Here is a 441,912-nt window from a genome sequence, read left to right as displayed (position 1 = left end):
CGAGTCGCTTCGCTCCTCTGGATTTCCGAAACTAAGTTCTTACCTTTACTTTCCATCGGAGCGTTCGATCCGGTTCCCTCACACCTCAACGAGGCTTGGGGTGTGGGCGGTTGAGCCCGCACCCCAAGCCTCTCGACTTCCCGCGCCACCTGATGTCATACCCACAGCATACCACCCACCCTCCTTCAACTCGAACAGTTCAAAAACTTCAAAATATCTAATCTTGTTGATTCACAACATATTACGAACCATGCAATCTGATAGTGGTGCATAACTCATGTAAAGCACTATTTATCAACTAATTACCCAATTATATTGCTAATTAACAACTTTCAAAACCGGTCCAAATCGGATGAAACGGACGCCCGCGCGCCCGCCGACACCCCGGTGCCGGCACCCCCGAACACCTCGCCGGCACCCCCACATCACAAACCGGGGACATGTCATCACACCAGGTCACAGCACCATTACGGCCCGGAAGTCGGGTGCGGGCCGTGCACCGAGAGCGGAGAACTAGGCTGCGGGGTCCAGCCAGGGCCGATCGTCACGGCCCTCGACATAGACCCCACCGGGCGGACCGTCGAGCAGTGTCAAGCAGCAACTCACGCGCCGCAGAGGCACCGGCGAGCATCTCGTCCCGGTGCTTGCACCAGTCCTTCCACTCCCAGCCCACACCGGCATCGATGCAACTATCGACCGGCTCACCGTCGACGAACACCCACACACTGGTCGGCCCGTCCGGTCCCGGACGATCACCGCCTCCACCGTCATACTCGGCCCGCCCTCGTCACCGTGTAACCGAGCGACTCCGCCCGCAGGTGCAACAGGTCATCCACCGACGGCAACCGGTCCATCCGGTCCCGGACCCCGTCGCACTCGTCCTCGTCCTCGCACATGCACTCGGTGTTGCGGGCACCGTCCCCGAGGCCGGAATCGAGTCCGCAGCCGTCCACCGTCACCGGGTCGAGCACCCACCGATCGATGCCCTCCCGATCCCGCATCAGATACACCCAGAACGACTCCTTGAGATCGTGGGTGCCACGTGCCAGGGCGCGCTCGCCCCACGACTTGCACGCCTCGGGGTGCACCGGTTCCGACAAGTGTTGCCGTGCAGCCCCGACGACGGTAGAGTATCCGATCGGATACCGATGGCCGCATGCCAGCGGCCGGATTCGGGACGGAGACGCAGCATGAACGGAGCCGCACTCCTCGAACGCGTCCGCCGGGCCGCCGGCCTGAGCCAGGACGAACTCGCCCGCCGCGCCCACACCTCACGACCGACGCTCTCGGCCTACGAAAACGGCCGCAAGTCCCCGTCCCTGGACACCACGCAACGACTCCTCACCGAAGCCGGCTACGACCTCGACGCCACCCCACACATCACCTTCCATCCCGTCCCCGGAGCACGCGGCCGCGACCACCTCGTCCCGGACCGACTTCCTCGCCTGCCCCTCGAGCAAGCGATGGCAACAGTCGAGCTGCCCCTGGCCTTGAACTGGTCCGATCCCGGGCGCGCGTTTCGGCTCTCCGATCGATCCGAACGCTCCCGGGTGTACGAGATCGTGCTGCGCGAAGGCACCCCCGACGACGTACTGACCTACATCGACGGGGCATTGCTGATCGATCTCTGGTCCGAGCTCGTCCTGCCCCGGGACCTGCGCACCGCCTGGACACCGGTGATCGAACAAATCCTCCCCACCCCGATCAGCACAGCACACCGATCCCGGAACCACCAGAGCTCGGCGTGCTGACCGACTTCCAGCTCGAGGTCGCCCAGCTGTTCTTCACCCTGCCCGCCAGCAAGGGCTTCCTCCTGGCCGGCGGCGCCGCACTGATCGCCCAACACCTGAGCACCCGCCCCACACACGACCTCGATTTCTTCACCGGCCCCAACCGCGGCGACGTCACCCAGGCCCGTGACGAGTTCGAACAGGCCGCCGACACCCGCGGCTGGCGAATCGACCGCATCCACGACGGCACCACGTTCTGCCGCCTCCTGATCCACGGACCCGAACAACTCCTGGTCGACCTGGCACTGGACTCCGCCCCGGGACTACCCGCAACCGCGAGCGTGGCAGGACCGACCTACGCCCCCGAAGAACTCGCCGGCCGCAAACTCATCGCCCTGTTCGACCGCGCCGAAGCCCGCGACTTCGCCGACATCTACGCACTCTCGGCCATCTACGACAAAGACACACTCCTGACCCGGGCCGCCGAAATCGACGCCGGATTCGACCCACAGATACTCGCCACCATGCTCGACAGCCTCCAACGATTCCCCGACCACGCGATCCCCACCGACCCCACCGAGATACCCCCACTTCGTGCCTTCTTCACCGACTGGGCACACCAACTCCGACACCGACCCCCACACCCACACCCACACCCACACCCACACCCAGGGTGCAGTAGTTGCTGATTACCGGAGCCATGAGCTTTGCCCGGAGCTATGAGCTGCTTTTCCTAAATCCCAAGACCAGGCCGACCCCGTGAACAGGGTCGGCGGTCAGTCGCGGGCGATGTCGGACCAGCCGACCCGACGGTGCAGGCCGATCGCGGCGAGTCGCACCATCGCCATCACCAGCCAGCGGGGCTCGTTCTCGACGGACCACTGACCGCCGATCCACGCCGACAACAGCTTCGGTGGCGCCTGCTCGCATGTTGCCGGTCACTTCAATCCGCCGACGACGACGGCGTCGAGTCTGCAGACGCGAAGGTGGTCGATCGTCGGCATCGTGACGGACTCGTCGCCTCGGAGACGACACCGACGCCCGTCGGTGCTCCGATGCTCGGCACGAGGACGGACCCATCCGGGCACGGCAAGACCGGACGGGACGGTTCCGTCAGCCGCCGCGGGGTAGGGACAGGTCCCACGGCGCATCGGGAAAAGGACACCAGCACCCACTACCTACGCTGCCTCGAACGCTCGGGGAACTTCACGACATGGGCGTCGACCTGAAAGAGGCTGTGCGGTACACCACCTACGGACTCAGCGGCGAAGCGTACAACAGCATCCACATGCTCGTCCGATTCGCCCTGATCACCCTCATCGACCCCATACCCAACCGCCGAAACCCCACCCCAGCGAAGCTCAGACCCATCACCCCGCCCGGAGACGACGAGAAAGCCGACTCCAACAGTCGAGTCCCCTGCCGCCTCATCGACCCGCCTACACCCGACGGATCCAGCAGTCCAGGCCCGCTCTCGGAACCGTTCTGGCCAATCTCGCAATCCGAGCCACGCCCCGCGCCGCCGCCGCCAGCCGACGACGGCGATCATGGTCTCCCTGACGGTCTACTTCGTCTCGTTCGGATGGCTCGTGTGCACCTGCTCGAGGAACACCGTGCGCTCCTGGACGTAGAACCATATGCGCGCGGTACCCTTCGCAGTCGGCTTGTGCTGCCAGCGCTCGTGACTCGTGCCGCCATGTGAGATCACCCCGAGCTCACCCTTGAGCCGATAATTCGTCGGCGTCGTGGCCAGGGGTGTCCGCGTCAGGAACTCCCACGTCTCCGTCATCGGGTTGCGGATCGTCGCGACGAGATCCTGCCAGCCCTTACGCGCATCCGAGGTCGCGAACGAAGATCTCGTACTCAATCTTCCTCGGCGGCCGGGGGACCAACTCACCCTTCTTCGCGGCCACCACGATCAGGGACGCTCCACACTCTCGTCTTCGTCGAGCCATTCGAGGTCGGCGCTGCCAAGCCCTGCCGCCACAGCCGTGGCCGTCTCCTTCCAGGACGTCAGCTCGGCGATCGCCAGATGCGGCTGATCGGTGGAGAACGAAGCGCGCGCGGCATCGACGAGGTCCTGCGCACACGACTCCCGATCCGCCGGCGACAGCGCAAGCATCCACGGGAAGACCCTACCCATACGCTCGGCGAGGGAACCGCGGTCATCGAGGGTAACCGTGATGAGCTGCGCGGCGAAGTTCAGCAAACGAGAACGCCCCTCGGCCTCGCGCTGCGACATCAGCACCAGCGCCTCACCGTCACGCCGAGTCACCGTCACGGGGTGATCCTCGGCCTCAGCGAAGACCTCGGCAGAATGCTTGCTCAGATCCGACGAGCGCCGGGTCGCCATGGGGAGTCCTGCTGCGGTCATACACCCAGAGTATTCGGAACATATTCGGAAGTCCAGGGGGGTGACGGGCAGGCTCACCGCTCGGCCGACTACTCGTTCTCCTCCCGGATGCGCCGCGCCCACCAAACGATGACAAAGACCGACCCTCCGACCATGCCGAGGGCGACACCACTACCTCTGATCAACATCGAACTGGGACTGGGCGCCGACGGCCCCACCCCGGCGACGTCATCCGAACCGGATCCTCGTCGCTGACGTTCCGCACCTTCAGCGCGGCGAGCAGGGAGATGACCGGCACCGCCGACTCCCTGCCCACCCGGGCGCTGATCATTCGGCCACCCGCCTGAGGCCACCCGGTGCGCTGGACAGCGTCCGGCCCCTCCTGTCTGCCGCTCTGTGACTCCCAACGCTGTCTGGCACGTTTCTGCGGCGCTATTTGGCACAGTGCCGATCCGGCGAGGTGGCGGCAACACGGGCGACCCTGCACGCCGAGCACCTCGGTGACCTGGTTCGTGGAGCGGCGGGGCATGCCGGTTCTCGTCGATGGTTGACTGATCTCGTGCCGACCTCAGACGACGTACGACGGCTCGCCGAGCAGCTCATGGCCGAGTTGTCCCCGCAGCAGCAACAGGCGTTCTTGGGCGCGATCGGAGCGGATCGTTCGATGGCGTTGATCGAGAATGCGCTGCGAACCCCCGAGCCCACGGTCGGTGCTGCCCCGACCCGCATCCGCGGCTTTCGGGTCCGGCTCGACCTAGCCGGCGCCAAACCGCCGGTGTGGCGGCGGCTCGAGCTGCCCGGCGACCTCACCCTCGACCGGCTACACAAGGTGATCCAGGCCGCGATGGGGTGGCTCGACGGCCACCTGCACCGGTTCCGCACGGGCAGCGATCCCCGGTCGCCGTACTTCGTCACACCGTTCGACGTCGAGGAGGACGAGGACGGCGTGCTCGAAAACGGCGTCCGGCTCGACCAGGTGCTGACCGGCACCGGTGACCGCCTCTGGTACCAGTACGACTTCGGCGACGACTGGGACCACGTGCTCGCGGTGGAAGCGGTCCTCGACCAGCCGCCCGCCGAGGTGCGCTGCACCGGCGGTCGGATGGCCTGCCCGCCCGAGGATTGCGGTGGGATCTGGGGTTACACGGAGCTGGCGGCGTGGGTGCGCGGCGGATGCGACCCGTCGTCCGTCCCGCCCCCGTTCGAGGACGCCGGCCACGCCCGCGACTGGCTACCGCTCGACTGGCACCCCGACCTGTTCGACGTCGACGAGGCCAACACCGCCCTCGCGGCGGCGGTGGCCGCGCCGCTCCGGGTGGCCGGGGAACTGGCCGCGCTGGTCGAGCAACTGGAGCGGGGCGGCAACCGGGCACTCACGCAGCTGCTGGCACGGTCGGCGTCACACACCGCGGTCGAGGTGACCGAGGCCGACGCCGCACGCCTGACCGAGCCGTACACCGTCCTGCTCGACCTGATCGGTGACGGGGTGCGGCTGACCAGCGCCGGCTACCTTCCGCCGGCACTGGTCGAGCAGCTCGCCGAGCGGACCGGCGTCACCGATTGGTGGATCGGCAAGGCGAACCGCGAAGACCTCACGTGGCCGGTCGCGCAACTCCGCGACAGCGCGCGAGCGCTCGGCCTGGTGAGTGTGCGCAAGGGCCGACTGGCGCCGACTGGCGCCGACCGCGCTCGCCCGCCGGAGCGGTAACCAACCACTGGCGCTGTGGCAACACATCCTCTCCCGACTGCCGGTGAGCAGAACCGAGTTCGACCGCCAGGCGGGCTGGCTGGCACTCGCCGTCGTCGCCAGCGGCACCCCGGCCGAGGAATGGACCCGCGAGATCCGCAACCTGCTGCTCGGCCTCGGCTGGCGCACGAAGGGCAGTCCGACCCTCGGAACCGCTGCCGTCGCCAGCCCCACCCTCGACGTCCTCGAACTCCTCTCCGGGAAGACACGCGGCACGATCACCGGCACGGATCCCGCCGTTGCCGCCACCGCCCTCGCCGTGACCGGCCCCGACCGCTGACCCGAGCACCCCTCGGACTCAACCGCCCCCGGTTCTATGTCATTAAACCGATGGTTCGTGAGACACCCCGAACCATTGTCAGTTTCAGAAGCCGACTGCACCGCAAGCTGGCGCGTTTCGACCGTGTGCAGTCGACTTCTTACGATGGCTGATCACGAGTGGGCTGCACGACTTGTGCACGGCCGCACGGTCCGCACACTGCGGGGCTCAATTTGGGCCGCGCGGAGTGTCATTCGCACGATATGCACTTCCCCCCCCGGCCGGGCGGGCCCCGAGGAGGTCGCACGGGTCGTGCACTTCCTGGCGGCCGACGCCTCCTCCTGCATCACCGGACAGGTGTCGCGCGTCAACGGCGGCATGGACATGTTGATCCCGACCCAACCCGACAGATCCACCCTGGTCAAGCCTCGGTGGGGCGAGGAAAATAGGGACAATGGTCGACATCTACGAGGTACCCGCAGGAGAGCCACCCCTGACGGCATTCCTCCAGGCGCAACGCACCACCCAAATCGCCCGGCGCGGCGAATTGGTCGACGCCCGCGACCGCCCGGCCCTGATCGCATCGACCGACGACGAGACGGTCGGGGTGCTGATCTACGACATCGACGGCACGAACTGCGAAATCGTGAACATGCGCGCATCCGGCCAATGGGGCGGCGTCGGCACGGCACTCATCGAACGCATCACCGAAGTCGCCCGTGCACAGGGCTGTTCGCGACTGTGGTTGGTCACGACGAACGACAACCTCGACGCGATGCAGTTCTACCAGCGGCGCGGCTTCCGCCTGTCGGCCGTTCGATGCGGCGCAGTGGACGAGGCGAGACGGACCCTGAAGCCGGACATCCCCGACGTGGGCTACTACAAGATCCCGCTTCGGGATGAAATCGAGTTCGAGCGCGACCTCGAGCCCGCCTAATTTTGGACGTGGCTTATCGCCACTGACCGCAACATGAGCCACCGACCGCTAGCCGAACGATGACCGGTCGTGATCTTCGGACACCGCTTGTCAGAAGAGAGCAGCACGACCGTCCCCCTTTGGGATCGGGCCATGCCCCGGCTTTCCGCAGACGCCCGCCGACACCAACTTCTCGAGGCGGCCTTGTCCGTCGCCGAGGACCGCGGCATCGGGGAGGTATCGCTGCGTGCGGTCGCCGAGGTCGCCGGAGTGTCGCTCAGGTTGCTGCACTACCGATTCGCCGACAAGAACGAACTCATCGCGGCGATGGCCGATGCCCTGATCGTCCAGATCAGCGACGGGCTGCGGCTGGCGTTCGGACAAATCGCCCCTCACCTGACGGGGGTGGCCGGACTGCGGCGGGTGTTGCAGACCGGAATCGGCGCCCTGGTCCCGATCCTCGAATCCACCGCCGGACGGCAACTGCTCACCTACGAGATCACCACCACGTCGCTGCGCCGCCGTGATACCGGGGCCGGCGACGGCTGGCAGGTCGCCGACCGTCAGTACCGCACGATGGACACCGAGGCGGTCGAGTTCCTCCAACGGTGTGCCGAACGGACCGGCACCACCTGGCGCGTCCCGGTCGGCGTCGTGGCCCGCTCCGCCCTGGCCGGGTTGGACGGACTGGTGCTGCGGTGGCTGGTCGACCGGAATACCGACGCCCTGATCAGCGGCCTCGACGACCTGATCGCGATGATCACCGTCAAGGCGATCGCATCTCCCATCGGTGCAACACAGGCGATTCGTCCTGTTCTCTCCAGCGTAAATCAGGTCTCAGATCCCGTGCAGCACCGGGGGATACCACCGCATCCTCCCGGTCCTCCATAAGGATGAGCGCGGTCGGGTCAGCTCATGGCGGGACGGCTGGCTTACACATATAGTCACCCGTTCCAGCTGCCGATGCACGGGCAACCGGTGGCCCCTCGCAGTGCCGGCCGGCGTGTGCGTGATCTGATCGGTCCACGGTGTCAGCGATTGACGCCCGTCGGCACGAAGTGGAGGCCCGAGGTGACCGAAGTCGACTACATCGACGTGACCGGGGCGCAGTCCGTGCTCGAGGTGGCCGAGGTGGTCGCCGCGGTGCTCGGCGCCCGGATGGAGATGGGCGGCGAACCCGGCCGCATCGTGATCACCGGAGCACCCGATCCCGATCTTCGAGTTGTCATCGGGCTGGCGATCAACGACCGCGGACTGCCCGAAAGATGGACCAGGCGAATCACGCTCACCCACAACCGCAGTGACGACGAACGGCACCACTGGACCCAGCACCTCCACCGCGCCCTCACCGAACGCCGCGACTGGACTCTCACCTCACCATGAGTATCCGGCTGGGCCCTCCGACCGACGGGGTCAGACGGCCGGAGGGTCCGGACTGTCGCGTGGAGTTGTCGTCCGAGGTCACGCGGCAGCACGCCCATCGGATACCCCGAGCCGACCGGTTCACTCCTGATGCCGTCCGGCGTATCACGGGTGCCACACCGCACAGGAGATCGTCTCGGCGGACACCGGCGCACACCCGGTTCGCAAGAGAAAGTCGACACGAGCACGCCACATGCCGGTCGAGTCCGCCGAGGGTGAAGGCCATGCCGCGAGCTGCCCTGCGTGACCGCCGTCGCACCGCGACTGCACACGCGCGAACCCTTCGGCACGGGAGAATTAGTGTCATGCCCGCCCGCCGCTGTCACGGTCACCTCGCCGCCGTTCTCGCAGTCCTGCTGCTCGCTGTCGCGGCTGCCTGCGCGCCGTCGACCGACCAACCCGCCGGGCCGGCCGCGCCGCCGCCGGGTCCGGAGATCACCGTGTCCCCGGCCGACGCCGCCGCCGCGGTCAACCCGCTCGACCCGGTGTCGGTGAGCACCACCGGTGGCACCCTCGAGACGGTCACCCTGACCAACGACGAAGGCCGGGTCATCGAGGGCATCTTCACCCCCGACCGCCTGTCCTGGAAACCCGGGGTCCCCCTCGGCTACGGCCGCACCTACACCCTCGCGGTCACCGCCGTCGGCGACCAGGATGTTCGGAGCGAGCAGACCAGCACGTTCTCCACCGTCACCCCCAGCAATCAGACCATGCCGTCCTTCGTTACCACCGGCGGGAACCTGCTCGCCGACGGCGGCACCTTCGGTATCGGCATCGTGATCGTCACCCACTTCGACGAACCGATCACCGACCGCGTCGCCGCCGAGAAGGCCCTCCGCGTCGAGACCACACCCCCGGTGACCGGGTCCTGGTACTGGGCCGACGACCAGAATGTGCACTGGCGACCGGAGAGCTACTGGGCACCGGGCACCCGGGTCACCGTCCGCGCCGACGTCTACGGCATCGCGCTCGGCGAAGGTCTCTTCGGGCAGGAGGACGCGCAGACGTCGTTCACCATCGGCGACGCCCACATCTCCGTCGCCGACGACACCACCAAACAGGTCACCGTCACCGACAACGGGCAGGTGGTCCGCACCATGCCGACGTCGATGGGCCGGGGCGGCACCGAAGTCGTGAATGGTCAGACCCTCTCGTTCTGGACCCAACCGGGTATCTACACCGTCCTCGACAAGGCCAACCCGGTCATCATGGATTCCTCCACCTACGGGCTGCCGGTGAACTCCCGCCTCGGATACAAGGAATCGATCAACTACGCCACCCGCATCAGCAACGACGGCATCTACCTCCACGAACTCGCCGACACCATCTGGGCGCAGGGCAACACCAACGTCTCGCACGGCTGCCTCAACCTTGGCCCCGACAACGCCCGCTGGTTCTACGACTTCTCCGTCCCCGGCGACATCGTCGAGGTCCGAAACACCGGCGGCGCCCCGCTCGAACTGTGGCAGAACGGCGACTGGTCGCTGCCGTGGGAGCAGTGGCAGGCCGGCAGCGCCCTGACCTGACGAGGGTGGCCGGGGCGGTCGTGGCCGTCGCAGGAGCAGCTCGTGCGATCAGGCTGCGGTTGAGGGTTCCGTGCCCGCCCCGATCCGGTTTACCGTCAAGGGCGCAGGTTCAGACACCAGCCCGGCAGTCCACCCATCACCGCGGACGGGTGCCCGCACACCTCGCAGGAGGAGTTTCTCCCAGCGAAGTTCCGCCCTCCGCCGGCCCACCCGGGGGAGCACGTCCATGGTCTATCTTCGTTCTGTCATCGACAGCCCACAGCATCTGCGGCTTGCCCTGTCGCAGACCGCGTTCTTCGACCAGGCCGATCCCGACGAAGGCGGTTTCGCCCTCGAGGTCGACGAACCCGTCGGCGGTCCGATCGTGCTCCGGGTGAGCGGCGACCTCGATATGGTCACCGCACCGATTCTGGGGGCCTGCCTCGACGAGGTCGTGTTGCGCGGGCGCTGCGCCGTCATCGACCTGCTGCCCGCCGGGTTCGTCGGCTGCCCCGCACTGGCCGTCCTCGCCGACGCCGGGTCGCGGCTCCGTGCGCAAAACAGCCGGCTGACCGTCGCCGCACTGGGACCCTTGCGCCACATTCTCGCCGACGCCGGGATCGATGCGGTGCAGTGCTTCGGCACCCTTGTCGACGCGTTCAACGCCGCCCTCCCCAGGACCGCTGCTGTGGTGGTGGTGGTGCCTCCGTTGCGGCCGAGGCCGGGACACCCGGCCGCACCGCGCCGCCGCCCGTTCGGCGCGCGCCGACCCACCCCATCCATCGGATGACCACATCTGGTGGGAGAGATGAGTTTCGGCCACGACACGGTGGGGCGTAGCGTCGGGGAGGTGGATTCGGTGCGCTTTCTCCGATCCGGTCCGGATTCGGCTTTTGTGCGCCCCTTGGGGCTCTCCGGACACCGGGGAAGGCCGGGTCAGCGGGGTGGTTCCGCGAACTTCCGTAACGCCTGATCCCACACGCGCAGCCGGGACCGGATCAGCATCCGGTGCACCGCGTTGATCACCAGGCCGCCGGCGCCGGCGAGGGCCGCCCACAACCCGCAGGCCGCCGCGATCGCCAGCACCGCATTCTCGGTGCCACCGCGCGGGTCGAGGAGTTCCCCGTCCGGTCCCACCTGCACGGTCACGGTGTCGCCGGCCCGCGCCTGCGGTGGCGCCGGAACCTGCCCGGTGCGCTCACGCCCGTCCACCGCGCCCAGGACGAGGCGCCGGGGTCGGTGCTCCGCACCGCCGGTTCGGCCTGCGGATCGATCCCGGGGTCGACGAGCAGGACCGCGGGGACCGGCCGCGCCTGCGCGGCCAGCGCCCGGCTCTGCTGCTGCAGCGAGGTGAAGGTTTCCGTCCCCCATCGCCGCGCACACCGGCACCAGCAACAACACCAAAGTGACCACCAGCGTCACCAGCACCGCCTCGACCCGGTCGGTGCCCAGCATCAACGGGTTACGGCTGCACGGCTGCAGCCGCCACCACCGCACCGGAGCCGGTGCCCGCCCCGCCATGATGCTGCCCTTTCGAATCCTCCCCCGCGCCCACGGCATTCGGACCACACCCCAATCATCCTGCGATTCCCTCACCCGGGTGGTCTCGACGCACGTCGTTTCCGGATCTCACAGCGGCGGTGGGTGATCGGGGTCGGCGAACTCGGCCATCAGGTGGCGGGCGACGGCATGGACCTTGGTGTTGGTGCGTTGGGAGATCTCGGACAGCCGGGTGAAGGCCTCGTCGGCGCCGATCCGGTGCATCGCCATCATCACCCCCTTGGCCTGGTCGATGTCCGCGCGGGAGGTCAGCGCCTGGGTGAGGTGCTCGACCTGCCACTGCGCGCGTCGCCACCGGCGGGCGTTGCTGATCGCGACCGAGGCGGCGGTCGTCAGCAGTTGCATCAGTTTCTCGTCGAACGGGTCGAACGCCGCCGCGGTGCGGGCGTAGACGTTGAACGAGCCAACCAGCTCTCCCGGGTCCTCACCGGGGGTGTCGACGATCACCGGCACCGACAGATACGCCCGGATCCCGGCGGCCCGGGCGGCGGCGGTGAATTCCGGCCACCGGTCGGCGTGCTCGCCGACCACCGCCCGCACCGGGCGCCGTGAGGTCGCGGCCTGCAGGCACGGGCCGCGGCCGGCGGCGTACTGGTCCCCGTCGATGGCGGCGAGAGTGTCGTCGGTCAGTGCCACGGTGCGCGGGCCGTCGTCGTCGAGATGGGTGACGCTGACCGCGTCGGGCACCGCGGTGGCCGCCGTTCGTGCCAGCCGCCCGAGCACCTCCTCGAGCGGCTCCTGCGCGGCGGTCTCGCCCCGCAGCACCGCCAGGGCCCGGGTGACGGTGTCGAGGGCGTGCGCCGCCTCGGACCGCGACAGCGGCGCGGTGCCGATCTCGCTCATCTCGCACCCCTTTCCGCGGCCCGGCCGGTGCCGTCCGGCGGGGCCGGCGTGGTTACAGCTATTCCTCCACCACCTCGTACCCCACCGCCCCGCCGGCGGGTTCGTCTCGATCCTCGTCGTCGAAGGCGACGGTGGTGGCCTGCTCGAGCCGGTCGGCTTCGGGCACATCCCATTCCGTCTCGAGACCCCCGGCACGCCACGGGTCCTCGGCAGAGCTGACCGGTTGGGTCTGCTCGAATCGGTCGGCCTCCGGCGCATCCCAGGTGGCGTCTGCCTCCCAGTCGGCGGGGCCGGCCGCACCGAGGGCGGGATCGGCGGACAGGTCTTGTTCGAGGCGATCGGCCTCGGGCACGGTGTGCAACGGATCGTTCACGGCGCTCACCCTTTCCGCTCGAACCCGGCGAGTTGCACTCCCGGATGTCCAACGAAATTCTGGACATATTCTACGACGACAAGATGAGTAAATCTACCGCTGATGTGCAAGATCACGGAAGGGGTGGTGGCACCCGCCGTGCTGCGCCGCTACCGGTCACCCTCTCCAGCGGGGGTGGTCGCCTGCTTGCGGGTCGATCACCACATTCGCGGACACGGGCGCGCGTACTCGTCGGCCCAGCGGGTACCCGATTTCCGACAAGGGCGACAACCGCCCGTCCACCCCGTCCTGGAGGTGAGTACGGTGATCAACCTGTACTATCCGCTGGTCATCGTCCTGTACGTCATCTCGGCGCTGTGGCAGGGAAACCTCGGACACTGGTGACTCGATCGATCATCGACCGATCGAGAATGCCTCAGGATGTCTCGTCTCCGCGTCCGGTTGTCCCGCCATGTCCCGCCGCGGCCAGAAGTCGTCGCCGCGCCAGGCCTTCGAGTCCGCGCGGAGTCGGATCGGCCGGGAAGTGCGAGTCGGAGCCATTCGCGTCGCGCCGGCACTGCCGCACGATCTGCGTGACCACCGGCAGCGGCACCCGGCCGTCGAACTCGCCGCACAGCCGCTCGACGATGTGGGCGTAGGAATCGGGCACCGCACTCACCACCTCCGAGAAACCCCAGTGACCACGTACCCCGGGCCGGTGTCCGGCAAAACCGGTGTCCGCGACAGGGGTGCGCGCCGCCGCGACAGCCCCGCGTGCACGACCCAGTGTCACCAGCAGGTGGGAGAGCGACTCCCGTGCGACGAAAGAGCACTGTAGGAGGTAGTCCGATGTGCAGCCGCAGATCCACCATTTCGGCGACCCGCTGCGCATCCGTGGTGTTCGGTGCTCAGCCCCGGCTCGGTGGTCAGCCGGTTTCGGTGGAGAACGGGCTGACCCCGAGGTCGAGGACGTCGATGGAGGCGGGCAGGCCGATCTGGTGCCAGCTGGTGGTCAGGGTGATCTCCCCGGTGCTCGGGTAGCCGGGGATCCAGTAGCGGGGTGCGGTGCGGTACTGCTCCGGCGGGCCGGTGGGGGCCGCGCACGACGCCGGTTCGTACGGGTCGGCGTCCCCGGACTGATCGTCCATCCGCACCCGCACCCACAGATACGACCAGTGTGCGGACTCGTCGTGGGGGTCGGTCAGCGGGCGGGTCTCGTGGCGGGCCAGTTCGGCGGGGATGCCGGTGGCCGTCAGCACCAGGGACAGTGACACCCCGGCCGGGTAGGTGGTCACGCCGGTCAGCTGCACCACCACCTCGGGCCGGGCGATGAGGACCCGGCGGCCGTGCACCGCCACGCCACCGGTTCCGGGTGGGGCGATCCCGGGCCATCGGTTCCGCGCCATATCCCATGGTCGCACCGGGTTCGCCGCCCCGGACACCTCCGCACCTGGTCCGCCTCCTCCCTGTCTTCCCGACCGGACGGTGTGGAAGACCGTCGCCCGCGCCGGTGTTGTACCGGAGGAGAAACGATCGAAGAATCGGCGGAAAACCAATGAACAGGCACGTGCGATACGCCGTCGCACGGTTCCTCGGGGTGGATCTGGACACCGTGACCGAAGAGCAGGTCCGCCGAGTGGATTTCACACCACCCTGGTCGAGGCGCAGGCCGTTCGGACGTTGCTGCGCTTTCCTGACTTTCGCCCCTCTTGGGGTTGAGGGGCGGCGCGGCGAGATCTGTCCCGGGATGCGCGAACCCGCGACTGTAGCAAGGTCGGTCCGTTCGGTTTCGGGAGCCGATGCAGTGTGCACACGACCTGTGGTCGGTTTCCTGCTTCCCGGATGGGGTAGTCCTGCCAGCGGTGCCCGTGCGGGCACCGCGCACCGAAAATCCCGATCCGAACCGAAAACCTTTGTGACGGAGTGATGCCCTGACGGCTTCGACCCCGAATACCGCCGTCACCCTGCTGGTGCAGCTGCGCGCGATCCACGAGCTGACAACACCGAGACCCAGATCGCCGAGACCCGCACCGCCCAGGCCCGCGACGCCCAGGCCCGCGACGACGCGGTGCGTCGCGAGTCCGCAGGTCGGGCAGGCGGCCGCGGCGATGAAGGCGGTGACCGACCAGGCCCAGCCGTTCGACGAGGCCCTGCTCGGGGACCTCACGCTCGAACACCAGCTCCTCGACCGGGCCCGGTACCTCAAGGCGCTCGCCGCCGCCACCCAACGCACCGAGATCGAGGCGCTGGCGTTCCGGCTGATCACCGCGCATTCGGCCACCGTGGACTGGCTGACCACTGTGCTCGCCGAGGATGGTCTCGGCGGTCCCGCAGCGTTGCGGCGCACCCCGATGCATGCGGTGGCCGGCACCGGGGTCCGGTGGATCAACACCCCGGTGTCCTGGTCCGCCCGGGGTCTGGACCGGGCCATCGACACCGCCCGTGCCGCCCGCCCCCGCCTCGAGGCACTGCTCGGCCGGGGCGCGCATGCCGGCGACGTCGCCGTCAAAACCCTGACCGCCTCCCGCGACGCCGCGCTCGAGACCGCCGAAGAAATCACCCGTCGCGCAGGCGCCACCGCGGTGGCCGAGGTAATCCACTCCGCCAGCACCACCGCCGGTGTCCTCGAACCCGGTGAGTTGCCGATCGGCGACTACGACGACCTCACCGTCGCCGCGGTCAAGGACCTGACCGATCCCGCCGAGATCCGTGCCGTCGCGGCGTACGAGGAAACCCACAAGAGGCGGCACGGGGTGGTCTCCGCCGCCCAGTCCCGCCTGGCCGCCATCGCCCAGGAGGTCGCCGGCATCACCTGACCTCAGCGATGACGTCGGACCGGTCCGATCCACAGGCCGGTCGCCGGTGGGCGGCGCGCGGGCGGGGTGTCGTCCACGACGATCACGCGGATCCGCGGCGGGACCGCGGACCACGGCGCTCGCCCGGGCCGGGCCGGGGGTTCGGCCACCCGCTCGGCTGCCGCCCGGTCGTGGGCGGCCCGGGCCTGCGGGTCACGCAGCAGAGTGTACGCGGCCAGGACGTGCTGGAGATGCTCGTCCGCCACCGGATCGGCGGGTTGGTCACCGGGGCGGGTGTCGGGGTGGTGCTGGCGCAGCAGTTGCCGGTAGGCGCTGGCGATCTCGGCCTGCGACGCCGCAGAGGACAGTCCCAGCACCCGATACGGATCCTGCTCGGTGGCCATCACCTCGTCCCCTTCGAGTGCCGGGTGCACGAGAAAGGTGGTCCCGGGCTCGGGATGCCGGAACCACCAAGGCGGGGCGGGCCCCGGCCCATGGAAAGGCCCGCCCCCGTTCTTCTTGGCTGCATTGCGCGCTGGTGGACACTGCCCGCCCGGCACGGCCGATGGCTGCCGTCTGCCAGTCAATGGCGGTGCGCCCCGGTCGAATCCGACACCATCACCGGGGTTGTCGGATGGGCGGTCGGCGCCGTCAGTTTTCACTCGGTGGATCGGCGGTGCCGGGCGGCGTGCCCGAAAGCGGGGTTCGCCGCGCCGCACGGGAAGGCAATGACAGGTGACAGCGGCGGCGGGCGAACCCGGTCAGCGGATGCACTCGTCTGGTTCATCACCCCTTTCGTGCTCGACGACCAACTGTGCTCGACTGTGAACAGATCGGATGTGGGCTATTTCTCGGTCTCGGAGGGGAGCGCTGCGTGGCCCGGATTCCGGGAGTCGGCGGGGCCGTCACCGTCCACCCCGGCGGTGTGAGAGGGGATGGGCGCGGCGGGCCGGCCGGTGCGGTGGCCACCCGGTGGAGCAGGGCCACGGCCTGCGGCGTCAGCGCGTCGGCGAGGATGCGGTCCGAATCGGCCACGAGCTGTGCGTATTCGAGTTCGTGCCACGGCCACATCACCTCGCGTTCGGTGCGCTCTTCTGTGTCGGTGGCGTTCACCGCTGCGACCCTGTTCGCCAAGGTCATCTTCTGCTCACCCCCTCCCGAACCTCGTTCACCTCGTCTCAGGCGTTGACGGCCTTCTGCTCGGAATGACCATTGCTGGTGATCTCGATCTTGCGGGGCTTGGCCTTCTCCGCGACCGGGATCGTCAACCGCAGCACCCCGGCGTCGTAGTTCGCCTCGATCTTGTCCGCGTCGAGATTCTCCCCCAGGAACAACTGCCGGCTGAACACCCCGCGCGGCCGCTCGGCGGCGACCATTTCCTGGCTCTCGTCCAGCGCGGCCCGTTCGGCGCGCACCGTCAGAGTGTTCTTCTCGACATCCAGATCCAGCGAGTCGGCCTTCACCCCGGGCAGATCGAACTCCACCACGAACCGGTCCTCTTCCCGCCAGGCGTCCATCGGCATCACCGCCGGACGGGCCGCGGTACCGAGGATCTGCTGCGTCAGACGGTCGAGATCACGGAACGGATCCGTGCGCATCAACATCATGTCCACCTACCTCCAGAAATCCTTTCATCCCATCAGGTAAACTTCCAGCAGATGCTGTAGGTTCGTTATAGCATCTGTCGTAGACTATGACAAGGGACTGTGCGAGAAAATTCCCGATCGGAGCGAAAAAATGTCCGAAGAATCCGGCCGTCGGGATCTCGAATCGCCGTCGGTGCGTGGTGTTTACGGCATCTCGGTGGCCGCCGAGCTGTCCGGGTTCGGGGTTGCGGCGCTGCGACTGTACGAGGACTACGGGCTGATCACCCCCGGCCGCACCGCCGGCGGCACCCGCCGCTACAGCGACTACGACCTGGCCCGGCTCAAACGCATCGCCGAACTCATCGACGCCGGCGTCAACCTCGTCGGCATCGGCCGGGTCCTCGACCTCGAGACCCGCACCGGCGACCTCGAACGCGACAACCGCCGCCTGGAAGCGGACAACGCCCAACTCCGTGCCGAACAGGGCCCCGGTACCACCTCCGCCGAACCCGTCCACGAGCCCGCCGATGACGCGGCAGCAGAACCGGAGACCGGCCGGCCCGGGCGCCGGCGGCGTCCGGCCGCCGGGCAGCGAACGCGACTGCGGGACGGGCCGTCCCGGCAGCACGCCACCGGTGACCACCACTGACCGGGGGCAGGTTATTGCTGTTCACCGCCGCCGGTGCGGCGTATTCTCGACGGAGTTCCTCGACTAATGATCTTTCGGTAATTGAGTGAGCTCAGATCACAAGGAAAGCCCAGCGTGATCGAGGAAGCCATGACACAGGTCGTAGCTTGAGCCGATCCGGGTCAGTCCGGACTCGGTCGCCACACGGACCTCGTCGAGGGTATCGGGGCACAGGTTCGCCAGTTCGGTGGATTTCATGTTGCCCCAGACCTGTTCGATCGGGTTGAGTTCGGGTGCATACGCAGGCAGCCGTTCGACGTGGAGCCAGTCGCGTTGGGTCGCCAGCCATGCCTTCATTGCCGCAGACCGGTGGGCCATCAGTCCGTCCCAGATCACGATGACCTGCTCCCCGGCGAAGTGGGCACGCAGTTCGATGAGGAACTCGATGAGCTTGTCGGTGTTGTACGAGCCGTCGGTCATGGAGAACACGAACGCGCTCTCGCTGCGGTCGGGCCGATAGGCCAGGACTGCGGCCATGGACATGCGCTTCCAGGAAAATCGGTGATGCAGAACAGGTGTGACGCCTTTCGGCGCCCAGGTTGCTCGGACCACAGGCAGCAGCGACACGCCGCTTTCGTCCTGGAAGCAGATCCATGCACCTCGGCGCCGCGCTATTTTTTTATCCGCGGCCACTCGTTCTCCCGCCAGGTGACGATGGCGTCCTCGTCGCGTTCGACGGCCCGCCGTGCGGGTCGCTGGCGGCTCCAGCCCAGCCGGGTCCGCAGGATCGTCCACGTCTGGGTAGGCCCGTAGGTCACGCCGGTGAGCCGCTCGATCACGATCGCGACCCGGCCCAGTGTCCACACCCCGGTGGCGAAGCCATTCGCTTGGGGTCCCTTGAGTAATTCCTCTCGGATCACCTCGATCTGGGCGTCGTCGAGACGCGGCCGGCGTCCCGCCCGACCTGCGCCTTCGAGTGCCTCGCGACCTCCGGCTGTCCACTTCCTGTGCCAACGGGACGCGGTCTGCTGGGATATCTCCAACTCGACCGCGACATCGATCTGCCGCCGGCCCGCGGCGAACATCTCCGCGGCTCGCATGCGTCGGTCACGCAATGCGTCGAAATCTCGACGAGTACCGGACTGCTTGACTTTCCGGGTGTCGGACTTCTCGCCGGAGTTGGTCTTCTTTCCTGCCACTCGTCAATGATCAAGCAGCGCGGCGCGAATCACGTGTATCGACACGCCCTATTACCGAAATATCAGTAATCCCTCCATCGAGTCCTGGGTTCGAGGAATTTTCGGCCCCGACGTAACCCCTCGACGCCGGGGCCGGACCATGCCCACCGAGATCCACCGGTGGGCGATGGGGTCAGTCAGGCGCCCGGGGCGGCGACGCGGGCGTCAGGTGCAGGTGGCCCTCGACCACCGCCGCCGCGACCTCGTGCACGCTGGTGCGGTGCCGGCGGGCATGGCGGCGTAATCGGTCGAACGCCTCGTCGACGGTGACGGCGCCCTCGGCGGCGATGATGCCCTTGGCCTGCTCGATCACCACCCGGGAGGCCAGCGCGTTCTCGAGTTGCTCGGTCAACTGTTGCCGCTTGCGCAGGGTGGCATCGGTCGCCAGATGCCCGGCGACCACCCGGGCCAGGACCGTGGCCGCGGCCAGATCGCCGGGGCACCACGGGCGTGGGATGGCCGAATGCAGATCCACACATCCGATCGTCTGCCGGTCCCACCGCAACGGCACCGCCGCGGTGGGACCATCCCCATCCGCTGAGCGGCGGCGACGAATTCGGGCCACCGCCCCCGCACCTGCGTCAGGTCCGCCACCGCCACCACCGCACCCCGGCGCTGCGCCTCACAGGCCGGGCCGCGCTGGGAGCGTTGCTGGGCGCGTTCGAGTCCCTGCACGGACGCCGAGGCCGCCGCCACAGTCAACTCCCCATCATCGGGTAGAAGCACCGCCGCCCCGGCCAGACCGAACACCGACCGCACCGATTCGGTCAGCTCGGAGACGATCGCCCCGATCGACGACGGCTCCTCGAGCATCTGCAGAATCCGGCTCAGGGCTGCCACATACGCCGCCGGTTCATACACGACCACCACCTCCTCCCCGGTCTGCCCACCCATCTCTACACGGCAGCACCGAAGCCGAGATCGTCCGTCACTTCTCGTCCCCGAGATACCCCACCGGCACGGATTCAACGAGGCCCGCCGGGGTCACCGGGACCGAATACGGGGTCGGGCTGGAGAAACCGACCAGCGTGTCGTTATCATGTGGAGCACGTCTCTCGTTACCCCGGACCCCGGTGACGAGAGAGGTCGACCTCGTCGCCCCGGACCCCGGTGACGAGCGACGCGGAACAGGCCCCGAACAGTGTGGACCTTCCCTTCGCGTCCGCGATGTCGTCCCATGCCCGCCGAACTCGAGCCCAGGGATCGGCGATCCGGCAACATCGTCTGTCACATTGTCGGCCGATCTCGCATCTCCGTCGCACGCTGGCCTCTCACTGCGATCCGTCCGTTGTCCCGACGCGGGGCCTCGACCGATGCCGTGGTGTGCGTTGCGTCGAGGGGTCGCCTCGCACACCACGTTTCGACCTCCGCCGCATGGGTCGGCCGGTGCACCCCGAGCACCCCGAGCACCCCGAGCACCCCGAGCACCCCGAGCACCCCGAAAGGATCCATGACCTCCCCGCACCGTCACACCCCGCCCCGCCCCGCCGACTGGCACTGGCAACGCCACGGGTCCTGCCACGGCGCCGGCACCGCGATGTTCTTCTCCCCCGACGGCGAACGCAGCTCCGCTCGCGTCCACCGCGAACAGCAGGCGCGACAGTTGTGCGCGCAGTGCCCGGTGCGCACCGACTGCCGCGATCACGCGCTCACCGCCGGTGAGCCCTACGGGATCTGGGGTGGCATGACCGAGGCCGACCGGACCCGTCACCGCCGCCGCGGCCGCCGTGCGAGCGCCGACCCTCGCCCGCACGGGCGTGACCACGACGCCTACCCTTTTCGACCCCGTGAGAGGACCCTCCGATGACCGACATCGCCCTGCTGATCCTGGTGATCGTCACCGGGCTCGCCGCATCGCGCGCACTGCAGCACCATTTCCAGCACACCACCGCACCCCCGGGCACACCGCCGCCCCGGTTCCGCTGACCGTGCCCGAGGACGCCCGTCCTTCTGAGAATCGTTGGGATACCGGAACACGCGCGGTGTTTGTCGGCGGACCCGGCGGGCATCCTCGAAGTCAGGAGCGGCAGCGGGCCGGGCCGGTGCCGCTTTCAGGTTCCGCGGGTTCAACAGCGAGCCCGCGCAACCGCCCGACCCAGCGCCACCAAGCCGGCGCAGGACGGGCCCGGATGTCCCCTCGCCTGGTCCTGTTCACCGTCCGAACACAGTTGGGAAGGTTTCCTCATGTGGTTGTTCCCGGACGCTTTCGCGTTCGACCTGAACCGGCCCATCCCGGCACCGCCCGCCCTGTCCCCACCGGGCGGGGTGGGGATTGTCGGCACCCTCGTCGCCGCGCTCCGCATGCCCGGGTGGACCCGCGCTGCGACCTTGGGTCCGCGCCGGGGGTCGGGCACCGCACGGCCGTGACCGCAGACCACGCCCACGCCACCACCCCGCAATCCCGGATCGCGGGTCGGCTGCTGCGGGCGGTCGGCGACCGGGACGTGCCGGCGGTGATCGAGCAGACGTGTGCGGTGGCCTGCCCGCACGGCCCCTGCGCCCCGCTGTTCCACCCGGTGATGCTCTGGCTGCTCACCCAGCTCGGGTTTCTGCTGCGCGAACGGGTCGGAGTCGACGGGGACGAGGACGGGGAGGCGTTCGCGTTCGAGGTGCTCACCGCGGCGGAGCTGTGGTCCCAGCCGACGTCGCTGTCCGACGATGCCCGCGGCCTCCGAATCCGGGTACTCGCCGCACTGGCCCAGGACCATGCCCCGCCGCCGTGGGCACCGCAGACCAGCGGCCCGGCCGTCGTCCCCGCACCGCCGGAACGGGTCCGGATGCTGCTCGATGCCCTGCTCTGGCTCGACGATCTCCTCGACTACAACCTGTGACCGACCCGGACAGGCACGGTGACAACGGGTGACGAGGTGACGGCCGTGTGGGCCGCTATCGGGTGGGCGGGTGCAGGCAGGACAGTTCCCGGGCGGCGTCGTCGAGGCCGACGCAGGGGATCCCGCGGCGGCGTACTTCCTGCAGGGTCTGCGCCTCGTCCGGGGTGCACAGCCCGTCGAGGACATCATCGGTGGCGATGGCGACCAGGGCGTCCTCACTGCAGGTGTGGACCGGTTCGACGTCGTGCCCGCGGGCCCATGCGGTGATGGTGGACCAGCGGTCCCGGTCGGCGGGATCGGTGAAGGCGCCCAGCAGCACGATGCTCCCGGTGCGGGTGGTCAGATTGTGCACAGTCATGTCGGTTCTTCCTCATCGGGGACGGGCGCACGACCTCACTTCGCCGTGCGATTCCCGGTGCGCCCGTCGGCGCTACGGCCGGGGGATCGGATTAGGGTGAGGTGAGAGCGGTCGAGGTGGTGAGGGTGGTCGTGGAGGAACGGCGACGGCAGTCGTTGTGGCGTGCGATCGCCGACGAGGCGGGCACGCCCGGACAACACGGCTGGGCGCAGCAGGTGTGCCGGTTGTGCGTGAGCGAACTGGCCGGTGTCGACGCCGCGGCGCTCACCCTCCGCGCGAGGGGTCGGGCGCAGGACCTGCTCGGCGCCAGCGACGAGTGGGCCGGTCGGCTCGACGAGCAGCAGTACACCCTCGGCGAGGGCCCCGGGGTGCAGGCGTTCGAGGACGGCAGCCCCATCCTGGTCGACGATCTGAGCCGCCACGAAGAGCGGTGGCCCGGATTCGCCGACACCGCCCACGCGGTGGGGGCGGCGGCGGTGTTCGCGTTCGCGCTGCGGATCGGCGCCATCCGGCTCGGCACGATGACGTTCTACCGGCGGCGGGCCGGCGGGTTGGCGGCCCGCGCCGTCGCCGATGCCACGGTGCTGGTCGACCTGATCACCCTGGCCCTGGTCGAGCAGGCCGAGCACGCCGAGCGGACCGGCGTCGACTGGATCCGGGACACCGGCTCCTACCAGGACGTGAACGTGGCCACCGGAATACTCGCCGCCCGCCTGGCGATCAGCCTCGACGAGGCGTTCCTGCGGCTGCGCGCCCACGCGTTCCGGCTGGGTCGCCCGATCCTCGACCTGGCCGGGGACATCCTGGCCGACCGGATCGACGTCGACGAGCTCAACGAATGACCGCCCCGCCGCGGGGAGAAGGAGATCACGCCATGATCGAGGACATCCCGGACACCCAGGCCCACGTGGTCGAGGTGCTGTCCGCGATCACGGCGCACCTCGCCGACACCGTGACCGACCCGGCCGCCGCCCTCGCCGACATCACCGCGGCTGCCGCGGATCTGCTCGGCGCCGCCGCCGCCGGCATCATGGTCGTCGACCCCGGGGCGGCGTCGCCGTCGTCGCCGCGTCCGACGAACGCGCCCGGATCGTGGAACTGCTGCAAACCCAGGGCGAGCACGGTCCGTGCCTGGACGCCGTCGCCGCCGGCACCCCGGTCGAGGTCCCGGACCTGTCCGCGCCCGAATCCCACCGCCGCTGGCCCGACTTCACCGACGTCGCCACCACCCTGGGCTACCGTGCGGTACTGGCGATCCCGATGCTCCTCGACGGCCACCCCATCGGAGGACTCAACGTGCTCTACCCCGCCGTCCGCGAGTTCACCGACTACGACCGGCGACTGCCTGCGGTACTCGCGGCCTCGGCCGTGATGGCCCTGGTCCGCGACGACGCCGCCCACCGCCGGGCCAAACTCACCGAACGCACCCTGGGCCTGATCCACGACCGTATGCACGTCGACCACGCGGTCGGACTCACCGCCGGCACCCTGCGCATCACCCCCGCCGCGGCGCGGACGCTGCTCGAACACCACGCCCGCACCCACCACACCCCGCTCCGCGCCCTCGCCCAGCACATCACCACCGGCTCGCTGACACCGGCGGACCTGACCGGCGCCGACACCCGAGACACCGGCACCGGGGGAACCGGCACCACGTAACCGGATTCACAACCCAGGGGCGTGTGGTGCTACGGCCACTCGGGGTCGGAGCGCCGGTGCGCGGCGCCGTCCACCACCGCCCGCACCCGGGCCGCGGCACGGTCACCGGCACCCGCCGTCCGGTCGAGGTCGCGGGTGGCGCGTTCGAGGACCAACTCGTCGTGGTCGGCGGTGGTCCCGGATCGTTCCCACGCGATCAGGATGCCCGCGCACTCGTCGCGGGCGGCACGGGCGGCCACGGCGCGCAGCAGCGCCAGCGCCGCCTCACGGCCGGGAGGCGGCGGAATGGTGGTCATGTCTCCAGCCTCCTCTTCTTTCCGGTCCGCGCCACCGGCGAGTTTCCGGTCCGCGCCACCGGCGAGTTTCCGGTCCGCGCCACCGGCGAGCGAACGTTCCCTCACCCACCGGACGATCCGCGTTCGGTGCGATTGGTGGGACTGGGGCCGCTGTCGAGCCGGTGGACGAGAGTGGGGACCGGGAAGGCGTCCCGGGCCCGGTATTCGAGGTGTAGCAGGTCCGCGATGAGCTCGTCGGTGCGGTCGGCGATGGCCTCCGGTGGCGGGCGGCGGCCGATCCCGAGCCCGCCGATGATCAGGACCCGATCGGTGCGCTGACCCTCGATTCCCAGAGACCACCCGAAGCGAGGGTTCCAGGCGATCAGGATGTGGCGTCCGCTGTAGTACCGGAACTGTTTCGACAGCACGACCACGGCGTCGAAGGTGACCGCGTCCCATCGGCGGATCGTTTCGGCGTTCAGTGCCCGCGCGACCGCGAACACGTAGGCCTGGACGTCGGGGGTGTCGCCGGCGCCGGCGCCGCGCTTCATCGTGACCACTTCCTCCACCGCGACACACTTACCCGTCCGCGGTGAGCTCGAAACTACCCCGTCGACACTGGTCAGTGCGATAAACGGTACGGGCCCGCCGCCCAGATCCGCCCGTGGACGGGGCAGGGTGAGGTTTGGGATCGGCTCCAATCGGGCACCACCCCCACACACCCACCCCCAGACTTCGACGGAGGTGTCCTGAAATGGCGGCATTGCACGGTCACACCACCACCCATCCCCGCAGCACGCGTACCCGCGCCCTCGACACCGCAGAGGGGGTGCTGATCGGGATCCGCCGGATCGGGACCGCGGACGCTTTCGACGAACTGGTGAGCGCCGCCCGCCGCCACGGCGTGTCCGTCTTCGCCCTCGCCGAGACCCTGGTCGCGCTCGCCAGCGGAAACGAGCTGCCCGACCCGGCCGCAGCCCGCGCGGCCCGAACCGAATGGGGCGCACTCTTCTCGCCCTGAACCCCGGAAGCACCGTGTCAGGATATGCGCTCAGCCACCTGTTCCCCGAATCCGCATCTCGCAGGTTTCGGTGATCGGGTCGGCGGATACTCTACGGGCACTGCCGCCCGAGTTCGTTCCGACACACCGCGATTCGGTCGGTGGGGCCCACCAACCGACGGTGACCGATAGGGCGCTCACTCCGGTTGGTGGGCCACCTAGCCCACCGGGACAACCACGACCCCGGCAAGCGCGCCGGGAGCCGACCCCATCGAGACGAAGGAGTTGGGCGATCTCGACGGCGGGGCACGCCGGCGGTCAGTCCACCGGCCTGTGCCTGACCGAGGAGACGATAGTGCAGGAACTGGGATGGGACGACGATGTCGACGAGGACCTGCGTCGACGCATCGAGGACATCCTCGGGGACGAATTGGTCGATGACACCTTCGGCGACAGGGTCGACGTGGTGTTGCTGTGGTGGCGCAGCGGCGACGGTGACCTCGCCGACGAGCTGATCACCGCCCGCACGGTGTTGTCCGGCACCGGTTTCGTGTGGTTGATGACACCGAAACCGGCCCACCCCGATCACATGGCCCCGGCGGAGGTGACCGAGGCCGCCGACCTCGCCGGGCTGCACGTCACCTCCCGGATCGACCGGCGCGACTGGCTCGGAACCCGGCTCACCCAGTCCAGCTCACCCACCCCACGGGCACGGTCGTCCTCGGCGCGGCCGCCCGCCTTGTGACAGGAACAGGGGAACTTTGCCGGGTGACGATGTCACCCGGGCGAGCCTGAGGCTGTGATCCGGTTCCCCGGGGGGTCACACCATTTCGGGGCGGCCGAACAGTGGCGCGAACCCCTCGGGCAGCGACCCCAGTACGGTGCGCAGGCAGTCGTCGTCGACCGCCTGGGCCACCGTGGCCAGCACCGCGCTGGTGTCCCATTCGGCGGTGGTGGGGTGGGCGTCGAGGGCTTGGGCGATCCGGCGCCGGAACTCCTCGACCCCGTAGTCGGGTGCGGCCCGTCCGTCCTGGACCGGCCCGAGCGCGTCACGTGCCAGGGGCGGAAGTTGCGCGGCCAGGGCCCGCACCTTCCCGGGGGACAGCCGCGCCCCGAGCCTTCTCAGCACCACCATCGTCACCCGGGTGGCCTCCCGCAAGCTGTCGTATTCTCCGTATTCGCGGACCCGTGACAGGAATTCGGTGTCGTCCATCACCAGTGTCCTTTCTGTGCTCTCCTTGATCTTCTTGTTTGTTCTTGTCTCGGTCTCGAGGTGCTGCTCGCACGTCGGCCGGTCCACGCCCAGGAGTCCATGCGCACGCCGAGAGGGGGTGGTGGTCAGGGCAGGGTCGCCGGAGGTGTCGGCGAGATCAGCGCCCAGAGGAACAGCAGTCCCAGGGCGATGCCGACCGCCCCGGCGGCGATCCCGGCCAGCGCGTCGCGGGCCGTGGGATCGGCACCGCCGGACGGCCGGCCCCACAGGGCCGTGACGCCGGCGACGACGGCGACCGCACCAAGAACCACCCCCAGCCCGAACGCCCAGAACAGAACGACCGACAACCCACCCCACATCATCGCCGCATCACCGCAGCGTTGCACCGAATCATGGCGCCGGGTAACGCGATCCTGTCCAGCAGAACCCATGTGCCAAGTTCCCCCTTCGTGTTCCGATCGGGTGGTGCCACCGTTCCCGGGGCACGGGTGCGCGTCGGAAACGGCGCGGAGGGTCAGTCGGTGGTGACCTCGATGCGCCGCGATCGGGCGCTCGCGGTCTTCGGGATGGTGCCGGTGAGAAAACCCTTGGCCAGTGCGCGGTGATCTTGTCGGCATCGACGTCGCGGGCCAGCAGAGTGCGGAATTCGAAGCTGCCGGTGCGGCGGGTGCGGCTGCGGGTCCGCAACCACCCGACCTTCTTCTTCTCCACGAACTCCCGCTGATCTCGAGTTCGTTGGCCGACAGGGTGATGTCGAGGTCCTCGCGGGCGACGCCGGGCACCTCCACCTCCACCACGTAGCCGTCCTCGGTCTCGGACACCTCCGCCAGCGGCCGCCAGGTCTCCTGTCACCGAACGCGGCGGCCGGCATCGAGTCCCGCAAGGGACTGATCCGCCGTGCGATGTCGGTGAGCTCGGCGACCGGGTCCCACCGGCCCGACTCTCCACCGCTGCGATTCGCAGGTGCAGTCATGCCGCGACACCTCCCACCTACCGCTTGTGTGTTGTTCATCCCCCGGGTGAGTGTGGACCGCCCGGGGGCGGTTCTCCTGCACCATGATTGGTACCCGAGATCCCGGAATCCGAAACCGCCCACCACCGCCCTATCGGTGGAAATGCGGGCGGGCGGCGCGGGCTCGGACGGCCGGGGTGGCTCGCGATCGCCGCCATCTGGCCGGAGCACGATGTCAGGCGGCGCTGGCCGGAACGGGCGGTGACCGGGAAAAATGGGGGGATGCCTCAGGTGGGTGGGCACTCGCTCGGCGGCCGGGTGTGGCGGTTCCCGGTGGTCGAGGGTGCGCCGGCGCGTGCCGGTGCGCCACCGGGCTGGGCGGCGGCCCTGGTGGCGGTGGCGGAGGATCTGCGGTGCTGTTGCCGCGGCGGGCCGGTGCGGTGGGACGGGGTGTGCTGGGAACTCGCGATTGATCCCGACGGGGTTCGGCTGGCCTGGGATCCGGCCCCACCCGGCATCACCGCACCCGGCGGTGATGCCGGCGGGATCGGCGAGATCGGGTCGGGCCGTTTCGTTCTCGGGCGCGGCCTGGCCCCGCGGCTACCGGCGGTCGAGGCGACGATATGGGTGGCCAACACCGTGCAGGCGGCGCTGCTGCGGCAGCTGCGGGTGCAATGGCCCTGCCGCGATCACGCGGCCGTATGGGTGCCCCGGATCCGCGGCGGCCACCCGTGCTGGGTCGATCCGTACGGTGGACGCACCGTGACCACGATCGGCAGCCTCACCGCCGCCGCCGACACCGGCAGCCCTTGACGACCGGGGCACCCGATGACGACCGGGCATTGGGCTGTGTCAAGGTTCGTAGACGGTCTGTTTGTGGATTTCAGGCTGCGGTAGCGATCTGAGCGTTGTGGTCGGCTCGGGCTTCCGCGGGGGTGCGGTAGCCGAGGGTGGAGTGGAGCCGCTGTCGGTTGTAGAACACCTCGATGTACTGCATCACCTTGAACCTCGCCCGCACCCGGGTCGCGAAACTCTCCCGGTAGTACATCTCATTCTTGAGCATGCCGAAGAAGGACTCGGCGACGGCGTTGTCCCAACATTGACCGGTGCGTCCGACCGACAATCTCACGTCGAAATCCTTTGCGAGCATTGAGTACTCGTCGGACGTGTACTGGCTCCCGCGGTCCGAATGGAACACCGCCCGCGGCTCGAGACGCCCGTGCGCGTGCGCCATCGTCAGGGCGTCGCCGATCAGCTCGGTGCGCATGTGGTCGGCCATCGACCAGCCCACCACCTCCCGGTTGAACAGGTCGATCACCGTCGCCAGGTACAGCCACCCTTCCCCGGTGCGCAGATAGGTGATGTCGCCGACCAGGCGGGTGCCCGGTGCGTCGGCGGTGAAGTCCCGGCCGATCAGGTCCGGGCGGGCGTCGGCATCATCGGCAGGGATCGTGGTGCGCTTGCGCAAGCGCGGCTGGACACCGAAGATCCCGAGGTCGCGCATGATCTTGCGCACCAGTCCCTCCGATGCGGCGACTCCTCGGCGGCGCAGCTCTGCGAGCACCCGCCGGAATCCGCTGGTCTGATGGGAGTCGTCGTGGATCGTCTTGATCAGCGCGGCCAGGCGCGCCCGCCGGGCCGCGGCCGGCGAGAGCGTTCCCCGGCGCGTGGCCCACGAGTAATACCCGGCGCGGCTCACCCCCAGCAGGCCCGCCATGAACTCGATGCCGTAGTTGGCCTTCTCCGCGTGCATCAGCGTGAACTTCTCGTTCACCGCTGCTCCTTCGCGAAGAAGGCCATGATATGCGGGTGATCTGACAGCTCGACTGTCAAGCTGATCGAGTTGGAACCCGGCTCGGTTCAGGAGGCCCGTCATGAACGGTTTCACCCCCCACCTCGTGCACGATCCTGGCGAGATCCCGCGCCTGGGCGACCCGCTCGTCGACGAGTACCTGCGGTTCGTCGCGGCGCGAGCCCGCCACAACACCCTGCTGGCGCAGACCTTCGACCTGAAAGTCTTCTTCACCATCGTCGGCAAGACCCCGACCCAGGTGAGCACCAGCGACGTGTTCGCGTTCATCCAAGCCCCAACGCATGCCCCGCAACGAGAACGTCGTCCGCCTCGCCGACGGCGAATCCGGTCTCGCGGCGTCGACGATCAAGCGCCGCCTCGCTTCAGTCAGCGGACTGTTCTCCTACCTCGGCGAACGCGGGCTCGTCGACAACAGCCCCGTCCCACGAGGTTTGACCACCCGGGCGGTGCGCTCGCAGATGCGTGACCCGCTGATCAGAGCGCCGCGACGCCTGCCACGCATACTCGACCCGGCCGAGGCCAACGCCCTGCTCGGGGCGCTGCGGTCCGAGCGCGACCGGGCCATGGTCCTGCTGATGCTGTTCGGCGGCCTGCGCCGATGCGAGGTCCTCGGCCTGCGGATGCCCGATGTCCGCCCCGGCGAACGGCGTGTGTTCGTCTCCGCCGGCAAAGGCGGGCACGAACGCATCGTGCCTGTGACCTCGGCGTTCTTCACCGCCCTAGGCGGCTACCTCGACGGCGAACGCCCGCCCGGCGCCGCCACCGACCACGTCTTCGTGGTGTTGAAACGTCCACGGCGTGGCAACCCGCTCACCGCCGCGGGCCTCGACGAGATCCTCTCCGGCGCCCGCATCCGCGCCGGCCTACCGCACGCGACCTGCCACGAGCTGCGGCACACCTGCTTCACCCGCCTGCGCGAGTCGGGAATGGCGCTCGAGGCGATTCAAGCCCAAGCCGGCCACGCCTCGATCGAGTCCACCCGTATCTACCTGCACCTGGCCAACGACTGGCTCATCGGCGAGTACTCCAAGGCGATGGCCATCCTCGACGGCATCGGCGACACCGAAGAGGACGTGAAATGAGGTCCACCACAACAGGTTCCGCGAGCCATCAGTGGGCTGCCGCGGCCACATATATCGACACGGCCGTCAGCGTGGATTCCCGCCGCACCAGGCTGCGGGCAGTGCTGGGATTCGAAGACCACTTCGGGGATCTGAGCACCTGGCACGCCCGGCCGGTGGCCACACGGATGGCGGCCCCCGCCATTGCCCGAGCGTTCGCCGCCTTCGCCGCCGTCTTCGAACAGTCGGCGGTCGATGCCCCCTACGTCGTGCGATCGGCCTCGCGCTGGGGCACCTACCTGGGAGCCCGTGAGCCCGCCGCCGCCACGATGTTTCGTGCCCAGGCGACCAGCCTCGGTTTCTGCGCACCTGAGGCCGACAGGATGTGGCACCGGCTCGCCCAGATCTGCGTGATCACCGGCTCAGGCCCGGACTCGATCTCCTCGGCGCGGTATCTCACCGGCCGCCAGCAGCTCGTCGACGCAGTCGTAAACAACCTGGGACACTCGCCAAAGTCGTTGAACGCACCACTCTTCGGCCTCGACGCCGTCATGTTCCACCGCGGCCAAGGCCCCGCCCCGCATCCACGCAAACAGTGGGCCGCCCGCTCGGTCCCGGAAATCGGCTGGGACCGCGTCGAGGACGCAGCGCCCGTCATGGCCGCCACCATGCGCCGCTACCTCGACCAGATCGGGATCAGCCTGCGCGCCTCGTCGGTCGGCTGCATCGAGACCACGCTGCGTCAGTTCGCCGGACATCTGGCCACCACCACCGACATCACCTGCGTCGCCGATATCGACCGCACGCACGTCGAGGCCTACAAGACATGGCTGGCGGCCCGTCCGGGATACCGCAAGACCACGAGTCTGTCCAAGACCACCATCGGGATGCGGATGGGCCACCTGAGCGCGTTCTACCAGCGCATCATCGAATGGGACTATCCCGACATCCCGGCCCGGGCGCCGGTCTACTCGTCGGACCGGCCGATCAAGGACAAGCCGCTGCCGAGGTTCCTCGACGACGGCGCCGCCGCGAAGTTCCTCACCGCGGCCCGCAACCTGCCCGACGAGTTCGATCGTCTCTGCATCGAGATGCTCTCGCGCACGGGCATGCGCAAGGGCGAACTCCTGGGCCTGACCGTCGACTCGGTGGTCCAGATCGGCTCGGCCTACTGGCTGCGGATCCCGATCGGCAAGCTCCACAACGACCGCTACGTCCCGCTGCACCCACAACTGAAAACGATGATCGACGCCTGGCTCACGCACCGCCCGGACTGGCAGGACAGCCCGCTGCTGTTTACCGACCGCGGCCGGCCGATCCCGGGCACCCGCGTCGACAAGGCTGTCCAATCCGCCGCTGCCGCAGCGGGAATCGGACACGTGCACCCCCACCAACTTCGCCATACTCTCGCCACCCAGGCCCTCAACCGGGGCATGAGCCTCGAGGCGATCGCCGCATTGCTCGGACATAAAACCATGACGATGACGATGGTTTACGCCAAGATCGCCGACCGCACCGTCGCCGACCAATACTTCGCCGTCACCGAGAAAGTCGAAGCCCTCTACGACAAACACCAGCCCGCGGTCCTACCCGCCGAAGACGAGCCTACCGAGATGCGCAAGCTCCGCGCCGAGGCCCACCGCCGGATGCTCGGCAACGGCTACTGCGCCCGGCCCGTCGAGTTGGATTGCCACTTCGAATCGATCTGCGAATCCTGCACGTTCTTCGTCACCACCATCGAGTTCCGCCCCACGCTCGCCAAACAGCGAGACGACGCCGCCGAGAAAGGCCAGATCGGCCGACAGAAGGTCTTCGACGGACTCCTTCAGCGACTCGACGACACCGGCGCTTGACACCGATCACCCACATAAGCCGCGGCTTTTTTCAAGAAGGCGTTCTCCTCGGCCAACCTGCGGTTTTCCGCTTCCAGCCGCGCGATCCGCAGCGCCTCCGGCGCCGGCGGCGCGGTCTGCGGGTCCGGGTGCGCCTGCCGGTATGCCTTCACCCAGTAGCCCAGCGAGCTCTCGTTGATCTCCAGTTCCCGGGCGACCTGAGCGATCGGCCGGCCACCCTGCACCACCAGCTGGACCGCGTCAGCCTTGAACTCGTCGGTGAACTTCCTGCGATTCGTAGACATCTCGTCCTGCGGTTCCTTCCTGGTAACGACTGTCTACAAGAAGTGTCACACCCCACATATCACTCGGGGGTCAGTCGCGGCGGTTGGCGAAGCATTCGGTGGCCGGGGTGAATCCCGGCTGGGCGAGCATGTCGATGTCCGCGCAGCCGTCGTCGCCGAAGACCACCGAGTCGGTGTGCCAGACCAGACTGACGTTCTCGCAGCCGTGCTCGAGGATCAGGTATTCGTAGTTCTTCAGCGCCACGAGTGTTTCGTCCGTCATCCTCACCACCTACGACCACATGTAGCGGGTACCGACCGCCCGAAGCCTGCCGGAGTGGCTTCCATTATGTCATCGACCTCACACGATTGCCAGAGAAAATCTGGCCGGATCGGAAAGGTTTTTGTCGGCGACGGTGTTGCATCTAGGACAGTCAGCCCCACCGAATGGGAGGAGATGACCCGGTGCGGTGACGCAGGCACCACTGACCCGGCCCGGCAGTCACGACGATCTGGGCGGCGCCCTGGCGGCGGCGCTGCCCGAGCGGATGCGCGACGGTGTGCTGGCCTATCGGCAGGTGAGCGTAATGTTCGACGTCGTCGGCCTCGGCCGGTGGGTGGTGTGCACCCGGTTCGGCACGGTCAGCGGGGAGACCCGGATCCGGGGCGGCCGACGGCCACCGCCGGCTCACGACCACCGCCCCGCAGGTGCGGTGGTGGCCCTGCCTGGCTGCGGGCACCTGCCGCAGTTCGAATGGCCCGAGGCCACCGGCGCCCCGATCGACGAGTTCCTCATCCGCACCGCCTTCCACTCCCACACCGGCGTGACCGCCTGACACGGCGCCGTCACACCGGCTCCCCGGGCCTATAGAGAAAACATGCTGTGTTTGCGGCATATTTTCTTGACCCGCATTGTTGTACGGAGAGAAAATTGAACTGTCAACGGAAGGGTTTCGGCGGGTGCGCCGACGGCGTGCCCGGGGTGTGAGGAGGGAACGTCATGGCACGGGCGGTGGGAATCGACCTGGGCACCACCAACTCGGTGGTGTGCGTGCTCGAGGGCGGCGACCCGGTGGTGGTCGCCAACTCCGGGGGCTCGCGCACCACCCCGTCGGTGGTGGCGTTCACCCGCGGCGGGGAGGTGCTGGTCGGCCAGCCCGCCAAAAACCAGGCCGTGACGAACGTCGACCGGACGGTGCGGTCGGTGAAACGGGAAATCGGCACCGACTGGCATGTGTCGATCGACGACAAGAACTACAGCGCGCAGGAGATCAGTGCCCGGGTGCTGATGAAACTCAAGCGGGACGCGGAATCGTATCTGGGTGAGGACATCACCGACGCGGTGATCACCGTCCCCGCCTACTTCAACGACGCCCAACGTCAGGCCACCAAGGAAGCCGGCCAGATCGCCGGCCTCAACGTCCTGCGGATCATCAACGAGCCCACCGCGGCCGCCCTGGCCTACGGCCTGGACAAGGGCGAGAAGGAACAGACCATCCTGGTCTTCGACCTCGGTGGCGGCACCTTCGACGTCTCGCTGCTGGAAATCGGCGAGGGCGTCGTCGAAGTCCGCGCCACGTCCGGCGACAACCACCTCGGTGGCGACGACTGGGACGACCGGATCGTGACGTGGCTGGCCGAGAAGTTCAGGGCGAGCAGCGGATTCGATTTGACCAAGGACAAGATGGCGATGCAGCGTCTGCGGGAGGCCGCGGAGAAGGCGAAGATCGAACTGAGCTCCTCGCAGAGCACGTCGATCAACCTGCCCTACATCACCGTCGACGCGGACAAGAACCCGCTGTTCCTCGACGAGCAGCTCTCGCGCAGCGAGTTCGAGAAGATCACCGCCGATCTGCTGGACCGCACCCGTGCTCCGTTCCAATCGGTGATCACGGACGCGAAGATTTCGGTCAAGGACATCGATCACGTGGTGCTCGTCGGTGGTTCCACCCGGATGCCCGCGGTGACGAATCTGGTGCGCGAGCTGACCGGCGGGAAGGAACCGAACAAGGGCGTCAACCCGGACGAGGTCGTCGCCGTCGGCGCCGCCCTGCAGGCCGGTGTCCTGGGCGGTGAGGTCAAGGACGTGCTGCTCCTCGACGTCACCCCGCTGTCCCTCGGCATCGAGACCAAGGGTGGCGTGATGACCAAGCTGATCGAACGCAACACCACCATCCCGACCAAGCGGTCCGAGACCTTCACCACCGCGGACGACAACCAGCCCTCGGTGCAGATCCAGGTGTATCAAGGTGAGCGCGAAATCGCCTCGCACAACAAGCTGCTCGGCAGCTTCGAACTGACCGGGATCGCCCCGGCCCCACGGGGGGTGCCGCAGATCGAGGTCACCTTCGACATCGACGCCAACGGCATCGTGCACGTCACCGCCAAGGACAAGGGCACCGGCAAGGAGAACACGATCCGGATCCAGGAAGGGTCGGCACTGTCCAAGGAGGACATCGACCGGATGATCCGCGACGCCGAGGCGCACGCCGCCGAGGACAGCCGCCGCCGGGAGGAGGCCGAGACCCGCAACCAGGCCGAGTCGCTGGTGTACCAGACCGAGAAAGTCATCAAGGACAACGACGACAAGGTACCCGGCGACGTCAAAGAGAAGGTCCGGTCCGCGATCAAACACGTCCAGGACGCGTTGGCCGGCACCGACATCACCGCCATCAAGACGGCAGTGGAGAACCTGGGCACCGAGTCCCAGGCCCTCGGCCAGGCCATCTACGCCGCCCAGGCCGCCTCGGAAGGCGGGACGGGCAGGGGTGACGGCGGCGGTGCTGGTGCGGCCGCCGGCGCGGGTGCGTCGGGGAACGGGCAGGGCGCCGACGACGAGGTCGTCGACGCCGAGGTGGTGGACGAACCCCGGGAGGGACACCGATGAACACACCACACGGCGAGCAGCAACGATCCGAGCAGGCCGGTCGCGGCCGGGGCAACGGGCGGCAACCGCCGCGCGAGCCGATCGCGATCACCGACCGGCGCCGGATCGACCCGGTCACCGGCCGGGTCCGCGAGGACACTCCCGAATCCCGGCCCGCGCGCACGGACCGAGGGACGAAACCGACGCTGGGCGAGAAGGCGGGTACCGCGCCGCGGGGACCGGGTGCGCCGCGGCCGGAGTCCCGGCAGACCGACCCCGACCGGGTGGCGGAACTGACCGCGGATCTGCAACGGCTGCAGGCCGAGTACGCCAACTACCGACGCCGGGTCGAGCGGGACCGGGCCGCGGTCGCCGAGAACGCGAAAGCGACGGTCGCCACCGCGTTCCTCGGTGTTCTCGACGACCTGGACTGGGCCCGCGAGCACGGCGACACCGCCCGCGAGCCCCTGCACAGCCTGTACCGCAAGATCCGGACCATCCTGACCCGGATGGGGGTGGCCGCGTTCGGCGAACCCGGGGACCGCTTCGATCCCACCCTGCACGAGGCCGCCAGCCACGAAGGCCACGGCACCGACCTGGTGGTCGACACCGTGCTGCGCCGAGGCTACACCGTCGGTGCACACAAGGTGCTGCGGACCGCGTTGGTCACCGTGATCGACCGCGACCAGTACGAGAACAACGACCCCGACGATCCACCAGAACCCGAGCAGGCACCCGGGACGAGCCCGTCCGATGCCTCGCCGGACCCCGGTTCGGCCGACCCTGATCCGCTGGCCGACCCGGATCCACCATCGGCGGAGATTGGTTCGGCCCCGCCGGTCGTCCCGAACCTGCCAGCGGGCACCGACCCTTGGTCGGAGACCGGGGTGGATGGGGATTCCGACGCCGGGCCCGAGAACCGGGGTCCGGACCCGAACCCCTACCGCTGCGGGTGAGGTGGCCTGCCCGCGTCGGCGGTCGGCAGTGATGCACCACGGATGAGGGAGGGAGGAGTTGCGCTGTGACGCAGCAGGAGTGGATCGAACGGGACTTCTACGCCGACTTGGGGGTGCCGTCGACGGCGTCGGCGGAGGACATCAAACGGGCCTACCGCAAGCTGGCCCGGCAACTGCACCCGGACGCCAACCCGCACGACCAGGCGGCCGGAGAGCGGTTCAAGGCGGTCAGCGAGGCGCACACGGTGCTCTCGGACCCGGCCAGCCGCGCCGAGTACGACCGGACCCGGCAGCTGTACCGGTCCGGGGCGTTCCGGCGGGCCGGCACCCGCTCCGGCGCCGGCGGCGGCGGGCCGGCCGGCGGAATGGGCGGATTCGACCTGTCCGACCTCTTCGGCAGTGGGGGTTCCGCGTTCACCTCCGGCGAGGCCGGGTTCGGTGACCTGTTCGGGGATCTGTTCCGCCGCAGCAGCACCCACACCACCACGTTTCGCCCGCGGCGAGGCAGCGACGTCGAGGCGCAGACCCGGCTCCCGCTCCGGCAGGCCGTCACCGGGGTGGTGCTGCCACTGCAGGTCAGCGGACCCACGGTATGCACCAGCTGCCACGGCAGCGGTGCCCGGCCCGGAACCCAGCCACGGCGGTGCCCCGCGTGCGGCGGCGCCGGAACCCTCACCCACAATCAGGGCGGCTTCGGGTTCAGCGAATCCTGCGACGACTGCCGCGGCACCGGCGTGATCGTCGACTCCCCCTGCCCGGACTGCCAGGGCACCGGGGTCGGGCACCGCACCCGCACCATCAACGTCCGCATCCCGCCCGGAGTGACCGACGGCCAACGCATCCGGCTGCCCGCGCACGGCGAACCCGGGCTGCGCGGCGCCCCGTCGGGGGATCTGTACGTCACCGTCGAGGTGGACCCGGACCCGGTCTTCGGCCGCGACGGCGACGATCTCACGGTCACCGTCCCGGTCGGCTTCGCCGAACTCGCCCTCGGCACCACGATCTCGGTGCCCACCCTCGACGGGCGGGTCAGCGTGAAGATCCCCGCGGGCACCCCGTCCGGGCGCACCTTCCGGTTACAAGGTCGCGGCGTCCCCCACCACGGCCGACCACCCGGCGATCTGCGGGTGACCGTGCAGATCGCGGTGCCGTCCCGGCTGGACCAGAGGGCTATCGACGCCCTGCGCTCCTACGAGAAGGCCCAGAAGGCCACCGGATTCGACCCCCGCACCACCTGGCCCGGCCGCCGATAGAGGTTGAGGATCTTCGATCACGGTGTCGCGGTGGCCGGCCCTGTGGTGCGCAGCCGCGGCAGCAGCAGGCCGAGGACGACCATCCCCAGCCCGAGGACCAAGTGCAGCCAGTTGTCCGCGGTGTTGACCGGCACGAAGTTCGCGCTGCTGTCCTGGTCGATGACCAGCCCGTAGAGCCACAGCACCAGGTAGATGATGCCGCCGGCAACGAGGAAACCCTTCGCGGAGGTGGCGATGCGAGCCGACGCGATCCCGGCGACCCCGAACAGCAGATGCACGAGGTTGTGCAGGATGGACACCTGGAAGAGGCCGAGCAGTGCGGCCGCGGAATGATGGCCGGCGAAGGTGAGCGTGTCGTAGTCGGTGGTCACCCCCGGGGATGAACCCGAGCACCCCGACCACCAGGAACACCGTACCCACCAGCAGGGCCGCCGCCTGGACCGGGGCGGCGAACAGGAAACCACGCTGGGCAGGTTGTGCGGACATCGCCGAACCTCCGTGTCCCGATCGGAAGGTGGACTCATCGGAGAAGCCACTGACCGGAATACCCGAGAGCCCGAACCCGAACCCCACGCCCCCAAGTCCGGGGGGCGGACCGGGGGACCCAATTCCGGTGGTGGGTCCGGCAGCGCCGGGGTGGGAGCGCCGAGCAACGAGTTGAGCCAGGTCAGTGCCTCGATGAGGGCGGTGACCCGCCTCGGAGTCGGGTTCGCGTGCGGCGGCGCCCAGGTGCACCCGGGCGGCGGCGGGGTCACCGGCCAGCAGGGCCAGCACACGACCGCGCCACCCGGGCCTGCCGCGGGGGCAGCTGCCGGGCATCGACGACCTGCCCACCGCCGGTGCGGACCTCGAGGACGAACGCCTCCCCCTCCGCGGCCGGGCCCAGCCGGGCCACCGCCACGTCGGGGCGATCGCCCCGTCAGCCAGGTCAGCACCCCGCCGTAACAGCTCCCGGGCCCCGGGACGATGTCGGGCGGTGCCGCCAGCGAGGACAGCTCCCGGCCCAGCGCCGCGGACCGGTGTTCGGACGCCAGCGTGAGCAGATGGCCGGCCACCTCCGCCTCCGGGCGGAACCGACCCTCGAGATCGGACCCCATAAATGCCGGGTACCCCAGTCGCTGTCGCGAACACACCGCTGCGATGAGCATCTGCACGCTGCGGTGGGTGTCTAGTCCGCGCAGTCCCGGCACAGCAGTTGCGCACCGTCGGGATGCGCGAGCCGGCTGCGGTGGTGAACCAGGAAGCAACTGGTGCAGGTGAATTCGTCGGTCTGCTTCGGCACCACCCGGACGGTAAGCTCCTCGCCGGACAGGTCGGCGCCGGGCAGTTCGAAGGATTCGGCGGTGTCGGTGTCCTCGACGTCGACGACCGCCGAGCGATCGTCCCGGCGCCGGGTTGTCAGTTCCTCGAGTGAATCGTCACCGACCTCGTCGGGTCCGGCGGTGCGGGGTGCGTCGTAGCCGGTGGCCATCCCTGTTCCTCATGCTCGGGTGTTCGCCGCAGCCAGGATAAGGGCGTGCCCGCCGCGCCCACCGCTTCGGTCCCGCGTCGCTGCCCGCCGCACGTGGGTACGTCAGCCCCGCACGATCCGGCGGCACCGAAACCGGACAAACCGTCCGAATTCGGGCCTGTGATGTTACGCACCGCGCCGTCCGGGTTGCGCGGCGAGCCGAGCCGGGGGACGGCCCGGGCGCATCCGCGGTGCGGCGCGCGTTTCGGCATTCGCACTGGTGACACCGGGTGTCAAAACCGTGCTGGACGGACGTTCAAGTAGCACAACTCGGGCGGTCTGCTGTACAAATGATGTCAACGACACCTACTTGTGACTCATCTCACACCTGTTTGTGATGTGGGTTCACGGATGACCGTTTGTTGTGCAACCGCCGGCCCGGACCCCGCCGGTGGGCGCACCCGGGGAGAAATGGGTTCTGTGCCGATGTTGTTGCCGATGTCGCCGACCGATGCGTTGTTTCTGCTGGGGGAATCCCGCGAGCATCCGATGCACGTGGGTGGGCTGGCGGTGTTCACCCCGCCCGAGGGCGCCGACGCCGGGGCGGTGCGGGAGATGTTCGAGGCCGCTATCGACGACGAGCAGGTCGCACCATTGTTCCGTAAACGTGCTCGCCGGTCGCTGACCTCGCTGGGTCAGTGGGGCTGGGACACCGCCGGGGACGTCGACCTCGGTCATCACGTCCGCCGGGACGCGCTGCCCCGGCCCGGGGGTTCCGAGGAGCTGTTGACCCTGGTCTCCCGGCTGCACGCCACCCTGCTGGATCGGTCCCGGCCATTGTGGGAGATGCACCTGATCGAGGGCCTGGCCGACGGCCGGTACGCGGTCTACACCAAGATCCACCACGCCCTCGCCGACGGCGCGTCGGCGATGACCCTGCTGCGGCGCAGCATGACCGAGGATCCGGACCGCCGCGGCATGCCCGCCCCCTGGCAACCCACCCGCGGCGAGGACGCCCGCGCCCGGCTGAGCACCCCCGCCACCGGGAACCCGCCCGGCGCCCTGACGTCCATCCCGAATCCACTGGCCCTGCCCCGACAGGCGCTGCGGACCGCCCGCGACATGGCCGCCGAGATCGCCGGTCTGGCACCGGCGGTGGCCGCGGCAGTGGAGCGGGCCCGCCGCACCCAGGGCGGCCCATGGGCGCTGAACGCCCCGCACACCGTGCTCAACGTCCCGATCGGCGGGGCCCGGCACTTCGCCGCCCGCTCCTGGCCGCTCGAACGGGTCCGTCTGCTCGCCAAACACGCCGACGCCACCGTCAACGACATCGTCCTCGCCCTGTGCGCCGGGGCGCTGCGCCGGTTCCTCGACGGGCTGGGCGCGCTGCCGGCCGATCCGCTGATCGCGATGGTCCCGGTCAACCTCCGCGGCCCCGCGGCCGGGGCGGACCGCGACGGGGCGGATCGGGCTGCCGGGAACCGGGTCGCGATGCTGATGTGCAACCTGGCCACCCACCTGCCCGACCCCGCGCACCGGCTCGAGACCATCCGCACCTGCATGCGCGAGGGCAAGGCGGCGCTGCGGGCCATGAGCCAAACCCAGGCACTCGCGCTGAGCGCCCTCGGCGCCGTCCCGATGGGGTTGGAACTGCTCACCGGCCGCCGCGGTCCGCAGCGGCCGCCGTTCAATCTGGTGATCTCCAACGTCGCCGGACCGTCCACCCCGCTGTACTGGAACGGCGCCCGACTCGACGCCCTGTATCCGCTGTCCATCCCGCTCACCGGGCAGGCACTGAACATCACCTGCACCAGCACCGACGACCAACTCGTCTTCGGGCTCACCGGTTGCCGGAAGGCCGTGCCGAACCTGCACCCGATGCTCGACCACCTGCACACCGAACTCGACGCCCTCGACGCCGTCGTCGGCCTCTGACCCCGCCGCAGCGGCGACGAACCACCGATCGACCGATTCACCGCACCAGATCCGGGAGAAGGGACACCGTCCATGCACCCCACCACCACCCTGACCGGTCCCCGCACCGCCGACGTGGACCGCATGCGCCCGGCCGGGCGGCTGCGGGCCGGCGCGGTGATCGGCGCCGTCGCCGCGGCCTGTGTGACCGGCCCGGCCTGGGCGGTCACCGGATCGGCCGGGTCGGGCGCCGTCATCGCCGCCGCCACCCTGGCCGCGGTCACCGCCGCCGCCCTCATGATCTGAATACCTCACGAGCTGAACACCACTGATACCGAGAACAATTCGCCGGACCCAGGAAGGTAGGACACCCGTCATGAGTGTCACCGCCCATCGAACATCCACCACCGGTGCCCGGACCGCCGCGATCAGTACCGCCGAGATCAAGGCCCGGCTCGCCGCCATGTTCGCCGACGCACCTCCCGACGATCCGGATCGGGGGTCCCCGGCGGTGACGCCGACACCACCCCATTGATCTGCGCCCGACCGTTCGTATCGGCCACCGATCCGGCCGCATCTCCGAGGAGGAACCTGCTCTCGTGAACACCAACGTCGCCCTGCTGCTGCTCGTTCTCGCCGGCGGAATCGGCGGCACCGCCGCCGTCCAGGCTGCCCTGACGCGTCCCGCCGGTCGCCGCCGCGGCCGCGGCCGCGCGGTTCCGTTCCACCCCGGCGGCTGAGGATCGGGGGAGGACACCCGATGGGAGTGATCGGCGCCGCTCGCACCCTGTTGCGGGTGCAGTACGAGATCGTCCGGGCCCCGATGTCCGTCCTCGACCAGGCCGTGCTGCCGGTCGTCTTCGACGACGGCGCCCCGGCCCGGTTGGCCTGCGAGCACCTCCTGGTCGGCTGTGACCGCGCCGCCGCCCGCTGGCTCGCCGACACCCCCGCGGCCGCCCGCGCGGACCGGCTGCGCCGGCGCAGCGCCCCGACCCGCTACGGCATCGCCCGCGGCCGCCGCCGGACCCACCTGGCCACCGACGCGGCCCTGGCCAGGCACCGGGCCCGGTTCGAACAACGACGCCGCCACACCGCCATCTGACCGGGCACACACGCCGAGGCTTCGGCCGAAGGGCGACGTTCTCCCCGAGATGTGGACACCGGCTGACCTGGTCGGCGGGCTGGCCGTCACCCCGGCCCGCACGTTCACCGTGACCGCACCGGGACTGACCCGGCCCGGGCCCGCGCACTGGGAGACCGTCCGCGCCACCTGTATCTGTGATCCGCCCGGACCACACCCGGTGACCGGCGCATTCGGTCGACGACGCCGGAACATTTTCGGCACTGTGGGTGTGAACTCCGGTTGCGGATAGTCGACCGCCGTGAGGAGAGGGTTGCCATGGTTCTTCCACGTCCGGTACGTGGGCGCCGGTACTGGGAGCAGCAGGTCTTCACCGAGCAGCACACCCAGCGACGTACCGACACCTCTCCCCCGCCTGCAGAAAGCCCGGCCTCGCTGGTCGCCCATTACCACCGCGGCCGGACGAACGAGGACTGCATTGTCTGCGACGGTGTCGAGCACGCAGATCGGCCGCCGTCCTCGAGGGGTCAGGGGCACACGGGTACGACCAGGGTGTAGATCTGCTGCGTCTGCTCCGGGGTGGGTGCGGTGCCCCGGTTCTCGGCCAGCTCTGCGATCGTCGCGAGGACGGTCTGCTCGTCGACGCCGTTGGCGAGGTCGATGCAGGGTTCGATGGCGATGTGTTCGATCGACGCGTCGTTGCGGTCAACCGCCAGGTCCGGGTATCGGGCACGGAACATGGCGACGAAAGCGTTGAGGTCGGCATGGTAGCGGGCCATCACCGCGGCCCGGTCCATATCCTCCACGGCACCGGTGGTCTCGGAGGTGGCCGTGGTTGCGTCGGGATCGGTATCGGAGCTGCAGGACACCAGCGCACCGACCGTGGCCGCGGCGAGACCGATTACACGGGCGGACTTCATGACCGCAGGCTAGTGCGTAACCCCGGGCAACGGCAGGCCCAGCCGACGGAAGACGGGATCAGCCGTTGATCGGTTCGCCGATCGCGACAGGTCCGGGGCAACCCGGGGTGGCGCACTCGTACAGGTCGGTCTCGATCAGCACGCCGCCGAGGCTGGCATAGACGTAGTGCCGGAACGCGGCCTGACCGCACGTCACACAGTCCTGATCGATCTGAATCCACTCGCCTCCCATGGGTTTGAATCCTAAGCTAAGCGGATGCGACGGCCCAGCGGCCGGTCGGTGCGTGGATTGACGGGCGACGAAGCCCACCCCCGGCAGGTACGGGTCAGCCGGCCGGGGAGGATTTCCGGCCGTAAGTCGATCGTGCCGGACAGCATTCCTGCGGGAAACCCACTGCGAAGGCGATTACTCGGGTCGGCGGGCGGCTTCTCGTCCTTCCTCGACCCCGCGGACGAAGTATCAAGCCCGAACTCACGACCACCGCGGTCGTTGACACCGGCTCTCACGCGCTGGCCGAACCATCGCAGCGCCCCCAGCTCCACCATCGCCTCGCCCGCGCCGAGTTCCCCGTTGTCGCCCTCGACCGCAGCACCCGCCGACGGAGTGCTCATCGGGATCCGCCGGATCGGAACCGCGGACGCCTTCGCGAACTGGTCGGCGCCGCCCGCGCCTCCGGCCAGGTGGTATCCGGCGCCGGTGGCGGCGGCGAGCTCGCCGGGAGGACCCGCTGGGTTAGGGCCCGGGTGTGGGCATCCGGTCCCAGACGACTCTGGTGACTCGTAGGACGGACCGGGCCAGGCGCAGCGGCGTAATCAGGCCCCGGTTCCATTGCGGTACCACCACCATGAGGGACACATGATGCCCGAGCGTGGGCAGCACCGCGTGGACGGAGTGCTCGTAGTTCTTGTCGACTACCTACCCGTCGAACCGGTCCTGCATCTGCCGGCCGAGCAGCTCGTCGACGTCCTGGCCCTAGTGTCCTGAGTCGTTGTTCAGTTGATTAATCCGCGTGCAGTAGTTGGCGAGGTTGTCCAGGATTTCGTCCGCGGTTTTGGTCCACACGAAGGGTTTTGGATCGTCGTTCCATGCGTCGATCCAGGCTTGGACGTCGGTCTCGAGTTCTTTCACGCTGCGGTGGGTGGATCGGCGGAGTTTGCGGCTGGTCAGCTCGCCGAACCAGCGTTCGACGAGGTTCAACCAGGAACCGCTGGTCGGGGTGAAATGCAGATGGAACCGCGGGTGGGCGGCCAGCCAGGTCTTGATCGCCGGGGTCTTGTGGGTGGCGTAGTTGTCACAGATCAGGTGCAAGTCCAGCTCGGCGGGGGTGTTCTTGTCGATGGTCTTGAGAAACCGGAGGAACTCCTGATGGCGGTGTCGTCGCTGGTGCTGGCCGATGACCTTGCCAGTGGCGATGTCGAGGGCGGCGAAAAGGCTTGTGGTGCCGTGGCGGATGTAGTCGTGGGTCTTGCGGCCCGGTACGCCGGGCATCATCGGCAGCATCGGGGCGGTGCGGTCCAACGCCTGCATTTGCGATTTCTCGTCCACGCACAGCACCAGTGCCTTGTCGGGCGGGGCGAGGTAGAGGCCGACGATGTCGCGGACCTTCTCGATGAACTGTGGATCGGTGGACAACTTCCAGGTGTCCACCAGATGCGGCTTGAGGCCGAAAGCGCGCCAGATACGGGAAATCGCGGTCTGGGACATGCCGGTGGCCCGGGCCATCGACCGGGTCGACCAGTGCGTGTCCCCGTTCGCCGGCGTCTCCTCCAGGGTCTTGACGATCACCGTCTCGACCTGCTCGTCGGTGATCGTGCGAGCCGCACCCGGCCGCGGCTCGTCCGCCAGGCCCGCCAGTCGATCCTTGACGAACCGGGCCCGCCACTTGGACACCGTCTGCGGCCAGATCCCCAGTCTCGCAGCGACATCCTTGTTCGTCACGCCCTCCGCGCACGCCAGCACGATCTTCGCCCGCAGCGCCAACGCCTGCGACGTCTTCGCGCGTCGAGCCCAACCCAGCAGCGTGTCACGCTCGACATCGGACAGAACCAATTCCGCCTTCGGGCGACCAGAAAATGCCATTACCCGATGCTACCAACATATTCAACGGATCAATAACTCAGGACACTAGTAGTACTTTGTTAGGTGGGGAAGGTGTGGTCACAGAGTGGGCAGGTACCGATCCAACGGGCAAGTGCGCGTTGGAGTTCGCGGAGAACGGCGTAGAGGCTCAGTCCTGCCCAGCTGCTTTTGGGTCGGTGAGCCGGAGGGTGGTGAGGAATAGGTGAGCGGCGGTGACCAGGGTGGCGTGGTGATGCCAGCCCAGCCAGGAACGACCCTCGAAATGATCCAGCCCGAGACCGGTTTTCAGCTCCCGGTAATCGTGCTCGACGCGCCAGCGGAGTTTCGCCAGGCGCACGAGTTCTTTCAGTGGGGTCTCGGCGGGCAGGGTGGAGAGCCAGTAGTCGGTCGGCTCGTCGGCGCCGGCGGGCCACTCGGCGAGCAACCAGAGCTCGGGCAGGGTGCCGTCGTCGGCGCGGGGAATGTCGCGGTTCGCCGGGCGGATGCGCAGCGCGGCGAACCGCGAGCGCATCGCCGCGGTCGGATTGGTCAGGTCGGCCTTGCTGCCGCGGCGCCAGGTCACCGTCCGCAGGGCCTTCCGTCCGGCGGCCAGGACCAGGTCCTTGCAGCTGGCGGCCGGTCCCGGGTAGCGCGGGGCCGGTTGCCGTCCGCGCCCGCTGTAGGGAGGTGTCTCGGGGACTGCGTCGCCGGGAAAGGCGCTGGTGGACCCCTTGACGGCGACGACGTAGTCGATGCCCCGCTCGGTCAGCGATTCCCGGAAGGCGGTGGTGTCGCCGTAGCCGGCGTCCGCGACCACGACCGGCGGGATCCGGCCCCACTCGATCAGCTCGTCGATCATCTCGATCGCCATTTCCCACTTTGTGCGGTGATGCTCCGCGTCGGGGATCGCGGACCGGCGCCTGCGGGCGGTGATCGCCGCGACCGCATCGGGATCGGTGGTGGACCGATCGTCCCAGCTCTGCGGCAGGAACAGTCGCCAGTCCAACGGGGCCGACGCGTCATCGGTGGCGGCGTGCACGCTGACCGCGATCTGGCAGTTGCCGACCTTGCCGAGGGTGCCCGAGTACTGACGGGCCACACCCGGCGAGCGGTCGCCGTCCTTGACGAACCCGGTGTCGTCGACGACCCACGCATCCGGGGCGATCAGACCGCACGCTTTGCGGGAGAGGGTTTTCCGTACCGGAACCACGTCCCACGGCGAGGTCGTCACGAACTGCTGCAACTGTTGATGGTCGACCTGCAACCGCTCCGCCATCGGCTGCATCGACTTCCGACGCCCGTCGAGCATCAACCCGCGCGCATACAGCCCGGCCTTCGCCCGCTGATCCTTCCGTGCCAGCGACGAGAACACCTCACCGACAAACGTATCCAACTGTTCCCCGACCCGGGCGAGAGCGGCTGTATCCATGCCCGCATGCTCTCGAGAAAACCACGAAAACTCGAGCCGACACGCCGAGCTAACAAAGTACTACTAGCCGACGTCCTGAACGACCCTTCCTCCCACAGACCGAGCTCGCGACCCGCTGGCCTGCATCGGCATTGCCTTCGACCGAACTCGACCACCGTCACGGTGGGGGTCTTGGTCGTTCGCCCAGGTGACGACATGCCGGTGATGCGATACAACGGAACCCGACACGGCTTGTGACCCAAAGCACAGTGCTGCTGGTCCGGTGACCCGGTGACCGGCCGGTGTCCACTCGCCCGGTATTCGGGTGGGTGGTCTCCGGAAGTGCCAAGGGAGAAGGGAATGCGCATGCTCATCTCGGCGAAACTCGGAGTCTTCCCTGCTCGCGGTGACGGCGGTGGCACCGCGGCGACGACCAGAACCCTCCCGGCGGCGCCGCCGGTCTCCGTTGGTGCGGTGATCAAGGCCCGGATAGCGGCGATGGTCGTGGGCGACCGTATCCGGCCCGGGGAGGTCGTCCTCGACGTCCTGGGCAGCGTCGACTCCCCACCGCTCGGTCAGCGGACCGGACGGGGCGGGGCGGGGCGGGGCGTGAGATGACAATCGTGCCGGACGGCGGGGCCGTCGACCGCGGTGATCGGCAACGGCATCCGATCCGGGACGAACCCGACCCGCGCCTCAGCGCGGACGAGACGATCCAATGGCCCGACCCGAGTCCGCTGGAGGGATGGTGGCGACGCGTCATGTCCCGCCGACCACCCCAGACGCACCCGGCACCGCACCCGAGCCGGGCGACCGGGGACACCGCCGAAACCGCACCCTGATGCCCGCACGGTGGAAGATCGCAGCTCGCTCGCCCGGTGCGAATCGGGTATCCCAAGTTGCCGACCCCGGAAGCCCGCGGCTGCGGGTGGCACCTCGGCAACGATGACCCGCTGCTCACGGCTCGACTGGTCCCCGCGGTGCACGCCGGCAGCCGACGACCTGCTCGCGCCCGCTGTACTTGCACCACATGGCATTTCAAGGAAGGTGGTACCCCCGTTTGACCTGGATACTCTGGATCGGCGCCTTGTTGGTGACGGGCGGTTGCGTTGCCCGGCTCAGCGGTCGGGCCACGGCCGCGGGGATCCTCTACTCGGCCGCCGCACTGACCTTCGTCGTCGTGATCTGGGAAACGACCCGATCACCCCTGTCGGAGACATTCATCGTCACGGCCGTCCTCGCATTTCTTGCCACCCTCGTTCTGGTGGCCCTCACCGTCATCCCGGACCGACCACGGGAATCGAACAGCCGCACCTCACCTGGCCCGTGACACCCGATCGCGTTGGTGGCCGCGGGTCGAGGCGAGATCGCTTCAAATCGCCGAGGTCAGCGGACGGATGACCCCGATCCGGCTGAAGTGCGGCGCGCGCCGGATCCCTGACTGGTGAATGCGGCGGGACCGGGTCCGCCAGCAGGAGACAGATTCGACACCGAGACCGCCCTCAGATGAGTGCCCGAACCCGCGTGTGCCGCCACACAGTTGAGTTCTGTCTCGCTGCCTCCGAGGCAGCGAGACGGACGATTGGGCTGCGTAGAGTGGATCGATCCGTTTCGGTGACTCACGCGTTCGCCCGTCCGCCCCGGGTGAATCGATTCGCCCACGCCATCACGTTTGTCCAACCCGCCCCTGCACTGAGTCCGGCCCGTACCCACGGCGCGGCACCGAAACCAATCTGGACGCCGCAAACCGGCAAGGTCCGTCGACCACATCGATCAGTACCTGCAGCAGAGCACACAAGGTGACTTGCCCCCTGCTGTGGTCGACCACCGAATCCTGTGCCCAATCGGTACAGGTATCGCGATTCGGGTACCCGGTGAGGGGCAAGCGATTCGAGGAGGAAACACGATGCCGCGGTCATCGATCAAGGACGAGAAGGTGTACCAGGAGGTACGGAAGGACGGCGCGTCGAAGGAGAAGGCCGCGCGGATCGCGAATGCGGCCGCCAACCGCGGCCGCTCCGACGCCGGCCGTCGGGGCGGAAAGTCGTCATCGTATGAGGACTGGACCGTTGAGGAGCTGAAGAAGAAGGCGAAAGAGGTCGGCTTGTCGGGGTATTCATCCAAACGGAAGAACGAGTTGATCGACGCACTACGCAACCACTGATTCCGCCGGACGACGACCGCAACATACGTCCCATCTGCGTCGGGCTCGAGGAAACGCCCAAACTGCGGCGTCCGGTGTCCACGTGGGGAAATTCTCATCGCCGTGGAACCGTCTGACCCCCGTTAAGGAGAGTCGGCGGGTCCGGCCATCCAGCAGATTTCATCGTTGCCCGAACACATTCGATCCTCGGTCTCACTACGAGGAACGTGGGCGGTGTCACCGCTTGGCGCCAGGTCGGATGCGGATGGAGTCGGGTCTCGGACGAGAGGCTCACGATGGCAACCACCACCGTGCCGACGAAGCCACGCCGCGATGAAATACCCACCCTCGGCGTGGAGGAGGAATTCGTCCTCGTCGATCCACATACCGGCCGACCCAGCCTGAGCAACACCGACGTCATCGCTTCCGGTCGCGAGCTCGGCATCACCCTTCAACCGGAGCTGTCACGCTGTCAGATCGAAACCGCCACCTCGATCGGCACGCACATCCGGGATCTGCGTGACCAATTGTGCGAGTTCCGTGCCGTGACCGCCGACGCGGCCGCCCGCACCGGGTGTCAACTCCTCGCCGTCGGCACCCCGATGTACAGCCCGCCCCACGACTCGATCACCGACACACCCCGACATCGGCGGATCGCCGAACAATTCGGAGCGCTCGCGACCGGCGTGATGTGCGGATGCCACGTACACGTCGGGGTGCCAGGTCGTGAGCAGGCGATACAGATAATCAACCATCTACGACCGTGGTTGCCCACGCTGCTGGCGCTCACCGCGAACTCCCCCCTTGCCGACGGCTGCGACACCGGCTACGCCAGCTGGCGATACATCCTGTTCGGGCATTGGCCCAGTGCAGGGCCGCCCCCGTATTTCGACTCCGCGGCACACTACGATGCCGCGCTCGCGAAGATGTTCGAGAGCGGCGCGATCCTCGACAACCGCATGGTCTTTTGGGACGTGCGGGCCGCGGATCATCCGCCGACCGTGGAGGTCCGCATCAGCGACGTCCCCGCCACCATCGGAGAAACCATGACCCTGACCACCTTGGTGCACGCGTTGGTCATCACCGCCGCGGACGCGATCGAGCGCGGCACACCGGCACCGACGGTGGATCACGAGGCGCTGCGCGGGGCGTGCTGGCGGGCGGCCCGCGACGGGCTGAGCGGGCACGGTTTCGATCTGACCACGATGGGTCTGGTACCCGCACCCCGGCTGATCTACCAACTGCTGACCCACGTCAAGCCCGTTCTCGTGGAACTGGGTGAGTGCGGGCAGGTCACCGGGTCGTTGGCGGCGGTCCTCGAGCACGGCAACGGCGCCATCCGGCAACGCCGAACCCTGGCCCGTCACGGCAGGGTCGCCGACGTGATCGCTGAATGTGCACGCCGTACCTTCGAAGGATGCCTGACCGAACCGGACGATGCGCTGCCGCTCTGACCGTCCACGCCTCGATTCAGTGGGCATCGGCATTCCCAGGTGGGAGGTCGTATACGTGAAGCGTTGAGCGCCCTGGGTCACCGGATCCATCGGCCTGCTGGGTACCCGCCCGTCCTACGAGATGATGACCGGCTGCGACACCCTGCTGACCATCGGCTCGTCCTTCCCCTCCAGCCAGTTCCTGCCCGCGTACGGGCAGGCCCGCGGAGTGCAGATCGACATCGACGGCCGCATGATCGCGATGCGCTACCCCAACGAGGTCAACCTGGTCGCCGGCGCGAAAACCGTGCTGCGCGCCCTGGTCCCCCACCTGACCCGTCAGGACGATCGGTCCTGGCGGGAAGAGATCGAAGCGAACGTGGCCTGCTGGTGGGAAACGAGGGATATGCAATCCCAGGTGGACGCGGACCCGGTCAACCCCCTGCGGCTGTTCGCCGAACTGTCCCCCCGGCTGCCCGACGATGCGATCGTCACCGCCGACTCCGGGTCGTCCGCGAACTGGTACGCCCGCCAGTTGCGGTTCCGCGGGAACATCCGCGGCTCACCGGTCGCTGTCGCGTGAGAGGGAGACAGGTGGCACGGCGTGGGATGCCCGTCAGCCCACGCGGATCCCGTTGTCGGCGAGGAACTCGCGGGCCCGACCCAGTTGGCGATCGGTGGCGAAGGTGTACCACTGTTCGGCGAGGCTCTCCTGGTGGACGAGGTCCCGGAATCGGCCGAACGCACCCTTGCCCTCGATCGCTTGCTCCAACCGCTCCCGCAGCGCCGAATCGTGTTGCCGCTGCGCGAAGGCCGCCATGTCCCGCCACCCGTCCCGCGAGCCGGTGCGGTCGAACCGGAGCCAACGGTCGGGCTCGGCCTCCACGTCGACGGCGGCGTCCTCGCCGACCATCGCCGGATCAGTGCTGCTGGCGTCGTACACCTGTCCGGTGCGCAGGTCGAGGTAGCCACCGGTGGACATGCCCAGATCCCCCTCCAATTCGGCACCGAGCATCTCGAGGTCGACCGGCGCCACCCGCCCGGCCAGCGGCTCGCCGCGCAGACACGCGAGCAGGTCCTGCGCCAGCACCTCGTCACCCGCACCGGCGCGCCAGGTCAGCCGATTGATGACCGACACCGCCACCGGTTCGGCCTGCTCCCGGTGCTGCCTCAGTGCCATCGGCAGTCCGGCGCCCACCTGTTGCAGAGCGTCATCGACGTCACGGCCGCGCACCGCGCCCAGGAAGCGGGCGGCATCTGCTGCCGCGATGGCGGCGCGCAGCTCGGACACCTCGAGCGAGGGCACCTGCTCCATTCCGGGCCACGCGTGCAGCAGCATCGGATGCGGCCCGCTGGGTCTGCGTGGTGCTCGGCTCTGTCCGTCGTCGTCGGACCACCGGCGTCCGTACTGATCCGGGATCGCGCCCCATCCCCGGTACGGCAGAGGCTTGCCGGGCGTGATCCCCAGCACTTCCAGGGGGTCGACGTTGTCGTCGCCGATCACGCAGCGGTGGGTCCAGTCATCGCCCAGGTCGAAGGTGAGCTGGAACTCCGCCCCTGGCCCCAGCAGGCGAGCGACCTTGGCCGACTCGATGTCCACCGCCTCGGTGATCGGGCCGCCGAGCGACTCCACCATCTCGGCGCCGGTCTCGGTGTCGGTGACCATGCGTCCATCGGCGAGGGTGAACATCGACAGGTGCGAGCGGTCCCACCGGGCGAAGGCGTCGTTGATCGCATTCGCGAGATCCAGGAAGGTGTGCGACGGTCCGACCGCGAAGACGCGTGGGTGTGGTCACCTGAGTAGGCCCCAGTTCCTCGCCGCGCCCGCCGAGCAGCTCCACCGTCACCGACAACCACGTTCGTGCCATTCCTCGAGGATGGCAGGCGGGCCGCGGCGCCGCCTGCTCGCAGTCGCAAACCCCGCACCGCGCTTCACCGCTAGCGGATCCATGTCCGGGCGGATTCTTGGAGCCCGAACCCGAGCCCCCGGCGGACCACTGGGTCGGTGACCCCTGTTGCCTGCAGCTGCGGAGCCCGGTTTGGGTTCGGTGTCAATGGTGGGAATGGATGCCCGTCAGTCGGACGGGGGCAGCAACTGTGCGGCCATGCCGCGATAGATGAACTCGGCGTACTGTTCCACGCTCCAGTGTCGGGCGAGGACGAGCAGCTCGTAGATTTCGGGCGCGGTGTAGGTGAACAGCACGTCGCGGGCATGTTCGAGCGAGATCGTCGGTGGCAGGTGGCTGCTGAGGCGTCGCGCGTTGTGTGTCATCCGGGCGAGGCGTTGGGTATTGATGTCGTCGAGCAGTGTGGCCATGTCCGGGTCGGTCGCTGCGGCGTCGCGGACGAGCCGGATGATCGGCGTCACCGCGGGTGCAACCTCGGTGGCCAGGGTTGCCCAATTCCGAAGCACGACCTCGGGGTCGGGCTCGGAGGCCGACATGTGGTCGGAACGCTGTGGTGCCGGCACGGGGCCGGTTCCGGTCAGTGCCGCGGCCTGGATCTCGCGGATCAGGCCGGGTTTGCCACCGAACGTCTTGTAGATCGTCTCGACCGAGACGTCCGCTGCGGTGGCGATCGCCGCCACGGTCGTGGCGGCGTAGCCATCACGCAGGAACATCTCCCGCGCGACGTCGAGCACCTTCTGCTGGCGCATTCGCGCCCGGCTGCGTCGGAGGCTGGCGTCGTAGCGTCGCGGAGTCTTGACTGGGTCGGTCATCGGGGCGGATACTCCTCATATTGGATACACCACACTGTATCTAAACAGTTGACGGAGTGCGAGATGCCGACACTTGAGCCCGACCCGACCCTGGCGATGCTCCGCCGACTCGAAAACGCGGTCAACGCACATGATCTCGACGCAGTGGTGGACTGCTTCGCGTCGGACTATCTCAACGAGACGCCGGCGCATCCGGCGCGCGGATTCACCGGCCGCGAGCAGGTGCGACGCAACTGGACGGAAATTTTCGGCGGCGTGCCCGATCTACGGGCCAGGGTGCTGCGCTGGGCGGTCGACGGCGACACCATCTGGGGTGAGTGGGAGATGGCCGGCACCCGCCGCGATGGGCGCCCGCATCTGATGCGTGGAGTGATCGTGTTCGGTGTCCGCGACGGCCGCGCGAAATGGAGTCGCTTTTACCTCGAACCGGTCGACGACTCGCCCGACGGAGTCGAGCCCACCGTCCACACGCAAGTCGGTGCCCGATGATCATCCTCGTCGCCGGCGGCACCGGCCGCCTCGGCTCGCTGGTCGTGCACCGGCTCGCCGCGCGCGGACACCGGGTCCGCGTCCTGACCCGCGATCCCGCAAGCGCCGCCGCGACCGGCCTCGCCGCCGAACGTGTACAGACCGTGACCGGTGACGTCCGTGATGCCACATCACTGCAACCGGCCGCGGACGGCGTGGACCTCGTCATCTCGGCGGTGCACGGACTGACCGGCCCGGGCCGGGTGACCCCGGCGTCGGTGGACCGCGACGGCATCATCAACCTTGTCGACGCCGCACGCGCCGCAGGTGCCGAGTTTGTTCTCGTCTCCGCTATCGGCACGACTGCCAACCATCCGATCGGCTTGTTTCGGATGAAGGCGGTCGCCGAACACTACCTGCACACCAGCGGCGTCCCGTGGACGATCGTCCGGTCGACCGCCTTCGCCGAGCTATACCTCGACCTTCTCGCGCAGTCCGCCGGTCGATCCGGTCGGCCGGTCATCTTCGGTCGCGGCGATAACCCGATCAACTTCGTTGCCACGGACGACGTCGCCGCGCTGATCGAACTGGCCGCACTCGACGCCAGCACCCGTGGCCAACTGTTCGAGATCGGCGGGCCCCGAAACCTCACATTCGTCGAACTTACGAAAATCCTCGGAAATCGGATCGGCGACAATGCTGTCCGCGCCCGGCATGTTCCTCGACTCGTGGTGCGCGCGCTCGCTGCGACCGGCCACCTCTGTCCGACCGCACCGGCGCGACTCGCCGAACTCGCCCTCTACATGGACACGGCCGACATGACATTCGACTCGTCGCCGCTGCACGACCGATACCCGCAACTCCCGGCGACCAACGTCGCAGAAGTACTCAGGGGCGTTCCCCCCGAGATGTGGACACCAATTCCTATGCGGCGGTGGCCAGCATAGCCGATCGCCGTTCGAACTCGACCGGGCAGATCTGGCCCAGGCTCGAATGCCTCCTTCTGGTGTTGTATCGCGTGATCCAACGGAAGACCGCAGCGCGTGCCTCACCCACACCGTTCCAGCGCTTCCGGCCCTGCAGCGTCTCCCGTTTCAGCGTCGCGTTCAGCGACTCGGCAGCCGCGTTATCCGCCGACGTCCCGACCGCGCCCCGCGATGTCGTCACCCCCAACTCACGACACAGGTCGGCGAACTCGGCCGACGCATACTGAGCCCCGTTGTCGGAGTGGAAAAGTGCCCCATCGAGCCCTGCGGCGCCGCGACAGGCCGCCGCCGCCCGCAACGCATCGGTGACCAACTCGGTACGCATGTGATCGGCGATCGACCACCCCGCCAACCGGCGCGAGCCCAGGTCCAGCACCGTCGCCAGATACAGAAATTCACCGTCACCCACCGGGAGGTAGGTGATATCGCCGACGTACTTGGTGTTCGGGGCACTCGCGGTGAAATCCCGCCGGATCAGGTCCGGCACCGGGGCCGCATCCGGGGCGGGGATAGTGGTGCGCACGGTCTTGCGCAGATGCACCCCGACGATCCCGTGCTCACGCATCACCCGCTCGACCCGCTTGTGATTGACCTCGATCCCGGCCTCGCGCAGTTCAGCGGTCACCCGCGGTGCCCCGTAGGTGCCGTCGGAATCGGCATGGATGGCGCGGATCCGCGCCGCCAGCTCCTCGTCCGCGCGGGCGCGGGCGGCCCGGGCCGGCGCGGAGGCCCGCCACCGGTAGAAACCCGAGCGGGAGACCTCGAGGATCTGGCACAGCCACTTCACCGGAACGGTGTCGCAGTGGTCGTCAACGAACTGAAAGCGGCTCACCAGTTCGTGAAAGTCGGCCCGGGGCGCGGTGGCCGCCTCGCGGCGACTCCGTCTCCCCGGACCGCTTCCCGAACCCGGCGTGCACCTTTCAATGCACCGGGCTCTCCACAAGACCCGTTCAGGCCGCGGTGTGTTCCTCGTTGGTGTCCGGCCAGGGTGAGGGGATGACCGTACCGCGGTAGCGGTAGCGGGTCGTGCCGATCTTCTCGAGATCGATCAGCTCCCGATGCTCACTGGCGGGCCACCATCCGCCGCCGCAATAGCGGCGGCGGAGCGTCTTCCAGGTCGACCGGGGGTGCTTTCGCCGTAGCCATCGCCACACCGTCTGCCACACATAGTGACTGAGATAGGAAAAGACCGCGGAGGACACCCCCGCCCGGAAGTAGCCGCACCATCCCCGCAGCGACGGATTCACCCGACGCAGCAGATCATCGAGCGGCTGATTGGTTACGACCTGTCGGCACAGCATCTTCACCTTCCGTTTGACGGCCAGCACTGCCTTCTTCGACGGATAGTTGTAGATGAAGTGCTGGCTGGTTCCGCGTTTGCGGTGCCGCTGGATGCGCCACCCGAGGAAGTCCAGCCCCTCGTCGATGTGGGTGATCAGGGTCTTGTCCGGTGACAGACGCAACCCGATCGTCGCCAGCACGGCGGCGACCTCCTCCCGGAGGGCCTCGGCGTCGGCCCTGGTGCCCTTGACCATCAGGCACCAGTCGTCCGCGTACCGGACAAGCCGAAAGTTCGGCAGGCCGCGACGACGCCGTTTGGCCCGCTCCAAGTTACTGGTGCGCCATCCGCCGGGAGCCTGGGCGATGTACTCGTCCAGCACCGACAGTGCCACGTTCGCCAGCAACGGCGAGAGGACTCCACCCTGCGGGGTTCCGGCGGCGGTGTCCTCCAACAGGCGATCCTCGGTGAGGATGCCCGCCTTGAGGAATGCCTTCACCAGGGCCAGGACACGGTTGTCCCCGATTCGACGACGCACCCGCCCCAGCAGGGCGGTGTGGTCGATCTCATCGAAACAGGCCTTGATGTCACCCTCGACGATCCAGTCATAGCATCGTGGTCTCGTCGTAAAATGGCGCACCTCGGCCACCGCATCGTGTGCCCGGCGCTTCGGGCGGAAACCGTAGGAACACGGCAGGAAATCCGCCTCGAAGATCGGCTCCAACACCAGCTTCAGCGATGCCTGGACCACCCTGTCCGCCACGCTCGGAATACCCAGTCGGCGACGCTTATGCGTCCCCGGCTTCGGAATCATCCGCTCGCGGACCGGCAGCGGGCGGAAGCTGCGGTTCTTGATGCTGCACCGCAACTCGTCGAGGAAATCCTCGACCCCGTCGACCGCCTCGATGGATCGGGCGGTACGCCCGTCCACCCCGGCGGTTCCGGCACCCTTGTTCCCGCTCACCCGATCCCACGCCACCAACAAGAACGCGGGATCGGACACGAGGTTGAACAGATCGTCGAACCTGCGATGAGGATCATCGCGAGCCCAACGGTGCAGCTTCGTCTGGATCTTCAGTACCCGTCGCTCCGCCTGATACAGGGCGTGCTCGAGTTCGTCGGTGTTCACCGGCGACCTTCCCTCCTGACCTTCCAGTCCTTCCACTGCATGTCTTGCTGGCCCCCTTCGCCCTGCGATCGCCTCTCGCGACCTCCACAGACGGGTCGTCACTCCCGCGACTACTACGGGGCCTCCGCCCCACCTCGCAGTGCTCGGCCGGACACGAACCTTCCACCCACGCCCGGCTGGCTACCGGGTGAGATGGCCGCACACACAAGGCGGTTCCCACGTTCACCAGGTGATCGATCGGTCAGGAGGCACCCAGCTGTACTCCGGCAGCATCGCCGCGCCTACGCCGCAGACATTCGGCGCGGCCTCCTCACCGCTCGAGACACACAGATTCGGAGTCGAAACCCGGGCCGAACAGCCCCCAGGTTCCGTGCGCTGCATACCGGCCCGATATCCACCAGGTTTGAGCCGGCTTCGCGTTTACGGAGCGTCCACCACTGGTTCGCTCACGCTGTACCTTCTGACCTTGCTCAGCGAGCCCGCACCGTCTGGTAGTTCCAGTACGACTCACCTTCGTCGGGGCCGCTTGCCACCCTTGACCGTCGTTCCCCGGCAAGGGCTGCCCCCAGCTTCACTCAGGCCGCTGCGACGACCCGAGGGAGGCGGTCTCTCACCACCTCTCGACCAACCCAGCGCCTCGTGGCGCACGTCTGTTGACCGTCTCTCTGGGTGACGACCACGGCATGCCCGTTCTTCACTGAGGGTGCCGATGGAGAATCGCGGTGATCGCAGGGGTTGATCTGCTTCGTGTGCATCGTCAGTGTGACGAGGAACTGACGGGTGCGCGGCACCCCGCGAAGTCTTGGCGGGCTGGCGGGGTGCCGCACTGTAGTGCTGGAGGCACTGATGGTGACGGTAGAGGCTGATCCTGTCCACGTCGAGTCCCGACTCGCGGCCGGGACGATCGGGTGCCCCGCGTGTGGGGACGGTGTGCTCGGCGGTTGGGGGTATGCCCGCGCTCGCCGGATCGTCGGGCTCGGTGATCGGCTGCGGCCGCGGCGAGCGCGGTGCCGGGCGTGTGCGGTGACCCACGTGTTGTTGCCAGCGGTTGTGCTGCTGCGCAGGGCGTATGCGGCGGAACTGATCTGGTCGGCGTTCACCTTGCGGGCGGAGGGCTGCGGGCATCGTCGGGTCGCCGCGGCCGTGGGGGTGCCGGCGACGACGGTGCGCGGCTGGCTGCGCCGGATCGAGGGGCGCATCGAGGTGGTGCGGTCGTGGTTTCTCGGTGTCGCGGTGCTGGCCGGGGTGGACGTGACGATTCCCGATACCACCGGTTGCCGGTGGCGGGATCTGCAGTGCGCGGTGGAGACCGCGTCCGCGGCGGTGAGATCTCGATTCGGTCCGGCCGGGTTCGTCGGCGCGGTGACGCCGGTGCGGGTAGCGGTCGTGGCCAGCGGTGGTCGCCTCCTCGCCCCGGGGTGGCCGTCGGCGGCGCCGGGGGTCGGACGCAACACCAGTCGCCCCTGACGCGGGTGGCGATGATCGGTGATCCTCGCGAAAGGACCCTGCCGGCAACACCTGTGCCGGCGGGGATTTCATCGAGAGGGGAACCGAGAAGATGTCGTTGGATGAGCACAAACGCCGGGAGCGGGCGCAGGCGATCGGATTGTTCCGGTATCGGCTGATCTGCCCGGCCCTGGACGAAGGATTGTCGACCAGGCAACGCGGCAAGCTGGTGCGCGAGATCGCCGCCGACACCCATGCCGACCCGTTCGGCACTCAGGTGCGGATCTCGCGGGAAACACTGGACCGCTGGATCCGCCGCTACCGCGGCGGCGGATTCGAGGCGCTGGTGCCCGAACCACGCCGACTGGCCGCGCGCACCGACACACAGGTGCTGGAGTTGGCGGCCTCACTCAAGCGGGAGAACCCCACCCGCACCGTCGCGCAGGTGGCACGGATCCTGCGCACCGCGACCGGGTGGACGCCCTCGGAATCGACACTGCTGCGCCATTTCCACCGGTTGGACCTGATGGGACCGGGCGCCGGCGAGCAGCCGACGGTGTTCGGGCGGTTCGAGGCCGCCGACCCGAACGAGCTGTGGTGCGGTGACGCCCTGCACGGCCCACGGATCGGAGACCGCAAGACCTACCTGTTCGCGTTCATCGACGACCACTCCCGGTTGCTGCCGGGCTATCGGTTCGGGTTCGCCGAAGACACCGTCCGGCTCGCCGCAGCCCTGAAACCGGCCCTGGCCGCGCGGGGTGTTCCCCGCTCGATCTACGTCGACAACGGCTCCGCGTTCGTCGACGCGTGGCTGCTGCGGGCCTGCGCGAAACTCGGGGTGCGGCTGGTGCACTCGACACCCGGACGGCCTCAGGGCCGAGGCAAGATCGAGCGGTTCTTCCGGACCGTCCGCGAGCAGTTCCTCGTCGAGGTCACCGACACCAGCAGCGAGGACCTCACCGCCGCCGGGGTCGGCCACGCGGCCGCACTGCTGGAGATGAACCGCCTGTTCACCGCCTGGGTCGAGACCGAGTACCACCGCCGCGTGCATTCGGAGACCGGGCAGAGTCCGCTGGCGCGGTGGCAGGACGGCTGGGACCGGCGCGGCCGCACCCCGGCGATGCCGACCGCCATCGATCTCACCGAGGCGTTCTTGTGGTCGGAGTACCGCACCGTCACCAAGACCGCGACCGTGTCACTGCACGCCAACGTCTATCAGGTCGACCCGGCCCTGGTCGGCCGCCGCGTCGAGCTGGTGTTCTCCCCGTTCGACCTGGAAACCCTCGAGGTTCGATACCGCGACAAGAGCTTCGGGACAGCGACACCGCACACCATCTCCCGGCATGCGCATCCCAAGGCGACACCGGAGATCACCGAGCCGGAGAAACCCACAGCGACGGGGATCGACTACCTCGCCCTGACCGCCGCCACTCACCACGAGCAGCTGCGCGGGAACGATCGCATCGGTTACCACGCCCTCTACGGCACCGACGAGAACCCGGACCCGCCGTCCCTCGACGATGACGGCCTCGACCACACACCCGCCGCCACCGACGACGAGGTGTCGGCATGAGTATCCAACGCCTGCAATCACATTGGGGTTTCACTCGGATGCCGTTCGGGCGAGACCTGGCCCCGGGGATGCTGCACCGCCACCCCGGTCACGGCGAGGCCGTCGCCCGAATCACCTGGTGCGTCGACCAACGCGCGATCGGGGTGATCACCGGTGAGGTCGGCGCCGGCAAGACCGTCGCCGTCCGCGCCGCCGCCGCGGCACTGGATCCGTCCCGGCATGTGATCATCTACCTGGCCAACCCCACCATCGGGGTGCGCGGCATGCTGGGGCACGTCGTCGCCGCGCTCGGGCACACCCCCGCCTTCCACACCGCCAGCCTCGCCCCGCAGGCGTCGGAAGCGCTCGCCACCGAACACGCTGAGCGGGGACGTAATCCGGTGCTCGTGATCGACGAATCACATCTTCTGGACAACCACCAGCTCGAAGCGATTCGCCTGCTCACCAACCATGAGATGGACTCCGGGTCCCCGTTCGTGGTCGTGTTGGTCGGCCAGCCCACCCTGCGGCACCGGCTCCGACTCGGTGTGCTCGCCGCGCTGGACCAGCGCATCGCCGTGCGCTACACGATCGCCGGGATGAGCGCAGTCGATACCGCGGACTACATCCGTCACCACTGTCGCATCGCAGGCCGCGACGACACCCTGTTCTCCGACGACGCGACCGGACTCATTCACAATGCCTCACGCGGACACCCGCGCGCGGTGAACAACCTCGCATTGCACGCGCTCACCGCTGCCTTCGCTGCCGACCACGCCATCGTCGACGAGAAGGCCGCCCGCATCGCCATCAGTGAGATCGCCGCGGACTGAACCCGACCCCCATCAACCCGACCACCACCACGTCAACCTGACGACCACCCCGTCACCACACCCACCACGGCCCCGCTCACCACCCCCGAGCGGGGCCGTTCTCACACCGCATCATCGTCAACCCCAATGACGCCGTCATCGTCACCTACAACGACGCGCAACACACGTGAAAGTCGGCCCGGGGCGCGGTGGCCGCCTCGCGGCGACTCCGTCTCCCCGGACCGCTTCCCGAACCCGGCGTGCACCTTTCAATGCACCGGGCTCTCCACAAGACCCGTTCAGGCCGCGGTGTGTTCCTCGTTGGTGTCCGGCCAGGGTGAGGGGATGACCGTACCGCGGTAGCGGTAGCGGGTCGTGCCGATCTTCTCGAGATCGATCAGCTCCCGATGCTCACTGGCGGGCCACCATCCGCCGCCGCAATAGCGGCGGCGGAGCGTCTTCCAGGTCGACCGGGGGTGCTTTCGCCGTAGCCATCGCCACACCGTCTGCCACACATAGTGACTGAGATAGGAAAAGACCGCGGAGGACACCCCCGCCCGGAAGTAGCCGCACCATCCCCGCAGCGACGGATTCACCCGACGCAGCAGATCATCGAGCGGCTGATTGGTTACGACCTGTCGGCACAGCATCTTCACCTTCCGTTTGACGGCCAGCACTGCCTTCTTCGACGGATAGTTGTAGATGAAGTGCTGGCTGGTTCCGCGTTTGCGGTGCCGCTGGATGCGCCACCCGAGGAAGTCCAGCCCCTCGTCGATGTGGGTGATCAGGGTCTTGTCCGGTGACAGACGCAACCCGATCGTCGCCAGCACGGCGGCGACCTCCTCCCGGAGGGCCTCGGCGTCGGCCCTGGTGCCCTTGACCATCAGGCACCAGTCGTCCGCGTACCGGACAAGCCGAAAGTTCGGCAGGCCGCGACGACGCCGTTTGGCCCGCTCCAAGTTACTGGTGCGCCATCCGCCGGGAGCCTGGGCGATGTACTCGTCCAGCACCGACAGTGCCACGTTCGCCAGCAACGGCGAGAGGACTCCACCCTGCGGGGTTCCGGCGGCGGTGTCCTCCAACAGGCGATCCTCGGTGAGGATGCCCGCCTTGAGGAATGCCTTCACCAGGGCCAGGACACGGTTGTCCCCGATTCGACGACGCACCCGCCCCAGCAGGGCGGTGTGGTCGATCTCATCGAAACAGGCCTTGATGTCACCCTCGACGATCCAGTCATAGCATCGTGGTCTCGTCGTAAAATGGCGCACCTCGGCCACCGCATCGTGTGCCCGGCGCTTCGGGCGGAAACCGTAGGAACACGGCAGGAAATCCGCCTCGAAGATCGGCTCCAACACCAGCTTCAGCGATGCCTGGACCACCCTGTCCGCCACGCTCGGAATACCCAGTCGGCGACGCTTATGCGTCCCCGGCTTCGGAATCATCCGCTCGCGGACCGGCAGCGGGCGGAAGCTGCGGTTCTTGATGCTGCACCGCAACTCGTCGAGGAAATCCTCGACCCCGTCGACCGCCTCGATGGATCGGGCGGTACGCCCGTCCACCCCGGCGGTTCCGGCACCCTTGTTCCCGCTCACCCGATCCCACGCCACCAACAAGAACGCGGGATCGGACACGAGGTTGAACAGATCGTCGAACCTGCGATGAGGATCATCGCGAGCCCAACGGTGCAGCTTCGTCTGGATCTTCAGTACCCGTCGCTCCGCCTGATACAGGGCGTGCTCGAGTTCGTCGGTGTTCACCGGCGACCTTCCCTCCTGACCTTCCAGTCCTTCCACTGCATGTCTTGCTGGCCCCCTTCGCCCTGCGATCGCCTCTCGCGACCTCCACAGACGGGTCGTCACTCCCGCGACTACTACGGGGCCTCCGCCCCACCTCGCAGTGCTCGGCCGGACACGAACCTTCCACCCACGCCCGGCTGGCTACCGGGTGAGATGGCCGCACACACAAGGCGGTTCCCACGTTCACCAGGTGATCGATCGGTCAGGGAGGCACCCAGCTGTACTCCGGCAGCATCGCCGCGCCTACGCCGCAGACATTCGGCGCGGCCTCCTCACCGCTCGAGACACACAGATTCGGAGTCGAAACCCGGGCCGAACAGCCCCCAGGTTCCGTGCGCTGCATACCGGCCCGATATCCACCAGGTTTGAGCCGGCTTCGCGTTTACGGAGCGTCCACCACTGGTTCGCTCACGCTGTACCTTCTGACCTTGCTCAGCGAGCCCGCACCGTCTGGTAGTTCCAGTACGACTCACCTTCGTCGGGGCCGCTTGCCACCCTTGACCGTCGTTCCCCGGCAAGGGCTGCCCCCAGCTTCACTCAGGCCGCTGCGACGACCCGAGGGAGGCGGTCTCTCACCACCTCTCGACCAACCCAGCGCCTCGTGGCGCACGTCTCGCCCGCGAAATACTTTGCTGCCCTCCGCAGGATCTCCCGCTCGGTTTCGAGCTTCCGGATTTGGGCCTTGAGCTGCCTGTTCTCTTCCTCCAACACGGACTCGGACGATACCGCGCCCGGCGATACCGCCCGCCGCTCCGCCCCGCCGGACCGGAGCTCGGCCGTGGAGGTACCGGTGCGTTTGCGTTCGGCCCGCACCCAGTTGCGCAGGGTTTCGCGGCTGACTCCCAGGTCGTTGCCGATGCCCTCGAACGTGTGGCTTGGATCGGACAGGTACAACGCGACGGCATCGGCCTTGAACTCCGCCGAGTACGCCTTCATGACCATCAGTGACATCTCTTCCTCTGGACCTTCACGATCCAGTGTTCACGATGTCCTCACTCAGGGGGGAACGCCCCAGTCCGTAGCCCCCACCGCGGGACCGGCGTACTTGGCAACCCAGAGACAAACGCCCCTCACAATCGACAACAACGCCCTCCCTCAGGCGAACGTGTGGACTGGCGCGCGTTTATTCCGGACACCGCGATCGCTTCCACGGCCGCCACCGTCGCGGGATCGATCAACCATTTCCGCGGGCAGCACCGATGGTGCGGAGATTCGCCAGAACCACCGAATCCGCTCCGGTCCACACTTCGTACGACCACCCCCGCGAAACACATAGCCGCTCCGTCCAGGCAAACACCCGCCGTACCTCGTCGCGGCGAACGAACCCTTCCGGTTTGACGTCCACGACGGTGAACCATCAGCATGTGCGAGGAGCAGGTCCGGACATGCCTGTGCGTGCGCTGCCCATCTGAACCACACAGCCACATCGGCTGCGCCGCGATCCGGACAACGTCGACGTCGAAAATCGGCCAGCCACAGCCGATCCAACTCCAACCCGACTCTCATTGTGCTGTCCGTGGAGCTGCGTGGGGCAGCCCTGGCTTCTTCTGCGACAGGGGTCCGCTCAGCGGCCGGCCCCGGGTGGTCCGGAAATCGCGATGTGCGCCACCGGGAAATCCTCGTACCGTTCCATCGTGGCGCTCCAGGCGGTCAGCGTGTCCCCGTGCAGCCTGGCGCTGTGGACCAGGTGCGTGTACCCGTCATGGGTGAGGTGTGCGGGCCCGCCGGCCACCAGTTCCCAGATCGCCTCGGCGTCTCCGCGGCCGCGCAGAGCGGCGAAGGACGGGAACTGCCCGGCGGGTTCGGATGGTGCGGCGGCGGTGGCGGTGAGGTGGCGGGCATGCCGGTCGGGATCGGCGGCGGGGCCCCCGATGGTGTCCAGGTCGAGGTCGGGGCCGTCGACGTCGGCGGCGTCCGGGTTCGGCGGCGTCGAGATCAGCACGCTGCCGTCCACCTCGCGCACCACCGGCGCATAGCCGGCCGCCCGCAGCGCGGACAGCGTCGTGTCGGCGCCTGTGCGGGAGGCCAGCACCGTCGGGGCGAGGGTGGCCAGTCCCAGCTTGCCGAGTTTCCGGTTGCCGACCAGCTCGCGCAGCAGCGTCGGGTCCTCGGCGACGATCGCGCACCCGAGTTCGATCACCCCCAGCTGCCCGTGGGTGCGGGCCACATCACCGATCAGGTACTCCAACGCCTGCGGCAGGCCCGCCGGCGCGATCGACTCCAGCTCCCCGATCAGATCCTGGGCGCTGCTCCCCCGATCGAACGCCGCCCGGATGCTGCCGGGGGTGAACCGCCACGTCGTGGCCGCCCCGCGGGACTCCCGGTCCGCGACACCGTCCAGCAGGCGCGACAGGGCGGTCGCCGGCGGGCCGAGGACCACCGCGGTGAGATCGGCACCGATCACCGCGGACGTGTGGGCGCCGGACAACAGCTCCGCCATGACAGAGGTGAGGGTGCCGGCGGGCAGGGCGCGGCCCAGCGCGGTGGCGGCGCCCAGCGCCAGGACACCGAGCAGCTCTCCCTCGCGCACCGCCGCGGTCAGAACGTCGCCGATAATGTCGTCCCCGATCAGCGGGGCGCGCCAGCCCAGCACGGGAACCAGGTCCTTGATATCCGACACTCCCCGGCCGGGCGCCACCACCGTGGCGTACACGTCGATCAGTTCGTGACGCAGGTGCCGGTACACGGCCGTCTCGCCCAGCTCGGCGGCCGCACTCGCCTCCATCAGCACCGAACGGTCCGACTGCCACCAGGTGTCGATCAGGACGCGTCCCCGGGTCGCGGCGTCGGCGGCTCGCCAGCCGGGTGCTGCGGGACCGGGGATCATGCCGGGCGAGGGTGGCGGCGGCGGCCGTTTACGTCCCCGGCTCTTCGCCGGCGGCGGTGGTGGTGCCGGGGCGAGCACCCCGGTCGCCTGGGCCAGCTCCACGGCGAGCCGCACCTCGTCGACCTCGGCGTCCCAGTTCTTCGCGACGGTGCGCAGCGTCCGCAGTCCCACCGCTCCGGACTTGATGAGTGGAATCGGGTCGGTCGTCGCGGTATCCACCAGCGCGGTGACCCGCTCGATCATCCGCAGCGCACGCGCGGCGGCCTCGGCGTCCACGTGCTCGGCCGGCACCGGATGATCCGCGAGCAGCGGCGGTTCCGGATGGAACGGCAGCCGCCACTCCTTCGCGCGCAGCGCCAGCGACACCTCCAACGGCAGGTAGGCGGCGCCGTCGTAGCTCGGCCACAGCACCCCGCGCGCGACCGCCCAGTCCCCGGGTTGGTCTCGCGCGCCCGCTCGGTGCGACCCGAGGTACGGCGGGAAGTATTCGATCGCGGCATCCTGCTCGGCGCAGGCGAGGAGCAGCTCCCGCTCCCGCGGCGGCGCCCCGTCGACGAGGGTGCGCACCGCAGCAGGGTCACGGAAGAAGGTGGCGAGGCGATCGACCAGCACCGTCTTGGCCCCGTCCCCGCGCAGCTGCAGTGCCGCGGCCACTCCGCGCAGCGCCGCAAGGGTGGTCTCCTCGAGCAGCACCCGCACCGGCGGGCCCAGACCGACCCCCACCGGCGGGAACTGGGCGGGTGTGCTGATTTCGCCGTCGGCGGTGACCAGTGTCAGGGCGCGCTCGTGCAGGTCGTCGAGGAATGCCTGGACCGTGTCCGGGTCGCGGCCCAGCCACGTCGACGCCCCGGCCGCCGTGACCGGCAGCCCCAGCTGCTCGACCAGGGTGAGGGCGCCGAGCACCTCGGTGTGCGGCCGCGGCAGGCGGGTGTAGGCGAGCACGATCGACTCCTGGCTGCCCAGGCGGACGGCCAGCTCCGTCAGGTCCGCGGGCCACGGCACCGACAACGCCCCCGGCCGCCGGCGCAAGAGGGCGGCCAGCCGCTCCTCGTCGAGTGACCTCACATGGGTGAGCAACGCGTCGACGTCATGAACCGGCACCGGCCCGACACTAGCGGGTGCCCCATCCCGTCGGGGGCGGCGGGATCATCGACGGCAGAAGGCTGCGGTCGAGCCCCTTGGAACCGGATCTTGATACGGGGACATGTTGGCAGGTATCCGACGGGTGAATCGACCTCCCGATCACCTCGACCACCCGTTGCGAACAGCGCGCACTGTTCACCCCTGAGTCACCACCACACCTCCTGGCGGTGACACCGAACCTGCCTGTACGCCCGCTGTCCCACCAGGGGCCATTCATTCCAGGTCGAACGCGGCCCGGATCGCTGTGGTCAGGGCCGCCTCCTGCGACGGGAAGAAGAACCCGAGACCGCGCCCCAACGCCGACACCGGAATCGTGACGATGTTGTCGCAACTGACCACCGAGTCCTTCTCCAACCCGTTGGCCGGCCCCACCGGCACCTCGGTGGACAGTCCCCGCACGGTGCCGGTGATCGGCGCCACCGTCACCCGGCTCAGGTGCGGGCGCACCAACTCCCGGGTCAACACCAGCACCGGCCGCGTCTTGTCCAGCTTCGCGGCGTGAATCGGCCGCATCAGTCGAGATCGCTGAACAGACCCGCGGCATGCCGGGCGAGGTCATCGAGCCCGTCCGGGTCGTCCTCGCCGCGCGCCCGGGACAGAATCTCGGCATCCCGGGCGGCGACCTGTCGACGCCGCTCCCGCTCGAGCGCCCGCAACACCAAGGCGGCCCGGCTGGGGGCCCGATGGTCGCGCACCTCACCGTCGACGAAGGCCACAATCTCATCCGGCAACCGCACCGCAATCTGTGTACTCATACCCAAATGCTACCACCGTGGTACCGAATTGGTAGCATGGCTGATCGCGCACGGAATGTCGGATCACCGGATCACCGGACCGGCGCATGTGGCCCGCCCGCCTTCTCGAGAGTGCGCCCCACCGGGCAGACGGCATCGTCAACTTGGCTGGGCCCAGGGCTGGGGCGTTCCCCCCGAGATGTGGACACCAATTCCTATGCGGCGGTGGCCAGCATAGCCGATCGCCGTTCGAACTCGACCGGGCAGATCTGGCCCAGGCTCGAATGCCTCCTTCTGGTGTTGTATCGCGTGATCCAACGGAAGACCGCAGCGCGTGCCTCACCCACACCGTTCCAGCGCTTCCGGCCCTGCAGCGTCTCCCGTTTCAGCGTCGCGTTCAGCGACTCGGCAGCCGCGTTATCCGCCGACGTCCCGACCGCGCCCCGCGATGTCGTCACCCCCAACTCACGACACAGGTCGGCGAACTCGGCCGACGCATACTGAGCCCCGTTGTCGGAGTGGAAAAGTGCCCCATCGAGCCCTGCGGCGCCGCGACAGGCCGCCGCCGCCCGCAACGCATCGGTGACCAACTCGGTACGCATGTGATCGGCGATCGACCACCCCGCCAACCGGCGCGAGCCCAGGTCCAGCACCGTCGCCAGATACAGAAATTCACCGTCACCCACCGGGAGGTAGGTGATATCGCCGACGTACTTGGTGTTCGGGGCACTCGCGGTGAAATCCCGCCGGATCAGGTCCGGCACCGGGGCCGCATCCGGGGCGGGGATAGTGGTGCGCACGGTCTTGCGCAGATGCACCCCGACGATCCCGTGCTCACGCATCACCCGCTCGACCCGCTTGTGATTGACCTCGATCCCGGCCTCGCGCAGTTCAGCGGTCACCCGCGGTGCCCCGTAGGTGCCGTCGGAATCGGCATGGATGGCGCGGATCCGCGCCGCCAGCTCCTCGTCCGCGCGGGCGCGGGCGGCCCGGGCCGGCGCGGAGGCCCGCCACCGGTAGAAACCCGAGCGGGAGACCTCGAGGATCTGGCACAGCCACTTCACCGGAACGGTGTCGCAGTGGTCGTCAACGAACTGAAAGCGGCTCACCAGTTCGTGAAAGTCGGCCCGGGGCGCGGTGGCCGCCTCGCGGCGACTCCGTCTCCCGGACCGCTTCCCGAACCCGGCGTGCACCTTTCAATGCACCGGGCTCTCCACAAGACCCGTTCAGGCCGCGGTGTGTTCCTCGTTGGTGTCCGGCCAGGGTGAGGGGATGACCGTACCGCGGTAGCGGTAGCGGGTCGTGCCGATCTTCTCGAGATCGATCAGCTCCCGATGCTCACTGGCGGGCCACCATCCGCCGCCGCAATAGCGGCGGCGGAGCGTCTTCCAGGTCGACCGGGGTGCTTTCGCCGTAGCCATCGCCACACCGTCTGCCACACATAGTGACTGAGATAGGAAAAGACCGCGGAGGACACCCCCGCCCGGAAGTAGCCGCACCATCCCCGCAGCGACGGATTCACCCGACGCAGCAGATCATCGAGCGGCTGATTGGTTACGACCTGTCGGCACAGCATCTTCACCTTCCGTTTGACGGCCAGCACTGCCTTCTTCGACGGATAGTTGTAGATGAAGTGCTGGCTGGTTCCGCGTTTGCGGTGCCGCTGGATGCGCCACCCGAGGAAGTCCAGCCCCTCGTCGATGTGGGTGATCAGGGTCTTGTCCGGTGACAGACGCAACCCGATCGTCGCCAGCACGGCGGCGACCTCCTCCCGGAGGGCCTCGGCGTCGGCCCTGGTGCCCTTGACCATCAGGCACCAGTCGTCCGCGTACCGGACAAGCCGAAAGTTCGGCAGGCCGCGACGACGCCGTTTGGCCCGCTCCAAGTTACTGGTGCGCCATCCGCCGGGAGCCTGGGCGATGTACTCGTCCAGCACCGACAGTGCCACGTTCGCCAGCAACGGCGAGAGGACTCCACCCTGCGGGGTTCCGGCGGCGGTGTCCTCCAACAGGCGATCCTCGGTGAGGATGCCCGCCTTGAGGAATGCCTTCACCAGGGCCAGGACACGGTTGTCCCCGATTCGACGACGCACCCGCCCCAGCAGGGCGGTGTGGTCGATCTCATCGAAACAGGCCTTGATGTCACCCTCGACGATCCAGTCATAGCATCGTGGTCTCGTCGTAAAATGGCGCACCTCGGCCACCGCATCGTGTGCCCGGCGCTTCGGGCGGAAACCGTAGGAACACGGCAGGAAATCCGCCTCGAAGATCGGCTCCAACACCAGCTTCAGCGATGCCTGGACCACCCTGTCCGCCACGCTCGGAATACCCAGTCGGCGACGCTTATGCGTCCCCGGCTTCGGAATCATCCGCTCGCGGACCGGCAGCGGGCGGAAGCTGCGGTTCTTGATGCTGCACCGCAACTCGTCGAGGAAATCCTCGACCCCGTCGACCGCCTCGATGGATCGGGCGGTACGCCCGTCCACCCCGGCGGTTCCGGCACCCTTGTTCCCGCTCACCCGATCCCACGCCACCAACAAGAACGCGGGATCGGACACGAGGTTGAACAGATCGTCGAACCTGCGATGAGGATCATCGCGAGCCCAACGGTGCAGCTTCGTCTGGATCTTCAGTACCCGTCGCTCCGCCTGATACAGGGCGTGCTCGAGTTCGTCGGTGTTCACCGGCGACCTTCCCTCCTGACCTTCCAGTCCTTCCACTGCATGTCTTGCTGGCCCCCTTCGCCCTGCGATCGCCTCTCGCGACCTCCACAGACGGGTCGTCACTCCCGCGACTACTACGGGGCCTCCGCCCCACCTCGCAGTGCTCGGCCGGACACGAACCTTCCACCCACGCCCGGCTGGCTACCGGGTGAGATGGCCGCACACACAAGGCGGTTCCCACGTTCACCAGGTGATCGATCGGTCAGGGAGGCACCCAGCTGTACTCCGGCAGCATCGCCGCGCCTACGCCGCAGACATTCGGCGCGGCCTCCTCACCGCTCGAGACACACAGATTCGGAGTCGAAACCCGGGCCGAACAGCCCCCAGGTTCCGTGCGCTGCATACCGGCCCGATATCCACCAGGTTTGAGCCGGCTTCGCGTTTACGGAGCGTCCACCACTGGTTCGCTCACGCTGTACCTTCTGACCTTGCTCAGCGAGCCCGCACCGTCTGGTAGTTCCAGTACGACTCACCTTCGTCGGGGCCGCTTGCCACCCTTGACCGTCGTTCCCCGGCAAGGGCTGCCCCCAGCTTCACTCAGGCCGCTGCGACGACCCGAGGGAGGCGGTCTCTCACCACCTCTCGACCAACCCAGCGCCTCGTGGCGCACGTCTCGCCCGCGAAATACTTTGCTGCCCTCCGCAGGATCTCCCGCTCGGTTTCGAGCTTCCGGATTTGGGCCTTGAGCTGCCTGTTCTCTTCCTCCAACACGGACTCGGACGATACCCCGCCCGCCGATGCCGGCCTCCGGGGCCGGTCCGCTGCGGACGAACTTCCGGTGCGTTTGCGCTCGGCCCGCACCCAGTTGCGTAGGGTCTCACGGCTGACGCCCAGGTCGTTGCCGATGCCCTCGAACGTGTGGCTCGGATCGGACAGGTACAACGCGACTGCATCGGCCTTGAACTCCGCCGAGTACGCCTTCATCGCCATCTGTGACATCACTTCCTCTGGGTCCTCACGACCCAGTGTTCAGGATGTCCACACTCGAGGGGGAAGCCCCCGCACCTCACCCAACCGCGCCATGCCGTCCTCGGCGAACCGCATACCTCCCGGTGGGTGACGGTGAATTTCTGTATCTGGCGACGGTGATGGACCTGGGCTCGCGCCGGTTGGCGGGGTGGTCGATCGCCGATCACATGCGTACCGAGTTGGTCACCGATGCGTTGCGGGCGGCGGCGGCCTGTCGCGGCGCCGCAGGGCTCGATGGGGCACTTTTCCACTCCGACAACGGAGCTCAGTATGCGTCGGCCGAGTTCGCCGACCTCTGTCGCGAGTTGGGGGTGACGACCTCGCGGGGCGCGGTCGGAACGTCGGCGGACAACGCGGCTGCCGAGTCGCTGAATGCGACGCTGAAGCGGGAGACGCTGCAGGGCCGGAAGCGTTGGAACGGTGCGGGTGAGGCACGCGCCGCAGTCTTCCGGGTGGATCACGCGCTACAACACCAGAAGGAGGCATTCGAGCCTGGGCCAGATCTGCCCGGTCGAGTTCGAACGGCGATCGGCTACGCTGGCCACCGCCGCATAAGAATAGGTGTCCACATCTCGGGGGGAACGCCCGAGCCCTACCGGTTGAACACGGCCCCCTGCGGGGCAGCTGTCTCCTACCTGCCTGGTCATCCACGGGTGTGAAGACCGGGCCGCGACCGGTCAGGGCTTTCCGTCCCGACGATGCCCCGCCGGTAACGGTGAGGCAGAGGGCATGGTGCGGGTGCGATGCGCGGGCTCCAGCGATCAGAGGATGCGGCGAACTCGCATGTCGGGAAACACATCACCGATACGGACGACGTCGCCAGTGGTAGGAGCGTGAATCATCTGTCCATTGCCGATGTAGATCGCGACATGCCCGGGGCCGCTGGACTGCCAGTTTCCAAAGAGAAGGTCGCCGGGCTGGGCCTGCTCGATGGGGATCTCTGTGCCGATATTCCATTGCATCTCCGAGGTCCGCGGCAGCTTCACCCCGGTGGCGGCGTATACCGCGAATGACGTAAGCCCGGAGCAGTCGAATCCGCCGCCCGATGGGCCGTCAATGTTTCCTCCACCCCATATGTAGGGCAGGCCCAGGTACCGCAGGGCACTTTTGACGATCTCGCCTCCCCCGGCTCCGCCGGGAAGGGTGAGCAGCGGGTTGAGGATTTTCGCGAAGTAGTTCTCGGTGGATCGGATCTTGGCTACGTACGGTTGGGTTTGGTTCTCGTAGTCGGGAAGACCCGAGGGCATCCCGTGGGATGCGAGAACTGCGCCAGCGCCGGCGTTGTAGCCGGCGATCGTCAGGTCCAATGTGTCGCCTTCCACCACACCCGCCCGTTTCCATGTTTCGACCTGCGCCCGAATGTCGCACAACAAGTGTCCAGAGGCCATGACCGAATCGGCGATCCCGTTGATGTCGACGTTGCCATCACCGTCAGCATCTTTGCCGTACTTCGCCCACGTGCCGGGCATGAACTGGCCCGGGCCCCGTGCACCTGACGGCGACACCGGAGAGGCCGGACCGTAACGGAAGCCATTCTCCGCTGAATACAGGGCGGCGAGAACGGGCGCTTGCACCCCTTCACAGATTTCGCCGGCCTTCTTCAGCCACGGCACGAACACGGCGATTGCACCTACCGACGTCAATGACGCGGTCGGCAGAGCTGCGGGAAAGGCGCGAGTACCACACCGCCGTCGCCGACGGTCGCACCCGTGACGGCAGCGTCGCTGTAATTCCCCGATTCACCGGGCTGCGGTGTCCAGGGTGCCGGCGGTGGAGCAGCCGGTACCGGCGGGGAAATCTGGCTGACGGCCGGATCGGGTGCGGCAACCGGCAGATAGGGCTCCAAGTTTTGCGCCGCGGCCTGGGTGGCCTGGTCTACCGCCGCCTGAGCTGGGTCTTGTAACGGGTCGGGTAACTGACCAATAACGTCCTCGACCTGCTGGTCCACCACCGGCGCTGCATTTTGTGCCGCCTCGACCGCGGCCACCGCTTGATCCTGAACCTCAGCGGGTGCGTTTGCACCCTGGAAGAGGGTGCCTACAGCAGTAGCAGTGGCGATGATAATTGCCGAGGGGTCAACGGACATGGGGTACTCCTGAGTGCCCGCCGGTACCTAGAGCGGACACGCGGCGGGAGGCGCGCCTGCAGAATTAGGAAAAGTTGTGTGGTAGCACGTTTCGAGTCGATGAGCTCGGACGTTTGCGGTCCCGCGTGCACTGGCGACTTGATTCAAAGAGGCCTGTGGGCAGCGTCGAATGCGGCTGCGGTGGGGATTTCATCGGTCAGAGCGATCGATCGATTTTCGCGGCCGCGGCGGACCATAGCCGATCTGCGCTCACGACGGCTGTGGCCCTTGTTGCCTCGCAGAAGCGTTTGCGTCATCCTCCGTGTCGGGGTGCTGAGAACATCGTCAGCGAGTAGGCGAATTTTCGTCCTCGACGGCTCACTTCGAGAAACTCCTATTTGGGCGCGGGTGTGGGTGCGGGTGCGCCCTTGTCTCCCAACGTGGCTCCTACACCGCTGATCTCGGTGATCTTCCAGTCGTTGCGGCTGTCCATACTCAGCTGGTAGGTGGCGGTGGACTGGATCCCGTCCGGCGCCTGTGCGTTGGTGGTTCTCACACTGACGAAGCAGTCCACCGAGTAGGTGCCGTCGCCCGTGGCCTCTGCTTTCGCGGTGATCGGTTGGGCCGTCGACGCCCACTGGAGCGGAACGATGATCTGTTCCATCGAGGTCGCTGCCTGGCCGAGTCGGGCGGACAGCTCCGGGGTCGTACCCGCGGTTAGCCGGCCTTTCCATGTTTCGAGGTCACGAAAGTCCATTTGGGCGGCACCGGTGGCGTAGTCGAGGGCGACCTGCTCCGCGTGCTGCCGTGCAGCGTTGTCTGCGCGCACTGCATGGAGCTCAGTTGTTGTGTCGTACAGTTGCCATGAGCCGATTCCCGCCGCCGTGAGCACTGCGGCTCCGGCGATTGCGGCGATCGCCTTCTTTCGCTCGATACGGAGGGTGATGCCCTTCTCCGGGGACTTCTCCACATCACCATTCGTGTGATCCGCCGGGTTCGGGTTGTGCTCGATGAGGGCTGTCTTTTGCATGTCGATCTCGTTCCTGAGTTTGTCGCTCTGTGTTTCGTCAAATTCGGTCTGTTGCTGTCATCGGCCTCCCGGGTTTTGTATATGGACGGTCACCGCGTCTCCAGACGCCGTCGCGGTCAGGGCGTTGTTGAGGAGCCCGCTGATGTCCATCGTGCGAAGGCTCTGAGCCCCCGCCGAAACGCCTGGCAGGAGATCTACGCCGATGGTGTGGAGATCGCCGGCAGTCGCGTCGAGGAACTGCTGGAGATCAGCGATGAAGGGGCTGGCTCCGTTGGTGATTCCGGAGAGTAGTGGTCCGCGCTCGACAACGAAATGGACGCCGTCGGTGAGGACGTTCTCGAACCCGGCACCGAACTCGGCGGCGTAGGGTGTGGCCCCGCGCAGCCCCTCAGGGATGGCGGCGCTGTCGAGCAGCAGCGGTTGCAGGGTACGGAGCAACGTGGTGAAGCTGTCTGAATTCCTGCTTATCTCGGACGCCATCAGTTCTCCGGCCCGGGAGAGGTTGCTGTATACCCGCGGGTCGTCGGGCAATGCGATGTCGAACGTGCGGAAGATCTCCTGCACTTTGTCCGGTTCCACCTGCGTCAGCAGGTTGGTGAGGCGTTCGGACAGTTCTTCGAAGGTCGTAGGAATTTCGACCTGAGACACCGGAACGAGGGCCGCGTCGTCGAGGTAGGGCCCGGACGCCGAGTCGGGCCGAATCGACAGATATGGTTCGCCGAGCGCTGACAAGTTGTCCACCCGGAATGTGCTGTCTGCCGGTATCGCAACACCCTCGTCGTACTTCCACGCCACGTCGATCTGTTCGGCCGACGCGGTGATTGCGGTGATCTCGCCGACTGCGATACCGCGCAGGAGAACCCGAGATCCGACGACGAGCCCATTGGTGTCGGGAATCTCGATTCGTGCTGTCTTGACCTTCTCCAGAATCCCGGTTCGGAGTCCGGAGTTGATCATGTAGACGAACGAGAGCACTGCGATCACGGTCATCCCGATGATCGACAGACTGGTGCGCCGACTCATTTCACAGCTCCCAACATGCGCAGAATGTTTTCGGCGTCCGCGACCATCTGGTCCCCTTGCGGTGTGTTCACGGAGACGATGTCGACCGAAGGATTCTTTGCGAACGGGATCAGGGTCGTCCGAAGGAAGTTGGACACGTCCACGGTTGCGGACGAGTACCCGACGATGGAGTCGCCTGTGTCGGCCAGTGATTCGAGCATCGGAACCATCCACAGACCACCTTCGTAGACGCTACCGATCGACGGGAGGATCTGTCCGATGTGCGCCACGATGTTGGTGGCCACCCGCCGCCAGTAGTGCACCGACGAAGAGTCGAACAACGTCGAGAGTTCGGTTCCGTTGTCCCCGAGCGCAACGGCGGTGGAATCCATCTCCGAGAGCATGCGATCGACATTGCCGGTGCGATCGCCGAGGTCATGAAGATCGACCGAGACGATGGAGGAGAGTTTCTGGATTTCCGGAACCGACGGCATCACCGTGTTCACCCGTGCCATCACGTCCTCGATCCGCCGGATGCTCCCGCCGTTGATGAAAGTGGCGAGTACCGCCATCGTGTCCTCGAGTTGCGGCGGTGAGGTGGTCCGGCTCGCCGGAACGGTCGCCCCTTCGGCGAGATACTCCCCACCGGGAGCGTCGGGATCTCGAACAAGGGCAACGTAGGTATCGCCGAGGAGCGTGTTCTGCCGAACGATCGCGCGGATGCCGGCGGGGACGCGCGTGTCGTCGCGGATACCGGTATGCACGACGACGCTGCGGTCGGTGATCTGCACGTCGTGGACTTCGCCGACCCGGACACCGTCCATGATGACGTCGGCGCCGTTGGGGAGATTCATGACACTGGCGAACTCAATCGACAGCTCGTAGTCGGCACCGACACCGCCGCGCACCGACGGCAGGTCTTCCGGCCTGAGTGAGCAGGCGGAGGCCACGAGGATCAGCGCCAACGCCACCAGCATTCGGACTCGCCGACCCGATACAACCGAAGTCTTCACTGTGCCGCCCCGTTCACGAGCGTGTAGTCCATCCACGCGGTCGCCGAGACGTGTGCGCCGGTATCCGTGCGCTGGCAACTGCCCGGCTGCAATCGGTCGAGCACCGCGCACAAGTCGTCGTTGACCGCGACAGTGGGAGGGGTGTACTGGATGTGGGGGTCGCTGGCACTCGTTGCCTGCTGCCTGACGAGTCCTTCCAGGGAGGGAAGGGTGCCGAGCAGGCTGTTGATATCGCCTGTTCTGCCTGCCGTCATCGCGATCGCATCGGTGACTTGTCCGTGCACGAACGGCCAGATGTCGTTGCCGTAGTTGGTTTGGATGTCCTCGAGCGTCCGTACCAGCCAGGCGATGCCCTGACAGACGTCGACGACTCCGGGCCACAATTCGATCCCGGCTTCGGTGACGGCGGGCAGATGCTGCACCAGGCTCGTGATCGCCGCCCAGTCGGCAAGGGCCCTCTCGCTCAGGGGCGCCATGTTCACGATCGAGGAGCCGATGTCGGCAACGAACTTGTCGGGGTCATTCATCGCCTCGGCGGCGTGTTCCATCATGGTCCGCGCGCTCTCGCCCTGACCGCGCAGTGACTCGTCGAGCCCTGCCACCGCCATCGCGATGGTTTGCTGTTTGTCTTCCGGGGCCAGTGCCTTGATGAAGTCGGCTGCCGAGGAGACCACCTCGGAGATACTTTTCGGGGTGTGACTGTTCTCCAGGGCTATACAGGTCCCTGGTTCGAGGGTCGGACCGGTCGCATAGTTGCCGACGAGTTCGAGGCTGCGGTCGGCGAGGATCGACTTCGATCGCGTCACCGCCTGGACGTCGGCGGGAAGGTCACGGTCGCTGTTTGCGGTGAAGGTCACCTCGACGTGACTGCCCTTCTGCACTATCGATTCGACACGTCCCACCTCGAACCCCATTTGAGTCACCGGATTTCCCGCGTAGAGGCCGACTGCGTCGGGCATCTCGGCGCAGTACGAGCGAGTGGAGTCGGTGGCGACTGTCCGCGCGACCGCGATGCCGGCTGCGCCCAGCGCGAGGGCAACGGTGAGGGTGGCGGCAGTGGTTGCCAGCTTCTTCTTGTTCATCTCAGCACTGCCGTCCCGGTACCGGTATGCAGATGTCAGATGCCATGAGGGTTCCTCCGCTGATCGTGGCGAGGCCTTCGGGTGTCAGCCATTTCGCAAGTTGGTCCCGCGCTGCGACGAGGGCGTCCATCGCGGGCCCCATGGAGGTGTTGAACTCCTCGATCAGGCTCCGCACCTGCGTGATGGCTGCCGCGACTTCCTCTTTGTGGTCGAGGTAGTAGCGCTCGACCGAGGACATACTCATGAGAACGTCGCCGAGCAGGAGGTATGACTCGTTAAAGCCCGCATGAGTCGTGCTGTAGGTCGAGAACACCATGTCCATCTCACGAATAAGGTTGAAAACGAGTTCGCGGTTGACGTTGAAAGAGGTTAGGTACTCGTTCGCCAACCCCGTGATGGTCGTGACCTGCGCGCGCTGCCGGTCCATCACCCGAGCGATTGCGGTCATTCCCGAGATCATCGACTCCACCGAGCCCGGGTTGGACGTCAGCGCGTCGGCCACCTGCGCGAGGTTGGCATCGACGGGTTCGCCCTCGACCTGATCGGTCACGTTCGGGGCAGCTTGCAGGACATCGCCGATGGAGTACGGGACCGTCACTTGCGCCGTGGGAATCGGCTGCTCCCCGAGCGGTGACTCTCCGAGCGGGACAAGGGTGATCGCGTAGCCGCCGACGGGTGTCAGCATCCGCACTTGAACATGTGAATCGGTGCCGACGAACAAGTCGTCCTCGACTTCCATGCTGACGCGGACCGTCTCTTGGTCGAGGGCGACGTCCGTCACCTTGCCAACGGAGATTCCGGCGACGCGCACATCCTGTCCCACCGCAATGGCGGAGACGTCGGTGGTTTCGAAGGTCACAGACTTTCGCCCGGGTGGGCTCACGTACAGCACGGTGGTCGCGACGAGCGCCAACACCGCCAACGCCGCCACGCCGACGCCGAGCCGGATGTCGTTGTCGAACCACGACAGAACCCTCCGGGCGCTCCGGCGCGGTCTTCTGGTGGTTATGGCGCGCTGCATACGACGACCTCGCTTCCACTGAGGAGGACCTGGACATCGGTCGGCAATGTAGCGACGCCGTGGCTGCATCCTGGTCCACCTGGATCGGCACCCACACTGGTGGGAATTTGGAGTCCTGCGATGGAGGCTGGCAGCAGACTCAGGGCTCGGGCCGTCTCCTCGGCGGAGGAGAATGCGGAGGCGACGATGGCTTCGATGTCCGTACCGGGCCGCAGACCAATCATGTCGAACAACCGCTTGATCGGTCTCAGGAACTCGGGACCGTAGGCCGCAGTCTTCGGGAACTCGTCAAGGACCGTCATCGCACTGGCGATCGGCACGCTCAACGAGCGCAGGAATTCCACCACTTCGTCGGATCGGCCACCCATGCTGTCGGAGATGCGTGCCAGGTTGGCCGTCAGCGTCGAGATCACCTGTTCCCGATCGGCCGCGAGATCGGCGAGCTTTTGAGCGTCATCGAGCATCGGTTTCAATCCGCCTCCATCGCCTTGCAGCACGGTGATCGCGTTCTCGGTGAAGCGGTTGATGTCATCGGTACTCATCGTGGCCAGCACCGGTTGCAGGCCGTTGAAGAGTTCGGTGATGTCGAAGGACGGGCGTGTCCTGTCGATGGGCAACTGATCGATCTCGTGACCTGATCCGTCTCCGAAATCGGCGTCGATATAGCGCACGCCGGTCAGGTTCTGATACTTGACGGCCAGGGTGGTGTTGCCGGTGAGTCGGTAGGGCTGCTCCATGCTGAAGCGCACCTCGGCGACGGTGCTACCGCCACGCCGATGCAACTCGATGGATTCGACCTTGCCGATTCGCACTCCCCTGGTTCGGATATCACCGTTGGAACCGAGGCCGGATACATCGGAGAACTCGGCGGAATAGCTGTGTGTTTCGCCGGCAACCGGGCTCTTCATGGCCGAGATCACCAGCGTGAACAGCAGAACTGAAATAGCAGCTGCGACTGCGAGTTTGACGATGGTAGCTATGTAGTCGGCGCGCGTGTTCATCGCTCTCCCCGGTCCTGGGCGGGCGCCGACACGGCGCCGAGTCCGAGCGGCGCCGCGAGAGCCGGGAACCCGTCGAGAACAAGGCGGAGTTGGAGCCGCTGCCCGTCGGGAGTGTCGACAAAGGCCGAGTCGAGCCGGCGGATGATCTCGCTGGTGGCCTCTGGACTCATACCGCTGTTGAGCAGGTGGGGAATGACACCGGTCGCCTCGACGACGATCTGCGTCAACGGGGTCAGTTCGGTTCCGTGTGACGCGAGCAGGGCTCCCGCCTGCCCGAACAACTTGTTTCCTGCGATGCTCAGGGCCGCATTCGTCTCGTCCATGAACGTGTCGTCGACTCCGACGGAGCCGTCGGGGCGGCGATTGTAGGCACTGTTGTAGATCGACATCAACCCTTCGATCGCTTGATCGCTGAAACCCGGCATGGTGTCGAGGATTTCGTTGAAATTCTCGATGAGGTTGCTCGGTAGTGCCTGCTGGGTGGCGGCGACGCGGTCGGCCACCAGCACCCCCGTCTCGATCCATGGGGTCAGCCCGTCGAGATAGTGCACGGACTTGTCGAGAGAGGAGATCATCTGGTCGGTCAGCGTCCCGTCGATCGTCAGCGAGCCCCGTTCGATCATCGTCGACATCGTGAAGTCGCCTCGCGGCGTGCGTTGGAGCTCCATACCGGACTCGAGCTCCGCGCCGCCTGGCTGAGCAATGAGGTTGACCGCAGAGGTACCGAAGTAGTTTTCCGGACGGAAGTCGAGCTCGAAAGTGTCGGTCAATCCGGATACCTGGTCCTCGGACAGTGCGAGTTGCATGTGCACTGCTCCTGATCGCGTTCGCTCGAGTGCTGTGACCTCGCCGATGCTCTGCCCACGCAAGACGACTTTGGTGCCCTCTGCTACTCCCGGCCCGACCTGCGGAACCTCGATGTCGACCGCGATCCCATCGGGAGCGGTCAGACGCGGGTACAGCGATACCGTGGCGACGGCTGCCACTGTCATGGCGGTGACCACGGCGATGCCGGTCGTTGCCAGCATGCGGGACTGTGTGGTTGCGGATCCCCGTAGGAAGTCCTGATTTCTTGATTTTGTCATGTTCTCATCCCTTGAACACCAGTTCCGGGCTCAATCCCCAGATGATCACCGTCATCACAAAGTTCAGTACGACGATCGCGACAAGACTTGCGCGGATCGCCCGTCCGGATGCGGATCCGACGCCGGCCGGGCCCCCGGATGCGAAGTACCCGTAGTAGCAGTGGATCAGTGTGACGACTCCGCAGAAGACCAACACTTTGGCAACTGATGCCACCAGATCGGGAACACTGAGAAACTGGGCGAAGTAGTGGTCGTAGGTGCCGGCGGGCTGACGGTGGAATATCTTCACGATCAGTCCACCGGTGATGAAGCTGATCATGAGGGCCATGAGGTAGCCCGGAAGGACCACCAGCATGCTTCCGATCAGTCGTGTGCCGACGACGAAAGGAATGGCCTGCAGACCAATGGATTCGGTGGCGTCGATTTCTTCCGAGATTCGCATGGCTCCGATTTCGGCGGTCATGCGGCAACCGGCTTGGGCGGCGAACCCGATTCCGGTGATGATGGGGGCAATGACTCGGATGTTGCCGAACGACTCGATTATTCCGGTGAGGGCTCCGAATCCCAGCAGGTCGAATGCCATGAACGCCTGGATCGCGACCACGGCGCCCACTGCGACGCCGAGGAAGAACATCAGACTGACCACGCCGCCATCGACCACCAATGATCCATTGCCCCAGGCCATGTTGTTCATGGTCGTGACGGTCTGCTTGCGGTAGTGACGGACGGTCTTGGGTAACAGGTAGATGGTCTTGCCGACGAATACCGTGATCTGTCCGACTTCTTCGATTCCGGCCCGGAACGCTCGCGCGAGCTTGCCGACGGGCAGGAGGTCGGCTATCGGGCGGTGATGCCGGCGGTGTGCGCTGTTGTTGATCGCCATTACGCCAACCTCGCCGGAAAGAACATCATCTGCAGCTGGCTCACGAGGAGGTTGGCCGCGAAGATGCAGAAGACGCTGAGAACGACCGATGCATTGACCGCATTGGCGACCCCCGTCGGCCCGCCCTTGGCCTCGAGCCCACGCAGACCGGCAATTATCACCACCATGGCCGCGAAGATCAGCGACTTGAGTATCGAAAACACCAGGTCGGTGGGCGTGGCGAATGCGCCGAACGACTGCCAGAAACTACCGGGTACGACGTCATTGACATTCGCGGAGATCAGCAGTCCGGCGGAGACTCCCGCAGCGATGATGATGATGCACAGCATCGGCGCGATAGCGATCATGGCCAGGAATCGCGGTACGACCAGGCGCTGGACCGGGTCGATACCCATGACGCGAATCGCTTCGATCTCCTCGCGAATTGCGCGTGCTCCGAGGTCGGATGCGATCGCGGACGCCGCCGCACCGCTCATGAGCAATCCGGCGGCCATCGGGGCGCCCTGACCGACGACGCCGAGCCCACTGGCGGCCCCGGCGAGCGAGTTCGCACCGACCTGGTTCATGATGCCGCCGACCTGAACCGAAACCTCGGCGCCGATCGGTACGGCCATCAGCAATGCCGGCAACGCGGTGACTTTCAGCAGTTTCCACATCTGCTCGACGACCTCGCGGAGGGGAAGCTTCAACGCCAGCGTGTCTGCTACGGCGAAACGCACAACATTGCCGCCGAGCCTGGCAGAGCGTCCGATCGTCGCGAGACTGCGTGTCGGGTTCTCCCTGAGATACTTCGCAATCCGCTCTGCCCGAGCCGGTTTGGACGGAAGATGCGGGGCGGTGGCTTTCTCTGCCCCGAGCGTCTGTATCCCCGCTAGCGACGTACTCATCGTTCCACCACTTCCGTAGCGTTGGGGGTCGTCACGTGCGCCTGCGTCTTCACAGGTCGATTACCTTTCTTTTTCACCAACCACTCGGGTAGCAGAGGTGTGCCGATCTCTCACGGCTGTGCAACATACGGGCGGGCCCGTAGCCATCGATATCGACGGAACCTCCGGCGCACCGGCCCTGGGGTTTCCATGGCCATTTGCGCGCGGAGACTATCCCGAGCCGCGATGTACGGAACGGTGACCACTCACCACATGTATGCGACTCGTGGCCCCGTGACTGATGTCACATTACGGAGAGCGTAACCTGTCACCTGTCTTTACGTCAATGCTGGTGTCCAATACACCGTCGCTGCCGGTGACCGTGCACGGGAGCCCCGTTCTGACCTAATGCTCGCGGCAGAACGGAGGTAGCGGGCGTGTGTGCCCTGACCCTCACAAAGCGAGAAGGGCCCCGGCGCACGTGCCCACGAGATTTCGTGGTCGCGTGCGCCGGGGCCGACCGGCCGCCGGTGCGGGGTGGCGAACCTGATCCGGGGTGGCTCGCGGGCCGGGGACGGACGGCTCGGGAGGGAAGGCGGTTCTGCCGGCACGCATCGTTGATGACCTGCCCGCCGATCCCGCGCCCGGTGGGTCCTACGCCGCCCGATTCGGCTACTCCTGACCGGGAAGGAGGAGCAGCTTTCCCATGGCGACCCCGTTCTGCATGGCCTGGAAAGCGGTACTCGCCTCGCGCAGCGGGAACGTCGCGTGGATGGGTGGATGGATCTCTCGGTCGACGCACAACTTCACGAGGTCGGCGAGTTCGGAAGCCGAGCCCATCGACGACCCAAGGATCGCGAGCTGTTTGGCGAAGATCAGCGAAAGGTTGATCGTCGCTTCGTATCCGCTGGTGGCGCCGGGAACGACCATGGTGCCGCCGGCCTCGAGACATTTGAGCGAGTGATTCCACGTCGCGGCCCCGACCGAGTCCATCACGTAGTCGACGCGCTCGGGAAGCCGGGCACCGAACTCGAAGGTGGCCTCAGCTCCGGTCTTCATGGCGAAGGCACGCTTGTCGTCGGTTCTGCCGGTGGCCCATACCCGCGCTCCCACCGCACTCGCGAGCATGATCAGTGCTGTGGACAGGCCTCCGCTGGCGCCCTGAATGAGGACGAGATCTCCGGCGGAGACGTGTGCCCGGGAAAACAGCATCTTGTACGCGGTCAGCCAGGCGGTGGGGAGGCAGGCGGCCTCCTCGATCGTCATCCCCTGGGGAATCGGTACGAGATTCGCCGTCGGTACGGTGACGTACTCGGCGAATGTACCGTGATGGCGTTCGGAGAGCACCGACCTTCGTCCGCCGTCATCGACGACCGGGTAGATGAGCACTGCGCGGCCGGTGTCGTCGAATCCTGCGGCGTCACAGCCGAGGATCAGCGGAAGGCGGGCTTCGGAGATGCCGACTCCGCGCAGCGACCAGATATCGTGGTGGTTCAGTGAGGCCGCCTTGACGGTGACCGTTGTCCATCCCGGCGGCACGTCGGGCAGGGGGAGGTCACCGAATCGGAGTGCGCTCAGCGGCTCGTCGGCGTCCGGTTGGGTCATGTAGACCGATTGCATCTGCGAAATCCTCAGTGTCAGGGTCCTGGCGGGCGTTGCTCAGGCGGTCAGGGTTTCCCAGAGGGCATGTTCGCCCTGGCTGAGCGCAAGCTCACCGAGACACGCGAGCCATCGGCTCTCGCTGATCGGTTCGTCCCGCCACGCCCAGATTCTGGTGGTGTAGTGGTGAAGGGGGTACTCGCGAGTGATTCCCAATGCCCCATGCAGTTGATGCCCGATGCGAGCCGCCCGGGTACCGGCCCGTGACGCCATGATCCGCGCGGTCACGGCGGTCGGGTCCACGGTTGTGCGTCCGGTGGCCTCGAGCGTGACCGATTCGACGGCACGGTCGAGTGCGGACCCGGACTCGAGCAGCGCCACCTTCAGTTCTGCGAGATTGCCCGCGACGGCCGGAATCTCGATCAGGGGCTGACCGAACTGCTCCCGCGTCTGTACCTGCAGGCGCGCCAAGCCGTAGGTGCCCTCGATCGCGCCGGTCAGGGCGGCCGAGCCCAGCAGCGCGAGCCGGCCGAGGACATCGGCGGCGGTGGAGGGGCCCGACAGTTCCTGCCATGCGTTTGCGGGAACGCTTACGTCGTCCCGCGCGTCACCACACAGGTTCATTCTGGGGGTGATCGCCACGCCCGGGGCCGTCAGGTCGATCACGCCGACCCTGTCCTCGTCCACGGTCACCAGGCGTTCGCAATGACGGGCCCAGGGAACGGCGGAGAGGGTGATCGTGTCGCTTCCGCCGGTGTGATCGAGGACTGCGATGGTGCTGCGGGCGATCTCACCTCCACTCTCGCCGAGGATCTGATTCGCCAGAGCGGCTTCCGCCAAGGGGGTGCTCACGCCTTGCGCGGCGAGTGTGCGGACCAGGACGACGAGGTCGTGAAGGGTGCCGCCGGATCCGCCGGCCCTTTCCGGTACTCCCACGGTGGTCAGACCGAGTTCGATCAGTTTGGGCCAGAGTCCGGGCAGATCTCCGGCCACGGGCAGAGTGGCGTCACTCGCCAAGTCGGTGATGAGCTCCACGAGCTCCTGCGAGGTGTCTGTCATGTTCTCTTTTCCTCACGTGCGATCAAACCGAGCAATACCTCCGCGGCACCGCCACGCACGGTGAACCCCGGTGAGGCGAGCAGGGCATGACCGAGCAGGCTGTCGGGCCGGTTCTCGGAGGGCGGCAGGATGGTCCGGGCGGCCTCGAGGACGTCGAGTTCGAATGCGTTACCCAGATATTTCAACGTCGCCGATTGCTGGACCGGTGCATGCCCTTGGTCGATCTTGCGGGCCACCTCGAAGGCGAGTCTGCGAAGGGTAGCCAGCCGGGCGACCAGTGCCCCCACCGCACCCTTGGCCGACGCATCGGCGGGATCGGCGACGTCGAGAATTCGTGCCAGGACCGGGTAGGTGGACAGGAACCGTTCGGGACCGCCGCGCTCGAACGAGAGCTGTTCGACGACTTGCTTCCACCCGTTCCCAACCGCACCGAGCACTCGGTGTTCGGGAACGAAGACATCGTCGAACAGCACCTCGTTGAAGTGTCGTTCACCGGTGATGTCGACGATCGGGGAGACACTGATTCCGTCCGACGCCATGTCGACGATGAATTCGCTCAGTCCGCGGTGCTTGGCCACTTTTCGGTCGGTGCGCGCGAGCAGATAGATGTGGGTGGCTTCGTGGGCCCCGCTGGTCCAGATCTTGCGCCCGTTGACCAGCCAACCCCCTTCGACCGGCTCGGCGTACGTGCTGACGGCGGCGAGATCCGAACCTGCGGACGGTTCACTCATTCCGAGGCAGAACACGAAATCCGACGCAACGATGCCGGGAAGGATTTCGCCCTTCAGTTCGGCGCTGCCGTGCCGCAGGACCGCGGGGCCGATCTGCCGGTCCCCGACCCAATGCGCCGCGACCGGCGCGCCCGCGCGCAGAAGCTCCTCAGCGACAGCGAGCCGGTGGATCGCCGACAGACCACGTCCGCCGTATTCGGTGGGCCAGCTGACTCCGATGAGCCAGCGTGAGGCAAGTTCCTTGCTGAATTCGAGATCGAACCCCCGCAACCAGTTGTCGCTGCGTGGTGTGTACTTGCCGGCGGTGCGCCATTGCGCGGTGAGCTCGCGCACCTCGCTGCGGAGGGCGAAGGTGCCGTCCGGTGACTCGGTTGTCATGTCGGGCCTTTCAGCGCCCGGCGTATACGCCGGGACGTCGTTCCTTGAATGCAGAGAGGGCTTCCGCCGAGTCGGCGGTCGATGTCACGACCGCCAGGTGGGAGGAGATGGTGTCCAAGGCGGTCCGGAGATCCTGTTCCATCCCGAAGTACACGGAACGCTTGATCATTTGGACGGCGATCGGTGGCTGTGCGGCAAGCTGGGCCGCCAGTTCTGTGACTGCGGAATCGAGGTGCTCCTCGGGTACGACCTTGCTGACCAGTCCGATGGCCAGGGCTTCGGCCGCGTCGACGAACTCCCCTGTGCACAGAAGCCGAAGAGCCTGTGCGACACCGACGATGCGCGGGAGGTAGAAGCAGCCACCGTCACCGGGAACCAACCCGACACGGACGTAGCCCTCGGAGAACCGGGCGGACTCGTCGGCGATGCGGATATCCGCCATCAGCGCCATGTCCATTCCTGCTCCGACGGCCGCACCTGAGACAGCAGCCAGGTACGGCTTGCTCAGGTCACGGGCGGCGTAGGCGACGTGGTGGACGTGTTCGGTCAGCAGGGTTCTCTGCGACAGCGGTGTGCGCTCCCGGTCCGCCAGCGCACCCAGATCCACTCCGGAACAGAAGGTGCCACCCGCCCCTTTCAGGACGACGACGCGGACGTCGGGATCGGCCTCTGCGGCACGCAGTGACCGAGCCCAGGTCTCGACCATCTCGAGCGTGAAGGCGTTCTTCGTCGCCGGCCGGTTCAGCAGGATCGTTGCGACGTGGTTGGTGACGCTGTATTCGATGTCAGCCACCAGCGACCTCCGTATTCGTCGCCGGTGTCGCCGACTTCGTGGTGAAGGCGGCGACCGCCGCCTTGAAGTCGTCCCCTGCCACGTTCAGGGACTGCACCCGCGCCTCGCTGTCGAGTGACTGCTCGAACGTCGAGTCGTAGGCGCCGTCGAGCAGCGATTTGGTCTGGGCGAGGGCCGTGCGTGAATAGCTGACCAGTTTGCCGACCAAGGTTTCGACGGCGCCGTCGAGGGCCTCGACGTCCGTCACGGCGGTGACCAGTCCGAGGCGGAGCGCCTCGTCGGCCGAGACCATCTCACCCAGCATGCACAGGCGTTTCGCCTGCCGGATGCCGGCGAGGCGGGGCAACAGCCAGCTACCGCCCCCGTCGACGCTCAGCGCCCGTCGAATGAAGATCTCCGAGAACCGGGCGCGTTCGCTGGCAACGACGAAGTCGCAGCACATCGCCAGATTCATCCCGATTCCGACGGCGAGCCCGTCGACGCGCGCGATCGTCGGGATCTTCAGCGCACGCAGCGAGAGCACCACACTGTTGATCCACTGCATGCGCTCGAGCTGCGTGCGGTGGGACACGCCGAGCTCGTTCCCGGATGCTTCCGCCGAGGACAGGTCCGCGCCGACGCAGAAGTCATTGCCCGCGGCGCTGAGCACGAGAACCCGGACGTCCGGGCTGCGGCGGACATCGCCCAGGGCGCGTTCGAGTTCCGCCCACATCCGCGTGTCGATGGCGTTCTTCTTGTCGGGGCGATTGAGGACTATTCTCGCGATCCCGTTGTCCATGGTGTGTTCGATGAGAGTCATCGACTGTTCCCTCGATACCCCGTTGTGTGTGCTCGGCGTAGTCACCGCGGCGCCATACGGATTGCGCCATCGAGCCGGATGGTTTCTCCATTGATCATCGGGTTCTCGACGATGTGGGCGGCGAGCAGTGCGTACTCGTCCGGGGTTCCCAGGCGCTTGGGGTGCGGAACGGACTTGCCGAGGGAGGCACGCACGTCCTCCGAGAGGCGCCCGAGCAGCGGGGTCTCGAAGATTCCCGGTGCGATCGTGGCGACGCGGATTTCCTTGCCCGCGAGATCGCGTGCCGCGACGATCGTCATGCCGACGATGCCCGCCTTCGAGGAGGCGTAGGGGATCTGGCCGATCTGTCCCTCGTAGGCGGCGACCGATGCCGTCAGCACGACCACGCCTCGCTCACCGTCGAGGCTTTCGTTGCGAGCCATCCGAGCCGAGGCCAATCGGAGAACGTTGAACGATCCGATCAGGTTGATGTTGATGACCTTCACGAAATGCTCGAGTGGTGCCGGATTGCCCGCTTTGTCGAGGATTCGCAGGGTGTGACCGCTGCCCGCGCAATGCACGACCGCCCGGATCGGCTTGCCCCCGGATTCTGCGACGTCGAGGGCGGCGTTGACCGCGGCCTCGTCGGTGACGTCTGCCGGCGCGAATCGGGCACCGATCTCGGTGGCCACTTCCTCACCGCGGGAGGTCGGAAGATCCACGATCACGACGGATGCGCCGGCCTTGCCCAGACGCTTCGCGGTGGCCAATCCGAGGCCCGAGGCCCCGCCGGTGACGATGACTGAGGCGTTCTCGATGTTCATTGCTGTCCTGTTCGGTGTGATATGGCAGAGGTGTTCTGCGAATGGTGCCGTTCTGGGGGTTAAGCGAGGCGTTCGATGATGGTTGCGTTGGCCATGCCGCCCGCTTCACACATCGACTGGAGTCCGTACCGTCCGCCGGTCTCCTCGAGCGAGTTGAGCATGGTGGTCATCAGCCGGGCACCGGAGGCTCCCAGGGGGTGTCCGAGCGCGATGGCCCCACCCGCGGGGTTGAGCTTGGCGGGATCTGCGTCGAATTCTGCCTGCCAGGCGAGGGGCACCGGGGCGAAAGCCTCGTTGATCTCGTAGTGATCGATCTCGTCGATCGTCAGGCCGGACCTGCTCAGCACCTTCCGGGTGGCCGGGATGGGACCGGTGAGCATCAGGATCGGATCGTCCGCCATCACCGCGAAGGAGTGGAATCGGGCGCGCGGCCGAAGTCCCAGCTTGTCCGCGACGGCGGCACTGGTGACGAGCATCGCGCTGGCGCCGTCGGTGATCTGGGACGAGTTTCCAGCGGTCACGGACCAGTCGATTTCGGGGAAACGCTGATCTGCCTGGGTCTTCACGAACGCAGGGTTCAAGCCGGCGAGCTTCTCGGCAGTGGTACCGGGGCGGGGTGTTTCGTCGCGGTCGACGATTCGGCGGACCCCGTCACTTCCGGTGCTGACGATGGGGACGATCTCATTGTCCAGCCGACCCGCTTCTGCTCGTGCGAGTGCCCGCTCGTGTGAGCGGGCCGAGTACGCGTCCTGCTGCTCACGGGTGATCTTCCACCTCGCGGCGATCAACTCCGCCGACACACCCTGCGGGACCAAACCGGGCGCGTATCGCTGGGCTACCGACGGACCGTAGGGATCCATGCCGATCGTGGTCGATCCCATCGGGATTCGGCTCATCGATTCCACACCGGCAACGACGGTGATGTCGTATACGCCGGCGATGATGCCCTGGGCGGCGAAGTGCGCGGCCTGCTGGCTCGAGCCGCATTTGCGTTCGATGGTCGTGGAGGGAACGTGCTGCGGAAGACCCGCGGCCAGCCACGCCATCCTGCCGACGTTGCCGGCCTGCTCGCCGACCTGCTGTACACAGCCGACCAGAACATCATCGACCAGGCCCGGATCGAGGTCGTTGCGTGCCAGCAGCTGCGAGATGGTCTGAGACAGCAGTTCGACGGCATGGAGCTCGGCGAGGGCGCCACCGGCCTTGCCTTTGGCGAGGGGGGATCGGACGGCGTCGATGATGACTGCGTCGTGCATGTAACTTCTCGTTTCGGTCTATGGACGTGATGTGAGGGCGTAGCGGCGGGTCACACTTTGTGAAGAATTTCGTGGGCGCGAGAACTGTTGCAGGCCAGTTTCAGCACGACATCCTCGGAATCGGCCACTACCGTTTCTCCTTCGCGCACCCTGGTGGCGACTCCGAAGGCTTCGATGGCCCGCCACGCCTTCGCCTCGTCGTCGTGCGGCAGCTTGCGGGTGATGCGGTCGTAGAGCGCCAGGAACGGCTTCGCCGCCGGAACCAGATAGCGGAGCCGATTGTTCGGGATGCCGAGCTGGTTGCAGATGTCGTCGCCTGCCCACGCCCGCATCAGCCCGTAGGTCAGTGTCCGTTTCTGGTCGGCGTCGAGGCGCTTGTCGATGACCTTCGGGATGACCTCGTAGCCTTCGATCTCCTCTTCACACATGTAGTCGGTGAGCGACTTCATCAGTGCCCGGCATCCCGCGTCGGCGGGGTGTTCGAGCATCTTCACGATGGCCGACTTCCGCTTGAGGTCTTGCCAATCCCTGAAGTTGATGTCCTCGGGGATGCCCATGATGTGACCGATGTACCGCCACAGAGCGGTGATGTCTTCCTTCTCCTGGTCGCTGAGCTTGATTCCGGCCTTCTCCAAGGCATCGATCACCGCCTCGCAGAACAGGCATCCCATGGTGTAGATGGAATCGACATTGCTGACGACCAGACCCCAGTCCTGCCAATCCCAGTCGTCGTTGCGGGAGAGGTGATAGCGCACGGCGGCGTGGATCCAGCGGACCTCCATGGTGGTCCGGAAACCCTCATTGTCGCGGCGCATGCCTTCGGGCTTGGAAGAATTGGCGGCCCACCGCAGCGTTTCGATCAGTCGACGACCAACCTGGTCACGCTCGATGAGCCGGCGGCTGAGCACCAGCGGCCGTGACCCGCCGTAGGTGCGGAATCCGGCACCGATGGCCGCATACGCCAGCGTCATCACGACGATCTTGCCGGCGCGCCAGTAAGCGACGCTACCGCGGTGGAGTTGGTCCCAGTCGACCCAGTCCGGCACGGTGTCAACGGACTTGAACAGTTCCATCAGTTCGGCGGGTGGGTTCTCGACCGAGTCGATTCCGTGCTCGACCGCCTGATCGAACATGGCCTTGCCGCGGCCCTTGAGCGGCTTGAGAGCCGCATACGCGCGGTAGCCGATCTCGTCGCCGATGTTGTAGTGGCTGGTGATGAATTCGAGGTCGGGTCGTCCGTAGATGCCCGCCGCATGCTCGTAGTTGACCGTCCGCCCCAGAAAACGTCCCTGCGGGACGTCGGCCGGGACATCGACACCGGCGGGTCGGACGGATTCCGTGGTTGCCATTTGAGCCTCCTGGGATTGTGCGGTGCGGCGGTGGTACGCATCACACCTGATGACAGGTTACATTATTTGTCGCTTGGCGCCAAGGGGTGTGGCCAGGCCGTTCCTCACGCGCAGCGCGCTGCGACCCTCCGCGCACGCGCTCGGCGGGGTACTGTGGCACGTAATTGACAACTTCTGTCGCGTGTCAGCTCGGCTGGCCGTGGCGACAGGTCGACACAACGGAAGTGCGGACGCAAATGCCAACTCACAGTGGAACATCGGTGACCAGGGAGCGAATCCTCGAAGCGGCGCGCCCGGTCGTCGCGCGCTTCACTGTGACCAAGTTCGGAATGGAAGACGTCGCGCGCGCCGCCGGCATCGCCCGGCAGACCGTTTACAAGTATTTCTCCGGCAAGGACGACCTACTCATCGCCATGTTCGTTCAACAGCTCACCGAGATGGGTGAGCAGCTCTCGGAGATCGCCGCCGCCGATCCCTCCGCCGAACAGTTGGTGACGCTGTTCGTCGAAGAGTTGAAGGCCGCGCAGAAATTCCCCCTCTTCGATGCCATGCTCGACCCGGCTGTGGCGCCGAAAATGGCAGAACTCGTCTTCGGCTCCGACGAACTGTTCACTGCCCGCAACGCAAATTGGTTCCCGATCCTGGAGCGGTACGTCGCGAGCGGCGTGGTCGCCGATGATCTCGACTTCGCTCGGACGGTGCGGTGGATCACGTACCAGGAGTTCTGGTTCCTGACCCACCCCACCGTGCTGACTCCGAGCGACGAGGAACGCGGAATCTACATCCGCGACTTCATCGTCAAGGCGTTGCTGGCGAAGTGAGCCCGAGCTCGGTCAGGATCGTGTCCGTGTGTTCGCCGGGGTGCGGCGCCGGACGCTGAATCTGCCCTGGTGTCCGGCTGAAGCGCGGCGCCGGGGCGGGCTGGACCACCCCTGCGTGCTCGACGAACGTCTGCCGATGTGCCAGGTGCGGATGGTGCGGCGCCTCGTTCCAATCGAGGACCGGGGCCAGACACCCGTCGCTGCGCTCGGCCAGTGCGCACCATTCGTCGCGGGTCTTGGTCCGGAACAGCGCTGACCACTGCTGTTTGCGGGCCGGCCACTGCGCCGGATCCATGCGATCCGCCTCCGACTCGACCCCGCCGCAGTTCTCGTCCAGCCCGATCAGGTCGGTCAGGACCCGGTGGAATTGCGGTTCGATCGCCCCGACTGCGACGAACTTCCCGTCGGCACACTCGTACACCTCGTAGAACGGTGCCCCGGTATCGAGGAGATTCACACCACGGTCGTCGGTCCACACTCCACGATTGCGCAGGGCGTGGATGGCAGTCGTCAACACCGCCGCACCATCGACCATCGCGGCGTCGATCACCTGACCCCGCCCGCTGTCCCGAGTTTCCAACGCGGCCGACACCAGCCCGAACGCCAGCATCATCGCACCCCCGGCAAAGTCACCGACCAGGTTCAACGGCGGCACCGGCGGCTCATCGCGGCGGCCGAATCCGTACAGCGCTCCGGTGATCGCAATGTAGTCGATGTCGTGGCCGGCGTACGCGGCCTGCGGCCCCGACTGCCCCCACCCGGTCATCCGGCCGTAGATCAGCCGGGGGTTGCGGGCCAGGCACACCTGTGGGCCCAGGCCCAGTCGTTCCATCACACCTGGGCGGAACCCTTCGATGAGCATGTCGGCACCGGCAACGAGTTCGAGTGCGGTGCGTTGGCCGTCCTCGGACTTGAGGTCGAGGGCAACCGAGCGCCGTCCCCGGTTGAGCAGATCCGGGTGGGCGCCGTCGGTTGCCAACGTCTTCCCGGACCGCGTCCGGTCGACTCGGATGACGTCGGCGCCCATGTCAGCCAACATCATTGCGGCAAAGGGCCCTGGTCCGATGCCGGCGAACTCGATCACCCGGAGCGACGAGAGCGGTCCGGTGCGCGGTGCCGGGGCCGTCATCGCGTCACCACCTCCGCACCGTCGGCAGCGGTGGCGGTGAGCCGTTCACGCAAGGTGCGTTTGAGGATCTTGCCTGCACCCGAGACCGGCAACGTGTCGATCACGTGCATTTCCTTGATGCGCTTGTACGGCAGAAGACCCGCATTGACTTCGTGTTGCAGGGTGTCGAGGTCGACGTCGGGTCCGGCGGCGAGGACGACGAAGGCCACCGGCACCTCCCCGACCGCGGCGTCCGGGCGGCCCACTACCGCGGCCCCGTGCACCTCGGGGCGAGCGAGCAGCATCTCCTCGATCTCACGCGGGTAGATGTTGTATCCCTTGTAGATCAGCATGTCCTTGCTGCGGTCGACGATCGAGAGATAGCCGTCCGAGTCCACGATTCCGATGTCACCGGTATGTAGCCAGCCCTCGGTCAGAACCTCCGCCGTCTCCTGCGGGCGGTCGTGGTATCCGCGCATGACCTGCGGGCCCCGCACGAGAATCTCACCCCGGGCACCGAGCTCGACGTCGGCTCCGGTCTCGGGATCGATCAGTTTGATCTCGGTGTCGAACACCGGGACACCGACGGTGCCGGGCTTGCCCTGCCCGGACACCCACGTGGGCCCGATGGCCACCCCCATCGTGGCCTCGGTCAACCCGTAGCCCTCGGTGATGGTCGCGCGGGAGAACCGATTGCGGATGGCGCGAATATGACTGTGCGGCAACGGGCCGGCACCGGAGCTGATGTTCCGCACGCTGCCGACATCGTGGTGTGCGAGATCAGGACTGGCGAGCAGCGCAGCGAAGAGGGCGGGTGCACCGCTCATCGATGTCACTGCGAATTTCTCCGCGTCCGCCAGGTAGGTGGCCGGGTTGAATCGGTCGTGGAGGATGAGGGTGACGCCGGCAGCGAACGGCACGCTCAGCGAGCCGACACACCCCATCGCGTGAAACCATGGGGTGAGGTTGATCGCTGTGCCGCTCCCCAGCCGGACCGGCCAGTCACCTTCGCTGCCGACCTGGTCGAACGTAAGCGCGCCGTCGGCCGTGACCTGCGGGAGCGCGCCGTGGTTCCACGCGGTGAACTGGACGATGTTGGCGACCACGTTGCGGTGGGTCAGTTCGACGCCCTTGGACCGTCCGGTGGTGCCGCCGGTGTAGGAGATGTGGGCGAGGTCGTCGAGGTGTGCCGGGTCGGCGGTGGGTTCGAGGCGGCCGTTCGTGTCGACGAACGCCGCGAACGGCTCCGAATGCGGGGCCGGCCGGGTCCCGACTTGCACCACCAGCCGCACGTCGGTGCCCGCGACGACCGCGTCGAGGGCCTGCGCCGACATGTCGTGGGTGACGACGGCGGCGGCGTTGCAGTCGTTGAGCTGAAACGCCAGATCGTCGGGAGGCAGTAGCGGATTCGTCGGGGAGTAGGTGGCTCCGGCGATGAGGGTGCCGTAGTAGGCGGCGGCGAACTCGATGCTGTTGGGCAGGTGCAACGCCACGGTGGCGCCGCGGCCGACGCCGTGCTCGGCGAGCGCGAACGCGAACGCCTTCGCGGTATCCCACAACTGCGTGTACGTGATCTGTTCCTCGCCGTGGATGAGCGCGATGCGTTCACCGTAGGCGCGGGCCGCACCGGCCAGTACGGCAGGCACCGTCACGGTCGGGTAGTCCAGGCTCCGGGGGAGCTGGTCGGGGAGAATGTCGATCGATACGGTCATGTCAGATGCCCAGACGGGTGGCGAGGCGTTCGCGCTGCTCTTCGATGCCGCCGAGGAAGGCGGTCGAGGCGTGTGCACGGCGGTAGTACAGATGCGCATCGTGTTCCCAGGTGCAGCCGATTCCGCCGTGGAGCTGGATGTTCTGCCGTGCGGCGTACATGTAGGCCTCGGAGGCGAGTGCCTTTGCCATCGGCGCGGCCAACCGCAGTTCGTTGCTGTCCGCGGTTGCGGGGTCGGCCGCCAGTTGCACCGCGTGGTAGACGGCGGACCGTGCGGCCTCGATGGCGATCAGCATGTCGGCACACCGGTGCTTGACCGCCTGGAAGCTACCGATCTTGCGGCCGAACTGTGAGCGCATCGTCGCGTACTCCACCGACATGTCCAGGCAGCGCTGGGCGCCACCGAGTTGCTCGGCGGCCAACGCGATTCGGGCCAGATCGATTGTGCGTTCGACGATCTCGGATCCGCCGCCCGCCCGGCCGACCAGGACTGCGGGAGCCTGTTCGAACGTCAGATGCGCCTGTTTACGGGTCTGATCGAGGGTGTCCAGTTCGGCGGCGGTAACGCCTGGCAACTGGGTGTCGACGACGAACAGCGAGGTCCCGGCAGCGGTTGCGGCGACCACGAGGATCTTGTCAGCGACGTGGCCGTCGGACACGAAGTAGCCTCGACCATCGAGCACGAATCCGTCCGGTGACGTGGTGGCCACTAGTGCGTGGCCCTCGACGTCGACCGCACCGGTGGCGTCGAGGAAACTCAGTGTCGCGATTGTGGAGCCGTCAGCGATGCCCGGGAGCAGTTCCTTCTGCGCGGCGGCGTCCCCGCTGACCGTGAGCGCGTTTGCCGCGAGGGCGACGGTGCTGAAATAGGGGGAACCGACGACCGCCCGGCCCATCTCCTCGAGTACCACCAACTGTTCGACGAAACCGGCTCCGGCGCCGCCGTATTCCTCGGGCAACGCCAGTCCCTGGAGCCCGAGTTCGGTGGCCATGCGCAGCCAGACCTTCTCCTCGAATCCCCGGCTTGTCGCCATCTGCGATCGGATCGCGTCGCTGGAGAACTGTTCGGTGAAGAACTGCCGGGTCGCTTCCCGCAGAGCCTGCTGTTCCTGGTCGAAAATGATGCTCATCGTTGATTCATCTGCCCTTCAAATCGCGAAATGGGATGTCGCGGTCGACCTGAGGTTCTTTCGGAAGTCCCAGAACGCGTTCCCCGATGATGTTCTTCAGCACCTCGTCGGTGCCGCCGGCGACCGACAGCGACGGCACGAACAGCAGTGTGTTGGCGAAGCTGTCGCCCGTGGGCGCCTCGGCAGGCCATGCGGCCGCCCCCGCACCGGCGAGCGCGAAACCGAATTCGGCTGATTTGTTCGAGAAATCGGTGCGGACGAGTTTGGCCACCGACCCCTCGGGTCCGGGCTGTTTGCCTTGCATGATGCTCGCGGTGATCCGTTGCCCGAGGAGACCGACCACTGTTTCCCGCATCCACAGGTCGGCGAGTTGGCGCCGGATGGACGTGTCGCCGGTGAGGCCTTTCTCGGCCGCGAGTGCGATCAGCGCCTGGGTCGAATGCACGTCATCGAGGGGGCGGACCGCCCCCAGGGAAACCCGCTCGTTCATCAATGTGGTCGTGGCGGTCTGCCATCCGTTGCCGACACCGCCGAGAACCTGGTCGGCGGGAATCCGGACATTGTCGAAGTAGACCTCGTTGAAGTGTTCCCCACCGTCGATCTGGCGGATCGGCCGCAGGCTGACCCCGGCAGTTCTCAGATCCAGGATGAACATCGTCAGGCCCTTGTGCTTCGGGACCGAGGAGTCGGTGCGCGCCAGAACTATTCCGAACTGGCAGTGATGTGCACCCGACGTCCACACCTTCTGCCCGTTGAGGACCCATTCGTCACCGTCGAGCACCGCTCGCGAGGTCAGGCCGGCGACATCCGAGCCCGCGCCCGGTTCGGAGAACAGCTGACACCAGATCTCCTCGCCCCGCAGCATCGGTTCGAGGTACCGGCGTTTTTGCTCGTCGGTCCCCGCGGCGAGGATCGTCGGTCCGCACATGCCCAGCCCGATGATGAAGACCACCAAGGGAAGGTCGTACTTGCGGGACTCCTCGTTGAAGATGATCTGCTCACGCAGCCCGAGACCCTGGCCGCCGTACTCGGTCGGCCAGTTGATGCCAGCGAAGCCGCCCTCGAAGAGCAACCGCTGACACTCCTGGTTGCGTTCGACCGCTTCGTGGTCGCCCGCGCCGACGCGGCGCCGTGAACCGTCCGGGGTTCGCAGCCAGCCATGCTGGTGTGCCTTCGTTGCGAGCCAGTCGGCCGCTCTCGCCCGAAATTCGTCCAAGGACGAATCGCTGATGGTGTCCGTCACGCCAATCCCTTCCACTACAAGGTGTGCTGTGTCACAATGGTGACATATTACATTCAATGTCGCCCGTCGCCAACAGTGGAATAACCCCAGAAGACGAGGGAACCGAATGTGGCATTGACCACAGACAGGCGACAGTTTATGTTGTGTGTCATCGCTCGGGTGACTGCCCTCGCGCGTTAGAACTGGAGATGTAGACATGACCTCGGTTGCCTCGAACAGCAATTCTGCGCCTTCCGAACTCGGGACCGTTGCCCATGCGGACGCTACTTTCCCGGCCGATGCTGTGAACACGGTCGTCCACCGACTCCGACGAACATTCGATACCGGCCGGACGGGGTCGGCGCGCTGGCGCGAGCGGCAACTCGACGCGTTGTCCCGTCTGCTGTCGGAAAACGCGAAACAGATCCAGGCGGCCCTGGCCACCGATCTCGGCCGACCGGCGGCCGACGCCTGGCTAGCCGACATCGCGGCGGTGCAACTCGAGATCAAGACCGCGCGCCGCAACCTGAAGAAATGGATGGGCGAGACCAAGGTACGGCTCCCGCTGTCACAGCTTCCCGGCGTCGGCCGGATCCGCCGGGAACCGCTGGGCGTCGTCCTGATCATCGGGCCGTGGAACTACCCGTTCTACCTGACACTCGGACCACTGGTCGGCGCGCTCGCGGCCGGCAACTGTGCCGTGATCAAACCGTCCGAGTACGCGGCCGCGTCGTCGGCACTCCTGGCGCAGCTCATCCCCCGCTATATGGATGCCGACGCAGTCGAGGTCGTCGAGGGTTCCGTACCCGAAACTGCGGCGGTGATCGATCAACGCGTCGATCACATCTTCTTCACCGGCAGCCCGGCGGTCGGTCAGCGCATCATGGCCGCCGCTGCCCCGCACCTCACACCGGTCACCCTCGAGCTGGGCGGCAAGAGCCCGGTGATCGTGACCGACGACGCCGACATCGAGGTCGCCGCCCGCCGGATCATCTGGGCGAAACTGATGAACTCGGGCCAGACCTGCATCGCCCCGGACTACGTGCTGGTCGCCAAATCGGTAGCACCGGCGCTCATCAACGCGATGATCGATACCCTCGCCCGCTTCCGGCCCGGTCCCGACTCCGCCCTTCCGATCCTCGATCGTCGCCAGTTCGATCGCATCGTGGCGCTACTCGCCAACCACGGCGGAACCGTCGTCTCCGGTGGCGGCGTCGACGAATCGGCGGTGACCATCGAACCGACGATCATTCTCGACCCGAGTGTCACCGCACCGGTCATGCAGGAGGAGATCTTCGGGCCGGTCCTGCCAGTCATTCCGGTCGACACCCTCGATCACGCCATCGACTTCATCCGCGGCCGCGAAAAGCCGCTGGCGGTCTACTTGTTCAGCCCGTCACGCCGTGCCGCGAACCGGGTGATCGCCGAGACCAGTTCGGGCGGTGTCGTCGTCAACCACATCGGGCTCCACTGCATGGCACCGAATCTTCCGTTCGGCGGCGTCGGGAACTCGGGGATGGGCTCGTACCACGGTCGGTGGGGTTTCGAAACGTTCAGCCATCGAAAGTCTCTGGTATCAACCAAGACGCGGCCGGACCTGCCGATCCTGTATCCGCCGGTCACCGCACTCAAAGAGCGGATTCTGCGTCTCTTCTTCTGAGACCACCCCTTTCACAGTTACCACGAACAACCTGGAGGAAGCTGTCGTGTCCGACTATCCGATGATCATCGACGGTAAGCCGGTGACATCCACCGAGTGGATCACGGTGGAAAACCCCGCCTCGGGAGCGCCGTACGCCCAGGCTCCGGCCTGCACTCCCGACCAACTCGACGCGGCCATGCAGTCCGCTGCACGCGCCCAGATCAGCTGGGCAGCCGACCCGGCGCACCGCCGGCACGCGCTGCAGGAGTGCGCGGCAGACCTGTCGAAGAATCTCGAGCAGATCGCCGCCCTGCTGACGATCGAGCAAGGAAAACCGATAGCGGAGTCCCGGCGCGAAATTGGCGCGGCTGCTGCGTGGTTCGCCTATTACTCCGCGCTCGATCAGCCAGTGCAGGTCGTCCAGGACGACGCCGCCGCGCGGATCGAGGTGCATCACAAACCGCTCGGTGTCATCGCGGCCATCACACCGTGGAACTACCCGATTCTGCTCGCATCCTGGAAACTCGCTCCTGCTCTGCGAGCGGGTAACAGTGTGGTGCTCAAGCCCTCGCCGTTCACACCGCTGACCAGCCTTCTGATCGGGCGACTGTTCACCGAGGTCCTGCCCGCGGGGGTGCTCAATGTCATCTCCGGACCCAACGAGCTCGGGCCTCTCGTCACCGCGCACCCCACTCCCCGCAAGATCAGCTTCACCGGCTCCACCCGAACGGGCAAGCAGGTCGCCGAGACCGCCGCCACCTCGCTCAAACGCGTGACCCTCGAGCTCGGCGGCAACGATGCCGCCATCGTGCTCGACGACATCGACCCCGGTGCGATTGCCGAGAAACTGTTCTGGTCGGCGTTCATCAACAACGGGCAGACCTGCATCGCGATCAAGCGGTTGTTCGTCCCCCAGTCCGCATACGACAAGTACGTCGAGGCCCTGGCCGCCATCGCGGACACGGCGGCGGTCGGTGCCGGCACCGACCCGGCAACCCAATTGGGGCCGTTGAACAACCCGGCCCAACGCGACCGCGTCACCGCACTCGTCGACGAGGCCGTGCGCTCTGGAGCACGCATCGCCACCGATTCCAGCGCGTACGACAGCCCCGGCTACTTTCACCGGCCGACGATCCTCGCCGACGTGCCGGACAGCGCACGTGTTGTTGCCGAGGAACAGTTCGGCCCCGCGCTCCCGATTCTCGGCTACGACTCCGTCGACGACGCGATCGCCCGCGCCAACAGCACCGAATTCGGTCTCGCCGGTTCGGTGTGGGGGTCGGACACCGAGCGCGCCCAGAAGGTCGCCGACCGTCTCGAATGCGGCACAGCCTGGGTCAACACCCACGCCGCCCCCTCCCCCAGAGCACCCTTCACCGGGGTGAAGGACAGCGGCCTCGGTGTCGAGAACGGGCCCTGGGGCCTCGACTCCTACACACAACTGCAGACCCAATACATCGCCCGCACCTAGAGAGCGCCACCAGCACACTATCGGAGATAGAACGGAAACCACTCTTGCCTGACACACGCACCTCCCCCGTCACCGTCGCACGGGACAACCACACCCTCGTCATCACCATCGACCGGCCCGAAGCGCGCAACGCCATCGACGCCGCAGTCACGATCGCCATCGGCGACGCGATGGCAGTCGCCGAGGACGACCGTGACATCCGCGCCGTCGTACTCACCGGCTCCGGCGACAAGTCGTTCTGCGCGGGCGCAGACCTCAAAGCGATCGCCCGCGGCGAGACCATCGTCCCGGAGGACGGCCCCCGGGCGGCGTGGGGGTTCGCAGGTTACGTCACCCACCACATCTCCAAGCCCACGATCGCCGCCGTCAACGGCGCCGCCCTGGGCGGCGGCACCGAACTCGTCCTCGCCAGCGATCTGGCCGTTGCCTCCACCACAGCAGTATTCGGGCTCCCCGAGGTCAAACGGGGAATCATCGCCGGGGCAGGCGGAGTGTTCCGGCTGCCTCGTCAGATACCCAAAAAGCTGGCATACGAGCTGATGTTCACCGGCGACTCCATCGATGCCGAACGCGCACTGCACCTCGGTCTGGTCAACTACATCGTCTCGCCGGACTCGGTCCTCGATCGAGCCCTCGAGCTGGCACACACCATCAGCGCGAACGCCCCGCTGGCAGTGCAGGCGAGCAAGCGAGTCGCCCAGCACATCATCGGCGGCAACGTTCCCTCCGACGCCGATGCATGGCAGTTGTCCGCACGCGAACGCGCCTCGGTGCGCAACTCCGACGACGCCAAGGAAGGCCCACGCGCGTTCGCCGAGAAGCGGGCACCGGTGTGGTCGGGGAAATAGCCTCACCCGCTACGAGCAGTGACAGGGCGCCCGCACAGTCACTACCTCGTGATCGGCCCGGGTGGCTTCCCGAGCACCACGTGATCGGGAAGTCACCCCAAATCCATTGAACTGTGCGTAGTCAATTCACTTCTCGAAGGAGACACACCATGGGAGTCGAAGTCGAGGTCCAGGGACTGACCAAGTCCTTCGGCAGCCACAAAATCTGGGGTGACATCACGTTGACACTCCCCGCCGGGGAGGTGAGCGTGCTCCTCGGTCCATCCGGCACCGGCAAGTCGGTCTTCCTCAAATCGCTGATCGGACTGCTCCGCCCCGAGCAGGGCTCGATCATCATCGATGGCACCGACATCATGGGATGCTCGAGCAAGGAGCTCTACGAGATCCGCAAACTCTTCGGGGTTCTCTTCCAAGACGGCGCATTGTTCGGCTCGATGAACCTCTACGACAACGTGGCATTCGTCCTCCGTGAACACACCCGACTGGGTGAGTCCGAGATCCGACGCAAGGTCATGGAAAAGATCGAGCTCGTCGGGTTGCTCGGCGCGGAGGAGAAACTCCCCGGGGAGATCTCCGGCGGTATGCGCAAGCGCGCCGGACTGGCCAGGGCACTGGTGATGGACCCGCAGATCATTTTGTGCGACGAGCCCGACTCCGGCCTCGACCCCGTCCGAACCTCGTATCTGAGTCAGTTGCTCATCGACATCAACGCCGAGATCGACGCGACGATTCTGATCGTGACACACAACATCTCGGTCGCGCGCACGGTTCCCGACAACATCGGCATGCTGTTTCGCCGGAAACTCGTGATGTTCGGTCCGCGAGAAGTGCTCCTCACATCCGACGAGCCGGTGGTCGAGCAGTTCCTCAACGGACGGCGAATCGGACCGATCGGGATGAGCGAAGAAAAGGACGACTCCCAGATGCGGGAAGAACAGGCCCTTGTCGACGCCGGTCACCATCACGGCGGAACCGACGAGGTCACCGGCATCGTCCCACAGCTGCAACCCACACCGGGTCTGCCCTTCCGCAAGGCCGCAGCCCGCCGACAGACCAGGGTACGGCAGATCCTGCACACCCTGCCGCCCAACGCGCAGGCCGCCATTCTCGACAGCTTCGAGGCCGACGCCGATCCCAACCTCGTCACCCAAGAGATACCCGCCTACGAGTTCGTGCCAGCCCCATCATGAAGTATCTGTGTTTCACCGTCGAAGTCGATCGGGCTGTTGCTCACATCCAACTGAGCAGGCCCGAAGCGCTCAACACCATGATTCCCGAGTTCTGGAGCGAGCTTCCGGCGATCATTCGTGACCTCAGCAACGACGGGAGCATCCGCGCGGCGGTGCTCTCGTCCACGGGGCGCCATTTCACCGCGGGGATGGATTTGTCCGCGTTTGCCGACCACAACGCGACCGTGGCCGACGCCGGGCGCGCCAATCTCGCGCGGCGGCAACGAGTGCGGGCATTCCAGGATGCATTCACGGCCGTCGAGAAGGCCAGGATGCCGGTGCTCGCTGCGATCCAGGGCGGCTGCATCGGTGGAGGGGTGGATCTCGTGACCGCCTGCGACATGCGCTACGCCTCAGCCGATGCCTTCTTCGTCGTACAGGAGACGAACATCGGACTGGCTGCCGACGCCGGTGTCCTGCAGCGGTTGCCGAAGCTCATCCCTGACGGAATCGCCCGCGAACTCGTCTACACGGGAACCCGAATGCCCGCATCCCGCGCCTATGAGGTGGGCCTCGTGAACCAGGTGTTCGCGGACCGCGAGACAATGATCGAGGAGGTCACCGCGATCGCACGCGAGATAGCACAAAAGAGCCCACTCGCTGTGTGGGGGTCGAAGTCTGCCCTCGTCTACGCCCGCGACCACAGCACCTTGGACGGGCTCGACCGTATCGCAGATTGGAGTGCGGCGACACTCGCGGACAACGACATCACCGAATCGGTGGCCGCTCGGACCGAGCAGCGACAACCGGCATACCGAGATCTGCCCCGGATCGATTCACCAGAACGATTCGCCCGCGACTGAATACACCGACACCTCAAGTCTTCACCACGCGTCCATGCGGCCAGCGGCGAGAAGACACCAACCAAATCCAACAAAGCTGAAAGTCCGCACATGAAGCAGCGAGTCCGCACCCGAAGCCGAAGGCCATCACGCAGAATACCCGCGCAGCCGTCGACGGCACGCACACGGGAGCACAAGCTCACCTATGAAGAAGAGCTAGTGGACTTCGCGTGGCGTTGGCGGCACTGGGACATCCCTCCCGAAGGCGACATGTTCGTACAGTTCGGGCTCAGGCCGGCACTGTCACGTTAATATAAAAGTAAAGCGGCGCAGTTGGTTTGGGGAAGGCTGTTACGGGGACACCGCCGGGCCGTTCACTCTCAGGCGGCGGAATCGATCGCGGTGACTTCCTGCCAGACCGCGAAGCGATCGGTCATCTCGGCACGCCATTCGGGCGCCGAGAGTCTGTGCCTACGGGGCCGGAAATGCGGTGAAATACCCGAGAAAGCGGACAGGAATCGTTGCGCGTGCCCGGGCGATTTGAAGCGCTTCATCGCATGTTCCCGCTGCCTTGTAAGTTGATGCGAGTTCTCGGCTCGATTGTTCAAATACTTCGACCGGCGATGCTCCACCGAGGCCAGGACCTCGCGGTGCGCCACCTTGTAGCTGGCGAGCTTGTCGGTGATGATCACCCGCGGCACGTATCGCAGACCCTTGAGCAGCTTGCGGAAGAACCGATTGGCCGCCACCGCGTTTCGGCGGGACTGGACCAGCACGTCGAGCACGTTGCCGTCCTGGTCGACCGCGCGCCACAGGTAGTGCTGGGTGCCGTTGATGCGGATGAAGACCTCGTCGAGGTGCCACTTCTCACCGGGCCGTGCCCGCCGTCGGCGCAGCTGGTTGGCGTAGGCCTGCCCGAACTTGGCGCACCACCGCCGGATCGTCTCGTAGCTGACCACGACACCTCGTTCGAGCATCATCTCCTCGACCTCACGAAAGCTGAGCGGGAACCGGAAGTACAACCACACGCAGTGGTTGATGATCTCGACCGGGTAGCGGTGGCCTTTGTACGACGGCATTGGGGTGGTCACGCCACATTCTCCCAGCTCCCAGCTTGCCGCGTTCAGCAACGTGACAGCGCCCAATACAGCGCTCAGACCATCGTGCACTGCGAAGTGGTCAGCCTTCTGGTCGCTCGCGCACGCACACTCGTCTCGGGCTTCGAAGTTCCCGAGGAGAACGTCGTCGCTTTCGTGCAACGGCGCGACCGGCTCTGGTCGTCCTGATGGCCGCTGAGCGCCTGTTTCTGTGGGCTTCCAACACAGGTAGGCAGGGGGGTGATCTGCCCCCAGCGCGCAGAGCGCACGAAAGAGATGCTGGTCACATCGCGATGAGAGCACCGATTGCCGGTATCGCGTCCATCGTGCCTCCCTTGGTCAGCCCGCTCAGAAAGGCCGTCATGTCTGACACCCTTATCAATGCTGCCGACGCAGCCGCTGCCGCTCCACATCCTGACTTCGACGCCGTAGTAGTGGGCGCCGGATTCGCGGGCCTGTACGCGTTGCACAAGTTGCGCGATCAGCTTGGTTTACGGGTGTGTGTCTTCGAGGCCGGTAGCGGTGTCGGCGGTACCTGGTACTGGAATCGCTATCCCGGCGCCCGCTGCGACATCGAGAGCATCCACTATTCGTACTCCTTCTCCAACGAACTGCAACAGGAGTGGGAGTGGTCAGAGAAATTCGCCAGTCAGCCTGAAATCCTGCGCTACCTCAATCACGTCGCCGACCGCTTCGAGTTGCACGACGACATCACGTTCGACACTCGCGTGGACTCGGTGGTCTGGGACGACAGCACGGCCACGTGGCAGGTGAGCACCGACACCGGCCACACCGTTAGCGCCCGCTACTTCATCTCCGCCGCCGGCAACCTCTCCGTTCCCAAAGAGCCCGAGTTCGCCGGCACCGACGTCTTCACCGGTGAGCTGTACATGACGGGCAAGTGGCCTCACCACGACGTTGATTTCACCGGAAAAAGAGTCGCCGTCATCGGCACTGGTTCCAGCGGGATTCAGGTCATCACAGAAGTGGCCAAGCAGGCCGAACACCTCACTGTGTTCCAGCGCACCCCCGCCTATGCCACCCCTCTACGCAACGGCCCTGCCGACCCCGACCGTGTCGCCGGGATCAAAGCCACATATCCCGAGATGCGTATGGCCTCGCGCAACACCCAAGGTGGCATCGTCTTTGACCGTGACCCCCTGCCCTCGGCCATGGCCGTGACCCCCGAGGAACGCCGACGCGTCTATGACGATCGGTGGGAACTCGGTGGTTTCCATATTTCCTCGGCTTCATTCAACGACATCGTCACAGACAAAGCAGCCAACGACACCATCTCGAACTATGTGCGCGAGCGTATTCGGGAAGGCATCAATGATCCTGCCCTCGCGGAGAAGCTCGTTCCCACCACCTATCCGTATGGGACGAAGCGGCCAACTTTCGAAGCGGCGTACTACGACGCATACAACCGCGACAATGTGACCCTCGTCGACGTCTCGGACGCACCGATTACCACACTGACTCCCAGCGGATTGCGCACCGCACACGACGACTACGACTTCGACGTGATCATCCTGGCTACCGGCTTCGACGCCATGACAGGGCCTCTATTGAAGATGAACATTACCGGCCGCAACGGACAGAGGTTGGCTGACAAATGGGCCCGTGGACCCCGTACCTTCCTCGGTATTCAGGTCCACGGCTTCCCCAACCTGTTCACCATCACAGGACCCCAAAGCCCCTCTGTCCTGTACAACATGCCGCTCGCAGTGGAGGACCATGTCGACTTTGCGGCGGACGCCATCACCTACCTCTGTGCACACGGCCACAACACGATTGAGCCCACCGCGGAGGCCGAAGACGCCTGGGTGGTCCAGAACAACGCGATCGCGGATCAGTCCCTGTTGCCGGGTACGAATTCCTGGTGGATGGGTGCCAACGTCCCAGGAAAGCCCCGTGTCTGTCTTGTCTTTCTTGCTGGGGCGAACGTCTATCGCGGCATCTGCGAAGATGTTGTCAACAGCGGCTACCACGAATTCTCACTCACTCTCGAAGGGCAACCAGTACGCGAGACGGTCGGCTGACAACGCCGTCACACTCTGCTGATCGGCGGCCCGCGCCGCAGTCGGGTTCACTGCATTCTTGCTGTCACAGGTTTGTCGACGTGGAGCCCGACCATCGAGAGCCTTCCCAATCTCCGACTGGGCGGTTACTTGATGTTGATCGGGCTCCTCGTCGTGCTCGCCGACAACGTCTACAAAGCACTCCGCCAAGTACCCACTGCGACGACCTCTCGGCCCAGCAGTCAGAACCGCTCCAGGTCATGCCGGCTGTGGTCGCGATCGCTTCAGAAATTGGCTCAACCTAAAAATTCTATGCACTACATACGATTCCGCTATTCGGGTCAACACAGTCGACGGGATCGGCGGTGGGCCTGTCCATATAACGGTGTAACTGGTTGATTTGTAGCATATTAGTTGCGTGGAAACAGAACGGGGCTGAGAGGATCTCGGCCAAGATGACCACGGAACTGGGAGGCAGTTTTGGGAACGGCGGTGCAGCCCGCACATCGCCGGATGACCCACTCATCTCCCGCGTGAGGTCGCATACGTCAGCACGGGCGCCGGGCACCCCCCGCTTCACAGCACGACCACCGGTCGCCAGGCCGCACACCCATACGCTCACATTTCGGCGAGCGGCGTGAAGTCATGCCAGAGCGCCCGCTTGACAACACCTATAGCCGGCTACGTGCAGGGAGGACCCCCACCGGGTACACAGGATCCAGCGGGTTCTGCCACTCGGCCATGCCGTCCATCACCCGTTCGGTGATCGTCGAGATCGTCTGCTTGGACACCTCGGCTCCGTTCGCCTCGGCCATGTGCGCCGAGATCTCACCATGTCCTCCACCCCGGTCAGCCGCCGCTGCCGCTTGGCCACGATCTTCGGCTCAAAGGAGGATTCCCGGGCAAAGGGCACCTCCAGCTCGACCTGGCCGGTCTCGGTCAACACGGTCTAGGCTCGCCTACCGTTGCGGGAGTTGCCCCGGCCTGCGGGGTCGCTCGTGCCATAACCGAGGTGATCGTCCATCTCGCCTTCGAGCGCGGACTCCACCACGAGCTTGGTCAACTTCGCCAACAACCCACCGTCGCCGGTCAACTGCACCCTTCGGCCCGCGCCTGCTCGACCCGCTCCCTCAGCCGCGCATCGCTGGCCCTGGATAAACCGGGTTCATCTCTGGCTCAAGCAATCACATCAGTCATAGTGGCGTATCTCCTTTCAGAGTTACACCGCTGTTCTTACAGTCCTTCGGCGCTTACACATAGGCCGCCCCGATGCGGCGAACATCACCGCTTGGACTTGTGCAACGTCTCGCTGGGAAGCTCTCCGAACTGTGAGCGGTAGGTTTGCGAAAATCGGCCGAGGTGGCGATATCCCCAGCCATGCGCAATGAGCGCGACAATGTGGTCGGTAGGGTTCGCGGACACGAGGTCGTGATGTGCCCGGTGAAGTTTGGTCCGTCTGAGGTAGTTCATCGGCGAGATGTTCAGATGACGTTGGAATCCCTCCTCCAGAGGCCGCACGCTAGAGTGCACTCTGGCGGCAAGCTCCCCACGGTGCCAATTGCCCTTGGTTCGGCATCGATCAACTCTTGCGCGGCTCGGAGAGCACTCGAAGGGGCGGGCTTGATCGGACCTCGCATGGCGTGGAGATAATTGTGTGGTTGAGACACCAGCAACGACATGGCAACAAGACCCGACAATAAAGCGGCGGCGACTGGATCAAGGATTAGTCCTCCCGGTTCAATCGCTTCAGCATGCAGCATCCGAAGCGCGCGGCGCAGTGATGCTGTGTGTTGAGCGGCAAGGTCGAGTTCAAGACGAAAGCGAATGGGTTCAGTGGGCGCCCTCCCCATCAGCTGCATCAGCTTCTGCTCGAGTGCGCGCTGTTCGGGCGCCGCCCGAACATCTCAGCTGCCTGCGGGATCAGCAGACGATCACCCGTGGGGCAGGAATTGCCATCTGCAGAAATCCTGATGAATAGCGGATAGCCCACGCCGTCTGCCTGGTCGACGCTGTGGCAACTGCAAAGACGATCGCAGCTCCTTGCGCGTGCAATGATGATCACGCGCCCCGCGGCGAGTGGTCCAACACTTCCGGATACCTCACGTGTCAGGGTAGGGCCATTCGATGACCGGCTCGGCAACAGTCATGATCGCACGTCCTACCCCGGCGTCTGGACGAGGTGCGCGAGATCGAGGAAATCTCTGCGGAAGTACACGAGTGGAAGGGTGGCTCGCTGTACGGCCGAGGCAATCACCTCACCCACCACCTGAATATGGTCGCCGAGCTGCTGTGTCGAGTGCATCCGGCACTGCAACGCAACAAATGCGTCAGACAGGATCGGGTCACCGGTGCTCGAAGGAGCCCAGTCCACATCGGCGAACCGGTCTCCCTGTCGCGAGAACGCACGGCACAGGGCGCCGTTGTCGTGACCTAGAATGTTGACGACAAAGGTCGGCGACCCCAGCATCTTCGGCCACGTGGTCGATGCGTTGTCCACGAAGAACGTAATCATGGCCGGTTCCACGGAGACCGCGGCAAACGAGCCGACTGTCAGCCCGACGGCCCCACCTTCCCGGGTTGTCGTGACGATCGCGACCGGCGTGGGCACGTGCCGCATTGCCCGCCGAAAGTCGTCGGACCGCAGCGCTTGTGATGACGTCATCGGACGATGGCCTTCCTGTGGATTGTGAGAGAGCGATTCCCTAACTGGACCTTAGGAATAAGCCGATCGGCGCACTGGCCGCTGATCGCGCTTTCCTATCCAGATAGCGCGGTTCCTCGACGGTGCTGTGCTCACGGGCACTGAACCGTTGACGATCGGCATTCCACGCTCTCCGCTACCCGCATACAGCAGGCGAGGGAGCGGCGCTTTTCATCCATGCATTGCTGCTTGTGTGAAACCAGCATCGCGGTCATCGATACCCGTTCGCATGGGGGAGATCACCCCATTACCTGCCTGTGTTGACAGTCACAGCCCCAGCGGTATGGGGTGAGCATATGCAAGCTACAGACCCACCCGCCGACTCCATCGGTTCCCCGAGACCTCCCCGTGCCGCCCTCACCAGCTTCGTCGGACGCCGACGGGAACTGTCCGACGTCAAACGCCGACTGACGGAAACACGCCTGGTCACCTTGGTCGGACCCGGCGGCGTGGGAAAAACCCGCATCGCGCTCGAGATCGCGGAACGCTCTCGGCGCGGCCTCCGCGATGGTGTGTGGATCGTGGAGCTGGCCAGTCTCAGGGATGCTCTTCGACTATCCCAGGTGATCGTCTCCGCCCTCGATCTGCCGGACCAATCGAACCGCGATCCGCTGGACAAGCTCGTCAGCTTCCTGCTCGAACGGCAGCTGATGATCGTGCTCGACAATTGCGAGCATCTCCTGCAGGACTGCGCGCGGGTGGTCGAAACGCTATTGAGCGCCGCCCCGGGCCTTCGCATCCTCGCCACCAGCCGCGAGCCCCTCGGCATCCACGGGGAAGGCATCTGTGTCATACCTCCCCTGACCACCCCGTCCGCCCGGCACTCGCACACCGCCAAGGCGGTCATTCACTACGAGGCGGTCAGCCTCCTCGTCGACCGCGCCCGACACGTCCTTCCTGACTTCGAGGTCACCAACGAAAATGTCGAGGCAGTGGTCCAACTCTGTGAACGCCTCGACGGGATCCCACTCGCCATCGAACTCGCGGCCACCCGATTGAGGTCGCTGTCGGTCACCCAGATCGTCGAGCGCCTCGACAAGCGGTTCACCCTGCTGACCGGCGGTGATCGGGTCGCCATGCCGCGGCAGAAAACCCTGCGGGCTCTCATCGACTGGAGTTTCGACCTCTGTACCGAGCATGAGCAACTGCTGTGGGGCAGGCTATCGATTTTTCCCGACAGTTTCGACCTAGACGCCCTGGAAGAAGTATGTGGATTCGCGCCGCTGATTGCCGAATCGCTCATCGACCTCCTGGATCGATTGGTAGCAAAGTCGATCGTGCTCACCGAACGGACCGGCGAACGGGTTCGATACCGGCAACTGATGACCATCCGGGAGTACGGCGCGGAAGTACTCGAGCCATCTGGTGAGTTCTCGACCCTCAAACGGCGCCACCGCGATCACTACCTTCGTAAGGCCGCTGTGATGGTCGAACGCTGGTGTGGACCGGGCCAGGCCGACGCACTGGCGGTGATGACCGAAGACCACGCGAACCTGCTGTCCGCCCTCGAATGGTCCGCCCATACCGACGGCGAAACCGGGACTGCCGCGGAACTCGCATCTCTGCTCCGATACCACTGGGTTGCCGGCGGCCATCTCAGCGACGGTCGCCGCTGGCTGGATCAGCTCCTCGATACCGAAGCAATGTCCACAAGCCAACGCGGGCAGGCGTTATGGGTCAGTGCCTGGATCGCACTCATGCAGGGCGATACTGACGACGCAGTCGAGAAGCTGATCGAGTGTGAAGAAATCGCCGATACACTCGGCGACCGCAAGATGGGGGCGCATGCCACTCAATGGCGAGGGTTACACGACTTCGCCACCGGCGATGTCACCGGCTCGATCACGCGCTACGAGAAAGCCATCAAAATCCACACCGACTTCGCCGATACCGCGTCGGTACTGACCGCCTTGTTCCAGCTCGCGAGTGCTCAGACATACAACGCCCAAGATGAGGCAGCACTGAAGACCTGCCGACGAGCGATCGAGATGAGTGAGCAACTCGGCGAACAGTGGAATCGCTCCTATGCCTTGTGGATCACCGGCCTGTGCCACTGGCGGCGCGGCGAACCCGAATCGGCGAAAACGGCTGCCCTCCAAGCGCTCCGACTCGAAAGGGTATTCAAAGACAGCATCTGCACCGCACTGACGATCGAACTCCTGTCCTGGATCGCTGCATCGGCAGCAGAATTCCAGACCGCGGCCGCCCTCGCCGGTGCCGCGGCCGCGGTGTGGGCAGGGCTCGGGACCGACGTCAAAGCCTTCGGGCAGCCCCTGCACCAAGACTCGGTCCACTCGGCGCAGAAAACCTCGGAGGCACTGGGAGAGCATGCCGTCACGGCGCTGGCGCGGCGGAACGCGACCATGACCCTCGACGCCGCAGTCTCGTTGGCCTTGGGCCGGCCCGATCAAACCCGCAGTGACAAGCCAACAGAGAAATCCCCCTTGACCAAACGCGAGAATGAGATCGCGAACTTGGTGGCAGAAGGATTGAGCAACCGCGCCATCGCGGAGTCGTTGGTGTTATCTACCCGTACCATCGACGGCCACGTCGAACGAATACTCACCAAACTCGACTTCGCATCACGCACCCAAATTGCTTCGTGGATCGCTTCCCAACGGGGGAGATCCAGTAGGACACGGTCGGGGTGAAGTGGACGTGAAAACGTGGGTGCTTAGCCCGGATACACCGATTCGGTTGGGGTGGCGAGCGGGTCGTAACGACGAAATGCCCTGCCGTAGTGGAAGAATCGATCTTGTCTAGGGATCAGTTCACACCACACCGGAGGGCATCTCGCAGATGCAACTATCTCACACCCGGCCCGTCGCCGCGGCGAGGTTCGACGACCCGAATCTGATGTCGACCGCGGGGCTGGTCCCGGTGATGGCGTTGGCGCAGGCCAGCGGCCTGCTCACCCTGGCCGATCAGCACCTGAGCGTGCCGACCGACAAAGGTGCCCACGCCGGCTACAAGGTCGGGTCCCTGATCGGTGGGATGGTCGCCGGCGCCGACAGCATCGCCGACCTGGCACTGTTGCGGCACGGGGCGATGGGGACCGTCTTCGACCGCCCCTATGCACCGTCGACCCTGGGATCGTTTCTTCGCCAGTTCAGCTTCGGACACGTCCGGCAACTCGACGCCGTCGCCTCGCGGTTCCTGGGCAACCTCGCCGAGAAGACCCCACTGGTCCCCGGCATCGACACCGGGCGAGTCCTGGTCGATATCGACGATTCGATCATCGAGGTCCACGGCCACGGCAAACAAGGCTCCGGCTACGGCTACTCCGGCGTGCGCGGACTCAACGCCCTCATCGCCACCGTCACCACCGAGACCGCTGCGCCGGTGATCGTCGGCCAACGCCTGCGCCGAGGAGCGTGCGGCTCCGCACGTGGGGCCGCCCGGATGGTCTCCGATGCGCTGGCCACCGTCGACCGGCTGCGTTCCCAGGCCGGCGGGGCGGATGGCCACGGCGCGTCTAAGCCCCTGGTCCGCGGCGACTCCGCTTTCTACGGCTATCCCACCATCGGGGCCGCGCTCCGCGCCGGCGCCGATGTCTCGGTGACCGTGCGCCTGACCTCCACCATCAAACGTGCGATCGCCTCCATCGGCGACGACGAGTCCTCGTGGACGCCGATCCAGTACACCGACGCCCTCTACGACGAGGGCACCGACACCTGGATCTCGCGGGCGGAGGTCGCCGAGATCCCGTTCACGGCGTTCGCCTCCCAGAAGAAGGCCCACCACGTTGCGGGACGGTTGGTCGTGCGGCGTATCCCCGACCTGCGACCGAAGAAAGACCAAGGTCAGGGCACGTTGTTCGACATCTGGCGGTTCCACGCGTTCTTCACCACCACCGACCCCGACGACCTCGATACCGTCGCCGCCGACAAGACTCACCGCCAGCACGCCATCATCGAGCAGGTGCACGCGGACCTGAAGAACTCCGCACTCGCCCATCTACCGTCGAACTCGTTTCCGGCGAACGCCGCGCGGCTCGTCTGCGCGGTGATGGCGTTCAACCTCACCCGCGCCGCCGGTACCCTCACCAGCGATCCCAAACTGACGAAAGCGACGACCGGCACCCTCCGCCGCACCATTGTCTCGGTCCCCGCCCGCGTCGCCTCCTCGGCGAGACGGTTGACGCTGCACCTCCCGCAGAACTGGCCGTGGGAAACAGCGTGGCACAACTTGTTCGACAACACCTTCGGTCGCGCACACCCGATCGTCGCCTAACGCCCAGGACATCTGCCCACCCTCAACGCGAAAGCCCCAGTGGAACAACCCGACACGAGAGGTCGGATGCTCAACCATGCCCACACACCGTCCCATGCCACCCAACGAAACTCGCTGCGATCAGGCCAGCGAATCGGTGCATCCGGGCTTAGTGGTCTGATTCATAAGCTCGTCGGGGGGTTGTTGACAAGCGGTCGGGTCGCCGAGGCACAGCCCACAGGCGCAGTCGAGTGCGTCCTCGGGACTGCCGACGAAGTTTGCGTTGGGCAGGACCGAGTCCTGGTACTTGCCGCTGCTGCCGAGGTAGATCGCGAATCCCCACACACTGGCGGATCCGCGATCTACCGCATTCGCATCGGATTCATTGTCCCGTCGGTCAGCACGCCGTCGACGTATGCGAAGTTGCTGCAGAATCGGGTGTTGATCGTGGCCAGTTGCGGCCATCTGGTCCGGGCCCGATCCAGCAGTTTCCAGCGCAGCGAGCTCCTTCGTCGATCCGGTAGCGGCTGCCGGGTACCAGCGCGGACGACACGTTTGCCATACACAAGGTCAACGACACTTTCGATCTCGTCTGGTCTACGAGGAGGCCTTGCAGAAGCTCGGCGTTCATGGAGCACCGGTCAGTCCTTCGGCGGCATGCTGGCTGCCGAGCTCACCTCCTGCTTCCTGGACTTGTTCGGCCAGGAAACACTCATTGGTCCGGCAAGCCTGTGGTCCGCCGACAACCCTGGACGCTCGAAGTGCTGACCGCGCCGTGGCCCTTGCCGAACCTCCTGTGCAGTGATCCCTCTGCGGAACGCCCCCAAGCGATGTGGGCGCTTCCGGAAGACCCCGGCCGCGGCCGTTGATGCTATGGCCCACCTGACCTGGACCATGGATTGCGGTGCGGAGTTCCTCTGGCCTGTACTCGACCACGGCGTGTGACGACGTGACCGATCACGGCCCCGGTCCTCGTGATTTGGGGTGAGGACGACCGAATAGTCCCCCGTCCTACGCGCACGAGTACTCCAGCGGATCCCCGGAAGCACCGTTCACGTCCTGCTGGGATCGGGGCTCATCCCCCAAGTCGAGCAAATGGAGGCGACGCTCGAGTTGGTGTGGTCTGCCTTCCTCACCAACCGCAGAGGGACAAACGTTGCACCGGTGCTGATGGAGGCCATCAAAACCGGTCCCAGACAGCGAGCAGCACCTCGAGTTCGCCCTGGCGTACTGCTGGCGTGTGGGCACGTTCGACGGAGCTGAGACGAAGCGCGCCGTCCTCTATGCCGATGAGGAGGTCTTCCTCATGCCCTGCGTGTCGGTTCACGACGCCAATCACGCCTCATTAACGCGCCCGCTTCGTCCCGAAGGTTTCTTCAGGAAGGGCGGGATGCGTAATCCAGTCTGCGTTTGACTCCATGTTCACCACCTAGCGCGCCCGGGGGGTGCGACGATCCTGCGAGTTTCGGCGGCCGCCGCGCTGTTCTATCGCGTGGACTGCCCGAAGGTCGCGCGGGCCTGCTGGGACGTCTTGCGCAGGCCGGGCCGGGCAGCGATATTCTTGGGTACATCGTCGAGAGGTGAGCAGTGTGGCATTCGTTTGGCTGTGCCTCGAGCGGGATGAATCGATGTAGTCGATGACGGACGTCGATCCGTTCGGGACGCAACGCGACGTGTCCGGTTCGGTCACCGCGGAGTTGGCGGCGGCCGGATTCGAGGATGCCCAGGAGATCGGCCGCGGTGGATTCGGCATCGTGTACCGGTGCACCCAGGCTGCCCTCGACCGCACCGTGGCGGTCAAGGTTCTCACCGCCGACCTCGACGAGGAGAATCGGGCACGGTTCCTGCGTGAGCAGCGTGCGGCCGGCCGGCTGACCGGTCACCCCAACATCGTCACTGTTCTCCACGCCGGTGTCACCGAGAACGGTCGGCCGTTCATCGTGATGCCGTATCACGCCGAGGGGTCGCTCGACGAGCGGATCCGGCGCCAGGGGCCGCTCCCCCTGGACGAAGCGTTGCGACTCGGGGTGAAGATGGCCGGCGCCCTCGAAACTGCCCACCGGCTCGAAATCCTACATCGCGATGTCAAGCCCGGGAACATCCTGTTCACCGACTACGGCGAGCCTGCGCTGACGGATTTCGGCATCGCTCACATCGCCGGTGGGTTCGAAACCACCGCCGGCGTCGTGACGGGTTCGCCTGCGTTTACCGCCCCCGAGGTGGTGGCCGGTGAGCCCCCGAGTGCTGCTGCCGATGTGTACGGCCTCGGCGCCACCCTGTTCGCGGCGATCACCGGTCATGCGGCGTTCGAACGCCGCAGCGGTGAGCAACTGGTGGCACAGTTCCTGAGGATCACGTCCGAGCCGGTTCCGAACCCGCGCGAACACGGCATTTCCGAGGACGTCAGCGGTGTCATTGAACGTGCCATGTCCGCCGAGGCAGGTGCCCGCCCTTCCGCGGTGGAACTGGGTCGGCAACTCCGCGAGTCCCAACTGCATTACGGCTTCCCAGTCGACGAGATGGCAATACACACGGCACCAGGGGAAGTGCAGGGAGGAACCGCGGCGCGTCTCGCGGAAGAGGACGCGGGGCGTCGGCCGTCGTGGTCACCGGCGGATTCGGGGCGAACGGGTGGACTACCGCTGGAGCTGACCAGTTTCGTCGACCGACGCACGGAACTGGCCGAGGCGACCAACTTGTTGTCGACGGCGCGGCTGGTGACGTTGACCGGAATCGGCGGGGTGGGAAAGACCCGGCTTGCTCTACGCGCAGCCACCAAGGCGAAACGAAACTTCTCCGACGGTGTGACGCTGGTGGAACTGGTTGAGCTGCGCGACGATACGCTGCTGGCGGGCCTGGTCGTGGTCGCGCTGGGGTTGCGCGACCAGTCTGCGCGACCTTCGCACGAGGTGCTCGTCGAGTTCCTTGCCCCGCGTGAAGTGCTGCTCGTGCTGGACAACTGCGAGCAGGTGGTGGCCGCGGCCGCGAAACTCGCCGAAATCCTGCTGCGCGCGTGCCCTCGGCTACGAATTCTCGCGACGAGCCGCGAACCGCTCGGAATCGGCGGGGAAACGGCGCTGCTGATTCCCCCGCTGCCCGTCCCGGATCCCGATCACCTGCCGAAAGGACTGCCCCGCAACGATGCGGTCACCCTCTTCGCGGAACGCGGCGCCGCCGTGGTCCCGGGATTCGAGCTCGCCGAGGAGAACAAGGTCACCATCGCCCGAATCTGTCAGCGGCTGGACGGGCTGCCGCTACCGATCGAACTGGCGGCGGCCCGGCTTCGCGCGATGACGCCCGACCAGATCCTGCAGCGCCTCACCGATCGTTACCTGCTGCTCACTCGTGGCAGCAGGGACGCGCCGTCCCGGCAGCAGACGTTGCGGATGTGCATCGACTGGAGCTTTGACCTGTGCACCCCTGCGGAGCAACGGATGTGGGCGCAGCTCTCAGTGTTCGCGGGCAGTTTCGAACTCGAGGCCGCGGAACAGGTCTGCGATGGTGACGACGCAGACGACCTCCTCGACACGGTGACGTTCCTCGTCGACAAGTCGATCCTGACGAGAGAAGAGTCGGGTTCCGCGGTGCGGTTCCGAATGCTCGAGACCGTCCGCGCCTACGGACGGGAAAAGGCGCAGGAGAGCGGCGACTACCTCGCGCTTCAACGTCGGCACCGCGACTGGTGTGAGCGGCTGGCGGTCGAGGCGGAAACCGAATGGATCAGCTCCCGGCAGCTCGCGTTGATCGCCAGATTGGCTCGGGAACAACCAAATATCCGCGAGGCGCTGGAGTTTTGTGTTTCCAACAGTCCCGAGGTCGGGCTACGGATTGCTGCCGCACTGTACCCGTTCTGGCTTTCCCAGGGTTTGTTCAGCGAGGGACGGCGGTGGCTCGACCGTCTTCTGGCATACCGGACGGGCGAATCTACTGTCTACAGAGCCAAGGCGCTCTACGGCGCGACTGTTTTGGCCGGGGTGCAGGCCGACCTTCGCGCGTCGGCTGCCTGGGTGGAGGAGGGGCGTGCGCTCGCCATCCAGACGACCGACCCGGCGTTTCACGCCCATATCGACCTCGCCGCTGGTCTTCTTGCACTATTCGAAGGAAAGCCGTCCGAGGCATTCGCGTATCTCGAGAATGCCCTCCACGTATACACGTCGCCCAACGACCTCCTCTTCCAGGTCGTTGCCATGGGAGTCCTTGGTGTGACGCACGAAATACTCCACGACTCGGAACGAGCCATCGATTGCCACGAGCGCGTCCTCGCGATCACCGAGGCGCAAGGCGAATCGGTGTATCGGTCGTATTCGCTGTGGGCGCTGGCAGTCGCGGTATGGCGGCACGGTGATAGCGCACGGGCGGTGCGGCTACTCGTGCAAGCGCTGAAGGTCGACCGGCTGGCAAATCACCGACTCAATGCCAGTGTGTGCCTGCAGGCGCTCGCATGGATCGCCGCCGAGGATCAGAATTTCGAGCGTGCGGCCGTGTTGACCGCGGCCGCTGAGGGGCTCAGTCGGTCACTGGGGAGTCCAACGGTGTTCTTTCCGGGCCTGCTCGTGTACCAGGACGAGTGCGAACGCCGGACCCGACAGGCGATGAGCGAGCAGGTATTCGATGCCTCTCGCCGAAAGGGCGGAGCGCTCGGTCTCGACGCAGCCGTCTCCTATGCGCTGGGCGAGCCGCTTCCGATTCCGCGTCCGACGACGCCCGCAGCCGGGTTGTCAAGCATACTGACTAAACGCGAGCGCGAGGTCGCCGACCTGATCGCCGAAGGGCTGACGAACAGGGAGATTGCCGCTCGTCTGGTGATCTCGCCCCGCACCGCACAGGGACACGTCGAACACCTTCTGCATAAGCTGGGATTTACCTCCCGGGCACAAATTGCGGTGTGGGTTGTGCAATCGAAAATCGATTCCTGATGGCAGGCTCATGTCTTTGACGCATCGCGAAAGAACCGCGTCGGCGGCCTGCAAGGGGTTCTATGGCCTCCGCTTCGCTCAGCCGCGCGACCGACGGTCCGAGGGAAGGTCATTGCGGGACGTGGCAAAGGTCGGGTCGGGATGGATTTTCCGAGGATGTATACGGCGAAATTGGTTAGGAGTCCCAGATGGCCAAGCATATGGCACAGGCCGTCGCTGTCACAGGTGTAGCTCTGCAGAGTGAATTCCAGTGAACTTCGCAACACCCGACACAAATCGGAGGTTGTGATGCACGACTAGACGACTGCCACCCATCATGCATGTCGGCCAGGACCGCACCGACGAGTCGGACCACGGCCGCCTCGTTCGTAAGATGCCCACGATACGGGCTCTGCGCTTTGATCTCCTTGTTTACCCGCTCCAACGGATACGTCGACCACATCTTCCACCATCACGCCCACGAAAATGTGCTGAACGCCAATACCTCTGACTTCGCCTGGTCCATCAAGGGACCGATCTTGAGGAACCGGCCGGCCAACTGATCACGGACCTCGTCCCACGTCGAGGCCGCGGTCGCGGGATCGGGCTGGGCGAAGATCGTGCGAAACACCGCGGCGACCATGTCGGAGTGCGACTCGGGGCCATGCGCCAGCAGGTTTCGCGCCAAATGCACCCGACACCGCTGACGCCCAACCACCGAACGGGCGCCGCAGTGCCGCGACCGAGCCCGGCATGCTGGTCACTGATGACGAACCGGACGCCGGACAGGCCGCGTTTCTTGAGCGCGGCGAGGAAAGCCGCGCCAGAACACCTCGGTACCTGGGTGGAGCATCAGCCCGCCGACATCGGCAGGCGACGAGTGAAGGGTCGCGCGTTCGGTCACATCGCCCGGTCATGGCCGACGACGGGGGTGTTCTTCGGCTCGACCATCCTCGACACCGGTGCGCACCACACTCTTCTCAGCCGCGCCTTGAACAACCTCTACAACGGACCGATCACGCTGTTTCACAACCGCGGCGACGACCTCGACTGTCTACACGCGGCTCTGGCCGCGGCGTTCGAGGAGGTCGAGATCACCGTCGTCGACGCCGTCGCGGTCTTCGCCGACCACCGGCCGCGGTCGCCTGGGCAGCTGATACGGCTTGCGGGAACGCCGGGCCGAACATGTGAGGCCGGCGCGAACACACACCCCGCTGCGCCTGATCCGCGGACGCCGCCTGTCAACGAGAGGAACCCCAAGTGCCGACACCCGAAACTGACGACCAGAAGATCGTCAGTCTGAACGCCGTGCGGCAGAGGAGAACCGATGACCTACTCTCCGGCCACATATCCCTTCACCGCTTCAGTTTTCGTCCCGGCCAGCCAGGCGAGGGCGAGCATCGACAAGGTGGTGTGGGCGTACCAGGGCCGGTAGGTGCGCACCTGATACTGGTCCAGGCCTGCCTCGTTCTTGGCCTGCTGCAAACACTCCTCGACCCGTCACCGTGATCCGGCGATGGCGGCGAGTTCGGTGAGCGTGGTACGCCGGCGTCCGGCGCAGATGTAGTACGCAATCTCGGTCGGATCCGATAGTGATCGGCGGGCGAGCAGCCAGTGCCCACGGCCGGGTGCTCAGGCCCAGGAGTACTCCCGCGGGCCGTGAGCGCCGTCGCCGGCGGAGGTCCGGCGGCACTGCTTCGCCGGGACCGCGGCGATCATCTCGTCGGCCCGGCAGGTGCGCACTTCATGGACGCAACCGGCCGCGTCGAGGCACAGGCCGTGCTCCGCCGCGTACCGGGCCCTGTGGAGGGTGAGATTGACGTCGTGGGTCAACGAGGCGGTCACCGGCCGGCCGATGCGGATGCCCCCTCGGCGGCGGCGGTCACGGTCGCCGTTAGAACGAGACGTAGGGAGCGTGGGCGAACAACCCACCGTCCACGCAGAGGTTCTGGCCGGTGATGTACCGAGCCTCGTCCGACGCGAGAAAGGCCACCGTCGAGGCGATGTCCTCTGGGGTGCCCAGTCTCTCGGTCAGCAAGGTGGGTGCCATGCTCTCGACGAGTTGCGGAGCAACCCTCAGCAACGCGGGCGTTACGACTATTCCTGGCGAGACCGAGTTCGCCCGGATGTTCTGTCGGCCGTACTGAGTGGCGATGTATTGAGTAAGCGCCACGATGCTCGCTTTGGAGCCGCCGTAGGACGTCTGAGTAAGCTGGCCGGCGAAAGCCGAACTCGACGCGGTATTGACGATCACCCCACCACCGTTCTCGATCATGGTGGGTAGCGCAGCACGAGAACAGACGAAATAGGCGCGCGCGTTCAGGTTCATCGCCGATTCCCACATCGCGAGGGGTGTGTCGACCACGGTGGTGTCTTCGCGGCCGACTGCGCCTGCGTTGTTGTGCAGAATGTCCAGCTTTCGGAAACGAGCCACGACGGCTGCCACCATGTCGGTGATCGATTCCGGATCCATCGCGTCGTAGTGAAACGGCTGAACTCTGTCTCCGAGCTCGTCCGACAGCCTTCGTGCACCGTCCATGTCGAGATCGCCGACTGCAACCAGCGCACCCTCGCCGTGTAGGCGCGTCACCGTCGCGGCGCCGATACCCGAGGCACCTCCGGTCACCAGAGCTACCTTGTCCATCAATCCACGCATAGTGCCCGTCCAATCTTCAATGGAAGCCCACCGACGTCTGCCGGCGACTGCTCACGTAATGCGGCCGACTTCAGACGAAGGTCGAGCCGCCGTTGACGGAGATGTTCTGCCCGGTGACGAAGGAGGCCTCTGCGCCGGCCAGGAATGCCACCACGTGAGCGACATCGCTTGGCGCTCCGAGTCGCTTGATGCCTTGAATGCTCACCTGGTCGTCGAGAAACTCCTCCGGAAGACTGCCGATTGCCATCGGGGTCGCGATCACGCCGGGGCTTACGGCGTTGACGGTGATTCCGTCGACACCCAGCTCGGTGGCTAGGGCTCGGGTCAGGCCGATGATGCCCATCTTGGCAGACCGGTAGGCGATGAATCCGGTCATGGGGCTCAGGACCGACCCGGACGAGATGTTGATGATCCGTCCGTACCCGTGTCGACGCATGATCGGAACGATGGCTTTGGCCAGTACGAACGGTGCCTCCAGGTTGACGGCCTGGATCTGTCGCCACCTAGCTGGGTCGAGCTCGTCGAATCCGACCGCGTCGTCGATACCGGCGTTGTTGACGAGAATGTCGATCCGGCCATGCCGGTCGACCACCTCCGCGACCATGTCGGTCACACGGTCCGCATCGGTGATATCGACATCGTGAGCGGACCACAACGCATCGATGGCCTCGACCAGTTGGCCCGTCTCGCTCTGCTCGCCGAGGTCCAGTCCGACCACGGCTGCGCCTCCTTGTGCGAGGCGCAGAGCGATGCCCTGCCCGATTCCGCGTCCGCTCCCGGTGACGACGGCCACCAGTCCGTCGAGGGAGCCCGTCTGCGGTTCGACGGTCATGTCTTGCCTTTGTGTCATATCGGATCCGATCTCCTACGGGAAGCGTGCTGAACTTTCAACTCGGAACGGAGCTGAGGACGATGTCGAACCGCACACTGGACCATGCACTGTCTCCGAGGTCGCGGCCGTCCGGAGTGGACGAGCCGCCAGCGTGCTCGACGAACTTCTTGGTGAGGGAATCCCTGACGCCGAACACCGCGTCGGATTCGAGGAGTTCGTCACCCTCCACGAAGATGTGGGTGATCAAGGTTCGCATTCCTTCCGAGCTCACTTTGAAGTGGAGATGCGACGCGCGCATCGGTGACCGTCCGACAGCGGCAAGCAACTCCCCGACCGGACCGTCGTGAGGAATCGGATACGGCACCGGCCGCAGGCCCCAGAATCTGTAGCCACCAACGTCATCGGTGTACAGGTGACCTCGTCCCGCCGCGCGGCCGTCGTCGTATTGAACGTCGTAGAACCCGTCCGAGTCCGCCTCCCAGACGTCGATCCTTGCCCCGGCCAACGGAACTCCCGCGGTATCGGTGACCGTGCCTTCCACCCAGCACGGTCGACCCGACGCGCCGCCGGCCATGTCACCGCCCAGGGGAATCTCGGGCGATTCCTCCGTAAAGAAGGGTCCGACCACTGTCGCTTCGGTGGCGTCACCGACAACCGGATTGTTCATGGCAATCGTCTGCATCGAGGCGCCGAGAACGTCAGACAGCAGAATGAACTCCTGCCGACGGTCATCGGTGATATGCCCCGCAGCAGTAACGAATTCGATGCCGCGTGCCCACTCGTCCTCGGTCAGGCGCACCTCGCGGAGGAAGCTGTGAAGGTGCGTCGTCAGCGAGGTCATGATGAACCCGAGGCGATCGTCAGGGGACTCGCCGAACGACCGCACCACCCGCGCGGTGAGAGAACTTTCAAGCTCGTGCTGTGCGACGTCGTCTCGATTCGTCGACTCGATGTCGGTCATTCCACATCACTTTCGTCTGTCGAATTTGCCGGGTCATCGCCGTTCACAGCCGCGTACAGCAACTTCTGGATCGAACGGAACGTGACCGGCCTCGGATTATCGGCGGGCGCATGATCGAGGATGTGCGGAATGACGGCATCGATGTCTGCTTCCGTCACTCCGTAGTTCCTCAACGCCCGAGGTGCGTCGACGGCACGTCTCACTTCCTCGAGACCCGAGAGTGCGGAGTCGGATCCGAATGCGGCCGCCATCTGTCTTTCGCCCACAGGTGCGGCCGGCGCGTTGTAGGCCAACACATATGGCAGCACGACTGTGTGAGTCTGCGCATGCGGCAAATCGAACGCTCCACCAAGGATGTGGCAGATCTTGTGATGCAGACCGGAGCCGGCAGACGAGAACGCGACCGCCGACAGGTACGTCCCGTAGAACGCGCAGTCACGAGCATCCAGATCTGCTCCATCGGCGGCAACCGCAATGATGCTGCGCGACAATGCGCGGATTCCCTCGGCGGCGTACATCCTGTCTATCGGGTCTGTCCGAGGCCCCCACATGGAGTCGACACAATGAGCGAGTGCGTTGAAACCCGAAGCAACGCTGTCGGACACAGCAAGTGTCAGGGTCAGAGTGGAGTCGTAGACGATCGACGTCGGGAGTACCCGGATGTCGATACCGGTCGTCTTGCGACCTTCTTCCGTTATCCCCCATACGGCGGTGGCCTCGGACCCGGCGTAAGTCGTCGGTACGGCGACGATCGGAGTACCCGTCGCCAATGCGATCGCTTTCGCGAGTCCTGTGGTCGAGCCACCGCCTATCGACACGATCACATCGGCCTCGCACTGGAGGGCGGCGACACGGGCACGCTCTGCTACGGGCAGGGGCACATGCATCGCGATGTCGTCGTACTTCAGCACCACGGGCAGGCCCTTCGTCATCCGGTCGACACTCTCGGATCTCGAACTACCCGAGATCACCATCGCGCGCGACGCGCCGAGCCGACCGATCTCGGACCTCAGTACATCTGCGGCGCCAGATCGGGCGAAATGTACTCGTTGGGCACGGCTTTCGTGCAGAAACTGAGAGCCCGCCATCAGCCGACCCGCGATACGTTGGAATCGGCGAGTTTCCGTCGCATGATCTTGCCACTCGACGTCTTAGGAAGATCGGATACGAAGCGGACTGACCGTGGTCTCTTGTACGCGGCCAACCTGGTGGCGGAGAACGCGATGACCTCGTCCTCGGTGACCGTCACCCCGGCCTTTAGCACGACGTACGCGCACGCAACCTCTCCTTTGACGTGGTCCGGCAGCGGACCGACGGCAACGAGCGCGATAGCCGGATGGGCGGTGAGTACTCGCTCGATCTCCGCCGGGTACACGTTGTAGCCACCCGTGATGATCATGTCCTTACGGCGATCCACGACGAAGATGTTGCCCGCCGCGTCCTTCGTCGCGATGTCACCGGTACGGAGCCAACCAGCCTCGTCGAGCACCTCGGCGGTCGCCTCGGGGTTCTTGTAGTACTCGAGCATCACGATCGGTCCGCGTACGGTCAACTCCCCCGCCACACCCGCTGTCGCCTCTCGACTCGTGTCGGACAGGTCCGAGATACGCACCTCCACGCCGGGAAGCGAGACACCGACCGAGCCGAGGGGACCCTGAGCATGGCGAGCGTGCGTCGTACCCAACCCGGACAGTTCGGTCATTCCCCAGAGTTCGATCAGCGGAGCACCCGAGCGCACCTGCCAGTGTTCCATGGTCGTGAGAGGCATGGTCTGTCCCCCGACGGTGCACCTCGTCAGCGAGGACAGGTCTGCTGCGGCGAGGTTCGGATCGGCGAGCAGTGTCGCGTACATCGCAGGCACACCCTCGAACAGAGTGGCACGATGCTCGGCGATCAGCTCGAGTGCGCGACTGGCATCGAAACGCTCCATCAACACCACTGTCCCGCCAGCCATCAACGTGCCGTTGATCGCGACATTCCCGTAGACGTGTGCCGCCGGTAACGCAGTCACGATCACATCCGAGTCGTCGCGCCCGTGCATCGTCGCGGTGAGCCCGCAATTGAGAGCAATTCCGCGGTGGCTCTGCACGGCGCCCTTCGGGTGCCCCGTGGTTCCGGACGTGTACGCGATCACACACGCCTGCTCCGGTCTAGGCGAATGTCGCACCGAGGGAGCATCTTCGAGCATCAGGTCGGTGAACGACACCGCACCGGCGATCGTGTCGTCGTCGAAGGTGACGACAGCCTTCACCCCGGGTAGCTCGCCCGCCGCTTCCAGGACCACCTCGGTTCGATCTCCGCCGACGAACACCGCGGTCGATTCACAATCTTGCAGGACGTAGATCAGTTCCTCCGCGGTCAACATCACGTTGACCGGGTTGACCACCGCCCCCATCTTCAGAGCCCCGTGGTAAGCCACAATCCACTCCCACCGGTTCTGGGAGTAAATCGACACGGTGTCTCCCGGCCGCACTCCACGCGCGACGAGGCCGGCTCCGACTCGGTCGCTTTCGACGTCGAGTTCGGCGAAAGTCATTGTGCGAGTGTTGGTGACCAACGCTGGCTTGGCGCCGAAACGGGCTGCCGCTTCGGGAAGAATCGTTGCAGGGCTATCCATGTTCGGTCCTCGACGTAAGTAGTGGGGGTAATAGGTCGGTCCGACTGTCCGACGCGTTCCAACGGTCGGTTTCGTTGAGACAGCGCAGGATCACCGCGCTGCTGCCAGGGTGACGCTGGGCAGTTCGTCGAAACGTGAGCGATACGCTCGCGCGAATCGGCCTAGGTGGCGGAAACCCCAGCCTTGCGCGATGACGGCGACCGTGTCCTTTGCGGGATCGGCCGACTCGAGTTGTCGACGGGCCCGATCGAGCCTGACATCGCGCACGTAGCTCATCGGCGTGCTCTGCAGATGTCGCCTGAAGCCCTCCTCCAATGCCCGCACGCTGCAGTGCACCTGCGCTGCGAGGTCGACGACCGAGCCGACCGCCATCGGGTCGGTCTCGATCAGATCTCGCGCATCGCGGACCGGTCCTGACGGCAACGCACCGGATTCACGGTGCAACTGCTCGGAGTAGTTGTGCGGCTGCGATGTGAGCAGCGCGGTCGTGACGAGGTCGGCCAGCATGGTGGATGCGAGCGGCGCCCGCATCAACGGACCCGATTCGGTCGCCTCCGCGTGAAGAAGCAGAAGCACTCTGCTCAAAGACGACCCGATGCCGCTGTCCAGATCCAGTTCGAATCGAAATCGAACCGGATCTTCCGGTGAACGGCCGAGCATCTGCGCGAGCTTGGCATCCAGGACCCGATGTTCGATTCTGACCGACATGAGCTCGGTTCCCGGTCGCCAGTGGTCGAAATAGGTAATATCTCCAGGAAACACGACAGCGCCGCTGCTCCCGGTCACCGCCCGGGACCGCGCGCCCGAGGAGATCTCGAGACCACCGGACGGGGCGAAACACACGACGTAGCACGACGGTGGCGGGGCAGCCACGCGGACCGGTGAGCCGAACCGGAAGTAACCGATGTTGAGTCCGGGCAACTCGACGATCTTGGTTCGAAGCGAGAAATCTGCACCTGAGCCGTAAATGTCGAGTCGCGCGGCCGAGTAGGCGTCCGCGATGACCGCAGCAGCCTCGTCGGGCTGCGTGAACAGCGTGACGCCACGATCCGACCCGTAGACGTTGGACGTTCTCTCGGCCGCCTCGATCATCGCACCGACGTCGGTTCACCGGCGAAACTCGTATGCTCGATCAACCACTGCGCAGCAGCAGCCAGTGCCCGATCTGCTTCCGGTGCGTTCCCCGCCATGAAATGGAACACGTGCTGCTGTTCCTCTTCAATGTCCATCGTGACCGCCACGCCAGCCTTCTCGGCCAGGTCTGCGAAGCGGACGCCGTCGTCGAGCAGCGCCTCGTGTCCGCCCGCGGAGATGTACACCGGTGGCAAGCCGGCAAGGTTCGCATGGAGTGGGTTGGCGCGCGGATCTCGTGCGTTTCCGTCGGGTCCGAGGTACATCGATGTGATTCCGTCGAGCATCGCGCGACTGACCAGAGCATCGTGTCCGGCGTTCGAATCCACTGTGCTTCCGGTGTTCTCCATGTCAAACCACGGCGACAATGCAATGATGCCGGCGGGGAGCGGCAGCCCGTCGTCCCGGGCGGCGATCGCCGTGACCACGGCGAGATTCGCACCCGCCGAGTCGCCGGCCAGCGCGATGTCACCGGGATCGAGTCCTTGAGCGAGAAGCCAGGCGTAGACGGCGCTGGCGTCGTGCAACTGAGCGGGGAACGGGTACTCCGGTGCTTGCCGGTAGTCGACCACGAGTACACGCGCTCCCGACGCCACGGCGAGATGGCCGGCCAGCTTTCGATGACTGTGCCTGCTCTGCAGGACGAATCCGCCACCATGGAAGTACAGGAGGACACGGGACCCGTCGACCGATGCGGGAACACACCACGTCGCCGGCAGACCGGCAGCATCGACATCGGCGTACGTGACGCCGGCGGCCTCCGCCGAGCACGTGTGCACACCCTCCATCAGAGCACGCATCAGGGGTAACGACACGTCTGGCGCAGCACCGAGAATGGCGCTGCTTTCCGCGTACTTGACTGCGAGCGAGCATGATTCAGAGCTGCTCATGATTTTCTCCTCTGGTGGGTGGGACTGGGTGTGCGGAATATTCGGCTCGCACCGTCTCGGTGTCGATTCCAAGGGGACCTGAAGCGGCCGCGGAACGTGGCGGGACCGACCACGGGTGAGCGGTGAACCCGAGAACGGGTGCTCGATCGGTTCCCTCCCCGTTGACGCCGTAACGCAGGACTCCGCGGTCATGCCACACGGGATCGTGCGCGACATCGACGATCTCGCGTACCGGTTGCGCCGAGATGTCACGGCTCGCGAGCAGCGCAGTCCACCGGTCCCGTGTTCCCATCCGGAAGTACCGTTCGAGCGCAATCGCACTCGGTCCGTCTGCGGACAGATCGGTGCCAGGCAGATCCTCGGTGGACATCCCGAGAGCGTCGCGCAGGTCGTTCACCCGATCATCGCGGGCACCGAGAAAGAACCAGCCGTCAGCTGCGCGATAGAGTCGGTTCACCGCGGACCACCCCAGTGCGCTCGGGCCGGTGGGTTCGATCGCGGAGTGTCCGTCTGGAACGTCGAACAAGTAGAGGCCCTGGTTCAGGGTGGCGACAGTCGACAGCGACGTGCTGATGTGTTGTCCTACACCACCTTTGCGGCGGTGCAGCAGACCGAGGACGGCCCCGAAGGCACCCATGATGCCTGTGCCCACGTCCGAGATCAGGTAGGGCTGGTAGATCGGCCAGCCGCCGTCACCCCCGTACCGGGACGACAATCCTGTGGCAGCCACCGCCTGGTTCTCGTGTCCACGTCTGGCCCGCCACGGCCCGAATCGCGTGAATGCATCCATCGACACGTACACCAGATCCGGGTTGGTGACGCTCACGTCGTCGTATCCGAAGCCGTACCGTTCGATCGCGCCCCACGCATAGTTCTGGACGACCACATCCGCGTTGCTCACGGCAGCCCGCAGAATCGCGCTGTCGTCGGGATCCTCTACGTCGAGAAAGACCGAACGTTTCCCGCGGTTGGTGTAGGAGCCGTGAAAGCCATTGTTGCCGTGCGGAGCAGGATTACTGACCTTGAGCACATCAGCTCCGTAGTCCGCCAGGATGCGCCCGGTGATGGGACCGGCGACCACTTGCGAGAACTCGACGACCGATACCCCGGCCAGGGGCCGGTCGCCGGCGTCACCGTCGACTCCGGTAGGGAACACCGGCGTCGACTCCAGGCGCCGGCGGACATCGTCGAGAACTGTCGCGCGGTCTGCATCGGGAGCCGAGCGCGCCGTGATCGTCGTGCCGCTTCGACTCGCATGCAGAGCCGCGCCGGCCATCGTGACGGGGCCCCACTCAGGGTCGTCGAGCGTCATCACGACACCCGACTCACGAGCGTGGTCCTGACTCAGCCACTCTCGTGGTGTGCGAACAGCTGCGAGCGGGATACCGAGTTGGATGGCCAGCGATTCCCACTCATCCGCCGTCCGTGTCGCGATCAGCTCCTCGAAAGCGCGCTCCGCGCGGCGTCCGAGAACGGCATCACTGAATACAGCTCCCATGTCGCCGAGCCCGTCCGAAACCCAGTCCTCCCACGCACCGGCCGCGATGAGCAGCTTCTCGACGAACCTCGGGTAGGAGACGTTGTCGACGAAGCGGCCGTCCGCGCATCGGAACGAACCCAAGCAGGGCTTTGGCATATCGAGACGAGGCCCGACGAAATCGGGCATCTCCAGATGGAATCCGACTATCTGCAGCATCGCCTCGGACAGCGGAATCTCGAGGTGCGCTCCCACTCCGGTCTTCTCGCGTCCGAGCAGTGCCGTGACCACCTCGAACGCGCCGAGCAATGCCGCCGCGTTCGACGCCATGGGAATCGCGGTGAACAGCGGCCGACCGGCGTCGTCCACAGTCGCGTGGGTACGCGCCTTCCAGTCCCAGTGTTCGCGCAGACGCCTGTATCCGGCGGTGGCGCTCGCGACCACACCCTCCCAGGCGGCGATCGACGCTCGGGGGTCGTCCTGCGCGAAGCCGGGCAGGGAGCAGTAGATCAACCGTGGATCGGTCGACCTGGAACGTCGAGCTCCGAGCCCGTGACGGTCCATGACACCGGGACGGAAGTTCTCGATCACGACGTCCGCCGAGCGGATTAGATCGGACGCCGTCTCGAGGTCGTCGTCCCGACGGAAGTCCAGCGTGATGCGCTTCTTTCCGCGGTTGAGCCAGGAATCGGGCAGACCGGCCAGCGCAGGACCGCCCGGTCGGTCGACATGGACCACCTCTGCGCCGTTCTGTGCGAGCAACTCAGCCAGTAGCGGACCGGCGATGTAATGACCGAAGTCGATCACTCGCAGACCATTCAATGTACCGGTCACACTCTCACCCTTTCTCGTGGACGATCAGGAATTGGGAACCTCGAGCAGCGGAGCCGGTTCGGGAGAACCGCCGCATTCCGCGCGCAGCACGGGCATTACTTCTTCGGCGAAGATCTGCATCTGCTCTTCGACTTCCTTGCCCGACAATCCCGGAGTTTCGAAGATCGGCAGCACGAGGTGATCCTCGAAACCGGCGTGGTAATCACGCATGAGTCCGTCGATCACTTGCTGGACACTTCCGTGCAGCATCATGCCGGCATTCTCGAAAAATTCTCCGGTGAGCCGCGCACCGTGCGGCAGGTGAATGCCACTGATCAGCGAATCCGCGACATAGTTCGGAAAGTGGAAGAGACCATTACGCTTGTCCGGTGTGATGTCGCCGATATGTACGAATCGAAGGAAGGACACGCCGCGCTTTCGCGACGAATCCCACCCGAACTTGAAGGGTTCGGAATTCGCACGATCAGGCCATCCAGCTTTCTCCGCCTCTGTATGGTAGGCGTCCAGGACGTTTCGGACATCGTCACCGCCGGCACCGAGATGGCAGACGTTGAATCCGCGACGGGCAGCGGCCTTCACTGAATTGGTGCTCAAAGCGGTCTGCCAGATCTGTGGGTAAGGACTCTGCAGAGGCTGCGGATACACCGACAACTCCTTCAAAAAGTCCTTGCCGTCACGCGTCTCGATGATCTCGTCGAGCCGACGCTCGATGCCGGGCTGGGAGAAGTACGCGCGAGTCAACGCGGAATCCCACGGGAGCCACTTCGGCGGAATCGAATAGAACGTCCCCTGGTGCGAGAAGGAAGGCTCCGTCCATGCCTTCAGGATGATCTCGAGCACCTCGTCGAAGTAGGCCTGGTTCTTGTACTGGTCGATGTCCGAGGATCCGTACGCCTGCGCGAACGGCTCGGTCTCACGGGTGCCGCCACCGCGCCCGACGCCGAACTCGACGCGCCCGCCGGACAGTACATCCAGCATCCCGACCTGCTCTGCGATGCGTAGCGGGTGGTGACGCGGAAGAATGTTAGCCATCTGCCCGATACGGATCTTGTTGGTCTTCATCGCGATCGCCGTACCGGTCTGCAAGGGATTCGGAGAGAACTCCGCACCTTCGGGCTGAAAATGGTGTTCGGTGAGGAAGAAGTAGTCGAAGCCGAGTTCTTCTGCGAGCACGGCCTGGGCGATCTGCTGCTGCGCGACTCGCTGGTACGACCGGTGCACTGCGGCCATGTCCCCGCTCGCGAACGTCACGTTCGGATTGTCGGGATCTCGGGCAATCGGAAGATCGGTTCCGCCGTTGTGAAGCACTGAGAATTCGATCATGATGTTCCATTCTTTGACGTCGGTGATGACCTGAAAAAAACTATCGGTGTGAGCGAGCTCTCATCGTCCGCATTACGCCGCGCGCTGTCCGGAAATCGCGGTTCTCGACTCGTGGGTCACGAGAAGAGAGATCGCGCGCAAATAAGGGCTATTCTGCGAAAAAGGGCACACGGCGAAAGGTCGACGAGATGATCATTTCAGTGACGAGCAGCGGTGTTACCGTCTCGGAACCCGACGATTTCAGACGCTTTCATATTGCAACGACTGTCGCCTCGGCTTCGCTGCCGGAAGTAGTGCAGAGATCCGGGTTCGGCACTGTGGAAGAAGACGGAACTGCGGTTCTCGATATCGATACCGTCAGGAACGCGGGAAAGTCGGCATCCGAGAATCCCGAGTGGGACGAGGGATGGTCGGCGATGATCGAGTACGCGCGCTCCAAGAACTGGGTGACGGACGACGGTCGAGGTGTTCGCGCTCATGTCGAGTACGAGCGATCGACCGACGAGGAGCGGTAGCGGTCGGGTGAGCCGAGGTCGGCGGAATCGACTGTGCAGATTCCGTGAACACGAGCGAACTCCACGACATCGAGTCGCGTCGGAAGATCGACCGGATCGACGTCGAGGATGATCTCGGCGAACACCGCAGCACAGTTGCCGGTCGCTGATCCGACCAGCGAGGACGCCGTGCCCGCGACCGACATCTCCTGAGAGTCGGCAGAACTCACCGATACTGGTATGACGTGCCCCGGACGTGTCAAGTCAGTCATGAGAGACGTCGAATCCGCGAGAACTCGTGCCGTTCGTGCGCGATCCGCTGCCGAGATTCCCGTACCGATGCCCTCGACTGCGTCGACCCCGACACGTTGTCGGCTGCTCGTAGAGACAGCACGACGTCCGTACATCTCGGCCGCCGGCGGAATCAACAGCCGATCGCACTGCGACGCAGCAAGAGCGACCTGAACGAATCCGGACGAGTGCCGAACCGCGAACGACATCGCCGCCGGCGTCGCCGACGCCGCAGGGAAGACTATGGCGGCCCCCGCGTCGTGCAACACGATGACGGTCCGACCCGAAGCGAGTTCCCGTTCGGCCTGCTCGACCCCCCACAGCACGGAATCTGCGGTGCCGACGTGATCGGCGATCATGCGGGAGACCTCGCGTCGATGTCTCGGTCAGCGTTGCCGAGGTCGAGAAAGTTGCTGCGGTGGTATACGAGCGGCATGGTCGAGCGATGCACGCGCGTCTCCGTGACCGTCCCGACCACCTGGACATGGTCGCCGAGCCGTCGTGTCGAATGAGCACGACATTGGAGCGACAACACTGCGTCCGAGAGAAACGGATCACCGGATCCGGACTCAGCCCACGCGACGTTCGCGAACCGGTCTCCCCGACCGGAGAACGTACGGCACAGGGCACCGCTTTCGTGTCCGAGGATGTTGACCGCGAAGGTAGGGGACTCGGACATCCTCGGCCACGTGCTCGACGCGTCGTCGACGAAGAACGTGATGAGTCGGGGATTCAGAGACACAGAGGCGAACGAACCCACAGTCATCCCCACCGGTGCCCCGTCGACGACCGTGGCCACGATAGCAACCGGTGTAGGAACGTGACCCAACGCCCGCCGAAACTCCTCGGTCGTCAGGTCGTCTGTCGTCACCGCCTCGGGCGCGGTCATTGGACCGATCCCTCGAGTGTCGGAGCGAACTGCTCGATCAGGAAGCGGACCACCAGGGCGCGGATCTCGTTACCTCGAGGAACGGCAGCAGTGATCCAGTACACGCCGTGCACCAGGCCGTCGATGCGTACGACCTCCGTCGGGACCCCTGCCTCAGCGAGCTGCGCACCGAAACTTTCCGCCTCGTCGCGTGACACCTCGTTCTCCATCGTCACAATCAGCGTCGGCGGAAGTCCCGTGAGATCCTGTGCTTTCGACGGATCGACGTACGGATTGCCGGGATCGGTACCGTCGGCCAAGTAGTGGTTCCAGAACCAGTCCATCCCAGCAGCATTGACCACGAAGCCCTCCCGGAACTCGTCCCGTGACGGTGTGTTCGCATACGGTTCGATCACCGGGTAGACGAGTGCCTGGCATACCAGGGACGGCCCGCCTTCGTCACGGGCACGCAGGGCAGCCACTGCCGCCAGATTCCCGCCGGCGCTGTCACCGTGTACGGCGAGACGAGTCGGATCACCACCGAACGTGGCGACGTTGTCCTCGATCCACTTCAGCGCGGCGAACGTGTCGTCTGTCGCCGCTGGAAACTGGTGTTCCGGTGCCAGTCGGTACCCGACTGCGGCGACTATCGCTCCCACATCGTTGGCGAGCACTCGACACAACTCTTCGGACACCACGAGATCACCGGTGACGAAACCGCCACCGTGGAAGTAGGACACCACCGGAAACGGGCCGGCGCCTTCCGGCACGTACAACCGGATCGGCAACTCTCCCGACGGGCCGGAGTAGGTGGTGTCGACCTGTCGAGCGACCTGCCGATGCGGCTCCTGGAGTGCGACGAAGGCGGCCGTGGAGGCACGAGCGTCCTGAACGGTGGAGACTTCGAACGGTGGCAATCCCGCCATCTGTTCGAGCAAAGTCTGTACTGCGCTATCGAGTGGCATGAGGTTCTCCCTGGAAGCAGAGTGGTAAAACTGCGGCGAAATGAGTCGGTGTGACGATTGCCGGGACCGTCACCCGAGTTCGACTCGTCGGCGTCGGTCGAATCGCGAGGCGGATGGCTCGAAGCCGTCGTATCCGTTCGCGAGGTCGTACTCTTTTGCAGCTGTCCGTATCTTCTTCGCTGTCACGGATCGGATCGGTGCCGCGGAGACGTCGACGAGCGTCATATTGTCTCGGTTGAACGTCTCGTAGTAGCCGGTCTCGCACGGAGGGCGTTTGGTGCCGTACGCGTAGTCGGTGAGCGTCAATATCTCCGCCCTCCGAGGTCGGTGACGCGCTCGCAAATCTTCTCCCGCACGTACTCAGCGATGGTCTCGTTGGCATCCTTGTCGATCAGGATGTCGGCGCACGTTTCCACCGAGAACCGGAAGCCTCCTTCGGCCCAGCATTCATCGAAGACCCGGGGGCGCTCTTCCGATGACACCTCCAGCGCCGAAGCAACACATTTCAGAAAGTGCCCCCACCGGTGTTTTGAGACTCTTCACGAACCTCTGGGTATCGAGATTTATGGGGGCAACACGATCCGGGTCCGAAGGCGCATTGCCAAGCCTGGTCGCATAATTCGGCGTCCGCTGGAACACAGTCAGATAGCCGGCCTTTTTGGCGATCTCGGTGATGGCCTGGATCCCGCGCGATCCCGTGCCGATCACCCCGACCTTCTTTCCATGGAAAACGACGCCGTCGTGTGACCACTTCCCGGTGAGGTAGACCTCACCTTCGAAGTCGTCGATGCCCACCCGCCACACGAGGTCCTCCTCGTCCCGGACGGCAGATGTCACACGCCTGCCGAAGACGATGTTCGGACGCAAATCGAATCTGTCGGCGACGTGTTCGAGGTACGCAAGGATCTCCGGCTGGCCGGCGTATTTCTCCGACCAGTTCCACTCGTCCTGAAGTTTGTCCGAAAAAGAGTACGAGTAGTGAAGGCTTTCGATATCGCATCTCGCACCGGGATACCGGTTCCAGAACCACATACCTCCCACACCATCGCCGGCCTCGAACACTCGAACATTCAAACCCAGTACGTCTCGTAGTTTGTGCAAGGCGTACAGACCTGCGAATCCGGCGCCGACAACTATCGCGTCGTGATCGGTGATGAGAGGCGCGTCGTTCATGATGCTCTTTCCTGCGGGTCCGAATCGGAGCGGCGGGCCACGACTCGGAGGTATTGGGTCCTATGTCGGGGCGCCGTTCGAGCATCGTTGATCGGCGACCGGTCGCGAGTGGGGCAGATCACCCATAGGCATACCTGTATTGACAGTCACAGGTGATCGGTATGAGGTGAAACCATGCTGTCCCCCGAAGCGTCGACCGAGCCTTAGTGGAATCTGACGACCGTTGGTGGATTCGCGTACGAGGTGCCTCTGCGTGTGAGCTCAGGCAAAGAAAACAGCTCGCCCGGTGATGCGACCGCGGCCCAACCAGTCGAATACCCCGTTGATCTCCGACAACGGAAACTGTTCGATCGTCGAGACCAGTTACGGCGGCGACGTGCGATCCAGCGGCGGCGCGACTTCTTCTTCGCCGTGGGCGCCTACGTTCGCCGAGATCGGCCTGCCCGCACCGCATACGACGTGATCGCCCGCACCACAGCGCATCGGGTGAACGAGCTCACCGCCCTCGTCGACGGGTCCGGGTCCAGGATCGCCGCTACGCGCAAGCGCCAGCAACTCCGCCAGCTCGTTGCGCGACCCCCAGTTGCTCGACGTCAGTATTGCTTCTGGAACGAGCCCCAGAAATGAGAACGGCACCGACCCCCTGCCAGGCCTACGCACGAACAGGCCGCCGCGACCGAGGACAGCCGAACCGAGTGTCATGGTTGAGTCGACTCCGACGAAGTCGAGTACGACGGCTGCACCGTTCTTGCCACTCTTCTCCTGGATTGCTTCCAGTGCGTTCTCAGACAGCGGGTCAATGCCCACGTCCGCACCCAGCGTCTGTGCCAGCGCCCGCTTGCCGGGGTCGGCCTCGACTACCACGACCTTGGCCGGCGAGAGAAGCTCGAGGAACTGCACCCCGTATTGGCCGAGCCCGCCGGCTCCGATCAGTACTGCGCTCGTGCCTGCGGTCAGATGGGGCAGCGTTTTTTACCGCCGCATAGGGCGTGAGCGCAGCGTCAGTGAGAGGCGCGGCCAGGACCGGGTCGAGGCCGTCGGACGGCAGGAGGTGCCGAGTCGAGGGAACCAGGAGGTACTCGGCATAGCCGCCTTCTGGCCCTATCCAGGAACGTGTCGCACATCTGTTCTTTGCCGCCGAGGCAGAAACTGCCGTGTCCACAGCCCCAGCCGCGCATTTTCATGCCCGAGGGTATGAGGTAGGGCGACGCCTTGTGTTTCACCCGACGCGATGTGCAGATCGGAATGGCACGCGCCCGCGCCGGCGATCCGGATCAGTGCTTGTCCCGGCCCAGGAACCGGCGTGGGTACTTCCTCGATGACGAATCCGGCGCCGAAGGTGTGCAGTCGTGCGGCTTTCATGACGAGCCTTTCGTGCTGTCTCGATCTCATCGCCGCCGCAAGGTGCCGGTGTGTCGGCTGCATCGGTCGGGCGGCATCTGGATGTGGCCAAGTAAGAAGCAACCCAGCCGAGACCGCGGGCGTGGTCGGGGAATGCGTCCGAGACCGACCACTGTGATGTCCGTCTCCGGCATGACTCCGCACGTTGGCGGCGGATCGCCGTGATTTATGCACTATGCCCTGAACAGCATCTCTAGCCGCCTGCGCCCAAATAGGCGCACAGAGCCGCAGCCGTCTCCTCGACGAGCGCTGTCCATGGCGCCGGACGGCTGGACTCGACGTTCTCCCCGAAGAGCGCCCGAAAGGCGCACACCGAGTAGAGCAGGCGATAGGCGTAATCGATGGCCTCCTCCGGCTGCGGACGCGTGATCTTGTCCGCGACGCTCAGCAACAGCTCTCGGAACATGGCGCCGCATTCGATCGCTCCGCGAGACCCCACCTCCAACACGGCTGGGTTTTCTGTCGAGACCAGCATCAGCTCCCGCAGGAGACGCTGGCGAGCTTCGAAGGTTTCGGCAAATCCTTGAACCGCGACGCGCACGACTTCGCTCAACGACGCATCCGGCTGCAAGTGCTCGCCGTTGAGCCTGCTCGCCATTTCAGCCTTGAAGTCCTCGACGAACTCGTGCTGGATGACGGTGAGCAATTGGTCCTTCGAACCGAACCGCCGGTACACGCTGCCTGTCGAGACGCCTGCTGCGGCAGCGACGTTTGCGATCGTGAGAGCGCTGGGCCCCTGTTTCTCGAGGACGTGGGTGCCCGCGAGGTATATCCGCTCGAGCGTTCGCCTGCTGCGCTCCTGCGTCGCGGGAGGTACGTCAGGAACTGATGAGGTCATTGACCAACTCTAGCGAGACATCGTGGTGTGACCGTTGACACAGCACGGGACGTATGCGAATGTAATGAAACATTCACATTCAGGCCGAGGGCAGGCCCACCGGTTAGGCGCCCTGTCGGTTACGGCCACGCGCACGGCAGTCAGGAGCAGTGCCATGTCCCCCAAATCACCCCCTAGCCCCGAGCAACTCGCTCTGCGCAAATGCCTCGGATCCTTTCCCACAGGCGTCGCGGTGATCACCTACGCCAGTCCCGAAGGCCCGCGAGGTGCCACCGTCAACTCGTTCGTATCGGTATCGCTGGACCCAGCGCTCGTCCTGGTGTCCATCGCCAAGACCGCCCGCTCACGCGAAGGTTTGGATGACGCCTCGTTCGCTGTCAATGTTCTCGGAGCTCATCAAGGCGATGTCGCCATGCATTTCGCGGGCCGCCCCAACGAGTGTCTTCGCGTCCCCTGGCAGCAGGACGCAGAGGTGCCACGCCTGCGGGAATGCGCTGCATGGTTGCAGTGCGCGCCGTGGCGCAGTGTCGAAGCCGGAGATCACGTCTTGTTCATCGGGGAGGTCGTCGCTCACGGACACGATCCCTCCGACCCGTTGATCTTCCACGCCGGCGCCTTCCGCACCGACAAGCCTGCGAGCCCCCGTTGGCGGCCGCCGTCTCCGATAGACAGTCTCGACCGCCGCCGTGACCTCGAACGTTGGAGCGACGCCGGTTCCACCACCCACATTGTCCCCGTCTGAGAGCAGAGGAAACGATGAAACTCACATACATCCAGCAGATCCCCTATCGCCACCTGCGGGACGACTTCGCGGCACTTCACAGCGAGTCCGTGGTGACCAACCCGTTTTACGAGCTCGTCGACCGGGATCTCTTACACGCCGACCTGCGCGACGCGCTCTACGAGTCGATGCACGCTGCCCGTGCCGGGTTCGACGCTGTGGGGTTGCAAGAACACGGAAGCAGCTCCTACGACATCAATCCCAATCCTGACCTCGGTGCTGCCGCACTGGCCTACGCGACGGAAGCCGAGGGCCTGCGGGTCGGCATTTACTTGCTCGGGCGGTCGTTGGGCAAGAGTCGCGAGCCCGTGCGTGTTGCCGAGGAACTGGCGTGGATCGACTCCATCAGCGGTGGTCGGCTGCTGGCCGGGTTCCCGGTGGGCCTGGCGTACGACGCCAACGTCAATGCAGGCGTTCCTCCCATCGAGACTCGGGGGCGTTACGACGAGAACTTCGAGCTGATTCTGCGGGCGTGGACCGAGCGCGAGCCCTTCGCCTGGAACGGCCGATATTCGCAATCGATGGGTGTGAACATCTGGCCTCGGCCGTACCAGAGTCCGCATCCGCCCATCAGCATCACGGGTATCGGGAATCCCGCGACGACCCGCTTCGCACTCGAGCGAGACCTGGGGTTCAACCTCGTCACACTGGGGAGCGACCCCAAAATCGGCGCCGCACCGATCTTCGACAGCATGTGGTCGATGGCCTCCGAGATGGGGATCGACGCCAACCCCTATCGGGCGGCGATGGCAGTGACAGTGCTGGTCGGCGAGACCGACGAGGATGCCGAGAAGCTCTACAGCAAGCACCTCGAATACCACCTGTCTCGGGGGCTCGGACACATCCCCATGAACCGCCTTGCGCTACCCGGCGGAATCAGCCCTCAGGGACTGAAAGTGCTGCTGGCACAGCCGGCGCCGCCCGCGAACCTGCCAGCACCCTCCTACGCCGAGGCGGTGCGCTCGGGTCTGGTCGTCGCCGGAAGCCCAGCCACTGTGCGCGAGACGCTCGCGGACTACGCACGCAGCTTCAGGATCGGCCAGCTTCTGGTCTTCCTACAGGTCGGCTCGATGCCGATCGAACTCACCAAACACAACATCGACCTGTTCGCGAGTGAAGTGGCGCCGCATCTGCGACCTCTCTGGTCGGAGTACGACGATGACAATCGCTGGTGGCCGGTCGCTCTCGGTGGTCAGCCGGCATCCAACAAGCAAGCGGACACGACAGGAGCGCGACTCAAATGACGTCTCAGATCACGATGGAAACCCAGACCGTCAGCGTCTGGGGCGACCAGATCACGTTGCAGTTCAGGGTTTTCGGGACCGGGCCCGCTCTCGTCTACCTGCACCCGCTCGGGGGATTCGTCCGCGACGACTTTCTCGACGACCTCGCCCGCACCCACACGATCTACGCACCAGAATTGCCGGGAACCAGTGAGGACGACCCGTTCGCCATCCACAAGGTCAACGATATTCCCGAACTCGTGCTGATCTACGAGGAGGCATTCGGCAAGCTCGGCCTTAGAGGAGCGCCGGTCATCGGGCAGTCCTTCGGCGGCATGCTGGCTGCCGAACTCGCATCATTCTTCCCGGACCTCTTCGAGAAGGTGGCTCTGCTCGGTCCGGCGGGACTGTGGTTCGAGGACAAGCCCTGGACGCTCGACATCCTGACCGCGCCGCCGTCGGAGGCACCGAACCTCCTGTTCAGCGACCCCTCAGCCGATCGTCCTCGTGCCATGTTGGCGCTTCCTGACGACCCGAAGGCGGCCGTGGATGCGCTGGCGCACCTCGTGTGGATCCAGGGCTGCGGTGCCAAGTTCCTGTGGCCCGTTCCCGACCGCGGGCTCTCGCGACGCCTGCATCGGATCACCGCTCCGGTCCTCGTCGTCTGGGGTGAGGACGATCGAATCATCCCGTCCTCCTACGCGGCCGAGTACGGCGCTCGGGTACCGGGCAGCGCAGTGCACGTGCTGCCCAAGTCCGGGCATATTCCGCAGGTCGAGCAGATGGAAGAGACGCTGGCGCTGGTGTCTGACTTCCTTTCGAACCCGTGACGATGACCGTCGAACTTCGCGCGGCTTGTTCGTGAACGTCCGGTCGCCAGGTCCTGAAGGACCTGGCGACCCGCACGTTCAGAACCAGCCCCCTGTCCTGTCGAAAGCTGAAATCGGAGGTAAAAAATGCTCTCTTTCGCCTCGGGGGAAACACATCCGGAGCTCCTCGAAGAGACGATCGGCGCGAACCTTGAACGCACTGTGGCGAGGCACCCCGATCGCGAAGCGCTGGTTGAAGTCGCGACCGGCCGGCGATGGACGTGGGCGGAGTTCGACGCCGACGTCAACCGGGTCGCCCGTGGCTTGGTTGCCGTAGGCGTCGGGAAAGGCGACCGTGTGGGAATCTGGTCGCCGAACTGCGCGGAATGGACGCTCACCCAGTACGCCACCGCTAAGATCGGTGCGATCCTCGTCAACGTCAATCCGGCTTATCGGACGCACGAGTTCAGTTTCGCCATCAACCAGAGCTCGGTGTCGCTGCTCGTGGCAGCCACCGGCTTCAAGACATCGAACTACCGCGACATGGTCGAGCACACCCGCCAGGACTGCCCCTCGTTGAGGCGAGTCGCCTATCTCGACACCGACGACTGGGCCGGCCTGCTTGCTCAGGGAGAACAGCTACCGCCACAGACCCTCGCAGACAAGATGGCAGCTCTGCACCCGTCGGACCCCATCAACATCCAGTACACCTCCGGCACCACCGGCAGCCCCAAAGGCGCCACCCTCACCCACCACAACATTCTGAACAACGGGTTCTTGACCACGGAGCTGATCAACCTGACCCAAGATGACCGGCTCTGCATCCCGGTGCCCTTCTACCATTGCTTCGGGATGGTCATGGCCAATCTGGGCTGCACCTCCCACGGCACCACGATGGTCATTCCCGCGCCGGGCTTCGACCCCGGCATCACCCTGCGCACCATCGAGGCCGAGCGCTGCACCGGCGTGTACGGCGTCCCGACGATGTTCATCGCCATGCAAAACCACGCGGACTTCCCGTCATTCGACTTGACCTCCCTACGAACCGGCATCATGGCCGGGTCCCCATGTCCTGTCGAGGTGATGAAGCGCTGCGTCACCGACATGCACATGACGGAGGTGTCAATCGCCTACGGCATGACCGAAACGTCGCCTGTCTCCTGTCAGACCCGCGCAGAGGACGACCTGGATCGGCGCACAGCCACCATCGGGCGCGTCCACCCACACCTGGAGATCAAGATCGTCGACCCGAATACCGGTGAGACCGTCGAACGCGGAGAGCCGGGAGAGTTCTGCACCCGAGGCTATTCAGTGATGCGGGGATACTGGGAAGATCCGGAGAAGACCGCCGAGGCGATCGACGACGAGGGCTGGATGCACACCGGTGACCTCGCCGAGATGCGGGAAGACGGTTACTGCACGATCGTCGGGCGGATCAAGGACATGGCGATCCGCGGAGGAGAGAACATCTACCCCCGCGAAATCGAGGAATTCCTCTACACCCACCCCGACATCGAGGATGTCCACGTGGTCGGAGTCCCGGACCAGAAATTCGGCGAGGAGCTGTGTGCATGGATCAAGATCCGCGCAGGTGCGGCCCCCCTGACCGCTGAGGCGGTCCGTGGGTTCGCAACGGGGAGATTGGCGCACTACAAGATTCCACGCTATGTCCTGGTAGTCGAGGATTTCCCGATGACAATCACTGGCAAGATCCGCAAGGTCGAGATGCGGGAGCAATCGGCACGTGCCCTCGGGTTGAGCGAGCAGAGGCCATGACGTCCTCGGTGCACGGTCTGCCGGCGGCGCGCGCCTGTCCGATCACTCGCACGGTCACCAGTGTCCTCAGCACACCGGAGATGCTGAGTCACCCCAAGATCGACTCCGAGCTCGAAGACGCTCTCCGCTACGACGAACACGGTACGGAGATCATCAGCACGCTCGACGTACGGCCCAATCTCCGCAACGCGGTGTGGGAGGCCCGCAACCGGAGTCACCTGATAGGCCTCAGGGCAGGGTCGCCGACGCCGTCCGGGCTGGTCGGCACGATGCGTAGCGCCGTGGTCAACGGAATGTCGATCGCCGACATCACCGGCAACGCTCATACCGTGGAGCGCACACCTACCATGGCCGACCAGTTACCGATCGATTCGGTGATGTTCACGTTCGTCATCTCCGGGGAGTCGTTTCATTTCAATGGGACGTCGCCTCCCGTGCTGGTGAAGCAGGGGGAAGTGGCGATCTACGACTCCGACAGCCCTTTCATGCTCGGATTCACCGAGGCGATGCACGCGGTCGTGGCTAGTGTGCCGCGCCACCATCTCGTGGATATCGGGATGCAGGACTGCTTCCGTCGACTCAAGGTGATACGTCATGCCGGTACCGGCGTGGAGACGGAGATGGCGCGCGACCTACTCGACGTTCTGCGGGGCGCCTTCGAGCGGCCAGTCGACGTCGACGTCCACGAGTTCGACGACACCCTTCTCGCGAACGCTCTGCGGACGCTCCGACGGTTGTCCGTGCAGCCGACGCAAACCAGCTATCACTACTTCACCGCGGCTACGGCATACATTGAGAGCCACTTTGACGACCCGAGGCTCTCGATCGCGGACATCGCGCACACGCTGAGCCTGAGTCAGCGACATCTCGGCCGCATCTTCGCCGCACGCGAGACCACCGTTGCCCGACACATCCAAAAGCTGCGTCTGCAGCGCGCCCGCCGGCTCCTGGCCTCACCGGAGAGCTGTCACATGGGGGTGGCTGAGGTCGGGCATCGCTGCGGCTTCAGTTCGCCATCGCACTTCTCCAAGGCTTTCCGTGCTTACTTCGGCGTTACGCCTACCGAGGCCCGCCGTGCCGAATCGCTGCCGGCGGCCGACTGATGTAACCGGGCGAGCGCGAGAGCTCCCACCGACGGGCGATCTCCGCCCAAGACGTGGATGTGGGATCGCGAGGCGCCTGGTCGATCTGTTGAGTCGCGAATAGCAGAGCGCCTCGACCTCACGTACTTTGATGCTGCCGACGTCGCCGAGGCGTACTGGGAGTTGGCAGGCTGCCGATGATGTGATCTTCGTCTGCGACGGAGCGAGTCCACTCCGGGCGCAGCTTTCACCGTGCCGTTCGGTGTCGCGTCATTCTTCCGTAGGGGCGAGGACGATGTCGAAACGGACCCTGCTCCAGGTGCCATCAATTGTTCGACCATCGGGAGTAGGTGTACCGGCGGGCTGCTGCTCGAACTCCTTGATAAGGGACTGCTTGACACCGAACACCGAATCGTCCCACAGGATCGCGTCGCCGGCGGGGAAGATGTGGGTTACCAGTGTGCGACAACCCTCATGCGCGACCATGAAGTGCAGGTGCGAGGCCCGCAGAGGAGAACGGCCGACCGTGGCAAGCATTTGTCCGACGGGCCCGTCATCAGGGATCGGATACGGCGTCGGAGTCAGGGCCCAGAATCGGTAGTCACCATTCGTGTCGGTGTACAGATGGCCGCGGCCGGACCTTTTGGCGGCGTCGTACTGGACGTCGTAGAGACCCTCCTCATCGGCCTCCCAGACCTCGATGCGCGCGCCGGGCACCGGTAGCCCGCCGGTGTCGGTGACACTTCCTTCGACCCAGCAGGGCTCGCCCGGGGCACCGAAGGCGAGGTCTCCGCCGAGTTCGACGCGCGGACTGTCCTCGACGAAGAAGGGACCGAACACGGTTGCCTCGGTGGCGTCTTGGTACGCCGTGTTGTTGATGTTGATCGTCTGCATCGAGGCGCCGAGAACGTCGGAGAGCAGTACGAACTCCTGACGAACATCATCGGTGATGTGGCCCGCCTGGGTAAGGAAATCGATCGCCGCACCCCACTCTGCCTCGGTCAGACGCACGTCGCGGATGAATGAATGCAGATGCTTAACCAGTGAGACCATGACCTGTTTGAGTCGGGGATCCGGTGTGCGGTCGAAGGACTGCACGACCTTCTCGACCAATGTGTCCTCGACGGCCCGCTGCTCAGGGGTGACGTCGCGCTCGATGTTGCCGCGCGCAGCGTCGTTGACAAAGCTTCTGGGCATCTCGATCTTCCTTCGTTTCGGTCTTTTGATGCTGCTCAGGCCGACTGGTCGCCGGCCCAGGCCGCGTCGAGCAAGGCTGTGAGGCTTTCCTCGGTGACTGGGGCCGGGTTATTCGTCGGGATCACCTCGAGGATCCTGGCCGCAGCTTCGGCAATTCCATCCTGCGGCATGCCGTAGTCGCGCAGCGCTCTCGGCGCGTCCAGCGAGGCATACAGGTGAGCCAGGCCCACGACGGCCGTCTTGCTGTCCAGCGCAGTGGCGACCCGGTCGTCAGCGTCGGGCGCGTGGGGCGCATTGAAGGCCAACACATGTGGGAGCACCGCAGCGTGAGTCTGCGCGTGCGGCAGATTGAACATGCCACCCAGCACGTGACAGATCTTGTGGTGCATTCCCGAGCCTGCCGAGGCGAAGGACACCGCGGCGAGGTACGCGCCGTAAAGAGTCTGCTCGATTCCCTCGATGCTGCCCGAGTCCGAAGCCACCAGGGGAAGCCCTGCTGCGAGGCCACGGATACCCTCCTGCGCCAGGGCACGGTCGATTGGATCCGCGTTCGGTCCCCACATCGAGTCGACTCCGTGGGCCAGGGCGTTCAGTCCGCTGGCCACCGCCATGGGCCCAGGCATGGTGGCGAGCAATGCGGCGTCGTACACGACAGCGCGAGGAAGCACTCGGGCGTCGACACCGGTGGTTTTCGTGGTTCCCTCCGTTATTCCCCAGACATGTGTGGCCTCCGAGCCCGCGTACGTCGTGGGTACCGCGACGATCGGTAGGCCGATCGTCAGCGCCACCGCTTTGGCCAGCCCGACCGCCGACCCTCCCCCGACCGACACCAACGCGTCGGCACCAGCTGCCACGGCCGCTTCCCGGGCACGCTCGGCCACCTCGAGGGGCACATGCATCACCACCTCCTCGTGATGATGCACTACCGGCGCCTGCTGGGTGATCGCGTCCGCGAGCGAGCGCTCCCGGGCGGAGGCGATCAGCATGACTTTAGTGGCGCCGATCGCCGCGAGTTCTTCGGCGACCGCAGCGCAGGCATGGTGAGCTGCGAACGTCACCCTCTGCGCGCGGGACTCGTGGGTGAACTGCATCGGCGCGGCCCTTTCCGAATTCATGCTTGGCAGGCCTCACCCACACGGATCGGGTGGTCCACGAGTGCATTCACTGCGTCGGAGCCGATTCTACGAGCGAGAAGAAAACCCACCGCGAGCCCTCGGCGAGGCCCGCGAGTTGTCGGCCACACTGCTGAAGCACTCCGGGTCCGGAGCTCATGTGTTGGGTGCCTGCGTGCATGTCGCGGAAGTACCGCTGCAGGTCCCCCTCGCGCAAGGCAGTCGTTCCTGCCCACTTGTACACGGTCATACAGACGTCGTGCGCGGTCCACGTAGCGTTGTTGAGCGACAGTCGGGTCAGACTCTCCTGGTGTGTCGAGAGCGGCTCACCACGGTTGATGGTTTCCTCATTGTCGGCCCAGGTCTGCATGAGAAATGCCCGCGCGCCCCGGAGTTTGGCCTCCGCCTGCGCGTACTCGGCGTAGAACTGGTCCGTCGTCGTCCCGTCTCCAGCGCGCTGTGACTTCACCTTGGCCAGCTTTCGCATCTCCGCGAGCAAGCGTTTTCCCATCCCGAGCGCCCAACCCCCGTGCTGGATGCCCGACATATTTGCCAGGCCGACCTCGTAGATCGCGCCGCCGTGGAGCGGCGTCTTCGTGGTGACTTCGTAGACGTAGGCGTCCGGAACAAACACGTCCTCGACGGTATAGTCGTCCGAGCTGGTGGCCCGAAGTCCCATCACATCCCAGTTGTCGACCATCGTGCACTCGGACTTCGGCAGCGTAAAGATGAGCGGACGACCCGTTTCGTCAACAGCTGCTGTATGGATCATGTCGGCGAGCTGCGAACCGGACGCGAAATGCCACTGGCCACTGAGCCGGTAGCCGCCCTCGACCTTTCTCGCCTGACCGAACTTGGTTCCCTGCCCTGCCATCAACGGATAATCGGAACCGGAGAACAGCTCCCGGGTGGCCTCGTCCCCCAGGTATGCGGCGGTTGTGCCGGTGATCATCTGCAGAACCATGACAACCCATCCGGTTGCGGCGTCCATCTCGGTGATGCGCTCGATCACGGCGACAACCTGGCGCGGCGAGAACTCCAAACCGCCGACCTCGACCGGCACACCAATGTCGAAAACGCGAGCCGATTTGAGCGCCTCGATCGTGCTGGGCGCAAGTCGTCCCTCGACGTCATGCTGTGCACCATTCGCTCGGACCGTCTCCTCGATCGAATCCAGTCGTGCCATCATCTCGTCGAACCGGTCGCTGACGTGCAGGCGTCCTCGCCTGTCGAGATGCTCGGACGGAGCGTGTGCCACTGCGGTCATCGTCCTGCCTTCCTGTCGAGGTCCCGCCCTTGTCGAACGGCTTCAGGTTCGAGTCCACTGCAGAGATCAGGGCGACGGGCCATCGGGGACGAACGCGTCTGCCCTCGGACACCGTGATGTCCGTCTCAGACAAGGGCGGCGCATCCCAAATCGACATTACTAACCACCCGGCCCCCAGCCGACCAGCGTGAATCTGTCGCCCTCTTCTAAGAGCATGTCTCATGTGGATGAAGTGACGTGTGGGACATAACGTGACGCGTGTTAGATGGGTCGTCACTGCGGTTGGTGCCGGGATGCGTTGTGGGAGATCTCGCGCGGCTGCAGGGAGGTGGCAGTGCACCGGTGGATGATCGGGTGGTGTTCACCGCGATCGTGTACGTGCTGACCAGTGGATGTGCGTGGCGGCATCTGCCGCCCTCGTTCGGGGTCACCGTTCCTACCGCGCACCGAAGGTTCACAGCCTGGGCGGCGGCCGGGTGTTCGAGACCCGTCGTCTGTTCGAGGCTAGCTTCGTGAACTGTGACGCTTGACACTCTGTAGGAAAAATGTGAATGTAATGGCACATGCGCATTGGGTGGGTCCCTCGCGATTTTCCCGATTCCGGCTCAGATCCACTGCCGCGGAACGGCGTTCTCGCATCTACCGGGCCGACGCGCACGCCGTGTTCCGCCACATCGCAGGACGTGCCTACTCCGTGCACGTCACTGACCTACGTACAGAAAGAGCGTCTGTGACTATTACCAACCTGGCTCTGCCATCTAGTGATATCGATCTCTTCTCGGACGAGGCACTCGCTGACCCCTATCCGGTCTACAAACAACTCCGGGACCTGGGGCCGCTCGTCGAATTGACTCAACACGGTGTTGTCGCGCTATCCCGCCACGCGCAAGTGGTGGACGCCCTCACTGACTCACAGACTTTCTCATCGGCAGATGGCGTTGGGTTGAATGACTTGTCGAACAGCGCATTTCAAGGCACCCTCATCGGATCCGACCCTCCGGAGCACACTCGGTGGCGAGCGGTTCTGGCCGAACGCCTCGCACCCCGGTCGCTTCGCGAGCTGAAGACCGACGTCGTGACCAGGGTGGACGAATACGTCGCGGACCTGGTCTCACGAGGCTCTTTCGACGCGATCGCGGACTTGGCACGCGCAGTACCGGTCGCAGTTGTCCTGGACTTGTTGGGGTTCCCTCAGGAAGGACGCGATCAACTGTTGGGGTGGGCCGAGCGTTTCGGTGACATCAACGGTCCCGCCAACGACCGGATGCGCGCAGCTCTACCCGCGGTAGATGAGCTCTTCGGTTGGTTGGCGACCACCTGCACTCGCGACCGGATGATCCCTGGGGGTTTTGCCACTACCATTCACGAAGCCGCCGAGCGCGGCGATATCCCTGAAGACGCGGTAGTCCCACTCATGTCTAGCTACGCACTGCCGGCCATGGACACCACCATCAGCGCCAGACAGCGTCCCATGGGGTGGTGTACTTCGGATCGGTGAACCATCTGGTTCGTGATCAACGAGTCATTTTGTAGGTTATGCGGTTTCGAGTTCGGGTGTCAACGATTGCGGCGTCGTGTCGTCTGTCGAGGCGCGTTGTTTGGCGGCGATGATGACTTTGAGCTCGTCCATGCTGACGTCTGAGACGTAGCGGCGGGTGACCTGCCACTCGTCGTGCGCTTCGATCACCACCGCCGTCGCCAACCGGAGGAACGCTGCCGGGTTCGGGAAGATCTCGACGACATCGGCGCGGCGTTTGATCTCCTTGTTCAATCGTTCGATCGGGTTGTTCGACCAGATCTTCTGCCAGTGCGCTTTCGGGAACGCCCGGAACGCGAGCACGTCGTGCTTGGCGTCGCGCATCATCGACGCGACTTTCGGAAAGGACTTCGCCAACGTGTCCGCGACCTGATCCTATTGCGCGGCCACAGCCTCGGGATCGGTGTGAGCGAAGATCGTCTTGATCGCCGCCATCACCGGCGGCACCTGCTTCGACGTCACCGCAGACCCGACGTTGCGCATGAAATGCACCCGGCACCGCTGCCACGACGCTCCGGTGAACTGCTGCACCACAGCAGCTTTCAACCCGGAATGCGCATCGGAGATCACCAGATGCACCCCCGACAACCCCCGTGCCTTCAACCCGACGAGGAACTCGCGCCAGAAATCGAACGACTCACTGTCGCCCACCGCGGTCCCCAACACTTCCCGGGTCCCGTCGATCGACACACCGGTCGCCACGACGAGGGCATGAGAGACCACATGAGCGCCGATCCGCACCTTGCAGTAGGTCGCGTCGAGGAAGATGTACGGAAAGGTCGTATGCGTCAATGTGCGGTCCCGGAACCGGGCGATCTCGGTGTCCAGTCCGGCGCAGATCCGTGAGACCTGCGACTTGGAGATTCCCGATTCGACTCCGAGTGCGGTGACGAGATCGTCGACGTTGCGGGTCGAGACGCCGTGGACGTAGGCCTCCATGATCACCGCGTACAACGCCTGATCGATCCGCCGGCGGCGTTCGAGCAGGCTGGGGAAGAACGAGCCGGACCGCAGTTTCGGGATCTGCACTTCGACGTCTCCGCTGGTGGTGGCGACGGTCTTGGATCGGGTGCCGTTGCGATAGTTGGTGCGCTCAGCGGTGCGCTCGTAGCGGCCGGCACCGAGGGCTTCGGTGGCTTCGGCGTCGATCAATGCTTGCAGTCCGGTTCGGATCAGTTCGGCGAACACGCTCGCCGGGTCGGCGCCCCTGAGTGCATCGAGCTGGGTGATCAGGGCAGAATGGTCGTGGGTCATCGCGTGGTCCTTTGGTCGAGTCACTTTGGTCGGTAACTCGTTCATCACTACGCGATGGCCCACCCACACACTCGGAGCGACACGCCCGAGCTGCGGCTACGCTTTCCCACCGAATTCACACCACGCCGTGGGACTTACCCCAGCGCCATCGGCAGTGCAGTTCAGCTGTTTGTTGAAAACCCGGACCAATGGGAAGCATTACGCGAGAATCCAGCACTAATTCCCGGTGCGTTCAATGAGGTGATTCGGATGGAGTCCCCGATTCAAGCGTTCTCCCGGGTCACCCGGCGAACCTACGCAACAGAGGGCTTTTCAATACCTGAGAACGTCCGAGTAGTCGTCTTCTACGGCGCCGCGAACCGGGATGAGCGGAAATACCCTGACCCCGATCGATTCGATGTCCGGCGCGAAAATGTCGACCATGTCGCGTTCGGTCTAGGAACCCACGCGTGCCCTGGCCAGGGTCTTGCACGGATGGAAGCTCACGCGGTCCTGGAGTCACTCACCCGACGCGTCAGAACATGGGAATCCGCAGGGGAACCGCGACGGAGATTCACAAACATCACGCGCTCTCTCGACCGGTTACCGGTCGTGGTCCATCAATGAGCTTCAGAAAGGATCAGGAAATGCCTCAGATACGCGCGGACAGAGAAAGGTGCGAGGGTTACGGAAACTGTGTGATGGCGGCCCCCGAACTCGTCGATCTGGATGACGATGGGGTGGTCGTAGTGATGAGGGAACGAGTCGACGAGGTCGATGTCGGGAAAGCGGAGAGCGCCGCCCGTGCATGTCCGGTGAATGCGCTACGGGTGGACAGATGAGCGGCACGGCGCTGATCGTTGGTTCCTCCGTGGCGGGCATTCGCACGGCTCAGTCGCTCCGCACGGAGGGTTGGCTCGGCCGCATCATCGTCGTAGGCGGCGAACCCCACCTGCCTTACGATCGGCCACCACTGTCGAAACATATGTTGACCGATCGTACTGAAATCTCGCCCACACCACTGCTGACCAAACACGAAGCGACGTCGGACACCATCGAACTCTTGCTCGGTACACCAGCAGTCGCCCTGGACACGACTGCGAAACGAGTTGCGCTGGCGAATCATCGAGAGGTCCCCTACGACCATTTGATCATCGCAACCGGGGCTTCGGCGCGTCCATCACCGTGGGGGCAGATGCCTGGACTTCACGTGTTGCGTGGGCTCGACGACTGCCTGGGGCTGAGAAAGGCGCTCCATGGCGATGCCTCGGCCGGCTCCGGTCATCTGGTTGTCATTGGAGCAGGGTTCATCGGATCCGAGGTGGCGGCGGCGGCACGGGCGCTCAACCTGAGAGTTTCGATCGTGGCCCCTTCTGCCGCCCCGCTGGTTCAAAGTCTGGGTTCTGAGGTGGGAATGAAGTTGACCGAACTTCATCAGCGTCACTCCGTGGAGACATATTTCGGCTGCGCGGTCTCGTCCCTGACTTCGTCCACGGAGGGAATCCACGTACTGCTCGACAACGGTACAGAGTTGTCCGCAACTTCGGTCGTGGTGGGAATCGGCGCAACGCCGAATGTGGAGTGGCTTACGGACTCAGGTCTCACACTCGGCGATGGAGTGATGTGTGACGAACAAGGGCGGGCAAGCGGCAGACCAGACATCTCTGCTGTCGGCGATGTGGCTTGCTGGACTATGCCCCAGGCGCTCACTCCACGCCGGGGCGAGCACTGGACCCGTGCGGTGGAGCAGGCTAACTTGGTGAGTCGGCGACTCTGTGGCAATTCGATCGAAGACACAGATCGGCATGTGGATTATGTCTGGAGCGATCTCCATGATTGGAAGATCCAGATAGTCGGCCAGCCCAGACATGGCTGTCAAAGTGAGATTGTCGGAGAATTCAACGGAGCCCACACGAAGGTGGCCGTCCTGTACTCCGACGAAGAACAGCGCCTTGTCGGCGGCTTCATCGTCAACTGGCCGCGAGCGACGATTCTTCTGCGAAAAGCAACAGAGCAACGGTCGAATGCGCGCGCAGCGCGCGCTGATAGATGCCCGCATTCCGCACAACTCCGGGTCCAACGTCTGACGTTGAGAGATTCCCACTGAAATAGGACCTTTCGGTGGACATGTCGGGCATTCGCGCGGTGTGGTCAGCCATTCCTTCAGAATTTCTCCTCACCGAAGCATCGTGCGACGCCCGACAATCCATCGTCCCTCACAAATCGAACTCCACCGCATCGACCCGCAGCAGCGTTTGCTCAACGGATGAGTCGATCTCCTTCAGGCACTTTGTCCTCGCAGCGCACAGACTCACAGTTCCTCACCTGTCGTCCGCGAATAGTCAGATCAGCTTTCGGGAGTCGCGCTGGGGTACGCAGCGCGGGTATCGAAGTCACGGTGTCGGTACCCGTTGCGGCTGTTGACGCGGGCCTCGGATCGTTCACCGAAACCGGCGCCGCACAGACTATAGGCCTCGGCGCCCATCAGGGCGTCGATGAACGTGGACAGCAGGCTGCGCAGCAGGTCGGGGCTTGCGTCGGTGAGGCGAGTTCGTACGCTTGTATCTCTCGCGGGACCATCGCGACCACCGCGACACGGGTTGCCCGTCCGCAGCGATGCTCGACGAGATCGGGCGCTGCGCGAAGGAGACGAAGCGCTCCTATACGAAGGGGGCCAAGGTGAACCTTGACGAGATCTGCACTCGTCTGGCGCCAAAGGACCCCGGGTCGGCGCGCGGAACAGCCCTCACTCTCTTCGCCATGATGGTCGGAACGATGCAGCTCGCACGTGCGCTGTCTGACACAAACTGTCCGACGCCGTGCTGGAGGGGGGCATCCGGTCGGCCCACACCATACTCGCCGCCGAACAGGGCTGAGGGCCGCACCGTCCGGTCGGGCGCGGCGCCGGGCCGAGGAGATTCACAGCGGTTTGCCTGCGCGACGACCCCTCGTCGATGTCCCAGAACATGCCCAGCACCGCCGGCGTTCCCAACGTCGGCTCCTACTCCACGGACAAAGCCGCGTCAGCAACGGACGCCACTTGCCATCGGGCCCTGACCGCGTGGACATCGAGACGTGTCGACCGTCAGCCGTCCTACTCGATGCCGAGAAACGCAGGGGCGTGCCGCACTCCCTTGGGCGAGCGTCTCGTCTGAGAGCCGCTGGTCGACCACTGCCCGCGAGACCTGCAGGATGCCAACGATAGTCACAAAACGGAGGAGCCCCAGGCCTGTGCCGCCCCAGGGTCGTCGAGGTCCAGATGAAGTACAGACGGCATGTGATTCCTTCTTTTCGTTGTCGACGAGCTCCGCGGTGGGCAAGACCCGGGCCAGCTCGGCCGACCTCTCGATCGAGACCATCAGGTCGTTGTCGCCGTTGGCGACGAGCACCGGCTGATCGACCTTGCTCGTTCACCCTAATCGCCGTGCTGTCGGATTGACTAGGCCAGTCGACGCCGGGGCGCCGGTGATCTTGGGACCCGGCGCGGGAATCTGTGACATGGCGTATTCGGCCAGGGCGGTAATGGTCAGGGCTGGGTTGACGCTGGGATTGGCGGGCATCGCCGAACCGTCCCCAGTCGGCTAGCTGACGTTTGATGGACAGCAGTTGGCGGGGTTGGCCGCTGCTATCACCGAAGTGCCGGTAGGTGAAGGCCAGCGCGGCGATGCCAGCCCGTGCGAAACGCTCGACGAAGGCGTCCAGGCGCATCTCGCGGGTGGCCCCAAGGCCGTGTCCGAGGACCACCACCGGCGGCGAGGTCACCCCCGTGGGCAGGTAGAGCCCCGCGGCGCAACTGTCCTTGCCGGAGGTGAACGAGACGTCGTGACGGGTGAAGGACTGTGCAGGAATCATTTCCGAGGCACCGCCGACTGGGTCGAACCACGCCGGGAACTCTTCCTGATGCCAGCGCGTCGGCGTAGGTGTTCGGGCTGTAGAGAGGGGTTGCTTCGACTGCGGCGTGAAAAATCACTCCGGCATTGGGGACGAGGACGTCGATGTCCCTGCCGCGTCGATGACAGCGTCGACACTGGTCTGATTCGTCACGTCGAGAGCAAGCCGTTGATCGACGGTCAGAGGGTCTTGGGATCACGCGCGGTCGCTATAGCACGAAACCCTCGCTCAGCGAACTCGATCGCTGTCGCTCGTCCGATTCCCGACGATGCTCCGGTGATGAGTACTGACGTCATGTGATGTCTCCTTCTTGGAGGTGTGGGTAGGGCGAGAGGTGACGAACACGGCCGCGATCACGGCAACTATCGCGAAGGTGACAGCAGCAATGGTGATGCCGGAGCGGTAAGCTGCGGTGAAGGCTTCTGCAACGGCGCCCGAGATCTGATCGGTGAATTCAACTGCGGGAGATACAGCTCCGTTGGCCGCTCCGGCGGCAGTAACGTCGACTATGGGCCCGGGGACGCCACGTTCGGCGAGCCGACCGGGAAGTTCTGAAGCGAACTTCGCGGTGAGTACGGAACCGAGAACACTCGATCCCAGCACTCCGCCGATCTGACGCACCATATTTATCGCGGCGCTTGCCATCCCGGCGCGCTGCGGTTCGACGCTGATCATCGCTGCAGCCGTCGAAGGAGCAATCAGGAAGCCGAATCCGATTCCGACTACGATCAATCCGGTGATGATCTCGATCGAACCGCTGTCGGCTCGAACCCGCAGCAGCATTATTGCACCGAGGGACACGAGCACAAGGCCGGCGGTGAGCGGGATTTTGAAACCGATACGAGCGAGTACTTTCGGAGCTACGGCGCTCGCCAACACGTAAGTGCCCATCATGGCGAGCAAATGCAGACCGGTACTCCAGGCGGTGAGTCCGTCTACCTTCTGGAGGAGTAGGACCGAGATCAGGGCAATGCCGGTGAATCCAAACATCGCGGTCGCGGCGACCAACATGACCGCAGAGAACGACGCCGAACGGAACAGGCGTAGATCGAGCATAGGGTGATCCGACCGCACCTCGACAGTGAAGAATGTGGCAATTCCCACGGCTGCCAGAGTAATCGCGGATAATGCTGACTTGGAAAAGAATCCGTTGTGCGAACCATCGATGACCCAATACGTGAATGCTGCGATGGCGACGGTACCGCTGACGAGTCCGTACCAGTCGAGTCGCGCCGACCCCGACGATCCCTTACGCACAACCACCATCACGACGACCGTGACAAGGACGGCGGCAATGCTGTTGACGAGGAAAATGATCGGCCATGAGAACGCCAACAAAATCGCTCCTGCGGACAAGGGTCCGAGAGCCAGTCCCAGTCCCGAGCAGGCAGCCCAGACAGTGATGGCCTCGGTGCGTTCGCGGGGGTCGGGAAACAGGTGACTGACTATCGCGAGACTGTTCGGAAGCACCAATGCGCCACCAACTCCGGTGACAGCCTGAGCGACGATGACCCACGATCCCGAACCGGCAGTTGCCGTTAGGACGCTGCCGACCGCCATCACCGCTGTGCCCGCGACGAAGGCGCGACGACGGCCATAAACGTCGCCGATCGTTCCAGTCGACAGCACCAGAGCGGCAACCACCAGTGCGTAGATGCTGGGTATCCAGACCAGAGTCGCATTCGATATGTGCAGATCCTGTTGCAACGATGCCAGCGCTGAAATCGTGGCCGTGATGTTGAGGAACGAGAGCATCATCCCTAGGCACACCGCGGCGAGGGAGAACCACCGATTCCACATCACAGGCGCTCGATGATGGTGGCGTTGGACAGGCCGCCCGCCTCACACATCACTTGCAGGCCGAAACGTTGTCCGCGCTGCTCCAAAGCGTTCACGAGGGTCGTCATAATCCGTGCGCCGCTCCCGCCGAGTGGATGCCCGATCGCGATCGCGCCACCGTTGACATTGACTTTCGACAGATCCGCGCCGGTCTCACGCGCCCAGGCGAGTACCACCGAGGCGAACGCCTCGTTCACCTCGAACAGGTCTATATCACCGATACCGAGACCGGCCTTGGTGAGCACCTTCTGCGTCGCCGGAATGACAGCGGTGAGCATGTACAGCGGATCATCGCCGACGACAGCGAAACTATGCAGTCGGGCACGCGGTTTCAAGCCGAGACGTCGCGCGTTCTCGCTGGTGGTGATCATTACGGCGGCACTACCATCGTTGACCTGACTCGCATTGCCGGCGGTGACGTTCCAGCCGATCTGCGGAAAGCGGGTCGCCATCGCATCGTCGTAATAGGCTGGGCGGAGGCCGGCCAGCTTCTCCAGTGTTGATCCCGTCCGAATGCCTTCGTCGCGGTCGAGACCTCGAATTGGACTGATTTCTCGCTCGAACCGTCCCTCCTGTGTCGCCGCCGCGGCCCGGGCATGGCTGGTGAGGGCGAATTCGTCCATCTCGGTGCGGCTGATTTTCCACTTCGCCGCGATCAGTTCTGCACTGATCCCCTGAGGTACCAGCCCGTCCGGGTATCGCTGAGCGAAGTCGATACCGGCCGGATCCTCGGTACCCACAAGATTGGAACCCATCGGAATGCGACTCATAGACTCGGAACCGGTCGCGATCGCGAGATCGTACGCTCCCGAGATCACGCCTTGAGCGGCGAAATGGATTGCCTGCTGACTGCTTCCGCACTGCCGGTCCACGGTCGTCGCCGGCACGGATTCAAGAAAACCCGCTGCCAACGCGGCGCGCCGCGTCATGTTCGAAGCCTGATCCCCAACCGCGGTCACGACGCCGCCGATCACGTCGTCGATCAGTGAGGGATCGATACCACTGCGCTGCACCACTTGCCGCAAGCTGTGGGCCATCAAATCCACAGGGTGCTCGACATGCAAGGTTCCGTTCGCCTTGCCTCGGCCCACCGGGGTTCGGACAACCTCGACGATCACTGCGTCCCTGGTGACATTTCCACTCATGACATCTCCACTCGTAACTCTCCACGGGACGCGATCCGCAGAAACGGATCGTGACTCCCGACTGTAGGAGCTAGCTATGGTTTTGTAAAGTCAGTATGCTTGGGGCATGCCGCTGAACATGCGGGATCGCTGTCGGCCCTTGCCGCTTGGACGCCTTCCGGCCAGTGCTCCATTGCGCGGGCCTTGCGCGTTGTCGGAACCCGGTCGCCAATGCTGATCGTTCGCGAGGCCTGCTACGGAACGACCCGGTTCGACGACTTCAGCCGCCGCGTCGGAAGTGGGTTCGTAGTAGTAGCCGCGCGAAATCCCGTCCGGCATCCTGCCGCCGCAAGCGACCCTTGCACCTTCGGATAGTGCCCCCGCGACGAATGCTTCGGTTCTGGTTCTTGCTCGTTCGACCGACAGCGGGCCGCGATCGGTTGCCGGATCGAACGGGTCGCCGATTGTGAGTGACGTGTAGTAGTCGGCGCGGCCCGACTTGTCAGAGCGATCCGGAACACGAGAGTCGTGGGGGGAGTCGACCGCGAGGATCTACCTATGGAAACGGTTGCGATGGTCGCCTGTGCCGGAGGTTGGGCGCGCGTCACAGCAATTGTTGGCCTCGGGGAGCCGCGCCGCGTGGGTTACGGGAGGAGCCCGAGTCGGCGAGCGCGCGATACCGCCTCGACCCGGGAGCGAGCATCCAGCTTGCCCATCGCTCCACGCAGGTAGTGCTTCACCGTTTCCGGTTTGATCGACAGCCGCTGCGCCACCGAGTTGGTACATCCGAGAGCAACATAGGTGAGGACGTCGACCTCGCGACCGGATAATGTGACGTCGGTGGCGGGGCGGTCGCCGCGGGACAGGCCAGCGAGTTTGTCGGCGAGAGCGTGCAGACTTGTCGCGAGTGCTGAGTCGGGGGTTGTGCGGGTTAGCACCCGCAGCTCGGTGTGGATCTCGCGGATACCTTCGATCAGTGCCGATGTTGCGGGTGCTTGCCCTCCTTCGACGAGTGTGTCGATCAACGCGACCCGCCGGTCGACTTCATCTCGAATGTTGATCTCGGCAGCGAGTCGGTCTCCGGCCCGGCCTAGCATGTCGAGGATTCGACCCCCGATCGGTGTGGACTGACGAAGTGCGGCGTAAATGATGGCGCGCGCTCCGCCGCCGACTACCACCGGTACAGCGATGATGGATCGCAGTCCTTCGTTGATGACCGGCCGGTCGTAGTCGTGAGTGATGGTCCGTGCAGTCGCGTAATCCTCGACCGACTGCGGCCGAAGCTGGATGATCGCGCGCCCGCCAAGTCCCAACATCGGTGAAATCGACAGTCCGCGCAATCCGGCAGTTCTGGTGCCGAGCGTCTCGGAAATCTTCAGTGTTCCCTCGGACACGGGGCCGCCGAATACGACCGCAGGTGTCACAAACTCCTTTGCGATGACGCGTAGCTCGGCCCGAAGGGCATCGTCATCTCGCGGTCGGAGCAACCGTGCTGAGCCCTCGGCGCAGTAGGGAGGACCCTCGCCGCATGAAACTGCCACCTCTACCTCCTCGTGGCGGGTCTCGTGACTGGTGGCGCGTGATCCGAGAACGAAGTCCCTCATCTTCTCTTCATCTCGCGCAAGGACGGGTGCAAGAGCGGCGCGTACTGCGGGACAGCGAGTTCGTGCGCTGCACCCGGCGGGTTGATCAGCGGGTGTACATCGATTTCGTTCGGACGTAAGCGTCCAGACCTTCCGGTCCCAGTTCACGGCCGAGACCACTGGCCTTGACGCCCCCGAATGGGGCGCCGATGTCGAGATCGAAAAAGTTCACACCCACGCTGCCGGTCTCGATCCGACGGGCCAGGTCGAGGCCCTTTTCGGGATCGGAGGTCCAGACCGTTCCGCCCAACCCGTACTCGGAGTCATTGGCGATTGCGACGGCATCGTCGAGGTCGTCATACGGCAGGACGGTCAGGACCGGCCCGAAGATCTCTTCCCGCGCGACGGTCGCCGAGTTGTCGAGGTCGGCGAACACGGTCGGTTCCACGAACCATCCCCGGTCGAGGTGTTTCGGCCGGCCGCCTCCGGCCGCGACGGTGGCGCCTTCTCGTCTACCGGTGTCGATGTACGCCTCCACACTGCGCCGTTGGCGCTCGGACACCAAGGGTCCCACTCGGGTGGCGAGGTCGGCAGGGTCCCCGACCACGAGAGTGGATGCCAAATGTGCTACCGCGTCGACTGTTTCGCGGTAGCGAGACCGGGGGGCAAGGATTCGAGAGGACAGATAGCAGGTCTGGCCATTGTTGAGCAGGCTCGCCCAGGACAGACCCCTGGCGACGCTCACCAGGTCCGCGTCGTCGAGGATGATGGCGGCGCTCTTGCCTCCCAGTTCCAGGGTCACCGGTCGCAGCAGGCGACCGCAGGTCTCCCCGATCACCCTGCCGGCGGCGGTCGACCCGGTGAAAGCGATTTTGTTCACCTCGGGGTGAGCGACCAGATAGGCACCGATCTCTCGGCCGCCGGTCACGATGTTCAGCACACCGCCGGGCAGCCCGGCTTCTTCGGCCGCGTCCGCGAGTTGAAAGGCGTCGAGCACGGTTTCGGGTGCAGGCTTGAGGACCACGGTGCAGCCGGAAGCGAGTGCGGGGGCGAGCTTGAACATGGTCAGCGACTGGGGAAAGTTCCACGGAATGATCGCGGCGACAACGCCGATCGGCTCGCGGCGCACGATCGTGGTGGACCGACCGTTCGCGGAGATGCGCGGGGTCTCGACGGGTGTCTTCTCGGTGAGATCGGCGTAGTACCGCAGCGTCGCAACCGGGCCGCTGCCCTCCGCCGCCAGAGATATCGCTGCAGGCATGCCGTTCTCGTCGGTCACGATCGCGGCCGTTTCCTCTCGTCGCCGGTCGAGCGCATCGGCGAAACGACGCAGGATGTCGGCACGTTCAGCCGGTTCCAACGCAGACCACTCGGGTGCACGCAGCGCGCGGCGGGCTGCGGAAACTGCGGCGTCGACGTCGGCTGGGGTGCTGTCCGGCGCCGACCCGACGGGTTCCTCGGTGGTCGGCGAGGTAACCGTGATGCGGTCGGAGGTGGATGGCGTATGCCATCGGCCGTCGATGAACAGCTGCGATCGGGTGTACTTCATGTGGGGAACCTCGGTCGTCGTGGTGCGCGGTCAGGGATGCGGGAGAAGAACCGGTTTGATGGTCGCGCCGCTGGCGGCGTCTGCCTCGGCGACTGAGATCTCGGAGAGCGGGTAGGTGCGGATCAGCCGATCGAACGGAAACCGGCCCTGACGCCAGAGTTCGATCAGTCGGGGCAACAGCAACTGCGGGACAGCGTCGCCTTCGAGGATTCCCATGATGTTCTTTCCGGCTGCCAGCGCGGCCGGGGCGAGGACCAGTTCGCGGGTTGCGGCGCCGACGAGACCGACGGTTCCGGTGGGCCGGAGGCTGTCGATCGCCGAGGCGATGACCTGCGGGACCCCGGTGGTGTCGAGGGCGGCGTGCACTCCGCCTCCGGTCAGCTTCCGAATCTGGCGCGCGATATCGTCAGCGGATCCCTCGATCACGTCCGTCGCACCGAGTTCGAGGGCGAGATTCAGGCGACTCGCGTGCAAGTCGACGGCGATGATCCGGGAGGCACCGGCGACCCGCGCGGCCATGACCGCCGACAGACCCACCGCTCCGGCACCGAACACGGCGAACGCGTCTCCCGTACCGACTTTCAAGGCGATCAGCGCGGACCCGGCGCCGGTCTGGATCCCGCATCCCAGCGGACCCAGCAGATGCAGCGGTAGATCCTTGTCGACAACTACGACGTTGCGGGCACTGACGACCGCGTGGGTGGCCAGAGAGGACTGACCGAACCACCGTGACGCAAGGGCGTTGCCGTTCACGTCGGTGAGCGGGCCGGGCCCATCGGGGCCGCGGCCGGACAGATTGCGCGCGAAGAACGCGAAACAGTACGCCGGGTGCCCACCCACGCAGTTTTCGCACTGCCCGCAGGAATCGAACGACAACAGAACATGATCACCGACCTCGATGCCGGTGACGCCGGCGCCGACTTCCTCGACGACTCCGGCCCCCTCGTGGCCGACCACGATCGGCGGCTGGGCGAGGAACGACGGGTCTCTGGGCAGGACGTCGGTGTGACAGAACCCGACACCGGCGATGCGAACCCGTAGTTGGCCGCCGGTCGGGTCGGCCAATTCCACCGTCTCGATCTCGAACGGTGCGTCGTGGTGACGCAGCACTGCGGCTTCGATGCGCATCGGAAAGCTCCCTCTGTTCGGTGCGGTAACCAGAACGTACAGCTGACCGTCTGTACGGTCAATAGCAGTTGACGAGGTCGCCAGACCAGGTCCATGCGTTTCGATATCGTGCGGGACTGCGAGGACGCGATCGAGCGCCTCCTCAACGCATTCGCCACGAGGGACGCCCAGGGGATCGCGGCGCGAGCCCATCCCCCATCGTCGTCACGACACCCGCTGCCGCTGTCACGTAAAGCAGTTGAGCAACACTGTGATTCGTAGTTCGTCGAACATGTGGTCATCACTTATCGACCATCGGGGCGCTACCCTTCCCCACCGCGTGCTGCACGTCTCATTATGCGAGAAATTCTGCAACCGCCTCGATCGAGGAGTAACCGAGACCCTGGAGTAGCAGCGTTTTGACCGCCGTCTTCTCCCATCGAACGAGGTCTTCTTTGATCTTGTCTCGTGATCCGACGAGGGCGACGTCCTCGACCATGGCCAGGGGCACCGACGCTATTGCTTCGGATTTGTGCCCCTCCAGGTAGAGACGCTGAATGCGTGCGCATTCCGCTTCGTAACCCATGCGCACGAACACTTGATTGTGAAAGTTGGCCTCCTTCGCGCCCATTCCACCGACGTAGAGCGCGATGTTGGGCCGGATCACGTCGGCTGCCTTCTCGATGTCGTCGTCGATGACAATGGGGACCGTGGCGGCGATGTCGAAATCGTCGAGAGATCGGCGAGCCCCGGGTTTCGAGAATCCTTCCTCCAGCGCTCCTCGGTAGAAGTCGTCCATTCGGGGTGAATAGAAGATCGGCAGCCAGCCATCGGCTATCTCGGCGGCGAGTGCGATGTTCTTTGGCCCCTCGGCCCCGAGATAGATCGGGATCTCGGTACGAATGGGGTGGATCATGGACCGAAGTGGCTTTCCGAGGCCGGAGCCACCGTGCAGCGGGAGTTGGTAGAACGAACCGTCGTGACTCACGGGTTCGTCTCGTCGCACGAACTTACGGACGAGTTCGACGTATTCTCTTGTGCGAGCGAGCGGTCGGGGATACGGCTGCCCGTACCATCCCTCGACGACCTGTGGCCCGGAGACGCCCAAACCCAGGATGAAGCGGCCGCGAGACAGGTGGTCCAGTGTCATCGCCGCCATGGCAGTCGCCGCTGGGGTCCGCGCCGACATTTGCAGGATGTTGGTGCCCAACCTGACGGTACTGGTTGAGGCGCCGTACCACGCCAAGGGGGTTAAGCAGTCGGATCCGTAGGTCTCGGCAGTCCAGACCGAGTCGTAGCCGAGACTCTCCGCACGGGAGAAGGCCGCTCGTTCATCGTCCGACGGCGCGGTAGACCAATAGCCCAGGTGGAATCCCAATTTCATTGTTTTGCTTGTCCTTACGTCGTCGTCATTGGTGTGTCTTGTTGTCGAGGTATGCGGATCCGGTGGTGGTGTCTACTGAGACGGTGGAAGCGCGCTGTCGCTCGTCCGGACAGTCCGCAGGTCGTTGACCACCAATTCGTCGGCGTCGTAGCTCCGGCGCAGGTCCTTCTTGTCCAGCTTGCCGACACTGGTCTTGGGAAGGGTGTTGACGAAGGCCCACCGTTCGGGGAGCCACCAGCGGGCGACCTTGCCGTCGAGGAAGGCGAGCAGTTCGGGTGCGGTGGCGGTCGCGCCGGGCGCCAGTGTGATGCAGACGAAGGGGCGTTCCTCCCATTTCGGGTCGGGTACTCCGATGACCGCGGCCTCGGCGACGGCGTCGTGCTCGAGCAGGGCGTTCTCGAGTTCGACCGTGGAGATCCATTCCCCGCCGCTCTTGATGCCGTCCTTGAGCCGGTCCTTGAGCTGGATCCATCCGCCCTCGTGCAGGACCCCGAGGTCGCCGGTGCGCAACCAGCCGTCGTCGAATTTGTCGGAGGCCTCGGTGCGGAAGTAGCTGCCCGCGATCGTCGCGCCGCGCAGCTGGACTTCCCCGATGGATTCGCCGTCCCAGGGCAACTCGTCGCCGTATTCGTCGACGATGCGCGCCTGCACTCCGGGGACGATGCGGCCGGTCAGGCTCGCCCACTGCGCCAGGTCGGCGTCGGGTGTGTTGTGGGGTGGCCGGGAGAAGGTCAGGAGGGGGCTGGTTTCGGTCATCCCCCATCCCTGGGTCAACCGGACGCCGTGTCGGGACTGCATACTGCGGACCAAGGCAGCCGCCAGCGGGGAGCCGCCGGATACGGCCAGACGCAGGCTGGTGAAGTCGACCGGGTGGGTTCGGGCGTACTCGTCGAGGCCGGTCCACAGTGTCGGCACGGCCGCGGCGGCGGTGGGCGCGAGGTCGGTGATGATGCGGGCCAGGTGGTCGATCTGGAGATATCGGTCGTTGAGGATGATGTCGGCCCCGCTGGTCCAGGCGGCGTGTGGCCAGCCCCAGGCGTTGGCGTGGAACATCGGCACGATCGGCAGGACCCGGTCGGCGTCGGAGAAGCCGAAGGCGCTGCCGGTGGAGATCTGCAGGCTGTGTAGGTAGATGGACCGGTGACTGTAGGCCACGCCTTTCGGGTCGCCGGTGGTGCCGGTGGTGTAGCAGAGCGCGGCGGCGCTGCGCTCATCGAGGCGCGGCCACCGGAAGTCGGTCTCGGTGTCCAGCATGTCGTCGAGGCGGTGCAGTTGCACACCGGTGGGAACGGTCAGGTCCGCCTCGCCCGCGACGATCACGTGCTCGACGGTGGGGAGCCGGTCGATGACCCGCTGCAGCTGGGGCACCAGGTCGGCGTCGACGAGGATCACCTTGTCCGCGGCGTGATTGGCGATGTAGACGATCTGATCGTCGTGTAGTCGCAGGTTCAGTGTGTGCAGCACCGCCCCCATTCCCGGTACCGCGAAATAGGCGGCCAGATGCGCCGGGCTGTTCCAGCACAACGTGGCAACGACATCGTCCTCGGACACGCCGAGGCGGCGCAGACCGGCGGCCAGGGAGGTCACCGCCGTCCCGAACTCCCGGAACGACACTCGCCGTACCTCGCCCGCCCGATAGTGCAGAACCGCACTGTCGGGGTGTGTGCGAAGGCCGTGCAGGAACAAATCCGACACGAGGAGATCGACATCTTGCATGGTGCTGTGCATGGCAGGTCCGTCCTGGCGGTGAGGAATCAGTGTCGTTCCGCTGCCCCGTCGGCCGGATTTACGGAACCGAGCCGGTCTTGACCCGCGGACAGCTGCTCCCTACCATAGACCGTACGTACGGTCAGTCAAGATGTTTTGCTGATCCTCTGCTCGACCATCCCCTTCCTGCCAGCCCCTGAAGGAAACGCCATGACGTTATCGGCCCTGCACACCGACCTCGGAAGTCCCGACGCGTACCTCCACGGAGTTCCCCATCAGGTGTTCGCCGAGCTCCGTCGCCACGAGCCGGTGGCCTGGATCGAGGAACCGGCCAGCGAGGGTTTCGCCGGCGGTCCCGGGTTCTGGGCAGTCACCCGTTACGACGACGTGATGACCGTCTCGAAGAACCCAGACGTCTTCTCCTCCTACAAGGGCTCCTCGTTCCTGCGTGATCAGCGGCCGCAGGATCTGGCGGCCCTGCAGCAGATGATGCTCAACCTCGACCCCCCGGACCACTCCCAGATGCGATCGATCGTCAGCAAGGTTTTCACCCCGAAAATGGTGCGGGGCATGTTCGACAGCATCACCGCCCACGCCCATAACATCGTCGCTGCGTTGCCCGACGACGGTGAGATCAACCTCGTCGAGCATGTCTCGGCGGAGATGCCGCTGCGGGTCCTCGCTGACGTCCTCGGCGTGCCGTCCGAGGATCGGCACCTGCTCTACGACTGGACCAATCGGATGGTCGGGCTCGACGACCCCTCCTACGGCGGGCGTGAGGCGTTCCTCTCCGCGTTCATCGAGATGTTCAAATACTCCAACGCGCAGACCAAGGCCAAGCGCGTCGAACCCGGCTCCGATGTATGGTCCCTGATCGTCAATGCCGAGGTCGACGGCGCTCGTCTGTCGAGCGAAGAGCTCAACCGCTTCTTCCAGTTGCTGGTCATCGCCGGAAACGAAACGACCCGCAACCTGCTGACCGGCGCGATCCTCACCCTCGGCGAACACCCCGGTGAACGTGAGAAGCTCGCCGACGATCCGGCGCTGCTGCCGAAGGCCATCGAGGAGGTGCTCCGGTTCCACTCCCCCGTCATCCAGTTCCGGCGCACGGTAACCCGGTCGACCGAACTCGGCGGCAAGCAGCTGCACGAGGGACAGAAGGTTGTCATGTTCTACGTCTCGGCCAACCGGGACGAAGCCCAGTTCGATGACCCGGACACCTTCCGCATCGACCGCGGCGCCGCCAATCACCTCGCCTTCGGCGCCGGCACCCATTTCTGCCTGGGCAACAGCCTCGCCCGCCTCGAGGCGAAGGTGCTGCTCGAAGCCCTGTTCACGCGCTTCCCGCATTGGCAGGTCACCGGCCCCCCGGACCGGTTCCGGTCGAACTTCATCAACGGGATCAAGAAGCTGCCCGTTCACCTCGGAAAGGCCACGTCATGAAGATCTGTGTCGACCGCACCAAGTGCACCGGCCTCGGTATCTGCGAATCCCTCGCCCCGGACATCTTCGAAATCGACGATGCCGGCGGGCTGCTGCTGCTGCGCGAGGACGCCGATGACAGTGTCATCGGCGACGTCCGCGCCGCCATCGAAGGGTGCCCCACCGAGGCACTCACCCTCATCGAGGACTGACCGACCATGACCGAACAGAATCTCGTAGTGGTCGGGGCGTCACTGGCGGGCCTGCGCGCCGCCGAGGCCGCCCGCAAGGCCGGCTTCACCGGATCGGTGACCCTCGTCGGCGCCGAGGAACATCTGCCCTACGACCGTCCCCCGCTGTCGAAGGCGTACCTCGACCCGTCGCCGACACCACCGGACACCACCTTCCGTGCCCGCAACGCCCTCGACGACGTGGGAATCGACCTCCGTCTCGGCACCGTCGCCACCCGGCTCGACCCGGATGAGAAAGTGATTCACACCTCGCACGGCTCACTGCCCTACGACATCGCCGTCATCGCGACCGGATCGTCGGCGCGGATGCTGCCGGGCACGGCTGCCATGGCCGGCGTGGTCACCCTCCGCACACTCGACGACGCAGTCACCGTGCGCACCGCCCTCGACAACCGGGCCCGCACAGTGGTCGTCGGTGCCGGATTCATCGGCTCCGAGGTTGCCTCGGGGGCACGCAAACGAGGCCTGGACGTCACCGTGGTCGAGGCCCTGCCGGTCCCCCTGGTGCGCGCGATCGGTACGGACATGGGCCGTGCCTGCGCGGACCTTCACCGGCGCAACGGAGTCGACCTGCGCTGCGGCGTCGGGGTCGAGAAGGTCCTCGGCAACGGACACGTCGAGGCAGTTCAATTGTCGGACGGATCAACTCTCGAGGCAGATCTGGTCGTGGTCGGCGTCGGCGCGGACCCCGCCACCGAGTGGCTCGAGACCTCGGGCATCACACTCGACCGCGGTGTCGTCTGCGACGAAACCATGGCGACCTCGCTGCCGGGGGTCTACGCCGCCGGCGACGTCGCTCGCTGGCACAATCCGCTGTTCGATGCATCCATGCGGCTCGAGCACTGGACCAGTGCCGCAGAGCAGGGAGCCCTCGCCGTCCGCAACGCGCTCGACCCCCAGGCCGCGAAGCCGTACAGCACCGTGCCCTATTTCTGGTCCGACTGGTACGACACCCGGATCCAATTCGTGGGAGTGCCCGAGGCCGACGAAATACGCACCGTCACCGGACATCTCGAGGACGGCCAGTTCGTGGCGCTCTACCGCCGCGGCGACCGGGTGGTGGGCGCGCTGGCCCTCGACCACCAGACCCACATCATGAAATATCGTGCCCTGATCGCCAAGAGTGCGAGCTGGGAGCAAGCGCTCGATTACGCGCGCACTCGCCAGCACAAGGACGCGGCGCTCGACGCGGCCCGCTGACTCATCAGGGCCCACCGGAGACACTGCAGAAAAGAGGGTCGATGCCAGAGCGCAACGCCACCATCGTCGGATACGGCCTCACCGAAGTGGGCAAGGTCTTCGGGAAGACCGCGCGTGGATTCGCCGCGGAGGCGGTCCGGTTGGCTGTAGCCGACGCCGGGTTGTCCCTCGGCGACGTCGACGGGCTCCTCGTCAACGCCCGAGCGGGCACCGATCTGAACCTGACCCTCGCTCGCACCCTGGGGCTCGAGAACTTGCGACTGCTCAGCGAGATCAACGCTTTCGGCGCCTCGGCCGCCATCATGATCGCCCAGGCCTCGAAGGCGGTGCTGTCCGGCGAAGCGGAGACGGTGGTGTGCGTTTTCGCCGACGACCCCAAGAAGCAGGACACCGGCGGCGCGCACGCGTACCGGACCAGCTCCCTGACGGCGACGGGCTTCCGCAGCGCCGAGACCGCAGCCGGGTTCACCAGCGTCAATCACCGATACGCACTGGCCGCTCGCCGCTACATGGACCACTACGGCGTCACCTCCTCCCACCTCGGCGCCGTGGCGGTGTCCCAACGAGCATGGGCACTCGACAACCCGGTGGCCCAGATGCGGACACCGCTGACCCTCAACGAGTACCACCAGTCGCGCTGGGTGGTCGAACCGCTGCATCTGCTCGACTGCTGCCTGGTCTCCAACGGTGGCGGCGCAGTCGTGGTGACCACCCCGGAGCGGGCACGGGATCTGCCGAACACACCGGTGCAGGTCCGCGGGTGGGGCCAAGCCCACCCGGGATACGTCCTCGAACGTGACAGCGATTTCGGCCTCGTTACCGGCGCCGCCGCATCCGGGCCGGCAGCGCTGAAGATGGCCGGAATGACCGTCGACGACATCGATCTGCGGGAGATCTACGACTGCTACACCTACACCCTCCTCGTGACCCTCGAGGACTACGGATTCTGCGGCAAGGGCGAGGCCGGGGAACTCGCCGCCAGCGGGGCACTCGCCCCCGGCGGCGCCCTGCCCACCAACACCGGCGGCGGGCAACTGTCCTCGTTCTACCTGTGGGGCATGACTCCGCTCATCGAAGGGCTCACTCAATTGCGCGGCGAGGCCGGGGTTCGGCAGGTCGCCCGGCACGGCACCGCCATCGTCAGCGGCAACGGCGGCATTCTCGACCACCACGGCACCCTGGTTCTCGCCACCAGCTCGGCGTGAACACCAGCAACGGAGAAGGAACACGATGACATTTCCCGCCGTCCGGGACGAGACCTCGGCACCGTACTTCGATGCCCTCCGGGAGGGCCGGTTCATGTTGCGGTCATGCACCCGATGTGGGCACGTCTGCCGGCCCGATACCCTCAGCTGCAGCTCATGCCACAGCGACGAACTCACCTGGGTCGGCTCCGCTGGTGACGGCGTGGTGGTGTCCGCAGTCGTCGACCACGCGAGTTCGCCCGGACCAACCGTGCTTGCGCTGGTCGAGCTTTGTGAAGGACCGTGGCTTGCCAGCCGCATCCTCGACGTCACCACCGCAGCCGACGTCCCCGCGTCCACGCCGGTGCGGTTGAACATCGTCGAGTTGGTCGAGGGTGAGGCGATCCCGGCGTTCGTTCTCATCACATGAGCACAAACCCGGTGAGCGCCTCCGTGATCGTCGCGTGGCGCACCTCGCCGACCTGTGCGCCGAGCACGACATTGACGGTGCGACGGATCCACGAGTGATCGACGCGCTTAGACTAACTCCGGATCAGGGACCGCGAACGAGGTGGAGGTAGCGCGATGGCAAAGGCCGGAACCCGGCTGGCCGGGAAAGCCAACCAGATCCTCGAGGTCTTCACGCAGAAAGTGGCGCAGTTCGGCTACGACGGAACGAACCTGAGCGACATCGCCAACGAGTTGTCGATCTCCAAGGGCACGATCGTCCATCATTACGGCACCAAGGATCGCCTACTCGCCGCCCTACACACGTCCTACATGCGCCGCCGCCTTACCGAAGCGAAGCTACTGGTCGGCAAACTCGAGCACCCCGAACAGCAACTCGCGGGACTGTTGTTCGCGTTCATCCTCTACCAGGAGCACGACCGCGATGCCACGATCGCGTTCCAGCGCGAGGTCATGCGCCTGGCAGCGCTCGACATCGACACCGAGGGGCTCGAACTACGCGCCGAGTACATCCAGCTGGTGCGAACGGTGATCGAGGCCGGCGTCGCCGCGGGACGGCTTCGGAAGACGGATCTGCGGATTCAGTCACTGCTGATGTTCGGGTCCGCGCAATGGGCCTACACCTGGTTCGACCCGAGCGGTGACGAATCCGCCGAAGAGGTCGGCGCCGCACTGGTCGATCTCGTGCTGGGCAGTCTCCTGGTCCGTCGCACGGCGCTACCGGGGTTGTCGGATCCGAAAGGACTGGCTGCCCAGACCGCGCGCCAGTGCCTGCTCGAAGCGTCCGCCGAATCCGACAGCGGGCTCGCTGCATCCTGATCACCGCATCGTGACGGCCGCCGATACCAACATGAGCGCCGCCGCCGACGGTCGACCAAACCTGCCTATTCGGCACGCACATGCATAGCGGGAAATGGGGTCATGGGCATCGGCCCCCGCTTGATACTGCGCCTTTTGCCGCTCGGGTTCGGTCAGTCAGCTGCGGGCTGGGAGAGCCGTCACGAGCTAGCTCGCTGCACCGCCCGGGTGCCCGGCGCGCTCGCCACCGCCCTTCGGACGCTTCCGATCTGCACCCAAAGGCATAAGGGTACTCACCACGGCGACACCCGCTAGAGATCGCACGCCGTAGCTTTGTCAGGCGGCCGCGGCCGAGCGTACGCATCCCTGCCGACCCGGTGTGTAATACGCATGGCGACGGAACTGGTTGCACAGCAATAACTTGCGAACGAGACACGATCTCTGCCGGTAGGTGTCCTCGCGGCAAATCAGCACTGCGTCGACTGTGCGGCCGCAATACCGATCGCTCTCCGTGGTTGGTTTTTCGCCCAAACCCTTCCGTGGCCCCTTGTGCTGCACGTCACGATTCTGCTTTACTGACCGTGCGTACGGTCACTAGTTGAGCCGGGCGAAACGGACTGAACAATCCCCCTCGAGAGGTGCCTGATGGCTTCACCCATCCACCATGTCTTCGACCCGATCACATACTGGGTATCGCAGGATCCCACCCGAGTCGCGCTGCGATTCGAGGACCAGTCGTGGACATGGCAACAGTTGTCGGACCGGGTGCGGCGTAACGCCGCAGCACAGTCCGCACTCGGGCTGGCGCCCGGTGACCGGGTCGCGTTCCTGGACAAGAATCACCCCGCCAGCCTCGAGACCACACTGGCGTGCGCCTTGGCCGGAACGGTGAACGCGGTACTGAACTACCGCCTCGCACCGTCCGAATTGGCCTACGTCATCAACGACAGCCGTGCCGAACTGCTGATCCTCGGCGCCGAATTCGTCGACGTCGTCGACGCGATCAAGCCGAACCTCGACCACGTGCGCACCATCATCGTGCTCGGTGGCGAGGCGGACGAGTACGAGGCATGGCTCGGCAAGGCCCCGCCGCGCGAGATCGCTCATCCAGCCCATCCGGAGGATTGCTTCCTGCAGCTCTACACCTCCGGCACCACCGGGCACCCGAAGGGAGCCATGCTGACACACCGCTCCGTGGGCGCCCACAGCATTGCGGCAAGCGCGGCCTTCGGCTTCGCCCGGGACAGCGTGAACATGGTCGCCATGCCGCTCTTTCATGTGGGTGGCACCAGCTGGGCACTGGCCGCAATGTCGCAGGGCGCGGAGACGATCCTCGTACGCGAGGTCGTTCCCGCGGTAGTTCTGGACCAGATCACCCGCCAGTCGGTCACCCACGCGTTCTTCGTCCCCGCCGTCATCCGGTTCTTCCTGCAGGTCCCGGGTGTGTCCGCACGAGACTTCCGATCGCTGCGCTGCCTCGGATACGGCGGATCGCCCATGCCCGAGGCCCTGCTCCGAGAGGCGATGAGCACCTTCGAGGTCGACTTCTACCAGGTCTACGGCATGACCGAGGCGTCCGGAGTGTTCTGCGTACTCGGGCCGCAGGACCACCGCGACCCCGCCCGGCCCGAACTGCTCCGCGCAGCAGGCCGGCCGGTCGACGGTGCCGAAGTCCGGGTGGTCGACCCGGCCACCGGCGACGAGCTGCCCAGCGGAGAGGTCGGCGAGTTCCAGATCCGCGGACCGCAGGTGATGGCCGGGTACTGGCAGCGCGAGGCGGACACCGCCGCCAGTTTCGATGGGGAGTGGTTCAGGACCGGTGACGCCGGCCGACGGGATCCCGACGGGTTCTTCTTCGTCGAAGACCGGGTCAAGGACGTCATCATCTCCGGCGGTGAGAACATCTACCCCGCCGAGGTCGAGCGCGTGGTCAGTGAGTTCCCCGACGTCGCGGAAGTCGCCGTCATCGGCGTCCCCGACGACAAATGGGGCGAAGTGGTCCGCGCGGTCGTCGTCGCGAAGAGCGGCGCCGACATCGACGAGAACAAACTGCTCGACTTCTGTGCCGCTCATCTGGCCGGTTACAAGCGGCCCCGCACCATCGACATCGTCACGAGCCTGCCGCGCAACGCGACAGGAAAGATTCTCAAACGCGATCTGCGCGCACCACATTGGGCCGGCCGCAGCCGATCGGTCTGATCCGAATCCGGACAAGCACCAACCACAGACCCCTATCCGAAAGGGAAAACACCATGAGCTACTTCACCGACGCCTCCGAGGTCTACCGCTACCTGGGCGGAGTCTTCCGCGCAGCCAACGACGAACCGACCGCCGGCCCGGCGCTCAAGGACGCCGACCTCATCCTCCGACTCGACTACACCAACCCCGATTCGTCGCTCACCGTCACACTGAAGCCAGAAGGCATCGAGGTGATCGAAGGCGAAAACGACCTCATCCCGGACGTCCGGTTGGCGATGTCCGCCGACAACGGCAACAAGTTCTGGCGCGGTGAATACAACGTCGCGGTGGGGTTGGCCAAGGGCCAGGTCAAGGCCAAGGGCCCGGTGTCGAAGATCCTCAAGCTGATTCCGATCTCCAAGCCGCTGTTCCCGATCTACAAGAACCTGGTCGCCGAAAAAGACGCCCAGCACAGCTGATCACACGGCCTCGAGCAAGGACACCCCAACCATGACAGCCATACCGCACTACACCCAGTTCATCGACGGTCAATGGGTCGATACCGACCGCACGTTCGACATCATCGACCCCGCGAACGGCGAACTGGTCGCCACCGCCGCCCGAGGCTCCGTCGAGAACCTCGACCAGGCCGTCGCCGCCGCCAAAGCCGCCCACGCCCGGGGCGAGTGGCGCACGAAAACGCCGGACGAACGCGCCGACATCCTGTCGGCGATTGTCGCCGACCTGTCCGAGCGCATGGACGAGCTGGTTGCTCTGCACGTCAAGGAGAACGGCGTCACCATCCGCCAGGCGATGGCCTTCCACGTCGGCTACTCGATCTCGCATCTGCAGTACTTCGCCGACCTGGCCCGCACCTACGAATTCGAACGATCCGGGCCGCAATTGTCCTACCCGACAATGGCATCCGGGATCGTGCGCCGGGAACCGATCGGTGTGGTCGCCGGCATCGTCCCGTGGAACTTCCCGCTACTGCTCGCTGTGTGGAAACTGGGCCCCGCCCTGGCGGCCGGCAACACCATCGTGCTCAAGCCCGACGAGAAGACGCCGCTCACCCTGCTGGAGCTGGCCAAGTCGGCGGAACGGGCCGGGCTGCCGAAAGGCGTCCTCAACATCGTCACCGGCGCCGGCGAAGAAGTCGGAGCCCGTCTCGCCGCCCACCCGGACGTCCGCAAAATCGCCTTCACCGGGTCGACGGCGGTCGGCCGGGAGATCAGCAAGCTCGCCGCGGAGAACATCAAGAAGGTCACCCTCGAACTCGGCGGCAAGGGACCGAACATCGTGCTCGCCGACGCCGACATCGCCTCCGCGGTCGACGGTGCCCTCTTCGCCTGCTTCCTCTACGCCGGTCAGGCGTGCGAGTCGGGAACCCGGCTGCTGCTGCCCGAGAGCCTGCACGACGAATTCGTCGACCGCCTGGTTCAGCGGGCGGCGACCATCAAGGTCGGCGACCCGTCGGAGTTCGACACCGACATCGGTCCGGTCATCTCCGCCGAGCAACACGCCCGGATCCTGGACTACATCGAGATCGGCCAGAAGGAGGGCGCGACCCTCGTGTTCGGCGGTGAACCGCCCACCGGAACGCAGTTCGAGCAGGGGCACTGGGTGCGCCCGACCATCTTCACCGACGTCACACCCGACATGCGCATCGCCCGCGAGGAGATCTTCGGTCCCGTCCTGTCGGTTCTGAAGTACCGCACCGTCGACGAAGCCGTCGCGATCGCCAACGACACCGAGTACGGGCTGTCGGCCGGGGTGTGGAGCGAAGACCTCGAAGCGGCCCTCGACGTCGCGGCGCGAATCGAGTCGGGCACCGTCTGGATCAACGACTGGCACATGGTCAACGCTCTCTACCCCTTCGGTGGTTACAAGCAGAGCGGAAACGGCCGCGAACTCGGACCCCACGCGCTCGACGAGTACACCGAGGAGAAGTTCGTCCACGTCGACCTCTCGCGCTCCCTCGACCGCAAGGTGTACGACCTCGTCCTGCCTCCGGCCCAGGCGGCGGTGCACCGATGAGCCACGCCCGTGTCGCGCTGTTCGAGGCACCGGACGAGAAGCTCACGGTTGTCGATGTGCAGGTCGGTCCGCTCGCCGAGGACGAGATCCGGATCCGCGTCGCCGGCGTCGGGATCTGTCACACCGACCTCACCGCTCTGCGTGGCGGTGTTCCCCTCCCGTTGCCGGCGGTGGTCGGACACGAAGCGGCCGGGATCGTCGAAGAGGTCGGGGCCGAGGTGACGACCCTCGTACCCGGCGATCACGTCGTGGTCAGTTTCGACTCCTGCCGAACATGCACTCAATGCACCTCGGGCCGGCCGGCCTACTGCGAGTTGTTCGCGGCGCTGAACTACTTCGGCACGCGCCTGGACGGTTCGACCACCATGAGCCGTGACGGTGAACCGGTCCACGGCAACTGGTTCGGCCAATCCTCGTTCGGAACCCACGCCGTCGCGAGCGTACGCAACGCCGTCAAGGTCGACGAATCATTGCCCCTGCAACTGTTGGGGCCCCTCGGCTGCAGCTTGCAGACCGGGGCCGGCACCGTGATGAGTGTCCTGCGGGCAAAACCCGGGCAGAGCATTGCGGTGTTCGGTCTCGGTGCGGTCGGGCTCAGCGCTGTCATGGCGGCCAACGCGCTCGGCTGCACACCGATCATCGCGATCGATCCGAATCCGGAACGTCTGAACCTGGCAAGCGAACTCGGCGCCACCCACACCCTCGACCCGAAAGCGATCGACGACCTCGTGTGGGCGGTCACCGACATCAGCGCCAACGGTGTCGATTTCAGCGTCGACGCCGTAGGACTCGAGTCCGTCGTGCAGCAGGCGCTGGGAGTGCTGCGATCCCCGGGCATCTGCGCCACCCTCGGACTACAAGGCCTCGAGAACGACATCGTGATCGACCAAGGCCATCTTCTACTCGGTCGCACACTCACCGGGGTCATAGAAGGCGACGTCGACCCCCACCAGTTCATCCCACAGTTGGTCGATCTATGGAAGAACGGACAGTTCCCCTTCGACAAACTGATCGAGACCTACGCACTGCCCGAAATCAACGAGGCGCTCGCGGCAGCCGCCGCGGGGTCGGTCATCAAACCGGTGATCGTGTTCGACTGAGCACTTTGATGCCGGGAAACATGTTCGATCATCGTGGCGAGAGGGGTTCCTCCCGTCGTGGCCGGACGAATGACGAAGCTGTCGATATCCAAACGTGGGACAAAGTCAACGGTGCACCTCCGAGACCTACAGTCACGGGAGCGTGGCCTGCGCGCTCCTCCGTGTGACGCCGCGTGGGCGGTCCGCAACGGGACCGCCCACGCCACCTCGCACCAACCGGCGCACTGCCTTTCTGGGCTCAGGACCACGGCACCACCCATTGGTACACACACCCCGTCCATCAACACATCACCGTGTTCAACCACGAAGGATCTGACTCGATGCCTATCGATACCCCTGCTGTCACTTCTGACTTCATCCAGCGCTTCTTCGCGTCCGTCGATGCGCACGACTTCGACCGGGTCGAATCGATGCTCGACCCCGAGTGCGAGATTGTCGCTCCTGGTTTCGCCCAGGTCGGTGCCCCCTACGTGTGCCTGTGGATGGCGGGGTTCTTCGCCACGTTTCCCGACCTCCGCCATCATCCACGCCGCGTTGTGGTCGATGGCGACGAGATCGCTTTCGAACTGCGCGTGACCGGGACACACACGGAAGACCTCCCGCTGCCGGACGGCTCGAGCATTCCACCGACGGGTCGGTCCCTCGACATCACCCTGGGAGAATTCTGGACACTCGCCGACGGTCGGGTGAAGAACTACACCGTCTACTACGACCACCACGACTTCCTCACCCAAATGTCTGCACTGGGTTGAGACTTGGCCAGAATTACATCGGATAAACCGGGACCGATGCGAACGGTACACACGCGTCCACCACAGAACCCTCCCGCTAGGCCGTGCTTTTGACCAGGCTTTCGGCGGTGGCGATCGGTCGTGAGTGTGACCACAACCACTGGACCGGCGAAACCGAGACGTTCCGGTGGTGGGGCACGGGACGGCCAACCGCCGGGGGCACATGTCATAAAGATGAAACCGATCGCCACCATACCGGCGCACAATTGTTGCCGTGGAGTGAAACAGCCATGCCGGTTGCTCATGCTCGGCAGCGACGAACACCGCGGATGCTCATGCTGCGTTGCCAGCTCGTCTCCGAGGACCAGAGAATGTCGACCTCCACACGGCATACCCGGAACCGCGGCGCATCGCCTGCAGCAGAGGTTCTTCCGCGCCCCCCATTCGGGGATTTCGGTGCTATATCGAGCCATGCCAGAGTTGTGATCCATATCACCAATACCCGTAGGAGAGTTCGAATGAAACGTCATCGTTTTCGCGCCGTGACCGCCGCGGCAGTCACGCTCGCTGCGGTGGCCATGTTCGGGTCGGCTGGACAAGTGGTGGCCGAACCGCCAACCGCCGCAGCCGCGGCGGACTTCTATCTTCCACCGCATCCGTTGCCCGCCGGCAACAGTGGGGATCTGATCCGCAGCGAACCCTTCCGCCCGGTGGGTGGTTCGCCATTGGCGGCTCTGGTACCGGCCGCGTCCGCAACCCGAATCATGTATCTCTCCTCCGACACCGTCGGCGCGCCGGTCGCGGTCACCGGAACGATTCTGGAGCCGACCGCGGCGTGGTCTGGGTCCGGGCCACGCCCCCTCGTCAGCTATACCTACGGCACCATCGGCGCGGGCGACAATTGCGCACCCTCGAAACTGATCGCCGACGGCATCACTACCGATGGCGCCGGAACACCGATGCCCAACCTATACATTCTCGACGTCGTGTCGCTGCTGGCACGCGGCATCACGGTCGTGGTCACCGACTATGAGGGGCTCGGCACCCCGGGCGCACACACGTACCTGCAACCGGTACCCGAAGCGCACGCCGTGCTTGACGCAACACGGGCCGCCATTCGCTTCGGCGCGTCGACACCGCATGCGCCGGTAGGAATTTGGGGATACTCGCAAGGCGGCTCGGCAGCCGGTGGCGCCGCACAACTCGCCCGCAGCTACGCTCCCGACCTCAACCTCGCAGGCACCGTTGTCGGCGCACCGCCGGCGAACGTGGCCTCTACCCTCTCGAACGTCGACGGCAAAGCGCTCACCGATGTAATCGGGTTCTTCCTCAACGGCCTGCTGGCCAGCCACCCGGAATTCACGGAGGCGGTCACCACGATGCTCAACTCCGACGGGATCGACTTCCTACACCGCACCGCAACCGAATGCGACGTGAACGCCCTACTCCATGCCTATCAGCCCACCAGCTCGTTGACGGTCAGTGGCCGACCCATCATCGACGAACTGCAAACCCATCCCGCGATCCGGGCTGTTCTCGACAGCTTCAACCTGGGCACACCAGCCCCCGCTGATCCCGTTCTCCTTGCTCAGAACATCAACGACGACGTCACCCCCGCCGCGGACACCTACGCCTTGGAGAACGCCTGGCGCGGTGCCGGCGCCGACGTAACCGTGGCACACCTCGACACGCCTCCGCTGCTACCGCAACTCGGGGCCGCGGGGCATGGGGCCGGGCTTCTCCTCGACGATCCGACCGCCGTGCAATGGCTCATCGCCCGGTTCAACCATTGACCCCCTAGCCGATTCGGCAACCGAAGCCGCGGTCGCGTTGGGCGGGTGGGGCCTCCCGCACCGTGAGGCCGCCGGATTATCGCGTCCTGCCACCCCGCCCTCAGGATCCACACCGCGGTGAGCGTGGCGAACAAACTCACTGCGGTGGGATCGAGGCCCTTTGCCGTTACCCCCACCCAGCCCTATGGTTGTGGGCCCTTCGTTCGCGTGATCCGGTGGTTGGGTGATGCCGAGCCAGTTGCTGCATCCGAGTTGTCGACCGAGTCGTCTCTGCAAATCGTCGACGTCGTCGACCGTGGTGGGCATGACTACCTGCTCCCGGAGTGAAGAGATCGACGGGCAGCAACGGGTTTCGGGCTAACGCCTTCGATCAGGCGATCGTGACGCCGCCATCGACTGCGAGGGTTTGTCCGGTCACGTAGCCGGCAGTCGCTCAACTTCCCGATGAAGAACTCTATGCCGGGGTTGGCGTGCCCCCTCCCTCCTCAGGGCAATCCTGGTGATCGTCGGGCTCGCGAACCGCGCCGGCATCGGCGAATCGGAGGAGTTCAATGGGGGTCAAGGGGGGGCGAGCGTAGTCGCGAAAGCTCCAATCGTTGAGGTCGTCGACAGCAGTCGCCGTCCCATCATCCTGGTCGTGGGCGTGTTCTTGGGCTACAGGAGCTTGACACTCATCGCCATCAACTACCTCGTCAGCTACGGCACCGACCCGAGTGTCGGTTTCACCCGGTCCGAGATGCTCACTGCATCCTGCTGAGCAATACCGCCCAGCTGGCCATGACACCACTCGATGGCTATCTTGCCGATCGGTACGGATTCGCCAAAGGTCATGATGTCCTCAGTCTTTCGGATGCATGGCAACTGCCACGCTCTGGATCTTTGCCGTCCAATCCGGCAGCTTCGCTCTCATGGTGCTGGGTTACATGCTGCGCCTGAGCGTGTTCGTCAGTATCGGCTACGGCGCCCAGGGTGCGTTGTTCGCCAACGCCTTCAAGAAGTCCCCTGTACCGGAATGTCATTGGGTTTCCAGGTGTCGAACGTTCTCGGCAGCGCGATCAGTCCGATCGTCGCAACGATCCTCACGCGGGAGACCGGTTCGGTGCACTCGATCGCCGCCAATCTCGTTGCGGTGCTGGCAGTCTCGGCCCTGAGTATTCAGTCCTCATCCACGGACTACCATCGGCGCAGCCTTCCGCAGTCGACGAGACGGCATTGACTGCTTGATTGCGCGCGGACGCGCGACCGTACTCGACGCGTCCGGCTGCAAAGGACACCATCGTGCTGTTCCTTAGCGTCAACTTTTTGGGCCGAGAGTTGTGCTGCCGGAGAAGTTTCTGCGGCGCCACTGCGCGAAGGAAGTTCCAACTCCTGCGCACGAACGGCAACAGCAAACGCTTCGACCTCGGCGCCGACCCACGTGAGTTGGTCGATCTTGGGGCGAGGACCCCGCTCTTCGATCTGGTCGAACGCTGGGAGCACATCACCGCACCCACGAGGGTCGAATACGACGACGGTGTGCGACTCGGCCACGGCTGCGACCACGTAGTGCCACATCACATGGGTCTGACGCTGGCCTGCAGCAGCACCGCTGACCCTCCCCTCTTGTGGTACATAGCCAAAGCGGTTACGGTTATGTTGTCAACCGATCCAGATGCACGATGGCGTGTGCTCCGACACAGGTCCCACCCGCCGCATCAAGACATATCCATAGGGAGTTTTCATGGCCGACGCGGCGGTTGTGCAAGTCATCGAAACGGCGGTCACGAGGCGCGGTGACGGTCAATTCATGGCGGTCTTCGTCCACGGCTTCCTCGACGACCGGCACGTCTGGGATAATGTCGTCTCGCAACTGGACGCACCGGAATTCGAGTTCGTCCAAATCGATCTCGCCGGCAGCGGCGCGCGGGCCGATGCCGACGGGCCGTTCGATTACGACCGCTTCGCGGCCGATGTGGGAGCGGTCGTGGACCACATCGGCAAGCCCTTCGTCATGGTGGGGCACAGCATGGGGTCGGCCATCGCAGAGCTGGTCGCCGCGGCCCGCCCGAACCGCGCCATGGGTCTGCTCCTGCTGGCTCCGGTGCCGCTGGCGGGAGTCGGCATGCCCGCCGAGGCCATCGAGTCGTTCCGCGGGCTCGGCGGGGACAAGGAGGGGCAATGCGCCCTGCGCAAGCAGCTCTCCGCCGGGATGCCTGGCCCGGAACTCGAACGGATCGTCACCGCCGGCGCGCAGCTACGGCCCGATGTCGTTGCGGCGTTGGCGGATTGCTGGAACGGTGGGCACCCGGACGGTGTCAGCCCGTCTCGCTATGCGGGCGCGGGGCTCGTCCTGACGGGCGCCGCGGACCCGTTCGTCACCGCCGACGTCGTGTCGGCGGGCGTGACGTCGCGGTTGCCGCAGGCCACCACGGCCGTGGTCGAGGGCGCGGCGCACTGGCCGCACATGGAACAAGCATCCGCGGTCGCCTTCCGGACCGGCGAGTTCCTCGAACGAACCGCCGCCGAGTTCCTGGCCGAAACCCGGGAGCAGGGATGGACGCAAGCCTTCGCCGACAAGACCGAGTCCAGCTTCGCCGAGAAGTTCACCGAAGACGTCGTGCTCGAGGCTAGTGCATTGCAACGCCCGGCGGAGGGCCGCGACCTGGTGAAGGTCATTCTGGCAGAAGCCAGCGGGATCTACGAGTCATTGACGTTCACCCACGAAGCCAGCCACGGCTCGCGCACCTACCTCGAATGGGAAGCGACTGCGTTCGGTGGACTGAAGCTGTTCGGAATCACGGTTCTGAGCAAGAACCAGGACGGCAGGATCGCGAGCGCGGCGATTCACCATCGGCCGCTCGGCGCCCTGCAGAAGTTCTCCGGTGAGCTGCGCCACCGACTCGACGGCACGGTGGATTCGAGCTACTTCCACGGCGGCTGACCGGCTCTACCACCGGCGCGCGACGAGCTCGGTTCAGTCCTCGCCGCGCGCCGGCACCGACTCGGGCTTGCGCCTGCGCGCGCGGGAGGCACGCAAATTGACCGCGTTGCCGCACAAGCGCGCGTCATGCCACACGGCACTGGTATTGCGCGAGCGGTCGTAGAACGCCCCACCGCACCGCTCGTTGCGGCAGATTTTGAACCTGCGCCAGATGTCCTGTTGCTGGGCAACGAACGCCTCGATCAGGACGATCGCGGCAACCCGCCGCCACCCTTCTGCACGCGGCTCCAATTTCACCGTGCCGTCCGGATCCACCCGGGCGCCCATTGTGGCCGAGTGCATCCGCGCCGCGGCGAGGCTCGGATCGGCGCGCGTGGCGAGGAGGGCATGAAGGTCGGCTCGCAGGTCACGCAAGGGTTCGAGATCGCGTTCTCGGATGACGATCCGATCTTGCGCGGCGTCGTTCATCGCGGACCATGACTCCAGTGCCACATCCAGCCACCTCTGAGCACTGTCGAGATCACCCAGGAGGTCGGCCTGCCGTGGGCGGCCGACCGGCCTCGTGTTGAGCAGGTCTTGGACGAAACCGAGACCGCCGGGAGCGCCCATCAGCTGGTAGCGGTCGGTTGCTGGCCATGTCATAACCCCTACCCTACCCGGATTCACGTCCGCCTCCGCTGTAACCGTTGTCACTACGGTTCTGTCTACGGATACCCGGAAACGAATCGAAGCCCACCTACTAGACAAGGGCGTACAGCTTATGGTTATGTCATGCGTGTCAGATGCATCTTCCTGATGCTTATGTCACAGCCGCCCGCGAGCGTTGATGCCGCGGCGGAGGTCAACCGAACGATTGGACGACACATCGTGGTGTACGGCTCCTCATTGGAACAACAGCGAGGCCCGTTCGGGGTCGAACGCGAGGATGACCTGGCGATGACCACCAGGGACGGAGTCGTGCTTCGGGCCGACGTGTACCGACCCGAGAAGCCGGGCCGATATCCAGTGCTGGTGCGCCGCACGCCCTACGGGAAACGTGTGAACGACCTCGCTGCAGACTTCAGCGAGGCGCACTACTTCGCATCACACGGTTATGTGGTGGTCGTCCAGGACACCCGTGGGCGCTTTGCCTCCGAAGGTGCCTGGTACCCGTTCATCTACGAGGCACGAGACGGTTACGACACGATCGAATGGGCCGCAGCCCTGCCCGGTACGACGGGGGTTGCCGGGACCTTCGGCCAGTCCTACGGCGCGATCAGCCAGTACCTCGCGGCTACCCAGCGACCACCACACCTGCGAACCTGCGTCCCGGTCTCGGCGTATCAGCTCACGTTCGAGAACTACTGGTACAACGGCGGCGCGCTCGAACTCGGTTGGATGCTCAGCTATTTCGTGAACATGGCGGAGGCCGTGCTCGCCGCCGCAGGTGACGATGAGGCGATCGACGAGCTGACGAAGCTGAAGGTCGATCCGGCAGTGCGGTTCTCCGCGCTGACCGAGGACACGCTGCGACACCTGCCGCTGAGCGATTGGGCGGACCGCCTCGGCCGGGGTGCGCCGTTCCTGAACGATATCCTCGCGCACCCGGCCGACGGCCCGTACTGGTGGGCGACGGACCTCAGCCGGCAGTTGTTCAACATCGACGTGCCGATGCTGCACATTGGTTCGTGGTACGACATCGCCAACCGGGACACGCCGAAACTCTTCACCGGCCTACGTGAGTCCGCGCTGGACGCGCGGAACGGTCATGCACTGATCATGGGCCCGTGGGCGCACCAGCTGCCGTTCAACCAGCCGACATCCGGCGGCACCGGTGACATCGACTTCGGGCCCGAAGCCGCCATCTCCCTCGTCGACATCGAGCGCCGTTGGTTCGACCGCTACCTCAAGGACGACACCACCGAACTGCCGAGCCCGCCCGTCCGGATCTTCGTCATGGGCGAGAACCGATGGCGCGACGAACAGGAGTGGCCGCTCGCGCGCACCGCGTACACGCCGTACTACCTCCACAGCGACGGCTCGGCGAACACGCTGAACGGCGACGGGGTCGTGTCCACCGACCTACCCGCGGACGACCCCGCGGATCGCTACCGGTACGACCCAGACGACCCCGTTCCGACGGCGGGCGGCCGGTTCGTCGGTGGCGGAGTGGCCGACCAGCGGAAGAACCAGTCCCGCGCTGACGTGCTGGTCTACACCGGAGCGGAACTGACCGAGGAGCTCGAAATCACGGGTCCCATCACCGTCTGCCTGCACGCGATGACGACCGCCCAGGACGCAGACTTTGTCGCGGTGCTCTCCGATGTCCGTCCCGACGGCTATGCCCAGAATCTCGCCGAAGGCATCGCGCGCGGTCAATTCCGCGAATCCTTCATCAACCCAGCACCATTGGAGCCCGGCACCCCATACGAGTTCACGATCCAGCTCTGGAACATCAGCCACGTTTTCCATGTCGGCCATCGAATCCGGCTCCACATCACCTCCAGCGACTTCCCCCGGTGGGACCGCAATGCCGGTACCGGCGCCCCGATCGGCACCGACACCACCTTGCGCATGGCCGAACAAACCGTCCTGCACGACAGTCGGCACCCCTCCCGAATCGTGCTTCCCGTAGTGCCCCGCCCGAACAAGAAGGATTGAACTGCTGTGGACAAAGTTGTCGATTCGGCCGAGGAAGCCGTTCGCGATGTCGGCGATGGAGCGTCCCTCGCGGTAGGCGGCTTCGGACTGTGCGGCATTCCGAGCGTGTTGATCGCGGCGCTGTTGCGGCGAGGGGTGACCGACCTCGAGGTGGTCTCCAACAACTGCGGCGTGGACGACTGGGGTCTCGGCCTTCTCCTGCGCGAGCACCGCATCCGCCGGATGACCTCGTCCTACGTCGGCGAGAACAAAGAGTTCGCGCGCCAATACCTCGCCGGCGAACTCGAGGTCGAGCTGACGCCGCAAGGCACTCTCGCCGAACGGTTGCGCGCCGGGGGTTCCGGCATCGCCGCCTTCTACACCCGAACCGGTGTCGGCACCTCGGTCGCCGAGGGTGGGCTCGCGTGGCGATATGACGCGACAGGCGGTGTGGCGATCGCCTCCCCCGCCAAGGAAACGAGGAGTTTCGGCTCGGACGGGTACGGGCTCGAGGGCGAATTCGTCCTCGAAACCGGCATTCGCAGCGACTTCGGGCTCGTCCGCGCCTTGCGCGGAGATCGGCACGGCAATTTGGTCTTTCGGGCATCGGCCCGCAACTTCAACCCACTGTGCGCCATGGCGGGCCAGGTCACGATCGCCGAAGTGGAGCAATTGTGCGAGCCGGGCGAAATCGACCCGGACGACGTCCATCTGCCCGGCGTCTTCGTCCAGCGCGTCGTACCGCTGTCCGCCGAGGAAGCAGCGGACAAACGCATCGAGAAACTTGTCACACGGAAGGCCACCGAATGAGCTGGACGCGAGATCAGATGGCGGCCCGGGCAGCACGAGAACTCTCCGACGGCGATTACGTCAACCTGGGCATCGGGGCGCCGGCCCGTGTTCCCGCCCATATCCCGGCGGACATCGAGGTCGTGCTCCAATCGGAAAACGGAGTACTCGGCACCGGCGACTACCCCGCGCCCGGGGAGGCGGACCCCGACTTGGTCAATGCCAGCAAGGAGACGGTCACCCTGCGACCGGGCGCCTCCTTCTGCGATTCCGCCACGAGCTTCGGCATGATCCGGAGCGGGAAGATCGACGCCGCCATCCTCGGCGGCATGCAGGTCTCCGAGTCGGGTGACCTCGCCAACTGGATCGTTCCCGGGAGAATGGTCAAGGGAATGGGCGGGGCCATGGATCTGGTGCATGGCGCGCAACGGGTCATCGTGCTGATGGACCACGTCGCCAAGGACGGCGCACCCAAGATCGTTCGGCGCTGCACGCTCCCCCTGACCGGTCGCCGCGTCGTGCACCGGATTATCACCGATCTCGCCGTGATCGACGTCGAAGGCGACGGCCTGCGCCTGGTCGAACTGGCCCCGGGAGTGACAGCCGACGAGGTCCGCGCCGCGACGGAGCCGCCTCTCACCCTCGCGACGAACCTTGCCGGTGCTCGACCGTGGTAACCGCGCGCCACCGACACGTCGGGAAAGGAATACAGAAGTGGCACACCTCAGCTGCACGATCGAGGGCGACCTCGCCATGACAGCCGCATCGCGAATCAGAGCCTTGCGGTCCCGCGCACCCCGCCCCATGACGCCGTTTCACGGTCGCTGAGAGGACTTCACCATGCCCACACTGTCGTACGACGTCCACGTCGCCCCGTCCATCCCGACCGCGATCCCCGATCTTCCCCCCGACCTCGACCGCCGCTGGTGGTCACCGATCACCTCGACGCTGATCAGCGGCGATTCCGACGCCGTTCTCGTCGACCCGCTGATGACCGTCGAGCAGGCACGCCGTCTGTCGGACTGGGTGGCGGCCAGCGGCAAGAACCTCACGACGATCTACGTCACCCACGGCCACGGCGACCACTGGTTCGGCCTGTCCACCCTCCTCGAGCGCTTTCCCCAGGCTCGCGCCATCGCCACCCCCTCGGTCGTGGCGCACGCTCGGCAACAGTGCGCGCCGGAGTTCGTCGAGTCGTTCTGGAAGTCCCGGTTCCCTGGGCAGATTCCGGAGAAATTCGTACTGCCGGAGCCCGTGGGCGGTGACACCTTCGAGCTCGAGGGCGAAGAGATCCGGATCGTCGAGCTCGGCCACACCGACACCGACGACACCACCGCGTTGCACGTGCCGTCGATCGGCTTGGTCGTGGCGGGCGACGCCGCATACAACGACGTGCACCTCTACCTCGCCGAGTCGCCGGCCGAAGGGCGAAAGGCGTGGATCGCCGCGCTGGACACCCTTGCAGCCCTAGCGCCCATCTCCGTTGTGGCCGGCCATAAGAATCCCGCCCGCGGCGACCTCCCGGAGATCCTCGAGCAGACGAAACAATACATTCGGGATTTCGAGGAGCTGACCGTGAGCACGTCGACCACGCTGGAGCTCTACCACCTGCTGCTCGAGAAGCATCCCGACCGGATGAACCCCGGAGCCGCATGGGGATCGGCACGCTCAGCAAAAGGGTGAGCCGGAATGCCGGAAACCCATGGACAGTCGCAGTGCTCGGTCGAGCGAATCCGACGATAGGAGATTAGTGATGATTATCGACGGGTCCACTTTGGACCCCACAGCCGCCTACAAGCTCTTGATCGGCAGTATTCTGCCCCGCGCGATCGGTTGGGTGAGCACGGTGTCCACCGAGGGCGTCGCGAATCTGGCACCCATCTCGTTCTTCACCGGCGTCGGCCGCAAGCCACCGATGGTGTCGCTGTCCATGCAGCCACGGTCCGATGGCAGTCTCAAAGACACCTTCGTGAACATTCGCGACACCGGCGAGTTCTGCACGAACCTGGTGTCCTTGCCGCAGGCGCACCAGATGCATCGCACGGCGGCCGAATTCCCAAGCGGTGTTGACGAATTCGAAGCCGTCGGACTGGAGAAGGCGCCATCGGAAGTGGTGAAAGCCCCCAGGGTGGCGGGCGCCCCGATCTCCTTCGAATGCACCCTTGAACGGATCATTCCGATCGGCGACCTGGACGATCACATCGTCTTCGGTGTGATCGAACGATTCCACATCCGCGACGATCTGTATCTCGACCGCGGGCGCATCGATACGGCGGCCCTGAATCCCGTCGGACGGTTGGCGGCGGAATACACCCTGGTCGAGAACGTGTTTACTACGCCACTCGAGGACCACATACTCGAGAGCCGCCGAGACGCACGAATGCGGCGACTCGACGACAAGAGCACCGACTTCTCGCCGATCGACACCAGCTCGTGGTCCGCGTCGGGTTCCACCCGAGACTGAAGTCGCCCCTTGGAGATGCCCTTCGTTCTGGGACGGATCGGACCTGAGACACGGCCGATCCGCCCAAAAGCGTGAGGGCATCTCGCCGTGACGGCCCACGCACCACCTCGAGACCATCGGTAGACCGGAGGCGTAACTCAGCCCCGTTGCGGTTGCGATCCAACTCGACGAGCCGACCGCGGAATTCATCCACGACATCGCGCTTCCCGTCGAAGGAACACCGCGTGGCGTAATGAACTTCGAGGCCCGTCCGCGCGCCTGCAGCGCCGCGAACAAACCGGTGTCTCGGCCCCGTACGTCGCGCCGGATTTCGGCGGGCACGGGCTCGAGATGCGCGGCCGCGCGGTCGGGTCGGGTGCAGCCGACTACTCGTTTCCAGGACCGCTCGCCCTCGACGTCGCGGTACCCGACGAGGGCGACATGCACCGGCACGAGGCCGTCACCACCGACCAGCAGAACGAACGCTATGGCGCCCCTCGCCTCGGGTGACATCCGACCTCGCTTCGCGATCAACGGCTGACCGCCGGTTGTTCGGTGCACGGCTGGGCGATCTGGGCATGAGACGGCAGATGATCGCCGTCAACGAAATCGACATCGCCACTGACGAACTCTCATCCGGCCTGCCAGCTGGAACTCGATCAGGGCGTTCGCGCCAGGCAGGCGACGGCCCATCCAGGACTATCGGCGGCGATCGCCTCGGCGCGTGCTTCACCACCACGAGAGGACCGTTCACTCGTGGCGCATCCCCGCCGGCCGCCGGGTGCAGCGCGATGAGCAGAGACGTATCGGGTAGATCCGGATTTAGGTAGGAGGCACTGACTGCGAGCGCAGCCAGTGATCGACTACATCCCACGCCCTGCGCCATCCGGCGTCGAGCATCATGTCGTGGCCGATGCCTTCCAGTTCGCGGATCGTGGCACTGTACCGACGGGCGGTCGCCCGTGTGGCGCGGATCGGGACGACACGGTCGTCGGTGGCCGCAACGGACAGCACCGGGATGAACGGCGACGGCAGCGGCGCAGGGGTGTGGGCCAGGAGCTGGTACTGCACCAGTGCCGATTCCGGGGTCATCCGCGCGACGGCCGCTGCCACCGCCGCCGGGTCCAGTCCGGTGAAGAGCATGTCGGGATTCAGATGGAGGGGAAGACCTGCGACGAGACGCAGTCCCTGGACCGGATGGTGTCTTACCACGGATATGGCCGTTCCGATGGCGGGGCGGGCTGAGATGCTCGCGACCAGGACCGCAGCCGCGGGCTTGATCGCAGGCAGGGCGTGCTGGACGACGAGGCCGCCGAGGGAATGTCCGATGAGGACCCCCTTCCCGTCTGCAATCGACGTGGCAGCGCGGACCGTGTCAGCGACATAATCGCGCAGCCGCGCCCCGGCGACGCTGCCTTCGCTGCCACCGTGACCGCGGAAGGAAAGCGCGTAGACCGGGTGACCGGCCGCTGCGGCTGTTTCCATCCAGTTCTGCCAGCACCATGCGCCGTGCCCGAGGCCATGTACGAACAGCAGCGGCGGACGGTCGGCGATTCCCGCCGCGGGGGTGTGCACGATTTCGAGCGCGGGTTCCGTGCCGGTCGCGGGAAGCATTGTCGTATTCACAGTCGGTCCTCTATTCATTGCGGCACGGCGGTGATATGTTGCACCGCAGACGTGTGGGAGCGCGTCATACTTCCGCCCAGGGGCACATTCGAGTTCGGGTTGGGCGCGGGCAGCACTGTGATCGCTTCTCTGGCGTCGGCAAGCGGATCCGATTCGTCCGCCGGCGCGAGGGCCGGCGCGAGCGCGGCCATCAGCGTGAAAAATCCACCGATGGCGGTCGGTGCCTTCGTCGAAACCTCATCGTTTCCCCTGTCCGCGACGAAGGCCCATCCCCTCATCCTCTGTGAATGGCGTCACACCTTTTCCGATATATGACTTAACCGTAGCTACTATTCCTATGTCACGCAAGGGGTGACTTATCCGGTCAAACAGGTCATTTGTCGGATCCACATGGCGTATCACATCGTAGCTTTGACATAAGCTCGATCGATTAGATTACGTCAGACGTATGACGCATCGAGGAGCCGGCGCGCTTTACCGCTGTTCGATGAACAAGGTGAGGTTCGGCACGCCGTCGAGCCGGTCACCGCCCTGCCTCGTGACTGATGCCACACCGGGACAATGCGCAGGCACCGATGGCCCTGAAACGACTGAGGCGCGTGCCGAGGTGATCCTCGCCCGGTGGACCGCAGACGCGGTGGAGCAGGCAGCGCGCCTCGCGAGGCCATGGGTCCCGCATCGTTCGATGGCGAGACTCCGGATGCGGTCAAGCGCCGAAATCTCAGTTCTCGCATCGTCTCCGATGAACACCGCCGTCAAAGCTCCTCCACCCCAGTTCGTCTGGGCCCGCTGCGCTCGTAGCCAGCCGTGGACCGGTCGACCGTGTCGGCAATCTCGTCGAGCAGGACGTAGCCGCCGAAGGACAGCCCGATGAGCGAGAGAAACGCGGCGTACAGTTTGTCGAGCACATGACTCCCAGGTCGGATATTGGTGGTGTGGCGATAGCGCCGGGATCGGGTGTGGTCCGGGAAATTCCTTCGAGGCGGTGAGCCGTACCGGTTACTCGGAGGTCGAGTCGCCGGGGGCGGTAGTCGGCCACAGTTGCCCCGAACCACGACGTAGTGCCTCGCGCCCCACACTTCGGTCACCCAGATTGCCTCGACCGTGCTCCAATCAAGTCATGCCGGGCAGCGTGTGACCCACACGTGGGACCACCCCGGCCATGAGCGATTCCGCGGAGCAGTTGACTCAGCAAACAACATAAACGTCTAGTCGTCAGCTATGTCGATAGTCGACCGGCGTGAGCAGGCGCGGCGACGGCGCAGGGTAGTTCCACTGCTGTGTAGCGACGGGCAACGCGGTCGAGGTCGGCCGGAGTGCGGCGGCATCATCCCTCAGTAGCCGTGAGCCACGGACGGGCGAGCGCTTGCGGCCACATCGAGTAGTCACCCCGGGACTGCAGTGACAGCAGGGTAGACATATACATACGTGCTTTGATTGCGTCGTTGCGGTATGGTCAGGAATGCGACCATGAATTCTGCGCGAAAAACTATCGCGCCGTCCCGATGACAAGAGGAGAACGATGAGCCCCCACCAGTCGGATAGCCGTGAGGACATCCTGAAGTTCGCGGTCCTCGTCGACCGCCGTCCCTCTCTGACTCGGGATCTCCCGTACGGGCCCGAAGACCTCCAGTGGGTGACGAACACATCAACCCTCGTCTATGGGCCCCGCGACGCCATCTTGATCGACACCTTCACGACGTCGACGCAAAACGAGAAGCTGGTCGACTGGGTCGCATCCTTCGACCGCAACCTCACTCACATCTATTCCACCCATGGGCATGGGGATCACTTCTTCGGTATCGGTCAACTTCTCGATCGGTTCGAGAACGCCACTGCCGTCGCAACCGCCGGTAGCGTGGCGCAGGCGCAGAAACACGCGTCGCCCGAGATGTTGCACGGATTCTGGGAACGACTGTTCCCCGGCGAGATCCCCTCACCCCCGCAGGTGCCCAGCGTCATCGAGTCCACGGGGCTTGATCTTCACGGGCACGAACTCCGCATTCTCCCTATGGGATTCACGGACACCGAAGACACCACCGTCGTGTGGGTGCCCAGCCTAGGCCTGATCGTCGGCGGCGATGTCGTCTACAACCACACACATCCTTACCTCGCCGAGACCACACCGGACACGCGCGAGAACTGGCGATCCGCCCTCGTGCAGTTGTCCGAAGTCGACGCGCGAGTTGTGGTCGCGGGACATAAGCACAGCGACTACCCGGACGACCCGTCGAACATCACCGAGACGTTGTCCTACCTCGAGGACTTCGAGGTGTTGCGCCAGGCGACCACAACTGCCGAGGAGCTTTATGCAGCCCTCCTCGACAAGCACCCGAATCGCGCGAACCCGGGCTCCGCCTGGGCCGCTGCGAAGGCGACTCACGGCGCATGATTCCGGATCCGACAGCCGCGTCCTGAACAAACCCATGGCCTGAGCGTCGGAGCAAAGTCACCCTTCATCGGACCTAGTAGACCGTCGCCGCTAAGTGTTGGGATATAGGTGGCGGAGTTTGATGCGGGCGTCGTCGGTGGCGAAGTACCACTGGACCTGACGTTGATCGGCGTTGGTCTGTCGTTGCCAGGCGGCGAGTTCGGCGCCCAGGGTCTCGAGGTCCTCGATGCGCCGGTCCAGACACTGGCGGGTCAGCACCGAGAGTTCGATCTCGGCGATGTTGAGCCACGAGCCGTGTTTGGGGGTGTGGTGGATCTCGAGTCGCTGCGCGAGCGCGAACGCCTCGGCCGGCTCGAAGGCCTCGTAGAGCGATCCGATGCCGTGAGTATTGAGGTTGTCCATCACCAGCACCACCGTCTCCGCGTCCGGGTAGTCCACGCACAGAAGCTCTTTGACCTGCCGGGCCCAGTCGACCTTGGTGCGCCGGGGCTGGGCATCGACACGCCGCCAGCCGGCCAGAGGCTCGACCCAGCAGAAGATCGAACAGGTCCCGTGCCGCACATACTCGGAGTCCTCCTTCAGATCGCGTCCCGGGCCTGCAGGGATCGGATCACGCACGTGAGCGAGGAGCTGGTAGGGCTTCTCGTCCATGCACACCACCGGGCGAGAGGGATCGTGGGGGCGGGCGTAGACCGACAGGACATCTTCCATCCGGGCTGCGAACTCCGCGTTCGCCTTTGGTGGAATGGTCCAGCACTTCTTCAGGTGAGGACGAAGTTTCGTTTTTTTAAAATCCGGCCGATGGTCGAGTGGTCCAGATCTGGGATGTCCTCGACCAGGGCGACGTGCTTCTCCAGCAGTCGCAGCGACCACCGGGCATGTCCCGCCGGGGGCTGTGTGCACGCCAACGCAATCAACCTGGCCTCGATCTCGCCGGTGATCTGCGACGGCACCGGTGGGAGGTCACGCTGCTTGCGCCCGATCGTGGCCTCCACGTCCTGACCGGTCTCAGCGAACCGCTTGGCCACCAGCCGCACCGTCTCACCCGAGACTCCCAACCGTGCTGCGATCACCTTCTTCTCCTCCACCACCCCGACCGAGGTGTCCAGCGCCAGCAACACCCGGGCCCGCCGGATCATCGAGGCCGGATGCACCCCGGTCGTGGTCAACCGTTCCAGGAACTCACGATCAGCCGAGCTCAACGTCACCGGACGCTTCTTCTGCGAAGGCATGACAACAGTCCTGACCGGCAGAGGGGAAGGGGAAGTCTGCCGCCCCAACCTTAACGAAACAGGACAGAATTAAGCGGCGACACGCTACTAGGTCCAAAGGAGACACCTCGTCGAGTGTGTACGCAATGGGGCAAATCTTGGGCGACCCCCCGCATAGCCGGTAGCCGCCTGCGCTTCCTGCACCGCCTCGATGGGAGTGTGAGTCGGAACGACCATATTGACGAGCCCCTGCCTGACTGACGGGGCACAACCCGCACGATGAAACTCAACGGAAGACGAATCCGTCACGTCCGCTACCAGTGGCGGCAGGTGAACTAGGACCGCGCCATCGTTGAAAGTCGTTGTAACGCAACCGCCGAAGCACTTCCGGCCGCAGCGCTGAAGATAATGACATGCTGGCCGCCGGAATGCGGCACCGCCAGCCGATTGCGCTGCAGGTGCAGCTCGCCGACGACGGGGTGGCGCACCACGGTAATTCCGGGCTGGTAACCGACGTCGGCGCGCGCCCATAGCTCCCGGAAGCGTTCACTGAGCGCTGACAGTTCATCGACCAGAGCACGCATGCGCAGATCGTCGGACGACTTGCCGGCGACTTCCCGCAGGCCGCTGACCGCGATGTCGGTGGCTTCGTCCCAGTCGACGAAGAAGTCGCGTGCCGCCGGTTCGGTGAGCCTCCAGCGCAGGAAGTTCTGCCCGGGTGAGAACCCCGGAGATAAGGCACAGGCAATGCGATTGGCCGCCAATACGTCCTGGTAGCGGTTGGCGACGACCGTCGGCATCGGAAAATGCTCGATCAACACGTCGAGGCCGTCGGCGGCAGATTCGAGATCGGGCTGCGCCTGGTGGCCGCTGACACCGGCCAACTCGTACAGGTAATCGGCGCCCTTGATGTCCAGCTGCAGCGCCCGGGCGAGCGCGTCGAGGATCTGCGGGGATGGATGCTTGTCGCGGCCCTGCTCGAGACGCAGGTAATACTCCGCACTGATGCCGGCCACGGTCGCCAACTCCTCACGCCGCAAGCCCGCAACCCGCCGGCGGGGTCCGGCGACCAAGCCGACGTCGTCGGGTTGGACCTGCGCACGCCGGGCACGCAGATACGTTCCCAAAGCATTGCCTTCTTCCGCCACCTCGTCAGCCTAAGCCTGTCCCTGCCAGTACCAGGGTCGGTGCGGTGTCCCCATAACGAACCGTTCTGCCGCAGGCTCAATGTTATGCCTCAGGAACACTCGAACAGAGAGCAGACGATGCAACGACACGACGTGCAGTTCGCGGCCGAGGGCGGCGTGATGCTGCGGGGGTGGCTATTCATTCCCGATGGGCCCGGACCGCATCCAGGGATCACGATGGCCCACGGTTTCGCCGGGGTGAAGGAACACGGGCTGGAACGCTTCGCCCGCTGCTTCGCCGAGGCCGGGTTCGTAGTCCTGCTACACGACCACCGCGGTTTCGGCGCCAGCGAGGGCACCCCGCGCGGAGACGTGAACCCGTGGACCCAGATCGCCGACTGGCGCCACGCCATCTCCTTCCTCGAGGAGCATCCCGCAGTCGACGCCGACCGCATCGGCCTCTGGGGCACCAGTTATGCGGGCGGGCACGCCATCGTGCTGGGTGCAACCGACCGGCGGCTGCGCGCCGTCGTCGCGCAGGTCCCCACCATCAACGGCTACCCGCAGAGTCTGCGCCGGGTGGCCCCCGACCAAGTCACCGCGCTGGAAGCCGCGTTCGCCGACGACGACCGCCGACAATTCCGAGGCCAGCCACCGGCCACCCAAGCCGTGGTCAGTGCCGACCCGACCGTCGCGGCGGCCTACCGCTCCCCCGACGCGATTGCTTTCTACACCCAACCACTGCCTGAAGGCGCATGGTCCAACGAGATGACGGTGCGATCCTCCCGGGCGGCCCGAATGTATGAACCGGGCACCTTCCTGGCCCGGGTCTCACCGACCCCACTGCTGATGGTCGTCGCACTGGCCGACACCGTCACCGTCACCGATCTCGCACTGGCCGGTTACGAACAAGCCCTCCACCCCAAACGGCTGGTCACCATCCCCGGCGGTCACTTCGACCCTTACCTGGAGCGCTTCGGGCAGGCGAGCAGCGCCGCCGTCGATTGGTTCACCCACCATCTTGCCCCCACCGAGGAAAGACGCTGATCGTGACCGACCTGCGCTACGACGTGATGGTGCACGACGGACTGCCCCGCCACCGCAAACAACGCCTGCCCGACGGCAGCCCCATCGTCTCCGCACCGGTCACCTCGACCCTCATATGCGGCGACCACGACGCCGTCCTGGTCGACCCGCCGTCCACCCACGACCAGATCCAACGGGTCGGCGACTGGATCGAACTGTCCGGCAAGACCCTGCGCTACGTGTACGCCACCCACGGGCACGGAGATCACTGGTTCGGCACCGACGCCCTGCTGCGCCGATTCGCCGACGTCACCGCCTACTCCAGCGCGGGGACCATCGCCAAGATGCATGAGCAGGCCACTGACGGCCGCGCCCAGATGTGGGACGTCGACTTCCCCCGCCAGATCCCACCCAGCCCCGTGGTGTATCAGCCGGTCCCCGCTGACGGGATCATCCTGGAGGGACATCTCTTGCAGCCCATCGAGGTTGGCCACGCCGACACCGACGGCACCACCGTGCTGCACGTACCCTCGATCGGCCTGGTCGTCGCCGGGAACGTCGCCTACAACGGCGTGCACCCATACCTGCTGGAAAGCGAGCACGGCGGCATCAAGGAATGGCTGGCCGCACTGAACACCGTGGCCGCACTGCAACCCCGCGCGGTCGTCGCCGGGCACAAGAACAAGGACCTGCCCGACGATCCGGCGATCCTCACCACCACCCGCAACTATCTGCTCGACGCCCAACGTCTGCTGGCCGGCAACCCCGCCCCTCGGGAGTTCTTCGACCACATGACTCGACTGCACCCCGACCGGCTCAACGTCGGCACCGTCTGGTGCAGCGCCGTCGCCCTGCTGTCCTGACCCGCAACAACACAACCTCTCACACAAGGAGACATCCATGATCATCGACACCGCCGATCTCGATGCGGCCGCCACCTACAAACTGCTCATCGGCAGCGTGCTGCCCCGCCCCATCGCTTGGGTCAGCACCCGATCGACCGCCGGGATCGGCAACATTGCCCCGGTTTCCTTCTTCACCGTCGTGGGTCGCAAACCCCCCATCTTGTCCATTAGCCTGCAACCGCGCGCCGACGGCATCACGCTCAAGGACACCTTCGTCAACATCAGCGACACCAACGAATTCGTCATCAACGTCGCCACGCTCGGTCAGGCCGACGCCGTGCACGCCTCGGCACGCGAATTTGAGAGCCGCATTGATGAATTCGAGGCCCTCGAACTGGACAAGGCGCCCTCGGAGGTGATTTCCGCCCCGCGGATCGCCGGTGCTCCCATCTCCTTCGAATGTGTGGTGGACCGCATCATCCCCATGCCGCTCTCCGATCACGTCGTCTGGGGCGAAGTCAAGCGCATTCACGTCCGCGACGACCTCTACCTGTCCCGGGGCCGCATCGACGTCGGTGCTCTAGGGGCGTTCGGCAGGCTGGCCGCCGAGTACACCCTCGTCGACACCATCTTCACCACCCCGGCATCGGATGCGGTCATCGGCGAACACGCCGCTGCCCGGGCCCGCCGTCTCGACGGTCACGACACCGACTACTCCCCTATCGACACCGCAGAATGGTCGCCCTCCGGCTCGACCACCAACGTGGTGACCACCTGACCCGCGCGACAACGGCAGCCGCCACCCTGGCGCAACCCTCCCGCCGAGGTCGACGGTTCGGTGCGGAACTGGACGAGGGCGCGGCGTGGGAGGCGAATACAGTTGTCCCGCACGCGGTTTCCGCTTTGCAAGTCGATGACGGGTTCCGCGACGGCGATGGCGACGCTGGCGGGTACCTATCCCCGGGAATTTTGATGTTGCAGCCATTTGGTGGCGGGAGCTTCCCGCCCAGGCGACGATGCAGGTGCGGTGAGAGAGCTCATCTCAGCCGCGACACACAAGGAATGCCCGATGCCTGCCCATAGGGCATCAGCGGCCCCTGACTCGACCAAGCGGCACACCACACCCCATAGTGCGCTGCCGAAGCCGATGGTTCATGCCCGCCCGGCGCGATCGATTCCGCGCAACCCGAATCCACTAGAGGACACGATGAACCCCCCTGTCAGGGGCGCCTTGCCCAGAGACGCGCCCGTAACCAATGGATCCGGAGCAGTCGGACCCGCGCCCTCCCGCCCGCCCGCCGTCGCACCGTTCCCTGGTCAAGCCCGGTGGGCGACACGGTCCGAACGAATCGGTCTGCTGTCGATCTCGCTCGGCGCGGCCGGCCTGGGCGGAGCGTGGGAGTCGGCCACCGCGACGGTGTCCGCCCCGATCGGGGTGAGCGACGCGCTGTTCACCGTCGGTGGCCTGGTGTGGCTGGTACTGCTCATTGCGTACATCCGGCACGGCGGAGGGCGGTGGCGCAATCTGCGTCACGATATTCGCCATCCCGCTCAGGGTTTCGCGCTGGCATACGTGCCCATCGCGGGCATGCTCTTTGCCGGACACTTCGCCCGCTTCGGGTTGGAAATCGCACGCGCGACATACGTAGTCTTCGCTGCTGCGGCAGCGGTCCTCGCGGCCCGTCTGCTGTCCCACTGGTTCACCGGAACACTCAGCTCGTCGCTCCTGCACCCCGGCTATCTGCTACCGGTGTCGTCGGGGCCGTTCATCGCCAGCACCATCGCGTCCACTCTGCAGTGGCCGGGGTTGGCCGCCGCGACGTTCGCCGTCGGGCTGGTGTACTGGCTCGCCTTTGGCACCGTCATCCTCGGCGGCCTCGTGGCCAGCCCCGGTCTGCCCCAGCGTGCCCGGCCCACACTCACGGTGCTGATCCTTCCACCGGCTACCGGAGGGCTTGCGTGGATTGCCGCCCACCGCGGTGTGGTCGACGCGGTCGGCTGCGGCTTCGCGGGCCTGCTGGCCTTCACGGTTCTGATCGTCGCATGCCTTCTTCCCGACCTACGTCAGCAGTCGTTCCACACCGGCTACTGGACTTTCTCGTTTCCGCTCGCGGCGGGCGCGAACTTCGCCATCCGCTGGTTCCACGGGATGGCAGTGCCCGCTTGGCGTCCCATGACGTGGGCAGTGCTGGGAGCGGCGACGGTGCCCTTCGTGGCACTGGGCATAGTCACCATTGCCCACGCCTTCGGCTGCGGGGCGCGACCGGGCGCGCATAGGCGTGTCTAGTGGCGCTCGAGCACCGTGTCGGCGATGTCGTTTGGGCCGTACTGTCGCACTCCGCCCCGGGGCGTGCGCCACCGAGTGCCAACTTGTGGATCACTTCAAGCAGCGCATCGCCCGGTTCAAGGCGCCTCGACGGGTCGTCATCGGCGACCTGCCGAAGACCGCAACCGGGAAGACACAGAAGTTCAAGCTGCGCGGATCCGCGCTGGACGGCGGCGCTACCGAGCCGTTGCCCCTCGGGCCGTCATCAGCCTGAAACATAGGCGAACTGGATTAGGTGCTGTCACCCACGTAGGCTGTGAACATGACCTGGACGGCAACAACCCGATACGGGCTGGACGTCGCACCCGATGGACTCGCGCTCGTGCACGACTTTCTCAGCACCGCGGCCGCAGGCCGCCCGCGGCAGCAGGACCTCCTGGCCGAGCCGGCTCCGGCCATCGAGTGGATGCGAGGCGCGCTGACCGCCTGGGCACAACAGTGGAGCGCGCCCGTGCTCGACCAGGTCGATCTCGATGCGCTCACTGAACGCGACCTGACGGTCCTGCGACGCGTACGGGATGGGCTGGTCGACTCCCTGCACGCGCGCCATTTCGACACGGACGCCTCGACGGGCGGCGACGGACGCGGCGGCCTCGTGGACCTCCAGGTGGCTCTCGAAGCAGGCTTCGAGCCCGACGGGACAGTGCACTTCAGGCCCAAGGGTCGCGGCTGGAAGTTGCTGCTCGGGCCGGTCGCGCTCGAGATCCGTCGGGCTCAGGACGCAGGCGTCTGGCCACGGCTGAAGAGCTGCAAGAACGATCGGTGCCGCGGCGTCTTCTACGACCGGTCACGCAACAACAGTGGCGTCTGGCATGACGTGCGCATTTGCGGAAACGCGGCCAACCTCCGCGCGTCCCGAGCGCGACGCCGTGCAGCCGCCCAGCCGGCGCGCGCACGGTAGTAGCGCCAGAGCCGTCAGGGGCGAGCTCGTCCAGCCGCTTCATCCTCGATGTAGACGTGCCGATGCTGCACGCCTGCGACGTACATCCCGACGGGTTCGTGCAGAACCTCGCCGTAGGACTCGTACGTGGCCGGTTCCGCGACAGCTACGACGACCCCACACTCCTGACCCAGGCCAGGTCTATCGACTCACGATCGAGCTCGGGAACATCAGTCATCTCGTCAAGGGCGGACACGCCCTGCGACTGCTCGTGACCTCCAGCGACTTTCCCCGATGGGACCGCACCAACACCGGTGACCGCCCGGCGGCCGCCTCCGACACTCAGCAAGCCCGGCAGACGATCCTCCACGACCGCGCTCACGCTTCTCGCCTCATCCTGCCGACGGTCTCCGCCGCGGAACGCCGGTAGTGCGGCGTCCACCGGGCGCTCACGGCTCACAAGTGCCGGCGCTCAGCCGACTGCCTTCATGAACTTCTCCAGCTCGCGCTCGATGTGGGCGCCGCACGGTTGGAAGCCCAGCTCGGTGACCCCCTGCTCGGCGTAGGCGGCAACCCTTTCGCGGATCTCTTCCGGGCTCCCCGTGAGTGTCACGTCCTTGAGCATCGCGTGACCACCGGCGTCCCATGCTGCCTCGTCCGCCTCGTTGAGGTACATCAGGTGACCGTCATGCACGGCGAAGTGACGCTCGGACTCCGGGGTCTTCTCTATCTGCGCTGCCCAGGCTTCACCCCCGGGCATGGCACGGACTGCATCGAGACCCCCCATGAAGTCCATGCCGATGTGATAGACGACCGACCACGCGGGCCCAGCGGCCTCCTTGACCCGATCAGAGTCGATTGACTCATCGCCCTCCAGCACCGTGCCGCCGACGAATAGTGAGCCCCAGGCGAAGTCCTTCATGCCGGCCGGGACCTGGCCGAAGGCCATGATGCCGTCGACGCCGAGGTCCTTGGTGACCTGCTCGCCCTTGGGGCCGAAGGCCGAGATCAAGATCGGAACATCAGCCGCTGCCCGGTCGAGGTGGTCCGGCGAGTTGAACATCTTTATCGGCGCGCCCTCCCAGATCACGGTCTCACCACGGATCAGGCCGCGGTACGCCCGCACGTAGGCGGCGACCGCCGACCAGGAGAGACCCTTCTGGCCCATGGCGCTGCGGCCCGTGAAGCCGGTGCCGAACGCCACGGCGACGCGTCCCGGCGCACGCGATGCGAGCGTGGCCGTCGCTGCTGCGGCGGACATGGGGTGCCGCAAGCTGGGGACAAGGACGCCCGGTCCGATGCCGATCGTGTTAGTCAGCTCGGCAGCGCGTCCGAGGGTCATCCAGATGTCAGGACTCTGCTGGGGCGTGTCGAAGAGCCACGCTCGCTCGTAGCCGAGCTGTTCGGCCACCACGATGTGCTCTGGAGACTCGAGCGTTGGTGCAAGGACACAGGACACGCGCATGATGTTCCTTCGGCCGGTTGAGGGACGTCGCGGTCGAACCGGTGGTTGCCGGGTCGATGGATCGGGTTGGATCGGGTGAGCTCTCAGGCATCGCCTGCGAGCGGGCGCGTGGCACAGACGAGAGCTTTGGGATCCTGGCGGGCGTGTTCGGACATGTGTCCCACACCACGACATAGGCGTATCACAATGATGCATGTCACGCCAAGAGGCGGCATCGGCGCGTCAGCTTGCCCGGGGAGCCGTTCGGAGAGCGCCTCCCCGGACCCTTGTGTGACGTAAGTAAAACCTCTACGATTCAGTCACACCCCGAAGGCTCGTCGGGAACCGCCACTGCGCGAACGGAAGGCGACACATGACCACATTTCTCCTCCTCCACGGCGGGTACCACGGCGCCTGGTGCTGGCGTCGCGTGATCGAGCACCTCCCGGCCCGGGACGTGGTTCACGCGCCGACCTTCACGGGTCTCGCGGAGCGCTCACATCTCGATTCGCCTGAGATTGGCCTCGACGTCTACTGCACGGACGTGCTGAACCTGATCCGCTGGGAGCAGCTCGATGACATCGTGCTGGTGGCACACTCCTTCGGAGGGATCGTCGCCACCGTCGTCGCCGACAGGGTGCCCGAGCGCATTCGATCGTTGGTCTATCTCGACGCCTTCGTTCCCCAGGACGGTCAATCGCTGGTCGACCTCGGCTGGCCGGCTTCCGAACCCGGAGTGACTCCGGTGCCCCCGCCGCCTGCTGCGATCTTCGGACTGTCGGGCGCGGACTGCGAGTGGGTCGACAGCCAAATGACTCCTCAGGCCGCGAACACGGCAACCGACAAGGTCGTCCTCACGGGGGCCTACGAGGCGGTCGACCGCACATACGTGTTCGCCACAGGTTGGGACAGCCTCCCGCACTTCATGGCCAATCGCGACATGGCTCGGGCGTCCGAGAATTGGCGCGCCTACGACGTCGACGGAAGTCACGAGCTCATGATCGATCATCCGGCCGAGGTCGCGCACATCCTGGTCGAGACCGCGGAACGAACCCGGGGCGCACCCACCTTGCCTTGCGATGCTGACCGACCGAGCGATCGGCCAGCCTAGGGGTCAGGCGGTGGAGCTGGATGCACTAGCAGTGAGGACGCGGGAGTTCATTCGGGCAGAGGTGCTCTCGATCGACGACCGGCACGACGGCGACATCGAGGCGGCAGGCGGCGATGGGTTGCGGGTGCGGCTACAAGCGCTCGCTGCGAAAGCTGGCTTGCTGGCGGTCCACGCCCGCTGACTGCGGCGGCCTGGGGCTCGGGATGGTCGACCGCGCTGCCGTGTTCGAGGAGGCCGGGTACTCGTTGTTCGGCCCGGCGGCCCTGAACATATCCGCACCGGACGAGGGCAGCATCCATCTCCGGGATCACATGGCCACGAAGCCACAGCGCCTTATCACCTGGATGCGGCCGGCGCAGGTGCGAGAAGTTCGGCGCAGGTTAGCGGTTGGTGAGATCTCGATGAGTCATGAAGGGATCGACGGGCTCGGGCACGGCCATCGAGTTACCCATCTCCGGGGTTTGCTCGAGCATCATGGTCTCCTACCCGAACGCGACGCCTATCTCGCCCGCTTCGAGCACTGGCTGCAGGTCAACTTCGATGCCATCGGCGAGGCCGCCGTGCGGCAACCCGTCGAGCAGTTCGCGACGTGGCACCACCTTCGGCGGATCCGCGCTATCTCGACCACCGGATCCTCGACGCGCGGTCCGGTCCACGCGGCGAAACAGGAGATTACCGAGACGATCAAGTTCTTGGACTGGCTCCTCCAAGCACACGGCCGCGTCGCCTCGACATGCAACCAACACGACGTCGACGAATGGCTGATCGGTGGACCAACCACCCGCCATAGCATCCGGACGTTCTTCGTCTGGGCTCTTCGGGCGCGGGTCAACACCACCATCCTGATCAGCCCCCGCAGCGCCCGCTCCTCCCCCACCATCACCCAGGACCAACGGATCGCCTGGCTGCGTGAACTGCTGACCGGTAACAGCGAATCCCTGCCGTACCGGATCGCCGGCACACTGCTACTCCTCTACGCTCAACCAATCGCGAGGATCGCATCCCATCGCACCACCGACATCCTCCTGGCGCCGAACGGTCCATATCTTGCCCTCGGCAGCCACCCCGCCCCCATTCCGACGCCGTTCGCGGACATGCTCACCGAGCACCTCGCACAACGACACAACCTGCATGCGGTCCGAGATAGTGACTCGGAGTGGCTCTTCCCCGGCAGTCACCTACACCCCAACACGATCATGAACCGACTACGCACTCTCCGTATCGATTTCCGCGGTGCTCGCACCACCGCAATCCGAACATTGGTCACTGAGGTGCCTGCACCGATCGTGGCGGACATGCTCGGCTACAGCCAGCAGATCACCCATCGCCACGCCGCCGAGGCATCGCAACCGTGGTCACGATACGTGCGCCCCGGTGTCGAGCGGTGAGGACCGCACCTCACCTGAATCATCAGAGCCCACGACCCCCGCGTCACCACAGCGAAGGACGAAACCCATGACCGAACCGAGGTGAAAATGATTCGATCCCCCGTCTCGGCGATCTCGTTCACGAGGCCGGAAAGGATTGGTGCGACGTGGTTTACGTCGATCTCTCGCACGGCATCAGTATAGAAGCACTTCGTGCCCCTGGCGCAGTAGCGGTCAACGCCGTATCGAGCGGCCGGTTTGGGACTGTCGGGATAACGGTTGAACTGGATCTGGCCGACACGCCGAGTTCTCTTGGCGAGAAGGCAAGACGATGACCGAAACACTTGATCACATGGATCAGTCGAAGATTGACCACCAGAAGCTGGCCCAACAACTGTTGGCCCAGGCCAAAGCCGAGGGCGTCGAGCTGGTCGGACCGAACGGACTACTCAACCAGCTCACCGCGAACGTCCTCGAAACCGCACTCGAAGCCGAAATGGACGAGCACCTCGGCTACGAGAAACACCACGTCACGGGACGAAACAGAGAAAACTCCCGGAACGGGAGGCGGACGAAGACCGTGCTCACCGAAATCGGACCGGTACAGATCCAGGTGCCACGAGACACCGATGCCTCGTTCGATCCGCAGATCGTCAAGAAACGGCAGCGACGCCTGACCGGGGTCGACGAAATCATTTTGTCCCTCTCGGCGAAAGGCCTGACCACAGGCGAAATCGCAGCACACTTCGACGACGTCTACGGCGCATCGGTCTCGAGGGAGACGATCGGCAAGATCACCGACAAGGTCCTCACGGAGATGGCCGAATGGTCCGTCCGTCCCCTCGACCCGGTGTATCCGGTGCTGTTCATCGATGCCATCCACGTCAAGATCCGCGACGGTCAGGTCGCCAACCGGCCCGTCTATGTCGCCATCGGCGTCACCACCGCCGGGGAACGCGAGATCCTCGGGCTGTGGGCAGGTGACGGCGGGGAGGGATATGGAACGCGCACAGGTTCGTTTCCGGAGTTTTGTGCTGCTGCCTGAGGGTTTCCCACTGATTGGCGTGTCGTTGATCTTCGAGGTGGAAGCCCGCGAGTTAAGGTGTTACCGCGAAATGCTAGGTGCGAGGAAGGCGTGCGGTGGGCGACGAGCGATTGCGGGTGATCTCGGGCGACGTCGCACCGATCGTGGCGATGCGAGATCCGCAGCGGTTCCAGGCCGAATGCGTGGAGGCGTTCGTCGCGTCGTGGACCGCGCGTGGATTCGCGGCATCGACGATCGCCAACGACATCGGTGTCCTGGAGCGGATGCTCGCGGGGCTGGGTCGGCCGGTGTGGGAGGTGACCGCCGCCGACGTCGACCGGGTGGTGGGCGAGCTGGCCAACTCGGGTCGAGCGGTATCGACGCGGCGTAACTACCTGCAGGTGTTCAAGGGGTTTCACCGGTTCCTCGAGGTCCGCAAGACCGCGGAGATCGAGGCAGCATTCGGGGTGCGGCTGGCCTGTCCGCTGGACGAGTTCAACGCCACCCGCCACGTCAGCGACGACTCGCCGGCTGCGGAGGCACCGCCGACACCGGAGCGGGTGGCGGCGTTCTTCGAGGTCCTCAAGCAACGGATCGCGACCGCCCGCAAGTACGGCCCGGCCGCGCGGGACTACGCGTTGTTCCGCACGCTGTACCACGCCGGCCTACGATCCGAGGAGGTCGTGATGCTCGACCGCGGCGACGTCCACTTCGGGCGAGGCACGTTCGGCAAACTGCATGTGCGCTTCGGAAAGGGCGCCAAAGGATCCGGGCCGCGGCCGCGCTGGGTGCCGATGTTGGACGGGCTGGATCTGGTGTTGCGCTGGTATCTCGATGACGTGCGCGGCCGGTTCCCGGACAGCGCGGCGCTGCTGTGCGACGAGTCCGGCGGACGGATGGCCGCGGCCACGATCCGCAACCGGTTGCGGCACCTGATGAGCGTGGAGGGTCGGCCCGAAGCGGAGTGGTTCAGCCCGCACGGGATGCGGCGCGCGTGCGCGACCCACAACTACGAGCGCGGCGTGGATCTGGTTGCTATACAACAACTTCTAGGCCACTGGACGGTCGCGTCGACCATGCGGTATGTGCGCCAACCCTCGGGAATTGCATCAGATGGGTGCGTTTCCACAGGTCACCTGCTGACCGCCCGACGGTAACAGTTTCGCGGGTAGGCCGGACACGCCGCTTGAGCTGGGACGCTTGCCCAGCGACTCCGTTAGATGCATGATTCATGCGCTGGAGGGTCGCGGGTGGATCGTGGTCAGGAGGCGGCGTTGAGGCGTGGTGATCTGGCAGGTGCGGCACATCTGGAGTTGGTTTCTGGAGTGGCGCAGCTGCATCCGGAGGATGCGATGTTCGAGGCGATGCTGCGTGGGTGGCGGGCCCAGCAGACGGCGCGAGGGCTCCAGGAGGGGACGATCGCGCCGCGGGAACGGTTGGTGCGCCGGTTCATCTCGTTCACCAACGAGTATCCGTGGCGATGGGGTCCGGCGCATGTGGACGAGTGGTCGCTGTCGATGACCGGTGAGTTGCAGCTGGCGCCGTCGACCATCCGGGGTTATCAGACGGATCTGCGGTTGTTCAGCGAGTACCTCTGCGATGGCCGCTACGGGTGGATTGCGGCGTGTCAGCGGGAGTTCGGGCCGCAGGTGCATCCGGTGGCGATCGTGCACGAGTGGAACACCATCGCGCACCTGAACAGCTACGAGGGCCGGCCGGAGGCGCGCCCGTTCACGCGGGAGGAGCTGCAGCGGTTCTTCGATTATGCCGACGACCAGGTGGAGCGGGCAGTGCGGGCGAAGCGCAAGGGTGCGCTGGCCGCCTACCGTGATGCGACCCTGTTCAAGGCCGTCTACGGGTGGGGACTGCGCCGGACGGAGACGTCCAAGCTGGATGTGGTCGATTTCGGCCGCAATCCGCACGCACCGCGGTTCGGTCGTTACGGCATGCTCAACGTCCGATACGGCAAGGCGAAGAAGGGGCAGCCCCCGCGGCGGCGCAATGTGCTGTCGGTGATGGACTGGGCGGTGGAGGCGGTGGCCGATTACGTGGAGAACGTGCGCCCGCGATTCGGGTTCGACGACCATCCGGCGTTGTGGTTGACCGAACGTGGTGGCCGGATCAAGCCGGTGGAGATCAACGCCCGTTTCGTCGCTTATCGTGACGCCTTGAAATTGCCGAAAGCGCTTGTACCCCACTCTATTCGTCACTCGTACGTGACCCATCTCACGGAGGATGGGGTTGACCGCCGGTTCATCCAATCGCAAGTCGGCCACGAATGCGACGGTTCCACGGCCATCTACACTCACGTCAGCGACGATTTCATGAATACCGCTCTACAAAAAGCCCTTTCACCGTTGTTTGGTTCTACCGACCCCGCACACGAGGACCGCACGTGACACCGAAATTGGACTACCGCTGGAATCTACGCGCGGTGATGGCCGAGCGCGGGATGTTCGCTACCACCGACTTGATCGAGCCGCTCGCGGCACGAGAGATCGTGCTGTCGTCGAGCCAGGTCTACCGGCTCGTCGTCGAACGCCCGGAACGATTGAGCCTGAAGGTGCTGATGGCACTTCTGGACATCCTCGACTGCGGGATGGACGACCTCATCGAACCCGTCGCGGCGGCCTCGGCCGCCACCAAGCGCAGGAAGGTCGTTGGCGGCGACGCCGGAGTTGGGGACCTGCGCCCGAAACGAGCCCGGGTCCGCGACACCGGTCACCGGTGAGCACTGTGGATCCGAGGCGGGTGATCAGTGATCCGGTCGGGCTGATCAGCGATTTGGTCGCGGAAGCCGACCCGGGCCTGGACCCCGGCCGGGCCCGAACGGTGGTCGTCTCCACCGTCGGGGGCCGGGCGAAATCGCGGCGGATCGCCGCGGCGCTGGTCGCGCGGCCCGCGGTGTTGGCCGACGGGCGGTCCCCGGCACCCCGCGCGATCGGGGATCTGCTGTTGGCGTTGCGCAAGGCCGGGGCAACCGCGATCGCGGCGCCCTGCTGCGCCGATTGCGGAAAACAGCTGCGCACCCTCATGCGTCGTGGACAGCACTGGTACTGCAGTGTCTGCGAGCAGAACACCGCAGCCTGCGCCGGTTGCGGGAACCTCAAACAGGTTCGGTCACATGACCGCGACGGGCATCCACGCTGCGCCCAGTGCCCGGACCCCGACGATCGTGACCCGATCGCGGTCATCCACGCCGCCGTCGCCGCACTCGATCCGGCCGTCCCGCGTGATGCCATCGCTGGTGTTCTCGACCGCTGCTGTCGTCAGCGCGGCTACCAGCGGCGGGTGGCCTGGGCGTTGGAAGCCGACCCTGCCCTGCTGACCGGCGAGGGGCATCGTGCGCCGCTGCGAGTGATCCCGCGGCTCGTCGAGCACCTGCACGCGAGCGGCGTCCGCGGAATCGTGCTGCCGACCTGCCCGGGCTGCGGCCGGCAGGTCCGCATCGACAAGCCCCTGGACGGTCAGCGGGTCTGCCGCACCTGCATCGCGCACTCCCGCATCGAAGAATGCGCTCGCTGCGGCGCCCGCCGCGAGCCGGTCAGCAGGGACGAGCACCGGCGCCCTATCTGCGCCAACTGCTTCTGCACCGACCCGGCCAATCTGGAGATCTGTCTCGGCTGCGGACGCCGACGTCCGGTCGGGCGGCGGACCACCGACGGACCGCTCTGCCAGACCTGTCATACCCTCCCGATCAGGACCTGCTCGATCTGCGGCGACACCACACCCTGCGGCATCTCCAGGCGCACCGGCCGACCATGGTGCCCGACCTGCCAACGCCGAGCCGCGGACTGCGCTCGCTGCGGACGCCACACCGCGATCGCCGCCGGCACCCTCACCGAGCCGCTCTGTGACAACTGCGCACCACCACCCGCCTGGCGGGACTGCCCCACCTGCAGCGACCCCGACCACCCCACACCGGGCCGCTGCGGGAAATGCTTGACCAATCAACGCCTCTACCAGGTCATGGGTCCGGTCACCGCCGATATGCCACCCGGTCTGCTGGCGCTGCGACACGACATCGCCACCGCCGAACACTCGATCACCGCACAACGCTGGCTCACCAAACAACCCGTCACCACGGTCCTGTCCGACCTCGCCGCGGGCCGCATGCCCCTGACCCACGCCGCGTTCGACACCCTGCCCAGACGTCCCGCCACCGAGTATCTGCGGCACACCCTCGTCGCCGTCGGCGCCCTGCCTGAGCGTGACGAGGAACTCGTGCGGCTGGAACGAACAATCTCCGAGTTCCTTGCCACGCAGCAGAATCCGGAATGGAAGAAGCTGCTGCACCGCTACCTGGTCTGGCATCTGCTGCGGCGGCTGCGCACCCGAAACAACGGACGTCCCACCACCCGGCAGCAGATGCTGCGCATCCGCAGCCACGCCCGCGCCGCCGCCGGGCTTCTCACCTGGCTCGACACCCGCGGACTCACCCTGGCCAGCTGCGGCCGGACCGACCTCGATCAGTGGATCACCGATCCAGCCGGCGGCTACCGCTACGAGACCGGAACCTTCCTCCGATGGGCCTATGCCAGCAAACTCACCACCGCCTACCTGCCGGCCCGGCGCTGGAATGGCCCGGCCAACCCAATCGACGACGACAACCGCTGGACAACGGCCCGAACACTGCTGCACGACAACACTATCGACTCCGTCGACCGCCTCGCCGGCCTGCTCGTTCTCCTTTACGCCCAAGGTTCTTCCACGATCGCCCTACTGACCGTCGATCAGATCTCGATCACCAACGACAACGTCCACATCAGCTTCGGCCGAACACCGATCCGGCTCCCCGAACCGGTCGATGACCTGGCCCGGACCGTGTTCGCCACACGCAAAGGCCACGCCACCATCGGCGCCACCACTCCGTCGCGCTGGCTATTCCCCGGCGGTCAGCCCGGCCGTCCGATCAGCGCCCAACGACTGAAGCTGAGACTGAACCAGCTCGGCATCCGACCTAACCAGGCACGCAGCACCGCACTGTTCGGCCTCGCCACCCAGATCCCCGCAGCCATCCTCGCCCGAACCCTCGGCATCAGCGTCAGCTCCGCCGTCCGCTGGCAGCAGATTTCCGCTGGAGATTGGACCACCTACGCCGCCAACATAGCCGACAGGAGGGGGCATTCGGACAGTTGTGATATCTGACGTCACCATTTCGTCGGAAACGTTCATCGAAGACGCCTACCAGCGCGCGATCGCGGCGACGCTGACCGAGTTGGCCGGACAGGAGTGAGCATGCAGATCAGGTGGAAACTCCGGATGGCCGCCGCCCACCGCGAGGTCTGGACCGGCACCCAGCTGCAACGGCTGCTCGCCGAGAAGGCCGGATTGGAACTGTCCTCGGCGTCGGTGTCGGCGTTGTTCACCAAACAGCCCAGCCAGATCAAGCTGACCACCCTGATCGCGCTGTGCACCGCCTTGGACTGCACACCGAACGACCTGTTCGACATCGATACCACCCCAGTCGCACAACCGATCTCGTCGAACCCGACCAAGGTCGCGGCGAACGACACACAGGCGTCGCGGCGGGGCCGGTCGATGCCGCCGATCTGAGCATGACCCGCCGGATCCGGGACTGCCGCCGCTGCGGCCGCGCGGTCGGCAAACCCGACCGTGACCTGTGTGCACGCTGCCACTGGGCGGCCTCCCACGCCCCGGTCACCCACCCCTGCCCGCGCTGCGGCGTCGACCGGGTCCTGCAGCCGGACACCGGCCGCTGCGTGCGCTGCTCGCGCACCTGCCGACAGTGCCAGGCCCCGGTGTTGTTCGTCGACCGAGACCTGTGCAAGGAATGTCTCCGACGGCAACGGCGAGACGCCGATCGAGCCGACTGCCCGCGCTGCAGCAAACGCCGGATACTGCGACCGGCCACCGGCCTGTGCGGTTCGTGTTCGCATCCGGGCCGGCCACCGAATCCGGATGCGGCCTGCGTCGACTGCGGCCGGGTCACCCGACTGACCGGTGCCGGGCGGTGTCGATCCTGTTGGGAACGCTCGCGGCACAGGATCACCGTCCGTGCCGCCAATCTCGCCGAGGCACTGGATGATCCGCCCAGCTGGCTGGGCGGATTCGCCGCCTACCTGGTCGGCCGTCATCACCCCAGCCGCGCGTGCGCCATGCTCACCCGACTCGGCAAGCACCTGACCGACGAGCACCCGACGCATCCGCAGGCACTGCTGGGAGCTGTCGCCGCCGACGTGCCGCTCGCGCGGGCCCTGGAAGACTTCCTCACCGCGAGCAAGCTGGCACTGCCGCCGGACCGGGAGGAACGCCGCGCCGCCGCCCGCCGCCAGTCCCGCATCGACGCCGTGCCCGCCCCCTTGCGACCGGCGGTGACCGGGTTCGCCGAACACCTGGTCGCCGGCCGCGATCGCGCCCGCCGCGCCGGCACCCGCCCGCGCGGGCACACCACGCTCGAGGCTCGCCTCACCGCGGTGCGTGACTTCGCGCAATTCCTGACCGCGCGCCGCTGCAAGACCGACTGGGCGACCGCCGATGTCGGCGACATCGAAGCGTTCCTGCACGCACATCCCGGCCGACGGGCCTCCTACCTGACCGGACTGCGCCAATTCTGCCGCTACGCGCTGCGCCGACGGTTGCTGCTCATCGACCCCACCGCCGGGGTGCAAGCGCCGCAGACCATGGCATTCAGGGGACCGACGCTTCCCATCGACCGGCAGCGCGAGTTGTTCCGGCGATGGAGCACCGACCCCGAGGTGCACCCGCACGAGGCGTTCGTCGGGCTTGCCGCCCTACTGCACGGCGCTACCACCCAGGAACTGCAACACCTCACCGACGACGATATCGACCATGAACAGCACCGCATCAGGCTGGGGCGTCGACCGCAGCCTACTCCGTTGGACCCGTGGACCTGGACCGCGCTGCAACGCTGCCTGCAGCACCGTAAGAACCTGGGCAGCAACAACGCCCATGTGCTGATCACTATGCAGACCAAGGCCACCCGCGCGCCCGCCTCCGACTCCTACGTCAAGCAGACCCTGCGCGAGGTCGGTATCCAACCCAGAATCCTGCGCTCCACCCGGCTGGTCGACCTCGTCGGCACGGTCGACGCGAAACTCGTCGCCGCCGCTTACGGCATGACCAACGAGGCCGTCATCGCCTACCTCTCCGACCACGTCGACTTCGCCCGGCTGCCGAACCCGTGACAGTTCAGGCGCCACCTCGCACACGTTCGCGCGAACGTGTGCGCTTTGGCCAAGTTCTGGCTCGCCGTCCTGACGGAAATCCGCAACCGCGGGGTCGCAGACGTGTGCATCGCCGTCTGCGACGGACTCAAGGGACTGCCCGACGCGATCACTACCGTGTGGCCACTCACGGTGGTGCAGACCTGCCTGATTCACCTCTTGCGTAACACCTTTCGTTACGCATCGCGTCAGTACTGGGACGAGATGTCACGGGACCTGCGGCCGATATACACCGCTGTCAACGAGGCCGCGGCCAAGGAGCAGTTCACCGAGTTCGCCGACAAATGGGGGCCGAGGTATCCGGCGATCGTCCGGCTGTGGGAAAGCGCCTGGAGCGAGTTCGTGCCCTTCCTCGACTACGACCCCGAGATCCGCCGGGTCATTTGCTCGACGAACGCGATCGAGTCCCTCAACGCGCGCTACCGGCGGGCGGTGCGGGCGAGGGGCCACTTCCCCAGCGAGCAGGCCGCGCTCAAGTGCCTCTACCTCGCCACCCGGTCACTGGACCCGACGGGTAAGGGAAGAGCACGATGGGTGACGAGGTGGAAGCCGGCCCTCAACGCGTTTGCTATCACATTCGAAGGCCGAATCACCCCAACCGTGATCTAGATTCATGCGCCAGAACTGGATCCACCGATGTTCTGACAGTCCCCGATCGGTGGATCCGCCAAATCTGCGGACAGTTCGTGTGCTCGGCAGCAAGTATGAACCGCTCGCGCCCGTGGTTGACCACGAGCAGCCCCTGTCCAAGGGCGGACCTCATACACTCGCCAACTGTCGCGCAGCACACTGGAGTTGTAATGCTCGGAAGCACAACGCGGAGCACTACTCGTCATCAGCGAGCGGGGAGGTCGAGGCGGAGGTTGATCACAACGTGGAGGTTGTGAGAGGTGTTGTGCGAATCGCGACCTGCGGGAACGCGGCACGGATCGGGGTGTTCGCAGAACTCTCACATCCGGTCGTTTGTGAGAACCCCGGCCCGTTCGAAGTCGTCAGCCTCTTGATCAGGGCTCGGCGATCCCCTCGGCACGGGGGGAGAGACCAGGACTCTGGTGGCGAAGTTCGCCAGCTGCGTTCGGATTTTTTCGCGCGGCATGCGCTCTTGTCCGGCCAGTTGCTCGACGAGGTCGGCTCGGACGGCGGCGAGCAGGGCGTGGGCGGTGAAGTTGCTGTCGGGCACCCCGGGGATCTGCTCCAGTACGGCTCGGAGCAGGCCGTGCCACCGCACGTAATGCTCGGCTTGGTATGGGCTGCTGCTCCCGCTTTCCTCCAGGGCCAGCGCGAGGCGGCGGTTGTCGAGTTTGAAGCACAGGACGGCGTCGAGCAGGGCGGGTACGCGCCGGTGCGGTGGAGTGGCGGGCCCCAAGGGTGGCGGGCCGGCTTCGATGGCGTTCCTGATCGGTTCGAGTCGTGCCTCGTACAGCGCACGGAGCAGCCCGGCGCGGTCACCGAAGGCCCGGAAGAGTGTGGCCTTGCCGACGCCGGCCGCTGCTGCGACGTCGGCCATGGTGATGTCGTCAGGGCTCTGGTCGTGTGAGAAGAGGGCGTCGGCGGTCGCGAGGACGGCCTCCCGGTTACGGGCGGCGTCCTTGCGTGGCTTGCGCTCGGGCATGCGGTTCCTCCAGTTGCAAAAACGGACCAGGGGTCCGTATCGTTGAATCGGACCCTGGGTCCGGATTATATTAGATGTCTACGAGATGGAGGAACCCTCATGTCCACACCAACTTCTCCGGCGGATCTCTACCGCCACAGCCTGAGGCTGCTACTGGACAAGAACATCGTCGGCTGGGTCGGTCTCTGGGACGAGGACGGCATCATGGAGTTCCCCTTCGCCCCTCCGGGCTGGCCCGGGCGGTTGGAGGGCAAAGATGCCATCGCCGCCTACATGCGCCATTACCCCGATCACATCGACCTGCACGACTTCCCTGACCTGCGGATCCACCAGACCACTGATCCGGAGACCATCGTGGTCGAGATGCGCGGCATCGGCCGTCTGGTCGAGACCGACGCTCCCTTCGACATGACCTACATCGCCGTCGTCACGGTTCGACACGGGCGTATCGCCTCCTACCGTGACTACTGGAACCCTCTCGCCGTCCTCGAACCCGGCACCGATTTCACCGGGAGCAGCCGATGACCACCGGCACCACTCTGGTCATCGGCGCCACCGGCACCACCGGCAGCCGCACCACAGCACAGCTGACGGCCGCCGGTCACCGTGTCAAAGCGGCCAGCCGTCAAGGCACCCCGTTTCCCGGAGCCGAGTCGGTCCGCTTCGACTGGTACGACCCGGCCACCCACACTGCCGCCCTCGATGGCGTCGACCGCGTCTACCTCGTACCGCCTGTGGGCGACTCCGACCCGGCGGCGGTCATGCTGCCCTTCCTCCAGCGGGCCCGCACCGGGGGCGTGCGTCGCGCGGTGCTGCTGAGCTCCTCGGCCATACCCGAGGGCGGCCCTGCGGTGGGAACAGTGCACCAGGCCCTGCCCGATCTGTTCGAGCGGTGGGCGGTGCTGCGGCCCTCCTGGTTCATGCAAAACTTCACCGGCACACACGCGCACGCGCGCAGCATCCGTGAAGACGGCATCATCTGGAGCGCGACCGACACGGGCCGAGTCGGCTTCATCGACGCCGAGGACATCGCCGCCGTCGCCGTCCACGCCCTGACCGACCGGACCGCCCCCAACACCGACCTCATCCTCACCGGACCCGAGGCCCTCAGCTACGACGATGTCGCCGCGATCGTCACCGAGGTCACCGGTCGGCCCGTGGCCCACCGCCATCTGTCCTACGAGCAAATGCGCGATCGCCTCACGGCGGTGGTCCCGCTGGAGTTCGCCGCCATGCTGGCCGGCATGGACCGTGCCGTCGCCGAAGGGGCGGAGGACCGCGTCACCGACACCGTTCAGCGCCTCACCGGTCGGCCCCCGCGCGCCCTCCGCGCCCTCCTCGAAAATGAGATGCCATGAAGCAGTTGATGTTCCCGGACGACCAGCAGTTCTGGTTCGAAACCCTGCGCAATCTCGGCCTGGCCGTCTACGGCGGCTCCGATGTCGGTGAAGTCATCGCCACCGCCGCCCGCGTAACCAGTGGCGACTACGACGGCTGGCATGACGCCTGGCTGTCGACCGCCGAGCGCCTGGAGGCCGAGGCCCGCTCGAGCCACCCCGTCAGCGCACGCGATGGACTCCTGCGCGCCTCCACCTACTACCGGGCGGCCGAGTTCTTCCTGCACGGCGACCCCAGCGATCCCCGAATCGACCACGCCTACCAGCACAGCGTCGCTTGTTTCCGTGATGCCGTCGCCCACATCCCCGGTATCACCCCTGTACAGATCCCGTACGAGGACACCATGTTGCACGGCTACTTCTATCGGGCGGCTGGCAAGGGGCCGAAGCCGACGCTGGTCATGCACAACGGATTCGACGGCGCCGCCGAGGAGCTGCATTTCTTCGGCGCCGTCGGCGGACAGGAACGCGGATACCACATCCTGACCTTCGACGGCCCCGGGCAGCCTGCGGCCATCCACCGGGACGGGCTTACCTTTCGACCGGACTGGGAGAACGTGATCGGTCCCGTCCTGGACTTCCTGACCCAGGACCCGAGCATCGACCAGGCCCGCATCGCGCTGCTCGGCGTCAGCCTCGGCGGCTACCTCGCGCCACGCGCGGCGGCCTATGAGCCGCGCCTGGCCGCTGTCGCCGCTGTCGACGGTGTCTTCGACGCCGTCTCCGCTTTGACCAGTTACCTTCCGCTGCCGCACGACGAGGTGGTCCAGCGCGCGGCAGCCGAGCACGACGAGGAATTGGACCGGATGATCGCCGAGGCCCGTGAGCAGAGCCCGACCCTGCGCTGGGCCTGCGACCATGGCCGCTATGTCACGGGAACCTCGACCGACCGAAAGTTCCTGGCCGAGTACGCCCGATACAACCTGGGCGATGGAAGCGCGGAAAAGATCACCTGCCCCGTGCTGGTGTGCGAGGCGACCGCCGACCTGTTTTACTCCGCCACCGACGAGCCCGACCCGCACAAGCTATACCGGCACCTCACCGCGCCGAAAAAACTCTTGAGCTTCACCGCAGAGGAAGGCGGCGACGCCCACTGCCACCCAGGCGCACTTCGCCTTGCGGTGGCGCGCATCTTCGACTGGCTCGACGACACGATCTGACCAGTTCAACATCACGCGGATCACTGGAGTTGCCGCGCACCGGACCCGAATCCCGCTCAGGTCGCAGGCCATCCGAACAACGCGGGTTCGGGGTCCAGCCGAGTGGTCGGCACCGCACCGGCGGTCCGAAGTCGGGCACCTCGGATGGAGCAGTGGCTTTCGCGGATGTTTTCGGACCCCCGATCAGAACAGCGTGTCGCGGACGCGATCACGGCCGTAGCGACCGACCAGAACGGCCGGCCGGTACCGTCACTGCTGTCCCGGGGTGCTGTCTTCGGTCAGGGCCTGGGTGCCGATGATGTTGAGGAGCCTGAGCCGGTCGGCGGCGTCGCTATCAGGAGCGGCGGTATAGGCGACGATGCGCAGATCGCCGCCGGGAGCTACGAGCACGTCACAGCTGAAGGTGAATGTGCCGACATCCGCGAAGGCCGAGTGTCCTCGGTGACGCTGCTGCGTCGCCTTGGCAACCACTCGCACAAGAACCGCCTGTACCGGGCGTTCCGCGAACTGGGCCGTGTCATCCGGACAGTGACGCTGCTGCGGTGCCTCTCCGAACCCGTTCTGCGGGAGCAGATCACGGCGGTCACGAACAAGGCCGAGGCGTTCCACGGCTACTCGGAATGGCTGATGATCGGTCGCAGGCTGATCGGCCACAACGACCCCGACCACCAGGAACGGGTGGTCAAGTTCAACGAGTTGCTGGCCAACTGCGCGATCTACTCGACCGCATTGGACATCACCGACGTCGCCAACGGCCTCGCCGCCGAGGGCTATCCCGTCGATACCGACGATCTGGCCACCATCACCCCGTACATCCAGCACACCATCCGCCGCATGGGCGACCTCGTACTCAATCTGTCCCCACCCGAACAAGCGCCGGTCACCTGGCTGGACCTGGAACCGCGAGTGTTGTTCGCCCCAACCCCGTGATCGGTCCAGCGTCGGTGTTCGGCACGGGCGAAGAGTGGCCGGACACGGCGCTGCACCTTGGAGCGCGGGCGTGTCGCCAGGTGGCCATCGAGGTAGAAGCGTCTGCGCAAGCGGATGGATCATCGGGAACTTCGAATCTCGAACTCGATGAAGTCGGATCCATCTGTCACACGCGTGCCGGGGCCGTCTCTTGCGCTTCACGGCAAGCGTGCCCGCAACGACCAGCCCCGCGCCAGTTCCCGTCACGCCCATCTCGGTGACCGGGGCTAACGCCAATGCCGCGCAGTTAAGGGTTTGGGCTGCCTGTCCAATCGGGCGGTTCGAGAACGTTGATGGCAATGTTGACCGTGGCGTAGTTGGTGCGGTCGATGTCTCCTTTGGCACGGTGTTTGGAAATCGCTCGTTTGACCACGCGGGGGCAATCACGTGCTCGGCGTTCGGGATTGAGTTCGGCCAGGACTGCGCGGCCAATCTTTCCGACCAGATCGATGGTCGTGCCGGCGATCACGCCTGACGCGAGTACCACCAAGTCGCGGGCGGTGGTGACGGCGATCGTAAAACTCGCGCGCAGCGGTGGGACATCCGCACCGGTCGTTGCGTCGGCGATCGCGATACGCAGCGCTTGGTAGGTGGTCAACAACGCGTAGACCTCCTGGGCGACCCCGGACGGGGTGCGGGCCCGCAGCATCGCATCGCCGAGGATGGTCGACTTCAGCTCCAGATAGGTCGTCTCGATCTCCCATCGCTGGTGATACAGCCGGACCAGTTCCGATGCCGGGTAGCGGCGATGATCGTTGAGGGTGGTGATCAACCGGTATCGGCCGGTGCGGGGTGTGCCACCTTTCGGGGTGACAACGATCTCGGCATCGATGACCCGGACGACCACCGAGCCGATCGGGGCCAGCCAGGACCCGTCGGGCAGCCGTTCGATGGAGGCAAGCTTGCGGTTGCTCTTGCAGCGGATGAGCAGGTCGGCCTTGGTGTCCGCGATCTGCTCGATCAACGAGGCGACGGCGAAGTTGCGATCGGCCAACAACAACATGCCATCGCGCAGGCACCCCAACAGCTGGGGTGCATAGGCGATCTCGGAGACACCGTAGGTTCCGAACACGGCATCGACGATGGTGCGGGTACCGCACGCCACCACGGCGAGCATGCGCACCATCGGGTAGCCCGAGTCGCCGTTGGGGCCGCCGGTTTGACGGTGGTAGGCACCGAGGTTGGCTACGCTGTCGGGCACGAACATCGAGGTGCCGTCGATCGCGCACACCAACAGTCCTCGCCACCGAGCGGTACCGGGGACGGGGCCTTTGATCAGGTTGAACAATTCCCTCAGTGGTGCGGCGCCGACCCGGAGGCGGGCCTGCGACAACGCCGAGGAACCCGGATCGGCCACCGCTCCTTCGAGTCCCGCGGTCAGCTTCGCCCACACCCGGGTATAGCCGATATCAGGGAACAGGCACGCGGACAGCACCAGGTACACCACGACCCGCGACGGCAACTCCCGCAGTCGAGCCTGCGTGGCCCTCGCCGACTCGAGCGCGGCATCGACCATCTCGAACGGCACGATCCGCGTCAACTCACCGATATGCCCCGGCGCGAACCGCCCGGCGGCAACCACCGACTCATGTTTGATGACAGACTGAACAGGCAACGGAACTCCCGGAGAGGCTTGTCTTTGGCGGACAAAGCTTCCCTACCAGGAGTTCCGTTGCCCTATCTCGCGACACGCCCCAACTTGACCTGCCAGGACAATCCCTAACTGCGCGGCATTGGGGCTAACGCACCTGCGATCGGCTGAACCCACAGAGAAACGTCCGCCCCCAATAGTGGCGAGACCAGCCGACAACGCCCACCAGCCGGCGTCCGAGTCGAGGAAGCGATTCGTCACCAATCACCAAGATTGCTGCCCCGGCTCCGCAGCCTTCTAGTAGGACTTTGTTATGTGGGGAAGGTGTGGTGGCAGAGTGGGCAGGTACCGATCCAACGGGCAAGTGCGCGTTGGAGTTCGCGCACGATTCCGTAGAGCGTCAGTCCTGCCCAGTCGCTTTTGGGTCGGCCAGCCGGAGGGTGGCGATGAACAAGTGGGCGGCGGTGACCAGGGTGGCGTGGTGGTGCCAGCCCAGCCAGGAACGGCCCTCGAAATGATCCAGCCCGAGACCGGTTTTCAGCTCCCGGTAGTCGTGCTCGACGCGCCAGCGGATCTTCGCCAGGCGCACCAGTTCGGGCAGCGGGGTGTCCTCGGGGAGCGTGGCGAGCCAGTAGTCGGTGGGCTCGCCGGCGCCGGTCGGCCACTCGGCGAGCAACCACACCGCGGGCAGGGTGCCGTCCTCGGCGCGCGGGATGTCGCGGTTCGCCGGACGGACCCGCAACACGGCGAACCGCGAGCGCATCGACGCGGTCGGATTGGTGGGGTCGGTCTTGCTGCCGCGGCGCCAGGTCACGGTGCGCAGGGACTTGCGTCCGGCAGTGAGGACGAGGTCCTTGCAGGTCGCGTGCGGGCCGTAACGGGGCGTCGACGGGCGCCCGCGGCCGGTGTAGGCTGCGGTCTCCGGGACCGCGTCGCCGGGATGGGCGCTGGTCGCGCCCTTGACGGCGACGACGTAGTCGATGCCCCGCTCGGTCAGCGCCAGCCGGAAGGCGGTGGTGTCGCCGTAGCCGGCGTCTGCGACCACGACCTGCGGGATCCGGCCCCACTCGATCAGCTCGTCGATCATCTCGATCGCCATCGCCCATTTGGGGCGGTGATGCTCGGTGTCGGGGATCGCCGACCGTCGCCGGCGGGCGGTGATCGCCGCGACGGCGTCGGGGTCGGCGGCCGATTGATCGTCCCAGCTCTCGGGCAGAAACAGCCGCCAGTCCAGTGGGGCGGACGCGGCATCGGAGGCGGCGTGCACGCTGACCGCGATCTGACAGTTGCCGACCTTGCCGAGAGTGCCCGAGTACTGCCGGGCCACGCCCGGCGAGGCGGGTCCGTCCTTGATGAACCCGGTGTCGTCGATGACCCACGCATCCGGGGTGATCAGACCGCACGCCCTGCGCGACAGTGTTTTCCGCACAGGTGTGACATCCCACGGCGAAGTGGTCACGAACTGCTGCAACTGTTGGTGATCGACCTGCAACCGCTGCGCCATCGCCTGCATCGACTTTCGCCGGCCGTCGAGCATCAACCCCCGGGAATACAGTCCCGCCTTCTCGCGCTGATCCTTGCGCGCCAGCGACGAGAACACCTCACCGACAAACGTATCCAACTGTTCCCCGACACGGTCGAGAGCGGCTGTATCCATGCCCGCATGCTCTCGAGAAAGTCGCGAAAACTCGAGCCGACACGCCGAGCTAACAAAGTACTACTAGTGCCCTGAGGCGTTAATTCGTTTATATCTTGGTAGAGTGTTCCCATGGGTGATGGTCGTGGACCGAAGCTGGCCGTGCTGGAACTGAGTCAGGCCGAGCGAGATACGTTGCAGGGGTGGGCGCGCCGAGGTAAGACCGCTCAAGCGCTGGCGACCCGGGCGCGGATCGTGCTGGCGTGCGCAGACGGCTTGTCCAATAGTGAAGTCTCGCGACAATTGAGGGTGTCGCTGCCCACTGTTGGCAAGTGGCGCAAGCGATTTCTGGAGGATCGACTGAAAGGCTTGAATGACGAGGCCCGCCCGGGCGCGCCGCGCAAGCTGAGCGATGCCCAGGTCGAGATGGTGATCACCAAGACTCTCGAGGAGCAGCCGGTCAACCGCGACAGCCACTGGTCGACCCGGTCGATGGCGGCGGCGACCGGGATGTCCCAGACGGCGATCTCCCGGATCTGGAGGGCATTTGGCCTCCAACCGCACCTGGTGGACACCTGGAAGCTGTCGACCGATCCACTGTTCATCGACAAAGTCCGTGACGTCGTGGGGTTGTACCTCGATCCGCCCGACAAGGCGATGGTGCTGGCGGTGGACGAGAAATCGCAGATGCAGGCGCTCGATCGCACCGCGCCGATGCTGCCGATGATGCCGGGCACGCCCGAACGGAAGACGCACGACTACGTCCGCTACGGCACCACAAGTCTGTTCGCGGCGTTGGATATCGCCACCGGCAAGGTCATCGGCCAGCATCAGCGTCGCCACCGGCACCAGGAGTTCCTGCGGTTCCTCAAAACCATCGACGCCAACACCCCCGCCGAACTGGACTTGCACCTGATCTGCGACAACTACGCAACACACAAGACCCCAGCGATCAAGAAATGGCTGGCCAGCCACCCGCGGTTTCACCTGCATTTCACCCCCACCTCGGGTAGCTGGCTCAACCTCGTCGAGCGCTGGTTCGCCGAGTTGACCAACCGTAAACTCCGCCGCTCATCCCACCGCAGCATCAAAGCCCTCGAAGACGACGTCAACGCCTGGATCGCCGCGTGGAACGAAGACCCGAAACCCTTCGTGTGGACCAAGACTGCGGACGAAATCCGCGCCAGCCTCGCCCGCTACTGCACCAAAATCAATAAAACAATTAACGACTCAGGACACTAGTAGTACTTTGTTAGGTCGGGAAGGTGTGGTGGCAGAGTGGGCAGGTACCGATCCAACGAGCAAGTGCGCGTTGGAGTTCGCGCACGATTCCGTAGAGCGTCAGTCCTGCCCAGTCGCTTTTGGGTCGGCCAGCCGGAGGGTGGTGATGAACAAGTGGGCGGCGGTGACCAGGGTGGCGTGGTGGTGCCAGCCCAGCCAGGAACGGCCCTCGAAATGATCCAGCCCGAGACCGGTTTTCAGTTCCCGGTAGTCGTGCTCGACGCGCCAGCGGATCTTCGCCAGGCGCACCAGTTCGGGCAGCGGGGTGTCCTCGGGGAGCGTGGCGAGCCAGTAGTCGGTGGGCTCGTCGGCTCCGGTGGGCCATTCGGCGAGCAACCAGACCGCGGGCAGGGTGCCGTCCTCGGCGCGGGGGATGTCGCGGTTCGCCGGGCGGATTCGCATGGCGGCGAACCGCGAGCGCATCGCCGCGGTGGGGTTGTTCGGGCTGGTTTTGGTTCCCTGCCGCCAGGTCACGGTGCGCACGGCTTTACGTCCGGCGGCGAGGACGAGGTCCTTGCAGGTCGTGTGCGGGCCGTAGCGGGGTGTCGGCGGGCGCCCGCGGCCGGTGTGGGCCGCGGTCTGCGGGATGGCGTCGCCGGGATGGGCGCTGGTCGAGCCCTTGACGGCGACGACGTAGTCGATGCCGCGCTCGGTCAGCGCGAGCCGGAAGGCGGTGGCGTCGCCGTAGCCGGCGTCCGCGACCGCCGTCGGTGGGGTGCGGCCCCACTCGATCAGCTCGTCGATCATCTCGATCGCCATTTCCCACTTGGGGCGGTGCTGCTCGGTGTCGGGGATCGCGGACCGCTGCCGGCGAGCGGTGATCGCCGCGACCGCGTCGGGATCGGTGGTCGAGCGATCGTCCCAGCTCTCGGGCAGGAACAGCCGCCAGTCCAACGGTGCCGACGCGGCGTCGGAGGCGGCGTGCACACTGACCGCGATCTGGCAGTTGCCGACCTTGCCGAGGGTGCCCGAGTACTGCCGGGCCACGCCCGGCGAGGAATCGCCGTCCTTGGTGAACCCGGTGTCGTCGATGACCCAGGCATCCGGAGCGACCAGATCACACGCCCGGCGGGACAGCGTTTTCCGGACCGGCACCACATCCCACGGCGAGGTGGCCACGAACTGCTGCAACCGTTGATGATCGACCCGCAGCCGCTGCGCCATCGGCTGCATCGACTTCCGCCGGCCGTCGAGCATCAACCCCCGCGCATACAGTCCCGCTTTCTCCCGTTGATCCTTGCGCGCCAGCGACGAGAACACTTCACCGACAAACGTATCCAACTGTTCCCCGACACGGGCGAGAGCGGCTGCATCCATGCCCGGATCCTCTCGAGATTCGAATCGAAACTCGAGCCGACACGCCGAGGTAACAAAGTACTACTAGAGCTAGATCCGCCGACCAGCCCCCGGCGAGGGCGCAGAGGGTGGCGCTGCCATCCAGCCCATCTGGAAGGTGGCCTGGATGGCCAGGATGCGGCGCCGAGACCAGGTCTGCGCCTCCGGTGCGGTGGTCAGTGCCCACGCCTCGTCGGTGAGGGTGAAGGTGCGCCGACGTGCGCTGACTCTCGGTAGTCGCGCCGGAAACGGCAGTGGTCGGTTTCGCTCATAACTGCCAGGTCCCTTCGAATGTGGGTTCGGTCTTGTCGAGAAACGCCCGCGAGGCCATGGGCTCGTCGGTCGCGAAGTTGATCAGCTGGGCACGGGACTCACCTTCCAGGGCCTCACGGAAGGTCGAGCTGCTCGCTTGGTTGATCATCACCTTGGACTGTGCAAGCGCGATGGGAGGACCGCTGGCCAGCCGAGTAGCCACGTCCAGGACGAAGTGGTCGAGCTCGTCCGGTGCCTTCACCCAGGTCGCAATTCCGATCCGCAGTGCCTCGTCGGCATCGATGATCTCGCCGAAGAAGGCCATTCGCTTCGCCTGCTGAAGCCCGACGACGCGAGGCAGGAGCCACGAGCCGCCGAAATCGACTGACATTCCGCGTCTGGGGAAGATCTCGGAGAAGCGTGCCGTGGTGGAGGCGACAACCAGATCGCATCCGAGCGCGAGATTGCAACCGGCTCCCACCGCGACGCCTTCGACTCTGGCCACGGTCGGTTGCGGCAAGTGATGCAACGCCTCGGCGATGTCACCCATCCAGCGCATCCGGTTCAGAGGGTGTCGCGGCTCCTTCTCACCTGCAAGGTCGGCGCCGGAGCAGAAGTCTCCTCCTGCCCCCGTCAGCACGACCACACGAACGGTCTCGTCGGCTCCTGCAATTCGTATCTCGTCTCGAAGTCGAGTGAAAGCGGCCTCGTCGAGTGCATTCTTGCGATGGGGCCGGTTGATCGTCAGGGTGAGTATCGCGCCGCTTCGCGTGACGATCACGGAGTTCGTTGCAGATGCCCGCGAATCAGCGGCGCTGTCTCGTGTGGAACTCATCGGCTTGCCCTCCTTGTTCTCTGCGACCGGTGGCGATCGCTCACCGCCCCACGGCTGCGAACACCTTGTTCGCAGCCGACGCGATCATCGACCGACATACCGAGGCTCGCGCTTCTCGAGGAATGAGCGGACACCCTCACGGTGATCTTCGGTGGTGAACAACGACGTCTGTGTGGCGGTCACCCAGTGTCCGAATTCATGCCAGTCAGGATCCAGTGCGAGTCGAAGGCCGCGCTTGGTCGCGGCGACCGCCAACGGCGGGTTCGCCGCGATCTTCTCCGCCAGCTCGAGTGCGACCGGCATCACCTGCTCGTCGTCGACGACTCGGCTGACAAGTCCGATCTGCCGGGCCCTCTCCGCGTCGATCATCTCGCCGGCGAAAAGCAACTCTGCTGCCAGCTCGCGCCCGACGATCTGCGCGAGGCGGCCGAGCCCCGCTACGTCACTGCACAACCCCCGTTTGACGAACAGCTCGCCGAAACGCGCACTCCGTGCCGCGATGCGGATGTCGGCCAGCAGCGCAAGCTCCATCCCCCATCCCACGGCGGTGCCATTCACAGCCGCGATGACCGGAATATCTGTGGCCACCAGGGCGCCCCCGCGGCCGGAGTGATTTCTTCGTCAAACACCGGGCCCGGACCTGCGCCACCGCCCACCGCTCGGACATCGTCGCCCGAGCAAAAGGATCGTCCGGCACCGGTGATGACCAATACGCGAGCCGTCGCGTTGTGCACGAGTTCGGTCAGCTCGGCGTAGGTCTCGAGCCGTAACGCGTTGTGCACCTCGGGCCGCATCAGCGTGATCACCCCGACGTGGCCTACTTCTTGGTAGGAGATATCTTGCATTTCGCCGTACAACCTTCCCAGCCGGCCGCGCAGGGCGGCACGATGGCGGCGTGCGAAGCCCGCCGATGGCGGTGACGACCGCCGCGGCGGTTCGGTGGGCGACCTCGGTGGGTCCAGCCGCAGCGGAACGGTCCCGGGCGGTGCTGTCGTCTCGGTCACGTCGAGCTCCCCTCATCCGTTCTGGCTGGTGATCTGGAGCAGGCTTGGGTCCTGAGCCAGTTCGAGTTCCGCGGGATGAGAGGACCGACAAGGCCCGGGGCACAGCGCCGCCGTACCCCGGGCCTTGTCGGTCACGAGGCAGCGACGTCGTACGGAATGGGTCGGTTCTCCTTGGCCCAGAGCTTCTCCATGTCCGACTCCGGCGGCGGCGGCACCAGACCCTGCGTGCGCCAGAGGTCCATGGGGGTCTCATCGATGTGGATCTCCCAGTCGTAGCCGCGCTCCTTGATGAAGGGCGCGAGCTTCTCCTCGGCCACTGTCATCATCAATGCGCGAACCTCTGCGGTCTCCATCTGCCGGGCGATGTGATCGAGTCGGATCCGGACGAAGTTGTTGTTCGCCTTTCCCCCGACATACATCGTCTCCTTCGGCATGTCCTTGAACAGGACGACCACGTAGAACCGTGGCAGGTTGACGTAGTCCACGTAGATCGACGTGATCGCCTCGGACAGCTGCTCCTTGTCCGCGGGGGTGAAGGCGTTCTCCGGGGTGAAGATCTCCCAGTACGGCATGGCGCGGTTTCCTCTCATTGGATTGGTGCGGCGGGACTTGTGCCGCGATAGCGATTGCTTCGGTCGGGCGGTCCGAATGGGCTCATGAAACTGAGGTCTGATGTTGCCCGCACGAAGGTTCTTGATGGACCCGTAGTCGCGGACGGGTCCTACGCCAGGGCGCGCACAAAGTGCTCGCCCGCAGCCTTTGACGATGCTTCGAACGCGGCACCGGTATACACGTCGAAGTGGCCACACGGCAGTACGAGCAACTGCTTGGGCTGCAGGGCCCGTTCGTAGGCCTCGAAGGCGAGTTCTGCGTATGCACTGATGTCTTGGTCGGCCACGATCATCAGTAGTGGGGTCGGTGAGATCCGGTGGATTCCATCGCCGGGCTCGAACTCGACGATCCGCTCGAGCGACCCGAGGGTCACCTCGTTGCGCCAGGACGGAGCCCTGTCCTGCGCGGTTTTGGTGAAGAACTCCCAGGATTCGGCGCTGGACATCAGCGCGGGAGCCAGCGGATCGGCGTCCACGGCCGGCATGAGCGTGGGCTCCCCGCCGTCGTAGAGGTTGCGTCGTTCGCCGTCCAGCTGGGCGCGCACCGTCGGCAGGAAGTCCGGACGAACGAGCCGCGTCATCTGGCCGGACCCGCTGATGAAGGGGACCTGGGCGACAACGGCCCGCACCCGACGATCGACCGCAGCCACGCTCAGCACGAGGCCGCCGCCATGGCTCGATCCCCAGATGCCGACACGGCCGGGGTCGACGTCCTCGCGGCCAGTCGCATACGTGATGGCGTGGCGAAGGTCGCGGGCCTGGGTGATCGAATCGATGTGCTGGCGCGGAGCGCCGTCACTGGCGCCGAAGTTTCGGTGGTCGTACACCAGAACGTTCAGTCCCGCTTGGGAAAAGGACTCGGCGTAGTCGTCGAGATACATTTCCTTGACGGCGGACAGTCCATGGACCATCACCACCACTGGGCCCTTGGACTGGGCCCCTTCCGCGGGATAGAACCACCCGCGCAAGGTGACATCGTCCGCTGAGAATTCAATATCCTCACGTGGCATTGGAGATCCTTCCGAAATTTGTACGCTTGTTGAAGAAGGTAGTGACGCGGGACACACCATTGAAGGGATGCTTGCGCCTAATCCGAGTACACGTCCGCCACGTGCGGTTTCAGGGCCCCGGAAAAGTCGGCCCGTAGCTCCGTGGCGTTGGGAATGTGGATGTGGACACGGACGTATATCGCCGGCCAAAGGCGAGTGATCGCACTGGACGGTAAAACTGTCCGCGGAGCCCGCGATCGGACGGACGACGCCCCCGCCCCGCACCTGGTGGCCGTCTTCGACCACAACGCCGGGGCGGTACTCGGGCAGCTCTGCGTCGACGCGAAGAGCAACGAAATACCCGCTGCTAGAACATTGTTGAACCAGTTCGACCTTGATGGTGTGGTGGTGACCATGGATGCGCTGCACACCCAGACCGACACCGCCACGCTGATCACCGAGGCCGGCGGCGACTACGTGTTCACCGTCAAGGCCAACATGCCGACGTTGCACCGCAATCACAAGGCGCTGCCCTGGAAGGACATCCCTGCCGCCAGGCACACGACGACAGCAAGGGTCGGCGTGTCACCCGCACCATCAAGGTCGCTGCCGTGCCCGACTGGATCGACTTTCCCGGCGCCGTGCAGGTCGCACAGCTGCGGCGCACCGTCACCCGGCGAGGCAAGAAGACCGTCGAGGTGGTCTACCTGATCACCTCCGCCGACCACATCGCCGCACCACCGTCGACTCTGGCCTCGTGGGTGCAAGGGCATTGGGGCATCGAGAACAAACTGCACTGGGTGCGCGACGTGACCTTCGGAGAAGACCTATCCCAAGTCCGTACCGGCCAGACCCCACGGATCATGGCCACCTGCCGCAACGTCGCAGTCAGCCTGCTTCGCATCGCGGGGTGGGGCAACATCGCCGCCGGGCTACGCCACTACACCCGACAACCCGATCAGGCGCTCGCACTGGCCTTGACCTGAACAAAGCCGACTATTCCGGGGCCCTGCAGCCCACCCCATGAATCTTTCAGAACAATTGGCTCGTGAAACCGCCGTCGACGGTCAAGGCACTCCCGGTGATCATCGAAGCTTGGTCCGAAGTGAGGAAAAGAGCCGCATCTGCGATATCCTCTGGGGATATCAACCGCCCCTGCTTCTGGTCGATTACCTGAGCGAAACCGCCAGAGGCGAGGCCCATGGTCGACTCCCAAACTGGGACTTCAGAGTCAATGAGCGGTGTATCAACGTAGCCGGGCACCAGGGCGTTGACTCGTACTTTCTGTGCTCTGAGTTCACCTGCAGCTGTTGCAGTGAGGTTGCGAACTGCAGCTTTCGACGCCCCGTAAGCCGCTGCGAGAGGTGTGCCCCCGGTCCCCGAAATGGACGAGAGGGTGAGGATCGATCCACCACCGGAATTCGCGATAGCCGCCGCGCTGTGCTTGATGGTCAGGAAGACACCGTCAAGGTTCACTGACATGGTGGATCGCCAAACATCGAGCGGCGTCTGCGCGATCGGATGCGATGCGCTGATTATTCCAGCGTTGGCGACCACGTGATGCAAAGCCCCATGCGCTTCGACTGTGCGTTCTATCAGCGCAGAAACGTCCTGCTCGCGGGTCACATCAGCCGGAATTGCGCTCGCGCCGGGGATGCGGGAAGCAACTGCCTCGGCGGCTTCGCGGTGTCGGTCGGAGACGACAACCCGAGCGCCTTCCTTCGCGAACCGGGCGGCAATCACGGCGCCGATTCCGCCGCCCGATCCAGTGACGATCACGACCTTGCCTTCGAGAGTTGTAGGCATGGAATCTTCCTTTCGTTCGGCGATGCGGCCGGTTCTCATCAGTCCGGTCCACTCGACCTGAATGTATGCACGACAGTTCGGTTTGGTGCAGTTCGCGGGTAGCGTCGGCACGGCCAAGTCCTCGTTTGGGAAACGGCCCGCTTCGGACGATTAGTGCAGGTGAGCGCCACAACGGACGCGCGTATCGTGCCTGTTGACTGTAAGCGCTGAAGCATCCTGAGTGTTTGGATAGAAGTGACAGCTCTTGCAAACCCGTGCCATAGTGCTGTCGGGGTTCAGCAAGAGGCTTGATTGCCTGCGAACTGGCGGCGAAACTCTCCGCGGGTGCATCCCTCTAAGCTTTTGAATTCGCGGGTCAGATGGCTGGCGTCTGAATAACCCCACTTTTCGGCGAGAGTCATGAGCGTCGATGAGGTGCGAAGTAGGTCCCTTTTCACTTCAGAAATTCGATGACGTCGTATGTCCGTGGCCATGAGAAAGTTCTCGCGGCCACCACGCGGTATCGAGTGGCGGTGCTCGAGCCGACCGCCGAGAACTGCACCCCTCGCGGCGATGGGCCGGGGCAGGAGGGATCCGCGTCGAGGCGTGGGGCTCGCTGTTCTGCGAGTCCCGAGCTGCGGTGTCGTTCGCTGCGGTGTCGTTCGCTGCGCGCGGGGTCCAGCCTGGGAAGTTACGGCCGGATGTCCGCCGCGGTCGAACCTGCGTCTCGGAGCTGGATCGCGTTCATGGCCGAGAACTGCAAGGTCCAGAGGTTTCCATGCCCCGGGTACTTCGCCGACATGATGCGGACCAGATCCTCCGCATCGTCCGCAACCTCGTAGGCAGCAGCGAAGTCCTGGATGTAGGCCCGTGTTTCGGCGATCATGGAATCGACGGCGTGGTCGTCGCCGTCGGGCCTGCGGTGGCCGGCGACGATCACCTTGGGTGCCAGCTTCTCCACCAGGTCCACGGTCTCGAGCCAGTCTTGCCATTCCTCGGGCGTCGACAGACCGAGCATCGGGTGGATCTCGTTGTAGATGGAGTCACCGGCCACGACGACATCGATCTCCGGGATGTGCACGATCGTCGTGGGATGGATGTCGGCCTGCTTCACCTCGACGATGTTGAGAGGCGAGCCGTCGACGTAGAGCGTGTTGTCGTCGATCGGGTCGGGGAGTGCATCACTGACGACGCAGGCGTCGCCGAACAGCATCGCCCACTGCTGTTGCTGTAGTTCCATGGATTCCTTCATGGCCTCGACCACGTGGGGCAGCGCAACGCACTTTGCGTCCGGGAACCGCTCCATGAGGGGACCGATGCCCAGGTAGTGATCGGCATGGGCGTGCGTCACGTAGATCGTCGTGAGTTGCTTCCCGGTGCGCTCGATCAGGTCCCCCAGGTCCCGGACGTCATCCTCGAGGTATTGGGCGTCGATGAGCACAGCTTCGGTCGGACCGCTGATGAGGGTCGCGGTGGTGGGCGAGAATGTCCCGCTGAGAACATCAGGCCAGTCTCCCGCGGGGATCTCGGGCCAGCGACCGACGTACACGGTCGCTCGGATCGGCGGGGCGGCTGCGGCGGGCGGGCGGGTGTTGGTATCCACGAGGTACCTCCAGGTTGGGTGATTTGGTAAACGGCTTGCGGGTGGGACGTGCGGCCCGCCACCGGTAGTTCAACGGTAGGAGCGCGCGATTACCGGGGGCATAGGCCGACCCTGCCCAATACCGGTACATGGCCGCCACGATTCGCTGGGCGTGACGAAACCGACCGGCCTACGGCCAGCGGGTCGTCGTTCTTTGGTCACGCGCCCTGCACCGGTGAGTTCGCAGCACGAGTGGCTGCGTAGCGGGCAAAGGTTTCCAGCAGGGACGGGTCGTCGATCGACCGTGCTTCGGCGACCGCGGAGACGTCGTTCCCTTGCAGGATGCGCTTGACCGGGACTTCGAGCTTCTTGCCCGTTCGGGTGTGCGGGATCGCCCTGACGACGATCACGTCGTCCGGTACGACTCGGGGCGAGACCGCCTCGCGGATCCGGCTTACGATGCGCTCGCGGAACGCGTCATCGAGATCGGCGTGATCGGACAGTGCGACGAAAAGCGGCATCCAGTACTCGCCGTTCTGTTGCTCTGCCCCGATGACGAGGGCTTCCGCTACCTCCGGGAGTTCTTCGACGACGCGATAGATGTCGGCGGTACCGAACCGGATCCCGTTACGGTTCAGCGTGGAGTCAGAGCGTCCGTGGACGATCACAGTGTTTCGTTCGGTGATGGTGACCCAGTCACCATGCCGCCAAACTCCCGGGTAGCTCTCGAAATAGGTCTCTCGGTAGCGGGCCCCGTCGCCGTCGTTCCAGAATCGGGTCGGCATGGACGGCATCGGCTGGGTGACCACCAGCTCGCCCACGGCATCGCGCAGGCTTCGGCCGTCGGCGTCCCACGAGTCAAGGGCCACGCCCAGGTACGCGGCTGTGATCTCCCCGGCCCGCACCGGCAGGATCGGCACGAAGCCCGCGAAGCCGCTGGCGACATCGGTCCCCCCTGTCACCGAGGCGAGCGGCACATCGCGGCCGACGTGATCGGTGACCCAGGAGTGCAGCTCGGGAGGGACCACGGAGCCGGTGGCCCCGAGGGTCCTCAGTCGACGCAGATCGTGGTCGGTGCCGGGTGACCGGCCCGCTCGGGCGCAGGCCTGGAGGTATGCCGGGCTCGTGCCCAGCACGGTGACCTCGTGCCGGGCTGCGAGCGCCCACAGCGCGTCGTCGGTCGGGTACGACGGACTTCCGTCGTAGCAGACGATCGTCGCGCCGGTCAGCAGGCCGCTCACGAGGGAGTTCCAGACCATCCAGCTCGGCGAGGTGTACCACAGGTACGTGTCGGAAGGCCCCAGGTCGAGATGGAGAGCCAGGGCTTTGAGGTGCTCGAGCACGACTCCACCGTGGCCGTGAACAAACCCCTTCGGCTTCCCAGTCGTGCCCGAGGAGAACAGCACCCAGAGGGGGTGGTCGAACCGCACGTGCGCGGGAGTCATGGCCGGCCCACCCCCTGTGACTGCCTCCACCCACGGCGTGGTGCCTGCGGGAACACTCGTACCAGAGTGAAGTCGGCCGACGACGAGCACCTCACGCAGCGTCGGCATCCCAGCCTGCAGGGCTGGCAGGGCCGCGAGCCGGTCGACCTCGCGTCCGCCGAAGCGGTAGCCGTCGGCCGTGACGAGGACCACCGGCGCGAGCTGTCCGAGGCGGTCGACAACCGCTTCGGGTTGGTAGTCCTGTCCGCAGCACGACCAGGTCGCTCCGACGCTCGCGGTGGCGAGGAAGGCGATGACTGCCTCGGCAAGGTTGGGGAGGTATCCGACCACACAGTCGCCCTCTCCAACGCCCCGGGCGCGCAGCCAGTTCGCCAGCGCGGTCACCTGGCGGGCGAGTTCGGTCCAGGAAACCGTCCGCGGCCCGGCCCCGCCAGGTTCGGAGTCGTCGATGATCGCCGGGCGGGACGACTGGGCGTGGCTGAGCACCGTGTCCACATAGTTCAGTCGCCTGCCGGGAAACCATTGGGCGAAGGGCATCTCCCGGGTTGCCAGCACCGGGCCAACGCCGGTCATGGTCACCCCGAAGTAGTCCTTCATCGACGCCCAGAATTCCTCCGGACTGGTCACCGACCAGTCCCACAAGGATTGGTAGGAGGTGGCCTCGAATCGGCCGGTCGCTTGCAGCCAGTCGATGAAGTCACTGATCCGGGCGTCGGCGATCCGTTCTGCCGAGGGCGACCAGGCGACGTCCCCGGGTCCGATCGAACTCACCTCCACGGTCGCGTCCATTCCGAAATCCATATCTGCACCCTTCTTCACGCGTTGCTAGTCAGCACGGGCATCAGCAGCCGTGGCTTTCCCGGTACTCGCTCGGCGAGACCCCGAAGCAGCGGTGGAACTCCCGGCGAAGGTGGCTGGGGTCGTAGTAGCACCATCGGTGAGCGATCGTCGCGATGGTCATGTTGGAGTTCACAAGCTCCTCGCGGACCGCGGCCAGCCGCCGTGCACGCACGACCGCGGTCATGGTGTCCCCGGTCAGCGAGAAGGCCCGGTGGATGGTTCGTGTCGAGACGTTGTGGGCGGCCGCAAGATCCTCGATATGGATCGGACCGCTACGAAGATTGCGCGTGATCCAGTTGTCAATCTGTGCGCGCAAAGCAGCCACGGCCGATCGACCTGTGACAGAGCCGGTCTCTGCGCGGATGATGCCGGCAGTCAGTGCCACCAGCGCCCGGCGGGTCGCCTCGACCTCTGAGGTAGTCATGCCTGGCACCCGGCTCCACGCCTCGTCAAGGACCCTGAGCAGGACACCAACCAGCGGCCGGTCCTGCTCGAGCACGAGGCAGCCCGGAATGTTCGCGTCGCAACCAGCTGCCACCAGCACTGCCCGCGGCAGGGTCAGCGTGCGTTTCCTGACCCGCTCCGGCACCGCGAAGCCGTCACCGTCGTAACCGCCGGTCGCCACGACCACTGTCCCGTTCACCAGCGCGGGATCCGTGCCTGCGAAGGAAAGTCGCTCGTCGCCCCAGTCACCTGCCACGACCACGACGACATCGCGCTCAGCGTCACGATCTTTACCCAGCGACAGCACGCTGTGCAGGGGCGGGCAGTCCCAGTCCGCGAGCTGGAGGTCGCCGACGTTTCGCGAACGCAAGCGAGTGGCATTGCCCCGCCTCGTGCGGTGTTGCACCGTCATGAGCCCCGAGACATCGCGGACCGCAGTCTCCCAGCGGGCCCGGGGCCCGGCCGCCTCGAAGTCGAGGACTTCGATTTCGGTGGGTGCGGTCGCGGTCATCGGGGCCTCCCAAAGCAGTGGACTAGGTTTGATGTGCCTGTACAGCGTGCCTGTGGACCACCACGGGGCGCATTGTGTGAATCACGTATTCCATTACCTATTCGCGCTCCGGCCCGACCGCTCCCGGTCGGACGTGAGCGTTAGTCTGGTCGGACCATGGCTTCACTGTCGGCGAACCAGCCGGACAACCTGCCCGCGGATCTGACGAGTTTCGTAGGCCGTCGATCCGAGACCCAGACTGTCCGAAAGCTTCTCTCCGCCGACCGGCTCGTCACGTTGACCGGGGTAGGCGGGGTCGGCAAAACCCGCCTCGCACTGCGGGTTGCCCGTGATGTCCGCCGCGCCTTTCCGGATGGGGTTTGCCTGGTCGAACTGGCGTCCCTGAAGGACCCAGACCTGCTGCCGCACACGCTGATAGATGCACTCGGGATTCGCGAGCAGTCAGCCCCTGCCCCGTTGGTCCTCACCGACTACTTGCGCCCCCGGCACACCTTGTTGGTCCTCGACAACTGCGAGCACATACTCGAGGCAGCCGCGGACCTGGTGGACCGGCTGCTCCGGGCGGCGCCGAAACTGCGGATCCTCGCCACGAGCCGACAAGCGCTGATGATCGCCGGTGAGCACGTGTACCCGGTTCCGACGCTCCCGGTGCCCGACGTCGATGTCCGTCTCGCTCCCGGCTCGGCGACGCAGTTCGCGGCCGTCGACCTGTTCGCCGCGCGGGCGGCTGCGGTCGTTCCCGGGTTCGAGATCACCCCCGACAATGAACAGGCGGTCATCCGGCTCTGTCAGCGGCTGGAGGGGATCCCGTTGGCGATCGAACTGGCAGCGGTGCGGTTGCGCGTGCTAACGGTGGAGGAGCTCGCACATCGGCTGGATAGTCGGTTCGAGCTGCTTCGCGAGGGCAGTCGTAACTTGCCGGAGCGGCATCAGACTCTTCAGGCACTGATCGACTGGAGCTATGAGCTGTGTACTCCGGCGGAGCAGACGCTGTGGGCGCGCGCATCAGTGTTCGCTGGTGGGTTCGGTCTTGACGCGCTCGAGGCTGTCTGCGCGGACGAGTTGCTCGCCGAGGAGGTCATTCTCGACACGGTGGCCGGGCTGACCGACAAATCGATCTTGATCCGAGGCGAGCACGGCGGGCGTGTCAGGTTCCGCATGTTGGAGACTATCCGGGAGTACGGCCAGGCCCGACTACGAGAGTCCGGCTCCGAAGCGAAGGTGCAGCGCAGGCACAGAGATTGGTACTGGCGGCTGATCGAGAAGGCTGCCGCGCAGTGGTTCGGTCCGGGACAGGAGGCCTGGGCGGCCCTGCTCCGTGTGGAGCATCCGAACGTGCGCGCGGCGCTCGAATTCTGCCTCGCGCGGCCAGACGAGGTGCGCGTCGGACTGCGGATGGCGGGCCTGCCCTGGTTCCTCTGGACTGCGCTCGGCTTCATGACCGAAGGCCGCCTGTGGCTGGACCGTGCGTTGGCAATGGATCCAGAACCGAGTCTCGAGCGGGTTTGGGCGCTGGGCACCGCCGCTGACATCGCTGTCTTCCAGGGCGATGAGGCTGCTGCTACTGCACTGATCGACGCCGTCCACGATCTGGCGGTGCAACTCGACGAGCCAAAAGGCTTGGCTTACGCAACCCATATGCTCGGCCTACGCGAACTGGGCACCGACCCGAGCGCTGCGATTCCACTGTTGGTTGAAGCGCTCGAGCGATATGGGTGCGCCGACGTACCCGCCGACTACCCCAACAGTGTGCGGCCTGCACTGACCATGGCCTACGCGCAGGCCGGCGCGCTGGACAGAGCCGCCGACGTGGCCGAGGAGGCATGCGAACAGTGCAAGCAGGCCGGCGAGCGTTGGCTGTTGTCCTACGCCATGTGGGCGAAGGGGTTCTTGAGGCTCCTCCAGGGCGAGCTCGAGCAGGCCGAAGCCGATCTGCGCGAGGCGCTCCAGCTCAAGCGGTTCACCCAGGACAGTCTGGGCCTGGCGTTCATCCTGGACGTTCTCGCCTGGACCGCCGCGGCGAGCGGCGACTGCGAGCGGGCCGCGGTGCTCCTCGGCGCGTCGGACCAGGCCTGGCAGACCGTTGGCGTCCCACTGTTCGGAGCGAAACAACTGCTCGCGCGGCGCGAACAGTTCGAGAACATGGCTCGGCAGGCGATGGGCAACCCTGGCTTCGACACCGCGTTTGCGCGCGGAGGCCAGCTCACCATTGAGGAGATGCTGACCTTCGCGCTCCGAGAGCACCGAGTCTCCCCCGTCGAGCCCCGACAGGCCGACAGCTTGTTGACACCTCGAGAGCGCGAGGTCGCGGAGCTGGTGGCGCAGGGAATGTCGAGCAAGGACGTGGCGGCCAAGCTGGTCATCTCCCGACGCACCGTCGACGTACACGTGGAGCACATCTTCGCCAAACTTGGGTTCAACTCCCGCACTCAGATCGCGACCTGGGTGGCACAACGGCGCGCGCCGGAATCGCCAAATCGGTGATAGTCATCTCCGCCCTCATCAGCGGCTGCGGCGGCGGCGCGCCGTCCAGCAGCACGTCGCCCACCACCACGGCCTCGTTGGCCCGGCTGGTCGACGCATCGACCGCACGACCCACGACCACCACCAGCGCGGCGCCCGCCACGACCACCGCCGCCCTGCCGATGACCACGACGTCGGCCGTCGCCCCGCCGGTCGCGCCCACGACAACGGTGGCCGTTGCTCCCCGCCCGCCCCCGCCGTGATCCCGGCCGCCCCGCAATCATCGGTCAGCTACGCGTCCTGCGCCGACGCAAAAGCAGCCGGCGCCGCGCCGATCTACCAAGGCGAGCCCGGCTACTCGACGAAACTCGACCGGGACAAGGACGGTATCGCCTGCGACAAGTGAGGCGGCGTCACCCTCGCCCGACGCCGTGCCGTCGTCGACGGTGCGGGTCACAAGGGGGCACAGGGTTTGCCGGGTCCTGTTCCAGAACGGAAACAACTCGGGGCTGCCGGCGTCCGGGTGTTGCCGTTGCGCCTGCTCGACGAATTCGAGGACCGTCTTTCCGGTGGTGTGCGACAGTGCGCAGGCGTCCAGACTCAGCTTCGCCGACGCCACGAACCCGATCCTCTCGGCGTACGGGCCCAGGACCCCGGAATCGACGAACGGGCCGAGGCCTGGCCCCCACCGGTTGAAGGCGGACTGCAACCCGAAATCACAGGGCTGCCCGAAGAGTTCACTGCACGTCGTCGGCCGGCCGTGGACCATGACCGCGGTATCGGGCAGCGGGCGCGGCGGCTCGGGCGAGTCCGGTCGCGACGCCACCGCCCACACCACCAGCACCGCGGCGCCGACGACCAGGCACACCAGCACCGCCTTCAGGACCTGCTTCATCGCTCACTCACCTCGTCACACACCTTCATTGCACCACTCCTGCCCTCCGGCCCGCTGACACACGGCCCGACGACAACCAGAAGGCCAGAACTGGAGCGTCGTCGTAGGTCACCGCCGGGCCCCCAACGCGAGCCGCTCCTCGCATGACGCGCGCACTGCACCGTGTGCTCGGTCGCAGGCGATAGCCGCCGGGCGCCTGCCCCGACCGATACCGATGACACCCGACCCGTGAGGTCACCGGGTGCCGACGCACTCCCCCGGCGCCCGAGTCAGCACCCGGGCCAGCGATAGTGACATCAGAAGACCTCCTGCATCGGGCGGACCGAGTCCGAACCCTGCCACTATCGCGCATCACGAGCCGTGGGCGCCGAAGAACCCCGGTCGGCGCCCACGGAACTTCACCGCGACCGGCTGCCGTGCACCCGGCACGACGCGTTGCTCACGGGTCGGCACACGTCGCTATCCGACCGATGATCGTCACAAATGCACTGGCAGGCAGTACTTTCGATGTGCCGACAACAAATATTATGTCAACTAGTGGATTGCAGGGCCCGCCCCCGCAGCATGAAGGGTCCATCCGCCCTCCGCCGCGCACCCGTGTTCGTCCGCGACAACAGCCAGATGCTGTTCGGTGATGCGAAGCAGCGGATCGAAGACATCCTCAGCGTGCTGTGACCGTACGACCTCGTCGACCAGCAGCGTGGACACAAACGCGCGGCGTTATGTGCGGCTCGCCCGGGCGAGCCGCGGTTAGCGTGAGAGTCGCAGGCAGCCCCCTCGCCGAAGAGCCGAGTGGGCAAACTCACCACAAGAGAGCGAGCCATCTCTCTCGCAAGGTGGCAGAATGGCCTACATCGTGTTCGACGCCGAGAAGCGCATCGGGTTTCCGAACCATCACGTCGCTGTCGACCTCGAGTCGCCCCGAAACCAGGAGGAACAAATGTCCATCGCGTCAGATGCGGTACGTACTGCGCAGGTTCTCGGCCGCCCCTTCAGCGTCGGCAACCTCACCGTGCCCAACCGCATCGTCATGGCTCCGCTGACACGGTTCTTCTCCCCAGACGGGGTTCCCGGCCACGACGTGGCGCAGTACTACGCACGCCGGGCCGCCGCGAATGTCGGTCTGATCATCACCGAGGGGACTTTGGTCCAGCACCCCTCGTCGGGCTCCAGCGAACGGGTCCCGCGTTTCTGGGGCGAAGAATCGCTCGCTGGCTGGCGCGGTGTCGCATCGGCCGTCCACGAGGCCGGCGGAAAGATCATTCCGCAGCTCTGGCATGTCGGCTCCACGCGTACCGAGGGGGTCGGGCCCGTCCGTACGGCGCCGCCCGTCGGACCCTCCGGTCTCGCCCTCGATGGCTTGCCGGCGGGGGTTGCCCTCAGCACCGCCGATATCGACGATGTCATCGGCGCTTTCGCGACCGGCGCTGCCGCCGCGCAGGAGCTCGGCTTCGACGGCGTCGAATTGCACGGTGCCCATGGCTACCTCGTCGATCAATTCCTCTGGGGACGGACGAATCAGCGTACGGATTCCTACGGCGGTGACCTCGCCTCCCGGGTCCGCTTCGCCGCCGAGGTCGTCGCGGCCGTCCGGGAATCCATCGCGCCTGACTTCCCGGTCTTCTTCCGACTGTCGCAGTGGAAGACCGGGCAGTACGACGCGCGTATTGCCGAGACACCCGCGGAATTGGAGGCGATTCTAACACCTCTCTCCGACGCAGGTGTCGACGTCTTCCATGCGTCCACTCGACGGTACTGGATTCCGGAGTTCGAAGGCAGCAACCTCAACCTGGCTGGCTGGGCCAAGAACGTCACCGGGAAGGCTTCCGTCACAGTCGGATCCGTCGGTCTCGACAAGGAGTTCGTGGGTCCGGCTGGACGTCCGGACCGGTCAGCCGTTACGAGTATCGAAGAACTTCTCGACCGTGCCGGACGTGATGAATTCGACCTCGTCGCGGTAGGACGTGCCCTGATCGCCGACCCCGCGTGGGCCCGCAAGGCGCTCGACGGGCGGCTCGAAGACGCCGAACCGTACGACGCGGCACTCCTCGAGACCCTTCACTGAGGTGATTTCCGAAGCCCACGGTTGCAGAACGCCAGCGGAAGTATCTGCCGCACAGGTACGCTCGACCTCACGATACGGTGTTGCGACCACCGATGGAATTGCCCTGGCCACCCCGATCGGAATGAACCACGTGCCGTCCGGGTTGCGGAGCGCGATCGCGTTCTGTGGGCGCCGAAGACGCGCCAGGTCCGCAGTCATTCGGTCGACGATCGAATGACCAACGATCCGAACAGATTAGCAATCCTTGATCGCAGAAATAGGTGAGCGTCATCTGTCGAGTGCTCGGTGATGTTCTCACCCACAGCCGATTCGGCTGCTGGACGCTGAACTGGCCCCAGACGAGGTCGTCACGGACCGGCGGCCCGGATCGACGATGAAGTCCTCGCTACTTGCCGAACACCGAGAGGACCCGCTGCCGCGAGCACAATCGGCGGACACGGTTCTCGCCGGTAACGATCCAGTGCGCGGGTAGTTCGTCGGCGATGAACCGCTACCCGAACTCTGGATCGTCGCCGGGGATAGCGAACGCGGCGTTGATCAGATGGTCGTCGTCCCGCTCCCGTCGGGACACGGGATCGGGTCCCCTCGTAGAACGCTTGCCGGGAGAATCCCGGCATCCGGCAGCACGCCGCGACGGGGATTCCGGCGGCGGAATGGTCCCGGGCCAGCGAGAACATTCCTCCGAGCACGGCGTGCAACGGTTGTAGAAGTCAGGAGTCGACCGATTCTGCAGGCGCGGACTGCATGTCTTGGGAGTTCTTGATCGTCGATGCTGCTCTCCTGATCGAGAGCAGAGCAACGAGACCGAAGAAGCAGGAAGCAGTGATAAAGAATCCCGGGGATACAGCGCTACCGGTTTCTCGGATCAGCCATGTGGATACGTAAGCTGCCGTTCCGCCGGTCACGAGATTCGCGAAGTTATTGGCCAGAGCGACACCGGTTACTCGTGTGCGCGAGTCGAATAGAGATGGCAAGACAGCCGATACGGCTACGACCACTATCGCCATTGCCAGTCCAAACACCAGGAAGGAACCGACCGCAACCGTTCGACTTCCCGTCGCTGTCAGGTGGAGAACCGGGAAGACCAACACGACGCACGCGATAATCCCACCTGTATACGCCTTGAGCGCCCCGACACGGTCGGTGATCAACCCGTACACCGGCATCAGGATCGTAATGCAGGCGATGATGCCTGCTGAGATCCATGCAACTTCGCTGGTCCCCAGATCATTTTCCCTCGCGAGATGTATACCGAGGTAGGTGAAAACCATATACAGGCAAGCGCTGGCGGGGATCGAAATACCAATAGATTGAAGGACTCTCACGGTCTGTGTCTTGAGTAATGTCAGAAGTGGAGAATTCTTCACCGCGCCATCCTGAACAGACTTTTCGTGCTCGGAACTATCGTCGATTTTGCTTCTAGCCCATAGACAGATCGCGAGAAGGGGAACGCCCAACAGGAACGGGATGCGCCAACCCCACGACGCCATCTGCGACGCGGACAGCAGGCTCGACACCGAACCAACGCAGATTGCGGCTAGCGCAAAACCCCCGGTTACACCCAGGAAGACGAAGGATGCCGCCAACCCTTTCCGCTTCGGTCCGGTGATCTCGTAGGCATACGTCATGGCGCCGCCGAATTCGCCGCCGGCCGAGAAGCCCTGAGCGAGGCGGGCCAGCACGAGCAGAATGGGCGCGACAATGCCTGCGGTCTCATACGTCGGAAGAAAGGCCATCAAGAGACTCGAGGCTCCCATGAGCAGCACGGACAGCAGCAGCACCGTCTTCCGCCCGCTGCGGTCGCCTACTCGACCGAAGAAGATGCCGCCGAGCGGACGCATGAGGTAAGCCGACGCAAAAACGGCCAGGCTGGCCAACAACGCAGCAGTCGGATCACTTCCGGGGAAAAACAACGGAGCCACTACCACTGCAAGATAGGCGTACACGGTGAAGTCGTAGTACTCGACGATTGTTCCCGTGGACGCGGCAATCAGGCCGCGTATTTTTCGTCTTTTCGCTACTTCGTCCGTTTGAGGTATGTCGTGCCGGTTCGTCATTGGTCTCTCTCACTCTGCGGTGGCGATCTAAACATGTGTGCATAGCTGTGATCGCCCTGAATGTCCGATACGCGGATTGATCCGCCCTGACGTAAGTGGAGACTTCGTTCAGGCGATCTCGAGGATCGAGGCGGCGGTGGGGCTGTTCACGGTAGTGCGTGTCGTAGTCGGTCGGTGGGAATTGGTCGATTGACGAATGGAGTCGGTCCGTGTTGAACAGCGGACCGACTCCATTCGGCGGTCTCCCACTCAACCTCGGCGGTTAGCATCCGAGTGATGCCTCGAACCTGTTGAGGTGAACCGGAAATCTGTTCTCCTGCAGGTGCACAGTGCTTGTCCGAGAACGCCGCTGACCCACGGCGTGGTCTTGGCAGTCATCACTCACCAGCCCAGAACCCGAGTCAGATTCCGGCTCGGGCTGCTACGTCGCACGCCTTCGCCACGAGCGCGACCATGCGGTCGACTCGTTCGGTGGCGGCGACCGGCTTCCGATGTCGCGCCTGGTCAGGCATAGGGGTCTGCGAGCCCGACGTACCGGATGTCGAGGTATTCGTCGATTCCTTCGAAGCCGCCCTCGCGGCCGAGACCCGACTGTTTGACCCCGCCGAAGGGTGCGGCGGGGTTGGACACGACGCCGACGTTGATTCCCAGCATCCCGGTCTCGAGTTCTTCGCTCATGCGGAGGGTGCGCGCGGTATCGCGGGTGTAGACGTAGGCGACGAGTCCGTATTCGGTGTCGTTGGCGACCTGGATGGCGTGCTCCTCGTCCTGGAAGGTCGTGATCGGGGCCACGGGTCCGAAGACCTCTTCCCGGAGGATGCGCGCATCGGTGGTGACGCCGGTCAGCACCGTCGGGGAATAGAAGTAGCCATCGCCCGGCACCGGTCGACCGCCGGTGACGATCGCGGCGCCGTGTGCGACGGCGTCCTGGACCAGGTCGTGAACCTTGGCCCGGGACTCCTCGTCGATCAGTGGGCCGAGTTGGGAGTCCGCGTCGATACCGGGTCCGACGACCAGGCGTGCCATCTTGCCGGCGAGCTTGGTCGCGAACTCGTCCGCGACGGACTCGTGCACGATGAACCGATTCGCCGCCGTGCAGGCTTCCCCCATGTTCCGGAGTTTGGCGATCACGGCGCCGTCGACTGCTGCGTCGATGTCGGCATCGGCGAACACGAGGAAGGGCGCGTTGCCGCCAAGTTCCATGGAGGTCCGCAGCACCTGCTCCGCCGAGTCCGCGAGCAGCCGCCGGCCGACTTCGGTCGATCCGGTGAACGAGAGCTTCCGCAGCCGGGGGTCGGCGATGAGCGGGCCGGTGACCGCTCCGGCGCGCGAGGTGGGGATGACATTGAGCACGCCGGCCGGCAACCCGACCTCTTCGAGGACCCGCGCGAACAGCAGGGTGGTCAGGGGCGTGAGCGTGGCGGGCTTGACGACCATCGTGCAGCCGGCGGCGATCGCGGGGGCGATCTTGCGGGTCGCCATGGCCAACGGGAAGTTCCACGGGGTGATGAACAGGCAGGGGCCCACGGGACGCTTGTGGACCAGCAGCCGGGTCTTCCCGTCCGGTGCCGCCGAGTATCGGCCCGACACGCGGACGGCCTCCTCGGAGAACCACCGGAGGAACTCGGCGCCGTAGGTCACCTCGCCGCGCGCCTCGGCGAGCGGTTTGCCCATTTCCAGGGTCATCAGCATCGCGAAGTCGTCCGATCGGGCGATCACGGCGTCGAACGCCGCCCGCAGAAGTTCGGCACGTTCGCGGGGAGCTGTTCGTGACCAGGCCTTCTGAGCGGTGGCCGCGGCGTCGAGGGCGGTGGCTCCGTCGGCGACGGTGGCGTCGGCCACGACGGCGAGTTCTCGACCGGTCGCCGGATCGTGCACCGGGAAGGTGTTCCCCGTCTCGGACGGGCACCACCGCCCGCCGATGTACAGTCCGGTCGGGACCGCTTCGAGTAGCGCCTGCTGGGAGGTCTGGGTGCTGGTCAAGGCTTCCTCACTTCTCATCGAAGATGATGACTTGCCGGATGGCGTTGCCGTCGGCGAGTTGGTCCATGGCGGAGTTGATGTCCGACAGCGCGATCCGGGACGAGATCAGCTTCTCGACCGGGAGTTTTCCGTCGCGCCACAGCTGCGCAAAGACCGGAATGTCGCGGGCCGGTACCGCGGAGCCGAGGTAGCTGCCGATGATGGTCCGCGCGCCGGCCACCAGAGCGAGCGGCGAGATCGACGACCGGGCGTCCGGGGCCGGGAGTCCGACGGTGACGGTGGTGCCGCCGGGGGCGGTGGCGGCGAGGGCGGTCTCGAAGGCGCGTGGGTGCCCTGCCGCCTCGATGACGATCGGCGCCTGGATGTTCAGCTCGGCGACATCTTGGGGAGTGTAGGTCGCGGACGCACCCAACTTTGTTGCCTGGGTGAGCTTGTCGGGATTCGAGTCGACTCCGATCACCTCGCCCTCCCCGAGGGATAGCGCGGTGATCAGCGCCGCCATGCCGACACCACCGAGCCCGACGACCATGACGGCTTGGCCCGGGGTAGGGCGACCGGCGTTGATGACCGCGCCGCCACCGGTGAGGACGGCGCACCCGAGTACGGCGGCGATGTCGGGTGGAACGTCGTCCCCGACGGGTACGACCGAATGCTGGTCGACGACAGCGTGTGTGGCGAAACCGGAGACGCCGAGGTGATGTTTGATGTCAGTGTCGTCGCGGTGCAGGCGGATACCGCCGCAGAGGAGGGTGCCCGCGTTGTTCGCTGCGCTGCCTGGGGAGCAGGGCAGTTTGCCGTCGGTTCGGCATTCGGCGCAATTGTTGCAGCGCGGCAGGAAGGCCATGACGACGCGCTGCCCGACGACCAAACCGGATACACCGGCGCCGAGCTGTTCGATCCGGCCTGCCGCCTCGTGGCCGAGCAGCATCGGGATCGGCCGCGGCCGGTTGCCGTCGACGACGGACAGGTCGGAATGGCAAATTCCGGCCGCTTCGATCCGGACGAGGACCTCGCCGGGTCCCGGCGAATCGAGTTCGAGCTCGGTGATCGAGATCGGTGTGGAGTCCGCGTACGGCCGTGGACGGCCGCTCGCCTCGAGAACGGCTCCGCGAATCTTCATAATGTGTGTGTTTCCCTTCTGCGGCGTCTGACAGCACTGGCTGCGGACCGCTCTACCGGCAACGCGGATGTGCGGAATCAACGGGACTAGTCGGCGACGACTGATTGTGGACGGTGCAGCCGGTGGCGTTGAATCTTCCCCGAGCCGGTACGTGGAATCTCTGATACAGCAATGAATTCAGCGGGGACTTTGAAGTAGGACAACGCCGCCGCACAGCGACTCCGCAGATCGTCCTCATCGATGCCGCTGTCATCTGCTGCGACGATAAACGCAATGGGAAGCTCCCCGAACGCGTCGCGCGGCCGCCGCGACGCCGCGTCGGCCACCCTCTCGCATGGGCGGTGGTGGACCGTCGTCGGTACCGCAATCGGTGCACCGGCTGGGCTGTGTGAGCACTGCAACGACATGGGTTGTTCGGGCACCGGAGTGTGGCTCGTTCAGGCACCCACAGGTACCTCGGGAGAGCGTGATGTCGTCACGGGACGAGGTCGGCTGCGGAGCTCTGCGCGTCGCGAAGCGCGATGACACTCATGGCGGAGAACTCCAGCGACCACAGATTTCCGTGGTCCGGGTACTTGGCCGACATGGCGTCGATGAGGTCTTCGGCGCCCTTCGCGGTCTCGTAGGCGGCCGCGAAGTCCTGGATGTAGGCGCGGGTCTGCGCGATCATCGTCTCGACCGCGTAATCGTCGCCGTCCGGTCGGCGGTGGCCGGCGACGATCATCCGAGGGTGGAGCTTCTCTACGAGGTCCACCGTCTCGAGCCAGTCCTGCCACTCCTTGGGCGTCGCCAGGCCGAGCATCGGGTGGATCTCGTTGTAGACGGCGTCACCGGCCACCACGGCATCGATCGCCGGGATGTGCACGATCGAGGTCGGGTGGATGTCGGCCTGCTTGACCTCGATGATCTTCAGTGGTGAGCCGTCGACGTATAGCGTGTCGCCCTCGATCGGGTCGGGGAGCGCATCGCTGACGACGCAGGCGTCGCCGAACATCATCGCCCACTGCTGACGGTGTTCCTCCATGTTTTCCTTCATGGCCTCGACGACGTGGGGCAGCGCGACACACTTCGCCTCCGGGAACCGCTCCATCAGGGGACCGATGCCAAGGTAGTGATCGGCGTGCGCATGCGTGATGTAGATCGTGGTGAGGGTCTTCCCGGTGCGTTCGATCAGATCCCCGAGATCCCGGACGTCGTCCTTGAGGTACTGGGCGTCGATGAGAACTGCCTCGGTCGGGCCGCTCACGATGGTGGCGGTGGTCGGCGAGAAAGTCCCGGTGGGCATTTCGGGCCAATCATGCGGGACCCGGGGCCAGCGGCCGACGTAGGTCGTCGCACGGATCGGCGGTGCAGCCGGCGACGATCCTGAGCCTGCGCTAGGTGAGTGAGCGTCGATGGTCACGGAGTACCTCCAGGGTTGCGGGTTGGGCAGCGCGTCTTCGCGGGGGCGTCGGGTCGGCGAGGGCACTTAGAGAGAGTAATCTCTACCACATGGCAGGGCAAGAGCATGACGCGGCTGCCCCATCCAGCCGGACCGCCTTTTACCGTCAATTGCCGCGACATCGGACCCAGCGAACGCATCCTTGACCTGATAGTAATCACTCTCTATCGTATGAGAGCAGCGGAGGCATGGGGAGCGGAAATGGCGACTTCCCATGACCGGCGGTCGGTTCCAGCGTGTCTTTCTCGCACACCCCCTCCCGCACTGCACCTCTCGGTGCATCGAATGCTCGGGTGGTCCTCCGCCGGGTGGGCTGATCAGTTCTTTGACACGAAAACGCACGGGCCCGGCCGGGCACGTCACCAACGAAAGGACGCGGATGCTTTCGACACGGTTCACCGAGGAATTCGGGATCGAGCACCCCATCGTGTGCGGTGGAATGACCGCCGTCGGCACCGCCGACCTGATCGCGCCGGTGGCCAACGCCGGAGCCCTCGGGTTCCTCACGGCACTCACCCAACCGACTCCGGAAGCCCTGGCCAAGGAGATCGCACGCTGCCGAACCATGACCGACCGCCCATTCGGCGTCAACCTCACGATCCTTCCGACGCTCACCCCCGTGCCCTACGACGAGTACCGCGAAGCGATCATCGACAGCGGCATCACCATCGTCGAGACGGCCGGGTCCAATCCGGCAGAGCATGTCGCAGCGTTCAAGAAAGCGGGCATCAAAGTCATCCACAAAGCGGTGGCCGTGCGGCACGCCCTCAAAGCGGAAGCGATCGGCGTCGACGCAATCAGCATCGACGGCTTCGAGTGCGCCGGCCACCCAGGCAACGACGACATCCCCGGACTCGTTCTCATCCCCGCAGCCGCCCGCCAGGTTCGGATCCCCCTGATCGCCAGCGGCGGCTTCGCCACCGGCAGCGGCCTGGTCGCCGCCCTCGCCCTGGGCGCATCCGCAGTCAACATGGGCACCCGCTTCGTCGCCTCCACCGAAGCCCCCGTCCACCAAAACGTCAAAGACCAAATCGTCGCCAACGACGAACGCGCGACCCAACTGGTATTCCGCGAGTTCAACAACACCGCACGAGTGGCCCGCAACACGATCTCGGAGGAAATCGCCCGCCGCTCCGCACAACCCGGCGCCACCTTCGCCGACGTCGCCGACCTCGCCTCCGGAGCACGCGGACGCGACCGCGTCCTCACCCACGGCGACATGCACGACGGCATGTGGTGGGCCGGCCAAGCCCAGGGCCTGATCGACTCCGTGCAGAGCTGCCAGGAAATCGTCGACGGCATCATCGACGAGGCCGACCGCATCATCACCGGCCTCGGCCACACCATCCCGGCAGCCGCCCGTACCGCATCCCAGGCGGTCTGATCATGGACTTCCAGACAATCCGGCACGACGTCAACGACGGCATCCTGACGATCACCCTGAACCGACCCGAACACCTCAACGCCTTCACCGTCACCATGGCCGAGGAACTCGAGCACTCCTTCCGCGCCGTCAACGACGACGACTCCGTCCGCGCCGTCATCGTCACCGGAGCCGGTCGCGCGTTCTGCGCCGGCATGGACCTCAGTCGCGAGGGCAACGTGTTCGGCCTCGACGAGCAACGCACACCAGGCCTGAGTGACATGGCCGACCTCGACGATCCGGCCATCGCCGCGGTCCGCGACACCGGCGGACGCTGCACACTCGCCATCCACGACTGCCGCAAACCGGTCATCGCCGCCCTCAACGGCCCAGCCGTGGGCATCGGCGCCACGATGACACTGGCAATGGACCGCCGACTGATGTCCACCTCCGCCCGAATCGGACTCGTCTTCGGCCGCATCGGCATCGTGCCCGAGGCCTGCTCGACCTGGTATCTACCCCGACTCGTCGGCCCCTCCGCAGCGCTCGACCTGGTCCTGCGCGCCGACATCCTCGACGCCGAAACCGCACTGGCCGTCGGACTCGTCGACGAAATCCACCCCGGCGAGGACCTGCTCACCCAGGCCGCCGCAATCGCCGACGCCTGGACCCGGGACCGCTCCCCCGTCGCCGTGGCCCTGAGCCGACAAATGGTACGACGCAACGCCACCCTGACCCACCCCGACCAGGCCCACCGAATCGACTCACTCGCCATGTTCTGGACCAGCATCGGCGACGGCAAGGAAGGCGTCACCGCCTTCCTCGAGAAACGGAAACCCCACTTCCACGGGCGCGCATCCGAGATGCCCGACTTCTACAACGACTGGGTGGCGGGCCGGGCCTCTGCTTCAGCGCCTGCGCACCCGAAGTGATGCGGTCGCGACCGCTCGAAGGCGAGATTCGCTCCGCGTCACTGTGATGCCTGCAGACGCGAACGCCTTTGGTTTCGTGCCCCTTCCACGTTTGCCGCACGACTCTCCACGTCATCCGAGGTGTCATGTCTACCTATGGCGACGGCACGACACCTCGGATGACGTGAGCAACTCCGCGCCAGCCTGACACTCACTGACCCACGAGAACAGAAGTAGCAGCACGGTCATCAAAACTGCCAATAAGAACATGCCCCCGCGAACACCCAGCCATGTCGGAGGTCCTCCAGTCCCCTGATCGGTCAGGCGGCGTGCATCGGTGACGGCAAGCCGTACAACATTGCGTTGATCGCCCTCGATCCCGACGCCGCCGCCGGGAAGTCGGCGAGCGATCCCGCCACCATCGCCGAGATCGCGGCGGTGTGGGGTTCGCCAACAGCCAACTTTCACTGTCGAGCAGATCAGGAAGTTCAAAGTCGTCGACGAGCAGTGGCTGCCCGGGAGCGACGAACTCACGCCCCACGTTGAAGGTCAAGCGCGAGAACGTGGCGGCGAAGCATGCTCCCAGATCGGTGAGCTCTATGCACAGTAGGCAATCTCGAACCAGTCATTGGGGTCCATTGTGGTGCCGACGAGGCTCTTCAACCCGTCGACGGTGGTGGTTGTGGGCATGGCGGCTACTTTCGACGCGATGGGCTTGTGGGTACGGTGCGATCAGGTGATGGTCATACCGCCATCGACGCGAGGGTTTGTCTGGTTACGTACCCGGCGGCATCGGCATCGGCATCGGCGACATCCAACGGCGCCGCACGAGAACCGGCATCCACCACACGTCCGCATCGATCTATCCGGAGCCGGTCAGAATTTCGCGGATGGTTCACCCGACGACGATTCCCAACGCCCTAAGGACGTTCAGTGACCGAAGACACCGCTCGCAGGCCACCGGTGACACGCCGGGGCATCCGCACCCGCCAAGCCCTTGTCGACGCTGCGCGGGTCATCTTCGAGCGCGACGGCTATCTCGCCGCTCGGTTGACCGACATCACCGCCGAAGCCAGCTGCTCCACCGGAACCTTCTACACGTACTTCAACGATAAGGAGGCGATCTTTGCCGCTGTCATGGAAGCGACGAAGAACGAGATGCTCCACCCCCGGATGGAGCACGTCGATGGGGTCGATCACCCGGCCGCGATCATCGAGGCGAGCAATCGTGCCTATTTCGAGAGTTACCGCCGCAACGCGAAGCTCATGCAGCTACTCGAGCAGGTGGCGAACATCGATCCCAATGTCCGGGAGTTGCGGCAGGCTCGCAGCCAGGTCTTCGTCGAACGCAACGCTTCTGGGATCAAGGATCTCCAGGAGCGAGGTCTTGCCGATCCCGACCTCGATTCCGTGATGGCCTCGCGCGCGCTCTCCGGTATGACGAGCAAGATTGCGTTCTCCACCTTCGTGCTCAACGAAAGGGTCGACTTCGAGGAGCTCGTCTACACCGCGACACGGCTGTGGTGCAATGGGTTGCGCATCGCGCATCACCCCTCCAGGAGGAAAGCCACCGACAAGAGCTGACAGCCGGCTGGGGCCTACGTCAGTCGGCTATAAGTCGGGATCTTCGGGGCACGCCGGGCACCCGCTCGGGAGACGGTTACGACTCGTTTTGCCCGCTCCTGTACGCCGGATGCTGTCATGCGCAGCACCCGGGTCCAAAAGGAGGTGGAGAGTCGGAGCCTTGTAGAGCGCTCCTCATCCTCGGACAACGATCGCGCCCTCGAGCGCGTTCGTTCCGGACCCTCCAACACCACTAGGCCTTGGATCCACAGTTGTCCGCCCATCGTCAACCACGCGTTCGCGTCGAATGGGTATTCGCCTCGGGAGTGTGTGGAGTTGGTTGGCGCCTGCGTGCTGGCCTAGGAGGAATGTACGAACTCACGCACATCCTCGTGCTCCTCGGTGAATGCAAGCCCCACGGCGCTCCCGCCTTCCACACCGGGTGGTGGGCGGACAGACTTTGGTAGCGTGTTCGGCAGTTGTGAGATCTCGGGCGTTCCCCACGACCGGGATGAAGCGGGTTGATCTCGGACGCGAATACGCACTCGCCGCGCGCAATACGCCGTTGACACGGCGCAGTCCGGCACCAGCCCATCGCAGGCTATTCCAGCAAGAGTCGGGCGACTTCGCCGCTTTCTTGTCAGATTTTGTGCACCTATCAGGTGACTGCGACGCTTGCGTCGGGATATACCCTTTCGCGCCGCGGCAGGAACCAGGCGATGGCGAGTGCTCCCAACGCCGCGAGCCCGGCCGCCGCGAAAGCAAGCCGCAAACCAGTTGCGGTGGTGTACTCGTGGCCGCCCACCGACACCACATTCTGCGCGAGGAGCACGGCGGCGACAGCACTGGCGGTGGAGGTACCGATCGACCGCATCAAGGTGTTCAAGCCGTTGGCGGCACCAGTCTCATGCTCTGGAACCGAATGGATGATCAGTGTCGGCAGCGCCGCATACGCGAAACCGATCCCGACACCGATGAAGCAGCCGACGAGCACGATGTGCCACACCTGCGTCATCAACACCAGTGCCACACCATATCCGGCCGCGATCGTCGCAGCGCCGATGATCAGACTGGTGCGGGGCCCACGGGCGGCGGAGACCCGTGCGGCGAGCGGCGAGACGGCCATCATGATCAGACCGGTCGGGACCATGCACAAGCTCGCCACCACCATCGACTGCCCCAGCCCGACCCCGGTGACGGCGGGCATCTCGAGCAGTTGCGGCAGCACCACCGAGGACGCGAACAGACCGAAACCAACAGCGACCGACGCGAGGTTCGTCAGCAGCACCGGACGACGGATGCTGACACGTAGATCGACGAGCGGACTACGTGAGCGCCATTGGTAGCACCCCCAGACCACCAGCACGAGTAGTCCTCCCACGGCGCAGACGAGGGTCGGCGCGGCGGCCCAGCCCCAATCACTGCCCTTGGAAACCGCCAGCAGCAGTCCTGTGAGCCCGACGGCCAATCCGAGCGCCCCCGCGATGTCGAAGCGCATGTCCCGATGCCGTGGACCCGCCGGCACGATCACCCACAGCGCACCCGCACCGAGGACGCTGAGCGTTCCCGACATCCAGAACAACATGTGCCAGTTGTAATGCTGTGTAGCGAACGCCGACAGCGGCATTCCCACGGCCGCACCCACTCCCAGTGTGGAGCTCATCAACGCAACGGACCGGCCTAGCCGCTCGGGCGGGATGGTATCGCGCAGCATGCCGATTCCCAGCGGGATCATGCCCAGGCCGGCACCCTGGAAGGCTCGACCCACGACCATCGGGATAAGGGTGGTAGTCACTGCCGCCAGGAGCGAGCCGACCAGGATCGCGCCGAGCAGGACGAGCGCCACACTCTTCTTACCGAAGATGTCGCCGAGGCGTCCCGAGATCGGAGTGAAGACGGCGCCCGCCAGGAGCGTGGTGGTAACGATCCACGACGCATTGGAAGGGCTCGTCGAGAGCAACCGCGGAAGTTCGGGAACGAGCGGGATCATGAGCGTCTGCATGAACGAGCAGATCACCCCGCATCCGGCGAGCGTCGCGGTGATGAGAGCAGGGCTACGGGTACTACCGGTAACAGGCGGAGCTAGTACGTTCGCGGACATCAATCACGACCATTTCACATCAACTAGTTGGCACATGCATCTGTCTTTCCGCTCATCAAGACCTAGTCGCACTGAGAGGCGAAGGCCAGGATCTCGAAACGTATCGCTGTCGTGCGTCCCTCAAGGTGGCAAGCCACCTCGAGGGACCGCCACAGGGCGCTGCGGTTCACACAGAGGCTCGTGGACGCCGGCATCGCCCCGTCCACCGGCAGCGTCGGCGACAGCTTCGACAACTCGCTCGCGGAAAATCTGTGGTCAGCACGAGATCGAATCAATCTACTGACCCGCAACTACATTCCCGACCAGAGCGGAGGGGAAAACAACGGAGCCACTACCACTGCAAGATAGGCGTACACGGTGAAGTCGTAGTACTCGACGATTGTTCCCGTGGACGCGGCAATCAGGCCGCGTATTTTTCGTCTTTTCGCTACTTCGTCCGTTTGAGGTATGTCGTGCCGGTTCGTCATTGGTCTCTCTCACTCTGCGGTGGCGACTGAACATGTGTGCATAGCTGTGATCGCCCTGAATGTCCGATACGCGGATTGATCCGCCCTGACGTAAGTGGAGACTTCGTTCAGGCGATCTCGAGGATCGAGGCGGCGGTGGGGCTGTTCACGGTAGCGCGTGTCGTAGTCGGTCGGTGGGAATTAATCGATTGACGAATGGAGTCGGTCCGTGTTGAACAGCGGACCGACTCCATTCGGCAGTCTCCCACTCAACCTCGGCGGCTAGCATCCGAGTGATACCTCGAACCTGTTGAGGTGAACCGGAAATCTGTTCTCCTGCAGGTGCACAGTGCTTGTCCGAGAACGCCGCCGACCCACGGCGTGGTCTTGACAGTCATCACTCACCAGCCCAGAACCCGAGTCAGATTCCGGCTCGGGCTGCTATGTCGCACGCCTTTTCCACGAGCGCGTCGATACGCTCCACCGTCGGCGTTCCTGCTGCTGCTTTGTTCTGCGGTTCATCTCGCGCCCGACGCATGACACCCTCGGCGATGACCGCGACCTTCCACATTCCGAGCGCATGCCAGAACCCGAGGTCTTTCAAATCGCGCCCGGTCTCGTCGAAATACACCTGGGCGATCTCGGCTCGGTCGGGAAAGCCGTCGAGCGTCGAAGCCGGGAATTCACCACCGAACGTCTCGCCGGGCTCGGGCCAGTAGGCGAGCAGACTGCCGAGATCGGCGAGTGGATCGCCCAGGGTGCACAATTCCCAGTCGAGTGCCGCGGTGACGTCGCCGGTGTCAGTGGACGTGATGACGTTGCGGAGATGAAAGTCCCCGTGCACCAATGTCAGTTCGTGTTGTTCGGGCACAGACTCGACGAGCCGACGCGTCAGATCATCGAGGGCGGGCAACTCGCGGGTCTTCGATTGCTTCCACTGCCCCGCCCACCGTTTGAGTTGACGCTGCGCATACGGCTTGTGGCTGGCCAGATCGATCAGCCCCGTCTGCTCGAGGTCGACCGCATGAATCTTCGCGAGCGTGCGGGGTAGGGACAGGCCGATCGCCCGCCGTCGCTCGGGTGTCAGCGCCTGCGCCTCCGACATCCGGTCGACCACCTGCCCCTCGATGAACTCCATCAGCAGCAGCGGTACGTCGGTGACCGCCGGGTCTTCGGTGAAGCCGAACACCCGCGGGGTCGGCACCGCGGTGTCCTGCAGTGCGGAGAGTATTCGGGCCTCACGGGCCACGTCGTGTGCCGACGCGAGAAGGTGCCCCAGCGGTGGGCGCCGCAGCACCCACCGCCCACCGACGCTGTCGCGAACGAGGTAGGTGAGGTTCGACTGACCGAGACCGATCCGGTCGAAAGTCAGTGTGCCCGTGTAATCGACGCCCGTGGTGTGCAACCATCGGGCCACGGCGGCGGTGTCGATTCCGACGATACCCACGCTAGACACCGAGCTGGACCTCCTGCCGGAACGGGAGAACGTCACCGAGCACCTGCCCGCCATCGATGACCAGAGTTTCGCCGGTGACCCAGCTGGCTGCGTCGGAGACGAGGAACGCGACAGCCGAGCCGATGTCCTCGGGTTCACCGATCCGCCCGAGGGCCGTTGAGGCGGACACCGCCGACTCGTGTTCCTTCCACAGTGCCTCGGCGAGCTTGGTCCGCACCACGCCGGGGGCGACGGCGTTGACCCGCACCTTCGGTGAAAGTTCCAGTGCCAGTTGTTTCGTGAGGTGAATGAGCGCCGCCTTCGACGCGTTGTACACGCCGATGTTCGCCTCGGCCGCCATCCCACCGATGGAGGCGGTGTTGACGACGGCGCCGCCGTGCTCACCCATCCACGCCTTTGTGGCGAGCCCCGTCCACAGCACCGGCGCCCACACGTTTATATCGAAGGTCTTGGTAAAGCGCTCGTGGTCCTGGTCGATGATCGGACCGTACGCACGGTTCGTTCCCGCGTTGTTGACGAGGATGTCCACACTGCCGAACCGCTCGAGAGTCAGATCGATGCACCGCCGGGCCGCGTCCTCGTCGACGGCATGGGCGGCAACGCCGATCGCGGTGCCCCCGACCTGTGCTGCGGCGGCGTCCGCCGAGTCCTGCGACCGTGAGGTGAGCACCACGTTGGCGCCGGCGGCGGCGATGGCCTGGGCGGCCGCGAGGCCGATGCCCCGCGAGGCGCCGGCAACAATGGCGGTGCGTCCGGTGAGGTCGAGTCCGGTCATCTCAGCTCACCGCAACCTTGTGGCCGTTGGTCGAGGACGCCGGCGCCGAATCGCGGTACCGCCGGAGTTCCTGGCGCGCGATGGACCGCTTGTGCACCTCGTCGGGGCCGTCCGCCAGTCGCAGTGTGCGCTGGTGCGCCCAGGCCATGGCGAGCGGGAAGTCGTCGGTGACACCGGCGCCGCCGTGCACCTGGATCGCCCGATCGATGATCTTCAGCGCAACGTTCGGCCCCACCACCTTGATCGCCGCGATCTCGGTGCGCGCCTCCTTGTTCCCGACCGTGTCCATGAGGTGAGCCGCCTTGAACGTGAGCAATCGGATCATCTCGATCTCGATCCGGGCCTCGGCGATCCAATCCTGGATGTTCGCGTTCTCGCTGACCGGTTTCCCGAACGTCACCCGCGACGACGCCCGCCGGCACATCAGCTCGAGCGCCCGCTCGGCCATCCCGATCGATCGCATGCAGTGGTGGATCCGGCCCGGCCCCAGGCGCGCCTGGGAGATCGCGAATCCCTCGCCCTCACCCTTGAGCACATCCTTGGCCGGAACCCTCACGTCGGCGAAGTCGATCTCCGCGTGGCCCTCTCGGTCCTGGTATCCGAACACCGGAAGTCCCCGCATCACCGTGACACCGGGCGCATCTATGGGGACGACCATCATCGACTGCTGCCGGTGCGGCGCCGCCGACGGATCGGTCTTGCCCATCACGATCAGCACCTTGCAGTTGCGGTGTAACGCATTTGACGCGAACCACTTTCGGCCGTTGAGCACATACTCGTCGCCGTCGCGGACCATCGAGAGTTCGACGTTGATGGCGTCGGAACTTGCCACCGCCGGCTCGGTCATCGCGAATGCCGAGGCCATCGTCCCGTCGAGCAGCGGCTTGAGGTACTTCTCCTTGTGCTCCTCGGTGCCGAAGAGTTCGAGCACTTCCATGTTCCCGGTGTCGGGTGCGTTGCAGTTACACGCCTCCGGGGCGATGTGGCTGCGGCCCATGATCTCCGCCAACGGGGCGTACTCGAGGTTCGTCAGCCCTGGCCCGGAGTCGGGATGGGGGTGGAACAGGTTCCACAACCCGCGGCTACGCGCCTCCGCCTTCAACTCCTCGAGGATCGGCGGCTGGAAGTGCGGATCGCCCGATTCGCGCATCTGCTCTTCGTACACCGCCTCCGCGGGATACACGTGGGAGTCCATGAACTCCAGCAGATCGGCCTGGTACTTCTTCGCGCGGTCAGAGATGTCGAACAGGGACACGGGAACTCCTTGTAGGTAGGGAGGGAAATGTGGGTGTGCGCTTGTCGAGGTGGCTCTGTACACCCTCAACGAGGTCTTCGCGTCGGAAAATGTCGAACATCAGACCTTCCGCGCGGGACACGGAGTCGGCGTAGGTGCCGTCCGCGTCGGTCTGTAGTTGTTGTTTGATCACGGCCATCGAGGTCGGTGAGCACTGCCTGGCCAGCTGCTGGGCGTACGACACCGCCGCGGCGAGCACGTTTCCATCGACGATCAGGTGATCGACGAGTCCGATCCGAAGCGCTTCCTCTGCGTCGACCATCCGACTCGACAGCAGCAGATCCGCCGCGCGGCTTCGTCCGACCAACCGTGGCAGCAGCCAGGAGATGCCGTATTCGGCGATCAGCCCACGCTGAGCGAAGGCGGTGGTGAAACGCGCAGCCGGTGAAGCAAACCGGACATCGCAATAGAGCGCCTCGACCATCCCGAGCCCTGCCGCGACGCCGTTGACCGCACCGATGAGCGGCTTGCGCAGCCGCAGCGGGACGTCACGCGGCCGACGATCCAGCAGGTCGGTGGCATCACCCACCGCCTGCAGATGCGTCAGGTCGGCACCGGCACAGAACCCGCGACCTGGCCCCGTCACGACGACAGAACGCACGTCCGGGTCGTCTTCGGCTGCGTCGAGCAGATCGAAGTAACGGTCCTCGAGTTCGTCCGTCCAGGCATTAAGTTTCGACGGCCGGTTGAACGTCAGAACCAGCACCGGTCCGCGACGCTCGGCGAGTACGAAATCCTGTTGCCCACCCGTCATGCGTGTTCCAGCAGTGAGCTCTGGTAGCGGCGCATCCCGCGCAGCCAGCGGTCGTAGTCGGAACTCTTCTGCCGGTACATGGTGAGGACGCGCTCGTGGGGCAAGATCAGGAATGTTTCCCGGTCGACGGCGTCCAGCACAATGTCGGCGACCTCCGCCGGCTGGAGCACGTCCCCCGCAGAGATCACGGCCCGTGTGGCCGCAACACCGAGCGGATCCCCCGAGTCTTCACCCGAGCGCATCAACTTCGTCTCCACTCCCATCGGGCAGAGGCAGCTCACCCGGATTCCTCGGTCTCCGTACGTCACCGACAACCATTCGGCGAATGCGACAGCCGCGTGCTTGGTGACTGCATAGGTGGCGGAGCCGATCTGTGTGAGTAAGCCCGCTGCAGACGCCGTCGTGACGAAGTAACCCTCACCGCGCTCGATCCACATGGGCACCAACTGCTGGGCGGCGCGGATGTGGGCGCGGACGTTGACGTCGAAGGCTCGATCCCAGGCGGCGTCGTCGGCGTCGAGGCCCGGCGCTCCCCCGATCCCGGCGTTGGCGAAGTAGAGGTCCACCGGACCCAATTCGGTCTCTGCCCGCTCGATGACGCGCCGAATCTGCTCGGAGTCTGCGATATCCGCACCTTCCGCGAGAGCCGATCCGGGGTGGCGTTCATTGATGCGGTCCGCAACCGCGGTGGCTGCTTTCGGGTCGAGATCGGCCACAAGTACCCGCGCACCCCGTTCGGTGAGACGTTCGGCGATCGCTCCGCCGATCCCGTTTCCACCGCCGGTCACGATGGCGACCTTCCGTGCAACCTTCACGAGGCTTCCTCTCCTTCGCCGTGCACTGTGACTCGCGTCCCGTTTTCGCATAGTCCGAATCTGGCGTCAAGTTCAAGTGCAAAGGCCGCAATATTTGCGCGATAGTTATCGCTCTCTATCGTAGCGGTGAATGACGATAATGGAAGGGGCAGGCGCGTCTCGTACAGGCAGCCGGCACCGTCGAGGCTCCTGTCCGTTCGAAGTCGCGCTGCGAGGCGGTCCACACCACCGGTCGCCCGGGCCCAGCAGATCGATACACCGGTTCCTCGTGGAGCCTGCACCACATCGCATGACCGACGCAGCGCAGGGACGCGCCGGTCGATGCCTGACTTCCTGTGGCCGCCAAGACGGATTCATCTCGTCCCGTCGACAGTTCCTGACAATCCGCCTCGTGGCGGATCGGGTCGTCGGAGCGCCCCCTGCCGGGTCGGCCGTGGGGTGGAGTGAGGACGCACGGCCCGGCCGGGCTCAGGCACGAATGAAAGGACGCCATGCTCTCGACACGGTTCACCGAGGAGTTCGGGATCGAGCACCCATCGTGTGCGGTGGAATGACCGCCGTCGGCACCGCCGACCTGATCGCGGCGGTGGCCAACGCGGGAGCCCTCGGGTTCCTCACGGCGCCGACCCAACCGACTCCCGAGGCGCTGGCCAAGGAGATCGCGCGCTGCCGAACCATGACCGACCGCCCGTTCGGCGTCAACCTCACGATCCTCCCGACGCTCACGATCCTCCCGACGCTCACCCCCGTGCCCTACGACGAGTACCGCGAGCTGATCGCCGGCCCGTCCTTCGAGACCATGTAACTGATCACGAGTTCGCGGGGACGTAGGTCGTCTTTATTCTCGGGTTCGACCCCGAGCATCAGGTGCCCCCACACCGCTTTGTCCCAGGTGATCATCTCTGCGTCGACGGCCTTCTGCAGAAGCCAATGTCCGGCGAGATAGTAGCCGTCGCCGACTTGGCTGGGGGTGAGTCGGTCGAGTCGGTCGGTGTGCAGTGTCAGCAATACCATTGCGGTCCTTTCAGAGTGGATTTCGGTCGAGGACGTCGTGGCCCGGCTCGCCGGAGCCCACAGGGCGTCATCGACCTTCCGCCGGAGTCGGTCTGCCGTTTCGGCCCACTCGAGAGTCGATCCCGGATTTGTGCCAGTTCTCCGTGCACTTCGAGTGCCGTCAGTGATTCGGTGCCACGACGAAGGCGCCGACTCCTTGGCGGGCTTCGAGCAGTCCTTCCTCGGCGACACACTGCTGCGCGGCGCGCACGGTATTCAGGCTGCGGATCCCGTACTCCTCTTGCAGTTCGCTGATACCACTACGGTCCTCGCCACGATGGACAGCGCAACAAAGTCCTGACCGCCCGCTGAAATGGCACCGGCATTGGGGCGCGACGAGCGCACGCACGTAATACTGCAACGACAGTTTGTGATGTCGATGTTTGGAGTGGCTGGCGCGCGCTCCGGCCTGGCTGGCGCGGCGCCAGTTCGATCGGTGCCAGACATGCACGAGGGCGTGTTCGACCGGAGGGGCGACACGGCCCAAACAATCGTCGGATCTCGTTGACTGTCAGAGGTATTAGATCTCGGGCGCCGACTGGAGATCCCCTTTTGAGCGCCGCGGCGGGATCGTCAGGAAGGCAGCCGCAGTCATCGACAAAAGTGATGTGCCGGTACCAGGCCGAGTACGCACGCACCTGGAGTGGTCGAGTCCGGTCTCGTTCTTGGTGGTTCGGAAGCACTCCTTGATCGCCCAGAACGCGGTGAACCCCGCTGACCACTCCAGCACCTCTGACTGCCCATTGGATCAATTACCACAACGGTCTCGATCGCAAACTGTCGTTGCAGTACCAAAGACCGAGCCGCCGCACCCGTTCCCGTCGTCGTTCTCGGCGGACCATGACCCGTTGCTCCAGCACGGCAGCACCGCCACCGCGTCGCGGCCGTGGCGACGATGGGCCCCTCAACAGGTACCTACGTAGGTATATACCCGCGTGTGCCGCAGCAGGCCCAGCGGGCATGCTCGAGCCCAGTACGCAATGTGGTTTTGCACACTTTTACGCCCGTCAGATAGAAGCAGCACACCAATGCCGCTGTGGCAGCTGTTCACCCCGTAGAACGCCTACACCGTTGAAGGAACCATTTGAATTATTGGCCCGCAGCCGGAGTCGGCCGTCGAGGCCGCGCTGGTTCGAGGAGAACCGGAGCTCGTCGAACAGCGCCGAAGAACTGATCGTGGCGCCTGCCTGAACAGGCAATCCACAAGACACCTACTGGAATGGAGAAGCCGATGCGTGAAGATATCGAGTTCGACGCTGAGGGAGTGACGCTGCGCGGCTGGTTCTACAAACCTGACGACGCGTCCGGTGAGCTGCCGTGCATCATCTTGACGCACGGGTTTTCGTGTACCAAGGAGATGGGTCTCGAACCCTTCGCCGAGGTGTTTACCGCCGCGGGGTTCGCTTGCGTGGTCTACGACCACCGGGGGTTCGGTGCCTCGGACACGGCGCCGGGCAAGCCCCGGCAGGAGATCGACCCGTGGGACCAGATCCACGACTGCCAGCACGCGATCACCTACGCGCAGGGCCGGCCCGAGGTCGACGCCTCGCGGATCGGGGTGTGGGGTTCGAGCTACTCGGGCGGGAACGCGTTCGTGGTCGCGGCGATCGATCGCCGCGTGAAGGCCGTGTGCGGTCAGGTGCCTGGTGTCTCGATGCGGCGCGCATTCGAGGCGGGTGTGCCCGAGGAGTTCTGGCAGGCGGCATGGGACGGGCAGGCCGCCGATCGGCTTGCGCGAGCCCGAGGAGAGGCACCGGCGATGATTCCGGTGGTCACCGCGGACCCGACGCAGCCGGCAGCCCTGCCGACGCCCGATGCCTACGAGTTCTTCTCGGCTTACGAGGGGACCGCGTGGCGCAACGAGGTGACGATGCGCTCGTTGGAACTGAATTACGAGCCGGGCCAGTTTCTCAAGTTCGTCGCTCCTACCCCGCTGCTGATGGTGGTTGCCGAGGACGACAACGTTGTGACGCCGGCGGAGTGGGCCAAGGAGGCGTTCGAGACCGCGGCAGAACCCAAACGTCTCGTCTCGATCCCCGGCGGCCACTTCGACGCATACACCGGTCACCCCTTCGAGTTCTCTCCTCGGGCGCGGCACGCGACTGGTTTCTCGAGCACCTGGCGCAGAAGGTCGCCCCGGCATCGGTCTGACATCCGGGGTCTACCCCGCTGCGGTCCTGGCAATAAGCGGGTACGGAGCGGGACTACGGCTGGGAAATGATCATCAGCGAGTTGCCGGCCGATCCGGAAGATCAACGGGTTCTCCCCGCCGCCGTTCCGCTCGTCGCGGAGGTGCTGTGGCGGTAGGAAACAACCCAAGCGCCGCGACGGCAACTACATCGGTGCATGAGGCCCTCGACAAGATGCCCCGCTTCTTGCGATCTCGCGGTGATTGCAGTCCGCATCCCGAATCAACACGCCTCGTCCAATCCGGGCGTGGTCATCGAAAGTGTGAGCACTCGGCTCACGACGAAAAAGGAGAAATAGTCATGCCGTTCTGGAGAATCCACCACCCTGTTGGGGCCTACACCGACCAGGACAAGGAGGACTTCGCGAAGGCCATCACAGCTCGCTACGCGGCAGAAATGCCGGCCTTCTACTGCGACGTGTTCTTCTACGAGGTGGAGAAAAGGAACGCGTTCAGGGGTGGCGAGGCCGTCGACAACTTTGTTCGCCTCCAGGTGGAACACATCGCACGAGCGATAGACGGCAAGGTGATGCAGGAGTTCATCATGGACATGCTGACCGAGACCATCCGGCCTTGGCTCGACGGCCGGGGACACGATTGGGAAATGAGCATCGGGGAGATGCCGGCCGAGCTGTGGAGGGTCGACGGGCTCACCCCGCCGCCGTTCCGCTCACCGGCGGAGAAGCGGTGGATGAAGGACAACAAATCATCCCCGTACGACTGGACCGAAACGGTCGGTCTTAACGCGGATGGCCAGATCGTGGGGTTGGTCGATCCCAGGGGCTGAATACCTAGCGACCCACAGTCTGACCAACGCTCCGTGATCCCGGCCCGGGTCTCTGTGCCCCCACCGACCCGGGCCGTCGGCCCGTTCGAGCAACTGCAGAAGGCGAGAACCGATGCCTTACGTGCCCCTCAACCCGGCCACCGGTAGGCAACTGCTCACGTTCGAGACCACCAAGGATCCCGACCTGGCCGTAAGTCTGGTGCGCTTGCGTGGTCGTGGTCGTGGCCGATGTTCGAGTGTGAGGCGAAAGTTGGACCGATCAACATTTTCCGGCTCCGCGCATGCTCGTCACGGGCGGCTCATCGGACATCGAGTGGTCGGTAGCCCGGATGCTTGCGTTGCCGGGTCAGCTGTCGGCATCTTCGGTCGAAATTCGACACGCTCAGCAAGGCCGTCGAGGAACTCGGCGGATCTGGTGAGGGCCCGTGTTCTCGGCAGTAGCCGACGTGGCAGACGAATGACACTATTGGCTTTTAAAATGGTAGGGATCGCTCTCTACGGTAGCGGGCGATCACATGGAGAGGCAGAAATCACAATGCACGCACTCGAAGTCGCCAACGATCCCGGCGAGGCGTTTACTCGCGCACTACACGCTGCGACCCTGTGCGAGGCGTTCCAGATCACCGCGGCCGCGCGGGCCGACCAAGTCGCTCTGCGCACTGTCGACGGAGGCGTCTCACTGACGTTCGCCGCACTCTCGGAGAGAGTCCGACGCCTGACGGCCGGCTTGGCGGCGCTGGGTGTTCGGCGCGGCGACACCGTCGGCATCATGCTCACGAATCGGCCGGAGTTTCACATCGTCGACCTGGCCGCCATGCACCTCGGTGCCCTGCCGTTCTCGATCTACAACACGTCCGCACACAATCAGATCGAATATCTGTTCGGTGATGCCGGAAACCGGATCGTGATCACCGAGCGAGCGTTCGTCGACCGCCTCGTGGCCGTGCGCGATGGCGGCACCCCGCTCGACCTGATCGTCGTGGTCGACGGCGCACTGGAGGGGACGCTCAGCCTCGAGGACGTGGAAGCAGCGGGCGACCCGGACTTCGATTTCGACGCAACGTGGTCGGCGGTCGCTCCTGATGACCTCCTGACACTCATCTACACCTCAGGCACCACAGGCCCACCCAAGGGTGTAGAACTCACTCACCACAACCTGATGAGTCAAGTTCGCGCGCTCCAACAGGCAATGCCCACCACACCGGGCGGCCGCTTCGTCTCCTTCCTTCCCTCCGCGCACATCGGTGATCGGTGGGGTGCGCACTATTGCGCTCTGATGATCTGGGGATTCACGGTCACGCCACATCCGGTCGGCGGCGAGATACTGGACGTCGTGGAGCAAGTGCGTCCGACGGTGTTCCAGCCGGTGCCCCGTATCTGGGAGAAGGCCAAGGCCAAAGTGGAGGCTCAGCTCGAGGCCGACCCCAACTGGGCACGGCGCGCACTGCTGCGCTGGGCCATCGACATCGGGATCAAGAAGGCACAGGCCGCACGCGACAACCGTTCTCTCGGCAAGATCTTCGACATTCAGGCATCGGTCGCGGCCGCGCTCATCGGCGACAGGTTTCGTCGAATGCTGGGCTTGGAGAAAATAGACTGGGTCCTCTCTGGATCGGCCCCGACTCCCCGCGACGTGTTCGCGTTCTTCTCGGCAATCGGTATTCCCATCTGCGAAGTGTGGGGCATGAGCGAAACGTCCCTTGCCATCACCGTCAATCCGCGCGACGCCATCCGGGAGGGCACGGTGGGGCTACCCCTGCCCGGAATCGAGGTGAAAGTCGCCGAGGACGGGGAGCTGCTCGTCCGTGGGGCGACAGTCATGCGTGGCTACCGGAACAAGCCCGACCAGACCGCCGAGGCGATCGACAAAGACGGGTGGCTCCATACCGGTGACATCGGGACGGTCGACGAGGATGGCTACGTGCGGATCGTCGATCGCAAGAAGGAGATCATCATCAATGCGGCCGGTAAGAACATGTCCCCGGCGAATATCGAGTCACGGTTGCGGTCGAGCAGCCCGTTGATCGGGCAGGTCGCCTGTATCGGTGACGGACGGCTGTACAACGTCGCGTTGATTACCCTCGACCCCGACGCGGCTGCCGGGAGATCGGCAAGCGATCCCGCCGTTATCGCCGAGGTTGCAGCCGGGGTCGATCTTGCAAACTCTCAACTTTCCAGGGTGGAGCAGATCAAGAAGTTCAGGGTGGTCGAGGATTACTGGCTGCCCGGAAGTGACGTGCTCACACCCACGATGAAGATCAAACGCAGGAATGTCACGACAAGGTACGCCACTCAGATCGACGACCTCTACTCGACATAGACGTGCCCGGCACAGGGGGCGACGCTGAACGCACGAACACCCGTCGACGAACGAGTCGTGCCGGTGGTGACTTCCTGAGAAGGGCAGTTTCGTTCTGCCGTTCCACCTTCGGTGACTCTTCACCATTCTGCCCGACGGGCACTGTGACGCAACATCACGAAAGCGGTGTGTGCTCAGGCCCCCGCGATATGCGAAAGTCCTGGGCCCCTTGCTTTTGAGTGTGATAGAGATTACTCTCTCCATAACGTTGGCCGGCAAACCACGGCCACCCAAGGCAAACCAAACCCGAACCTCTGGAGGACACATGACCATCGACGCTCACCCCACTGCGGTCGCACCGCCAATTCGCGCGACGGTGTACGTCGGTAGGTGGCCCGAATTTCCCAGCCCGTTCCCGGGGCCGGAAACCGGTACCTTCCCGCCCTGCACGTCCACCATCGTGAGCGGTCCTACCGAAGTAGTACTCATCGATGCCCAATATCTCAAAGAGGACGTCCAGGACCTCGGCGATCTGATCGAGCGCACCGGGAAAACACTCACCACGATCTACGTCACCCATGCACATCCCGACCACTACCTCGGGATCGGCCCGCTGATGGAACGGTTCCCCGATGCGAAATGCATTGCGCTGCCACACATCGTGGAGGCCATGAAAGAGAACAACGAAGAGTACGCCGAACAGTTTGGACAGATGTTCGGCGACACGGTCGTGACAGGTAACGCTCTTCCCGACCCGTTCGACGGTGACACGTTCTTCGTCGACGGCTCGCCGCTGAAGATCATCGAGGTGGAACAAGCCGACATCAGCCCCACTACGATCGTGCACATACCGGCCATCGACGCTGTTGTGTCCGGCGACGCGATCTACAACGAGATCCACCCCATGCTCGGGTTGTCGACAGCCGACGAATGGCCGGACTGGCTCGGAACCGTCGACGTCGTGGAGAACCTGAAGCCGCGAATGATCGTCGCCGGACACCGTCGACCCGACGGCGACGATTACGCAGTAGACATGATGATTCAACAAACCCGTTCCTACATCAAAGAATTCGCGGCCGCGTACAACATAGCGAAGGATGCTCAAGACCTCATCGGCATCATGTCGGCGAAGTTCCCGCACCACGGCAACGTATGGACCCTGACGTTCTCGGCCTTCAGCGCGATAGAGATGCGAACCACGGCTGGCGCGACCTCCGGCCAATAGTCGCCCAGCTGACCCCTCGTCGACGCTCAAAGGTTCGAAACTCCTTCGAGGCGGACCGCGAGATCGGCAGCGTGAAGCCTGTCCGTGCGCTTGTCGTGGACGGCAGTGACGACCCGGACGGTGCGGCGCGGGTGCACACCGCGCCGTCCGGGGCCCCGACGCAGACGACCGGGGACTCCGCGCCGATGAGGAGTTCATTCTCCATCCATTCGCTCGCAACCGACGCATTCAACTACACAGTTCACAGCGAACCGGGAATCTACAAGTCCCTTGACGGACCAACGGTCCGAATTAACATCGAGGCGCCGTTCCGCCGGAACGGTCCCGGGTCCCGCCCCTTCCTCGTTCTCATCCCCGCAGCCGCCCGCCAGGTTCGGATCCCCCTGATCGCCAGCGGCGGCTTCGCCACCGGCAGCGGCCTGGTCGCCGCCCTCGCCCTGGGCGCATCCGCAGTCAACATGGGCACCCGCTTCGTCGCCTCCACCGAAGCCCCCGTCCACCAAAACGTCAAAGACCAAATCGTCGCCAACGACGAACGCGCGACCCAACTGGTATTCCGCGAGTTCAACAACACCGCACGAGTGGCCCGCAACACGATCTCGGAGGAAATCGCCCGCCGCTCCGCACAACCCGGCGCCACCTTCGCCGACGTCGCCGACCTCGCCTCCGGAGCACGCGGACGCGACCGCGTCCTCACCCACGGCGACATGCACGACGGCATGTGGTGGGCCGGCCAAGCCCAGGGCCTGATCGACTCCGTGCAGAGCTGCCAGGAAATCGTCGACGGCATCATCGACGAGGCCGACCGCATCATCACCGGCCTCGGCCACACCATCCCGGCAGCCGCCCGTACCGCATCCCAGGCGGTCTGATCATGGACTTCCAGACAATCCGGCACGACGTCAACGACGGCATCCTGACGATCACCCTGAACCGACCCGAACACCTCAACGCCTTCACCGTCACCATGGCCGAGGAACTCGAGCACTCCTTCCGCGCCGTCAACGACGACGACTCCGTCCGCGCCGTCATCGTCACCGGAGCCGGTCGCGCGTTCTGCGCCGGCATGGACCTCAGTCGCGAGGGCAACGTGTTCGGCCTCGACGAGCAACGCACACCAGGCCTGAGTGACATGGCCGACCTCGACGATCCGGCCATCGCCGCGGTCCGCGACACCGGCGGACGCTGCACACTCGCCATCCACGACTGCCGCAAACCGGTCATCGCCGCCCTCAACGGCCCAGCCGTGGGCATCGGCGCCACGATGACACTGGCAATGGACCGCCGACTGATGTCCACCTCCGCCCGAATCGGACTCGTCTTCGGCCGCATCGGCATCGTGCCCGAGGCCTGCTCGACCTGGTATCTACCCCGACTCGTCGGCCCCTCCGCAGCGCTCGACCTGGTCCTGCGCGCCGACATCCTCGACGCCGAAACCGCACTGGCCGTCGGACTCGTCGACGAAATCCACCCCGGCGAGGACCTGCTCACCCAGGCCGCCGCAATCGCCGACGCCTGGACCCGGGACCGCTCCCCCGTCGCCGTGGCCCTGAGCCGACAAATGGTACGACGCAACGCCACCCTGACCCACCCCGACCAGGCCCACCGAATCGACTCACTCGCCATGTTCTGGACCAGCATCGGCGACGGCAAGGAAGGCGTCACCGCCTTCCTCGAGAAACGGAAACCCCACTTCCACGGGCGCGCATCCGAGATGCCCGACTTCTACAACGACTGGGTGGCGGGCCGGGCCTCTGCTTCAGCGCCTGCGCACCCGAAGTGATGCGGTCGCGACCGCTCGAAGGCGAGATTCGCTCCGCGTCACTGTGATGCCTGCAGACGCGAACGCCTTTGGTTTCGTGCCCCTTCCACGTTTGCCGCACGACTCTCCACGTCATCCGAGGTGTCATGTCTACCTATGGCGACGGCACGACACCTCGGATGACGTGAGCAACTCCGCGCCAGCCTGACACTCACTGACCCACGAGAACAGAAGTAGCAGCACGGTCATCAAAACTGCCAATAAGAACATGCCCCCGCGAACACCCAGCCATGTCGGAGGTCCTCCAGTCCCCTGATCGGTCAGGCGGCGTGCATCGGTGACGGCAAGCCGTACAACATTGCGTTGATCGCCCTCGATCCCGACGCCGCCGCCGGGAAGTCGGCGAGCGATCCCGCCACCATCGCCGAGATCGCGGCGGTGTGGGGTTCGCCAACAGCCAACTTTCACTGTCGAGCAGATCAGGAAGTTCAAAGTCGTCGACGAGCAGTGGCTGCCCGGGAGCGACGAACTCACGCCCCACGTTGAAGGTCAAGCGCGAGAACGTGGCGGCGAAGCATGCTCCCAGATCGGTGAGGCTCTATGCACAGTAGGCAATCTCGAACCAGTCATTGGGGTCCATTGTGGTGCCGACGAGGCTCTTCAACCCGTCGACGGTGGTGGTTGTGGGCATGGCGGCTACTTTCGACGCGATGGGCTTGTGGGTACGGTGCGATCAGGTGATGGTCATACCGCCATCGACGCGAGGGTTTGTCTGGTTACGTACCCGGCGGCATCGGCATCGGCATCGGCGACATCCAACGGCGCCGCACGAGAACCGGCATCCACCACACGTCCGCATCGATCTATCCGGAGCCGGTCAGAATTTCGCGGATGGTTCACCCGACGACGATTCCCAACGCCCTAAGGACGTTCAGTGACCGAAGACACCGCTCGCAGGCCACCGGTGACACGCCGGGGCATCCGCACCCGCCAAGCCCTTGTCGACGCTGCGCGGGTCATCTTCGAGCGCGACGGCTATCTCGCCGCTCGGTTGACCGACATCACCGCCGAAGCCAGCTGCTCCACCGGAACCTTCTACACGTACTTCAACGATAAGGAGGCGATCTTTGCCGCTGTCATGGAAGCGACGAAGAACGAGATGCTCCACCCCCGGATGGAGCACGTCGATGGGGTCGATCACCCGGCCGCGATCATCGAGGCGAGCAATCGTGCCTATTTCGAGAGTTACCGCCGCAACGCGAAGCTCATGCAGCTACTCGAGCAGGTGGCGAACATCGATCCCAATGTCCGGGAGTTGCGGCAGGCTCGCAGCCAGGTCTTCGTCGAACGCAACGCTTCTGGGATCAAGGATCTCCAGGAGCGAGGTCTTGCCGATCCCGACCTCGATTCCGTGATGGCCTCGCGCGCGCTCTCCGGTATGACGAGCAAGATTGCGTTCTCCACCTTCGTGCTCAACGAAAGGGTCGACTTCGAGGAGCCTCGTCTACACCGCGACACGGCTGTGGTGCAATGGGTTGCGCATCGCGCATCACCCCTCCAGGAGGAAAGCCACCGACAAGAGCTGACAGCCGGCTGGGGCCTACGTCAGTCGGCTATAAGTCGGGATCTTCGGGGCACGCCGGGCACCCGCTCGGGAGACGGTTACGACTCGTTTTGCCCGCTCCTGTACGCCGGATGCTGTCATGCGCAGCACCCGGGTCCAAAAGGAGGTGGAGAGTCGGAGCCTTGTAGAGCGCTCCTCATCCTCGGACAACGATCGCGCCCTCGAGCGCGTTCGTTCCGGACCCTCCAACACCACTAGGCCTTGGATCCACAGTTGTCCGCCCATCGTCAACCACGCGTTCGCGTCGAATGGGTATTCGCCTCGGGAGTGTGTGGAGTTGGTTGGCGCCTGCGTGCTGGCCTAGGAGGAATGTACGAACTCACGCACATCCTCGTGCTCCTCGGTGAATGCAAGCCCCACGGCGCTCCCGCCTTCCACACCGGGTGGTGGGCGGACAGACTTTGGTAGCGTGTTCGGCAGTTGTGAGATCTCGGGCGTTCCCCACGACCGGGATGAAGCGGGTTGATCTCGGACGCGAATACGCACTCGCCGCGCGCAATACGCCGTTGACACGGCGCAGTCCGGCACCAGCCCATCGCAGGCTATTCCAGCAAGAGTCGGGCGACTTCGCCGCTTTCTTGTCAGATTTTGTGCACCTATCAGGTGACTGCGACGCTTGCGTCGGGATATACCCTTTCGCGCCGCGGCAGGAACCAGGCGATGGCGAGTGCTCCCAACGCCGCGAGCCCGGCCGCCGCGAAAGCAAGCCGCAAACCAGTTGCGGTGGTGTACTCGTGGCCGCCCACCGACACCACATTCTGCGCGAGGAGCACGGCGGCGACAGCACTGGCGGTGGAGGTACCGATCGACCGCATCAAGGTGTTCAAGCCGTTGGCGGCACCAGTCTCATGCTCTGGAACCGAATGGATGATCAGTGTCGGCAGCGCCGCATACGCGAAACCGATCCCGACACCGATGAAGCAGCCGACGAGCACGATGTGCCACACCTGCGTCATCAACACCAGTGCCACACCATATCCGGCCGCGATCGTCGCAGCGCCGATGATCAGACTGGTGCGGGGCCCACGGGCGGCGGAGACCCGTGCGGCGAGCGGCGAGACGGCCATCATGATCAGACCGGTCGGGACCATGCACAAGCTCGCCACCACCATCGACTGCCCCAGCCCGACCCCGGTGACGGCGGGCATCTCGAGCAGTTGCGGCAGCACCACCGAGGACGCGAACAGACCGAAACCAACAGCGACCGACGCGAGGTTCGTCAGCAGCACCGGACGACGGATGCTGACACGTAGATCGACGAGCGGACTACGTGAGCGCCATTGGTAGCACCCCAGACCACCAGCACGAGTAGTCCTCCCACGGCGCAGACGAGGGTCGGCGCGGCGGCCCAGCCCCAATCACTGCCCTTGGAAACCGCCAGCAGCAGTCCTGTGAGCCCGACGGCCAATCCGAGCGCCCCCGCGATGTCGAAGCGCATGTCCCGATGCCGTGGACCCGCCGGCACGATCACCCACAGCGCACCCGCACCGAGGACGCTGAGCGTTCCCGACATCCAGAACAACATGTGCCAGTTGTAATGCTGTGTAGCGAACGCCGACAGCGGCATTCCCACGGCCGCACCCACTCCCAGTGTGGAGCCATCAACGCAACGGACCGGCCTAGCCGCTCGGGCGGGATGGTATCGCGCAGCATGCCGATTCCCAGCGGGATCATGCCCAGGCCGGCACCCTGGAAGGCTCGACCCACGACCATCGGGATAAGGGTGGTAGTCACTGCCGCCAGGAGCGAGCCGACCAGGATCGCGCCGAGCAGGACGAGCGCCACACTCTTCTTACCGAAGATGTCGCCGAGGCGTCCCGAGATCGGAGTGAAGACGGCGCCCGCCAGGAGCGTGGTGGTAACGATCCACGACGCATTGGAAGGGCTCGTCGAGAGCAACCGCGGAAGTTCGGGAACGAGCGGGATCATGAGCGTCTGCATGAACGAGCAGATCACCCCGCATCCGGCGAGCGTCGCGGTGATGAGAGCAGGGCTACGGGTACTACCGGTAACAGGCGGAGCTAGTACGTTCGCGGACATCAATCACGACCATTTCACATCAACTAGTTGGCACATGCATCTGTCTTTCCGCTCATCAAGACCTAGTCGCACTGAGAGGCGAAGGCCAGGATCTCGAAACGTATCGCTGTCGTGCGTCCCTCAAGGTGGCAAGCCACCTCGAGGGACCGCCACAGGGCGCTGCGGTTCACACAGAGGCTCGTGGACGCCGGCATCGCCCCGTCCACCGGCAGCGTCGGCGACAGCTTCGACAACTCGCTCGCGGAAAATCTGTGGTCAGCACGAGATCGAATCAATCTACTGACCCGCAACTACATTCCCGACCAGAGCGGAGGGGAAAACAACGGAGCCACTACCACTGCAAGATAGGCGTACACGGTGAAGTCGTAGTACTCGACGATTGTTCCCGTGGACGCGGCAATCAGGCCGCGTATTTTTCGTCTTTTCGCTACTTCGTCCGTTTGAGGTATGTCGTGCCGGTTCGTCATTGGTCTCTCTCACTCTGCGGTGGCGACTGAACATGTGTGCATAGCTGTGATCGCCCTGAATGTCCGATACGCGGATTGATCCGCCCTGACGTAAGTGGAGACTTCGTTCAGGCGATCTCGAGGATCGAGGCGGCGGTGGGGCTGTTCACGGTAGCGCGTGTCGTAGTCGGTCGGTGGGAATTAATCGATTGACGAATGGAGTCGGTCCGTGTTGAACAGCGGACCGACTCCATTCGGCAGTCTCCCACTCAACCTCGGCGGCTAGCATCCGAGTGATACCTCGAACCTGTTGAGGTGAACCGGAAATCTGTTCTCCTGCAGGTGCACAGTGCTTGTCCGAGAACGCCGCCGACCCACGGCGTGGTCTTGACAGTCATCACTCACCAGCCCAGAACCCGAGTCAGATTCCGGCTCGGGCTGCTATGTCGCACGCCTTTTCCACGAGCGCGTCGATACGCTCCACCGTCGGCGTTCCTGCTGCTGCTTTGTTCTGCGGTTCATCTCGCGCCCGACGCATGACACCCTCGGCGATGACCGCGACCTTCCACATTCCGAGCGCATGCCAGAACCCGAGGTCTTTCAAATCGCGCCCGGTCTCGTCGAAATACACCTGGGCGATCTCGGCTCGGTCGGGAAAGCCGTCGAGCGTCGAAGCCGGGAATTCACCACCGAACGTCTCGCCGGGCTCGGGCCAGTAGGCGAGCAGACTGCCGAGATCGGCGAGTGGATCGCCCAGGGTGCACAATTCCCAGTCGAGTGCCGCGGTGACGTCGCCGGTGTCAGTGGACGTGATGACGTTGCGGAGATGAAAGTCCCCGTGCACCAATGTCAGTTCGTGTTGTTCGGGCACAGACTCGACGAGCCGACGCGTCAGATCATCGAGGGCGGGCAACTCGCGGGTCTTCGATTGCTTCCACTGCCCCGCCCACCGTTTGAGTTGACGCTGCGCATACGGCTTGTGGCTGGCCAGATCGATCAGCCCCGTCTGCTCGAGGTCGACCGCATGAATCTTCGCGAGCGTGCGGGGTAGGGACAGGCCGATCGCCCGCCGTCGCTCGGGTGTCAGCGCCTGCGCCTCCGACATCCGGTCGACCACCTGCCCCTCGATGAACTCCATCAGCAGCAGCGGTACGTCGGTGACCGCCGGGTCTTCGGTGAAGCCGAACACCCGCGGGGTCGGCACCGCGGTGTCCTGCAGTGCGGAGAGTATTCGGGCCTCACGGGCCACGTCGTGTGCCGACGCGAGAAGGTGCCCCAGCGGTGGGCGCCGCAGCACCCACCGCCCACCGACGCTGTCGCGAACGAGGTAGGTGAGGTTCGACTGACCGAGACCGATCCGGTCGAAAGTCAGTGTGCCCGTGTAATCGACGCCCGTGGTGTGCAACCATCGGGCCACGGCGGCGGTGTCGATTCCGACGATACCCACGCTAGACACCGAGCTGGACCTCCTGCCGGAACGGGAGAACGTCACCGAGCACCTGCCCGCCATCGATGACCAGAGTTTCGCCGGTGACCCAGCTGGCTGCGTCGGAGACGAGGAACGCGACAGCCGAGCCGATGTCCTCGGGTTCACCGATCCGCCCGAGGGCCGTTGAGGCGGACACCGCCGACTCGTGTTCCTTCCACAGTGCCTCGGCGAGCTTGGTCCGCACCACGCCGGGGGCGACGGCGTTGACCCGCACCTTCGGTGAAAGTTCCAGTGCCAGTTGTTTCGTGAGGTGAATGAGCGCCGCCTTCGACGCGTTGTACACGCCGATGTTCGCCTCGGCCGCCATCCCACCGATGGAGGCGGTGTTGACGACGGCGCCGCCGTGCTCACCCATCCACGCCTTTGTGGCGAGCCCCGTCCACAGCACCGGCGCCCACACGTTTATATCGAAGGTCTTGGTAAAGCGCTCGTGGTCCTGGTCGATGATCGGACCGTACGCACGGTTCGTTCCCGCGTTGTTGACGAGGATGTCCACACTGCCGAACCGCTCGAGAGTCAGATCGATGCACCGCCGGGCCGCGTCCTCGTCGACGGCATGGGCGGCAACGCCGATCGCGGTGCCCCCGACCTGTGCTGCGGCGGCGTCCGCCGAGTCCTGCGACCGTGAGGTGAGCACCACGTTGGCGCCGGCGGCGGCGATGGCCTGGGCGGCCGCGAGGCCGATGCCCCGCGAGGCGCCGGCAACAATGGCGGTGCGTCCGGTGAGGTCGAGTCCGGTCATCTCAGCTCACCGCAACCTTGTGGCCGTTGGTCGAGGACGCCGGCGCCGAATCGCGGTACCGCCGGAGTTCCTGGCGCGCGATGGACCGCTTGTGCACCTCGTCGGGGCCGTCCGCCAGTCGCAGTGTGCGCTGGTGCGCCCAGGCCATGGCGAGCGGGAAGTCGTCGGTGACACCGGCGCCGCCGTGCACCTGGATCGCCCGATCGATGATCTTCAGCGCAACGTTCGGCCCCACCACCTTGATCGCCGCGATCTCGGTGCGCGCCTCCTTGTTCCCGACCGTGTCCATGAGGTGAGCCGCCTTGAACGTGAGCAATCGGATCATCTCGATCTCGATCCGGGCCTCGGCGATCCAATCCTGGATGTTCGCGTTCTCGCTGACCGGTTTCCCGAACGTCACCCGCGACGACGCCCGCCGGCACATCAGCTCGAGCGCCCGCTCGGCCATCCCGATCGATCGCATGCAGTGGTGGATCCGGCCCGGCCCCAGGCGCGCCTGGGAGATCGCGAATCCCTCGCCCTCACCCTTGAGCACATCCTTGGCCGGAACCCTCACGTCGGCGAAGTCGATCTCCGCGTGGCCCTCTCGGTCCTGGTATCCGAACACCGGAAGTCCCCGCATCACCGTGACACCGGGCGCATCTATGGGGACGACCATCATCGACTGCTGCCGGTGCGGCGCCGCCGACGGATCGGTCTTGCCCATCACGATCAGCACCTTGCAGTTGCGGTGTAACGCATTTGACGCGAACCACTTTCGGCCGTTGAGCACATACTCGTCGCCGTCGCGGACCATCGAGAGTTCGACGTTGATGGCGTCGGAACTTGCCACCGCCGGCTCGGTCATCGCGAATGCCGAGGCCATCGTCCCGTCGAGCAGCGGCTTGAGGTACTTCTCCTTGTGCTCCTCGGTGCCGAAGAGTTCGAGCACTTCCATGTTCCCGGTGTCGGGTGCGTTGCAGTTACACGCCTCCGGGGCGATGTGGCTGCGGCCCATGATCTCCGCCAACGGGGCGTACTCGAGGTTCGTCAGCCCTGGCCCGGAGTCGGGATGGGGTGGAACAGGTTCCACAACCCGCGGCTACGCGCCTCCGCCTTCAACTCCTCGAGGATCGGCGGCTGGAAGTGCGGATCGCCCGATTCGCGCATCTGCTCTTCGTACACCGCCTCCGCGGGATACACGTGGGAGTCCATGAACTCCAGCAGATCGGCCTGGTACTTCTTCGCGCGGTCAGAGATGTCGAACAGGGACACGGGAACTCCTTGTAGGTAGGGAGGGAAATGTGGGTGTGCGCTTGTCGAGGTGGCTCTGTACACCCTCAACGAGGTCTTCGCGTCGGAAAATGTCGAACATCAGACCTTCCGCGCGGGACACGGAGTCGGCGTAGGTGCCGTCCGCGTCGGTCTGTAGTTGTTGTTTGATCACGGCCATCGAGGTCGGTGAGCACTGCCTGGCCAGCTGCTGGGCGTACGACACCGCCGCGGCGAGCACGTTTCCATCGACGATCAGGTGATCGACGAGTCCGATCCGAAGCGCTTCCTCTGCGTCGACCATCCGACTCGACAGCAGCAGATCCGCCGCGCGGCTTCGTCCGACCAACCGTGGCAGCAGCCAGGAGATGCCGTATTCGGCGATCAGCCCACGCTGAGCGAAGGCGGTGGTGAAACGCGCAGCCGGTGAAGCAAACCGGACATCGCAATAGAGCGCCTCGACCATCCCGAGCCCTGCCGCGACGCCGTTGACCGCACCGATGAGCGGCTTGCGCAGCCGCAGCGGGACGTCACGCGGCCGACGATCCAGCAGGTCGGTGGCATCACCCACCGCCTGCAGATGCGTCAGGTCGGCACCGGCACAGAACCCGCGACCTGGCCCCGTCACGACGACAGAACGCACGTCCGGGTCGTCTTCGGCTGCGTCGAGCAGATCGAAGTAACGGTCCTCGAGTTCGTCCGTCCAGGCATTAAGTTTCGACGGCCGGTTGAACGTCAGAACCAGCACCGGTCCGCGACGCTCGGCGAGTACGAAATCCTGTTGCCCACCCGTCATGCGTGTTCCAGCAGTGGTCTGGTAGCGGCGCATCCCGCGCAGCCAGCGGTCGTAGTCGGAACTCTTCTGCCGGTACATGGTGAGGACGCGCTCGTGGGGCAAGATCAGGAATGTTTCCCGGTCGACGGCGTCCAGCACAATGTCGGCGACCTCCGCCGGCTGGAGCACGTCCCCCGCAGAGATCACGGCCCGTGTGGCCGCAACACCGAGCGGATCCCCCGAGTCTTCACCCGAGCGCATCAACTTCGTCTCCACTCCCATCGGGCAGAGGCAGCTCACCCGGATTCCTCGGTCTCCGTACGTCACCGACAACCATTCGGCGAATGCGACAGCCGCGTGCTTGGTGACTGCATAGGTGGCGGAGCCGATCTGTGTGAGTAAGCCCGCTGCAGACGCCGTCGTGACGAAGTAACCCTCACCGCGCTCGATCCACATGGGCACCAACTGCTGGGCGGCGCGGATGTGGGCGCGGACGTTGACGTCGAAGGCTCGATCCCAGGCGGCGTCGTCGGCGTCGAGGCCCGGCGCTCCCCGATCCCGGCGTTGGCGAAGTAGAGGTCCACCGGACCCAATTCGGTCTCTGCCCGCTCGATGACGCGCCGAATCTGCTCGGAGTCTGCGATATCCGCACCTTCCGCGAGAGCCGATCCGGGGTGGCGTTCATTGATGCGGTCCGCAACCGCGGTGGCTGCTTTCGGGTCGAGATCGGCCACAAGTACCCGCGCACCCCGTTCGGTGAGACGTTCGGCGATCGCTCCGCCGATCCCGTTTCCACCGCCGGTCACGATGGCGACCTTCCGTGCAACCTTCACGAGGCTTCCTCTCCTTCGCCGTGCACTGTGACTCGCGTCCCGTTTTCGCATAGTCCGAATCTGGCGTCAAGTTCAAGTGCAAAGGCCGCAATATTTGCGCGATAGTTATCGCTCTCTATCGTAGCGGTGAATGACGATAATGGAAGGGGCAGGCGCGTCTCGTACAGGCAGCCGGCACCGTCGAGGCTCCTGTCCGTTCGAAGTCGCGCTGCGAGGCGGTCCACACCACCGGTCGCCCGGGCCCAGCAGATCGATACACCGGTTCCTCGTGGAGCCTGCACCACATCGCATGACCGACGCAGCGCAGGGACGCGCCGGTCGATGCCTGACTTCCTGTGGCCGCCAAGACGGATTCATCTCGTCCCGTCGACAGTTCCTGACAATCCGCCTCGTGGCGGATCGGGTCGTCGGAGCGCCCCCTGCCGGGTCGGCCGTGGGGTGGAGTGAGGACGCACGGCCCGGCCGGGCTCAGGCACGAATGAAAGGACGCCATGCTCTCGACACGGTTCACCGAGGAGTTCGGGATCGAGCACCCATCGTGTGCGGTGGAATGACCGCCGTCGGCACCGCCGACCTGATCGCGGCGGTGGCCAACGCGGGAGCCCTCGGGTTCCTCACGGCGCCGACCCAACCGACTCCCGAGGCGCTGGCCAAGGAGATCGCGCGCTGCCGAACCATGACCGACCGCCCGTTCGGCGTCAACCTCACGATCCTCCCGACGCTCACGATCCTCCCGACGCTCACCCCCGTGCCCTACGACGAGTACCGCGAGCTGATCGCCGGCCCGTCCTTCGAGACCATGTAACTGATCACGAGTTCGCGGGGACGTAGGTCGTCTTTATTCTCGGGTTCGACCCCGAGCATCAGGTGCCCCCACACCGCTTTGTCCCAGGTGATCATCTCTGCGTCGACGGCCTTCTGCAGAAGCCAATGTCCGGCGAGATAGTAGCCGTCGCCGACTTGGCTGGGGGTGAGTCGGTCGAGTCGGTCGGTGTGCAGTGTCAGCAATACCATTGCGGTCCTTTCAGAGTGGATTTCGGTCGAGGACGTCGTGGCCCGGCTCGCCGGAGCCCACAGGGCGTCATCGACCTTCCGCCGGAGTCGGTCTGCCGTTTCGGCCCACTCGAGAGTCGATCCCGGATTTGTGCCAGTTCTCCGTGCACTTCGAGTGCCGTCAGTGATTCGGTGCCACGACGAAGGCGCCGACTCCTTGGCGGGCTTCGAGCAGTCCTTCCTCGGCGACACACTGCTGCGCGGCGCGCACGGTATTCAGGCTGCGGATCCCGTACTCCTCTTGCAGTTCGCTGATACCACTACGGTCCTCGCCACGATGGACAGCGCAACAAAGTCCTGACCGCCCGCTGAAATGGCACCGGCATTGGGGCGCGACGAGCGCACGCACGTAATACTGCAACGACAGTTTGTGATGTCGATGTTTGGAGTGGCTGGCGCGCGCTCCGGCCTGGCTGGCGCGGCGCCAGTTCGATCGGTGCCAGACATGCACGAGGGCGTGTTCGACCGGAGGGGCGACACGGCCCAAACAATCGTCGGATCTCGTTGACTGTCAGAGGTATTAGATCTCGGGCGCCGACTGGAGATCCCCCTTTTGAGCGCCGCGGCGCAGGATCGTCAGGAAGGCAGCCGCAGTCATCGACAAAAGTGATGTGCCGGTACCAGGCCGAGTACGCACGCACCTGGAGTGGTCGAGTCCGGTCTCGTTCTTGGTGGTTCGGAAGCACTCCTTGATCGCCCAGAACGCGGTGAACCCCGCTGACCACTCCAGCACCTCTGACTGCCCATTGGATCAATTACCACAACGGTCTCGATCGCAAACTGTCGTTGCAGTACCAAAGACCGAGCCGCCGCACCCGTTCCCGTCGTCGTTCTCGGCGGACCATGACCCGTTGCTCCAGCACGGCAGCACCGCCACCGCGTCGCGGCCGTGGCGACGATGGGCCCCTCAACAGGTACCTACGTAGGTATATACCCGCGTGTGCCGCAGCAGGCCCAGCGGGCATGCTCGAGCCCAGTACGCAATGTGGTTTTGCACACTTTTACGCCCGTCAGATAGAAGCAGCACACCAATGCCGCTGTGGCAGCTGTTCACCCCGTAGAACGCCTACACCGTTGAAGGAACCATTTGAATTATTGGCCCGCAGCCGGAGTCGGCCGTCGAGGCCGCGCTGGTTCGAGGAGAACCGGAGCTCGTCGAACAGCGCCGAAGAACTGATCGTGGCGCCTGCCTGAACAGGCAATCCACAAGACACCTACTGGAATGGAGAAGCCGATGCGTGAAGATATCGAGTTCGACGCTGAGGGAGTGACGCTGCGCGGCTGGTTCTACAAACCTGACGACGCGTCCGGTGAGCTGCCGTGCATCATCTTGACGCACGGGTTTTCGTGTACCAAGGAGATGGGTCTCGAACCCTTCGCCGAGGTGTTTACCGCCGCGGGGTTCGCTTGCGTGGTCTACGACCACCGGGGGTTCGGTGCCTCGGACACGGCGCCGGGCAAGCCCCGGCAGGAGATCGACCCGTGGGACCAGATCCACGACTGCCAGCACGCGATCACCTACGCGCAGGGCCGGCCCGAGGTCGACGCCTCGCGGATCGGGGTGTGGGGTTCGAGCTACTCGGGCGGGAACGCGTTCGTGGTCGCGGCGATCGATCGCCGCGTGAAGGCCGTGTGCGGTCAGGTGCCTGGTGTCTCGATGCGGCGCGCATTCGAGGCGGGTGTGCCCGAGGAGTTCTGGCAGGCGGCATGGGACGGGCAGGCCGCCGATCGGCTTGCGCGAGCCCGAGGAGAGGCACCGGCGATGATTCCGGTGGTCACCGCGGACCCGACGCAGCCGGCAGCCCTGCCGACGCCCGATGCCTACGAGTTCTTCTCGGCTTACGAGGGGACCGCGTGGCGCAACGAGGTGACGATGCGCTCGTTGGAACTGAATTACGAGCCGGGCCAGTTTCTCAAGTTCGTCGCTCCTACCCCGCTGCTGATGGTGGTTGCCGAGGACGACAACGTTGTGACGCCGGCGGAGTGGGCCAAGGAGGCGTTCGAGACCGCGGCAGAACCCAAACGTCTCGTCTCGATCCCCGGCGGCCACTTCGACGCATACACCGGTCACCCCTTCGAGCTCTCCTCGGGCGCGGCACGCGACTGGTTTCTCGAGCACCTGGCGCAGAAGGTCGCCCCGGCATCGGTCTGACATCCGGGGTCTACCCCGCTGCGGTCCTGGCAATAAGCGGGTACGGAGCGGGACTACGGCTGGGAAATGATCATCAGCGAGTTGCCGGCCGATCCGGAAGATCAACGGGTTCTCCCCGCCGCCGTTCCGCTCGTCGCGGAGGTGCTGTGGCGGTAGGAAACAACCCAAGCGCCGCGACGGCAACTACATCGGTGCATGAGGCCCTCGACAAGATGCCCCGCTTCTTGCGATCTCGCGGTGATTGCAGTCCGCATCCCGAATCAACACGCCTCGTCCAATCCGGGCGTGGTCATCGAAAGTGTGAGCACTCGGCTCACGACGAAAAAGGAGAAATAGTCATGCCGTTCTGGAGAATCCACCACCCTGTTGGGGCCTACACCGACCAGGACAAGGAGGACTTCGCGAAGGCCATCACAGCTCGCTACGCGGCAGAAATGCCGGCCTTCTACTGCGACGTGTTCTTCTACGAGGTGGAGAAAAGGAACGCGTTCAGGGGTGGCGAGGCCGTCGACAACTTTGTTCGCCTCCAGGTGGAACACATCGCACGAGCGATAGACGGCAAGGTGATGCAGGAGTTCATCATGGACATGCTGACCGAGACCATCCGGCCTTGGCTCGACGGCCGGGGACACGATTGGGAAATGAGCATCGGGGAGATGCCGGCCGAGCTGTGGAGGGTCGACGGGCTCACCCCGCCGCCGTTCCGCTCACCGGCGGAGAAGCGGTGGATGAAGGACAACAAATCATCCCCGTACGACTGGACCGAAACGGTCGGTCTTAACGCGGATGGCCAGATCGTGGGGTTGGTCGATCCCAGGGGCTGAATACCTAGCGACCCACAGTCTGACCAACGCTCCGTGATCCCGGCCCGGGTCTCTGTGCCCCCACCGACCCGGGCCGTCGGCCCGTTCGAGCAACTGCAGAAGGCGAGAACCGATGCCTTACGTGCCCCTCAACCCGGCCACCGGTAGGCAACTGCTCACGTTCGAGACCACCAAGGATCCCGACCTGGCCGTAAGTCTGGTGCGCTTGCGTGGTCGTGGTCGTGGCCGATGTTCGAGTGTGAGGCGAAAGTTGGACCGATCAACATTTTCCGGCTCCGCGCATGCTCGTCACGGGCGGCTCATCGGACATCGAGTGGTCGGTAGCCCGGATGCTTGCGTTGCCGGGTCAGCTGTCGGCATCTTCGGTCGAAATTCGACACGCTCAGCAAGGCCGTCGAGGAACTCGGCGGATCTGGTGAGGGCCCGTGTTCTCGGCAGTAGCCGACGTGGCAGACGAATGACACTATTGGCTTTTAAAATGGTAGGGATCGCTCTCTACGGTAGCGGGCGATCACATGGAGAGGCAGAAATCACAATGCACGCACTCGAAGTCGCCAACGATCCCGGCGAGGCGTTTACTCGCGCACTACACGCTGCGACCCTGTGCGAGGCGTTCCAGATCACCGCGGCCGCGCGGGCCGACCAAGTCGCTCTGCGCACTGTCGACGGAGGCGTCTCACTGACGTTCGCCGCACTCTCGGAGAGAGTCCGACGCCTGACGGCCGGCTTGGCGGCGCTGGGTGTTCGGCGCGGCGACACCGTCGGCATCATGCTCACGAATCGGCCGGAGTTTCACATCGTCGACCTGGCCGCCATGCACCTCGGTGCCCTGCCGTTCTCGATCTACAACACGTCCGCACACAATCAGATCGAATATCTGTTCGGTGATGCCGGAAACCGGATCGTGATCACCGAGCGAGCGTTCGTCGACCGCCTCGTGGCCGTGCGCGATGGCGGCACCCCGCTCGACCTGATCGTCGTGGTCGACGGCGCACTGGAGGGGACGCTCAGCCTCGAGGACGTGGAAGCAGCGGGCGACCCGGACTTCGATTTCGACGCAACGTGGTCGGCGGTCGCTCCTGATGACCTCCTGACACTCATCTACACCTCAGGCACCACAGGCCCACCCAAGGGTGTAGAACTCACTCACCACAACCTGATGAGTCAAGTTCGCGCGCTCCAACAGGCAATGCCCACCACACCGGGCGGCCGCTTCGTCTCCTTCCTTCCCTCCGCGCACATCGGTGATCGGTGGGGTGCGCACTATTGCGCTCTGATGATCTGGGGATTCACGGTCACGCCACATCCGGTCGGCGGCGAGATACTGGACGTCGTGGAGCAAGTGCGTCCGACGGTGTTCCAGCCGGTGCCCCGTATCTGGGAGAAGGCCAAGGCCAAAGTGGAGGCTCAGCTCGAGGCCGACCCCAACTGGGCACGGCGCGCACTGCTGCGCTGGGCCATCGACATCGGGATCAAGAAGGCACAGGCCGCACGCGACAACCGTTCTCTCGGCAAGATCTTCGACATTCAGGCATCGGTCGCGGCCGCGCTCATCGGCGACAGGTTTCGTCGAATGCTGGGCTTGGAGAAAATAGACTGGGTCCTCTCTGGATCGGCCCCGACTCCCCGCGACGTGTTCGCGTTCTTCTCGGCAATCGGTATTCCCATCTGCGAAGTGTGGGGCATGAGCGAAACGTCCCTTGCCATCACCGTCAATCCGCGCGACGCCATCCGGGAGGGCACGGTGGGGCTACCCCTGCCCGGAATCGAGGTGAAAGTCGCCGAGGACGGGGAGCTGCTCGTCCGTGGGGCGACAGTCATGCGTGGCTACCGGAACAAGCCCGACCAGACCGCCGAGGCGATCGACAAAGACGGGTGGCTCCATACCGGTGACATCGGGACGGTCGACGAGGATGGCTACGTGCGGATCGTCGATCGCAAGAAGGAGATCATCATCAATGCGGCCGGTAAGAACATGTCCCCGGCGAATATCGAGTCACGGTTGCGGTCGAGCAGCCCGTTGATCGGGCAGGTCGCCTGTATCGGTGACGGACGGCTGTACAACGTCGCGTTGATTACCCTCGACCCCGACGCGGCTGCCGGGAGATCGGCAAGCGATCCCGCCGTTATCGCCGAGGTTGCAGCCGGGGTCGATCTTGCAAACTCTCAACTTTCCAGGGTGGAGCAGATCAAGAAGTTCAGGGTGGTCGAGGATTACTGGCTGCCCGGAAGTGACGTGCTCACACCCACGATGAAGATCAAACGCAGGAATGTCACGACAAGGTACGCCACTCAGATCGACGACCTCTACTCGACATAGACGTGCCCGGCACAGGGGGCGACGCTGAACGCACGAACACCCGTCGACGAACGAGTCGTGCCGGTGGTGACTTCCTGAGAAGGGCAGTTTCGTTCTGCCGTTCCACCTTCGGTGACTCTTCACCATTCTGCCCGACGGGCACTGTGACGCAACATCACGAAAGCGGTGTGTGCTCAGGCCCCCGCGATATGCGAAAGTCCTGGGCCCCTTGCTTTTTGAGTGTGATAGAGATTACTCTCTCCATAACGTTGGCCGGCAAACCACGGCCACCCAAGGCAAACCAAACCCGAACCTCTGGAGGACACATGACCATCGACGCTCACCCCACTGCGGTCGCACCGCCAATTCGCGCGACGGTGTACGTCGGTAGGTGGCCCGAATTTCCCAGCCCGTTCCCGGGGCCGGAAACCGGTACCTTCCCGCCCTGCACGTCCACCATCGTGAGCGGTCCTACCGAAGTAGTACTCATCGATGCCCAATATCTCAAAGAGGACGTCCAGGACCTCGGCGATCTGATCGAGCGCACCGGGAAAACACTCACCACGATCTACGTCACCCATGCACATCCCGACCACTACCTCGGGATCGGCCCGCTGATGGAACGGTTCCCCGATGCGAAATGCATTGCGCTGCCACACATCGTGGAGGCCATGAAAGAGAACAACGAAGAGTACGCCGAACAGTTTGGACAGATGTTCGGCGACACGGTCGTGACAGGTAACGCTCTTCCCGACCCGTTCGACGGTGACACGTTCTTCGTCGACGGCTCGCCGCTGAAGATCATCGAGGTGGAACAAGCCGACATCAGCCCCACTACGATCGTGCACATACCGGCCATCGACGCTGTTGTGTCCGGCGACGCGATCTACAACGAGATCCACCCCATGCTCGGGTTGTCGACAGCCGACGAATGGCCGGACTGGCTCGGAACCGTCGACGTCGTGGAGAACCTGAAGCCGCGAATGATCGTCGCCGGACACCGTCGACCCGACGGCGACGATTACGCAGTAGACATGATGATTCAACAAACCCGTTCCTACATCAAAGAATTCGCGGCCGCGTACAACATAGCGAAGGATGCTCAAGACCTCATCGGCATCATGTCGGCGAAGTTCCCGCACCACGGCAACGTATGGACCCTGACGTTCTCGGCCTTCAGCGCGATAGAGATGCGAACCACGGCTGGCGCGACCTCCGGCCAATAGTCGCCCAGCTGACCCCTCGTCGACGCTCAAAGGTTCGAAACTCCTTCGAGGCGGACCGCGAGATCGGCAGCGTGAAGCCTGTCCGTGCGCTTGTCGTGGACGGCAGTGACGACCCGGACGGTGCGGCGCGGGTGCACACCGCGCCGTCCGGGGCCCCGACGCAGACGACCGGGGACTCCGCGCCGATGAGGAGTTCATTCTCCATCCATTCGCTCGCAACCGACGCATTCAACTACACAGTTCACAGCGAACCGGGAATCTACAAGTCCCTTGACGGACCAACGGTCCGAATTAACATCGAGGCGCCGTTCCGCCGGAACGGTCCCGGGTCCCGCCCCTTCCTCGTTCTCATCCCCGCAGCCGCCCGCCAGGTTCGGATCCCCTGATCGCCAGCGGCGGCTTCGCCACCGGCAGCGGCCTGGTCGCCGCCCTCGCCCTGGGCGCATCCGCAGTCAACATGGGCACCCGCTTCGTCGCCTCCACCGAAGCCCCCGTCCACCAAAACGTCAAAGACCAAATCGTCGCCAACGACGAACGCGCGACCCAACTGGTATTCCGCGAGTTCAACAACACCGCACGAGTGGCCCGCAACACGATCTCGGAGGAAATCGCCCGCCGCTCCGCACAACCCGGCGCCACCTTCGCCGACGTCGCCGACCTCGCCTCCGGAGCACGCGGACGCGACCGCGTCCTCACCCACGGCGACATGCACGACGGCATGTGGTGGGCCGGCCAAGCCCAGGGCCTGATCGACTCCGTGCAGAGCTGCCAGGAAATCGTCGACGGCATCATCGACGAGGCCGACCGCATCATCACCGGCCTCGGCCACACCATCCCGGCAGCCGCCCGTACCGCATCCCAGGCGGTCTGATCATGGACTTCCAGACAATCCGGCACGACGTCAACGACGGCATCCTGACGATCACCCTGAACCGACCCGAACACCTCAACGCCTTCACCGTCACCATGGCCGAGGAACTCGAGCACTCCTTCCGCGCCGTCAACGACGACGACTCCGTCCGCGCCGTCATCGTCACCGGAGCCGGTCGCGCGTTCTGCGCCGGCATGGACCTCAGTCGCGAGGGCAACGTGTTCGGCCTCGACGAGCAACGCACACCAGGCCTGAGTGACATGGCCGACCTCGACGATCCGGCCATCGCCGCGGTCCGCGACACCGGCGGACGCTGCACACTCGCCATCCACGACTGCCGCAAACCGGTCATCGCCGCCCTCAACGGCCCAGCCGTGGGCATCGGCGCCACGATGACACTGGCAATGGACCGCCGACTGATGTCCACCTCCGCCCGAATCGGACTCGTCTTCGGCCGCATCGGCATCGTGCCCGAGGCCTGCTCGACCTGGTATCTACCCCGACTCGTCGGCCCCTCCGCAGCGCTCGACCTGGTCCTGCGCGCCGACATCCTCGACGCCGAAACCGCACTGGCCGTCGGACTCGTCGACGAAATCCACCCCGGCGAGGACCTGCTCACCCAGGCCGCCGCAATCGCCGACGCCTGGACCCGGGACCGCTCCCCCGTCGCCGTGGCCCTGAGCCGACAAATGGTACGACGCAACGCCACCCTGACCCACCCCGACCAGGCCCACCGAATCGACTCACTCGCCATGTTCCGGACCAGCATCGGCGACGGCAAGGAAGGCGTCACCGCCTTCCTCGAGAAACGGAAACCCCACTTCCACGGACGCGCATCCGAGATGCCCAACTTCTACAACGACTGGATCGCCGACCAACCCTGACCCCTGACGCCTACGACACCGAACCGACGCCCACGCGGTGCCCACCCACCTGAGTCCCGCCAAGTCGCCACAGAACCCAGGCTCGAAGACCCGGTCGCACAACCCTGAGACCCACAACGCACGGCCCGATCCCAGGGTGGTGGCCGCGGACCGGGACTCGGACCCAGACCATGTCACGGGTCTCCAGATCTTCCCCGGGATGACTTACCCGGCGTACTCATCGGCGCTGGTGCGCATCTCACCGGCGACCGCGCGCTGACTCGGCGCGCTCAGGGGACCCTCCGTGGCGCACATCGGTGTGTAAGCAGAAGTGGGCACACTCGATGACAATCTAAGGACCGGCGTCCGAGATCGTCGAGAGGGTCGGCACCAACACCTGGTGGCGGGTTCATCGCCTGATAACTCATCGGATCCCGAATCCCGGCAGGCACCGAGGCGAAAGCTCCTCTTACCACTTGTACGGACCCGGCGTCGTTCTCCTCGCTTCAACGACAGGAGTGCGCTCGCGGTGCCGTCACCCCCTTCTTCACGGTATTGACGCGGTAGTGATCGCTCTCTATCGTAGCGGCCGTGGCACTAAGCGAGAGGCAGACATCACACATGCAGGCAACCAGCACCGCCGACACATCTCCCGGTGAGGCGTTCGAACGCGCGCTGCACGCGAACACCGTGTGCGAGGCGTTCCAGATCACCGCGGCCGCCCGCGCGGACCAGGTTGCCGTGCGCACCGCCGATGACAGTGTCTCGATGACGTTCGGCACACTCGCCGAGCGGGTGCGGCGGGTCGCGGCCGGTCTCGCGGCCCTCGGCCTCGAGCGCGGGGACACGGTGGGCATCATGCTCACCAACCGGCCCGAGTTCCACCTGGTGGACCTCGCCGCCATGCACCTGGGCGCCCTTGCCTTCTCGATCTACAACACCTCGGCGCACGATCAGATCGAATACCTCTTCGCCGACGCCGGTAACCGCATCGTGATCACCGAGCGTGCGTTCGTCGACCGGCTGACCGCCGTCCGCGACGGCGGCACCCCGATCGATCACCTCATCGTCGTCGACGGCGCACCGGACGGCACCCTGAGCCTCGAGGACGTGGAGGCGGGAGGCGACCCGCACTTCGACTTCGAGGCAGCGTGGTCGGCGGTCGGCCCCGACGAGCTCCTCACCCTGATCTACACCTCCGGCACCACGGGTCCACCCAAGGGAGTCGAACTCACCCACCACAACATGATGACCAAGATCCGCGCCCTACAGCAGATATTGCCGGTCACGCCGGGGGGCCGCACCATCTCGTTCCTGCCCGCCGCGCACATCGGCGACCGGTGGAGCGGACACTATTCGCCGCTGGCGGTGTGGGGCTTCACCGTCACCACCTGCGCGGACGCGCGCAAGGTGATGGAGATTGCGCAGCAGGTTCGCCCGACGGTGTTCCTGCCGGTGCCGCGGATGTGGGAGAAGGCGAAGGCGGCCCTGGAGGCGGAAATCGACGCCGACCCCAGCACTGCGCGCCGCACGCTGACGCGCTGGGCCATCGACACCGGGATCAAGAAAGCCCGCGCCGAGCAGGACGGCCGGTCCGTCGGTCCGATACTCGACCTGCAGGCGAAAATCGCCGACGCACTCGTCGGCTCGAAGATCCGCCGGAAGCTGGGGCTGGACCAGTCCGAATGGTTCCTGACCGGATCGGCGCCCACCCCGCGCCATGTGTTCGAATTCTTCGCGGCCGTCGGGATCCCGATCTGCGAGCTGTGGGCCATGAGCGAGACGTCATGCGTCATGACCGTCAACCCGAAGGACCGCAACCGGGTGGGCACGGTCGGAGTGCCGATCCCCGGGCTCGAGGTCAAGCTCGCCCCCGACGGAGAGCTGCTCGTACGCAGCCAGACCGTCATGCGGGGCTACCGCAACAAGCCCGAGCAGACCGCCGAGGCCATCGATTGCGAGGGGTGGCTGCACACCGGTGACATCGGGACGATCGACGACGACGGCTACGTGCGGCTGGTGGACCGCAAGAAGGACATCATCATCAACTCGGCCGGCAAGAACATGTCGCCCGCGAACATCGAGACCTGGCTGAGGACCTCGAGCCCCCTGATCGGCCAGGCTGCGTGCATCGGCGACGGCCGGCCGTACAACGTCGCGCTGATCGCGCTCGACCCCGACGGTGCCGCAGGGAAAGCGGCAGACGATCCCGCCACCATCGCCGAAATCGCGGCCGGCGTGGAGCACGCCAACAGCCACCTCTCCCGCGTCGAACAAATCAAAAAGTTCACGATCGTCGCCGAGCCGTGGCTACCAGGCAGCGACGAACTCACCCCCACCATGAAGATCAAACGCAGGAACGTCGTCACCAAGTACGCCACACAGATCGAGGAACTCTACGCGAAGTAACCATCGGACGAGCGCGGCGACAGCTCCCACAACCCCAACGGCGAAGCACGCGCCCACTGAAGCGTGGCATGCACCGGGACGCGGATCACTGACCCGGCGAAGCGCCCGTCCTCAACGGGCCGACGGGTCCACTGCTGATCGTCGAGCAGGTCTTGGAGATCAGCTTCTACCGTGGGTGGAAGCAGTTCGTCAGAAACGACTGCAGCGCCCATACCAGTTGAGCTCCAACAATTCCGTCTCGGTGCCATAGCGCTAGTAGCCGATCACGATCCGCACGATCGCCCAGCTCTTCTGCTCCGCGTGGCAGCCGTCGTACCCACTTCTCGGCCTTGGTGCGCATGCTGCGGTCCCCGCCAGCCCGGAGCGATTGTCGGTGACGGTCGGCGTCCCGGTGATCCCCGACGGTGTTTCCGTCGCCGTGGACACCGGTCGATCCCGAAAACCTCGACGCCGCGTCATCCAGGTCACCCAATTCGACACCAGCACAATGCTTTTAAGCAGTGTGCTCGGTCGGTGCACCAACGCCCTTGCGCTGATGTTTCCTGCATCCGGCAGCCAGACGGCGGGCGCTGGTGGCCGCCGACGTGTCTCACCGCAGCGCGGCGGTGTCGTTGTCGATGCGAGTGGAACGGTGCCGGATCGCCACCAGTTCGGGCGGAATCGAGGCCGGCCGCTTGCCGGCACACGTACCCGACACCGCTCACTAGAACATCAGTGCCGCATCCCCTTTCGGTTCATACCAATGTGCGCGACGGTCGGAGGTGTGACGATTTTCGCCGGCAGCGGGCTCTCCTGCGCCGTGCGGGCAGTTACACGGGCCATCTGTGACGAAGTCAACGCAAATCATTGACAAGAGAGATTGCTCACTCTACTGTCGGGAATGTGCTGATGACGACTCCCGGTCAGACCCCACGAGGGAGCTTGACCGTCGACCCGATCACCGAATAGGCACACCGGCGCACCCCGCGCGATCCCGCTAAACGTTCACCACGGCGAAGAGTTCGAGGTCGGCGCCGCTGACGAACCGTTTGCATTTTTGGCCCACCAGATCACAAGGAGCACCAATGCCGCTGTGGCAGCTGTTCACCCCGAAGAATGCCTACACGAAGGAAGAGAAGGCTGATCTGGCGAAAAAGATCAGCGATATCTATTCCGGACCCACGTCGAAGGGGAACTTCGGCTTCGAGCTCCCGCGGTTCTACACCACGGTGGTCTTCCACGAGATCGAAGCGGACTCGTTCTTCGTCGGCGGTCAGTCCCATGACAAATTCATCCAGATCGAGGTTGTCCACATCGCCCGCACCAACGAGGGGGCCGCGGCGCTGATGGGGATTTCCGTCGAGCAGATCCTGGAGAACTACTTCGCGATGGTCAGCGAGGTGCTCAAGCCGTACATCGCGGACCGTGGATACGAGCTGGAGTTCCACGTCGAGACAGCGCCGTTCGAAACCTGGAAGATCGACGGCATGACGCCGCCGCCCCCGGAGTCACCGGCCGAGCGGCGCTGGTTCGAACAGAACCGGAGCTCGTCGTACAGCGCCGACGAACTGATCGTGGCGACTTCCTGAACAGGCACCTTCTCAGTACCAACCTGACCGATCCTTGGGGTGCGTGCCGCGGCGCGGCACGCACCCCACACCATCCTGAGAAGCATTCACATGACGTTTACTGAAAGCGAGACGCCGATGCGTGAAGATATCGAGTTCGACGCTGAGGGTGTGACGCTGCGCGGCTGGTTCTACAAGCCCGAAGGCGTGTCCGGTGAGCTGCCGTGCGTGATCATGACGCACGGGTTTTCGTGCACCAAGGAGATGGGTCTCGAACCCTACGCCGAGGCGTTCAGCGCCGCGGGCCTTGCCTGCGTGGTCTACGACAACCGCGGGTTCGGTGCCTCGGACACGGCGCCGGGCAAGCCCCGGCAGGAGATCGACCCGTGGGACCAGATCCACGACTACCAGCACGCGATCACCTACGCGCAGGCCCGGCCCGAGGTCGACGCCTCACGGATCGGGGTGTGGGGTTCGAGCTACGCGGGCGGCAACGCCTTCGTGGTCGCGGCGATCGACCGCCGCGTGAAGGCCGTGTGCGGTCAGGTGCCGGCGGTCGCAGGGCGGCGCACCTTCGAGGCGAACGTTCCGAAGGAGTTCTGGCAGGCGGCGTGGGACGGGCAGGCCGCCGACCGCCTGGCGCGAGCCCGAGGAGAGGCGCCCGCGATGATCCCGGTGGTCACCGCGGACCCGACACAGCCGGCCGTCATGCCGACGCCCGATGCCTACGCGTTCTTCTCGGCCTACGAGGGGACCGCGTGGCGCAACGAGGTGACGCTACGCTCGACGGAGCTGGGCTACGAGGCCGGTGAGTTCCTCAAGTTCGTCGCTCCCACCCCGCTGCTGATGGTGGTTGCCGAGGACGACAACGTTGTGACGCCGGCCGAGTGGGCCAAGGAGGCGTTCGAGACCGCGGCGGAGCCCAAGCGTCTCGTCTCGATCCCCGGCGGCCACTTCGACGCATACACCGGTCACCCCTTCGAGCTCTCCTCGGGCGCGGCACGCGACTGGTTCCTCGAACACCTGGCGCAGAAGGTGGTCCCGGCACCAGTCTGAGATCGGGGTCTGTCATCGCGGCGGCCTCTCCTCGTTCCCCCAGCCAAAGCGCGGGCACGAGGAGAGGTCGCCGCGATGCCGTCGGTGGTCGACGCAGAGCCGACCCCCGCGCTCCCCGCGGCGCACGCAACATCCCCTGCCCGACCCGGGGCCCGTACGCCGCGAGGGCGAACGTGCCCCGCTGCTGACGCGCCGGTGCGCAACAGTCCGAAGTGCCCGGCGACTACCTCCTGCTCCGGATCAGTCTGCTACCGCAGGAGCGCGTACGTCGTCGCCGGTCGAGGCGGCCGCCAGCGCGGCGTCGACCAGGGCCTCGGCAGCCGAGCGGGCGTACGTGGCACCCGAGGAATCCTGATACAGGGCCGCGGCCGCGGCCGCACCGTCCAGCAGCACCGTCAGCTGGATAGCGAGTCCCGCCGGATCAGGCACCCCGGCCTCGGCCGCGAATTCGGCGAACCATTGTCGCCCCGCATCCTTGTAGCGGCGCGCGATCTTCGCGATCTCATGGTCCGGTGACGCCATCTCGACGGTCGCGTTGATGAAGGGACAGCCCCGGAACTCTCCCTGTTCGAGACCTTCGACGATGATGTCGAAGGTCGCCAGCATCTTCTCCCGCGGCGTGGACGCACGTCGCGCGAGCTCGCTGGCGACCTCCTCGGCATTACGCTCGCCGCGACGCTCGAGGTATGCCGCGGCCAGCCCATCCTTCGACCCGAAGTGGCGGTACAGCGTCATGATCGGCGTCTGCGCCTCGTCCAGGATGCGGTTGATCCCCACAGCGCGGATGCCCTCCTTGAAGAAGAGATCATCCGCGGCCTTCAGGAGGCGATCTCGCGGTGAGATTTTCGTTGCTGTCATGCCACCATCATAGCGAGCGAGCACTATCTCACACATGAAAGCGAGCGCTATCACACATCGAATGTGTGAGGCGCACGCGTCGGGGCTCGTTGTCGTGTGGGGTCGGGACCGCCCCGGGCGGTCCGGCTGGATGGGGCAGCCGCGTCATGCTCTTGCCCTGCCATGTGGTAGAGATTACTCTCTCTAAGTGCCCTCGCCGACCCGACGCCCCCGCGAAGACGCGCTGCCCAACCCGCAACCCTGGAGGTACTCCGTGACCATCGACGCTCACTCACCTAGCGCAGGCTCAGGATCGTCGCCGGCTGCACCGCCGATCCGTGCGACGACCTACGTCGGCCGCTGGCCCCGGGTCCCGCATGATTGGCCCGAAATGCCCACCGGGACTTTCTCGCCGACCACCGCCACCATCGTGAGCGGCCCGACCGAGGCAGTTCTCATCGACGCCCAGTACCTCAAGGACGACGTCCGGGATCTCGGGGATCTGATCGAACGCACCGGGAAGACCCTCACCACGATCTACATCACGCATGCGCACGCCGATCACTACCTTGGCATCGGTCCCCTGATGGAGCGGTTCCCGGAGGCGAAGTGTGTCGCGCTGCCCCACGTCGTCGAGGCCATGAAGGAAAACATGGAGGAACACCGTCAGCAGTGGGCGATGATGTTCGGCGACGCCTGCGTCGTCAGCGATGCGCTCCCCGACCCGATCGAGGGCGACACGCTATACGTCGACGGCTCACCACTGAAGATCATCGAGGTCAAGCAGGCCGACATCCACCCGACCTCGATCGTGCACATCCCGGCGATCGATGCCGTGGTGGCCGGTGACGCCGTCTACAACGAGATCCACCCGATGCTCGGCCTGGCGACGCCCAAGGAGTGGCAGGACTGGCTCGAGACGGTGGACCTCGTAGAGAAGCTCCACCCTCGGATGATCGTCGCCGGCCACCGCCGACCGGACGGCGACGATTACGCGGTCGAGACGATGATCGCGCAGACCCGCGCCTACATCCAGGACTTCGCGGCCGCCTACGAGACCGCGAAGGGCGCCGAAGACCTCATCGACGCCATGTCGGCCAAGTACCCGGACCACGGAAATCTGTGGTCGCTGGAGTTCTCCGCCATGAGTGTCATCGCGCTTCGCGACGCGCAGAGCTCCGCAGCCGACCTCGTCCCGTGACGACATCACGCTCTCCCGAGGTACCTGTGGGTGCCTGAACGAGCCACACTCCGGTGCCCGAACAACCCGCGTCGTTGCAGGGCTCACACAGCCCAGCCGGTGCACCGCTCGCGGTACCGACGGTCCACCACCGCCCACTGAACCGTTGGATCAGTCCGTGTTCGACGCGCCGGCAACAACGATAGCGGACCTGAACGGCGATCCGACTCGGGTAGTGCTCTTGCCGGTCGAGGGCAAGACGCCCTCGGCCGGGGCCGATGTGCACCTCTACGACGGACTCCTCCCGAGCAGGGGCCGCGTTGTGGAAACGATGTTCGATGCATCCGCTCGAAGGCCTGCCGCTCGTCTTCGCCGCACACGGCCTGACACCGCCCGCGCGTTCGATATCGCGCTGACATGTCATCCCATCGTGCAGCCCGAAGGCAGGATTCAGGCTGTCGAGACGGTGGCCGGCCTGACTCCATCCATGGGCGGCGGTTCACCGAGCCCTCGGGGTGTGGCGGCCCCGCCCGCGAATTGGTATGTCCGCGACCTGCGCAACGCCGTGCGCACCTTACTTACCGACGGTCCGGTCCGGCGCATGACCGTCAACCACACCTGAAAGGTACTTCTAAATGCGGCGCAGTTTGTTCGATTCCGATCATGATGCGTTCCGGGATTCGGTACGCGAGTTCGTCAACCGTCATCTGGTGCCCAACGAGGAGAAGTTCATCGAGCAGCGCTACATCGATCGTGAGATCTGGCTCGAGGCCGGCGCCAACGGCTACCTGGGTTTGGAGGTTCCCGAACAGTACGGCGGTAGCGCCGCTGGCGACTACCGGTTCAATGCCGTACTCGGTGAAGAGCTAGCCCGCTCCAGCGCCGCCGCCGCATCGTCTTTCGGCATCCAATTCGACGTCGTCGCACCATATCTGGTCACCCTGACCACCGAGGAACAACGACAACGCTGGCTACCGAAATTTTGCACCGGCGAACTCATCACCGCCATCGCCATGACTGAACCGTCGGGCGGCTCGGACCTGGCCGGGTTGAAGACCACCGCCGTCAAAGACGGCGCTACCTGGGTTATCAACGGCTCTAAAACATTCATCACCAACGGCACCCAAGCTGATCTGATCATCGTGGCCACGCGCACGACACGAGAAAAGGGCTCCAAGGGCATCACCTTGTTCGCTGTGGACGCCGACACTGCCGGCTTCACCCGCGGTCGCAAACTCGACAAGGTCGGCCAACCCGAGTCCGATACCGCCGAACTGTTCTTCGAAGACGTCCGTGTCGACGACACGGCCATCATCGGCGAACTCGACCGCGGATTCATCCACATGATGAACCTGCTCCCCCAGGAACGCATCAGCGGCGCAGTCGCCTACCTCGCCCACACTCGCCGCATCCTCGAAGAAACCGTTACCTACGCCCAGGACCGCAAGGCCTTCGGTAAGACCATCGGCTCCATGCAATGGAACAAATTTCTGCTCGCCGAACTGGTTACCAAACTCGACGTCGCCCAGGCTCACGTCGACACCTGCGTGGCCGCCCACATCGCCGGCGAACTGACCGCCGTCGACGCCGCCAAGGCCAAGTGGTGGAGCTCCACCATCCAAAACGACATCCTCGACCACTGCGTACAAATCCACGGGGGCTACGGCTACATGAACGAATATCGCGTCGCCCGTGCTTGGAAAGACGCCCGCGTCACCAAGATCTGGGCGGGCTCCAACGAAATCATGCGCGAAGTCATCGGCCGCGATCTCGGCCTCTAACTAACTAACAGGAAGCACCGCCGCAAGTGTCGGGAGTGTCCGGATTATCTCGGTCACGTTCAACACTCGGTTGTGTCCCGCAGCAATTACCGTCGTGCCCCACCCCGTGGCGTGTCTGAGGGTTGGTTTCTGTCGGGCTGCTTTCACGTCTCGTCCGCAACTCGCCGAAGACGGGCCACCATCAACACTCGCGGCGAGTGCAGCGAGGTCGATGGCGGCGTCGTGATGGCGGTCATCTTCCGTCGACCATAGAGCACTTCGGCGGTGCCGGCAGTCTCACGCAGGGCGTTCGTAGCGGCAGGATAGTGCTCGGCCCTGACGTGTGTGGCGTGGTCGGTCAGGGGCGCTCGTCCTGCGAATGCTCCACGACCCAGCCCGCGATCTGTGTTCGTGAGGTGAACCCAAGCTTGGTCAGGATGTGTTCGACGTGGCCCTGCGCGGTGCGCGGCGATATCACCAGCTTGGCGGCGATGGCCTTGTTGGTCAGGCCCTGTGCGACCAGGTCTGCGACCTCCCGCTCCCGCTTGGTCAGGCCCGTCGCACTGCTACCGGTGGGCTTTGTCGCGGCCTCGGTGCGCTCGCCGAGGGCGTAGGCGACCGCTCCCTCGAATCCGAGGAGCGCACCCTCTCTGCGGGCCGCCTCGAACGCGCGCTCACCCAGTGCAGTGCGAGTGAGCCGCTCGCAGTCCTCGTGGCGGACGAGCAGGGTGGGAAACAGCACCGAGGAGCTTCCCAGGGCGCGGCCCAGCGCATCTGCGGCCCCCATCAGGGTGGCGGCACGTCGTGCACCGTCCTCGGTGCCGGCGATCCACGCCATTGCCTCCAGGGTCATCGCGGCAGTGAACGGATCGTCGACCAACCGGGTCAGCCGCAGGCACTGTTTCAGCAGGTCCGCCGCCTGACCGCGATCGCCCTGCTGCAGGGCGGCGACTCCCAGCGCCCACAGTGAGTACGACCGGTATACGGATTCACCGTGTGCTTCCGTGATGCCGAGAACCTGCTGATGGCAGCCGACGGCCCGGGGAACGTCTCCTTGCAATTCGTACACCAGCCCGAGGATCATCAGCATCCACACCCGCGATGACAGGTCGCCGCGGGCCCCGAACACCTCCAGGGCCTCTTCCATGCAGGTACGGGCGCGGGGAAGGTCGCCGCTGACGAGGCCCAGGAGACCGTCGGCATGGGTGATGCGTGCGCGGTCCAGGGGGTCGGTTATCTGCGGGATCAGCGCCTGCGCTTCGTCCACCAGGGCCCTCGAGGCCGGAAGGTCACGCTGCACGCCGGCGAACACGCTGGCGGCGTACAGCGATCCGATTCGTGAAGCGGTCGGCTGCCCGGGCCCACGGACCAGGGCCCGGTCGAGCCAGTGCCGCCCCTCCCGGAACAGGCCGCGGGAGAACCAGAACCGGAACAGGGCGGCCGTTATCCGCAGCCCGGCCTCGGCACCGGTGTCGGTCTCCTCCAACAGGCAGAATTCCATCGCCTCACGCAAATTCGATTGTTCCCGCTCGAGCCGCGCAATCCAGTCCAGTTGCTGCGGACTGATCCATTCGGCTTCCACCTGCAACACCAAGTGCTGATACCAATCCCGGTGCCGTCGTCGCAATACCGGACGGATACCGGTCTGCTCGGCCTTTTCCTTGCCGTAGTCGCGCAGGGTCTCGAGCATCCGGAACCGCACCGCCGAGCCGGCGTCTTCCCGGATCAGGATCGACTTGTCGACCAATGCCGTCACTGTGTCGAGCAACTCCTCTGGAGTCAGGTCCTCCCCGCAGATCGACTCGGCCGCATCCAGTTCGAAACTTCCCGCGAACACCGACAGCTCGGCCCACAGCTGCTGTTCCCGAGATGTGCAGAGCTCATGACTCCAGTCGATGGACAGCCGCAGGGTCTGCTGGCGCGTCGGGGCACCGCGATTGCCGAGAGTCAGCAGCGTGTACCGGTCGGTCAGCCGCTGCAGGATCTGCTCGGGCGACATCGCCCGCAACCGTGCCGCCGCCAGCTCGATCGGCAACGGTAGGCCGTCGAGTTGGTGGCAGATTCGGACCACCGTCATCCGGTTGTCGTCGGTAAGTTCGAATCCGGGGACGGCGGCCGCGGCCCGCTGTGCGAACAACGTCACCGCGTCGTACCCGGTCAGCCCGCGCAGCGACGGCTCGCGGTCCGGGGCCGGGACCGTCAGCGGGGGAACCCGCAGCACCGCCTCCCCGCCGATACCCAAGGGTTCGCGGCTCGTGGCCAAGATCCGCAGCTGCGGACAGGTGCGCAGCAGCATCTCGGCCGATGCCGCGACCGCCTCCACCACCTGTTCGCAGTTGTCCAGTACAAGCAACAGGTGCCGGGAGGCGAGGAACTCCGCCACCACGTCGTCGAGCTGTCGCGCGGGCTGATCCCGCAGCCCCAGGGCCGCGGCAACCGTGTCCGTCAGGAGGGACCCGTCCCGCAACTCGCCCAGTTCGACCAACCAGACTCCGTCACCGAATCCCGGCCGGACATCGGCAGCTAGCCGAAGCGCCAGACGCGTTTTCCCGACACCACCGATCCCGGTCAACGTCACCAGACGCGCAGCCGACAGCAGCTGCTTCGCCTCGGTGGACTCACGGCGGCGCCCAACGAAGCTGGTGAGCTCGAGCGGCAGATTACTCACCGGAGTCCTCACGGCGGGTGCCATCGACGGTGAAGGTGGCGGAGCCGCTGTGGTCCCTGCACGTTGAGCGCGGGCCGGGTCCGGATCGCGCCGTGAGGCGCCCTGTTCCCCGGACAGGGCCATCTCGTCGACGGTGAAGCCGTGGCGGAGCTGGATCCGCCGCAGTTCATCGCCGAAGTCGGCGGCAGTGGCAGGACGCTGCCGCGGATCGGCGGCCATGGCGCGGTCGACGATCTCGGACACGTCGTCCGGGACGCCGTGCTCGCGCAGGTCCGGGACCGGTTGGGTGGTGATCCGTAGGAACTGGGCGACCACATGCTCGCCGCTGTGGCGCTCGAATGCGGCGTGACCGGTGACGGCGCAGAACACCGTCGCACCGAGACCGTAGATATCGGAGGCCTCAGTCGGCGGTTCGCCGCTGAGCACCTCGGGCGCGGTGAAGGCCGGTGACCCGGTCACGGTTCCGGTGGCGGTCTCGAATCCGCCGACGATATGGGCGATGCCGAAATCGGTGAGCGCCGGCTCCCCGTAGTCGGTGAGCAGGATGTTTCCGGGTTTGAGGTCCCTGTGCAAGACGCCGAGACGGTGTGCGGTCTCGAGGGCACCGGCCATCTTCACCCCGAGCCGGAGTGCTTCCTCCAACGGCAGTGGGCCGTCGCGGCGGATCCGGACGTCGAGCGAATCCTGCGAATGGTAGGGCATCACGATGTAGGGGCGACCGCTGTCGGTGGCACCGACATGCAATGCGCTCACAATGTGCGGATGCCCGGTGAGGCGGCCCATCGCCCGCTGTTCCCGGAAGAACCGAACCCGGTTCTCCTCGTCGAGGTCCGCAGCAAGGACCTTCACCGCCACAGTGCGGTCCAGCGCCGGCTGCACGCAGCGGTAAACGATACCGAACCCGCCTCGGCCGATCTCGTGGGCGTCCTCGAACCCCTCAGCGCTCAACTCCGCCGTGACCGTGTGGGCCACGCCGCGCTGCGTCTCGAACGGATCACCTGCGGCCATCGGAGGGTCCTCACCGTCTCCCCGCAGAGCGAGAACAGGACTGAACGATCCGATCCTCGATGAGGCAACCTGCCACACCTCGAGGAGAATGCGCCTTCAGGATATCGCCGCCTGGCAAGCAAACGAGACCACGATAGAGCATCGGGGCAACACACGGGCTTCGACGAGGCTGGGCAGCCGACTAGGGCCGCTGGCCACGGCATCTCCACAAGATGATCACGTCGTCGCCGAGGGCGAGTGTTCTCGGGGAACGGCCTGATCCGAGCGACCACCGCGCACCACCCAAGCCGCTTGACGACTTACAGCCCGAATGTCTGGGCTGGCGTAGAGGCCGTTGGCACCGTCCCGACGTCGTTATCGAGTAGTTCGGCTACTCACGCGTCGGACGATCTGCGATGTTAGCGTTGACAGTAGAGACCCCTTACGGTTGCTCGCCAACGTGCCTCAGCCAACGTGCGTGGAGTAGAGATGCCCGATCCCAGCCCTACCTCGACCCCTCTCGCCCCGCCGAACGACGTCACCAACGCGCAACTCGTCCAATGGGCTTTCGACCGCATCAACGCCCAGGACGTCGAGAGCCTGCGCAATTTCTTCTGGACCGCTGACTCCACCGTGCACTTCCCGACCGGGACATGTCACGGGAGCACCGAGATCGCCGCCTACTTCGACCAAGTCTTCGCCGCGGTCACCGACTTCGCCTTCGAGATGGTCTCGATCGCCGAGTCCGGCAACGACGTCTTGGCCCACTGGCACCTGACCGGACGACACGTCGGCACCTTTGTCGGCATCGCCGCCACCGGGCGGCGAATCGACTTCGAAGGATTCGACCACTTCGTCATCGAGGACAAGAAGGTCGTCACCAACACGGTGCGCTACGACCAAATGGAGTTCGCCCGCCAGATCAAGCTGCTACCGCCTGACGGATCGATTGCGGATCGCGGGTTGAAGGCCGCCTTCAACGCCAAAACGCGTGTCGTGAGCGTCGCTCGCCGTCGCTAGCGGAGAACCATCGCGCAATCCCACGGCGAGTGGCGGGCCGGTGGCCGATCGCCCTCGTAATGTGACACGCCCATTCGCAGAATCGGTCCATTGGACCGGCAACAACCGCCGCGGATGCCATCGTCCAGATCCTCGAGCAGCGAATCCAGATTTAAGGCACTGCCCAAACGTCGGCGCCCGGTAGCAACGTCGTGGACCGGGCGCCGCGGACAAGGCGCCCCCTTCCACACCCACGGCTGACATTCTCGGCATACCCGGTGCTCATGGGGGTCAGCCCAGCGAGTCACTTCAGGGCGTCAGCCGTGACGGCTGCCCGGAGCGCGGCTACTCGAGGAGACCAGCCAGCGCATGTGGGATATGTCCGACTTCCCATCAGCACCCCACCAATCCGCTCGCCAGCGCGTTCCCGGCCGACAACGCGTTCCCGACCGACAACGCGTTCCCGACCGACAATGCGACCACCATGCGTGACCACATCGTGAAGACCATCGACGTGATCGACGCCGAACGAAACTCCGAGTCCGCCAGACACAAACGTTCGATGCAGCTGGTCGACTCAAGCGTGAGCGCCCATTGCAGGGCCCACATTCACCCGATCGGTTCGGCGGCGTCTACACGTCCCCGAAGGTCACAACACGCTGAGGATGTCGTCGACCCGCTGCTTCGCATCACCGAACAGCATCTGGCTGTTGTCGCGGAAGAACAGGGGGTTCTGCACCCCGGCGTAGCCGGCGGCCATCGATCGCTTGAACACGATGACATCCTTGGCATTCCACACCTCGAGCACCGGCATCCCGGCGATCGGGGAGGAGGGGTCCTCAGCCGCGGCCGGGTTGACGGTGTCGTTCGCGCCGATGACAAGAACCACGTCGGTCTCGGGGAAGTCGTCGTTGATCTCGTCCATCTCCAGGACGATGTCGTAGGGCACCTTCGCCTCGGCCAGCAGCACGTTCATATGACCGGGTAGGCGCCCCGCGACCGGGTGGATGCCGAAGCGCACGTCGATGCCCCTCGCCCGCAACTTCGCGGTGAGGTCGGCGACCGGGTACTGCGCCTGCGCGACCGCCATGCCGTAGCCCGGGGTGATCACGACCGACGTCGCGCCGGAGAGCAGCTCCGCCACGGCGTCCGCCTGGATCTCGCGGTGCTCGCCGTAGTCGACGTCATCCGCTGGTCCGGCCACCACGCCGAACCCGCCGGCGATCACCGAGATGAAGGAGCGGTTCATCGCTTTGCACATGATGTAGGACAGGTAGGCACCGGAGGAGCCGACCAGTGCGCCGACGATGATCAGCAGGTTGTTGTTGAGCAGGAAGCCGGAAGCCGCCGCGGCCCAGCCGGAGTAGCTGTTGAGCATCGAGACGACGACCGGCATGTCGCCGCCGCCGATGGACGCGACCAGGTGCCAGCCCAGGGCGAGCGCGAGGAGCGTGATCACGATCAGTAGCCACAGCTGCGGGTCGATGACGAACCGCACGGTCAGGGCCGCGAAGACGACGAGCGCGCCGAGGTTGATCACATTCTTGCCCGGCAGTACCAGCGGCGCGGACTTCATCTTCGCCGAGAGCTTGAGGTAGGCGACGATCGAGCCCGTGAAGGTGACCGCGCCGATGAACACGCCGATGAAGACCTCGGCACTGTGGATGCCGAGCAGTCCGGCGGCCTCGAGCACCGCCGACTCGTGGCCGCCGGGGTGGTTCTCGACGTGCAGGTAGCCGTTCCAGCCGACGAGCACGGCGGCCAGGCCGACGAAACTGTGCAGCAAGGCGATCAGTTCCGGCATGCCCGTCATCTCGACCCTGCGGGCCAACGTGAGGCCGATGGTGGCGCCGAGGATGACCGCGACCACGAGCAGGACGGCGCCGAGGCTGTCGACACCGCCATCGAAGGCCAGCGCGGTGGTCGCGACCAGAGCGACCGCCATGCCGAGGATGCCGAAATAGTTGCCGAGCTTGGCGGACTCGTGCCGAGCGAGCCCCGCGAGCGTGAGCACGAAGAGGAGGGCGGCGACGAGAAAGGCCGCCACGGATGCAGAAGATATATCCATGCCGGTCAGCTCCTGGAGAACATGGCGAGCATGCGACGCGTGACCGCGAACCCGCCGAAGATGTTGATGCAGGCCAGCAGGACTGCCACGAATGAGATCACCGTGATCGCGGTGTCGCCCTTGCCGATCTGCAGCAGAGCGCCGACGACGATGATCCCGGAGATCGCGTTGGTCACCGACATGAGCGGGGTGTGCAGCGCGTGGTGCACGTGCCCGATCACGTAGTAGCCGATCACGATGGCCAGCGCGAACACGGTCAGGTTCAGCTGGAGCTGCGCCGGTGCGACGCCGATCAGCAGGAACAGGACCGCAGCCGCGGCCGCGACGACGCCGAGCCGCTTGCCCGGGCTCATCGGCTCCTTTGGTTCGGCGGCGGGGACTGTTGCCGCGGCGGGCGTGCGGGGTGCGGCCGAGACCTGCACGGGCGGTGGCGGCCAGGTCGACTTGCCGTCGCGTACGACGGTGATGCCACGCTGCACGACGTCATCGAAGTCGAGGACGAGCTCCCCGTCCTTATCGGGCGTGAGCAGCTTGAGCAGGTTGACGATGTTGGTGCCGTACAACTGTGACGCCTGGGCGGCGAGCCGGCCTGCCAAATCGGTGTAGCCGAGGATTCGGACGCCGTTGTCGGTGACGATGCGCTCGTCGGTCTTCGTCAACGCGGCGTTGCCTCCGTTGGCAGCAGCCATGTCGACGATCACCGAGCCGTTACGCATGGCGGCGATGGTCTCCTCGGTGATCAGCTTCGGGGCGGGGCGACCCGGGATCAGCGCGGTGGTGATGACGATGTCGGCCGCACGGACTTCCTCGTCGTACATCGCCGCGGTGGCGATCTCCTGCTCGGCGGTCATCTCCTTGGCGTAACCGTCGGCGCTGACCTCGGCCTCGAAGTCGATCTCGACGAACTCCGCGCCCATCGACGCGACCTGCTCGGCCACCTCGGGGCGCACGTCGAAAGCACGCACGATCGCGCCCATGGCGGACGCCGCACCGATCGCGGCGAGTCCGGCGACGCCCGCTCCGACGACGAAGACTCGTGCGGGCGGAATCTTGCCGGCCGCGGTGACCTGCCCGGTGAACATCCGGCCGAACTCGTGGGCGGCCTCCACTACGGCGCGGTAGCCCGCGACGTTCGCCATCGAGGACAGCACGTCCATCGACTGTGCGCGTGAGATCCGCGGCACGGCGTCCATCGACAGCGCCGTAATCGGGCGCTGCGCCAAGTCCGCGACGATTCCGTCGTCCAGCCGCGGGTTGAGCATTGCGATCAGCGTGGCTCCCGGCTGCAACCGGTCCCGCTGCGGGAGCGTCGGTGGGTTCACCCCGATGACCACGTCCGCCGCCAGCGGATCCCTCAGCTCGGCGCCCGCCCCGGCGTACGCGCCGTCGGTGAAGCCGGCAGGTTCGCCGGCACCGGGCTCGACCACCACCTGGTAGCCGAGCTTCTGCAGCGCGGCGACGGTCGTCGGCGTTGCCGCGACCCGAGTCTCCCCGGCACGCGCTTCCTTCAGCACTCCGACAATCATCGCGTCTCCCCTACCGTGAGGTCGACGAGGCCGGCGAGCGCGGCGCGGTGTGCGCCTGCGGTGCCGAACGCGACCTGGTCGGCCTTCGCCTTCTTCAGGTACAGGTGCGTCGGGTGTTCCCACGTCAAGCGGTGCTCGAGCTCCTGGAAGCCCATCAGGGGTTCTCCTTCAGTGCGTTGAGGCCTGCGTCGAGCAGCAGGTGGACCGATTCGCCGACCCCGTCGAAGCCGCCGCCGACGGTCTGGCCCTGGAGGTGGCGGTAGTGGATGCCCTCCAGGATCGCGGCGAGCTTGAAGGCCGCGAGGCCGAGGTAGAAGCCGAATCCGGAGAGGTCGCGGTCGCTGCCGCGCGAGTACCGCTGGATCACCGCACGCTCGTCGAGGAACCCGGGCGCAGTCGACACATTGCCCGCCGAGTCGCTGCCGGCGTCTGCATCGAGTCGGAAGTAGACGAGCATCAACGCCAGATCTGTCAGCGGGTCGCCGAGCGTGGCCATCTCCCAGTCGAGGACGGCGGCCACCTGATCGGAGTTGTCTACCAGAACGTTGTCGAGCCGGAAGTCGCCGTGCACGATGCCCGCAGCGGACTCGTTCGGCACCGACTCCGCGAGTCTGCGATAGAGCTCGTCGGCGGCGGGCAGGTCACGGGTGTACGACGCGTCGAGCTGCTTCTTCCAGCGGGCGACCTGGCGGCCGAGGAACCCCTGCGGGCGCCCGAAGTCACCGAGTCCGACCGACGCCGGCTCGACCGCGTGCAGCGCGGCGAGCGTGTCCACGAGGCGTTCGGAAATCGTACGAGTTCGCTCGGTGCCGAGCAGTTCGAGCTCGGACGCGGTCCGGTACGGCGTACCGGCGCACCGCTCCATGACATAGAAATCCGCGCCCAGCACCGCAGGATCGGTGCACAACGCGAAGGTCCGTGGGACCGGTACCCCGGTGTTCTGGAGCGCGGACATGACCCGGTACTCGCGGTTCATGTCGTGGGCGGTCGCGAGTACGTGACCGAGCGGTGGCCGACGGACGATCCATTCTTGCTGGCCGTCGGTCACGATGTAGGTCAGATTGGACCTCCCGCCGGCGATCAGGGTCGCCCGCAGATCGCTGCCGGAGCCCGGGATTTCGGACGCGAACCACGCGCCGAGGACGTCGAGATCGAGGCCGAGGGGCGTTTGTGCGGTTGTCATCACGGCACCACGACCGCGAGCATGTCGACGACGCAGGCCGGCTTGTCGCCGCCGTGCCGTTCGATCGTCACCCGGGTGGCGACCTGGTAGCCCAGCTTGTTCGGCGTGACCGAGGTCAGCTCCACGCCCGCCCGGACGCGCGAGCCGACCGGCACCGGTGAGGGGAAGCGGAGCTTGTCGGCGCCGTAGTTGACGCTCATCGTGACGCCCTCGACCTTGTACACCTGCCAGGTGAGCATCGGCACCAGGCTCAGTGTGAGGAAGCCGTGGGCGACGGTCGATCCGAACGGCCCGTCGGCCGCCTTCGGCGGGTCGACGTGGATCCATTGGTGGTCGCCCGTCGCCGCCGCGAAGGCGTCGATCTGGTCCTGGTTGACCGTGTGCCACTCGGAGTGACCGAGGTGCGTGCCCGCGGCCTTCTCGAGGTCGGCGATGCCGTCGAAGACTCTCATGACTTCGGCCCGCCCGCGAGGTAAAGCACCTGACCGGACACGAAGCCGGCGCCCTCGCTGGCGAAGAACGAGACCGCGTGCGCGACGTCGGCGGGCTGGCCGGCGCGCCCGACCGGGATCTCCTTGACCAAGACGGTCCTGAAGTCGTCGAACGGCACGCCTATCCGCTCCGCGGTGGCCTTGGTCATCTCGGTCTCGATGAATCCCGGCGCGATGGCGTTGGCGGTCACGCCGTACTTGCCGAGCTCGATGGCCAGTGTCTTGGTGAAGCCCTGGATCCCCGCCTTGGCTGCGGCGTAGTTGGCCTGGCCCCGGTTACCGAGCGCGGAGGTGCTCGACAGGTTGACCACGCGACCCCAGTTCGCCTTGGTCATGTAGGCCTGCACGGCGCGGGTCATGAGGAAGGCGCCGCGCAGGTGGACGTTCATCACCGCGTCCCAGTCGGTGGTGGTCATCTTGAAGAGCAGGTTGTCGCGGAGGATGCCGGCGTTGTTGACCAGCACGGTCGGCTCGCCCAGCTCGGCGGCGACCCGCTCGACCGCGGCCTGGACCGCCTCCTCGTCGGCGACGTCGACGCCGACCGCGAGTGCCCGGCCCCCGGTCGTCTCGATCTCGGCCACAACTGATTTACAGGCGGTCTCGTCGAGGTCGAGGACGGCAACGGCGAGGCCGTCGGCGGCGAGGCGCTGCGCGACACCGGCGCCGATGCCGCGGGCGGCTCCGGTCACGATGGCGGTCCGGGTCGTGGTGGGTGTGGTCATGCGGTGACTCCTGTGCGGTGGGAATTGAGGCCTGGCACCAGTTCGGCCAGGGCGGCGCGCGTCGACGCGTGGTCGATGTGCAGCAAGGATTGGAGGCCGGCTGCCCGCGCACCGAACACGTTGGGCTCGGCGTCGTCGATGAAGAGCACCCGGTCGGCGGGTACGCCGAGTTTGTCGAGGGCCAGTTCGTAGATGGCGGCGTGGGGTTTGCGGAGTCCCACCTCGCAGGAGATCACGACCGGATCGAACAGTTCGTCGATCCGTGCGCGCGGGTAGGTGTTGCCCCAGCTGTTGGAGAGAAGGCCGACCTCGAGACCGGCTTCGCGCAGGTCTTCGACCAGCCCGAACATTGCCGAGTCGGCCTGCATGCCCGCGAAGAGGCGGTCGAGGATCCCGTCCGGCGTGACTGCGCGCCCGTCGGTGGTCTGCAACTCTGCCGCGAGCAACGCCTCGAAAGCCGCGACCGGGAGCACCCCGGTCTCGAGCCGATGGACCGGCGTACCGTCCTCGACATCACGGGACATCCAGGCACGCAACGTACGTGAGAACGATTCGGGCTCGATTCCGTCCGCGGCTAGCCACGCCGCGATCGAATCCCGCACCGGACTGGTGAGCACGCCGCCGTAGTCGAAGAGGACCGCATCGATTTCTCGCACCGGCTCACTCACCCATGCTCTGGAGGCTGACGCCGCCATCGACGACGACGGTTTGTCCGGTGACCCATGCGGCATCGTCGGAGAGCAGGAAGGCGACGACGCTGCCGATGTCCTCCGGTACGCCGAGCCGCTTGAGGGGGTACGCCGCGGTGACCGCGTCTTCGCGGCCCTCGTACAGCTTCGTGGCGAACCGCGTCTTCACGACCGCCGGAGCGACCCCGTTGATCCGGATGTCCGGGCCGAGTTCGACCGCCATCAACTCGGTGAGCGAGTTCAGCATCGCCTTGCTGGCGCCGTAGAACCCGATGCCTGGTGCCGTACGAATACTGGAGAGCGACGACACGTTGACGATCGCGCCGCCATGCTCCTTCATCCAGGCCTTGTGGACCTGCTGGACCCACGAGAGCGCGGCGATGCAGTTGACCTCGACGATCTTCCGGGCAGCCGCCAGGTCGAGGTCGACGAGCGAACCGTACACGGGGTTGATCCCAGTGTTGTTGACCAGGAAGTCGATGCTGCCGAAGGTTTCGACCGCCTGCCGCACCGCGTCGCCCTGGTGGTCCGCGTCGTCGGCGCGGCCCGCGACGGCGAGCGCGACATCCGGACCGCCGAGGTGGGTCACGGCTTCGTCCAGGGCCTCTTTCTTGCGCGCCGTGATGACGACGCGGGCGCCGTCGGCGACCAGCCGCTCGGCGATGGCGAGCCCGATACCGCGGCTCGCTCCGGTGACGATCGCGGTCTTACCCTCGAAACGCTTGTTCATGTCAGTTCCTCTTACTTCAGACGTTCGATGACCGTGGCCATGCCCAAACCGCCACCGACACACATGGACTCGACGCCGAAGCGCTTGTCGTGCCACTGCAGGGAATTAATGAGCGTGGTGGCGATGCGGGCTCCGGCCATGCCGAACGGGTGGCCGACGGCGATTGCGCCGCCGTTGACGTTGAGCTTTTCCAGGGAGAGGCCGGTGACCGCCGTCGAGCCGATCCGGGCCAGCGGCGTGAGCCCCAGCTCCTCGACTCTCATGTCGCGGCCGGGTTCACACGTACACGAAGCGGAAGTCTCCGATCGAGGCGTCGGCAGTTACTCCGGCGATGTGGAAGGCGGCGATGTTGTCGCGCTCGCCCTGGACGAAGCGGAGCTCGCCGCCGTCGAGCGCGATCCGGTCACCAACGGCGTCCACGCCGAGTACGGCTGCCCATGTCTTCGCGAGCGCAGCGGGCTCGCGGGCGGTCACCGTCGCTCCGGTCACACGGCCCGGGCCGAGCTCGGCCGGTGCCGTTGCGATCCATTTCGGGCCGGCCCAGCGCCACGACTCCGGCAACTTCATCGAGTCGATCGCCACGATCGCGCCCCGCACGTCGCCGGGATGGAGATGAATGTCGGTATCGCCGTCGCGTTCCAGGTCGTAGACGGTGCGCAATCCGAGCTGGTCGATTCGCGTGCGGGCGGCGGCGATGTCGTCGACCTGGAACATGACCATGTAGGCGCCGTCACCGCCCAGCCGATCGAGATGGCGGCCGGACGCGGTCCCCTCCTCGAACGGTGAGATCACCTCGACGAACGTGTCACCGAGCGGCATGACCGCGTTGTGGACTCCGAACTGTTCGACCTCGGGATCGTTGAACGGGTCACCGAGTGGGAGCTGAGCCCGCAGCGCCTTGACGGCAGATTCGCGGTCACGGGCAACAAGTACGGCTTGACGGATTCGGGGCAGGGAGGAAGTGGTCATCACCGCACTATAGCAAGCGCTCTCTATCGCCGGAAGGGGGTAGTCGGCCCCACATCCCGCGCGACGGACCGGGTCCCGACGAGGCCGAGGTCCGCGGGCTCGACCCGTCGGGATCGGCACGCCAGCGCCCGAAACCGTGAAATCCGCAGCACCGCAACCTGTCTCCGGCGCAAACCGACTCCTTCGCAGGAGCTTGGAGAAGCTGCGAAGGAGTCGGTTTGCGAGGGAACGTCGCCATGCGGCCGCGAGCCGTGGGATAGACCGTAGATGCGTTGTCAGCCGGGGATCGCCGGAGTGGCGAACCAGAACCCGAGGATCAGACATGTCACCAGCACGATCCATCCCTCGAACGCGACCCGTACCGGCAGCGGCGCATGTCGCAGCTCCATGAAGTCCAGCATCACGAACCGGACTTTCACGGCAGCGATCAGGAAAATGCCGACGACAGCGATGGTCGGACTGAAGGCATCCTTCGACAACAGCCACGTGGAGGCGCACGTAACTGCCAGCAACAGTGCCCAGACTGCTGTCACCCGCTGACGCATCACCAACATGGCTCTACCCCGGCAGTAGATACAGTAAGGGGAACAGCACGATCCATAGCAGGTCCACGAGGTGCCAGTAGGCACTAAATACACAGTCGGTCTCCTTAATGTTGACTTTCTTTCGGCGCCGCGCCAGCCAGGCCGGAGCGCGCGCCAGCCACTCCAACATCGACATCACAAACAGTCGTTGCAGTATCAATTGCGTGCGCACGTCGCGCCCCCGATGCCGGTGCCATTTCAGCGGGCGGTTACGCGAGCAGCTAGCGGGAGTCGTTGATCGATGCGAAACGCTGTGCTGCCAACCAGTTCACGATCTGCGCACGGGACGTGAAGCCCAACTTGGTCAGGATATTTTCCACATGCCCTTCAGCGGTACGCGGAGAAATGAAGAGCCGTGAGGCGATCTCACCGTTTGTCAATCCGTCCGTCACCAGTTCGGCAACCTCACGCTGGCGCCGGGTAAGCTCGCTGGGGTCTGGCTCCGCTTCGGAGCGACCTGCGCCGGCCCGTTGCCGCTCGCGGAGGGGTTCGCCCAAGGCGAATGCCACCGCAGCGTTTCCGTCTAGGCCGTGTCCCCGCTTGAAGGCGCTGTCGAACGCGTCGTCGCCGATGGCCTTTCTTGCGGTAGCCTCGTATTGTCGGCGCCGGGCCTGGAGTTGGATTGATCCGAATAACGGCGCACCGATAGTCTGCCAGAGCGTGTCGGCGCTGCCCAGAATCACTGCTGCGCGTTTGCAATCGCCCTTCGCGACGGTGACCCACCCAAGGAAGTTTAAAGCCATCGCACGCCAAAAGATGTCGTGGATGGGCCGCCGGACTCTCAGTGCATCAAGCAGAAGTGTCTCTGCTTCCGTTAGGCGGCCACTCAGCAAGTGGAGGAAGGCGCGGACACATTTCGCATACGAGAGGAGCCAGCGTTCGCCGGCTACGTTGCACAGCCGCTCGAGTTCGTCGACCACGGCCGAGCCCTTGTCCAACTCGCCCAGCAGCAAGTACGTGATGGCCAGTGGAATGCGAAGTGAATTGGGGTAGTCCTGGGGTACGTTGACGGCGGCGTAGCGTTCCAGGGCTTCGACGAATAGCGGAATCCCGGCTGCGAGCTCGCCACTGAAGTTGCCCTGCATTGCGAGCAAGTGCGTCGCGTAGGCGCGAGCGGCATCGTCGTCGAGTTCCACGGCAAGCCGATGGGCTTCCGCGAGAAGCGCTGCTTGGGCTTCCGTATCCCCTTGGAGGGTTGTGATGTAACCGCAGGTCGCCAAGGCCCAGGCGCGCTCGTGGCTGGGCGTCTTGTCTGCCTGAAGGGCCCGTTCGATCCAGTGGCGACCCTCAGTCATGAATCCGAGAGCGAGCCACATGAACCAAGGAAGACCAGCCATGCGAAGGGCGACGCCGATCTCGCTTGGCTCCGTGAGGGAGTATTCGAGTGCGCCACGCAGGTTCGCGTGCTCGTCCTGAAGAACACTCGCCCAGTCCTCCTGTAGTGGGCCGAACCATTCGGTGGCGGCTTGCTCCACCAGCTGGAGGCACCAGTCCCTATGGCGGCGGCGAAACACCGGTTCGGATCCGCTCTCACGTAACCGAGCCTGCCCGTACTCTCGAATGGTCTCGAGCATGCGGAAACGGACGCGTCCCCCATGCTCCTCGCGCACGAAGATTGACTTTTCGGTCAACTCGGCAACCGTGTCGAGAATGGTCTCGGGGGGAATTTGTTCGTCCGCACAGACGGCTTCGAGGGCACTGAGTCCGAAGCCGTTTGCGAAAACTGCGGCACGCGCCCACAATTCCTGCTCGCGCACGGCACAGAGGTCGTAGCTCCAGTCGATTAGTGCCTTTAAGGTCTGGTGCCGTTTCGGTGCACTCCTGCTCCCCGAAAGAAGTAACTCGAACCTGCTGTCGAGCCGATTTGCAAGGTCCGAGACATCCAGCACGCGCAGTCGGACGGCGGCCAGCTCGATCGCGAGCGGGATGCCTTCCAGCCTGTGACAGAGGCGAATGACTGCCGCTTCATTGGCAGGACTGATGGTGAAGCCGGGCACTGCCGACGAGGCTCGGTCGGCGAACAGAGAAACTGCCGGAAAGCCGGTAGCCATGCCAGGTGTGTGCGGAGCTCTCGGGTCTGGGACTGGGAGAGGTGGGACAAGATAGATGTGCTCGCCAGTGATCCGGAGGGCTTGCCGGCTGGTAGCGAGGATCTTCAGTTCCGGTGCCATCTTGAGCAGAAGCTCAGCGAGGTCAGCGACAGCCTGCAGCAAGTGCTCACAATTGTCGATGATCAGGAGCATCTGCCGACCGCGTAGATGGTCCGCCAGGACGGTTGTGGGAGGCCTCGTGGACTGCTCCAGCAACTCGAGTGCGTTCACCACGGTGTGTGGCAACAGGGCCGCATCCTTCAAGGCTGCCAGTTCGACCAGGCAGACCCCGTCGGGGAAGGCGCGGCGGACGTCGCTTGCCACCCGCAGCGCTAGCCGCGTCTTCCCGACGCCACCTACGCCGGCGAGAGTCACCAGCCGCGCAGTCGATAGGAGTGTCCGTACCTCAGCAGCCTCCGTCCGGCGGCCGACGAAACTGGTCAGCTCCGCTGGAACACCGGACGGTCCATTCCCAGACCGTACTGCCATGACACACTCCACTCGCACAGCCTGAGCAACGACCAGGTGCCGGACACGTTACCCGCGGGTTATCGCGTCGACGACGCGGCTCACTGAAGTGGCGACCAGTCTGACGTGGCCTCTACAGTCCCCGCCATGTGCGATCAGCTCCTCTGTGTGTAGCGGTGAGGGCAGGTTGCGCTTGCCGTGAAGATCCAGCGTAGGCCGTTCGACCGAAGATCACCATCGGCGTCTACGGCATGACCGCGTTGTGCACGCCGAACTGGGCGACTTCAGGATCGTTGAACGGGTAGCCGGGCGGGAGGTCGACCCGAAGATCGTTCACGGCTCCGTCGCGTTCGTGTGCGAAGAGCACGGCTCCAGAGTGGACTGCACACCACTCAGCGTGGACGAGTGTTTGTTCGCAGGTGACGCCGACGCGGGTATACGTTCGCAAATTTAAGCGTCTCCTCGTGAGCGCAGTGGGATTCAGGAATGATTTGCCACAAACGCTCAATGAAGCGGGGCCTTGTCAGGCCGAAGTGAACGAGGATCTCTTCGTCGCTAGGGCCCCCGTATGGAGCCCACCTACTGGCGAACTCGATGAGGAACTCCGCGTCGGTGTCGCGATGCTTGCGGTCGACCTCGACCCATGCGGCATGTCGCCTCTGAAGCCATCGGCGATGCTCGTGTGAATTCATGGACGGAAACCATCTACTCGGGCCGCGGGAGGCCATTCAATTTATTTGGTCGCGCCCCCGCAAGGTGTGAAGGCGAGGGCCCCACCCAATTTCGAGCCGACGCACACGGCCGGCGCCGACGATCGGCTGGTCAAGACACCGCGGCGGACTGGCTCGGTCACGACGCCAGTCGACCGCGGTGTTTCGGCGTCGCGAAGCTCGCGGTGTCAACTACCGCTCGATCATCTCGCCGATCCCGCCTGCTCGAAGTCAGGACGGGTCGGCCACGTGAATCATTCGCTTGCCGACATTGTTCCCGTTGAGAAGCCCGATGAGGCCTTCCGGCGCCTTCTCGAGTCCCTCGAGGGTGTCCTCGCGGACCTGCAAGGAGCCGTCGTCGAGCCACCCCTCCAGCACCTTCAGCCCCTCGTCCCACCGATCGGCGAAATCTGTCATCACCAGGAATCCGCGCATCGTGATGCTCTTGATGATCAGCACGCCGGGGACGCCGCGCGCGCCGCGCACGGGAGAGGTGGTGTCGTACTGCGAGACGACGCCGCAGCAGACGACGCGTCCGCGGTACGCCATGGACCCGAGAACGGTGTCGAGCGTCGTGCCGCCGACGTTGTCGAAGAAGACGTCGATGCCGTCGGGACATGCTTCGCGCAGTGATTTCCGGAACGATTCGTCACGGTAGCTCACCGCCGCGTCGAATCCGAGCTCGGAGGTGAGCCACTTCTGCTTCTCGGGGCTCCCGCAGATGCCGACCACACGACACCCCTGCTTCTTCGCGATTTGGCCGACGAGGGTGCCCGTTGCGCCGGCCGCCCCGGAGACCACGACGGTCTCCCCCGGCTTGGCCTCGCCGATGTCGAGCAGGCCGAAGTAGGCGGTCAGGCCGGTGATTCCCAAGACGCTGAGGTAGTTGGACAGCGGCCGGTTCGGAACGATCCGACGCAGAGTGTTCGGCTCGGCGATGACGTAGTCCTGCCATGCAAGATCACCGGCGACGATGTCGCCGACCGCGAAATCGTCGCAGCGACTCTCCACCACCTGGGCGAGCGAAAACCCGGGCATGGCATCGCCGACCTGGATCGCCGCACGATAGGTTGCCGCCTGGAACCACGCTCGTTGCGCCGCGTCCATGGAGATCCACAGCACCCGACACAACACCTGCCCGTCGCCCGCCTCGGGCCGGTCCGCGGTCTCGAACGAGAAGTGGGAGGTCTCCAGATGTTCGCTGGGCATGCCCGCGACGCGCCACGTCCGGTTCAACACACTCATGAGACGACGACCCCCGGGATACGCGGAAGGAAGGTTCGCAGTCCCTCGTAGTGCATGACTTTGAGCGTGTCGAGGTGCTCGACGACCTCGGTGATCTTGCCGTCACGCCCACGCACGAAGAGCACGTACTCGTTCTCGTAGGTCTCGTCGGTCGCCGAGACGGTCGCGCGGCACGTGTAGCGGGCCACGCTGTATTCGCCATCACCGAATTCGTGATGGATGTCGACCTTGAAGCCCGCGGACTTGCTGTAGGCCGCAAGGGAAATCTTGTTGAACTTAATGACGGCGTCTTTGCCCTCATGGGTACCGCCGATCCGGCCCAGGGTGACAGGCAGTGTCCAGCTGATGTCGTCGGCATACAGCTGCTGCATCGCTTCGACATTGCCCAGCGCGCGCGCCAGGTCTCCTGCAAGCGTGCTCATGTAGTGCTCTCCTTCAGACGAGGCTGGATTCGCGACCGGCGAAGTACTCCTCGCGCACAATGCGCTCGAACAAATTGCCGTTGTGCCGCTTCTCGAACGATAGAGAACGATCACTTTCATGTCAAAGATCGGCGGCGTCGAGGGTGAACCGCTCCTTCATCGCCGGCGGGTTCGGCATAGCGGCTGGACCGGTCGACGACACCGAATACGGCGAGCACCGCGAGATCCAAGCGGACGCCGCGGCGGGGCTACACCGGCGCAGGTCTCGCCAACTTCGGTGACAGCTGTTCTCGAATCCTGCAGTTCAGCAACATGTTTCACCACGGCTTGTCGAGGGGTTGCCGGTCGGCGCAGCCGACCATTCGAAGGGCGAGTTCGACGTAGCGAGCCGCGATAATGCGTGGGTCGGAGTAGGTGTGGGAGGGGAACCACCTGCTGACGTCGATGCCGAGGGACGTGATTGCCAGCGCGGCGGCCTCGATGTCGAAGGGGTGAAAGTCGCCTGATGCGGCGCCAGCTTCGATGATCCGCGTGAACACCTTCGTGGTGGACCGGCGGATGTCCGCAATGATGACGAAGTGCTCGGGCGAGAGCGAGCGCAGTTCGTACTGCCCAACCCGGGCGCTGGCGCGGTTGTCGGCATGCCAGATCACGTAGGCCGTCACGGTCGACATCAGCCGGTCGGGCGCCGCGACGTCGGGGCGATCAGCGGCGGTGATGGCCGCCAGTACCGAATGGTGGCCTTCGAGGCTGATGGCGTAGAGAAGGGATTCCTTGGTCTTGTAGTGCGGGTAGACCGCTCCTGGACTCATCTCGAGGCTGGCGGCGATCTCCCGGGTAGTGGTGGCGCCGTACCCCTTGGCGGCGAACACCTCGATGGCCGCGGCGCGTATCCGCGCAGCGGCTTTCGAGGTACCCAGCTCGGCGACCGCTCCGGTCAGTGGTGCGTCCGTCACACTGTTGCCTCTCGGTTGGCGGGGGTTGACAGGTCTCCTCCGACACAATCAGTATATGCAGACGCATAGTAAATATGCGCATGCATATTTCCGGCTATCCGCCGTAGCTTTCCCATCACCGTCGCCAGACGACCCGCACCCAGGAGTTCCTCATGCCCGAGGCTGTCATCGTTTCCATCGCCCGTTCCCCGATCGGTCGCGCCATGAAGGGATCGCTCAAGGGCATGCGCCCCGACGACCTGGCCGCGCAGATGGTCCAGGCGGCACTCGACAAGGTGCCCGCACTCGACCCCACCGACATCAACGACCTGATCCTGGGCTGCGGTCTGCCCGGCGGGGAGCAGGGGTTCAACATGGGCCGCAACGTCGCGGTCCAGCTCGGCTACGACTTCGTCCCCGGCACCACCATCACCCGGTATTGTTCGTCGTCGCTGCAGACCACCCGGATGGCGCTGCACGCGATCAAGGCCGGTGAGGGCGACGTGTTCATCTCCGCCGGCGTGGAAACGGTGTCCCGGTTCACCGCGGGCAGCTCCGACTCGCTGCCCGACACCCAGAACCCGCTGTACGCGGACGCGCAGACCCGCACCGAGAAGCTGGCCCAGGGCGGCCAGACCTGGGTCGACCCCCGTGAGGAGGGGCTGGTCCCCGACACCTACATCGCGATGGGCCAGACCGCGGAGAACGTCGCGCAGATCACCGGCATCACCCGCGAGGAGCAGGACCGGTGGGCGGTGCGCTCGCAGAACCGCGCCGAGGAGGCCATAGGCGCCGGTTTCTTCGAGCGGGAGATCACCCCGGTGACCCTGCCCGACGGCACCATCGTGACGAAGGACGACGGTCCCCGCGCGGGCACCACCTACGAGGCTGTCAGCCAGCTGAAGCCGGTGTTCCGCCCGGACGGCACCGTCACCGCCGGTAACGCGTGCCCGCTCAACGACGGTGCCGCCGCCCTGGTGATCATGTCCGACACCAAGGCCAAGGAACTGGGGTTGACCCCGCTGGCCCGGATCGTGTCCACCGGGGTGTCCGGTTTGTCGCCGGAGATCATGGGTCTCGGCCCGATCGAGGCGTCCAAGCGTGCCCTGGCCATCGCCGGGATGGGTATCTCCGACATCGACCTCGTCGAGATCAACGAGGCGTTCGCCGTGCAGGTGATCGGGTCGGCGCGGGAGCTGAACATCGACGAGGACAAGCTCAACGTGTCCGGTGGCGCGATCGCCCTCGGTCACCCGTTCGGCATGACCGGTGCCCGCATCACCGCCACGCTGCTGAACAACCTGACCACCCACGACAAGCAGTTCGGCCTCGAAACCATGTGCGTCGGAGGCGGACAGGGCATGGCCATGGTCCTCGAACGCCTCAGCTGACAGAAACGACAGGAAACCTCAATGGGCAACATCACGTACGACTTCACCGGCAAATCGGTCATCGTCACCGGCGCCGCCCGCGGCATCGGCCAGGCCCTGGCCCGCCACTTCGCCGAGGCCAAGGCGACAGTGTTCATGGTGGACTTCGACAAGGACGAACTCGACAAGGCCGCCCGTGAGGTCGGCGCCATCGGCATCCCCGCCGACGTCAGCGACACCGGTGACGTCGAGAACGTGGTCTCTACCGTGATCGCCGAGACCGGGCGGGTGGACATTTTGATCAACAATGCCGGGATCCTGCGGGACAAGGTGCTGTGGAAGCTGACCGACGACGACTGGGACCAGGTCCTGAATGTCCACGCGGGCGGCACGTTCCGCTTCACCCGTGCCTGTGTGCCGCACTTTCGGGCACAGGAGTTCGGGCGGGTCGTCAACATCACCTCGTACACCGGACTGCACGGCAACCGTGGGCAGGCCAACTATGCCACCGCGAAGGCCGGGATCATCGGGTTCACCAAGACCGCCGCGAAAGAGCTCGCTGCTTTCGGGGTCACCGTGAATGCGATCTCCCCGAACGCTGCGACCCGGATGACCGCCTCCATTCCGAAGGAGAAGATCGGCGAGGTCACCGGTCCGATCTCGCGGTTCGCCGACCCGTCCGAGATGGCCGACGCCATCTGCTTCCTCGCGTCCGAGGAAGCCGGCTACGTCACCGGCGTCGTCCTCCCGGTCGACGGCGGCATCTCCATCTGAGCGAGCCCACCTTTGAACGGAACTGATTCTCATGACTGATGTACTTTCTCGCCGCGATCTCGATTTCCTGCTCTACGAGTGGCTCGACGTCGTCGCGTTGACCTCGCGTAAACGCTTCGCCGAACACTCGAAGGACACCTTCGACGCGGTGCTCGATCTCAGTGCGGACCTCGCGCACAAGCATTTCGCCACCCATAACAAGAAGGCCGACGCGCACGAGCCGACCATGAGCCCGGACGGCACCGTCGAGATGATCCCGGAGGTGAAGACGGCGCTCGACGCTTATGCGGCGGCCGGTTTGATCGCCGGGTCATTCGACGAGAGCGTCGGCGGGATGCAGCTGCCCACCACGGTGGCGCGGGCGGCGATGGCCTGGTTTCAAGCGGCTAACGTCAGCACCTCGGGCTATCCGTTCCTGACGACCGCTAACGCGAATTTGCTCGCCGAGTACGGCACCGAGCAGCAGATCGACGACTACGTCCGTCCGATGCTCGAGGGCCGCTGGTTCGGCACCATGTGCCTGTCCGAGCCGCAGGCCGGATCATCGTTGGCGGACATCACCACCCGCGCGGTCCGCCAGGACGACGGCAGCTACCGGGTCACCGGAACCAAGATGTGGATCTCCGGTGGCGACCACGAACTCACCGAGAACATCGTGCACCTGGTGCTGGCGAAGACACCGGGTGGCGGCCCCGGCGTCAAGGGCATCTCACTGTTCATCGTCCCGAAATACCTTCCCGGCGCCGACGGTGCCGCCGGCGAACGCAACGACGTCACCTTGGTGGGCCTCAACCACAAGATGGGCAACCGCGGCACCACCAACACCCTGCTCGCTTTCGGCGACGGCACCCACACCCCCGGTGGGAAATCGGGTGCTGTCGGTTTCCTGGTCGGCGAGGAACACCGCGGCCTGTCCTACATGTTCCACATGATGAACGAGGCCCGGATCGGTGTCGGGTTCGTCGCGATCGCCCTCGGCTACGTGGGATACCGCAAGTCGCTCGACTACGCGAGGGTGCGGACCCAGGGCCGCCCTCTCGGCGCCAAGGATCCCTCCTCGCCGCCGGTGCCGATCATCGAACACGCCGATGTCCGCCGAATGCTGTTGGCACAGAAGTCTTATGTCGAGGGCGCGCTCGCGCTCGGCCTCTACTGCTCGCGGTTGGTGGACGAACAGGACACTGCGCTCGACGCGGCGGTGACGGACGAGGCCACGTTGCTTCTCGATGTGCTGACCCCGATCGCGAAGAGCTGGCCCTCGCAGTGGTGCCTCGAGGCGAACAGCCTCGCGATCCAGGTGCACGGCGGTTACGGCTACACCCGCGACTACGACGTCGAACAGTACTACCGCGACAACCGATTGAATCCGATCCACGAGGGCACGCACGGGATCCAAGGTCTGGATCTGCTGGGCCGCAAGGTCACCATGCAAGACGGTGCCGGGCTGAGGTTACTCGGATCGAAGATCGCCGCGACCATCGCGCGGGCTCGGTCCCTCGGTGGCGACGCCACCGGTTACGCCGACGCCCTCGACACCGTCTGGAACCGGATCGTCGACATCACCGCCGCCTTGTGGGCGGCCGGTGACGCGACGACCGCGTTGGCGAACTCGTCGGTCTATTTGGAAGCGTTCGGACACACCGTCATCGCGTGGATGTGGCTCGAACAGCTCATCGCCACCGAGGGTAAGAGTGGTGACTTCTACGACGGAAAGCGCATGGCCGCCCGTTACTTTTACACCCACGAGGTGCCCAAGGTCGGCCCGCAACTCGATCTCTTGGCCAGCGGAGACCGGACCACTCTCGACATGAACCCCAGCTGGTTCTGACCCCAGGAGGCATCCCACATGAGTGTGCTCGACAAATTCCGCCTCGACGGCCGCGTCGCCATCGTCACCGGCGCCTCGTCCGGTCTCGGTGTGGCCTTCGCCAAGGCCCTCGCCGAGGCCGGCGCGGACATCGTCCTCGCGGCCCGTCGCGTCGACAAACTCGCTGACACAGCCGCACTGGTCCGTGCCACCGGCCGACGGGCCCTGCCCGTGGCCACCGACATCGCTGATCCGGATCAGTGCGCCGCCCTGGTCGACGCGGCAATGACCGAGTTCGGCCGCGTCGACGTTCTCGTCAACAACGCCGGCGTCGCCAGCGCCCACCCCGCCACCCGCGAAACCCCCGACCAGTTCCGCTCGGTGGTCGACATCAACCTGGGCGGCTCCTACTGGACCGCCCAGGCGTGCGGGAAGGTCATGCAACCCGGCAGTTCCATCGTCAACATTTCCAGCGTCCTCGGGCTCACCACCGCCGGCCTGCCCCAGGCCGCCTACAGCGCCAGCAAAGCCGCAATCATCGGTCTGACCCGAGATCTCGCCCAACAGTGGGGCACCCGCAAGGGAATTCGCGTCAACGCGCTCGCCCCGGGCTTCTTCGCCTCCGAGATGACCGACCAATATCACGACGGCTACCTCGACAGCCTCGCGTCACGGATGGTGCTCGGGCGCACCGGCGATGCCGCCGAACTCGCCGCCACCCTTGTCTGGCTCGCCTCCGACGCCGCCGGGTACGTCACCGGACAAACCCTCGCCGTCGATGGCGGTATGACCATCACCTGATCGCACCACACCCCGCAAGACCATCGCGTCGAAAGTAGCCACCATGCCCATCACCACCACCGTCGACGGGTTGAAGAGCCTCGTCGGCACCCCACTGGACCCCAGTGACTGGTTCGAGATCACCCAAGGCCGAATCGCCACCTTCGCCGACGCCACCGACGACCACCAATGGATCCATATCGACCCGGAACGGGCCCGCACGGAAAGCCCGTTCCGCCGTACCATCGCCCACGGTTACCTCACCCTGTCACTACTCAGCGTCATGTTCGCGCAGGTTCTCGACGTTCAGGGCACCTCCCTGGCGGTGAACTACGGCCTGAACAAGGTCCGGTTCCCCGCCCCCGTCCCCGCGAGATCGAAGGTCCGGCTCAACGCCGAGATAATCTCGGCCGAGGACATCAGCGGCGGCGTCCAGATCGTGTCCGCAGTGACCGTGGAATGCAGCGCCACCGACAAACCCGTCTGCGTCGCCGAACCGCTCTTCCGATACCACCGTTAATCTCGGATCGGGAATCAACGTCGCGCTGCTCGACGGATTGGCGTTGTCGATCGCAGCGAGCGCGAACTTTCCGGCTCTAGCGCTCAGTCTGGGGTGGAAACGCTTCAACACCCTCGGCGCCGTGACCGGAATCGACACCGGACCGGCCTGGTCACCACCGTCACCCTGATCATCCTCGGCCCCCAGGTGTGGCCGGGCGACGCGGACAATGCCCCGTCCCGCTGACCTTCCCGGTGCTGGTATCGATCCCAGTCGGATTCCTGGGCTGCTGGATCGGGACCATGATCGGCAAACCCGACCCCCATCAGGGCAACGCCTTCACCAAACTGCGAGTGCGCTCCCAGGTCGGGCTCGGTGCGGAAGAAAACCCACCCGCCCGAATCCCCACCCGTCCGCAACTCGTGCGGACCGACATGACAGGAGAAATGAAGATGAGCGCTGAGGCGGTCGATGTACGCGAAACCCCTACCGTGGCAGACTTCACGGTGCACCGCACGGCAACCACACGGTGGTCCGACAACGACATGTACGGCCACCTGAACAATGCCGTGTACTACCAACTCTTCGATGCAGCGATCAACGGCTGGATCATCGAGCACACCGGCCTCAACCCGGTCGCGGCTCCGGCCTTAGGCGTCGTCGCCGAGTCCGGATGCCGGTATTTCGAGCAGCTGCAGTTCCCGCAGGCCCTGGAGGTAGGAATCCGTGTCGCCAGGCTGGGCCGCACCAGCGTCACCTATGACCTCGGACTCTTTCCTACCGGGCTGCCCGAGACGGCGGCGGTCGCCGCGCGGGGGCGGTGGGTGCACGTCTATGTCGACCGTGACACCCGGCGCCCGGTGCCGATCCCTGACGGGCTGCGGCGGCTGTTCGAATCGGCCACCGGATAGCCGCGGCGATCCCAGGGATGGTTCGCCACCGACGCGAACTCTGGAAACCGACACGGAACCGTGGAACCTACAACCGCAACTGTAGGTTTTCGCCGATCTTGTCAGTCGCACGCCGCACTGACCTGCGACGTTACAAAGCCTTGCCACCAAGGGATTCTCACTAGATTGTCAGAATCCTCGAACCGTCCGGAGACGACCAGGTCGCTGAACTGAGGGTGACGCCGAAAGCTTGTGGCCTACTGACACCAAACTCAGAAACTGACACAGCTCGCGAAAACCTACAGGCAACGCCGGATTCGGCGACAAACCGACTGTCTCCGTGTCCCTCATGGTTTGTGCGCACTGGGGCACGATAATTTCAGTTATTGCAACGTAACTCCTCCGTATTTCATCAGATGCATCATCGGCGCCATGCGCGTAACCGCGGAACGACCCGACGTGTTTCGCTGCAGATGGTCGCAGCGCTCTGCGACATCTTCGGCTGCGGAGTGGACGACCTGGTCACCGTGACCGCGACCGACACCCGACGCAAGCGCGCCGCCGCCTCCACACCGAATGTGGTCGAAATGAACAAGGCTGCTCCTCCCCCACCATCACCCAGGACCAACGGATCGCCTGGCTGCGCGAACTGCTGACCGGTAACAGCGAATCCCTGCCGTACCGGATCGCTGGGACGTTGCTGCTCCTCTACGCTCAACCAATCGCGAGGATCGCACCGCATCGCACCACCGACGTCCTTCTCGCACCAGACGGTCTATATCTTGCCCTCGGGACCCATCCTGCGCCCATTCCGGCTCCGTTCGCGGGCATGCTCATCGAGTACCTCGCACAGCGCCCCAACCTGCATGCGGTCCGAGATGGTGACTCGGAGTGGCTCTTTCCCGGTCGCACGCCCGGTAGTCACCTACACCCCACCGCGATCATGAACAGACTACGCACCCTCGCTACCGATCTCCTTGGTGCTCGCACGACAGCAATCCAAACTTTGGTGACTGAGGTGCCTGCACCGGTGGTGGCAGGCATGCTCGGCTACAGCCAGCAGATCACCCATCGCCACGCCGCCGAGGCATCGCAACCGTGGTCACGATACGTGCGCCCCGGTGTCGAGCGGTGAGGACCGCACCTCACCTGAATCATCAGAGCCCACGACCCCCGCGTCACCACAGCGAAGGACGAAACCCATGACCGAACCGGGGTGAAAACGATTCGATCCCCGTCTCGGCGATCTCGTTCACGAGGCCGGAAAGGATTGGTGCGACGTGGTTTACGTCGATCTCTCGCACGGCATCAGTATAGAAGCACTTCGTGCCCCTGGCGCAGTAGCGGTCAACGCCGTATCGAGCGGCCGGTTTCAGTTCGGGGTCCGGTCGGGTCGCCCTTCAACGAGCGACTGTCCCGGGCGATTAAAGATGTTTCGGCAATAGGGTGAGCGCTGATCATAAGGAAAGTCCGGTGTGGTCGAGGAAGCCGTGGCACAGGTCGTAGTTCGAGCCGATCCGGGTCAGTCCGGTCTCGGTCGCCACGCGGACCTCGTCGAGGGTATCGGGGCACAGGTTGGCCAGTTCGGCGGATTTCATGTTTCCCCACGCCTGTTCGATGGGATTGAGCTCGGGGGCATAAGCAGGGAGACGTTCGACGTGGAGCCAGTCGCGTTGGGTGGCCAGCCAGGCGGTCATCGCCCGGGATCGATGGGCCATGAGCCCGTCCCAGATCAGGATGAGCTTCTCACCGACGAAGTGGTTGCGCAGCTCGGTGAGGAACTCGATGAGCTTGTCGGTGTTGTAGGCGCCGTCAGTCATGGAGAACACGAACGCGCTGCCACTGCGGTCGGGTCGATAGGCCAGGACTCCGGCCATAGACATTCGTTTCCAGGAGAAGCGGTGATGCAGAACGGGTGTGACACCTTTCGGCGCCCAGGTTGCGCGGACCACCGGGAGCAGCGAGACGCCACTTTCGTCCTGGAAGCAGATCCATGCACCTCGGCGCCGCGCTATTTTTTTATCCGCGGCCACTCGTTCTCGCGCCAGGCGACTATGGCGTCCTCGTCGCGTTCGACCGCGCGCCGTGCGGGACGTTGCCGGCTCCAGCCGAGCCTGGTTCGCAGGATCGCCCATGTCTGGGTGGGTCCGTAGGTCACGCTGGTGAGCCGCTCGATCACGATCGCAACCCGACCCAGGGTCCACACCCCGGTCGCGAAGCCGTGAGCCTGGGGTCCTTTGAGCAGCTCCTCTCGGATCACCTCGATCTGGGCATCGTCGAGACGCGGCCGGCGTCCCGCACGGCCGGCACCTTCCAACGCTTCGCTACCCCCTTCGGTCCACTGCCGAAACCATCGGGACGCAGTCTGCTGGGAAACCTCCAGCTCGACCGCGACATCGATCTGCCTCCGTCCCGCAGCGAACATCTCCGCCGCCCGCATCCGCCTGTCACGCAACGCTCCGAGATCACGGCGAGTACCGCGCTGCTTGACTTTCCGGGCGTCGGGCTCCTCGCCGGAGCCGGTCTCCTTCCCTGCCATTCGTCAATGATCAAGCAGCGCGGTGCGAATCACGCGCAACGACACGCCCTATTACCGAAACATCTTTAGGTTGCGACGACTATCTGCCGCTTCAGCCGTCATCCGAGACCGCGCGACAACTGGGTCTCGATCGCGATCGAGCGGAGCTTGAGCTTGTCGATCTTCCCCACAGGGTTGAGCGGCAAGGCCGGAAGCACCGACATCACAGCAGGTCGCTTGTACGGAGCAAGCTGCGCCTGGCAGAGCTCCTCGAGAGCATCGAACGTGCGCGACGCATCACTGTCTCGACCGGTGGTGATGAATGCGGTCACGATCTCGCCCCACGTCTCGTCCGGCCTTCCGACGACGGCGACGTCGATGACGTCTGGATGACTCGCCAGGACGTCTTCGATCTCGCGGGGATAGATGTTCTCGCCGCCCCGGATGATCATGTCTTTGACTCGCCCGTCGATCACCAGATATCCGTCGACGTCCAGGTGTCCGAGGTCGCCGGTCTTCAGCCAACCGTCCGCGAGCACGGCCCGGGTCTCCTCCGGCTTTCCGAGGTAGCCCGCCATGACGTTCTCGCCGCTGATCTGCACTTCCCCGGTCACGCCCGCGCCAACACCCGCTCCGTCCGCGTCCACGATCCGTATTTTTTGCCCTGGCATGGGCGGCCCCACCGTGCCCGGCTTTCGCAGACCGTCCCACGGGTTGACCGTTGAAGCGCAGGTTCCCTCCGACAGTCCGTAGCCCTCCACGACCGGGACGCCGAACCGGCTCTCGAATTCTTCCAGCAGCCCGTTGGGCGCGGGGGCGGCTCCACAGAGTGCGAAGCGCAGCGACGACGTGTCGACCGTCCCGAGGTCCGGGGCCGCTGCCAACATCGAATAGATCGTTGGCACGCCGCTGAAGTAGGACGGCCGTACCTTCGCCACCAGGTCGAAGAACGTGGCTGGGTCGAATCGTCCGGTGATGATCGTGCTGCCGCCGTAGAGCATGGGCGTCAGGACGCTGACGACGATCCCGTTGACGTGGAACAGCGGGAGGATCAGCAAGCTGCGATCGGCTGAGGTGATGCCCATGGAGCTGGCGCCCATCGAGGCCATGGCCACGAGGTTCTCGTGGGTCAGCATCACGCCCTTGGGCCGTCCAGTGGTGCCACTGGTGTAGATCAGGAGGGCGAGCGAGTCGCCCTCCACCGCCAGATCGCTGCTCGTGTCCACGCCGGAGACTGCCGTGTCTCGCACGGCGACGACCCGGAGTCCGGGAGTCGGTGTCGAACCGTCTGCGTCAACCACGATCGCCGCACCGGAGTCGCGAAGCTGATAGAGCAACTCATGCTCCAGCAACCCCGGGTTGATCGGCGTGACCGTGCAGCCGATGCGCCACGCGGCAAGTAGGAAGACGACGAATTCCAGGCGATTGGGGAGGCGTAGCGCGACGACGTCGCCGGGCGTAGCGCCGTGCTCTCGAAGCCGAGCACCGGCCACGACGACTCGGTCGAGCAGATCGTGGTTGGTCAGGAGCTCGTCCCCGTTGCCGACGGCCGGACCGTGCGGGTCCGCGGCCGCCCGAGCGTCGCACAGGGCGGCGAAGTGATGGGTGACCGGCCGGCCTTGTGCTGTCATCGGGCACCGTCGGCCGCTTGGGGCGACAGGTGCTTCGCGAGGAACTCCGTCTGCTCGGCGACGAGTTGCTCGAACGGCTCACCCGTGTAGAAGTCGAAGTGCCCGGCCTTGTAGGTCTGCACTATTCCGCGCGGCGCTCGGTGCGCGTATTTGAGGGTCGGCCCGGCAGGTGCCACCGTGTCCGTGCTGCTGACGCAGAAGAGGATCGGCATCTGAATTTTCTTCGTCCTGCGGCCCGGTCGGTACCGGATGAGGCGCGCGATCGCGCGTGCCCTCGTGCTGTTGACGAACGTTCCGCCCGCGGGCACGAGCGACTGGTACCCGGGCAGCGCATCAGGTGCGGTCATGATGGCGACGTCGCCGGGTGCGCCGGCGAGCGGTAGGCAGACCGGGTCTCGTCGTGTGGCGGTGGCGACCAGGTCGCGGATGAGTAGCCGCTGGAGGCGGAGGGATTCAACGGGGCTCGTGCGCAGCGCAGTCAGCAGTCCATCGGTGAAGGGACACTGCGCGACGGCCGCAGCCAGCTCCGGGTGACGCGACGCGATGGTGATGGCGTGCCCCCCGCCGAACGAAGTCCCCCAGATCGCGATGCGGCTGCCGTCGACGTCCTCGCGGCTACGCGCGTGGGCCAAGACTTCTTCCCAGTCGAGGAGCTGGTCCTTCACGTTCAGCTCCTGCCGATGCGCGCCGCCGCTGTCGCCGAAATTGCGGTAGGTGAAGGCAATGCTGGCGATCCCCCGGGCAGCGAACCGCTCCGCGTAGGCGTCGAGGCGCATCTCGCGCGTGGCCCCCATGCCGTGTCCCATGACGACGACGGGAGGCCGCTGAACCCCCGTTGGCAGATGGAGCCACGCCGTGCAGAAGCTGTCGCCCACCGGGATGGAGATGGTGTGGCGCTGGTAGGAGGTGTTCCTGGACATCGTCTGACCTCGCAAGTTGTTATAACACTGATATATCGGAGTTTGGAACGTAACAGGGCCTGTGGGAGGATCGCGGGGTGACGACGATTGACGCTCTCCCTGCACGCCGGGGCGCCTTGGTCGAGGCGGCCATCCGCCTCCTGAGCGAGGGCGGACCGACGGCGATCAAGGCCCGGACCGTGACAGCCGAGGCGGATCTGACGACGATGGCTCTGTACTCGGCATTCGGGGGCATGCCGGGATTGATGACCGCCGTCGTCGAGGAAGGCTTCGCGCGACTCGACGCACGCATGCGCACGATTGACCCCTCGGACGACTCCATTGCGGACCTGTTCTCGATGGCCATCGAATGTCGGCGTTTCGCCATCGACAACCCCCACCTCTACGACCTGATCTTCGGTACCGAAAGCCGAGACGCCGCCCGCGGCAAGCTGTTTGCCGGCGCCGACGCACCCTCGACCGAAGAATCCTCGTATCAGCAGTCCTTCGCCACCGTGGCGAATGCCTGCGACCGGGCCATCAAGAGCGGCCGAGTGCGGTCGTCCAGTGGGCGCCACTTGGCTGCCCAGCTCTGGAGCCTCGTGCACGGTTACATCTCGCTGGAGCTCAGCGGACACTTCGCGGGCTTCGGCGACCCAGTCGAAGAGGTCCTGATCCCACTGGCCGTGAGTTTTATGACCGGCCAAGGCGATGACAGGGACAAGGCCCTGTCATCGACCACGAAGACCAAGGTCTGAGGCCGCCCGCCCGTCGTCGTCAGGCCGAGGCCGGGCTCGGCTTCTCGACCAGGAGGTCCTCGCGACCGGCATCGGTGACGGTCTGGACGTACAGGGGGAAGAGCTTCGTAGCGATCGGCAGAACTCGGACGATCAACGACTTCTTCCCCTGCACCCTCACCAGCCCGCGGGTCATCGAGGCGAGCAGGTTCAACTCGCCCTGCCAGAACAGATTGGCTGCCGTGGTCGACATGCGAAGAGTCGCGTCGGCCTCCTCATCGGCGCTGCCCTCGCGCGCCTCCTGAGAAGCCATGTCGATGATGAGAACCCCGTCGGGGTCGGTGGTGATCACCTTCAGCGTCCCCTGGAGACCTTTCATCTTGGCGAGAATCGCCTCGTCTGAACGGGCGGCTTCGAAGGTGGAGACGATGAAGCGAAACATCTCTTCGGCGGCGGGCTTGGTCGTCATGTCACTCCTGCATGGTTGAGAGATCGGTCGGTTTCGTCGTGCGCGAACTTCAGGCCAACTGGTCGGTGAGAATTCCGGCGTTCTCGCCCTGCCAGGGCGAGGCCGCGTTGTCCCTGGCCCACCGTTTTTCTTCGTCCGACTCCGCCGGCGGCGGCACGAGCCCTTGGGTGCGCCACAGGTCGAGCGGCGTCTCGTCGATGTGGATCTCCCAGTCGAATCCTCGATCCTTCGCGAACGGCTCCAGCGTCGCCTCCATCATTTCCATGGTCAGATCGCGCAGTTCCGGGGTGTCGAGCTGGCGTGCGATGTGGTCGATGACCACTCGGACGAAGTTGTCGGCCGGTTCGCCTCCGACCCAGATGGTGCCCGGCGGCCGCTCCTCGAACACGACCACGACGTAGAAGCGCGGCAGTCCGGCCAGGTCGGCGTAGACGTCGGTGATGGCGTTCGAGAACGCCGCCTTGTCGGCGGTGTCGTAGGCCCCTTCAGGGGCGAAGATCTGCCACATCGGCATGGTTGGCTCATCTCCTTCGGTGACTTGCGTCTCACTCCAAACGACGTTATAACAGTATTATAGAATCGGCAACAGTCAACCGCGGAGGAAATATGAGCTCGCTTCCAGACAACGTCACGTATCACCCGCCGGTCCGCGCGACGGTCTTCGTCGGGCGATGGCCGCACGTCCCCTACGAGGAGATGCCCGAGATCATGCCCTCGGGCCTGTTCTCGCCAACCACAGCGACGCTGATCAGCGGCGAGACCGAAGCCGTGTTGATCGACGCCCTCTACCTCAAGGACGACGTCCGCGACCTCGGCGATCTGATAGAGCGAACCGGCAAGAAGCTGACCGCCATCTACGTCACGCACGACCACCCTGACCACTACCTCGGGATCGGCCCGTTGCTCGAGCGATTCCCTGAGGCCCGCTGCTTCGCACTGCCCCAGGTCGTGGAGTCCATGCACGAGACGATGGAGATGCAAGGCGATCAGTGGGAGCTGCTGTTCGGCGACACGTGCATCGTCGGAGGCGTGTTCCCCGAGCCCCTCGAAAGCGACACGCTCGCCGTCGACGGCGTGGAGGTGCGCGTCATCGAGGTCAAGCAGGCCGACATCCATCCAACCTCGATCGTGCACGTGCCCTCGATCGACCTCGTGGTGGCAGGCGACGCGATCTACAACGAGATCCATCCCATGCTCGGACTCTCGGGTCCCCAGGAGTGGGAGGACTGGCTCGAGACCGTCGACCTCGTGGAGAGCCTGGCGCCCAAGATGATCGTGGCCGGCCATCGCCGCCCCGACGGCGACGACCGGGCCGTCGAGACGATGATCAGTCAAACTCGCGCCTACATCCGCGACTTCGCTGCCACCTACCACGGAGCCACGTCGCCCGACGAGATCGTCGATGCGATGGTCGCGAAGTACCCGCACCACGGCAATCTCTGGACGTTGCAGTTCTCCGCCATCAACGTTCTCGCGTCGAAGGATGCCGGAATCCAGGCCGCAAGCTCAGCGACCTGACCGCGTCGCCGCCGTCTCCGACGACGGAAGCGGCTCCGGCCAGCACGCGGACGAGATCACCGACTGGCTTGTCGAGTCGCTCCACCTGGAGTGCAACCCGTCACCGATCATCGTGAGGCAACCCGATGCGACCGCAATGATGATGGCGACACCACTAGTCAGACTCGCGATAGGGAGCGTGGCCTGCGGGGGCGCCTCGCCAGCAAAGCCTCGGCACCCGACGAATAGTTCCAATTCGAATATGCAGGGTTACCAGTAAAATCGGCATTATTGCATCTGATGCACGATTGTCGTTCGGCTGGTCATCGTCGTCATTTACGCCCGTCCGCTTGCCAGATATGTGGGTTGACCAGGCCGAATACATACCAGCGCATCGACGACCCGCGGTTAACTGCTCATGGCAGCGCCGGGTCAGGCCGTTAGACGAACGGTCACCAATGGTTGGGAGGGACCGCCCTCCGACGCCACACATGGTGCGATCCACCGGGCTGATGCGGACAGTCCGTTCCCACAACGGCTCTGGGTTAGGCCATCGAGTGGAAGGGCAGCATCCGAGGAAGAGACCTCTACTGGTGTTCCGAAGAGCCAGCGGTGTTTCAGCCGACTGCGGGGCCGGGCCCGTCCGACTTGGGACGGTGGGTGTGCTGGAGTTCGGTGTTGATACGTCGCGCCTCGACGAGTTGGTTTTCGAGGATGATGATGCGGCATTCGGAATCGAGTGCGGTGCCCTGGTCGATCAGTTCGCGGGCCCGGGCGGCGAGACGGAGCTGGTATCGGGAGTAGTGCGGGCACACTGTTTCGGGCCGCGCGGTTCACGGCAGGGCGAGCGCGATAGCCAGGGCTTTGTTCAACTCGACAATCGTCGACGGCGACAGTGCGCCGCCCGACCTGCTTGCTTCCAGCTCGTCGTCGAAAAGTTGAACGATGTCATCGGCGAGGATGGATCCGACCAGAGGATCATTGGGACCGAGCGGGACTGCAGTAGGGATACCCGGCTTCGGGGTGGTGATCCGAGCGGCCAGCACCGTGTTCAGGTTCCGGTTTCGAAGGTTATTGGAGACAACTACCCACGGCTTCTCTCCATGTCCCATATCGAACCAGAAAATCTGCCCTCGCAACGCCGTCGTCATTCGACGTAAGAGCCATCGACACGGTTCGCGTAGCGCGTGCGATGCGCAAGCCGCTCTTCGCGGCTTTCAGCCTGCTGCTCCTCCGCAAGCCGCGCGTAACCAGCTTCGAGAGCCTTTTCCCGTAGGGATTCAGCCCCAGCTCGCAGCAACGCACGGGCAATGCCGGACTCAGAGTTGTCCCGGACAGTGATGTGATGCTGCTGCGCCCACCGCCTGAGGATGTCGGATTCAAGGCGTTCGGGATCCGCGAACACAGCGAGTTCCGCTTGATCCTCGCTGTCCAGAGTGACTGGTAGCCGCTTCACATCCATGTTTCACATTATGACTCAGATTGTGAATCACTACAAGCGCGGTCTGTGCGCGGACCGCCTCTTTGGAGACGTGACGATCGGGCCTTACCGACTCGCAACTGACGTACGTCGAGGTCAACGCCCCTATTCTGGCGGATCGGCATCGGTCGGACTAACGCGAATTTCCGGGAAGTTGGTTCGCCGCAATCACACTGCGTCGACTGATAGCCGCTGACCTGCGTGGATCCCGCAACGTGCGCGAAGGATTCGCCGACGATCTTGCGGTGATCCGACTGCTGAATCCCATTCATGTAATTTCGTTACGATACCGTGATCTGCTACCGATTTCCCCGTGCCGGCCACGCCGAGAAGCAAGCCCGCTGGCAAGACCTGTTCGCACCGCTGATCGAGCCGCGCCTGCCCGACTCCGACCACCGCACCCTGCAAGCCCGCGCGATCGCCGCCGCAGCAATCACCTGCCTACAGGTAGCCAACGAGGAATGGGTACGTCTGAGCGGACGGGTCGACATGCTCGACCTCTACGACACCGCCGTACACGCCATCCGCCGCCCCACCTGAAACCGGCCGCATCCGACTCCGCCATGAACGTCGGCATGGGGACCAGTGCCCGAACCGCCTGACCGGAAAATGCTGAAGGTGGGTGGCAGGCGATTGCATCCGGCGTAGCTTGCGGAGCCGGATCAGGTTGTGAAGGTATGGGTTTGGGTTAGGCGTCACATATTCCAGGTCGCGTCCAGGGAGTTCGCGCAGGGCTACGCGGCAGCCAGCGTCGCACATAGCCGGCAACGACGCCCCGCGGATGCGGACCGCCCGCCGCGGCGCACCCGTCGAGGAGCCCACACTGCGACGTCCCTCATCCCTTCGCAGCTCGTGCGGAACCCCAGAGGGCGCCGTTGTTGACCCGACCACCGTAGAGGGCCATCATCTCGTCGTAGAGTTCAGAGTTCGTCGTGGTCCGGCCCTCCAAGCTGGTGAAGTCCTCGATGTATCGGCGAGTTTCGGCGATCGCGACGGGGGAGTCGGATCGGTGCGGATCCTTGTGTCCGGCCACCGCGGTGCGAGCGTCGAGTGACTCGATGAGCTCGAGGGCGTCCAGCCACGACTGCCGCAGGGGCGGTGGAGTCTCGGCCAGGTAGAGGTGGACGTTGTTGTACACGGCGTCTCCGGCGATCACGAGACCGACGCTCGGCACGTGCAGGGCGGTCGTCCCGTCGGTGTCGGTGTGGCCCAGCTCCACCACCACCAGCTGTTCGCCTTCGAGCTCGATGGTATCGCCCTCCAAGATGCCGGGAATCGTGAGTTTCGAGGGAATCTCGCCCGGGAAGCGGGCCTGCCAGAACGACGCGAGGAAGTCCGGTGCTGCCTGCGATCGGGCGTGCTCCACGACGCCCGCGGTCGCCACGGCCTGCGCGTCAGGAAACCTGGCCAGGACCGTGGCCAATCCGAACCAGTGATCGCCGTGCCCATGCGTGACGTAGACGTGGGTCAACCGCTTGCCCGCCCTGGCCACCCAGTCACACAGCCGCTCGGCCTGTGCCACCGTCATCAACGGGTCCACGAGCACCGCGTCCTCATCGCCGTATACGAGCGTCGACGAAGTCGGGGACCACATCCGCTGCGACAGCCTCGGCGGGCGGTCCGTGATCTGGACGGGAATGGACGGCGTGACGTGAACGGCGTAGTTCAACAGCGACATTCGGAAGTCCTAACGTGAGGTCATGTGGTGGTCTTCTTGCTGACGACGCTCCGGAGGTTCGGCCGCTACGGGCGTCGGCTCAACCCCAAACCTGCGCCCGGCGTGGGGGCAACGAACCCAGGCGTGCGCGTGGAAAAGAGGGGCCCACGTAATTCGTTTCCCGGGAGCGCGAACACGCGACGACTAAAGGAACTCGACAGTCCTTTTATTATTGGCACTGCCGAGATCCACTTGTCAAGGTTGCAGGTTCTTCGCGCATCTTGCGCTCGACTCAGTGATGCCGAGGACGAACTGGGTGAGGCATTCCGCGAATGCATCGGGGGACTCTATCTGCGCCATATGTCCCACCCGGGTAGATCGAGCGCGACGAGTCGGAAACGCGACGACAAACTGGGAAACTGCTCGGCCCAGTCCTCCAGCGTTCGGACTATTCCGGGAACGAGCACAACGGTCCCGGTTGAAAGTCTTGTGGCGCCACTCAGGGTCCGCGGGTGCCCTGCTTTGGGAAACTGCCCTATACCGCGTTGACCTGAAACCGGTGATCCGAGATGGCGCTACACACCAACATCACCGCAGCCACCGGTTACCGATCTACTTCACCGTTCCCTACAGTCCGCGGCAGCACGTCAACAAGAACACCAAAGTCCACTGCACCAGTACTTTCCGGGAAGAAGCCGACCTGTCATTGCTCGGGCCGGGCATCCTCGACAACGTCGCCGCAGAACTCGACAATAGGCACCGCAAACGCCACGGATCACGCCCGCCGAAATATCAACGAACTCCTACACTCACATCAACCGATTCTTTGCAGCGACCGCCTGAATTCCCCGACCGGTATGCGGGTCGAAGCCAAATAGGCGAGCTATTTCTTTGCTCGTCGAGCGAGTTCCGCACGATTGCTATGCAATTGAGTCAGTGTCGGACAGACCCGAGTTGCACGAAAGATGAAGTTCCTACTGCGGCGGTGCGCTCCGTCGTACTCCGGCGCGGTCGCGCCGTGCGCGCGACTAAAGCCATAAACGTGACGCCGATGGGAAGCGCCGGACCCACCATGAGACCGCGATGAAACCCTCCAGCGGCCCATAAACTACAGCAACCACTGATCCAACAACGAAGGCCGAAAGAGAGCCTCCGGCAGCGCCGTATAACAGAATCCGCCACTGGTGCTCGCGGGTGTAGTTCGCCTTGCTTCGAGCCCGGACCACTCCGGCAAGACAGACAGCGACATACACGAAAGCCGGAAAGATGTGGAAAGCCACGTAGGTAATGGGAACGCAGGACTCCGTCAGAGGCTGTTGACGCCACCCACAGCAGCAGCGCTATGCATCGCCCGACCGTGTGCGCCGAAATTGAACACCGTTGAACGGGCCCACTTAGTAGTACTTTGTTAGCTCGGCGTGTCGGCTCGAGTTTTCGTGGTTTTCTCGAGAGCATGCGGGCATGGATACAGCCGCTCTCGCCCGGGTCGGGGAACAAGTTGGATACGTTTGTCGGTGAGGTGTTCTCGTCGCTGGCACGGAAGGATCAGCGGGCGAAGGCCGGGCTGTATGCGCGCGGGTTGATGCTCGACGGGCGTCGGAAGTCGATGCAGCCGATGGCGGAGCGGTTGCAGGTCGACCATCAACAGTTGCAGCAGTTCGTGACGACCTCGCCGTGGGACGTGGTTCCGGTACGGAAAACCCTCTCCCGCAAAGCGTGCGGTCTGATCGCCCCGGATGCGTGGGTCGTCGACGACACCGGGTTCGTCAAGGACGGCGACCGCTCGCCGGGTGTGGCCCGTCAGTACTCGGGCACCCTCGGCAAGGTCGGCAACTGCCAGATCGCGGTCAGCGTGCACGCCGCCACCGATGACGCGTCGGCCCCGTTGGACTGGCGACTGTTCCTGCCGCAGAGCTGGGACGATCGGTCCACCACCGATCCCGATGCGGTCGCGGCGATCACCGCCCGCAGGCGCCGGTCCGCGATCCCCGACGCGGAGCATCACCGCACAAAGTGGGAAATGGCGATCGAGATGATCGACGAGCTGATCGAGTGGGGCCGGATCCCGCCGGTCGTGGTCGCGGACGCCGGCTACGGCGACACCACCGCCTTCCGGGAATCGCTGACCGAGCGGGGCATCGACTACGTCGTCGCCGTCAAGGGGTCCACCAGCGCCTTTCCCGGCGACGCAGTCCCCGAGACACCTCCCTACAGCGGGCGCGGACGGCAACCGGCCCCGCGCTACCCGGGACCGGCCGCCAGCTGCAAGGACCTGGTCCTGGCCGCCGGACGGAAGGCCCTGCGGACGGTGACCTGGCGCCGCGGCAGCAAGGCCGACCTGACCAATCCGACCGCGGCGATGCGCTCGCGGTTCGCCGCGCTGCGCATCCGCCCGGCGAACCGCGACATTCCCCGCGCCGACGACGGCACCCTGCCCGAGCTCTGGTTGCTCGCCGAGTGGCCCGCCGGCGCCGACGAGCCGACCGACTACTGGCTCTCCACCCTGCCCGCCGAGACCCCACTGAAAGAACTCGTGCGCCTGGCGAAACTCCGCTGGCGCGTCGAGCACGATTACCGGGAGCTGAAAACCGGTCTCGGGCTGGATCATTTCGAGGGTCGTTCCTGGCTGGGCTGGCATCACCACGCCACCCTGGTCACCGCCGCTCACCTATTCCTCACCACCCTCCGGCTCACCGACCCAAAAGCAGCTGGGCAGGACTGAGCCTCTACGCCGTTCTCCGCGAACTCCAACGCGCACTTGCCCGTTGGATCGGTACCTGCCCACTCTGTGACCACACCTTCCCCACCTAACAAAGTACTACTAGTGTCCTGAGTTATTGATCCGTTGAATATGTTGGTAGCATCGGGTAATGGCATTTTCTGGTCGCCCGAAGGCGGAATTGGTTCTGTCCGATGTCGAGCGTGACACGCTGCTGGGTTGGGCTCGACGCGCGAAGACGTCGCAGGCGTTGGCGCTGCGGGCGAAGATCGTGCTGGCGTGCGCGGAGGGCGTGACGAACAAGGATGTCGCTGCGAGACTGGGGATCTGGCCGCAGACGGTGTCCAAGTGGCGGGCCCGGTTCGTCAAGGATCGACTGGCGGGCCTGGCGGACGAGCCGCGGCCGGGTGCGGCTCGCACGATCACCGACGAGCAGGTCGAGACGGTGATCGTCAAGACCCTGGAGGAGACGCCGGCGAACGGGGACACGCACTGGTCGACCCGGTCGATGGCCCGGGCCACCGGCATGTCCCAGACCGCGATTTCCCGTATCTGGCGCGCTTTCGGCCTCAAGCCGCATCTGGTGGACACCTGGAAGTTGTCCACCGATCCACAGTTCATCGAGAAGGTCCGCGACATCGTCGGCCTCTACCTCGCCCCGCCCGACAAGGCACTGGTGCTGTGCGTGGACGAGAAATCGCAAATGCAGGCGTTGGACCGCACCGCCCCGATGCTGCCGATGATGCCCGGCGTACCGGGCCGCAAGACCCACGACTACATCCGCCACGGCACCACAAGCCTTTTCGCCGCCCTCGACATCGCCACTGGCAAGGTCATCGGCCAGCACCAGCGACGACACCGCCATCAGGAGTTCCTCCGGTTTCTCAAGACCATCGACAAGAACACCCCCGCCGAGCTGGACTTGCACCTGATCTGTGACAACTACGCCACCCACAAGACCCCGGCGATCAAGACCTGGCTGGCCGCCCACCCGCGGTTCCATCTGCATTTCACCCCGACCAGCGGTTCCTGGTTGAACCTCGTCGAACGCTGGTTCGGCGAGCTGACCAGCCGCAAACTCCGCCGATCCACCCACCGCAGCGTGAAAGAACTCGAGACCGACGTCCAAGCCTGGATCGACGCATGGAACGACGATCCAAAACCCTTCGTGTGGACCAAAACCGCGGACGAAATCCTGGACAACCTCGCCAACTACTGCACGCGGATTAATCAACTGAACAACGACTCAGGACACTAGGTATCAGTGACGTCACAGGAATCATCGCCACGCATTTTCATATCGACCACCTCGGGTTGGCACGACGGGTGGCCGCAGCATCCGGCGCGTGGATAGCCATGGGCCAGCACGAACGCCACCACCTCAACGCCTTCGACTGTGCCGCAGACGTCGTCCGCCTGGACCAGCATCGCATGCGCACCTGGGGCATGCCCGAAGACAGGGTTGCCGAAGCGGCGATGTCCAAACAGATGCTTCAAGGCCTGGTGGATCTGGCCACGCCGGACATTCGCATTCAAGAAGGAGAAATCCTCCACGTGGCCGGCCACACGCTGACGGGCCATGGCCACACCCGGCCACACCCCAGGACATACCTGCTTCTGGGACCACCCTGGTTCCATGGTCTATTCCGGCGACCACGTGCTCCCCCGCATCACCCCCAACGTCGCCCTATCCATCCAGGGCGAGACGAACCCCCTCGAGCGGTACCTCGAGTCCCTGCGGCGCATTGCCCGACACGACGACTACGAGGTCTGCCCCGCACACGAGTACCGCTTCCGCGGGATGGCACGCCGCACGAACGAACTGGAATCCGCATCGTTGGCCCGGGTCGGCGAAGTGCACGACGCTCTGGATACAGGTCCCGCATCGGTGCACGACATCGCCCGCGAACTCACCTGGTCCCGGGGATGGCCGTCGCTCAAGGGCACCGCCTTCCGCCTGGCCCTCGGTGAAACAGCCGCGCATATCCAGTACCTCGTCGGCAGGGGCCTTCACGACGGGGTTCCAGGATTACCTGCCCTGGACGCCGGCTGGCGAACCCCCGATGTTGACCACGTACCGCAGCGGCGCCCACCGGCGGCGCCCGAAGCACCCGAGACTGCAGCCATCCGCTGCTGACGAAACGAGAGGAACGACCCACCATGCTGTTCTCCCCCCTCACTGCCGAGGCTAAGCGCCTCACGCTCCGGCAGATCCTCGCCTCCGGATCGATCGCCCGGTTCCCCGGTGCGTTCACCCCCATCTCGACACGCCTGATTGAGGAGCAGGGCTTCGAGGGCGTATACATATCCGGCGGCGTTCTCGCCAACGAGCTCGGCTTTCCAGACATCGGGCTCACCGCGCTCCCCGAGGTGGCCGCCCGCGCCGGGCAGATCGCTCGGATCACCGATCTACCGGCGATTGTTGACGCCGACACCGGCTTCGGGGAGCCGGTGAACGTGGCCCGCACCATCCAGGAACTGGAGAACGCGGGGTTGGCCGGCTGCCACATCGAGGACCAGGTCAACCCCAAACGCTGCGGACACCTCGACGGCAAGACCGTCGTGGACCTGCACACCGCCACCCAGCGCATCCGCGCCGCCGTCGAGGCCCGCCGAGACCCCAACTTCCTCATTATGGCTCGCACCGACATCCGCGGCGTCGAGGGCCTGAACGCGGCCGTCGACCGCGCAAAAGCCCTAGTGGACGCCGGTGCGGACGCAATCTTCCCCGAGGCTATGGCCGGCCTCACTGAATTTGAAGCCCTGCGGGCAGCCGTCGACGTGCCGATCCTGGCCAATATGACCGAGTTCGGAAAATCGGATCTATTCACCGTAGACAGGCTTCAGGACGCGGGTGTGAACATGATCATCTACCCGGTAACCCTCCTCCGGGCCTCCCTCGGCGCCATGGAACGCACCCTCCAAACAATCCAACAGGACGGAACACAGCAAGCGTCCGTGCCGCACATGCTCACGCGCACAAGGCTCTATGATCTCGTCGACTACGAGGGGTACAACGACTTCGACTCGGGCCTGTTCAACTTCGAAGTCCCTGCTTAACCGGGATTTTGTTTTCCCTGGTGCTTCGAGTGGGTCAAGCACTGCCTGTGTCGGTAGCTCAGCCGGGTATATGAGGTGACGTAGTTGGCCCGAGATGAGAATGAACCGGCCACGTCCTCTCTCATGAGACATCGGACCATACCCTGCGTGCCGCTGCGGTCTCGGTCCCCGAACCTACGGGTAGGCGAATTCAGTGCAAGGCAATGCCGTCTATGTTCGCGAGAATGGACATGCCCAAGCCCTTCGACTCAAGATTATATGTGGTCAATGGTCAAAACATTAGACGCGATAGGATGGGAACATGACCGAGCCCACTGCCCTATTCCAGCAAGGCGTCGAAGGTTCACCAATCTTTACGAAAGTTCACACCCGCCGCGGGTTCGAGTACATCTACGAGCAGATTCGCAACGCGATTGCCGAAGGACAGCTCAAGCCGGGAGATCGGCTGCCCTCGGAACGGGACATGGCCCAGATATTCGGGATCGCTCGGCAAAGCGTGCGCGAGGCGCTGCGGGCGCTTGAGGCTTCCGGCCTGGTCGAGTCCCGTCTCGGAGTGGCCGGTGGTGTTTTCATTCGCGACGGCGACCCCCGCGTGGTGTCGCGGGCGATGACCGACTTGGCCTCACTCGGTGCCCTATCGCCCTCGAGTCTCCTCGAGGCGCGGATCATCCTCACGTCCGACATCATCCGCATCGCGTGTGAGCGGGCTACCGATGACGACTTTCAGAAGCTCGACGAGGACATTACCTTCACCGAGCAGCAGGCCAAGACCGAGGCTGGGGTCGAGCGGACCGCACAGATCATGGAGTTCTACCACATCCTTGCCAGTGCGACGCACAACGAAGTATTGGTCATACTGACCGATTCCCTGTCCCAGATTGTCCATCTGCGACTCAATCGGGCCGGGCCTAAGCCCAACAAGGACATCGGGAAGGTCCGCCGCCGGGTCCTCAATCACCTACGGGCCCGTGATGCAGAGAAGGCGATCTCGGAGATCACTCGACATCTAAAGCGACTCGAGAAAGTTCTCCTCCAAGCAGAGAAGGCGAAAGCGCTCGAACTCGACACCTCCAGCTGACCCACCCGAGACATCCCACCTTCCTGGTGCCCAAAGGACGACGCCGAGACCCAGGAACGGGCCGGCCATCCTCCGCCACGGCCGACGATCGGATCGCCGCGTTCCTGTGCGAACCGATCATCAGCGAGTTCCGGGATTCTCGAACAGCCCGTTCTCGAATAGGCGCACCTGAAACTCCGGTGGGATTGAGCCTCTTGGGGATCCTCCGAATACCCACGCCGTTCATTTTCCGAGCCGTCTGCGAACGGCGGCAAGTTGTTCCTCCGAGCCGATCAACCGTACGACGGCGTCCTGTTCAGCGTCCAACCCGGCGGCGAGATCGACGTGTCCGGCCATGTCGAGCAACCGTTTTGCGTGACGCAGAGCGGAGTGGCTGTGGCCGGCGATCTCCCGGGCCAGCGTCAACGCGGCGTCAAGGGGGTCGTCACTGATTCGGGTGGCCAGTCCCATGGCGACCGCGTCGGCTCCGGTGACTTTGCGGCCGGTGAAGGTCAGGTCCTTGGCGACATCGCGTCCGACCAGTTCCGGGAGCAGCTGCGGTCTCATCCTGCCGTGAGTGGGCGGTGATTAGCTGCAGACCCCTCTACTGGCTGCAACGAAAGCAACGATGTAAGATTGCGGTGCAAACGTAGCAAGGAGTGCCCCGTGGCAACCCACCGATCGATCTCTCCCCGGCGACACCACAAGCTCGCCGGCTCCCGACTGCGCCGCGACACCGTCACCGGCCGCTACACCCGCGCCGGCGACCGCCCGCACGCCGCGCCGTCGCCGGACGAACGGCGTTTGTCGGATTTGTCGACCCCCGAACTCATCGACGTCGTCGCCTCCGAACTCGCCGCCCGCCCCGAGATGCACCTGGTCCGCAACCAGGTGACCTCGCTGCTGGCGATGGCACCGACCCTGACCGACCGCACCCAGGCCGCCCGGATCGGCGCCAACCTCGTCGACGACGCCATCGCCCAGGCCGAAATCGAGCAGGCCGCCCGCCGGCACATCCTCGACCACCCGATGCTCACCGCCGGCCAGGTCGCCGCCGTGCTGCACCGGCCCGCAGCCGATCGCACCGTCGCCTCGAGGCTCCGCACCACCGGCAAGGTCGTCGCCCTGCCTGTCGGCAACAGCTACCGGTACCCGGCGTTCCAGTTCGACGAGGCCACCGCCTCGGTCCGCGACACCGTCGCCGCCATCAACACCACCCTCGGCGCCGCTGATGATCCCTGGGGTGTGGCGTCGTGGTGGTTGGCCCCCTCCACCCGCCTACCCGAGGGGCAAACCCCTGCCGACCTCGCCGCCGACCCGGACCCCGCGGCCGGCCGGAAGCTCGAGCGGCTCGCCGCCGCGGTGCTGCCCGACTGATGCCGAACATCGAACCACCGGCCGCAGGTCTACTCCGGCCGGCGCACCGAACCGTGCTCACCGCCGGAACGAGGGTGTGGCGGGTACACGCGCCCCACACCCCGAACCCGACCACCCAACCCGACGAACTCGCCGGCGGCCGATTCGACTCCCTCGACGGCAGCTACGCCTACCTCTACATCGCCGACAGCCCCGACGGGGCGATCGCCGAAACCATCTGCCGGGACCTCCCCCTCGACCCTTCGATCGCCCGGCACCGCGAACGTAATCGGGGTCGACTGCATCTGCGAAGGCGCAGCTTCGCCCACGATCATCGGTGATGCGTCTTACGCTCCGCCCGGACCCACGCTGCAATCTCCTTCCGGGACTTAACCCCCAGTTTGCCGAAGATGTGATCTACATGGCTCTGCGCGGTTCGTTCGGGTACCTCGAGCTTTGTCGCGATGGCCTTGTTGGAGAGTCCTTGAGTCACCAAGTCGGCGACCTGTCGCTCACGCTCGGTGAGAGCAACTTTCGTCCTGGTGCGGACGTTTGCCCGCTGATCGGTCTCGAGTGCGAAAGAGATGGCCTTCTCCAATCCCATTCGCGCGCCCTTTCGATGGCGAGCTCGAAATATTTGCTCTCCCAGCAGTTCACGAGTAGTTCGCTCGCACGCGGTGTGATAGCGGCGGAGTTCGTGGAACAGGAGCGGCGAACTTCCTACCGCGGATCCCAACGACTCTGCCGCCCCCAGCAAGACGGCTGCCCGCTCCGAATCTTGGTGGTCACCGGAAATCCAAGCCACGACTTCCAAGCACACCGCGGCGACAAGCGGCTCTTCCACTAGCCGGCAAAGTTCCAAGCACTGCGCTAGGGATTGCGTTGCCTGGTCTATCTCGCTCTGCCGGTACCTCGCAAGACCCAACCCCCACAATGAGTGCGACCGATAAACCAATTCGCCACAGGATTCTGTGATCGAGAGTGCTTCTTCGTAGCACGTGACGGCCTGAGCGGTTCGTCCGCGTAACTCGTATGAGACGCCGAGCATGACAAGGGTCCATACCCTGGCCCTCTGTACGTTGCCCGCGCTGAACAATCGCAGCGACGTTTCCAAGTGTGCGGACGCCTGGAGTGGGTCCCCGCTGTACAACGCGAACAGCCCTTCGGCATGATCCATGTACGCTTTCCCGATCGGATCATCCACCTCCGCGATCATTTCGCGTGCTGAGACGATGAAGTCGGATGCAGTTGGAAAATCCCCCTGAAATTCGGCGAGCACACTACTGAAGCACAGTGCCATGATGCGATCCGCTGTCGCCTGTTCGGCTTTCTTGCCCAGGGCGCGGTCAAACCAGTACCGGCCCTCGCTGAACAGGTTCCGCGCGTACCAGAACGGGAAAAGTGCTGCTGCTATCCGAAGCCCTGCCTCGTAATCGGAGCCGTTGGGCATAGAGAGTGCGAACTCCATGGCATCTCGGAGGTTGGAGTGTTCGCGCCCGAGCCGGGCGAGCCAGTCCAGCTGGCGAGGACCGATCCAGTCGGCTTCCGCCGCCAGCGCCAGCCGGCGATACCAGTCGTAATGGCGGTGTTGAAGTTTCCGGTATTCATCGGAGGTGAGTGCCTTTTCCCGACCGAAGTCACGCAAAGTGTCCAGCATCCGGAAGGAAATGCCGGTTCGGTGTTCTTCCCTGATCAGGATCGACTTATCGACGAGGGAGGAAACGATATCGAGCAGCTCGTCCGGGGTGATGTGCTCAAGGCAAATATTCTGCGCTGCATCGTATTCGAAGCTACCCGAAAAAACGGACATCTGTGTCCAGATGCGTTGCTCGATCGGCGTGCACAAGTCGTAACTCCACTCGACGCACAGCCGAAGGGTTTGCTGGCGGGTCGGTGCGGCTCGAGTCCCTCGGGTCAGCAGCGCGTATCGGTCGGTCAGGCGCCGCAATACCTGGTCGAGGGACATTGCGCGTAGCCGGGCCGCGGCGAGCTCGATGGCCAATGGTAGGCCGTCGAGGTGGCGGCAAATGCTCACAACGGTGTCGAGGTTGTCATCGGACAGCTCAAACCCCGGTACTGCGGTAGAAGCTCGGTCTTCGAACATGGCAATTGCGTCATACGCCGGGGTGCCCATCAACTCGGGCTCATGCTCGGGATCCGGCATCGTCATTGGCGGGACGCGCATAACGGACTCCCCCGCGACATTCAGGGGCTCGCGGCTGGTCGCCAAGATCACGACGTCCGGACACGTTCGAATCAGATCTTGAACGAACCGCGCAACGGCGTCGATGACATGTTCGCAATTGTCTAGGACAAGCAGGACATGCCTGGCAGCGAGGAACTCGATAACTTCCTTGGCCGAATCCGCGCCGTGGGTGCGGAGACGGAGTGAATCGGCAACAACGTTGGGCACCAGGGACGGGTCACGAAGTTCACCGAACTCGGCCAGCCACACCCCGTGAGGAAATCGGCGGCGCAGGTCTGCAGCAAGCCGCAACGCAAGGCGCGTCTTGCCGACGCCCCCGATACCTGTCAGCGTCAAGAGTTTCCTGGTTTTGAGCATCGTCTGCGCGGTGGAGAGCTCGTCCTGCCGACCGATGAAACTGGTCGAATCCAAGGGAAGGTTGCCTGCGGACTTTGGAAGAGGAGCAGGTGTATGCGTCCAATTCGACGTGGGGAATGTCGAGGTGGCGGAATGCCGGCGGACGTGGATCGCTCCATCGTCGTCAGGCAATGCCATGTCGTCGGCGGCGAGGCCGTTGCGGATCTGAATCTCCTGCAGTAGATCGCCGAACGCCTCTGCCCGTGGGGGGCGATCGTGGGGATCGCGAGACATGGCGTGGTCGATCACGGTCGCCAGTTCCTCAGGGATACCGTATTCGCGGGTATCAGGGATCGCTTGGCTGGAAACTCGGACGAACTGGGCGACTACCTGCTCTCCGTGGCGACGTTCGAACGCAGCGTGGCCGGTCACGGCGCAGAAGAGCGTCGCACCCAGACTGTATATGTCCGACATCGGGGTCGGCGGGTCTCCTCTGAGAATCTCGGGCGGTGTGTACGCCGGTGAAGCGATGACAATGCCCGCGGCAGTTTCGAATCCGCCCATGATGTGTGCAATGCCGAAGTCGGTCAGAGCCGGCTCTCCATAGCTCGAGAGCAGGATGTTCGCGGGTTTGACATCCCGATGCAGAATCTCTAGCCGGTGCGCGGTCGCCACGGCGCCCGCCATCTTGACCCCTAGCCGCAATACCCGCTCTATGGAGAGCGGACCCGAGCGGCGGATTAGCGACTCGAGTGAACCAAGAGGGTGGTACGGCATGACGATCAGAGGATGGCCGCTGGCCGTGACCTCAACCTTCAGCACGTTGACGATGTTGGGATGCCCGGTCAGTCGTCCCATAGCGCGCTGCTCACGAAAGAAGCGAGCCCGATTTTCCTCGTCCAGGTCTTTCGTCAGGACCTTGACTGCGACAGCGCGATCCAATGAAGGCTGTTGGCAACGGTAGACCACTCCGAAGCCACCGCGGCCGATCTCGTGTGCATCTGTCAGTCCGAGGGCATGCAACTCGGCCTCAATCGCAGGCATGTCGTCTCGTTGCGTTTCAAACAGACCGCCATCGCCCATCGCGTTCACTCAGGCTCTACTGCTGTGTCCAACTGCCGCCCCGTCGTGGAGACACGGCAAATCGCCCCCTCGGCTGAAGCGTGCGTCGCCACCAACGACTCCTCCGACTTGGCCCGCTACAAGAGCGGGAGGATTGCCGTGACCGCGAATTGTCACCTTCGGAGTCGTCTATGTCAAGAGCCCATGTGGACTCATCCAAAATACCTGGGTACATCCCTCACGTGAGGATGCCTGCGTACTGCGTGTCGGTCGCGTGGGTGCGGTGGTAGGGCCGGAGACTGACCGTGGCTGAGCGCAGAGCCCGACGACGGTCAAGTCCCGGGCGTGGTGTGGGAGGTCAGTGCGTGCCTCCTCGTGGGTTATACGGTCAGCTCCCACCGGGGGTGACCTCCCGCTGTGGCGACGATCGTGACCCGCTGGAGCGCAAGCCGGACAAGGGCGAGCGTCCTCGAGGAGATCCGCCTGCGAGCCAGTGCGGGCATGGTCGCGATCCCCCACGCGGGGATCGCGCGGTGCCTACCGCAGGAGACCAACGTTGTTGCGGCATTGTCTGTCTATTGGCGGTGCTGGAATGAGGGCCGGCAAGCAGGTGTTACCGACACTGTCCGACCTCGTGTCCCTTTTCCGGCTGTAGCTGGGGTCTGCATTCGGCAGCCCCCATCGCCCGGACGGCGGGCGCTCGAATGCAAAAAGCACGTCGGACCGTTCGCAGCAAACTCGGCACTCAACGCAGACGCAGATCCCGGTCCGCACCTGCCGCAATGGGACGATGCCGTTCCCGAGGTCGGAGATCGACCTGGTCGACACGCCGGCGGACCGCCGAGGCGTCACGCCTACACACTCACCCATCACCGTCCTCGCTGCCGCCTGGACCGACAACCGCTCGGGTTCCAGCACACCCCGGATGATCGCCGCGACGAAAGCAGCTCGCGACGATCCTTTCGTTCCCGCTGCGGGTTGGCTCTCTGGGCTTGACTTGCCGTTTGATCGGTCGACTGGTCCTGCTACCAGGGGGCAACGATCGACCGGCTAATCGGCGGATCGTTCACTGATCTCTCGCCTAATCACCGTGGAGCCATCGAAACGTCACGGTCCCTCCCACCATCCGGACGCTTCTCAGACGGCCGACAGCGGTCGTCCTGATCCCTTCTAAGACCTGACAGGGCAGGGATCAGGACGACCGCCGCGGACTCTGCATCATCCTCGCTGTCAGGGCGACGGCTGCGTCGGTACCTCCGAGACTCCGCTCAAGTCATCCAGCTGAGGTTCACTCGGGCCACTCCGACAACTGCCGCCCCCAGCGCGTTCGAGAGATGCTTTAGCTCACCCCATCCTGATTCAGGAGAAACACACTCTTGGCACTTAGTCCGGCGTGCATGTCCTCGATCGCCTCGTTGACTTCCTCGATGGCATAGGTGTTGGTGATCAACTCGTCAATCTTGAGGACTCCCGAACGATACATCTCCAAGTACTTCGGGATATCTTCCTGCGGCCGCGCACTTCCATAGAACGCGCCGGTCAGAATCTTCTGACTGAGGGCGATCCCCTGCACGCTCAAGCTGGCGCTTACAGACGGGTCAGGAACGCCGAGCACCACGATCGTGCCGTCAACCCCTGCCATCTCCCAGGCTTGCTGCACCACCTCGGTAGATCCCACCGACTCGATCACGTAGTCGGCGCCAATTCCGTCTGTGAGTGCCAGAACCTGCTCGACTACATCGCCAGCGGAGGGGTTGACGAGATCCGTTGCGCCGAACTTCGCTGCAAACTCGCGCTTCGAGGGAACCGGATCGACAGCGATAATCTTGGACGCTCCCGCGATACGCGCACCTTGGACGACATTGAGTCCGACCCCTCCGCAACCGACCACAGCGACTGTCGAGCCGGGCTGCACCTTTGCTCGACGAAAAACTGCCCCGAGTCCTGTGGTGACGGCACACCCGACCACTGCAGCGACCTGAAAAGGTACATCCTTGGGGATCTTGATTGCCGCGTTCCCCGGAATCACGACCGACTCGGCGATAGTGCCGACACAACACATCTGACGCAGACCCGCGCCCTGCGGGTCGGTAGCACGCTCGGGCCCATCAGGTGCCAACGACTCGAACATGTATGGCCGACCCCAGGCGCAGAGCGTGGGTGTGCCGTTCATGCAGTACCTGCACCGACCGCAGTTCAAGACCGCAGACATCGCAACGTGATCGCCGGGAACGACGTGAGTGACGCGGGCTCCAACCTGTTCGACCGTCCCCGCCCCCTCATGTCCCAGGACCATCGGGATTGGCCAGGGAAGAGCGCCGGTCTGGACCGAGACGTCGCTATGGCACAGTCCGGCCGCCCCCATCCGCACGAGAACGTCGTTGTCACCCAGAGCAGTTGTCTTGATGTCGACAACCTGTACTGGCTTGCCCACTTCGTATACGACTGCCGCCTTCACGACACGACCTCTTTCGAATCGACGGACCCAACCACGTTGGACGGTTCGAAGATGATCGGCAGCGAGACCATGTGGCGAACGTTGGCGGTCTCGTATTCGGGCTTGAAGCCCTCGGGAACAGAGAATTCCGGGATTCGGGCCAGGAACTGCTCATAGGCGACCCTCAAAATCAACTTTGCGAGATGTTGCCCGATGCAGAGATGATTTCCGCCACCGAATGCGAAGTGGCGGGTCGGCTTACGTTGGAGGTCGACCTCGTCCGGTCGCTCGTAGACCTCCGGATCCCGACTCGCGGCACCGAACGACATCAAGACACGATCGCCCGCCGCAATCTTGGTTCCGCCGACTTCAACATCTCGCATGGCTCGGCGTGCCATATTGGGCGCTCCCATGAACATGCGGAGAAATTCGTCGATTGCGCGTGGAAGTTGCGACGGGTCTTCGACGAGTCGCTGTCGATCAACTGGATGCGTGGCGAGGTGGTGGAGCCCACCGGTGATGGCGAATCCGGTCGTGCCGATGCCGCCGATGGTGAGCTGGCACATTGTGCCTACCTTGTCCATCCACTCGTATCCTTCGTGCTCGAAGGCGAGCAGCGCATCAATCAGGTCGCCGCGGGACGGCTCCTTCGACCGTTGACGGAGGTACTCGTCGATCTTGGCAATGCCGCGGCCGAAGTTTTCTGCCCGCTCTTCGGCCGGCCCCGACAGGCTGAAGACTTCGAGGAGATATGGCATGTCGGCAGGATCCATTCCTGCTATCTCTACCGAGAAGACCGCTTGTGGAAGAGCATTCGCGAAATCAACGACGTCAGTCTCACCATGCGTGATGAACGTATCGATCAGTCTGTTGGCATGTCCCCGAATCTTGTCCTCGAGCACCTTTACAGCCCGGGGGCGAAGGAAGGGTTCGAGAGCGGCGCGAAGTTCGGTGTGCAGGGGTGGATCGGATTCGCCCGGCGCGAAGTACGGCATCTCTGCAGGCCGGTTGACCATGAAGCCGTCCGATGCGGAGAACGTCTCCCAGTCTTTTACTGCGTTGGCGACATCTTCATGCCGGTGGAGGACCCAGTAGCCCTCGCCAACCTCGCTGCGGGCAACGGGGCATCCTCCCTTGTGCATCGCCGAAATCACGTCGTCCCAGCGTTCGTTGATTTCCGGATCATTGAGGTCGAAGTCGGTGTCAAGCCTTCGGCGTAACGGTTCAGTGCTCATTTTTCCTCTTCGATTGGCGCTTCAGGAACAGAGTGGTTTGCGAGGCCCCGACGACTGAGGCCCGGGCCGGATCGCGCTGGCCGTCTTGCGGGTCTGTGATGAACGACACTTTCAAGAAGTAGCGTAACCATAATCATATTATTTAGGCAAGCGCGACTTAAGATCAGTGTTCGACCTCGGCACCTATCAGCACCTATCAGATAGAGAAGTCGGCGCTGGCACAGCGGTAGGACCAACCCGTAGGCATCTGCTCGAACGTCCACGCGGCTAGCTTCCCGTCGAATCGGAAATACCCCGTCGGCGTGGGTTCCTCGGATATGGCCAGCACCTCCCAGAGTGAAGGTGGGCGCGATCGTCGGTGAAGTTACGTTCGCCGAACAGGTCCCGAGGTCGAAGATCGCGTCCCAGGTAAGCCAAGGCGCCGAACCCGCCGGCACATAGGTCGTCGGAGAGTGGGACCGCGTGAACTCTGACTGTTGACAGCCCGACAAAATAGCGTAATTATATGCAGATTAGATGGGCTGACTGGATTGCGTGAGGATCTCGGTTCGTCGACGGATTCACGCCTGGTATGGCGCGCCTGGCATCCGGCCGGCCGGGATGCCGACGCTCGTTTGACATCGATTCTTCTTCTGACAACAGCCAACGGAACCGAGGAACTACATGCCAGACCTCCAAGAGGCGGGGCGGCGGCGCTCTGAAGCGACGGCCCTATCCCCGACGACACATTCGAGCAGTCCTCTGCGAACCTCCATGTTCAGCGGCGCCGGCGGTGATGCCTCCGTCGATGACATTTCCACCGCTGATGTCTTCCTGACCGGCGGCGACGCGGAGATGATCACCGGTCGATTTTTCCCCGTCTCCCGCTGGGCTGGATCCGGAATCTGTGTGCCCGATGTTCTCCGATTGCGATGGCGTACCGGGCACGGAGTGGACGGTCCGGCCAAATCTCCTACCGCGAAGCAAGAAAGGCGAGTCAGTGCTTCATGATTCAGGTATCAAATATTCTTCTCCGGCGTCGCTGCGTAAGATTGCGATTGCGTCGACGATAGGGAATCTCATTGAGATCTTTGATTTCATTGTCTATTCCTTCATTGCTGCCCTCGTTTTCGGCCCTCTTTTCTTTCCCGGCGAAGAGCCCTGGATCGGTACGTTGGTTGCGATCTCTACGCAGGGAGTTGCCTTCGTCGCCAGACCCGTCGGGGCGGTGTTGTTCGGGTGGGTAGGGGACAGATTCGGGAGACGAGTCGGACTGATTTCCACTCTGGGATTGATGGGCTTTTCAACTCTCTCCTTGGGGTTAATGCCTACCTACAGCACCATCGGCGCTCTCGCGCCCATCCTGCTCATCAGCGTCCGCCTTATTCAGGGTCTCGCATACGGCGGGGAGTGGGGCGGGGCAATACTTATCGCTGTCGAGCATGCCCCGCCCGAGAAGAAGACGCTCCTCGGCGCACTCCCCCAGGTGGGTGCGACGCTAGGCGTTGGTCTCGCGGCCGCATCGTTACTGATCATCAGCAATGCCGTCGGACCGGAACTGTTCGCGTCCTGGGGATGGCGCGTCCCATTCCTTCTGGGTGCCGTCCTGATCATCATCGGGTTGTTCATCCGTACTCGGATCGAAGAGACTCCAGAGTTCCAGCATGCGTTGGATAACCCCTCTGACGAGAACCAACGCGCTGGACTGGGCGCGACTCTCCGTGAGGGTTGGCGCCCGATTCTTGCGATGATCTTGGTCTGGCAGGCAGCGGCAATTGCAGTGCTGTTCTTCTGCACCGGACTTCTCGCGTACGTACCCCGCTACGTCGATGGCGTCTCGGCGACCGATGTCCAGATCGGTATGGTGATCGCGACGATCGCCGTTGTTCCGGTCACGGTGGGATCCGCGTATCTCGGCAAGAAGATAGGGAAGGAAAAGGTCCTGCTGCTTGCCGGAGCACTCTCGGTGGGGTGGGCATTTCCTGGATACGCGCTCATTACATCTGGAAACCCAGTCCTTCTTTGGGTGGCCATGACCATAGGACTGGTCAATTACGGTCTGACCAATGGCGTCATCGGAGCCACGATGAGTGAGAACTTTCCGGTGCGAGTCCGGTACCTGGGCGTGTCCTTGTCCTTCGCGGTGGCCAGCATCATCGGTGGTGCGGTCCTTCCCATTCCAACACTCGCGTGGGTGGCACAGCTCGATGGTTCGTCGATGCCCCTCGCGCTGACCTTCCTTGGTGGCGGGGTTCTGACCGTCGCCGGATCGCTGTGGATAACGCGGCTCCCCAAGTATCTGAGCTCCAATTCAGATGGCGCGTTCGATGGTGACGTGCGGGAATCTTCTGCTGTACGCGGTTGAGTGAGGCGGGTCCGGCTCCACTACATGAGCCGAACCCGCGACGTGTCCGACGGCTTCGTACGAAGCCGCCCAACGCTTGGTCGCGGCCGTACGACCGCGTATCTTGACCAAGAGATAGAAAGTGGTGCAACAACAATGGATAATCTTGCAATCGTGGGTTTCGATCGCGCAACGTCGTGGCTTCCGGCAGCGGACTGGGTGCCCGCACTGTCGACACGACATCCCGAATTCGCCGAGGGAATCGCACGGATCGGAGACGTGATCGCCGAAGACGGGGCGGTGCCGAAACCGTACAAGATGCTGTTCATTGCGACCATCGCAGCGGTTAAGCGCGACCGGGACCTTGTGGCTCATTACTTGCGGATTGCCCGCGAGAGCGGACTTCCCCGAGACCAGGCCGAGAGCGCCGCCGTAGGCGTCCTAATCTCGCGAGGCGTAGTCCCCCATCAGCTCCTCACGGAGAGCATCGCAGCTCACTACGGCGATGCTGTCGAGGTGAGCCCCGGCGACGACGGCACCGACGTAGACGACCTGGACATCGACGCCTCCAAGGCATACTTCGAAAAGTACTTCGGGTTCATCCCGGACTACATCGAGCTTCTTGCGAACGCCGCCCCGAAGGCCCTGGAAGGGTACACACTCATGCGCAAGGTTGCGCTCGCCGGAACGGCGATGCCAAGCAAGTACATGGAATTGCTGCTGTGTGCCGTCAACGCAGCCGAGTATCAAACCCGATTTGTCATGATCCACGCCCGTGGTGCGCGACGGTCCGGTGCGACGGAATCAGAGTTGGTCGAATCCTGTTTGACTGCACTTCCATTCGCAGGCGTGGCTTCCTGGTTGCCCGCTGCGGACGGAATAATTCAATCGCGTACAGACAACTGACGTCGGAGGCTACACAAGTCGACTCAGCCGACCAACATCGCAGAATCTTCCGGAAGTACTTGGTGCGCAACGGTCGGCAGTTCGTGGACAACGCATGCGCTGGACGGGCGAGCCCGCAACCTCCCGACAGAGGTTGCGGGCCGCTTTCGGGCAGTGCGCTGATGAACACATCCCAGGAAGAATGACGGCCAGGTCGACTGTGATCGTAGCCGTCCACCCGTCCAGGCGGTTGACTCCGACCACCGAGGATCTTTCGTTCGGCGCTCTCGCCAGCGGGGAACATTTTTGCCGACCGAGCCATCCGGCCGGCGGGGCCTCCGCGGACACGGGCGCCGTTACGGCCTGAACCGCGGCTCGTCGTCGGACTGCCGACGCACCGGCACCTCAATCTCGGTTCGGCGGCTGATCTTCACTGTGTCTGAAGCGGTCCATGATCTCGGTAAGGTGGTGGGCGCTCATCGGGTCCGCGTCGAGATCATCCGCGCCGGGGCGAAGTCCCGCGATCATGATGGCCATGATCCGACGCCAACCGGTGTCGGTGACGCCGCGTGTCGTCGTGACGACGCCCCGAACGGACCAGAAGATCAGGTCCAGGTCGGCGTCGGTGGCATCCTCCCGGATGCGGCCGTGCTGTTTGGCTCGGGCCAGGAGTTCGAACAGAATCCATCGATACTCGTCCCGCAGACTCGTGGTCTCGTCGTCGTTCCACATGCGAGACAGGCATCCCCGGTTCGATGCGAGGATGGCACCGGTGCCGTAGAGCACCTGCTCGAGGCCTTCCCCGTTCGGCGCGGAGGACGCCTCGTGGGCGAGGGCCACGAACTCCTGGAGGACTTGTCGGACGAGCTCGCTGACCAGTGCGTCCTTGGTGGGGAATCGGCGGTAGAGGGTGCCGATGCCGACACCGGCGACCCGGGCGATCTCGTCGACACCCACGTCCAAGCCACGCTCGCTGAACACGGTCGCTGCCGCGTCGAGTAGCCGTTGCCGGTTCTCCGCGGCGTCGCGGCGCAGTACCTTACCGTCTGCCTGTTTGCTCGCGTCGGTCCTCATTCGGATTCGTCGCCCACCAGTGTGCCGCCTGCGACCATCGCGAGTTCCGGGTGCCGCAGCTCGGTCGACTCTTCGAGATGCGTGGACTGGTCCCGCTTCATCGCCGGGATGAACAAGGCCGCGACGGCGCCGAGGCCGACTGCGACGCCCAGCATGAGGAATCCGTGGGTGTAGCCGGATTCCTGCGGAATCCCCGATGGGGACGCTCCTGAGGTGACGACGCTGGCCATGATTGCGGCGCCCAGCGCGCCGCCGATCGTGCGGATGTTGGCGTTCATACCGCTCGCGACACCAGTTTGTTCCGCGGACACAGAAGCGACGACAACATTGGACATCGCCGAGAAGGCAAGGCCGAAGCCGATCCCGACCAACGCCATGGCGAGGTAAATGTCCAACTCGGTCTCATGCCGAGACGCCACCACGAAATACCCGAGCGCACTCACGAGCGACCCTGCGATCAGGAGGTTCTTCGAACCCAATCGAGCCGCGAGGCGGCCGGAGGTGAGTCCGAGCAGGAACATTCCCGCGCTCACGGGCAGCAGCATCAGCCCCGACTCGGTGACCGAAGCACCGAAACCGTAGCCGGCGGACATCGGTGTCTGCAGAAACTGCGGGAGGAAGCCGAATGCGGCGTACATGCCGACCCCCATCAGCAGCGCCAGCAGGTTCGCGGCCCACACGCTTCGGATGCGCATCATTGTCATGTCGATCAGCGGGTTGGCAGATCGCGCTTCGACGACCACCCAGGTCACCACCAGCACGGCCGCGGCTACCAGCAGCGCGACGACGATCGGTGAACCCCACCCCCAGGTCGGGGCCTCGCTCACACCGAGCAGTAGCGCGACGAGCCACCCGGACAGCAGTAATGCGGTGAGCCAGTTTATTTTTCCGGCAGTTCGGACGCGGGACTCGGGGACCAGGATCTGCGCGGCCACCCCTGCCAAGACGACCATGATCATCGGGATCCAGAAGAGCCAGTGATAACTCAGCACGGCGACAATGGGACCAGCAAGGACGATGCCGAGACCCGCGCCGACCGCGGTGAGGGCGGCGATGATTCCCACGGCGCCAACCACCTTGTCCTCGGGAAATTCGTCGCGGATGATGCCGAACGCCAAGGGCAGCACCCCGCCTCCAATGCCCTGGATCACCCGCGCCGCGATCATCACCGGCAGCGAGGTGGCAAGGGCTGCGAGTAGCGATCCTGCCGCCAGTGCGACGAGTGCAACGACGAACACACGCTTCTTCCCGTGCATGTCACCGAGTCGTCCCATGACCGGCGTGAAGATCGAGGCCGACAACAGGTAGGCGGTCAATACCCAGGTGATGGCGGTCTGTGTCGTGCCCAGCCCCGACTCGAGGGTGGGCAGCACCGGCATGACGAGTGACTGTAGGAGGGCAAAGGCGCCGACACCGAGCGTGAGAACGGCAAAGGTCAGCTGGTGGTGCGTCCGCGTCGAGGCGGTTTTCATAAATACTCCCAACAAAGCGGAGCATTCACTCCGCTTGTCGAGGAATCTATCATTCGAAGCGCCCACCGCGCCGAGTCTCTCGGAGAACGCCCCTCGACTCCTGGCAATTGAGAGATAGGGTGCCCGACGCCGCCACCCATACCATCGTCTTAGGCACCACGGAATCTGCTCGTCGCGACCGGAGCAGAGCGTGTCTGCAATGTGCTGACAATGGTGGTGGATGGCGAACACAGCGAAGTACGCCACCGAGGGAGGTGGTGGCGTACTTGTCGTATTGAGTGGCGATGTGCGCCACTGCTCGAGACCCCCGAAACCACCTCGACGGTGTTGCGTTCGCGGTAGCGGCCCTTGTCGAATGCCGGCTGTCGACCCTCGCCCGGTCCTGGTCACTGCGTTCGGGGGATCGCTAATGTCTCGGCCGTCAGGATTACAGGACCTCTGCCGGCGACGATGCCAGCGCATGCTCAATTTCTTCAGTACTCAAAACCTGCGAATAGTAGATCGCGAGATTGAGCAGTGCTGCATTATGTTCCTCGTCGGTCATCGCAGCCGTTGCATCTGTAGCCATTACGACATTGAAGCCATACTGAAAAGCATCGCGGGCCGTGCACTCACAGCACCCATTGGTGACCAGGCCCGTGATAATAACGGTTTCGATGTCGTGTTCGGAAAGGATCTCGTTGAGCTTGGTCCCGGCCATCGGATGGAGCGGACTTGACTGCACTTTGACTACGTTGACGTCCCCCGGAAGCTGCTCGATTGCCGGATGAATCTCATATGACGGGCTTCCAGGCCGAAGCGCCGCCTCAACGTCGTCACCCGGTTCAGTCGGTACAGGCTCTGCGTCAATCCCGGCGATGGAATGCTGCGTGAAAACCACGAGACCACCGGTACGGCGAACTGCAGCGTTGACTCGATTCGCGTTTTCCAGAATGTCCAGCGCATGTTCATTAGCCATCGGTTGGCCTTCATCGATGAAGAAACGCTGAAAATCGATCGCAATGACAGCCGTTTTTGCGGGATCGATTGACTTTTCCAATCCCATCAGGTTGCCACGCTCAACTGCGGAAGAAGGTATAGAAACCTTGTGCATGTCAAACTCCTTTAATTTTTCGTTTGCGTTGCCCGACACGTCTTTGCGTCAGCAGGTACTTTGCTTTCTGCGCGTCGGTGCAGCCCGACAACTCGCGAGCGGACCGTCATAGAGCTCACCGGAGCGTGGAACGGGGCGGCCGTCTACGTCAGGACGCGGTCCCGGGTTTCCGGCATCCGTGCGTACACGACCACGCCCACCAGTGCCGCCGCGGCGACATAGAGCCATACCCAGTCCTGCAGGCCGCTGGTGGCCAACAAGGTCGTGATGTAGGGGGCCGTTCCGCCGAAGACAGCCACCGCGATGGCGTAGGGGAAGCCGATCCCGGTGGTGCGCACCTCGGCGGGGAACTGCTCAGCCATGACCGTCGCGATGAGCCCGGCATAGCCGGCCAGCAGTGTGACGCCCACGATCTCCACGGCGAACAGTGTCCAGAAGCCGCCGGTCTCGAGCAGCCGGAACGCCGGATACGCGAAGACCAGGAAACCGGCTGCGAAAGTCAACATCACCGGTTTGCGCCCGACGCGGTCTGCGAGGATTCCGACGAACGGCAGCAGACACAGAAAGTAGGCCAGCGCGATCGTGTTCGCCACCAGCGCGGTCTGCAGTGTCATCGTGCCGATCACCGCGCTGACGTAGCCCGGCATGTAGTTGATCCAGACGTAGTAGATCAGCACGCCGGCGGCCGCCATCCCGATCACGCGGAGCACCGCGCGGGGGTGCTTTCGGAAGACTTCGGTCAGAGGATTCCGCGGTATGCGGCCCGCCTCTTGCGCGTTTCGGAAGCTGTCGGTCTCGTCCAGACCGACACGCAGCCACAGACCCACTAGGCCCAGAAGTCCGCCCACGATAAAGGCGGCCCGCCAACCCCACGCCGACATGGCCTCCGGTTCCAGCGCGGACGTCAGAACCAGAGCGAGCACGGCGGCGATCAATACACCCAGTCCTCCTGAAACCTGTTGCCACGATCCCGCGAAGGCGCGGCGCTTCCCGGTCGCGGATTCGACGAGCAGTGCCGAGGACGAGCCGAATTCACCTCCAGCAGAGAATCCCTGGACCAGGCGAGCCAACAACAGCACGATCGGTGCCACGACCCCGATCTGGTCGTAGGTCGGGCACAACGCGATGACGAAGGCGCAGCCCGCCATCATCACGATGGTCAGCGTCAACCCCTTCTTACGGCCGTAGCGATCAGTGAAGGCTCCGATGACGGCACCACCGACCGGGCGCATCACGAAACCGACCGCGAAGACGGCAAGCGTCGCGAGCAGGCCTGCAGCAGGTGCGCCGGGCGGGAAGAACTGGGTCGCGAATACCGGGGCCAGCGCACTGTAGAGCGCCCAGTCGATCCATTCGACCGTATTGCCGACGGATCCCGCTATCAGTGCCTTGCGTTTCTTGCGGGACTCGATCCGAGACGCACTCGGAAGAGTACGACTGCCTTGGACGGACAATGTCCAACCTCCTGCGGGGGTTCCGCGCTCAGGGTGTTCGGTGTTCCCAATGACCGACTGTGATCCAGATTACTACGGATAACATATGCATCTTTACTTGCGGCGACCCCAGTTGTCAACACTGAGAAAAATCGTGCCATCGAGTGGTAACACGATGCCCATCAGTCACATACGGGTAGGGGCAGAGCGTTGCGCTCTGCCCCTACCCGTGTTGTCAATTGTCCGTAGCCGGTCAGCTTCCGACGAAGTGCGCCGGGCGCTTCTCGGCCAGGGCGCGGCGGGCCTCGCGAGAATCTTCGGTCGACATGACGACGGCGTGATGGGAGGAAATGAGGTCGAGAGCCGTTCGGAGGTCGTGCTTCTCACCCAGTCTCGCGCTGCGCTTGATCATCTGCACCGCCACCGGAGGCTGACGAGCGATTTCGGTGGCCAACGCACGTATCGCCTCGTCCAACTGGTCGTCGGGGTGGACGGCACTGACCAGTCCCAGGGAGAACGCTTCCTGCGCCCCGACGACCTTCCCGGTCCACATCAGCTGCAGGGCGGTGGCGGTGCCGACGAGACGGGGCAGAAGGTAACAGCCCCCGTCGCCGGGGACGAGGCCCACCCGGATGTATGCCTGGGAGAACCGGGCGGACTCGGACGCCAGCCGGATATCGGCGAGCAGCGCCATGTCCATCCCTGCACCGAACGCGTCCCCGGAGACTGCGGCCAGGTAGGGCTTGCTGAGCGCCTCAGCAGCGTGGGCGACCCGGTGCACGTGCTGGGTCAGAAGGTTCTTGGCGCCGAGGGGTGTTGGTTCGATGCTGTCGAGCACCGCGAGATCGACACCCGAGCAGAATGATCCGCCGGCACCGGTCAGGACGACGACACGCACGTTCGGGTCGTGTTCGGCCTCGATCAGCGCGTTCGCCCAGGTGTCGATCATTTCCAAGGTGAAGGCATTCTTCCGCCGTGGCCGGTTGAGCCGGATGGTGGCGATGTGTTCTGTCACTTCGTATTCGATGTCTGCCATGGTGGTTCCTTCGGTGTGCGCGGCCGGCGACCTCGGCGGGCCGGTCCGCGATGACTCGGTCAGTCCGCGGCTCCGAGGACGAGGACGTTGTAGTACTGGGCGCCGGATCCGGCACCGGCGACCAGGCCCGTTCGAGCACCGGATACTTGTCTGTTGCCACCGTGTCCGCGGATTTGCCGGACGGCCTCGATGATCTTCAAGGTCGGTGCACCCCAACCAATGTGACTGAAGGACATAACACCGCCGTCGGTGCAGGTGGGTAGTCCTCCGTCGATTCCGATTCCGGTGTCGAACGCGAACGGTCCGCCGTCACCTTGTTTGCAGAAGCCGAGGGCTTCGTATTGCCGGAGGACTTCGGCGGAGTTGACGTCGTACAACTGGACGAAGTCGAGATCTTGTGGTTCGAGGCCGGCGGCGTGGTAGGCGCGGCGTGAGGCGTCGGCTCCGATCATCCAGACGTCGTCGTACCGGGGTGGGTCGACATACTGCTGGCGCATCCATTCGGCGCCGCCGCCGAGGATGCGGACCGGTGTGGACGGAAGGTCGCGGGCCCGATCCATCGATGTCACGACCAGTGCGGCGGCGCCTTCGTTGGCCAGGCATACTTCCAGTCGGGTGAAGGGATCGACGAGCTTGGGTGCGGCGAGGACGTCCTCGGCGGTGTACGGGCCGCGCCCGGCCATCACGGCATCGGGATTGGCTGATCCGGTGTTGCGGATGGTGGCGGCGACTTCGGCCATCGCGTCGCGGGCATGCGGGTACTCGTGCAGGTAGCGCTGGGCGACGAGCGCGAACTGGGCGGTGGTGAACGATCCGAAGGGTTCGACGAATTCGTTCGCAGGTCGAGTGTAGGAGGCGACCCGGCCGGCTTCGGCGCTCATCACCCCGGCTTGGCCGCCGGTGATCAGCACCGTGTGGCATTGGCCGGTCGCGATCGCGGCGGCGGCGTCGAGGACCGCGGGCACTCCCTGTGGGTAGGTGTCGCCGATCCAGCGCACCGGGATTCCCAGCAGCCCTGCCCAGTCCGCCGATCCGGGCTGGAAGACGGTGCCACCAGGGCCTGGCCAGCGGGCGCAGATGCCGTCGACCTCGGTCCGGTCGATGCCGGCGTCGGCGAGGGCCGCCTTGGCGGCGTGCACGCTGGCGGTCAGCGAGTTCATCTCGAGACGCCGGGCCTGCTGGGTCATCCCGACGCCGACGACGGCGATGTCGTGAAAGGGGTGGTGGGTTGTCATGACACGCCGGCCGGGGACGCCAACTTCTCCCGCACTTGGGCTTTCGTGATCTTTCCGACCGCATTGCGGGGGAGCTCGTCCCACACCTCGATGCGTTCGGGGACCTTGATACTCGGCAGGCCCTGCGCGCGGCACCATTGCCTGAGTTCCTCGACCGAGGGGGATTGTGGGCCGCTAACGACGACGACCGCGGCGATCGCCTCACCCCATTCGGGGTCGTCGAGGCCGACGACGGCGGCCTCGCGGACCTGCTCGTGCAGGGTCAGCACGTTCTCGATCTCGGTGGGCGCGATGTTGAATCCGCCGCGGATGATGAGGTCCTTCTTCCGGCCCACGATCTTCAGATAGCCGTCGGAGGTCCATTGTCCGATGTCACCGGAATGCATCCACCCGTCCAGGAGCACCTCCGCGGTGCGCTCGGGTTCGCGGTAGTAGCCGACCATTGTGTACGGGGTGCCGAACACGATCTCGCCGCGCTCCCCCGGGGGGACGTCGGCTCCGGTGTCGTCGATCAGGCGCACCATCACGGCCATCGACTCTTTGCCGCAGGTGGAGAACAGTTCCGGATGTCCAGCTGCCGCGAGGGCGTGGTCACTCTTACGGAGCATGGTGCCGATCGAGGCGATCTCCGCCATGCCGTACAACTGCACGAAGATCGGTCCGAACCGCTCGACGAGGGCTGCCACCCGGTCCGGGGCGATCGGCGCGGATCCGTAGCCGATCGTCTGCAGGGTCGGAATGGTGTCGGGGCCGTACTCGGATTCGAGGAGTCTGATCAGCATGGTGGGTACCAGGAAGGTGTGGGTGACCGCGTTCGACTGCACGTCCTCGACGAACCGTTCGGGCTTGAATCCACGGGAGTCCGAGAATCCGATCGCGCCGCCGAGCAGCGTCAGCGGCGCAAGGGTGATCTGCATGCTGGAGTTGTGCGGGATGGTGATCATCCACCGCGTCTGCGGGGTGAGTTCGTATTCGACCGCGGCCACCGCGGCGTGCTGCAGGGTGGCGCCGACGCTGAAGAGGATGCCCTTCGGTCGTCCGGTCGTGCCGCTCGAGTACACGATGCAGAAGTCGTCGTCCGGGCCCACCTGCCGCTCGAGCGCCGGTGTGGTCTCTGACGAGGCGCTCAACTGGGTCTCGTACTGGGTCGGATCGTCGATATCGAGTACGACGGTGTCGGTGCCGTCGGTGAGCCGCCGGGCCATCGGTGCCAGCTCGGAGTCGGCGAGAATGACTTTGGGATCGCAGTTGGTGAAGATGTCGGCGTATTCGGGCTCACCCAGCCGGAAGTTCAGGCCGACGTAGACGGCGCCCGCCTTGGCGCAGCCGCCGACGAGTTCGAGCACCTCCATGCGGTTGGCGACCAGCACGGCGACGCGATCGCCGCGGGCCACTCCGTAGCGGTCGATCAGGAGATTGGCCAGGCGGTTGGCGCGGTCGTTGACCTGCGCCCAGGTGCGTGACCGGGTGCCGGCGAAGCAGGCCAGGGCGTCGGGTTCCCGGCGGGCGTTTCTACTGAAGGCGAGTCCGATGTTCATCGCGGCTCCTCTGTGTCGATGGTATGGAAGGCGGGGAAGGTCCAGTTCTCATCGATGTCGACGAAGGTCACTTCCACGCGTGCGCCGATCGGCGTCGGCTCGTTCCCTGTGGTGACGATGTTGGTGAGCAGTTGCCATCCCTCGTCCATCTCGACGATCGCCAACTCGTACGGGGCCGGCAGCGCCGGGGACGGCGATCGATGAACGACCGTGCTGCTGTACACAATTCCGCGGCCGGTGCTGGTCTGGTAACTCCACTTCTCGCCGAGGCAGTGGGGGCAGATCAGCTGGGGTGTGAAGAAGCTGCGCGAGCAGTCGTCGCAGACGGGACGGACCAGGTGGCGCTCACGAGCGGCCGCCCAGAACGGTGCTGTCAATTCGCCAGGCGTGGGAAGCGGCCGCGCATGGTGCACCTCGATCATCGGCCACCGACGAGGAGCAGATGAGCGGCTTCCGCGACGGACATGCCGATGGTGACACCACGGTCGCGGGCGGGTCCGTTGCAGACGCTGATCGACCCTTCGTGGTAGCCGCGGAACGCGTCCCCGATCGGTGCCGTCCGGCCGTCGATGCACGCACCGGCCAGTCCGGCGTCCTCGGCGGTGCGCAGGCCGACGATGCCGGACTCGTTCTTCGACATGCCTCCGTCGTGGCAGATGAAGGCCCACGGATCGGCTTCGAGCAGGAACTTCGCGCCACTGCGCCCTGTGTGGCCCGCGGTCACCATGACGCTGCGGCCGGCGTCCTCCGGCAACGCCCAGACGATGGAGTCGGTGACGACGATCCTTCGGCCGTCCTCGAGCTCCTCGACGACTTCCCGCCGAATTTTGTTCCCCACGGTGGTGTCGGTCAATTCCTTGTCCCGCAACAGTTCGGCGGCCTGGCGAACGGGCATCCCGACCGACACGCCCAAGCATTCGGCGTGGTAGTTCACATGAGAAATCAGACCGTTGTCGTAGAGATCGCGTCCGTTGCCCATCTCCACGGTCATCCCGTCCGCGGTCGCAGCAGGAATACCCAGTGCCTCCAGGTACCAGAGCCCGGCGATCCCGGCCCCGTCCTTGCCGACACAGGCGTCGTGCCCGATGACCCCGCGGGGTCGGTGGATGGCACACATGCGGGCGGGAAGGACACCGATGTACGACGCCGGTAGGACGACATCCCGATCTGTGTTCCGCTCATCTACCCAGCGGGCGGAGTCCATGATGATGATCCGGCGCCCGTCACGCTCGGCAACCACTTCCTGGGGATGGTCTTTTTCCCGCTCCAGCAGGGTCTCGCCCACGTCAGTTCTCCTTGCTCGTCACACACGTGAATCAATATGTGGTGATATCATAGGCATATTTAAACGCTCTTGAGAAGGGGCTTCCGCAAACAGATTCCCCGCCCGCGCCCTGCAGGGCGCGGGCAGGACGCCGATCAGCCAAGGGCTTCGGCCCGAGTCTCGACCGGCAACACTAATCATGCTTATATTAATTACGTTAACCCGGTGCTTCTGCCAAACAGGGGCGACCGGGGCTTCGAGACGGAGGAGAATCGTATGAATCTGGATGGAACATCCGCGCTGGTCACGGGAGGGGCATCGGGCCTGGGATTGGCCAGCGCGCGCGCACTGGCCAAACGGGGCGCGCACGTGACGCTCCTGGACTTACCCACGTCCGCCGGAGAGGCGGTGGCCGCGAGCTTCGGTGGCAGCGCCAGCTTCGCAGCCGGCGACGTCACCGACGAGGAAACGGTGTCGGCCGCCCTTGACGCCGCGCAATCCCACGGCCCCCTGCGTGCGGTGGTGCACTGCGCCGGACGGAGTCATACGATGCGCATCCTGGACAAGGAAGGGCAACCCAACCCGCTCGAGAACTACGCGGGAGTGATCCAGACCAACCTCATCGGCTCCTATAATGTGCTGCGCCTCAGTGCCGCCCGGATGGTGAGCAACGAACCCCTCGACGGGGATCGCGGCGCGATTGTGATGACGGCATCGGTTGCGGCCTGGGAGGGCCAGGTGGGGCAGATTCCCTACGCTTCGTCGAAGGCAGGCGTGGTCGGTATGACGATCGTCGCCGCACGAGACCTCGCCACTCATCAGATCCGCGTCGCGACGATCGCACCCGGTATCTTCGACACCCCTCTGCTCGCACGGCTGCCGGAGAACGTGCGCGACAAGCTCGGACAGTCGGTGCCGCACCCCAGCCGTCTCGGTGATCCGGCGGAATTCGGCGAACTCGCCGTCCACATCATGGAGAACTCCATGATCAACGGTGAAACCATCCGCCTCGACGGCGCGATTCGGATGGCACCGCGATGAGCACCACCGAGGCGCCCGCATCACTGGCGATCGATAGCCCGATGGACGGGGTCGTCGTCCTCACGATCAACCGGCCGGCGGCCCGTAACGCCGTCGACCTGGCCACCGCTAGGGCGATCAGCGGCGCCCTCGACGCACTCGACGACGACCCGAACTGCCGCGTCATCGTGCTGACCGGCGCGGGCGGACATTTCTCGGCGGGAATGGACCTCAAGGCTTTCCGCGCGACGGGCGAACGTCCCGTCGACGACAAGCGGGGACCATTCGGCCTGGTCCGCATGCCACCGATAACGCCGCTCATCGCCGCTGTCGAGGGAGCTGCCGTGGGCGGAGGGTTCGAGATCGCGTTGTCGTGCGATCTCATCGTGGCCGCCGAGGACGCGGTGTTCGGGCTCCCCGAGGTGCAGCGCGGACTTACCGCCGCCGGCGGCGGGCTGTTGCGACTGCCCTCGCGCATCCCGTACCACCTTGCCATGGAGGCGGCCCTGACCGGACGGCGTCTGACCGCTCGATGGTGCGCCGAACAGGGCCTCGTCAACAGAATCGCTGCGCCCGGCGGTGCGCTCGATACGGCCATTGATCTCGCCGAGGAAATCGGTCGCAACGGCCCCCTGGCCGTGCAGGCGTCGAAGAAGGTGATCATCGAGTCCGGCAGCTGGGCCACCGATGAGGCGTTCGAGCGTCAAGAAGCCATCGTCGACCCGATTCGTCACTCCGCCGACGCACGCGAAGGCGCGACTGCTTTCGCCGAGAAGCGGAAGCCGATCTGGTCCGGTCGATGACAGTCCCGGCAAGCTACAGACGAGCGCATCCCCGGACAGAGCTTGACGACCTGAGCGGCGGCGTGGCCGAACTCATGTTGCATCTGCGGGGACGGTCCCGTGCCCTGCAGCTACACCAGTGATACAAGGCCCAAGGAGCATCGGATGCTGGAAGCGAATGGCACTAGCATAGGCATCACCCTGAACGACGTGACACCACAGACCTATGAGCCGCGGATGCCGCCGAAACGCGCCGAGGTGATCGCCCAGCGGATCGTCAAGGACATCCGGGCTCGCGGACTTCGTCCCGGTGAACCCCTGGCCACGGAAACCGACATGTGCGCCGCCCACAATGTCGGCCGGAGCACCCTGCGGGAGGGGCTGCGCATCCTCGAGCTTCTCGGGGTGGTCGAGATTCGTCCCGGGCGGGGCGGCGGGCCGATCGTGGCCACACCAAATTCCCGCCACCTCGCAAGCACCATGGCATTGCTGATGCAGTTCTCGGAGACCACATTCCGCTCCGTCATCGAGCTCCGGGGATACATCGAGCCCATCGCCGCATCGCTGTGCGCGGTGCACCGGAGCGAGCAGACGGTCCTCGCCCTGCAGGAGTCGGTGGCCAACATGGCGGCCGACATCGACGACGAGGCCACCTTCCTGCAGGAGAATCACCACTTCCACACCCTCGTGGCCACCGGCGCCAACAATCCGTTGATCACCTACATTTCCAACTCCCTCGATTGGGTTCTCGACGGCGCGCCGCTGGGCGTGCAGTACACCAGAAAAGCTCGCCGCTCGGTGCTCGCGGTGCACGATCTGATCTGCCGAACGGTTGAGGCGGGACAACCTGCCGAGGCGGCGGAGGCGATGCGACGCCACGTGGCCGAGTCGGCGGCGTACTTTGAGACGAAGTACCCGAATGTCATGCGGCAAGTCGTTACGTGGGAAATGTACGGCCTCTGATGTTCTTCCGGACGCAAAGCCCGTATCTCCCCATCTAGGTGGGATGCGGGCTTTTCGTGTGCAGCGGTGTGGATTCGGAAGTCGGAGCCATGACGCCCCCGTAGCGTCCGCGGAGAACAGGGCCCGTGGCAGTGTTGCGCCTACCCGCCCGCAGTCGCCGATACGAGGGTCGCGAGCATCTTTCGGCGTCCGGATCGTCGGCAGGGATTGCTGTCCTCTTCCCGCCGAGTTCGAGGACAGTCCGTGCCGGCGACGTCTGCTGGACAACTTCTTTGTGCCGCTGCGGTGCCGCCGGTCAGGTGAGCAGGAGGTACTTGCTGGTCTTCGGGCTCCGCGCCAGACCACTGTTGTCGATCTGCGGTTCAGGGGATTGACCAGAGCTTTTCGGGCGTGTGACCCAGATCTCGACAACTCGCTCGACTGTCTGTATGGTACATAACATAGCAATATTTTAGGTCCCTTCGTTGAATCGAGGAAAGCACCCATGACCACCGCGTATGCAGCCGCTCAGTCCACCGAGAAGAAGCAGTCGTTGACGATCATCGACTCCGACGTCCACCCCTACATGGAGAACGGGCTCGCAACTCTGGTGCCCTACATGAGCAAGGCATGGCAGAACCGCATCGGCAGCGGATTGGGCGGCGGCCACACGGTGGCATCGCAGTTCCACCTGCCCCTGGATTACCTGTACATCAACTCCTCCGGTGGCATGCGTGGCGATACCTCCCGCCCCGGCATGTCCCCGGCGACCGACCCCGCATTCACCGCCACCCAGCTTCTCGACGGAGCCGGTATCGATCGGGCGATTCTGTTGTCCGGACATCTGCTGGGTATTGGAGCGATGCCCGATCCGCAGGTCGCCGCCACCATCGCCTCGGCATACAACGACTGGATGTGTGAACGCTGGCTCCAGTTCGACAAGCGGTACCGCGGTGGCCTCGTCATCGCCCCCCAGGACCCCGAACTCGCCGTCAAGGAGATCGACCGGATGGCCGATCGCCCCGGAATCGTCGAGATCTTCATGCCGCTGCACGACATCCTGATGGGCGAGAAGCACTACTACCCGATCTACGAGGCCGCCCAGCGCCACGGGCTCCCCATCTGCGTGCACCCCAGTGGTACCGAGAACGTCTACGCTCGCGCCCCCAGGATGGCCGGCACCCCGACGTACTACATCGAATGGCACGCCCTGCTCGGTCAGATCCATCAGGCGAACACCGCGAGCCTGCTGTGCCACGGTGTGTTCGAGCGCTTCCCGCAGCTGAAGATCGTCATCGCCGAAGGCGGCATCGCCTGGATCGCGGAACTGTCCTGGAAGCTGGACGCCGACTGGTACGGACTGCGCGACGAGATCCCCTGGGTCAAGCGGCACCCGAGCGACTATCTCAACGAGAACATGCGGTTCACCACGCAGCCGTTCGTCGAGCCGCCGAAGAAGCAGCATCTGCTTGCGCTGATGGACATGATCAACGCGGAGAAGGTTCTGATGTTCAGTTCCGACTACCCGCACTGGAACTACAACGACCCCACCAACGCCCTTGCCGGTCTGCCGGAGGACCTCCAGCGCCGGATCATGTTCGACAATCCGCGGGAGTTCTACGGTGACCGCCTCAACTGAGTGGGATACCACGGCCATGAATGTCATGCTGACGACAAACGACACCGAAGTCGACCTCGACCTCGTCGTGCACGACCGGCGGATGCTGACGCCGGACATCGTGGCGTTGGATCTTCGGGCGAATGACGGTGCACTTCTTCCGGTATGGTCGCCCGGCGCACACGTCGAGATGAACCTCGAAAACGGGATGTCCCGACAGTATTCCTTGTGCGGCGATCCGGGCGATCGGCAGACGTGGACCGTCGCGGTGCTTCGCGAACCGAGCAGCCGAGGCGGATCCGACTACATCCACGACAACCTGCCCGCAGGAACGAGCGTCAAGAGCCGGGGGCCGAGGAACAACTTCCCCCTCGAGCCCGCAGGTACCTACAAGTTCGTGGCCGGCGGAATCGGCATCACCCCGATCCTGCCCATGATCGCCGCGGCGGAAGCATCCGGCACCCCCTGGACCCTTCTCTACGGCGGCCGTTCGCTCGAATCGATGGCCTTCCGAAAGGATCTCGCCCGCTACGGCGACAAGGTGCGTATTCACCCGCAGGACACCCATGGGCTACTCGATCTGGCGACCGAGCTGGCCGATCCCGCGCTCGGGACCGCGGTCTACTGCTGCGGCCCCGAACCGCTGCTCGCCGCGATCGAGAATCACTGCGAATCGACCTGGCCTGCAGGAGCGTTGCATGTGGAAAGGTTCCGCGCCGATCTGCCGGACCTGACGCACGCCCGTCCGATCGAGGTCGAACTGGCCCAGTCCGGCATGACGCTGACGGTGCCGCCCGACAAGACCATCCTCGAAGTGCTGACCGAGGCCGATATCTACGTCGATTCGTCCTGCTCGGAGGGCACCTGTGGAACCTGTGAGGTGGTCGTGCTCGAGGGCACTCCGGAGCATCACGACGTGGTGCTCACCGAGAGCGAACGCGAGAGCGGCGAATGCATGATGGTCTGCGTCTCACGTGCCAAGAGCAAATGCCTCAAGTTGGACCTGTGAAACGCATGGCGCAGCAATGGGCGCATCCCGAACGGCCCGGATCCGGAGCCGACAACGCCCGGGTAGACAAGGAAAACTAATGGCTTTCGAACTGGATCAGAAGTACCTCGCTATTCGCGATGAAGCGGTTGTTGCGGCGGCCGCGGCCGAACCGTTCGCCGTCGAGGCCGACGCGATGAGCACCGCGCACGAGGGCATGCGGAAGGTGCTGGCCGACAGCGGCTTGTGGACACTGACCGTGCCGGCCCGCTGGGGCGGGCGGTTCGAGACTGTCGACCCGCTCGCGGTGTGCATCGTGCGGGAGGTCCTCATGGGGACCTCGGCGCACCTGGACTCGCTCTTCGCCCTGCAGGGCATCGGCAGCTTCGGACTGGCGCGGGCCGGGAGCGACAAGCTCCGGGACGAGTGGCTGCCCAAGGTCGCTTCCGGCGAGGTCCTCGCCGGACTCGGGCTGACCGAGCAGGACGCCGGCTCGGACCTGAAAAACATCGTCACCGAGGTGCGCCGGGACGGTGAACGCCTGGTGCTGAACGGCAACAAATCCTTCATCTCCAACGGCGGCGCGGCCGGCTTCTACTGCGTGCTGGCCCGGGAGGACGACGGCCTGAGCTTGTTCCTCGTCCCGGCGGAATCACCCGGCCTGACGATCACCCCCACCCCGGAGATCATCGCTCCCCACATCCTGGCCGAACTCACCTTCGACAACGTCGAGGTCTATGAGGGCAACCGCATCGGCGAAATCGGCAAGGGACTCGAGCATGTCCTCGCCACCCTGGCAGTGTTCCGCGTCTCGGTTGCGGGTGCATCGGTCGGGCTCGCCCAGGCCGCCCTGGACGAGGCTGCACGACACGCAGGCACGCGCGTTCAGTTCGGGCGCCCGCTGGCCAAGCTCGGCGCGGTCGCCGACATGCTCGGTGCATCGTGGGCCGAACTCGAAGCGGCCCGTCTGCTGACCTACAAGGCCGCCGACATGGCCCGGGTCGACCCAGCGGCATCTCTGCACTTCAGTTCCATGGCGAAACTCGTCGCCAGCGAGACAGCGGGCCGCGTCACCGACCGTGCGGTGCAAATCTCCGGCCGCTTCGGACTGGTGCGCGACTCCAAGCTCGAGCGGCTCTACCGCCAGGCCCGCCCCATGCGGATCTACGAGGGTTCCTCGGAAATTCTCCGACTCGGTATCTCCAAGACACTCGTGAGCACCGTACTCACAGCCGATGCGGCCAGCGACGCGACGACCCAGGAAGGGACTCGACGATGAGCAACAACGCGGCACGTCAAGCCGTCATCATCGACGCGGTCCGGTCTCCAGTCGGCCGTGGTCACGCCGAAAAGGGAGTTCTCCGGGACGTTCACCCCGCCGACCTGTTGGGGCAGTGCTATGAGGGTGTCTTACAACGGGCGGGCATCGACCCGGCTGCCGTCGACAACGTGATCACCGGGTGCGCCAACCAGATCGCCGAGCAGTCCTCCGGCATTGCCCGTACCGCATGGTTGCAGAAAGGTCTCCCGGCGACCACAGGCGCCACGACGGTGGACATCCGGTGCGGCTCGAGCCAGCAGGCGGCACACTACGCGGCGTCGTCCATCACCGCCGGCATCGATCGCGCGGTGATCGCCGCCGGCATCGAGCACATGGGACGCAACGGTTTCCGTGTACACCAGGGTTCGCAGGAGCAGTGGGGTCAGGCGTTCACCGACGAACTACGCTCCCGGTACCCCCTTGTTTCCCAGGGCGTGGCGGCCGAGCGACTGGCCGACCGCTATGGGATCAGCCGCGCTGAAATGGACGAGTTCGCCGTGCTCTCCCACCACCGTGCCGCGGCCGCCGCCCGGGACGGGCACCTGGCTCGGGAAATCCACCCCATCGATGTCAACGGCACGAAAGTGGACACCGATCAAGGCATCCGCGCCGATTCGACAGCCGAGTCGCTGGCAGCGCTGAAACCGGTCTTCGCCGACGATGGAAAAGTGACAGCCGGAAATTCTTCCCAAATTTCCGACGGCGCAGCCGCTATCCTGCTCGCCAGCGCTCATTTCGCGCAGGAACACGGACTCCGGCCGCGTGCCCGGGTGGTGGACCAGGTGGTCCTCGGGGTCGACCCCGTTGACATGCTCACCGGCCCGATCCCGGCGACCACACGCATCCTCGAACGCAACAATCTGAGCATCCTCGACATCGACGCCATCGAGATCAACGAAGCATTCGCCTCGGTCGTGCTCGCCTGGCAGCGCGAATTCCAGCCCGACATGGACCGCGTCAACTCCTGGGGCGGCGCCATCGCGATCGGGCACCCACTCGGGACCACCGGCGCCCGACTCCTCACCACGATCGTCAACCGGTTGGAAAACACCGACACCCGCCTCGGCCTCGTCACGATGTGCTGCGGCGGAGGCCTCGGCACCGCCACGTTGATCGAACGAATTTGACCCACCCCAGCCACCATTCCCCACCACAGGAACGGTCTCACAGCACAACTGGAGCACCACAATGACACGCCACGTAATCGGCAAGTTGGACGAATTTCCCGACGACACCCGCCACGTCGTCGACATCGACGGCGAAGAGATCGCAGTTTTCAACGTCAGCGGCACCTTCCATGCGATGCGCAACGCCTGCCCCCACAAGGGCGCCCCACTATGCACACTCCCCCCCACCGGCATGATGCTCGAAAGCGCGCCACACGTCTACGAATGGGGCCGCGAGGGCGAAATCGTGCGGTGCCCCTGGCACGGCTTCGAATTCAACCTGTCGGACGGTAAATCAGTCGTCGCGCCCAAACTCAAGCTCCGTGCCCGTGTCTACAAAGTGGACGTCGAGGGCGAGGAAGTCGCGCTCTACACCTAAACGACGTCAGGCTCACCTTCGCACGATCGCCTGCTTCCGAATGCTCAGCGCTTAGGCAGCCACCCGAGGATCAGATGCTCGTCGACCGCTGATTTCGAAACGGCGCCGACATAACAGGTCTGCCCCCAACCTCGGTTCAGCCGAGAGCAAGATCTGCGCTTGTGAAGGACCGACCCGGTGTCCAGTTCACTCCCCGTGAATCTGGACACCGGCGGATGGTGAGGCCCTCGACTGACGGGCGGAAGTGACAACGACGCCAGGTTCAGATCAAGACAAGATGATCTGAACCGACACCATTTCCGCCGAAGCAAGCCGTCCCCCTTCCGCGCGGGCGGTGGCGGACGAGGACACCCACCCGCTCAGTGAATAAACTTGGTTTCGGCTAGGTCCCACAACGCCTGGTTGTCCCCGGGCGCGGGATTGAGTAGCGGGAGTGTAATGCCCCACCCGTGCGTGAGCAGGTAAACGCGACACAAGACCGCCGGCGAAGCAGACTTGCAGACGAGCGTGTCCGGCCGGTTCGCGCTGTCGAGCCGCGGTCCGGGTGCGTGAGTACGTCGCTGGTCGGGTTGCGGGTCTAGAGCGCAAGAACGGGTGGACGTTAGCCGACCGTGCCGGTCAGGGGAGCCCGGACGGGATGCAGCGGCTGCTGCGAGGGCGGACAGGGACGCCGGACGGGTCCGCCACGCTGTGCGTGCCAACGTGGTTGACCTCCTCGGCCACCGCAGCGGAGGCCATCCCGTTGTGGATCTGCGGCGCCGGTGGGAGCGGGCCACCCCGGAGGCGGTCATCTACCGCTACCGGGCAGGCATCGCGTGGCGGGACCTGCCCGAGTGCTCGGACCGTGGCAGACGGTGTTGGCGGCACCGCCGTTTCAGCGGCGACGGGACGTGGGACAAGATCCTCACCGCCCTACTCGCTGGGCCGACGCGGCCGGCCCGATCGACTGGGAGCTCTCGGTCGACTCCACGGTCAACGGTGCCCATAAGCACGCCACGAACCTGCCGAGGGATCTGGGGGCATCGGACTACATGAAACTGGGCGATGAGCCGCTTGATCATGCCATCGGGCGGTCCCGGGGCGGGCTGAGCACGAAGATCCACCACCTGTGCGACGGCAACATGCGTCCGTTGGTGATGCTGCTCGGACCCGGCCAGGGCGGGGACTCCCCGATGTTCAAGCACGTCATGCCTGCCTGGCGACCCGCTACGACAAGCTCGCGCTAACTACCGCGGCGGCATCCTGCGCGACCATCACCATCTGGCTCAAACCGCTCGCCGCCGCGAGCATCGGTCAACTCGCGCGGGTTTACGGCCGACCAGACCGAGCGAACCCTCAGACTCTCTTCGATCACCGAGACGATCGCCGCAAGCTCATCTCTATCCCTCGGGCTGTAGACCACGAACTCGATATCAAAGTCGGCGTACTGATGCGGTTGGGCCCAGCTCAGCCGAACGAGCTCGACTGCCTCGTGAGCCGTCAGGTCACGGACTCGAGGATCTCCTCCAGCCGGTCGCCAGTCCTCTGGAGTCCCAGTGCGTGGCCTCGAATGCGTTCGAGTTCCCGTCGCAAGATCGCGACGGTCTCCGCGGAGACGGTTTTCGTCTCCATGCAGGGCAGTAACTCCTTGATGGTCCGTGTGCCGAGGCCGGCGTCGATCAAGGCGCGGAACAATCGGATCCGTTCGACGGCGTCGGTGGCATACCGTCGCTGCCCGCCTGCGGTGCGCTCCGGCTGCAGCAGTCCCTGCTCCTCGTAGTAGCGCAGCACTCGTGGCGTCGTCCCCGTTTGCGCCGCGAGCCGACCGATCGTGATGCCTGCGGTCATGTGAACTTCACCTCATCTCCTTGAACCTGACGTCGACGTTACATTTTACCGTTGAGACAGCCACCGACCCGTGGCCCCTCAAAGATTAAGGAAGTCGTCATGGAAATCGAGAACTCCTTCGCCCCGGTCACGGGGGCGAACCCTGGGCCTGGTCGCGAGCTGGCCGCGCAGCTCCCGGATCGGGGCGTGCGCACGGTGGGGGCGACCTCGCGCAATATCGACAATCCACCGCTGACCATCGACCCCGACGCCATCCTGTGGTCCGTCCCCCCCGCCGAGCGGGCCGGACGGCCGTTGCTGGTGCTGCTGCACGGCTTCGGCTCCCACGAGCAGGACCTCTTCGGCCTCACGCCGTACCTGCCGGCCCACGCCGTCGTCGCCTCCCTCCGGGCTCCGGGCCGAAACCGGACCGGCTACGAGTGGTTCTCCCACGGTGTCCAGCTCGCCGCCGCGGGCCACGAGCAGACCGAGACGGTGGACCGCCTGCGCGAGGCGGGCGTCAACCGCGCCGCCGAGGCCGTGCGCGCCTGGCTCGACACCGTGGACGGGCAGTTCAACGGTGTCGGTCTTGCAGGGTTCTCCCAGGGCGCGGCGATCGCGACCCAGGTGCTGCGCCAGGAGCCTGACCGGATCGACTTCGTCGCGAACCTCTCCGGCTTCGTCGACCCGGGCGAGGTCGACGGCGACGCCGTGCTGGCCCAGCGCAGGCCGCCGATGTTCTGGTCGCTGGGCAGCGCCGACCACGTCATCGCCCCGTACCTGGTGGAACATACCAGGGGGTGGTTGCCCCGGCACTCGAGCCTGACCGCACCGGTCTACAACAGAATGGGGCACACCATCAGGGGGACACCCTCAATGACCTGCGTGCCTTCCTCGAGGAGCGCTACGCAGGCTAGCCACATCACGCGGTCCCCGGCGGCGGGCACCGCTCTCCCCACCTCGTTGGCACGGTGGGCAGTGGCTGACGTGGGCGCAGGGGGCAGCGTTGTCCGCCACCTAGCGAGCACAGAAGACCACCGACTAGCGACCACATCCCCACGAGTGTCGAAGCGAGAGTTCGTCCGATGCAATGGACGATGCTGGTGACCGACTCCGATGCGAACGTGCGTTGGTACAGCGCTTGAACGTCGGCTGCTCGCACGCTCAAATCCCACTGTTCCTCCATCAGCGCCCGATACCGCGATCCCATCGACTTCGCCAGACCCGGCATGCCGCGAGCCTCACTGGCGATAAGGGAGACACGCCCTGATATGGAATCAGTCTTGTCAAGCTGTACTCAGTCATCAGGTTGGTTGCAGACGGCTGATCGGTGTGCTGCCTTGGGCACTTCGCGGCCGGCGGCTACATCGACGCCAGAGAACCGGCCGTGCTGCTCGGGGATTTTGGCGCCGGCAAATCACACCTGTTTCTCGGGCTCGGCCTGGCCGCCTGTGAACAAGGCCGCAGAGTCCGCTGCATCACCTGCGCCCAACTGGTCAACGAACTCGTCGAGGCCGCCGACGAACGGATCCTCTCCCGCATCGTCGCCCGCTATGGGCGCCAGGATCTGTTGCTGCTCGACGAACTCGGTTACGTCCAAATCGACCCCCGCGAAGCGGAAATGCTCTTCCCGATCATCACCGAGCGGGAGGAGGGGGTGAGTATCGGGATCCCCTCGAATCTGCCGCTTTCTGAGTGGGGCACCGTCTTTCCCGATCCACGGCCCCACCAGTGGGGCCGCAATTCATGCCGATCAAAGGGGCCAGACCACTTGACGAGACTTTTGTAGTCGAACCCCAGGTGTGTGGTGCGGTCACGGACGGTGTCGGCGCATCCGTGACCACACCACCCGCCACCATCGAGAATCCGGCCGACAGTGCGGGCGTCCATGTGCACCAGTTCGCCGGGCCGGTCGCGTTCGTAGCGAATTGCAGTGGTCTTCGAGTCCTTGATGACCTCCCCGGTCATCGGATCGCACTCGGACAGGTACGGCATCTCGTGATGACGCATGATCCGGCCGACTGTGCGGGCAGCGAAACCCAGTTCGGGACCGGTCCAGTCCTGACCGCGTCATTCGGCCCTTCGAAGTTCGACCACCTTCTGCTCGGTCTCGGCGCTGGTTCGGGCCGGCGTCGCCGGCGGTCTCGTATCGGCAGATCCCCCTGCTCACGCACTTGCGGGAAATGCCCATCGCCGCCGCGATGTGGGCTTCGGCCAGCCTTCGCGGTACCGATCGACGATCAACACCCTGCCGTGAAACGTGGTTCGGGCATTACTGTGGGGCACGAGAACCTCCGGTTGGTCGTGGGCCATAGACAAGCCACACCTCAACCGGAGGTTCTCTTCAGTTCAAGCCGACACGTCAAACCGACACGCCCGCTACCAACGTCCTGGCCGGGTACACCTAGGGGCGATCGGTTCGGATATTCAACAACCGCGCCAAGTTAAGACCAAGGATGTTGTCGACGTCGGTCTCGGGTAGACCCAAATGACGGATCGCCTGAATCTCCCGGCTCTGATCCGCCATGGGCCAGTCCGAGGCGAAGATGATCCGCTCGGGACCGTGTGACTCGATTACTTTCCGTACGTCTGGGGGGTTGAGCTCTGCAAGACTCGGTGGCCATGAGGTGTCGAGATAGACCGGCAACCCGACGACCGTGTCGATCGCCGCCTGAAACTGCCGGTAGCCACCGAAGTGGCAGGCGATGACGTCGAGCTTGGGGAATTTGCGGACCAGTTCTGCCAGCATCGCCGGACTACAGACCCCCTCCGAGCTCGCGGTAGAGATGGAACCGATGTGAATAATGACCGCGAACTCACCCTGCATCGCATCGAACAATTTATCCATGCGCGGGTCGTCGAGAGCGTACTTCTGGAAGAAGGGATGAATTTTTACTCCCTTCAGACCGTGCCGGCGAAGGCTGTCGACGTTTTCTTCCACCGACAATTCGGGGTGAACGGACCCGAATCCGATGAAGTAGTCGGGATCGAGCGATCCGGAAAACTTGTTGGCTTTGTCAACGGCTGCACCGTCGTTCGCGACGGCAAGGCAGACCGAGCGGTCGATCCCTGCTGCGGCCATCGATTCCTTGAGACCGTTCGCCGTGCCGTCTCCGCGGCGTTCGAGATCCGGTACCGAACCGGCCAGCGCGCGTTTGGCGACAGCGTCCGGCCACATGTGGGTGTGGGCGTCGATGATCATTGCAGCACCTTTCAGAGTCGGCTGACTTCGCCGCCGTCGATGACGGCGACGGAACCGGTCACGAAGTCGGACAGGGGGGAGGCCAAGTAGGCTACGAGCGGCCCGACCTCTGCAGGATCGCCCATTCGTCCCGCCGGAATTTTCTTCAGTCGTCGAGCAAGGATCTCCGGTGATTCGGTCACCGCGCTTTGAAGTTCGGTGGTGAATGCGCCGGGCGCGATGGCGTTGACCTGGACGCCCCGTTTTGCCCATTCGCCTGCCAGCGCCTCCGTGAACTGCAGGACCGCGCCCTTCGAGGACGAGTAGGCGACCAGGGTGGGCTTGCCTTTGAGGCCGGATGTGCTTGCAATGTTGATGATCTTGCCCGAATTTTGGGGCAGGAGATACTGCGCTGCTGCGCGTGTCAGCACGGCGGGCGCCCGGACGTTGACATCGAAGACCTCGTCCCAGAGCTTCTGAGGTTGCTCGTCGAATCGTCCTGCCGGCGCGACGCCGGCGTTGTTGACCACAATGTCCAAACGTCCGAACGCTTCGACCGCGGCATCGGCGAGCGCGGCGACCGCGTCCATGTCTCGCATGTCGCACGTCCGCACCGCCGTGCGGTCGGGGTATCGCGCGTGCAGTTCCTCCAAAGCCTCCCGCGAGCGTGCCACCAGCAGTACGGACGCACCTTCCTCGACCAGCGCCTCGGCCGCTGCTCTCCCTAGTCCACGGCTTGCACCCGTGACGATCGCGACCTTTCCGCGAAGCTTGAGGTCCATTGATCCCATTCCTTTCGGTGCTGAACACTCGGCGCGATCCTGCTCAGTGAGACCGATTCAGGGACGCGCTCTTGCCAGTCCATATTAACCTGATTATATTTGCCATATTAAACGTCACGTGGTGCTGACGCCAGACCCAATTCGCCTGCCCCCGAGAAAACGGTCCCGGCTTCGGCGGCCGGCGCCCACAGCGAAGGAGAATGCCTTGAGTGTCCCCAAGACCCTGACCGAAATCGCCCACTCCCCTGCCGCTATCGAAGAGATACGGAAACAGTGCGACCCCGCGCCGTCGATCGCCGACCTGTCCGCCCTCTCGGTCGGGAGCCACTCGTGAGCGAACCGACATTACCGAGCCGGCACTGCTGGTCTCCGGCATGCCTTCAAAGGAGCTTCCCGTGAGCAGAATCCGACTGGTCCCACCCGCGCTGGACGATCCGCAGGACCACGCCGCGCTTCGCGGCGAGGTGCGCGGTTTTCTCCGCGACTGCCTCGACAGTGCAGTGTTCACACCCGGCATCGACACATGGTTGACAGGTTGGGATCCTGCATTCTCAACCCTGCTGGCTGCGCGTGGGTGGATCGGCATGACCATTCCCACCACGTACGGCGGCCATGGGCGTTCCCACCTGGAACGGTTCGCTGTGACGGAGGAACTCTTGGCCGCGGGCGCACCGGTCGCGGCGCATTGGATCGCGGACCGGCAGATCGCTCCGTCATTGTTGAAATTCGGAACCGAACAGCAGAAGCAGCGTTTCCTCCCGGCGATCACCCGAGGCGAGTGCTTCTTCGGCATCGGCATGAGTGAACCCGATTCAGGGTCGGACTTGGCGAGTGTTCGCACGAAAGCCGTTCGGGTGGAGGGTGGCTGGGCGATCACCGGGACCAAGGTGTGGACCTCCGGAGCCCATCACGCCGATGCGTTCATCGCCCTCGCCCGCACAGCGCCCAAGGACCCTGCCGTCCGGCATGCCGGACTCAGCCAGTTCATCGTCGAGCTACGGTCACCTGGGGTCGAGATCAGACCCATCATCTCCATGACGGGAAGCCATCACTTCAACGAGGTGGTTCTCGAGGAGGTGTTCGTGCCCGACGACATGGTCCTTGGCACCATCGGGGACGGTTGGCTACAGGTAACCTCTGAACTCGCCTACGAACGCAGCGGTCCCGAGCGATTTCTCTCAACTTTCGCGTTGCTCGCCGAAACCTTGGATCAGGTCGCCGCCGAACGACTGCGCAGCAACGGTGACATCGGCCGCCTGACTGCCCGAATCGCGGGGTTGCACCACATGTCGTCCTCCGTTGCTGGGGCCCTGCACCGCGGTGAGCGCGCAGACAGCGCCGCCGCCGCGGTCAAACTTCTCGGCACCGCGACCGAAGGCGACATCGCGGACTATGTAGATGTGCTCGCGGACCGCGACGCCCACGCTTGCGACGCCGGGCACTTCGCCGAGCTCATCGACCAGGCAATTCTCCAACGACCGGGCTTCACCCTGCGCGGCGGCACAAATGAAATCCTCGAGGGTGTTGTGGCACGAGAGCTAGGACTGCGCTGAAATGAACACACAAACGATGGTCGATCCGGATCTCGTCGAGATGATGGAATCGGTCTTCACCACACATCGAACTGCGCTTCCACTTCCAGGTGAGGAAGCAGCATTTGACCCCAAGTTGTGGGAAGTATTGAACAACCTCGGCCTTACACGTCTGACAGGAAGCGAAACCCATGGTGGGAGCGGCGCGGACTGGTATGCCGCCTCGGCGCTGCTCGGGGCGGCGGCATCGGCGGCTGTTTCCGTTCCCGTCGTGGAGCACGATCTGCTGGCCGGCTGGCTTCTCGAAACGGCTGGCCTTCCGGTGGACGGACGTCTGCGGACAGCCTTCCTGACGACCGAGCAGGAGGAAAGCAGCCTGGTGCCATGGGCACGTGACGCCGAATTTCTCGTCGCCCTTCGTCGCACCGATTCAGCGTGGATGGTGTCGGACATTCCAAAGTGCCAGGCCTCCGTCACGCCGCGGCAGAACATCGTCGGCGAGCCGCGGGACCTAGTGTCCATCAACTTCGACGACGCGGACTGGACTTCCGTCTCGTACCGTGTCGCAGAGATCTTCCTTCTGCGGGGTGCTCTCGCCCGCGTCCTGCAAGTCTGCGGAGCAATGGAACGCATCGTCGAACTGTCCATCGAGCATGTGTCCAGCCGCGTCCAATTCGGCCGACCGCTATCGAAGTTTCAGGCCGTACAACGACTGATCACCGGCATCGCCACCGAGACCGCTCTCGCCCGCGCCGCCGCAGATGCCGCAGTTGCCCGAGTCGAACGCGAAGGATGGGACGCGCCGGGCGCTGCGTTCGGCGTTGCGGTCGCAAAGTCCTGTGCCGGTCACGCAGCCTCGGTGGTCGTCCGCAACGCCCATCAGGTCCACGGCGCGATCGGCACGACACATGAGCACGCACTACACCGATACACCAAGCCTGTGCTCGCATGGCGATCAGAATTCGGATCCGTCGGGCAGTGGGACCAGCTGCTCACCCGGACCGCGGTCGACGCCGGACGAGATGACGCATGGGGTTTGATCATCGATGGACGACCGATGCCGGGAGTACTCGACATCATGAGGTGACGAAGGCCGACTGGCTGTGCCGAAGCTCCATCTCGGCACAGCCAGTCATGGGAGAGGGGAAGGGCCTCTCCTCACCTATAGCGCCGGCACGGACGTGCGCTGCGGTAGGCGCGCCCGACACACGCGTCGCAGGTCCTCTCGCACATCGAATGCCAACTTGCGCGCATTGACACTGGTGAGTAGGCGGGCAAGCCGTCTGAAGTATTCGTCCGGTGCGATTCCGAATTCGACAAAGATGTCGGAAGGACTCCCCCCATCCCAATGCCGCCACTTGACGGCGAAGGCAAGGATGTCGGCGTCTCGGTTCATTCGCGATTCCCCTGCCTCGGTGGCCAATCATCTACCATGTGGAGACCGCGTCCGAGGTGGGCAGCCCCATCGATCTGTAAGAGTTGACCGGTGATCATGCGCCCCGCCGGTGTTGCGAGGAAAGCAACGAGTTCGGCAACGTCCTCGATCGGCGTGGGCCGACCAGCCGGTACCGATTCAGGGACCACGTGATCACGCAGAGATGCCGCTATCGAGTCGGGCAGCGAGTCCGAAATCACCACTCCCGGAGCCACGCAATTCGCGCGGATGCCCAGGTGAGCCCACTCGAGCGCGAGGGTCTTCGTCATTGCCACCACGCCTGCGCGGGCTGCCAGGGAGTGCGCAAGCCCCACACTCCCCCGCTCGACCCCGGACAAGGAGATATTGACGATGCAGCCTCCCCGTCGGGCGAGAAACTGTTTTGCTTCCGAGATGACGGTGAAGACCGCATTGAGATTCAGATCCACCACTGATCTGAAACCGTTGTCGGAAATCTCGTCCGCCGCAGCGTAAAACTGTCCGCCAGCGTTGTTGACAAGAAGATCCATGCCGAGTTCGTCCGACATGTCGGTGATGACAGACCGGATCTGCGTGCAGTCTCGAACATCGGCTGTGGACCACCGAAAGGTTCCCTGCGTGTGTTGGGCCAGCTCCGCTGTCCGCCGCAGAGAGGAGGCGGTACGACCGATCCCGGTCACGGTGGCACCGAGTTCGGCCAGACGCACGCAGATTCCCTGCCCGATGCCGCTTCCGGCACCTGTCACCACAGCGTGGGTCCCCGTGAGAAGCGCCGGCTGCAGCACCTTGACGTCATCGACGTCCCAGTCCCGGCCTGATTGTGGCGGATGCGGCCGATAGCTTCGCATGCCGACTCCTTTCGAATACGCCAGCAAGATGTGTCGTTTGATCACCGATTCCGGCGGAGCGCTAATGCCGGCCTCGAGCATCCGCTCGCACTGCCGGCTCGCGACCGACCCAACATTAATTACATAACATAAATATGTTTTACAGGGGGCATTGCATCCGGTCAACCCCCGGACGCTGCTCACCGAGCAGGCGGAGCTGCTGCGTACAAGATGCCGCCCGGCGGTTGGTGCTTGGATCCTGCCCGGGACTCGGCGACCGGGATATACACGGAGCTTCGGCGCGAATGTATGATGAACATATGCCAGGTAAAAAGGCGGCCGGGTCGACTACGGCCGATAGTCGCGGACGCACCGGTCGTCCGACCGCCTCCGGCGAGACTGTCACCCAGATTCTGCCACTCTTCCGGGACGTCACCCCGTTGACCCGTCCTCCCGGAATGCCCCCGAAGCGTGCCGAGATGATTGCCCAGCGCATCGTGCGGATGATTCAAGAACAGGGCATGAAGCCTGGCGACCCGCTGCCCATCGAGTCGGACATGTATGAGTCCTTCGGGGTGGGACGAAGTACCCTTCGGGAAGCTCTGCGCGTGCTGGAACAACAGGGCGTGATTGTCATCCGTCCCGGCCGTGGAGGCGGACCTGCCGTCGGACTTCCGGATTCACGTCACCTGGCGAGCACACTTGCCCTATTGATGCAATTCTCGGACACACCGTTTCGGTCCGTACTAGAGACCCGTGAATACATGGAGCCCATCGCCGCGGCCCTCTGCGCACAGAACGGCGACGATCGAGTGGTCGACGGACTCCGCCAATCAGTCGACGCCATGCGCGCGAACATCTCCGACGAAGACGCATTTCTCTACGAGAACCACAGATTCCACGAATTGATTGCCGAAGGGGCTCAGAATTCGCTGATCTCCTATTTCCTCAACTCCCTCGACTGGATCATCGACGGCGCACGATTGGGAGTCGTATACAGCCAGGCCTCGCGCAAGCACGTTGCGACTATCCACGACCAGATTTGTGAAGCAATCGAGGACGGGGACAGTGATCGCGCACGGGATGCCATGAGCGAGCACATGAGAGAGACTCGCACCTTCTTCGAGCGGAAGCACCCCAAAGTCATGGATCAGCCCTTGTCCTGGGAAATGTACGGCCAGTAAGCCACTCCGTCGCAGCGGCAACCCATACGCTTCGGGTGCATGGACAGCCGCGCACTATGCAATCTGGAACAACTCTGGGTGAGATTATTAGTGATTGGCGAAGGTGCGTGGAGTCGCCCCACCCGAAGCGCGCTGGCGAGAGTCCACGCACTTAGAGTTTGAAACCGCCTCCCTCACGTTAAGCGTCAGCGAGAAGGCTCGGCAGGCAGCCGCAATGCCCGAGACGACAAAAGCAGCGGTGAGCTCGACAAGTACTACCGTCCGGCCCGCGGCTACCACTTCCTGCACACCGCGATCGACGCACACTCACGGTTGGCCTACTCCGAACTGTTGGACGACGAACGCAAAGCCACCGCCGCTACGTTCTGGCTACGCGCCAACGCATGGTTCACCGAGAACGGCATCACTGTTGAAAAAGTGTTGACCGACAACGGTTCCTGCTACCGATCACGCGTTCCGAGACGCACTAGGCGAGATCAAGCATCGCCGAACCCGCCCCTACCGACCCCAAACCAACGGCAAAACCGAACGCTTCCACCGCACCCTGGCCGACGAATGGGCCTACCCGCCTCTACACCAGCGACCGCGAACGCTGCGACGAGTTCCCGCTATGGCTGCACACCTACAATCACCACCGCGGCCACACCGCACTCGGCGGCCAACAACCCGCCACCCGCGTACCCAACCTCTCCGGTGAGTACATCAACCACCATGGGACTGGAGCCCTCGCGTCCTTCACAGGATGCCTCAGCAGTCGTACACATCCCGGTGGGGGAGCGCTCCATGGTCACTCTTCCCTGCGCCACCGGCTGAGCCCGGAGGCGCACTCGCACGATCACCAGCCGGCGGCCTCGATAAACTACCTGACCGAGAGGAAACCGTGACCACGGTCGAATCAATCTCACCATTTCCATCTTTGCGGGAGCGCATGGGTTCAGGCGTCAACCAGGAGGAGCGATGACCATTCCAGGGCTGCAGTACGGCTCGGTGGATGCGGGAGGAGTCCGGACTCGCTACGTGAAAGCAGGCACGGGGGAGCAGTCGCTCCTTCTCGTACACGCGGGCGGCCTTGTGGCGGAGACGTGGCTTCCACTGATGAGACGGCTGCACGCGGACTACACGGTGTACGCTCCGGACCTATTGGGCCATGGTGAAACGCGGTACCCAGAGAGCCCGGGAACCGCGCCGCACCGTGCCATGACCGAGCATCTCCTTGCCTTCGCCGACGCGATGGGGCTAGACCACTTCGCATTAGCGGGCAGTTCCCTCGGTGGACATCTAGCCCTGCTCATGTGCCTCGAGCGACCCCAGTCGATTCAACACCTGACCGTGTTCGGGAGTGCAACTAGTTTCGCATCTGAGACGCAAGTCCTTGAGACGCTTGAGAAGCACCGCCGAGAGGGCGCTTCGCGTCCAGATCAAAAGAGCGTGGATGCCGCCCGGGATGCGTTGCTGGGTTACGTTGCGGGGCAAGAAGTGGAGGACCAGGATGTGATCATCCACGCGCTCGCTCAGGCCGCAGCGCGGAGCGCCGTCATCGAAAGCCGCAGTCGCCTGTTCTCCGAGCTCGCGACCCCGAGCGCAGTACGGGAAAGCCGCGTGGCCGACCGACTCGATACAGTGAGTACCTCGGCTGACGTTATCTGGGGTGTTGACGATCCCGTTTCACCCGTTGAGCTCGTCAAAGATGCCGCACGCGCTCTTCGGCACGCGCGAGTCACGACGATCCCCGCTTGTGGGCACTTGCCCTATCTCGAGCACCCGGATCTGGTCGCTCGACTCCTGCAGGAGTCCGCCGACTGATGCAGGTGTCCAGTGGTGGAAGTGCTGCTGCTCCGAAGTGACGTCCCTGTCTGCCGCGCTTTGTCAGTCCGAAGAAGGTGAAGAGATACCGAAGTTTCGGCGTCAGTGTCGCATAATTATGTTCACTCGACCGTCAAGGTTGACTTCGACGGCGTCACCCATGCATTCGCTAAGGGTGAAAGGGCCGTCTTGACGGTCGATGAGGTAAATCTCGAATTGCCAGCGTGCGTGGATTTACCCCCCAGCGGTCGTCGATTCCGAGGCGATCGCGATCCTCCACGCCCGCGGCGCCGTCGGTCACCTCCTGCGAAGCCGAGCGGACCTCGCCCCCATCCCGGTACCGGACGCCGAGCAGACCCTCGCCGACCTCGGACACCCGGGCCCCCGGCTCCGGGCCGACCACCGGATCGCCTCCGCCAGCCTGCGGACCGCTCTGCTCCAACTCTGGAACCTCTGAACCACCGCGGCAAATATGCAGCGTGACCGGCGGAAATGACACGTCCCCACGAGTCACCGACCTGCCGCGGGTGGCGTCGAGGCAAGGGCGGACAGTGCATCATCGCCGGCAATGCACGCAATTATGGCAATGCTGGCAGGCCGCTTCCTCCGGTGGCGGTTCGCCGGTCCACCCCTGTGGCTCGCGCCTTGGCGTCGGCTCACCCGGGTGGGGTCATGCGAGGGCGAGAACTCGGGAACGTGCCTCCAGGTAGCGGCCGAGGAGGTCGAGCATCTCGGCGTCCGGGTGCGCGAGTTCGGGGAGGTTCTTCGCGCTGATGATGGTCTGATCGACGGCGGCGACCTGCCGGCGGCATTCGCCGAGCGCCTCCGGTGTGACGGTGTCGGCGTCGAGCCGGGGTGTGACGGTGTCGGCGTCGAGCCGGTCGGTGAGGTACCGAATCGACTGATCCAGGCCCAGACCCGGGTTGCGGGTGCCGTTGCCCGCCCTGCGGGTTTCGACCATCTGCCACCACTGGTCCAGCTCGGCCAGCACCGGAGGATCGGCGACCGCGATCCGCAGCGCCCGGTCGATCGACTACGGATCGGTGAGATCCACCTGGTCCACACCTGCTGCGCGGGTGAGGATCTGGCCGAGCTGGTGATTGGCAAGGCTGTCCCCGCGGCTCCACCAGTACGACACCATCACGTACACCTTGCTCGTGGCGGCCAGCTCCCCCATCAGACCCAGTTCCCTTCAGTGCAGTCGACAATGTTCGAGTTCATCCTCACAGCCCGGCAACCCCTTTGGAGTTCCGGGGCGGGGATGCGGGACGGTGGGTCAGGCTGTGCGGCGGGCGGTGTGGGCCGCAGCGCACATCGGGCACCACGTGCGCTCGCCGACGGGTCAAGTCCATGGGGGTGGTGTACGAGGGTCATCGCGTGACTCCTCGTTGGTGAGTCGGGCAGTCAAGGCCGGTGTCACCTCCCCGGTGGACTCGGTGCTGTCGGTGGGCTTGTCATTGCGGGAGCGGGCCAGAACGTCCAGGCCGAGAGGGCGGCGCCCTTCGATCCACTCGTCGTGTTGTTCGGCCAGGACCGCACCGACGAGCCGGATCAGGGCGGTACGATCCGGAAAGATCCCGACCACATCGGTTCTCCTGCGGATTTCTTTATTGAGGCGCTCCTTTAACCGGCCTTCGCGTGGGGGTCAATCGCAGATTGGTGGTCTGGAGTCAGCGGTTGAGTCGGTGGAGGTGGTCGGTCAGGGCGTCTGCGACGCGGTGGTGGCGAGCAGCTTCGTCGGGCCAGCCGCGGGCGCGGGGGTCGGCCTCGAGGGTCTGGATGTCGGTGCGTTGCGCCTCGAGCGCGCCGCGGAATTCGGGTCCGGTGACGAAGTTGTCGCAGGTCTCGCAGATGTTGGCGTAGGGGCAGGCCCCGGCGGCTTCGTGGCGGGAACAGTAGCCATGGGGCAACACGGGTTTTGAGCATCTCGCTGCCGAACCAGCTGACGGTGTCGGGGACGATCGGCTTGCCAACCGGGGTGAGGGTGAACCGGCGGCGCACCTTGCCCATGGCCTGGTCGTAGGCGTCGCGCAGCGTCGGCGATGCCAGAGTGGCGTAAGGCCGACGTCCGCGGCATCCTCGGCGGCTCCCGCCTCGAACCACTCCTGCAGGTGGTCGGCGTGGAGCTCGCCCGGGCCGACGAAGAAACCGGCCGAACAAGCCGCCCTGTGGGCGCGGGCCCGGGCCGGGATTTGCTCAATCACCTCGGTGAACGATCGGCGAGTGCAGTAGTCCTCGACTCCAACGTGTTTTGTTCCACCGCAACAGTAACCGATCTTCTCCGTAGAGGATGTCCTTCGGTCTCGTGGACACACGAGCCTTGCCGGAAGGTCGAGAAGAGGTCGGCGACGGTTCCCCGGGCGGGGAGTCCGCACGATGGGCACGCCGCCGCGGTGTCATCGTGGGTGATCAACTCCATCAGCCGGGTGCCGTCCACTTTCCTGGACACGCTGATCACCCGTACTCCTGGCAGCCAGAACAACACCTTCGTACTCTCTCACGCCCTTGCTCCTTCCGTTGCCTCATGCCTCGCAACATCCAGACGTCAGGAGGCCAAGGGATTCATGCTGGTAGGCGCGCCGAAGACTCTCAAATCCCCGTTTGTCCGCTCGAGACTGAAGCCCGTAAAGGTCGAAGCGTCACGGAAGAACCGATTCACTACGTTCCCCCGCAGGGGGAGGACCATCGACGGTGCGACTGCCCGCGCCGGTTTGGCGCCGGATCTCTGTGCTCGCTCGACGCACAAGGAGAGCGACGGCGATTGCTGCGAGAATCGCTGGCACGATACCGAGCGCGAAGATCGTCGATGATTCGAAGTTCAGCTGGATCAGGATGCCGACGGCCAGCGGACCTAGAAGGGAACCGGCCCTACCCGCCGCCAGGCCCCAGGCCAGCCCAGTCGCACGTGCAGGCGTCGGGTAGAGCTGGACGGCCAACGCAGTCAACCCTGGGGCGGTGGCGAGCGCACTGAAACCGAGGACGAACGCGAGCGGAATCACCAAAGCAGTGGTCGGCAGGCTGAACACCAGCGCGAGAATTGTCAGCGCACCTACGGGGAATCCGAGTGCGACAAAACGGAAGTCCTGTTTGCGACGGTCAATGACGGCACCCAGGTACAGCGCGCCGAGCATATTTCCCAACGTCAGCAGCGAGGTCGCCCAAATGGACGCGGAACTACCCATGCCGGCGTCGCTGAGCAGCGTCGGCATCCATCCGGTGAGTACAAAGAGCATGACGTACTGGCAGAAGTAGCCGGTCCACAACAGGATGGTGAGCATCGCCCTGTTCGTAGTGAACAGGTGACGCAGTGGACGTTTCTCGATGCGTTCGACGGCCGGCATCCTCAGCTCGGCATTGGTGTACGAAGGACTGATTTTCGCCAAGATACTTCGGACCTGCGACTCGCGTTGCTGGGCAGCGAGGAACGCAAGGGACTCGGGTAGGAACTTCACCAGCAGTGGAACGAGTAGAAGCGGCGCGAGGCCACCTACTGCGAAGAAGGACTGCCAGCCGAATGCGGGGATAAGGAAGCTGCTCAAGATACCGCCGATGAACCCGCCCGCGCCGATGCCGGCGCCGGCTACTGCAGTGGTAACCATCGACTTTCGGCGAATCGGGGTGTATTCGGCTGTGAGTGCAATCAGGCTGGGCAGAACGGCGCCGAGGCCAACTCCCGCGAGGAACCGCAAGATGCTGAGTGTCTCGACATTCGGTGCGAAGGAGAGTGCGCCGGTGAAGACGCCGAAGGCCGCGACACCGGAGATGATCACGATGCGGCGCCCCCGACGATCGGCGACGCTTCCGAGCGTGACCGTGCTGAACATCATTCCCAGTGGGCCTGCAGTGAGGACCGGCGTCAGCAGTCCTGCGGAAATGCCCCAGTCCTCGGCAATCGACGGGACGACATACCCCATCGTTAGGGCGTCGAATCCATCGAGCAGCGCAATGGCGAGGCAGAGTGCCACGAGGCGACGCTGAAAGGACGACATTGGGCCGCCGTCGATGAGTGCGGCTGTGGTCGTCGGTGACGCGGGAATCATCAGAATTTACTCCTTGTCCGAGGGACGTCGCCGGATTGATCGGCCTCCACGCGCCGCGCACTGTCGAGCCGGCATATGCCAACAGTCCCGGCTCGTCAATGCAGGCTTTGATTACGGTTCCGTCGCCGTCTCTGTTGTGAGCGTGTGCACGGGAATGCGGCACACCAACCGGAAGTCCCGTCTGTCAGTGCGGACTTCGTTCCGTCTAAGCGGTAGTGCCTGGTAGCGGAACGAGTCTCTCGGTCCGCGAACTCCCCTTGACCGCCGTGCGGAGAATTTGTGGAAGCATATTCACTTTCCAGTAGTCACTGCCGTAGGCAGCCTCGTGCAGACGATTGCGGTCATCGTCGCAAATCGTCTCATCGACACGAACTGTGTGCGTTCCGCATCGGCCCAGTACTGGCCGATTATTCGCATTCCCTTTGACGTCTGGTAGGGAACTGCGTGCGCGTGAATCGTTCCCACTCTTCGCCCATGCCTACTGATCTCGTAGTGGCAGCTCTACTATCACTGGACCGCAACCTTACTAGTCGTACGGTACTGCGCCGCCGGGTGCCATTCGGGGAGCCGAGGTCCGCCACCGAAGAGTTTTTCACGCAAAGTCCCAGGCGCGTATTCGCGCTTCATCAGTCCACGGTCCTGCAGGACAGGTACCACGTGATCGATGAAATCGCGGTAGGTGCCGGGCGTGACAATGGAGATCATGTTGATCCCGTCAATTCCAGCTGATGCCCATTCATTCAACTCGTCCGCGATTGACTCTGGTGTACCCACGACGCGGTACTTCGCACCGAAGAATGCCGACAGGTCACGGACGGTCGGGTTTGCCCCGGCGGGCTGCTTGTCGATGAACAGTTTCAACGGACCCTGGATTCCGTCCGCTGCCTTGATCAGCTCTTTGAGCGGGGTATCGGGATCGACGGTGGCGAAGTCTATGCCCATGAATCCGCCCCGATAAGCCATTGCGGCGACCGGATCGAGGTATTCGTCGAGGGCGGCAGCCTTTTCTTCGGCTTCCTTCATGGTGGAGCCGACCACGAAGGTCAGGCCCTGGAAGAACTGCAGCGTCTCGGGAGCCCTGCCGGCATCCCTGGCCCGGGCACGCATGTCCTGAACGACTCGCGCTGCGTCTGTCGGCGTATCGGACATGACGAAAATTCCCTCGGCGTGGCGGACCCCGAAGTTCCGTCCGACGTCGGAGCCTCCAGCTTGGAAGAGCATCGGGGTCCGTTGCGGAGATGGAGCGACCTGGAGCGGTCCCTCGCACCGGAAGAATTCGCCTGAATGGTCGATCTTGTGGACCATCGACGGGTCCGCGTACACGCCGTTGGCCACATCTCGGATGATCGCGTCGTCGTCCCAGGAGCCCTCCCACAGTTTGTAGACGACTTCGAGATACTCTTCGGCGATCGTGTAACGCTTGTCATGCTCGACAAGGCCGTCCAGGCCCACGTTGCGGTGGGCATTCGCAGAAGCGTTTGTGACGATGTTCCACCCAATTCGCCCGCGTGACAGGTGGTCCAGCGTCGCGGCCGATCGCGCGAACGAATACGGAGGGTGCTGGATCGGCGCGCTTGTGTAGATGAATCCCAGATGCTCGGTGGCCTGCACCATTGCAGGAACGAGCATCAGGGGATCACCGATGGGGAACATTAGCCCTCGCTCGGGGTAGATGTCCCATGAGCCCCCGAAGTCGCCGCCAAGGCCTGCGCCATCTGCAAGGAATATCGCGTCGAAGCGACCTCTTTCCGCGAGTTGGGCCAACTCGATCCAGGTCTCCAACTCATTGTGGAGGACGGTCTTGTTCTCCGGGTGACGCCAAATTCCCTGATTTACGTGGGATACCGTGTTCATAGTGAACACGTTGAACTTCAATTCACGTGACATTTGAATTTCCCTCACTCGTTATTTTCCCGGAACCGGAGCACTCACGTCCGTTTCTTATTCGATCTCTATTTCGCATTAGACGGATACAATCACCTTGCCCATAAAGTCGCCTTGCAAGAGTCCGATGAACGCCTCCGGGGCATTTTCCACTCCCGTCCGTTCGGTCTCGTGAACGACCAACCCTCCTTCGCGTAACCACGTGCCCACGTCATTTCTGAAGGTCTCAGCGAGAGCGGTGTGGTCGTTTACGAGAAGCCCGGAAATGGTCAACCGTTTGCGGACGATCTCGAAGAGATTTCCTGGGATGGACCGGCCGGCACCCTCGTAGCTGGAAATCGTGCCGCACACCACGATGCGCCCATGGTCACGGAGTCGGGTCAGGGCAGCGCTGAAGTGGTCGCCTCCTACATTGTCGAAATAGACATCGATTCCCTCCGGGGCCGCGGCGGCCAACAGATCCACAATGGGCCCGACTCGGTAATTGACGGCGGAGTCGAATCCCAGGGTGCCGGTGACAAAATCCGCCTTGGTGTCGCTGCCGACGCTTCCGACGACTCTTCCTGCCCCCATTTTGCGCGCCAGTTGTCCCGCCAAACTTCCGACTGCGCCCGCAGCTGAGGACACGAACAGCGACTCCCCCGGTTCGAGCTTGGCGAGTTTCAGGCCTGCGTACGCTGTGAGCCCGGGCATTCCCAGAACGCCCAGGAAGTACGACGGTGGGAATCCGCCGGTGTCGAGAGGGCGCACAGCGTTGGCTGGCAGGATGGAGAGCTCTCTCCAGCCATGCATATGAAGCACTGTCGTACCCTCGGGAATCGTTGGCACCCGCGACTCGATCACGACGCCTACGGCCCCACCTTCCAGCGGCTGACCAACGGCGAACGGCTCGATGTACGAGCGTTCGTCGTCCATCCGGGGCCGCATGTACGGGTCGACGGAGAAGACCGTATTTTGCACCAGCACCTGTCCGGCGAGAGGTTCTCCAACGCGGACACTTTCGACTCCGAACACCGAGCGATCGAGCCGCCCTTCGGGGCGTCGCGCCAAAGTGATCTGCACCGATTCACGCATGGTGGTCACTGCACTCTGCATAGGCGGCGCGGTGTAGTTCTCGCATCTCACGCTTCGCGAACTTTCCTACACTCGTCTTCGGGATGGATTCGACGAACACGATTCGATCCGGGAGTTGCCATCGGGCGAACTCGGTTGACAGATGACTCAGTAGTTCGGCTTCGCCGACATCCTGGCCTGGCACTCGCACGACGCACGCGAGCGGCCGTTCCGACCATCGCGGATGTGGTACGCCAACAACTGCAGCCTCCGCAACCGCCGGATGATTCATCAGCTCGTTCTCGAGATCTGCCGGGGAGATCCACTCGCCGCCCGACTTGATCAAGTCCTTGGTTCGGTCAACCAGCCGGACCCAGCCGCGTTCGTCCATGGTCGCGACATCACCGGTCCTCAACCATCCGTCGTCGGTGAGAGGGGATTCTTCCTGTTCCACACCGTAATAACCGCTTGCGATCCACGATCCGCGAACCTGCAGCTCGCCTGTGGCGACGCCGTCATGGGCTACCGCATCGAGTGTTCCCGGCCGGACGAGGCGGGCCTCCACCCCTAGAACCGGTCGTCCGACTCCGGTGCGCAGCTTCGCGCGCTCACCATCTGAGAGTTCCGCGTGATCAGCGTCGAGCTTTCCCACCGCCGCAAGGGGGCTGGTCTCCGTCATACCCCAGGCCTGCTGAATTGGAAGCCCGATGCGTGTCCGGTAGTCCTCGGACAGTGCAGCCGGAACCGCGGCACCACCGCACGCAATGAGTCTCAGAGATGTGACGTCGCGACCTTCGAGATGGGGCAACGCGGAGATCCAGATAGTGGGCACGCCAGCCGTCATAGTTACTCGATGCCGAACGATCAGATCGGCGACGGTGGGGCCGGAGAGGTCAGACCCCGGGAGCACGAGTTCCGCTCCCTGGGCAATGGCCGCGTGAGGAATTCCCCACGCGTTGGCGTGAAACATCGGAACCAACGGCAGGATTCGGTCTGCTTCACCAATGCCGAGTGTGTCCACCCCGCTCGCTGCCATGGAATGCAGGAAGACGCTGCGGTGACTGTAGACGACGCCTTTGGGATCGCCGGTGGTGCCACTGGTGTAGCACATCATCGCGGCCGACCACTCGTCGACCGGCTCGAACTCCACCGGGTTGGTAGTGCGGACGAGGTCATCGAAATCGTGGACAGCAATCCCTCTCATGTCGGAATGGCAGTCGGCTGCGCCGCCGGAGTCCCTCATTACGACGACCTGTTTCACGGTCGGGCAGGAGGGCAGCACGGGAATGAGCGTGGGCAGAAGCGACTCGTCGACGAAGATGACTTCGTCGCCCGCGTGGTTGATGACGAACGAGATCTGCTCGGGAAATAGGCGAATGTTGATGCAGTGCAGGACGCGGCCCGATGCCGGTACCGCGAAGTACAGATTCAGGTGCCGGATCGAGTTCCAGGCAAAGGATCCCACCCGCGCCGAGCGTGGAATCCCCAGCCTGTCCAATGCGCCCGCCAGCCGGCGCACATCATCTGCCCAATCCGCATAGGTGGTCACAGCTTCGTGACCCGCACTCACAGAGGTGATGCGTTTGTGTCCGAAGTTGCTTTCGCCGCGGCGGAACAGGGTGTGCACCGTCAGCGGATAATCCTGCATCAGGCCATTCATCGAGGGACCTCCAAGTCGTCATGCAGTGGAGTAGCAGGGGCGGCGCCGCCCAACATTTCGGTGCATCGCTGGCTTGCGCTCCGTAGCCGCCGGATGTTCGTCAGGAGATCGCGGTGCGACATCGTCGCGCTGAGGCCGTAGAGCCCGATCTGAAGCGTGTGGTTGCCAGGGAGAAACACCGGAACGGTGAGTGACCTGACATCGCATTCTGCGTGTTCGTCCGACAACTGAGGTTGGGTGAGCATCGTCTCCCGAACCTCGGAGAGGGCCTCGAGCACGATGTCACTGCACACCGCACCGTCTCGATCCTCGATCGCCTGTTCGAGCGCCGCGTACGGTATGTCTCCCCGTCCGATGACGTATCCACGATCACGGACCAGCGCCAGCAACTCAGACCATTGCTCCAGCTCCGGGTGTCCCGTAGTTGAATCGCGGGCGATCCATCGTGGGATGTCGTCCGGTGGGCCCCATGCCGCAAGTGCCACACCCAGCGGCGCAATGTAGGGAAGGCGACGCCCAACACGAGTGGGTCGTGCGTCACCGACGGTCGGCAAGTTTCCGGCGCTCGCCAGCACCACGAACTCGTCGTGAAGGCGAGCAGCAAGAAGACATTCGGCCTTGCATTCGGTCGCAGTGCTTTCGAGAACCGTCCGGATGACTTCGACAGCGGGCAGGAACTCGACAAGACGGGTGTCTGCGGCGACCAACGACGAGTGGATGAATCGGCCATAGCCGCCGCGGAAGAAGAGCAGAGGCAGATCACTCGCTTGCGAGTCGAGTGCCAGCACTCGACCGACCACCAGGTGATGGTCACCCAGTTCTCGGACTTCGGCCACTTCACAATCCATCCAGGCGACTGCTCCTTTCAGGATCGGGGATCCGTTCGGCGAGGGACGCCAGTCGATGCCGCTGAACTTGTCGCTCGACTTCTGCGCAAACTGTCGGCACAGATGCTCCTGTTCGGCGCTGAGGACGTTTACACAGAATTTGCCCTGCTGCTGAATACGGGGCCATGACGATGAGCTTTTATCTGGATAGAACGCCACCAGCGGGGGCTCCAGTGACACCGAGGTGAACGAGCCGATGGTGAGAGCGGCAGGGGGCTGTCCGGGCACTACCGCCGTGATCACGACGACGCCAGTCGGATACTGCCCCAATACTTGTCGGAACTGCTGATGGGTGAAGGTCGTGCTCATTGGCGTTTCCTGTCAATATCGAATGCTGCAGTCTTTGTTTGACATCCGCAGCGTGACGGACGTCAGCACACCGGCCCGCCGGCAACATAGATGGCCTGCCCGGAAACAAATCCGGCACCTTCGCTGCACAGGAATGAGGCCACGTGCGCGACGTCCTCGGGTTGGCCCACCCTGGCGACAGGGATCTGCGCAGCGCCCGAGGCGATGAGTTCTTCGAACTCCATTCCCATTCGAGCCGCTGTCGCTGCAGTCATATCGGTCTTGATGAAGCCTGGGGCGATACTGTTGGCGGTGATACCGAACTTCCCGAGCTCGATCGCGAGGGTCTTCGTCAGGCCCTGCAGACCCGCCTTTGCGGACGAGTAGTTCGCCTGCCCCCGATTGCCCAGCGCCGCGGTGCTGGACATGCTGACGATGCGACCATACTTCGCGGACACCATGTGGCCCTGCACGGCCCTGGTCATCAAGAATGCGCCTGCGAGGTGCACCTCCATGACCTGGCGCCAATCACTCAGTGACATCTTGAACAGCAGATTGTCCCGGAGAATCCCTGCGTTGTTCACCAGAACCGTCGGGGCCCCCAGCTCCTCGTCGATTCGATCGACCGCACTGGCGACCTGATCCTCATCACTGACGTCAGCGCCTACCGCGATCGCTCGTCCGCCAGCTGCAGAGATTGTCGAGACTGTCTGTTCGCAGGCGCTCTCGTCGAGATCGAGTACCGCGACATTCATGCCGTCGGCTGCAAGTCGTTGTGCCACTGCGGCACCGATTCCCCGTGCCGCCCCAGTGACGAGGGCGGTGCGTTTGTCGGTCATTGAATTCTTCCTGTCGTCGGTGTGGCACCGCCGGACTCCGATGAGAGGCCGGCTGCCGTGTCAATGTTCGTCAGTAGTGATTTGCGAAGCTGATTCTTGAGCGACTTGCCCGTCGCAGTGCGGGGAATGGGTACGTCCCGGATGTAGCGCGACGGGATCTTGAACTTGGCCAGCCGCTTTCGGCAGTGATCGTCGACATTCTGGTCATCGATCTGCGCATTGGGATACGTCGTGATTACCGCCACGACCTCCTCGCCGTATTCCGGGTGCGGCATTCCCACGACGGCGACCTCCATGACCTCTGGGAGCTCTGCAATTACTTGCTCAACCTCCGCCGCCTGAATGTTTTCGCCGCCCCGGATGATCACATCTTTGATTCGCCCAACGATGAACAGATAGCCATCGGAGTCGACCATTCCCAGGTCCCCGGTCCGGAATCCACCATCGATAAACGCACTATTGGTTGCCTCGGGGTTTCGCCAGTAGCCCTTGGCGACGGTGGGCCCGCTCACCCAAATCTCGCCAGCCTGCCCGGGCGGCGCCTCAGTACCTTCTGCAGTCAGCAGTTTGACCGTGTTGACCGGGTATGGCACACCGACCGACTCCGGCTTGCGAAACAGGTCGTCGCCGACACTCAACGCGATGCTCGCCGTCGTCTCGGTGAGGCCGTACCCGGTCACCAGCATTGCCTGTTGGCCGACGTGATCCTTCACGGATTGAAGCAGGGCGCTCGGAACAGCGGCGGCTCCCGAGGAGACAGCCTTGAGTGAGGTGAGATCTTTTCCGGTGCTGCGGCCTTCTTCCATCACGAGCTGTCCCAGCATGGTTGGCACTGCACCGAGTGAGTTGATGCGCTGGTCTTCGATGATCCGAAGTGCTTCCTGTGCGTCCCAGCGGCGCATGATCACATTCTTCGAGCCGGCCAGAAGCGAGGTGTAGATGGCGCCGAGGCCGGCGACGTGGAACCAAGGAAGCGCGTGAAGTACGGCTGACTGTCCGGACTGGTCCGGGACAGTGTCCCCTGCGCCGGTGTCTCCCGCGACATGTTGCATCACGCGCGCGGTGAGCAGCGCGTTGCTTACGGATGCACAATGGTTGCCGTGCGTGTGTACCACCCCCCGCGGCCGTCCGGTGGTCCCCGACGTGTAAACGATTGTCGCCAAGTGATCTGGGCCGATGACAACATCGGGGAGGCATCGATGACCGCGATCGGCCACAATTTCTGCCCAGCGGTGGCCTGCACGGGCACCGTGACCGTTCGTGGACGCAGCGCCCAACCACACTGCCCGTGTATGGAGGCGCTCTGGTAGCCGATCAGCGAGTGCCTCGTCGATGACCACACGCGATGGATCGGCATCCGAGAGCGCATAGGCCACCTCATCGGTGGTCCAGGACGGATTGAGTGGCACGAATACCGCACCGATGGCCTGTGCTGCCCAGAACACGACCGGAAGTTCGGGAATATTTCTGGCAAGTGCTGCGATTCTGTCCCCCGCCCCGACGCCGTGAGATCGGAGCCAGTGAGAAGCGGCAACAATGTTGCTCCAGAGCTCGCTGTAGGTGGTCGACTCGTCGTCCATCTGCAGTGCAACTGCCTCGCCGTGGCCGGCAAGACTGACCATCAGGTCGCGAAGCGAGCTGGCTTCATTCCTATAACGCGTGTGCTGTCGTCCGACGCGACTATCGTGAATCAACTCGAAGTCGGGCTCGGAATCCACCAGCTGTCGCAGGGCCTCGACAGTGACCACAGCAAACTCCTTGATCTGTTTCGGGGTAGCGTCCACGCGGCATCGGATCACGCTCCGATCGACCATGCGTAGCGCGGACCAACTTCCGCTGTTACGTACGATAATCGTACGTTAAATGGGTAAGCGAGTCCACACCTTGATGCACAATTCACCACTCGGTCAGCACCTGAGCCATGCCGAGGCTGCTCTTTCCTCCGGTTCGATACTCGGCGTGTAGGACGTCGACAACCGGGATGAGGGACCAGTCGTTCAGTGCGGTCCCCTGATGAAGCGCGAGTGTGGCCACGGCGTCCCACGTGTCCGCCTCTCCCAGGCTGTAGGCATTCTGAGCCTTGAGCAATTGGGTCTTGAGGACATTCCCCGTGTGATCTCGCAAATCGGCGGTGTAACACGCGGCATACGCTTTGTGCTCTGCGGTACGGCGAGAGGTCGTCTGCAGCTTCACAGATGCCAAGGCCTCATTCGTGTAACCGAAGATGTCGCAACGGAACAGGCTTCCCGCCCAGCCGGCCTCGACCCGACCGAGCCCGTACGGCAATCCCCAGATCTCACGCGCGGCGATCGTCCCCATAAAATCCGTTTTCAATCCACTGACTGTGTATCGAACGGGCGCGCCCTGATACTCGGCGTACAGGCCGATATACGCGCCAATGTACGGTCCAAACGACGACGTCTTGTGACACGAGACGCGCAGCCAGGCTCGGGAGTTCTCCTCGGGGGACAGTGCCGGGGGAAGGGCGGACCGATAGGCATCGGTATCCGTTGAGAAGTCGACGAGAAAGTCCCAGTCCCGGGTGTACTCATACGGGCCCGGGGGGTACCACTGTGCAACGTCGCTCATCAGCGATCATTCCTAACTTTGAGTAATGTGTGAAAAGGTCAGCTGTCGGGAACGAGCCGACATGTATATCTACTGTCCCGCTGTCGGGTGCTCTGCTATCGCCACGGCGCCGGTAGAAATCAAGTTGTTCACGCGATCCGTGCCGATACCTAGTTCACCGAGCACCTCACGAGTGTGCAAGCCGGCCACGGGAGGCGGGCCGCCAATGGCTCCGGGTGTGCGACTGAGCCTGGGCGCAGGCGCAGGCTGAATGACATCGCCAACGGATACGAAGGTCTCGCGTGCCACATTGTGTGGATGGCGAGGGGCATCTGCAAGGCTGAGAACCGGAGCGAAGCACACATCGGTTCCCTCGAGAATGCTGCACCATTCATCGCGTGTGCGAGTACGGAAAATGTCGGCGAGTCGTTGCTCCTGCACCGCCCACTGTTCTTCGTCATGCTGCGCGTCCCACAGCGGTTCCGTCAGACCCAAGCAGCTGCGTAGCAGCGCGTAGAACTGCGGTTCCGCTGAAGCGATCGTGACAAACTGCCCATCTCGGCATTCGTAGACGTGATAGTAGGGTGCACCGCCATCAATCACGTTGCGCCCCCTACCCAACTTCCACTTTCCATCGGCGAGCAGACCGTGGTACGGAGCGCTGAGAGCCGCAACGCCGTCGACCATGGCGGCATCGACGACCTGCCCGACGCCGGTACGCTCTGCGACTCGCACTGCGCACAGGATTCCGAACAGTAGGAACATGGTGCCGCCGGCGAAGTCACCGACATAGCTGACCGCCGGTACCGGGGGCCCCGATGGATCCGCACCCATGCCTTCGAGGGCTCCGCTCAAAGCGATGTAGTTGATGTCGTGCCCGGCGGCCGACGCCAGCGGTCCATCCTGGCCCCATCCCGTCATGCGCCCGTACACGAGCCGAGGATTTCGACGATGACAGTCAACTGGTCCCAAGCCAATTCGTTCCATGACGCCGGGACGGTTACCTTCAATCAGAACGTCCGCGTGCTCTACCATCTCGAGCAGCAGTTCTCGACCGTCGTCGGTCTTGAGGTCGATCGACACGGAGCGTTTGCCTCGGTGTGTCGGTGCAATGTGATCGGATGCGCCGCGAGTCGGAACTCCCGGGCGATCGATTCGAATTACATCTGCTCCCATGTCGGCAAGGAGCATTCCGGCCAGCGGTCCTGGACCTATGCTGCGAACCTCGAGCACGGTGATGCCGGACAGCGCTCGTGGGCTGGTATCGGTCACCGGTGCTCCCCCGCGTTGTTGACAGCGCCCGCCTCGATCAACGCTTCGATTTCGGCATCGCTGTAGCCGACCGATGCCAGAATTTCTCGGCTGTGCTCTCCCAACCACGGAGCCGGGCCGGTGGGGCCTGCGTTGAAAGCGCCGAACCGAATCGGGTAGGACGGCTGACGGACAGTGCCCAGGTGCCGATGGTCGACGTCGTCGACGTACCCGTTGGCCAGCGCCTGTTCATCGCTCAGCACATCGGTGAAGCTGTGGACCGGCGCGAAGAACAGTCCCGCCGACCGAAGTTCGTCAAGCCAGGTTTCGCGGAGTTTCGTTTGAAAGGCCTCGTCGAGAATCTGATACAGCAACTTCAGGTTGGCATTACGGGAGTCGACGTCGTGGAAGCGCGGATCATTGACGAGTTCCGCGCAACCCAGAACCTGGCAGAAGGTCGACCAGTGTTCTTGTTCGGGATGATTGGTTCCCATCACCCACTTGCCGTCCGAACACTTGTAGAGGTTGCGCAGTGGCGACCGACTGAGCCGATCACCGTTCATCGAGACCTCGTGGCCCCGCGCACCGGTGAATCCGAGGTTGCCGTACATCAGCCATGTTCCAGCGCCATAGAGAGAGGTGTGCACCTCCTGCCCAATTCCGTGCAGTTCCCTCGCTGCCAACGCCGTGATCGCGGCATGACTGCCGACGATGGCGGTGAGGTGGTCCATGACCAGGACGTTGAGCGGCTGAGGGTTGTCTCCGCCCGCGGTGAACATCATGCCCGACATCGCTTGCCCCACATTGTCGAACGCTCCCGCATCGGCCAGGGGTCCGTCTCCTCCGAAGCCGGTGACGTTGACATGGATGATCGTCGGATTGATCGCCGACAACGCCTCGTAGTCGATTCCGAGCGCTCTGCGTGTAGGGCCACGGAGGTTGGTGACGAAGATGTCGGCCCCCTTGACGAGGCGTTCCAGAACTCCACGCGCGGCGTCGGATTTCAAGTCTAGGCTGATCCCGCGCTTGCCGCGGTTGGAGAGCTCGAACATGACAGTCCAACCGTCGGCATCGATGTTGCGCGTGTCGGTCATCGGCGCGAAGGCAGCGAAGAGTCGTTCGGGATCCCCTTGTAGGCTTTCGACCTTGATCACGTCAGCACCCAGGTCGGCGAGGATCGCGCCTACCGCAGGTCCGGCGTGCCACACTCCGACCTCGACAACACGAACACCATCCAGTGGGCCGCTCAGCTTCGGCGCGGCGTGCGCAGCGTTGACGACCACGTCAGTTCTTCGACAACGCGGCTCGGAGGTAGGCTCCGAGCTTCTCGATAGCGAGATCGGCCTCTGGAACGTGGCCAGCTCCCATCTGGAACACATGCTGCATCTCCGGGAATACCTCGAACTCGACTGCCACCCCACATTCGAGGGCCTTGTCCCGCAGCCGGATCGAGTCATCGAGAAGTGTCTCGTGGCCTCCGACCTGGATGAACAGTGGGCACAGATTCGTGAGATCAGCACGGACCGGCGATGCGACAGGATCGTCAATCGCGCCAGAGGCGTAGAGCGATCCGAGTGCGCGCATGCCGTCGGCGGTCGCCATCAGGTCGAGATCGGCGTTGGTCGTCATAGACTCGCCTGTCGCCTCGAGGTCAGTCCACGGTGACATCAACGCCGCAGCTGCAGGCAACGGCAGTCCTTGATCCCTGAGTCTGAGCAGAGTGGACAGGACCAGGCCGCCTCCAGCCGAATCACCCACCAATACAACGTGCTCCGCGGGCACTCCTTTCTTGAGGACGGTTTCGTACGCGGTCACTGCATCATCGAGTCCCGCAGGAAACGGATTCTCGGGCGCACGCCTGTACTTCGGGACCAGGGTCTTCGCTCCCGCTGCCCGAGCCACATGGCCGGCAAGGTTCCGGTAGCCAACAGGCGTACCGAACGCGTAACCCCCGCCGTGCAGGTAGATGATGACTGCGTCGGCGAAGCCATCAGACGCGGATGGCTGCACCCACAATCCCGGAACGGCATCGCCCGAGGCATCGCTGAAAGTCACTCCATCCGGTTCCCCGGTCATCGCTTGCAGGCCTTCGGCGACGACACGCTGATCGTCGAGGGGCAGGTGAGCCACTGCTGCCATGCGCGCGCCATGCCGCTTCAAGTCTTCGACAAACTTGGCAGCTTCTTTACTCGCCATTGATGACCGCCTTTCGGGTGTTCAACCGCGGCTACCAGGTGTGGAGCCGAGTGGGATGTGACCAGGACCATTACGTACTGTACTCGTACGTTAGGTGAGGTGATGGCCGACGTCAAGCCTTCGAACTCGCCACCTACGAGCCAGTGAGCGTCTTCGCCTGGACTGCGCCTACCCCTGCGACGGTCCAGTCCTTGGAGAGACGTTGGCCGCCCGGCTGGATCAGGCGTTCAAGGGATCGGCGTTGCTCTGGTGAGAGCTCACTTGAAGCCAGCGTGCCCAGTATCCGCTTCAGGGATGCATGGAACCGCGCGGGACTCATTCCGAACGTGACCCATATTTCGCTGATGGGCACCTTGCCGTAGGGCGCCCATCGGAGTGCGAGGTTCAGCATTGCACTGTCGTCGCTTCTTCGCCTCATGTCGTCTATCACCTCAGTGTGCTGGGAAAAAGGTCCTGGATCTGCGCTGACGGCGGATGTGGAGGTCGATTTCGCTCTCTGCTAAGACGCGTGCAGCGCGATCGCGTCATTGGGAGATCGGGCGGCGAGCCGGTCGTTCGCCACCCGAAAGCCGTGGGAGGAGCCACCTTCACACTGACGTGGCACCTTTCGTTCACGAGCCGCGATAAGCCGCGGCTTGCGTAGTCCCGTCGGCACCTGTGTTCCAATGATGCATTCGTCTGACGTTCGGTTAGGCGTCGAAGCAGCTCGAGTGCAGGGCCAACCAGCTGTGTGCTCCACTTTTCCGGATTCCGTCGAGGACTCGACTCGGCAGAACTCCTTCGCGGACGCTCCCAGCAGGCTGCCTATTTTGGCGATCGCGCCGCCGGCCCGGAGAGTGTCGCCGCCGAGTTGGAATACTGCTGCCCTCGTACCTGCCCCCTTCGGTTTCTCGCTCGGCGAAGACTCGGGCGGGTGAAGAGAAGCGGGAGGCGACAAGGGTTCCCGAGGGCTGCAACCTGACAGGCTGCTTTCGCATCCGCTGGAAGTCGCCGTGTCGATCACGGCACCCGTGACGCTACGTGAAGATACGCAGGGCCAGGCGCTCGCCGACTGAACGCACCCAAGCCCTACCGGAGCACCCCCCGAGAGCGATGAGTGATCGACTGTCGTCGATGGAACTAGACAGCTGTGGCCGCATTCTCAAGACGAGTTTGCCTCGCCTGACATCCGTCCGAACTCTGCCAGTGCGCGGAGAGTCCAGTTGGAGAGTTCCTCCACGTAGGCTTCCTCTTGCAAGGTCAACTTCGCGCGCTCCGACGGTGGGGTGTGGATAGTACGCATCACGACCGGCCCGCCGATCGCCTCCAGCATGAGCTTCACTGGCGGAGAGCAGGTCAGCTCCCCCCGCTCGATAGCGCGAGACGTGATCCCCTCGAACTCAATCTGGGCGGGATGTAGCAGGTCCGAGCGCGAGATAACTTGCAGCTCAGAATGAAACGGCAGCTCTACCTGAAGTCGTAACCACGCGCGACCAGAGTCAGTCATCATGAAGTTGAAGAACCGCCGAATATAGTCTTCGATGTCTGCGCGCAGAGACCCGTGGTCGACGGCGGTCTGATCCACGAGTTGAGTGGTCGCAGCTCGGAGCAACTCGATACGCGAACTCCACCGTCGGTACAACGCAGGCTTTCCGACTCCGGCCTCCGACGCCACCGCGTCGAAGGTGAAGCGTTCCCAGCCGCGGCAGGCGAATACGCGGACAGCCGCCTCGAGAATACGCCTGTCGTAGCCGGCTTGCCGCGGCCTGCCGACTGGCACCTGCATCACTGTGGTATCTTCAGCGCCGCTTTCCACATTCCCCTCCTGGCTTCGACCGAAGTGGGACACTCATAAAGTTCACACTCCATAACGTACTTCTACTGTACGTTATTACTGAGCGGACCGGGCGTGGGTATTCCATACGGTGTGCCCCGGGTCAGTCCCCGGCCCGCACCTTGCCCGCCAAACATCTCAGCTTGCCCCAACGATAGGACTACCGGGACCCATGGAACACCCTTCGGCTTGTAGCCCGCCGCAGCACCAGCCACTGCCGGCAAGCGGGTCGAGAACAGATTGGATATCGTGGGCGAATTCCCTGGAAAGCATGAGGGCAATCGGGCTCGTGTGCTTGTCAGTCGAACCCGAACAATCCGAGTTCATGTTGGAAGTCAGCAATTTCCCCTTGAACGCAAACTCTGCCATCAACGGCGGGATAGTTGCCGCTGTCGCGGACCAGGCAATGGCAGTCGTTGCCGCTCGCGCGTCTGCGCCGGACTTCGTGCCAGTCACCGGCTCCCTGCACATCCAGTTCCACTCGCCCGCCCATTTCCCTCTGACCGTTCGCGGCACACTGTTGCCGAGTGGGTTTCGGATCAAGTATGTCGAAGTGGTAGTCGAGGACGACGCAGGTCGACGATGCGCGACCGCACATGGAACTATGATCAGTGGACGAACCGCTCGACGAATTGCACCGCGACGCAGCAACAACGAGCCTTGATCAGCACTCGCAGACCCCGCGTCGAAACGAGCGAATGCAAAGCATGTACCCGCAGGGGTGGAACTTGTCCCCCATCGCCGTAGGTTGTCGATTCCCGATGCGGGCCCGTGGTCAGCGTGGCTCCAGGTGCCGCCGCGCGAGCTTCCCTCTGGTTGCAGATGCCTTTACCAAAGGCCAATTGGAACTTCAGCGCAACATTGCTTCACCGCGGGACACCGCCGGCCTGTACCTCAACCTGGGTTCCTCCGACTGCCACAAATCGGTTCTTTGCGTATCGTTATAACTGGTGCCATGCCCGAGGCGCTCGTTCTTCCACAGTCATCGATCGCAACCCGGATGTTGCGCCGGGGTGGCGGAGGGCCTCGTCATAGGAGGGATACCATTCAGCGGAGCACCGAGGGAGCAGATGGAGGGGCTGATCACGTAGCCGGCGATCGGAGCCCGGCGCCATTCGGGATCACCAATATGGCGACCGGAGGATCGCTGACGGACGGCGCACATTCCCGCGGGACTTGGGTTCGCCTGGCCGACAGACGTTGTACGACAGACAAATCAAGACAATCTTCCCGCCGAGCCGCCGACGCGTTTACACGGATCCTGCAATGGATACCCTGGCGATGGTCATGTGGAGCCGCGACGATGAAGGTCAGGCCGGTCCTGATTGGGCCATCGTTCCAACCCGGTGGTCAAGATCGCGGTGGGCAGGCGCAGCGGCTCCGACGGCCATGCCCTCGCCGCGGCATTCACTACCCTGATAGCGGCCGCGTTCTCCCGCGACCAGGCACGGTGATCGACGACCGCGAAATCGCTGAGGTCGAGTACAGCGTCTGGTTCAGTCACCGCGTGTTCCACGTCGAGACCTGACTGATCGAGCCCGCCGTAGCCGAACAGGTTTTCACCATTACGTCTCAGCGGGAACAGCCGAGGTTGGCCACAAGCGTCTACACGAGACGCGGGCGGCACCGTTGGCGTCTTCTCAGCGGGTCCGCGTACCGACGATCATCGTGCCAGGCAACAGAACAATCGCTCAGCAGCGCTGACAGGTCAATGCAGTGTGATTCCGGCATCGATCGTCATGGCGTGACCGGTGATGAAACGCGCTTCCTCGGATACCAGGTAGGCGACGGTATTGGCGACGTCGCTGGGTTCGACCAGGTCGACGTCGAGCATGTTTGTGAAGAGGCTTGCCGGCCGCGGATTCCGTTCGGTCGCCGCGGCGAAAATCTCCTGCACGCTCGGATCCGTCGCCATCTCGGTATTTACACCCGTTGGGTGGATACTGTTGACCCGGATGTTGTCCTTGGCCAGCTCGGCCGCGAATGCCTTGGCCATCCCGGTCACGGCATACTTGCTTGCAACGTAGTCGATCATGAAGGGCTGAACACGAACGCCCGCCGCCGAACTGGCCAGTACTATGCACCCGCCGGGTCGTTTCTGCAGGTGGGGAGCGCCCACCATGACCGTGTTCCACACCCCGATGAGGTTGATGTCGATGGTGTCCCTGAAGGCCGCCGGAGTGATCTGGTCCCATTCTGTGATTACTGCAATTCCCGCATTCGCGACGACGATATCGAGGCCGCCGAACTTCTCGACTGCGTCGTCGACGGACGATTTCATCGCGTCGAAGTCGCGCACATCGGCGACAATGGGTATCACTCGCCCGCCGAGTTCCTCGACCAGCGCCACCGTCTTGTCGAGGTCGTCGGTCGTAGAAGAGCGATACTTGACGCTCTTCGGTAGCGCGTCACACAAGTCGAGTGCAATGATCGCCGCCCCCTCTGACGCCAGCCGCTGAGCGTGCGCCCGGCCCTGGCCACGTGCTGCGCCGGTGATCAATGCAACTTTGCCTGTCAAATCTGACATGGGTTCTCCTCTTCTTGTCTTGGATGCCGAAAGGTTGATCCAGCTGTGAGCGAGGATGTCCCCGCGGTTGAGCCGTTCTGCGACGACTACTGTGCCGTCAATCCGCCGTCGATGTAGAGTTCGGCCCCTGTGATGAAGGTGGACTCTGGGCTGGTAAGGAATGCGACGGCGTCGGCTACTTCTGCCGGCGTGCCCAGTCTGTTCATGGGTGTCCTTGCGACGGTCGCCTCGCTGAAACTGGTGTCTCCGAGACGATCGAGCATCCGTGGCGTGCCGATGTAGCCCGGGTGGAGGGAGTTCACGCGCACGCCGGCAGAGGCCCAGTAGACGGCTGCGCTCTTGGTCATTCCACGAACCGCCCCCTTTGCGGCGTGATACGCGAAACTATGTGGCACGCCGATTGTTCCCAGGATGGAGCAGACGTTGACGATCACCCCGCCTCCGCTCCGTTCGATAAGCGCGCCTGCGTGTTTCATCCCGAGCCACGTGCCGGTCTGACCGACCGCTATGACCGAGTCCCACGCTGTAACCGACTCATCGACGACCGATCCCAGCGTTGCCACCGCAGCGTTGTTCACGAGACCATAGAGCCCGCACTCTCGAGACTCGAGCTCGTCGACCACGGCGGCCCACGCCGATTCTGTCGATACGTCGAGCTGACGTGCGATGTGTTCGCCGCCCAGTCGCGCGACGAGTTTCTCGCACGCATCCCGGTCGATGTCGGTGACTATCAGCTGGGCACCTTCGTCGGCGAGGCGTCGCACGATCTCCTCGCCGATCCCTCCGGTCGCGCCGGTGACAAGGACGCGCTTCCCCTCGAAACGCGTCATGCTCCGTTGCCCTTCGGGCTCAGTGCGGACAGGTCCGAGAATGGGGTCAGTCGGGTGGTCTGGCTACTGCCTTTCACGACCAGTCTTCGGACTTCTGGAAGCATGTTCTGTTTCCAGAACTCGCTGTCGTACACCGCTGAGTAGAGACGGTCGCGCTGCTCGTCGCTGTCGAACTGACGCATCCACACAAACCTGGTGTGATCATTGTCTGCCCAGAAGAGCCCGAGGACCGTCATCCCGCAACCCTGTTGATATGGGACGGCACGTTCCATGAAGCCCTCCCACTGCTCCCACATCCCTTCGTTCACCTGGTATTCGTACTGTTCGATGAACACTTTGCACTCCTCACCATCGAGCCGAGCCATTTTGAACAACCAACACCAGTGCCATTCGGTGGTTTGCGCTACCCCGCAAGGCGTCCACCGTCGACCGGAATCGAGGTACCCGTGACGTGACCGGCCGCCGAACTCATCAGAAACGCGACCGAGTCCGCAACGTCTGATGGGTGCGCAAGCCGACCCATCGGCACTTGGGCTGCGCGTGCCTGTGGATCAAGACCGAGGCCGGCGAAGATCGTACTCATCATCTGCCCGGCAACTGGACCCGGACAGATCGCATTGACGCGTACACCGCGAGCGGCCCATTCCAAGGCGGCCGTTCTGGTCAAACCCATAACCGCATGCTTCGAGGCGATATAGGCCGCCATGTTTGCCTGGCCGGCCGACCCGCCGATACTCGAAGTATTCACCACAGCGGCGCCGCTCCCCATCAGTGGCCCGATGTGCTTGAGTCCGAGGAAGACACCACGCACGTTCACCGCCAGGACCCGATCGAAGGTCTCGGTGGGGTATTCGGTGAGCGGCACACAGGCCCCGGTGATCCCGGCGTTGTTGAAGAACCGGTCAACCGATCCGCCACCGAACTCGCTGGCGAAGCGGCTATATCGCACCGCGTCGTGCTCCGATGAAACGTCGCACTGCAGAATTGCCACCTCGCTGTACGCATCCCGTACGGCGCTCTCCACCGCGCGCAGGTTCGGCAGGTCGACGTCCACGAGCAGTACCCGGGTATCCGGGGATGCCATGCGGGACGCAACCGCGGACCCGATGTCGCCCCCGGCACCCGTGATCACCAATGTCTCAGTCATCGAGCAGTTCTGACGACTTCCGCGGGCGTGATGTTCCCTCTCACTGGAGCTCCATGCCTTTGTATCCGCTATCAGCCACCTGAGCGGCCCATTCCCGCCACTTCCCCAGGCCGCCGTAGTAGGTCAAGATCTTGCCGTCGGATCCGGGGATGTTGCCACGCTGGTACCACGAACCTTTCGCGAGCAGAACCGGTTTCACGGTTTCATAAACATGCTCGGTCCATTCGCGCGCCGCTTCCTCCGTCACTTCGACGCGAGAGTAGCCATGGCGCTTGACGTAGGTGATCAAGTCCGAGGCCCAATCCGCATGGACCTCGCTGAACGCCGGGAGGTTGCCGCCCACGCTGTGCACGCCGGCCACAAATGTCATGTTGGGGAATCCGGGCACGCCCATGCCCAACAGGGTGCGTGGGCCGTCGGACCAGGCGTCCATCAGCGCTTGACCGTCCTTGCCGCGGATGTCGAGCTTCTTCAGCGCACCGAGCCACGCTTCGAAACCGGTGGCGAAGATGATTACATCGAACTCGAACTCATCTTCGGTGGTGACCACACCAGTTTTTGTGAACCGTACGACCGGGGACTCTTTGAGGCTCGCCAGCTGGACGTGGTCGCTGTTGTAGGTCTCGTAGTAGGACGTTCCCTTCGGCGGGCGGTGCATGCCGAATCCGTGATCGTTCGGAATCAGCCGCTCCGCCAGATCCGGGTCTTCGATACTCGCACTGATCTTCTCGGCCACATACTTCGAGAACTCCTGGTTCGCGGCGGGGTCTGCCAGGGTGTCGGCAAAATTCGACGACAGGATGCGCAGCCCCCCAGAATGGTAAACCTCGTCGTACTTCTTCAGACGTTCCTCCTCCGAGACCTCGAATGTGAGGCGCGGCTCAGGTTCATGAATGAAGCCGCCGATGTGGCCGAGTCGTTTCTGGTGTACTTCCCGGAAGTTCTTTCGGTACCCCTCCTGCTCTTCCGGTGTGAACGGCCGGTTGTTCAGGGGTGTGACCCAGTGGCCGCTGCGCTGGAACACCGTCAACGACGCGGCGTCTCGTGCCACCTCCGGCACCAGCTGAACGCCGGACGAGCCGGTGCCGAAGATCGCGACACGCTTGCCGGCGAAGTCGATCCCCTCAGCAGGCCATTCTCCCGAATGGACCATGACTCCTTGAAAGTCGTCCATCCCGTCGAACGCAGGAATGTAGGGCTCGGACAGCATGCCGGTCGCCAGGACGAGGAATCTGGTCACTACCTCCTGGCCGTCGGCATACCCCACCACCCATACGTTGTTGTTCGAATCGAACCGGGCGCTTACGACAGTTGTGTCGAGCTGGACCTTGTCGCGTAATTCGAACCGGTCGACAACGAAATTGAAGTAGCGTTCGATCTCCGGCTGGCCGGCATAGTGCTCACTCCACTGCCATTCCTCGGCCAGGATCTCAGAGAAGAAGTACCCGTACGAGTAGGAATCGGAATCGAATCGGGCACCGGGGTAGCGGTTCCAGAACCAGGTTCCGCCCAGCCCGGAACCTCGCTCGACCAAACGCACGGAGTGACCTTGCTCGTTGAGTCTGTAAAGGGCGTAGATTCCCGAAACCCCGCCCCCGACTACGAGGGCGTCGAGTACCTCACCCTTCGCCGACTCCGGATCAGCACCGTGCGCCTGTTGGTTGTTCATTCGGACCTCACATGTCGTTGAATTGGGGTGTGCATCCGGCCCAGGCGCGCGTCTGTATTTGACTGCGCCAGATGGGAACTGAGCTCGAGTGAGCGACCGGTGTGCTGAGACTCCCACTCGAGATCGGATGCGTCAAGCATCACATTCAAACGCATCGGCCACCCCTCTCGCCTCACCACTCTTACGCTTGCACTAAACGTACTAAAATAGTACGATACTACGAGAGGGCCTGGTCAGCCAAGGTCTACGCAGAGTCAACCGGCGCGGAAAGTTAACCCCCGGGCGCACCGACTTCTGCGATCCGAACGCGAGCCACGAGAGAGAGGATGGCGTTCACGTGCCCCGTCGCGCTTTCATTGCAGGTATCCACGAGTTCCCCTCGCGAGTTGCACCGTCCTACTCGCCCCATCAGATCAAAGCCGAGAGCGCGTCCAAGGCACTCGCCGATGCCGGACTCCCGTGGTCCGCTGTCGGCGGCCTCTACGACGCAGGTGAGTCCGAGACGTCACTTCCCGGGCTAGGGGTGGCGGAGTACCTGGGAATCAAACCCAAGGTCATCGACACGACGAATGTCGGCGGGTCGTCGTACGAGCTTCACATCGGTCACGCGAAACGTGCCATCGAGGCCGGCCTGATCGATGTTGCACTGATCACCTACGGTTCAACTTTGCGGAGCGAGTCGAGTTCGGGGGGTATCCCGACGAGCATCGGAATACACGAAACCCCCGCGGAGCGGATCGAGCGTCCGCACGGTCTGTCGCTGGTCGGCAGCTATGCCCTGGTTGCATCGCGCCACATGCACGAGTACGGCACCACTTCTGAGCAGTTGGCGTCCGTCGCGGTGTCCGCACGCCGGCACGCACTTCGCAACCCTCTGGCAGTCGATGGCCTCGAGGCTCTGGCAATACGGTCTCGCGGTGAGTTGACCGTAGACGACGTGGTTTCGTCTCGCCCCATCGCCGATCCGTTGCGTCTTCTCGATTGCTGTCTGATGACGGACGGAGGCGGAGCAGTCGTCCTCGTGTCAGATGCTGTACTCAAGGACTGCCGACATGCCGGGGTCGAGGTTCTCGGCACGGGTGAGGCAGTGTCGTTCGTCGATGCCGACAGTGACCTGACCACCTCGGCTGCGGTCGAGTCCGGCCGCCGTGCATTCGCCGAAGCCGGTGTCAGGCCCGACGATATCGACGTCGCAATGCTTTACGACTCGTTCAGCATCACCGTCGTCACCCAATTGGAGGATCTCGGCTTCTGCCCCAAGGGTGCGGGTGGCGAATACGTGGCCAGTGGCGTACTGGATTTCGACTCGGACGGCGGTCCGGCAGTCAATACCGACGGTGGAGGACTCTCGTCGACCCACCCCGGGATGCGAGGACTCTTCTTGCTCATCGAGGCCACCCGACAGATGCGCGGTTCATCGACGTCCCAAGTGCCCGGCGCCGAACTCGCGGTCTGCAACGGGATCGGGGGATTCCTCGGATCCCGGCACGCGTCCGGAACTGTAGTCCTCGGGAGGGCATGATGACACACCAACACTTCACTGCTGCGGCGGTAGGTTCGGAGCTGTCACGCTGCTCGGATTGCCACCACCTCTTCACATATCCACGCGGTCACTGCTCGCAGTGCGGGTCGCTGTCGATCACCAGCGAGCCGATCCGAGACCGCGGCACCGTGTACGCGGTGACGGTCGTACGCGCACACCCGAACCCCGAGTTCAACGCGATGGCACCGTATGCCGTCGCATATGTAGATCTTGATCTTGGCGGTCGAGTGCTGACCCGACTCACCACCCCTCATGCAGCGTCGGTCCGAATCGGCGACCGCGTCGAAGTGGGCCCGCCCGCCGCCATACCTGCGACGCATGACAGGTCGCCGAACGCGACCCCGCCGGTCGCGCCGTTCGGTACAGCAGCCCAGGAAGAGCAGGTAGGCCGATGACCTCCACCGAGTCGACCCTTGGGGTTCATCGTCAGGATGACATTGTCACCGTTCGATTCGATCGTCCTGAGAGCAAGAATGGGCTCCGCACGCAGGAGTGGACCGATCTGAAGGCAGCCCTGGACGAGGTCAGCAAAAACAACAGCGATCGGGTGGTCATTCTGACCGGCGCCGGCGGGAACTTCTCGTCCGGAGCCGAACTGGGTGCATCATCGGATGATCTGTTCCCCCTCGCCCCCATGCAGATCGTCAACGAGGCTTGCCTGGCGATTCGACGACTGAACAAACCTGTGATCGCTGCCGTGTCGGGGTATGCGGTGGGTGCAGGCTTCAACCTGGCCCTCTCCTGCGATCTCGTTGTCGCCGATTCGACCGCCCAATTCTCACAGATTTTCGTCAAGAGGGGGATGTCACCCGACCTGGGAGGTTCGTGGTACCTGCCACAGGCACTCAGTCTTCATCGGGCCAAGGAGATCGCCTTCTTCGGTGAAATGCTGACCGCGACGCAGGCCCGCGAGCTGGGCCTAGTCAATCATGTCGTGGCACCGGAGGATCTCGATTCATTTTGCGATGATTGGGCGTCGAAACTGAAGGCGCTTCCACCGATCGCATTGGCGCGGACCAAACATCTGCTGAACAGTTCGTTCGATGGAAGCTTCGGGGCTGCACTCGATCGGGAAGCTGTCTTCCAAGAGCACAACTTCACAACACTGGACACCCACGAAGCCATCTCGGCGTTCCTCGAGAAGCGGAATCCCCGCTACCTCGGGCGTTGAGAACTGGTCGGGCACGATAAGTCAAGCCGATCGGCGCCGTATGTCGCGGAGTCGACGCACGATAGGGAGTGACATGAAAGTCTTCGACGGAATCGACGAATTCCAGAGCGCTGTGGGATCCCATCTAGGCTTCAGCGACTGGATCCCGGTCTCGCAAAACGATATTAATACTTTCGCGGAGGTGACCGGTGACCGCCAATGGATACACGTCGACCCGGAGAGCGCTGCAGGTGGTCCCTTCGGCACAACGATCGCACACGGGTATCTCACGGTGTCGCTGATTCCGCGGCTGACGGCAGAAATCTTCTCGATCGACGGCCTGTCGATGGGTATCAACTACGGCTTGAACAAGGTTCGATTCCCTGCCGTCGTCCCAGCCGACAGCAAGGTGCGCGCCGGCGCCGAGATCGCGTCCGTAGAACCGACCCACCACGGGCTTCTGGCCACAATCAGGGTGACGATCGAATGTGCCGGGTCGGACAAACCAGCATGTGTTGCTGACACCGTCACCCTATTCGCGTGAGAACACAGCGCGGTGAGCAGTTCGCTTTCACATAATATCTTCCGGGAGAATGGAGAACCCGCTGTGAGTGGTTCAATCCAGCGAGTCGCGCGTGCTGTTGCCGACCTCGTCGACGGCAACGCCATCGTCCTCGTCGGTTGCGGGAGTACGGACCCGGACGGATACCTTGTTGTCGCGGCAGAGAATGCCAGCACTTCCGCTCTCGACTTCATGGTTCGTCACACATCGGGATTCATTTGCGCCGCAGTGACCGACGACGCATGTGCGCGGATCGACCTGCCACCTATGGCCGGAACCCGCCCGACCCCCGGAGACGACTACACAGTCGCGGTCGATGCCGCAGGGGTGAGCACGGGCATCTCCGCCAAGGACCGAGCCTGGACTCTCCGTCAGATCGCGGACCCGTTCAGCACTCCGTCCGGGTTCACCCGCCCGGGACACGTCATTCCTATTCGGGCCCATAGCGACGGGGTGCTCGGTCGTCGCAGGTCGGCAGAGGCGGTCATCGATCTGATGCGTGCGGCCGGACTTCGGGAGGTGGGCGCACTCGCGGCACTTGTCTCGGTCGCCGACCCCACTGGTATCGCGGATTCGACCGAGTCGCTCGCGTTTGCGGACGCGCACCAACTGAATTCGATCTCAGTACAGGATATTGTGAACTATCGGAGAAGTACTGAAATTCACGTCCGTCAGACCTTCCGTACCCTGCGTAACACACCCTGTGGCACCGTCGAGGCATTGGGATATCACAGTGACGTCACCAATGCCGACTACATTGCCTACTCCTCAGGCGATCCGTCAACACTGAGCCGCGCACGAGTGCACGCACGCTTCGAGACCGACTTCGCCCCGCATGCACCTTCGGTAGACCAGGCCGAGCCCGATATCACCGACGCACTCGTTGACCGCGACGGCCTGATCGTGATCGCCCGACGCGCGAATGACGCGGATGACATGGAGCAGTCCGCCCGCCCGAACTGCTCCTTCCACAATCGATACGGCGAGCGAATTGCTGATATCGCGCAAATACTACGTGCCCGCGAAGTCCTCGAGCCCCGCCTAGTCAACCCACCGCCGGGACTGTTCGAGGTATGGAGCACCTTGGCATCGCCCGCAGTCGGTAAGGCTGCACCGCAGTGCGTATCGCCGACTTCACCGACACGAGGGTAACGACCCCGCCGAGGCATGTGTAGAAATCGCCCCTTCCCGGACGACTACGGCGACGATGCGTCGACCCGGCCCGACTACTCACTCTCCCCCAACTGCGCTAGCGAACAGTAGATTCGCCCCGGTGCAGGTGTCGATATCGACCGACCCAGCAAGTGCATCGCGAGACGCCACCCGGCCAGAACCAATCCCCTGAACCATTCGAACGGCACATAGAGAGTCGACATGAAGAGATCAGCCTTCACTGCAGAACACGACCAGTTTCGAGAATCGGTGCGTGACTTCCTGAACCGGAAGGTGGTGCCCAACGTTGACTCCTACGCGGAAAAGCGACTGATCGAACGCGAAGTATGGCGCGAAGCCGGAAAGCAGGGCATCCTCGGCCTCGAAGTTCCGGAGACATATGGTGGCGGTCAGGCCAACGACTACAGATTCAACGCCGTCGCCACTGAGGAGCTTGCCGCCGTCAGCATGGCACTGGTATCAAGCTTCAGTATCCACTTCGATATCGTGACACCCTACATCGTCGACCTCGCAACGGAGGAAACCAAGCGAGAGTGGTTGCCTCAGATGGCCGAGGGAGAAGTCGTCGCCGCTATCGGCATGACTGAGCCCGCCGGTGGGTCCGACTTGGCAAGTCTCAAGACATCAGCCGTCCGCGACGGTTCGGACTGGATACTCAACGGCTCTAAGACCTTTATCACCAACGGCTATTCCGCCGACCTGGTGGTCGTGGCCGCACGAACCGATCCTCAGCAACGTTCGAGAGGGATCAGCCTGTTCCTTGTCGATTCGTCCCTACCCGGCTTCGAACGCGGACGCAAGCTGGACAAGGTTGGCCAACCGGAGTCAGACACAGCTGAGCTCTTCTTCGACGGACTGCGCCTACCTGCCGCCGCAATGCTTGGCGAACCCGAAACAGGATTCGCAGCAATGATGGAACGACTTCCTCAAGAACGTCTCGGCACAGCCGTGGCGAACATTGCACATGCCAAGCAGATCCTCTCCGAGACAATCGACTACGTCAGGAATCGGAAAGCCTTCGGGCGATCAATCGGCTCCTTCCAGTACAACAAGTTTCTGCTTGCGGAGTTGGTGACGAAGATTGAGGTCGCCCAAGCATTCGTCGATGCCGCAGTAGCTGAGCACGCGGAGTCCGGCCTGAGCCCGGTGGACGCGGCCAAGGCGAAATGGTGGTCCGCTCACGTGCAGAACGAAGTGTTGGATCACTGTGTCCAACTCTACGGCGGCTACGGATATATGCGCGAATACAGGGTTGCGCGAGCGTGGATGGATGCACGTGTGACAAAGATTTGGGCCGGCTCCAATGAAATCATGAAGGAGATCATCGGCCGTGACCTCGCTGTGTGACTCCGCTGTTCATCCGTACAATCGAACCCCATCATTCTCTCGAAAGAGCGGTTGCTAGAGATATGACTTCCGACAGATCTGCACACATTGCACGCTTCGGAACGCACGGGGTCTGGGGAGGATGGGACAAGTTCTCCCCCGAGCAGGCCCGGGCCATCGAGGAGCTCGGTTACGGAACCATCTGGCTCGGGGGTTCACCCAAGCATCTGCGACCAATTCGCAAAATCCTGGACGCCACCGAGGCCATCACCGTCGCCACCGGCATCGTGAACATCTGGAACACCGACGCCGCGGTGATCGCCGACGAGTATCTCGAACTCGAAGACGACTTCCCGGGACGCTTCTACCTGGGTATCGGCGCCGGCCACCGAGAGGCCATCGCCAGCTACCAGAAGCCCTACACCGCCGTAAACCACTACCTCGATATCCTCGATGCCAAGAAGGTCCCGACCCAACGTCGCATCCTCGCAGCGCTCGGACCGCGGATGCTGCGACTGTCGGCGGACCGGGCCCTCGGCGCGCATCCGTACCTCACGCAGCCGACTCACACCGCACTCGCCCGGGCCGAGCTGGGTGATGGGGTCCTGCTCGCGCCGGAGCACAAAGTCGTCGTCAACATCGACCCTCAGAAAGCCCGTGAAATCGGTCGACCCCCGGTCGACCAGCCATACCTACATCTGACCAACTACGTGTCCAACCTCAAGCGGCTCGGTTGGGCGGATGTCGACATCGCCAATGGTGGTAGCGACGCACTAATCGACGCGCTCGTAGCCCACGGCGACGCGGCCACTGTGCGCGCGCAGGTCGATGAGCACCTCACCGCCGGCGCCGACCACGTTGCCATTCAAGTCCTCGGCGAGGACGACCCGGTCGGCTCGTTGGCCGAAATCGTCAAGGCTGCCGGATAGCGTCAGCTGAGGCGAAGGAATCACACTGCACCGCAGTGGGTCTACTCGGGCTCAAATTCGATCTGAGGCACGGGCGTCTCGCTGACCAGCGGTTGCCTCAACGATGTGGCAGCGCGGCTCCATGATGCTTCTGCCACATTGATGAGGCAAGTGGACGTAGAGCGGGAAGGGCCATTGCCGAAAACATGCCGGTAGGCGAACTGTAGGGCACCGGGCTGTACTCGCCGCGGGTGAGTATCCACCACCAGGATGGGCGTGTACGGGGAATCGGCGGGGCGATGATCACGTCTGGCCAGTCGGGGTTCGCCAGCATGTAGGGGGCGCGACGCCCACGCCACTGGGCGATGATGTCCTCGAGGCCTTCGATGCTCATCGGGGTGTCGAGGGTGGCCGCGGCTTGTTTGAGCCACGGCGCGAAATGGCGTTCGGCGTCTCGGGTGGTGCCGGTGCCGGGGAGCGCGTTCTCGAGGGTCAACCCAGTCAGGTCACGGCGGATCCGCCATCGCAATTCGGCCTGGCCCACGATCGGGGACCTCGTGCAGTGTGGGCCGCAGGCCTCTGGCGAGATTGGAGATCAAGCGGTTGCCCAGATCTTCGGCGCCGCCAAAGGCGTCCCGGCCGTGCCGGTACCGCAAAGCGGCGGCGTTCCCCCAGTGGGCAGCCAGCTTCCGCTCCCGGCGAGCCAACCCGGACGCGGACGACAGGAAGCGTGTCCGGGCCTGGCGTGCACGCTCGAAAACCTCGCCGTCCATCCGGGCACGCCGCTCGGGATCACACTCGGCCAGCGGCATCAACGCCGTCCACAGCTGCTGCGCAGCGGCGACGTACGCCCCGAGTGAGACCGGGTCGGTGCGCATGCGTTTCACTGGGGGTGGGCCGTTCGTCGTCGCTACTGCGCCGGGATGCGCCGCGGCCGGTGCGCAGCAAAGACCGCCACCGTTCCGACCACGGTGATATCGACGGTCTCGAATGCCGCCGACAGCGCGGTACGCAGGCCGCCGGGGTCGTCGGCACTGTTGTCGAAGACCTTGATCGGTCCGTTGTAGAGGGCGCAGAGGGCGCGGCCGAAGAGGTTGTGCTGCACACCGGTCCCGAGGATAGTGGAGCCGAAGAAAACCCCGTCAGCGGCGACGACCTGGGCGATGTGCCCGAACGCTTTCCCCTTCTGCGCCCAGGTTCCGGGGACGCAGTGGAACACGAAGTTCGCTGCCACGGAACCGAATACACCCACAGTGGGGTCGATGGGGGCGAGGATGCTTCCGGTGTGGACCTCCGGGGTGATGTTCCGGTCGGCGAGCCTGCCGGCGGTCATCGCCATGGTGTTGGTGCCCAGGTCCATCAGCGTGATCTCGGGCGCCGCGGCCGGATAGGTGGCCTGGTGGAGGTACCAGCCGGTGCCAGGACCGATATCGAGGTGACGACCGCCCAGGTGGGTGTCGTAGTGGGTGAGGAGCCGTTCTCGGGGACAGCGCCAGGCGTAGTGTTGCTCCACTTCAGGACGAAGGTGTCATACGCCGCCAAGACGGCGCGGCTGTACTTGCTGGCTCCGTCCTTCTCCGCCTGAGTGACCTCACCAGCAGCCATCTGTCCGCGTTCCTCTGATCGTTGATATGCGAAGCCGAACCCCCGCAGGCCGGGGACGATCGTAACGGTCACAGCGCTCACGGTCTGGATCCAGTGGAGGGACATGCCGTTTCGCCAGTTCACGACACCTCTACATGTCGCGGCAATGACGATTGCTTACTCGGCGGGCGCCGGCGTGGTTTGGGGATGTCAGTGCGCGCCCCCTGCCCGGGCCTGTTGTTCGCCCACTCAACGATCTCCGAGCGCTTCCAGCACTTTCCGCCGAAGTTGAAAAAAGTGCCCACAGTCACATTGCCCGAGCGTGAACGCCACGAACTCCTCATGCCCCCGCCAGTCACGTCGAACCGCTGAGCGCAAAACCATTCCACATATGGCGCCGTCGAGTAGCCAGCACCGCCGGTGACACCGACACGGCAACAAAACCATCGGCACAGCGACAGATCGACCCACTACGCCACCGCGTCAACCCCCTCACCACCTCGACCACGTACCCTGCCCGCTGGAGTAAGCACACAAGAGGAGAGACCGCATGGGAGTCGGATCGGTGCACGAAACGCTCGTCGACTACGACGGAATGAACTACCGCCGGGCGTTGGGCGCGCAGGTCACCACAGACCCGCGACACGACTTCGGCATGCCGGCAGTGGTCACCCGATGAAGCCCGCCGAAATCGCCGACGGCGTGTTCTTCGTGCACACCGAGATGGTCAACTGGGTGCTGCTCACCGACGGCGACGCGGTGACCGTGATCGACACCGGGTACCCGGGGCAGCGCGGTGACGTCGAGGACTCGATCCGAGCGATCGGACGGGATCCTCACGGCATCGAGGCCGTGCTCATCACCCACGCGCATGTCGACCACATCGGGAGCGCACAATATCTCGCCGAGACCTACGGGGCGCCGGTACTGGTACACCCTGCCGAGGCAGCTCACGCCCGGCGTGAATGCCATGAGGTCGCGACACCGTGGGATGTGCTCAGCAATATCTGGCGACCCGGGGTCCTGCCGTGGGCGGTCAAGCTGGTCCGGCTGGGTGGCACGGCCAAGTACGGCGTCGACTCCCCCACGCCGATGCCCGTACCCGGCGCCCTGACCTGCCCGGGTGCGCCGGTCCCGGTTCTCGTGCCCGGCCACACCTCCGGTCACACCGTCTACCACCTTCCCGCTCGCGGTGTGGTGATTTCCGGGGACGCCCTGATCACCGGGCACCTGACCTCACCGGTCTCCGGGCCCCAGCTGCTGCCGCAGTGGTTCGACCACGACCGCGGCACGGCCGCGGAGTCATTGCGCATCATCGGGGAGTTGGACGCCGACATCCTCCTACCCGGACACGGGCCGATCCACCACGGATCCGTCGCCGAAGCAGCCGCAACCGCACGAGAACGCGTCGGCGCCACCCCGTGAGGATCGGATCGCACCGACGCGAGACCTCCGTTCCCACAAGGCCTTTCGCGCAAACTACCCCGTCCGACGAACGGCTACACGTCGGGCCTGGCCGCCCTAATTGCACGCAATGCAGACAATGCGTGCCATCGGAAGGCTTTGGGTGGGCGAGTTCTGAGCGTGTGGTCCTCGCCAGCCGAGGCGCATCAGAGCTTTCGGGCGGAAATTTCCACCCCTGCCCCGCGCAGTCGTTCGACGAGCACGTCGCCGAGCGCGGTGGCCGGGGTGAGGACACCGGCCTCGTCGGGGAGCCGGTCACGGTCTAGTGGTCCGTCTGCGAATTAGTGGAGCGTTTTGTATAGTCGCTGCATGGTTGCAGCGGCGTTGTCTGTCAGTGACGAACAGCGGGCGGAGTTGAGGCGGATGGCGGTCTCGACGACACTGCCGCACCGGAAGGTGGTCCAGGCGCGGGCCTTGCTGTGGGCAGGCGACGGAGTCGCCAATGCCGAGATAGCCAGACGTTGCCAGGTGACTCCGGAGGCGGTGCGGCGCTGGCGCTCTCGCTTCGCAGAAGAGGGAACTTCCGGGGTCGGGACGGTCGCGAAGGGGCGAGGCCGCAAACCGAGCTTGCCGGCGGGCACAGTCGAAGAGGTGCTGCGGTTGACCCATCAGGAGCATCCGGCGGACGGCTCGACACACTGGAGCACCCGGACGATGGCCGCCCGCGTCGGGATCGGTAAGGACTCCGTTGCCAAGATCTGGGCTGATCACAATCTCAAGCCCTGGCGGGTCGCGACGTTCAAGATCAGCAACGATCCGCGATTCGAGGAGAAACTCGTCGATGTCGTTGGGCTGTACCTGAACCCGCCCGCGCGGGCGGTGGTGTTCTCGTTCGACGAGAAGACGCAATGCCAGGCGTTGGACCGCACCCAGCCGTCGCTGCCCATGAAGCCAGGACGCGCCGGGACGATGACCCACGACTACAAGCGCAACGGCACCATCGATCTGTTCGCGGCGATGAACGTCGGCACCGGGGAGGTCCTCACAGACCTCCGCAAGGGCCACGCCGGAGCCGATGTGCTGCGGTTCTTCAAGCAGATCGACGCCAGCGTCCCGCGCTCGCTCGACGTTCACGTCGTGCTCGACAACCTGTCCGCGCACTCGACCCCGGAAATCAAAGCGTGGTTGGCGCACAAGAACCGTCGCCGGTGGCACCTGCATTACACCCCAACGTCGAGTTCCTGGCTGAACCTGATCGAACGCTGGTTCAAAGAACTGACCGACAAGCGGCTGCGCCGCGGCGTCTTCACCAGCGTCAACGACCTTGCCGACGCGATCACCACGTGGGCACAACACTGGAACGAGGACCCCAAACCCTTCGTGTGGAAAGCGACCGCGGAAGACATCATCGCCAAAGTTCAACGCGGCCGCACCGCCCTCCACAAGATCAAATCGCAGACAGACCACTAGGACCAGGCTCAGGGCCGACTCCCCCAGCAGGACCGCGGTGGCCCGGTAGCCGGGATCGCCCTGCGCCGTCACCCGGGACGCGTACCGGGCGCCGGTCGTGGTGGTGGTGTAGATGTCCATCGCGAAGTAGCCGTTGTTCTGGGTCTTGTCGCTGGGGCCTTCACCGGGTGCGGGGAGGATGCGGTCGAGGACGTACCGGGTGGGCGCAACGCTGAGCCCGAGGACGAGCCCGCCGAGGATCGCCGCGACACCGGCCGCGTAGACACGGGACAGGCGCGAGTCACCGACGCTCATCACCTCGCGGTACCTGAACGTCCGGCCGTACACACCCACCCTTGGAGTGCGTTGCTGCGCCGCACGATGCGGGTGTTGTACGAGCCCATGACGAACGGGGCCTTCCACCCGCGTACCTGCGGGTCGATGTCCGCACCGTCGATCACGGCGACGTCGGATTGTCGGCCGAGATCGGGTTCGGTCGTCCGGTCCGGGCTCAGCGAGTACGGGGAGGCGGCGAGCCGCCGCAACGCCGCATCGCCCCGGGAGACGTCAATCTGGGTGCGCAGCGAGTCGATCGTCCCGCCCGAGACGCCGCCGCTCAGCGACGCCACCAGCGTGGTGTCGGACAGTTCCCCCGCATCGTCGGCCTGGACTTTCTGGTGCAGGACGTGCACGCCCAGATCGGAGGGAATCGAGTCGTAGCCGCAGGAGTGCACGATCTGCACACCGTTGGCGCGGGCCTTGTCGTGGTGGGCGTCGATGCTTGCCCGGACGAACAGCACCTCTCCGGTCAGATCCACATAGTCGGTGCCGGCCGCAACACAGGCGGCCACGAGTTCGGTGCCATACTTCGCGTACGGTCCCACCGTGGTGGCGACAACCCGTGTGCGGGAGGCGAGCTCGGCGAGCGGGACAGGGTCGTCGGCATCGGCATCGGCATCGGCATCGGCATCGGCATCGGCGATGACGATCGGCCAGTCGGCGGCGCGGGGCCCGAGCGCCGCCCGCGTGGCCTCGAGTTTCGCCTGCGACCGTCCGGCGAGAGCGATCCGCACACCGTCCGGGGCGGTGCGGGCGAGATAGTCGGCGAGCAACCTTCCGACGAACCCGGTGGCACCGTAGATGACGAGATCGAGTTCGCGTCCGCTGTCAGTCATGCGCGAGCCTACAACCGCAGCCGATCACACAGAAGAGGTAGCCGTAACCCGGCGTAACCACATACCAGCGGCGTGGGGTCAACATCCTCGGGCCGAAGCGAAGGGGACGTGTCATAACCCCCGGTCAAGATTCGTTCACGACGCTTTGGGTGCAGATGACAACGCGCACTCGATGAGTCGTCCGGTTCCGACATGGGTGTGGCCCGGCATCGGGGGGTGATGCCGGGCCACTGGGGGTGTTTTGCGAACAAAATCTGGGGGATGCTCAGCAGAACAACCCCGAGTTTACGGATCGTCACCGACAGACGAGTGCGCGGCCGCGACACCCCGTCAGCAGACAGGCTTGAGAGGAGTGAACCACCGGTCCGCCTGCGGTTGCGCACCGGAGCAGGGCGGGATTCGCACTGTCAGCCCGCACGAGACTGGTGGTGTGCGGTATTCGAAAAGATGCGGTATTCGTCCACCTGTGGCACGTGGGTCAGCCCAGTCCCATCCACTGCCGTTGCAGGCTCGATCAGCGCGTACCGCCATTCGTCCGGAATGGGTAAGTACCAAACCCAGGAGAACGCCCTGCCGGCATCGCACCGAATGAAATTAATGACAGTGGCGGGGTCGTGCCGAACGATCACCTGCCCTCGGGCGATCTCGCCGGAGTCCCCCGAGCCACTGCGAGACACCGCCGACGTACTAACTGACGAGGGATGCTCGTTGGGCATCGCGTGATGGCGATTTGCTGCCTACCGACGCTCCGGCGTGTGACCTACGTTACGAACTAGAAGCAATGCGCGGCGGGGCAATGCCACGGTCGGCGCAAATGTTCCATCGTTTCCCGAAGCCCAACGGAGTAGCTATGCCCCACATCAAGTTCCTCAACAACGGCGAAGAATCGTGCATCCACGCGGACACGGGTAGCACCGTGATGTCGGTGGCCACCATGAACAACGTCAACGGGATTGTGGCGGAGTGCGGCGGAGGTTGTTCGTGCGCGACGTGCCACGTGTACGTGGAAGGTGGGTGGTTCGACAAGCTCGAGCCCGCCGCCCCGGAGGAACTCGAGCTCCTGGAGTTCCTTGAAGGCGTACAGCCCAATTCGCGTCTGTCGTGCCAGATCGCGGTGGATGCCGAACTCGACGGTCTGACCGTCAGCGTCCCGCCGCAGCAGGGCTGATCGTTGACTACACCCCAGGAGAACACAGTGACGACCAATTTCGACACCCTCTACATCGGCGGCGACTGGACAACCCCGTCAAGTCCGTCAACATATACCGTCGTCTCCCCCACCACTGAAGAGGTCATTGGTTCGGTTCCTGAAGGCACCGAAGCAGACATTGATCGCGCAGTCGATGCCGGTCGGGCGGCATTCGACGATCCAACGGGTTGGTCGCAGTACGAGCCTCACCGCCGTGCCGAGATCCTCGAACGCTTCGCCGACGCACTCGACAAGCGCGGAGCCCGCACCGCCGAGGCGGTCAGTCGGCAAAACGGGATGCCGATTCAGACCTCACAGAGCATGGAAGCCGTCTTCCCCGCGCTACTGCTGCGGTACTACGCCGGTTTGATCAAAGAATCGACCGACGAGCGCCGCCCCGCGATGTTCGGTGGTACGACCGTCGTACGCCGGGAACCGGTCGGTGTCGTTGCCGTGATCGTTCCGTGGAATTTCCCTCAGGCACTCGCATTCATGAAGGTCGCACCGGCTCTTGCGGCGGGTTGCACGGTAGTGATGAAGCCTTCCCCGGAGACAGTCCTCGACTCATACGTCATGATCGAGGCCGCTATGGAGGCTGGCCTTCCGGCCGGAGTGCTGAACGTAGTGCCGGCGGGCGCCGTTGTCGGTGCCCATCTCGTGGCTCACCCGGGCATCGACAAGGTCGCCTTCACAGGGTCCACCGCCGCCGGCCGGAGCATTGCGGAGACCTGTGGGCGCCTTCTGCGGCCGGTCACCCTCGAACTCGGCGGCAAGTCGGCCGCCATTGTTCTCGACGACGCCGATCTGGGCAGCCGGCTCGGCGACTTCTTTCCCGCGACGTTGTTCAATAACGGGCAGACATGTCACATCGGCACCCGCATTCTTGCGCCTCGTACTCGATACAGTGAGATCGTCGATACGATCTCAGACTTCGCGGCGAGCCTGACCGTCGGCGACCCACTCGATCCAGCCACTCAGATCGGTCCTCTGGTGTCTGCGCGACAACGAGAACGCGTCGAGTCATATATTGCTAAAGGAACCGCCGAGGGTGCGCGCGTTACCGCCGGAGGTACGAGGCCGTCGGATCGCGATCGCGGCTACTTCATCTCGCCGACGGTGTTCGCCGACGTTGACAACCGCCACACCATCGCCCAGGAAGAAATCTTCGGACCGGTGCTGGCGGTAATTCCTTACGACGATGTCGACCATGCGGTCGCGTTGGCCAATGACAGCGAGTTCGGCTTGGGTGGTTCGGTGTGGAGTGAAGACCCAGAACGGGCACTGTCGGTAGCCAATCGCGTTCGCACCGGCAGTGTTGGCATCAACTCCTACATCAACGACCCTGCCTCACCGTTCGGCGGAATCAAGGCAAGCGGTATGGGACGGGAGTTGGGGCCGGAAGGGCTGGCTGGCTTCCAACTGCTCAAGTCGGTGTATTCCGCGCCGTAGATCGGTACAGCGGCTCGGATGAGTTAACGAAGTCATCCGAGTCGCTCCCGAATTCCGAGCGACAATCGTCTCGAATCTGCGCATCTCCTTGCCTCCGACAGTGTCGGTGATCACACTTACGAGGAGTCGGGTTGTGATCCCGAGCATGTTTGGGTTCATGGCGAAGGAGTCGCTCAAATGGATTTACAGCAGTTGGAGATGTTCGTCGCGGTTGCCGAGGAGGGAAGCATTCACGGCGGGGCACGTCGACTGCTGATTGCCCAGCCTGCAGTGTCCAAGGCGCTGCGTAAGCTCGAGCGTCAACTCGGTACCGCACTGCTGATCCGGTCCCCGCAGGGAATCGGACTCACCGTGGCGGGGGAGGTTCTACTCACTCAGGCCCGGGAGATTCTCGAGCGCATGGGCCGCACCGTCGAGATAGTCCGTAAGGCAGGCGAGCCCGGACGTGAACTGGTAATCGGGCTCATCGCCGGTGTTGTGGCGGCAGCGGAATTGACCAAAGAGATCGTCCGTCAGTACCGGGTCGATCGGCCGGATGTGTCGCTGACGCTGCGCGAACTCAACTTCCCCAATCAGTTCACCGCGATATCCGATGGGCTCGTCGACGTTGCTCTGGTGCGTCCACCTTGCCCCACCCCGGACATCGCACTGACTCCCCTGTTCGACGAGCCGATCGTGCTCTGCTGCCGGCAGGACCATCTGTTCGCAGACAAAGACCGCCTTGAGATCGCCGACATTATCGACGAGCCGATGCTGGACATGCCCGATGCACCCACACCATGGACTGATTTCTGGCTGCTGGTCAACGAGCGCCACGGACGGCCGCCCACGGAGCAGTCTGTACGAACTCTCTCCGAGATAGGCCTCGCCGTCGCCTGTAGCCATCGGACGGTGACACCGCTGGTCAGCAGTGCCTGGCGCCTCGGACTGGACCCGTCGTCGCTGAGCACAGTCCCCTTGCGTGATGGGCCCCGATCGATCGCGGCGGTGGCTACCGCTCGTGGTGACTACCGCGATGAGGTCTGCGACTTCGTCGCCACGGCGGTGCGCGTGACCCGGCATCGAGTCAGCGACATTCCCGATGCGAACCTGCTCGCCTGACTTTTCCTCATCAGGAGCGGGCGGCCGTATCCTCGTCAACATTTCGTGATTCCCGTACGGCATCACGCGATGCAATCTTGCATCTACCCGCCCCCTGGCATGTGACATAGATTACTAGCAATGGCGCGGTGATCCGAGGCCTCATTCTCTGAATCCTTTCTGCCGGAACGGCTTAACGACCACATCCGGCGACCGGGACCCTTCAACTTTCGATGGAGACCTGTAGTGAAGCAGTGTGACTACCTGATTGTCGGAGCCGGCTCGGCCGGCTCCGTCCTTGCCGACCGGCTGAGTGCCGATGGATCGCGCGTCCTCGTCCTCGAGGCCGGCGCTTCCGACGATGACGCCATGGTGAAGATCCCTGCTCTGTTCGCCGGGATGTTCCAGGGCCCTAACGACTGGAATTACAACTCCGAGCCCGAGCCTGGGTTGCATGGGCGGCGCCTGTTCCTCCCGCGCGGGAAGATGCTCGGCGGCTGTTCATCTCTCAACGCCCTCATCTACATGCGCGGCGCACGCACGGACTATGACCGCTGGGTCAGCGACTTCGGCGCCACCGGCTGGTCGTACGACGAGGTTCTGCCGTACTTCAAGCGGTCGGAGAACAATGCCGAGATTCACGATGAATATCACGGACGTGACGGTGGTTTGCACGTAACGCGGGAGCGGTGGCTTTCTCCGCACGCGGAGCCTTTCATCGAGGCTGCCGCTGCCAGCGGCATTGCCCGCAACGATGACTTCAATGGTGCTCAACAGGACGGGACGGGGCTGTTCCAGGTCACCACGCACCGTGGTCGGCGTTGCTCGGCGGCAGATGCGTTCCTGCGTCCTGCAATGGAGCGACCCAATGTCGAGGTCGTTACCGGCGCTCTCGTGCGGCGCGTCGTCCTCGACGCGGGCCGCGCGGTGGGTGTGGAGTACATCGAGAACGGCTTCTTGCACACGGCGGTCGCCGATCGTGAGGTGATCCTCAGCGCCGGGGCCTACAACTCCCCGAAGATACTCATGCTCTCGGGAATCGGCCCGGCCGATCATCTGCGTGACATCGGCATCGACACGGTCGTCGATTCTCCGCACGTCGGCCAGAATCTGCAGGATCACCCATTGACGTTGCTGCACTGGGATACCGACAGTGCCGACACACTGGGAGACCTGGCCCAGCCCGCTTATATGGATCAGTGGCTTGCGGACGGCACGGGTAAGTTGAGTTCGAACGCCGCCGAATCCGCGGTGCTGTGGCGATCCGACTCCTCACTCCCCGCCGCTGACTTCCAGATGGTGTTCGTCCCCGGCTATTTCTGGGACCACGGTTTCCGGCGGCCGACGGTCGGCGGTGTCACGATCGGATTGTCCTACAACGGGCCGTCCTCGTCCGGTTCCGTGCAACTGCGCTCGTCCGATCCGACGGCCCCTCCGCGGATCGTCAGCAATCTGCTCTCGCAGCAGTCCGAGGTGGACGCGGTTCTTCGCGCGATTGGCTTGGCCGAAGAGATTGCGAGTCGACCGGAATTGTCGGCGACGTTCGGCGAGCGGGTCAACCCGGGGCGCAGTGTCGGCAAGGCCGAACTCGCCGCATGGGTGCGTGCCGACACCCAACACATGTACCACCCGACCAGCACTTGCCGGATGGGTGTTTCGGGGGAGGGCGTGGTCGACCCGGATCTGAAGGTGTACGGAGTCGAGGGTCTGCGAGTCGTGGACGCTTCGATCATGCCGAGAATCGTGTCCGGCAACACCAACGCTCCGGCGATCATGATCGGTGAACGAGGAGCCGACCTGATCCTCGGCAAGTCCAGCAACGTGGCCGCCGAGGCTGTCGCTGTATAACCCCAAACGTCACGAAACACGCGCTACGTCAGCAATTTTAGATTCTTCTGTACAACGATCCGGTCGTTCACTTCGACCGGAGGAGGTATTGAACACCATGACTGCACACCTGACCGAGCAGGACTACCGCGTTCCCGAAAACATCGCGAAGGCGGTCATACTGCCGGACTCCTACACCGACGAGCAGGCCGTCACATATCCGGCCTTTGCCTGGCTTCGTGCGAACAATCCGTTCGGTCTCGCGCATGTCGAGGGGTACGATCCGATCTGGCTTGCCACCAAACACGCTGACATCATCGAAATCGAAAAGAACCCAGCGGTGTTCGCCAGTGGATTGGACGAGCCGAACATCAACGACAGTGCGAGCGCGGGCTTCCTGAAAATGGTCAACAGCGACGGGGGTCGCACTCTGGACACGCTGTCCTACATGGATGCGCCGGAGCACACCAAGATCAAGAACGTCACGAGCGCCTGGTTCATGCCGGCGAGTGTGCGCAAGCGTGAGGACGATATCCGCAAGTTGGCCAAGGAGGCGGTTGACCGGCTGCTCTCGTTCGATGGTGAATGTGATTTCGTCAAGGATTTCGCCATCTTTTACCCGCTGCGGGTCATCATGAGCCTGTTCGGGGTGCCGCCGGAGGACGAGCCGAAGATGCTCACCCTGACGCAGGAAATGTTCGGAACCGCCGACCCGGACACCCAGCGGGCGGACATGGTGCCGGAACCCGATGCGATGGCCCGAATGTGGAAGGCCGCTATCGACGATTTCTCCACGTACTTCAACGATCTGGCCGCCGAACGCCGAAGGAACCCGACCGATGACCTCGCCTCGATCATCGCCAACGCCAAGGTCGACGGCGAGTACCTCTCGCCCTCGTTCATCAACGGCTACTACATAGCGATCGCCACGGCCGGTCATGACACGACCTCGTCGACGGTGTCCGGTGCCATCAAGGCACTTGCCGACTGCCCCGATCAGCTCGAGAAGGTCCGTGGTGACCTGTCGCTGATTCCCACGCTGGTGGAGGAAGCCGTCCGGTACATCTCTCCGGTGAAGCACTTCAAGCGTGTCGTCACCGAGGACCACGAGTTCCGTGGCCGCCAGCTTCACCGTGGTGACGGTGTCATGCTGCTGTACCCGTCCGCGAACCGGGACGAGGAGGTCTTCGACAACCCGGATCAGTTCGACATCACCCGTCGCCCGAACAAGCACCTCGCCTTCGGTCACGGTCCGCACATGTGCATCGGTCAGCACGTGGCCAAGCTGGAGATGCGGATCCTCTTCGAGGAGCTGCTCCCCCGCATCCGCAAGGTCCAGGTTGTGGGTGAACCCAAGTATGTGGCAGCCAACTTCCTTTCCGGTCTGAAGTCCCTTCCGGTCAGCATCACGAAGGCCTGACCGATGAGTAAGCAAACCTCCGTGGTCGGCGCCGTCATCATCGGCGCCGGCCACGCCGGCATCACCGCCGCGGCACTGCTTCGCCAACGCGGATTCGACGATCCGATCACCATCGTCGGGGACAGTGAACACCTGCCTTATCACCGCCCCCCGTTGTCGAAGTCCTACCTGTCCAGCCCCGACGGCGCGCTGGATCCGCTGCGCCCGTCCGAGTTCTACCGCAGCGAGGGCATCGACCTCATTCGCGGACAGCAGGTTTCGTCGGTCCATACGGACCGGAAGATGGTCCGGCTCGATGAGGGAACGACCCTCGAATACTCATCGCTGATCCTGGCCACCGGCGCCCGTCCACGAGATCTGACCATCGCCGGCTCCTCCCTGCGTGGTGTGACCAGCCTGCACAACTACGAGGACTCCCTGGCGCTGCGCGATCTGCTCGGCGCCGGCCCGGGAACCAAGGTCGCCATCGTCGGCGCCGGATACGTCGGCCTGGAGGTGGCGGCGGCGGGCCTCGAGCACGGGGTGGACGTCACCGTCGTCGAACGCGCCGACCGCGCGTTGGGTCGAGTCGCCAGCCCGGACCTGTCGGCCTGGCTGTCGGGATATCACCGCGACCGAGGCACCCGCCTGCTGACCGGCGCAGATCTGCAGGAGTTGCTCCCCGGGGAGGACGGGGCGGTCCGCGCTCTCCGCCTGGCAGACGGCACGGTAATCGACTGCGACGGCGCGCTGGTGGGGGTGGGTGTCCTCCCCTGTGACGGGTTGGCCCGCGCGGCCGGCATCAACTGCGACAACACGGGCGTGGTCGTCGACGCCCGTGCTCGTACGTCCACGCCGGGGGTGTACGCGATCGGCGATGTCACGAGTCGGCCGGTTCCTCCCTACCCTGGCCGGTTCCGTCTCGAAAGCATCCCCAGCGCTACCGAGCAGGCCGGCCAAGCCGTTGCCGCCATCCTCGGGTTGGACGCTCCCAAGCCGGAGGTGCCGTGGTTCTGGTCGGACCAGTTCGATGCCAAGATCAAGATCGCCGGTCTTCTGGTGGGCGCAACGACGGCGGTGGTTCGCGGCAACCCCGCAGACGATCGCTTCGCGGTGTTTCATCTCGCCGACGACGACACGGTGCGCGCCGTCGAAACGGTCAATTCGGCACCCGAGTTCATGGCCGGCAAGCGTTGGATCGCCGACGGTGTCCGCGTCGATCCGCGGCGCATCGCGGATCAGTCCATCGGCTTGCGTGAAGTGCCGTCCGGCACGCCGGTCCGTTCCTGATCCGTCGGATACCCGCGTCCGGACGGGCGGTCACGCCGCACTCGCTATGGTAGATAGTGAGCAACCAACTTACTTGGGAGGTGCGGGGTGACCGACTCGGTACGTTCGGAAAACCGGCAGGAAGAACGCTCAGGTCTATCTACCCGGCGGCTGCTGCAAGCCACGGCACAGTTGATCGCCGAGGTGGGATACGACCGGACGACCTTGGCCGAGATCGGCAAGCGGGCAGGCTACAGCCACGGCCTGGTCAGTCGGCGATTCGGGAGCAAATCCGCCCTCGTTGAAACCCTGATCCAGAAGCTGAGTGAGCGTTTCGGACACGAGCGGCTTCCGGACACGCTGTCCCATACGACGGGTATCGACGCACTTCTGGCAGTACTCGACGAGATCCGGAAGGACTCCGCGAATTCGCCGGAATCACTGCGCGGCTTTTATGCCCTGCTCTTCGAAGGCCTCAAACCGATCCCCGAATTGCACACCTTCGTCGCCGACCTCCACGCCGGGTATCTCGACAGCCTCACCCGACAGGTGGCGGCTGGCCGTCGGACCGGCCGACTCCGCAAAGGGGTCGACCCGGCCGAGATCACCGAGCTCACGGTCAACGCTCTCCGGGGCTTGGCATACCGGTGGTTACTCGATGAGGATCGCGTGGACTTCGACCGTGGACTCGATTCACTCGCCCGTCAACTCGCCCAACTCGCCGCCCCACCCAAGGACCGACACGATGACCGGTGACCGGGCTAGCAGCGATTACAGGACCCAGTACGAAGCCCTGATCGATCTGAGCAACGAGGGGCTGGCGGTCCTCGACGCCACCGGGCGCTACCTGACCATCAATCCAGCGGGTCAGCGCATCCTCGGCTGCAGCGAGGCCGACCTGATCGGGCAGCGGTCGGTGTTTCTCTGCGACCTCGACCATCCGCGGTCGCCGGGCCACAGCGTCGACGGCACGGTGTGGATCGGCACTGCCGAAGTCGAGTACCACGTCCGCACTGCCCCGCTCGACACCGCTGGTGGGTGCCGAGTCGTACGGTTCTGCCCTACCGATCCGGCCGTGCGGGACCGGCGTGCGCTGGTCGCCTTCACCCGGACCGCGGCCGCCATCGCATGTGAGAATCAGCTTGACGTCGTTCTCGACAGGCTCGCAGCCGAGGTACGTGACACGGTGGGGATGGCGACCTGCGCCGTCATTCTGGTCGACGAGGCCACCGGCGTACTTCACCATGTCGGCAAGTCGGGCCTTCCCGTCGACTACGGCGAGCGAATCGAGTTGTGTCGGCGTCAGGGTGCGCCCTTGGCTACCACGAAAGCGATCGACGAGGCGCGCGTCGTGGTCTCGGAGAAGTTTCGCGACGCTGCTCTCGCGGATCCCCGATGGCAACCCGTCCACGACATCCTTCGCACCATGGACTGGGACACCTACGTCGCTGTTCCATTGGTGGTCCGGGACAAGGTAATCGGCGCGCTCGCCGGCTTCTTGACCGAGGGACGGGCACCCGACCGAGAAGATATCCGTTTCATCGCCGCGATGGCCGACCAGGCGGCGATCGCGGTGTCGAACGCGCAGATGTTCAAGCGGCTCGAGCTGCAAGCCGCACGTGAAGAACGCCGGAAACTTGCCCGTGACATGCATGATTCCGTCACTCAAGCATTGTTTTCGCTCTCGCTGCGAACAAAAGCTCTCGAGTTGAGTGTCGGCTCTGGTGAGGACATCGACGTGGTCGAACAGGTCCGGCAGATCCACGAACTCGTCTGTGGGGCGCAGACGGAGATGCGAGCCCTGATCATGCACCGTCGCCCGGCCGCTCTCGGCGAAGAAGGCCTGGTCCCCTCTATACGTAAACACGTGGCCGCGGTTGCCGCGCGTGAGGGCCTATCCGTGGTGGTCGAGTCCGACGACGAGTTCTACGAGCTCGACGAGACCGTCGAAGAGGACCTGTTCATGGTTGTCGGCGAGGCGATCCATAACGTCGTCAAGCATGCGCAAGCGACCGGTGCGATCGTGCGGATCCGACGATCGTTCACGGACGCATCGATTTTGACGGTGTCGATCGTCGACGACGGAGTAGGCTTCTCCGGCCCGGGCGACGATCAGCAGTCGTTCGGTCTGGTCTCGATGTCGGAGCGGGTGAAAGCACACGGCGGGCACCTGACCGTACAGACCAGAGCCGGGAGCGACCCCGCACACGGCACCACCGTACGGGCAGAAATTCCCTGCTTGAGTCCCCTCGGTGAATCCGGTCGCGGGAAGATGTGAGGTGGTACGTAATGGATGAGATTTCGGTCTTCCTGGTCGACGACCATATGCTGGTTCGCCACGGTCTGAGGGCTTTTCTCGACACCCAGAAGGAGGTCACCGTCCTCGGTGAGGCCGAAAACGGCAAGCAAGCGATCGACAAGCTCAAGGTACTCGCCGCGTCGGATCAGTTGCCTGATGTGATTTTGATGGACCTCGTCATGCCCGAACTCGACGGTGTAGGCGCTATCACTGCCCTGCGCGCCACGCATCCGGACCTGAAAATAATTGCACTATCCAGCTTTTCGGAAACCGAACGGGTGCACGCCGCGTTGCAGGCAGGTGCCACCGGTTACCTGCTGAAGAGCTCCGATCCCGCCGAGATCATCACCGCCATCAGGTCGGCGCAACGCGATCAGGTTCATCTCGATCCTGCTGTCGCACAGGTGCTCGCGCGGTCCATGAGAACCGGTCACGGGGCCGCTTTGTCTGCCCGGGAACGCGAAGTGCTGGCGCTGGTGGCTCGAGGATACTCGAATCAAGAGATCGCGGACGCCCTTTTCATCAGCGAGCGAACCGCACGCACCCACGTCAGTCACATCATCTCCAAGCTCGGGTTGTCATCGCGTATTCAGGCGGCGCTTTGGGCGATACGCGAGGGCATCGCCACAATCGCGTGAGCGTGCCACCGCGACAGATGTCTCGCCGCAGACGCGTCCTACGCCCCTTCTGTGATGTCACTCATAACGGTTCACTGGGTGAAACGGATGGCATTGCAGGAAAGAGGCGATTGAAGATGTACTCCCGTCACGTCCGGGATGCGGATCCCTGCCCCGCGGAGTGCTCGGACGCCTTTCGGGCAGTGGCGGCCTCGCCGACCTGATCGCACCGAACCCGCGATCCTTTCGGATCGAGAACACCGACCCGCGAGGCGGGGAGGCGACAAATGTGGCTCGGCGCAATCCGAAGTGAAGCCACTCTCGTCAGCTCGACGAGCGAAATCGGGTCGTTGTCACCGGCCCGGCATATGTACTGCCAGCTCAACGAAGGAGCTCATTATGACCGGTCCACTTGCGGGCGTTCGGGTGGTTGATCTCACGGCCGCCCTCGCCGGCCCGTACACCACGATGATTCTCGCTGACCTCGGCGCCGACATCATCAAGGTGGAGCCGCCCGGTGGAGAGGTCACCCGGCGCGTGGGCCCGTATCCGCCGAGCGACGACGGTCAGGCGACGCTGGGCGGATACTTTCAGAGCGTCAACCGCGGCAAGCGCAGCATCGTGCTCGATTTGAAGACTCCCGAGGGGCACGCCGAGCTGCTCGAGCTGGTTCGAAACGCCGACGTCCTGGTGGAGAACTTCGGACCGGGGGTTGTCGAACGTCTCGACATCTCCTACGAGACCATGCGGCAGGTCAATCCCCGACTCGTGTACGGCTCGTTGACCGGGTTCGGCTCCACGTGGTCGGGAGAAAGTCCGTATATGAACTGGCCGGCCATGGACATCACCATTCAAGCGATGGCCGGTGCGCTGAGCATCACCGGAACCGAGGACGGTAAACCCGTCAAGATCGGCCCTGGTATCGGCGACATCTTCCCGGGAACGATGCTGGCAATCGGTGTGCTGTCCGCACTGTTCGAGGCCGAACGCACCGGGCAGGGCCAACAGATCGACGTCGCGATGTTCGACGCCATGCTTTCGCTGTGCGAGCGGATCGTCTACCAATACTCCTACACCGGCCAGGTGCCCAAACCCATCGGCAACACCCACCCGATCCTCACTCCCTTCGATGTCCTCGAGGTCAAGGATGGTTGGATCGCCGTCGCTGCGACCACCCAGCTGCGGTGGGAGGCGCTGTGCCGAATCATGGAGCGCCCGGAACTGATCGAGGATGCACGATTCCGCAACGAAACCTGTCGGGTCGAACACCGCGCGGAAATCCGCACTCTCCTCGACGACTGGTCACGAGATCTCACCCGCGCCGAGGTCACCGAGAAACTGGGCGGCAAGGTGCCATTCGGCCCGGTCAACGATATCCGCGACATCTTCGACGACCCGCACGCCTGGGCTCGGGACATGCTGGTCGAAATCGACAACCCCGGCTCATCGCAGAAAGCCATTGTCGCGGGACAGCCGATCAAGTTCAGCCGAACACCGTCGAAGGTAGGCACTCGTGCTCCGCTGCTGAACGAGCACGGCGCCGCGATCCGCACCGAAAACCGCTCCCCCGCATTCGAGCGGAGCCACTGATGCCCGGCTACGAAGTCAGTCAGGAATTCACGGCGCTCCTCGACCGCCTGCGCAGCGCGCCACTTCGAGCCGACAGCACCCCGATCGCCGAACTCCGAGCAAATTTCGAGAAGCTTGCGGCCGGTTTCTACGATCCCCCACCGGTGGACTTCGTCCCGGACAACGCCGACGGCGTCGACATCGAATGGGCCTACGCCCCCACCTGTGACCGCTCCCAGGTGGTGCTCTACCTGCATGGCGGCGGCTTCAGCACCGGCTCGATCCCTGCCTACCGCGACTTCTGCGCCCGCATCTCACACGGCACCAAAACCGCAGTGCTCTCGGTTGGCTACCGCCTCGCGCCCGAACACCGGTTCCCCGCCGCGGTCGAGGATTCAGTAACCGCATACCAGTGGTTGCTCGCCAACGGTATCGAGGCTCACCGCATCGTCATTGCCGGTGACTCGGCAGGCGGCGGACTGACCATGTCGACCCTGATCGCGCTACGAGACTCTGGGGTTTCACTCCCCGCCGCAGCGGTCTGCATCTCACCCAAAACCGATCTGGCCCTCACCGGAACCTCGGTACAGGAAAAAGCCTACGCGGACCCCATCGTCACCCCCGACGGCAGCTACACGCACGGCGTCCGGTACGTCGGTGAGGGCGGTGACCTCTGCCATCCGCTGGCATCACCGTTGTACGCCGACCTGCATGCGCTCCCTCCCGTGCTGATCCAGGTGGGAACCGCAGAAGTGCTGCTCGACGACTCACTCCGTCTGGCCCGGAAACTCCGAGATGCCGGCGGAGTCGTCGATCTCGACGTATGGCCGGAAATGATTCACATCTTCCCGTTCTTCGCCTCACGCATACCGGAATCGAAGCGGGCACTCGAGTACCTGAACACGTACATCAAGAACAGCCTCCACTCGCGGCAGACGGAGTACGAGCGGACAGTGCCGCACGAGTGAAATTGGATGACGCGAGTGTTCAAGGAGAAGAAATCCACCATGCCAGTAGCGAATCCGAATCGAACCCGGGACGACATCACCCAGCCCGCACAGCCCCCGCAGTTACATGCACCATGGGCGACGCCCGCCCGCGAGGCGCTACTGACCACGGCACGCACGTTCAGCTATTCCGAGGTCCTTCCCACCGCAAACGATCATGATCGCACGGAAGAGGCCATCCCCCCTGCGTTGATGATGCGTGTGGCGGAGCTGGGATACTTCGGGATCACCGTGCCGGCCGAATACGGTGGCCTCGGGTTGGGTGTTTTCGAATACGCCATGATCTCAGAAGAGCTGTCCCGAGCGTGGATGAGTGTCGCGTCCATCATCGCCCGGGCACAAGGACTGGGCACCCGGCTCGACGATCCCGGTCGACGCCGCGCGCTGACCGAACGCAGCGCCCGCGGCGAGTGGATCGGCGCCGCCGCGTTCTCCGAGCCCGAGTCAGGATCCGACCTCGGATCCGTCCAGACCGTCGCCCGACGGGTGGGCGACCGCTACATCATTAACGGGCGCAAACGCTGGTGTGGAAACGCCTACGAGGGTGACTTCATCCTCGTGCTGTGCCGGATCGAGGACAACTCCGAGGCGCCGGGTCCGATCCGGACCTTCGTGCTGGAGAAGCCGCGAAACAGTTTCCCGGCGGGGATCTCTGGAGAACCCATCGACAAAATCGGATACAACGGCATCATCAGCTGGGACCTCACCTTGACCGATGTGCCGATTGCCGCGGATGCGCTCGTCGAACCCTTCGGATTCTCCGGTGCCGAAGGTAAGGGATTCAAGGCCGTGGAGAATGGACTCAACGTGGCCCGGGTACAGACCGCTGCCCGCGCAGTCGGGCTTGCCCGCGGCGCACTCGAGGATACCGTGAACTACCTGCAGTCCCGAGTCCAGTTCGGGACACCGCTGGCCGACTTCCAGGCCCTGCGATTCACCGTCGCTGACATGGCAGCCAAAATCACGCAAGCCCGATCGTTCTACCAGTACGTCGCCAACCTCATGGACAACGGGGTGCCCTGTGAGCGGGAGGCGGCGATGACCAAGTTGTTGGCAACCGAAATGGCCGTCGAGGTCACGGGACAAGCAATGCAGTTGTTCGGCGGTAACGGATACACCCGGGAGTACACCGTTGAGCGGTACTGGCGTGATGCACGCTTGACCACCATTTTCGAGGGCACCAGCCAGATCCAGCAGAAGATCATCAGCGACCGCATCCTTCCGCGGCCTAAACGATGATGTGATGGGCGCGGCCTCGCTGTCTGCGTGCGGCGTAGTCGCGCCACCTGCATCGCTACGACACGTCCGGCGCAGAGCCGGTCGATGTCATCTCGCCGGACAACACAACGACCGGTTCCAGGGCGGTTTACTTGGGTCCCGAGTTTTGGGAACAGGGTGGCGGACAGTGCCGTGAGCAGAGTTGGTGGACCGAAGATGCCTGGGCCCCGTCTCATTCCGAGCTCTTCGATGCCGTCACGTCAGCTGGTACATCGTCGCCGTCGCATCAACTCTCTGGCGTGAGATCCGCCCACTGAGCGAAAGGACAACGACGGCTCGGCATGGGCTGGCGCGGGCAGCCGCCCTGCTCGAACAACGATCGAAGGTAACGAAGAAGGCAGGCTCAGGCCTTGAGTAAAATCCGAATTGGGTTATCTACTTTCGCTATGAAATTTTCGACCGCTTGGTGCACGTCTGCGAGGTCGTACACCGCGCTGATGGACTCGCTCAGGTCCAGGCGTCCGAGTCGGGCCAGCTTGACGATTTCCTCAACATGCCTGCGCTCCGATCCGTAGTGCCCGAGGACCTTTTTGGCATTCCTTACCAAATTCGGTGCGGATGCAACGCTGAACGTTGTATCCGAGACACCGACGAGCACCAGCCGCCCCTTCCGTCCGAGTGCGTCAAAAGCCTGCTGATGGATCGCGGGACTGCCGAAGAAGTCGAGAGCGACGTCGAGGCCGGCTCCGTCAGTGAGCCGATGGATCTCCGCGGCGAAGTCCTCGTGACGAGGGTCCAGTGCGAAGTCCGCTCCGGCAGCGACGGCGCGATCACGTGCTGCTTCGACCGGGTCGATAGCAATAATGGGTGCCGCACCAATGATGCGTAGCAATTTGATTGCGTGAAAGCCCAGACCGCCGATACCCCATACGGCGACGGACTGCGTGGGTTGCACTTGCGCCGTCTCGGTGATGGCCGCCCAGGGTGTAGACACCGCATCGGGGATGATGGCCGCGGTCTTCATTGAGATTTCGGGTCCGAGTGCCACCAGGGACTGGGCCGGAGCGACCACATACTGCGCCCAGCCACCGTCGTAATGCACGCCGAGGACTCTGGTGGATGTACGGGATTCCTCGACCGGATGGACAAGCGCCCTATCCCCGATCTGCCAGTCGGTCACGGCATCACCGAGCCGGTCGACGGTGCCGGCTACCTCGTGTCCGAGAGTCACCTCATCGGGCATGCCCGCGGCCAGCTCCCCCCGGATGAAGTGGATGTCGGTCAGACAGATTCCGGCCTAGGCGACCCTCAACCGCACCTCGGATGCCGTGGGCTCCGGAATGGCGACGTTCTGTATGTCGAACAGACCGGTGCTGGTGGCGAGCCGTGCGGCGGTCATCAATGTCATATCGTCCCTTACAGGTGTGTGTGGCGCTCGGCTACGTTCTCGGGCTTGATTGGCGATGCATTTCTGGCTATTTCGGTCCCCGAAGGACGTTGGTCATCCGCTGTCCTGGACACGTCGAACGTGGGATCGGGACTCCTGCGCCGCCCGGTCTCGGGATCGACTGGCGTCGTGAAATCCGGCCCCGTAGCGACGTCCGCAACGCATCCGCCGATGGTTGCTGCGGTCGCCGGTCCACATCGGCTTGGCCAACCCTTCCCGTTAAGTGAACCGCGCCACGTCCCCCGATAACAGAGACAAAGGTCGTATTCGCACGCTGCGCATTCACCCATCGGAGAGCAAGCGGAGGCTCTTGGCGACCGCGCGCTTGTCGTGCTCGACGCGCGAGATGGCTGGTCTGCCGATGGGAGAGGGCGTGGCTGGTGCCGTGTGAGTGGAGTAGTTCAACAGCTGCTCTCGCAACGCAACCCAAACGCCGCAGAAGTTCCGAGACCGGCAAAGAGCGACCAAATTTGCCGCTCCAGGGATCGGTCGGGCTACTGGGCCGCGCCATTTGACTCGACCGGCCCGATCACGGCTGGCGCACCCCTGTTGTTCGCTCGCGGCAAGGCCACCCACCTGACCGTGGCCCGGGAGATCGCGACATCAGGGAGCATGCGGTGGAACTCCGCTGTGACACCATGCGCTCTCAGCATTACGGATGGCGACGGGCATTTATCGACTTCCACGTCGGTCTGGTTCCGAGCTGAAGAATCGGTTGCGCCGCAAGCGAGGTATCCGACGGGATTGTGGGTTAGGCGCATCGTCGAAACACCTCGATACGGCGTACTTCGTCATTCGGAAGGCGTCCATGTGCGTGTCAGCGCGCGGATGTCTGGGCAGTGCTGCAACTGAGCGACCTGTTCAGCGATCGCGGCGGCCCGCGAGGGCGAAACGAGGGTGCCGGCGAGTGCACAGAACTTGCTCTGAATGCGTTGGTCCTGTTCGGAGACGTCATCGAGCCAGCCCCGTTGTCCGGAATCTGCGAAGGCGCGCATTGCCGATCCATCGCGCATCCGCAGACAGACCTGTGTCTCGGTCTTTGCGAGGTCCGGGTCGGGGCAGATCCGCACAGTCTTCGTCAAGCGCTCGATTTCGGGATCGCCGAGCACCTTCTCGGTGAACTGATCCGCTGCGGCCGTTCCCTTGACCAGCGCCAGCGCCGCCGCAAAGGCGATGCTGAACTTGGCTTCGAGCACCGTGCGGGGGTCGGCGATCGTGCAGACACCGATACAAATCGGTGGAACGTCCAGTTCGATGGCCTCGATTGTCCGTGGATCGAAATTCGGGGTGTTGCGCAAGGTCAGGACGGCGTCGATAGCGGCGTGCGTGCCAAAGCATGCCGCGTGTTCTTTGATCCGGGTCTCGAGCACGTGCCAGGGATCTCCGAAGGGTGTTCGTAACGGTGTCTCGTCGAGCTCGTCCGCGTGCGTGGCCACGAATCCCTGGGGCCCGAGTAACGATTCCTCCGAGGCAAGGAACCCGTTCATCGCCAGCCGCGCCGCCTGCACGCCGGCCGTCGCTGCGCGGCCGGCGTGCAGGGGCTTGCCCATGGACCCGAACATGGCCTTGAGACCAGCCGCCTGCGTAGAGGCAATCCGGAGAGCCATCATCAACTGGCCGGCGTTTGCACCCAGCAGGTGGCTTACCGCTGTCGCCGCGCCGAACGTTCCCACCGTTCCGGTCGTGTGGAAACCGCGCGCGTAATGACTGGGTCCGATCGCCATGCCGAGCCGCTCCTGCAGCTCGTATCCGGCGACGTATGCGGTAATCAGCTCTTCACCGCTGCAGCCGATCTCCTCTCCCACTGCGACGAGGGCGGGAAGGAGCGGCGCAGACGGGTGGATGCCGGAACCCGGTGCCCAGTCATCGAAATCGAGAGCATGTGCGGCGGTGCCGTTGATGGTTGCGGCGACGCTGACCGCAGCCGACTGGGAACTGCCCCAGATCCGGGCCGGGCCATCGGCGTGCTCCGCCGTCAAAGTCCGGCGAACGATACGTGTCACCGGTTCGGTCGTACCAGCGAGCGCAACTCCCAGCGTGTCGAGGACACAGTGAGTGGTCATCGTGACCACAGCCCGTGGCAAGTCCGAATATCGGAGGTTGGCGGCGGCGTGGGCCAATTGGGCGATAGCGCCGCCATCGGTCACTGCGCGAGCTCCTTGGTACGCACCATCTCGGCGCGCCGCCCCTTTTCCGCGGTGACGAGGGCAAGCTTGCGGGTGGCCTCGTCGATCATCTCGCCGTCGAGCATGGCCGCGCCGCGGGCTCCACCGTCCGCCGAGCGGTGGAAATCGTAGGCGTCGAGGATCCGCTCGGCCTTGTCGTAGGCCTGCTGGGTCGGAGCGAACACCTCGTTGGCGGCATCGACCTGAGTGGGGTGCAGGACCCATTTTCCGTCGAAGCCGAATGCTGCGGCGCGCTGGGCGGCTTGGGTGAATCCTTCGGTGTCACCGATGACGGCGTACGGCCCGTCGATCACCTGCAGGCCGTGCTTGCGGGCTGCGACAGCGAGACTCATGAACACGGGGTCGATGGGATTGTGCCCGCCGTAACTGTTCTCTCCGATGACCAGTGTCGGAATCTGCATGGCGGCCATGAAATCGCCGGGACCGAAGATCAAGGTCTCCACGCGGGGTGTGGACGCTGCGATGTCGTCGACGATGCTCAAGCCTGCCGGCCCCTCGATCTGGACCTCGATACCGATTTTGCCCTCGGGCAGCTCAAGGTCCCGCTCGAGCTGGGTGAGCAGAACATCCAGCCAGTGGATGTGTGACAGTTTCTCGACCTTGGGCAGCATGATGCAGTCGATGAGGTGCCCGGCCCCTCGCACGATCTCGATTACATCGTCGTATGCCCAGCGCGTTTCGGCGTCGTTGACGCGCACCGCCAACACCTTGCCCGCCCAGTCTCCCTCGCGCAGTGCGGTGAGCACGTTTGCACGGGCGGCGACCTTCTCGGTTGGTGCTACCGAGTCTTCGAGGTCGAGGAACGCCTCGTCGACAGACAGACCCTGCGCCTTCTTCAGCATTTTCGGATTGCTGCCCGGCACAGCGAGGCACGAGCGGCGGGGGCGGAAAACACGGGTCATGGAGAAACTCACCTTCGATCGAATTCACAGCACACGCCACAACCCCGTCGCGGGGTATCTGGGGTGGCGTCGGAACGAACGAGCGGATTCGCTCGGTGCAGCAAGCGTACCCAGCAGGCTGGGGGACGACCAGTGGGCACGGCATGTTAGTTCATGGACGAGACATTTGACTCGGAAACTTCGCGCGCCAGGACTCTCCGTGAGAGCTGTCACATCTGATTGTATGGCTACAGAGCATAGACAGGGATCGCGATGACAACGACAACGACTGCCGCCGGGCACATTCGGCACGCAGGACCATCAATCATGATCATCGACCCGGACCACAGGGTCCGGTCCGCTCTGAGGCGACTGCTGGAAGCCAGCCACTCGAATGCCTCGATCGTGGAGGCAGGAAACGCCGCGACTGCGCTCGCCGAGTCCGGGTCGAGATCGTTCGACCTGATCTTGGTGGACACGCTCCTGCCTGACCTTCGTGGCAGCTGTGAACTGATTCGGCACATCAGCGACCAGATCACCACAGCGGTGATCGCACTCGGTGTCCGGCAGGACGACGCGGCCAGTGCGGTGTCGGCCGGTGCGCGCGCGTTCATTCGGAAGACAGCATCGTCCGAACAGTTACTGAGCGCCGTGCGCGCAGCGTCCACCCAATGGTTCGAAACGTCCCCACCGTCCGACAGCTCCGGCGATCCACACGGCAACGAAGATTGGAGCACATTTTGACGACCTTCACCTCGGTCGAGCACCTCAAGCAGTCCAAGGGCGCCGATCTCGGTCGTTCCAGGACGATCGAGGTCCCCCAGTCACGAATCGACGCCTTTGCTGACGTCACGGAGGACCGCCAGTGGATTCATATCGACCGGCAGCGAGCTACCGCCGGTCCGTTCGGCTCGACGATCGCCCACGGGTTTCTCACGCTGTCGTTGGCGGCTCCGTTTCTGAATGACCTTCTGCAGGTCGAAGGGGCCGCCGCTTCGATCAACTATGGACTGAACAGGGTGCGGTTTCCCTCGACGGTTCCCGCTGATAGTCGACTTCACGCCCAGGGCCGACTGATCGACATTGTCGAACGGCCGGGAGCAGTCGACGCAATTGTTGAATTGTCCATCTACGCCGATGATTTCGCCAAGCCGGCGTGCATCGCGGAATCCATTATTCGTTTCGTTTCCTGACGTAAGGCACTGCCATGGTGAACGCCGCGCACACCACAGCGGGATGGTTGGTGGTTGACAACAAACATGACTGAGCTCACACTGAGCTCGCTCAATCACCTTCACCTCTTCAGCTCCGCGCCGCTCACCGCCTGCGCCCCGGTCACGGCAGCCCTCGCGACGGCACGGAGCCGACTCGCCATCCCGAAAGGTCGCTCATGTCCGAGCTCAGCACACCCCTCGACCGGCTGTCGTCGCCGCCGGTAGCGCAACCCAAGCGCGTATGGTTCTCCAGCTTCATCGGTGCATCGATCGAGTTCTACGACTTCAGCATCTACGCCACCGCCTCGGCCCTCGTCTTCGCTCCGTTGTTCTTCAGCCCGGCCCAGGCCTCCATCGGCGTCGTGCTGTCATTCGCCACCCTCGCCGCCGGATATTTCGCCCGTCCACTCGGCGCAGCGGTATTCGGGCATTTCGGCGACCGAATCGGCCGAAAGACCACCCTCATCTCGACAGTGCTTTTGATGGGCGTCGCCACCGTCCTGATCGGCGTGCTTCCGACCTATGACCAGGTAGGGGCTTTGGCGCCCGTTCTCCTGGTGATGCTGCGCATCGTGCAGGGTTTCTCGGTCGGAGGTGAGTGGGGAGGCGCCGTGGTGATGACAACCGAGCACTCCTCGACCGAACGCAGGTCGTTCATGGGAAGCGCCACCGCAATGGGCTCGGCCTTCGGTGTTCTCCTCGGCTTCCTCGCCTTTGCTGTTGTCGTTCCGCTGTCCGGGGACGGCTTCATGACCTGGGGCTGGCGACTGCCGTTCCTGGCCACCGTGGTTCTCTTCGGTCTTGCGATCTACATGAGACTTCGCATCACCGAAAGCCCCGTGATGGTTGAGGCGCACCACAATCGCAGTTCGGCTACCGCCCTTCCCATCAAGACCCTTTTTGCCGGATACGGTAAGCCGGTCTTGCTCGCAGCGGGAGTCTTCACGGGCCCCTTCATGATTCACTCGTGCATGGGGACGTTCTTCATCTCCTACGGCGTCACCGACCTCGGCCTGGACCGGCAATTTCTGCTTAATGCCTCGGTGCTAGGTATGCTCGCAGCTCTCATCAGCATTCCCATCGGTGGCCTTCTCGCGGACCGGTTCGGGCGCCGACGCGTACTGGCCGTCGGTGTCATTCTCGCCACCGCCAATCTGTTCTTGCTGTGGCCTTTGTTCCTCAGCGGACAGCCGGCTGGCATCATCGTTGCCTACGTTCTGGTGTTCACCTTCCACTCACTGTGCCTGGCTCCGATCGGCGCGCTGTACTCGGAACTGTTTCCGACAGAGGTTCGCTACACAGGAGTGTCGATGTGCTACCAGATCGCGTCACTGGTCGGCGGCGGTCTCGGCCCACTCGCCGCATCCCTCCTGGTCGCGAACGGGCTCGGTATCGGCGCCGTAGTCGCCATGCTTGCCACCTTCTGCGTTCTGGCCGGTCTCTGCGTCATGCGTCTGCCCCGCACCGACCACATCGACCTCCGTCGAGTCGCCTGAACCGTCCCCGTCACACCCACCGTGGCACCGACCTCCCGCCTGTGACCGCCGACCAGCACGGCACGGGCGCCATCAGTCCCACGAATCGTCAGGAGAGAACCATGACCGCGACCGTGCCGTCCCCGAACCTCGAAGACTTTCCCGTACGCACGAGAGGGGCGTACTTCGAGAAGTTCGCCTCCGGTGACGTCTTCCATCACCATTGGGGTCGGACGATCACCAGCGCGGACAACACATTGTTCTCCACGGCCCTCGCGCACTGGTCCCCGATGTACCTCAATGCCGAGTATGCCCGTGCACACGGCCACCAGGACGCCGTGCTCAACCCTTTTCTCGTCTTGTGCACGGTCGTCGGATTGTCGGTCGAAGACCTGAGCGAGTCCGGCGGCCCCTTCCTCGGCATCGAGGACTGCATTTTCGAGCGGCCCCTCTTTGCAGGTGACACGGTGCGCGCGGAATCCGTGGTGCTCGACACCCGGCCCTCGGGCAGTCGACCCGGCTACGGAATTGTGACCTGGAAGACCACCGCGTACGACCAGCACGGCCAGGTCGTCCTCCACTTCATCCGCAAAAACCTGCTCGCCGGAGAGCAGTTGCGATGACCCACGGGAAAACGCCAACCGGACCCAGCCGAGAAATGAGCCCGCACATGCCTGATACCCAGTCGCTTACACCGAGCGAGCCCACGATGACCGAAGATTCGGCCTGGTTCGAATCCTTCGAGGTGGGACAGCGCTGGAGGCATTTCCGCGGCGCCACCATCGATGAGGTCGAGAACCAACTCATCACGAAGCTGGTCATGAACACCGCTCAAGAACATTGGAACGAAGCCGCGATGGCCGACTCACCATGGGGCAAGAGCCGTCTGGTGTTCGGTCTTATCACCGGGTCACTCACGCTCGGCTTGGCCAGTCAGGACACCGCCGAGAACGCCCTGGCTGAGCTTTCACTCGACGGAATACGGTTCAAATCTGGTGTCTTTCATGGCGATTCGATTTACGCCTACACCGAGGTGATCGGGGTAGAACCGTCTGATCGGCCTGATGCCGGAATCGTGGAATTCCAGCACTGGGGGGCGACCGCCGATATGCGGATCGTCTTCGAATGCTGCCGCAAGGTCCTGATCAAGCGCCGCAGCCACTGGCGAGCCTGACGCGAGCCCCATCATCCCCACCCCCGCTAGAGAGGAACATCACATGTCCGAGACCAGGCCTGTTCGTCGGCGCCGATCCGAACTTTCCACCCCCGCCACCAGTGAGAAAATGATGGCCAAGGCGGCAGCGAGCGACGCCGATCTCGTCTTCCTCGACCTGGAAGACGCCGTCGCACCGAACGCAAAGGACGTCGCCCGCCGCCAGGCCGTCACCGCCTTGCAGACCCTGGACTGGGGAAACAAGATTCGCGCGGTCCGCGTCAACGGGGTCCAGACCACGTGGTGTCTCGACGACATCACCGAGGTCGTCGCCGGCGCTGGCGCTCACCTCGACGTGCTGATCCTGCCGAAGGTGAAGTCCCCGCGTGATGTCTGGTTCGTCGACACCCTGCTGACGCAGCTCGAGTACAAGCACGGCCTGAAGGTCGGGGCGATCGGGCTCGAGGTACTGATCGAGGAGGTCGAAGCACTCGCTGCGGTGGACGCCATCGCTGCCTGCAGTCCGCGGCTGGAAGCTCTCATCCTCGGGGTCGGAGACCTCGCCGCCAGCCACGGCATGCGTTCGGCACACATTGGAACAGCCGCTGGCTACCCGGGTGACATCTGGCACTCCGCCCGGACGAAAATGATCGTCGCGGCGCGGAGCAATGGCCTCGATGCCATCGACGGTCCCTTCGGAGACTTCAAGAACGACGACGCCTATCTGCAGCAGGCGAACTGGTCCGCGGAGCTCGGAGCGGTCGGCAAATGGGCCATTCACCCGAATCAGGTCACCCTCGCCAACGCAGTCTTCTCCCCCTCCGAGACGGAAGTCGCTCAGGCGAAGAAGGTCGTCACCGCAATGCGCGAGGCCGAAGCCGCCGGGGACGGAGCCGTCGCCATCGACGGAATCATGATCGATGCCGCCACCGCCCGCATCTTCGAAACTGTGCTGCTGCGCGCATCGGTTGTCGACCAACACTGACCGGCCGGCACCGGAACGAAGCAACATATCCCGCCGGCGCACCCGAGTCGGAACAACCACAACAGAGGAACTTCATGGGCAACATCAACTACGACTTCACCGGCCGCACCGTGATCGTCACCGGCGCCGCCCGGGGCATCGGACTCGAAGTCGCGAAGCATTTCAACAACTCCGGTGCGGACGTGGTCATGGTCGACTTCGACGGCGACGAGGTCAAACAGGCCGCCGAGACCATCGACGCGACCGCCGTTCAGGCCGACGTCAGCAACACCGACGACGTCGAACGCGTCGTCAATGACACCGTCAAGCGGACCGGTCGAATCGACGTCATCGTCAACAACGCCGGAATCCTGCGCGACCGGGTGCTGTGGAAGCTGACCGACGAGGACTGGGCGCAGGTGCTCGACGTCCACGCCGGCGGCTCGTTCCGGTTCACTCGTGCCGTCGTGCCGCACTTCCGTGCACAGAACTACGGCCGCATCATCAACGTCACGTCCTATTCCGGCATCCGCGGCAACCGGGGCCAGGCGAACTACTCCACCGCCAAGGCCGGCATCATCGGCCTGACCAAGACCTCGGCGAAGGAGCTCGCCGCATTCGGGATCACCGTCAATGCGATCTCACCGAACGCCGCCACCCGCATGACGGCGTCGATCCCCGACGAAAAGGTCTCCGAGGTCACCGGCCCGATAGCCCGATTCGCCGACCCGGCCGAAATGGCCAATGCCATTGCCTTCCTGGCCTCCGAGGAGGCCGGGTACATCACCGGCGTAGTTCTGCCGGTGGACGGCGGAGTATCGATGTAGGAGTGCCACGATCATGACCACACCACCCCTGTCACGACGCGACCTCGATTTCCTGCTCTACGAGTGGCTCGACGTCGAGTCATTGACCACTCGTGAACGCTTCCAGGAACATTCACGCGATACGTTCGATGCCGTCCTTGACCTGAGCGCAGACATCGCCGTCAAGCACTTCGCCCCGCACAACAAGACCGCGGACGCAACCGAACCGACAATCGGCGCCGACGGGAAGGTCATCACCCTCCCGGAAACCAAGAAGGCCTTGGAGGTGTTCGCTCAGGCCGGCCTGTTCGCCGGATCATTCGACGAAGACCTCGGCGGCATGCAGCTCCCGACGTCGGTCATGCGCGCCTCGATCGCCTGGTTCCAAGCGGCGAACGCCGGGACCAGCGGGTACCCCTTCCTGACGGTCGCCAATGCGAATCTGCTGGTGGCGCACGCCAGCAAGGAGCAGATCGACGGATTTGTCCGCCCCATGCTCGAGGGACGATTCTTCGGCACCATGTGCCTGTCGGAACCGCAGGCCGGATCATCCCTGGCCGATATCAGCACGAAAGCCGTCGAACAGGAGGACGGTAGCTATCGGCTGAGCGGGACGAAGATGTGGATCTCAGGCGGAGACCATGAGATCAGCGCCAACATCGTGCACCTGGTGCTCGCGAAGATCCCCGGCGGCCCCCCCGGCGTGAAGGGCATTTCCCTCTTCATCGTTCCCAAATACCTGCTCGACGATGCAGGCAATCCGGGCGAACGAAATGACGTAGCGCTGGTCGGACTCAACCACAAGATGGGCAATCGCGGCACCACGAACGCGCTGTTGAACTTCGGGGACGGCAGCTACTCCCCAGGCGGTCGCCCGGGTGCCGTCGGATACCTCGTCGGACAACCCCATAACGGGCTCTCGTACATGTTCCACATGATGAACGAGGCACGCATCGGAGTCGGATTCCTGGCCACCGCACTCGGTTACGCAGGCTTTCTGCAGTCGGTCGACTATGCGAAAACCCGCACCCAGGGCCGAAGCCAATCCGGAACGGGTTCCACCGCAAAACCAGTGGCGATCGTCGAACACTCCGACGTCAAACGGATGCTGCTGGCGCAGAAATCCTACGTCGAAGGCGCTCTTGCACTTGGACTATACTGTTCCAACCTCGTCGATGAGCAGGACACCCTCGACGACACACAGCAGCAGGCCGAGAAAACACTGCTACTCGATGTGTTGACCCCGATCGCGAAGAGTTGGCCATCCCAGTGGTGCCTACGCGCCAACGACCTCGCCATTCAAGTGCACGGCGGTTACGGCTACACCCGCGACTACGACGTCGAACAATTCTACCGCGACAATCGGCTCAACCAGATCCACGAAGGTACACACGGCATCCAAGGCCTCGACCTGCTCGGCCGAAAGATGGTCATGCAAAACGGTGCGGGTCTGGACCTGCTCGTGACTACCATCGGTTCCACCATCGAACGTGCTCAGCACGCGGGCGGCGAAGCAGCCGATCTGGCCACTGATCTCGACGCTGCACTCGACCGCACCCGAGCGGTGACGACGACTCTTCGCGACGAACCCGACAAGGCGCAATCGCTGACCAATTCGTCGATCTACCTCGAGGCGGTCGGCCACGTCGTCGTAGCCTGGATCTGGCTCGAACAGTTCCTTGCAGTCGGAGACTCGCAGGGAGACTTCTACGACGGAAAGCGTCAGGCAGCGCGCTACTTCTTCCGCTACGAACTCCCCTCCACGGGAGCACAGTTCGATCTTCTCGCCAGTCTCGATCGGACGACACTCGATATGTCCGCAGACTGGTTCTGAGGATGGCCGGTCACCGCGCACCGGTGAGAGCGGCTCTGCCGCAGTACCCGCATACCATGTTCCGCTCGATCAGAAAGCATGTTCATGTCTCGTGAAGCAGTCATCGTCGATGCCGTCCGCTCGCCAGTTGGTAAAAGAAACGGAGGGCTGTCTTCCGTTCATCCTGCCGATCTGTCGGCGCATGTGTTGTGCGCGCTCATCGAACGGACCGGCCTCGATCCCGCGTTGGTCGAGGATGTCATCTGGGGATGCGTCAGTCAGGTCGGTGAACAGAGCTTCGACATCGCTCGGACCGCGGCGCTGTCCGCAGGATGGCCCATTCACGTTCCCGGCACCACCATCGATCGGCAGTGCGGGTCATCGCAACAGGCCGTCAGCTTCGCCGCAGCGAGCGTAGTTGCCGGGCACTACGACATCGTCGTCGCAGGCGGCGTCGAATCCATGTCCCGCATCCCCATCGGATCGTCGACCGCGGCGGGCAATTCCCCGCTCGGTGAGCTCTACTCCCAGCGGTTCGGATCCGAGTTCCCTAATCAAGGAATCGGTGCGGAACAGATCGCCGACGACTGGGGACTGTCGCGAACACAGCTCGACGAGTTCGCCCTTAGCTCCCACGCCAAAGCGGCCGCGGCAATCGACGCGGGACGATTCGAATCCCAGATCGCATCCATCCCGGTAAATGGAGAGAAAATAGCGGTCGACGAGGGGGTCCGGCGCGGCGGCACCCTCGAATCGCTCGCCAAGCTCAAGCCGGCCTTCACCCCGGACGGCAAGATCACCGCGGCCAATTCCTCGCAGATCAGCGACGGCTCCGCCGCACTGCTGATCATGGGATCCGACACCGCCGCCGAGCTCGGTTTCACGCCGATCGCAGCGATCGATACCGCCGTCGTCATCGGATCTCCGCCGATGCCGATGCTGACCGGGCCCATCCCAGCGACCGAGAAACTGCTCGCTCGACGCGGCCTCACGATCGACGATATCGGAACGTACGAGGTCAACGAAGCTTTCGCCTCGGTTGCCTTGGCGTGGCTGAAGGAAGTCGGGGCCAACGAAGAACGGTTGAATCCCAATGGTGGCGCCATTGCACTCGGGCACCCACTCGGCGGGAGCGGTGCCCGGCTGATGACGACCATGGTTCACCACATGCGCGAGAACGACATCGAGTTCGGCCTGCAAACCATGTGCGAGGGCGGCGGACAGGCCAACGCCACCCTGCTCCGCCTCCTCTGACACGCTTCTGCCGGGTCCCGACCCACGGTGCATGCCAGGCCACCGGCCTGCGCTCGTGAAACGGGGTGCAAAGGTGCCGCTACGAAACCTTGCCAGCGTCGTGGCGTGCCGTCACGGTCGACTTCGACCGTGGCGGCTGTCGTCTGTCCGAACCAGGCTGGAATCAATTACGTGTCGTCCCGTCCGAGGGTGTGAGTCTGCGCGGGCGCCACACCGCTTTCGGGAAGCACCACCCCGTTTTCGCAACAATTGTCTCGGTCCGTCGCGACCGATGTCGCTTCACGGTGATGGCGATCACTGATTAGCTGAATGCAGTGCGACGGTAGCAATTCCAGCAACCCGGAGAGGTCACTACTGCCCAGCAGTATGCCCCGGGATCCGCTTCAACACCGCTAGGAATGCACACCAGCAGACCTGAATACGGCGTCACTCGAACTGACGCCGCCAGACGAGGGTGAGGAACCAGTGTCGAACGACAAACTCATTGGTGAGCTGGATTTCGATCCAACCGCTCTGAAAGAAAAATACGACTACGAACGTGATCGCCGCATCCGCCCGGACGCAAAGAAGCAGTACGTCGGCACCTCAGTCGGGCGGTTCGAGCAGTACAGCCGTGACCCGTGGAGTGACGCCGACGTTCCCCGCGAGGCCTTGACCGAGCACACCTCCGTCATCATCGCGGGCGGCGGCTTCGGCGGTCTGTTGCTGGGCGCTCGGTTGCGCGATGCCGGAGTGACCGATATCCGGGTGATCGAGACGGGCGGCGACTTCGGTGGAACGTGGTACTGGAACAGATACCCGGGTGCCATGTGCGACATCGAAGCGCACATCTACCTACCTCTGCTCGAAGAGCTGAACTACGCGCCGAAGCATCGCTACGCCTATGCAGCAGAAATGCTCGAGATCAGCCAGCGAATCGGTAAGGAATACGGACTCTACGACAAAGCCTGCTTTCACACCGCGATCACGGGCGCACAGTGGTCCGAGGACGAGAACCGTTGGCACATTCAAACGGACCGCAACGACAGGCTGACCGCCGACTACTTCCTTCTCGCCTGCGGCCGTCAGAGCCTGCCGAAACTCCCCAATTTGCCCGGCATCGATCAGTTCGAAGGCCACATCTTCCATTCGAGCCGATGGGACTACAGCTACACCGGCGGTACCAGCGAGGGCGGACTCACCGGACTGAAGGACAAGCGAGTCGGAGTCGTCGGAACAGGTGCGACGGCGCTGCAAATCGTGCCCGAAGTCGCCAAAGACGCCGGCGAGCTCCTGGTGTTCCAGCGGACACCCTCGACCGTCGGGGTCCGCGGACAACGCGAAACCGGTCCCGACTGGGTCGATATGTCCAAACCCGGGTGGCAGCGCGAACGCCGCGAAAACTTCCAAGCCCATGTTCAATTCGGCACCCAAGCCGGCTACGTGCGGCCCGAGGTCGATTTGGTGGGCGATGGGTGGACTGGAGCATTCGAGGTCCTCGCCGAGCCGGAAGACTCGGTGACCAAGCGGTTGGGGCGGCCGCCGACGCAGGAAGAGCTCGCCGAGCTGTCCGAGATCAACGACTACAGGTTGATGAACCAGATCCGGGGCCGCGTCGACGACGTGGTCGAAGATCCGACCACCGCCGAGGCCCTCAAGCCGTGGTATCGCTGGTGGTGCAAGCGGCCCGGGTGGCACGACGACTACCTCGCTGCGTTCAATCGGAAGAACGTCACGTTGATCGACACCCACGGTCAGGGTGTGGAGCGATTCACACCCAACGGTGTCGTGGTGGACGGTATCGAGCATCCACTCGATTGCCTGATCATGGCAACGGGATTCGAATCGGCAATCTCCTACACCGAGTTGACTGGATTCGACATCATCGGGCGGGAGACAACACTCTCGCAGCACTGGGCGAACGGCGTCCGGACACTGCACGGCATGTCAACCGACAAGTTCCCGAACATGTTCTTCATCGGCGGAAACACCCAGACTGCGTCGG

At 64.8% G+C, this 441,912-nt stretch carries 399 protein-coding genes and 52 pseudogenes (1 of these 451 cut by a window edge); 219 read left to right on the top strand and 232 right to left on the bottom strand.

The features are described 5' to 3' along the window. Positions 1 to 767: 767 nt before the first annotated feature. Positions 768 to 1,100 carry a hypothetical protein gene (locus tag I1A62_RS06950; protein ID WP_219454964.1) on the bottom strand — a complete coding sequence of 111 codons (333 nt, stop codon included), beginning with the start codon at positions 1,098 to 1,100 and terminating at the stop codon, positions 768 to 770. 90 nt (positions 1,101 to 1,190) lie between these two features. Between I1A62_RS06950 and I1A62_RS06945 the strand changes: the two genes are divergently transcribed. Together I1A62_RS06945 and I1A62_RS06940 are read left to right on the top strand one after the other, a co-directional pair. Continuing rightward, positions 1,191 to 1,751 (top strand): helix-turn-helix domain-containing protein, encoded by a 561-nt coding sequence (locus I1A62_RS06945; protein ID WP_219454962.1) that lies wholly within the window; start codon positions 1,191 to 1,193, stop codon positions 1,749 to 1,751. After that, entirely contained in the window at positions 1,745 to 2,419 is a 675-nt protein-coding gene (locus I1A62_RS06940; RefSeq protein WP_308340748.1) for a nucleotidyl transferase AbiEii/AbiGii toxin family protein, read from the top strand. Before I1A62_RS06945 ends, I1A62_RS06940 begins: the two co-directional genes overlap by 7 nt. Positions 2,420 to 2,506: 87 nt before the next feature. On the opposite strand, the gene I1A62_RS46130 is transcribed toward I1A62_RS06940, so the two are convergent. From I1A62_RS46130 to I1A62_RS06930, 3 genes and pseudogenes are all read right to left on the bottom strand, one after another. Then, positions 2,507 to 2,635, bottom strand: coding sequence for a hypothetical protein (locus I1A62_RS46130; RefSeq protein ID WP_257890510.1), 129 nt, complete (start codon positions 2,633 to 2,635; stop codon positions 2,507 to 2,509). Between the two features lie 659 nt (positions 2,636 to 3,294). After that, a pseudogene (locus I1A62_RS06935) lies at positions 3,295 to 3,685 on the bottom strand (hypothetical protein). After that, a complete protein-coding gene (locus tag I1A62_RS06930) occupies positions 3,649 to 4,104 on the bottom strand; it encodes a type II toxin-antitoxin system Phd/YefM family antitoxin (RefSeq protein ID WP_219454961.1) in 456 nt (151 codons plus the stop codon). The pseudogene I1A62_RS06935 and the gene I1A62_RS06930 overlap by 37 nt, the downstream one beginning before the upstream one ends. Positions 4,105 to 4,642: 538 nt before the next feature. Here I1A62_RS06930 and I1A62_RS46835 point away from each other — a divergent pair. From I1A62_RS46835 to I1A62_RS06900, 8 genes and pseudogenes are all read left to right on the top strand, one after another. Next, positions 4,643 to 5,791, top strand: a complete 1,149-nt coding sequence (locus tag I1A62_RS46835; RefSeq protein ID WP_308340747.1) for a plasmid pRiA4b ORF-3 family protein — start codon at positions 4,643 to 4,645, stop codon at positions 5,789 to 5,791. Between the two features lie 43 nt (positions 5,792 to 5,834). Next, positions 5,835 to 6,110, top strand: coding sequence for a hypothetical protein (locus tag I1A62_RS46120; RefSeq protein WP_257890509.1), 276 nt, complete (start codon positions 5,835 to 5,837; stop codon positions 6,108 to 6,110). Between the two features lie 246 nt (positions 6,111 to 6,356). Further along, positions 6,357 to 6,476, top strand: a pseudogene (locus I1A62_RS46115) (SDR family oxidoreductase); the annotation flags it as partial. A gap of 67 nt (positions 6,477 to 6,543) precedes the next feature. Continuing rightward, complete coding sequence (locus tag I1A62_RS06920; RefSeq protein ID WP_219454959.1) at positions 6,544 to 7,026, top strand: GNAT family N-acetyltransferase; 483 nt, start codon at positions 6,544 to 6,546, stop codon at positions 7,024 to 7,026. Positions 7,027 to 7,158: 132 nt separating this feature from the next. Continuing rightward, positions 7,159 to 7,896, top strand: a complete 738-nt coding sequence (locus I1A62_RS06915) for a TetR/AcrR family transcriptional regulator (RefSeq protein ID WP_257890508.1) — start codon at positions 7,159 to 7,161, stop codon at positions 7,894 to 7,896. 180 nt (positions 7,897 to 8,076) lie between these two features. Further along, a complete protein-coding gene (locus tag I1A62_RS06910) occupies positions 8,077 to 8,388 on the top strand; it encodes a hypothetical protein (protein WP_219454958.1) in 312 nt (103 codons plus the stop codon). Between the two features lie 344 nt (positions 8,389 to 8,732). Then, positions 8,733 to 9,953 (top strand): Ig-like domain-containing protein, encoded by a 1,221-nt coding sequence (locus tag I1A62_RS06905; protein ID WP_219454956.1) that lies wholly within the window; start codon positions 8,733 to 8,735, stop codon positions 9,951 to 9,953. Positions 9,954 to 10,179: 226 nt separating this feature from the next. After that, complete coding sequence (locus tag I1A62_RS06900; protein WP_219453696.1) at positions 10,180 to 10,722, top strand: STAS domain-containing protein; 543 nt, start codon at positions 10,180 to 10,182, stop codon at positions 10,720 to 10,722. A 146-nt stretch (positions 10,723 to 10,868) separates the two neighbouring features. Here the strand turns inward: I1A62_RS06900 and I1A62_RS06895 are convergent, their stop codons facing one another. The 3 genes from I1A62_RS06895 to I1A62_RS06885 form a co-directional block, all read right to left on the bottom strand. Further along, a complete protein-coding gene (locus I1A62_RS06895; RefSeq protein ID WP_257890507.1) occupies positions 10,869 to 11,453 on the bottom strand; it encodes a hypothetical protein in 585 nt (194 codons plus the stop codon). A gap of 108 nt (positions 11,454 to 11,561) precedes the next feature. Further along, complete coding sequence (locus tag I1A62_RS06890; RefSeq protein WP_219454954.1) at positions 11,562 to 12,335, bottom strand: GAF and ANTAR domain-containing protein; 774 nt, start codon at positions 12,333 to 12,335, stop codon at positions 11,562 to 11,564. A gap of 58 nt (positions 12,336 to 12,393) precedes the next feature. Beyond that, positions 12,394 to 12,708, bottom strand: a complete 315-nt coding sequence (locus I1A62_RS06885; RefSeq protein ID WP_016881798.1) for a hypothetical protein — start codon at positions 12,706 to 12,708, stop codon at positions 12,394 to 12,396. A 102-nt stretch (positions 12,709 to 12,810) separates the two neighbouring features. On the opposite strand from I1A62_RS06885, the gene I1A62_RS06880 reads away from it, so the two are divergent. Next, positions 12,811 to 13,092, top strand: a complete 282-nt coding sequence (locus I1A62_RS06880) for a hypothetical protein (protein ID WP_219454953.1) — start codon at positions 12,811 to 12,813, stop codon at positions 13,090 to 13,092. 31 nt (positions 13,093 to 13,123) lie between these two features. Here I1A62_RS06880 and I1A62_RS06875 read toward each other — a convergent pair whose 3' ends face one another. Together I1A62_RS06875 and I1A62_RS06870 are read right to left on the bottom strand one after the other, a co-directional pair. Further along, a complete protein-coding gene (locus I1A62_RS06875) occupies positions 13,124 to 13,357 on the bottom strand; it encodes a hypothetical protein (protein ID WP_257890506.1) in 234 nt (77 codons plus the stop codon). A gap of 256 nt (positions 13,358 to 13,613) precedes the next feature. Beyond that, the gene (locus tag I1A62_RS06870) at positions 13,614 to 14,093 is read right to left on the bottom strand and encodes a hypothetical protein (protein ID WP_219454951.1); all 480 of its coding nucleotides are present in this window, start codon (positions 14,091 to 14,093) and stop codon (positions 13,614 to 13,616) included. Between the two features lie 525 nt (positions 14,094 to 14,618). On the opposite strand from I1A62_RS06870, the pseudogene I1A62_RS06865 reads away from it, so the two are divergent. Then, a pseudogene (locus I1A62_RS06865) lies at positions 14,619 to 15,503 on the top strand (ferritin-like domain-containing protein). Between the two features lie 2 nt (positions 15,504 to 15,505). Here the strand turns inward: I1A62_RS06865 and I1A62_RS06860 are convergent. The 3 genes from I1A62_RS06860 to I1A62_RS06855 form a co-directional block, all read right to left on the bottom strand. After that, positions 15,506 to 15,886 carry a J domain-containing protein gene (locus I1A62_RS06860; protein ID WP_219454949.1) on the bottom strand — a complete coding sequence of 127 codons (381 nt, stop codon included), beginning with the start codon at positions 15,884 to 15,886 and terminating at the stop codon, positions 15,506 to 15,508. A gap of 382 nt (positions 15,887 to 16,268) precedes the next feature. Further along, a complete protein-coding gene (locus I1A62_RS46110; RefSeq protein ID WP_257890505.1) occupies positions 16,269 to 16,622 on the bottom strand; it encodes a hypothetical protein in 354 nt (117 codons plus the stop codon). Between the two features lie 38 nt (positions 16,623 to 16,660). Continuing rightward, positions 16,661 to 17,086: an Hsp20/alpha crystallin family protein gene (locus I1A62_RS06855; protein ID WP_124395499.1), complete on the bottom strand. Its 426-nt coding sequence runs from the start codon at positions 17,084 to 17,086 to the stop codon at positions 16,661 to 16,663. Positions 17,087 to 17,219: 133 nt separating this feature from the next. On the opposite strand from I1A62_RS06855, the gene I1A62_RS06850 reads away from it, so the two are divergent. Beyond that, positions 17,220 to 17,717, top strand: a complete 498-nt coding sequence (locus I1A62_RS06850) for a MerR family transcriptional regulator (RefSeq protein WP_219454948.1) — start codon at positions 17,220 to 17,222, stop codon at positions 17,715 to 17,717. A gap of 96 nt (positions 17,718 to 17,813) precedes the next feature. On the opposite strand, the gene I1A62_RS06845 is transcribed toward I1A62_RS06850, so the two are convergent. The 3 genes from I1A62_RS06845 to I1A62_RS06835 all read right to left on the bottom strand — a co-directional run bounded on the left by I1A62_RS06845 (position 17,814) and on the right by I1A62_RS06835 (position 19,445). Continuing rightward, positions 17,814 to 18,389, bottom strand: coding sequence for an IS630 family transposase (locus I1A62_RS06845; protein ID WP_257890504.1), 576 nt, complete (start codon positions 18,387 to 18,389; stop codon positions 17,814 to 17,816). After that, positions 18,368 to 18,895, bottom strand: coding sequence for a winged helix-turn-helix domain-containing protein (locus I1A62_RS06840; RefSeq protein ID WP_257890503.1), 528 nt, complete (start codon positions 18,893 to 18,895; stop codon positions 18,368 to 18,370). Before I1A62_RS06840 ends, I1A62_RS06845 begins: the two co-directional genes overlap by 22 nt. A 172-nt stretch (positions 18,896 to 19,067) precedes the next feature. Continuing rightward, positions 19,068 to 19,445 (bottom strand): ANTAR domain-containing protein, encoded by a 378-nt coding sequence (locus I1A62_RS06835; protein WP_374710702.1) that lies wholly within the window; start codon positions 19,443 to 19,445, stop codon positions 19,068 to 19,070. 939 nt (positions 19,446 to 20,384) lie between these two features. Here I1A62_RS06835 and I1A62_RS06830 point away from each other — a divergent pair. From I1A62_RS06830 to I1A62_RS06820, 4 genes are all read left to right on the top strand, one after another. Next, positions 20,385 to 20,741 carry a WhiB family transcriptional regulator gene (locus I1A62_RS06830; RefSeq protein ID WP_219453712.1) on the top strand — a complete coding sequence of 119 codons (357 nt, stop codon included), beginning with the start codon at positions 20,385 to 20,387 and terminating at the stop codon, positions 20,739 to 20,741. After that, positions 20,738 to 20,860: a hypothetical protein gene (locus I1A62_RS46105; RefSeq protein WP_257890502.1), complete on the top strand. Its 123-nt coding sequence runs from the start codon at positions 20,738 to 20,740 to the stop codon at positions 20,858 to 20,860. The genes I1A62_RS06830 and I1A62_RS46105 overlap by 4 nt, the downstream gene beginning before the upstream one ends. A gap of 258 nt (positions 20,861 to 21,118) precedes the next feature. Beyond that, entirely contained in the window at positions 21,119 to 21,301 is a 183-nt protein-coding gene (locus I1A62_RS46100; RefSeq protein ID WP_257890501.1) for a hypothetical protein, read from the top strand. Further along, positions 21,298 to 21,765 (top strand): hypothetical protein, encoded by a 468-nt coding sequence (locus tag I1A62_RS06820; RefSeq protein ID WP_219454946.1) that lies wholly within the window; start codon positions 21,298 to 21,300, stop codon positions 21,763 to 21,765. Before I1A62_RS46100 ends, I1A62_RS06820 begins: the two co-directional genes overlap by 4 nt. A gap of 55 nt (positions 21,766 to 21,820) precedes the next feature. On the opposite strand, the gene I1A62_RS06815 is transcribed toward I1A62_RS06820, so the two are convergent. Further along, positions 21,821 to 22,123 (bottom strand): hypothetical protein, encoded by a 303-nt coding sequence (locus I1A62_RS06815; RefSeq protein WP_219454944.1) that lies wholly within the window; start codon positions 22,121 to 22,123, stop codon positions 21,821 to 21,823. A 125-nt stretch (positions 22,124 to 22,248) separates the two neighbouring features. On the opposite strand from I1A62_RS06815, the gene I1A62_RS06810 reads away from it, so the two are divergent. After that, on the top strand, positions 22,249 to 22,965 hold the full coding sequence (locus tag I1A62_RS06810; protein ID WP_219454942.1) for an ANTAR domain-containing protein: 717 nt from the start codon (positions 22,249 to 22,251) through the stop codon (positions 22,963 to 22,965). Between the two features lie 25 nt (positions 22,966 to 22,990). Here I1A62_RS06810 and I1A62_RS06805 read toward each other — a convergent pair whose 3' ends face one another. Continuing rightward, positions 22,991 to 23,245 carry a hypothetical protein gene (locus tag I1A62_RS06805; RefSeq protein ID WP_219454941.1) on the bottom strand — a complete coding sequence of 85 codons (255 nt, stop codon included), beginning with the start codon at positions 23,243 to 23,245 and terminating at the stop codon, positions 22,991 to 22,993. Between I1A62_RS06805 and I1A62_RS06800 the strand changes: the two genes are divergently transcribed. Continuing rightward, on the top strand, positions 23,216 to 23,782 hold the full coding sequence (locus I1A62_RS06800) for a GAF domain-containing protein (protein ID WP_219454938.1): 567 nt from the start codon (positions 23,216 to 23,218) through the stop codon (positions 23,780 to 23,782). The genes I1A62_RS06805 and I1A62_RS06800 overlap by 30 nt on opposite strands. 29 nt (positions 23,783 to 23,811) lie before the next feature. Here the strand turns inward: I1A62_RS06800 and I1A62_RS06795 are convergent, their stop codons facing one another. After that, positions 23,812 to 24,183: a hypothetical protein gene (locus I1A62_RS06795; protein WP_219454936.1), complete on the bottom strand. Its 372-nt coding sequence runs from the start codon at positions 24,181 to 24,183 to the stop codon at positions 23,812 to 23,814. Beyond that, complete coding sequence (locus I1A62_RS06790; protein WP_257890500.1) at positions 24,180 to 24,626, bottom strand: DUF6292 family protein; 447 nt, start codon at positions 24,624 to 24,626, stop codon at positions 24,180 to 24,182. The genes I1A62_RS06795 and I1A62_RS06790 overlap by 4 nt, the downstream gene beginning before the upstream one ends. Before the next feature lie 185 nt (positions 24,627 to 24,811). Here I1A62_RS06790 and I1A62_RS06785 point away from each other — a divergent pair, with 185 nt between their 5' ends. After that, entirely contained in the window at positions 24,812 to 25,078 is a 267-nt protein-coding gene (locus tag I1A62_RS06785) for an ANTAR domain-containing protein (protein ID WP_219453727.1), read from the top strand. Positions 25,079 to 25,349: 271 nt separating this feature from the next. After that, a complete protein-coding gene (locus I1A62_RS06780) occupies positions 25,350 to 25,802 on the top strand; it encodes a DUF3052 domain-containing protein (RefSeq protein ID WP_219455017.1) in 453 nt (150 codons plus the stop codon). 75 nt (positions 25,803 to 25,877) lie between these two features. Here I1A62_RS06780 and I1A62_RS06775 read toward each other — a convergent pair whose 3' ends face one another. Both I1A62_RS06775 and I1A62_RS06770 read right to left on the bottom strand, forming a co-directional pair. Next, complete coding sequence (locus I1A62_RS06775; RefSeq protein WP_219453728.1) at positions 25,878 to 26,270, bottom strand: DUF2267 domain-containing protein; 393 nt, start codon at positions 26,268 to 26,270, stop codon at positions 25,878 to 25,880. 125 nt (positions 26,271 to 26,395) lie between these two features. Continuing rightward, positions 26,396 to 26,701: a hypothetical protein gene (locus tag I1A62_RS06770; protein WP_219454935.1), complete on the bottom strand. Its 306-nt coding sequence runs from the start codon at positions 26,699 to 26,701 to the stop codon at positions 26,396 to 26,398. A gap of 803 nt (positions 26,702 to 27,504) precedes the next feature. On the opposite strand from I1A62_RS06770, the gene I1A62_RS06760 reads away from it, so the two are divergent. Continuing rightward, the gene (locus tag I1A62_RS06760; RefSeq protein ID WP_257890499.1) at positions 27,505 to 28,035 is read left to right on the top strand and encodes a hypothetical protein; all 531 of its coding nucleotides are present in this window, start codon (positions 27,505 to 27,507) and stop codon (positions 28,033 to 28,035) included. A gap of 70 nt (positions 28,036 to 28,105) precedes the next feature. On the opposite strand, the pseudogene I1A62_RS06755 reads toward I1A62_RS06760, so the two are convergent. Continuing rightward, positions 28,106 to 29,020 (bottom strand): annotated as a pseudogene (locus tag I1A62_RS06755) (IS3 family transposase); the annotation flags it as partial. Between the two features lie 76 nt (positions 29,021 to 29,096). On the opposite strand from I1A62_RS06755, the pseudogene I1A62_RS06750 reads away from it, so the two are divergent. Then, a pseudogene (locus I1A62_RS06750) lies at positions 29,097 to 30,117 on the top strand (tyrosine-type recombinase/integrase). Further along, positions 30,114 to 31,949 (top strand): tyrosine-type recombinase/integrase, encoded by a 1,836-nt coding sequence (locus tag I1A62_RS06745; protein WP_219454933.1) that lies wholly within the window; start codon positions 30,114 to 30,116, stop codon positions 31,947 to 31,949. The pseudogene I1A62_RS06750 and the gene I1A62_RS06745 overlap by 4 nt, the downstream one beginning before the upstream one ends. Positions 31,950 to 31,972: 23 nt before the next feature. Here I1A62_RS06745 and I1A62_RS06740 read toward each other — a convergent pair. Both I1A62_RS06740 and I1A62_RS06735 read right to left on the bottom strand, forming a co-directional pair. Next, a pseudogene (locus tag I1A62_RS06740) lies at positions 31,973 to 32,233 on the bottom strand (transposase); the annotation flags it as partial. A 70-nt stretch (positions 32,234 to 32,303) separates the two neighbouring features. Further along, entirely contained in the window at positions 32,304 to 32,495 is a 192-nt protein-coding gene (locus I1A62_RS06735) for a hypothetical protein (RefSeq protein ID WP_124395460.1), read from the bottom strand. Positions 32,496 to 32,682: 187 nt separating this feature from the next. Here I1A62_RS06735 and I1A62_RS46095 point away from each other — a divergent pair, with 187 nt between their 5' ends. From I1A62_RS46095 to dnaJ, 4 genes and pseudogenes are all read left to right on the top strand, one after another. Next, positions 32,683 to 33,048: a hypothetical protein gene (locus I1A62_RS46095; RefSeq protein ID WP_257890498.1), complete on the top strand. Its 366-nt coding sequence runs from the start codon at positions 32,683 to 32,685 to the stop codon at positions 33,046 to 33,048. Positions 33,049 to 33,212: 164 nt separating this feature from the next. Then, positions 33,213 to 35,099: a molecular chaperone DnaK gene (dnaK, locus tag I1A62_RS06725; RefSeq protein ID WP_219454932.1), complete on the top strand. Its 1,887-nt coding sequence runs from the start codon at positions 33,213 to 33,215 to the stop codon at positions 35,097 to 35,099. Next, positions 35,096 to 35,845, top strand: a pseudogene (gene grpE, locus I1A62_RS06720) (nucleotide exchange factor GrpE); the annotation flags it as partial. The gene dnaK and the pseudogene grpE, both read left to right, overlap by 4 nt. A 254-nt stretch (positions 35,846 to 36,099) precedes the next feature. Further along, entirely contained in the window at positions 36,100 to 37,287 is a 1,188-nt protein-coding gene (dnaJ, locus tag I1A62_RS06715) for a molecular chaperone DnaJ (RefSeq protein WP_219454929.1), read from the top strand. Between the two features lie 17 nt (positions 37,288 to 37,304). Here dnaJ and I1A62_RS06710 read toward each other — a convergent pair. The 3 genes and pseudogenes from I1A62_RS06710 to I1A62_RS06700 all read right to left on the bottom strand — a co-directional run bounded on the left by I1A62_RS06710 (position 37,305) and on the right by I1A62_RS06700 (position 38,758). Then, positions 37,305 to 37,773, bottom strand: a pseudogene (locus tag I1A62_RS06710) (DUF4383 domain-containing protein). 265 nt (positions 37,774 to 38,038) lie between these two features. After that, positions 38,039 to 38,188, bottom strand: coding sequence for a hypothetical protein (locus tag I1A62_RS46090; protein ID WP_257890497.1), 150 nt, complete (start codon positions 38,186 to 38,188; stop codon positions 38,039 to 38,041). A gap of 267 nt (positions 38,189 to 38,455) precedes the next feature. After that, positions 38,456 to 38,758, bottom strand: a complete 303-nt coding sequence (locus tag I1A62_RS06700) for a DUF4193 domain-containing protein (RefSeq protein WP_219454926.1) — start codon at positions 38,756 to 38,758, stop codon at positions 38,456 to 38,458. A 465-nt stretch (positions 38,759 to 39,223) separates the two neighbouring features. On the opposite strand from I1A62_RS06700, the gene I1A62_RS06695 reads away from it, so the two are divergent. The 6 genes from I1A62_RS06695 to I1A62_RS06670 all read left to right on the top strand — a co-directional run bounded on the left by I1A62_RS06695 (position 39,224) and on the right by I1A62_RS06670 (position 42,024). Next, positions 39,224 to 40,672 carry a wax ester/triacylglycerol synthase family O-acyltransferase gene (locus I1A62_RS06695; protein ID WP_219455162.1) on the top strand — a complete coding sequence of 483 codons (1,449 nt, stop codon included), beginning with the start codon at positions 39,224 to 39,226 and terminating at the stop codon, positions 40,670 to 40,672. A 72-nt stretch (positions 40,673 to 40,744) separates the two neighbouring features. Continuing rightward, on the top strand, positions 40,745 to 40,957 hold the full coding sequence (locus I1A62_RS06690; protein ID WP_219454924.1) for a hypothetical protein: 213 nt from the start codon (positions 40,745 to 40,747) through the stop codon (positions 40,955 to 40,957). 70 nt (positions 40,958 to 41,027) lie between these two features. Continuing rightward, entirely contained in the window at positions 41,028 to 41,186 is a 159-nt protein-coding gene (locus I1A62_RS06685; protein ID WP_219454923.1) for a hypothetical protein, read from the top strand. Between the two features lie 64 nt (positions 41,187 to 41,250). Then, a complete protein-coding gene (locus tag I1A62_RS06680; RefSeq protein ID WP_219454921.1) occupies positions 41,251 to 41,391 on the top strand; it encodes a hypothetical protein in 141 nt (46 codons plus the stop codon). A gap of 20 nt (positions 41,392 to 41,411) precedes the next feature. Then, entirely contained in the window at positions 41,412 to 41,753 is a 342-nt protein-coding gene (locus I1A62_RS06675) for a hypothetical protein (RefSeq protein ID WP_219454919.1), read from the top strand. 49 nt (positions 41,754 to 41,802) lie between these two features. Further along, on the top strand, positions 41,803 to 42,024 hold the full coding sequence (locus I1A62_RS06670; RefSeq protein ID WP_219454918.1) for a DUF1931 family protein: 222 nt from the start codon (positions 41,803 to 41,805) through the stop codon (positions 42,022 to 42,024). A 235-nt stretch (positions 42,025 to 42,259) separates the two neighbouring features. Here the strand turns inward: I1A62_RS06670 and I1A62_RS06665 are convergent, their stop codons facing one another. From I1A62_RS06665 to I1A62_RS06655, 3 genes are read right to left on the bottom strand one after another with little or no spacing between them, the layout of a single operon-like run. Next, the gene (locus I1A62_RS06665) at positions 42,260 to 42,652 is read right to left on the bottom strand and encodes a hypothetical protein (protein ID WP_219454916.1); all 393 of its coding nucleotides are present in this window, start codon (positions 42,650 to 42,652) and stop codon (positions 42,260 to 42,262) included. Positions 42,653 to 42,710: 58 nt separating this feature from the next. Continuing rightward, complete coding sequence (locus I1A62_RS06660; protein ID WP_157234240.1) at positions 42,711 to 42,884, bottom strand: hypothetical protein; 174 nt, start codon at positions 42,882 to 42,884, stop codon at positions 42,711 to 42,713. Positions 42,885 to 42,895: 11 nt separating this feature from the next. Continuing rightward, a complete protein-coding gene (locus I1A62_RS06655; RefSeq protein WP_219454914.1) occupies positions 42,896 to 43,264 on the bottom strand; it encodes a hypothetical protein in 369 nt (122 codons plus the stop codon). Positions 43,265 to 43,508: 244 nt separating this feature from the next. On the opposite strand from I1A62_RS06655, the gene I1A62_RS46085 reads away from it, so the two are divergent. After that, on the top strand, positions 43,509 to 43,637 hold the full coding sequence (locus tag I1A62_RS46085) for a hypothetical protein (RefSeq protein WP_257890496.1): 129 nt from the start codon (positions 43,509 to 43,511) through the stop codon (positions 43,635 to 43,637). Here the strand turns inward: I1A62_RS46085 and I1A62_RS06650 are convergent. Continuing rightward, entirely contained in the window at positions 43,626 to 44,732 is a 1,107-nt protein-coding gene (locus I1A62_RS06650) for an IS630 family transposase (RefSeq protein ID WP_219454068.1), read from the bottom strand. The genes I1A62_RS46085 and I1A62_RS06650 overlap by 12 nt on opposite strands. Before the next feature lie 78 nt (positions 44,733 to 44,810). Then, a pseudogene (locus tag I1A62_RS06645) lies at positions 44,811 to 46,140 on the bottom strand (IS701 family transposase). Between the two features lie 339 nt (positions 46,141 to 46,479). Here I1A62_RS06645 and I1A62_RS06640 point away from each other — a divergent pair. The 6 genes and pseudogenes from I1A62_RS06640 to I1A62_RS06615 all read left to right on the top strand — a co-directional run. After that, positions 46,480 to 46,737 carry a hypothetical protein gene (locus I1A62_RS06640; protein ID WP_219454911.1) on the top strand — a complete coding sequence of 86 codons (258 nt, stop codon included), beginning with the start codon at positions 46,480 to 46,482 and terminating at the stop codon, positions 46,735 to 46,737. Next, positions 46,734 to 46,961: a hypothetical protein gene (locus I1A62_RS06635; protein ID WP_219454910.1), complete on the top strand. Its 228-nt coding sequence runs from the start codon at positions 46,734 to 46,736 to the stop codon at positions 46,959 to 46,961. Before I1A62_RS06640 ends, I1A62_RS06635 begins: the two co-directional genes overlap by 4 nt. A gap of 218 nt (positions 46,962 to 47,179) precedes the next feature. Beyond that, on the top strand, positions 47,180 to 47,449 hold the full coding sequence (locus I1A62_RS06630) for a hypothetical protein (protein WP_219454908.1): 270 nt from the start codon (positions 47,180 to 47,182) through the stop codon (positions 47,447 to 47,449). A gap of 576 nt (positions 47,450 to 48,025) precedes the next feature. Continuing rightward, positions 48,026 to 48,283: a Rho termination factor N-terminal domain-containing protein gene (locus tag I1A62_RS06625; protein ID WP_007300001.1), complete on the top strand. Its 258-nt coding sequence runs from the start codon at positions 48,026 to 48,028 to the stop codon at positions 48,281 to 48,283. A 275-nt stretch (positions 48,284 to 48,558) separates the two neighbouring features. Next, positions 48,559 to 49,716, top strand: coding sequence for a glutamate--cysteine ligase (locus I1A62_RS06620; RefSeq protein WP_219454906.1), 1,158 nt, complete (start codon positions 48,559 to 48,561; stop codon positions 49,714 to 49,716). A gap of 70 nt (positions 49,717 to 49,786) precedes the next feature. Beyond that, positions 49,787 to 50,260, top strand: a pseudogene (locus tag I1A62_RS06615) (thiamine pyrophosphate-requiring protein); the annotation flags it as partial. Between the two features lie 51 nt (positions 50,261 to 50,311). On the opposite strand, the gene I1A62_RS06610 reads toward I1A62_RS06615, so the two are convergent. Together I1A62_RS06610 and I1A62_RS06605 are read right to left on the bottom strand one after the other, a co-directional pair. Beyond that, a complete protein-coding gene (locus I1A62_RS06610; RefSeq protein WP_257890495.1) occupies positions 50,312 to 51,361 on the bottom strand; it encodes a UPF0158 family protein in 1,050 nt (349 codons plus the stop codon). A 408-nt stretch (positions 51,362 to 51,769) separates the two neighbouring features. Continuing rightward, a complete protein-coding gene (locus I1A62_RS06605; protein WP_219454905.1) occupies positions 51,770 to 52,414 on the bottom strand; it encodes a TetR/AcrR family transcriptional regulator in 645 nt (214 codons plus the stop codon). Positions 52,415 to 52,477: 63 nt separating this feature from the next. Here I1A62_RS06605 and I1A62_RS06600 point away from each other — a divergent pair, with 63 nt between their 5' ends. Further along, a complete protein-coding gene (locus I1A62_RS06600; RefSeq protein ID WP_219454903.1) occupies positions 52,478 to 52,903 on the top strand; it encodes a nuclear transport factor 2 family protein in 426 nt (141 codons plus the stop codon). Next, entirely contained in the window at positions 52,900 to 53,829 is a 930-nt protein-coding gene (locus I1A62_RS06595) for an SDR family oxidoreductase (RefSeq protein WP_257890494.1), read from the top strand. The genes I1A62_RS06600 and I1A62_RS06595 overlap by 4 nt, the downstream gene beginning before the upstream one ends. On the opposite strand, the pseudogene I1A62_RS06590 reads toward I1A62_RS06595, so the two are convergent. Further along, positions 53,807 to 54,706: pseudogene (locus I1A62_RS06590) on the bottom strand (IS3 family transposase); the annotation flags it as partial. The gene I1A62_RS06595 and the pseudogene I1A62_RS06590 overlap by 23 nt on opposite strands. 112 nt (positions 54,707 to 54,818) lie before the next feature. Then, on the bottom strand, positions 54,819 to 56,276 hold the full coding sequence (ltrA, locus tag I1A62_RS06585; RefSeq protein ID WP_219454896.1) for a group II intron reverse transcriptase/maturase: 1,458 nt from the start codon (positions 56,274 to 56,276) through the stop codon (positions 54,819 to 54,821). 846 nt (positions 56,277 to 57,122) lie between these two features. Here ltrA (I1A62_RS06585) and I1A62_RS06580 point away from each other — a divergent pair. The 3 genes from I1A62_RS06580 (at position 57,123) to I1A62_RS06570 (ending at position 60,107) form a co-directional block, all read left to right on the top strand. Then, a complete protein-coding gene (locus I1A62_RS06580) occupies positions 57,123 to 57,743 on the top strand; it encodes a helix-turn-helix domain-containing protein (RefSeq protein WP_219454901.1) in 621 nt (206 codons plus the stop codon). Positions 57,744 to 57,834: 91 nt separating this feature from the next. After that, entirely contained in the window at positions 57,835 to 59,295 is a 1,461-nt protein-coding gene (locus I1A62_RS06575; RefSeq protein WP_219454899.1) for a DDE-type integrase/transposase/recombinase, read from the top strand. After that, positions 59,292 to 60,107 (top strand): ExeA family protein, encoded by an 816-nt coding sequence (locus I1A62_RS06570; RefSeq protein ID WP_219454898.1) that lies wholly within the window; start codon positions 59,292 to 59,294, stop codon positions 60,105 to 60,107. The genes I1A62_RS06575 and I1A62_RS06570 overlap by 4 nt, the downstream gene beginning before the upstream one ends. Before the next feature lie 278 nt (positions 60,108 to 60,385). Here I1A62_RS06570 and ltrA (I1A62_RS06565) read toward each other — a convergent pair whose 3' ends face one another. The 8 genes and pseudogenes from ltrA (I1A62_RS06565) to I1A62_RS06530 all read right to left on the bottom strand — a co-directional run. Beyond that, positions 60,386 to 61,843, bottom strand: a complete 1,458-nt coding sequence (gene ltrA / locus I1A62_RS06565) for a group II intron reverse transcriptase/maturase (RefSeq protein ID WP_219454896.1) — start codon at positions 61,841 to 61,843, stop codon at positions 60,386 to 60,388. Positions 61,844 to 62,497: 654 nt separating this feature from the next. Continuing rightward, positions 62,498 to 62,824 (bottom strand): annotated as a pseudogene (locus I1A62_RS06560) (transposase); the annotation flags it as partial. 622 nt (positions 62,825 to 63,446) lie between these two features. After that, positions 63,447 to 65,810, bottom strand: a complete 2,364-nt coding sequence (locus I1A62_RS06555) for a helicase-associated domain-containing protein (protein ID WP_219454894.1) — start codon at positions 65,808 to 65,810, stop codon at positions 63,447 to 63,449. A gap of 255 nt (positions 65,811 to 66,065) precedes the next feature. Continuing rightward, positions 66,066 to 66,365 carry a type II toxin-antitoxin system PemK/MazF family toxin gene (locus I1A62_RS06550; protein WP_219454892.1) on the bottom strand — a complete coding sequence of 100 codons (300 nt, stop codon included), beginning with the start codon at positions 66,363 to 66,365 and terminating at the stop codon, positions 66,066 to 66,068. Next, the gene (locus I1A62_RS06545) at positions 66,365 to 66,607 is read right to left on the bottom strand and encodes a YlcI/YnfO family protein (RefSeq protein WP_219454891.1); all 243 of its coding nucleotides are present in this window, start codon (positions 66,605 to 66,607) and stop codon (positions 66,365 to 66,367) included. Before I1A62_RS06545 ends, I1A62_RS06550 begins: the two co-directional genes overlap by 1 nt. A 194-nt stretch (positions 66,608 to 66,801) precedes the next feature. Next, a pseudogene (locus tag I1A62_RS06540) lies at positions 66,802 to 67,701 on the bottom strand (IS3 family transposase); the annotation flags it as partial. 111 nt (positions 67,702 to 67,812) lie between these two features. Next, a pseudogene (ltrA, locus tag I1A62_RS06535) lies at positions 67,813 to 69,269 on the bottom strand (group II intron reverse transcriptase/maturase). A 654-nt stretch (positions 69,270 to 69,923) separates the two neighbouring features. Continuing rightward, positions 69,924 to 70,238, bottom strand: a pseudogene (locus I1A62_RS06530) (transposase); the annotation flags it as partial. A gap of 113 nt (positions 70,239 to 70,351) precedes the next feature. On the opposite strand from I1A62_RS06530, the pseudogene I1A62_RS06525 reads away from it, so the two are divergent. Further along, positions 70,352 to 70,832 (top strand): annotated as a pseudogene (locus I1A62_RS06525) (IS3 family transposase); the annotation flags it as partial. Between the two features lie 206 nt (positions 70,833 to 71,038). Here the strand turns inward: I1A62_RS06525 and I1A62_RS06520 are convergent. The 18 genes and pseudogenes from I1A62_RS06520 to I1A62_RS06435 form a co-directional block, all read right to left on the bottom strand. Then, positions 71,039 to 72,363: pseudogene (locus tag I1A62_RS06520) on the bottom strand (NlpC/P60 family protein). 373 nt (positions 72,364 to 72,736) lie between these two features. Beyond that, on the bottom strand, positions 72,737 to 73,372 hold the full coding sequence (locus I1A62_RS06515; protein ID WP_219454889.1) for a hypothetical protein: 636 nt from the start codon (positions 73,370 to 73,372) through the stop codon (positions 72,737 to 72,739). A 57-nt stretch (positions 73,373 to 73,429) separates the two neighbouring features. After that, entirely contained in the window at positions 73,430 to 74,395 is a 966-nt protein-coding gene (locus I1A62_RS06510) for an MlaD family protein (RefSeq protein ID WP_219454887.1), read from the bottom strand. Beyond that, positions 74,392 to 75,351, bottom strand: a complete 960-nt coding sequence (locus I1A62_RS06505) for an MlaD family protein (protein ID WP_257890493.1) — start codon at positions 75,349 to 75,351, stop codon at positions 74,392 to 74,394. The genes I1A62_RS06510 and I1A62_RS06505 overlap by 4 nt, the downstream gene beginning before the upstream one ends. 32 nt (positions 75,352 to 75,383) lie before the next feature. After that, entirely contained in the window at positions 75,384 to 76,469 is a 1,086-nt protein-coding gene (locus I1A62_RS06500) for an MlaD family protein (RefSeq protein ID WP_219454871.1), read from the bottom strand. Position 76,470: 1 nt separating this feature from the next. Then, positions 76,471 to 77,385, bottom strand: a complete 915-nt coding sequence (locus I1A62_RS06495) for an MlaD family protein (RefSeq protein ID WP_257890492.1) — start codon at positions 77,383 to 77,385, stop codon at positions 76,471 to 76,473. An 89-nt stretch (positions 77,386 to 77,474) separates the two neighbouring features. After that, positions 77,475 to 78,491, bottom strand: coding sequence for an MlaD family protein (locus tag I1A62_RS06490; RefSeq protein WP_219454868.1), 1,017 nt, complete (start codon positions 78,489 to 78,491; stop codon positions 77,475 to 77,477). Next, positions 78,488 to 79,519, bottom strand: coding sequence for an Mce family protein (locus I1A62_RS06485; protein WP_219454866.1), 1,032 nt, complete (start codon positions 79,517 to 79,519; stop codon positions 78,488 to 78,490). Before I1A62_RS06485 ends, I1A62_RS06490 begins: the two co-directional genes overlap by 4 nt. A gap of 61 nt (positions 79,520 to 79,580) precedes the next feature. Then, positions 79,581 to 80,459, bottom strand: a complete 879-nt coding sequence (locus I1A62_RS06480) for an ABC transporter permease (protein WP_219454864.1) — start codon at positions 80,457 to 80,459, stop codon at positions 79,581 to 79,583. Further along, entirely contained in the window at positions 80,459 to 81,346 is an 888-nt protein-coding gene (locus tag I1A62_RS06475) for an ABC transporter permease (RefSeq protein ID WP_257890491.1), read from the bottom strand. Before I1A62_RS06475 ends, I1A62_RS06480 begins: the two co-directional genes overlap by 1 nt. Positions 81,347 to 81,997: 651 nt before the next feature. Then, entirely contained in the window at positions 81,998 to 82,945 is a 948-nt protein-coding gene (locus I1A62_RS06470) for a zinc-binding dehydrogenase (RefSeq protein ID WP_219454862.1), read from the bottom strand. Positions 82,946 to 82,984: 39 nt separating this feature from the next. Beyond that, positions 82,985 to 83,983, bottom strand: coding sequence for an acyl-CoA dehydrogenase family protein (locus I1A62_RS06465; RefSeq protein WP_219454861.1), 999 nt, complete (start codon positions 83,981 to 83,983; stop codon positions 82,985 to 82,987). Beyond that, on the bottom strand, positions 83,980 to 85,092 hold the full coding sequence (locus I1A62_RS06460; RefSeq protein ID WP_219454859.1) for an acyl-CoA dehydrogenase family protein: 1,113 nt from the start codon (positions 85,090 to 85,092) through the stop codon (positions 83,980 to 83,982). The genes I1A62_RS06465 and I1A62_RS06460 overlap by 4 nt, the downstream gene beginning before the upstream one ends. Positions 85,093 to 85,102: 10 nt before the next feature. Next, complete coding sequence (locus I1A62_RS06455) at positions 85,103 to 85,885, bottom strand: enoyl-CoA hydratase/isomerase family protein (protein ID WP_219454858.1); 783 nt, start codon at positions 85,883 to 85,885, stop codon at positions 85,103 to 85,105. Then, positions 85,878 to 86,684: an enoyl-CoA hydratase/isomerase family protein gene (locus tag I1A62_RS06450; RefSeq protein ID WP_219454856.1), complete on the bottom strand. Its 807-nt coding sequence runs from the start codon at positions 86,682 to 86,684 to the stop codon at positions 85,878 to 85,880. Before I1A62_RS06450 ends, I1A62_RS06455 begins: the two co-directional genes overlap by 8 nt. Before the next feature lie 41 nt (positions 86,685 to 86,725). After that, positions 86,726 to 87,487, bottom strand: coding sequence for an SDR family NAD(P)-dependent oxidoreductase (locus I1A62_RS06445; RefSeq protein ID WP_219454854.1), 762 nt, complete (start codon positions 87,485 to 87,487; stop codon positions 86,726 to 86,728). A gap of 59 nt (positions 87,488 to 87,546) precedes the next feature. Next, entirely contained in the window at positions 87,547 to 88,743 is a 1,197-nt protein-coding gene (locus I1A62_RS06440) for a thiolase family protein (protein ID WP_219454852.1), read from the bottom strand. Between the two features lie 50 nt (positions 88,744 to 88,793). Next, entirely contained in the window at positions 88,794 to 90,092 is a 1,299-nt protein-coding gene (locus I1A62_RS06435) for an oxygenase MpaB family protein (protein WP_219454851.1), read from the bottom strand. A gap of 260 nt (positions 90,093 to 90,352) precedes the next feature. On the opposite strand from I1A62_RS06435, the gene I1A62_RS06430 reads away from it, so the two are divergent. Beyond that, positions 90,353 to 90,913: a TetR/AcrR family transcriptional regulator gene (locus I1A62_RS06430; protein WP_219454849.1), complete on the top strand. Its 561-nt coding sequence runs from the start codon at positions 90,353 to 90,355 to the stop codon at positions 90,911 to 90,913. Here I1A62_RS06430 and I1A62_RS06425 read toward each other — a convergent pair. From I1A62_RS06425 to I1A62_RS06410, 4 genes are read right to left on the bottom strand one after another with little or no spacing between them, the layout of a single operon-like run. Next, on the bottom strand, positions 90,891 to 92,042 hold the full coding sequence (locus tag I1A62_RS06425) for a CaiB/BaiF CoA-transferase family protein (protein WP_219454847.1): 1,152 nt from the start codon (positions 92,040 to 92,042) through the stop codon (positions 90,891 to 90,893). The two genes, I1A62_RS06430 and I1A62_RS06425, sit on opposite strands and share 23 nt — an antisense overlap. Next, positions 92,039 to 93,733, bottom strand: coding sequence for a class I adenylate-forming enzyme family protein (locus tag I1A62_RS06420; RefSeq protein ID WP_219454846.1), 1,695 nt, complete (start codon positions 93,731 to 93,733; stop codon positions 92,039 to 92,041). Before I1A62_RS06420 ends, I1A62_RS06425 begins: the two co-directional genes overlap by 4 nt. Position 93,734: 1 nt before the next feature. After that, positions 93,735 to 94,862, bottom strand: coding sequence for an acyl-CoA dehydrogenase family protein (locus tag I1A62_RS06415; RefSeq protein WP_219454844.1), 1,128 nt, complete (start codon positions 94,860 to 94,862; stop codon positions 93,735 to 93,737). Positions 94,863 to 94,869: 7 nt separating this feature from the next. Next, positions 94,870 to 96,105, bottom strand: coding sequence for an acyl-CoA dehydrogenase family protein (locus I1A62_RS06410; protein WP_257890490.1), 1,236 nt, complete (start codon positions 96,103 to 96,105; stop codon positions 94,870 to 94,872). 196 nt (positions 96,106 to 96,301) lie between these two features. On the opposite strand from I1A62_RS06410, the gene I1A62_RS06405 reads away from it, so the two are divergent. From I1A62_RS06405 to I1A62_RS06385, 5 genes are all read left to right on the top strand, one after another. Beyond that, a complete protein-coding gene (locus tag I1A62_RS06405) occupies positions 96,302 to 97,744 on the top strand; it encodes an aldehyde dehydrogenase family protein (protein ID WP_219454841.1) in 1,443 nt (480 codons plus the stop codon). A gap of 46 nt (positions 97,745 to 97,790) precedes the next feature. Beyond that, on the top strand, positions 97,791 to 99,197 hold the full coding sequence (locus I1A62_RS06400; protein ID WP_257890489.1) for an aldehyde dehydrogenase family protein: 1,407 nt from the start codon (positions 97,791 to 97,793) through the stop codon (positions 99,195 to 99,197). A 44-nt stretch (positions 99,198 to 99,241) separates the two neighbouring features. Then, complete coding sequence (locus tag I1A62_RS06395) at positions 99,242 to 100,045, top strand: crotonase/enoyl-CoA hydratase family protein (RefSeq protein ID WP_219454840.1); 804 nt, start codon at positions 99,242 to 99,244, stop codon at positions 100,043 to 100,045. A 149-nt stretch (positions 100,046 to 100,194) separates the two neighbouring features. Further along, entirely contained in the window at positions 100,195 to 101,235 is a 1,041-nt protein-coding gene (locus tag I1A62_RS06390) for an ABC transporter ATP-binding protein (RefSeq protein ID WP_219454838.1), read from the top strand. Beyond that, a complete protein-coding gene (locus I1A62_RS06385) occupies positions 101,232 to 102,077 on the top strand; it encodes a crotonase/enoyl-CoA hydratase family protein (RefSeq protein ID WP_219454836.1) in 846 nt (281 codons plus the stop codon). Before I1A62_RS06390 ends, I1A62_RS06385 begins: the two co-directional genes overlap by 4 nt. 359 nt (positions 102,078 to 102,436) lie before the next feature. On the opposite strand, the gene I1A62_RS06380 is transcribed toward I1A62_RS06385, so the two are convergent. Then, the gene (locus I1A62_RS06380; protein ID WP_219455158.1) at positions 102,437 to 103,135 is read right to left on the bottom strand and encodes an IS6 family transposase; all 699 of its coding nucleotides are present in this window, start codon (positions 103,133 to 103,135) and stop codon (positions 102,437 to 102,439) included. A gap of 380 nt (positions 103,136 to 103,515) precedes the next feature. On the opposite strand from I1A62_RS06380, the gene I1A62_RS06375 reads away from it, so the two are divergent. Further along, the gene (locus I1A62_RS06375; RefSeq protein ID WP_219454834.1) at positions 103,516 to 105,195 is read left to right on the top strand and encodes an NAD(P)/FAD-dependent oxidoreductase; all 1,680 of its coding nucleotides are present in this window, start codon (positions 103,516 to 103,518) and stop codon (positions 105,193 to 105,195) included. A gap of 680 nt (positions 105,196 to 105,875) precedes the next feature. Here I1A62_RS06375 and I1A62_RS06370 read toward each other — a convergent pair. The 3 genes and pseudogenes from I1A62_RS06370 to I1A62_RS06360 all read right to left on the bottom strand — a co-directional run. Further along, positions 105,876 to 106,308, bottom strand: a pseudogene (locus tag I1A62_RS06370) (transposase); the annotation flags it as partial. 147 nt (positions 106,309 to 106,455) lie between these two features. Beyond that, positions 106,456 to 106,704, bottom strand: coding sequence for a helix-turn-helix domain-containing protein (locus I1A62_RS47110; protein ID WP_374710690.1), 249 nt, complete (start codon positions 106,702 to 106,704; stop codon positions 106,456 to 106,458). A gap of 628 nt (positions 106,705 to 107,332) precedes the next feature. Next, positions 107,333 to 107,791, bottom strand: coding sequence for a flavin reductase family protein (locus tag I1A62_RS06360; RefSeq protein WP_257890488.1), 459 nt, complete (start codon positions 107,789 to 107,791; stop codon positions 107,333 to 107,335). 380 nt (positions 107,792 to 108,171) lie between these two features. Between I1A62_RS06360 and I1A62_RS06355 the strand changes: the two genes are divergently transcribed. From I1A62_RS06355 to I1A62_RS06345, 3 genes are all read left to right on the top strand, one after another. Further along, a complete protein-coding gene (locus I1A62_RS06355; protein ID WP_219454828.1) occupies positions 108,172 to 110,526 on the top strand; it encodes a LuxR C-terminal-related transcriptional regulator in 2,355 nt (784 codons plus the stop codon). Positions 110,527 to 110,674: 148 nt separating this feature from the next. Further along, positions 110,675 to 112,108 carry an IS1380 family transposase gene (locus I1A62_RS06350; RefSeq protein ID WP_219454826.1) on the top strand — a complete coding sequence of 478 codons (1,434 nt, stop codon included), beginning with the start codon at positions 110,675 to 110,677 and terminating at the stop codon, positions 112,106 to 112,108. Between the two features lie 1,616 nt (positions 112,109 to 113,724). Then, entirely contained in the window at positions 113,725 to 117,003 is a 3,279-nt protein-coding gene (locus I1A62_RS06345; RefSeq protein WP_219454825.1) for a protein kinase, read from the top strand. A 292-nt stretch (positions 117,004 to 117,295) separates the two neighbouring features. On the opposite strand, the pseudogene I1A62_RS06340 reads toward I1A62_RS06345, so the two are convergent. Then, a pseudogene (locus I1A62_RS06340) lies at positions 117,296 to 117,817 on the bottom strand (transposase); the annotation flags it as partial. Positions 117,818 to 117,913: 96 nt separating this feature from the next. Here I1A62_RS06340 and I1A62_RS46830 point away from each other — a divergent pair. Next, complete coding sequence (locus I1A62_RS46830; protein WP_308340746.1) at positions 117,914 to 118,285, top strand: hypothetical protein; 372 nt, start codon at positions 117,914 to 117,916, stop codon at positions 118,283 to 118,285. Between the two features lie 29 nt (positions 118,286 to 118,314). Here I1A62_RS46830 and I1A62_RS06330 read toward each other — a convergent pair. The 10 genes and pseudogenes from I1A62_RS06330 to I1A62_RS06285 all read right to left on the bottom strand — a co-directional run. Then, a pseudogene (locus tag I1A62_RS06330) lies at positions 118,315 to 118,722 on the bottom strand (IS701 family transposase); the annotation flags it as partial. A gap of 154 nt (positions 118,723 to 118,876) precedes the next feature. Beyond that, entirely contained in the window at positions 118,877 to 119,626 is a 750-nt protein-coding gene (locus I1A62_RS06325; protein ID WP_257890487.1) for an SDR family NAD(P)-dependent oxidoreductase, read from the bottom strand. Positions 119,627 to 119,708: 82 nt separating this feature from the next. After that, positions 119,709 to 120,470 carry an SDR family NAD(P)-dependent oxidoreductase gene (locus I1A62_RS06320; protein ID WP_219454820.1) on the bottom strand — a complete coding sequence of 254 codons (762 nt, stop codon included), beginning with the start codon at positions 120,468 to 120,470 and terminating at the stop codon, positions 119,709 to 119,711. Positions 120,471 to 120,525: 55 nt separating this feature from the next. Further along, positions 120,526 to 121,431, bottom strand: a complete 906-nt coding sequence (locus I1A62_RS06315; protein WP_219454818.1) for a dioxygenase — start codon at positions 121,429 to 121,431, stop codon at positions 120,526 to 120,528. Next, entirely contained in the window at positions 121,428 to 122,519 is a 1,092-nt protein-coding gene (locus tag I1A62_RS06310; RefSeq protein WP_219454816.1) for a maleylacetate reductase, read from the bottom strand. The genes I1A62_RS06315 and I1A62_RS06310 overlap by 4 nt, the downstream gene beginning before the upstream one ends. Beyond that, on the bottom strand, positions 122,519 to 124,048 hold the full coding sequence (locus I1A62_RS06305) for a class I adenylate-forming enzyme family protein (RefSeq protein ID WP_219454815.1): 1,530 nt from the start codon (positions 124,046 to 124,048) through the stop codon (positions 122,519 to 122,521). The genes I1A62_RS06310 and I1A62_RS06305 overlap by 1 nt, the downstream gene beginning before the upstream one ends. A gap of 90 nt (positions 124,049 to 124,138) precedes the next feature. Further along, positions 124,139 to 125,140 (bottom strand): AraC family transcriptional regulator, encoded by a 1,002-nt coding sequence (locus I1A62_RS06300; protein ID WP_219454813.1) that lies wholly within the window; start codon positions 125,138 to 125,140, stop codon positions 124,139 to 124,141. Continuing rightward, positions 125,137 to 126,069, bottom strand: coding sequence for an alpha/beta hydrolase (locus I1A62_RS06295; protein ID WP_219454812.1), 933 nt, complete (start codon positions 126,067 to 126,069; stop codon positions 125,137 to 125,139). The genes I1A62_RS06300 and I1A62_RS06295 overlap by 4 nt, the downstream gene beginning before the upstream one ends. Beyond that, on the bottom strand, positions 126,056 to 128,380 hold the full coding sequence (locus I1A62_RS06290; RefSeq protein WP_219454810.1) for a CaiB/BaiF CoA-transferase family protein: 2,325 nt from the start codon (positions 128,378 to 128,380) through the stop codon (positions 126,056 to 126,058). The genes I1A62_RS06295 and I1A62_RS06290 overlap by 14 nt, the downstream gene beginning before the upstream one ends. 24 nt (positions 128,381 to 128,404) lie before the next feature. Beyond that, entirely contained in the window at positions 128,405 to 129,703 is a 1,299-nt protein-coding gene (locus I1A62_RS06285; RefSeq protein ID WP_219454808.1) for an LLM class flavin-dependent oxidoreductase, read from the bottom strand. Between the two features lie 188 nt (positions 129,704 to 129,891). On the opposite strand from I1A62_RS06285, the gene I1A62_RS06280 reads away from it, so the two are divergent. Next, positions 129,892 to 130,218, top strand: coding sequence for a hypothetical protein (locus tag I1A62_RS06280; RefSeq protein WP_219454807.1), 327 nt, complete (start codon positions 129,892 to 129,894; stop codon positions 130,216 to 130,218). On the opposite strand, the gene I1A62_RS06275 is transcribed toward I1A62_RS06280, so the two are convergent. The 7 genes from I1A62_RS06275 to I1A62_RS06245 form a co-directional block, all read right to left on the bottom strand. After that, positions 130,179 to 130,847 carry a 3,4-dihydroxy-2-butanone-4-phosphate synthase gene (locus tag I1A62_RS06275; protein WP_219454805.1) on the bottom strand — a complete coding sequence of 223 codons (669 nt, stop codon included), beginning with the start codon at positions 130,845 to 130,847 and terminating at the stop codon, positions 130,179 to 130,181. The genes I1A62_RS06280 and I1A62_RS06275 overlap by 40 nt on opposite strands. Further along, on the bottom strand, positions 130,844 to 131,377 hold the full coding sequence (locus I1A62_RS06270) for a flavin reductase family protein (RefSeq protein WP_219454803.1): 534 nt from the start codon (positions 131,375 to 131,377) through the stop codon (positions 130,844 to 130,846). Before I1A62_RS06270 ends, I1A62_RS06275 begins: the two co-directional genes overlap by 4 nt. Then, entirely contained in the window at positions 131,374 to 132,321 is a 948-nt protein-coding gene (locus I1A62_RS06265; protein ID WP_219454802.1) for an alpha/beta hydrolase, read from the bottom strand. The genes I1A62_RS06270 and I1A62_RS06265 overlap by 4 nt, the downstream gene beginning before the upstream one ends. A gap of 447 nt (positions 132,322 to 132,768) precedes the next feature. Beyond that, positions 132,769 to 133,494 (bottom strand): NAD(P)/FAD-dependent oxidoreductase, encoded by a 726-nt coding sequence (locus I1A62_RS06260; RefSeq protein WP_257890486.1) that lies wholly within the window; start codon positions 133,492 to 133,494, stop codon positions 132,769 to 132,771. Between the two features lie 363 nt (positions 133,495 to 133,857). Next, entirely contained in the window at positions 133,858 to 134,424 is a 567-nt protein-coding gene (locus tag I1A62_RS06255; protein WP_257890533.1) for a zinc-binding dehydrogenase, read from the bottom strand. Positions 134,425 to 134,595: 171 nt separating this feature from the next. Further along, the gene (locus I1A62_RS06250; protein ID WP_219454800.1) at positions 134,596 to 134,856 is read right to left on the bottom strand and encodes an alcohol dehydrogenase catalytic domain-containing protein; all 261 of its coding nucleotides are present in this window, start codon (positions 134,854 to 134,856) and stop codon (positions 134,596 to 134,598) included. Between the two features lie 232 nt (positions 134,857 to 135,088). Further along, on the bottom strand, positions 135,089 to 135,733 hold the full coding sequence (locus I1A62_RS06245) for a TetR/AcrR family transcriptional regulator (protein ID WP_219454798.1): 645 nt from the start codon (positions 135,731 to 135,733) through the stop codon (positions 135,089 to 135,091). Between the two features lie 154 nt (positions 135,734 to 135,887). On the opposite strand from I1A62_RS06245, the gene I1A62_RS06240 reads away from it, so the two are divergent. From I1A62_RS06240 to I1A62_RS06220, 5 genes are all read left to right on the top strand, one after another. Next, a complete protein-coding gene (locus tag I1A62_RS06240; RefSeq protein WP_219454797.1) occupies positions 135,888 to 136,475 on the top strand; it encodes a flavin reductase family protein in 588 nt (195 codons plus the stop codon). Between the two features lie 14 nt (positions 136,476 to 136,489). Continuing rightward, complete coding sequence (locus I1A62_RS06235; protein WP_219454795.1) at positions 136,490 to 137,758, top strand: LLM class flavin-dependent oxidoreductase; 1,269 nt, start codon at positions 136,490 to 136,492, stop codon at positions 137,756 to 137,758. Then, positions 137,755 to 138,567 (top strand): alpha/beta fold hydrolase, encoded by an 813-nt coding sequence (locus I1A62_RS06230; protein WP_219454793.1) that lies wholly within the window; start codon positions 137,755 to 137,757, stop codon positions 138,565 to 138,567. Before I1A62_RS06235 ends, I1A62_RS06230 begins: the two co-directional genes overlap by 4 nt. A gap of 126 nt (positions 138,568 to 138,693) precedes the next feature. After that, positions 138,694 to 140,322 carry an AMP-binding protein gene (locus tag I1A62_RS06225; RefSeq protein WP_219454792.1) on the top strand — a complete coding sequence of 543 codons (1,629 nt, stop codon included), beginning with the start codon at positions 138,694 to 138,696 and terminating at the stop codon, positions 140,320 to 140,322. Then, positions 140,319 to 141,425: an AraC family transcriptional regulator gene (locus tag I1A62_RS06220; RefSeq protein ID WP_219454790.1), complete on the top strand. Its 1,107-nt coding sequence runs from the start codon at positions 140,319 to 140,321 to the stop codon at positions 141,423 to 141,425. Before I1A62_RS06225 ends, I1A62_RS06220 begins: the two co-directional genes overlap by 4 nt. A gap of 249 nt (positions 141,426 to 141,674) precedes the next feature. Here I1A62_RS06220 and I1A62_RS06215 read toward each other — a convergent pair whose 3' ends face one another. From I1A62_RS06215 to I1A62_RS06205, 3 genes are all read right to left on the bottom strand, one after another. Continuing rightward, positions 141,675 to 142,601, bottom strand: a complete 927-nt coding sequence (locus tag I1A62_RS06215; RefSeq protein WP_219454788.1) for a dioxygenase — start codon at positions 142,599 to 142,601, stop codon at positions 141,675 to 141,677. A 35-nt stretch (positions 142,602 to 142,636) separates the two neighbouring features. Continuing rightward, positions 142,637 to 143,692, bottom strand: a complete 1,056-nt coding sequence (locus I1A62_RS06210; protein WP_219454786.1) for a maleylacetate reductase — start codon at positions 143,690 to 143,692, stop codon at positions 142,637 to 142,639. A gap of 70 nt (positions 143,693 to 143,762) precedes the next feature. Beyond that, positions 143,763 to 144,980, bottom strand: a complete 1,218-nt coding sequence (locus tag I1A62_RS06205; protein WP_219454785.1) for an acyl-CoA dehydrogenase family protein — start codon at positions 144,978 to 144,980, stop codon at positions 143,763 to 143,765. 258 nt (positions 144,981 to 145,238) lie between these two features. Here I1A62_RS06205 and I1A62_RS06200 point away from each other — a divergent pair. Both I1A62_RS06200 and I1A62_RS06195 read left to right on the top strand, forming a co-directional pair. After that, a pseudogene (locus I1A62_RS06200) lies at positions 145,239 to 145,457 on the top strand (transposase); the annotation flags it as partial. A gap of 253 nt (positions 145,458 to 145,710) precedes the next feature. Further along, positions 145,711 to 146,478 carry a cytochrome P450 gene (locus I1A62_RS06195; protein ID WP_219454783.1) on the top strand — a complete coding sequence of 256 codons (768 nt, stop codon included), beginning with the start codon at positions 145,711 to 145,713 and terminating at the stop codon, positions 146,476 to 146,478. Between the two features lie 36 nt (positions 146,479 to 146,514). Here I1A62_RS06195 and I1A62_RS06190 read toward each other — a convergent pair. Beyond that, positions 146,515 to 147,771, bottom strand: a pseudogene (locus I1A62_RS06190) (IS256 family transposase). A gap of 54 nt (positions 147,772 to 147,825) precedes the next feature. Between I1A62_RS06190 and I1A62_RS47105 the strand changes: the two are divergent. The 3 genes from I1A62_RS47105 to I1A62_RS06175 are packed head-to-tail and all read left to right on the top strand — an operon-like array spanning position 147,826 to position 149,857. Beyond that, complete coding sequence (locus tag I1A62_RS47105) at positions 147,826 to 148,377, top strand: cytochrome P450 (RefSeq protein WP_374710687.1); 552 nt, start codon at positions 147,826 to 147,828, stop codon at positions 148,375 to 148,377. Continuing rightward, the gene (locus I1A62_RS06180; protein WP_308340744.1) at positions 148,293 to 148,592 is read left to right on the top strand and encodes a ferredoxin; all 300 of its coding nucleotides are present in this window, start codon (positions 148,293 to 148,295) and stop codon (positions 148,590 to 148,592) included. Before I1A62_RS47105 ends, I1A62_RS06180 begins: the two co-directional genes overlap by 85 nt. Then, a complete protein-coding gene (locus tag I1A62_RS06175; protein ID WP_219454779.1) occupies positions 148,589 to 149,857 on the top strand; it encodes an NAD(P)/FAD-dependent oxidoreductase in 1,269 nt (422 codons plus the stop codon). Before I1A62_RS06180 ends, I1A62_RS06175 begins: the two co-directional genes overlap by 4 nt. Before the next feature lie 267 nt (positions 149,858 to 150,124). Here I1A62_RS06175 and I1A62_RS06170 read toward each other — a convergent pair. The 11 genes and pseudogenes from I1A62_RS06170 to I1A62_RS06130 form a co-directional block, all read right to left on the bottom strand. Continuing rightward, positions 150,125 to 150,364: pseudogene (locus I1A62_RS06170) on the bottom strand (transposase); the annotation flags it as partial. A gap of 959 nt (positions 150,365 to 151,323) precedes the next feature. Further along, positions 151,324 to 151,602: pseudogene (locus tag I1A62_RS46065) on the bottom strand (alpha/beta hydrolase); the annotation flags it as partial. A 218-nt stretch (positions 151,603 to 151,820) separates the two neighbouring features. Beyond that, entirely contained in the window at positions 151,821 to 151,883 is a 63-nt protein-coding gene (locus tag I1A62_RS46060) for a hypothetical protein (protein ID WP_257890532.1), read from the bottom strand. Beyond that, positions 151,870 to 153,399, bottom strand: a complete 1,530-nt coding sequence (locus tag I1A62_RS46055; protein WP_257890485.1) for an MFS transporter — start codon at positions 153,397 to 153,399, stop codon at positions 151,870 to 151,872. The genes I1A62_RS46060 and I1A62_RS46055 overlap by 14 nt, the downstream gene beginning before the upstream one ends. Before the next feature lie 41 nt (positions 153,400 to 153,440). Further along, positions 153,441 to 154,625, bottom strand: a complete 1,185-nt coding sequence (locus I1A62_RS06160) for a thiolase family protein (RefSeq protein ID WP_219454776.1) — start codon at positions 154,623 to 154,625, stop codon at positions 153,441 to 153,443. Between the two features lie 90 nt (positions 154,626 to 154,715). Then, the gene (locus I1A62_RS47100) at positions 154,716 to 155,030 is read right to left on the bottom strand and encodes a hypothetical protein (protein WP_374710701.1); all 315 of its coding nucleotides are present in this window, start codon (positions 155,028 to 155,030) and stop codon (positions 154,716 to 154,718) included. A 218-nt stretch (positions 155,031 to 155,248) separates the two neighbouring features. After that, positions 155,249 to 156,091 carry a LuxR C-terminal-related transcriptional regulator gene (locus I1A62_RS06150; RefSeq protein WP_257890531.1) on the bottom strand — a complete coding sequence of 281 codons (843 nt, stop codon included), beginning with the start codon at positions 156,089 to 156,091 and terminating at the stop codon, positions 155,249 to 155,251. 202 nt (positions 156,092 to 156,293) lie between these two features. Beyond that, a complete protein-coding gene (locus I1A62_RS06145; RefSeq protein WP_219454775.1) occupies positions 156,294 to 157,736 on the bottom strand; it encodes an aldehyde dehydrogenase in 1,443 nt (480 codons plus the stop codon). A 30-nt stretch (positions 157,737 to 157,766) separates the two neighbouring features. Beyond that, a complete protein-coding gene (locus I1A62_RS06140; protein WP_219454773.1) occupies positions 157,767 to 158,864 on the bottom strand; it encodes an NAD(P)-dependent alcohol dehydrogenase in 1,098 nt (365 codons plus the stop codon). Between the two features lie 334 nt (positions 158,865 to 159,198). Then, positions 159,199 to 160,227, bottom strand: coding sequence for an LLM class F420-dependent oxidoreductase (locus I1A62_RS06135; RefSeq protein WP_219454772.1), 1,029 nt, complete (start codon positions 160,225 to 160,227; stop codon positions 159,199 to 159,201). A 72-nt stretch (positions 160,228 to 160,299) separates the two neighbouring features. After that, positions 160,300 to 161,955, bottom strand: coding sequence for a fatty acid--CoA ligase (locus tag I1A62_RS06130; protein WP_219454770.1), 1,656 nt, complete (start codon positions 161,953 to 161,955; stop codon positions 160,300 to 160,302). A gap of 189 nt (positions 161,956 to 162,144) precedes the next feature. Between I1A62_RS06130 and I1A62_RS06125 the strand changes: the two genes are divergently transcribed. The 14 genes from I1A62_RS06125 (at position 162,145) to I1A62_RS06060 (ending at position 178,016) form a co-directional block, all read left to right on the top strand. Continuing rightward, the gene (locus tag I1A62_RS06125; protein WP_219454768.1) at positions 162,145 to 163,377 is read left to right on the top strand and encodes a cytochrome P450; all 1,233 of its coding nucleotides are present in this window, start codon (positions 162,145 to 162,147) and stop codon (positions 163,375 to 163,377) included. After that, the gene (locus I1A62_RS06120; protein ID WP_219454767.1) at positions 163,374 to 163,568 is read left to right on the top strand and encodes a ferredoxin; all 195 of its coding nucleotides are present in this window, start codon (positions 163,374 to 163,376) and stop codon (positions 163,566 to 163,568) included. The genes I1A62_RS06125 and I1A62_RS06120 overlap by 4 nt, the downstream gene beginning before the upstream one ends. Before the next feature lie 6 nt (positions 163,569 to 163,574). After that, complete coding sequence (locus tag I1A62_RS06115) at positions 163,575 to 164,807, top strand: NAD(P)/FAD-dependent oxidoreductase (protein ID WP_219454765.1); 1,233 nt, start codon at positions 163,575 to 163,577, stop codon at positions 164,805 to 164,807. 41 nt (positions 164,808 to 164,848) lie between these two features. Further along, a complete protein-coding gene (locus tag I1A62_RS06110; RefSeq protein WP_219454764.1) occupies positions 164,849 to 166,012 on the top strand; it encodes a thiolase family protein in 1,164 nt (387 codons plus the stop codon). 25 nt (positions 166,013 to 166,037) lie between these two features. Continuing rightward, positions 166,038 to 166,421 carry a Zn-ribbon domain-containing OB-fold protein gene (locus tag I1A62_RS06105; RefSeq protein ID WP_219454762.1) on the top strand — a complete coding sequence of 128 codons (384 nt, stop codon included), beginning with the start codon at positions 166,038 to 166,040 and terminating at the stop codon, positions 166,419 to 166,421. Positions 166,422 to 166,576: 155 nt separating this feature from the next. Further along, positions 166,577 to 167,278 carry a TetR/AcrR family transcriptional regulator gene (locus I1A62_RS06100; protein ID WP_219454760.1) on the top strand — a complete coding sequence of 234 codons (702 nt, stop codon included), beginning with the start codon at positions 166,577 to 166,579 and terminating at the stop codon, positions 167,276 to 167,278. A 624-nt stretch (positions 167,279 to 167,902) separates the two neighbouring features. After that, positions 167,903 to 169,456, top strand: coding sequence for a long-chain-fatty-acid--CoA ligase (locus I1A62_RS06095; RefSeq protein ID WP_219454758.1), 1,554 nt, complete (start codon positions 167,903 to 167,905; stop codon positions 169,454 to 169,456). 53 nt (positions 169,457 to 169,509) lie between these two features. After that, positions 169,510 to 169,914: an SCP2 sterol-binding domain-containing protein gene (locus tag I1A62_RS06090; RefSeq protein WP_011595361.1), complete on the top strand. Its 405-nt coding sequence runs from the start codon at positions 169,510 to 169,512 to the stop codon at positions 169,912 to 169,914. Positions 169,915 to 169,945: 31 nt separating this feature from the next. After that, positions 169,946 to 171,472, top strand: a complete 1,527-nt coding sequence (locus I1A62_RS06085) for an aldehyde dehydrogenase (RefSeq protein ID WP_219454756.1) — start codon at positions 169,946 to 169,948, stop codon at positions 171,470 to 171,472. Beyond that, positions 171,469 to 172,572 carry an NAD(P)-dependent alcohol dehydrogenase gene (locus tag I1A62_RS06080; RefSeq protein ID WP_219454755.1) on the top strand — a complete coding sequence of 368 codons (1,104 nt, stop codon included), beginning with the start codon at positions 171,469 to 171,471 and terminating at the stop codon, positions 172,570 to 172,572. The genes I1A62_RS06085 and I1A62_RS06080 overlap by 4 nt, the downstream gene beginning before the upstream one ends. A gap of 320 nt (positions 172,573 to 172,892) precedes the next feature. Beyond that, positions 172,893 to 173,324, top strand: a complete 432-nt coding sequence (locus I1A62_RS06075; protein ID WP_219454753.1) for an ester cyclase — start codon at positions 172,893 to 172,895, stop codon at positions 173,322 to 173,324. A gap of 350 nt (positions 173,325 to 173,674) precedes the next feature. Beyond that, the gene (locus I1A62_RS06070) at positions 173,675 to 175,096 is read left to right on the top strand and encodes a lipase family protein (RefSeq protein WP_257890484.1); all 1,422 of its coding nucleotides are present in this window, start codon (positions 173,675 to 173,677) and stop codon (positions 175,094 to 175,096) included. Between the two features lie 499 nt (positions 175,097 to 175,595). Continuing rightward, on the top strand, positions 175,596 to 175,853 hold the full coding sequence (locus I1A62_RS06065) for a hypothetical protein (RefSeq protein WP_219454751.1): 258 nt from the start codon (positions 175,596 to 175,598) through the stop codon (positions 175,851 to 175,853). Between the two features lie 1,029 nt (positions 175,854 to 176,882). Beyond that, positions 176,883 to 178,016, top strand: a complete 1,134-nt coding sequence (locus I1A62_RS06060; RefSeq protein ID WP_219454750.1) for an alpha/beta fold hydrolase — start codon at positions 176,883 to 176,885, stop codon at positions 178,014 to 178,016. Positions 178,017 to 178,049: 33 nt separating this feature from the next. Here I1A62_RS06060 and I1A62_RS06055 read toward each other — a convergent pair whose 3' ends face one another. Continuing rightward, positions 178,050 to 178,625 carry a CGNR zinc finger domain-containing protein gene (locus I1A62_RS06055; protein ID WP_219454748.1) on the bottom strand — a complete coding sequence of 192 codons (576 nt, stop codon included), beginning with the start codon at positions 178,623 to 178,625 and terminating at the stop codon, positions 178,050 to 178,052. A 327-nt stretch (positions 178,626 to 178,952) separates the two neighbouring features. Here I1A62_RS06055 and I1A62_RS06050 point away from each other — a divergent pair, with 327 nt between their 5' ends. The 6 genes from I1A62_RS06050 to I1A62_RS06025 all read left to right on the top strand — a co-directional run bounded on the left by I1A62_RS06050 (position 178,953) and on the right by I1A62_RS06025 (position 184,377). Beyond that, complete coding sequence (locus I1A62_RS06050) at positions 178,953 to 180,656, top strand: CocE/NonD family hydrolase (RefSeq protein WP_257890482.1); 1,704 nt, start codon at positions 178,953 to 178,955, stop codon at positions 180,654 to 180,656. Positions 180,657 to 180,662: 6 nt separating this feature from the next. Beyond that, on the top strand, positions 180,663 to 181,445 hold the full coding sequence (locus I1A62_RS06045) for a CoA transferase subunit A (RefSeq protein ID WP_219454746.1): 783 nt from the start codon (positions 180,663 to 180,665) through the stop codon (positions 181,443 to 181,445). Next, positions 181,442 to 182,101: a CoA transferase subunit B gene (locus tag I1A62_RS06040; protein ID WP_219454745.1), complete on the top strand. Its 660-nt coding sequence runs from the start codon at positions 181,442 to 181,444 to the stop codon at positions 182,099 to 182,101. Before I1A62_RS06045 ends, I1A62_RS06040 begins: the two co-directional genes overlap by 4 nt. A gap of 163 nt (positions 182,102 to 182,264) precedes the next feature. Next, complete coding sequence (locus tag I1A62_RS06035; protein ID WP_219454743.1) at positions 182,265 to 183,107, top strand: MBL fold metallo-hydrolase; 843 nt, start codon at positions 182,265 to 182,267, stop codon at positions 183,105 to 183,107. 70 nt (positions 183,108 to 183,177) lie between these two features. Beyond that, complete coding sequence (locus I1A62_RS06030) at positions 183,178 to 183,888, top strand: flavin reductase family protein (protein WP_219455149.1); 711 nt, start codon at positions 183,178 to 183,180, stop codon at positions 183,886 to 183,888. A gap of 330 nt (positions 183,889 to 184,218) precedes the next feature. Further along, on the top strand, positions 184,219 to 184,377 hold the full coding sequence (locus I1A62_RS06025; RefSeq protein WP_219454741.1) for a hypothetical protein: 159 nt from the start codon (positions 184,219 to 184,221) through the stop codon (positions 184,375 to 184,377). A 312-nt stretch (positions 184,378 to 184,689) separates the two neighbouring features. Here I1A62_RS06025 and I1A62_RS06020 read toward each other — a convergent pair whose 3' ends face one another. The 3 genes from I1A62_RS06020 to I1A62_RS06010 form a co-directional block, all read right to left on the bottom strand. After that, positions 184,690 to 185,493 (bottom strand): alpha/beta hydrolase, encoded by an 804-nt coding sequence (locus I1A62_RS06020; RefSeq protein WP_219454739.1) that lies wholly within the window; start codon positions 185,491 to 185,493, stop codon positions 184,690 to 184,692. 14 nt (positions 185,494 to 185,507) lie between these two features. Beyond that, positions 185,508 to 185,771 carry a hypothetical protein gene (locus tag I1A62_RS06015; protein ID WP_219454738.1) on the bottom strand — a complete coding sequence of 88 codons (264 nt, stop codon included), beginning with the start codon at positions 185,769 to 185,771 and terminating at the stop codon, positions 185,508 to 185,510. Between the two features lie 477 nt (positions 185,772 to 186,248). Then, positions 186,249 to 186,401: a hypothetical protein gene (locus I1A62_RS06010; protein ID WP_219454736.1), complete on the bottom strand. Its 153-nt coding sequence runs from the start codon at positions 186,399 to 186,401 to the stop codon at positions 186,249 to 186,251. A gap of 614 nt (positions 186,402 to 187,015) precedes the next feature. Here I1A62_RS06010 and I1A62_RS06005 point away from each other — a divergent pair. Further along, complete coding sequence (locus I1A62_RS06005; RefSeq protein WP_219454734.1) at positions 187,016 to 187,885, top strand: MBL fold metallo-hydrolase; 870 nt, start codon at positions 187,016 to 187,018, stop codon at positions 187,883 to 187,885. A 90-nt stretch (positions 187,886 to 187,975) separates the two neighbouring features. Here the strand turns inward: I1A62_RS06005 and I1A62_RS06000 are convergent, their stop codons facing one another. From I1A62_RS06000 to I1A62_RS05995, 3 genes are all read right to left on the bottom strand, one after another. Next, on the bottom strand, positions 187,976 to 188,758 hold the full coding sequence (locus I1A62_RS06000) for an IS630 family transposase (RefSeq protein ID WP_257890481.1): 783 nt from the start codon (positions 188,756 to 188,758) through the stop codon (positions 187,976 to 187,978). Continuing rightward, positions 188,647 to 189,117, bottom strand: a complete 471-nt coding sequence (locus I1A62_RS46045) for a helix-turn-helix domain-containing protein (RefSeq protein ID WP_172652712.1) — start codon at positions 189,115 to 189,117, stop codon at positions 188,647 to 188,649. The genes I1A62_RS06000 and I1A62_RS46045 overlap by 112 nt, the downstream gene beginning before the upstream one ends. Before the next feature lie 314 nt (positions 189,118 to 189,431). Next, positions 189,432 to 190,244 (bottom strand): helix-turn-helix domain-containing protein, encoded by an 813-nt coding sequence (locus I1A62_RS05995; RefSeq protein ID WP_219454732.1) that lies wholly within the window; start codon positions 190,242 to 190,244, stop codon positions 189,432 to 189,434. A gap of 117 nt (positions 190,245 to 190,361) precedes the next feature. On the opposite strand from I1A62_RS05995, the gene I1A62_RS05990 reads away from it, so the two are divergent. The 7 genes from I1A62_RS05990 to I1A62_RS05960 all read left to right on the top strand — a co-directional run bounded on the left by I1A62_RS05990 (position 190,362) and on the right by I1A62_RS05960 (position 195,730). Continuing rightward, the gene (locus tag I1A62_RS05990; RefSeq protein WP_219454731.1) at positions 190,362 to 191,270 is read left to right on the top strand and encodes an alpha/beta hydrolase; all 909 of its coding nucleotides are present in this window, start codon (positions 190,362 to 190,364) and stop codon (positions 191,268 to 191,270) included. A gap of 2 nt (positions 191,271 to 191,272) precedes the next feature. Further along, the gene (locus tag I1A62_RS05985) at positions 191,273 to 192,112 is read left to right on the top strand and encodes an MBL fold metallo-hydrolase (RefSeq protein ID WP_257890480.1); all 840 of its coding nucleotides are present in this window, start codon (positions 191,273 to 191,275) and stop codon (positions 192,110 to 192,112) included. Positions 192,113 to 192,149: 37 nt separating this feature from the next. After that, positions 192,150 to 192,872: a flavin reductase family protein gene (locus I1A62_RS05980; protein ID WP_219454729.1), complete on the top strand. Its 723-nt coding sequence runs from the start codon at positions 192,150 to 192,152 to the stop codon at positions 192,870 to 192,872. A 429-nt stretch (positions 192,873 to 193,301) separates the two neighbouring features. Next, positions 193,302 to 194,381: a hypothetical protein gene (locus tag I1A62_RS05975; RefSeq protein WP_219454727.1), complete on the top strand. Its 1,080-nt coding sequence runs from the start codon at positions 193,302 to 193,304 to the stop codon at positions 194,379 to 194,381. An 85-nt stretch (positions 194,382 to 194,466) separates the two neighbouring features. Continuing rightward, on the top strand, positions 194,467 to 194,634 hold the full coding sequence (locus I1A62_RS05970) for a hypothetical protein (protein ID WP_181450698.1): 168 nt from the start codon (positions 194,467 to 194,469) through the stop codon (positions 194,632 to 194,634). Between the two features lie 48 nt (positions 194,635 to 194,682). Beyond that, positions 194,683 to 195,321, top strand: a complete 639-nt coding sequence (locus I1A62_RS05965; protein WP_141476721.1) for a CGNR zinc finger domain-containing protein — start codon at positions 194,683 to 194,685, stop codon at positions 195,319 to 195,321. Continuing rightward, on the top strand, positions 195,233 to 195,730 hold the full coding sequence (locus I1A62_RS05960; RefSeq protein ID WP_257890479.1) for a CocE/NonD family hydrolase C-terminal non-catalytic domain-containing protein: 498 nt from the start codon (positions 195,233 to 195,235) through the stop codon (positions 195,728 to 195,730). The genes I1A62_RS05965 and I1A62_RS05960 overlap by 89 nt, the downstream gene beginning before the upstream one ends. Positions 195,731 to 195,772: 42 nt before the next feature. Here the strand turns inward: I1A62_RS05960 and I1A62_RS05955 are convergent, their stop codons facing one another. Continuing rightward, complete coding sequence (locus tag I1A62_RS05955) at positions 195,773 to 196,711, bottom strand: LLM class flavin-dependent oxidoreductase (protein WP_374710686.1); 939 nt, start codon at positions 196,709 to 196,711, stop codon at positions 195,773 to 195,775. 406 nt (positions 196,712 to 197,117) lie between these two features. Between I1A62_RS05955 and I1A62_RS05950 the strand changes: the two genes are divergently transcribed. From I1A62_RS05950 to I1A62_RS05895, 12 genes and pseudogenes are all read left to right on the top strand, one after another. Beyond that, positions 197,118 to 197,855, top strand: a complete 738-nt coding sequence (locus I1A62_RS05950) for an alpha/beta fold hydrolase (protein WP_219454721.1) — start codon at positions 197,118 to 197,120, stop codon at positions 197,853 to 197,855. Between the two features lie 10 nt (positions 197,856 to 197,865). After that, positions 197,866 to 198,036 carry a hypothetical protein gene (locus tag I1A62_RS47095; RefSeq protein WP_219454720.1) on the top strand — a complete coding sequence of 57 codons (171 nt, stop codon included), beginning with the start codon at positions 197,866 to 197,868 and terminating at the stop codon, positions 198,034 to 198,036. 220 nt (positions 198,037 to 198,256) lie between these two features. Next, on the top strand, positions 198,257 to 199,243 hold the full coding sequence (locus I1A62_RS05940) for a recombinase XerD (protein WP_219454718.1): 987 nt from the start codon (positions 198,257 to 198,259) through the stop codon (positions 199,241 to 199,243). Positions 199,244 to 199,553: 310 nt separating this feature from the next. Continuing rightward, positions 199,554 to 200,219 (top strand): annotated as a pseudogene (locus tag I1A62_RS05935) (transposase); the annotation flags it as partial. Between the two features lie 143 nt (positions 200,220 to 200,362). Further along, a complete protein-coding gene (locus I1A62_RS05930; RefSeq protein ID WP_257890434.1) occupies positions 200,363 to 201,403 on the top strand; it encodes a site-specific integrase in 1,041 nt (346 codons plus the stop codon). A gap of 195 nt (positions 201,404 to 201,598) precedes the next feature. Beyond that, positions 201,599 to 202,645 (top strand): tyrosine-type recombinase/integrase, encoded by a 1,047-nt coding sequence (locus I1A62_RS05925; protein ID WP_219455065.1) that lies wholly within the window; start codon positions 201,599 to 201,601, stop codon positions 202,643 to 202,645. Then, positions 202,642 to 202,977, top strand: coding sequence for a helix-turn-helix transcriptional regulator (locus tag I1A62_RS05920; protein ID WP_219454227.1), 336 nt, complete (start codon positions 202,642 to 202,644; stop codon positions 202,975 to 202,977). Before I1A62_RS05925 ends, I1A62_RS05920 begins: the two co-directional genes overlap by 4 nt. Then, complete coding sequence (locus I1A62_RS05915) at positions 202,974 to 205,394, top strand: hypothetical protein (RefSeq protein ID WP_219454225.1); 2,421 nt, start codon at positions 202,974 to 202,976, stop codon at positions 205,392 to 205,394. The genes I1A62_RS05920 and I1A62_RS05915 overlap by 4 nt, the downstream gene beginning before the upstream one ends. A 90-nt stretch (positions 205,395 to 205,484) precedes the next feature. Continuing rightward, entirely contained in the window at positions 205,485 to 205,802 is a 318-nt protein-coding gene (locus I1A62_RS05910) for a helix-turn-helix transcriptional regulator (RefSeq protein ID WP_041810958.1), read from the top strand. A gap of 2 nt (positions 205,803 to 205,804) precedes the next feature. Further along, on the top strand, positions 205,805 to 207,415 hold the full coding sequence (locus I1A62_RS05905; RefSeq protein WP_219454716.1) for a hypothetical protein: 1,611 nt from the start codon (positions 205,805 to 205,807) through the stop codon (positions 207,413 to 207,415). 48 nt (positions 207,416 to 207,463) lie between these two features. Next, positions 207,464 to 208,063 (top strand): annotated as a pseudogene (locus tag I1A62_RS05900) (IS256 family transposase); the annotation flags it as partial. Between the two features lie 4 nt (positions 208,064 to 208,067). After that, positions 208,068 to 208,259 (top strand): annotated as a pseudogene (locus tag I1A62_RS05895) (HNH endonuclease); the annotation flags it as partial. A 144-nt stretch (positions 208,260 to 208,403) separates the two neighbouring features. On the opposite strand, the gene I1A62_RS05890 reads toward I1A62_RS05895, so the two are convergent. Continuing rightward, complete coding sequence (locus I1A62_RS05890) at positions 208,404 to 209,066, bottom strand: TetR/AcrR family transcriptional regulator (protein ID WP_219454715.1); 663 nt, start codon at positions 209,064 to 209,066, stop codon at positions 208,404 to 208,406. Between the two features lie 99 nt (positions 209,067 to 209,165). On the opposite strand from I1A62_RS05890, the gene I1A62_RS05885 reads away from it, so the two are divergent. The 4 genes from I1A62_RS05885 to I1A62_RS05870 all read left to right on the top strand — a co-directional run bounded on the left by I1A62_RS05885 (position 209,166) and on the right by I1A62_RS05870 (position 212,553). Next, positions 209,166 to 209,591: a nuclear transport factor 2 family protein gene (locus I1A62_RS05885; protein WP_219454712.1), complete on the top strand. Its 426-nt coding sequence runs from the start codon at positions 209,166 to 209,168 to the stop codon at positions 209,589 to 209,591. After that, complete coding sequence (locus tag I1A62_RS05880; protein WP_219454711.1) at positions 209,588 to 210,424, top strand: NmrA family NAD(P)-binding protein; 837 nt, start codon at positions 209,588 to 209,590, stop codon at positions 210,422 to 210,424. The genes I1A62_RS05885 and I1A62_RS05880 overlap by 4 nt, the downstream gene beginning before the upstream one ends. Next, complete coding sequence (locus tag I1A62_RS05875) at positions 210,421 to 211,623, top strand: S9 family peptidase (RefSeq protein ID WP_219454709.1); 1,203 nt, start codon at positions 210,421 to 210,423, stop codon at positions 211,621 to 211,623. The genes I1A62_RS05880 and I1A62_RS05875 overlap by 4 nt, the downstream gene beginning before the upstream one ends. 432 nt (positions 211,624 to 212,055) lie before the next feature. Next, positions 212,056 to 212,553 (top strand): transposase, encoded by a 498-nt coding sequence (locus I1A62_RS05870; protein ID WP_257890478.1) that lies wholly within the window; start codon positions 212,056 to 212,058, stop codon positions 212,551 to 212,553. Positions 212,554 to 212,839: 286 nt separating this feature from the next. Here the strand turns inward: I1A62_RS05870 and I1A62_RS05865 are convergent, their stop codons facing one another. Both I1A62_RS05865 and I1A62_RS05860 read right to left on the bottom strand, forming a co-directional pair. Continuing rightward, the gene (locus I1A62_RS05865; RefSeq protein ID WP_374710700.1) at positions 212,840 to 214,108 is read right to left on the bottom strand and encodes an IS4 family transposase; all 1,269 of its coding nucleotides are present in this window, start codon (positions 214,106 to 214,108) and stop codon (positions 212,840 to 212,842) included. A gap of 435 nt (positions 214,109 to 214,543) precedes the next feature. Next, a pseudogene (locus tag I1A62_RS05860) lies at positions 214,544 to 215,840 on the bottom strand (IS701 family transposase); the annotation flags it as partial. A 111-nt stretch (positions 215,841 to 215,951) separates the two neighbouring features. On the opposite strand from I1A62_RS05860, the gene I1A62_RS05855 reads away from it, so the two are divergent. After that, complete coding sequence (locus I1A62_RS05855; protein ID WP_219454705.1) at positions 215,952 to 217,061, top strand: IS630 family transposase; 1,110 nt, start codon at positions 215,952 to 215,954, stop codon at positions 217,059 to 217,061. Here I1A62_RS05855 and I1A62_RS05850 read toward each other — a convergent pair. The 6 genes and pseudogenes from I1A62_RS05850 to I1A62_RS05830 form a co-directional block, all read right to left on the bottom strand. Then, a pseudogene (locus tag I1A62_RS05850) lies at positions 217,058 to 218,417 on the bottom strand (IS701 family transposase). The gene I1A62_RS05855 and the pseudogene I1A62_RS05850 overlap by 4 nt on opposite strands. 286 nt (positions 218,418 to 218,703) lie before the next feature. Beyond that, positions 218,704 to 219,468 (bottom strand): enoyl-CoA hydratase-related protein, encoded by a 765-nt coding sequence (locus tag I1A62_RS05845; RefSeq protein ID WP_308340743.1) that lies wholly within the window; start codon positions 219,466 to 219,468, stop codon positions 218,704 to 218,706. Between the two features lie 138 nt (positions 219,469 to 219,606). After that, positions 219,607 to 220,080, bottom strand: a complete 474-nt coding sequence (locus tag I1A62_RS46035) for an enoyl-CoA hydratase/isomerase family protein (RefSeq protein ID WP_257890477.1) — start codon at positions 220,078 to 220,080, stop codon at positions 219,607 to 219,609. Then, on the bottom strand, positions 220,077 to 220,526 hold the full coding sequence (locus I1A62_RS46030; RefSeq protein WP_257890476.1) for an enoyl-CoA hydratase/isomerase family protein: 450 nt from the start codon (positions 220,524 to 220,526) through the stop codon (positions 220,077 to 220,079). The genes I1A62_RS46035 and I1A62_RS46030 overlap by 4 nt, the downstream gene beginning before the upstream one ends. A 131-nt stretch (positions 220,527 to 220,657) precedes the next feature. After that, a complete protein-coding gene (locus I1A62_RS05835) occupies positions 220,658 to 221,098 on the bottom strand; it encodes a tautomerase family protein (RefSeq protein WP_219454700.1) in 441 nt (146 codons plus the stop codon). 149 nt (positions 221,099 to 221,247) lie between these two features. Continuing rightward, positions 221,248 to 222,147, bottom strand: a complete 900-nt coding sequence (locus tag I1A62_RS05830) for an alpha/beta hydrolase (RefSeq protein ID WP_219455144.1) — start codon at positions 222,145 to 222,147, stop codon at positions 221,248 to 221,250. 153 nt (positions 222,148 to 222,300) lie between these two features. Between I1A62_RS05830 and I1A62_RS05825 the strand changes: the two genes are divergently transcribed. Then, complete coding sequence (locus I1A62_RS05825; RefSeq protein WP_308340750.1) at positions 222,301 to 222,837, top strand: ISAs1 family transposase; 537 nt, start codon at positions 222,301 to 222,303, stop codon at positions 222,835 to 222,837. After that, positions 222,723 to 223,112, top strand: coding sequence for an ISAs1 family transposase (locus tag I1A62_RS05820; protein WP_257890530.1), 390 nt, complete (start codon positions 222,723 to 222,725; stop codon positions 223,110 to 223,112). Before I1A62_RS05825 ends, I1A62_RS05820 begins: the two co-directional genes overlap by 115 nt. A 46-nt stretch (positions 223,113 to 223,158) precedes the next feature. On the opposite strand, the gene I1A62_RS05815 is transcribed toward I1A62_RS05820, so the two are convergent. From I1A62_RS05815 to I1A62_RS05795, 5 genes are all read right to left on the bottom strand, one after another. Beyond that, the gene (locus I1A62_RS05815; RefSeq protein ID WP_219455142.1) at positions 223,159 to 223,932 is read right to left on the bottom strand and encodes an SDR family oxidoreductase; all 774 of its coding nucleotides are present in this window, start codon (positions 223,930 to 223,932) and stop codon (positions 223,159 to 223,161) included. A gap of 275 nt (positions 223,933 to 224,207) precedes the next feature. Then, positions 224,208 to 224,405, bottom strand: coding sequence for a helix-turn-helix domain-containing protein (locus I1A62_RS47090; protein WP_219454697.1), 198 nt, complete (start codon positions 224,403 to 224,405; stop codon positions 224,208 to 224,210). A gap of 197 nt (positions 224,406 to 224,602) precedes the next feature. Next, positions 224,603 to 225,514, bottom strand: a complete 912-nt coding sequence (locus tag I1A62_RS05805) for an MBL fold metallo-hydrolase (protein WP_219454695.1) — start codon at positions 225,512 to 225,514, stop codon at positions 224,603 to 224,605. Positions 225,515 to 225,711: 197 nt separating this feature from the next. Further along, positions 225,712 to 227,739, bottom strand: a complete 2,028-nt coding sequence (locus I1A62_RS05800) for an acetoacetate--CoA ligase (protein ID WP_219454693.1) — start codon at positions 227,737 to 227,739, stop codon at positions 225,712 to 225,714. Between the two features lie 40 nt (positions 227,740 to 227,779). Further along, the gene (locus I1A62_RS05795) at positions 227,780 to 228,733 is read right to left on the bottom strand and encodes an AraC family transcriptional regulator (protein ID WP_219454692.1); all 954 of its coding nucleotides are present in this window, start codon (positions 228,731 to 228,733) and stop codon (positions 227,780 to 227,782) included. Positions 228,734 to 228,889: 156 nt separating this feature from the next. Here I1A62_RS05795 and I1A62_RS05790 point away from each other — a divergent pair, with 156 nt between their 5' ends. The 4 genes from I1A62_RS05790 to I1A62_RS05775 all read left to right on the top strand — a co-directional run bounded on the left by I1A62_RS05790 (position 228,890) and on the right by I1A62_RS05775 (position 234,156). Further along, positions 228,890 to 231,217 (top strand): LuxR C-terminal-related transcriptional regulator, encoded by a 2,328-nt coding sequence (locus I1A62_RS05790; RefSeq protein WP_219454689.1) that lies wholly within the window; start codon positions 228,890 to 228,892, stop codon positions 231,215 to 231,217. Further along, on the top strand, positions 231,214 to 231,459 hold the full coding sequence (locus tag I1A62_RS46025; protein ID WP_257890473.1) for a hypothetical protein: 246 nt from the start codon (positions 231,214 to 231,216) through the stop codon (positions 231,457 to 231,459). Before I1A62_RS05790 ends, I1A62_RS46025 begins: the two co-directional genes overlap by 4 nt. Then, a complete protein-coding gene (locus I1A62_RS46020) occupies positions 231,456 to 231,602 on the top strand; it encodes an excalibur calcium-binding domain-containing protein (protein ID WP_257890472.1) in 147 nt (48 codons plus the stop codon). The genes I1A62_RS46025 and I1A62_RS46020 overlap by 4 nt, the downstream gene beginning before the upstream one ends. A gap of 1,429 nt (positions 231,603 to 233,031) precedes the next feature. Then, positions 233,032 to 234,156, top strand: a complete 1,125-nt coding sequence (locus tag I1A62_RS05775) for an NADH:flavin oxidoreductase (protein WP_219455139.1) — start codon at positions 233,032 to 233,034, stop codon at positions 234,154 to 234,156. 710 nt (positions 234,157 to 234,866) lie between these two features. On the opposite strand, the gene I1A62_RS05770 is transcribed toward I1A62_RS05775, so the two are convergent. The 6 genes and pseudogenes from I1A62_RS05770 to I1A62_RS05750 all read right to left on the bottom strand — a co-directional run bounded on the left by I1A62_RS05770 (position 234,867) and on the right by I1A62_RS05750 (position 240,718). Beyond that, positions 234,867 to 236,213 (bottom strand): MFS transporter, encoded by a 1,347-nt coding sequence (locus I1A62_RS05770; RefSeq protein ID WP_219454687.1) that lies wholly within the window; start codon positions 236,211 to 236,213, stop codon positions 234,867 to 234,869. A gap of 264 nt (positions 236,214 to 236,477) precedes the next feature. Beyond that, positions 236,478 to 236,612: pseudogene (locus tag I1A62_RS46015) on the bottom strand (IS3 family transposase); the annotation flags it as partial. 105 nt (positions 236,613 to 236,717) lie between these two features. Continuing rightward, a complete protein-coding gene (locus I1A62_RS05765; protein ID WP_219454685.1) occupies positions 236,718 to 238,214 on the bottom strand; it encodes an NAD-dependent succinate-semialdehyde dehydrogenase in 1,497 nt (498 codons plus the stop codon). After that, positions 238,204 to 239,316: an alcohol dehydrogenase catalytic domain-containing protein gene (locus I1A62_RS05760; protein ID WP_219454683.1), complete on the bottom strand. Its 1,113-nt coding sequence runs from the start codon at positions 239,314 to 239,316 to the stop codon at positions 238,204 to 238,206. Before I1A62_RS05760 ends, I1A62_RS05765 begins: the two co-directional genes overlap by 11 nt. 86 nt (positions 239,317 to 239,402) lie before the next feature. Then, positions 239,403 to 239,642 carry a hypothetical protein gene (locus I1A62_RS05755; protein ID WP_219454681.1) on the bottom strand — a complete coding sequence of 80 codons (240 nt, stop codon included), beginning with the start codon at positions 239,640 to 239,642 and terminating at the stop codon, positions 239,403 to 239,405. Between the two features lie 149 nt (positions 239,643 to 239,791). Continuing rightward, on the bottom strand, positions 239,792 to 240,718 hold the full coding sequence (locus I1A62_RS05750; protein ID WP_219454655.1) for an MBL fold metallo-hydrolase: 927 nt from the start codon (positions 240,716 to 240,718) through the stop codon (positions 239,792 to 239,794). 418 nt (positions 240,719 to 241,136) lie between these two features. Here I1A62_RS05750 and I1A62_RS05745 point away from each other — a divergent pair, with 418 nt between their 5' ends. Beyond that, the gene (locus I1A62_RS05745; protein ID WP_219454679.1) at positions 241,137 to 242,141 is read left to right on the top strand and encodes a nitronate monooxygenase family protein; all 1,005 of its coding nucleotides are present in this window, start codon (positions 241,137 to 241,139) and stop codon (positions 242,139 to 242,141) included. Positions 242,142 to 242,143: 2 nt separating this feature from the next. Then, positions 242,144 to 243,052, top strand: a complete 909-nt coding sequence (locus I1A62_RS05740; protein WP_011595388.1) for a crotonase/enoyl-CoA hydratase family protein — start codon at positions 242,144 to 242,146, stop codon at positions 243,050 to 243,052. Positions 243,053 to 243,351: 299 nt separating this feature from the next. On the opposite strand, the gene I1A62_RS05735 is transcribed toward I1A62_RS05740, so the two are convergent. Beyond that, complete coding sequence (locus I1A62_RS05735) at positions 243,352 to 243,492, bottom strand: hypothetical protein (RefSeq protein ID WP_167540931.1); 141 nt, start codon at positions 243,490 to 243,492, stop codon at positions 243,352 to 243,354. A gap of 472 nt (positions 243,493 to 243,964) precedes the next feature. Here I1A62_RS05735 and I1A62_RS05725 point away from each other — a divergent pair, with 472 nt between their 5' ends. Beyond that, positions 243,965 to 244,615: a TetR/AcrR family transcriptional regulator gene (locus tag I1A62_RS05725; protein ID WP_219454677.1), complete on the top strand. Its 651-nt coding sequence runs from the start codon at positions 243,965 to 243,967 to the stop codon at positions 244,613 to 244,615. Between the two features lie 637 nt (positions 244,616 to 245,252). Here I1A62_RS05725 and I1A62_RS05720 read toward each other — a convergent pair. Next, entirely contained in the window at positions 245,253 to 246,695 is a 1,443-nt protein-coding gene (locus tag I1A62_RS05720; RefSeq protein WP_257890471.1) for an MFS transporter, read from the bottom strand. 180 nt (positions 246,696 to 246,875) lie between these two features. On the opposite strand from I1A62_RS05720, the gene I1A62_RS05715 reads away from it, so the two are divergent. Continuing rightward, complete coding sequence (locus I1A62_RS05715; protein WP_219454669.1) at positions 246,876 to 247,043, top strand: hypothetical protein; 168 nt, start codon at positions 246,876 to 246,878, stop codon at positions 247,041 to 247,043. Positions 247,044 to 247,425: 382 nt separating this feature from the next. Here I1A62_RS05715 and I1A62_RS46010 read toward each other — a convergent pair. From I1A62_RS46010 to I1A62_RS05690, 6 genes and pseudogenes are all read right to left on the bottom strand, one after another. Further along, positions 247,426 to 247,560, bottom strand: a pseudogene (locus tag I1A62_RS46010) (IS3 family transposase); the annotation flags it as partial. 2 nt (positions 247,561 to 247,562) lie between these two features. Continuing rightward, on the bottom strand, positions 247,563 to 248,597 hold the full coding sequence (locus I1A62_RS05710; protein WP_219454667.1) for a phosphotransferase family protein: 1,035 nt from the start codon (positions 248,595 to 248,597) through the stop codon (positions 247,563 to 247,565). Continuing rightward, positions 248,590 to 249,372: an SDR family oxidoreductase gene (locus tag I1A62_RS05705; protein WP_011595395.1), complete on the bottom strand. Its 783-nt coding sequence runs from the start codon at positions 249,370 to 249,372 to the stop codon at positions 248,590 to 248,592. The genes I1A62_RS05710 and I1A62_RS05705 overlap by 8 nt, the downstream gene beginning before the upstream one ends. A 1-nt stretch (position 249,373) precedes the next feature. Beyond that, positions 249,374 to 250,627 (bottom strand): acyl-CoA dehydrogenase family protein, encoded by a 1,254-nt coding sequence (locus I1A62_RS05700; protein WP_219454675.1) that lies wholly within the window; start codon positions 250,625 to 250,627, stop codon positions 249,374 to 249,376. Further along, positions 250,605 to 251,420 (bottom strand): enoyl-CoA hydratase-related protein, encoded by an 816-nt coding sequence (locus I1A62_RS05695; protein WP_219454673.1) that lies wholly within the window; start codon positions 251,418 to 251,420, stop codon positions 250,605 to 250,607. The genes I1A62_RS05700 and I1A62_RS05695 overlap by 23 nt, the downstream gene beginning before the upstream one ends. Further along, entirely contained in the window at positions 251,417 to 252,235 is an 819-nt protein-coding gene (locus I1A62_RS05690) for an SDR family oxidoreductase (RefSeq protein ID WP_219454671.1), read from the bottom strand. Before I1A62_RS05690 ends, I1A62_RS05695 begins: the two co-directional genes overlap by 4 nt. Before the next feature lie 491 nt (positions 252,236 to 252,726). Between I1A62_RS05690 and I1A62_RS05685 the strand changes: the two are divergent. Next, positions 252,727 to 253,013 (top strand): annotated as a pseudogene (locus tag I1A62_RS05685) (nitronate monooxygenase); the annotation flags it as partial. On the opposite strand, the gene I1A62_RS05680 reads toward I1A62_RS05685, so the two are convergent. From I1A62_RS05680 to I1A62_RS05670, 3 genes and pseudogenes are all read right to left on the bottom strand, one after another. Further along, on the bottom strand, positions 252,989 to 253,249 hold the full coding sequence (locus tag I1A62_RS05680) for a hypothetical protein (protein ID WP_219454666.1): 261 nt from the start codon (positions 253,247 to 253,249) through the stop codon (positions 252,989 to 252,991). The pseudogene I1A62_RS05685 and the gene I1A62_RS05680 overlap by 25 nt on opposite strands. 160 nt (positions 253,250 to 253,409) lie before the next feature. After that, complete coding sequence (locus I1A62_RS05675) at positions 253,410 to 253,739, bottom strand: GntR family transcriptional regulator (RefSeq protein ID WP_219454664.1); 330 nt, start codon at positions 253,737 to 253,739, stop codon at positions 253,410 to 253,412. A 69-nt stretch (positions 253,740 to 253,808) separates the two neighbouring features. Continuing rightward, positions 253,809 to 253,985 (bottom strand): annotated as a pseudogene (locus I1A62_RS05670) (IS701 family transposase); the annotation flags it as partial. Between the two features lie 534 nt (positions 253,986 to 254,519). Between I1A62_RS05670 and I1A62_RS05665 the strand changes: the two are divergent. From I1A62_RS05665 to I1A62_RS05640, 6 genes and pseudogenes are all read left to right on the top strand, one after another. Continuing rightward, positions 254,520 to 255,439 (top strand): annotated as a pseudogene (locus I1A62_RS05665) (alpha/beta hydrolase). A 338-nt stretch (positions 255,440 to 255,777) separates the two neighbouring features. Further along, positions 255,778 to 256,263: a tautomerase family protein gene (locus I1A62_RS05660; RefSeq protein ID WP_011595402.1), complete on the top strand. Its 486-nt coding sequence runs from the start codon at positions 255,778 to 255,780 to the stop codon at positions 256,261 to 256,263. Between the two features lie 535 nt (positions 256,264 to 256,798). After that, complete coding sequence (locus tag I1A62_RS05655) at positions 256,799 to 258,583, top strand: long-chain fatty acid--CoA ligase (protein ID WP_011595404.1); 1,785 nt, start codon at positions 256,799 to 256,801, stop codon at positions 258,581 to 258,583. Positions 258,584 to 258,887: 304 nt separating this feature from the next. Beyond that, positions 258,888 to 259,787, top strand: a complete 900-nt coding sequence (locus tag I1A62_RS05650; RefSeq protein ID WP_219454662.1) for an MBL fold metallo-hydrolase — start codon at positions 258,888 to 258,890, stop codon at positions 259,785 to 259,787. Between the two features lie 71 nt (positions 259,788 to 259,858). After that, the gene (locus tag I1A62_RS05645) at positions 259,859 to 260,659 is read left to right on the top strand and encodes a nitronate monooxygenase family protein (protein WP_257890470.1); all 801 of its coding nucleotides are present in this window, start codon (positions 259,859 to 259,861) and stop codon (positions 260,657 to 260,659) included. Positions 260,660 to 260,661: 2 nt separating this feature from the next. Then, entirely contained in the window at positions 260,662 to 261,570 is a 909-nt protein-coding gene (locus I1A62_RS05640; RefSeq protein ID WP_011595388.1) for a crotonase/enoyl-CoA hydratase family protein, read from the top strand. 299 nt (positions 261,571 to 261,869) lie between these two features. On the opposite strand, the gene I1A62_RS05635 is transcribed toward I1A62_RS05640, so the two are convergent. Beyond that, positions 261,870 to 262,010: a hypothetical protein gene (locus I1A62_RS05635; protein WP_167540931.1), complete on the bottom strand. Its 141-nt coding sequence runs from the start codon at positions 262,008 to 262,010 to the stop codon at positions 261,870 to 261,872. A 473-nt stretch (positions 262,011 to 262,483) separates the two neighbouring features. Here I1A62_RS05635 and I1A62_RS05625 point away from each other — a divergent pair. Further along, positions 262,484 to 263,135 (top strand): annotated as a pseudogene (locus tag I1A62_RS05625) (TetR/AcrR family transcriptional regulator). Positions 263,136 to 263,772: 637 nt separating this feature from the next. Here the strand turns inward: I1A62_RS05625 and I1A62_RS46005 are convergent. Genes I1A62_RS46005 through I1A62_RS45995 form a run of 3 tightly spaced genes read right to left on the bottom strand, consistent with a single transcriptional unit; the run spans position 263,773 to position 265,102 of the window. Then, complete coding sequence (locus I1A62_RS46005; protein ID WP_257890529.1) at positions 263,773 to 264,414, bottom strand: MFS transporter; 642 nt, start codon at positions 264,412 to 264,414, stop codon at positions 263,773 to 263,775. After that, complete coding sequence (locus I1A62_RS46000) at positions 264,393 to 264,746, bottom strand: hypothetical protein (RefSeq protein WP_257890538.1); 354 nt, start codon at positions 264,744 to 264,746, stop codon at positions 264,393 to 264,395. Before I1A62_RS46000 ends, I1A62_RS46005 begins: the two co-directional genes overlap by 22 nt. Beyond that, the gene (locus tag I1A62_RS45995) at positions 264,641 to 265,102 is read right to left on the bottom strand and encodes an MFS transporter (RefSeq protein ID WP_257890528.1); all 462 of its coding nucleotides are present in this window, start codon (positions 265,100 to 265,102) and stop codon (positions 264,641 to 264,643) included. Before I1A62_RS45995 ends, I1A62_RS46000 begins: the two co-directional genes overlap by 106 nt. A 291-nt stretch (positions 265,103 to 265,393) precedes the next feature. Here I1A62_RS45995 and I1A62_RS05615 point away from each other — a divergent pair, with 291 nt between their 5' ends. Continuing rightward, entirely contained in the window at positions 265,394 to 265,561 is a 168-nt protein-coding gene (locus I1A62_RS05615; RefSeq protein WP_219454669.1) for a hypothetical protein, read from the top strand. Positions 265,562 to 265,943: 382 nt separating this feature from the next. Here the strand turns inward: I1A62_RS05615 and I1A62_RS45990 are convergent. The 6 genes and pseudogenes from I1A62_RS45990 to I1A62_RS05590 all read right to left on the bottom strand — a co-directional run. Further along, positions 265,944 to 266,078: pseudogene (locus I1A62_RS45990) on the bottom strand (IS3 family transposase); the annotation flags it as partial. A gap of 2 nt (positions 266,079 to 266,080) precedes the next feature. Beyond that, on the bottom strand, positions 266,081 to 267,115 hold the full coding sequence (locus I1A62_RS05610; RefSeq protein ID WP_219454667.1) for a phosphotransferase family protein: 1,035 nt from the start codon (positions 267,113 to 267,115) through the stop codon (positions 266,081 to 266,083). Beyond that, positions 267,108 to 267,890, bottom strand: coding sequence for an SDR family oxidoreductase (locus I1A62_RS05605; protein ID WP_011595395.1), 783 nt, complete (start codon positions 267,888 to 267,890; stop codon positions 267,108 to 267,110). Before I1A62_RS05605 ends, I1A62_RS05610 begins: the two co-directional genes overlap by 8 nt. A 1-nt stretch (position 267,891) precedes the next feature. After that, positions 267,892 to 269,144, bottom strand: a pseudogene (locus I1A62_RS05600) (acyl-CoA dehydrogenase family protein). After that, on the bottom strand, positions 269,122 to 269,937 hold the full coding sequence (locus I1A62_RS05595; RefSeq protein WP_219454673.1) for an enoyl-CoA hydratase-related protein: 816 nt from the start codon (positions 269,935 to 269,937) through the stop codon (positions 269,122 to 269,124). Before I1A62_RS05595 ends, I1A62_RS05600 begins: the two are co-directional and overlap by 23 nt. Next, a pseudogene (locus I1A62_RS05590) lies at positions 269,934 to 270,749 on the bottom strand (SDR family oxidoreductase). The gene I1A62_RS05595 and the pseudogene I1A62_RS05590 overlap by 4 nt, the downstream one beginning before the upstream one ends. Before the next feature lie 491 nt (positions 270,750 to 271,240). On the opposite strand from I1A62_RS05590, the pseudogene I1A62_RS05585 reads away from it, so the two are divergent. Next, positions 271,241 to 271,527, top strand: a pseudogene (locus I1A62_RS05585) (nitronate monooxygenase); the annotation flags it as partial. On the opposite strand, the gene I1A62_RS05580 reads toward I1A62_RS05585, so the two are convergent. From I1A62_RS05580 to I1A62_RS05570, 3 genes and pseudogenes are all read right to left on the bottom strand, one after another. After that, the gene (locus I1A62_RS05580; RefSeq protein ID WP_219454666.1) at positions 271,503 to 271,763 is read right to left on the bottom strand and encodes a hypothetical protein; all 261 of its coding nucleotides are present in this window, start codon (positions 271,761 to 271,763) and stop codon (positions 271,503 to 271,505) included. The pseudogene I1A62_RS05585 and the gene I1A62_RS05580 overlap by 25 nt on opposite strands. 160 nt (positions 271,764 to 271,923) lie before the next feature. Continuing rightward, the gene (locus I1A62_RS05575; RefSeq protein ID WP_219454664.1) at positions 271,924 to 272,253 is read right to left on the bottom strand and encodes a GntR family transcriptional regulator; all 330 of its coding nucleotides are present in this window, start codon (positions 272,251 to 272,253) and stop codon (positions 271,924 to 271,926) included. A 69-nt stretch (positions 272,254 to 272,322) separates the two neighbouring features. Then, positions 272,323 to 272,502, bottom strand: a pseudogene (locus I1A62_RS05570) (IS701 family transposase); the annotation flags it as partial. Between the two features lie 534 nt (positions 272,503 to 273,036). Here I1A62_RS05570 and I1A62_RS05565 point away from each other — a divergent pair. From I1A62_RS05565 to I1A62_RS05535, 7 genes and pseudogenes are all read left to right on the top strand, one after another. Further along, positions 273,037 to 273,954, top strand: a complete 918-nt coding sequence (locus I1A62_RS05565; RefSeq protein WP_011595401.1) for an alpha/beta hydrolase — start codon at positions 273,037 to 273,039, stop codon at positions 273,952 to 273,954. 338 nt (positions 273,955 to 274,292) lie between these two features. Further along, entirely contained in the window at positions 274,293 to 274,778 is a 486-nt protein-coding gene (locus tag I1A62_RS05560) for a tautomerase family protein (protein ID WP_011595402.1), read from the top strand. Between the two features lie 535 nt (positions 274,779 to 275,313). Continuing rightward, complete coding sequence (locus tag I1A62_RS05555) at positions 275,314 to 277,098, top strand: long-chain fatty acid--CoA ligase (RefSeq protein WP_011595404.1); 1,785 nt, start codon at positions 275,314 to 275,316, stop codon at positions 277,096 to 277,098. A gap of 305 nt (positions 277,099 to 277,403) precedes the next feature. After that, positions 277,404 to 278,303 (top strand): MBL fold metallo-hydrolase, encoded by a 900-nt coding sequence (locus tag I1A62_RS05550; RefSeq protein ID WP_219454662.1) that lies wholly within the window; start codon positions 277,404 to 277,406, stop codon positions 278,301 to 278,303. 335 nt (positions 278,304 to 278,638) lie between these two features. Further along, a pseudogene (locus I1A62_RS05545) lies at positions 278,639 to 279,174 on the top strand (NAD(P)H-dependent flavin oxidoreductase); the annotation flags it as partial. Between the two features lie 2 nt (positions 279,175 to 279,176). Then, positions 279,177 to 280,058 carry a crotonase/enoyl-CoA hydratase family protein gene (locus I1A62_RS05540; RefSeq protein WP_219454660.1) on the top strand — a complete coding sequence of 294 codons (882 nt, stop codon included), beginning with the start codon at positions 279,177 to 279,179 and terminating at the stop codon, positions 280,056 to 280,058. A gap of 600 nt (positions 280,059 to 280,658) precedes the next feature. Beyond that, positions 280,659 to 282,446: a long-chain fatty acid--CoA ligase gene (locus I1A62_RS05535; protein WP_219454658.1), complete on the top strand. Its 1,788-nt coding sequence runs from the start codon at positions 280,659 to 280,661 to the stop codon at positions 282,444 to 282,446. Between the two features lie 252 nt (positions 282,447 to 282,698). Here I1A62_RS05535 and I1A62_RS05530 read toward each other — a convergent pair whose 3' ends face one another. Further along, a complete protein-coding gene (locus I1A62_RS05530; protein ID WP_167540935.1) occupies positions 282,699 to 282,872 on the bottom strand; it encodes a hypothetical protein in 174 nt (57 codons plus the stop codon). A 638-nt stretch (positions 282,873 to 283,510) separates the two neighbouring features. Between I1A62_RS05530 and I1A62_RS05525 the strand changes: the two genes are divergently transcribed. Continuing rightward, entirely contained in the window at positions 283,511 to 284,014 is a 504-nt protein-coding gene (locus I1A62_RS05525; RefSeq protein ID WP_011595410.1) for a tautomerase family protein, read from the top strand. Positions 284,015 to 284,131: 117 nt separating this feature from the next. Beyond that, on the top strand, positions 284,132 to 285,049 hold the full coding sequence (locus I1A62_RS05520) for an alpha/beta hydrolase (RefSeq protein WP_219455135.1): 918 nt from the start codon (positions 284,132 to 284,134) through the stop codon (positions 285,047 to 285,049). 240 nt (positions 285,050 to 285,289) lie between these two features. Here I1A62_RS05520 and I1A62_RS05515 read toward each other — a convergent pair whose 3' ends face one another. Then, complete coding sequence (locus tag I1A62_RS05515) at positions 285,290 to 285,907, bottom strand: TetR/AcrR family transcriptional regulator (RefSeq protein ID WP_219454657.1); 618 nt, start codon at positions 285,905 to 285,907, stop codon at positions 285,290 to 285,292. Between the two features lie 253 nt (positions 285,908 to 286,160). On the opposite strand from I1A62_RS05515, the gene I1A62_RS05510 reads away from it, so the two are divergent. The 3 genes from I1A62_RS05510 (at position 286,161) to I1A62_RS05500 (ending at position 288,847) form a co-directional block, all read left to right on the top strand. Then, positions 286,161 to 287,087, top strand: coding sequence for an MBL fold metallo-hydrolase (locus I1A62_RS05510; protein WP_219454655.1), 927 nt, complete (start codon positions 286,161 to 286,163; stop codon positions 287,085 to 287,087). Between the two features lie 157 nt (positions 287,088 to 287,244). After that, positions 287,245 to 287,688 carry a hypothetical protein gene (locus I1A62_RS05505; RefSeq protein ID WP_219454653.1) on the top strand — a complete coding sequence of 148 codons (444 nt, stop codon included), beginning with the start codon at positions 287,245 to 287,247 and terminating at the stop codon, positions 287,686 to 287,688. Positions 287,689 to 287,701: 13 nt separating this feature from the next. Then, a complete protein-coding gene (locus I1A62_RS05500) occupies positions 287,702 to 288,847 on the top strand; it encodes an acyl-CoA dehydrogenase family protein (protein ID WP_219454651.1) in 1,146 nt (381 codons plus the stop codon). 337 nt (positions 288,848 to 289,184) lie between these two features. Here I1A62_RS05500 and I1A62_RS05495 read toward each other — a convergent pair whose 3' ends face one another. After that, positions 289,185 to 292,502: a protein kinase gene (locus tag I1A62_RS05495; protein ID WP_219454649.1), complete on the bottom strand. Its 3,318-nt coding sequence runs from the start codon at positions 292,500 to 292,502 to the stop codon at positions 289,185 to 289,187. A gap of 468 nt (positions 292,503 to 292,970) precedes the next feature. Here I1A62_RS05495 and I1A62_RS05490 point away from each other — a divergent pair, with 468 nt between their 5' ends. Continuing rightward, a complete protein-coding gene (locus I1A62_RS05490; protein ID WP_219454647.1) occupies positions 292,971 to 293,501 on the top strand; it encodes an ester cyclase in 531 nt (176 codons plus the stop codon). Positions 293,502 to 294,129: 628 nt separating this feature from the next. Here the strand turns inward: I1A62_RS05490 and pntB are convergent. From pntB to I1A62_RS05415, 16 genes and pseudogenes are all read right to left on the bottom strand, one after another. Next, entirely contained in the window at positions 294,130 to 295,548 is a 1,419-nt protein-coding gene (gene pntB, locus I1A62_RS05485; protein WP_120661739.1) for a Re/Si-specific NAD(P)(+) transhydrogenase subunit beta, read from the bottom strand. A gap of 5 nt (positions 295,549 to 295,553) precedes the next feature. After that, the gene (locus tag I1A62_RS05480; RefSeq protein WP_219454645.1) at positions 295,554 to 297,074 is read right to left on the bottom strand and encodes a Re/Si-specific NAD(P)(+) transhydrogenase subunit alpha; all 1,521 of its coding nucleotides are present in this window, start codon (positions 297,072 to 297,074) and stop codon (positions 295,554 to 295,556) included. After that, positions 297,071 to 297,202, bottom strand: a pseudogene (locus I1A62_RS05475) (acyl-CoA dehydrogenase); the annotation flags it as partial. The pseudogene I1A62_RS05475 and the gene I1A62_RS05480, both read right to left, overlap by 4 nt. A 26-nt stretch (positions 297,203 to 297,228) precedes the next feature. Continuing rightward, positions 297,229 to 298,257 (bottom strand): phosphotransferase family protein, encoded by a 1,029-nt coding sequence (locus I1A62_RS05470; protein ID WP_219454644.1) that lies wholly within the window; start codon positions 298,255 to 298,257, stop codon positions 297,229 to 297,231. Beyond that, the gene (locus I1A62_RS05465; protein ID WP_011595423.1) at positions 298,257 to 298,709 is read right to left on the bottom strand and encodes a MaoC family dehydratase; all 453 of its coding nucleotides are present in this window, start codon (positions 298,707 to 298,709) and stop codon (positions 298,257 to 298,259) included. The genes I1A62_RS05470 and I1A62_RS05465 overlap by 1 nt, the downstream gene beginning before the upstream one ends. Then, positions 298,706 to 299,470, bottom strand: coding sequence for a 3-oxoacyl-ACP reductase FabG (gene fabG / locus I1A62_RS05460; protein ID WP_011595424.1), 765 nt, complete (start codon positions 299,468 to 299,470; stop codon positions 298,706 to 298,708). The genes I1A62_RS05465 and fabG (I1A62_RS05460) overlap by 4 nt, the downstream gene beginning before the upstream one ends. Further along, positions 299,467 to 300,165 carry an HAD family phosphatase gene (locus I1A62_RS05455; RefSeq protein WP_219454643.1) on the bottom strand — a complete coding sequence of 233 codons (699 nt, stop codon included), beginning with the start codon at positions 300,163 to 300,165 and terminating at the stop codon, positions 299,467 to 299,469. Before I1A62_RS05455 ends, fabG (I1A62_RS05460) begins: the two co-directional genes overlap by 4 nt. Then, entirely contained in the window at positions 300,131 to 300,889 is a 759-nt protein-coding gene (locus tag I1A62_RS05450) for an SDR family oxidoreductase (RefSeq protein ID WP_011595426.1), read from the bottom strand. Before I1A62_RS05450 ends, I1A62_RS05455 begins: the two co-directional genes overlap by 35 nt. 11 nt (positions 300,890 to 300,900) lie before the next feature. Further along, positions 300,901 to 301,155: pseudogene (locus tag I1A62_RS05445) on the bottom strand (acetyl-CoA C-acyltransferase); the annotation flags it as partial. A gap of 10 nt (positions 301,156 to 301,165) precedes the next feature. Beyond that, entirely contained in the window at positions 301,166 to 301,858 is a 693-nt protein-coding gene (locus I1A62_RS05440; protein WP_050787296.1) for a VOC family protein, read from the bottom strand. 275 nt (positions 301,859 to 302,133) lie between these two features. Further along, the gene (locus I1A62_RS05435; protein ID WP_041811411.1) at positions 302,134 to 302,412 is read right to left on the bottom strand and encodes a cytochrome C oxidase subunit IV family protein; all 279 of its coding nucleotides are present in this window, start codon (positions 302,410 to 302,412) and stop codon (positions 302,134 to 302,136) included. A 251-nt stretch (positions 302,413 to 302,663) separates the two neighbouring features. After that, positions 302,664 to 305,021, bottom strand: coding sequence for a LuxR C-terminal-related transcriptional regulator (locus I1A62_RS05430; protein ID WP_011595429.1), 2,358 nt, complete (start codon positions 305,019 to 305,021; stop codon positions 302,664 to 302,666). A gap of 223 nt (positions 305,022 to 305,244) precedes the next feature. Continuing rightward, complete coding sequence (locus tag I1A62_RS45985) at positions 305,245 to 305,367, bottom strand: hypothetical protein (protein ID WP_257890469.1); 123 nt, start codon at positions 305,365 to 305,367, stop codon at positions 305,245 to 305,247. A 574-nt stretch (positions 305,368 to 305,941) separates the two neighbouring features. Then, positions 305,942 to 306,955, bottom strand: coding sequence for an NADP-dependent oxidoreductase (locus I1A62_RS05425; RefSeq protein ID WP_120661727.1), 1,014 nt, complete (start codon positions 306,953 to 306,955; stop codon positions 305,942 to 305,944). Continuing rightward, on the bottom strand, positions 306,952 to 307,377 hold the full coding sequence (locus tag I1A62_RS05420; RefSeq protein WP_219454638.1) for a nuclear transport factor 2 family protein: 426 nt from the start codon (positions 307,375 to 307,377) through the stop codon (positions 306,952 to 306,954). Before I1A62_RS05420 ends, I1A62_RS05425 begins: the two co-directional genes overlap by 4 nt. A 317-nt stretch (positions 307,378 to 307,694) precedes the next feature. Beyond that, positions 307,695 to 308,333 carry a TetR/AcrR family transcriptional regulator gene (locus I1A62_RS05415; RefSeq protein ID WP_219454636.1) on the bottom strand — a complete coding sequence of 213 codons (639 nt, stop codon included), beginning with the start codon at positions 308,331 to 308,333 and terminating at the stop codon, positions 307,695 to 307,697. 152 nt (positions 308,334 to 308,485) lie between these two features. Here I1A62_RS05415 and I1A62_RS05410 point away from each other — a divergent pair, with 152 nt between their 5' ends. The 8 genes and pseudogenes from I1A62_RS05410 (at position 308,486) to I1A62_RS45975 (ending at position 315,567) form a co-directional block, all read left to right on the top strand. Continuing rightward, positions 308,486 to 309,703 carry an acetyl-CoA C-acetyltransferase gene (locus I1A62_RS05410; protein WP_219454634.1) on the top strand — a complete coding sequence of 406 codons (1,218 nt, stop codon included), beginning with the start codon at positions 308,486 to 308,488 and terminating at the stop codon, positions 309,701 to 309,703. Positions 309,704 to 309,724: 21 nt separating this feature from the next. Continuing rightward, positions 309,725 to 310,456 (top strand): SDR family NAD(P)-dependent oxidoreductase, encoded by a 732-nt coding sequence (locus I1A62_RS05405; RefSeq protein ID WP_219454632.1) that lies wholly within the window; start codon positions 309,725 to 309,727, stop codon positions 310,454 to 310,456. A gap of 31 nt (positions 310,457 to 310,487) precedes the next feature. Beyond that, entirely contained in the window at positions 310,488 to 312,284 is a 1,797-nt protein-coding gene (locus I1A62_RS05400) for an acyl-CoA dehydrogenase (protein ID WP_219454630.1), read from the top strand. 18 nt (positions 312,285 to 312,302) lie between these two features. After that, the gene (locus tag I1A62_RS05395; RefSeq protein ID WP_219454629.1) at positions 312,303 to 313,064 is read left to right on the top strand and encodes an SDR family NAD(P)-dependent oxidoreductase; all 762 of its coding nucleotides are present in this window, start codon (positions 312,303 to 312,305) and stop codon (positions 313,062 to 313,064) included. Between the two features lie 43 nt (positions 313,065 to 313,107). Further along, positions 313,108 to 313,563 (top strand): MaoC family dehydratase, encoded by a 456-nt coding sequence (locus tag I1A62_RS05390; RefSeq protein WP_219454627.1) that lies wholly within the window; start codon positions 313,108 to 313,110, stop codon positions 313,561 to 313,563. 431 nt (positions 313,564 to 313,994) lie between these two features. Further along, complete coding sequence (locus tag I1A62_RS05385) at positions 313,995 to 314,453, top strand: thioesterase family protein (protein ID WP_219455133.1); 459 nt, start codon at positions 313,995 to 313,997, stop codon at positions 314,451 to 314,453. Between the two features lie 437 nt (positions 314,454 to 314,890). Continuing rightward, positions 314,891 to 315,088, top strand: a pseudogene (locus tag I1A62_RS05380) (hypothetical protein); the annotation flags it as partial. Positions 315,089 to 315,441: 353 nt separating this feature from the next. Beyond that, positions 315,442 to 315,567, top strand: coding sequence for a hypothetical protein (locus I1A62_RS45975; protein ID WP_257890468.1), 126 nt, complete (start codon positions 315,442 to 315,444; stop codon positions 315,565 to 315,567). Between the two features lie 43 nt (positions 315,568 to 315,610). Here the strand turns inward: I1A62_RS45975 and I1A62_RS45970 are convergent, their stop codons facing one another. The 5 genes from I1A62_RS45970 to I1A62_RS05360 all read right to left on the bottom strand — a co-directional run bounded on the left by I1A62_RS45970 (position 315,611) and on the right by I1A62_RS05360 (position 319,501). Then, positions 315,611 to 315,736, bottom strand: coding sequence for a hypothetical protein (locus I1A62_RS45970; protein ID WP_257890467.1), 126 nt, complete (start codon positions 315,734 to 315,736; stop codon positions 315,611 to 315,613). 153 nt (positions 315,737 to 315,889) lie between these two features. After that, a complete protein-coding gene (locus I1A62_RS05375) occupies positions 315,890 to 316,465 on the bottom strand; it encodes an IS630 family transposase (RefSeq protein WP_257890466.1) in 576 nt (191 codons plus the stop codon). After that, positions 316,444 to 316,971 (bottom strand): winged helix-turn-helix domain-containing protein, encoded by a 528-nt coding sequence (locus I1A62_RS05370; RefSeq protein WP_257890465.1) that lies wholly within the window; start codon positions 316,969 to 316,971, stop codon positions 316,444 to 316,446. The genes I1A62_RS05375 and I1A62_RS05370 overlap by 22 nt, the downstream gene beginning before the upstream one ends. Before the next feature lie 98 nt (positions 316,972 to 317,069). Next, entirely contained in the window at positions 317,070 to 318,581 is a 1,512-nt protein-coding gene (locus tag I1A62_RS05365) for a class I adenylate-forming enzyme family protein (protein ID WP_219454625.1), read from the bottom strand. Continuing rightward, complete coding sequence (locus I1A62_RS05360; RefSeq protein ID WP_219454624.1) at positions 318,578 to 319,501, bottom strand: alpha/beta hydrolase; 924 nt, start codon at positions 319,499 to 319,501, stop codon at positions 318,578 to 318,580. Before I1A62_RS05360 ends, I1A62_RS05365 begins: the two co-directional genes overlap by 4 nt. A 116-nt stretch (positions 319,502 to 319,617) precedes the next feature. Here I1A62_RS05360 and I1A62_RS05355 point away from each other — a divergent pair, with 116 nt between their 5' ends. Beyond that, the gene (locus tag I1A62_RS05355; protein ID WP_219454622.1) at positions 319,618 to 320,238 is read left to right on the top strand and encodes a TetR-like C-terminal domain-containing protein; all 621 of its coding nucleotides are present in this window, start codon (positions 319,618 to 319,620) and stop codon (positions 320,236 to 320,238) included. A 19-nt stretch (positions 320,239 to 320,257) separates the two neighbouring features. Here the strand turns inward: I1A62_RS05355 and I1A62_RS05350 are convergent, their stop codons facing one another. Both I1A62_RS05350 and I1A62_RS05345 read right to left on the bottom strand, forming a co-directional pair. Next, positions 320,258 to 320,686, bottom strand: coding sequence for an SCP2 sterol-binding domain-containing protein (locus I1A62_RS05350; protein ID WP_219454620.1), 429 nt, complete (start codon positions 320,684 to 320,686; stop codon positions 320,258 to 320,260). A gap of 49 nt (positions 320,687 to 320,735) precedes the next feature. Further along, positions 320,736 to 321,200, bottom strand: a complete 465-nt coding sequence (locus I1A62_RS05345; protein ID WP_219454619.1) for a tautomerase family protein — start codon at positions 321,198 to 321,200, stop codon at positions 320,736 to 320,738. A 92-nt stretch (positions 321,201 to 321,292) separates the two neighbouring features. On the opposite strand from I1A62_RS05345, the gene I1A62_RS05340 reads away from it, so the two are divergent. Then, complete coding sequence (locus tag I1A62_RS05340) at positions 321,293 to 322,204, top strand: MBL fold metallo-hydrolase (protein WP_219454617.1); 912 nt, start codon at positions 321,293 to 321,295, stop codon at positions 322,202 to 322,204. Between the two features lie 596 nt (positions 322,205 to 322,800). Here I1A62_RS05340 and I1A62_RS05335 read toward each other — a convergent pair. From I1A62_RS05335 to I1A62_RS05325, 3 genes and pseudogenes are all read right to left on the bottom strand, one after another. Further along, positions 322,801 to 322,986: pseudogene (locus tag I1A62_RS05335) on the bottom strand (MerR family transcriptional regulator); the annotation flags it as partial. 30 nt (positions 322,987 to 323,016) lie between these two features. Next, complete coding sequence (locus tag I1A62_RS05330; RefSeq protein ID WP_219454615.1) at positions 323,017 to 323,334, bottom strand: type II toxin-antitoxin system PemK/MazF family toxin; 318 nt, start codon at positions 323,332 to 323,334, stop codon at positions 323,017 to 323,019. Next, entirely contained in the window at positions 323,331 to 323,645 is a 315-nt protein-coding gene (locus I1A62_RS05325; protein ID WP_219454614.1) for a hypothetical protein, read from the bottom strand. The genes I1A62_RS05330 and I1A62_RS05325 overlap by 4 nt, the downstream gene beginning before the upstream one ends. A 309-nt stretch (positions 323,646 to 323,954) precedes the next feature. Here I1A62_RS05325 and I1A62_RS05320 point away from each other — a divergent pair, with 309 nt between their 5' ends. After that, on the top strand, positions 323,955 to 324,203 hold the full coding sequence (locus I1A62_RS05320; RefSeq protein ID WP_219454612.1) for a hypothetical protein: 249 nt from the start codon (positions 323,955 to 323,957) through the stop codon (positions 324,201 to 324,203). A 295-nt stretch (positions 324,204 to 324,498) separates the two neighbouring features. Here I1A62_RS05320 and I1A62_RS05315 read toward each other — a convergent pair whose 3' ends face one another. After that, entirely contained in the window at positions 324,499 to 325,341 is an 843-nt protein-coding gene (locus I1A62_RS05315) for an MBL fold metallo-hydrolase (RefSeq protein ID WP_219454610.1), read from the bottom strand. Positions 325,342 to 326,781: 1,440 nt separating this feature from the next. Here I1A62_RS05315 and I1A62_RS05310 point away from each other — a divergent pair. From I1A62_RS05310 to I1A62_RS05285, 6 genes and pseudogenes are all read left to right on the top strand, one after another. Continuing rightward, a pseudogene (locus tag I1A62_RS05310) lies at positions 326,782 to 328,112 on the top strand (IS701 family transposase). Between the two features lie 78 nt (positions 328,113 to 328,190). After that, a complete protein-coding gene (locus tag I1A62_RS05305) occupies positions 328,191 to 329,297 on the top strand; it encodes an IS630 family transposase (protein WP_219454068.1) in 1,107 nt (368 codons plus the stop codon). A 2-nt stretch (positions 329,298 to 329,299) separates the two neighbouring features. Next, positions 329,300 to 329,479 (top strand): annotated as a pseudogene (locus tag I1A62_RS47085) (MBL fold metallo-hydrolase); the annotation flags it as partial. A 196-nt stretch (positions 329,480 to 329,675) separates the two neighbouring features. Then, positions 329,676 to 330,176, top strand: coding sequence for a hypothetical protein (locus I1A62_RS05295; RefSeq protein ID WP_257890463.1), 501 nt, complete (start codon positions 329,676 to 329,678; stop codon positions 330,174 to 330,176). 23 nt (positions 330,177 to 330,199) lie between these two features. Beyond that, positions 330,200 to 331,099: a methylisocitrate lyase gene (gene prpB / locus I1A62_RS05290; RefSeq protein WP_219454604.1), complete on the top strand. Its 900-nt coding sequence runs from the start codon at positions 330,200 to 330,202 to the stop codon at positions 331,097 to 331,099. Between the two features lie 301 nt (positions 331,100 to 331,400). Next, positions 331,401 to 332,177, top strand: a complete 777-nt coding sequence (locus tag I1A62_RS05285; RefSeq protein ID WP_219454603.1) for a FadR/GntR family transcriptional regulator — start codon at positions 331,401 to 331,403, stop codon at positions 332,175 to 332,177. Positions 332,178 to 332,399: 222 nt separating this feature from the next. Here the strand turns inward: I1A62_RS05285 and I1A62_RS05280 are convergent, their stop codons facing one another. Then, a complete protein-coding gene (locus I1A62_RS05280) occupies positions 332,400 to 332,723 on the bottom strand; it encodes an enoyl-CoA hydratase-related protein (RefSeq protein ID WP_219454601.1) in 324 nt (107 codons plus the stop codon). 99 nt (positions 332,724 to 332,822) lie between these two features. On the opposite strand from I1A62_RS05280, the gene I1A62_RS05275 reads away from it, so the two are divergent. Both I1A62_RS05275 and I1A62_RS05270 read left to right on the top strand, forming a co-directional pair. After that, entirely contained in the window at positions 332,823 to 333,533 is a 711-nt protein-coding gene (locus tag I1A62_RS05275) for a hypothetical protein (protein ID WP_219454599.1), read from the top strand. Further along, positions 333,533 to 333,853: an RES family NAD+ phosphorylase gene (locus I1A62_RS05270; protein WP_219454597.1), complete on the top strand. Its 321-nt coding sequence runs from the start codon at positions 333,533 to 333,535 to the stop codon at positions 333,851 to 333,853. Before I1A62_RS05275 ends, I1A62_RS05270 begins: the two co-directional genes overlap by 1 nt. On the opposite strand, the gene I1A62_RS05265 is transcribed toward I1A62_RS05270, so the two are convergent. From I1A62_RS05265 to I1A62_RS05255, 3 genes are all read right to left on the bottom strand, one after another. Next, a complete protein-coding gene (locus I1A62_RS05265) occupies positions 333,844 to 337,137 on the bottom strand; it encodes a protein kinase (RefSeq protein WP_219455128.1) in 3,294 nt (1,097 codons plus the stop codon). The two genes, I1A62_RS05270 and I1A62_RS05265, sit on opposite strands and share 10 nt — an antisense overlap. Positions 337,138 to 338,455: 1,318 nt before the next feature. After that, entirely contained in the window at positions 338,456 to 339,574 is a 1,119-nt protein-coding gene (locus I1A62_RS05260) for a Zn-dependent alcohol dehydrogenase (RefSeq protein WP_219454595.1), read from the bottom strand. Then, the gene (locus tag I1A62_RS05255) at positions 339,571 to 340,788 is read right to left on the bottom strand and encodes a cytochrome P450 (protein ID WP_219454593.1); all 1,218 of its coding nucleotides are present in this window, start codon (positions 340,786 to 340,788) and stop codon (positions 339,571 to 339,573) included. Before I1A62_RS05255 ends, I1A62_RS05260 begins: the two co-directional genes overlap by 4 nt. Before the next feature lie 979 nt (positions 340,789 to 341,767). Here I1A62_RS05255 and I1A62_RS05250 point away from each other — a divergent pair. Beyond that, positions 341,768 to 343,132, top strand: coding sequence for an MFS transporter (locus I1A62_RS05250; RefSeq protein ID WP_219454591.1), 1,365 nt, complete (start codon positions 341,768 to 341,770; stop codon positions 343,130 to 343,132). Between the two features lie 258 nt (positions 343,133 to 343,390). Next, positions 343,391 to 344,017, top strand: coding sequence for a carboxymuconolactone decarboxylase family protein (locus I1A62_RS05245; RefSeq protein WP_219454589.1), 627 nt, complete (start codon positions 343,391 to 343,393; stop codon positions 344,015 to 344,017). A 384-nt stretch (positions 344,018 to 344,401) separates the two neighbouring features. On the opposite strand, the gene I1A62_RS05240 is transcribed toward I1A62_RS05245, so the two are convergent. From I1A62_RS05240 to I1A62_RS05200, 9 genes are all read right to left on the bottom strand, one after another. Continuing rightward, a complete protein-coding gene (locus I1A62_RS05240; protein WP_219454588.1) occupies positions 344,402 to 345,070 on the bottom strand; it encodes a TetR/AcrR family transcriptional regulator in 669 nt (222 codons plus the stop codon). Next, positions 345,067 to 346,542 carry an MFS transporter gene (locus tag I1A62_RS05235; protein WP_219455126.1) on the bottom strand — a complete coding sequence of 492 codons (1,476 nt, stop codon included), beginning with the start codon at positions 346,540 to 346,542 and terminating at the stop codon, positions 345,067 to 345,069. The genes I1A62_RS05240 and I1A62_RS05235 overlap by 4 nt, the downstream gene beginning before the upstream one ends. Before the next feature lie 427 nt (positions 346,543 to 346,969). Then, positions 346,970 to 347,635 (bottom strand): cysteine hydrolase family protein, encoded by a 666-nt coding sequence (locus I1A62_RS05230; protein WP_219454586.1) that lies wholly within the window; start codon positions 347,633 to 347,635, stop codon positions 346,970 to 346,972. Positions 347,636 to 347,778: 143 nt separating this feature from the next. Next, on the bottom strand, positions 347,779 to 349,089 hold the full coding sequence (locus tag I1A62_RS05225; protein WP_219454584.1) for an MFS transporter: 1,311 nt from the start codon (positions 349,087 to 349,089) through the stop codon (positions 347,779 to 347,781). Between the two features lie 232 nt (positions 349,090 to 349,321). After that, a complete protein-coding gene (locus I1A62_RS05220; RefSeq protein WP_219454582.1) occupies positions 349,322 to 350,104 on the bottom strand; it encodes an enoyl-CoA hydratase/isomerase family protein in 783 nt (260 codons plus the stop codon). A 59-nt stretch (positions 350,105 to 350,163) separates the two neighbouring features. After that, positions 350,164 to 351,339 (bottom strand): thiolase family protein, encoded by a 1,176-nt coding sequence (locus tag I1A62_RS05215; RefSeq protein ID WP_219454580.1) that lies wholly within the window; start codon positions 351,337 to 351,339, stop codon positions 350,164 to 350,166. Then, positions 351,336 to 352,877 carry a class I adenylate-forming enzyme family protein gene (locus I1A62_RS05210; RefSeq protein WP_219454578.1) on the bottom strand — a complete coding sequence of 514 codons (1,542 nt, stop codon included), beginning with the start codon at positions 352,875 to 352,877 and terminating at the stop codon, positions 351,336 to 351,338. Before I1A62_RS05210 ends, I1A62_RS05215 begins: the two co-directional genes overlap by 4 nt. After that, entirely contained in the window at positions 352,874 to 353,254 is a 381-nt protein-coding gene (locus I1A62_RS05205; RefSeq protein ID WP_257890462.1) for a Zn-ribbon domain-containing OB-fold protein, read from the bottom strand. The genes I1A62_RS05210 and I1A62_RS05205 overlap by 4 nt, the downstream gene beginning before the upstream one ends. Positions 353,255 to 353,295: 41 nt before the next feature. Beyond that, positions 353,296 to 354,162 carry a hypothetical protein gene (locus tag I1A62_RS05200; protein ID WP_219454575.1) on the bottom strand — a complete coding sequence of 289 codons (867 nt, stop codon included), beginning with the start codon at positions 354,160 to 354,162 and terminating at the stop codon, positions 353,296 to 353,298. A gap of 255 nt (positions 354,163 to 354,417) precedes the next feature. Between I1A62_RS05200 and I1A62_RS05195 the strand changes: the two genes are divergently transcribed. The 9 genes from I1A62_RS05195 (at position 354,418) to I1A62_RS47080 (ending at position 363,583) form a co-directional block, all read left to right on the top strand. Further along, positions 354,418 to 355,182 (top strand): SDR family NAD(P)-dependent oxidoreductase, encoded by a 765-nt coding sequence (locus I1A62_RS05195; protein WP_219454573.1) that lies wholly within the window; start codon positions 354,418 to 354,420, stop codon positions 355,180 to 355,182. Continuing rightward, complete coding sequence (locus I1A62_RS05190) at positions 355,179 to 355,964, top strand: crotonase/enoyl-CoA hydratase family protein (RefSeq protein WP_219454571.1); 786 nt, start codon at positions 355,179 to 355,181, stop codon at positions 355,962 to 355,964. Before I1A62_RS05195 ends, I1A62_RS05190 begins: the two co-directional genes overlap by 4 nt. A 99-nt stretch (positions 355,965 to 356,063) precedes the next feature. After that, positions 356,064 to 356,906, top strand: a complete 843-nt coding sequence (locus I1A62_RS05185; protein WP_219454569.1) for a FadR/GntR family transcriptional regulator — start codon at positions 356,064 to 356,066, stop codon at positions 356,904 to 356,906. A 484-nt stretch (positions 356,907 to 357,390) separates the two neighbouring features. Next, a complete protein-coding gene (locus I1A62_RS05180; RefSeq protein WP_219454567.1) occupies positions 357,391 to 358,524 on the top strand; it encodes an amidohydrolase family protein in 1,134 nt (377 codons plus the stop codon). A gap of 25 nt (positions 358,525 to 358,549) precedes the next feature. Continuing rightward, on the top strand, positions 358,550 to 359,512 hold the full coding sequence (locus I1A62_RS05175; RefSeq protein ID WP_219454565.1) for a PDR/VanB family oxidoreductase: 963 nt from the start codon (positions 358,550 to 358,552) through the stop codon (positions 359,510 to 359,512). Between the two features lie 79 nt (positions 359,513 to 359,591). Next, on the top strand, positions 359,592 to 360,770 hold the full coding sequence (locus tag I1A62_RS05170; protein WP_219454564.1) for an acyl-CoA dehydrogenase family protein: 1,179 nt from the start codon (positions 359,592 to 359,594) through the stop codon (positions 360,768 to 360,770). Next, a complete protein-coding gene (locus tag I1A62_RS05165; protein ID WP_219454562.1) occupies positions 360,767 to 361,939 on the top strand; it encodes a thiolase family protein in 1,173 nt (390 codons plus the stop codon). The genes I1A62_RS05170 and I1A62_RS05165 overlap by 4 nt, the downstream gene beginning before the upstream one ends. 61 nt (positions 361,940 to 362,000) lie before the next feature. Beyond that, entirely contained in the window at positions 362,001 to 362,357 is a 357-nt protein-coding gene (locus tag I1A62_RS05160) for a Rieske (2Fe-2S) protein (protein ID WP_219454560.1), read from the top strand. A gap of 890 nt (positions 362,358 to 363,247) precedes the next feature. Next, positions 363,248 to 363,583, top strand: coding sequence for a hypothetical protein (locus I1A62_RS47080; RefSeq protein WP_374710682.1), 336 nt, complete (start codon positions 363,248 to 363,250; stop codon positions 363,581 to 363,583). A 253-nt stretch (positions 363,584 to 363,836) separates the two neighbouring features. Here the strand turns inward: I1A62_RS47080 and I1A62_RS05145 are convergent, their stop codons facing one another. Then, entirely contained in the window at positions 363,837 to 364,184 is a 348-nt protein-coding gene (locus I1A62_RS05145) for a MerR family transcriptional regulator (RefSeq protein ID WP_257890461.1), read from the bottom strand. 99 nt (positions 364,185 to 364,283) lie between these two features. Here I1A62_RS05145 and I1A62_RS05140 point away from each other — a divergent pair, with 99 nt between their 5' ends. Both I1A62_RS05140 and I1A62_RS05135 read left to right on the top strand, forming a co-directional pair. Continuing rightward, complete coding sequence (locus I1A62_RS05140) at positions 364,284 to 365,270, top strand: alpha/beta hydrolase (RefSeq protein ID WP_257890460.1); 987 nt, start codon at positions 364,284 to 364,286, stop codon at positions 365,268 to 365,270. 223 nt (positions 365,271 to 365,493) lie between these two features. Continuing rightward, positions 365,494 to 365,952 (top strand): ATP-binding protein, encoded by a 459-nt coding sequence (locus tag I1A62_RS05135; protein ID WP_374710681.1) that lies wholly within the window; start codon positions 365,494 to 365,496, stop codon positions 365,950 to 365,952. Between the two features lie 615 nt (positions 365,953 to 366,567). Here the strand turns inward: I1A62_RS05135 and I1A62_RS05130 are convergent. Together I1A62_RS05130 and I1A62_RS05125 are read right to left on the bottom strand one after the other, a co-directional pair. Beyond that, entirely contained in the window at positions 366,568 to 367,365 is a 798-nt protein-coding gene (locus tag I1A62_RS05130) for an amidohydrolase family protein (RefSeq protein ID WP_219454559.1), read from the bottom strand. Between the two features lie 11 nt (positions 367,366 to 367,376). After that, positions 367,377 to 368,126, bottom strand: coding sequence for an SDR family NAD(P)-dependent oxidoreductase (locus I1A62_RS05125; RefSeq protein WP_219454557.1), 750 nt, complete (start codon positions 368,124 to 368,126; stop codon positions 367,377 to 367,379). A 205-nt stretch (positions 368,127 to 368,331) separates the two neighbouring features. Between I1A62_RS05125 and I1A62_RS45955 the strand changes: the two genes are divergently transcribed. The 3 genes from I1A62_RS45955 to I1A62_RS05115 all read left to right on the top strand — a co-directional run bounded on the left by I1A62_RS45955 (position 368,332) and on the right by I1A62_RS05115 (position 370,745). Then, positions 368,332 to 368,460 carry a hypothetical protein gene (locus I1A62_RS45955; protein WP_257890459.1) on the top strand — a complete coding sequence of 43 codons (129 nt, stop codon included), beginning with the start codon at positions 368,332 to 368,334 and terminating at the stop codon, positions 368,458 to 368,460. Between the two features lie 61 nt (positions 368,461 to 368,521). Continuing rightward, entirely contained in the window at positions 368,522 to 369,679 is a 1,158-nt protein-coding gene (locus I1A62_RS05120; protein WP_257890458.1) for an acyl-CoA dehydrogenase family protein, read from the top strand. A gap of 1 nt (position 369,680) precedes the next feature. Then, on the top strand, positions 369,681 to 370,745 hold the full coding sequence (locus I1A62_RS05115) for an acyl-CoA dehydrogenase family protein (protein WP_219454553.1): 1,065 nt from the start codon (positions 369,681 to 369,683) through the stop codon (positions 370,743 to 370,745). Positions 370,746 to 370,820: 75 nt separating this feature from the next. Here the strand turns inward: I1A62_RS05115 and I1A62_RS05110 are convergent, their stop codons facing one another. Both I1A62_RS05110 and I1A62_RS05105 read right to left on the bottom strand, forming a co-directional pair. Further along, a complete protein-coding gene (locus I1A62_RS05110) occupies positions 370,821 to 371,054 on the bottom strand; it encodes a DUF3263 domain-containing protein (protein WP_219454551.1) in 234 nt (77 codons plus the stop codon). Then, complete coding sequence (locus tag I1A62_RS05105) at positions 371,051 to 372,001, bottom strand: SDR family NAD(P)-dependent oxidoreductase (RefSeq protein WP_257890457.1); 951 nt, start codon at positions 371,999 to 372,001, stop codon at positions 371,051 to 371,053. The genes I1A62_RS05110 and I1A62_RS05105 overlap by 4 nt, the downstream gene beginning before the upstream one ends. Positions 372,002 to 372,219: 218 nt before the next feature. Here I1A62_RS05105 and I1A62_RS05100 point away from each other — a divergent pair, with 218 nt between their 5' ends. The 4 genes and pseudogenes from I1A62_RS05100 to I1A62_RS45950 form a co-directional block, all read left to right on the top strand. Further along, the gene (locus I1A62_RS05100; RefSeq protein ID WP_219454550.1) at positions 372,220 to 373,083 is read left to right on the top strand and encodes a FadR/GntR family transcriptional regulator; all 864 of its coding nucleotides are present in this window, start codon (positions 372,220 to 372,222) and stop codon (positions 373,081 to 373,083) included. Between the two features lie 475 nt (positions 373,084 to 373,558). Further along, on the top strand, positions 373,559 to 373,780 hold the full coding sequence (locus I1A62_RS47075) for an integrase core domain-containing protein (protein WP_374710699.1): 222 nt from the start codon (positions 373,559 to 373,561) through the stop codon (positions 373,778 to 373,780). 260 nt (positions 373,781 to 374,040) lie between these two features. Further along, a complete protein-coding gene (locus tag I1A62_RS05090) occupies positions 374,041 to 374,886 on the top strand; it encodes an alpha/beta fold hydrolase (protein ID WP_219454548.1) in 846 nt (281 codons plus the stop codon). 229 nt (positions 374,887 to 375,115) lie between these two features. Then, a pseudogene (locus I1A62_RS45950) lies at positions 375,116 to 375,343 on the top strand (phosphatidylserine/phosphatidylglycerophosphate/cardiolipin synthase family protein); the annotation flags it as partial. 213 nt (positions 375,344 to 375,556) lie between these two features. On the opposite strand, the gene I1A62_RS45945 reads toward I1A62_RS45950, so the two are convergent. The 16 genes and pseudogenes from I1A62_RS45945 to I1A62_RS05015 all read right to left on the bottom strand — a co-directional run bounded on the left by I1A62_RS45945 (position 375,557) and on the right by I1A62_RS05015 (position 393,347). Next, positions 375,557 to 375,877, bottom strand: coding sequence for a hypothetical protein (locus tag I1A62_RS45945; RefSeq protein WP_257890456.1), 321 nt, complete (start codon positions 375,875 to 375,877; stop codon positions 375,557 to 375,559). Positions 375,878 to 375,919: 42 nt separating this feature from the next. Next, positions 375,920 to 376,063, bottom strand: a complete 144-nt coding sequence (locus tag I1A62_RS45940) for a hypothetical protein (RefSeq protein ID WP_257890455.1) — start codon at positions 376,061 to 376,063, stop codon at positions 375,920 to 375,922. 165 nt (positions 376,064 to 376,228) lie between these two features. Then, positions 376,229 to 376,507, bottom strand: a pseudogene (locus I1A62_RS05080) (transposase); the annotation flags it as partial. A 49-nt stretch (positions 376,508 to 376,556) separates the two neighbouring features. Continuing rightward, a pseudogene (locus I1A62_RS46825) lies at positions 376,557 to 376,944 on the bottom strand (integrase); the annotation flags it as partial. Between the two features lie 581 nt (positions 376,945 to 377,525). Then, entirely contained in the window at positions 377,526 to 378,851 is a 1,326-nt protein-coding gene (locus I1A62_RS05070) for an MFS transporter (protein WP_219454546.1), read from the bottom strand. A 582-nt stretch (positions 378,852 to 379,433) separates the two neighbouring features. Beyond that, complete coding sequence (locus I1A62_RS05065; RefSeq protein ID WP_219454544.1) at positions 379,434 to 380,813, bottom strand: NtaA/DmoA family FMN-dependent monooxygenase; 1,380 nt, start codon at positions 380,811 to 380,813, stop codon at positions 379,434 to 379,436. 75 nt (positions 380,814 to 380,888) lie between these two features. Further along, positions 380,889 to 381,884 carry an NADP-dependent oxidoreductase gene (locus tag I1A62_RS05060; protein ID WP_219455119.1) on the bottom strand — a complete coding sequence of 332 codons (996 nt, stop codon included), beginning with the start codon at positions 381,882 to 381,884 and terminating at the stop codon, positions 380,889 to 380,891. Continuing rightward, positions 381,877 to 383,523, bottom strand: a complete 1,647-nt coding sequence (locus I1A62_RS05055; protein WP_219454543.1) for a long-chain fatty acid--CoA ligase — start codon at positions 383,521 to 383,523, stop codon at positions 381,877 to 381,879. Before I1A62_RS05055 ends, I1A62_RS05060 begins: the two co-directional genes overlap by 8 nt. Next, positions 383,520 to 384,719: a flavin reductase gene (locus I1A62_RS05050; RefSeq protein WP_219454541.1), complete on the bottom strand. Its 1,200-nt coding sequence runs from the start codon at positions 384,717 to 384,719 to the stop codon at positions 383,520 to 383,522. Before I1A62_RS05050 ends, I1A62_RS05055 begins: the two co-directional genes overlap by 4 nt. Before the next feature lie 62 nt (positions 384,720 to 384,781). Continuing rightward, positions 384,782 to 385,537 carry a 3-oxoacyl-ACP reductase FabG gene (gene fabG / locus I1A62_RS05045; protein WP_219454539.1) on the bottom strand — a complete coding sequence of 252 codons (756 nt, stop codon included), beginning with the start codon at positions 385,535 to 385,537 and terminating at the stop codon, positions 384,782 to 384,784. Continuing rightward, on the bottom strand, positions 385,534 to 387,285 hold the full coding sequence (locus I1A62_RS05040) for a class I adenylate-forming enzyme family protein (RefSeq protein WP_219454538.1): 1,752 nt from the start codon (positions 387,283 to 387,285) through the stop codon (positions 385,534 to 385,536). The genes fabG (I1A62_RS05045) and I1A62_RS05040 overlap by 4 nt, the downstream gene beginning before the upstream one ends. Before the next feature lie 148 nt (positions 387,286 to 387,433). Then, complete coding sequence (locus I1A62_RS05035) at positions 387,434 to 388,126, bottom strand: acetoacetate decarboxylase family protein (protein ID WP_219454536.1); 693 nt, start codon at positions 388,124 to 388,126, stop codon at positions 387,434 to 387,436. 69 nt (positions 388,127 to 388,195) lie between these two features. Next, entirely contained in the window at positions 388,196 to 389,377 is a 1,182-nt protein-coding gene (locus tag I1A62_RS05030) for a CaiB/BaiF CoA-transferase family protein (protein WP_257890453.1), read from the bottom strand. Then, a complete protein-coding gene (locus I1A62_RS05025; protein WP_219454534.1) occupies positions 389,374 to 390,639 on the bottom strand; it encodes a CaiB/BaiF CoA-transferase family protein in 1,266 nt (421 codons plus the stop codon). The genes I1A62_RS05030 and I1A62_RS05025 overlap by 4 nt, the downstream gene beginning before the upstream one ends. 1 nt (position 390,640) lies before the next feature. Then, the gene (locus tag I1A62_RS05020) at positions 390,641 to 391,552 is read right to left on the bottom strand and encodes an alpha/beta hydrolase (protein WP_219454532.1); all 912 of its coding nucleotides are present in this window, start codon (positions 391,550 to 391,552) and stop codon (positions 390,641 to 390,643) included. A 1,141-nt stretch (positions 391,553 to 392,693) separates the two neighbouring features. Beyond that, a complete protein-coding gene (locus tag I1A62_RS05015; protein WP_219454530.1) occupies positions 392,694 to 393,347 on the bottom strand; it encodes a TetR/AcrR family transcriptional regulator in 654 nt (217 codons plus the stop codon). A gap of 190 nt (positions 393,348 to 393,537) precedes the next feature. Between I1A62_RS05015 and I1A62_RS47070 the strand changes: the two genes are divergently transcribed. Further along, complete coding sequence (locus I1A62_RS47070) at positions 393,538 to 394,029, top strand: PaaI family thioesterase (RefSeq protein ID WP_374710680.1); 492 nt, start codon at positions 393,538 to 393,540, stop codon at positions 394,027 to 394,029. A 1,044-nt stretch (positions 394,030 to 395,073) separates the two neighbouring features. Here I1A62_RS47070 and I1A62_RS05005 read toward each other — a convergent pair. The 5 genes from I1A62_RS05005 to I1A62_RS04985 form a co-directional block, all read right to left on the bottom strand. Next, complete coding sequence (locus tag I1A62_RS05005; RefSeq protein WP_219454528.1) at positions 395,074 to 395,892, bottom strand: mycofactocin-coupled SDR family oxidoreductase; 819 nt, start codon at positions 395,890 to 395,892, stop codon at positions 395,074 to 395,076. Between the two features lie 86 nt (positions 395,893 to 395,978). Next, on the bottom strand, positions 395,979 to 396,722 hold the full coding sequence (locus I1A62_RS05000) for an SDR family NAD(P)-dependent oxidoreductase (protein ID WP_219454526.1): 744 nt from the start codon (positions 396,720 to 396,722) through the stop codon (positions 395,979 to 395,981). Then, complete coding sequence (locus I1A62_RS04995) at positions 396,719 to 397,057, bottom strand: NIPSNAP family protein (protein ID WP_219454524.1); 339 nt, start codon at positions 397,055 to 397,057, stop codon at positions 396,719 to 396,721. The genes I1A62_RS05000 and I1A62_RS04995 overlap by 4 nt, the downstream gene beginning before the upstream one ends. 68 nt (positions 397,058 to 397,125) lie before the next feature. Then, on the bottom strand, positions 397,126 to 397,869 hold the full coding sequence (locus tag I1A62_RS04990) for an SDR family NAD(P)-dependent oxidoreductase (protein ID WP_219454522.1): 744 nt from the start codon (positions 397,867 to 397,869) through the stop codon (positions 397,126 to 397,128). 40 nt (positions 397,870 to 397,909) lie between these two features. After that, positions 397,910 to 399,538, bottom strand: coding sequence for an NAD(P)/FAD-dependent oxidoreductase (locus I1A62_RS04985; protein WP_219454520.1), 1,629 nt, complete (start codon positions 399,536 to 399,538; stop codon positions 397,910 to 397,912). Between the two features lie 337 nt (positions 399,539 to 399,875). Here I1A62_RS04985 and I1A62_RS04980 point away from each other — a divergent pair, with 337 nt between their 5' ends. The 7 genes from I1A62_RS04980 to I1A62_RS04950 all read left to right on the top strand — a co-directional run bounded on the left by I1A62_RS04980 (position 399,876) and on the right by I1A62_RS04950 (position 406,221). After that, positions 399,876 to 401,060: an acetyl-CoA acetyltransferase gene (locus tag I1A62_RS04980; RefSeq protein WP_257890452.1), complete on the top strand. Its 1,185-nt coding sequence runs from the start codon at positions 399,876 to 399,878 to the stop codon at positions 401,058 to 401,060. Next, positions 401,057 to 401,476 carry a Zn-ribbon domain-containing OB-fold protein gene (locus I1A62_RS47065; RefSeq protein ID WP_374710678.1) on the top strand — a complete coding sequence of 140 codons (420 nt, stop codon included), beginning with the start codon at positions 401,057 to 401,059 and terminating at the stop codon, positions 401,474 to 401,476. The genes I1A62_RS04980 and I1A62_RS47065 overlap by 4 nt, the downstream gene beginning before the upstream one ends. Then, positions 401,473 to 402,252 (top strand): enoyl-CoA hydratase/isomerase family protein, encoded by a 780-nt coding sequence (locus I1A62_RS04970; RefSeq protein ID WP_219454518.1) that lies wholly within the window; start codon positions 401,473 to 401,475, stop codon positions 402,250 to 402,252. Before I1A62_RS47065 ends, I1A62_RS04970 begins: the two co-directional genes overlap by 4 nt. A gap of 73 nt (positions 402,253 to 402,325) precedes the next feature. Continuing rightward, positions 402,326 to 402,775: a MaoC family dehydratase gene (locus I1A62_RS04965; RefSeq protein ID WP_219454516.1), complete on the top strand. Its 450-nt coding sequence runs from the start codon at positions 402,326 to 402,328 to the stop codon at positions 402,773 to 402,775. Positions 402,776 to 402,838: 63 nt separating this feature from the next. Continuing rightward, on the top strand, positions 402,839 to 403,945 hold the full coding sequence (locus tag I1A62_RS04960; protein WP_219454514.1) for a 3,4-dihydroxy-2-butanone-4-phosphate synthase: 1,107 nt from the start codon (positions 402,839 to 402,841) through the stop codon (positions 403,943 to 403,945). A gap of 222 nt (positions 403,946 to 404,167) precedes the next feature. Next, a complete protein-coding gene (locus I1A62_RS04955; RefSeq protein WP_219454512.1) occupies positions 404,168 to 405,313 on the top strand; it encodes an acyl-CoA dehydrogenase family protein in 1,146 nt (381 codons plus the stop codon). Positions 405,314 to 405,375: 62 nt separating this feature from the next. Next, entirely contained in the window at positions 405,376 to 406,221 is an 846-nt protein-coding gene (locus I1A62_RS04950; protein WP_219455115.1) for an LLM class F420-dependent oxidoreductase, read from the top strand. A 97-nt stretch (positions 406,222 to 406,318) separates the two neighbouring features. Here the strand turns inward: I1A62_RS04950 and I1A62_RS04945 are convergent, their stop codons facing one another. Genes I1A62_RS04945 through I1A62_RS04935 form a run of 3 tightly spaced genes read right to left on the bottom strand, consistent with a single transcriptional unit; the run spans position 406,319 to position 407,713 of the window. Continuing rightward, the gene (locus I1A62_RS04945; RefSeq protein ID WP_219454511.1) at positions 406,319 to 406,744 is read right to left on the bottom strand and encodes a hypothetical protein; all 426 of its coding nucleotides are present in this window, start codon (positions 406,742 to 406,744) and stop codon (positions 406,319 to 406,321) included. Continuing rightward, entirely contained in the window at positions 406,707 to 407,078 is a 372-nt protein-coding gene (locus I1A62_RS04940; protein ID WP_219454509.1) for a hypothetical protein, read from the bottom strand. The genes I1A62_RS04945 and I1A62_RS04940 overlap by 38 nt, the downstream gene beginning before the upstream one ends. Before the next feature lie 32 nt (positions 407,079 to 407,110). Continuing rightward, positions 407,111 to 407,713 carry a class I SAM-dependent methyltransferase gene (locus I1A62_RS04935; RefSeq protein ID WP_308340742.1) on the bottom strand — a complete coding sequence of 201 codons (603 nt, stop codon included), beginning with the start codon at positions 407,711 to 407,713 and terminating at the stop codon, positions 407,111 to 407,113. A 621-nt stretch (positions 407,714 to 408,334) separates the two neighbouring features. Between I1A62_RS04935 and I1A62_RS45935 the strand changes: the two genes are divergently transcribed. Both I1A62_RS45935 and I1A62_RS04930 read left to right on the top strand, forming a co-directional pair. Further along, on the top strand, positions 408,335 to 408,463 hold the full coding sequence (locus tag I1A62_RS45935; RefSeq protein WP_257890451.1) for a hypothetical protein: 129 nt from the start codon (positions 408,335 to 408,337) through the stop codon (positions 408,461 to 408,463). Beyond that, positions 408,460 to 409,209, top strand: coding sequence for an MBL fold metallo-hydrolase (locus I1A62_RS04930; protein WP_219454507.1), 750 nt, complete (start codon positions 408,460 to 408,462; stop codon positions 409,207 to 409,209). Before I1A62_RS45935 ends, I1A62_RS04930 begins: the two co-directional genes overlap by 4 nt. A gap of 185 nt (positions 409,210 to 409,394) precedes the next feature. On the opposite strand, the pseudogene I1A62_RS47060 reads toward I1A62_RS04930, so the two are convergent. Further along, positions 409,395 to 409,514: pseudogene (locus I1A62_RS47060) on the bottom strand (saccharopine dehydrogenase); the annotation flags it as partial. Positions 409,515 to 409,557: 43 nt separating this feature from the next. On the opposite strand from I1A62_RS47060, the gene I1A62_RS04925 reads away from it, so the two are divergent. Continuing rightward, positions 409,558 to 410,658 carry an IS630 family transposase gene (locus I1A62_RS04925; protein ID WP_219455113.1) on the top strand — a complete coding sequence of 367 codons (1,101 nt, stop codon included), beginning with the start codon at positions 409,558 to 409,560 and terminating at the stop codon, positions 410,656 to 410,658. Here I1A62_RS04925 and I1A62_RS04920 read toward each other — a convergent pair. Further along, a pseudogene (locus I1A62_RS04920) lies at positions 410,656 to 411,812 on the bottom strand (trans-acting enoyl reductase family protein); the annotation flags it as partial. The gene I1A62_RS04925 and the pseudogene I1A62_RS04920 overlap by 3 nt on opposite strands. Before the next feature lie 850 nt (positions 411,813 to 412,662). Between I1A62_RS04920 and I1A62_RS04915 the strand changes: the two are divergent. The 12 genes from I1A62_RS04915 (at position 412,663) to I1A62_RS04860 (ending at position 426,756) form a co-directional block, all read left to right on the top strand. Then, positions 412,663 to 412,980: a 2Fe-2S iron-sulfur cluster-binding protein gene (locus I1A62_RS04915; RefSeq protein ID WP_141472128.1), complete on the top strand. Its 318-nt coding sequence runs from the start codon at positions 412,663 to 412,665 to the stop codon at positions 412,978 to 412,980. Between the two features lie 27 nt (positions 412,981 to 413,007). After that, entirely contained in the window at positions 413,008 to 414,450 is a 1,443-nt protein-coding gene (locus I1A62_RS04910; RefSeq protein WP_219454505.1) for an aldehyde dehydrogenase, read from the top strand. 177 nt (positions 414,451 to 414,627) lie between these two features. Beyond that, a complete protein-coding gene (locus tag I1A62_RS04905) occupies positions 414,628 to 415,551 on the top strand; it encodes a LysR family transcriptional regulator (protein ID WP_219454504.1) in 924 nt (307 codons plus the stop codon). A 225-nt stretch (positions 415,552 to 415,776) separates the two neighbouring features. Then, on the top strand, positions 415,777 to 417,378 hold the full coding sequence (locus I1A62_RS04900; RefSeq protein WP_257890450.1) for a GMC family oxidoreductase: 1,602 nt from the start codon (positions 415,777 to 415,779) through the stop codon (positions 417,376 to 417,378). Between the two features lie 97 nt (positions 417,379 to 417,475). Further along, positions 417,476 to 418,777: a cytochrome P450 gene (locus tag I1A62_RS04895; protein WP_219454502.1), complete on the top strand. Its 1,302-nt coding sequence runs from the start codon at positions 417,476 to 417,478 to the stop codon at positions 418,775 to 418,777. 3 nt (positions 418,778 to 418,780) lie between these two features. Continuing rightward, complete coding sequence (locus I1A62_RS04890) at positions 418,781 to 420,046, top strand: NAD(P)/FAD-dependent oxidoreductase (RefSeq protein WP_219454500.1); 1,266 nt, start codon at positions 418,781 to 418,783, stop codon at positions 420,044 to 420,046. Between the two features lie 87 nt (positions 420,047 to 420,133). Continuing rightward, complete coding sequence (locus tag I1A62_RS04885) at positions 420,134 to 420,781, top strand: TetR/AcrR family transcriptional regulator (protein ID WP_219454499.1); 648 nt, start codon at positions 420,134 to 420,136, stop codon at positions 420,779 to 420,781. Next, on the top strand, positions 420,771 to 422,303 hold the full coding sequence (locus I1A62_RS04880) for a GAF domain-containing protein (protein ID WP_219454497.1): 1,533 nt from the start codon (positions 420,771 to 420,773) through the stop codon (positions 422,301 to 422,303). The genes I1A62_RS04885 and I1A62_RS04880 overlap by 11 nt, the downstream gene beginning before the upstream one ends. Positions 422,304 to 422,314: 11 nt before the next feature. After that, positions 422,315 to 422,962, top strand: coding sequence for a response regulator transcription factor (locus I1A62_RS04875; RefSeq protein WP_219454495.1), 648 nt, complete (start codon positions 422,315 to 422,317; stop codon positions 422,960 to 422,962). Between the two features lie 378 nt (positions 422,963 to 423,340). Next, positions 423,341 to 424,531: a CaiB/BaiF CoA-transferase family protein gene (locus tag I1A62_RS04870; protein WP_219454493.1), complete on the top strand. Its 1,191-nt coding sequence runs from the start codon at positions 423,341 to 423,343 to the stop codon at positions 424,529 to 424,531. Then, positions 424,531 to 425,478, top strand: coding sequence for an alpha/beta hydrolase (locus I1A62_RS04865; RefSeq protein ID WP_219454491.1), 948 nt, complete (start codon positions 424,531 to 424,533; stop codon positions 425,476 to 425,478). The genes I1A62_RS04870 and I1A62_RS04865 overlap by 1 nt, the downstream gene beginning before the upstream one ends. Positions 425,479 to 425,517: 39 nt before the next feature. Beyond that, positions 425,518 to 426,756 (top strand): acyl-CoA dehydrogenase family protein, encoded by a 1,239-nt coding sequence (locus I1A62_RS04860; protein ID WP_219454489.1) that lies wholly within the window; start codon positions 425,518 to 425,520, stop codon positions 426,754 to 426,756. A 382-nt stretch (positions 426,757 to 427,138) separates the two neighbouring features. Here I1A62_RS04860 and I1A62_RS04855 read toward each other — a convergent pair whose 3' ends face one another. The 3 genes from I1A62_RS04855 to I1A62_RS04845 all read right to left on the bottom strand — a co-directional run bounded on the left by I1A62_RS04855 (position 427,139) and on the right by I1A62_RS04845 (position 431,270). Beyond that, entirely contained in the window at positions 427,139 to 428,020 is an 882-nt protein-coding gene (locus tag I1A62_RS04855; protein WP_257890526.1) for a zinc-binding dehydrogenase, read from the bottom strand. A gap of 953 nt (positions 428,021 to 428,973) precedes the next feature. Beyond that, entirely contained in the window at positions 428,974 to 430,329 is a 1,356-nt protein-coding gene (locus tag I1A62_RS04850; protein WP_219454485.1) for an MmgE/PrpD family protein, read from the bottom strand. Then, a complete protein-coding gene (locus I1A62_RS04845; RefSeq protein ID WP_219454483.1) occupies positions 430,326 to 431,270 on the bottom strand; it encodes a CoA ester lyase in 945 nt (314 codons plus the stop codon). The genes I1A62_RS04850 and I1A62_RS04845 overlap by 4 nt, the downstream gene beginning before the upstream one ends. Before the next feature lie 306 nt (positions 431,271 to 431,576). On the opposite strand from I1A62_RS04845, the gene I1A62_RS04840 reads away from it, so the two are divergent. The 10 genes from I1A62_RS04840 to I1A62_RS04795 all read left to right on the top strand — a co-directional run. Then, positions 431,577 to 431,993, top strand: a complete 417-nt coding sequence (locus tag I1A62_RS04840) for a response regulator transcription factor (protein ID WP_219454481.1) — start codon at positions 431,577 to 431,579, stop codon at positions 431,991 to 431,993. Then, entirely contained in the window at positions 431,990 to 432,442 is a 453-nt protein-coding gene (locus tag I1A62_RS04835; protein WP_257890449.1) for a MaoC family dehydratase, read from the top strand. The genes I1A62_RS04840 and I1A62_RS04835 overlap by 4 nt, the downstream gene beginning before the upstream one ends. Before the next feature lie 197 nt (positions 432,443 to 432,639). After that, entirely contained in the window at positions 432,640 to 433,959 is a 1,320-nt protein-coding gene (locus I1A62_RS04830; protein WP_219454477.1) for an MFS transporter, read from the top strand. Positions 433,960 to 434,060: 101 nt separating this feature from the next. Then, positions 434,061 to 434,561, top strand: a complete 501-nt coding sequence (locus tag I1A62_RS04825; protein ID WP_219454475.1) for a MaoC family dehydratase — start codon at positions 434,061 to 434,063, stop codon at positions 434,559 to 434,561. Continuing rightward, positions 434,558 to 435,112 (top strand): MaoC family dehydratase, encoded by a 555-nt coding sequence (locus tag I1A62_RS04820; protein ID WP_332113185.1) that lies wholly within the window; start codon positions 434,558 to 434,560, stop codon positions 435,110 to 435,112. Before I1A62_RS04825 ends, I1A62_RS04820 begins: the two co-directional genes overlap by 4 nt. A 43-nt stretch (positions 435,113 to 435,155) precedes the next feature. Continuing rightward, a complete protein-coding gene (locus I1A62_RS04815) occupies positions 435,156 to 436,076 on the top strand; it encodes a CoA ester lyase (protein ID WP_219454471.1) in 921 nt (306 codons plus the stop codon). 74 nt (positions 436,077 to 436,150) lie between these two features. Next, entirely contained in the window at positions 436,151 to 436,882 is a 732-nt protein-coding gene (locus I1A62_RS04810; protein WP_219454469.1) for an SDR family NAD(P)-dependent oxidoreductase, read from the top strand. Positions 436,883 to 436,895: 13 nt separating this feature from the next. Continuing rightward, positions 436,896 to 438,695 carry an acyl-CoA dehydrogenase gene (locus tag I1A62_RS04805; RefSeq protein ID WP_219454468.1) on the top strand — a complete coding sequence of 600 codons (1,800 nt, stop codon included), beginning with the start codon at positions 436,896 to 436,898 and terminating at the stop codon, positions 438,693 to 438,695. Positions 438,696 to 438,773: 78 nt separating this feature from the next. Continuing rightward, complete coding sequence (locus I1A62_RS04800) at positions 438,774 to 439,928, top strand: acetyl-CoA C-acyltransferase (protein WP_219454466.1); 1,155 nt, start codon at positions 438,774 to 438,776, stop codon at positions 439,926 to 439,928. A gap of 465 nt (positions 439,929 to 440,393) precedes the next feature. Further along, a protein-coding gene (locus I1A62_RS04795) for an NAD(P)/FAD-dependent oxidoreductase (protein WP_219454464.1) crosses the window boundary here: on the top strand, positions 440,394 to 441,912 show its 5' portion. Its footprint extends 335 nt past the window's final position; 1,519 of the gene's 1,854 nt are visible here — the first part of the coding sequence; it begins with the start codon at positions 440,394 to 440,396; its stop codon lies off the right edge, out of view.

The sequence above is a fragment of the Rhodococcus sp. USK10 genome (genome assembly GCF_019378875.1).
Classification (GTDB): Bacteria; Actinomycetota; Actinomycetes; order Mycobacteriales; family Mycobacteriaceae; genus Rhodococcus_F; species Rhodococcus_F pseudokoreensis.
This window is presented reverse-complemented; position numbering and strand designations above follow the sequence as displayed.

What these genes read in the sequence shown, in the direction of transcription:
- I1A62_RS06325 (WP_257890487.1), bottom strand. Translation starts at nt 119,626, where the DNA reads ATGGACAAGGTAGCTCTGGTGACCGGAGGTGCCTCGGGTATCGGCGCC.
- I1A62_RS05540 (WP_219454660.1), top strand. Translation starts at nt 279,177, where the DNA reads ATGGACTTCCAGACAATCCGGCACGACGTCAACGACGGCATCCTGACG.
- pntB (WP_120661739.1), bottom strand. Translation starts at nt 295,548, where the DNA reads ATGGATATATCTTCTGCATCCGTGGCGGCCTTTCTCGTCGCCGCCCTC.
- I1A62_RS06490 (WP_219454868.1), bottom strand. Translation starts at nt 78,491, where the DNA reads ATGAACACGCGCGCCGACTACATAGCTACCATCGTCAAACTCGCAGTC.
- I1A62_RS06095 (WP_219454758.1), top strand. Translation starts at nt 167,903, where the DNA reads ATGGCTTCACCCATCCACCATGTCTTCGACCCGATCACATACTGGGTA.
- I1A62_RS05815 (WP_219455142.1), bottom strand. Translation starts at nt 223,932, where the DNA reads ATGCCTACAACTCTCGAAGGCAAGGTCGTGATCGTCACTGGATCGGGC.
- I1A62_RS05130 (WP_219454559.1), bottom strand. Translation starts at nt 367,365, where the DNA reads ATGATCATCGACGCCCACACCCACATGTGGCCGGACGCTGTCGCCAAA.
- I1A62_RS06850 (WP_219454948.1), top strand. Translation starts at nt 17,220, where the DNA reads ATGTCCGAAGAATCCGGCCGTCGGGATCTCGAATCGCCGTCGGTGCGT.
- I1A62_RS06920 (WP_219454959.1), top strand. Translation starts at nt 6,544, where the DNA reads ATGGTCGACATCTACGAGGTACCCGCAGGAGAGCCACCCCTGACGGCA.
- I1A62_RS06420 (WP_219454846.1), bottom strand. Translation starts at nt 93,733, where the DNA reads ATGACCGTATCGATCGACATTCTCCCCGACCAGCTCCCCCGGAGCCTG.
- I1A62_RS04985 (WP_219454520.1), bottom strand. Translation starts at nt 399,538, where the DNA reads ATGAACAACCAACAGGCGCACGGTGCTGATCCGGAGTCGGCGAAGGGT.
- I1A62_RS06900 (WP_219453696.1), top strand. Translation starts at nt 10,180, where the DNA reads ATGGTCTATCTTCGTTCTGTCATCGACAGCCCACAGCATCTGCGGCTT.
- I1A62_RS04955 (WP_219454512.1), top strand. Translation starts at nt 404,168, where the DNA reads ATGAAGAGATCAGCCTTCACTGCAGAACACGACCAGTTTCGAGAATCG.
- I1A62_RS06870 (WP_219454951.1), bottom strand. Translation starts at nt 14,093, where the DNA reads ATGGCGCGGAACCGATGGCCCGGGATCGCCCCACCCGGAACCGGTGGC.
- I1A62_RS06030 (WP_219455149.1), top strand. Translation starts at nt 183,178, where the DNA reads ATGATTATCGACGGGTCCACTTTGGACCCCACAGCCGCCTACAAGCTC.
- I1A62_RS05105 (WP_257890457.1), bottom strand. Translation starts at nt 372,001, where the DNA reads ATGCTCGAGGCCGGCATTAGCGCTCCGCCGGAATCGGTGATCAAACGA.
- I1A62_RS05000 (WP_219454526.1), bottom strand. Translation starts at nt 396,722, where the DNA reads ATGACGCGTTTCGAGGGGAAGCGCGTCCTTGTCACCGGCGCGACCGGA.
- I1A62_RS05680 (WP_219454666.1), bottom strand. Translation starts at nt 253,249, where the DNA reads ATGGTATTGCTGACACTGCACACCGACCGACTCGACCGACTCACCCCC.
- I1A62_RS05470 (WP_219454644.1), bottom strand. Translation starts at nt 298,257, where the DNA reads ATGACAACCGCACAAACGCCCCTCGGCCTCGATCTCGACGTCCTCGGC.
- I1A62_RS05350 (WP_219454620.1), bottom strand. Translation starts at nt 320,686, where the DNA reads ATGACGACCAAGCCCGCCGCCGAAGAGATGTTTCGCTTCATCGTCTCC.
- I1A62_RS06775 (WP_219453728.1), bottom strand. Translation starts at nt 26,270, where the DNA reads ATGGACGACACCGAATTCCTGTCACGGGTCCGCGAATACGGAGAATAC.
- I1A62_RS06785 (WP_219453727.1), top strand. Translation starts at nt 24,812, where the DNA reads ATGGCGGCATTGCACGGTCACACCACCACCCATCCCCGCAGCACGCGT.
- I1A62_RS05425 (WP_120661727.1), bottom strand. Translation starts at nt 306,955, where the DNA reads ATGAGTGTGTTGAACCGGACGTGGCGCGTCGCGGGCATGCCCAGCGAA.
- I1A62_RS05360 (WP_219454624.1), bottom strand. Translation starts at nt 319,501, where the DNA reads ATGTCCAGGAACACCTCCTACCAGCGCCACACCATCTCCATCCCGGTG.
- I1A62_RS05160 (WP_219454560.1), top strand. Translation starts at nt 362,001, where the DNA reads ATGACACGCCACGTAATCGGCAAGTTGGACGAATTTCCCGACGACACC.
- I1A62_RS06415 (WP_219454844.1), bottom strand. Translation starts at nt 94,862, where the DNA reads ATGAGCATCATTTTCGACCAGGAACAGCAGGCTCTGCGGGAAGCGACC.
- I1A62_RS06580 (WP_219454901.1), top strand. Translation starts at nt 57,123, where the DNA reads ATGGTGACGGTAGAGGCTGATCCTGTCCACGTCGAGTCCCGACTCGCG.
- I1A62_RS05960 (WP_257890479.1), top strand. Translation starts at nt 195,233, where the DNA reads ATGACGTGCGCATTTGCGGAAACGCGGCCAACCTCCGCGCGTCCCGAG.
- I1A62_RS06675 (WP_219454919.1), top strand. Translation starts at nt 41,412, where the DNA reads ATGGGAGTGATCGGCGCCGCTCGCACCCTGTTGCGGGTGCAGTACGAG.
- I1A62_RS06240 (WP_219454797.1), top strand. Translation starts at nt 135,888, where the DNA reads ATGTCCCCCAAATCACCCCCTAGCCCCGAGCAACTCGCTCTGCGCAAA.
- I1A62_RS06085 (WP_219454756.1), top strand. Translation starts at nt 169,946, where the DNA reads ATGACAGCCATACCGCACTACACCCAGTTCATCGACGGTCAATGGGTC.
- I1A62_RS05790 (WP_219454689.1), top strand. Translation starts at nt 228,890, where the DNA reads ATGGCTTCACTGTCGGCGAACCAGCCGGACAACCTGCCCGCGGATCTG.
- I1A62_RS06655 (WP_219454914.1), bottom strand. Translation starts at nt 43,264, where the DNA reads ATGAGCACTCCGTCGGCGGGTGCTGCGGTCGAGGGCGACAACGGGGAA.
- I1A62_RS05285 (WP_219454603.1), top strand. Translation starts at nt 331,401, where the DNA reads ATGACCGAGCCCACTGCCCTATTCCAGCAAGGCGTCGAAGGTTCACCA.
- I1A62_RS06005 (WP_219454734.1), top strand. Translation starts at nt 187,016, where the DNA reads ATGAGCCCCCACCAGTCGGATAGCCGTGAGGACATCCTGAAGTTCGCG.
- fabG (WP_011595424.1), bottom strand. Translation starts at nt 299,470, where the DNA reads ATGACCACACCCACCACGACCCGGACCGCCATCGTGACCGGAGCCGCC.
- I1A62_RS05035 (WP_219454536.1), bottom strand. Translation starts at nt 388,126, where the DNA reads ATGAGCGACGTTGCACAGTGGTACCCCCCGGGCCCGTATGAGTACACC.
- I1A62_RS05330 (WP_219454615.1), bottom strand. Translation starts at nt 323,334, where the DNA reads ATGACGACGGCGTTGCGAGGGCAGATTTTCTGGTTCGATATGGGACAT.
- I1A62_RS05180 (WP_219454567.1), top strand. Translation starts at nt 357,391, where the DNA reads ATGACCACCGCGTATGCAGCCGCTCAGTCCACCGAGAAGAAGCAGTCG.
- I1A62_RS05555 (WP_011595404.1), top strand. Translation starts at nt 275,314, where the DNA reads ATGCACGCACTCGAAGTCGCCAACGATCCCGGCGAGGCGTTTACTCGC.
- I1A62_RS06285 (WP_219454808.1), bottom strand. Translation starts at nt 129,703, where the DNA reads ATGATCGAATTCTCAGTGCTTCACAACGGCGGAACCGATCTTCCGATT.
- I1A62_RS46045 (WP_172652712.1), bottom strand. Translation starts at nt 189,117, where the DNA reads ATGCCTTCGCAGAAGAAGCGTCCGGTGACGTTGAGCTCGGCTGATCGT.
- I1A62_RS04915 (WP_141472128.1), top strand. Translation starts at nt 412,663, where the DNA reads ATGCCCCACATCAAGTTCCTCAACAACGGCGAAGAATCGTGCATCCAC.
- I1A62_RS05420 (WP_219454638.1), bottom strand. Translation starts at nt 307,377, where the DNA reads ATGAGCACGCTTGCAGGAGACCTGGCGCGCGCGCTGGGCAATGTCGAA.
- I1A62_RS05940 (WP_219454718.1), top strand. Translation starts at nt 198,257, where the DNA reads ATGAGTCATGAAGGGATCGACGGGCTCGGGCACGGCCATCGAGTTACC.
- I1A62_RS06145 (WP_219454775.1), bottom strand. Translation starts at nt 157,736, where the DNA reads ATGAAGTACACCCGATCGCAGCTGTTCATCGACGGCCGATGGCATACG.
- I1A62_RS05760 (WP_219454683.1), bottom strand. Translation starts at nt 239,316, where the DNA reads ATGAAGATTCGCGGAGCCGTTCTCGAGGCGAGCGGCCGTCCACGGCCG.
- I1A62_RS06895 (WP_257890507.1), bottom strand. Translation starts at nt 11,453, where the DNA reads ATGGCGGGGCGGGCACCGGCTCCGGTGCGGTGGTGGCGGCTGCAGCCG.
- I1A62_RS05950 (WP_219454721.1), top strand. Translation starts at nt 197,118, where the DNA reads ATGACCACATTTCTCCTCCTCCACGGCGGGTACCACGGCGCCTGGTGC.
- I1A62_RS06450 (WP_219454856.1), bottom strand. Translation starts at nt 86,684, where the DNA reads ATGACTCTCATCGAACACACCATGGACAACGGGATCGCGAGAATAGTC.
- I1A62_RS05745 (WP_219454679.1), top strand. Translation starts at nt 241,137, where the DNA reads ATGCTTTCGACACGGTTCACCGAGGAATTCGGGATCGAGCACCCCATC.
- I1A62_RS06175 (WP_219454779.1), top strand. Translation starts at nt 148,589, where the DNA reads ATGAGCGGCACGGCGCTGATCGTTGGTTCCTCCGTGGCGGGCATTCGC.
- I1A62_RS05240 (WP_219454588.1), bottom strand. Translation starts at nt 345,070, where the DNA reads ATGAGGACCGACGCGAGCAAACAGGCAGACGGTAAGGTACTGCGCCGC.
- I1A62_RS47065 (WP_374710678.1), top strand. Translation starts at nt 401,057, where the DNA reads ATGATGACACACCAACACTTCACTGCTGCGGCGGTAGGTTCGGAGCTG.
- I1A62_RS06855 (WP_124395499.1), bottom strand. Translation starts at nt 17,086, where the DNA reads ATGTTGATGCGCACGGATCCGTTCCGTGATCTCGACCGTCTGACGCAG.
- I1A62_RS06110 (WP_219454764.1), top strand. Translation starts at nt 164,849, where the DNA reads ATGCCAGAGCGCAACGCCACCATCGTCGGATACGGCCTCACCGAAGTG.
- I1A62_RS06225 (WP_219454792.1), top strand. Translation starts at nt 138,694, where the DNA reads ATGCTCTCTTTCGCCTCGGGGGAAACACATCCGGAGCTCCTCGAAGAG.
- I1A62_RS04875 (WP_219454495.1), top strand. Translation starts at nt 422,315, where the DNA reads ATGGATGAGATTTCGGTCTTCCTGGTCGACGACCATATGCTGGTTCGC.
- I1A62_RS06690 (WP_219454924.1), top strand. Translation starts at nt 40,745, where the DNA reads ATGCACCCCACCACCACCCTGACCGGTCCCCGCACCGCCGACGTGGAC.
- I1A62_RS06360 (WP_257890488.1), bottom strand. Translation starts at nt 107,791, where the DNA reads ATGCGGCACGTGCCCACGCCGGTCGCGATCGTCACGACAACCCGGGAA.
- I1A62_RS06440 (WP_219454852.1), bottom strand. Translation starts at nt 88,743, where the DNA reads ATGCACGACGCAGTCATCATCGACGCCGTCCGATCCCCCCTCGCCAAA.
- I1A62_RS05975 (WP_219454727.1), top strand. Translation starts at nt 193,302, where the DNA reads ATGAACCCCCCTGTCAGGGGCGCCTTGCCCAGAGACGCGCCCGTAACC.
- I1A62_RS05065 (WP_219454544.1), bottom strand. Translation starts at nt 380,813, where the DNA reads ATGTCACGTGAATTGAAGTTCAACGTGTTCACTATGAACACGGTATCC.
- I1A62_RS05695 (WP_219454673.1), bottom strand. Translation starts at nt 251,420, where the DNA reads ATGACGGGTGGGCAACAGGATTTCGTACTCGCCGAGCGTCGCGGACCG.
- I1A62_RS05830 (WP_219455144.1), bottom strand. Translation starts at nt 222,147, where the DNA reads ATGCCACGTGAGGATATTGAATTCTCAGCGGACGATGTCACCTTGCGC.
- I1A62_RS04880 (WP_219454497.1), top strand. Translation starts at nt 420,771, where the DNA reads ATGACCGGTGACCGGGCTAGCAGCGATTACAGGACCCAGTACGAAGCC.
- I1A62_RS05515 (WP_219454657.1), bottom strand. Translation starts at nt 285,907, where the DNA reads ATGACAGCAACGAAAATCTCACCGCGAGATCGCCTCCTGAAGGCCGCG.
- I1A62_RS05055 (WP_219454543.1), bottom strand. Translation starts at nt 383,523, where the DNA reads ATGAATGGCCTGATGCAGGATTATCCGCTGACGGTGCACACCCTGTTC.
- I1A62_RS05295 (WP_257890463.1), top strand. Translation starts at nt 329,676, where the DNA reads ATGGTCTATTCCGGCGACCACGTGCTCCCCCGCATCACCCCCAACGTC.
- I1A62_RS06090 (WP_011595361.1), top strand. Translation starts at nt 169,510, where the DNA reads ATGAGCTACTTCACCGACGCCTCCGAGGTCTACCGCTACCTGGGCGGA.
- I1A62_RS05220 (WP_219454582.1), bottom strand. Translation starts at nt 350,104, where the DNA reads ATGGCAGACATCGAATACGAAGTGACAGAACACATCGCCACCATCCGG.
- I1A62_RS06470 (WP_219454862.1), bottom strand. Translation starts at nt 82,945, where the DNA reads ATGCAATCGGTCTACATGACCCAACCGGACGCCGACGAGCCGCTGAGC.
- I1A62_RS06890 (WP_219454954.1), bottom strand. Translation starts at nt 12,335, where the DNA reads ATGAGCGAGATCGGCACCGCGCCGCTGTCGCGGTCCGAGGCGGCGCAC.
- I1A62_RS06435 (WP_219454851.1), bottom strand. Translation starts at nt 90,092, where the DNA reads ATGGCAACCACGGAATCCGTCCGACCCGCCGGTGTCGATGTCCCGGCC.
- I1A62_RS06405 (WP_219454841.1), top strand. Translation starts at nt 96,302, where the DNA reads ATGACCTCGGTTGCCTCGAACAGCAATTCTGCGCCTTCCGAACTCGGG.
- I1A62_RS04810 (WP_219454469.1), top strand. Translation starts at nt 436,151, where the DNA reads ATGGGCAACATCAACTACGACTTCACCGGCCGCACCGTGATCGTCACC.
- I1A62_RS05605 (WP_011595395.1), bottom strand. Translation starts at nt 267,890, where the DNA reads ATGACCGGACTCGACCTCACCGGACGCACCGCCATTGTTGCCGGCGCC.
- I1A62_RS05875 (WP_219454709.1), top strand. Translation starts at nt 210,421, where the DNA reads ATGAAGCAGTTGATGTTCCCGGACGACCAGCAGTTCTGGTTCGAAACC.
- I1A62_RS06650 (WP_219454068.1), bottom strand. Translation starts at nt 44,732, where the DNA reads ATGGCATTTTCTGGTCGCCCGAAGGCGGAATTGGTTCTGTCCGATGTC.
- I1A62_RS05925 (WP_219455065.1), top strand. Translation starts at nt 201,599, where the DNA reads ATGTTCGAGGCGATGCTGCGTGGGTGGCGGGCCCAGCAGACGGCGCGA.
- I1A62_RS06070 (WP_257890484.1), top strand. Translation starts at nt 173,675, where the DNA reads ATGTCGACCTCCACACGGCATACCCGGAACCGCGGCGCATCGCCTGCA.
- I1A62_RS06035 (WP_219454743.1), top strand. Translation starts at nt 182,265, where the DNA reads ATGCCCACACTGTCGTACGACGTCCACGTCGCCCCGTCCATCCCGACC.
- I1A62_RS05140 (WP_257890460.1), top strand. Translation starts at nt 364,284, where the DNA reads ATGGAAATCGAGAACTCCTTCGCCCCGGTCACGGGGGCGAACCCTGGG.
- I1A62_RS45935 (WP_257890451.1), top strand. Translation starts at nt 408,335, where the DNA reads ATGGGAGTCGGATCGGTGCACGAAACGCTCGTCGACTACGACGGAATG.
- I1A62_RS05835 (WP_219454700.1), bottom strand. Translation starts at nt 221,098, where the DNA reads ATGCCGTACTGGGAGATCTTCACCCCGGAGAACGCCTTCACCCCCGCG.
- I1A62_RS04815 (WP_219454471.1), top strand. Translation starts at nt 435,156, where the DNA reads ATGTCCGAGACCAGGCCTGTTCGTCGGCGCCGATCCGAACTTTCCACC.
- I1A62_RS06180 (WP_308340744.1), top strand. Translation starts at nt 148,293, where the DNA reads ATGGGAATCCGCAGGGGAACCGCGACGGAGATTCACAAACATCACGCG.
- I1A62_RS04930 (WP_219454507.1), top strand. Translation starts at nt 408,460, where the DNA reads ATGAAGCCCGCCGAAATCGCCGACGGCGTGTTCTTCGTGCACACCGAG.
- I1A62_RS05005 (WP_219454528.1), bottom strand. Translation starts at nt 395,892, where the DNA reads ATGTCAGATTTGACAGGCAAAGTTGCATTGATCACCGGCGCAGCACGT.
- I1A62_RS05390 (WP_219454627.1), top strand. Translation starts at nt 313,108, where the DNA reads ATGCCCATCACCACCACCGTCGACGGGTTGAAGAGCCTCGTCGGCACC.
- I1A62_RS06600 (WP_219454903.1), top strand. Translation starts at nt 52,478, where the DNA reads ATGCCGACACTTGAGCCCGACCCGACCCTGGCGATGCTCCGCCGACTC.
- prpB (WP_219454604.1), top strand. Translation starts at nt 330,200, where the DNA reads ATGCTGTTCTCCCCCCTCACTGCCGAGGCTAAGCGCCTCACGCTCCGG.
- I1A62_RS06135 (WP_219454772.1), bottom strand. Translation starts at nt 160,227, where the DNA reads ATGAAATTGGGATTCCACCTGGGCTATTGGTCTACCGCGCCGTCGGAC.
- I1A62_RS05315 (WP_219454610.1), bottom strand. Translation starts at nt 325,341, where the DNA reads ATGTCGCTGTTGAACTACGCCGTTCACGTCACGCCGTCCATTCCCGTC.
- I1A62_RS06945 (WP_219454962.1), top strand. Translation starts at nt 1,191, where the DNA reads ATGAACGGAGCCGCACTCCTCGAACGCGTCCGCCGGGCCGCCGGCCTG.
- I1A62_RS06205 (WP_219454785.1), bottom strand. Translation starts at nt 144,980, where the DNA reads ATGACCGCAGTGGCACACGCTCCGTCCGAGCATCTCGACAGGCGAGGA.
- I1A62_RS05190 (WP_219454571.1), top strand. Translation starts at nt 355,179, where the DNA reads ATGAGCACCACCGAGGCGCCCGCATCACTGGCGATCGATAGCCCGATG.
- I1A62_RS06385 (WP_219454836.1), top strand. Translation starts at nt 101,232, where the DNA reads ATGAAGTATCTGTGTTTCACCGTCGAAGTCGATCGGGCTGTTGCTCAC.
- I1A62_RS05115 (WP_219454553.1), top strand. Translation starts at nt 369,681, where the DNA reads ATGAACACACAAACGATGGTCGATCCGGATCTCGTCGAGATGATGGAA.
- I1A62_RS05280 (WP_219454601.1), bottom strand. Translation starts at nt 332,723, where the DNA reads ATGAGACCGCAGCTGCTCCCGGAACTGGTCGGACGCGATGTCGCCAAG.
- I1A62_RS45995 (WP_257890528.1), bottom strand. Translation starts at nt 265,102, where the DNA reads ATGATCCCGCTCGTTCCCGAACTTCCGCGGTTGCTCTCGACGAGCCCT.
- I1A62_RS05400 (WP_219454630.1), top strand. Translation starts at nt 310,488, where the DNA reads ATGACTGATGTACTTTCTCGCCGCGATCTCGATTTCCTGCTCTACGAG.
- I1A62_RS06735 (WP_124395460.1), bottom strand. Translation starts at nt 32,495, where the DNA reads ATGACGGACGAAACACTCGTGGCGCTGAAGAACTACGAATACCTGATC.
- I1A62_RS05435 (WP_041811411.1), bottom strand. Translation starts at nt 302,412, where the DNA reads ATGTTGGTGATGCGTCAGCGGGTGACAGCAGTCTGGGCACTGTTGCTG.
- I1A62_RS05195 (WP_219454573.1), top strand. Translation starts at nt 354,418, where the DNA reads ATGAATCTGGATGGAACATCCGCGCTGGTCACGGGAGGGGCATCGGGC.
- I1A62_RS06930 (WP_219454961.1), bottom strand. Translation starts at nt 4,104, where the DNA reads ATGACCGCAGCAGGACTCCCCATGGCGACCCGGCGCTCGTCGGATCTG.
- I1A62_RS06815 (WP_219454944.1), bottom strand. Translation starts at nt 22,123, where the DNA reads ATGACTGTGCACAATCTGACCACCCGCACCGGGAGCATCGTGCTGCTG.
- I1A62_RS06025 (WP_219454741.1), top strand. Translation starts at nt 184,219, where the DNA reads ATGCGCGGCCGCGCGGTCGGGTCGGGTGCAGCCGACTACTCGTTTCCA.
- I1A62_RS06770 (WP_219454935.1), bottom strand. Translation starts at nt 26,701, where the DNA reads ATGGGTTCTGCTGGACAGGATCGCGTTACCCGGCGCCATGATTCGGTG.
- I1A62_RS06610 (WP_257890495.1), bottom strand. Translation starts at nt 51,361, where the DNA reads ATGGTCACCGACACCGAGACCGGCGCCGAGATGGTGGAGTCGCTCGGC.
- I1A62_RS05255 (WP_219454593.1), bottom strand. Translation starts at nt 340,788, where the DNA reads ATGAGCACTGAACCGTTACGCCGAAGGCTTGACACCGACTTCGACCTC.
- I1A62_RS05640 (WP_011595388.1), top strand. Translation starts at nt 260,662, where the DNA reads ATGGACTTCCAGACAATCCGGCACGACGTCAACGACGGCATCCTGACG.
- I1A62_RS06040 (WP_219454745.1), top strand. Translation starts at nt 181,442, where the DNA reads ATGAGCTGGACGCGAGATCAGATGGCGGCCCGGGCAGCACGAGAACTC.
- I1A62_RS06100 (WP_219454760.1), top strand. Translation starts at nt 166,577, where the DNA reads ATGGCAAAGGCCGGAACCCGGCTGGCCGGGAAAGCCAACCAGATCCTC.
- I1A62_RS05395 (WP_219454629.1), top strand. Translation starts at nt 312,303, where the DNA reads ATGAGTGTGCTCGACAAATTCCGCCTCGACGGCCGCGTCGCCATCGTC.
- I1A62_RS06605 (WP_219454905.1), bottom strand. Translation starts at nt 52,414, where the DNA reads ATGACCGACCCAGTCAAGACTCCGCGACGCTACGACGCCAGCCTCCGA.
- I1A62_RS05430 (WP_011595429.1), bottom strand. Translation starts at nt 305,021, where the DNA reads ATGGCAGTACGGTCTGGGAATGGACCGTCCGGTGTTCCAGCGGAGCTG.
- I1A62_RS04965 (WP_219454516.1), top strand. Translation starts at nt 402,326, where the DNA reads ATGAAAGTCTTCGACGGAATCGACGAATTCCAGAGCGCTGTGGGATCC.
- I1A62_RS04890 (WP_219454500.1), top strand. Translation starts at nt 418,781, where the DNA reads ATGAGTAAGCAAACCTCCGTGGTCGGCGCCGTCATCATCGGCGCCGGC.
- I1A62_RS06685 (WP_219454923.1), top strand. Translation starts at nt 41,028, where the DNA reads ATGAGTGTCACCGCCCATCGAACATCCACCACCGGTGCCCGGACCGCC.
- I1A62_RS06310 (WP_219454816.1), bottom strand. Translation starts at nt 122,519, where the DNA reads ATGGCGGGCTCTCAGTTTCTGCACGAAAGCCGTGCCCAACGAGTACAT.
- I1A62_RS05800 (WP_219454693.1), bottom strand. Translation starts at nt 227,739, where the DNA reads ATGGATTTCGGAATGGACGCGACCGTGGAGGTGAGTTCGATCGGACCC.
- I1A62_RS05410 (WP_219454634.1), top strand. Translation starts at nt 308,486, where the DNA reads ATGCCCGAGGCTGTCATCGTTTCCATCGCCCGTTCCCCGATCGGTCGC.
- I1A62_RS06640 (WP_219454911.1), top strand. Translation starts at nt 46,480, where the DNA reads ATGCGCATGCTCATCTCGGCGAAACTCGGAGTCTTCCCTGCTCGCGGT.
- I1A62_RS05795 (WP_219454692.1), bottom strand. Translation starts at nt 228,733, where the DNA reads ATGACCGCGACCGCACCCACCGAAATCGAAGTCCTCGACTTCGAGGCG.
- I1A62_RS06515 (WP_219454889.1), bottom strand. Translation starts at nt 73,372, where the DNA reads ATGCAAAAGACAGCCCTCATCGAGCACAACCCGAACCCGGCGGATCAC.
- I1A62_RS06700 (WP_219454926.1), bottom strand. Translation starts at nt 38,758, where the DNA reads ATGGCCACCGGCTACGACGCACCCCGCACCGCCGGACCCGACGAGGTC.
- I1A62_RS04865 (WP_219454491.1), top strand. Translation starts at nt 424,531, where the DNA reads ATGCCCGGCTACGAAGTCAGTCAGGAATTCACGGCGCTCCTCGACCGC.
- I1A62_RS05705 (WP_011595395.1), bottom strand. Translation starts at nt 249,372, where the DNA reads ATGACCGGACTCGACCTCACCGGACGCACCGCCATTGTTGCCGGCGCC.
- I1A62_RS05165 (WP_219454562.1), top strand. Translation starts at nt 360,767, where the DNA reads ATGAGCAACAACGCGGCACGTCAAGCCGTCATCATCGACGCGGTCCGG.
- I1A62_RS06120 (WP_219454767.1), top strand. Translation starts at nt 163,374, where the DNA reads ATGAAGATCTGTGTCGACCGCACCAAGTGCACCGGCCTCGGTATCTGC.
- I1A62_RS04800 (WP_219454466.1), top strand. Translation starts at nt 438,774, where the DNA reads ATGTTCATGTCTCGTGAAGCAGTCATCGTCGATGCCGTCCGCTCGCCA.
- I1A62_RS46055 (WP_257890485.1), bottom strand. Translation starts at nt 153,399, where the DNA reads ATGATGCTCTCGTTCCTCAACATCACGGCCACGATTTCAGCGCTGGCA.
- I1A62_RS04805 (WP_219454468.1), top strand. Translation starts at nt 436,896, where the DNA reads ATGACCACACCACCCCTGTCACGACGCGACCTCGATTTCCTGCTCTAC.
- I1A62_RS06625 (WP_007300001.1), top strand. Translation starts at nt 48,026, where the DNA reads ATGCCGCGGTCATCGATCAAGGACGAGAAGGTGTACCAGGAGGTACGG.
- I1A62_RS06880 (WP_219454953.1), top strand. Translation starts at nt 12,811, where the DNA reads ATGTGCAAGATCACGGAAGGGGTGGTGGCACCCGCCGTGCTGCGCCGC.
- I1A62_RS05905 (WP_219454716.1), top strand. Translation starts at nt 205,805, where the DNA reads ATGACCCGCCGGATCCGGGACTGCCGCCGCTGCGGCCGCGCGGTCGGC.
- I1A62_RS06480 (WP_219454864.1), bottom strand. Translation starts at nt 80,459, where the DNA reads ATGGCGATCAACAACAGCGCACACCGCCGGCATCACCGCCCGATAGCC.
- I1A62_RS05210 (WP_219454578.1), bottom strand. Translation starts at nt 352,877, where the DNA reads ATGAACATCGGACTCGCCTTCAGTAGAAACGCCCGCCGGGAACCCGAC.
- I1A62_RS06510 (WP_219454887.1), bottom strand. Translation starts at nt 74,395, where the DNA reads ATGAGTCGGCGCACCAGTCTGTCGATCATCGGGATGACCGTGATCGCA.
- I1A62_RS46100 (WP_257890501.1), top strand. Translation starts at nt 21,119, where the DNA reads ATGTGGTTGTTCCCGGACGCTTTCGCGTTCGACCTGAACCGGCCCATC.
- I1A62_RS06275 (WP_219454805.1), bottom strand. Translation starts at nt 130,847, where the DNA reads ATGATCGCCGATCACGTCGGCACCGCAGATTCCGTGCTGTGGGGGGTC.
- I1A62_RS06130 (WP_219454770.1), bottom strand. Translation starts at nt 161,955, where the DNA reads ATGCACAGCACCATGCAAGATGTCGATCTCCTCGTGTCGGATTTGTTC.
- I1A62_RS04925 (WP_219455113.1), top strand. Translation starts at nt 409,558, where the DNA reads ATGGTTGCAGCGGCGTTGTCTGTCAGTGACGAACAGCGGGCGGAGTTG.
- I1A62_RS04830 (WP_219454477.1), top strand. Translation starts at nt 432,640, where the DNA reads ATGTCCGAGCTCAGCACACCCCTCGACCGGCTGTCGTCGCCGCCGGTA.
- I1A62_RS06635 (WP_219454910.1), top strand. Translation starts at nt 46,734, where the DNA reads ATGACAATCGTGCCGGACGGCGGGGCCGTCGACCGCGGTGATCGGCAA.
- I1A62_RS05490 (WP_219454647.1), top strand. Translation starts at nt 292,971, where the DNA reads ATGCCCGATCCCAGCCCTACCTCGACCCCTCTCGCCCCGCCGAACGAC.
- I1A62_RS05855 (WP_219454705.1), top strand. Translation starts at nt 215,952, where the DNA reads ATGGGTGATGGTCGTGGACCGAAGCTGGCCGTGCTGGAACTGAGTCAG.
- I1A62_RS05580 (WP_219454666.1), bottom strand. Translation starts at nt 271,763, where the DNA reads ATGGTATTGCTGACACTGCACACCGACCGACTCGACCGACTCACCCCC.
- I1A62_RS06620 (WP_219454906.1), top strand. Translation starts at nt 48,559, where the DNA reads ATGGCAACCACCACCGTGCCGACGAAGCCACGCCGCGATGAAATACCC.
- I1A62_RS06760 (WP_257890499.1), top strand. Translation starts at nt 27,505, where the DNA reads ATGCCTCAGGTGGGTGGGCACTCGCTCGGCGGCCGGGTGTGGCGGTTC.
- I1A62_RS06270 (WP_219454803.1), bottom strand. Translation starts at nt 131,377, where the DNA reads ATGACCGCGCCCGAGGCGGTGACGACAGACGACCTGACGACCGAGGAG.
- I1A62_RS06015 (WP_219454738.1), bottom strand. Translation starts at nt 185,771, where the DNA reads ATGAGGGGATGGGCCTTCGTCGCGGACAGGGGAAACGATGAGGTTTCG.
- I1A62_RS05340 (WP_219454617.1), top strand. Translation starts at nt 321,293, where the DNA reads ATGAGCTCGCTTCCAGACAACGTCACGTATCACCCGCCGGTCCGCGCG.
- I1A62_RS05890 (WP_219454715.1), bottom strand. Translation starts at nt 209,066, where the DNA reads ATGCCCGAGCGCAAGCCACGCAAGGACGCCGCCCGTAACCGGGAGGCC.
- I1A62_RS06315 (WP_219454818.1), bottom strand. Translation starts at nt 121,431, where the DNA reads ATGACCGACATCGAGTCGACGAATCGAGACGACGTCGCACAGCACGAG.
- I1A62_RS05560 (WP_011595402.1), top strand. Translation starts at nt 274,293, where the DNA reads ATGCCGTTCTGGAGAATCCACCACCCTGTTGGGGCCTACACCGACCAG.
- I1A62_RS05440 (WP_050787296.1), bottom strand. Translation starts at nt 301,858, where the DNA reads ATGACCACTTCCTCCCTGCCCCGAATCCGTCAAGCCGTACTTGTTGCC.
- I1A62_RS05325 (WP_219454614.1), bottom strand. Translation starts at nt 323,645, where the DNA reads ATGGATGTGAAGCGGCTACCAGTCACTCTGGACAGCGAGGATCAAGCG.
- I1A62_RS05765 (WP_219454685.1), bottom strand. Translation starts at nt 238,214, where the DNA reads ATGAGAAGTGAGGAAGCCTTGACCAGCACCCAGACCTCCCAGCAGGCG.
- I1A62_RS06505 (WP_257890493.1), bottom strand. Translation starts at nt 75,351, where the DNA reads ATGCTGGTGGCGTTGGCGCTGATCCTCGTGGCCTCCGCCTGCTCACTC.
- I1A62_RS04990 (WP_219454522.1), bottom strand. Translation starts at nt 397,869, where the DNA reads ATGACTGAGACATTGGTGATCACGGGTGCCGGGGGCGACATCGGGTCC.
- I1A62_RS06245 (WP_219454798.1), bottom strand. Translation starts at nt 135,733, where the DNA reads ATGACCTCATCAGTTCCTGACGTACCTCCCGCGACGCAGGAGCGCAGC.
- I1A62_RS05050 (WP_219454541.1), bottom strand. Translation starts at nt 384,719, where the DNA reads ATGAGCACGACCTTCACCCATCAGCAGTTCCGACAAGTATTGGGGCAG.
- I1A62_RS05145 (WP_257890461.1), bottom strand. Translation starts at nt 364,184, where the DNA reads ATGACCGCAGGCATCACGATCGGTCGGCTCGCGGCGCAAACGGGGACG.
- I1A62_RS05720 (WP_257890471.1), bottom strand. Translation starts at nt 246,695, where the DNA reads ATGTCCGCGAACGTACTAGCTCCGCCTGTTACCGGTAGTACCCGTAGC.
- I1A62_RS06160 (WP_219454776.1), bottom strand. Translation starts at nt 154,625, where the DNA reads ATGAGTGGAAATGTCACCAGGGACGCAGTGATCGTCGAGGTTGTCCGA.
- I1A62_RS06695 (WP_219455162.1), top strand. Translation starts at nt 39,224, where the DNA reads ATGTTGTTGCCGATGTCGCCGACCGATGCGTTGTTTCTGCTGGGGGAA.
- I1A62_RS05020 (WP_219454532.1), bottom strand. Translation starts at nt 391,552, where the DNA reads ATGGCGAGTAAAGAAGCTGCCAAGTTTGTCGAAGACTTGAAGCGGCAT.
- I1A62_RS06075 (WP_219454753.1), top strand. Translation starts at nt 172,893, where the DNA reads ATGCCTATCGATACCCCTGCTGTCACTTCTGACTTCATCCAGCGCTTC.
- I1A62_RS06265 (WP_219454802.1), bottom strand. Translation starts at nt 132,321, where the DNA reads ATGCCACTCGATAGCGCAGTACAGACTTTGCTCGAACAGATGGCGGGA.
- I1A62_RS04905 (WP_219454504.1), top strand. Translation starts at nt 414,628, where the DNA reads ATGGATTTACAGCAGTTGGAGATGTTCGTCGCGGTTGCCGAGGAGGGA.
- I1A62_RS47105 (WP_374710687.1), top strand. Translation starts at nt 147,826, where the DNA reads ATGGCCCACCCACACACTCGGAGCGACACGCCCGAGCTGCGGCTACGC.
- I1A62_RS05345 (WP_219454619.1), bottom strand. Translation starts at nt 321,200, where the DNA reads ATGCCGATGTGGCAGATCTTCGCCCCTGAAGGGGCCTACGACACCGCC.
- I1A62_RS06550 (WP_219454892.1), bottom strand. Translation starts at nt 66,365, where the DNA reads ATGCGGCCGATTCACGCCGCGAAGCTGGACAAGACGCGGCCGGTGCTG.
- I1A62_RS05215 (WP_219454580.1), bottom strand. Translation starts at nt 351,339, where the DNA reads ATGACAACCCACCACCCCTTTCACGACATCGCCGTCGTCGGCGTCGGG.
- I1A62_RS05825 (WP_308340750.1), top strand. Translation starts at nt 222,301, where the DNA reads ATGTGGATGTGGACACGGACGTATATCGCCGGCCAAAGGCGAGTGATC.
- I1A62_RS05125 (WP_219454557.1), bottom strand. Translation starts at nt 368,126, where the DNA reads ATGGACCTCAAGCTTCGCGGAAAGGTCGCGATCGTCACGGGTGCAAGC.
- I1A62_RS06375 (WP_219454834.1), top strand. Translation starts at nt 103,516, where the DNA reads ATGTCTGACACCCTTATCAATGCTGCCGACGCAGCCGCTGCCGCTCCA.
- I1A62_RS06080 (WP_219454755.1), top strand. Translation starts at nt 171,469, where the DNA reads ATGAGCCACGCCCGTGTCGCGCTGTTCGAGGCACCGGACGAGAAGCTC.
- I1A62_RS05880 (WP_219454711.1), top strand. Translation starts at nt 209,588, where the DNA reads ATGACCACCGGCACCACTCTGGTCATCGGCGCCACCGGCACCACCGGC.
- I1A62_RS06485 (WP_219454866.1), bottom strand. Translation starts at nt 79,519, where the DNA reads ATGCTGGCAACGACCGGCATCGCCGTGGTCACCGCCATGACAGTGGCA.
- I1A62_RS05660 (WP_011595402.1), top strand. Translation starts at nt 255,778, where the DNA reads ATGCCGTTCTGGAGAATCCACCACCCTGTTGGGGCCTACACCGACCAG.
- I1A62_RS04860 (WP_219454489.1), top strand. Translation starts at nt 425,518, where the DNA reads ATGCCAGTAGCGAATCCGAATCGAACCCGGGACGACATCACCCAGCCC.
- I1A62_RS06050 (WP_257890482.1), top strand. Translation starts at nt 178,953, where the DNA reads ATGACCACCAGGGACGGAGTCGTGCTTCGGGCCGACGTGTACCGACCC.
- I1A62_RS05595 (WP_219454673.1), bottom strand. Translation starts at nt 269,937, where the DNA reads ATGACGGGTGGGCAACAGGATTTCGTACTCGCCGAGCGTCGCGGACCG.
- I1A62_RS05480 (WP_219454645.1), bottom strand. Translation starts at nt 297,074, where the DNA reads ATGATTGTCGGAGTGCTGAAGGAAGCGCGTGCCGGGGAGACTCGGGTC.
- I1A62_RS05500 (WP_219454651.1), top strand. Translation starts at nt 287,702, where the DNA reads ATGCGGCGCAGTTTGTTCGATTCCGATCATGATGCGTTCCGGGATTCG.
- I1A62_RS06055 (WP_219454748.1), bottom strand. Translation starts at nt 178,625, where the DNA reads ATGGGCGCTCCCGGCGGTCTCGGTTTCGTCCAAGACCTGCTCAACACG.
- I1A62_RS06125 (WP_219454768.1), top strand. Translation starts at nt 162,145, where the DNA reads ATGACGTTATCGGCCCTGCACACCGACCTCGGAAGTCCCGACGCGTAC.
- I1A62_RS04820 (WP_332113185.1), top strand. Translation starts at nt 434,558, where the DNA reads ATGACCCACGGGAAAACGCCAACCGGACCCAGCCGAGAAATGAGCCCG.
- I1A62_RS06060 (WP_219454750.1), top strand. Translation starts at nt 176,883, where the DNA reads ATGGCGGTCTTCGTCCACGGCTTCCTCGACGACCGGCACGTCTGGGAT.
- I1A62_RS06860 (WP_219454949.1), bottom strand. Translation starts at nt 15,886, where the DNA reads ATGGCCACCGAGCAGGATCCGTATCGGGTGCTGGGACTGTCCTCTGCG.
- I1A62_RS05370 (WP_257890465.1), bottom strand. Translation starts at nt 316,971, where the DNA reads ATGGCAGGGAAGGAGACCGGCTCCGGCGAGGAGCCCGACGCCCGGAAA.
- I1A62_RS46110 (WP_257890505.1), bottom strand. Translation starts at nt 16,622, where the DNA reads ATGACCTTGGCGAACAGGGTCGCAGCGGTGAACGCCACCGACACAGAA.
- I1A62_RS04825 (WP_219454475.1), top strand. Translation starts at nt 434,061, where the DNA reads ATGACCGCGACCGTGCCGTCCCCGAACCTCGAAGACTTTCCCGTACGC.
- I1A62_RS05060 (WP_219455119.1), bottom strand. Translation starts at nt 381,884, where the DNA reads ATGCGTGAATCGGTGCAGATCACTTTGGCGCGACGCCCCGAAGGGCGG.
- I1A62_RS06595 (WP_257890494.1), top strand. Translation starts at nt 52,900, where the DNA reads ATGATCATCCTCGTCGCCGGCGGCACCGGCCGCCTCGGCTCGCTGGTC.
- I1A62_RS06235 (WP_219454795.1), top strand. Translation starts at nt 136,490, where the DNA reads ATGAAACTCACATACATCCAGCAGATCCCCTATCGCCACCTGCGGGAC.
- I1A62_RS04970 (WP_219454518.1), top strand. Translation starts at nt 401,473, where the DNA reads ATGACCTCCACCGAGTCGACCCTTGGGGTTCATCGTCAGGATGACATT.
- I1A62_RS06575 (WP_219454899.1), top strand. Translation starts at nt 57,835, where the DNA reads ATGTCGTTGGATGAGCACAAACGCCGGGAGCGGGCGCAGGCGATCGGA.
- I1A62_RS06115 (WP_219454765.1), top strand. Translation starts at nt 163,575, where the DNA reads ATGACCGAACAGAATCTCGTAGTGGTCGGGGCGTCACTGGCGGGCCTG.
- I1A62_RS05865 (WP_374710700.1), bottom strand. Translation starts at nt 214,108, where the DNA reads ATGGTCGATGCCGCGCTCGAGTCGGCGAGGGCCACGCAGGCTCGACTG.
- fabG (WP_219454539.1), bottom strand. Translation starts at nt 385,537, where the DNA reads ATGACCGACAAACGCACCGCCCTCGTCACTGGGGCGGCACGGGGAATC.
- I1A62_RS45940 (WP_257890455.1), bottom strand. Translation starts at nt 376,063, where the DNA reads ATGGGGGAGCTGGCCGCCACGAGCAAGGTGTACGTGATGGTGTCGTAC.
- I1A62_RS05535 (WP_219454658.1), top strand. Translation starts at nt 280,659, where the DNA reads ATGCAGGCAACCAGCACCGCCGACACATCTCCCGGTGAGGCGTTCGAA.
- I1A62_RS06260 (WP_257890486.1), bottom strand. Translation starts at nt 133,494, where the DNA reads ATGAACGACGCGCCTCTCATCACCGATCACGACGCGATAGTTGTCGGC.
- I1A62_RS06390 (WP_219454838.1), top strand. Translation starts at nt 100,195, where the DNA reads ATGGGAGTCGAAGTCGAGGTCCAGGGACTGACCAAGTCCTTCGGCAGC.
- I1A62_RS46105 (WP_257890502.1), top strand. Translation starts at nt 20,738, where the DNA reads ATGACCGACATCGCCCTGCTGATCCTGGTGATCGTCACCGGGCTCGCC.
- I1A62_RS06670 (WP_219454918.1), top strand. Translation starts at nt 41,803, where the DNA reads ATGTGGACACCGGCTGACCTGGTCGGCGGGCTGGCCGTCACCCCGGCC.
- I1A62_RS05770 (WP_219454687.1), bottom strand. Translation starts at nt 236,213, where the DNA reads ATGACGAACCGGCACGACATACCTCAAACGGACGAAGTAGCGAAAAGA.
- I1A62_RS05965 (WP_141476721.1), top strand. Translation starts at nt 194,683, where the DNA reads ATGACCTGGACGGCAACAACCCGATACGGGCTGGACGTCGCACCCGAT.
- I1A62_RS05090 (WP_219454548.1), top strand. Translation starts at nt 374,041, where the DNA reads ATGACCATTCCAGGGCTGCAGTACGGCTCGGTGGATGCGGGAGGAGTC.
- I1A62_RS05990 (WP_219454731.1), top strand. Translation starts at nt 190,362, where the DNA reads ATGCAACGACACGACGTGCAGTTCGCGGCCGAGGGCGGCGTGATGCTG.
- I1A62_RS05740 (WP_011595388.1), top strand. Translation starts at nt 242,144, where the DNA reads ATGGACTTCCAGACAATCCGGCACGACGTCAACGACGGCATCCTGACG.
- I1A62_RS04895 (WP_219454502.1), top strand. Translation starts at nt 417,476, where the DNA reads ATGACTGCACACCTGACCGAGCAGGACTACCGCGTTCCCGAAAACATC.
- I1A62_RS05520 (WP_219455135.1), top strand. Translation starts at nt 284,132, where the DNA reads ATGCGTGAAGATATCGAGTTCGACGCTGAGGGTGTGACGCTGCGCGGC.
- I1A62_RS06250 (WP_219454800.1), bottom strand. Translation starts at nt 134,856, where the DNA reads ATGAAAGCCGCACGACTGCACACCTTCGGCGCCGGATTCGTCATCGAG.
- I1A62_RS06465 (WP_219454861.1), bottom strand. Translation starts at nt 83,983, where the DNA reads ATGACAGACACCTCGCAGGAGCTCGTGGAGCTCATCACCGACTTGGCG.
- I1A62_RS47070 (WP_374710680.1), top strand. Translation starts at nt 393,538, where the DNA reads ATGGAACACCCTTCGGCTTGTAGCCCGCCGCAGCACCAGCCACTGCCG.
- I1A62_RS06345 (WP_219454825.1), top strand. Translation starts at nt 113,725, where the DNA reads ATGACGGACGTCGATCCGTTCGGGACGCAACGCGACGTGTCCGGTTCG.
- I1A62_RS06230 (WP_219454793.1), top strand. Translation starts at nt 137,755, where the DNA reads ATGACGTCTCAGATCACGATGGAAACCCAGACCGTCAGCGTCTGGGGC.
- I1A62_RS05455 (WP_219454643.1), bottom strand. Translation starts at nt 300,165, where the DNA reads ATGGCGGCGTCAGCCTCCAGAGCATGGGTGAGTGAGCCGGTGCGAGAA.
- I1A62_RS06220 (WP_219454790.1), top strand. Translation starts at nt 140,319, where the DNA reads ATGACGTCCTCGGTGCACGGTCTGCCGGCGGCGCGCGCCTGTCCGATC.
- I1A62_RS05980 (WP_219454729.1), top strand. Translation starts at nt 192,150, where the DNA reads ATGATCATCGACACCGCCGATCTCGATGCGGCCGCCACCTACAAACTG.
- I1A62_RS05885 (WP_219454712.1), top strand. Translation starts at nt 209,166, where the DNA reads ATGTCCACACCAACTTCTCCGGCGGATCTCTACCGCCACAGCCTGAGG.
- I1A62_RS05170 (WP_219454564.1), top strand. Translation starts at nt 359,592, where the DNA reads ATGGCTTTCGAACTGGATCAGAAGTACCTCGCTATTCGCGATGAAGCG.
- I1A62_RS06350 (WP_219454826.1), top strand. Translation starts at nt 110,675, where the DNA reads ATGCAACTATCTCACACCCGGCCCGTCGCCGCGGCGAGGTTCGACGAC.
- I1A62_RS06830 (WP_219453712.1), top strand. Translation starts at nt 20,385, where the DNA reads ATGACCTCCCCGCACCGTCACACCCCGCCCCGCCCCGCCGACTGGCAC.
- I1A62_RS05365 (WP_219454625.1), bottom strand. Translation starts at nt 318,581, where the DNA reads ATGACAGCACAAGGCCGGCCGGTCACCCATCACTTCGCCGCCCTGTGC.
- I1A62_RS06445 (WP_219454854.1), bottom strand. Translation starts at nt 87,487, where the DNA reads ATGAACATCGAGAACGCCTCAGTCATCGTCACCGGCGGGGCCTCGGGC.
- I1A62_RS05270 (WP_219454597.1), top strand. Translation starts at nt 333,533, where the DNA reads ATGCCGAACATCGAACCACCGGCCGCAGGTCTACTCCGGCCGGCGCAC.
- I1A62_RS05450 (WP_011595426.1), bottom strand. Translation starts at nt 300,889, where the DNA reads ATGAACAAGCGTTTCGAGGGTAAGACCGCGATCGTCACCGGAGCGAGC.
- I1A62_RS06380 (WP_219455158.1), bottom strand. Translation starts at nt 103,135, where the DNA reads ATGCCGTCGTACAAAGGCCACCGCTACCCGGTCGAGATCATCAACCAC.
- I1A62_RS47090 (WP_219454697.1), bottom strand. Translation starts at nt 224,405, where the DNA reads ATGGCCACGGACATACGACGTCATCGAATTTCTGAAGTGAAAAGGGAC.
- I1A62_RS05655 (WP_011595404.1), top strand. Translation starts at nt 256,799, where the DNA reads ATGCACGCACTCGAAGTCGCCAACGATCCCGGCGAGGCGTTTACTCGC.
- I1A62_RS06295 (WP_219454812.1), bottom strand. Translation starts at nt 126,069, where the DNA reads ATGAGCAGCTCTGAATCATGCTCGCTCGCAGTCAAGTACGCGGAAAGC.
- I1A62_RS05910 (WP_041810958.1), top strand. Translation starts at nt 205,485, where the DNA reads ATGCAGATCAGGTGGAAACTCCGGATGGCCGCCGCCCACCGCGAGGTC.
- I1A62_RS06570 (WP_219454898.1), top strand. Translation starts at nt 59,292, where the DNA reads ATGAGTATCCAACGCCTGCAATCACATTGGGGTTTCACTCGGATGCCG.
- I1A62_RS06460 (WP_219454859.1), bottom strand. Translation starts at nt 85,092, where the DNA reads ATGACAACCGAGTCACCGGACGGCACCTTCGCCCTCCGCAGCGAGGTG.
- I1A62_RS06300 (WP_219454813.1), bottom strand. Translation starts at nt 125,140, where the DNA reads ATGATCGAGGCGGCCGAGAGAACGTCCAACGTCTACGGGTCGGATCGT.
- I1A62_RS05405 (WP_219454632.1), top strand. Translation starts at nt 309,725, where the DNA reads ATGGGCAACATCACGTACGACTTCACCGGCAAATCGGTCATCGTCACC.
- I1A62_RS05385 (WP_219455133.1), top strand. Translation starts at nt 313,995, where the DNA reads ATGAGCGCTGAGGCGGTCGATGTACGCGAAACCCCTACCGTGGCAGAC.
- I1A62_RS05775 (WP_219455139.1), top strand. Translation starts at nt 233,032, where the DNA reads ATGTCCATCGCGTCAGATGCGGTACGTACTGCGCAGGTTCTCGGCCGC.
- I1A62_RS05100 (WP_219454550.1), top strand. Translation starts at nt 372,220, where the DNA reads ATGCCAGGTAAAAAGGCGGCCGGGTCGACTACGGCCGATAGTCGCGGA.
- I1A62_RS05110 (WP_219454551.1), bottom strand. Translation starts at nt 371,054, where the DNA reads ATGAACCGAGACGCCGACATCCTTGCCTTCGCCGTCAAGTGGCGGCAT.
- I1A62_RS06665 (WP_219454916.1), bottom strand. Translation starts at nt 42,652, where the DNA reads ATGAAGTCCGCCCGTGTAATCGGTCTCGCCGCGGCCACGGTCGGTGCG.
- I1A62_RS05495 (WP_219454649.1), bottom strand. Translation starts at nt 292,502, where the DNA reads ATGGCCGCAGGTGATCCGTTCGAGACGCAGCGCGGCGTGGCCCACACG.
- I1A62_RS06660 (WP_157234240.1), bottom strand. Translation starts at nt 42,884, where the DNA reads ATGGGAGGCGAGTGGATTCAGATCGATCAGGACTGTGTGACGTGCGGT.
- I1A62_RS06425 (WP_219454847.1), bottom strand. Translation starts at nt 92,042, where the DNA reads ATGACGGCCCCGGCACCGCGCACCGGACCGCTCTCGTCGCTCCGGGTG.
- I1A62_RS06305 (WP_219454815.1), bottom strand. Translation starts at nt 124,048, where the DNA reads ATGGATAGCCCTGCAACGATTCTTCCCGAAGCGGCAGCCCGTTTCGGC.
- I1A62_RS06545 (WP_219454891.1), bottom strand. Translation starts at nt 66,607, where the DNA reads ATGAGTACACAGATTGCGGTGCGGTTGCCGGATGAGATTGTGGCCTTC.
- I1A62_RS46085 (WP_257890496.1), top strand. Translation starts at nt 43,509, where the DNA reads ATGATGCCCGAGCGTGGGCAGCACCGCGTGGACGGAGTGCTCGTAGTT.
- I1A62_RS06745 (WP_219454933.1), top strand. Translation starts at nt 30,114, where the DNA reads ATGAGGTCCACCACAACAGGTTCCGCGAGCCATCAGTGGGCTGCCGCG.
- I1A62_RS05650 (WP_219454662.1), top strand. Translation starts at nt 258,888, where the DNA reads ATGACCATCGACGCTCACCCCACTGCGGTCGCACCGCCAATTCGCGCG.
- I1A62_RS06905 (WP_219454956.1), top strand. Translation starts at nt 8,733, where the DNA reads ATGCCCGCCCGCCGCTGTCACGGTCACCTCGCCGCCGTTCTCGCAGTC.
- I1A62_RS04940 (WP_219454509.1), bottom strand. Translation starts at nt 407,078, where the DNA reads ATGCGCACCGACCCGGTCTCACTCGGGGCGTACGTCGCCGCTGCGCAG.
- I1A62_RS04840 (WP_219454481.1), top strand. Translation starts at nt 431,577, where the DNA reads ATGATCATCGACCCGGACCACAGGGTCCGGTCCGCTCTGAGGCGACTG.
- I1A62_RS05230 (WP_219454586.1), bottom strand. Translation starts at nt 347,635, where the DNA reads ATGCACAAGGTTTCTATACCTTCTTCCGCAGTTGAGCGTGGCAACCTG.
- I1A62_RS06140 (WP_219454773.1), bottom strand. Translation starts at nt 158,864, where the DNA reads ATGCGCATCGAAGCCGCAGTGCTGCGTCACCACGACGCACCGTTCGAG.
- I1A62_RS05550 (WP_219454662.1), top strand. Translation starts at nt 277,404, where the DNA reads ATGACCATCGACGCTCACCCCACTGCGGTCGCACCGCCAATTCGCGCG.
- dnaK (WP_219454932.1), top strand. Translation starts at nt 33,213, where the DNA reads ATGGCACGGGCGGTGGGAATCGACCTGGGCACCACCAACTCGGTGGTG.
- I1A62_RS06210 (WP_219454786.1), bottom strand. Translation starts at nt 143,692, where the DNA reads ATGCAGTTCACCCACGAGTCCCGCGCGCAGAGGGTGACGTTCGCAGCT.
- I1A62_RS06320 (WP_219454820.1), bottom strand. Translation starts at nt 120,470, where the DNA reads ATGACCGTCGAACCGCAGACGGGCTCCCTCGACGGACTGGTGGCCGTC.
- I1A62_RS04870 (WP_219454493.1), top strand. Translation starts at nt 423,341, where the DNA reads ATGACCGGTCCACTTGCGGGCGTTCGGGTGGTTGATCTCACGGCCGCC.
- I1A62_RS05305 (WP_219454068.1), top strand. Translation starts at nt 328,191, where the DNA reads ATGGCATTTTCTGGTCGCCCGAAGGCGGAATTGGTTCTGTCCGATGTC.
- I1A62_RS05235 (WP_219455126.1), bottom strand. Translation starts at nt 346,542, where the DNA reads ATGAAAACCGCCTCGACGCGGACGCACCACCAGCTGACCTTTGCCGTT.
- I1A62_RS06215 (WP_219454788.1), bottom strand. Translation starts at nt 142,601, where the DNA reads ATGCCCAGAAGCTTTGTCAACGACGCTGCGCGCGGCAACATCGAGCGC.
- I1A62_RS06500 (WP_219454871.1), bottom strand. Translation starts at nt 76,469, where the DNA reads ATGAACAAGAAGAAGCTGGCAACCACTGCCGCCACCCTCACCGTTGCC.
- I1A62_RS06355 (WP_219454828.1), top strand. Translation starts at nt 108,172, where the DNA reads ATGCAAGCTACAGACCCACCCGCCGACTCCATCGGTTCCCCGAGACCT.
- I1A62_RS05525 (WP_011595410.1), top strand. Translation starts at nt 283,511, where the DNA reads ATGCCGCTGTGGCAGCTGTTCACCCCGAAGAATGCCTACACGAAGGAA.
- I1A62_RS06475 (WP_257890491.1), bottom strand. Translation starts at nt 81,346, where the DNA reads ATGAGTACGTCGCTAGCGGGGATACAGACGCTCGGGGCAGAGAAAGCC.
- I1A62_RS04950 (WP_219455115.1), top strand. Translation starts at nt 405,376, where the DNA reads ATGACTTCCGACAGATCTGCACACATTGCACGCTTCGGAACGCACGGG.
- I1A62_RS05265 (WP_219455128.1), bottom strand. Translation starts at nt 337,137, where the DNA reads ATGGGCGATGGCGGTCTGTTTGAAACGCAACGAGACGACATGCCTGCG.
- I1A62_RS06915 (WP_257890508.1), top strand. Translation starts at nt 7,159, where the DNA reads ATGCCCCGGCTTTCCGCAGACGCCCGCCGACACCAACTTCTCGAGGCG.
- I1A62_RS04845 (WP_219454483.1), bottom strand. Translation starts at nt 431,270, where the DNA reads ATGACCCGTGTTTTCCGCCCCCGCCGCTCGTGCCTCGCTGTGCCGGGC.
- I1A62_RS05465 (WP_011595423.1), bottom strand. Translation starts at nt 298,709, where the DNA reads ATGAGAGTCTTCGACGGCATCGCCGACCTCGAGAAGGCCGCGGGCACG.
- I1A62_RS05175 (WP_219454565.1), top strand. Translation starts at nt 358,550, where the DNA reads ATGCTGACGACAAACGACACCGAAGTCGACCTCGACCTCGTCGTGCAC.
- I1A62_RS05565 (WP_011595401.1), top strand. Translation starts at nt 273,037, where the DNA reads ATGCGTGAAGATATCGAGTTCGACGCTGAGGGAGTGACGCTGCGCGGC.
- I1A62_RS06105 (WP_219454762.1), top strand. Translation starts at nt 166,038, where the DNA reads ATGACATTTCCCGCCGTCCGGGACGAGACCTCGGCACCGTACTTCGAT.
- I1A62_RS06280 (WP_219454807.1), top strand. Translation starts at nt 129,892, where the DNA reads ATGATCATTTCAGTGACGAGCAGCGGTGTTACCGTCTCGGAACCCGAC.